Origin of the sequence: Yersinia alsatica (assembly GCF_025133195.1) — a bacterium.
GTDB lineage: Bacteria > Pseudomonadota > Gammaproteobacteria > Enterobacterales > Enterobacteriaceae > Yersinia > Yersinia alsatica.
This window is the reverse complement of record NZ_CP104006.1, coordinates 461,371-922,743: the sequence shown is the minus strand read 5'-3', so window position 1 is coordinate 922,743 and position 461,373 is coordinate 461,371. Positions and strand designations below refer to the sequence as shown.

Genomic DNA, 461,373 nt, shown 5'->3' with positions numbered 1-461,373 from the left:
CTGAGTTACGGCCGGTGATTTTTTGCTGTACCGACAGCAGCGCAGTCAGCGGCGCGGCCTTGCTGTACGGGCTGGAGGTAATTTCATCAACCACACCACTTTGGGTGATGGCTGCTGCCGCTGTTGATTGGACTGGCGCTCTGGCTTGCAGCGCAGCAACTACCCGTTGCCGCCATTGCTGTGCTGACTCTTGATATTCCACATCAGCATCGACGCGATCCAATAGCCGCTCGGCCCCCAATTCAGCTAGCTTGTTGTCAAAATCTTTACCTGCCTGACAGAAATGCTCATATGAGGTATCCCCCAAACCAAATACCGCAAAGGCGGTCTCTGGCAATTTCGGGGCTTTTTTAGACAAAAGAAACTTATGCAGTGCCACAGCCTCTTCCGCAGGCTCGCCCTCCCCTTGGGTGGACGCGACGATGATTAATAAGCGCTCTTGTGCTATTTGTTTAAACTTATAATCACCGGCATTGACCAAATTGACATTAAGTTTGGTCGCCAGAAGGTCATCGCGTAGCTGTTCAGCTAAACGCCGCGCATTGCCGGTTTGGGAGGCGGAAATTAGGGTAATAGTGAGTGCCGCAGGGGCTGCCACCGCAGGAGCAACCACTGCGCCGGGCTGTTGGTTAACCATGCCCCAGAAGTAGCCAGATAACCAGGCCATTTGAGTTGGGGAGAACTCGCCAACCGCAGCCTGTAAGCGGGCTAACTGCTCCGGCGATAGCGGGAGTATAGAAGTAGGAGGAGCCTGAGTCGTCATTGCGGTACGAATTCCCTATGCTTTCGCCACCCTTCGTCCTTGGCGCTACAGGGGTGCTAGCTGTAACGCCAATTACTTTGAGTATAGCTTTTAGTGCGATTAATTGAGGCTCGAATGACTTACGCCAAAGATACTTTGTTTGTAAGGTTAACCATCTCGATAATAACAATTAAAGAAGCGATAGAAATAATAAATAACCAAAACGACTAAGCGGTTTTTCAGGTAATAGATATGAGTTAAAGTGTTCAACTTATTAGAGAAATTCACTCTCGCTGATTTTACACTCTTAAGTTAGCTGTCTGTATAGATATCAGTAAGCTACGTGAAAGAGACTGGGGCGTGGTAGAGCGAGTAATCCACTCTATTGCGCGCATTCATAGCCAGCATCGCTGCTTTCCGGTACTATGCGGCGGTTTTTTGAGTCAATAAGGTCAGGACTATGAGCACCACCCTATTTAAAGATTTTCAGTTTGAAGCCGCTCACCGGCTGCCCCATGTTCCAGAAGGTCACAAATGCGGCCGCTTGCACGGCCATTCATTTATGATCCGTATTGAGGTCACTGGTGAAGTTGATGCTCACTCCGGTTGGGTGATGGATTTTGCTGATCTCAAAGCTGCATTTAAACCTATTTGGGAACGTTTAGATCATCATTATCTGAATGACATTCCCGGTTTGGAAAATCCAACCAGTGAAGTGCTGGCCAGTTGGATTTGGCAACAGCTTAAGCCGCAATTACCAGAGCTGAGTGCGGTGATGGTGAAAGAAACCTGTTCAGCAGGCTGTGTCTATCGCGGGTAAGAACTCAGATGACCCCAGCGCCATTGACGTTGCAGCAAGGCGGCAAGTGGACTTATCCCGATGAGCTTACACAGGTAAGTGATTCGGGTAAGGGAGTGCAGCCAACACCGCTGCGGCGTCAAGAACTCAGATGACCTCAGCGCCATTGGCGTTGCAGCAAGGCGGCAAGTGGACTTATCCCGATGAGCTTACACAGGTAAGTGATTCGGGTAAGGGAGTGCAGCCAACACCGCTGCGGCGTCAAGGGCGCGGGGTCATCAGGCTATATTTAAATATTTATGCGTCTGCATCGACAACCGCCAATTCTTGGCAATACAAGTTTCAATACAGAGTTTAGTCGCGTCTTCTTTCTGACTAATAGGCTGTAAGGCAATAATTCGCTTTTTATCATCTTCTAGTGTTGCCAGTAGCGCCTCAAGAGCTTCGATATCCCGTAAACGCCCCACTGGATGCTTAATTTCATCCGCTCGCTGCAATGCTTGCGGCAAGACCTTCAAACCGCCACGCATATTCACTTTGGGCGAAACTGTTACCCAAGTGGTGGCTGAACACTGCACTTCATGAGTGCCACTGGTTTCAATTTGGCAACTGTAACCGGCTTGCTCCAGATGCGAAGTTAAAGGGAATAAATCGTAAATAGCAGGCTCACCGCCGGTTATTACTACATGACGAGCGGTATACCCCTGTTGAATAAAGATATCCAAGAGCTGCTGTTCCGTGGCGGTTCCCCAGGCATCGCTTTCTGCGGTTTTTACCATGATGCGCTGCATGTCAACTTCCCGATCAGCGTCTTTCTCCCAGGTATGTTTGGTATCGCACCAACTGCAACCCACTGGGCAGCCCTGCAAGCGCACAAATATCGCCGGAACACCGGTGAAGTAACCCTCGCCTTGCAAGGTCTGGAACATTTCATTAATCGGGTACTGCATCAGTATCTCTATCGTCATTCAAGCCAATGGGCGATTATCGCAGATTCCTGTGCTGCGACCAAACTGGCAACCCAATGACTGCCAGTTTGTTTGTATCAGACCGTTACTCAATGACGCCGCAAGCCATTCGCGCCCCACCACCACCCAATGTCATCGGATGGTCAGAATAGTTATCACCACCCGCATGAATCATTAGCGCATGCTGTTTCAACTCTGATAATGATTTCAGACGTGGGGCTAACACCTGATAAGTCGCGGTACCATCGGCATTGACCACCAACCCCGGCAAGTCACCCAAATGCCCTTTATCACTATAAGGCCCAAGGTGTTCCCCGGTTTTTTGCGGATCAAAATGCCCACCTGCCGCCAGTGCAGGAACAGCTTTGCCATCTTTCTGCCCCGGCGCACAGCTTGGATTTTCATGCAGATGGAAGCCGTGAATCCCCGCCACCAGCCCAGTCAGATTGGGGGTAAACAGCAAACCATAAGGAGTTTCTGTTACAGTAACAGTTCCCAACGCCTTGCCATTGCCAGTCGGTAACGCTTCATTCATGGTTACGACGACATCTGCCGCCAGTAGGCTGCCAGAGAAAAGCATTACTGGTAACAGTAAGTATTTCAGTTTCATCGGTTATCTTCCTTTATCTATTATTATTGAATCATTCAGGTACTCATTAAGAATAACCGCAGATAAATTATCTGCACGCGAGCAGCGTTATAGATGAGAGCCAGAGATGTGTACCCCACGAGATTCAGATTAATCTCGCGGGGGAAAGGCAGGGGTAACAATAAATTACTCTGGAGAGGGTCAAACTAGACTATCTGATGAGAAAGTGTAACCAAAGGGGCCACCATTTGATCGGGCAGCATGGCATATTGGGCACTTACCAGCACCTTATCATGCGTCCCGGACATATACTCTGCTAACCTCAAAACATTAGAATCCAGCTCAATAACATCTTGGTTACGTATTGAGAGATATTGATATTCTGATGACTGGCTTATCAATTCAATATAATTGCTTTTAGTATTATTAGTTGTGATGCGATTTAAATACTGGGCTAACTCATTGAGTTTAGATGAATCCATATCGTTTATAGACTCGGGGTGAATCTTAATATATTCATTGATTAGGAACTCATCTTTTTTACTCAAGCCGTAGTTATCACTTATTATTTCCCGTTGTATTTCCATGATAAATAATCCTTAAGTTATTTTTTAAAAAAACATTGATTGGCCACTGAACATTTATCAAACTAAGTCAGTGTATTTCCTGCAACGACAATAATATAACGGCCACGCCTAATAACCACCTGAAAAGTCTTTTTAAATTATTATTATTTATAAAAAAACAGTAGGGATGAATAAAAATACACAATATAATTAAAATAAAATTGTAATTCTTATTATTAAATCACATTGACACTAATTAATAATAGCAGCAGATAAATTACCGGCACTATGGTTTAGTGATAGACACAAGCCGTTCAATTGATATTTTAATTCCATTTTCATCAAAATTATTATTGAAGAAAACAGACATACTCATCGTACTCTTCACTCTTGGTGGTCAGATACAGTTATATATTCATTCAACAAGGATTGCTCTTCATGCAATTGATTATCTGTATGGCTCATAGAGTCCCTTATAGGTTAGTAAACTAATAAAATATTCAGAAAATTATTTTCGCTAAGTTATTTAACCTATAAACAATTACATGCCATCTCAAATTATCTTTATAACCATTATTACTTTTTATCTCGGATAATAGTCCCATAAAAAAACCCGCCGAAGCGGGTTTTTATCAATCAACTGTTACAGAAGATAGAGCACAGTAATTACTGGCCTTTAACTTCTTTCAGACCGTTGAATGGTGCGCGGTCGCCCAGCGCTTCTTCGATACGGATCAGTTGGTTGTATTTAGCAACGCGGTCAGAACGGCTCATAGAACCCGTTTTGATTTGGCCTGCTGCAGTACCTACTGCCAGATCGGCAATGGTAGCATCTTCGGTTTCGCCTGAACGGTGAGAGATAACCGCAGTGTAACCAGCATCTTTCGCCATCTTGATAGCAGCCAAAGTTTCGGTCAAAGAACCGATCTGGTTGAATTTAATCAGGATAGAGTTAGCAACACCTTTCTCAATACCTTCTTTCAGGATCTTGGTGTTAGTTACGAACAAGTCATCACCCACCAGCTGGATTTTGTCACCCAGAACTTCGGTCTGGTATTTGAAGCCAGCCCAGTCAGATTCGTCCAAGCCGTCTTCGATAGACACGATTGGGTACTGTTTGGTCAGGTCTTCCAGGAAGTGAGTGAACTCTTCGGAAGTGAAGGCTTTGTTGCCTTCGCCAGCCAGAACATATTTACCGTCTTTGTAGAATTCAGACGCTGCACAGTCCATAGCCAGAGTAACGTCTTTACCCAGCTCATAACCTGCTGCTTTTACCGCTTCAGCGATAACAGCCAGTGCTTCGGCGTTAGAACCCAGGTTTGGCGCGTAGCCACCTTCGTCACCAACAGCAGTGTTCAAGCCTTTAGCTTTCAGAACTTTAGCCAGGTGATGGAACACTTCAGAACCGATGCGAACAGCTTCTTTCAGAGTTTTAGCGCCAACTGGCTGAATCATAAACTCTTGAATATCAACGTTGTTATCTGCGTGCTCACCGCCATTGATGATGTTCATCATAGGCAATGGCATAGAGAATTTGCCTGGGGTGCCATTCAGTTCAGCAATGTGCTCGTACAAAGGCATGCCTTTAGACGCTGCTGCTGCTTTAGCTGCTGCCAGAGAAACAGCCAGGATGGCGTTAGCACCAAACTGGGATTTGTTCTCAGTACCGTCCAGATCGATCATGATTTTATCGATGTTAGCCTGGTCTTTGGCATCTTTACCCAAAACTGCCTGAGCAATTGGACCATTTACTGCTGCAACGGCTTTCAGAACGCCTTTGCCCAGGAAACGGGATTTGTCACCGTCACGCAGTTCCAGTGCTTCACGGGAACCAGTAGAAGCACCTGATGGTGCCGCAGCCAAACCAACAAAACCGCCTTCCAGATGAACTTCGGCTTCTACAGTTGGATTACCACGGGAGTCGATGATTTCGCGACCGATGACTTTAACGATTTTGGACATTAGATTTTCCTCAGTACAAGTTAAACTAAAACTCCAGACAGAGGGGGCGACATCTCTGCCGCCCCTTCTACCAAATATTTTATTTCACCTGGCGCTTCTGATACTCACCAGCCGCTTTCACAAAGCCGGCAAACAACGGGTGACCATCACGTGGCGTCGAAGTAAATTCTGGATGGAACTGACAAGCCACAAACCATGGGTGGTTTGGCAACTCGATAATTTCCACCAGTTTGTTATCCGCAGAAAGCCCTGCTACACGTAACCCGGCGGCTTCAATCTGCTTCAACAACATGTTGTTTACTTCATAGCGATGACGATGGCGCTCAACGATGGTCGGCTCGCCATACATCTGACGAACCAGGCTACCTTCGACCAGGTGACATTGCTGCCCACCCACACGCATGGTACCGCCCAAATCGCTTTCTTCCGTACGGACTTCAACGTTGCCGTTTTCATCACGCCATTCGGTGATTAATGCAACCACCGGATACTTACAGTCTGGCACAAATTCTGTGGAGTTCGCGTTTTCCATCCCCGCAACATTGCGGGCGAACTCCATCAGTGCAACTTGCATACCCAGGCAAATGCCCAGATAAGGAATATTGTGTTCACGGGCATAACGTGCCGCCAGAACTTTACCTTCCACACCACGGTAGCCGAAACCACCCGGGATAAGGATAGCATCTAATCCTTTCAGCATCTCTTCGCCGCGTGTCTCAACATCCTGCGAATCGATAAGCTTGATGTTCACTGTCAGACGATTTTTCAGCCCACCGTGTTTCAGCGCTTCAATCACAGATTTGTAGGCATCCGGCAATTCTACGTATTTGCCAATCATCCCGATGGTCACTTCACCACCTGGATTCGACTCTTCGTATATTACCTGTTCCCACTCGGCAAGATTTGCTTCAGGACAAGTTAAGCTGAATCGTTTACAAATATAATCGTCAAGGCCCTGTGATTTCAAGAGGCCCGGGATTTTATAAATGGAATCAACATCTTTTAGTGAGATAACCGCTTTTTCTGGCACATTACAGAACAAAGCGATTTTGGCACGTTCATTAGCAGGAACTGCGCGATCAGAACGGCAAATCAGCACATCAGGCTGAATACCGATTGAAAGCAGTTCTTTTACCGAATGTTGCGTTGGCTTAGTTTTCACTTCACCGGCCGCAGCCAGGTAAGGAACCAACGTCAAGTGCATGTATAGAGTGTGCTCGCGGCCAACATCTACGGCCATCTGGCGAATAGCTTCCAGGAATGGCAAGGATTCGATGTCGCCGACGGTGCCGCCAATTTCAACCAATACGACATCGTGGCCTTCGCCACCTTCGATGATGCGCTCTTTGATTGCATTGGTGATGTGAGGAATAACCTGAATGGTCGCACCCAGATAGTCGCCACGGCGTTCTTTACGCAGAACTTCAGAATAGATACGGCCAGTGGTGAAGTTGTTACGACGGGTCATTTTGGTGCGAATGAAGCGCTCGTAATGCCCTAAATCCAGATCGGTTTCAGCACCATCTTCGGTGACGAAAACTTCCCCGTGCTGTGTCGGGCTCATGGTGCCCGGATCCACGTTGATATACGGGTCCAGTTTCATGATGGTAACGTTGAGGCCACGGGCTTCAAGTATAGCCGCCAGAGAGGCTGCGGCAATGCCTTTACCCAGAGAGGATACGACCCCGCCGGTCACAAAAATATAATTAGTTGTCATGCTGAACCTGAGAGTTTAGGTTTAAAGACGATGGAAGAACCAAGACGGGAAAGTAGTATACCCGAACCTTGGTTTCGCTACAAATGATCTCCGCGTCAGTGGCCGTTTTCACCGTTTTTATCGCGCAGAACATCGTCTTGCTATCCGTTATAATTCAATATATTAACGTAATTAAAATTCAACAACCATCCGTCGAATGAATTAAAACACCTTACATTTCAGTTTCTTGCTTTTTAACTTGCTGCCAGGCGAGTTCCATCTCATCAAGAGTTGCACTTTCCATACTCTTACCGGATGCCTTAACTATTTGTTCTACCTGACGAAAACGACGTTCAAACTTACGATTTGCGGCCTGTAAGGCATTTTCAGCTTTATGGCCTAAATGACGGGATAAGTTCACCGTGGCAAACAGTAAATCGCCAATTTCCTCGCCCAATTTATCTTCATCCACCACCGCTTGCCGCGCTTCGAACATAACCTCATCGATCTCTTCGTAGACTTTGTCTAACACTGGCCCCAATGTGTCCCAGTCAAAACCGACAGATGCACAGCGCTTTTGGATTTTATGAGCTTTCATCAACGCCGGCAGTGCATCAGGGATATCATCCAAAGCCGAATATAGCGCTTTCTCCGCCCTCTCCTCGGCTTTACGCGACTCCCAGCCAGCAAGTGCTGCCTCACTACCAATCATCGCTTCTGCCGCGTTTTGCGGCGCATCTGGGAACACATGTGGGTGGCGGCGAACCAGTTTGTCGCTAATGGCATGGCAAACATCATCAAACGCAAACAACCCTTGCTCCTGCCCCATTTGGGCATAAAACACCACTTGGAACAGTAAATCGCCCAATTCATCACGAAGATCGTCGAAATCCTTGCGCTGAATCGCGTCAAGCACTTCGTAGGTTTCTTCCAATGTATAGGGCGCGATAGTGTCAAAAGTTTGCTTACGATCCCACGGACAGCCCAACTCCGGGTCACGCAACTGACGCATAATATCCAGCAGCCGCTGCAAGGCTAACGCCGTCGAGTCAGGTATGGTTTGATTTTGATTCATTATTTTTCACTGTATAAGTCGAGGCAAAGTGCCATGGCCGAGCTATCAAGAAAACCTTCAACAAGTCAGGGCGTAGCGAGCGCAGGCAGATCGATTGCGGCCAGCGCGCAGCCCCCGGAATGTACACGTAGTACATGAGGAGGGCGAGCACTGCCCAATATCAATATGCCAAAGCGCAGTAGCCCAGTAGCCGCCCAGATCACAAATTAATTGCCGTGAAGCCTACGGGCATCGATCACATCCGGCAACTGATTCAGCTTCGCCAACACCCGCCCCAACACCTGCAAATTGTAGATTTCAATATCCATATCAATGGTGGCAACCATCTTCTTGGTATCGCTGCGGCTAGCAACCCCCAGCACATTGACTTTTTCGTTCGCCAAAATGGTGGTGATATCGCGTAATAACCCACTGCGGTCATTGGCCGTCACTCGCACTACCAGAGAATAACCGCTGGAGTAGCTTTCGCCCCAGACAGCATCGACAATCCGCTCTGGTGCATGAGACTGCAATTCAGCCAGTTGTTCGCAATCCGCGCGGTGAATGGATATCCCCCGCCCTTGGGTGATAAAACCAATAATCTCATCACCCGGAATTGGCTGGCAGCATCGAGCAATATGGTGCATCAGATTGCCAACACCTTCGACAACAATGCGCCCGCTGTCTTTATTGGCATTACGCGGAGGTTGTTGGGTTTTATTGTTCAGATGGCGTAATGCTTCTAAATCTGCCTCTTCCGCCGTTGGCTTATTAAGCTTCCCTTGCAGGAAGTTCACCATCTGATTCAGCCGGATATCACCACCGCCAATCGCTGCCAACACTTCATCCATGGAGTTCATGTTGTAGCGTGGCACTAGCAGTTTCTCTGCCTCTTTCAGGCTGATATCCAAGTGCTCGAGTTCATCGTCCAGCATCTGCCGACCCGCAAGAATATTCTTGTCTCGGTCCTGTTTTCTGAACCAGTTGTGAATCTTAGAGCGCCCACGGCTGGTGGTGACATAACCGAGGTTTGGATTTAGCCAGTCGCGGCTTGGATTCGGCTGCTTCTGAGTAATAATCTCAATCTGATCACCCATCTGTAACTGATAGGTAAATGGCACTATCCGACCGCTGATTTTCGCCCCGATGCAGCGGTGGCCCACATCACTGTGGATATGGTAAGCAAAGTCCAGTGGGGTAGAACCAGCTGGCAAATCAATAACATCGCCTTTCGGGGTAAACACATACACCCGGTCGTCAAATACCTGACTGCGCACTTCATCCAGCATTTCACCGGAATCGGCCATCTCTTCCTGCCAGGCAATCAGTTTACGTAACCAAGCAATCCGGCCTTCATAGCCAGAGCGGCCTGCGGCCACTGCACCTTCTTTGTATTTCCAGTGTGCCGCGACCCCCAGCTCAGCATCTTCATGCATCTGACGGGTACGAATTTGAATTTCCAGAGTTTTGCCACGCGGCCCCAGCACTACCGTATGGATCGACTGATAACCATTTGGTTTAGGGTTGGCAACGTAATCATCAAATTCATCAGGCAAATGGCGAAAATGGGTATGAACGATCCCCAGCGCGGCATAACAATCTTGCAGACGCTCCACCACCACCCGTACCGCGCGCACATCAAACAGTTCATCAAAGGCCAGCGACTTCTTCTGCATTTTGCGCCAGATACTGTAGATATGCTTGGGACGACCATAGATATCGGCTTTGATGCCTTCATCGGCCATAGCTTTACGCAGCGACGCAACAAAATCATCAATGAATTGCTCACGATCGATACGACGCTCGTGCAGCAACTTGGCGATTTGTTTGTATTCATCAGGGTGAAGATAGCGGAAACAGAAGTCTTCCAGCTCCCACTTAATCTGGCCGATACCTAGACGGTTAGCCAGCGGAGCATAAATATTGGAACACTCTTTGGCCGCCAGCACTCGCTCATCTTCTGGCGCGTCTTTGACTTCACGCAGATGAGCAATACGCTCTGCCAGCTTGATGACCACGCAGCGGAAATCCTCCACCATCGCCAATAGCATACGGCGCACGTTGTCCACTTGCTCGGAGCTCATGGAGTCGTTGGTAGTGGCTTTCAACTGGCGGATAGCATCCATATCGCGCACACCGTGCACCAGATAAGTAATGCTTTTGCCAAATTGCTCGGTCAATGTGGCTTCATCAATCACATTGGCATCCACCAGCGGGAACAGCAGCGCCGCGCGCATACTGTCGTTATCCATACTTAGGGTGGAAAGGATCTCAACCATTTCAAGACCGCGCCACAGCAATAACGAGGCATCGGAATGGTTTTGCGTCTGTTGCTCACAGTAACGCCAGGTTTCGGCTAATCGCTCACATGACTGCGGATTGGGAAGCCCCAAGCTGGCGATCCAATCGTCGAGAGCAAACTCGCCCGCCGGATTCAAATGTGCACTTCGTACCGCAACCATAACTTCTCCCTACTTTGCGACCCCTGGCCCCTGTATGAACAGCGCCATAGATTCAAGATGCCCGGTGTGGGGAAACATATCCAACATTCGCACCTGGGCAAGACGGTAACCGGCGGCTAATAACACCTGACTATCTCGTGCCAGCGTAGTGGGATTGCAAGAAACATACACCACCCGCTTTGGCGCCAGCTTGACTATATGTGACATGACCCCGGCCGCACCTGCGCGTGCGGGATCTAATAATACTTTATCGAACCCTTGTGTCGCCCACGGCTGACAGCTGATATCGGATTCAAGATTTTCATGAAAAAATGACGCATTGGGTAGCGTGTTATTGAGTGCATTATACTGCCCATTCGCTACCAGCGCCGCAACTCCTTCCACACCGACCACTTCTCGCGCCAGTTTTGCCAACGGCAAGGTGAAGTTGCCCATGCCGCAGAACAGATCCAGCACCCGCTCATCAGGCTGGATATCAAGCCAGGCAATAGCCTGAGCCACCATTTGCTGGTTAACGGCATCATTGACTTGAATAAAATCTCGCGGATGAAACGCTAAGCGTAGACCCTCTATCTGGTAATAGGGATCCTCACCGAAGAGTTTTTCCAACTGGTCACTGTCGGCGGCCAAATAGACCGCGACTTGCTCTTTTTTTGCAAACTCAGTCAGCGCCACGCGATCTACCTCTTTAAGGGTATCAAGGTGACGTAAAACCAGCAATGGCCCATTGTCAGCCAACACCAGCTCCGCATGCCCTAAGCGGCGCACGGCTTGCAAGGCGGATAAGCATTGATAAAGTGGTTGTAGCAAGCGCTCAAGCTCAGGTCGCAGCACCGGACAACACTTCACACAGACTAAATCGTGGGATTCGGTTTGACGAAATCCCATCTGTAATTGTTGCCGCTTTGGGTGATACAACAGCCCTAATCTCGCTCGCCGCCGATAACCATATTCTGGCCCACAAATGACCGGGGCTAATTCTGGGCAACTTCCCGTCTCACGGACCATCAGGCGTTGAAGAGAATCAGCTTTGCTTTGTTGCTGTAGCTGGCTGTTGGCATGTTGCTGCTGACAGCCTCCACAAATCCCAAAGTGAGGGCAAGCAGGAGTCACTCTTTCGCTACATTGGTTCAATAATCGTTTAAGTTTACCGCGGCCATACTGGCGCTTTTGCTCGATCAGCTCAATTTCAGCTTGCTCTCCCGGCAGGGCTCCGAGAATAAAGATAGCTTTACCTTGGTGGCGCGCAACTCCCTGCCCAAAAGGGTCAAGAGAGTTTACTGTCACAGTTATCGTTTGTTTGGTCGTCACACGCCGGTTTGCAGAGTAGAATTGCGCCATATTGATTGATCAAGCATCAGTTTCGTAAGCTGCTAATTCTCCCACATTGGAATACCATGACCAAATACAGTCTTCGCGCGCGCATGATGATTTTAATCTTGGCCCCCACGCTGCTTCTTGGGCTGTTACTCAGTACTTCCTTTATGGTCAACCGCTATAATGAACTGCAAAAACAATTGGTTAATGCAGGCACCAATATTATCGAACCGCTGGCTGTTGCCAGTGAGTATGGAATGACCTTTCGCAATCGCGATACCGTACGTCAGTTGATTAATCTACTTCACCGCAGACACTCGAATATTGTTCGGTCAATATCGGTTTTTGACGCCGATAATAATCTTTTTGTCACATCCAACTATAATTACAATTCCTCACAATTAAGGTTACCCAAAGACGACCCCATCCCCAGTTCGCTGATGCTTTCCTATCGTGGCGACTCCTTAATTATGCGAATGCCTATAGTTTCGGAATCCAATCTCTCCAGTGACCGAACGTCGGATTCAGATATCACCAACCGGCCATTAGGCTATATCGCCATGGATTTGGATTTACAATCGGTGCGCTTGCAGCAATATAAAGAGATCTTTATTTCAACGCTGTTGCTGCTGTTCTGCATGTGTGTGGCCATTTTGTTTGCTTATCGCCTGATGCGCGATGTCACCGGCCCTATCCGTAATATGGTCAATGCCGTTGACCGCATTCGCCGTGGGCAATTAGACAGCCGAGTTGAAGGGCATATGCTCGGTGAGTTGAATATTCTGAAAAATGGCATCAATTCGATGGCTATGTCATTGGCGGCCTACCACGAAGAGATGCAGCAAAATATCGATCAGGCCACCTCAGATTTGCGTGAAACGCTAGAGCAGATGGAGATCCAAAACGTCGAATTGGGGCTGGCGAAAAAGCGGGCGCAGGAAGCAGCGCGAATTAAATCCGAATTCCTCGCCAATATGTCCCATGAGTTACGAACTCCGCTCAATGGGGTAATTGGCTTTACCCGCCAAACATTGAAAACCTCGCTGACGCCGACTCAAACAGACTATTTACAAACTATTCAGCGCTCAGCCAATAATCTGTTATGCATCATTAATGATGTTTTGGACTTCTCCAAACTGGAGGCCGAAAAATTGGTTCTTGAGCATATTCCGTTCCCATTACGAGGCGCGCTGGATGAAGTCATTATTCTGCTGGCACATACGGCCCATGAAAAAGGTCTGGAACTGACGCTGCATGTTAATAAGGATGTCCCGGAGCAAGTCATCGGAGATGCCATGCGTTTGCAGCAAATCATCACCAACTTGCTGGGTAATGCCATTAAATTCACCGAACAGGGCAATATTGACATTCTGGTGGCGGTACAGGCAAAAACGGTGCAGCAAGTGACCATTGTGGTAGAAATTCACGATACCGGTATTGGTATCTCGGAATCCCAGCAGAGTCAGTTGTTCCAGGCTTTTCGCCAAGCCGACGCCAGTATCTCGCGCCGTCACGGTGGTACTGGGCTGGGGCTGGTCATTACCGAAAGATTGGTCAAAGAGATGGGCGGTGACATCAGCTTCCACAGCCAGGTTGATCGCGGCTCTACTTTCAGATTCCACCTCACGTTGGATCTCAATGAAGCGGTTCACTATCGCCACCCGGATATGTCACATCTGGAAGGCAAGACTCTGGCTTATATTGAGCGCAATGCCGCAGCGGCAAGGGCGGCACTGGATATCCTCAGTATGACTCCCTTGCAGATAACCCACAGTCAGACGTTAGCCCAGCTACCGAAACAGCATTATGATTTCCTGCTGGTTGGGGTCCCCATTCCGTTCCGTAATAATATGGCTGTTCATCAGGATAAACTGATCGCCGCCATGAAGATTTCCGAGCAAGTCATTCTGGCTCTGCCTAGCCAATCACAGGTTGAGGCGGAACAACTTAAACAAATTGGTGCCAAGGCGTGCTTAATTAAACCTATATCATCCAACCGTCTCATTCCTTTATTATCTTATGAATCAGCAGATTGTGTCTTGCCAGTAATAGAATTACCACGCAAATTACCAAAGCTTCCTTTCAAAGTGATGGCCGTTGACGACAACCCGGCTAACCTGAAGTTAATTGGCACTCTGCTGGAGGAATTAGTCGAAGAAACCGTGTTGTGTGACAGCGGAGCTAAAGCTATTGCCTATGCCCGTGAAAATACACTGGATATTATCTTAATGGATATCCAAATGCCGGAAATCGACGGGATCCGCGCCAGTGAAGTTATTCATCAGATGTCCCATCATCAAGACACGCCCATTATCGCCGTCACTGCTCACGCCGTCAGAGGGCAGCAAGAACAGTTGCTAAAATTAGGAATGGCCGATTATCTGGCAAAACCTATTGATGAAGCCCGGCTGATACAGGCACTTTCACGCTATCAACCCGACAATCCTTCCCAACTCAAAGAGGAGACGGACATCCAACCTATTGCGCAATCAGAGTATGAAGGGTCAATAGACTGGATACTGGCCGTCAGACAAGCCGCAAATAAAGAGACGCTCGCTAAAGACCTCTTAACCATGCTGCTAGATTTTATGCCGCAGGTAACCAGTCGTGTACAGGCGATTCTGGCGGGTGCCCATGACGAAGATATTCTAAGTCTGATTCATAAATTCCATGGTAGTTGTGCCTGTAGCGGTGTGCCGCGCTTGAAACAGCTGTGTATGATAATTGAGCAGCAGTTACGTAAACAGACAGATTTACAAGATCTGCAACCAGAGTGGCTTGAGTTGCTAGATGAAATGGACAATGTCCGCTATGCCGCCAGAAATTATTTGGGCGCAGCCTAACATTAGCACGGCAACAGAAATGAAAAGGGCACAGCGATAATCGACTGTGCCCTTTTTATGGTCTTCATGCTGTTAGGGTATTCATGCTGTTAGGGTATTCATACTGTTAATGTACAAATACCCGAGATAGCATTAATAGCGATTACTGCATCAGTAAGTACAGTGTGGTATCACCACGCTGAATATTCAGCGCCAATACTGATGGTTTGGAATCAAGGATTTTACGCAGCTCACCCAGATTCTGAACCGGTTGCTGGTTAATACCCATGATAATATCGCCTTTTTTCAAGCCGATGCGTGCAGCAGCTGTGCCCGCTTTCACGCTATCTACTTTCACACCTTTCTTACCATTAACATCAGAATTGCTCAGTTCAGCACCTTCGATGCCGGTGTAGAGATTACCGGAATCAACCTGAGTCTGGCTGCTCTGCTCCAATGTCACTTCTACATTGACAGGTTTACCGTCACGCAGCAGGCCCAAGGTCATTTTAGTCCCTACAGGCAGAGTACCAATCTCAGCACGGAAGCCAGCGAAGCTGTTGATGGCTTTGCCATTCATGCTGACAATCACGTCACCCGCTTTGACACCTGCTTTAGCAGCAGCAGATTTTGGCAGTACCTGACTGATAAAGGCACCTTTCTGTGCATCTACATTCATGGCTTTCGCCAGCTCAGAGTTCAGCTCTGTGCCCATGATCCCCAGCTCACCGCGTTTCACTTGACCAAACTCAACCATCTGAGAGGTCAGGTTTTTCACCATGTTACTTGGGATAGCAAAACCGATGCCGATGTTACCGCCGTCTGGTGCCAGGATCGCGGTGTTAATGCCGATCAATTCACCATTCAGATTGATCAATGCCCCACCTGAGTTACCACGGTTAATGGCCGCGTCAGTCTGGATAAAGTTTTCGTAGTTTTCTACATTCAAGCCACTACGGCCCAAAGCAGAGACAATACCGGACGTAACGGTTTCACCCAGACCATATGGGTTACCGATAGCCACGGTATAATCACCCACACGCAATTGATCAGAATCAGCAATCTTAATTGCTGTCAGGTTTTTAAAGTCTTTCAACTGCAACAGCGCAATATCAGTGCGCGGGTCTTTACCAATGACTTTCGCTTCATAGCTGCGGCCATCACTCAGTTTGACGTTGATTTTGTTCGCATTATCAACCACGTGGTTATTGGTAACGACATAACCTTTGGCGGCATCAATAATTACACCCGAGCCCAGCGCACGGAAATCCTGCTTACTTGGCGCGCCACCTTTGCTACCTGGCCCACCTTGACACATTGGTGAAGCCTGGAACGGTGAACCGTCTTGGCAGAACGGCGAATCATCGCCAAAGAACTGCTGGAATTGTGGTGGGATACCGTTAGCACCTGCATTGCTTACCTGGGTGCTCCCCTCCACATTGATACTCACAACCGAAGGCATTACCTTCTCTAGCATCGGCGCCAGGCTAGGGAGCTGCTGGCTGCTAGAAGAGGCTGTCTCTGCCGAAATGGCAGAAGAAACCGGCCCCATGGCTAAACCGATGCTCAATGCCAATGCACTTAACACTAAAGTTGTTTTTTTCATGTATTCAGGCTCTCGCTATACAAATAATAATGAATCAATAAATGGTATATAACAGACTTATCCCAAATGAATTGGCATTGCCGCTGGTATGGCATACAAATCCCGATTATCTAACTCATCTTAGTGATTCGGGTGAATGCAAACAGCAAGTATCACAGCAACTTCAAGCAAGAAGGATATAGTCGTCTTGCATAGTAAGATTAAATATGGGGGATGAAGTTCAGATAACCAATAATTGGAAAAGTAAAAAATATTGTCCGTCTTTACAAATCTATAGTTAATTAAACGGACAGCTCAATTTTCTTGCATACTATTCCGCAGCCATCAAACGCCGATATTCATCGTAAGCATAAAGGTCTGTCATGCCACTGATATAATCCTGAATTAAGCGAGCGCGATAATAATATTCATATATCTCATGTTGTTCTGGCGGTAATTTTCCTAGCCGCTCCGCTGATTCAGCATAAGCCAAGCGATGTTTAGTCGACAATTTATGGAACAACCGAGTCTCTATCGGATACTGACGATGACTATCTTCCGCCACCAATTGGGTAAATGCGGCTTGTGGCATAGCCAGTAGAGGGCTATAGATATCCAGTAGCCCACTAATTACCCTATATCCTTGTAATTCAAGCTGTTCCACTTCTGGGTAATTAAATACGTGTTTTACAGCTACCTTTTTAAAAATTTGCAGTAATTTACACGCCGGACTGGAATCTTCTAATAATGCCTGATTAAACGAACCTGAAAATACCTCAGGTAGGTTCTCAATAAACCGCTGCGCTGCATGAGGAACCAATTTCCCCACCGTATTGACGCGTAAATACATAAAGAACTGATCTTCTGAACTACGCCGACCTTGCCCTCGCCCTAATTGACGAAATGCACCGCCAACAACTTTATCAAACAAATCACCATGGGCAACATCGCCCCACTCTTGCATCATATGGTCATAAAGTTGTTCGACACTGAAAATATTTTTTTCAACCGCATCTTCCAAGTCTGCAATGCAATAAGAAATATCATCCGCAGCTTCCATAATATATGTCAGAGGAAAGCGATTAAACTCCCCCATATTGAGCTCACGACGTAAATCTTTAACATACTCTTCTTCTGCAAGATAAAAGCCTGGCTTCTTCATCAGATAGTGATGTGAGGCCGGAATATCACCTGACCAATAAGCTGGCTTAGTATATTTAAGAATACAACCGACCTGTGCATAGGTCAGATTCAATTTTAATAAACTATAAACTAGGCGAATAGCTTGGGCATTTCCTTCAAACTGGCTTAGGTCATGGCGGATTTTGCTGCGCAGGATATTGAGCCCGGTTTCCCCTTCTCGCAATTTTAATGTATTGACCTGACAAAGATCCTTGCCGCGTGGCTCAGCACCACCACCGTTGGGGTCCATCTGCTTGCTAAACCAATTATTAATGGCTGACTCACCAAAATGGCCGAAAGGTGGGTTACCGATGTCATGCATCAGGCACGCCATTTCTACAATACTTTCAAAAGGATCAAGCAGTTTATCTAACCCATAGGCGGTGATTTTTTTATCCTGCTTAAATCTATTTAATATTTCTTTGGCGATATAGCGGCCAACTTGCTGTACTTCCAATGAGTGGGTTAACCGGCTGCGCACCGCAGCATTCCGCTCTAATGGGAATACTTGGGTTTTTTGCTGTAAACGCCGAATAGCAGCAGAGTTTACAATCCGCCCACGGTCACTCTCAAATACCCGGGTAATATCATATTCATCTTCAGCCGAACTGGATTTACCAAATGGCCGCTGAAAACTGATTTTTTGCTTAAAGTCGATCCCAGACATCTTTCCCCCTGAGTATTTAAGTACATCCCCAAATCATTGGTGTTACGGCTAGTACGGAAGGGATAAATAGTGATACCCACTATCAGCGGAAGATGCAATTGATTACGTACGAACTGCGGCGGATTACGCATTATCTTTGGCAAACTACCCGACAGTCTCACTTACCTGATAAACTGTTGAGTGCTAATGACAGATTAATCCACTCCTTAACTAGGCGGGTACCCACATGAAAGTAGGCATTATTGGTGCAATGGAAGAAGAAGTCACGTTACTGCGTGGCAAAATTGAAAATCGCCAAACCATCGCTCGGGCAGGTTGTGAGATTTACACTGGGCAACTCAATGGTGTGGACGTCGCTTTGCTGAAATCCGGTATTGGTAAAGTCTCTGCGGCTATGGGCACCACTCTGCTGCTTGAACACTGCCAACCAGATGTTGTTATCAATACCGGCTCTGCAGGTGGTTTAGCCTCTAACTTGAAAGTTGGCGATATCGTGATTTCTACTGAAGTTCGTTATCACGATGCCGATGTCACTGCTTTTGGCTATGAACCAGGTCAAATGGCTGGTTGCCCACCCGCTTTCGTTGCTGATGCTGACCTGATTGCCTTGGCAGAGACTTGCATCGGCCAGTTGAATTTAAATGCCGTACGCGGCCTGATTTGTAGCGGTGATGCCTTCATTAATGGTGCAGCTCCTTTGGCTCGCATCCGTGAAACTTTCCCGACAGTTGCCGCTGTTGAAATGGAAGCAGCAGCGATTGGCCATGTTTGCCATCTATTCAAAACTCCTTTCGTTGTCGTGCGCGCCATTTCAGATGTGGCTGACCAAGAGTCTCATCTCAGCTTTGAGGAGTTCTTGGTTGTCGCGGCTAAGCAGTCGACGCTGATGATCGAAGCAATGTTAACCCAGTTGGCGCAGCGCGGTTAATGGTGTGGCTTAGTTTTTTCTCCCAGCCACGGACAGCAATCATTAGGCTTCAAGCTGCAATAATATTGTCGCTTGGCTTATTGATGCTGAGCGCGTTTATGTCACGCGCTATGGCTGTGGAGCGGATTATCAGTTTATCACCCAGTACCACAGAATTAGCCTATGCCGCGGGGCTGGGCGATAAACTGATTGCAGTAAGCGCTTACTCAGACTACCCAGAAGCCGCTAAAAAGCTTGAACATGTGGCTTCCTGGCAAGGGGTAAATGTAGAACGAATTCTGGCATTAAAGCCTGATTTGATCCTCGCCTGGCGAGGTGGCAATCCGCAGCGCCCACTGGAGCAACTGGCTTCTTTTGGAATTCCGATCTTCTATTCCGATCCGGTTAATATTGATCAGATTGCAGATGATCTGGATAAACTGGCCCAATACAGCTCTCACCCTGAGCAAGCACATCAGGCCGCAGAGCAATTACGCCAACAGGTTGCAGAGTTACGTTCCCATCATGCTCGCAGTCAGCCATTACGGATTTTCCTGCAATTTGGTACGCAACCACTGTTTACCAGTTCAGGTCATACGTTGCAGAGTGAGGTCATCTCGCTGTGCGGCGGTGAAAATATTTTTGCCAATAGCCGGGTTCCTTGGCCGCAGGTCAGCCGTGAACAAGTGATCATCCGCAAACCACAGGTCATTGTTGTCAGTGGCGATGAGTCTCAGACCGAGAACATTAACGCTTTCTGGCGGCCCCAACTTGCAGTCCCTGTGATAGCACTTAATGAGGACTGGTTTAATCGCGCCGGCCCACGTATTCTGCTCGCCGCGAAGCAGCTGTGCCAGCAAATGGCCAGCCTCCCATCTCCTGTGGCGGAGTCACATTAATGCTGGTCTATTGGCTGGATATTTTAGGTACTGCGGTATTTGCTATCTCCGGGGTGTTATTGGCGGGGAAGTTGCGTATGGACCCTTTTGGCGTGCTGGTTTTGGGTGTGGTGACAGCCGTCGGCGGGGGGACGATACGCGACATGGCCTTAGCCAATGGCCCCGTGTTTTGGGTGAAAGATCCCACTGATCTGGTTGTTGCGATGGTAACCTGTCTGGCAACGATTTTGCTGGTGCGTCAACCACGACGAACACCTAAATGGATCCTGCCAGTGCTGGATGCCATTGGTCTGGCGGTATTCGTGGGGATCGGGGTCAATAAAGCCTTTGCCGCCGGAGCCAGTCCGCTAGTGGCTATCTGTATGGGAGTGATAACCGGTGTTGGTGGTGGGATTATCCGCGATGTTTTAGCTCGTGAGATCCCAATGATCCTGCGTACTGAAATTTACGCCACCGCCTGTATCATTGGTGGCATAGTCCATGCAACGGCGTTTTATACTTTTGGGATGCCATTACAGCAAGCAATGATGCTGGGTATGGTAATAACCTTAGGTATCAGGCTGGCAGCCATTCGCTGGCGCTTAAAACTGCCGACGTTTGAGATAGAGCATTAAAGTCCCACGTAAAATTGGGATTCTGTGATCAGGTTAATTTGTGTACAATCCATAAACCGCTGTGATACCCAGTGACTACCGTTTTTATAACGAGAGGCACAGTAGTTAACTATTCACTACAATTAACGCAATAAATCTTCAATTTTTTAAAAATTTAGCCGATAAGTACAGCTAGGCAGCAAATGAATGACTCCCTGTGAGCTCACTCAAGTAAGTGATTCAAGCAAGTGAATGCAGCTAACAACGCTGTAGCGTCAAGTAAGCAGGATATTATCCAAATTAATTGGCGTTACAGCTAGGCAGCAAATAAATGAGTCCCGATGAGCTTACTCAAGTTAGCGATTCAGGCAAGTGAGTGCAACTGACAATGCTGTGGCATCAAGTAAGCAGGATATTATCCAAATTAATTGACGTTACAGCTAGGCAGCAAATGAATGAGTCCCGATGAGCTTACTCAAGTAAGTGATTCGGGCGAGTAAATGCAGCTAACAACTCTGTGGCGTCAAGTAAGCAGGATATCCCCATTTAGCTGACTAAATGGGACACCACAATTATACATTTTATTGATAATTATGAAATATTTAATGTTTTATTTTTGGCTGGCATTGTTTGCCTGTCCGTCGCGGGCTCAGGGGCTAAGCGGCACAATAGATTTAAACCTGACTATCGTGCCAGCTTGTCAGGTGCAATCTCCGCATCAAAATGAATATCTGGCTAATGACTCGAAAAGAAATTATCCACAAATACAATGTAATAGAGGGAGTGAATTGATTACAGAACCTAGAGTCAGCCATTCCTTTATTGCCTCTGATGGTTCGTTACTTGGCAAAACCAGTGCCAATCCAAGGGTGCAATTGATTACTGTAGAATGGTAAAGTTAGATGTAAAAAAACCGCAGCTTTGAGAGTTGCGGTTTTTTTATCGAATCCTTGGCAGAAAATTCGCTCCGAACTCATTGATATAAGAGCACGGCTAAACCTGTTAGTGACTCGGGTCAGTAGGCGCAGCTAACACCGTTATTGCGCCAAGGACGAAGGGTAAATTAGATACTGAAAGAAGAACCGCACCCACAGGTACTCTTCGCATTCGGATTCGTCACGATAAAACGCGAACCTTCTAATCCTTCAGTGTAATCTACGGCGCCGCCGACCAGATATTGTAGGCTCATTGGGTCAACGACCAGCTCAACACCTTGTTTTTCAATGGTCATATCACCATCGTTGATTTGATCATCAAAGGTAAAGCCGTATTGGAACCCGCTGCATCCGCCACCGGTAATGTAAACCCGCAGCTTCAGATTTGGATTTTCCTCATCAGAAATCAGCAGTTTAACTTTTTTTGCCGCCGCCTCGGTAAACTGCAGGGGCAGTACTGTTTCGTCGCTCATACTCATTACTCCCAACCGGTGTTCGAGTTGCAGGTTACTACAATGGCAGCCTGATCTGTACCCAATAAACTTGAAAAAGATAACGGGCCTGTATATCAATTATCTAATACCTGAGTATTTCATTCAAGTATTGCTGACCAATGTTATATATTATCTACCTGTTTGAGGGGGACTTTCAACCACGGCTTGTTGTGCCGCTGTCTCTGCTGCTACCTGCTCTTGTCTTTGTAATGTGCGGGCTAAAATAGCTGAATACAAGGGCTGGCCGCCCATAAACTGCGCTAACAGTGTTGCTCCTAGGCAGGTCACAATCATCGGTAAAATAAGCTGATAATTATCAGTCATCTCCAGCACCAGCACGATTCCTGTTAGAGGAGCACGGACCGAAGCGGCAAACAATGCCCCCATTCCGGCAATGGCGAAAGTGCCAGCATCAATATGGTATTCTGGGAAAAAATGCGCGCAGGATAAACCAAACGCGGTACCCAGAATGGTACCTAGAGCCAGCATCGGGGCAAATATCCCCCCCGGCGCACCAGAGCCAAAGCACAGTAAAGTCGTTATCACCCTGGCAATAAAAATGAACAGCAGCATGCCAATACCAAAATTACCCGCCACCGCAATTGGGATTAATGCAAAACCACCGCCTACAGCATCACCATGAATCAGTGCCAATAAACCACACATTCCCCCCAACAGGCCGCCGATCAATACCAGCTTGCGCCAATCACCACCGTGAAAACGCATAAACATATCTTGTGTGCGAAAGATCAGCGCATTGAATATCACGCCAACAGCACCGAAAATAATACCCAGCAACAAATAGAGCCATAGGGTATTCAGCGGGACATCACTGAGCTTACCCACATCAATAACCGCACGTTCACCATTAAAATAACGATAAACAATGGTCGAGGTAATAACCCCGACAAATACCGCTTTGATAGATACCAGGCTGTAGCGGAACTGCGATCGCATCTCTTCAATGACGAACAATATTCCGGCTAGCGGAGCATTAAAAGCGGCGGACAGACCGGCAGCGGCACCCGTTGCCAACAATGAGTGACGCGCTTCGGGGCTGCGTAAACGGAAAATATCGACAATCATCCGCCCACTGTTACCCCCCATTTGCACCATCGGCCCTTCGCGGCCTAACACCATGCCAGCCCCTAACGTACCCAGCCCGCCAATAAACTTAACTGGAATGACTCGCCACCAGCGAACCGGGCGCATCTCTTCCATTGCCCCCTCGATTTCCGGGATCCCCGAGCCACCGGCTTCTGGAGCAAAACGGCGTACCAAAAAATATCCGACCATTGCCAACAGCGCCGACATAATAAAAGCCAGTGGCCAAACAAAAATGGCAACATCCGCCACCTTAGCCAGGGTTGCCAGCCTTTGTTGCGTAATCCAATCCACTCCGCGATCAAATCCAACGCCTAGCAAGCCCGTCACTACGCCGACGAGAGCCGCCATGATAAGAATCACTAAGGGTGTTTTGTCACGGTTAACCAATGCATTAATAAAGCGGCCACGTTTAAGTTCAGGAATGTTTTGAGAGGATATATTTTTCTTTGAATCAGTCATAATTTATATGCTTACCAGTTAAACAATAAGTAATACAAATGAGCGATGGACTGATTCTAGCTTACACGTCCACATTGTGCCCGCTTAAACGCCGATAAAACGATCTGTCGCTGCAAACGACCATAACTCCGATTTGCGGCACGCCGCGCAAGCTTGCAGTTAAATACACCCAATCATTTGATAACCGCCGCCAGTTCTTTAGAATAAGCCGCATTGTTTATTACTCAGTAAAAATGTTATGGCTGAGTAAAGTGTTTATTGCCAAGGCTGATGTTACCAACACGAATGTCGCCAAGCCCAATTCAGGAGCCCGTTTATGAGTAAATCCGAAAGTCTGTATGCCCAGGCAAAACAGTTGATCCCAGGTGGGGTTAACTCTCCGGTGCGTGCATTCACCGGTGTTGGTGGCGTCCCATTATTTATTGAACGTGCTGATGGCGCTTATCTGTTTGATGTGGATGGTAAAGCCTATATTGATTATGTTGGCTCTTGGGGGCCAATGGTCTTAGGCCACAATCACCCGGCAATTCGTCAGGCGGTAATTGAAGCTGTCGAGCGCGGCCTAAGCTTTGGCGCACCAACCGAAATGGAAGTCAAAATGGCTGAGTTGGTCACGAATTTAGTGCCAACCATGGATATGGTGCGGATGGTTAACTCCGGTACCGAGGCGACCATGAGCGCTATTCGTCTGGCTCGCGGTTTCACTGGTCGCGATAAAATTATCAAGTTTGAAGGCTGCTATCATGGCCATGCAGATTGTCTGCTGGTTAAAGCCGGTTCCGGTGCCCTAACCCTCGGTCAACCAAACTCACCAGGGGTGCCAGCCGATTTTGCCAAACACACATTGACCTGCACCTATAACGACCTTGCCTCGGTACGCGAAGCCTTTGAGCAATATCCACAAGAAGTCGCCTGTATTATTGTCGAACCTGTCGCTGGCAACATGAATTGCGTCCCCCCATTGCCGGAGTTCCTGCCAGGCCTGCGTGCACTGTGTGATGAATTTGGTGCACTGCTGATCATTGATGAGGTCATGACCGGTTTCCGGGTAGCATTAGCCGGGGCGCAAGATTATTACGATGTTGTCCCTGACCTAACCTGTCTGGGTAAAATCATCGGTGGCGGTATGCCAGTCGGCGCGTTCGGTGGCCGTCGTGATGTGATGGATGCATTAGCACCAACAGGCCCGGTTTATCAGGCGGGAACATTGTCTGGTAACCCAATCGCAATGGCTGCGGGTTTTGCCTGTCTGACTGAGGTGGCTCAGGTCGGCATCCATGAGACCCTAACAGAGTTGACCGACTCACTGGCTACTGGTCTGCTACATGCCGCAAAAGCCGAGAACATTCCGCTGGTGGTTAATCATGTTGGTGGGATGTTTGGCATATTCTTTACTGATGCCGAGACGGTGACCTGCTATCAGGATGTAATGAATTGCGATGTTGAACGTTTCAAGCGCTTCTTCCACCTGATGCTGAAAGAAGGTGTTTATCTAGCTCCTTCTGCTTTTGAAGCCGGTTTTATGTCAGTTGCACACAGCAAAGAAGATATTCAGAAGACGGTAGATGCCGCTCGTCGGTGCTTCGCTCAACTGTAATATCAATCAATATGTTAACCATCTCCTCAATCAGGGAGATGGTTAAAAATAAAATCATGTTTTCTAAAATAGTACCGATTAGATTTACTATCGATTAATCTTATTAAGTAATTCAGGTATATCAATATATTGTGACGAATTACTATCACTACCATTCCAACCTGGCCCTAGCGGAATAGTTGGAATTTCCACTTCAATTGGGCAATAATTTATTATGCTATTAATTACCGGTTGAATAACATTTGAAAACATAGCTAAAGAGTCAGTTAATATATCAGCCTTAAGTAATATACTAAGGATTAAAAGTAATAAGCTATAGATTAATACAGCTTTAACAATACCTTTTCTATCAACATGATGAATTCTATGATTATGTCCTTCATAATTTATTTCAGTCATATTATATCCTTCTAATATAATAATCATTAACTAATCGGCAGGTTATTTTAAAATAAGGCATATAAAACAGATGGATAAGCCACAAAGTTAAGTAGGTAACAGCCAGATTAAGTTAGATTATAATTAACGTTAGAAACAACCAACAAAGACGTTGTTAGTTATTTTTACATTATCATACGGAAATGGACATACAATACACTTTATTAAAGTGGCACTAAGTTTAATAAATAAAAACCTATAATTAGACATTTAATATTTTAAATATCATAATTTTATATGTATCTATTTAAATAGTTATAATAAAAAACCAAACACCTGCCCCACAGGAACAGGTGTTTGTCAGTAATACGCGGTTATCGCCCCTGTTTACGCAATAAATAAACAAAATAGGGTGCGCCAATGAAGGTGGCTAACAACCCGGCAGGGATCTGATTCGGAAATAGCAGCATCCGGCCACACCAATCGGCGAAGACCATGAGCAAACCACCTAAAATAGCGGCGATAAACAGTTGCGGGATGGCGCGGCGGAAACCCAGCATACGAGCCATATGTGGAGCCATCAATCCGACAAAGCTTAACGGCCCCACCGTCAACGTAGCTGCTGCGGTCATTGTGGCGGCCAACAGCAAGATAGCCAACCGGCTGGGGGCCAGTGCCACACCTAATGCCCTCGCTGTCACACTGCCCAACGGTAAAATCATTAGCCAGCGGCGGCACAGTGGCGCCAGAGCCATCAGCACCAAGGCGATGACTCCGGTACTCAATGCCTGTGGGCCATCAACGCCATAGGTAGAACCTGAAATCCATGCCAGCAGGCCGCGCATCCGAGGATCGCCACTGGCCAGCAACATGGTAATGACAGTGGTAAAGGCGGTGCTCAACGCGATCCCCGCCAATAACATTCTGCCAGGAGAGAACCCGCCCCGTCCGGCAACCACCAAAATTAGGAGTAAGGTCGCCGCGGCCCCCAAGCTCCCGGCTGGCAACAGCCATACCAGCGCATTGCCGGGCACGATAAACATCATGATCACGACGCCGAAAGAAGCCCCGGAGCTGATACCTAGCACTTCAGGGCTAGCCATTGGGTTGCCCGTCAGTTTTTGGATTAATGTCCCTGCCACCGCCAGCATCATACCGGCGGCTAATGCTGCCAATACCCGCGGCCAGCGCCAATGTAATAATGCCTGAACATCATCACCAGAAATCCAGCTCCAGCCTTGGCTGTCGCGACCAAACATCAGTGCCAGCGTTAACCCGGCCAGCAGTAACAGCAAACCACCACTCACCCACCATGCCAAATGATGCCGCTCAGCCGGGACATTGTCGCCAAAATCCATGCTCGGTGCGGTAGCGCTATGTAAGCGCGGTAATAGCCATAGCAATAGCGGTGCACCAATCAGTGCTGTTGCCGCGCCAGTCGGGATCTCTTGCCAAACTTGTGCCAGCCAGAGGATGCTTTGATCCGTAACCCAGAGCAGCAACGCTCCCAAAAGTGGGGCCAAAATTAAGCGCTGCGATAGCCGTCTGGCACCTAAAATTTTCGCCAATAGCGGAGCGAACAGACCAATAAAGCCAATCACACCCACAGCATTAACCAACATGGCGCTGAAGATAATAGCCAACCCCAAAGCACTCAATCGTGCCAATGACAGCCCTAGTCCCAGATTGCGGGCAACACCATCATCCAGCCCCAACAAAGTGAGTGGGCGAATCAATAACGCCGCCAAAACGCCAGTTATCAGTAACCGAGGCAGCAAGAACTGCACCGTACTCCAATCCTGCTGATTCAGTGCACCACTGCTCCACAGGAATAGCCCTTGCAGTTGGTCATAATTAAATAGCGCCAGCAGATTACTGACCGCACTACAGTAAAGCCCGAGCACCAGCCCCGCCAAAATCAGCGTGACCGGCGACATCCGTTTGCCCCAAGCCACACCAAATACCAGCATGCCAATAGTAATGCCGCCAGCCATAGCGGCCAGTTGGCGGGTTAGTTCACCGCCGGGCAACATCCACAACGTGGCAACAGTCAGGCCAAGCTGAGCTCCTGCGGCCACACCCAGAGTCGCCGGTTCGGCCAGTGGGTTACGTAATACTTGCTGGAACAAAACGCCCACCAGCCCTAATCCCGCACCGGTGAGCAGTGCTACCACCAAGCGGGGAAGTTGGCTGTAATGAAATAGCATTTGGCGCACATCGTCGCTGTCGGGTTGCCATAAAGCTGTGCCCCAAAGTGCGGCTGGCAATACCTGATTCAAATTATGCAGTGTCAGCGCCACGGCAATAATTAACAGTAAGAAAAGTAAGCTGGCAGGCATACACCAGCTTTTACGTAAGTTCATGGCCATCATGAAGTTTTACCCCAAACCGACTCCAAGAGGCGTACAAATCGCATGGCCGATAATGTCGCGCCATAGAACCAGGCCGCGGGCAGTATCTGTAATTGGTTTTGGTGAACAAACTGCATAGATTGCCACAATGGCGTATTGCTAACCTGCTGTAACATTTCACTATTACCATGGACAAAGCAAATTGCTCTAGTCGGTTTTATCGTCGCTAAACGTTCAATACCCACCACGGTGCTGCCCCAGAGATTGGTTTCACCTTGCCAGGCATTTTTGATATTCAATTCGTTTAATACATCTTGGAACAAGCTACCTTGACCAATAATCAAGGCATGGCGAGTATCCAATAGAGAAAACATCAATAATGATGTTTTTCCATCATCAAACAGGCGCTGCCGAGCGGCTTGCATAAAGTGGTTAAAATCGCTGATATGCTGTTCTGCCGCGGCTTCTAACCCCAGTCGCTGCCCCAATGCACGCAATGACTCTTTGCCTGTCGCCAGCGGTGAACTGCCCGCTTTATTAAAGGAAAAGCTCATTGAAGGAGCAATAGGTGCGAGTTTTTCTGGCGAGGGGCCGAAACCTTCGGACATCAAGATCAAGGACGGCGCCATTTGCTGGAGCAATTCCAAATTGGGTTCAGTGCGCAATCCAACATCAATGACACTGGCCGCCAGTTCTGGCTCTTCCACCCATAAACGATAAGTATGTATATCCGCCACACCATAGGGAGTGACTCCCAGAGCCAGCAGTAGCTCAGCGGGCATCCACTCCAGAGCTACCACTCGGCGGCTATCAACTTTAGGAGGAGTCAACGCCCACCCCGGCAATGAATAGAGTAATGGTGATAATGCTAATGCGGCGAGTAGCCTGCGCCGGGTGTGGTCCGGTGCTGTCAAATGGGGCTGTTCCATAGGTAAATAGGCTTTCATTAATAAACGAAACTTACCGGCGCACCACCGGCCGGGTGCGGTAATATTCCCATCGGAATGCCGTAAATTTGCTCCAGCACGGAGGATTGCATCAGACTGTCCGCTGGGCCTTGCGCTATCATCTCGCCGCCACGCAATGCCACCAAATAGTCGCAATAGCGGGCTGCCATGTTGATATCATGTAATACCGCAATGACGGTCAGACCACGCTCATGACTGAGGCGCTGAATCAGCCCCAACACTTCAACCTGATGAGCAATATCCAGTGCCGAAGTTGGTTCATCGAGCAGCAGACAGCGGCTATTTTGCGCAACCATCATTGCTAGCCAGGCGCGTTGGCGCTCGCCACCAGATAAACTATCTACCAACCGATTTGCCAGTGGTTTTAGATCCACCAGCGCAATCGCCTCTTCCACTTGTTCACGATCTTTCTGACGAAAACGACCTAATGCGCCATGCCACGGATAGCGGCCTATTGCCACCAATTCGCGCACCGTCATCCCCTCTGCCGCCGGTAATTGCTGAGGTAAATAAGCCACTTCACGGGCAAAAGCTTTGCTGTCCCACAGGGCCAATGGCACATCATTGAGCAACGCCTCTCCACTGGAGGGTGGCTGATGGCGGCCCAGCATTTTTAATAGTGTCGATTTACCAGAACCATTGTGACCGATAAGCCCACAGACTTTCCCCTGTGGGAAGGTGAGTGACAGTGGCTGTAATAAGGTTCGGCCAGGAACCGAGAAACTCAGCTCACGGAGTGTAAATATGCTGGATTGGCTTGCCTGTTGGTCCAAGATGGTGCCCTGCGATTTAAATTTAATGGGTGCCATTTCACTAAGGCAGTTGTTAACTAACATAGTTGTTAACGGATGCCTTAGTTATTGCAACCCAAACGTTATCGATAAATAACGAGAAAGTGAATCGAAACGATAATAATTATCAAAGCAATTAGTTTATGCGTAACCCACGACGAACTGCAAGCGCTAAGCCTGATGACTTCAAGGGAGAAAGGCCGAGGAAGGGTAAAGCAGACGAAAATATTTGAATGAGGATGAGGATGGGCACGATCACGGTGCCCATCCCCAGAACATGATTACTGACCGAACATATCTTTGATCCAACCCGCAACACCGTCGCCGTCAGGTTTGGCTTGCTGCGCTGGCTGAGCGGCCTGACACAACCCTTGCGGGTTCTCAGTCCAAACCGGAATCGAACGCATGCCGCTCCCGTCGCCACAGACAAAGTTCCCTGCCGAATCAATACTCATCTGGCTGATCCCCTCTGGGGGCTGCAATACCAGCGGCAATGGTGTTTGATTCTCAAGATAGCGGCGATACAAAGTCAGTGCCCCGTTAGCCCCGGTCAATTTGGCCGGGCCATTGTTGTCACGGCCAACCCAAGCAATCGCGACCTCCTTGCCGTCAATACCGGCAAACCAGCTATCACGCAGGTCGTTGGTGGTACCGGTTTTCGCCGCCAGATTGTATTTAGAGAATTTCACTGACAATGAACGCGATGTCCCACGCGCCACCCCTTGTTGCATGGCATACAGAGTCAGATAAGCCGCTTGTGCCGGGACCATTCGCTCCGCCTGTGGGAAGCTTTGATACAGCACCGTGCCATCTTCAGCAATCACCGAGCGCACGGCGGATAATGGCGCACGATTTCCGCCACTGGCGATAGTCTGATATTCCTGCGCCACTTCAATCGGCGTCAGGTCAATTGCCCCCAGTAACATGGCCGGAACCGGATTAATCACCGCTTTCGGGATACCCAGACGTTGTAACATAGCGCTGATTTGATCCAACCCAACGGACATGCCCAGATTGACGGTTGGCACGTTCAAAGAGTTCGCCAAAGCATCGACTAACATCACCTGTCCACGGAACTGACGATCATAGTTTTTCGGCTGCCATGTTGAGCCGTTGGGCAATTTAATCGACAGCGGTTGGTCCGACAGCCAAGTATTGAGGCGATATTTATCTGGCTCGCTCAAGGCGGTCAAATAAGTTGGCGGCTTGGCCAGTGACCCCACCAAGCGGCGTGCTTGCATGGCACGGTTAAACCCGGCAAATTGTGGCTGAGCACCGCCAACCATGGCTCGAACTTCACCACTAAAGCGGTCGACAATCACCATCGCCGCTTCCAAATCATCCAGATGACGGGCAGCTTTCAGCGCCGGAATCCCATCTTCGATGGCTTTTTCTGCCGCATCTTGTGAAACCGGGTCTAGCGTGGTGAAAATTTTCACGCCGGACAAGTCATTAATCTTGTCACCCAACTTCTGCTGTAGTTCCTGACGTACCATCTGCATAAATGCTGGCTGAGGCGTGATAACCCCGCCTTTCGGCTGCACCCCCAGTGGGCGGGCGCTCAGCATGGTATAGAGTTCGCCGTCAATGACCCCCTGATTCTGCAACAAACGCAGCACCAGATTACGCCGTTCAAGCGCCAGTGTCGGGTTACGCCACGGGTTATACAGCGACGCCCCTTTCACCATCCCCACCAGCATGGCTTGCTGGTCAAGGCTCAGTTCATTCACCGGACGACCAAAGTAATACAAGCTTGCCAACGGGAAACCACGAATTTGATCACTGCCACTCTGCCCGAGATACACTTCGTTCAGGTACAGTTCCAAAATGCGATCTTTGCTGTAGCGGTAATCCACCAGCAGCGCCATGTAGGCTTCGTTAAGTTTACGCCACAGTGAGCGCTCGTTAGTCAGGAACAGGTTTTTGACTAACTGTTGAGTCAGTGTACTGCCCCCCTGCACTGCTTTACCGGCAGTCAGGTTGGCAACGACGGCGCGGCCAATAGAATAGGGGCTGATACCGTCATGCTCGTAAAAATGGCGGTCTTCCGTCGCTAGCAAGGTATCGACCAGCAAATCAGGGAAACCAGCGCGCGGCACAAACAGGCGCTGCTCACCATTCGGTGATTGCAACATGGTAATCAGCTTAGGATCGAGGCGCAGGAAGCCAAAATCACGTTGATTATCCAGATTTTGGATCCGTGCCAGACGATCATCTTTAAAGATCAAACGCGCACGGATCTGGCCCTCTTTAGCATCAGGGAAATCAAACGGACGACGCAAGATATCAATGCTATCGCCCTGCACAGTGAACTCACCAGGGCGAGTCATCCGTGTAACCTGACGGTATTGCATCCCTTCCAGCAAATCGATCATCTCTTTTTTGCTGTAGGACATCCCCGGTTCAAGGCTAACCATACGGCCATATACGGCAGCAGGCAGTTGCCAGACCTTGCCATCAATACGGCTGCGGATTTGCGAGTCGAGGTAAACGCCATAAATAGCCAATACCACCGCGCCAACCAGGAACAGTTTGATAAATAAGCCAAGCCAACGGCGTTTTTTGCGGGGCGGACGTGATGCTACCTTTCTTGGCATCGGTTCTTCCTCGTCGTCATAGTCATCATCGTCTTGGTCTTCGTCATCCAAATAATCTTCTTCTTCGTATTCATCTTCATCACGCCGCCGGCGCAATGGCCGTTTTGGTGCAGCTTTGGGTTGGGCTTTCTTGCCCTTGCGCCCTATTGGCTCGCGGTCATCCCCAGACATGTATTTCTCTCCACGCGCATTGGCGATTATTGCGGCTTAATGTGTCCCCCAATTAACCAAATAGAAAGGGGAAACATCTGAAATTATGGGCTCTTAGCTCTGTGTATCACTTATCCTGATACTTCTTGGTTCTGCGAGTGGGCCGAGTATTGGCAGGGTCATCTGGCCAAACATGTTTGGGATAGCGCCCTTTCATCTCTTTTTGCACCTCGCGATAGGCTCCCTGCCAGAAAGCGGCTAAATCGCCGGTAATCTGTAGTGGTCGATGGGCCGGAGAAAGCAGTTCAAGCACCACCGCGACCCGCCCACTCGCCAGCATCGGGCTATGCTGTTCGCCAAAAACTTCTTGCAAACGCACCGCCAACACTGGTGGCCGGTCAATATAGTAACGGATTGGCAGACGGCTACCGGTCGGCACAGTGTAATGAGTTGGCAGCTCAGTATCCAGCCGTTGACGTAACTGCCAACTCAATAAGCGAGTCAGCGCTTCCGAGAGATTCACTTGCCGTAATCGGCACAAATCCCGCACACCAGACAGTGACGGCAGCAGCCATTGCTCAAGCTGGCTCAGTAAACTGTCGTCATCGACGGCCGGCCATTGCTCTTCAGATAGCCAAAGACTGGCGCAGTGCAGCCGGGTACGGAGCTGTTCAGCACTCTCATCCCAGTTAAGCACCTGTAACCCTTGCTCACGCACCCAGTTTAGCAGGGCGGATTGCAATGCTTCATCACTCGGTTTGGCCAACGGCTGGGCTCGTAAGGTCAAACGCCCAATTTGCCAGCGCCGCCAGGCACGCAATGTGCCCTTTGCTTCATCCCACTCTACCACCGTCCGTTCTTCAACCAGACGGGGCAATTGCTTCGCCAGTTGTTCAACATCAATGGGCAGTGCCAGTAAAATGCGCGCATCCGGCCCACTGTTGCTTTGCAATAAGCTTGCAGCCACTAACCAGGGAGTGCGTGATAGCGCCTCGTCTTGCGCCATTGCAGCCCCCATGCCGTTAGCCAGTAGATAGCGGCCATCCTGTCCTCGCGCACTCGCAATGCGGTCAGGATATGCCAGCGCCAATAATTGACCGGCGATATCGCTATCTACGGTTCCAACACGGGCATTAATTCTTTGCGTCAATTGCCTTGCTCGCCGCTGCCAATGGGGCTGTGGGCAGCTAAGCCAGTGATGTAAATCAATTTGACCAGAGCGAGGAGGTTCTTCCAGAATGGCGGCTAGCAGCGCCGCGGTTGCCAGTGCATCCGGGCTTTGTCCAGCGGCAAAACAGAGCATCGCGGCCAAGCGCGGCTCACACCCTAGATTTGCCATCGTGCGCCCAGTAGCAGTGAGCTGACCATGCGAGTCGGTAGCCCCCAAGCGCCGCAATAAATCACTGGCGACAGAAAGTGCGGCCAGCGGCGGTTGATCAAGCCAACTGAGTTGGCCCACCTCCTGACATCCCCAGTTCAGCAGATCCAGCCACAAGCTGCATAAATCACTGTTAAGAATTTCTGGCTCACTGTATTCTGCCGCGCGTTCAGCCTGCTCTTTGGCAAACAGATGCCAGCAAATACCCGGCTCTAGCCGCCCAGCACGCCCAGCGCGCTGCACCATCGAAGCCTGACTTATCCGCTGAGTCACCAAACGCGTCAGCCCGTTTTTGACATCAAAGCGCGCCACCCGTTCCAAACCACTATCAACAACCAAGCGGATCCCTTCGATAGTCAGGCTGGTTTCGGCAATATTGGTCGCCAGTACCACTTTGCGTCGCCCTGCCGGGGCTGGCTGAATCGCTTTTTGCTGTTCACTGAGCGGTAAAGCGCCGTACAGCGGGCAAAGGTCAGTATCACTGGCGACCTCGCCCTGCAGCCGCTCAATGACACGATGAATTTCCCCGACGCCGGGTAAAAATAGCAGCAAAGAGCCAGTTTGCTCGTTCAATAAGCGCTTAACCCGGTTAGCCACTCCATCTTCTAACCGCTCATGGCTAGACAGCGGCTGATAGCTACGTTCCACAGGAAAACTGCGCCCAGCGGAAACAATGGCCGGTGCAGAGGGTAATAGCGCAGACAGGCGCTGATTATCCAACGTCGCGGACATGATCAACAGCTTGAGGTCGTCACGCAGCCCTTGCTGCACATCCAGCAACAGCGCCAGCGCTAAATCGGCCTGCAAACTGCGTTCATGAAACTCATCGAGAATAACCAAAGACACTCCCGTAAGCTCCGCATCCTGTTGCAGCATGCGTGTCAAGATACCTTCGGTGACCACTTCCAGGCGGGTATTCGGCCCACTTTTACTTTCGGCTCGCATGCGATAGCCCACGGTGTGGCCGGGTTGTTCACCCAATTGTTGCGCCAAGCGGTATGCCACATTTTTTGCCGCCAGCCGCCGCGGTTCCAGCATGATAATGCGACCATCAATAAACTCACTGCATTGCAGGATTTGCAACGGTAACCACGTCGATTTCCCTGCCCCAGTGGGGGCATGGAGCAAAACTTGCGGTGAGGTGCGCAACGCAGACAATATCTCGCTAAGCACTTCACCTACCGGCAAAACGGCCATCTGCGCATCACTTTCTCTCTGACTCACCCCCACATTCTTCTCCATGCTCTCTACTTTTATCATCGGTCATTGTAACATCATGACCGTATAGCGTATTTAGCCGAGTGATTATGCCAACCTGATGATTAATGCTGTCGATAAAACAATCGTGAACAAAACCATGCTGAAGACCGCGAGTCCTCACCGCCTGTTCTTTGCTCTGACACTGCCGAAGACCATGCAGCGGCGCATTGTGCAATGGCGAGCAGATAACTTCTCGCCAGAGGCTGGCCATCCTATTGCTGCGGCCAATCTTCACCTGACGCTGGCGTTCCTCGGCGAGGTCAGTGCCGCCAAAGCTCTGATATTGCAACAACAAGCGGGGCGCATCAGTCAGCCGGGTTTTGACGTGACACTGGATGATATCGGCCACTGGCCCGGTTCCGGTGTAGTCTGGCTGGGGTGTAAAAATCCGCCACGCGGTCTGCTGCAGTTGGCTCAGCTACTGCGCTCTCAGGCGGCACGCAGCGGTTGTTACCAATCACCGCTGCCCTTTCATCCCCACGTCAGCTTGTTACGTGGCGCTACCCGCCCGGTCGCGATACCGGCTAAAACCGCAAACGAAAGCTTCCGTGCAAGCCATTTTTCATTATATGAATCGGCATTGGTGCGCGGGCGTACCCGTTATAACATTGTGCAAAGCTGGCCACTGGTGAGCAGCGAAAGGACATCCGATGGCGTCTAGCCCACAGTCATTTTCTCATCCCCAATTACTGTCGTTTAATCCCCGGTTACAACCGGCCACACTTATCCTGCGGTATAAACGCTTTTTAGCTGATATTGTGACGCCCGCCGGAGAAACATTAACTATTCATTGCGCTAATACTGGAGCCATGACCGGTTGTGCAACTCCAGGAGATACGGTCTGGTATTCGACCTCGGATAATCCGAAACGTAAGTATCCTCATAGTTGGGAGTTAACACAGACCCAAACCGGTGATTGGATATGCGTAAATACCTTACGTGCCAATGAGTTAGTCAGCTCTGCAATAGATAATAACCACATAGTTGAATTATCTGGTTACACTTCTGTCAAAAGAGAGATTAAATATGGGGACGAGAACAGCCGTATAGACTTGTTATTGCAGGCAGAAAATAGGTCTAACTGCTATATTGAAGTCAAGTCGGTTACCTTATTACAGCAACAGTGTGGGTATTTCCCGGATGCCGTCACCCTACGGGGTCAGAAGCATCTCAGGGAGTTACAAAGCATGGTTGCCAGCGGTCACCGGGCGGTACTTTTTTTTGCCGTATTGCATACGGGCATCAAGCAAGTCGCTGCGGCCCGACACATTGACAATCGCTATGCAGAATTGCTGGCCCAGGCTCAGCAAGCAGGAGTGGAGGTGATTTGCTACGGTTTTCAACTATCGCCTGACGGTATCGCGCTGGATGCTCGTTTACCGTTATTACTGGACGAAACGCTCAATCCATAATGCTTAATAAAGAAGCAACTATTGGGTAAAGCCGCTCGCCAAATACGCCTTCCTTCACAGCATTGTCAAGCAGGCGACAGGAATAATTGCCAACCTACCTTCCTTCTGTTATTTATAGCGGCCTGATTTTTCCCCGTATTGGGGATTTCGATAGTGCGTATGAATGTAGGAGAAGCATCATGCAAGAAGGGCAAAAACGTAAAACCTCGTCCTTGAGCATTCTCGCCATCGCTGGGGTAGAACCGTACCAAGAGAAGCCAGGCGAAGAGTATATGAATGCCGCCCAGCTGTCGCATTTCAAGCTGATTCTTGAAGCATGGCGCAACCAGCTCAGGGATGAAGTGGATCGTACTGTATCGCACATGCAAGACGAAGCTGCTAATTTCCCCGATCCGGTAGACCGTGCCGCGCAGGAAGAAGAGTTTAGTCTTGAACTTCGTAACCGCGACCGCGAGCGTAAGCTGATTAAAAAGATCGAGAAAACACTGAAAAAAGTCGAAGATGACGATTTCGGTTACTGCGATTCTTGTGGCGTCGAGATTGGCATTCGCCGTCTGGAAGCGCGACCAACAGCAGATTTGTGTATTGACTGTAAAACCTTAGCCGAAATCCGCGAAAAGCAGATGGCAGGCTAATACAGCAATAATACGGTGCCAGAGTGATTTCTGGTGCCGTATTCATTACGCTCAACCTCCCTTTCCCTATATGCCTGAAGATATCAATACTCAGCGACTCATTACTGAACAAGCAGCTCTGAAGCCAACCCAGTATGTCGGGCGTTTTGCGCCATCACCCTCTGGTGATTTGCATTTTGGTTCGCTGATTGCCGCACTCGGAAGTTACCTGCAAGCCCGCGCTCAAGGTGGGAGCTGGTTAGTTCGTATTGAAGATATTGACCCTCCTCGTGAAATTCCTGGCGCCGCCGCCCGCATTTTAACTGCATTAGAACACTATGGCCTGCATTGGGACGGCCCGGTTATTTACCAGTCTCAGCGCCATGAAGCATATCGCGCTACCTTAGAGTGGTTGAAGCAACAAGGGCTGAGCTATTACTGCACCTGTACCCGCAGCCGTATTCAACAGATTGGTGGGTTATACGACGGTCATTGCCGCGAACGTCATTTACCCGCAGATGGCGCGGCTATCCGTTTACACCAGACTCAACCGGTTTATTCCTTTTATGATAAATTACTGGGTGAGTTGCACGCCGTACCAGCACTGGCAGAAGAAGATTTTATTATTCGTAGGCGAGATGGGTTGTTTGCCTATAATCTGGCGGTGGTGGTTGATGATGCTTTTCAAGGCGTAACCGAGATTGTGCGTGGGGCGGATTTGATTGAGCCAACAGTGCGTCAGATAGCCCTCTATAAGCAATTACAGCAACCGATACCCAGCTATTTGCATTTACCACTGGCGCTGAACCCTGATGGCAATAAGTTATCTAAGCAAAACCATGCGCCGCCGCTGCCAAATGGCGATCCGCGGCCGATTTTGGTCGAGGCATTAAAGTTTTTACGTCAACCACTGCCAGAATGCTGGCAAGATCTTGATTTGCCGTTATTATTACGTTTTGCAGTCGAAAATTGGACATTGGCAGCAATTCCGCTTCAGGGGGCGATAGCCGCCACTGAAAACACAACGGCATTCTCAAAGGAAGCACGGTGAGCTATGATTAGCCGCTGTTTTTCTGTTGTTCTGTTAAATATTGCCACTATCGAGGTGTACCATTTTTACCCGAGTAGCCAATTTCTGCCGTAAGGTACTGATTCGCGATGATAAATCCGCTCGCGATGGTAAAGCTGTCCGCGATGAGACGGCCCGTGATAGTAGTGCCCGTAAAGATAAAGTGCCCGGTGAAGATAACGTGGCCCGCAAAGAGAGAAGGCCTGCCAGAACAAATACTGGCCGTAAGAATCAGGCAGGGCCAGCTTCGGAACAGAGTCCGATGACGATTATTCCACGAGATCAGCACAATATTTCCCGTCGAGATATCAGCGATAACGCGCTGAAGGTTCTCTATCGCCTGAATAAATCAGGTTATGAAGCCTATCTGGTTGGTGGCGGTGTCCGTGACCTGCTACTGGGTAAAAAGCCGAAAGATTTTGATATCACCACCAGCGCCACGCCAGAACAAGTGCGAAAGTTATTCCGTAACTGCCGTCTGGTAGGCCGTCGTTTTCGTCTGGCTCATGTGATGTTTGGCCCGGAAATCATTGAAGTTGCTACTTTCCGTGGTCACCACGAACAACAACCAGCAGAAGATAGCGACAAAAATTCTTCCCAGCAGGCACAAAATGGCATGCTGCTGCGCGACAATATTTTCGGCACCATTGAAGATGATGCCCAACGCCGCGATTTCACCATTAACAGCCTCTACTACGGTATTTCTGATTTTGCACTGCGTGACTACACCGGCGGCTTGCGTGATCTGAAAGAAGGTATCATTCGCCTGATTGGTGATCCTGAAACCCGCTACCGTGAAGATCCGGTGCGGATGCTGCGCGCGGTGCGTTTTGCCGCTAAATTGGACATGACCATCAGCCCGGAAACCGCAGAGCCAATCCCGCGTCTGGCATCACTGCTGCACGAGATCCCACCGGCTCGTCTGTTTGAAGAGTCGCTCAAACTCTTGCAGTCAGGTTATGGCTATAAAACTTACTTAAAACTGTGTGAATATCAGCTTTTCCAGCCATTGTTCCCGCTGATTGCCCGTAATTTTACCGAGCATCACGATTCGCCAATGGAACGCATTCTGGTTCAGGTTTTGAAAAATACTGACCATCGTTTGCATAATGATAAGCGCGTCAATCCGGCGTTCTTATTTGCCGCTATGCTTTGGTATCCGCTCATTGAACATGCACAGAAACTGACGCAAGAAAGTGGCCTGGCTTATTACGATGCTTTCGCACTGGCAATGAATGATGTGCTTGATGAAGAGTGCCGTTCACTGGCCATTCCAAAGCGAATTACTTCGCTGGTGCGGGATATCTGGCTGCTGCAATTGCGTTTGTCACGTCGTCAGGGCAAACGTGCGCATAAACTGATGGAACATCCAAAATTCCGCGCGGCCTACGACTTGCTAGCACTGCGGGCTGAAGTGGAAAATAACCATGAGTTACAGCGCTTAGCGCAATGGTGGGGAGAGTTCCAGGAAGCGACGCCACTCCAGCAAAAGAATATGTTGAATACGTTAGGAGCTGATCCGGCGCCGCGTCGCTCTCGGCCTCGCCGCCCACGTAAACCAACAACGCCACGTAAAGAAGGGGCATAATTTATATCATGATCCGGGTCTATATCGCGTTGGGCAGTAATCAGTCCATGCCACTGCAACAGGTTAAAGCAGCACTGGAAGCGTTGGAGCATCTGCCGCGCACCCGGTTAGTGGCGTGTTCACCTTTTTACCGCACCAAACCCTTAGGCCCGCAAGATCAGCCAGATTTCCTCAATGCTGTGGTGGCGTTGGATACATCACTTCCGCCAGAGCAGCTGTTAGATTGCACCCAAGCCATTGAACGCAACCAAGGTCGGGTAAGAAAAGAGCAGCGTTGGGGGCCACGGACACTGGATCTCGATATTATGCTGTATGGCGATCAGGTGATAAACACCGATCGCCTGACGGTGCCGCACTATGGTCTAAAAGAGCGTGAGTTTATGCTCTATCCATTGGCTGATATTGCACCTGACCTGATTTTCCCTGATGGCGAATCACTATCAGAGCGCCTCAAGCTGGTAGATAAAAACGGTCTGGTGCCCTGGTAACTGATGTTTACCAGCACTAACCTGCTTCCCCACCTGATATCTCCTTTCTCTTTAATTCTTTATTCTATGCTGAATTCCTAACTATCCACCGAGGATAAACCCTCTATCTATATGATTAAATGCATAAAATAGCACCACTCGCCGTTGTACTAAGGTTACAGTAGAATGGCTTTATTAAACTGACGACTTCAGGAGAAAGAGTGATGAAAGCCACCACCATGAGCCACTTACGTCAATGGAAACAAGAGAAACGTAAGTTCGCCACACTCACTGCCTATGATGCCAGCTTTGCTCAGTTATTTGCCGAGCAGGGTATTGGGGTTCTGCTGGTGGGTGATTCGCTCGGAATGACATTACAAGGCTTTGATTCGACCTTACCAGTGACCACGGCGGATGTGGCTTACCATACCCGTGCAGTGCGTCGTGGTGCGCCTCATTGCCTGTTATTGGCTGATATGCCCTTCATGAGTTATGCCACACCAGAGCAAACCTTCACTAACGCAGCAGAATTAATGCGGGCTGGGGCCAATATGGTCAAGCTGGAAGGCGGCAGTTGGTTGTGCGACACCGTCCGCATGCTGGCAGAGCGCGCTGTTCCCGTCTGTGGGCATTTGGGATTAACACCGCAATCGGTCAATATTTTCGGCGGCTATAAAGTGCAGGGCCGGGAAGAAGTCGCGGCGAACCAACTGTTGAAAGATGCTCAGGCGCTGGAAAATGCTGGGGCGCAACTGTTAGTTCTGGAATGCGTACCGGTAGAGTTGGCCCAGCGTGTCACCGAAGCACTGACTATTCCGGTGATTGGTATTGGCGCAGGCAATGTTACTGATGGGCAAATTCTGGTGATGCACGATGCACTAGGGATTACCGGCGGCCATACGCCTAAATTCAGCAAAAACTTCCTGGCACAAAGTGCTGGCGATATTCGTGCTGCCATTCAGCTTTATATTCAAGAAGTTGAGAGCGGCGTCTATCCGGCTGAAGAACATACATTCCAGTAAAATTTTACTGCTTAAATATTGCTATTACACCCTATAGATCTCGAGATACAGGAAGGCGGCAAGCAAGAAAACCCCAATGAGCTTACAACGGTAAGTGATTCGGGTGTACGAGTGCCGCCAACACACCTGCAACTTGAAAGATGACGGGTATACCGGAGGAAAGGATGCTAATTATCGAAACCTTGCCATTGTTGCGCCAGCAAATCCGTCGCTGGCGTCAAGAGGGCAAGCGAGTCGCACTGGTGCCAACCATGGGCAACCTGCACCAAGGGCATATGACACTGGTCGAAGATGCCAAAACGCGTGCCGATGTTGTGGTCGTGAGTATTTTTGTCAATCCACTGCAATTTGAACGCCCGGATGATTTAGCCCGCTACCCGCGTACTTTGCAGGAAGATTGCGAGAAACTGACCCGCCACGGCGTTGACTTAGTGTTCGCTCCAGCAGCTGTCGATGTTTACCCGGCAGGATTGGAAGCCCAGACCTATGTTGATGTCCCTGCCCTGTCTACCATTTTAGAAGGCGCCAGCCGCCCCGGTCATTTCCGTGGTGTCTCAACTATCGTCAGCAAGCTATTTAATCTGGTTCAACCGGATGTCGCCTGTTTTGGCGAAAAAGATTATCAGCAACTGGCATTAATCCGCAAAATGGTGGCGGATATGGGCTATGACATCAATGTTGTTGGCGTCCCCATTGTGCGGGCAAAAGATGGCCTGGCGCTAAGTTCCCGTAATGGTTATCTGACGGCTGAAGAACGTAAAATTGCACCGCAGCTCTATAAAATAATGCAGGCGTTAGCTGACAAGCTAACTGCGGGTGAACGGCAGATTGATGATTTACTGGCTGACAGCGCTGAGCAATTACGTCAGGCTGGCTTTACACCGGACGAGCTGTTTATTCGCGATGCGCAAACGTTGTTGCCATTGACGGTCGAAAGTCAGCAAGCGGTTATTCTCATGGCCGCCTGGTTGGGTAAAGCACGCCTAATTGATAACCAACAGGTTGATTTGCGTAGCTGATTATCTGGCCCGACGCAGGCAGCTGATTAGGGCGAATAACCAACAGTAGAGTCAGTCATAGACAAGTGATATAAAATCAGCAAAACTGGGTGCTTCTCCCTAAATCAGTCGGTGAAGGGATGGGTTGCCAGACTTATTCTGGGCAATAACTGGGGTCAAAGGTAAGAGTTATGATACGCACTATGTTGCAAGGCAAACTGCATCGGGTCAAAGTCACTCAAGCTGATTTGCACTATGAAGGTTCCTGCGCTATTGACCAGGATTTTCTGGAAGCCGCTGGCATTCTGGAATACGAAGCTATTGATATTTATAACGTTGATAATGGTCAGCGTTTTTCAACTTACGCGATTGCCGCCGAGCGCGGTTCACGGATTATCTCTGTGAATGGTGCCGCAGCGCGTTGTGCCTGCGTCGGCGATAAACTGATCATCTGCTCTTATGTCCAGATGTCTGATGCTGATGCCCGCCTGCACCACCCCAAAGTGGCATATTTTGAAGGTGAAAATCAGTTGCAGCGCAAAGCAAAAGCGGTGCCGGTTCAGGTTGCCTAATGACCAGTAATCGTTAAATTTTCACCATAAAAAAGGCGCTTAATTAAAGCGCCTTTTTCATATCCTAAAACTATGCAGGGCTAATCAGATTCCATTACCGCGGGTGCTGCAGGAGCGGGCACCTGACCTGGCTCATTAGCAATGCGCTCGGCCATAGTCGGGATTGAATCAGTGCGCAAAATATAAAGCCGCTTAAGGGTAAATGGATTATCCCCCGGCTTAACCTTGCCCCGAACCGTCGTCACCGCTAAATGGAAACCTGCATTTTTCGCTGCATCGATAGCGATTTGATTAAAGCCGCCAAAGGGATAGGACAGAAAAATCACATGCGGATTAAACTGAGATAAAGCCCGGCGCGAATGTTCAAAATCAAAAACAATGTTGTGATAAGAACGGCTTAATAAAATTGGGTTACGGTTATTATCTGTGCGATGCAAAAAATGGGTATGAGACTGAATATCAAATACATCCTGAATCTCTTTCAGCTCAGAAATACTCATAAACTGTAATGAGTCAGGATTCCATTTCTGCGGATGGCGTTTAATGCGCGATGAAATAATAAATGCCGTTGCCCGGAAGCCCTTTTCTTTCAGGATGGGATACGCATAACGATTGACCGATTTAAGACCATCATCGAATGTCAGCACCACCACTTTTGCGGGTAGGTTAATCTTATTATTGAGATAACCTTCAAGCTGATAGAGAGAAATTGTGTCGTAGCCCGTCTCTTTGAGATAGGTCATTTGGTTGCTAAACGCCACATCTGAAGTGGTCGTTGACGTGTTCAGAAAACGTTTATTTTCCTCATTTCTCAACATATGGTGATAAGTGAGGATAGGAATGCCATTATCTATTTCGGCGTCAGCACTGCTGATATAGCCTAAACGATCGCCAATATTGACTTGATACCAAGTATTACTTAACCGATCTTTCAATTTGCCAACAATTGGGTAGCGCAAATTATCAACCAATGTAGCGAATTGCTCGCTGTCTACATCTGCGGCCAAATAAACCGGCGTTTCGCGCTTGATAATGATATTTTGGTTCGGTCGAGGTTTATTTAAATCACCCAGTATATCGTTGTTTTTTCTTTCTTTTTTGATATCCCGCAGATCGTCTTTATCAATAAAGCCAGTGCCATTACCAAATTTAAATTCATAGTATTCCGCCGCTGCAGGCAGAACCTGAAGAAGTTGATCTTCTTTAATCTCACCGACTGGAATGACCTTATCGCCAACTAATGAATATATTTCGCTATCGCGGTCTACAACCATATATCGAGGGGTAAGTGCCGCTTCATCTGGCAGAAGGTCTGCATGCGCCGCCGGTATCATTACCGACATGACAACACCGAGTAGCATCCCAATAGCTATTCTGTTTTTATGCCACATTATCGTTCTACTTATGCGCATTCGGCGCTGAATTGAAAAGGAGAAAATCTGGTGTGTCAGCATAGCACGAGACTCTGCGACTTGAGAAAGATGATATTAGACAAGGACATTATTTATTACGATTAAATTCCAGTATTAACAACAATTAACTAACTAATAATTTACTATCCGGATCAATAACGCGGGTTATTGACGTTGCAGCAAAGCCCCTCTGCAACGCCAATTATCAAGAAAACTAGGTACGTAAACCGCGCCCACGATCAATCAAATACCATGCCCAAGCATAAAATACCGCGATAAATACCACTAATACGCCAATGGTGAATATCAGCGGCACATCAGTAATGCCAAGGAAACCGTAGCGGAAGCCACTGATCATGTACACGATAGGGTTGAGCTTGGATACTGCCTGCCAAAACGGTGGCAATAAGGCTAGCGAGTAAAACACCCCGCCCAGATAGGTCAATGGCGTCAGCACAAAAGTAGGCACCAGACTGATATCATCAAAGGTTTTGGCAAAAACAGCATTCAGTAACCCACCGAGGGAGAACAGAATCGCCGTCAGCAGTAATGTCAGTGCCACCATTGACCAAGAGTGCACATGCAGTGGCACAAAGAACAGTGAAATAATGGTGACCAGAATACCGACACAGAGCCCGCGCGCCACGCCACCACCAACATAACCAATAATGACGATGTGGGTAGGCACTGGAGCCACCAGCAGTTCTTCAATGCTGCGCTGGAACTTTGCCCCAAAGAAAGACGCCGCAACGTTGGCATATGAGTTCGTGATCACCGCCATCATAATCAGACCGGGAACAATAAACTGCATATAATTAAAACCGCCCATATCACCAATTCGCGACCCAATCAGGTTGCCGAAAATGACAAAATAGAGCGACATGGTAATCACTGGCGGTACCAGAGTTTGAATCCAGATACGGGCAAAACGCGTAATTTCTTTGATCCAGATACTCTGTAATGCTACCCAATACAGGCGGGTCATGCTTTTTCTCCCCCGTTACCATTAACCAAGGTGACAAATAGCTCTTCCAGACGGTTAGCCTTGTTGCGCATACTTTGTACCTGAATTCCTTGAGCATTTAATTGACTGAATAGACCATTCAGTCCCTGCTCGCGCTTTACATCAACTTCCAGTGTTGAGGTATCCGTCAGGCGATAGCTATATCCTTCCAGCTTCGGCAACGGGCTTTTAATACCCAGATCAAAAATAAAGGTTTCTGACTCAAGCTTGCCAAGCAGCTGTTTCATAGTGGTATTTTCTACCAACTCACCATTCTGGATAATGCCAATGTTACGGCACAGCATTTCCGCCTCTTCCAGATAGTGGGTGGTCAGAATAATCGTCGTTCCCTGCGCATTCAGCTCCTTCAGGAAGCCCCACATCGAGCGGCGTAGTTCAATATCGACCCCAGCCGTTGGCTCATCTAGAATCAGCAATTTAGGTTCATGCATCAGGGCGCGAGCTATCATTAAGCGGCGCTTCATCCCGCCGGATAGGCGAATGGCGCGCTCATTACGTTTGCCCCACAAATCTAACTGGCTGAGATATTTCTCTGCTCGTTGTATCGCTTCGCGCCGCGTAACACCGTAATACCCCGCTTGGGTAATCACAATCTGCAACACCGTCTCAAACGGGTTGAAGTTAAATTCTTGTGGCACTAATCCGAGCTGGCGCTTGGCGTTGACGATATCTTGATCGATGTCGTAGCCAAAGACCTTAACCTTGCCAGAGGTTTTATTCACCAATGAGCTAATAATGCCAATGGTGGTGGATTTCCCCGCCCCATTAGGCCCGAGCAAAGCATAAAAATCGCCTGCCTCTACGTGCAGATCAATGCCACGCAGTGCCTGAACGCCACCGGCATAGGTTTTGGTCAGCTGCGTTATTTCCAGTGCATATGTCATAAGTAAAAAACAACCTTATTCTATGAGTTTCCCAGTGGTTACAGCATATCCATATCTCACTTACCCCACCCTTTTCAGAGCAAGTTATGAGGACAGAAGGGAGTCTGGGTAGATACCGAGAAGATGTTACGCAGACAACATTGCGCTACCAAAGGAACAACTGTTCCGATTTCAAAATCGTCATCCTTGCCGTATATTATCCTATCGCAATCCGTTCATTACAGGCTATTTACATTTATGAAAGAAATAGAAAAGCTCATCGCGAACAACCGGACTTGGTCAAATGCTATCAGTAAAGATGATCCCGGTTTTTTTGAGCACCTGGCGCTAGCCCAGAAACCACGCTTCCTGTGGATTGGCTGTTCAGATAGCCGTGTCCCGGCAGAAGAGTTGACTGGCCTGAAAGCCGGTGAATTATTTGTTCACCGTAACGTTGCCAATCTGGTTATCCATACTGATCTAAACTGCCTGTCAGTGGTTCAATACGCCATCGATGTTTTACAGGTCGAGCATATCATTATCTGTGGTCACCTTGGCTGCGGTGGTGTTGAAGCGGCAACCAAGAAAGACCTCGAGTTAGGGCTGATTGATAACTGGCTCCTGCATATCCGTGATCTTTGGTTTAAACACAGTTCACTGCTAGGTCGGCTACCAGTTGAAGAACGCAGCGATATGTTATGTAAACTCAACGTCGTGGAACAAGTGTATAACTTGGGTCATTCGACTATTGTCCGCTCCGCCTGGAAGCGCGGGCAGAAAGCCATGATTCACGGCTGGGTCTATGGTATTGAAGACGGTCTGCTGACGGATTTAGAAGTCTCTGCTACCAGCATGGAAGCACTTGAACAAGTGTACCGAAAAGCAATGGCTGAGTTATTGCCTAAAGACCCTAAAGAAGACTAAGTTAGCGGTTATGGGAGGGTACGTTCAGACGCGCCCTCTCCCATCTAACATCACCGCTAAATCAAAATATTAAAGTGCCAACGCGCAATAATACTTTATATTCAAGGCATAGCGAGCAGCAGCAATTTGTGTGCGGCCTGCGCGCAGTAGCCGATAACCCGATTACTCATCCAACATCACAACTTTACCAACATAAGGTAAATGTCTATAACGCTGCGCATAATCGATGCCATAGCCCACAACAAACTCGTCAGGGATGGCGAAACCGACCCACTCTACCGGCACCTGAACTTCGCGGCGCTGTGGTTTATCCAACAGAGTGCAGATAGCCAATGACTTCGGCCCGCGCAGTTGCAGGATTTCACGAACTTTACTTAAGGTATTACCCGAATCGATTATATCTTCGACGATCAGCACATCTTTGCCACGGATATCTTCATCCAGATCTTTTAGGATTTTGACATCACGGGTGGTGCTCATGCCATTGCCGTAACTGGAGGCCGTCATAAAATCGACTTCATGGGAAACATCAATGGCGCGACATAAGTCAGCCATAAACATAAATGAACCACGGAGCAACCCGACCAACACCATTTCACTGCCACTGTCGCGGTAATGTTCGGAGATTTGGCGGCCTAATTCGGCAATTCGGGTTTTGACTTCCTGCTCGGAAATCATGACTTCTACAGTGTGTTTCATAGGTATTAACGTCGCTTTTTTACGTTGGTTGCCGGAAGAAAGCCGCTGAGTTTACCATAGCCCAAGCCATGTTGCGACGGACTCACGCGCCACTCAACTATTACCTAAATTCAACTATTACCTAAATTCAACTATTGCCCAAAGTCGTTGGAGCCGCAGCTAGCCGCTCTGCGACTTCAAATACCCAGGACAATATCAGGCACTGACGGTAAAGCCCAACATCATGCCCGTATCTTCATGCTCCAGCAGGTGACAGTGGGCCATGTAAGGCATACTGGTAGGAGCCAAATGATTAAAGCGCACCAATATTTCGCTGCGCGCACCTTCTACCCGCACGGTATCTTTCCAGCCACGGCGATGCTCTGCCGGCGGCTTGCCGTTTTCGGTCAAAATCCGGAACTGCGTACCATGGACATGGAATGGATGCAGCATCATGTCGCCTTCACCCGAAATGGTCCACTTCTCGTACTTGCCAAGTTTTGCATCAAATGCCGGTTCAGTCATGGAGAAAGCTTTACCATTGATAGTATTGGCGTGGCTAAAATCAAATGCCGGTGCGGCTTTCATCGCGCCACTCGCCATGCCTTTCATATGGCCATCCGCCATTCCAGCCATATGACCACTGTCCATGCCCGGCATCGCAGCGTGATCCATACTCATGCCCGCCATAGCTTGCATACCATAGCGGCTCATCAGCGCTTGCATTCCCAGCATGTCTAATTTCGGGTCCATCATCAGTTGGAACCAGCGCTCTTGCAGGCCTGTGGCATCTGCCAACGCCGGTACCACCACCAAAGAGTCTGGCAAAATTTTGCTGCCTGCTGCCAGTGATGGCTGGATGCGCAATACCGGTAGCGGCTTATCAAATGGCGCTAATGTCATCCCCATTTGTTTCACGGGTAAAGTGACCAAATCGAGCGCTTTGCCGTCGGAGGTATCCACCAGTACCTCAAAACGTTCCCCCATCAATATAGGTAATTCGCGCACCGCCACCGGCTCCGCCAATAGCCCTCCGTCGCTACCAATAACATACATTGGGCGACCATCACTGAGTGCCAGATTCAACGAACGCGCATTGCAACCATTAAGTAGCCGCAGACGTACCCAGCCGCGCGGGGTAATTTGCTGTGGGTAACGCGCGCCATTGGTGAACATCCGATCGCCAAACCAGCCGACCGCAGCGGTCATCACATCCAGTTGATAATCAATCTGGCCATCTTTACCCAACAGTTTATCTTGCAGAATGACCGGAATATCATCGACTCCCCACTGCTTCGGCAGCGGTAATTTCTCGCTATCACTATCATCAATCAATACTAGCCCCCCCAACCCCATCGCGACCTGATGACCGGTTTTACCGTGAGTATGTGGGTGGAACCAGCAGGTCGCGGCGGGCTGCTCGACCGTAAACGCAACCTGACGTTTGGCACCGGGTTGAATCAAAGCTTGCGGCCCACCATCGACTTCACCGGGGATCTCCAACCCATGCCAATGCACGGTAGTCGCCTCTGGCAAAGAGTTAGTCACATTGATAGTTACCGGCTTACCACGTTGTAAACGAATTGCTGGCCCCAGCAAGTTGCCGTTATAACCCCAGGTTTGCGTCGCGGCGGTAGGCAGCCAAGCCATGGTGCCGGTTTGGATATTCAGATTAATGTTGCCGCTAGCATCCGGCTGAAGTAATGGCGGGATAGGTAAAGGTGAAAAGTCTGCAGCGAAGGCCGCACGGCTCCATAAAGGCAGTGAAGTGGCGGCTCCAAGAGCTGCCGTTAACTTGATAAAATCACGGCGATGCATGGTCGTCTCCATTCTTGATGGTCAGTAAATGCCGACATGGCACAAAAACAGCATTGTGCGCCAGCATAAACCCTCCCCTAACGGGAAGGTCAAGGTGCAATCAATCACGCTGTGAATCAATCCATATCCCGAGGGGATAATAAAATTTACTTTGTCGCATCACAGTGTGATAACGTCTGTTTACAATGAACAAGCCTGTTTCCGCTATGAAAAGAACAACGTTAGTTATGCTGCTGCTTACTCTGTGCGGATTCTCATCTGCCAGTTCTGCATTAAGTGAATCTGAAGCAGAAGATCTTGCCGATCTGACTGCGGTATTTGTCTATCTGAAAAATGACTGTGGTTATAACGAATTACCCAATAATGAAATTAAGCGGGCAATTGTCTATTTTGCTCAGCAAAATCGCTGGGATCTGCGTAACTACAATAGCTTTAATATGAAAGCCTTGGGTGAAGAGAGCTATCGCGATCTGCGTGGTATTGCGATCCCCGTTCCTACCAAATGTAAGTCTCTAGCCCGTGACTCTTTAAGTTTATTGGCTTACGCTAACTAGCGATCCCACACTTACCCTTTCAGCCTGAAATTCTGCCGTGCAACCTCTGGCAGAGTTGGCTATTATGTTGCCCCCATTTTTCATGGCTGTTAGTGCGAAGGAGAAGCCCCGAACATGTCACAGAAAGAACTATGGTATGAAACATTGCATGCCAACTTCGGCCAGTATTTTTCAGTAGAAAATATACTGTACCGCGAAAAAACCGAGCATCAGGATCTGGTGATTTTTGAGAACCCAGTGCTGGGTCGAGTAATGGCTCTGGACGGCGTGGTGCAAACAACTGAACGTGATGAATTTATCTATCACGAAATGATGACGCACGTCCCTTTGCTGGCTCATGGTCAGGCGAAGAAAGTACTTATTATCGGCGGCGGTGATGGCGCGATGCTCCGCGAGGTTAGCCGCCATAAAAATATTGAGCAGATAACCATGGTAGAAATTGATGCCGGTGTGGTCGAGTTCTGCCGCCAATATTTACCCAATCATAGCGCCGGAGCCTATGACGATCCCCGCTTCAAGTTAGTGATCGCCGATGGCGTCGACTTCGTTAACCAAACTACTGAAAAATTTGATGTCATCATCTCTGACTGTACCGACCCTATTGGCCCGGGAGAAAGCTTGTTCACCTCTGCTTTCTACGAGGGATGTGCCCGCAGCCTAAACGAAGGCGGCATTTTTGTGGCACAAAACGGAGTATGTTTCTTGCAGCAAGATGAAGCAGTCGATAGCCATAACAAGCTTAGTCACTATTTCAAGGATGTCAGTTTTTATCAGGCAGCAATTCCGACATATTACGGTGGTATCATGACTTTCGCCTGGGCGACACAAAACCCACAGTTGCGTCAATTGGATATCACCACGCTGCAACAACGTTTTGCTGAAGCAGGCCTGACCTGCCGCTACTATAACCCAGCCATTCATGTCGGCAGCTTCGCTTTGCCGCAGTATCTACTGGATGCCTTAACGCCAACCCGCTGAGTAAGGAGGTGAACTAAATTGTCCAAGCTTAAACTACACGGCTTCAACAACTTGACCAAAAGCCTGAGTTTTTGTATTTACGATATTTGTTATGCCAAGACTGCAGACGACCGCGATGGCTATATCGCCTACATTGACGAACAGTATAATGCCAACCGCCTGACCGAGATCTTGAGCGAAACCTGCTCGATCATTGGCGCTAATATTTTGAATATCGCCCGTCAGGATTACGACCCTCAAGGTGCCAGTGTCACCATTCTGGTCAGTGAAGAACCGGTTGATCCGCGCGATGTTGATACCTCAGAGCACCCAGGCCCATTGCCCAATGCGGTGGTTGCTCATCTGGACAAGAGCCATATCTGCGTCCATACCTACCCGGAAAGCCACCCAGAGGAAGGGTTATGTACTTTCCGTGCAGATATTGAAGTTTCTACCTGTGGTGTTATTTCACCACTGAAAGCACTGAATTATCTTATCCATCAGTTAGAATCCGATATCGTCACCATGGATTACCGCGTGCGCGGTTTCACCCGTGATATCAATGGTGTTAAACATTTTATCGATCACAAGATCAACTCGATTCAGAACTTTATGTCTGACGATATGAAGTCGCTTTATCACATGATGGATGTGAATGTTTATCAAGAAAATATCTTCCACACCAAGATGATGCTGAAAGATTTCGATTTGAAGCACTATCTGTTTAATGCCAAGCCAGAAGAGCTAAGCCCGGAAGAAAGAGAGCGAATTACCCGCCTGTTATATAAAGAAATGCAGGAAATCTACTATGGCCGTAATATGCCAGAAGTGTGATGTGGTAGGGGCGATATCTCTGTAATTACATGTTATTAATCAGTAATACATCAGAACAAAAATCGTATTAACCGGGTATGGTTCTTTCTACCCGGTTAATCCTCCACTTCAAGGACGATCTCCCACTCATGAACCGCCTTCCCACCTTATATGGCATTATTGCAATCCTGCTTTGGAGCATGAGTGTCGCGTTGACGCGCGGATTATCTGAAACTCTGGGGCCATTTGGTGCGGGAGCGGCAATTTATACGGTCAGTGGGATATTGGTCTGGTTGGTCGCCGGTAAACCGACGCTACGTGGGCAGCATCCCGCTTATCTGTATGGCTGTGGTTTATTGTTTGTGGTGTATATGGTGGCCTTTGCTTTAGCCATCGGCATGGCAAATGACCGCCAACAAACACTGGAGATTGGCTTGATTAACTATCTGTGGCCCAGTCTGACACTGCTACTGGCGGTACCATTGCTCAAACTGAGGGCGCGTTGGTGGCTGTGGCCGGGAGCAGCTCTGGCGCTGTTTGGCGTTATCTGGGTGGTGAGTGGTGGCGATGGGCTGGACGTGAATGTGCTGCGCGCTAATGTTAGCAGCAACCCGCTGGCCTACAGTCTGGCACTGATTGCCGCCTTTACCTGGGCCGGTTATTCCAATTTAGTGCGGATCTACAGCCGAGGACCGGGCGCATTGCCGCTCTTTTTACTCGCCTGCGCCCTGTGCTTATGGGTGATGTTCTTTATGCTGACACCCGGTAAGTTGCATTTCACCTCGCGCGCAACTTTTGAGCTGCTGCTGATGGGGGCGAACACCGCACTGGCCTACCTGTGTTGGGATATCGCCATGAAAAAAGGCAACGCCACACTGGTCGCTGCCCTCTCTTACTTCACACCTTTGCTGTCCATACTGATTGCCAGTGTATGGCTCAATACCCTGCCCTCTGCCGCATTCTGGCCAGGAGTGGCTATGGTGGTGGTCGGCTCACTATTATGTTGGTCTGCCAGCCGCAATCCCCTCTAACTCTTTTTACAAATACATACCCAAAAAAATTGGAGTTGCAGGTAGGCAGCAAGCAAACGAATCCCGATGAGCTTACACCAGTAAGTGATTCGGGTGAATGAGCGCAGCTAACCCCCCTGCAGCTTCAAGTTTGAAGGGTAAAAGTGCGATAGCCTTTCAGCACTAACAGAAAATCCTCCAAACCACACAGACAAAGACTCTCTTCATCATAGTAATTCATGCCTTCTTCCATCTCATCGCCTTCAATATCCAGTTGATTGGCGCGCACCATCACTTCTTCACCGTCCAGCCACAACGTGTATTCATGGCCTGTTAGCTGCCATTGGCGCTCACTGCCTTTAACTTCATTAGCGGCGGCTTCAATTTGGTCCAGTTTTGCCAAATCACCTTTAATTTCTTCATTGAGCCAGTGGCCAATCACTTCATGCCCCATGGAGAATCTGACGAGCACTTGCCCTGTTAAGTCACGCAAGAATTCATAGTCCATAGCACGCCCTCCTGATGCTCTTTCAATAAGTGTAATCGTTATTAGCAGCCTGACTTGGCGCAAACTCGCAAAGCCGGTAAATACCTGCAAAATTTCAATCAGACATGTGGTTAAACACAGTTTTTTTGACATAAAAAAAGGAGGCCAATGGCCTCCTTTTTAGCAGGTGCGAAATATAGCGATTTACACGGCGGTTTGGAAGATCACGCCATCCGCTTTATCGGTATATTGGCTCAACTGATCAAAATTCAGATAGCGGTAAGTATCTGCCGCAGTCTTATCAACCTGAGCCATATAAGTCTGATATTCATCAGGAGTCGGCAGACGACCAAGCAGCGATGCAATTGCCGCCAGTTCAGCCGAAGCCAGATAAACATTCGCCCCTGTCCCTAAGCGGTTCGGGAAGTTACGGGTTGAAGTAGAAACAACCGTCGCACCATCCGCAACTCGTGCCTGGTTCCCCATACACAGTGAACAGCCTGGGATCTCGATACGCGCGCCACTCTTGCCAAAGACGCTATAATAGCCCTCTTCGGTAAGCTGCGCGGCATCCATTTTAGTTGGTGGCGCAACCCATAAGCGGGTTGGCAACTGACCTTTATGTTGATCCAGTAATTTACCGGCAGCACGGAAGTGACCAATGTTGGTCATGCATGAGCCAATAAAGACTTCATCAATTTTGCTGTTGGCAACATCAGACAGCAGACGAGCATCATCCGGATCGTTCGGTGCGCACAGAATCGGCTGGGTTATCTCTGCCAGATCGATTTCGATCACTGCGGCATATTCCGCATCTGCATCACCTTCCAGCAGATTTGGATTCGCCAGCCAGCTTTCCATGCCATTCACACGGCGCTCTAGAGTACGACGATCGCCGTAACCTTCCGCAATCATCCACTTCAACAGGACAATGTTGGATTGCAGATATTCAATAATCGGCGCTTTATCCAATTTAATGGTACAACCGGCCGCAGAGCGCTCGGCAGAAGCATCCGCCAGTTCGAACGCTTGCTCGACTTTCAGCTCCGGCAGACCTTCAATTTCCAGAATCCGGCCAGAGAAAATGTTCTTCTTGCCTTGCTTCTCAACGGTCAGCAGGCCTTCCTGAATTGCGTAGTAAGGGATAGCATGCACCAGATCACGCAGAGTGATACCCGGTTGCATTTCACCTTTAAAGCGCACCAGCACAGACTCAGGCATGTCCAGAGGCATTACCCCTGTTGCCGCCGCAAACGCCACTAGACCAGAACCCGCCGGGAAGGAAATCCCGATAGGGAAACGGGTATGAGAGTCACCACCGGTACCAACAGTATCTGGCAACAGCATACGGTTCAGCCATGAGTGAATGATACCGTCGCCTGGGCGCAGAGAGACACCGCCACGATTCATAATGAAGTCTGGCAATGTGTGATGGGTAGTTACATCAACGGGCTTCGGATAAGCCGCGGTATGGCAGAATGACTGCATCACCAGGTCAGCGGAGAAACCCAGACACGCCAAGTCTTTCAGCTCGTCACGGGTCATCGGCCCGGTGGTATCTTGTGAACCGACCGAGGTCATTTTAGGTTCACAGTATTCACCCGGACGCACGCCAGTAACACCACAGGCGCGGCCCACCATTTTCTGAGCCAGTGAGAAACCTTTATTGCTTTTCGCTACCGGCTTCGCTACACGGAATACTTCACTGGTAGGCAGGCCCAAAGATTCGCGCGCTTTGGTGGTCAAGCCACGGCCCACGATCAATGGAATGCGGCCACCGGCGCGGACTTCATCCAGCAAGACATCGGTTTTAAGCTCGAAGGTTGCCAAGATTTCACCGGTATCGTGGCGACGAACTTCACCCAGATACGGGAAGATATCAATGACATCGCCCATGTTCATATTAGCAACATCGACTTCGATTGGCAGAGCACCGGCATCTTCCATCGTGTTAAAGAAGATTGGCGCAATTTTGCTGCCCAGCACCACACCACCGCCGCGCTTGTTCGGCACGTAAGGGATGTCGTCACCCATAAACCACAGCACCGAGTTAGTGGCGGATTTACGGGAAGAACCGGTACCGACGACATCACCGACATAAGCCAGTGGGAAGCCTTTTTTATTCAGTTCTTCAATCTGTTTGATTGGGCCAACACTGCCGGGTTGATCCGGATGAATGCCTTCGCGCTCATTTTTGAGCATTGCCAAAGCATGCAATGGGATATCCGGGCGAGACCAGGCATCGGGAGCCGGGGACAGGTCATCGGTGTTGGTTTCACCGGTCACTTTAAACACGGTTACCGTGATTTTTTCAGCTAACGCCGGGCGGGAAAGATACCATTCGGCATCAGCCCAGGATTGCATGACTTTCTTGGCATGCGGATTACCTGCTTTGGCTTTTTCTTCTACATCATAGAAGTTATCAAACATCAGCAAGGTATGAGATAACGCTTTGCCCGCAATCGGGGCCAACTTTTCATTATCTAACGCATCAATTAGCGGATGAATGTTATAGCCGCCCTGCATGGTGCCAAGCAGTTCGATAGCTTTCTCTGCGGTAATCAGGGGGGAGTGGGCTTCGCCCTTAACGATTGCAGCCAGAAAACCGGCTTTAACGTAGGCTGCTTCATCAACACCGGGTGGAACACGGTTAATCAGCAGGTCTAATAAGAATTCTTCTTCGCCCGCGGGCGGATTTTTTAATGACTCAACCAGCGCTGCCATTTGTGACGCATCTAATGGCTTGGGGACGATACCCTCAGCAGCACGCTCGGCTACGTGCTTACGGTATTCTTCTAGCACGACTCTCTCCTCGCTTTAATTATCATTTATTTTGCCAGGCTTATTGTTACCACCAGCCATCATCACTGATGCAGTAGGTGTAAGGTAAGATGCCCAGTTTCGCTCAGCCAGCATACCAGTATTTAAACTCAGTGTTAATTCGTTCACATAAAAGCAACATTAAATTTTTGCTGAATCGTTGAGCGCAGTGTAATCATCTTACATATTGATAACTGATCTCAGTTAGCGCCTCTACGAGGTGATGACACCTACCTCTACCTAGATCTTCAAGGTTAGATTTACGCCCTTTCCAGCTAACAATACCCACTATAATGCAAAGGGTAAAAACGATCTCTGCCTATTAAGAATTTCTGCTCAGCTTTATTAATAAGTTATCGGTAGGGGGGAATAATATCAGTGTGCGAGGGTGATAATGCAGGGGCGCCCTGATGACGCCCCGATTTATATCTTCAATTGGATGGTGACCAGCTTTTAGCTCGACTCAAATGGCGTTATTGGCGCAGGCAGATTGAGTGCGGACAGCGCACAGCCAACGGAGCGTACACCTAGTACGTGACGGCGGCGAGCACTGCCCAATCTCAAGCTGACCAGTAAAATAGCCATTTACCTGAATTAGAATTGAGTATTTAAACTCACAAAGAATGTCCGACCCGGCTCATTGTAGGTTGCAGCCCCAGCACCGGCGATATTGGCGACGTTCTGAGCATTACCCGCGCGGAACTGGCGTTTATCAAACAGGTTTTCGATACCGGTGGTAACACTGACATTTTTTGTCACTGTGTAGCTGGTACTCAGGCCAAAGACCGCATATGGACTGACTTCATTGAGTGCGGTACCGGTAACTGGCAGCCCCTGATAGTCATATTTCTTCGGTTCCTGACGCCCATACCATGTCACCGTCGACAAGAAGGACAAATCATCCGTCGCCTGCCAACTGAGTGAGCTGTTCAACGTGAACTTAGGCGTGATGGATAAGTAATCCCCGGTAGTTTTGTTCTTTGATTCCAGCATGTAAGTCAGGTTACTGCTCCATTGCACCGTATCGGTGAATGGAACCGTCAGGTTACCCTCCAGACCTTCAACCAATGCTTTCGGCACATTCTCCCACTGGAAGATATCGGAGTTAGCATAAGCTCCGGTCCCGCCACTGGCATTACCCAGCGAGACTAACCCCGGCTCAATTTTATTGCGATAATCATTACGGAAGTAAGTGATACCCGCAATTATGCCGTCATTATGGAATTCAAACCCAATCTCTTTGTTGACGCTGGTTTCAGCCGACAGAGAGTCATTCCCCATCAGATAACAGCTGCCGCCACCGCCATAGCAACCCTGACCACGGCTATATAACAGATAGTTAGGGTTGGTTTGGTAGAGGTTTGGCGCTTTATAAGAACGTGCGATACCCATTTTCATGGTGAAGTAATCGCCCAATTCCTGTGACAGGTTCAAGCCCGGGCTCCAGTTACTGCCCGCGGTGCTGTGATGGTCAAAACGCAGCGCTGGAGTAAGCATGGTGGTATCCGTCAGCTCGATATTGTTTTCAACAAACACCGAGGCTATCTGCGCTGACGCGCGAGTATCACGCCCGGTGCCCGTTAATCCACTGACACTGCCGCCTTCCGACGTCGTCTGAGTATTGGAGGTCGGGTCATTCATTTTCTGGTCATTCCATTCGGCACCCAAGGTCAGTACCTGATTAACGCCCCAATCAAATGGCAGGTTAACCTCGGAGTGGGCCAAATAGTTGTCCAGCTTGATAGTGCTGAAATTACTATTTGAGAAGATACCTTCGGTACCGCCCGCCAGTCCCTCATTAATGCGCGAGTTGCGCGTCTCTTCATACCGAACATAGGAGGTGGTGCTGACGCCGTTATCCCAAAAACCACGGTGTGTCAGTGAGAAATTATTGCGGTACATCACGTTGGTTTCTGCACCATATAAACTGCGCACAATGGCATTGCTGTTGGTGTTTTGCGTATCACCCGCGTAAATATTCCCCTGGCGGCTATAACCTGCCTCAAATTCCAGGGATTGGCCTACTGCGAAATCCCAACGCAGTAACCCATTGATATCTTTATTGCGTACCCCTTCACGCCCCGCCGGTAATGTCCCTACCTGATTACCTGTTCGGGCCGACTCATGGCCGGAGTTGATATCCCAATCATCAGCATCAGTTTTATTGTATCCACCGTATAAACGGAAACTGAGGGTGTCACTTAATGGCCCCATCAGACTGAAGTCGGTACGGCGAGTGGCCCCTTCTTCACTGTGCTGCGGCAGGTTCATGTAAGCATTCCAGCTACCGTGCAGCTCTTTATCTGGCTGTTTGGTGATGATGTTTACCACCCCACCGGCAGCACCATTACCATAGCGAGCCGCCGCTGGGCCGCGTAACACTTCGATTTTTTCTACCATATTGGCGGGAACCCAGTTGGTGTCACCCCGGGTATCGCGCTCACCACGCCAACCATAACGCACCGCATTGCGGCTCGAAACCGGAATGCCGTCGATCATAATCAGTGTATTTTCTGGCCCCATGCCGCGAATATCAATCTGACGGTTATTCCCGCGCTGACCACTGGCAGAGTTACCGGAAAGGTTAACCCCCGGCATGGTACGGATAATTTCGGACAGATCATTCGCTGGAGGGCGTTTGCGGATATCTTCCGCGGTAATTGTTGAGGCCCCCAGAGCCTGACGAACTTGCTGTTGCGCCGTCACAACCAAGGTATCGCCAGTTGCCGCCTTGCCCTCTGCTTCTGAGGATGCTTGTTGCTGTACAGTTTGTGTTTTTTCTGTCGCGGCGGTATCAGACCCTGCCGGAGTGGTATCTTGTGTCTGCGCCCAAAGCGGAGTCGAAATACAGAGACCAATCAAGCTCGCCAAGGTCGTCAGAGAGCGCCGCTGCCATTTTACTTTCATTACACTTTCCCCGATGCAAAAGCCCACAGCAAATGTCAGTAGAGGAAAATCTCTACCAATCTATTAATGGGGCAACAAAAACGAACAAGATTGATAATTATTTTCATTATCAATTCATCTTGCTAATTGTTACATTTGCAATCAGAAAAAAGGTTTGTGTAAACAGCAAAGCTCTTTGTTAGAACGTCAATGTCAGTGGAGAGTTCGTCATGTCAGCGGTGAATAAAAATCTGCCTACCGGGAAAAGAAACCATTTGCGCAGTCACGATAAGGTACGCAATGCTTCTCCCTTCTCTAAACCCATTTACCGCGACCAAATTGTGCAGCAATCGAATCTGGTTGCCAGTGACTACCAGATGAGTGGCGCGAAATCCTTGTCGACTGACCCGGTGTTATTTGGTGATTTTCAGGTATTGCGCCTGAATCCACATCTTATTTTGCATACCGCCAATGTCACGAACCTCTACGATATTAAGACCCAGAATCAGCTCAATCCGGCGCTGAAGCTGGCGATTGTCGTCAGCGGCAGCGCGCATATCTCATTTGGTGGTCAGCAACTGCATTTGCAAGAAAAAGGCAATGCCTCTCTGGTGTCGCTGACTGAAAGTACCCTATTCACTCGCCACGGCAAAAATAATAGCCATGAACGCACCCTGACACTCACCTTTGACCGTGAATGGTTGTATGGCGATTTACTGCCGCAAGCCGGTTCGTGGGATACGCTGTACAACTTTACTCAGCAACATCTGGCGATTCATTTATGGCAGCCATCAATCCATACCCAAACCATTGCCCAAAAAATAGCAAGCGCTCCTCCTTTCTCAACCCCGCTCGAGCGGCTGCATTGCGAGACACAATGCATCGGCCTGATTATTGAAGCATTCAGCTCACTGGAACAGCAGGCCCAGCAACAGAATAAAATGTCACTACGCGGGTTAAATCGCATTCAGCAGGTACGTGATTGGCTGGAAAGTGGTGAGGCTGACCATCTATCTATGAGTGAACTGGCTCGCAGGGTCAATATGAGCCAAAGTACCTTGCAGCGGCGTTTTCGTGAAAGCTACAACATCACGGTATTTGAATATCTGCGCCATTGTCGTTTAAAACGCGCCATGCTGGCACTCCAGAAAGAAGGTATTAGTATTGACCAAGCCGCCACCATTGCGGGTTATACCAGCTCGGCTAATTTTGCGACGGCATTGCGCCGGACATTTAATCTCACCCCCAGCCAGATCCGTGAAGGTATCTATCCTTAATTAACAGCATCTTTAATTAACAACATACTTAAATTACAGTATCAATAGTATTTATTATTCATAAATAACAGCAGCCATTATATAAAATAGAATACGTTTACTGCCTTGATTTAAATTAACATTAGATATCGGCTACAAATAGTCAATCGCTTATATAACTAATGGATCATTTAAACACACAAGGAGTAAATATGAGCTCAAAAATAAAGTTACTAACCATGCTGCTCACATTATTATTTTTCAATACGGCTAATTCACGTGAAGCCCAACCTATATGGCAATCTAATAAAGAGAGTTGGTCAACTTATCAGTCTCGGCACTGTAAATGGGAACAGGGTGTTCCTTGTAGAAATGTCCCCAAGGATCAAGGAAAAACACCGCCAAAATCTGCTGAAGAGATAGCTCTTGAAGTCGGCACCGGCATATTGACGATGGGGCCAACCCCGCAACCTAGAGGGTTCAAAGTCGGGATCGGCGCCAAATCTGGTATCAGTGGCGCTAAACCGAGGGTGGCGGTATCAAAACCTTCGCCACGTGTAAGCTCAAGTTCTGAACGAGCACCACTGTTGCCACCAAACCCCAAACCTAAATCCAAAGTCTCGGGGCGGTTACAAAGGATAAATGGCAAAGTAGGTATTTTGTTAGGGGATAGTAATCCACCGACTTTGGGGGGTGAACCTAGTGCCAAAAGAGTCAAACTGGATCTATTGGATAACCATAGTTCTTCTTCTACAGAGGCATATGATGTTGAAGGAGATATCGCGATAGAAAAAAATAAAATCGACCGCATAAAAACCATAAAACAGGATGAAGTCGCCAGTATAAAAGAAGAAATTGAGAGTATATACAGCAAGCGAACATTAGATAACAGTGAGTTAGATATTGATGACGAGATTCAGCGCTATAACTCAACTTCGGCACATGAAAAAATAAATTTCAGAGAATATTTTGCGATCAGAAACTATCAGGAAGGAAGATTTGTCGAGATCAATAATGCCATGAGAAATGGGAGTGCCAATGATGATTTAGAAGTTGAGACCTCAGAATTCTATACAGCGCTAGATAACCATTCTGATATTAATATTTCACTCAGAGAGGACGGTCATATTATCTCGGAAGAAGAGAGCAGCATAGCCGAAGTATATCGAGGAGAAGTCAGAGAGCGTGCTGAATTTTTATCCGCAGTAGTACCAGAAGAAACCATTCAAATAGATTCTTTTTTCAGCACCACTGCCGATGAAGATCTCATCACGTCATTCAATAGTGACGATTTAGCCGATGGGCAGATCAATGTGAGATATACCATCAAATATTATATTGGCCGCACCAACAGTACTGATCTTGGTGAAATACTTGATGATGCCATAGACGAACGTATCTTTTTGCCTAAAAGCCGTTTCCTGGTGATTGATGTAGAGGAATCAGCAGAGGATTCAACCTTTGTGGTTAACATGCTGGCCCTTGCTGATGAACCTCCACCATCGTCACCATTCCAGCCCAACTAATAACGATACAAACTTCGCTACAGTATTACCGAAAGTAATCATATTCAGACTCAACCAGAGTGATTGGCATTAAAAATAACAGCATTTTAATACCAATGAATTACAGGCAGCTAAAATAAAAATCAATTTTGTATAAATAAGGATATTATATGAATAGATTTGTAATAGCATTTTTTTCTTTAACAATTTTAATTATTAATGACATTGATGCCAGGCCAATAGAACCTAAACGTAGAGTGGGGCAGGATTGGAAAGAGTTTCAACACCAACACTGTAAATGGCGGGTAGGCCATGAATGTAAAAAGGTGCCTGAGAATGAGGGAAAACTGCCGCCAAGGACCACTGAAGAAATTGCTCTTGAGGTCGGAACCGGTATATTAACGATGGGGCCAACCCCACAACCTAAAGGATTTAAAGTCGGGATTGGAGCAAGACCTGCTGTCAAACCCCAAATTGGCGCACCAAAACCTTCACTACGTTTCAGTGCCAGCTCAGAACGATCGCCGTTACTCCCTCCAAGCCCAAAACCTAAGCCGAAGGTTTCAGGTAGATTACAACGAGTGAATGGTAAAGTGGGTTATTTACTGGGGGATACTGATCCCCCGACATTAGACCAAGAACCCCAAGCAAAAAGAATTAAACTAGAGGACTTCAATACCGATAGGAGCTCAACAGAATCAGAATTAAACACTAGCACTGATATTAGGGTGATCAATAGAACTGAATCTATAAATAATAGCGATATTGAAGATGCAATAGATGAAATAAAAAACATATATGAAGATAAGTCATTTGAAAATAGTGAATTAGATATTAGAGAAGAGATAGAAAACTATAATTCTTCCTCTGCCTGTGAAAAAGTGAGTTTTAGAGAATACTATGCCCTTCGCAACTATAAAGAGAGTGGTTATTTAGAGATAAATAAAGCCCTACGTACCGGGGAAATCAGCAGTGATCTAAAAATAGAGATCGATGAAGTCTACAATGCCTTAAATAAAAACTCCGACATTAATATTGCTCTTAGAGAGAATGGCGAAATTATCGCTGAGGAAGAGAGTACCGTGAGTCAATTATACCGGGGAGAGGTTAGAAACCGGGATGAATTTTTTGCCCAGATAGTCGCTAATTCAGTAATTGAAATAGACTCTTTCTTTAGTACCACCTCCGACGAAGAGGTGATTGTCGAGTTCAATACTGACAGTCTGAGTGATGAGCAAATCAATGTGACATATACCATAAAATATCAGCATGGGCGGACTAACAGTACCGATATAACTAAAATACTGGGCGATTCTGAAAATGAGCGAGTTTTCTTACCCAAAAGTCGTTTCTTAATTGTGCGTGTGGAGAAATCTGCTGACGGCAAAAGTGTTGAAGTCAAAATGTTTGCTATCTCGCCAGAAAACACCTCGTCCGCATTGTATACACCAGCAGCGTCATAAATTAGTACCTATTCAGGCCACAAAAAAACGGCCCCTTTATCAGGAGCCGTTTCAGCAAACACATCAACGATAAGAAATTATTTCTTTTTCGCTTTTGGGTTTGGTAAGTCAGTGATGCTACCTTCATAAATCTCGGCAGCCAAACCAACAGATTCGTGCAGCGTTGGGTGAGCATGGATAGTCAATGCGATATCTTCAGCATCACAACCCATCTCGATTGCCAGACCGATTTCACCTAACAGTTCACCACCGTTAGTACCGACAATAGCGCCACCGATAATGCGGTGAGTCTCTTTGTCGAAAATCAGTTTAGTCATACCATCGGCACAATCAGAAGCGATAGCACGGCCTGATGCCGCCCACGGGAAGGTGGAGGTCTCGTAGCTGATGCCTTTTTCTTTTGCTTCTTTCTCGGTCAGACCTACCCATGCGACTTCTGGTTCAGTGTACGCAATGGATGGAATAACTTTCGGATCGAAGTAATGCTTCATGCCGGAGATAACTTCAGCGGCAACGTGGCCTTCGTGAACACCTTTGTGTGCCAGCATTGGCTGACCGACGATATCGCCGATGGCAAAGATGTGCGGCACATTGGTGCGCAGTTGTTTATCAACGTGGATAAAGCCACGTTCGTCAACTTCAACGCCAGCCTGACCTGCATCCAGCAATTTACCGTTAGGGACGCGGCCGATAGCAACCAATACTGCATCATAGCGCTGTGGCTCTGCCGGCGCTTTTTTGCCTTCCATCGTGACATAGATGCCGTCTTCTTTGGCTTCTACCGCGGTCACTTTAGTTTCCAGCATCAGGTTGAATTGCTTGCTAATGCGTTTGGTAAAGACTTTCACTACGTCTTTGTCAGCCGCCGGAATAACCTGGTCAGCCATTTCCACTACATCGATTTTTGAACCCAGGGCATGGTAAACCGTCCCCATTTCCAGACCGATGATACCGCCGCCCATCACCAACAGGCGTTCTGGGACAGTTTTCAGTGCCAGTGCGTCTGTTGAGTCCCAAACTCGTGGGTCTTCATGAGGAATGAATGGCAGTTGGATAGGGCGAGAACCGGCTGCGATAATCGCGTTATCGAAAGTGATGGTCGTTGGACCATTTTCACCTTCAACAACCAAGGTATTCGCGCCAGTAAATTTACCCAAACCGTTAACCACTTTGACTTTACGGCCTTTAGCCATACCTGCCAAACCACCGGTTAACTGATTGATAACTTTTTCTTTCCAGACACGTACTTTATCAATGTCAGTCTTAGGCTCGCCAAAAACGATACCGTGTTCAGCCAATGCTTTGGCTTCTTCGATAACTTTAGCGACGTGCAACAATGCCTTGGAAGGAATACAGCCCACATTCAGGCAAACACCACCCAGAGTGGCATAACGCTCAACCAGAATGGTTTCTAAACCTAAATCCGCGCAACGAAAAGCAGCAGAGTACCCTGCTGGGCCTGCCCCAAGTACCACGACCTGAGTTTTAATTTCAGTACTCATCATGACCTCTTAATTGTTTGTCCGGCAGGTCTGACATCATTTATACCCTCATCTTTCAAATTGCCGGTGTGTTGGCTGCATTTTGAAATCTATTGGGTATGTTAGGGTAGTTAGTTTTATAACGCCCTTCATCCACCGGGACGCTTGCATCGCGATGCAGTTTACATAATTGTTAACAAACTGAAAAGCTGCATCACGTGACGAGAGTCTCAACAACAACAAGGCCGGCACAAGGCCGGCCCTAATGATTACATTACCAGACGGCGAATATCGGCCATAATGGTCGCGATATAAGCTGCGAAACGAGCACCTGCTGCGCCATCGATCACACGGTGGTCGAAGGACAGAGACAGAGGCAGCATCAGACGCGGCGCAAACTCTTTACCATTCCAAACTGGCTTCATGGATGATTTTGACACACCCAAAATTGCCACTTCTGGCGCATTAACGATTGGCGTAAACGCCGTACCGCCGATACCGCCCAGGCTGGAGATAGTGAAACAGCCGCCTTGCATGTCAGATGCCGTCAGTTTGCCATCACGTGCTTTCTTGGAAATCACAGACAGCTCGCGAGACAACTCGACAATACCTTTTTTGTTCACGTCACGGAATACCGGAACAACCAGACCGTTAGGCGTATCAACCGCAACACCGATATTGATGTATTTCTTCAGGGTCAGTTTCTGACCATCTTCAGAAATCGAGCTGTTGAAGCGAGGGAATTCTTCCAACGCCTTCGCAGCTGCCTTCATCAAGAACACCAGCGGCGTGATTTTCAGATCTTGTTTTTTCTTCTCAGCTTCGATGTTTTGTTGCTTACGGAATGCTTCAACTTCAGTAATATCCGCTTCATCGAATTGAGTCACATGTGGGATCATGACCCAGTTACGGCTCAGGTTAGCACCAGAGATTTTCTGGATACGACCCAATTCCACTTCTTCGATTTCGCCGAACTTGCTGAAATCAACTTTCGGCCAAGGCAACATGCCTGGCAGACCACCGCCAGTAGCCGCAGCTGGTGCCGCTTCAGCGCGTTTGACCGCATCTTTCACGTAAGCCTGAACGTCTTCGCGCAGGATACGGCCCTTACGGCCAGTACCTTTCACTTTCGCCAGATTCACGCCGAATTCACGAGCCAGACGACGGATAACCGGCGTAGCATGCACGTAGGCATCATTCTCAGCAAATTCGCCTTTGCTTGCTGCTGGTGCTGCGGCCGCTTTGGCCGGTGCTGCAGCAGGAGCCGCTTGCTGGGCGGGTGCCGCGGTAGAGGTAGCAGCAGGAGCCGCGCCTTCTACTTCAAACACCATGATCAGAGAACCGGTTTTCACTTTATCGCCGGTGCTGATTTTGATCTCTTTCACTGTACCGGCGAACGGTGCTGGCACTTCCATTGATGCTTTATCGCCTTCAACGGTAATCAGTGATTGTTCAGCGGCAACTTTATCGCCCACTTTAACCATCACTTCGGTTACTTCAACTTCATCACCGCCGATATCTGGCACTTCAACGTTTTTAGCTGCAGAGGCCGCTGGCGCAGCCGGTGCTGCTGTTGGAGCAGGAGCGGCTGATGCTTCAGCCCCAGCAACTTCAAAGACCATGATCAAAGAACCGGTGCTCACTTTGTCGCCAGTACTGATTTTGATCTCTTTAACAGTACCGGCAAATGGTGCTGGCACTTCCATAGAAGCTTTGTCGCCCTCTACGGTGATCAGAGATTGTTCAGCGGCCACAGTGTCGCCCACTTTGACCAACACTTCAGTGACTTCAACTTCATCGCTGCCAATGTCTGGTACTTCAACATTTTTCACAGCAGATGCCGCAGGAGCCGAAGCTTGAGCAGGAGCCGCTGGTTTCTCTTCTGCTTGAGCCGGAGCCGCTTCGCTACCCGCAGCTTCGAAGATCATAATCAATTTGCCGGTCGCGACTTTATCGCCCACTGCAATTTTGATTTCTTTAACTACACCCGCCTGCGGTGAAGGGACTTCCATGGAAGCTTTATCACCTTCAACGGTGATCAGCGATTGTTCCGCTTCAACGGTATCGCCTACTTTCACCATAATTTCGGTGACTTCCACTTCATCTGCACCGATGTCTGGTACGTTAATTTCAATAGCCATTGTTCTTTACCTCTTATGCCAGACGCGGGTTAACTTTATCGGCGTCGATACCAAACTTAGTAATTGCTTCTGCAACTACGCTGGTGTCGATGTCACCGCGTTTAGCCAATTCACCCAAAGCTGCAACCACAACGTAAGAAGAATCAACTTCGAAGTGGTGACGCAGGTTCTCACGGCTGTCAGAGCGGCCGAAACCATCTGTACCCAGAACGCGGAACTCGCTGGCAGGAATAAAGTTACGAATCTGTTCAGCGAACAACTTCATGTAGTCAGTTGAAGCAACCGCTGGCGCGTCGTTCATCACCTGAGCCACATAAGGAACACGTGGCGTTTCTGTTGGGTGCAGCATGTTCCAACGTTCACAGTCTTGGCCATCACGGGCCAGTTCAGTGAATGAAGTTACGCTATACACATCAGAACCTACGCCGTAGTCGTTAGCCAGAATCTGAGCTGCTTCACGAACGTGGCGCAAGATTGCCCCTGAACTCATCAGCTGCACTTTGCCTTTGCTACCTGCAACAGTTTCCAGTTTGTAGATACCTTTACGGATACCTTCTTCTGCGCCCTGCGGCATTGCTGGCATGTGATAGTTTTCGTTCAGCGTGGTCAGGTAGTAATACACGTTTTCCTGCGCTTCGCCGTACATACGTTCCAGACCATCATGCATGATGACAGCAACTTCGTAAGCATAGGCTGGATCGTAAGAGATACAGTTCGGGATAGTCAGTGACTGAATGTGGCTGTGACCATCTTCATGTTGCAGACCTTCGCCATTCAGTGTTGTACGACCTGAAGTACCGCCAATCAGGAAGCCACGAGCCTGTTGGTCACCCGCAGCCCAGCACAGGTCACCGATACGCTGGAAACCGAACATAGAGTAGTAGATGTAGAACGGGATCATTGGCAGATCGTTGGTACTGTATGAAGTCGCAGCAGCCAGCCATGAAGAAGCTGCACCGAGTTCGTTGATCCCTTCTTGCAGGATCTGGCCTTTTTCGTCTTCTTTGTAGTATGCAACCTGCTCACGGTCTTGCGGGGTGTACTGCTGACCATTCGGGCTGTAAATACCAATCTGACGGAACAGACCTTCCATACCGAAAGTACGGGCTTCATCGGCGATGATTGGAACAATGCGATCTTTAATCGATTTGTTCTTCAGCATCACGTTCAGCACACGGACGAAAGCGATAGTGGTAGAAATTTCTTTATTCTGCTCTTCCAGCAATGAGCTGAAATCTGACAATGCTGGAATTTCCAGTTTCTCAGTAAACTTAGGCATACGAGTTGGCACATAGCCTTCCAGCGCCTGACGACGTTCATGCAGATATTTATACTCTTCGGAATCTTTCTCGAAGGTAATGTATGGCAGTTTTTCGATATCAGCATCAGCAACCGGCACATTGAAACGATCGCGGAAGTGGTGAACCCCTTCCATGTTCATTTTCTTCACCTGGTGGGCGATGTTTTTACCTTCAGCTGTTTCGCCCATGCCGTAACCTTTAATGGTATGGGCCAGGATAACAGTTGGTTTGCCAGTGGTTTCTTGCGCTTTTTTCAGTGCAGCAAAGACTTTCTTCGGATCATGACCACCGCGGTTCAGAGACCAAATCTCGTCGTCGCTCATGTCTTTCACTAATGCAGCAGTTTCTGGGAAACGGCCGAAGAAGTGTTCGCGCACATAAGCGCCATCTTTGGATTTGAAGGTCTGGTAGTCACCGTCCAGAGTTTCGTTCATCAATTGGATCAGTTTACCGCTGGTATCTTTACGCAGCAGCTCATCCCAACGACTACCCCAGATGACTTTCAGAACCTGCCAGCCAGCACCACTGAAGATACCTTCCAGCTCATTAATGATTTTGCCGTTACCTGTAACCGGGCCATCAAGGCGCTGCAAGTTACAGTTGATAACGAAGACCAAGTTATCCAGTTTTTCACGGGTTGCGATGGTGATCGCACCTTTAGATTCTGGCTCGTCCATCTCGCCGTCGCCCAAGAAGGCGTACACGGTCTGTGCTGAAGTGTCTTTCAGACCACGGTGAGAGAGGTATTTCAGGAACTTGGCCTGATAGATTGCACTGATTGGGCCCAGGCCCATAGAGACTGTCGGGAACTGCCAGAACTCAGGCATCAGTTTTGGATGTGGGTAAGAAGACAGACCCTTACCGTGAACTTCCTGACGGAAGTTATCCATTTGCTCTTGAGTCAGGCGGCCTTCAAGGAAGGCACGTGCGTAAACACCTGGAGAGATGTGGCCCTGGAAGTAAACCAGATCGCCGCCGTCTTTTTGGTTACGAGCACGGAAGAAGTGGTTGAAGCAGACCTCGTAGAAGGTAGCGGAAGACTGGAAGGATGCCATGTGGCCGCCCAAATCCAGATCTTTCTTCGATGCACGCAACACGGTCATCACAGCATTCCAACGGATGGCAGAACGAATGCGACGTTCCAGATCCAGGTTGCCAGGGTATCCGGGTTCGTCTTCTACTGCGATAGTGTTGATGTAATCACGGCTGGCTGAACCAGCTGCAACACTCACACCACCTTTACGGGCTTCGCCCAAAACCTGATCAATCAGATACTGAGCACGCTCAACACCCTCTTCACGGATGACCGATTCGATCGCCTGTAGCCAGTCGCGGGTTTCGATCGGATCCACGTCATTATTTAAACGTTCTGACATGGTGGTATTCCTTATCTGTTTCTAATGGTTTATTTGGAGCCTATCTTCCTGTGCTTTAACCCGGGGCTAAAGCACGTGCCCTGGTGAAAACACCGGAAGATAGGCCCATCAGTTTAGTTGCCGCTAATGATTCTCAAATGAGAACCTATACCCACAGGAATTGGAGTTGCAGATAGACAGCAAGAGAACGAATCCCGATAAGCTTACTCAAGCAAGTCATTCGGGGGGTTCACGCAGCTAACAACCCTGCAGCTTCAAGTACAAAGGGTACAAAACGAGTTATTGAGGTCTTGCAGAGGCGCAACCTGAATGATTCGTTTCTAGTCCTTGCGCTGTTGGAGCCGACGCAAAGATCGCTCACGGCGACTGTGCTCCCGACTGAGGTCCAACAGGATCTCCTCAATAAACGCCAAGTGACGGTGTGAAGCTTCGCGGGCTTTTTCTGGCTCGCGTGCCACAATCGCCTCAAAAATCCCGGCGCGGTGACTGCTCACCGTTGCCAGCATTTCGCGGCGCGAGTAAAGCAATTCAAAGTTTTGTTTAACGTTTTGCTCCAGCATCGGCCCCATGCAGCGCAGTAAATGCAGTAAAACCACATTATGCGCAGCCTCTGTGACAGCAACTTGATACTGCATGACAGCATCAGCCTCGGCATCCAAATCGCCGCTGTCTTGTGCTTGCTGAATAACAGTATGGCATTCACGAATGCGCTGTAGATCTTCATCAGTACCACGCAGGGCTGCATAATAAGCAGCAACACCTTCGAGGGCATGACGAGTTTCTAACAGGTCGAATTGTGATTCTGGGTGGTCGGCCAGCAGTTCAGCCAGCGGATCGCTAAAGCTTTGCCACAGATTGGTTTGCACGAAAGTGCCACCACCCTGACGGCGCAGCAGCAACCCTTTAGCTTCTAAACGCTGGATTGCTTCTCGCAGAGAAGGTCGGGAAACATCAAATTGTTTCGCCAACTCGCGCTCAGGCAATAATTTCTCACCTGGGCGTAGCGTCCCTTCCAAGATCAGGTATTCGAGCTGCTGCTCAATAACATCTGATAATTTGGGTTGGCGGATTTTGTTGTAGGCCATAATTTATTGTCAGTCGCGCTGTATGCCGTATTGAGTGAATCGTCTCTGCGAGAGGCGCGGAGTCAATTGGTAATACCAATTTCAAAAACGTGACGATAAAGTAACAAAGTATTCACTACCTGTCCATACGGACCTTGACCGAAATCATGAAACCCAGCACATTTTAACAACTTTACTAAAAAAGCAGTGCAAAGTGATAACGTAGCGATGGTAATACCATTACCTGACATAAGTGAGTTTTAACTTTTGTGAAACGGATAATTAGGCAAGCTGAAGCGTTATAGTCATTTTATTTGTGAATTTAAAGTCAATTTATATGAATTTAAATTCATTAAAAAACAAGAAAATTCCGCATTTCCCTCTACTCCTCGCGAAGCACTGGTATGACCATTATGAAAATGGCTAACTGGCGACTTTTTGTGCAGAAAAGGTTCATTAATCCTTTTCTGGAAAATAACGGCTTGATCACGCATCAACATTTTTCTTCGCACTTTGACTAAAAATTAGCCAGTTAAAATAAAAACCAGATGCAATAATTCTCGCCTACCACTATTCTCTTTTAAACGGTAGCCAAGGTGTTAAATTCCATATAAAGCAACCGTAAACAAAACAATACAAATAATGTAATCAAAACCTTACGCATAGCAAAAGGCATCATTTTAGCCAGCTAAAAGTGACAACGACAGAGGATGCAACGATGAGTGTTCAACAGGAAGGCACGGAGCTAAAGCGGGGGCTTAAAAACCGCCACATTCAGCTTATTGCCTTAGGTGGTGCTATTGGTACCGGACTATTTCTTGGTATCGCACAAACCATCAAAATGGCGGGCCCTTCAGTCTTACTGGGGTATGCAATTGGTGGTTTTATCGCGTTTCTGATCATGCGCCAGTTGGGAGAAATGGTGGTCGAGGAGCCTGTAGCGGGTTCTTTCAGCCACTTTGCTTATAAATACTGGGGTAACTTTGCCGGTTTCGCTTCCGGCTGGAATTACTGGGTACTCTACGTGTTGGTTGCCATGGCTGAACTGACGGCAGTCGGTATCTATGTGCAATATTGGTGGCCTGAGATCCCAACATGGGTATCTGCTGCGGTCTTCTTCCTTGCCATCAATGCCATCAATCTGGCAAACGTAAAAGTCTATGGTGAGATGGAATTCTGGTTTGCCATCATCAAAGTGGTCGCCATCATTGCGATGATCCTGTTCGGCGGTTACCTGCTTCTGAGTGGGCAAGGTGGCCCAGAAGCGACGGTGACCAACTTATGGGCGCAGGGCGGATTTTTCCCGAATGGTATTATGGGTCTGGTCATGGCCATGGCCGTCATTATGTTCTCCTTCGGTGGGCTTGAATTAGTCGGTATCACTGCAGCAGAAGCAGAAAATCCAGCCAAAAGTATCCCGAAAGCCACCAATCAGGTTATCTACCGTATCCTGCTGTTCTATATCGGTTCTCTGGCTATCTTGTTGTCACTCTACCCATGGGGAAAGGTAGTTGAAGGCGGCAGCCCGTTTGTCCTGATCTTCCACGCACTGAACAGTAACGTGGTCGCAACGGTATTGAACGTCGTGGTATTGACGGCAGCATTGTCGGTTTACAACAGCTGTGTTTACTGTAACAGCCGCATGTTATTCGGTTTAGCCAAGCAAGGTAACGGCCCGAAAATACTGCTGAAAGTTGATGGTCGCGGTGTGCCAGTGATTGCTATCGCTGTCTCTGCATTCGCAACGGCTTTCTGTGTCCTGATTAACTACCTGTTACCGGGCCGCGCTTTTGAATTATTGATGGCATTAGTGGTTTCAGCGCTAGTGATAAACTGGGCGATGATTAGTCTGGCGCACCTTAAATTCCGTGCAGCTAAAAACCGTCAGGGCGTGATCCCGCAATTCAAAGCATTCTGGTATCCGTTCAGTAACTATTTATGCTTACTGTTCCTGACCGGTATTTTGGTCATCATGTACCTGACCCCGGGCATCCAGATTTCAGTCTTATTGATCCCGGCTTGGGTATTGCTTCTGGCTATTGGTTATATCCTGAAAAATCGCCAGCAACGGGCAAAATCTTAGTAGCAGAAATTCGCCTGTTATCCATGGATAATCTGGTGATGTCGTCACCAATAGGCCAGCCTTCAGTGCTGGCCTATTTATTTTATTGTTTAGCAAAAATAAACCTATTTATCTGCGACTGACATTATCCCCTTATAACTTACTGATCCTTCAGCATCACAAACGCCAATTGCCGTCTTCAAGCAGATGCCAGTTCGATATCACTTATCTGTTCAATTTACTGCACCTGTTTTTTGCAATCTGGCTCACACTTCAATGGCGATGACACATTTGTCCATCTCTATAACCATTAACTTCTGATGCTTCAGCCAATTGTGCAGCAATAATCCATTCCCAATAACTGTTTCGGATCCATTACGGAGAGAATATCCATGAACACCGCACTCACAGTGAAGGAAAAAATCGGGTATGGGATGGGGGATGCTGGCTGCAATATGATTGGCGGCGCAATCATGCTTTTCCTGAACTATTTCTATACCGATATTTTCGGTCTTGCACCTGCATTAGTGGGTGTTCTGCTGCTTTCAGTCCGGGTTCTGGATGCCGTGACTGATCCCATTATGGGCGCTATCGCCGACCGCACACAAAGCCGCTATGGGCGCTTTCGTCCCTATTTACTTTGGATGTCCCTTCCATATGTCCTATTCAGCGTCCTAATGTTTACCACGCCTGAATGGACCTATAACAGCAAGGTTATCTATGCTTTCGCCACTTACTTCTTGATGTCACTCGCGTATACCGCGATTAATATTCCTTACTGTTCATTAGGCGGCGTGATTACATCAGATCCTAAAGAGCGCGTATCTTGCCAGTCATATCGCTTTATTATGGTTGGGATCGCTACCTTGATATTATCAATGACACTATTGCCGATGGCTGAATGGTTTGGTGGGGCAAATAAAGCACGCGGATATCAAATGGCAATGGCTGTATTGGCGACAGTGGCCTTTTTCATGTTCCTGTTCTGCTTTGCCACTGTGAAAGAGCGAATTAAACCCGCAATCCCAACCAATGATGCGCTAAAAGCTGACCTGCGCGATGTGTGGAAAAATGACCAATGGGTTCGTATCTTATTGCTGACATTCTGCAACGTATGCCCCGGTTTTATCCGCATGGCAGCCACGATGTATTACGTCACCTATGTCATGCAACAATCATTTTCCTTTGCCAGTTTGTTTATCAGCCTTGGCGTTATTGGCATGATGATTGGCAGCGCACTGGCAAAACCTCTGACAGATAAGTTCTGTAAATTAAAAGTCTTTTTCTGGACCAATATCATACTGGCCATTTTCTCATGCAGTTTCTATTTCCTGAACCCGCACCTGACCTCACTGATTGTGGTGGCCTACTTCCTGCTGAATATACTGCATCAAATCCCTTCCCCATTGCACTGGTCACTCATGGCTGATGTTGATGACTACGGTGAATGGAAAACTGGTAAGCGCATCACCGGTATCAGTTTCTCCGGTAATTTATTCTTCCTAAAAGTAGGGTTGGCAGTCGCGGGAGCTATGGTCGGTTTTCTGTTATCAGCAACGGGTTATCAAGCGGATGCTATTAACCAAGCACCAAGCGCATTAAACAGCATTGTATTGCTGTTCACCGTGATCCCTGGGATTGGCTATTTGATTACCGCAGGTGTGGTTCGGTTATTGAAAGTTGACCGCAATTTGATGAAACAAATTCAAATCGATCTGGAAAAACGCCGCCATAACTATCAAGAACTCAGTGACTATCGCACTGGTAAGCAACTGGAAGCTAAGGAGTCAGTATGACCGAGCATAACTACCCTAACCCATTGATTGAGCAGCGGGCAGATCCATTTATCTATCGGCACACTGATGGCTATTATTATTTCACCGCTTCTGTACCTGAATATGACCGCCTGGAATTACGCCGTGCAGAATCACTAACAGGGCTTGCTCAGGCTGAAGCGATAACCGTCTGGCGCAAGCCACAGCAAGGCCCAATGAGTGCATTAATCTGGGCACCTGAACTGCATTTTATTGAGGGCAAATGGTATCTCTATTTTGCCGCAGCACATTCAGCGGAAATCGCCGGGGGGTTATTCCAGCATCGAATGTTTGTACTAGAGTGTGATGCCGCCAATCCGCTCACGGGTAAGTGGGTTGAAAAAGGGCGTGTCGCGACGCCATTGGACAGTTTTTCGCTGGATGCAACACACTTTGAGCATAACGGAAAACACTACTATTTATGGGCTCAAAAAGATCCGGAGATTCGAGGAAATTCAAACTTGTATCTGGCCGAAATGGAGAACCCATGGACACTAAAAGGCGAGCCAGTCATGCTGAGTAAACCTGAATTACCTTGGGAAACTATCGGTTTTTGGGTCAATGAAGGCCCGGCGGTTATTAAACACGGAAAACGTATTTTTATCAGTTATTCAGCCAGTGCTACCGATGAAAATTACTGTATTGGGCTGCTCTGGGCTGATATCAACAGTGATATTTTGGATGCGGCACAATGGCATAAATCACCAGAGCCTGTATTTCGGACTCAATACCAGAATCGCCAATTTGGCCCTGGCCACAATAGCTTTACCCGCAATGAGCACGGTGAAGATGTGTTGGTCTATCACGCCCGCAACTACACTGAAATCGAGGGCGACCCGCTTTATGACCCTAATCGTCATACCCGAATCAAGAGTATAAGTTGGGATGAACAAGGTATGCCGATATTCGGTGAGCCACCAGCAGATACAACTGCCATATTTTAAGATGTAGAGTTGCTGGCTGTCATCACTTGACCGCGTGATTGATAGAGCACTGGCCGGAAGCAAACACTCCGGCCAGTACAGTGAGTCAACCGGCTATACCAAGGCACCATAAATTGTCAGTAACGCGACAACGACAATCACCGTCAACGTGACTTTTCGCGCCAGAGAAACCGCCGCTCTAGGTGTTTGCACGGGATCTAAATGAGGTTCTCGCGCTAACGAATACTGGGCGAGGCGCGTCAGTACTTGATACTGCTGAGAGCGGAAATCCCCCAATGAAGCAAACCAGGCAGGTAGCGCTCTTTCACCGTGCCCCAATAGTGCATAGGCGACGCCCACTAACCGCACTGGGATCCAGTCCAGACAATGCAAGATGCTATCAATACCAGATTGAGAACGCTGTAAAGGTGTGTGATGGCGTGCCAGCCAAGTTTGGTATCCACGTAACATTGCGTAGCCCGCTAAAGCCACCGGGCCGTAATTAGCACAGACAACAAACCAGAAAATAGGCGCTAAGTAATAGCGGAAGTTTATCCATAGCAAGGCATTTTGTAGAGACTGTAATCTGACTTTCTCGCCACTATCCACCGGCAAGCCGTGGATCAGCGCAAGCTCCTCTGCCATTTTGTCAGTGGCATGAGCATCACCCTGACGAGCTGCTTTCAAATAAGCACGATAATGTTTACGAATTCCACCGGCCCCAATGCACAGCAGGCAAATTAGGATCCAAAGCAGCAGCAGAGGGAAACCAAACAAGATGTTTTGCACTAACCGTAAAATTAGCCATACCAACGCCATCCACACCGCAGTCAGTAAAATTGTTTGTACCAACGAAAAGTGACGTAAACGCGTAAATACGACTTCAAGGCGATGATCTAGCTGCCAATGTTCGCCCAGTTTAAATAAGCGCTCCCATGCAAGCACCAGCAACAGCGTAAACAGTGTCATTAGCTCTTATTCTCCCTTTCTTAACCAACCCTAAAACAGGGCGTATGCCTCCCGGCATGCATAAACGACAATATCAGTCGAGGCTAAATGCGAATAAGCACTCGACAATAAACCTCTGGTTAATACTGGACTACCTAGGCATTACGATGGCTGAGATAACGCCGCCAAACGCTGTTGATACAATACCCAGTCAAAAGCTGGACCGGGATCAGTTTTACGACCTGGTGCAATATCACTGTGACCCGTCACCCGCTCTGCGGTTATTGGATAGTGGGCAAAAAGTAGCGCACTTATCTCGGTTAGGCTGCGATATTGTGCGGGCGTAAACGGTAACACATCTGTTCCTTCCAACTCGACTCCAATGGAGAAATCGTTACACCGCTCACGCCCGGCAAAAGTTGATACTCCAGCATGCCAGGCACGCTTATCAAAAGGAACATATTGAATAATTTCACCGTCTCGGCGAATGAGGCAATGAGCCGAAACACGTAAGTGAACAATATCGGCAAAATAAGGGTGTTCATTAGCATCGAGTGTACCGGTAAATAGTTGGTCGATATACGGGCCACCGAACTCGCCCGGAGGCAAACTGATATTATGAATCACCAACAGAGAAGGGTCTTCACCTTCGGGCCGCTGATCGAAATGGGGAGAAACCACCCGTTTAACCCCTGAAATCCAGCCATTATCTAACTGCATTGTTTATCTAAGCCCTCTAATAATAGACTTCAACCGGCTCTTTTAACCCCAAAGGACTTGGTTTTGCAGATAAGTCGCTAACTCGCTCATCTCGATAAATTTACCCAGCTAAGTAAACGCCAGCGACGGCAAGTACAAAGGGTATATGGCACTTCTGTCTGCAACAGAGTAGCATGTTTGGATAACTATCCATCCGCCATTTCGGAGTTTTCTATGCCGACCCGCAGCTATAATGCCGACAGCCGCCGCGCCGAGCTATTGGAACGAATTCAATATGATATCCCTTCTACTGTAGCTCAAGCTTTGAGTGAAGATCTTGGTGGTGAGGTCAATCCAGACCGTGATCTCACCGCACAATTACTCCCAGCAGATAAACAAGCCAAAGCCACTATTATTACCCGCGAAGATGGTGTTTTTTGCGGCCAACGCTGGTTGAATGAAGTGTTCATCCAACTTGGCGCTCAGGTATCAGTTGAGTGGCTCGTTGACGATGGCGACAAATTGACAGCAAATCAGGTGCTTTGTCATCTGACGGGCCCAGCCCGTATCCTGCTAACCGGTGAGCGCACTGCTCTTAACTTCCTGCAAACGCTATCAGGTGTTGCCACCGAAGTAAGCCGCTATGTAGCAGTGCTCTCCGGGTTAAATACGCAATTACTCGATACTCGAAAAACACTCCCTGGGCTGCGCACCGCGCTGAAATATGCCGTCCTTTGTGGTGGTGGCAGCAATCATCGGCTCGGTTTATCCGACGCTTTTCTTATCAAAGAAAATCATATTATTGCTGCCGGGTCTATCAAAGAAGCGGTTGCCAAAGCATTTTGGATACATGCCGATGTCCCTGTCGAAGTTGAAGTTGAATCCCTTGATGAACTACAGCAAGCCCTGGAGGCAGGTGCTGATATCATCATGTTGGATAACTTCACCATTCCTATGATGCGTGATGCGGTAAAAATGCGTGATGAAGTTGCCAAGACTCAGAGCAGCGCACAACTGGAAGTTTCAGGTAATGTCACCCTAGAAACGCTGCGAAGCTATGCTGAAACCGGTATTGACTTCATTTCAGTCGGCGCACTCACCAAACATATTACTGCCTTAGACCTTTCCATGCGTTTCCAATAATCCTAGCAAAATATCTTCGGCGGAATACAACCATTAACAGACTCTGATTCTGTTTTGCGAACCCCGCCGAAGTTATCTGTCCCGCTATTGCAACGACCTAAATATTCGACAGTACGCTTCGCAAATCAATGTAATGCCCCTATTGCCATAAATTAAAAAGCGGCACTCTTACCTCGTTTTCTCACACACAAGGAAAGTGCTATATGGCTAATCAACAAGGTTTTACATTAATTGAATTGATGGTCGCGATTGCCATCATTGCTGTTCTCAGCGGCATTGGCATCCCGTCCTATCAGCGTTATATCCAGAAAGCAGCACTCACCGATATGTTACAAACCATCGTTCCCTACAAAATGGCGGTAGAGCTTTGCGCTATGGAACATGCCAGCCTTGATAGCTGTAATGCAGGCAAGCATGGGATTCCAGCAGGGGAAAAGTCACGTTACGTTAGCACCACAGCTATTAATAAGGGGGTGATTACATTGACGGGCCTGCACACTCTTACCGATTTGACGTTGGCGATGTCGCCGACATTCAATCAGAGTGGGAATGTCACCTGGACAAGAACATGTACAGCTAAAGATAGCAGCCTTACTGATAGCTGTAACAGCGTGTTCCGTTTCAATGATAAGGCCTCAATAGAATGAGTGAATTTATGGCATCCTCACCCCAAATAATTAGTGATGAATTACACACACTTTGTCGCCGTCATCGAACAATAGCTCTAACTCTTGATGGTCAGAATTTGTCTATCGCCTCATCAAGCCCCGTCGATGATGAACTATTAACGGCACTGCGCTTTACTTGTGGCCGCAAGATAAGAGTGGAATATTGGCCAGAAGCCAAAATTGAACAATCATTAAATCTGGAGTTATTCGAAGACACTAAATCCAAAGAATCCCATCAGGAAAGCGCAGTAAAAGGCAGGGAACCGCTTGGGGCTACATCATCAAACCTGTCACTACAAAATTCCGATGAAATGCAGTTGGATAACGAAAGTGATATTCCTGTTATCCAATTTATAACCCAAACACTGAGGCTAGCCATTGCAAAGCGGGCATCAGATATCCATTTTGAACCTTATCAGCATCACTATCGCATCCGATTAAGAATTGACGGTGTACTGCATGAGGCTCCACCGCCCATAGCCGAATTAGCCAGTCGAATCAGTAGCTGCCTGAAGGTCATGGCTAAACTGAATATTGCTGAAAAGCGGTTATCACAGGATGGTCAACTCGCTCTGTTGTTAGACGGCGTCCGCTATTCCATGAGAATAGCGACTCTTCCGGTGCAGTATGGCGAGAAAGTCGTACTGAGAATTCTGAACACCCAGCAGAAACCTACGCTCGAAAAACTGGGGTTAACTACAATCGCCCATCAACAGTTATCACGAGCATTATCCGCACCACAGGGTTTAGTTCTGGTCACCGGGCCGACCGGTAGTGGCAAGACAGTGACTCTGTATTGCAGTTTGGACCAACTTAACCAACCACAAATCAATATCTGTAGTGCTGAAGATCCTATCGAAATCCAAGTTGATGGTATCAATCAGACTCAGACCAACAATAAGATTGGGCTCGATTTCTCGAGTGTATTACGTGCAATGCTGCGACAGGATCCAGATGTCATTATGCTCGGTGAAATTCGGGATAATGAAACAGCTGAAATAGCTGTTAAGGCGGCACTTACCGGGCATTTGGTTCTTTCTACATTACATACCAACTCAACTGCCGAGACGCTAATACGTCTGACACAAATGGGAATAGAGCGCCACTTAATTGCGTCCAGCTTGATATTAGTTATCGCCCAACGTTTGGTGCGCAAATTGTGCCTACACTGCCGACAGGTATCACCCACACTTTTTCAGGCCCCTTCTGGTGTGCGAACAACGCCATTGCAGCATTATCTTGCTGTCGGCTGCGAACATTGTTGTGCTGGCTATTATGGCCGAACAGGAATTTACGAAATGTTAAATATAACCCCGTCAATTCAACAAGCTCTACTCAATAATGTCAGCCCGTCAGAGCTCACGCGAATGGCGCAAGATCAAGAACAAATAACATTACTCTGCGCAGGCTTAGCATTGGTCGAAAGCGGCATGACGAGTCTCGCTGAAATTAATCGTGTAGTAGGGTTGTTAGCAGAACACGAGGTAGTGCATTGAGTTATCAGCGATTATTTTACTGGAGGGCCATTAACACTGAAGGCCAGCTACAAACAGGTGCGCTATTGGCAACAGAGAGAAATATTGTCTATGAACATATGCTTCGTCATGGATTGCAACCCTTAGGCGTTAAGGGTGGCAAACGGTTATCAATTGGCTACTGGCGAGGAGATCGGCTAGTCGCGGTTACTCGTCAATTAGCCACTTTGCTGCAAGCTGGGCTGCCTTTGGTCAATAGTTTGCAACTATTAGCCAAAGAAATGGATGCCCTCCCTTGGCAATGCTTATTGCAGGAGATAAGCCAGCGGGTGTCACAGGGGCAATCATTATCAGAAGTGATAGCTCGCTACCCTAATACGTTCCCTCAATTATATCCCCCAGTCATTGCCATGGGGGAACTCACTGGGAATCTTGAACAATGCTGTATTCAGTTAGTACATCATCAGGAGCGCCAGCAAAAACTGCAAAAGAAAGTGGTTAAGGCACTCAAGTATCCGGTATTTGTCTGTGTTATTGCACTGGCTGTTAGCATCCTCATGCTGGTCTTGGTGCTACCTGAGTTTGCACAAATATATCAATCATTCGATACGCCATTACCGGCACTGACCGCCGCACTGCTATTGATGTCGGCATTCATTACTGCTTATGGGCCATTTATAGCATTGTTAATGGTGTTACTTTGTATTGGATATCTGTATATACGAAAACATCAAACTCGCTGGCGACAAGCGGAACAAAGGCTTTTATTGCGTCTTCCTGTTGTTTCAGCACTCATTCGCGGTAGCTGCCTTAGCCAAGTGTTCCAAACACTGGCGATGACCCAACATGCGGGATTACCACTGACGGCGGGATTGGATGCGGCACTCGTATCCATCAATAACAGCAGCTATCAGCAAGCACTGAGGCATATTCAAACACAAATTAACCAAGGCGTTCCTCTGCATATAGCCCTTGCCCAACAACAACTATTTCCTCCCTTATGCCAACAAATGGTTCGTGTCGGTGAGGAATCTGGTGCACTGGATGTGCTACTAGAAAAACTGGCAAATTGGCATCAGCAGCAAACCCAAGATTTGGCTGATAATCTGACTCAAATGTTGGAGCCACTTTTAATGCTAATTATTGGCGGCATTGCTGGGATTTTAGTGATTGCGATGTATTTACCCATATTCCAATTAGGAGATGTTATCGGGTAAGGTCAATAAAGGTATCAAAATAAGGGAGCTTGCGGCTAAGACTGCGTAAGGAGAGCCATAGAAAAAGGGCGTTGAGTGAATACGCCCTTTTCATATCAATGCTTAAACGTCATCTGAAATCAGATATTAATTACTGCCAAACACTCGGTTTTCTTGCTCTGCAACACGGATAAATGTTGTGCGTTTAGTCAGCTCTTTTAAATGCGAAGCCCCTACATAGGTACAAGCTGAACGCAAGCCGCCCATAATGTCGCGAACAGTGTTATCAACGGGACCACGTAATGGCAATTTAACCGTTTTACCTTCTGCGGCGCGGTATTCAGCAACACCACCCACATGACGTTTCATCGCAGACTCAGAGCTCATACCGTAGAACAGCATAAACTTCTCGCCATTCTCTTCAACCACACGCCCTTCGCACTCGTCGTGCCCAGCTAGCATACCGCCCAGCATGACAAAGTCAGCACCGCCACCAAAAGCTTTTGCCACATCACCCGGCACTGAACAGCCGCCATCACTGACAATCTGACCACCCAAGCCATGAGCGGCATCAGCACATTCGATTACTGCTGATAATTGTGGATAACCAACACCGGTTTTAACACGAGTGGTACAGACCGAACCCGGGCCAATACCCACTTTAACAATGTCAGCGCCCGAAAGAATAAGTTCTTCTACCATCTCGCCAGTCACCACATTACCGGCACAAATGACTTTATCTGGGCAAGCTTCGCGTGCTTTTTGCAGGAAGGAGACAAAATGCTCAGAGTAGCCATTAGCGACATCGATGCAGATAAATTTTAATGCCGGCGATAATGCCAAAATTTGCTTCATTTTGTCGAAATCGGCAGAGGAAGTCCCGGTTGAGACCATGACATGGCGCAATACAGATTCAGGAACTCGTTTAACAAACTCGCCCCATTGCTCAACACTGTAGTGTTTGTGAACTGCGGTAAGAACATCAAATGATGCCAGGACTTCTGCCATGCGGAAGGTGCCAACAGTATCCATATTAGCGGCGATGATAGGTACACCAGACCAATTCCAACCTGAATGTTTGAAGGTAAACTGGCGTTCCAGTTCCACTTCAGAGCGACTTTTCAGCGTTGAACGCTTTGGACGGATTAACACATCTTTAAAGCCTAATTTCAAACCTTCTTCAATACGCATGGCTGATTATTTCCTGGTTAGTGGCGATAGATCGCAAAATGTGATCCGGCGTAAATCACGCCATCCCAGTGAAGCTATCATACGCATGAATAATTCTACGGCAAGACTGCGAATGCACCTTTATTTACGCTACAATCCCACAAATTACCTGAAGAGTGCCGACAGCTCATTTATCACCGTGTTCACTTCATATATTTTTCCACGTAGTTCAAACAGAATGCATACCTTGCTATGCCTTCGCACCTGCTTTCAGATACAATTCGGCCACTCATTAACAGTATGCAAGGCTAGGCAATGACCTATATTGTGGCCCTCACCGGTGGCATTGGCAGCGGTAAAAGTACAGTAGCGGATGCATTCGCCAACCTCGGAGTGCCCCTTGTTGATGCTGATATTATTGCTCGTCAGGTTGTTGAACCGGGGATGCCAGCACTAGCGGCTATCGCTTCCCACTATGGTGAAACTATCTTGCAGGCCGATGGCACATTGAACCGGGCAGCATTGCGCGAAAAAATTTTCAGTGAGCCACAGGAAAAAGCATGGTTAAATTCATTGTTGCATCCATTGATTCAGCAGGAAACTCAGCGCCAACTCGTGGCTATTGATAAACCATACGTACTTTGGGTTGTTCCTCTGCTGGTTGAAAATGGTTTACACCACCGTGCTAATCGTGTGTTAGTGGTAGATGTTGCACCTGATATACAACTCGCTCGTACCATAGCGAGAGATGGCATTACCCGCCAACAGGCAGAACATATTTTAGCCTCACAGGTTTCGCGGCAGCAGCGGCTGGCCTGTGCTGATGACATTATTGACAATAGCGGCGATCCCTTAGTTATCGCCCCGCAAGTTGCTGCATTACACCAACAGTATTTAAAATTGGCAGCTGCGGCCCAACAGGATCTATATCGATGAGTGACCTCACCTCAACAATACTTTTTGAACATCCGCTTAATGAAAAAATGCGTACCTGGCTGAGAATGGAGTTTTTACTACAACAATTAGAAAGCCAACGTTCGTTAGATAATATTGCTAGTGCATTGACGTTTTTCCGAACTGCATCTGATTTAATCGATGTTCTTGAGCGCGGTGAAGTTCGGACTGATTTGCTTAAGGAGCTTGAACGCCAGCAGCAAAAGTTGCAGCAGTGGGCTGATATGCCCGGTGTCGATATTTCACGGGTGGATTCACTGCGCAGTCAGCTAAAAAACCGAGCCTCAGTATTAATGTCTGCGCCGCGTATCGGCCAGTCATTAAAAGAAGACCGTTTAATCAGTGTTGTTCGTCAGCGTCTAAGTATCCCCGGTGGCTGCTGTAGTTTTGATTTGCCCACTTTGCATACCTGGTTGCACCAACCGCAAGATCAGCGCAATCAGCATATTGTTAAATTACTGGCAAGCCTGACGCCACTCAATCAATCACTGACCATCATTTTAGATTTAATTCGCCAATCAGGTCCGTTACGAGCACAAATCAGCTTAAATGGCTTCTTCCAAGACAATGCGGAAGGGGCCGATTTGCTCAGATTGCGTCTACCGCTAGAGCCGCAACTGTATCCGCAGATTTCTGGTCATAAAACACGATATGCCATTCGCTTCTTACCACTTGATAGTGAAAATGGCACCGTGCCAGCTCGTTTATCGTTTGAATTGGCCTGCTGCTAAGTTGATAGATTTTAGGAGAAAAAACATGGAAACCGAAGAAATAGAGGTTAATTGCCCAACATGTGGAAAAGTAGTGATCTGGGGTGAACAAAGCCCTTATCGCCCTTTCTGTTGCAAGCGTTGCCAGCTTATTGACTTAGGTGAATGGGCAGATGAAGAGAAACGTATACCTAGCCATGGTGAACAATCCGACAGTGATGAATGGACTGAAGAAGACCCTCTCAAGCACTGATCGTTTTAACCACTGGTTACTGTTTCGCAAGAATGGAGCAAATCATCCGCTCCATTCGCCTCAGATCAAATACCAATCATATTAGTGGCCTGCATTATGCAGTGAGTAATTCTATGATGGCGGTATTAGCAGGCGGAAATTCTTGCGCCAACAACTCAGATTGTTTCACCCAGCGCATCGGTTGCCCTTCACGACCAAAAGGTTCGCCATCCCAAGCGTCAACTATATAAAAATGTAGTGTCACGATACGGTCAGCATAAGCATGTTCAAGCACTTTAAATAAAGCGGCGTTTCGCACCACAATGCCGGTTTCTTCCAACAGTTCGCGCTGCAAAGCTAGCTCTGGTGTCTCTCCCTGCTCAACCTTACCGCCGGGGAACTCCCAAAAACCGGCCATATGAGAATCAACCGCGCGCTGAGTAATAAAAATCTCCCGCTGTGCGTTACAAATAATCCCCACAGCAATATGTAAGTGTTTCAATTCTCTCGCTCCTGAAAGGGACATAAACGCTAGCCTAAGCCTTCCCCTGATTGTTTTTCCTAAAATCGAACGGCAAAAAAGAGCCAAAATAAAGGGCGGTTTTTACGCCGCCCTCATTAACAGTATCGATCCTAGCCTAAAATATTACTGTAAACGGCCGTGGCACTGTTTGTATTTTTTGCCTGAACCACATGGGCATGGATCATTACGCCCCACTTTGCGCTCAAGGCTGGCAGCAACACTGACTTCTTCCTGCGACATCAATGCACTGTTATCAGACTGATGGCTCAGTTGTTGCTGTTTAGCCAAACGCTCAGATTCTTCACGGCGCTGTACTTCCAGTGCTTCAACTTCTTCTGGCATCCGCACCTGTACTTTGCTCAGCACACTGATCACTTCATATTTCAGTGATTCCAGCATGGCAGCAAACATGGCGAAAGATTCACGCTTATATTCTTGCTTAGGATCTTTCTGTGCGTAGCCACGCAGATGGATACCCTGACGCAGGTAATCCATGGCAGCCAAATGCTCTTTCCACAAGGAATCAAGTGTTTGTAACATCACGCCTTTCTCGAAGTTGCGCATCATGTCAATGCCAACCACTTCTTCTTTGCGGTGATACACTTCGATAGCTTGTTGCAGGATTCGCTCACGCAATGTTTCTTCATGCAACTGTGGCTCATCTTCAAGCCATTGAGCGATCGGCATGTCCAGGTCGAAATCATTTTTCAGACGCTGTTCCAGACCCTCAACATCCCACATTTCCTCCAGAGACTGGGTTGGGATATAGCTGTCGATAACCGTTTTGAAAACGTCTTCACGGATGCTGTTGATGGTTTCGCTAACATCAGACACATCCAACAGCTCATTACGCTGGCTGTATATCGCCCGGCGCTGGTCGTTTGCCACATCATCATATTCAAGCAATTGCTTACGGATATCGAAGTTACGGCTTTCAACTTTACGCTGCGCGTTGGCAATAGCTTTGGTGACCCATGGGTGCTCAATCGCTTCGCCCGGCTTCATACCCAATTTACGCATCATGCCAGACACACGGTCAGAGGCAAAAATACGCATCAAAGCATCTTCCATTGACAGGTAGAAACGTGAAGAACCGGCATCCCCCTGACGACCCGCACGACCACGTAACTGGTTATCGATACGACGCGATTCATGGCGCTCAGTACCAATGATATGCAAACCACCCGATGCCAGTACCGCATCATGACGAATCTGCCATGCCGCTTTAATCGCCGCAATTTGGTCTTCAGTTGGGTCTTCCAGCAGGGCAATCTCACTCTGCCAACTGCCGCCTAACACGATGTCAGTACCACGACCCGCCATGTTGGTCGCGATAGTTACCGCTCCCGGCTGACCGGCTTGAGAAACGATTTCCGCTTCCATGGCGTGGAACTTGGCGTTCAGAACTTTATGTTCGATACCGGCTTTGGTTAACTCAGCAGACACCACTTCAGACTTCTCAATCGAGATAGTACCCACCAATACTGGTTGGCCGTTCGCAGTACGTTCACGGATATCTTCGATGATTGCGCCAATCTTTTCCTGTTCAGTCATATAGACCAAATCAGCTAAATCCTTACGGATCATTGGGCGGTTGGTGGGTACAACGATGGTGTCCAGCTTATAAATAGAGCTGAATTCGAACGCTTCGGTATCCGCAGTACCGGTCATACCGGCCAGTTTTTCATAGAGACGGAAGTAGTTCTGGAAAGTGATAGAAGCCAGCGTCTGGTTTTCGTTCTGAATTTCTACGCCTTCTTTCGCCTCAACTGCCTGATGCAAGCCATCGGACCAACGACGACCTTGCATGGTACGGCCAGTGTGCTCATCAACGATGATAACTTCACCATCTTTCACGATGTAATCAACATCACGGGTAAACAGAACGTGAGCACGCAGAGCCGCAGTAACATGGTGCATTAACATGATGTTACTTGGAGAATACAGCGACTCCCCTTCGTCCATGATGCCCGCTTCCACTAACATTTGTTCAATCAGAATCAGACCGCGTTCAGTCAGGTGAACCTGACGTGATTTTTCATCTACGGAGAAGTGCCCTTCACCCTGGAAGCTGTCGGAGTCTTCTTTTTCTTGACGAATCAGTTTTGGAATCAGCTTGTTAACCCGAATATACATCTCGGAGCTATCTTCAGCTGGGCCAGAGATAATCAGCGGAGTACGAGCTTCGTCGATCAAGATGGAGTCAACTTCATCCACCAATGCATAGTGCAGCGGACGCTGTACGCGCTCTTCCGGGCTGAACGCCATGTTGTCACGCAGATAGTCAAAACCGTATTCGTTGTTAGTCCCGTAGGTGATATCTGCAGCATAAGCAGCGCGCTTAGCTGGTGCCGTCATATTCGGCAAGTTGATACCAACACTCAGGCCCAAGAACTCAAATAGTGGACGGTTATTTTCGGCGTCACGTTGAGCCAAGTAGTCGTTGACGGTAACTACGTGAACACCACGGCCACTCAACGCATTCAGGTAAGCTGGCAGTGTTGCGGTCAGTGTTTTACCTTCACCAGTACGCATTTCTGCAATGCATCGCTCATTCAGTACCATACCGCCCAGCAGCTGCACGTCGAAGTGACGCATACCGAACACACGTTTACTGGCTTCGCGCACCACAGCAAAAGCCTCAGGAATCAGAGTTTCCAGCACTGCACCTTTTGCCAGGCGCTCGCGGAATTCATCAGTTTTGGCACGTAATTCAGCATCGGTCAGTTTTTCAATTTCAGGTTCCATGCGGTTGATAAGATCAACCACTTTCTGCATACGGCGCAGGGTACGATCGTTACGGCTGCCAAAAACTTTGGTTAATAATTTGATTAGCATGATTCTTAATATCTCTTACAAGACCACCAAACCGGCGGCCAAAGGTTGTATAAAATTGGGGTAAACCAAGAGAATAGTTAGCTTAAAATGGCAGGCCCGGCTCGGATGCCTTGCACTTGTGCAAGCCAAAGTCCAGGTTTATGTAACGATAGGACTGGCCGTTCAACCTGCTCGGTATAGCGAATGATGGCGGGTGGCTTGAACTCATGAGTCAGAAGCGCATTCAGCGTATCCAGCAATGCAAGTTGCTGAATTTGTGATGGCTGCACCTGTTCGACTTCTGCAACTTCCTGCACTCTGGCATAAGCCGCTTGGGGAGCCAGTGCAAATGAAAGGTGACGAATAACCGTGCGCAGTGCATGCTGTTGCCAGTAGTCTACGCTGAATGAAGGGCGACGATGCATATCATGCAGCAATGCCAAACTATTAAAGTTTGTCGCGCCGTAATTCTGACGGCTTTGGCTTGATGATGTATTGGGGATTGCAGCTTGATCAGGAACGCCAGACAGATTTGATGGCACGCCAAGACTCGCCGCTACCATCCCCAATAGGAGATGCGGCCAGAAATAACGTCTGCCAAATTGTCGCCAACGATTTAGAATACCGATCACGAGTTTAAAATCCGCCGGAGCCTTGTCAATGCGTGAAAGCCGCCCACAATTATTAGATGTTCTGTTCGATGATGCCATTGCAGCAGAAAACGGACCGCTGCATAACGTACAACAACGCGCTACAGCACTGTTAAAACTTAACCGTGCAGTAAAAGGATTGCTCCCTTCACAGTTGCAGCCGTGGTGCCGTGTCGCTAACTATCGACAGAGTGTTTTAGTGCTAGAGACCGCTAACGCCAGCTGGTTAATGCGCTTACGTTATGAACAACCTGCGCTACTCTCCGCACTACGAGCGCAAATTCTACCATCATTGTCTTCAATCGACATCAGGATTAATCCGTCGTTAATGGCCAAGGGCCATAACATTACGCAAGATATCGCAAAATCTACGCAAAATTCTGAGAAATCGCCGCCATTACGTCATTTAAGCTTAGAAAGTGCTAAGGAATTAAGAGGATTAGCGAGCCGTAGCCCTGAAAAACTGAGGACGATATTGGAACGATTGGCTGCGTTGGCCGGAGAGAGTGCCAACGCAACCAAAAGTGATAAATAAACTTAGTAGGCTAATACTGTAGACGGAGCTTTGAATGCCAATGGCATTTCGGCTTCGTCTTGGAACGTCACATATTCCCAAGCTTCTTGCTTAGCTAAAACAGCCTGCAATAGCTTGTTGTTTAGTGCATGACCAGATTTGTACGCAGTAAATGCGCCAATAATATTGTGGCCGCACATAAACAGGTCGCCAATAGCGTCCAGCATTTTGTGACGAACAAATTCATCTTCGAAGCGCAGGCCATCTTCGTTCAGCACGCGGTAATCATCTACCACGATGGCACAATCGAAACTACCGCCCAGGCACAAACCACGGGACTGCAGATATTCGATATCACGCATGAAACCAAAAGTACGCGCACGGCTGATTTGGCGGACGAATGAATCGGCCGAGAAATCTAAACGGTAGCGCTGAGTACTTGAGTCAATCGCCGGGTGATTAAAATCAATGGTAAAATCTAAACGGAATCCATTGAATGGAGACAATTCAGCCCATTTATCACCGTCTTCAACCCGCACAGTCTCTTTCAGACGCAGGAATTTCTTCGCAGAGTTTAACTCTTCGATACCGGCATCCAGCAGCAAGTACACAAATGGACTGGCACTACCGTCCATAATCGGTACTTCGGGAGCGTTAACTTCAATAATAATGTTATCAATCCCTAACCCTGCCAGAGCAGCGTTGAGATGCTCAACAGTAGAAATACGCACGTCATGCTCATTGACCAGGCAAGTACAGAGCATGGTATCACGCACGGATTTTGCATCTGCCGGAAAATCAACCGGTGGATTCAAGTCAGTGCGACGATAGATGACCCCGGTATTAGCCGGCGCGGGTCGCATTGTCAGTGTGACTTTTTTACCGGTGTGCAAACCGACGCCAGTCGCCTGAACAATACGTTTTAAAGTCCTTTGTTTGATCATCGTTTTATCTCGCAATGTTATCCATCCTACCGATCAAGCTTATAACAAGATCGGCGGGACAGTTTAGCACAAAGAGCGGAGATTCCAATTTTTTCGGAAATTAATCGGCTTGCTTACGCAAAAATGCCGGAATATCCAAATAATCGGGCTCTTTATTGGTTTGAGCAGTTGGATCATTGACCACTTTAGCCGCAGGTTTAACTTCCTGAGGTAAAGGAGACATACCATGCTGCTGGTAACGGTGGTCCATAACAGGCTGTGTTTGCTTGTTGGTAACCAGCGTAATTTCAGGGCGTTTGTCCATGCCGATGCCGGTCGCAACAACAGTTACGCGCAGTTCATCGTTCATTTCCGGGTCTAATGATGTACCGATAACTACGGTCGCATTGTCAGACGCGAATGCACGGATAGTATTACCCACAGTTTCGAATTCGTCCAAACGCAAGTCGAAACCAGCCGTGATGTTAACCAGAACGCCACGAGCACCAGACAGGTCGATATCTTCCAGCAATGGACTGGAGATAGCCATTTCTGCTGCTTCTTCAGCACGATCTTCGCCGCAAGCAACACCAGAGCCCATCATGGCATAACCCATTTCGGACATCACAGTGCGCACGTCAGCGAAGTCGACGTTCATCAGGCCTGGGCGGGTAATCAGTTCGGCGATACCCTGAACAGCGCCTTTCAATACGTCGTTAGCTGCACCGAATGCATCCAGTAAGGAGATGCCACGACCCAGAACTTTTAGCAACTTATCGTTCGGAATAGTGATCAGTGAGTCCACATGCTTGGACAGTTCAGCAATACCCTGCTCAGCAAATGCCATGCGTTTCTTGCCTTCGAAATTGAAAGGCTTGGTAACCACAGCAACTGTCAGAATACCCAGTTCTTTTGCCACTTCAGCAACCACCGGAGCGGCACCAGTACCAGTACCACCGCCCATACCTGCGGCGATGAACACCATGTCTGCGCCTTCAAGGGCTGCACGCAGAGCTTCACGGTCTTCTTCAGCTGAAGTACGACCCACTTCTGGGTTTGCGCCAGCACCCAAACCTTTGGTAATACCGCTACCAATTTGGATAGTTTGGCCAACAGCCGTCTTACGTAGCGCCTGAGCGTCTGTATTAACGGCGAAGAATTCAACACCTTCGATGCGCTCGCGCACCATGTGTTCGACGGCATTACCACCGCCACCACCGACGCCGATGACTTTAATCACCGCGTCATTGGTTAGTTCCATAGGTTCAAACATAGTTTCTCTCCGTTTTGTGCCTGTCGCTTCGAGATCAAAAAATATGTTCAGCATGATCTCTTTGTTGAAACATTAAAACTCTTTTCTCAGCCAGCTATTGATACGTTTAAACCAATTGCCCACTGAGGCACGTTTTTCTACTTCTGACTCACCACTGAGATGAGATTCTTTACCATAGTGCAACAACCCAACAGCAGTGGAGTAATAAGGTTCCTGTGCATAATCCGTCAGCCCGGTGATATTGAGCGGTTGACCGATACGTACCTGGGCATGAAATACCCTTTGAGCGCATTCAGCCAAACCATCAATTTGTGCCGCTCCGCCTGTCAGCACGATACCGGCTGCCAGATGATGCTTCACGCCTTGCTGACGTAATTGCTCCTGCAATTGTAAAATCTCGTCATTAACCAAATTCAGCAACTCGGTGTAGCGTGGTTCTATAACCTCTGCGAGTGTCTGTCTTTGCAGACTACGTGGAGGGCGTCCGCCAACACTTGGCACTTCTACACTTTCGTCCTTGCTGACTATCGACCCGAGCGCACAGCCGTGTCGAACTTTAATCGCTTCCGCATCTGTTGGCGGTGTCCCGAAGGCATAAGCTATGTCGCTGGTGACCACGTTCCCGGCGTAAGGGATAACTTTGGTATGGCGCAATGCCCCACCGGTATAAACCGCCATATCCATGGTGCCACCGCCGATGTCGACAACACAGACACCCAGCTCACGTTCATCTTCGGTCAATACTGCATAACTTGCGGCCAAACCGGCGAAAATCAGTTGGTCCACTTTCAGACCACAACGTTCCACCGCTTTAACAATATTCTTCGCCATATCGTTATGGCAGGTAATCAGATGTACCTTGGCCTGCATCCGCACGCCAGAAAGACCAACAGGATTTTTAATACCTTCCTGATAATCAATGGCATATTCCTGCGGAATAACATGCAAGATACGATGCTCATCACGCACACGCACCGACTTCGCGGTATGCACTACGTTTTCTACATCTTCCTGAGTTACTTCCTCTTCCGAAATAGGAACCATCCCTATTTCATTCTGACAACTGATATGTTTACCCGACAATGCCAGATAGACAGATGAAATTTGGCAATCTGCCATTAACTCAGCCTGATCGATAGCGCGCTGTACGCATTTCACTACCGATTCAAGGTCGTTAACCCCACCCTTATCCATGCCACGGGATGGGCAACTGCCTACCCCAATAATATTGACCATGCCATCGGGCAGAACTTCCCCTACCAATGCGGAGACCTTTGCCGTTCCGATCTCAAGACCTACTACCAGTTTTCTGTCCGTCGACTTGATCATTGTTGTTTTGCCTGTGCCTGATTCTGTTGCTGATTACTGTTCTGCTGGCCATTTATTGGTGGCTCACCACCCTGACTGCCGATAAATACCGGTGCCCAACCTATTGCAGCCCCTGCCTCATATCGCAAATCAACATAACTGACCCGTTTATCTGGCTGCTGTTGCAACATCGGATATAACTTAATGAAACGTTGCAAACGCCCCATCCGGTCATCCCGTCCCAGCTCCAGCCGAACATCATTATCTAAGGCCAACTGCCAAGAATGTCTGGCACTCATCGCCACCATTTTTAGCTGATACTTATTGGCCGCTAACACCTTGTTCATTGCCCGGTAGCCTTCCAGAACATCCTGTTCGCTGCCTTCCGGGCCATACAGTAATGGCAATCTCTGCTTGCCGATTCGCTCAGACGGAACACTGAATGAACGCCCCTGCTCATCAACCATATGCAAATCATTCCAGCGGGCAAAGGGCACATACTCCACCAGATGGATTTTCAGCTCATCCGGCCACTGTTTACGCACACTGGCCTGCTGAATCCAAGGGAGCCTTTCAATCTGCTGCTGGATGATGTTGACATCCTGCGTCATAAAAGTACCCGGTGCGCCCAATGCCAGAATCGCCTGGCGAATATCATCATTGGTGGTGTAATGCCGCTCACCCGTCACCACCAGTTTCGACAGTGGCAGTCGGCTGGCATCTTTCATCCACCCCACCACCACCCATCCACCCCAGAGGATGGTTCCCAGCACCATCAGCAGGAAAATCAGCCCCGCTAATTGGCCTCCGTTACTGCGCCGGGCTGCGCTATTTTCCGCCGCACGTTCACGCGCATTCAGGGCAGCTTGCGACATATCAGTCAGCCAACATCAGAATTCGGGCCACCAGTTGGGAGAAACTCAACCCTGACTCGCGTGCAGCCATCGGCACTAGACTGTGGCTGGTCATACCCGGAGAAGTATTCACTTCAAGCAGATAGAAACGGCCATCGCTGTCTTGCATCACATCAACCCGCCCCCAGCCACTGCAACCCAGCGCCTGATAAGCCTGTAATGCCAGTTCTGCCAACTGTTGTTCTAACTCGGCACTCAAGCCACTTGGGCAGAAGTATTGAGTTTCGTCGGACAGATATTTTGCTTCATAATCATAAAACACACCGGGAGCCTGAATCCGGATAGACGGCAAAACCTCGTCACCCAGAATTGCGACCGTGAATTCCGGCCCGCTCAACCATTTCTCAATCAGCACATCACTGTCATGGCGAAAAGCTTCAACCAAGGCATCTTGTAGCTCACTGGCTTGATCAACCTTGCTCATCCCGACACTAGAGCCTTCGTGGCTTGGCTTAACGATTAATGGCAGGCCAAGCTTAGCGACACATGCCGACAATTCCTCTGACGAAAGTGTTTCAAACTGTTGATGATTTAGTGCGACATAAGGTGAAATTGGCAAACCTGAAGCTTGCCACACCAATTTTGTGCGCAATTTGTCCATCGTCAGCGCTGAAGCCATCACGCCGCTGCCGGTATAAGGCAGTTGCAGAAACTCCAACACACCTTGCAGCGTACCGTCTTCACCCCCGCGACCATGCAGAGCGATAAAGACTTTATCAAAACCCTGTTCTTTAAGCTGAGTGACTGGAAAGTCTTTGGTATCAACGCCATGTGCATCGATACCCGCTTCTATTAAGCCCGCTAAAACAGCCTGACCTGAAAGCAATGACACTTCACGTTCAGCGGAGGTACCACCCAGCAGTACCGCGACTTTCTCAGCCATGATGTTCCTCGTCTTTTTTCTGTGGCTGCAATTTAAGCTCAGCCAATTTACGGGCAATTTTACCAATGTTGCCAGCGCCCTGAACCAGAATCAGGTCATCGCCATTCAGCACTTGCGCCAACACTTCAGGTACGGTCTCACTGTCTGAAACCAAAATCGGGTCCAACTTGCCACGATTACGGATGGTACGGCACAACGAGCGGCTATCTGCCCCTGGGATCGGCGGTTCACCGGCGGCATACACATCCAACATCAGCAAAACATCAACCTGCGATAATACATTGGCAAAATCGTCATACAGATCACGAGTACGGGTATAACGATGCGGCTGGAAAACCATCACGATACGTTTATCCGGCCAGCCGGCACGCGCTGCTTTAACTGTGGCATCCACTTCTGTCGGATGATGACCATAGTCATCGACCAACATCACGCTGCCCTCTTTGCCATTGACCGGTGCCAGCGGGAAGTTGCCAAGGAAATCAAAACGGCGGCCTGTCCCCTGGAATCCTGCCAACGCACGCAGGATGTCATCGTCTTCAATGCCTTCTTCGGTCGCCACTGCCACCGCAGCTGCCGCATTCAGTGCGTTATGACGGCCCGGCGCATTCAAGGTCACGGTCATCAACGGCTTATCCAGGCGCTTCAGTGTGAAGTGCCCCTGCGGGCCTTCCTGACGATAGCTGGCAATCTGCACATCAGCATCATCACTGAAGCCGTAAGTGGTGATATGGCGGCCCACACGCGGTAATAACTCACGCACTACAGGGTCATCGATACACATCACGGCACGGCCATAAAACGGCAAGTTGTGCAGAAAATTAATAAATGTCTGTTTTAAATTCTCAAAGTCGCCCTGATAGGTATCCATATGGTCGGCTTCGATATTGGTGACAATCGCCACCATCGGCTGCAAATGTAAGAATGACGCATCACTCTCATCGGCTTCCGCAATCAGGTAGCGGCTGGAACCCAAACGAGCATGAGTACCAGCGGCTTTCACCAATCCACCATTAACAAACGTTGGGTCCAGACCCGCTTCGGCATAAATACTGGAAACCATCGCCGTGGTGGTGGTTTTACCGTGGGTGCCAGCAACTGCAATCCCATGGCGATAACGCATTAATTCAGCCAGCATCTCGGCGCGGCGGATCACCGGAATACGTGCCTCGCGAGCGGCAACAATTTCCGGGTTATCCGCAGAAATTGCTGTTGAAACCACTACTACACTGGCGTCCAGTACGTTTTCTGGACGGTGGTGGAAATAAATCTGTGCGCCCAATGAAGTCAAATGCTGGGTTACCGGGTTGGGTGCCAAATCTGAACCACTAATCTGATAACCTTCGTTTGCCAACACTTCAGCGATACCACCCATGCCAGCACCACCGATGCCAACAAAGTGAATGTGCCGGACGCGACGCATCTCGGGCACGATAGTACGTAGTTTCGCCAATTGTTGTGTATTCACGTTTTTCTTCACTTTTTTATCTGTTGCATATTCACAGCCCGCATTAACTGCCAGCCATTCATTATCTATTTTACTTACAGGCAGCGACCACTTCGGCGGCCACACGCTCAGTTGCGTCAGGAATGGCTACCTGCCTTGCCTGCTCAGCCATCGTCAATAAAGTGGGGCGATCCCACTGCGCGAGCAAGTGACTCACTGCTTGCGCGGTAAATTGTGGCTGCTCAATAATTTTGGCTGCTCCCGCCTTTTCTAGCGGCAATGCATTCCAATATTGCTGCCGGTCTTTATGCTGGAAAGGCACAAAAATTGCCGGTAACCCGGCGGCAGCCACTTCACTGACCGTCAACGCACCGGAGCGGCAGACCACTACATCGGCCCAGGCATAAGCTGCAGCCATGTCATCGATAAATTCGACAACCTGATGTTTACCACCCTGCCCCACTTGCTGATAGGCTTCTAATACCTCAGGTAAAGCGCCTTTTCCCACCTGATGCCAGACGGTAATCTGCTCACCCAATGTTGCCGCAACTTGCGGCAGAGTTTGGTTCAATACCCGCGCCCCTTGGCTACCACCGATAACGAGCACCCGGATCGGCCCTTCGCGACCACTGAGGCGCTCAGCCGGTAATGGCAGTGCTAATACGTCGGTACGAACTGGGTTCCCGACCACCTCGGCATGAGGAAATGCGCCAGGAAATGCCTGTAAAACTTTCTTCGCGATTTTGGCGAGCCAGCGGTTAGTCAACCCTGCAATACCGTTTTGCTCATGCAGAACCACCGGAATACCGCACAGCCATGCCGCCAAACCACCGGGGCCGGAAACATAACCGCCCATCCCCAACACCACATCCGGCTGGTAATCACGCATGATTTTCTTCGCCTGACGCACGGCACGATAAATTCGCACCGGGGCACTCAACTGGGCCATCAGCCCCTTACCACGCAAACCAGAAATCTGAATGAAATCAATTTCAATGCCGTTTTTGGGTACCAATGACGCTTCCATTCTGTCTGCGGTGCCTAACCAACGCACCTGCCAGCCTTGCGCCATCAGATGATGTGCAACGGCCAATCCGGGGAAGACATGCCCCCCAGTGCCACCCGCCATCACCATTAAACGCTTGGTCTTGCCACTCATCGGGCACTCCTTACAAACGCCTGGGCTTTTGCCAGACGTGTTTCAAAATCAATACGTAACAACAGCACTATTGCGGTTGACATAATAATCAGGCTCGAACCACCGTAACTTATCAGTGGCAATGTCAAACCTTTGGTTGGCAACATCCCGGCAGCAGCCCCAACGTTAACCAGCGCCTGAAAACTAAACCAGACGCCAATCGAACAGGCCAAAAAGCCAGAAAATCGCTGATCTATCTCTAATGCACGACGCCCAATGGACATCGCACGAAAAGCGACGAAGAATACCATTAACAATGCAAGAACCACACCGAAATACCCGAGCTCCTCGCCTAAAATCGAGAAAATAAAGTCGGTATGTGCTTCCGGCAAATACTCTAATTTCTGCACCGAATTCCCTAGCCCCTGCCCCCAGAATTCACCGCGGCCAAATGCCATTAGTGATTGGGTGAGCTGGTAACCACTGCCAAACGGATCAGCCCATGGATTCCAGAACGATGTCACTCGGCGCATACGATAAGGTTCAGCGACAATCAGCAAGCAGACGGCAAAGACACCAGAGCCGATGATAGCCAGAAACTGCCACATTTTTGCCCCTGCCAGGAACAACATCGCCAACGTAGTGATAAACAGCACCACCACGGTGCCTAAGTCAGGCTGTGCCAGCAGTAATACTGCCAGAATAACCATCACGCCCATCGGTTTGCAGAAGCCCCAGAAGTTACTACGCACCTCTTCAACTTTGCGCACCAGATAGCTGGCCAGATAACAAAACAGTGACAGCTTGGATAACTCTGCGGGCTGAATACGCAGTGGCCCCAGTGCAATCCAGCGAGATGCCCCGTTTACCGAGCTACCCACCACTAATACAACCAACAGCATCACTATTGAAATCAATAGCATAATATTACTGTAGCGCTGCCAGACTGCCATCGGGATGCGCAGCGTGACCAGTGACAAACCGAATGCCAGCGTCAGATAAAGTGCATCACGCTTGGCAAACAGGAACGGGTCACTGGCCAGACGCTGGCCAATCGGCATTGACGCCGAGGTCACCATCACGAAACCAATAATCGCCAAACCGAACGTCAGCCACAGCAAGGTTCTGTCGTAAAGCACCATGCTGGTGGTGTCGCTCTCCCGCGATCCCATCACAAAATGCTTTAGGGTATTAAACAGCCCCAGCCCCGGCATGCGCATCAGCCCAACTCCTCAGCCAAACGAGCAAACTCATCACCGCGTTGCTCGAAACTGCGGAACTGGTCCAAACTGGCGCAAGCTGGCGAGAGTAAAACCATGTCTCCCGGTGCCAAATCTTTGGCCAGCAGCTGCATGGCTTGTTCCATTGTCTCGGTCAGTTGCGAGACTTCAGGACGTAACTCAGCCAGTTGCTCACCGTCACGACCAAAGCAGTAAATCTTGATATGGTCGCCTTGCAAGAAACGGGTCAATCCAGAGAAATCAGCGGATTTGCCGTCGCCACCCAGCAACAGATGCCGGGTGCCATCAACCTGTAACCCATCCAGTGCTGCTTCAGTGCTGCCCACATTGGTGGCTTTGGAATCATTAATCCAACGCACGCCATTGTGCTCAAACACCAATTGGAAGCGGTGTGGCAGGCCAGTAAAGGTGGTCAATGCTTTCAAGCTTGATGAGCGCGGAATACCAACGGCATCAGCCAGCGCCAGGGCTGCCAACGCATTGGTGTAGTTATGACGCCCGGCCAATTTCATCTCCCGGGTATTCAGCACTTTCTCACCGCGCACTCGCAACCAGATTTCACCCTGCTGTTTATTCAGATGATAATCACCGACATCCACACCAAAACTGATACAGCGGCTATCAGCACCACGCACCGGCATGGTGAGCGCGTCATCGGCATTCACAACACAAACTTTAGCGTTTTCATAAACTCGCAGTTTGGCTGCGCGATATTGCTGCAAACCGAACGGATAACGGTCAGTATGATCTTCCGTGACATTCAATATGGTGGCAGCGTTAGCACGTAAACTTGAGGTGGTTTCTAACTGGAAGCTGGACAGCTCCAGCACCACCAGTTGGTTTTCTTGTTTCAACAGCGTGAGAGCCGGGACCCCAATGTTGCCGCCAACCCCCACCTGCCAGCCAGCGGCTTTTGCCATCTCGCCGACCAAGGTGGTCACGGTACTTTTACCGTTAGAACCGGTAATGGCGACTACCGGTGCTTGATTCTCACGACAGAACAGCTCGATATCACCAACAATCTCGACGCCAGCATCCGCCGCATCACTCAACGCCGGATGCGCCAGTGCAATACCGGGGCTGGCAACAATCAAATCAGCATCTAACAGCCATTGCTGGTTCAGGTCGCCCACATGGCGCTCAACACTTTCGGCGAGCTTATCCAGGCCCGGAGGATTGATACGGGTATCCATAACTCGCGGCGTCACACCGCGCGCCATGAAGAAATCAACGCAGGAAAGGCCGGTTAGCCCCAGCCCGATAATGACGACTTTTTTACCCTGATAATCAACCATAATTACCGCACCTTCAGCGTCGCCAGGCCAATCAGCACCAGCATCAGCGAAATAATCCAGAAGCGCACAATCACCCGTGGTTCTGGCCAGCCTTTAAGTTCGTAATGATGGTGAATTGGAGCCATGCGGAAAATTCGCTGCCCACGTAACTTAAAGGAACCGACTTGCAAGATTACCGACAGCGTTTCAACGACGAATACCCCACCCATAATCACTAATAAGAACTCTTGGCGCAGTAATACCGCGATGGTCCCCAGCGCACCGCCCAATGCCAGCGAGCCGACATCGCCCATAAATACTTGAGCTGGGTAGGTGTTAAACCACAAGAAACCTAAACCGGCCCCGACAATCGCGGTGCAGACAATCACCAGCTCACCGGCGTGACGTAGGTAAGGAATATGCAGATATGCAGCGAAATTCACGTTACCGGTCGCCCAAGCCACCAATGCAAAGCCACCAGCTACGAAAACCGTCGGCATGATTGCCAGCCCATCCAGCCCGTCAGTCAAGTTGACCGCGTTACTGGTTCCCACAATCACGAAGTAAGCCAGCAGGATATAGAGCAGACCCAGTTGCGGCATGATGTCTTTAAAGAATGGCACCACCAGCTCAGTTGCCGGGGTGTCTTTACCGATGCTGTACATGGCGAAGGCTGCTGCCAGTGCAATCACTGACTGCCAGAAATACTTCCAGCGAGCAATCAGACCTTTGGTATCTTTACGCACCACTTTGCGGTAGTCATCGATAAAACCGACAATCCCATAACCGACAAGAATGAACAGTACACACCAGACATAAGGATTAGAGGGATAAGCCCACATCAGAACTGAAATAGTGATGGAGAACAAAATCATCAGGCCGCCCATGGTTGGCGTGCCGCGTTTGCTGAAGTGTGATTCTGGCCCATCATTACGTACAACCTGACCAATCTGTAATTTCTGTAAGTAAGAAATCAGGTACGGCCCCATCCACAATGAAATCACTAATGCTGTCAACAGACTAACAATGGCGCGGAACGTCAAATAAGAAAAGACGTTAAAGCCTGAGTAAAATTTTACTAAGTATTCAGCCAACCAAACTAACATGATGCCTTCTCCTGTAACGCACGCACGACATTTTCCATGGCGGCGCTACGTGAACCTTTAATTAAAACCGTGATAACCGGATGTTCGAGCAGCAATTCACTCACACGGGCGGCTATTGCACTCTTATCCTGAAAATGTTCGCCACATCCGCTCGCGTCACTCAGAGCCTGGCTCAACGTGCCAACACTCAGCACTTTATCGACACCAGCCTGTTTCGCCGCTTCGCCCACCTGACGATGGCAATCGACGGCGGTATCGCCCAGTTCAGCCATATCGCCGACCACCATCACCCGATAGCCCGGCATTTCAGCCAGCACTTGGGCGGCGGCAGTCATCGAACCCACATTGGCGTTGTAGCTGTCATCCAGCAGCAACTGGCCTGCGGCGAGTTGAATGGGGAATAAGCGGCCCGGTACGGCCTGTAGCTGAGTCAGCCCTTGACGGACGGCGGCTAAATCAGCCCCAACCGACATGGCTAATGCCGCTGCGGCTAACGCATTGGCAATGTTATGTCGCCCCGGCAGAGGTAATTCAATATCCACGGTGCCGAAAGGGGAATGCAGAGTGAAATACGTCGCTTGTGGCGTAATACGCACGTCACTGGCATAGAAATCGATATCTTCTGCGGCATGGGGTGAAAAACGCCAGACCCGCTTGTTATGCAGTGTTTCCTGCCAATGCGGCCAATCGTGGCTATCAGCATTGATAATTGCGGTGCCATTAGCTGGTAACCCGGCAAAAATCTCGCCTTTAGCTTGCGCGACACCGGCCAAGGAGCCAAACCCTTCCAGATGTGCGGCAGACAAATTGTTTACCAAGGCACTTTCTGGGCGGCTTAAATCTGTGGTGTAGGCAATTTCACCCACATGATTGGCACCCAACTCAATGACTGCAAAGTCATGCTCTGGCGTCAGGCGCAGCAGAGTTAGCGGCACGCCGATATCATTGTTGAAGTTACCAGCGGTATACAGCACCTTGCCACATTGGCGCAAAATCGCTGCAACCATTTCTTTTACTGAGGTTTTACCTGATGAGCCGGTTAGTGCGACCACGCGAGCGGGCACTTGCTGGCGTACCCAGGCAGCAAACTGCCCCAGCGCCAGACGAGTGTCTTTAACCACTAATTGTGGTGCCCCCACCAGTAAGCGTTTACTTACCAGCAAAGCTCCGGCCCCGGCGGCAACAGCATCTTCTGCAAAGTCATGACCATCAAAACGCTCGCCTTTCAGCGCGACAAACAAACACCCCGCAGTGACCTGACGGGTATCAATGGTCACTTCGGTGATATCGACATTATCGCGCGCTTTATCGCCCATAATGTATTCAGCGTTTAACAGCGTGGACAAGAAATGCAGGGAGACCTTAATCATGCCATCACCCCCAACAAACGGGCGACGGTGACACGGTCGGAGTAATCCAGACGGCGGTTACCCACTAATTGATAATCTTCATGTCCTTTACCCGCGATCACCACAACATCGTCTTCTTTGGCTTGCATAATGGCGCTGGTTACGGCTTCGGCACGGCCATGAATGGCCTGCGCATGCCCGGCATCCAACAAGCCGCTGAGAATATCAGCCACAATCGCCTGTGGTTCTTCGCTGCGCGGGTTATCGTCGGTGACAACGACACGGTCAGCCAGTTGTTCCGCGATACCGCCCATAAGTGGGCGTTTACCTTTGTCTCGATCGCCACCGCAACCGAATACGCACCACAGCTGGCCTTTACAATGTAAACGAGCCGCCGCCAAGGCTTTCTCCAACGCATCTGGGGTGTGGGCATAATCCACCACCACCGTCGGTTTACCCGGCGCGTTAAACACTTCCATCCGACCACACACTGGCAGCAATTGAGGTGCAGCAGCTAACAGCTGTGCCAGCGGGTAACCCAGTGAAAGCAATGTTGACAGTGCCACTAACAGATTACTGACGTTGAATGCCCCCATCAGGCGGCTTTCTAACTGACCTTGGCCCCAGCTTGAATCAAAGGAGATGCTGGCACCGTTGTCGTGATAGTCAACTTGGGTGGCAGATAACCACGGGCCGTTCCAGCCTGCGGGAACGTTGTTTTCCATGCTGACGGCAACGGCTTGCGGCAACTGGCTCAACCAGCGGCGGCCCACTTCGTCATCAGCATTAATAATTTTGTGTTCGGATTGATGGGTAGAGAACAGTAGCCATTTCGCGGCTTCGTAACTCGCCATATTACCGTGGTAATCCAGATGGTCGCGGCTCAAGTTAGTGAACACTGCGGCAGCAAACGGCAATGCAGCAACACGGTTTTGAATCAAACCGTGGGAAGAAACTTCCATCGCCGCGAAAGTGGCACCTTGGTCCACCAGATTTCGCAATAAATGCTGGATATCCACGGCTGAGCCAGTGGTATTTTCTGTCGGAATAACTTGCCCTAACAAACCATTACCCACAGTACCCATCACCGCACTGGTTTCGCCCAGCACCTGAGCCCACTGCGCCAACAGTTGGGTAGTGGTGGTTTTGCCGTTAGTTCCGGTCACGCCAACTAAACGTAATGCGGCACCCGGCTGATGGTAAAACTGCCCCGCCAGCTTAGATAAGTGCTGATTCAAATTACGCAGATAAATAACAGGAACACCATGCATCTCGACCATGCTGGCATCAGGTGCTACACCGTCAGCTTCAGCAACCACCGCCGCTACACCTTGTGCGATGGCTTGCGGAATATAACGACGCCCATCCGTCTGGTGGCCAACAACAGCGACAAACAAATCCCCGGCAGCGGCAACACGGCTGTCTAATGTCATTTCCCGTAGCGCACGCTCCGGGACGTCTAGCCCCCAAGGAGCGAGTAAGTCGCGCAAGTTACGATCTGCCACCTGAACCCTCTTTTGTATTAATCACTAATTCGCTTTTATCACCAGTGGGTAATGCATCTGGCTCAATGTTCATGGTGCGCAATACGCCGCCCATGATGACACCGAACACCGGTGCAGAAACCGCACCACCGTAATATTTCCCTGCCTGCGGGTCATTGATGACCACAACCAGAGCAAATCTAGGGTTACTCGCGGGCGCTACGCCGGCGGTGTAAGCGAGGTATCGGTCCATGTATTTACCATCTGGCCCGACTTTTTTGGCGGTACCGGTTTTGATGGCAATCCGGTAGCCTTTAATGGCAGCTTTGGTGCCCCCGCCGCCAGGTAATGCCACGCTTTCCATCATGTGAACCACGGTGCGTACCAGCGGTTCAGGGAAGACGCGTTCACCGGCCACTGGCGGGTCAACTTTGGTTATCGACAGCGGGCGATAAATCCCCATGCTGCCGATGGTTGCATAGACTCGCGCTAGTTGTAACGGCGTTACCATTAGCCCGTAGCCGAAAGAGAAGGTGGCCCTCTCTATGTCAGACCACCGTTGTTTTTTAGGATATAAGCCACTGCTTTCTCCGACCAACCCCAAATTGGTCGCTTTCCCAAACCCAAACCTTGAGTAAGTATCTACCAAGGCTGAGGATGGCATCGCTAACGCCAGCTTAGAAACACCGACGTTACTCGACTTCTGCAAGATCCCGGTCACGGATAGCTCTGCGTAACGGGCCACGTCTTTAATTTGGTGACCGTTAACAAAGTACGGCAAGGTATTCAGCACGCTGTTTTCTTTCACTACGCCATGCTGCAATGCCGTCATCACTACCATTGGCTTAACTGTCGAGCCGGGTTCAAAAATATCGGTTATCGCCCGGTTACGCATTGCGTCTTTCGGCGTACCGGTTAAGTTATTCGGGTTATAAGACGGGCTGTTCGCCATCGCCAGCACTTCGCCGGTATTAACATCGACCAGCACAGCAGTACCCGACTCAGCCTTGTTGAAGGCCACGGCATTGTTCAGCTCGCGATATACCAGCGCCTGTAAGCGCTCATCGACGCTCAACACCAGATTGTGCGCCGCCTGACTGTCTACCGAAGAGATATCTTCAATGACGCGGCCATAGCGGTCTTTACGTACCGTACGCTCGCCAGGTTGCCCGGTGAGCCAGCGATCAAAACTTTTCTCAACGCCTTCAATACCTTGGCTATCAATATTAGTCACACCGATGATGTGCGCCATCACCTGACCTGCCGGATAGTAACGGCGGGATTCCTGACGCAAATAGATACCGGGTAATTTCAGCTTGTGGATGTAGTCGCCAATCGCGGGGTTAACCTGACGTGCCAGATAAACAAAGCGCCCTTTTGGATTGGCATTAATGCGAGTGGCTAATTGATCAAGTGGGATTTCCAGAGCATCAGACAGGGCTTTCCAGCGAGTATCTAGCGTAATTCCACCGCGTTCGGTTAACTCTTTCGGGTCGGCCCAAACCGCGTTAACCGGAACACTGACAGCCAAAGGTCGGCCGGAGCGGTCACTTATCATGCCACGAGCCGTTGGCACTTCTTGTACCCGCAGTGAGCGCATATCGCCCTCACGCACCAGTCTATCAGGGTTAATTACTTGCAGATAGGCGGTACGCAGCATCAACCCAACCAATGCCAGCAAAATACAGCCGCACAGCAACGCAAAACGCCAGCTGATAAAGCTGGCTTGTTCTTCCTGGCGCTTTAACTTCCCGGGGCGCGCTGCTTTCATGCGTTACCTTGGCTACTACGAGTCATGGTGGCGACAAATTCCTTTATTTATTAGAAAAACCTATTGTTGAACCACAATATTTTCTTGTGACGGATCAACATGTTGCATTTTCAGCTTGTCGGTTGCGATACTTTCGACACGGCTGTGGTCACCCAAGGCGTTTTCTTCCAGAATCAAGTTGCGCCATTCAATATCCAGCGCATCTCGCTCCAGCACTAACTGCTCACGCTCTGCGGTCAGCAAGCGCGTCCGGTGGGCGGTGGTCACAACAAAAATGGCAGACACCAACACCGCAGTCAGTAAAATCAATGGGATCTTCGCGTTACGGAGCAAATCCCCGCCGATGACCCCAACCAGACCGTGGCGTTCGTTGCCTATCACGCTTTAATCCTCTCGGCAAAACGTAATACTGAGCTACGCGCTCGTGGGTTTTCAGCGACTTCGGCATCCGGCGGCATCATCTTGCCGACAGATTTCAAGCTGCGCCCGCCCATGCTGCGTAACTGTGCTTCCGTCAATGGCAGCCCTGCTGGAACCTGTGGCCCCCGGCTGTGATGACGAATAAAGTTTTTCACAATGCGGTCTTCAAGAGAGTGGAAGCTGATGACAGACAAACGGCCTTCAGGTGCCAGAACCTCAAGTGCACCATCAAGTGCGCGCTCTATCTCTTCTAATTCACTGTTGATATAGATGCGGATAGCCTGGAAGCTTCGCGTTGCCGGATGCTTATGCTTTTCACGGAATGGGCTGGCATTGGCGATCAAATCAGCCAGTTCTTTGGTGCGTGTCATCGGCTGCGTGAGGTTACGCTCAACAATGGCCTTAGCTAAACGCTTGGCAAAACGCTCTTCACCAAAGGTTTTCAGCACCCACGCGATATCATCGGCGCTGGCTTTCATTAGCCAGTCGGCAGCAGATAATCCACGAGTTGGGTCCATCCGCATATCCAATGGCCCGTCGCGCATGAAAGAAAAACCGCGCTCGGGATCATCCAATTGAGGAGATGAAACACCCAGATCCAGCAGCACACCATCGATGCGACCAACTAAATCCAACTCCCGCACATAATGCGCCAAATCAGAAAAGGGGCCGTGTACGATAGAGAAACGTGGATCTGTAATAGATTTTGCAGCTTCAATAGCTTGTGGATCACGATCAATTGCTATCAGGCGCCCTTCTGGCCCAAGTTGGGACAAAATCAGACGCGAGTGGCCACCACGGCCAAAAGTTCCGTCAATATAGATGCCGTTATCACGGATGTTCAGGCCGTTAACCGCCTCATCCAGTAATACGCTTGTGTGTTTGTAGTTGTTCTCAACCACGTTTTTGTTATCTACCATGCTTATAGCGATAAGTCCTGTAGCCGCTCAGATAAAGGTTCCTGAGTGGACTGTTCTGCGTCAATGTCATCCTTGACTTGTTGATACCAGGTCTGTTCATCCCACAGTTCAAACTTATTGAACTGCCCAACCAGCATCACTTCTTTATTCAGCCCGGCGTGTTGACGCAATGTCCCTGCAATCAGTAAGCGCCCGGCACCATCCATCTGACATTCACTGGCATGCCCTAACAGCAAACGCTGAACTCGACGTTCAGCTGGGTTCATGCTCGACAGCTTGGATAGTTTTTGTTCAATGATTTCCCATTCAGGGAGTGGATAAAGCAACAGGCATGGTTGGTGAAGGTCTATGGTACAGACCATCTGGCCTTGCGATTCCTCGTTCAGCAAATCCCGATAACGGGTAGGTACGGCAAGCCGCCCTTTGCTGTCGAGGTTAACCATCGTTGCCCCACGAAACATGACTGAGTTACCCCTTCATGACCCAATTCGCCACTTTACCCCACAAATCCCCACATTAAAGAGTTTACGGATGGTATGAAAACCTTGTCAAGCCAGAGCGGATGCGCTTTGACAATATTTATGGGCCGTTTTTGAGATATATCTCGTATAAGGGGCTATTTTCGTGGTTGAAATAGAAATTAACGTCATGATAAACGGGCTATTTTTCCGCCAGTAATTCCAGCTACTTAAATAAATAATAAATTGTCAATTAATTGACCCATTATTTCCTTCTGCAAGGAATGTCTCATTTTTAGTATGAAAATCGTACGGTTCAAAATTAGACGCCTTGGGCACAAAACCCGTGGCAACTGGCGTTTCCTAGGGAAAAGCAGAGGATAACGACCACAAAAACCACGGCAACACAATAATACCCTTGGGAACAATGAGTGTTACTGGTGGGGCATTTTACTTCAATTATCCAGTTGGGATTAATCTATTTTGAAATAAATTATTGATGCATATTTCCGAGCATCACTGAAATATGAATATCTTCAGACAGATAAATCTTAAATTAGGAAAATACTTCAAATTAGTATTTTTCTTACCTGTTATTTTAAATTTGGCTTAAGTGGAGAGGCGCTTCTGAGTGAGAATACAAGAAAACATAACTCTATGTTTTTAAATAAAAAACACTTGAATGACCATTTAAAAAACCACGAAAAGCTCAATTCCTCGAAGTACAAAGTATAAAAATCAGGCAAATGTTAAAAATAAAAATTTTAAGCTGGTTATATTACAAACAATAGCACTGTAAACTACACAAAAAGCAAAACCACAACACAATCACCTGTAAGTTAAATGATGAGCAATACATAAACCCTACTATTAATTTCACTGGTAGGCGGTTTAACAGATTTTTCCCCCAAGTAGGGAGTTAATGACAATGTTTTCAACTGGGTCCCGTCTGCGTAGTGCCGCAGCCGATACTTTTGCGCTCGTGGTGTATTGTTTTGTCATCGGCATGCTAATTGAAATAGTGATCTCTGGAATGACGTTCCAGCAGTCGCTCTCTTCTCGGCTGGTCTCAATTCCAGTCAACATCCTGATTGCCTGGCCTTACGGTGTGTATCGGGATGCATTCATCCGTGTTGCCCAGCGCCATGCGGGTGAGCATTTTTGGGCGAAGAATCTGGCCGACTTACTGGCTTATGTCACTTTTCAGTCGCCAGTCTATGCCATGATTTTATGGTCTGTCGGGGCTGACATAGAACAAATAACCACCGCAGTCGCCAGCAATGCCTTGGTTTCAATGGCAATGGGCGTGGCTTATGGTTACTTTTTGGAATATTGCCGCAGACTGTTCCGTGTTGCAGGCTATGTCTGATAAACCCGCCATCTTTGTATGAGGGAACGAAAATTTAGCCAGACCAAAACAATCAGGGCGCACTAAGCGCCCTGATTCATTATGAACCACGTTTTACTGTCTATTTACGGCTTAAGCTACCGCGGCGGAACAGATTACGCCGAATTCGAGTTAGCCCCGGTTTCGGCTTATGCGGCTCATCCAGGCTAGCTAATACCAGCTCCAGCACACGTTCGGCGACATCCCGGTGACGTTGCGCTACAGCCAGCACTGGGCACTCAAGGAAATCCAACAGTTCGTTATCACCAAAAGTGGCAATCGCCAGATTACTCGGCAGACGCCCATTCTGTTTTAAAGTGACATCCATAACGCCCTGTAAGAGCTGGAATGAAGTGGTAAACAATGCCTGCGGCATTGGATGAGTCTTCAACCATTCGGCGAACAGTGCACCGGCAGCTTCGCGCTCATAGCTATTGGCATACAGATAATCCACTTTACGTGGATCATCTTTCCACGCTTCACGGAACCCCATCTCTCGCAAGAAGCTAACTGACAGTTCGGGCAATGCCCCCAGATACAATACGGACTCCGCAGGGAAAGAACGTAGCTCTTGTGCCAACATCAGGGCATCTTCTTGATCCGCCCCGACGACGCTGATGAAATGCTCCCGATCAAGCGCACGATCCAAGGCAATGATTGGTAACGGATCATTGGCCCAGCGCTGGTAGAAAGGGTGCTCTGGCGGCAAGGCCGTAGAAACAATAATGGCGTCGACCTGGCGCTGCAACAAGTGCTCAATACAGCGCATTTCATTATCTGGCTGATCTTCGGAACAGGCGATCAGCAGCTGGTAGCCACGCTGGCGAGCCTGACGCTCCAGATAATTAGCAATGCGGGTGTAGCTGGTATTTTCCAGATCGGGGATCACCAAACCGATCGAGCGGGTTCTACCCGCGCGCAGTCCTGCCGCAACAGCATTTGGGTGATAGTTATGTTCCCTGACAACCGCCATAACTTTGTCGACTGTTTTATCGCTGACCCGGTACTGTTTCGCTTTGCCATTAATGACATAACTGGCCGTGGTGCGCGAAACGCCCGCAAGACGCGCGATTTCATCCAGTTTCACATTATCCCCTTATAAACCTGAAAAAATGATGTTGTAGGCTAGAGCAACTGACATACCGAATAAACTTCATGGCACAAACTGGCGGCAAACGAGAAAAACCCGATGAACTTACCTAAGTAAGCCATTCAGGTGACCGCGAGCAACCAACCCATCAGCAACTTGAAAAATGTCGGTATAGACATAGTTTAACCATGGATATGATCTAACAGCAGAACTCACTATTGAGCAACCGCTTTAACCGCCATATAACGCTATACAGGTTAAAAAATAAGAAAAAAAAAGCTCAGCATGCCTGCTGAGCCTAATAATTGGAGATTAGTCAGTATTAATCACCGCGATTAACGCATGATTTTGTCACCACGAGAGACACCGACAATACCGGAGCGCGCAACCTCGACAATTTCGGCGACTTCCCGCACGGCATTTAAGAATGCATCCAGTTTGTCACTGGTACCGGCAAGTTGGACGGTATAAAGCGTGGCGGTAACATCGACAATCTGCCCACGGAAGATCTCGGCGCAGCGCTTCACTTCTTCACGCCCGTAACCACTGGCTTGCAATTTCACCAGCATGATTTCGCGCTCAACATGTGAGCCGGAAACCAACTCGCTGACACGTAAGACATCCACCAGCTTATGCAGCTGTTTTTCAATCTGTTCCAGAACTTTGGCGTCACCCACGGTTTGAATAGTCATGCGAGACAGCGTTGGATCGTCGGTCGGGGCAACCGTCAAACTTTCAATGTTATAACCGCGCTGAGAAAACAGGCCCACCACTCTTGATAAGGCACCTGATTCGTTTTCCAGCAGAACTGATAAAATCCGGCGGCGCATAATTATGTCCTCTCCGTTTTACTAAGCCACATTTCGTCCATGCCACCACCGCGAATCTGCATCGGGTAAACATGCTCGGTTTCATCGACAGTCACATCTACAAATACCAGACGATTAGTCTCGGATAATTGCGTCAGTGCCTCGGCGAGTTTGCTTTCCAGCTCATCCGGCGTGCGAATCGAAACACCAATATGACCATAGGCTTCTGCCAATTTGACGAAATCAGGTAGAGAATCCATGTAAGACTGTGAATGTCGGCCAGAATAGATCATATCCTGCCACTGCTTCACCATACCGAGATAACGGTTATTCAGGTTCAGAACCAATACCGGCAGGTTATATTGCAGAGCGGTAGATAATTCCTGGATATTCATCTGGATGCTGCCATCCCCAGTGACACAAACCACAGTTTCATCTGGGAGAGCCAATTTCACGCCCAAAGCAGCCGGTAAACCAAAGCCCATAGTGCCAAGGCCGCCTGAATTGATCCAACGGCGCGGTTTATCAAATGGATAATAGAGTGCCGCGAACATTTGGTGTTGGCCAACATCCGAGGTGACGTAGGCATCACCTTTGGTCAGGCGGTGCAGTGTTTCAATCACCGCTTGTGGTTTGATTTTGCCACTGTCTTTGCCATAGCTCAGGCAATCACGGGCGCGCCACAGTTCAATGGATTGCCACCAGTCGCGCAAGCTATCAAAATCTTGTACGCAATCAATTTGCGACAGCAGATCCAGCATCTGCGTCAATACTTGTTTGGCATCGCCAACAATCGGGATATCCGCAGTGACGGTTTTGGAGATTGACGTTGGGTCGATATCAATGTGCAACACGGTCGCATCTGGGCAATATTTCGCCAGATTATTGGTGGTGCGATCATCGAAACGCACTCCAACAGCGAAAATAAGATCCGTATTATGCATGGCCATATTGGCTTCAAACGTCCCATGCATGCCCAACATGCCCACACTTTGGCGATGTGTTCCAGGGAAAGCACCCAATCCCATCAGAGAACTGGTAACGGGTAAATTCAGCTTCTCAGCCAGTATCAGTAACTCTTCATGACAGGCCGAGTTAATCGCCCCACCACCGACATACATAATGGGCCTTTTGGCGGCCAGAATGGTTTGCAATGCGCGTTTGATCTGCCCGCGATGGCCTTGCACCGTCGGATTATAAGAGCGCAAGCTAACCTGCTCAGGATAGGCATAAGGCATTTTTACTGCAGGGCCAACAATATCTTTTGGCAGGTCGATAACCACCGGGCCCGGACGCCCCGTAGAGGCCAGATAGAAAGCTTTTTTCAATACGGTTGGAATATCTTCGGTACGTTTGACCAGAAAACTGTGTTTGACGACCGGGCGGGAGATCCCCACCATGTCACACTCCTGGAAAGCATCGTAACCAATCAGTGAGCTCGGCACCTGGCCAGAAAGCACCACCATCGGCACTGAATCCATATAGGCCGTCGCAATACCGGTAATCGCATTGGTTGCACCGGGGCCAGATGTCACCAGCACCACGCCAACTTCACCAGTAGCTCGCGCATAACCATCGGCCATGTGAACCGCACCTTGTTCGTGGCGCACCAGCACGTGATCGATGCCTCCGACCGTGTGCAGGGCATCGTAGATATCAAGTACGGCACCGCCGGGATAACCGAATACATGCTTAACGCCCTGATCGATTAACGATCGGACAACCATCTCGGCTCCTGACAACATCTCCATGGGTTTTGCCTCCAGACTTAGTTTGCTCATTGGATCTCGGGAAGTCATTTCCACGCGATCCTGTAGGAGAGGCACAACGCCCCATATTCCTATGCTTTGTTTGTTATAGTTCGAATGTTTATTAACGTAACTAACTTATTAACATAACGTCAGAATTTCTGGCAGGCAAACAGCAATTCTCTGCACTAAAGGCAATCTTGCACCACACCCACTGAATTTACCCGCATCACAAAAACAAAACACTGCCTGGAATGGCATAGCCTTGTCCTTCACTCCGCGACAGTCACTAATTATAGAACTAAATCAGGCTGAGAATTTTTACACATTGGTTACAGCAAAACGGCAAGAACTACACAGAAAGAGGTAAAAACAAGGGGGGGTTGCTCAGAAAGGCAGCGACGGTGTATATCATCAGATCTATACACGCCGTCGCCGTTAAAATGTGAATAGATTAGTCGCGGTACATAGAGTCAATTTCATTCTGATAACGCTGGAGAATGATTTTACGGCGTAATTTCATGGTTGGCGTTAGTTCACCCGTTTCCATGGTGAATGCCTGCGGCAAGAGGGTAAAACGCTTTACTTGCTCGAATTTCGCCAACTCTTTTTGCATATCTTTTAGCCGCTGCTCGAACAAACCGACAATATGGCTATGGCGCAATAGCTCTAATCTGTCGTGATATTTTAAATTTATCGAGCGGGCGTACTCTTCCAGTGATTCAAAACACGGCACAATCAGCGCCGAAACGAACTTGCGGGTATCTGCAATAATAGCGACCTGCTCAATAAAACGATCCTGACCCAGAGTGCCTTCAATCATTTGCGGCGCAATGTATTTCCCACCGGAGGTTTTCATCAGATCTTTCAGTCGTTCGGTGATGAACAAATTCCCCTGAACATCCAATGCGCCCGCGTCACCGGTTTTGAGCCAACCATCTTCGGTAAAGGATTCCGCTGTCTCTTGCGGCTTATTAAAATAACCGCGCATGACAATCGGACCACGTACCTGAATTTCGTTTTCAGCTCCCAAACGCACCTCAATCCCGGGTAATGGTTTACCAATAGAACCAAAGCGGAAGTCTTTTTCTTCCCAGCAAGAGACGGTGGCACAGGTTTCGGTCATGCCATAGCCGTACTTAATATTGATACCAATAGCCTGGAAAAACAGAATGATATTGTCATCTAATCGTGCGCCAGCAGCCGGTAAAAAGCGCACCTTGCCACCCAAGACTCCGCGTAACTTGCTCAATACCAGACGGTCGGCCAACTTATACATCTGCGCGGAAAGCAGCGACAGAGTTTGCCCATTTTGTAGGCTTTGGAACTTGCGCTCGCCACAGTCAACGGCCCAGCGGAATAACAAGCGACGATGCCATTTTGCCAACGCCACTTTGTCATTGATGGCGCTGAAAACTTTCTCATAGAAGCGGGGAACCGCGCACATGACTGTCGGTTTTACTGCCTGCATCGCTGCGCGCACCCAATCGGTGTTGCTGATATACACATTTTGCGCGCCGGTATGCATCACATAGAAACTCCAGGCCCGTTCAAACACATGAGAGAGTGGCAGGAAGCTCAAAGAAACATCTTCTGCTGTCAGGGTTAAGCGCTGGTCATGTAAATAGAGCTGGGCCGCCATATTACGGTAATCCAGCATCACGCCTTTCGGTTCACCCGTGGTTCCAGAGGTATAAATCAGCGTGAATAAATCATTTAAATCGCAGCTTTCAATGCGAGCGGTTAAGAGATGCTGCTGTACGGCATCAGGCTGTTGCTCGAAATCAGCCAAATGCTGAGCATATTCACAGCCACGAAGATCTACTGTGGGATCTAAGACAATAATCTGCGTCAGTTGCGGGCACAGCGGCTTTAGTGTGATGGCAACATCGAATTGAGTTTGCCCACCGACAAATAAAATACGGACATCGGCATCATTAACCACGTAAGCGGCCTGAGTTGCGGTATTGGTGGCATACAACGGCACGCTCACGCCACGCAATTGTAAAATGGCTAAGTCAGCCAATGACCAAGCCATACTGTTATTAGCAAAAATCCCAATACGTTCTTGGATTGCCACGCCCAAAGACAGCAACGCTGCTGAAATCCGCGTGATATGTGTGTCAATTTGCCGCCAACTCAGCTGCTTCTCGCCTTCTGGTGACCATTCACGGAAAGCAATATTGTCGGTTCTCTGCTCTATTTGTTGGCGCAAACGGCGCACAAGGTGGTGTTGTTCTAAAGTGTGGATCATAAAATCGCCGCTCGCTATATACCGTTCATCTTCCAAGCCCCAGGTGATTGGCAGTGTACTCAGTGACTCAGCCCTTCCCTGCATCTTGAAATCTATCGGGTATAGATGATTTATTGAGTGAACAGCTACCTTTGCCTATTAGCATTCAGCTTACATGTGTTCACTTTTTTTCGCGCAGTCTACCCACTCTATAGGTTATGGCAAATAAAATTCAGCGTAGAAGTGTGAGCTGAAATCGATTTTGATTAAAAACACAGCAGTTAGGGCAATGAGGCGGGCGTTAAAGCAGATAATTGTTTCTGCTGAATGGGATGAAAGCCCATTAGTAAATACAATATTAAATTCGGAGTCAGTTCTTGCCTGCTACTGATCAAAATACGATTTCAGCAGCAGGACTTTACAGAAAAATTAAGACAAAGTACTAAGTTGGCTAAGTTGCTCTTTCATCCACTGATGTCCCTTATCTCTGTCAGTAGATTCGTGCCAAGTGAGATAGCATGGGCGACATGTCTCCTCCCAAGGTAATGGGATAATTTTTATATTAAGGGTCTCACTGTATGTTTGAGCGAGCCAGCGAGGAGCAATTGCGACAAAGCAAGTCTGAGAGACAATATTTAGTATGCTATTCATATCCGTACTTTCGTAAGCAATAGTTTGAGCATTTATGGCTGATGCATAATAAAACTCACTAAAAGAACCTACTTTATCTAATGATACTACCGCATGTAATTCAGCAAGAAGTTGCTCTTGAGTAATTGCATTATCAATACGTGGGTGATCTTTAGCAACAACCAGAACTGACTCATCATTCGACAGCGATATATCATGAAAATCTGGGCGTTCGAACTTGGTATAACCTATAACAAATTCGGTTTCTTGATAACGTAATTGATGCTCAATATTCTCATTAAGATAAGATCGGATAATGAGCTGAACATGAGGTGCTAATTGTTTAACACGCTGTATAATTTGTGCGGTCAACCTGATGTCTAATGGACTGCAAATAGATAAATTAAATATTCGCGCACTGTTTTTGGCTTCAAAACCCGCGCCTGGTAACTCATTTTGTACTAATTGCAGAGCTTGTCGAACTGGGCCAAAAAGCTGACGCGCTCTGGCTGTAGGCTGAATACCTCGGCCATAGCGGACAAACAGTTCATCATTAAACATCACTTTTAGGCGGGCAACCGCGTTACTGACGGCAGGTTGAGACATGCCAAGTGACTGTGCTGCGCGTGTCACATTATGCATTTGCATCACAGCATCGAAAACAGTTAATAAATTGAGGTCGACACTGCGTAAATGAACATCATTGCCTTCCTTTTTTGTGACTTGATTGTCGGTTACTAAGTTGTGTTCAAACATGCTTAACTCCACTAAGCTTTATGCAGATGGCGTGATTAATAAAAAACCTCACAGATACTTATCGTGACTTCAAAATATCTTTGAATACTTATTATTAATGATGCCAATATTCTCTTTAGTACCTCGGCGAGGTAAAATCGAGTCTCATCCTTGTATAAGTGTGAAATATAAACCACACTTAATGCATTTGGTGATTCAGTAAATATCCATAGATAAAAATATAAACAAGAAACATATGCAAAATACTTTTGCATGATGAATATAACCAATCTACATTATCAATGCCAAGACGATACATCATAAGCATCAATAATAGAACTCACGATATGATCACATCACAAGATGAGAAGATTAACAACTATGACATTAATGAATAATAAATTCTTCATTTAAAACTTATCAACCCTTAATTACATTTAAAAGAACATAAATAAAATCAAATATCTCAGTTTATTTAATTATAATTCACAGCTAAAACTGTAAAGTATAAAAATAAATAATGAGATTAGCTGCTAAGGAAAAATAATTAATATATAAATATATTGTATATATAAATTAAAATAAATATCCTGTTGTTCATCTGTCTAACTATTAATCTATAAAAGCTATTATTGCTCGCTCTTCTATAAAGCAGAGGTAGGCCTTCTAACAGAGTCATCGACAGGAAGTAAACAGTTTACTGGTTTATAAAATCGGGGAAAAGCACAATAATCCATATTCCGAGCATTATGCCAAACAAAGCAAAATCCACCGCTTGATTTTTTAGACTAAAAAACCTAAAAAATTAATTTTTAAGTTTTTTGTGCCGTTATAAGGAATCAAGTATCTGCGTAACCAGTTGAACACGCCATTTTAAACAAATGTTGACATACCCATAGAATTCACGTATCAATTTAGGCAACGCAATAATTTAACTGATGAGAAACTGAAAAATTATGTTCTATTCAACCCGTCTACTAAGCCTACTACTTAACGCATCTCTCTTGCGCGGTATGTTGGTGGACGGAAATCAGAACTGATTCAGCCATCAAGATTAACAAGCCCGCGCAAATGCGCGGGTTTTTTTTTACCCGCAAAGCGCAAATGTAAACACGACAAGGAATATCCAATGAGCCAGCAAGTCATTATTTTCGACACAACATTGCGTGACGGTGAACAAGCATTGCAAGCCAGCCTGAGTGTAAAAGAGAAGCTGCAAATCGCGCTGGCACTGGAAAGAATGGGTGTCGATATAATGGAAGTCGGTTTCCCGGTTTCCTCTCCTGGCGATTTTGAGTCAGTGCGCACTATTGCTCAGCAAGTTAAAAATAGCCGTGTTTGTGCTTTGGCGCGCTGCGTCGACAAAGATATTGATGTGGCTGCTGAAGCTTTGCGCATTGCCGAAGCATTCCGTATTCACGTGTTCTTGGCAACCTCCACCTTACATATCGAATCCAAATTAAAGCGCTCGTTTGAGGATGTGTTGGCAATGGCCGTGCATTCAGTGAAACGCGCGCGTAACTATACCGATGACGTAGAATTTTCTTGTGAAGATGCCGGGCGCACACCGATTGATAACTTGTGCCGCATCGTAGAAGCGGCGATCAATGCCGGTGCCACAACCATCAACATCCCTGATACCGTCGGCTACACCACGCCATATCAGTTCGGTGGAATCATCACTGACTTGTATGAGAGAGTGCCAAACATTGATAAAGCCATTATCTCAGTCCATTGCCATGACGACTTGGGCATGTCGGTCGCCAACTCCATTACTGCCGTACAAGCCGGGGCTCGTCAGGTCGAAGGGACGATTAATGGCTTAGGCGAGCGCGCCGGTAACTGCTCACTGGAAGAAGTGATCATGGCAATCAAAGTGCGCGAAAACATGTTGGGCGTACATACCAACATTAATCATCAGGAGATTTACCGCACCAGCCAATTGGTCAGTAAATTATGCAATATGCCAATACCGGCTAACAAAGCCATTGTTGGTAGCAATGCTTTCGCCCACTCATCCGGTATTCATCAGGATGGCGTACTGAAAAATCGCGAAAACTACGAAATCATGACCCCTGAATCTATCGGCCTGAAAGGGGTGCAGTTGAACCTGACTTCACGCTCTGGCCGCGCGGCAGTCAAACACCGCATGGAAGAAATGGGTTATCAAGATAAAGATTACAATCTGGATTCCCTGTACGACGCATTCTTGAAGCTGGCGGATAAGAAAGGCCAAGTCTTCGACTATGACTTGGAAGCATTGGCTTTCATTAATAAGCAGCAGGAAGAGCCGGAGCATTACCGTTTGGACTACTTCAGTGTCCAATCTGGTTCCAGTGTCATGGCAACCGCATCAGTCAAATTGGTGTGTGGTGAAGAAATTAAATCAGAAGCGGCCACAGGTAATGGCCCGGTTGATGCGGTGTATCAAGCAATCAACCGCATTACCGACTACCCAATTGAACTGGTGAAATATCAACTGTCTGCCAATGGTCAGGGTAAAGACGCATTGGGTCAGGTTGATATTGTGGTTGACCATAAAGGCCGCCGTTTCCATGGTGTCGGTCTGGCAACTGATATTGTCGAGTCATCAGCCAAAGCATTGGTTAACGTATTAAATAACATCTGGCGCGCTCATCAGGTAGAAATCGAGAAACAGCGTCTGCAACAAAATAATCAGGAAATGGTGTGAACATGACTAAGACTTATCATATTGCCGTTTTACCCGGAGACGGTATTGGTCCTGAAGTAATGACTCAGGCCAATAAAGTATTGGATGCTGTTCGTCAGCGCTTCGGTATCAAGATTTCAACCAGTGCTTATGATGTGGGTGGCGCGGCTATCGACCGTCACGGCAGCCCATTACCGCCAGCAACCGTCAGCGGGTGTGAGCAAGCTGACGCCATTTTGTTCGGCTCGGTGGGCGGCCCCAAATGGGAGCATTTGCCACCGGCTGAACAACCTGAACGTGGTGCCTTGCTGCCATTACGCAAACACTTCAAATTATTCAGCAACTTGCGCCCGGCTCGTTTATATCAAGGGTTAGAAGATTTTTGCCCATTGCGCAGTGATATCGCCGCCAAAGGTTTCGATATTCTGTGTGTGCGTGAATTAACTGGCGGTATCTATTTCGGTCAACCGAAAGGCCGTGAAGGCCAAGGCATGCACGAACGTGCATTTGATACCGAAGTTTATCATCGCTTTGAAATTGAACGCATCGCCCGCATTGCCTTTGAATCTGCTCGCAAGCGCCGTGGTAAGGTTACATCAATTGATAAAGCCAATGTGTTGCAGAGCTCTATTCTGTGGCGTGAAGTGGTTACCGCCATTGCAGCGGATTATCCTGATGTCGCGTTGTCCCATATGTATATCGACAACGCCACCATGCAGTTAATTAAAGACCCTTCCCAATTCGACGTTTTGCTGTGTTCTAACTTGTTTGGCGATATTTTGTCTGATGAGTGCGCCATGATCACCGGCTCCATGGGGATGTTGCCGTCAGCCAGTCTGAATGAGCAAGGTTTCGGTTTATATGAACCCGCAGGTGGCTCAGCCCCTGATATCGCGGGTAAAAACATTGCCAACCCCATTGCCCAAATTCTCTCTTTGGCCCTGCTGTTGCGTTTCAGTTTAGGTAAAGACGATGCTGCCGATGCGATTGAAAATGCGATTAATCAGGCATTGGAACAAGGCTATCGCACAGCGGATTTAGCGGGTGATGGCAAAGCCATCGGCACCAACGAAATGGGCGATATCATCGCTAAATTTGTGGCTGAGGGGGTTTAAGATGGGCAAGACCTTATATCAAAACAAGACTTTATATCAAAAACTGTATGATGCGCATATTGTTCACGAAGCGCCGAATGAAACCCCATTGTTGTATATCGACCGCCACTTGGTGCATGAAGTGACGTCACCACAGGCCTTTGATGGCTTGCGGGCCATGGGCCGTCCGGTACGTCAGCCGAGCAAAACCTTTGCCACCATGGACCACAACGTTTCAACACAAACCAAAGACATCAATGCCAGCGGCGAAATGGCCCGCATTCAGATGCAAGAGTTGATCAAAAACTGTGCTGAGTTCGGCGTATCCTTATATGACCTGAACCATCCATTCCAGGGCATCGTACACGTCATTGGCCCAGAGCAGGGTATGACCTTGCCGGGCATGACTATCGTGTGTGGCGACTCCCATACTGCGACTCACGGCGCATTTGGCTCATTGGCATTTGGTATCGGCACCTCAGAAGTTGAGCACGTGCTGGCCACCCAGACCCTGAAACAGGGTCGGGCCAAGACCATGAAAATTGAAGTGAATGGTGATGTCGGCCCAGGCATTACTGCCAAAGATATCGTGTTAGCCATTATCGGTAAAACCGGCAGCGCTGGCGGTACCGGCCATGTAGTGGAATTCTGTGGTAGCGCCATTGAAGCGCTGAGCATGGAAGGCCGCATGACATTATGTAATATGGCTATCGAAATGGGTGCTAAAGCAGGTTTAGTGGCACCGGACGACACCACATTTAACTATCTGAAAGGCCGTCAATTTGCCCCGACTGGCGAGCAATGGGAACAAGGCGTTGCCTACTGGCGTAGTTTGAAAACTGATGCTGATGCCAAATTTGATACCGTGGTGACCTTAAATGCTGCGGATATCGCGCCACAAGTCACTTGGGGTACCAATCCTGGGCAAGTGATCGCGGTTAATCAAATTATTCCAGCCCCTGAATCCTTCAGTGATCCGGTGGAGCGCGCATCAGCAGAAAAAGCCTTGGCTTATATGGACTTGCGCCCTGGTATCAAGTTGACCGAAGTGGCAATTGATAAAGTGTTTATCGGTTCTTGCACCAACTCGCGCATTGAGGATTTACGTGCGGCGGCGGCGGTGGCACAAGGGCGTAAAGTTGCCAGCGGCGTGCAGGCGATTGTGGTTCCCGGCTCTGGCCCAGTGAAAGCGCAGGCCGAAGCGGAAGGTTTGGATAAAATCTTTATCGAAGCCGGTTTTGAGTGGCGCTTACCGGGTTGCTCTATGTGCCTGGCGATGAATAACGACCGTCTGGAACCCGGCGAGCGTTGTGCTTCCACCAGCAACCGTAACTTTGAAGGGCGTCAAGGCCGTGGGGGTCGTACCCATTTGGTTAGCCCGGCAATGGCTGCCGCTGCTGCTGTCAGTGGTCATTTTGCTGATGTTCGCGATTTATCTGCCGCCACCCACTAACCGGAGACACCACCATGGCAAAATTTATTCAACACGTTGGTTTGGTCGCTCCGTTGGATGCGGCGAATGTCGATACTGACGCGATTATCCCAAAACAGTTTTTGCAGAAAGTCACCCGCACTGGCTTTGGTCAGCACCTGTTTAATGACTGGCGCTTTCTCGACGATGCCGGCAAAGTGCCAAACCCTGAATTTGTGCTGAATCAACCTCGCTATCAGGGCGCGACCATTTTGTTAGCACGCGAGAACTTCGGCTGTGGTTCATCCCGTGAGCATGCGCCTTGGGCTTTGACCGATTTTGGTTTTAAAGTGGTTATTGCGCCAAGCTTTGCCGATATTTTTTATGGCAACTCGTTTAATAACCAGTTATTACCGGTAACATTAAACGAAGCGGATATTGATACTTTATTCCAGTTGGTTAAAGAGAATGAAGGCATCGAGTTTATTGTCGATTTGGAAAAACAAACCGTTAATGCCGGTGGCAAAAGTTATTCTTTCGAAATCGATAGCTTCCGTCGCCATTGCATGATTAACGGTTTAGACAGTATTGGCTTGACGTTACAACACGAAAATAATATTTCAGCCTACGAAAAACAACAACCCGAGTTTCTACGTTAATTATTTTTAAGGTTGGCGATATTACGCTAACCCATTATGTGAGTATATTGTTGGTGTCAGAGCTCATCCTGACCCAACAATTAAAACCCACCTAGAATATTAATCAAATATATATCCCATTATCTTTCTTCCATCACTTAAAAAACAAAATCCTAGCACAATCAATCTGTTATATAACAGAGCGGTAAGCCATTAGTTTAAATACATATTAATCATTCTAATATAGTTAATATTGATTGTAATTTGTGCAGACGGTCACTTTTTATTTCTTAAACAACGCTATGCTGTCAACTCACCATCCACACCTAGAGGGCGCCTTATGACACGCATTGCCTTGCGTTATGAAGCACGCATCTCCGGCGATAGCCGAGCCTGGTTTAATATAGATTACCGCCTCGCCAACGATTTCCCTCGCTAGTTTCCTGCTGCTTATTCAGCTTCGGCTGAAACACTCATCTGTTTTATTTTTATTGCCATCATGGGCAATACGAACTGTTATTTCTTATTTTAACGGTTCTTATTATCCACGGCATAACTATACCCAAAAAATAATATTTGGAGTAATAAGCCATGAAACGCATTCCTGAACCCTTCCGTATTAAAATGGTAGAAAATATTCGGATGACCAGCCGGGAGGATCGCGAGAAAGCATTAATTGAGGCAGGTTATAACCCATTCTTACTGCCTAGCGAAGATGTCTATATTGATTTACTGACTGACTCAGGTACCGGTGCCATGAGTGACCGTCAGTGGGCCGGATTAATGATGGGCGATGAGGCTTACGCCGGTTCGCGTAACTATTATCACCTGTGCGACCAAGTCAAAAAACTGATTGGCTACCCATTTACTATCCCGACCCACCAAGGCCGTGGTGCTGAGCAGATCCTGTTCCCTTGCCTGATTGCGAAAAAACAAAAAGCAGGTGGTGGTAAGAAGCCGGTATTTATTTCCAACTTCCACTTTGATACCACTGCCGCCCACGTCGAGATGAATGGCGCAAAAGCCATTAACGTAGTCACGCCAAAAGCCTTTGATACCGTCTCTTATTATGACTGGAAAGGGGATTTCGACTTAGATCAGCTGAAGGCCACCATTGCTGAGCATGGTGCCGAAAACGTGGTGTCTATTATTACCACCGTCACCTGTAATAGCTCCGGCGGTCAGCCGATTTCAATGAGTAATATGCGCGAAGTGTATCGTATCGCTCAGCAGCATAATATTCCGGTGGTCATTGACTCAGCCCGCTTCTGCGAAAACGCCTGGTTTATTAAGCAACGTGAAGCGGGTTATGGCGATAAGTCGATCAAAGAGATCATTCTGGAGATGTACCAGTATGGCGACATGCTGACCATGTCAGCCAAAAAAGACCCGATGGTTAACATTGGCGGTTTGTGTTGTTTCCGTACCGATGAAGACCTGTTTAACGACGTTCGCATCCGTTGTGTCCCCATGGAAGGTTTTGTAACTTATGGTGGTCTGGCTGGTCGCGATATGGAAGCGCTGGCAATCGGGCTGGAAGAAGGGATGAATGAAGACTTCCTGACTTATCGTATCGGCCAAGTAGAGTATCTGGGTGAACGTCTGCGTGCAGGGGGCATTCCTATTCAATACCCTACCGGCGGCCACGCGGTGTTTGTTGATGCCAAACTTTTGCTGCCGCATATTCCAGCTGAGCAATTCCCGGCACAAGCGCTTAACAATGCGCTATATCTGGAAGCAGGTATCCGCAGTGTTGAAATCGGTTCATTGCTATTAGGTCGAGATCCAGAAACCGGCAAACAAAAACCATCACCATTGGAACTGCTGCGCCTGACCATCCCGCGCCGGGTCTACACCAATGACCACATGGACTATATCGCCGATGCCCTGATTTCACTTAAATCACGGGCCGAGGAAATCAAAGGCCTCACCTTCACCTACGAACCTCCGGTTCTGCGCCACTTTGTTGCCCGATTAAAACCAATCGAATAAACGGCAACCGCGACTCCAAGAGCACGCCCCCTGCCGCACCGGCAGGGGGAATACCGCTACCAAATCGCTACCTCTATAAGTGGTAAAACCACACGAGGACACCCTACTATGGCCCAAACTACACTAGAAGATCAGGTCACAGCCGCAAAAATTAAAAATCCTTCTCTGCTCGGTGGTGCAATGATTATTGCCGGCACTATCGTCGGCGCAGGGATGTTTTCATTACCCGTTGTCATGTCAGGGATCTGGTTTTATTGGTCTATTGCTGTTCTGGTTTTTACCTGGTTTTGTATGCTTCATTCAGGATTAATGATCCTCGAAGCCAACCTCAACTATCACACCGGGGCCAGTTTCGACACCATCACCAAAGATTTACTGGGTAACGGCTGGAATATCGTCAATGGCCTGACTGTCGCCTTTGTGCTCTATATTCTGACTTACGCCTATATCTCTGCCAGCGGCTCGGTGATTCAACATACCCTGCGCGGAATGGGGATAGACTTCCCGGCTCGGCTCGGCGGTCTGTTCTTTGCATTATTCGTCGCTTTTATTGTTTGGCTCAGTACCACCGCAGTAAGCCGAATGACCACCATCGTGCTGGGCGCCAAAATCCTCACCTTCTTTATGACCTTTGGTGGGCTGTTGGGGCACGTCGAGCCGGTGAAGTTGTTCAATCTGAGCGAAGCCAATCCCAGCTACCTGCCGTACCTGCTGATGACTCTGCCATTTTGTCTGGCCTCATTTGGTTATCACGGTAACGTCCCTAGCCTGATGAAGTATTACGGCAAGAATCCCCGCCGTATCCGCAACTGTCTACTGATTGGTACTCTGCTCGCCCTGACGCTCTATATCATCTGGTTGGTCGGCACGATGGGGAATATTCCGCGACCACAATTTCGCGAAATAGCCAGTCAGGGCGGGAATATTGATGTGCTGGTGAGTGCCTTGGGCGGGATCTTACAAAGCTCGTCGATGGATCTGCTGCTGACGGTGTTCTCAAACTTCGCCGTCGCCAGTTCATTCCTGGGCGTGACATTGGGATTATTTGATTATCTTGCTGATTTATTTAAATTTGACGACAGCCGCTTAGGCCGTGGGAAAACAGCCGTCATTACATTCTTGCCGCCGATATTGGGTGGGCTGATATATCCAGATGGTTTTATTTACGCCATCGGCTATGCCGGGCTGGCTGCCACGGTGTGGGCCGCCATTGTACCAGCACTGTTGGCCCGAGCTTCCCGTAAGCGCTTTGGTAGCCCACTGTATCGCGTTTGGGGCGGCACCCCATTGATTGTATTGATTTTACTGTTTGGGGCGATTAATGCCATCGCCCATATTCTGTCCAGCTTAAACCTGCTGCCGACCTATTAAAATCCGATAACCAGCGCCCCGCGGGGCGCTAAGCTTCTCTTACCCGCGCACAAATGATGAGAGAGAGAATTGCCAGAATCATTGCCATCACATAGACCGAATTGTGCCCCCAAGTCTCCGTCAATACCCCTTGTAGCACCCCAGCCAAAATCACCCCGGTAGAGATGCTATTGGTAAACAGAGTAGTAGCGGCACCCGCTCGGCCTGGCATTAAATCCTGAAAATAGAGCATACCAATACCGGCGACGATGCCGATAAAGATGGCATTAAAAATCTGTAATAGCATTAATGCAGATTTGAATTTAAACAGCACTAATCCGGTATAAAACAGCACGCCAGCCAGTACCGCGAATAGCATAATTTTGCGCTTACCAAAACGCCGAACCGAATAGCCCGCCAGTAGCATAATAGGGATTTCCAACCCTGCGGCGGTTCCCATCAATAATCCCGCCAACCGCTCAGGCAGCCCCAAACTTGCCGTAATATAGAGCGGCATATCAATGATATACATGGTATTGCATGTCCACATCAACATTGAGGCAATGAAGAGTAGCAAGACGTCTTTATCAGCAAATAAGCTGCCCTGAGCAACAACTGGCGCATCCATCACCGGTTCCGCGCGCTGCACTGAGGGCAAAATAAACCACACCACCAAGGCACTGAGCACAAAAATACCGGCGGCGATGCAGAACATCAGGGTAAAGCCATAATTCAGCGCCAACATAAATGACAGCGGTGGGCCAATAACCCAAGCCAATGATAGCTGAGCACGCATAATCGAGCTGAACATCACCACTTCGCGGGCCGAGTTATCGGCATATTCACGCGCCAAGGCAAAAATCTGCGGCATTGCGGTGTTAGCCACTGAGGCGAGCAGCACACCCGCGGTGATTAATGTCAGGTAATCACGATTAAAAGCAAATAGCAGGCAGTTCCCCACCGCCATCAGATAGCAGACCAAAATCAGTTTGCGGCGATCACCCCGCAAATCTGAACGTTTTGCCAACACAAAACTGACGGTAATCCCGGCGATAGCATTGACAGTGTAAAACAGCCCTACCCACAGCGGGCGGACTTTCACTTCAGTGCTGAGAAATAGACTTAGCGTTGGCGCTTGTAAAGCCCCAGCAATACCGGAAAGAAAGGCCACCACAAAAAACGCGAGAAAAACCGGGTTAATACGACGGGAAAAGGTTAATGCAGATTTCATTCCAGGCTCCAACGCCAGAAACAGCTATGACTGGCCATGCTACAGAAGTACGTAAATTTATAAACAGAAAACCCGAATAGATTTTATACCCAAATAATTGCAACCACCCACAATACTGTGGAGTTAAGGGCACTGAGTAAAAAGAAAAAAAGCCAGCGGGATATCCCACTGGCTGGTGAAACACACCATTACTCAGAAATTTTAATACAGGTTTTCTCGCTACTACCGCAAGACTCACAACACTTAACTACATCAACTCAAACAAAAAATTACAGGGTATGTTCGGTTCGGGCGATAATATCGTCCTGCGCATCGGGCGATAGCGCGGTGAAGAAAGCCGAATAACCGGCGACCCTAACGACTAAGTCACGGTAACGATCTGGATGCTGCTTAGCATCAAGTAGGGTCTCGCGCGATACAATGTTGTACTGCACGTGCCAGCCCAGATACTCTTCAAAGAAGGTGCGCAACATCATCATCAGTTTTTCACGATCCCGCGGGTTATCCAGTGTCGATGGATTCAGCTTCTGATTGAGCAGCACGCCCCCCAGAATAGAGGCCGTCGGTAACTTCGACAGTGAGTTAAACACCGCCGTTGGCCCTAAATGGTCAGTGCCAGAAGCGGGACTTGCGCCCTCCGCCAATGGGCTGTGCGCTTTGCGGCCATCCGGTGTTGCCATGGTTGCCGCCCCAAAAGGAACGTTGGCAGAGATTGATGATGTCCCTGCGTAATAGGTGCCGCCGATAGGTCCCCGACCAAATCGGGTATTGTGATATTGCTTCAATTCATCAATATAAGTCTGGTAAGCACGCACTAACAGTTGGTCAACATCATCAACATCATTGCCATATTTAGGTGCTGAATTAATTAGATGTTGGCGCAGTTGCTCGCCATTCAGACCGGCAAAATCATTGGCTAATGCGGTTGCCAGCTGCTGCTGACCAATAAGTTGTTGCTCAAAGACCAACTTGCGCACCGCCGCCAAACTGTTCCCCAAGTTAGCAATCCCAACTTGCAAACCAGAAACCCAGTCATAGCGCGCGCCCCCCTGTTTGATACTTTTGCCGCGCTCAATGCAGTCATCCACCAGCGCGGAACAGACGATATCGTGGGCGTTTTCTTCCAATACGGTATCCACTACACACTCGATTTCGATGGATTTGCGGGTGTAATAACGAATCTGTTCATCCCATTGCGCCATCACTTGAGAGAAATCAGCGAAGTTTCCCTTCGACAGCCCCTGCTCCTGTGGCAAGAATACCTGCCCGGAGGTGGCATCACGGCCTTGCTCCAAGGCCGCCAACATCACTCTGGCAAAGTTAATGAAACTCATGCCCGTACAGCGATAACCCCATTTGCCGCCGACAGCGGTTTCAATGCAGCCAATTGCCGCATAATCGTAAGCATCTTGTGGCTCGACACCCAACTTGATGAATTCAGGAATAACAATTTCGTCATTGTTAAAGGCTGGCATACCAAAGCCACAGCGAATCACTTGTACACAAGCATCAAGGAAGTCATCGCTGATACCCGCATGGTAGCGAACACTGAGGTTAGGCTGAGTTGATCTTAAGCGCCCGCAGGATTCCAGCACGGCATAAGAGAGCGGGTTGACGGCGTCGATGGCCTTGCCCTGCACCAGTTTTTGCCCACCAATAGTGACGTTTTGATAAAGCGGGCTACCCGCCGAAGCTTTGGAGTGCGAGCCAGAGCGGATTTTGTTCACTTCTAGCAGTTTCAGCCAGCAGCTATGCAGCATCTCAATCGCTTTCTCGCGACTCAGGGTGTTTTCCAGCTCAACATCGCGGCGATACCACGGATACAAATACTGATCCAGACGGCCAAATGAAACTGAATGGCCATTGGATTCAATTTGCAAAATTAGCTGAATGAAATAGCACAGTTGCAAAGCTTGCCAGAAAGTCTGTGGTGGCTGATGCGCAATTAAATCGCAGTTCGCGGCGATAGTTTGCAACTCAATCCGCCGCCATTCGCGGGTTTCTTCTGCGGCCATTTGCCGGGCAACTGCTGCATAGCGCTCAATATGTTCGCTCAGTGCCGCCAATGAAATATCAATTGCTTTCAGGAATTGTTCTTTATGCAGATCACTCCAGTCTGTCAGTTGCAGACGGGAGCGGCGACGGGTCACTTTAGCGCGTAAGCCATCCAACCCTTTTTCCAGCAATAACGGGAAGTTAACCGCTAAATGCGCATCACCGGAGGTCATATTGCCTTCCGCTTTGATGATACCGGTTGCCAGCAGCGCTTTTTGTTCATCGGTGAACATGCCATAGCAGCGATCTTGCACGGTTTGACCGCGCCACCACGGGCACAGCTGGTGCAATACTGCTTTATCTTGCTCGCTGACCGAGAACCCTGCGCCGGGGCGATCGGCTAATTCGTCAATCTCATTTTCTATCCAACTGACGGTATATTCAGGGAAAATCGGCGCGGCGCGTAATTGACTAGCCTGATTACCAATAATCAGCTCATCATTCTTAATCCATACCGTGCGTTGCTGTAAGTGATGAGCTAGCGCCAGCGCGCGCCGGACGGGTAAGGGTTTATCCAGATGCTGTTGATAAGCTTCGGTATAATGCTGCGCTCGCTCAGTACAAACTGGCGGTTTCACAATATGAATGAGTGCGTTTTTATGCTGTTTTGTCCGTTCGCTTAAGGTTACCAAATCGAGAGTGGTCATTGCGTCATCCTCTTAAAATTGCGGTAAGGCCCTTGTCACGGGCATAACTTTCCGCGAAGGCCAGCAGATCAGGAGAGTCTAAAGGGGTACTGGCTGCCAGATAGGCTTCACCCAGCAGTGAATATTTATTGATACCCAAAGTGTGATAAGGCAAAAAATGAATCTCTTTCACACCAATTTCATCGGCGGCAAAATCGACAATCCCTTGCACCGAGTGGTTATCAGCATTGAAATCCGGGATTAGCGGCACCCGTACCGTGATATTGGTGCCTGCGGCGGCTAACTTGCGAAAGTTATCCATGACGCGTTTGGCTGAACCGCCGGTCCACTGCTGAAAACGGTGTTCATCGGTATGTTTTAGGTCCGCCAGCATCAAATCAAGCCAAGGTAAAGAGGGGGCGATATAGCGCCACGGCGTATGCAGGCAAGACTCAACCGCAGTATGGATGCCAAGCTGATGGCAACGCTGCAATAATTCAGCGGCCACTGCGGGTTGCATAAAAGGTTCGCCGCCGGACAACGTCACGCCGCCGCCACTACGCCGATAAAATGGCAAATCGCGCAGTAATGTATCCATGGTGGCATCAATATCAATCGGGCTGCCGCACTGCGTCAAAGCTCCGCTAGGGCAGCTAACCGCCAGCGCCTGAATATCATCTTCGGCTAATAATTGGCGATGAATAACAATTTGATCATCAACACGCTGAATAGCTTGCGGGCAAGCTTGATGGCATAAATCACAACCGGATAAGCAAAGGCGGGGATCAAATAGCACCTCAGGTTGGCGTGAGCGGCTCTCTGGGTTTTGGCACCAGCGACAGCTTAACGAACAGCCTTTTAGGAAAACCACACTGCGAATACCGGGGCCGTCATGAGTGGAATAACGCTGTAAATTAAAAATCATCTTACCCCTCCCATTAGCTGTGACTGCGCTGGCATCGCGGTGACTATTCGCTTTCATTGGCAACCAGTATCTGCGTAATATAGGGAAAGAAAAATTGATGAAATTTGCTGCGGAGTTCCTCTTTTATGTCTGCCTCGCGCTTGCAACAACAGTTTATTCGCCTCTGGCAACGTTTTAATGGCCAACACACAGAAACTACCTTGCAAGAACTGGCCGAAGTGCTTTGTTGCTCGCGCCGCCATGTCCGCTCCCTGCTAGGCAGCATGCAACAAGAGGGCTGGTTGAGCTGGCAGGCGGAAGCTGGCCGAGGTAAGCGCTCACAACTGACTTTCCTCTATTCCGGGTTGGCACTGCAACAGCAGCGGGCCGAAGAGTTACTGGAACAAGACCATATTGACCAATTAGTCCAGCTGGTTGGGGATAAAAAAGCGGTGCGCCAAATGCTGCTATCCCAGCTAGGGCGCAGCTTTCGGCAAGGTAAACATATTCTGCGGGTGCTCTATTATCGTCCGTTACAAAACCTATTACCCGGTACCGCACTGCGCCGCTCAGAAACCCATATGGTGCGGCAGATTTTTAATGGCCTCACCCGGATAAATGAGGAAAATGGGGAACTGGAGCCGGACTTATCTCATCACTGGCAGGCCATTAGCCCTTTGCATTGGCGCTTTTATCTGCGCCCCGCGATTCATTTTCACCATGGCCGTGAACTGGACATGAATGATGTGATAACCAGCCTGACGCGATTAATCCCTCAGCCCCTGTTTTCGCATATTACGGCGGTGCGCTCACCAACGCCCTATGTGCTTGATGTGCATCTCAGTACTCCAGATTATTGGTTGCCGTGGTTGCTAGGCAGTGCGCACGCCATGATCTTGCCGCAAGAGTGGGAAAATCAGCCGGATTTTCGTCGGCATCCGATTGGGACTGGCCCTTATTCCGTGATTCGGAATCACCATAGCCAATTGAAAATTCAGGCCTTCGATAACTATTTTGGCTTTCGGGCACTAATTGACGAGGTCAATATCTGGGTACTGCCCGATCTGTCTGACGAGCTGATTTACACTGGAGTCCAGTTGCAGGCTGATGACACCAGTAAAAATGAGCTGGAAAGCCGCTTGGAAGAAGGCTGCTATTTTTTGTTATTTGACCAGCGATCGCCCCAGACCTGTCATCCAGAGATCCGTCGCTGGCTATGTGAATTGATCACCCCAGTGGCCCTACTCAGCTTTGCCGATCCCTTTTATCAACGTTACTGGTCACCCGCTTATGGCATGTTACCGCGCTGGCATCACAACCGGCTCACGGCACTGGAGCCGAAACCCGCCGGGCTAACTGAACTGACACTGACTTTTTACAGTGATCATTCTGAATTTGATGCCATCAGCCAGACATTAACCCAGTTGCTGGCGGCCCATGGTGTCACCTTAAAAATACAGGTACTGGATTACACTCAGTGGTATCAGGGTGATGCACAGAGTGATATCTGGCTTGGCAGCGCAAACTTCTATCTGCCGCTGGAGTTTTCCCTGTTTGCTACCCTGTATGAACTGCCGTTGCTACAATATTGTTTGGATGAAGAGCTGCATCAAGATGTTGAATTATGGCGAAATAATACATTGCCAATGGCCGATTGGAGTCAAAAATTGGTCAGCCAAAATCAATTCCACCCGCTGTTCCATCACTGGCTAGAATTATATGGGCAGCACAGTATGCGCGGGGTGCGCATGAATACTCTCGGCTGGTTTGATTTCAAATCGGCTTGGTTTACGCCTCCCGAGGGATAAAGCCACTTTCACCCGCCCAGATTAATCTCTACAATAGCGCCGTCTCAACGGGGTGCAAGAATATCGCTAGCCAGGGTCAACCCAGTGTCGCAAGTGTTAAAAACACAGCGAGCCGGGTTCAGACAGTGGCGGACAGCACACAGAAACCGGAGCGTACACATGACCTTGTAAATCATGACTACGTGAGGATTTCGAATACTGCCCAACACTGTATCAACCGCGGCGCAGCACGTTTTTGCTGAGAGCAAACCCGTCGAACCTGATCCGGTTAACACCGGCGGAGGGATTTGAGAAAGATAACACCGCGCCCCCACGGAGACGGCTGTTAGCTACCGCCTCAGATACCTTTGCCACCTTTATTCTTAAGGAGTGCAAAGTGTTTAAACGCATTATTCCCTGCTTGTTCTTGCTGTCCGCGGCCGCTGTTGCTGCTGATAAACCGACCCTGACGGTCTACACCTATGACTCCTTCGCTGCCGACTGGGGGCCAGGGCCGGCAATTAAAAAAGCCTTTGAAGCCGAGTGCGATTGCCAACTTAAATTTGTGGCGTTAGAAGATGGCGTATCACTGCTAAACCGCCTGCGAATGGAAGGGAAAAACAGTCAGGCCGATGTGATTTTAGGCTTAGATAACAATCTGGTACAGGCCGCAGAGCAAACCGGTCTATTCGCTCCAAGTCAGGTGGACACCAGCCACCTCACCTTGCCGGAAAAGTGGCAGAATAAAACTTTCGTCCCTTATGATTATGGCTATTTTGCCTTTGTGTATAACAAAGACAAATTGAAGAACCCGCCAAAAAGCTTGCAAGAATTAGTCGACAGCAAAGAGCCGTGGAAAATAATTTATCAAGACCCGCGCACCAGTACTCCCGGCCTTGGCTTAATGCTGTGGATGCAAAAAGTGTATGGCGATAAAGCTCCACAAGCATGGCAACAATTGGCCAAGAAAACCGTCACCGTCACCAAAGGCTGGAGTGAGGCTTACGGCCTGTTCCTGAAAGGTGAAGGGGACTTGGTGCTGAGCTACACCACCTCTCCGGCTTACCATCTGATCGAAGAGAAGAAAAGCAACTATGCCGCCGCTGATTTTAGTGAAGGTCACTATCTGCAAGTTGAAGTCGCCGGTCAGGTTGCCTCCAGCAAACAGCCAGAACTGGCGCAGCGCTTTATGCAATTTATTGTCACGCCTGCCTTCCAAGACCATATTCCAACCGGCAACTGGATGTATCCGGTGATCAAAATGACGCTACCGGCCGGATTTGACACACTCACAGTGCCACAAAAAGCATTGCAATTTGATGCTAAAGAAGTGGCTGATCATCGCGCAAAATGGATTCAGGCATGGCAATCCGCCGTCAGCCGCTAATCCCCACATGGTTGTGGCCGGGGCTATTGGCTGCCGGACTGATAGTCGGTGTCGCGCTGCTGGCGTTCACCGCTATCTGGCGCCATGCCCCGGCAGCAGATTGGCACAGTATCTGGCAGGATAGCTATCTGTGGCATGTGATCCGCTTTACCTTCTGGCAGGCGTTTCTCTCTGCATTGCTGTCGGTAACGCCGGCGATTTTTCTCGCCCGCGCCTTATATCGCCGCCGTTTTCCCGGCCGCCAATTGATGCTGCGATTATGCGCGATGACCTTGGTGCTCCCGGTGTTAGTCGCCATCTTTGGCATCCTGACGGTTTATGGCCGCCAAGGCTGGCTGGCGGGGTTATTTGGCTGGCTGGGAGTGGATTATCGCTTCTCACCTTATGGCTTACAGGGGATTTTGCTGGCACATATTTTCTTTAATATGCCACTGGCGACGCGCCTGTTATTGCAGTCATTGGAAAGCATTGCGGTGGAACAGCGCCAATTGGCCGCACAGTTGGGTATGAACGGCTGGCAGCATTTTCGCTTGGTCGAGTGGCCCTATCTTCGTCGCCAAATTCTGCCCACTGGCGCGCTGATTTTCATGCTCTGTTTTGCCAGTTTTGCCACCGTGCTATCTCTGGGGGGCGGGCCGCAAGCCACCACCATCGAGTTAGCTATTTATCAGGCGCTTAGCTATGACTATGATCTCGGTCGTGCCGCATTACTGGCACTGATCCAACTGGGCTGTTGCCTTGGATTGGTGGTGCTAAGCCAACGGCTCAGCTCAGTGCTGGCGGTGGGAAATACTCACGGGCAAATTTGGCGCAACCCGCAAGATAGCGCGTGGTCGCGCATCAGCGACACCCTGTTAATTGGGGCCGCATTATTATTGATGGTGCCGCCATTGCTGGCGGTTGTGATTGATGGCAGCAATAAAACTATACTGACGGTGTTGCAGCAACCCGCACTGTGGCAAGCTTTCTTCACCTCTCTGGTCATCGCCATTGGGGCCGGATTATTGTGTGTCATCTTGACCATGATGCTGCTGTGGAGTAGCCGGGAGCTAAAGCTGCGCCAACGTGCTGCTTACGGGCAAGCATTGGAAGTCAGTGGCATGGTGATTCTGGCGATGCCGGGTATTGTGTTGGCAACGGGCTTTTTCTTATTACTCAACGATACTTTTGGCTTGCCGCAATCCCCCTATGCGCTGGTGATTTTGACCAATGCACTGATGGCGGTACCCTATGCCTTGAAAGTGTTGGATAACCCAATGCGTGACTTGGCCGAGCGCTACACACCGCTGTGCTTGTCACTGGACATTCGTGGCTGGCACCGTTTACGCCATATTGAGTTAACTGCGCTGAAACGCCCGCTGGCTCAGGCGCTGGCTTTTGCCAGTGTTCTCTCCATCGGGGATTTTGGCGTCGTGGCGCTGTTTGGTAATGAACACTTCCGCACCTTGCCATTCTATCTTTATCAGCAGATAGGTTCTTATCGCAGCAATGATGGCGCAGTCACTGCCTTGCTGTTGCTGCTGCTCTGTTTCCTGCTGTTTACTCTTATTGAACGACTGCCGAGCCGCCATGCTAAAGCTTGAGAAAATTACCTACCTGTACGACCACTTGCCAATGCGTTTTGATTTGCGCGTTCAACCCGGCGAGCGAGTGGCGATCCTCGGCCCCAGTGGCGCAGGCAAAAGTACCCTGCTGAGTTTGATTGCCGGTTTTTTGCTGCCGGTCAGTGGCCGAATGCTGCTGAACAATCAAGACCACACTCACACTGCGCCCGCCCAAAGGCCGGTATCTATGCTGTTTCAGGAAAATAATCTGTTCTCGCATTTAACTGTCGAACAAAATATTGGGCTGGGTTTACATCCGGGGCTGAAACTCAATCATGAGCAAAAGTTATTGTTACGCCAAATTGCTCAACAAGTGGGATTGGAAGAGTGCCTCGAGCGACTACCGGCTCAGCTCTCCGGTGGTCAACGCCAACGAGCAGCACTGGCGCGTTGCCTGGTGCGCAGCCAGCCTATTTTGCTGCTGGATGAGCCGTTTTCCGCGCTAGATCCGGCTCTGCGCAATGAAATGCTGCAATTAGTTGACCAAGTTTGCTCTCAGCGCCAGCTGACGTTATTGATGGTGTCGCATAATCTGGATGATGCCGCCCGTATCGCCGAGCGCACCTTATTGGTGGTCGACGGCCGCATTTACTACGACGGCGCAACACAGGCGCTGGTGAGCGGCAGTGCCCCAGAAGCCAGCGTGCTGGGGATTGCTACACATCATTAGTTGTTGAATAGTGAGCGCAGCTAACACCCCTGCGGCGTCAAAGACGAAGGATATTTATCCGGCTAGAACCTTCCACAACAGATGCCGATACACCGGCATAATTGGTTGCATATGTAGCCACACAAAGCTGGCGATAGCGGCGGCGATAGCCAAGAGAGTCACCCAACGCAAACGGGTCAGAGGCAGCCATTTGCTCAGGCGGTCCGGGCTACGTTTACCAAAACGCCACCAGCGCCATGACAGCCACAATGCCAGCCAAATCAGCACCACAACCACGAATAATAGCCACTTAAACATATAGCTGTTGGCACTGGGCGGGATATCAATCGCCACCCCAGCCAGTATGCCGGGGAAGAAATAGATTGGCGGCCATGTCAGGCAACCAATGATATTCGGTAGCGCGAATTTTACTGGCGGCAGGTTGAGCATCCCCGCCACCATCGGGACAATAGGCCGCGCCGGGCCAATAAAGCGCCCCAAAAGTACCGTTGCCATGCTGTGGTTGTGCAGCGCATGCTCGGTTTTATTCAGCATAGATTTATGTTTTTTCAGGAAAGACCAGCGGTGCAGCGGCTCTTTGAAGCGACGACCAATGAAATAAGAGATCCAATCCCCCATCAGACAGCCGACAGTCGCGGCGGCCCAAGCCGAGTAAAAGCCCACTTCCCCACTGCCAATCAGCGCGCCCACGCTGGTCATCATCACCGTGCCGGGCAATAACATGCCCACCAGCGCTAAAGATTCAAGAAAAGTGACTAACATGACGACAAATAGCGTGAAAGCCAGAGATTGTGTCAGTAAATGTAATAAATAGGCTTCCATAAATTTGTCCGTTAGTTAACAACTTGGTGGATTGTCTAGCCCACCAACAAATGAGTCAATCAATAAAATAGACAATTACTGTATAAATAACCATGTTATGAAAGTATAATATACTACTTGGTGATTTTAAAAATTCTCTTTATATACCCAATAGATTTCAAGATGCAGGAAGGCGGCAAGCAAAAGAGCCCCGATGAGCTTACTCAGGTAAGTGATTCGGGTGAGTGAGCGTAGCCAACACACCTGCAATTTGAAAGATGACGGGTATAAAGGTAGTAGCATGGGTCAAACCCGTCAGGGCTTCCTGCTAACTCGCCACTGGCGCGACACGCAGGCTGGCACCGAAGTTGAATTCTGGTTAGCAACCGATGAGGGGCCACAGCAAGTGAGGTTACCCCCTCAGCCCTCAGTGGCTTTTATCCCGGCCGAACAACGCCAACGGGCCGAAACCGTGCTGCGTAATGAACGCCGCTGGCAATTGCGCCCTCTTGAGCTAACCGACTTCCACCAACGCCCGGTTCTGGGGCTATATTGTAGCCAACATCGCCAATTAATCCGCCTGGAAAAGCTGCTCAGAGAAAGCGGCGTGAATGTCTATGAAGGTGATATTCGCCCGCCAGAACGTTTCCTGATGGAACGCTTTATTACCGCACCGGTATGGTTTAGTGGCGAAGAAAATGGTCATGGCCCGCTGCTTAATACCCAAATGAAACCTGCCGAGGAGTATCGCCCAGCCCTCAAACTGCTGTCGCTGGATATCGAAACCAGCGAGCATGGCGAACTTTATTGCATTGGTTTAGAAGGCTGTGGTCAGCGTCAGGTTTACATGCTCGGCCCGCCAAATGGCAGTGCGGCGGATGAAGCCGCATTGGACTTCAAACTGGAATATGTCGCCAGCCGCCCGCAACTATTAGAGAAATTGAATCAGTGGCTGGCAGAGCATGATCCTGATGCCATTATCGGCTGGAATCTGGTGCAGTTTGATTTACGCGTATTACAAAAACATGCTGATCGCTATCAGATCCCACTGCGCTTTGGTCGTGGCGGTAATCTGCTGGAGTGGCGTGAGCATGGTTTTAAACAGGGGCACTTTTTTGCCTCCACCGCGGGTCGGCTGATTATTGATGGCATTGAAGCACTCAAATCTGCCACCTGGAATTTCCCCTCATTTAGTCTGGAATCTGTCTCGCAGACCTTGCTGGGTGAAGGCAAAGCCAGCGATAGCCCCTACCAGCGGATGGATGAAATCAACCAGCGCTTCGCCCATGATAAACCGGCGCTGGCCCGCTATAACCTGAAAGATTGTGAACTGGTAACGCGGATTTTTGCCAAAACCGAGCTACTCAGCTTCTTGCTTGAGCGCTCAACAGTCACCGGGCTGGCGGCTGATCGCAGTGGCGGTTCCGTTGCCGCATTTACCCATCTTTATCTGCCACGGATGCACCGTATCGGCTATGTAGCGCCCAATTTAGGCGAATTACCGGAAGAGCACAGCCCCGGCGGCTTTGTGATGGACTCCCAACCCGGTTTATATGACTCGGTGCTGGTGCTGGATTACAAAAGCCTCTATCCATCAATTATTCGCACCTTTTTGATTGATCCAGTCGGTTTAGTGGTGGGCATGTCCCAGCCGGATGAAAAGCATTCGGTACCCGGTTTTCGCGGCGCTTGGTTCTCACGCGACAAACATTGCTTACCCGCCATCGTCAACCAAATCTGGCAGGGGCGAGAAGCGGCTAAACGCCAGCAAAATAAACCATTATCACAAGCATTAAAAATCATCATGAATGCCTTCTATGGCGTCTTGGGCTCCAGTGGCTGCCGATTTTTTGATCCTCGGCTGGCCTCATCAATTACCTTGCGCGGCCACGATATTATGCGCCAAACCCGTGAATTGATTGAAGCACAGGGCTATCAGGTGATTTATGGCGATACAGACTCAACCTTTGTCTGGCTGAAAAGTGCCCATAGCGAGGAGCAAGCATCCCGCATTGGCAAAGCGCTGGTACAGCATGTCAATCAATGGTGGCAGGCGCATATTCGGCAAACCTATGATTTACCCTGTGCGCTGGAACTGGAGTTTGAAACCCATTATCGACGCTTTCTGATGCCCACCATTCGCGGGGCGGAGCAAGGCAGTAAAAAACGCTATGCCGGGCTGATTTCAACCCCAACTGGCGACCAGATGATATACAAAGGGCTGGAGACCGTTCGCACCGACTGGACGCCGCTGGCCCAGCAATTCCAGCGCGAGCTGTATTTGCGTATTTTCCAGCAGCAGCCTTATCAAGATTATGTGCGAGATTACGTGGCTCGCACCTTGAATGGTGAGTTAGATGAGCAGCTTATTTACCGCAAACGCCTGCGCCGACGGCTGGATGACTATCAGCGTAATGTCCCGCCACATGCCAGAGCCGCGCGTCTGGCAGATGAATACAACCGCAAGCTCGGCCGCCCGCTGCAATACCAGAATGGCGGCTGGATAAGCTATGTCATGACCACGGCTGGCCCCGAACCATTAGAAATCCGACAATCCCCTATTGATTACGATCACTACCTAACTCGTCAGTTGCAACCGGTGGCAGACGCTATACTTCCCTTTATGCACGATGACTTTACAACACTGATAACCGGTCAGATGGGGTTATTTTAATCGTAATTGGGCTGTTTTAGAGGTGACGAAGCGCTCGCCTTCCATTACCATAGCGCCCTTGCCAAAATTCGCATCAATCACATTTACATAACCGACCCGAATTCTGTCTGCGAGTGCTTTTTCAGACAGACTCGTTAGCCACGCAGCTTGCGTGGACGGTAAACTATTGCCAGTAACTTGATTATTAATCTCTATAAGTGATTATTTACCAAAACATTATCTACAAAAGATTTTCTACCAATAACTGTCCAACAAAAAAATCGAGCCGATAATTTATGCCTTTTACACTTGGTCAACGCTGGATCAGCGACACAGAAAGCGAACTTGGATTGGGTACTGTCGTTGCCATTGACGTACGCATGGTCACCTTACTGTTTCCCGCAACCGGTGAAAACCGCCTTTACGCCAGAAATGACTCGCCAATCACCCGAGTAATGTTCAATCCGGGCGATACCATCACCAACCACGAAGGCTGGCAGCTGAAAGTGGAAGAAGTGACTCAAGAAAATGGGTTGATTACCTATATTGGGACCCGTTTAGATACTGAGGAAACCGGCGTTTCAATGCGTGAAGTTTTGCTCGATAGCAAACTGACTTTTAGCAAACCACAGGATCGGTTATTTGCCGGCCAGATCGATCGTATGGATCGTTTTGCCCTGCGTTTTCGTGCCCGTAAGTATCAGAGCGAGCAATTCCGCCTGCCATGGAGTGGGCTGCGCGGTATTCGTGCCAGCTTAATCCCACACCAATTACATATCGCTTATGAAGTGGGCCAGCGCCATGCACCGCGTGTATTGCTAGCCGATGAAGTAGGCTTGGGTAAAACCATCGAAGCCGGGATGATAATCCACCAGCAACTGCTGGCTGGCCGCGCCGAGCGCGTACTGATTGTGGTACCGGAAAGCCTGCAACATCAGTGGCTGGTCGAGATGCTGCGCCGCTTTAACCTGCGTTTCTCGCTGTTTGATGACAGCCGTTATTCCGAAGCGCTGCTGGATAGCACCAATCCGTTTGAAACCGAACAAATGGTGATTTGCTCACTGGATTTCGTGCGCCGTAATAAGCAGCGCTTAGAACAGTTGGCTGATGCAGCTTGGGATCTGTTGGTGGTGGATGAAGCGCACCATCTGGCTTGGAGCGAAGAGGCACCAAGCCGCGAATACCAAGTTATTGAACAGTTGGCTGAACATATTCCCGGTGTCTTACTGTTGACGGCGACCCCAGAGCAATTAGGGCAACAGAGCCACTTTGCTCGCTTGCGTTTGCTGGACCCAGATCGCTTCCACGATTACGAAGAGTTCGTCAATGAACAGCAGAAATATCGCCCAATTGCTGATGCCGTAACACTGCTGCTGGGTGGTGAACGTTTAGCAGATGATAAGCTGAACCTGCTGGGTGAACTTATTAATGAGCAGGATATTGAGCCGTTGCTGAAAGCCGCAAATAGCCAAAGTGACGATAGCGAAGCGGCGCGCCAAGAGCTGGTGACCATGCTAATGGACAGACACGGGACCAGCCGTATCTTGTTCCGCAACACCCGTAATGGCGTGAAGGGTTTCCCGCATCGCGTCTTGCACCAGATAAAGTTGCCATTGCCGACGCAGTATCAAACAGCGATTAAAGTGTCCGGGATTATGGGCGCGAAGAAGACGCTGGAAGCGCGTGCCAAAGATATGCTTTATCCTGAGCAAATCTACCAAGAATTTGAGGGTGAAAACGCCACTTGGTGGAACTTCGACCCTCGCGTTGAGTGGCTGCTTAACTATCTGGTTGCTAATCGCGGTGAGAAAGTGCTGGTTATCTGTGCGCAAGCCGCCACTGCTTTACAGCTTGAGCAAGTGCTACGTGAGCGCGAAGCTATCCGTGCGGCAGTGTTCCATGAAGGTTTGTCGCTGATTGAACGTGACCGCGCTGCTGCCTATTTTGCCTCTGAAGAAGATGGCGCACAGGTGTTGCTGTGTTCAGAAATCGGCTCTGAAGGGCGCAATTTCCAGTTTGCTTGCCAATTGGTGATGTTCGATTTGCCATTTAACCCGGACTTGCTGGAACAGCGTATTGGCCGTCTGGACCGAATCGGCCAGAACCGCGAAATTCAGATCATGGTGCCGTATCTGGAAAATACCGCGCAGGCCATATTGGTGCGTTGGTACCACGAAGGTTTGGATGCTTTCGAGCACACCTGCCCGACGGGCCGCACCATTTATGATAGTGGCTATCAAGAACTAATTGGTTATCTGGCGACCCCGAATGAACAGGAAGGCTTGGATGAATTTATCCACACCTGCCGTCAGCAGCATGAAGGGCTGAAACTTCAATTGGAACAGGGTCGTGACCGCCTGCTGGAAATGCATTCCAATGGTGGCGAACATGGGCAAGAGTTGGCACAAATCATTGCCGACCAAGACAATGACGTTAACTTGGTCAGTTTTGCGCTCAATCTGTTCGATATTGTGGGTATCAATCAAGAAGATCGCAGCGACAATTTGATTGTGCTGACGCCTTCTGACCATATGCTGGTACCGGACTTCCCGGGCTTACCACAGGATGGCTGCACAGTGACATTCGATCGCGAACAAGCTTTATCGCGAGAAGATGCTCAGTTTGTCAGTTGGGAGCACCCCATCATCCGCAATGGTTTGGATCTGATCTTGTCCGGTGATACTGGCAGCTGCGCTGTTTCTCTGTTGAAAAACAAGGCATTGCCTGTTGGTACTCTGCTGGCTGAATTGGTCTATGTGGTAGAAGCTCAAGCGCCGAAACATCTGCAATTGACCCGCTTCCTGCCACCAACGCCAGTGCGGATGCTGATGGATCGTAATGGCACTAATCTGGCGGCACAGGTTGAATTTGAAACTTTCAATCGTCAACTTAATGCAGTCAATCGCCATACTTCCAGCAAATTGGTCAATGCGGTTCAGCAAGAAGTTCACACCATGCTGCAGCAAGCAGAGGCGCTGGTTGAAGAACAAGCGCGCGTCTTGATTGAGGCGGCCAAGCATGAAGCTGACGATAAGCTGAGTACCGAACTGGCGCGTCTGGAAGCCCTAAAAGCGGTTAACCCCAATATTCGCGATGACGAAATAGAAACATTGGAGCACAATCGCAAAATGGTGCTGGAAAACTTGAATCAGGCGGGCTGGCGTTTAGATGCTATTCGTCTGGTGGTGGTTACACACCAGTAATTTTCTAGTGTCAGAAAGAGCCGAAATTATTCGGCTCTTTTATCCATTTTGATAAACGCAGTAAAACCAATTTGCTTAGCCCAGGCTGGCAGCCAACACCGCTGCGGCGTGAAAGATGAAGAAAACAGTAAAACCCAATAGATTTCGCGTTGCAGCAAGGCGGCAACTGAGCAAGTCCCCTGGAGCTTAGTCCACTAAGTGACTGGGGTGAGTGAAGGAAGCCAACACCGCTGCGGCGTGAAAGATGAAGAAAACAGTAAAACCCAATAGATTTCGCGCTGCAGCAAGGCGGCAACTGAGCGAGTCCCCTGGAGCTTAGTTCACTAAGTGACTGGGGTGAGTGAAAGCAGCCAACACCGCTGCGGCATGAAAGATGAAGGGGATGGAGCTATGATGGAACCTTACAACCCCCCACGCGACCCCTGGCTACACATCCTCTATCAGGATGAGCACATCATGGTGGTTAATAAACCTAGCGGGTTACTTTCCGTACCGGGTCGCGCACCAGAAAATAAAGACAGCGTAATGACCCGCGTCCAAGCTGATTTTCCCCATGCTGAATCTGTGCATCGGTTGGATATGGCGACCAGTGGCGTGATTGTAGTGGCGCTGACTAAAGCGGCCGAGCGCGAACTGAAACGCCAATTTCGTGAACGCGAACCTAAAAAGTCTTATGTTGCACGAGTTTGGGGCCATCTGACGCAAGATGAAGGTTTGATCGACCTGCCGTTAATCTGCGATTGGCCTAATCGGCCAAAACAGAAAGTCTGTTATGAGACCGGAAAATCTTCACAAACTGAATATCTGGTCCTTTCACGCGATACTGACGGCAGCACGCGAGTGAAATTATCCCCTATTACCGGGCGTTCACATCAATTGCGGGTTCATATGCTGGCAATCGGCCACCCCATTCTGGGCGATAGATTCTATGCGCACCCAGAGGCTAAAGCGATGGCATCCCGCTTACAGCTACATGCGCAGGAATTATGTATCACTCATCCAGAATTTGGTACGGCAATGCATTTTAAATGTGACGCGCCTTTTTAATATTTATTAATCATAATGAGTCACCGCATCCTAAATAAGGAGGCGACCTCATTATTTACAAATTAATGACAATAGAATAAATATGATAATTTAAGATTAAAAATAAAAAACAAGTTAAAAAATAATATCTCACTCATTATATACCAATGAAGGAATATTATTATTCCTGTGGTAGAAACTTACTCAGAATATGCGGTTAATGCAGAAAAAATTAAAGGCGAAAAAATAAGAAGCCGCATCCACCGGTTTAATCAAGATGGTATCAATACATTGGCAGGGTACTCAGTTAGCATAAATACTCACGTTCTTTCCACCCAAAGAAAAGGGTAACTATCGTAGTGGAATCTCAGCCCCGGCGCGATAAAAAGAGATTCAGAGTCATCTTATTCATTTGATTTTAAAGCCATATAACTACCTAATGATTTGATTATATATCAAATAAGGGAGCTAGAGGGGAGCATGCGTAATTTGGGCGGAGACTGCCCTTCTGTTGCCTTACGTATAAAACATGATAGGACGTTAATATGCACATTCAACAGCGTTAATCAAAATACTTTACCCACTGAGTCTACTGGCAATACTGTCCAGTACGAGAATATATCGTTAAAGAAAATTGAGTTGAATAAATTTTATAATATAAAAGATAAACATGATATGGCACCACCCAGTATTAGCAGTTAGTCACGCCAGATACAGGCGTAATGGCACCTGCATTAATACTTTAAAACTGCTTCTAGCATTTAAATAAAGAGCGAAAGAGGCCAAATGACAGACATCTTTCGCTCAATGTTACTTAAATCCTTTCTCGCGCTTGATCAAGTCATACGCAGCTTGAATCTCTTGGGCCTTTTGCTTCGCCATTTCCATCATTTCAGGCGGCAAACCTTTTGCCACCAGTTTATCAGGATGGTGCTCTCCCATTAGCTTACGATAAGCACGCTTGATGATTACACTATCATCAGAGCTACTGACCCCAAGCACTTTGCAGGCATCCTCCAGTGTCGGGCCATTTGACGCTTGCTGGTAACCACCCTGAGAATATCCTCCCTGATGGCCCTGCCAACCGCCCTGTCCACCAAACTGGCGTCCACCTTCAATCATGCTCAGGAACTGATCAAACTGACCGCGTGAGATCCCCAGCTCTTCAGCAATCACATACAGCACCTGCCGCTCATTAGGATGTAAAGAGCCATCAGCAAATGCGGCCTGTAACTGAATTTCCAGAAACATCCGAATCAGATCAAAACGGCCAAAGCAGACACCGCGTAATTCTTGCAACCTTTCACGTAATGGGAATCCACTCTCTTTCCCTTCACGAAATGCTTGCTGTGCTGCTGTTCGGGCCTCGCCATGCAATTGCATTCTATCCATCAATTGGTTGGCAAGCTGAATATCAACCTCCGTCACCCGCCCTTTCGCCTTGGTCAAATGCCCCATGACCTGAAAAGTCGCTCGGAAAAAAATTAATTGTCGTGTTTGTTGATCGGCAAAAAAGCCGCGGCGCTTTGTGCTGCGCGCCCTGTCGACCATATGGCCGACAAGCAACCCTAGTATTGCACCCCAGACTCCACCGGACAGATAGCCCAGTACCAGACCGAGCAGTTTTCCCCAATACTGCATATACTCCTCAATTCATCATGCCGTCAGTCAAAATTTGCATTATCATACTCGGCATTCAGCTCAGCGCCTAACAGCGAGACGTGTAAGCGGCCGGATTTAACACTAGCGCAACTGTGATGAGTAATATAGTCTCAGACCGTTTGCCGGCATGATGCCCCCCGATGACGGAACACCAAAACCGCGTATGAAAAAAAGATTCCCAACACTGCTGGCCACATTGATATGGACGGCACTATATAGCCAGCACACGCTGGCCGACCTTGCTGAGCAATGCATGCTTGGCGTACCGACCTATGACCAACCACTGGTCACCGGCGATCCGAATCAGCTACCGGTTCGCATTAATGCGGATAAAACCGAAGCCAATTACCCGGATAACGCCCTATTTACTGGCAACGTCGTTGTCCAGCAAGGCAATAGCACCCTCACTGCCGATCAGGTCAAACTGACCCAAGTACAGAAATCGGGTGAAGCTATCCCGGTTCGTACCGTAACAGCTACCGGTGATGTTAATTACGACGATCCGCAAATCAAGCTGAAGGGGCCAACCGCCTGGTCGAACCTGAATACCAAAGACACTGATATGGATAAAGGCAAATATCAGATGGTCGGGCGTCAGGGGCGTGGCGATGCAGATTTAATGAAATTACGCGGTCAAAACCGCTATACCATTCTAGAAAATGGGACGTTTACCTCTTGCTTGCCGGGTGATAATAGCTGGAGTGTGGTGGGTACTGAAGTTATCCACGACCGTGAAGAGCAAGTGGCGGAAATCTGGAATGCCCGATTTAAAATTGGCAAAGTTCCAGTATTCTACAGCCCATACATGCAATTGCCGATCGGTGACAAACGCCGCTCTGGTTTCTTGATCCCTAATGCTAAATACACCAGTAATAACGGCTTTGAATTTATGTTGCCGTATTACTGGAACATTGCGCCTAACTTCGATGCCACCATTACCCCCCATTATATGGATCGTCGTGGTATGCAATGGCAAAATGAGTTCCGCTATTTGCTGGCGCCAGGCTCAGGCACCATGGCATTGGACTGGCTACCAAGTGACCGTCTCTACAAAGGGGTCGATGGTACAGAGCAAGATCCGACCCGCTGGCTGTTCTACTGGGGCCATTCAGGTGTGATGGATAAAGTTTGGCGCTTCAACGTCAACTATACCCGCGTCAGTGATCCGAACTATTTTACTGATTTAACATCACAGTACGGCTCAACCACTGATGGCTATGCCACACAGATCTTCAGCGTCGGTTATGCCGATCAAAACTGGGATGCTACCCTGGCATCCAAACAGTTCCAGGTGTTTACCAATGCCGGTAACAGCAATGCATACCGAGCCCAGCCACAGCTGGACATGAACTACTATAAAAATGATGTTGGCCCGTTTGATATGCATGTCTATGGCCAAGCAGCCAAATTCACCAGTGTTAATCCGGATAATCCGGAAGCCAGCCGTTTCCATGTTGAGCCGTCGATCAATCTGCCGTTAGCCAACGAATGGGGTAGCCTGAATACCGAAGCTAAGTTACTGGCAACGCATTATCAGCAAGATATTCCGCAAGGTTTTGCTCGCTACTATTCCAGTGCGAATAATGGCGAAGCTGCACCTAACTTGAAAGACTCGGTTAATCGAGTGATGCCGCAGTTTAAAGTGGATGGCAAAGTCGTATTTGACCGGCCAATGGATTGGGCAACAGGTTTCACCCAGACATTGGAGCCGCGCGCCCAGTATCTCTATGTTCCTTACCGGAATCAGGATGATATCTATATCTACGACACCACGCTGATGCAGTCGGACTACTCCGGCCTGTTCCGTGACCGTACCTATAGTGGCCTGGATCGCATCGCTTCCGCCAATCAAGTGTCTACCGGTTTAACTTCTCGCATATATGATGATGCGCTGGTTGAACGTTTTAACGTTTCAGTAGGTCAAATCTATTACTTTAGCCGTTCGCGTACCGGTAATAGTGAAACAATTGATAACAGTGATGATACTGGTAGCTTGGTTTGGGCAGGTGATACATTCTGGCGTATTAGTGATCAACTGGGCCTGAAAGGTGGCGCACAGTATGATACTCGTCTGGGGAGTTTAACCCTCGGCAATGCGGTAATGGAGTATAGAAAAGACTCAGAGCGTATGATTCAATTGAATTATCGCTACGCCAGCCCAGAATATATTCAGGCAGCAGTGCCAAACGTGAAAAGTCCTGGTTATCAACAGGGCATTTCTCAGGTGGGGACTACCGCCAGCTGGCCGATTGCTGACCGCTGGGCGTTGGTCGGTGCTTATTACTACGATACCAAAGCGAATCAACCCGCCAGCCAGTTAGTTGGCGTACAATACAATACTTGTTGCTGGGCGATTAACTTGGGTTATGAACGGAAAATCACTGGTTGGAATTCGCAGAATGAAACCAGCAAATATGACAACAGAATTAGCTTTAACATCGAATTACGTGGTCTGAGTAGCGACCATAGCTTGGGTACCGCGCAAATGCTTGGTTCTGGTATCCTGCCTTATCAAAGTGCATTCTGATACTGTGTAACACACTGAATACAGTGAATTTTAACCCGCAAAAGCGGATTACATAAATGGAAAAGGTATGAAGAACTGGAGAACGCTTATTCTCGGATTGGTTGTCTGTGCCAATACCGCGTTCGCAGCACCACAAGAAGTTGATAAAGTTGCCGCTGTGGTTGATAACGGCGTAGTTCTGCAAAGTGATGTCGACGGCTTGTTACAGTCAGTGAAACTGAATGCACAGCAATCTGGGCAACAAGTTCCAGATGATGGGACACTGCGTCATCAAGTTCTTGAGCGCCTGATTATGGATAATATCCTATTGCAGATGGCCAAGAAGATGGGGATTACCGTCAGCGATGAAGCATTGGATAAAGCCATTGCAGATATCGCCGCGCAAAACCGCATGACGCCGGATCAGATGCGCAGCCGTCTGGCAGCTGATGGTCTGAATTACGACACTTACCGCGAGCAGATCCGCAAAGAGATGCTAACGTCAGAAGTGCGTAATAACGAAGTGCGCCGCCGGATAACTATCCTGCCGCAAGAAGTTGAGTCATTGGCTAAACAAATTGGTAGCCAAACTAGTGGTGATGCAGAGCTGAACCTCAGCCATATTCTGATCCCATTGCCTGAGAATCCATCCCAGCAGCAAGTTGATCAGGCTGAAGATCTGGCCAAAAAATTAGTGTCTGACATCAAAGGCGGCGCTGATTTTGGTAAACTGGCGATCGCCAACTCCGCAGACTCTCAGGCGCTGAAAGGCGGCCAAATGGGTTGGGGGAAATTGCAGGAATTACCTTCTTTGTTTGCTGAAAAACTGCAATCGGCAAACAAAGGTGATGTGGTCGGCCCGATTCGTTCTGGTGTTGGCTTCCACATCCTGAAAGTCAATGATATCCGTGGTGCTGATAAAACAGTTTCAGTTACTGAGGTTCATGCACGCCACATTCTGTTGAAACCCTCGCCGGTGATGACTGACGAGCAAGCTCGCGCCAAGTTATTAGCGGCGGCGGCCGACATTAAAAGTGGGAAATCCAGCTTCGCGACTATTGCCAAAGAGATCTCTCAGGACCCAGGTTCTGCAATGCAAGGCGGTGACCTTGGTTGGGCATCGCCGGACATTTATGACCCAGCGTTCCGTGATGCAGTCATGAAACTGCAAAAAGGTGAAATCAGCGCACCGGTTCACTCTTCTTTCGGTTGGCACTTGATTCAGGTGATTGATACCCGTCAGGTAGATAAAACTGATGCAGCACAGAAAGATCGGGCGTACCGTATGCTCTTTAGCCGCAAGTTTGCTGAAGAAGCTCAAACTTGGATGCAAGAGCAGCGCGCTGCTGCTTATGTAAAAATTCTTGATGGTAGTAATGCACAGCCACAATAAGCGTATTGTCATTACCCCCGGCGAGCCTGCCGGGGTTGGGCCGGATCTCGTCGTCGCCTTGGCTCAACAGGATTGGCCTGTTGAGCTAGTGGTGTGTGCGGATCCGGCCTTACTACTTGCGCGAGCCAATCAGCTTAATCTGCCCTTGCAATTGCGTGAGTATCAGCCAGGTCAGCCACCATTGGCGCAACAGGCTGGCACGCTCACCATTTTACCCGTAAAAACAGCCACTGAGGTGACGCCAGGTAAGCTCGACGTTAATAACAGCCACTATGTTGTTGAGACTCTGGCCAAAGCCTGTGATGGTGCCATCAGTGGCGAATTTGCTGCATTGGTTACCGGCCCGGTACAAAAGAGCATTATCAATGATGCGGGTATCCCTTTCATTGGGCATACCGAATTCTTTGCTGACCGCAGCCTCTGCCCACGGGTAGTCATGATGTTAGCGACAGAAGAGCTGCGTGTTGCTCTGGCGACCACCCACTTGCCTTTACTGGCGGTGCCGGGGGCCATTACACAAGCCAGTCTGCATGAAGTGATCACCATTCTTGATAGTGACCTGAAAACCAAATTTGGTATTCGCCAACCACAGATTTATGTGTGTGGGCTTAATCCTCATGCGGGCGAAGGGGGTCATATGGGCCATGAAGAGATCGAGACTATTATTCCTGCGCTCGATGCACTGCGTCAGCAAGGGATAAACCTTATCGGGCCTCTTCCGGCTGACACGCTGTTTCAGCCCAAATATCTGCAGCATGCAGATGCTGTTCTCGCGATGTATCATGATCAAGGGCTACCGGTGCTGAAGTACCAAGGGTTTGGTCGGGCAGTGAATATCACACTCGGTTTGCCTTTTATCCGCACATCTGTAGACCACGGTACCGCTTTAGAACTCGCCGCAACCGGTACTGCCGACGTTGGCAGTTTCATTACGGCATTAAACTTAGCCATTAAAATGATAAATAACAGCAATGAATAATAGAGTCCACCAAGGGCATTTTGCCCGCAAACGCTTTGGACAAAACTTTTTAAATGATCAGTTTGTCATCGACAGCATTGTCTCCGCGATCCACCCCGTCCCTGGTGAGGCGGTCGTTGAAATTGGCCCCGGTTTGGGGGCATTGACCGAGCCGGTCGCTGCTCGCATGGATCACATGACTGTCATTGAGTTGGACCGTGATTTGGCTGCTCGCTTAGCTAGCCATCCCCAACTAAAAGACAAGCTAACCATCCATCAAGAAGATGCGATGAAAGTCAATTTTTCTGAGTTGGCCGAGGTCGCAGGGCAACCATTACGGGTGTTTGGCAACTTGCCATACAATATCTCGACCCCGCTAATGTTCCATCTTTTCAGCTATACTGATGCGATACGTGATATGCATTTCATGTTGCAAAAAGAGGTGGTTAACCGCTTGGTAGCGGGGCCGAACAGTAAAGCTTATGGTCGCCTAACGGTCATGGCGCAATACTATTGCAACGTCATCCCGGTGCTGGAAGTGCCGCCAACCGCGTTTACCCCAGCCCCAAAAGTTGATTCAGCTGTAGTACGCCTGATTCCTCACGTACAAATGCCAAACCCGGTGGGTGATGTCCGTATGCTTAGCCGTATTACTACGCAAGCATTTAATCAACGCAGAAAAACAGTGCGCAACAGCTTGGGTGATTTATTCACTCCAGAGCAGTTAATCGAATTAGGTATTGACCCAATTCTGCGGGCAGAGAATATTTCGGTAGCGCAATACTGTAAGCTGGCTAACTGGCTTTCAGCTCAATCGACACCGCAAGAATAAGCAGGAGCACATTATGATTGAACAGCCCCGCGTTTGTGTACAGGTGCAAAGTATCTATATAGAAACCCAGTCGATACCCGACGAAGAGCGTTTCGTCTTTGCCTATACCGTGACGATTCGTAATTTAGGCCGTTCAAATGTGCAACTTATTGGTCGCTATTGGTTAATCACTAATAGCAATGGTCGACAGACTGAAGTTCAGGGCGAAGGGGTCATCGGTGAGCAGCCGTTGATCCTGCCAGGTAATGAGTTCCAATACACCAGTGGAGCTGTTTTAGAAACTCCACTGGGTACCATGGAAGGACATTATGAGATGGTTGATCACCTCGGTCAGGCCTTCCGTACTGCGATTCCGGTCTTCCGCTTAGCGATCCCAGCACTGATCCACTAACCCTGACCTCAATTATGTCTACTTATCTTATTGGCGATGTTCATGGCTGCCTTGATGAATTGCTGGCGCTACTGGCGCAGGTAAATTTCGATCCGCAGCAGGATACTTTGTGGCTGACCGGTGATTTAGTTGCCCGTGGCCCAGCTTCACTGGATGTTTTACGTTATGTTCGCTCATTGGGGCCAGCGGTGCGCATGGTTTTAGGTAACCATGACCTGCATTTACTGGCAGTTTATGCCGGTATCAGCCGTAATAAACCCAAAGACCGCATTACTCCGCTGCTGGAAGCACCAGATGCTGATGAGTTGATTAATTGGTTACGTCGCCAGCCCGTCTTGCAGGTTGATGATGAGCTAAAATTGATCATGGCCCACGCTGGCATCACTCCGCAGTGGGATATCGAAACCGCCCAGATGTGCGCCCGTGAAGTCGAAGCCGTCTTAAGCAGTGACAGCTACCCGCTCTTTCTTGATGCAATGTACGGTGATATGCCGAACAACTGGTCGCCAGAACTGACTGGGCTGGCACGTTTGCGCTTTAGTACCAACGCATTGACGCGTATGCGTTTTTGCTTCCCTAACGGGCAGTTGGATATGATCTGTAAAGACACGCCAGAGAATGCCCCAGCGCCACTTAAACCCTGGTTTGACTTGCCACGGCTGGTGAGCCCTGAGTATTCAATTATTTTTGGCCACTGGGCATCACTGGAAGGTAAAGGAGTCCCTGAGGGGATTTATGGGCTGGATACTGGCTGCTGCTGGGGAGGGGATTTAACCCTACTCCGCTGGGAAGATAAACGCTATTTTACCCAACATGCATTCAGCGTTGAAGCCACCCTAAGTCAGGTTGATGGCCCTACTGATACATCAGAAGAACCGCCGAATTACTTGTAATAATATATAAATAAAGGCGCCCACTCATCAGCGCCTTTATTTTATCTCTATAAATCTAAGATATTATTATTTACTTAACTGATGGCCACCAAACACTATTTTGCTGAGGCTACTTTAGGTAAAATAACCGGAATATCTGATGTTATTGCCGCAATGGCGAGGTCTGACATCCGATTAAATGAGCAATTTTGTGCTTTATCTGCTCGGCAAGTATAGCTAATATAAGGTGCAGTTTCTTCATTCTTAACCCATGCTGGCTTATCCACTATAGAGATATATAGCCCATTATTGACCAGCGATTTATTATCTCTTAGTTTCATTTGTAGGATACCAGCGTCAAGCTGATAACTGCATTGTACTAATGCCCCCAGAGCGCGGTCATTTGTCCCATACGGATAGTAAAACGCCTCAAGGAAGCGAACTGTATCCCCTTTATTTTCAGCGCCTTGTGAAGAACCATGCCAACGTTCATTGTCTGATATATAAGTGCTCATTACCCGACTAATTTCATTCGACTCAGGGCATGCGGTTATTCCAATTGCCGAAGCCAAGGGTGATATTAAAAATAAAACAAAGGTGGCGATATATTTTACATTTCCCATTCTACACTCCATAGATAATATAATTTAAAGTTGAATAAATATATTTTCAAGTGTGACGATCAGAGCGTAACATTAGGATGGAAAGCCAAAAACCTTAAACAATAATGGTTTAATACCATTAATTAATACGTTAATTTCATCGAATTTGGCATAAAAAAAGCCCATAAAAATGGGCCTTTAAAGCGAAAATAAAATATATATCAATTCACTTTAGCGACGTTCTAAAATTTCAAAACAATAGCTATGAGAATTAGCGTCATCAGCATCATGGAATTCACTGAAAGTACTTTCCCATTCATCAGGCTCATAATCAGGGAAGTGTGTATCTCCCCCAACTTCAGCATCGATATGAGTGAGATACATACGATTCGCGCGGTCTAAGAATTGCTTATAGACTCGACCGCCACCCATGACCATCACTTCTTCCACATCACCGGCTAAAGCCAGTGCTTCATCAATAGAGCTAGCCCAAGTCACCCGGTCATCAGCACCTGGTTGGCTACTGATAACAATATTCAGACGCCCCGGAAGAGGACGACCGATAGATTCGAATGTCTTACGACCCATAATTACCGGTTTATTTAACGTGTTACGTTTGAACCACGCTAAATCAGCCGGTAAGTGCCATGGCATGGCGTTTTCCATACCAATAACGCGATCCGCTGCCAGAGCAGCGATCAGGCTGATAATCATTATTAAACCCTGTAGGCTGCAAGAGCCAGTACCGAAAAATTGCTCACACTATACGTAAAGCCTAATCAAGCGTCGATAGAGATAAGCAGGCTAATCGCATATATAAGACAGCTCTTAGCCCGGTAAAAAAACAGGGAAGGAAAAAAACCTTATACACCAGGACGTTTGCGATAAAGCCACAGCCCAGGTAAAGATAAACCAATCGACAACGCACCAACAATAAATGAGGCTTTCAAGAAATTGGTTACCATGACGGACATTAATTCTTCGGTATAACCCAGATGAGAAATCTCCACCACCGAGATCATCGCGGTATATGCCGAGATCCCTGGGAACATGGGAATGACTGCGGCGACAGTGAAGACCTTAGGATGTGCCAGTAACCACCGCGACCAATTAATCCCAATCACACCGATCATTATTGATGCCAATAGTGAAGCCAGCTCGATATTCATACCGAAATGAATCATCAGCATCCGCGAACCATGGCCAATCGCCCCCAGCAAGGCGCAATAGCGCAATGCACGAACCGGCACATTAAATACCATCGCAAAACCGAGAGCCGGAATAGCAGCCAGCACCATGTCTTGTAATAACGCCCAAAGTAAACTCACGACCACCCCCGCAATCCCCACAATGCCATGGCAAATACCACCCCAATACAGGTTGATAAGGTTAATAAACTTGCCATTGCCCAGCGAGCCAGACCGGTATTAACGTGTCCTTTGAACATATCTGCGACGGCATTAATCAGTGGGAAGCCGGGCACCAGCAGCAATACGCTGGCTGCCATCGCCACACTGGACGCTCCCTGGAAAAACGGCAACCGCATTAATAAACCAGATGCGGAGGTGGCAACAAAAGCAGTGATACAAAAGTTAATCAGCGGATTCATATGGCGCGCAGTCAGGCTTTGACGCACATACATTGCCAATCCACTGGCAAAAAAGCTGATGGAGAAAGCATCCCAACCGCCACCGTTTAATTTGCTGAAACAGCCACATGACAACGCAACCATCACCACGACCAACCAGCGCGGATAACGCAGCGGTTTAATATTTTCAAAACGCTTGTCGACATCCCTGGCATCCAACAAGTGGTGTTCAACCAAGATGACAATATGCTGCACCTCAGTCACCACCTGCATATTGATGCCGCGATCGGTGTTTTTGCGCGTCGATGTCAGGCAACTTCCCTGGCTAATGGTGGTTAAAACCACGGCGTTAGCCGAGATGGAGCTCTCGACGCTATCCATCCCCAGAGCAATACCAAGCCGGGCGGATAACTGCTCCACCAGCATACTTTCGGCCCCATGTTGCAGCAGTAACAGGGCACATTTAATGCACAATCGGGTAATTTCCCGCTGTTGTTGATGCGGTTCCTCACTGTTTATTACATTCGCCTGGCTCATATTCGTGCATCACTATCCATCAAAAGAGTAAAAGATAAATGCTCAATTCCATCACTGCCGACAACAAATCCACCACCGCTAATCAATAACAATAATGCACAGGAAACCAAGTGGCGCTATTATCGCCTTAACGCACTATTTCTCACTCGGTAATTCCTATGCTTGAAACCTCTATATTCGTCGCAACTATTGCAACATTGGGGATGCTATCCCCCGGCCCCGATTTTTTTCTGGTCATTAAAAACGCCGCTCGCTATCGCCGCCCCGCAGCCATGATGACAGCTCTCGGCGTAATTTTAGGTGTCGCGACACATATGTCTTACTGCGTGGCGGGTCTGGCAGTGGTTATCACCACCACCCCGTGGCTATTCAATTTTCTGAAATATGCCGGAGCCTGTTATCTGATTTGGATTGGTTTCCAGGCACTGCTATCACGCGGAGAAAGTAAACTTAGCCTTGATAGCGCAGCACAGTATCCCATCACACTAAAAGCCGCATTTTTGCAGGGATACCTTTGCAATCTATTGAATCCCAAAGCGACTCTTTTCTTCCTCGCCGTTTTCACTCAAATATTACAGATTAACTCCGGCGTGGGTGAAAAACTGTGGTACGCCTCAATCATCTGGGTACTGGCCGTTATCTGGTGGCCTTTGCTGGTGATTCTGATTCAAAGTGCACCGGTGCGCCGTGGTTTGGCGAAAGCACAAAAAGTGGTCGATAAATTGCTCGGCGGCCTGTTGATCGGCCTGGGTATCAAAGTTGCCTTAAGCTAGCGATATCGGCTGTTGATCCACAATCCTTCAGATACTATCCACAATCCGATGAGCGGTAACATTGGTAAAGATCAATGTTGTTTATGAACAATATTATTGTTTATGAAAAATACTGTTTTTATGGTTAAAAGCCGTAATTCTATAAATAGTGAGCATAAAAAAGGGCGATGTCTCCATCGCCCTGTTATTTACTGGGTTATCACCCGCATTAGCCTTTCATATTCTTAATCTTGGCATGCATTTCTTGCACTGAAATCACTTGTTCAGTTGGATCTGCATTCAGTGCCATGGCAGTTGCGAAACCGCCATTCAGTGTGGTGTCGTAATGCACCTTATATTGCAAAGCACTGCGACGGATCAGTTTGGAGTCTTCAATCGCCTGACGCCCTGCCGTTGTATTCACGATATAAGTGTATTCACCATTCTTGATACGGTCCTGAATGTGTGGACGCCCTTCATGCACCTTGTTGACCAAGCGTGGATTGATACCCGCCTCACCCAGCACTACTGCAGTGCCGTGAGTCGCATCCAATTCAAAGCCCTGTTTAAGCAGTTTTGCCGCCAAATCAACCACACGATGCTTATCACCTTCGCGCACGGATAACAGCGCACGGCCACTCTTTTTCATACCAGACTGGCTGCCCAGCATCGCTTTAGAGAATGCTTCGGCGAAAGTACGGCCAACCCCCATAACTTCACCGGTAGAGCGCATTTCTGGCCCTAAAATCGGGTCAACACCTGGGAATTTATTGAATGGCAGCACCACTTCTTTAACTGAGTAGTAAGGAGGAATAATTTCTTCCAGAATACCTTGCTCAGCCAGGCTCTGCCCTACCATCACGCGCGCGGCAATTTTTGCCAGTGGCATACCGGTTGCTTTAGAGACAAAAGGCACCGTACGGGCCGCTCGTGGGTTCACCTCAATCAGATAAACTTCGTTATTCTTCACGGCAAACTGCACGTTCATCAAGCCGCGAACACAGAGCTCAAAGGCCAGTTTTTCAACTTGCTGGCGCATAACATCCTGAATTTCCTTGCTCAGAGTGTAGGCGGGCAATGAACAGGCTGAGTCACCGGAGTGAACCCCTGCTTGCTCGATATGCTCCATAATGCCGCCGATTAACACGCGCTCGCCGTCACAAATGGCATCCACATCGACTTCAACTGCATCGTCAAGGAAGCGGTCCAGCAATACCGGTGCATCATTCGACACACTGACCGCATTTTGGAAGTAACGACGCAGGTCAATTTCGTCATACACGATTTCCATCGCGCGGCCACCCAGTACATAGGATGGGCGAACCACCAGCGGATAGCCTAGACCAGCCGCTTTCTCCACCGCCTGTTCGATGGTAGCAACAGTGGCGTTAGCCGGTTGTTTCAAGCCCAGACGATTTACCGCCTGTTGGAAACGTTCGCGGTCTTCGGCACGGTCAATAGCATCCGGGCTGGTACCAATAATCGGCACACCGGCAGCTTCCAGCTCACGGGCCAGTTTCAATGGCGTCTGCCCGCCGTACTGCACAATTACGCCAGTCGGTTTCTCGATACGGACGATTTCCAGTACATCTTCCAGCGTGACAGACTCAAAGTAGAGACGGTCGGAGGTGTCATAGTCAGTGGAGACCGTTTCCGGGTTACAGTTCACCATAATGGTTTCATAACCGTCTTCACGCAGTGCCAGTGACGCATGTACGCAGCAATAGTCGAACTCAATCCCTTGACCGATACGGTTCGGGCCGCCACCTAGCACCATCACTTTCGGGCGGTCGCTAGTTGGGTTGGACTCGCACTCTTCCTCATAGGTTGAGTACATATAGGCGGTATCGGTAGAGAATTCTGCTGCACAGGTATCTACGCGCTTATAAACTGGGTGCAAACCATATTTGTAACGCAATTTGCGCACTTCACTTTCAGCCGCACCAACCAATTTCGCCAGACGGGCATCAGCAAAGCCTTTACGTTTCAGTTGGCGCATAAACTCAGCAGTCAGGCCATTGATACCGCATTCTGCGACGCTCTCTTCCAAGCGAACCAGTTCTTCAATTTGCACCAAGAACCAGCGGTCAATATTGGTCAGGTTGAAGACACCGTCAACAGACATTCCTGCACGGAATGCATCGGCGATATACCAGATACGCTCTGCGCCCGCTTCTTTCAATTCGCGGCGAATTTTGGTCAGCGCTTCAGGATCATCAAGGCTAACTTTAGGGTCAAAACCCGTGGCGCCAACTTCCAGACCACGCAATGCTTTTTGCAGTGACTCCTGCTGAGTGCGGCCAATCGCCATCACTTCACCAACAGATTTCATCTGGGTGGTCAGACGGTCATTGGCACCAGCAAACTTTTCGAAGTTAAAACGTGGAATTTTGGTCACAACATAGTCAATGGATGGCTCGAAGGACGCTGGAGTACGGCCCCCCGTGATGTCATTCATTAACTCATCCAGCGTATAACCCACAGCTAGCTTGGCGGCAATCTTGGCGATGGGGAAGCCGGTTGCTTTAGAGGCCAGAGCAGAAGAGCGGGATACGCGTGGGTTCATTTCAATGACGATCAAACGGCCATTCTTCGGGTTGACCGAGAACTGTACGTTAGAGCCACCGGTTTCTACGCCGATTTCACGCAGTACTGCCATCGAGGCATTACGCATGATTTGATATTCTTTGTCGGTCAGCGTCTGAGCTGGGGCTACCGTGATGGAGTCACCGGTATGGATGCCCATAGCATCGAAGTTTTCGATGGAGCAGACAATGATGCAGTTGTCATTTTTATCGCGGACAACTTCCATCTCATACTCTTTCCAACCAATCAGTGACTCATCAATCAGCAACTCTTTGGTTGGCGATAAATCCAGACCGCGCTCGCAAATCTCTTCAAACTCTTCGCGGTTATACGCGATACCGCCACCGGTGCCGCCCATAGTAAAGGATGGGCGGATAATGCATGGGAAGCCGACATCAGCCGCGACGGCCAGAGCTTCTTCCATATTATGCGCGATACCTGAACGAGCGGTATCCAGACCAATTTTCTTCATCGCGATATCAAAGCGACGGCGGTCTTCGGCTTTATCAATAGCATCGGCGGTCGCACCAATCATGGTGACACCAAATTCAGCCAGAACACCCTGACGTTCCAGTTCCAACGCGCAGTTCAGTGCAGTTTGGCCGCCCATGGTTGGCAGTACCGCGTCTGGGCGCTCTTTTTCGATAATTTTGCGTACCACTTCCCAGTGAATTGGCTCGATATAGGTCGCATCGGCCATCTCTGGGTCAGTCATAATGGTGGCGGGGTTAGAGTTCACCAGAATGACGCGGTAACCCTCTTCACGCAGTGCCTTACAAGCTTGAGCACCGGAGTAGTCAAACTCACAAGCCTGGCCGATGACAATTGGGCCAGCGCCGAGAATCAGGATGCTTTTTATATCTGTACGTTTTGGCATGGTCTTAGCTCCTGATTACTTGCTATTAGTGCTTGCTGATGATGCGCGATAGGCTTCAATCAGTTCGATAAAGTGATTAAACAGCGGAGCGGCATCGTGCGGCCCAGGGCTGGCTTCAGGGTGTCCCTGGAAGCTGAAAGCTGCTTTATCAGTGCGGTGAATCCCTTGCAGGGAACCATCGAATAGAGAAACGTGCGTAGTGCGCAGGTTGGATGGCAATGTGGTTTCATCAACCGCGAAACCGTGGTTCTGTGCAGTGATCATCACACAGTTTGCATCCAAATCCTTCACTGGGTGGTTGCCACCGTGGTGACCGAATTTCATTTTTACTGTTTTCGCGCCACTCGCCAGAGCCAGCAACTGATGGCCTAAGCAAATACCAAACACCGGGATATCCGTTTCCAAGAAACGTTTAATCGCCGTGATAGCATAATCGCATGGCTCCGGGTCCCCTGGACCGTTTGACAAGAAAATACCATCTGGATTTAGCTTCAGAACGTCTTCAGCAGGTGTCTGTGCTGGAACCACTGTCAAACGGCAGCCGCGATCCACCAGCATGCGCAGAATATTGCGTTTTACACCGTAGTCGTATGCCACGACATGGAAGGGTAATTCTTCCGGCTGCTGCGCCGCAGGTAAGTCACCTTCCAGAGTCCAACTGCCTTGCAGCCAGCTATAAACTTCTTTAGTGGTCACTTCTTTCGCCAGATCCATCCCCTTCAAGCCGGGGAATGCTTTGGCTTTTTCCAGTGCCAAAGCGGCATCAGATAAGTCACCCACAATAATGCAGCCGTTTTGAGCGCCTTTCTCGCGCAGCAACCTGGTCAGCTTACGGGTATCAATATCCGCAATCGCAACAATGTTGTGGCGTTTGAGATATTCAGATAAGCCTTCTTCATTACGGTAGTTGCTGGCAATCAATGGCAGGTCGCGAATGACAAGACCTTGGGCGTGTACTGCGGAGGATTCTTCATCGGAAGCATTGGTGCCGACATTGCCGATATGAGGATAAGTAAGAGTGACGATCTGGCGGGAGTAGGAAGGATCAGTGAGGATTTCTTGATAACCGGTCATCGACGTATTGAAGACCACTTCCCCCACTGCCGTACCCTCTGCCCCGATGGCCCGACCGTGAAATTGGGTTCCGTCTTCGAGAACCAATAGCGCTGACTTAATCAAAACATCCTCCAAGGAATAAACAGTCACATTATTTGCATATTAATTCATATCTAGCGATCTAAATCAATGCAAAAACCGCCCTCAAAGCTAATTTTTGGCAAATTGGGCGCATTTTAATGATGAGTGACGCTCTTGTCTAGCCAAAGCACCATTTTTTCTCTGTTTTTTGCGGTTTTCGTTAAAATGAGCCAATTATAGCGGCAAAAACACAAGCTAACTTAACATAGTAAACGGTTGCGAGGGTGAGTGACTGGAAAATATCATTATAGAGAGGGATAAATGGGAAAAATTGCTTAGCCAAGAGAGTAAATGAGATAAAACCGAGGTTAAATACACATAAATACAGCCATAAACGCAAAATCTATACAAAACGTCAATTTTTACATAAAAATAAAAAAGGACAATAAAATATTGTCCTGTTATCAAACCATTATGATAAAAACAACCACATCACTGGCTGTGCTTTACACCTTTAAAGTTCGTTCAAATTCAGTACATCTCGCATATCAAACAGACCATTATCACGCTTAGAGACCCAAATAGCCGACTTAACTGCACCATTAGCAAAAGTCATACGACTGGTGGCTTTATGGGTGATTTCAACCCGCTCACCGATATCAGCAAACATTGCCGTATGCTCCCCGACGATATCGCCAGCTCGCACCGTCGCAAAACCGATAGTGCCGGGCTTACGTTCCCCGGTATGGCCTTCCCGGCTATAAACCGCACAATCTTTCAGTGACCGCCCTAACGCATCAGCAATAGCCTCTCCCATTGCCAGTGCGGTACCCGATGGCGCATCAACTTTATGACGATGGTGAGCTTCAATAATCTCAATATCAGTGTAGTCGCCCATCACTTTGGCCGCTTTCTCCAGCAGCTTGAGCACCACATTCACACCAACACTAAAGTTCGCCGCGAAAACAATACTAATGTCAGATGCCGCAGCACTGATGGCCGCTTTGCCCGCATCATCAAAACCAGTGGTACCAATCACCATGGCCTTACCCTGCTTGCGGCAAATAGCTAAATGTTCCAGCGTGCCCTCAGGGCGAGTAAAGTCGATCAACACATCAAAATGATCAGTTACTTTCGATAAATCATCATTTACCTGGATATTCAGTAAACCGGTACCCGCCAGCTCACCCGCATCGCTGCCTACTAATGTGGAGCCTACACGTTCAACGGCAGCCCCCAGCACAACACCTTCAGTTTGCGTAATGGCCTGGATAAGCTGTCGCCCCATACGACCACCTGCGCCAACCACGGCGATACGAATTGTTGAATCAGTCATTAGTTCTCCCAATATTGTGTCATCTGCCCTGACAAGGGTTCAGATTAGCTGCCCGCTATAGACTCTGCCAGCCTATTTAATCTGTATTAGAAAAAAATGATATACGCCCGCTTTTATCAGTGAAACCACTTAATTTCTTACATTACATTCAGTAACTCGCGTTCCAGTGGATTTCATCGACAACTAAATACCTTATTCACCTTAAATGTAGTGCCATAGCCGTCTATATGGCAGATTGTGCTTATTGCGCATATTCATGCAGTTATAATGTTCTATCCTTCGTCATACGCCACCCAAAGGCTAGACAAGTTATAACGAGAAAACAGTATCTTTAAGCATAAAAAAGCAGCCACTGCGGGCTGCTTGATAAGTATTGAATTCATGCCTGAGAGAATAAATGCCAGATCAGTCGATCTGCTTAACCTCAACACGTAATTCTTTGGGGACTTCGAAGACGATATTTTCTTCACGGCCACGTAGTTCAACAGACCCGCCAGCCCCAAAGCCTTGCAAGCGCGCTATTACCTGTTGTACCAAGATATCAGGAGCAGATGCACCAGCAGTAACGCCAATACATGCTGCATTCTGTAGCCATGACTCTTGGATATCATCCGCAGAATCAATCAGATAAGCCGATTTACCCATTCGCTGTGCTAATTCGGCCAACCTATTAGAATTAGACGAGTTTTTCGAGCCAACCACTAAGACCACATCTGCATCATTCGCCAAATTCCGTACCGCTTCCTGCCGGTTGGTTGTGGCGTAGCAGATATCGTCTTTACGCGGACCGATAATCTTCGGAAAACGCTGGTGCAAGGCATCAATAACAGCAGCGGTATCATCAACGGATAATGTCGTCTGGGTCATAAAGCAGAGATTGTTCTCGTCTTTAACATTCAGTTTCCAAACATCATCTGGAGATTCAACCAGATACATTCCCCCTTTCGGGTTGCTGTATTGCCCCATGGTGCCTTCTACTTCTGGATGGCCGGCATGGCCAATCAGAATAGCTTCTTTCCCTTTGCGGCTGGCGCGCGCAACTTCCATATGAACTTTGGTCACCAATGGACAGGTGGCATCAAATAACATGGTGAGTTCACGCGCACGGGCTTCTGCTCGAACCGCCTGCGACACGCCATGGGCCGAGAAAATCAGAATGGAGCCATCTGGCACCTCAGAGATATCCTCGATAAAGATAGCGCCACGCTCACGCAGGCTATCAACCACATAGCGGTTGTGCACCACTTCATGACGTACATAAATTGGCGCGCCATACATTTCGATCGCGCGCTCAACAATACTGATAGCCCGATCAACTCCGGCACAAAAGCCGCGTGGATTAGCCAGCAATATCTGCATGGACAGCCTCCTGTTGGGGGTCAATCTCCAGCACTTCAATTTCAAAGCTGACGACATGCCCGGCCAACGGGTGATTAAAATCAACAGTGATAGACTCTTCAGCCACTTCGCGCACTACCCCTGGCATTTCACTGCCATCACGAGAAGTAAACAGCATGATGGTCCCTGCATCCGGCACACCGGTTTGTGCAAAGTCGCGCTGAGTGAAGTACTGAATCAAATCAGGACTTTCCAAACCAAAGGCATCTTCAGGTTGCAAGGTAAAAGCGTGCTTATCGCCAGCTTTCAAACCAATCAACTGCTGTTCCAGCTCATCAGAAAGGCTATTATCACCTAAGCGGAACAGTGCAGGTTTCCCGTGAATATGGGTTGATTCTGCCGTTGAGCCATCTTCCAGCTTCAGTGTGAAATGCACCAATACAGCGCTGTTCTCTTGTACTTGATTGCCTTGTACATGCTCGGACATCTCACTCACCTTTATTCATTGCCGTTTTTTCAGCTGGGCTTAAGAAGCCTTCAAATATCACCAACGCAGCCCCGATACAGATGGCTGTATCGGCGATGTTAAAGGTGGGGAAATGCCAGTTGTTGACGTGGAAATCGATAAAATCAATTACTGCGCCATGCACCATACGATCAAACAAGTTACCCAATGCCCCACCGATAATCAGAGCATAAGCGCAATTAAGCAGACGTTGTTTGGCGGTAGAGCGATACATCAGCACCATCAATATGACTGAAATACCGATAGCTATCCCCGCAAAGAACCAACGCTGCCAACCACTTTTATCCGCAAGGAAGCTAAATGCTGCACCAAAATTCTGGGCATAGGTCAGGTTGAAAAAAGGAATCAGTGGCACAGATTCATACAGAGCAAAGTGGGTCATGACCCACTGTTTGCTACCGAGATCCAAAATCACCACCAGTACTGCCAGCCATAACCAGCGCAATCCGGTCGAACAAATAGGTTTACTCATTAGGCGTACTTACGCTCTTCACCGTCTCCGGCGACGTTAGTGACACAGCGGCCGCACAGCTCAGCATGTTCCGCTACCAAACCGATATCTTGAGTGTAATGCCAGCAACGTGGGCACTTCTCACCATCAGCTTTATTAAAGGTAATCTTCAGCCCAGCAATCAGTTCGCTCTGCTGCGCATCATCACCTGCATCGGCATAATCGGCAACTTTCGCACCGGAGGTCAACAGCACGAAACGCAGCTCATCTTGCAAGCTGTTCAAGCGCTCAGCCAGTTCTGGCGTGGCATACAAGGTTACGGCTGCTTCCAGAGAACCCCCGATACGCTTGTCGCTACGAGCCTGTTCCAGCACTTTGTTGACTTCGCCACGGACTTTCAACAGCTCAGCCCAGAAAGTATCGTTCATACTTTCGTCACCTGCCAACCCGAACAGCCCTTCATACCACTCTTCAGTGAAGACATACTGCGGACGTTGACCCGGTAATTGATTCCAGATTTCATCTGCTGTGAAGGACATGATAGGTGCCATCCAGCGAACCAATGCTTCTGCGATATGGAACAGCGCAGTCTGACAGCTACGGCGGGCAACACTGTCGCCTTTTGCCGTGTACTGACGGTCTTTAATGATATCGAGATAGAAAGAACCCATCTCAACCGAGCAGAACTGCATCAAACGCTGTACCACCAAGTGGAAATCGTAACTTTCATACGCGGCCATAATTTCGGCTTGAGCGGCCTGTGCGCGGCCAACAGCCCAACGGTCAACCACCACCATATCTTCCGGTTTCACCTGATGCTGTGCGGGATCGAAACCATTAAGGTTTGCCAGCAAGAAGCGCGCGGTGTTACGGATACGACGATATGAATCAGCGGAACGTTTCAAAATTTCATCAGAAACAGCGATTTCACCGGTGTAATCCGTTGATGCCACCCATAAACGCAGGATGTCGCCACCCAGTTTGTTCATGACGTCTTGCGGGCTGATGGTGTTGCCGATGGATTTGGACATTTTGCGCCCTTGACCATCAACAGTGAAACCATGAGTCAGCACCTGGCGATATGGCGCTTTGCCTTTCATCGCGGTCGCAATCATCAATGACGACATAAACCAGCCGCGGTGTTGGTCAGAGCCTTCCAGATACATATCTGGGCTATGGCCATTAAACTCTGGGCGCACATCAACCACTGAAGAGTGGGTTGAGCCGGAGTCAAACCAGACGTCCAGAGTGTCGGGAACTTTGACATAATCTGCAGCATCAGCACCCAAGATTTCAGCAGGATCCAGATCCCACCACGCCTGAATACCATCTTGCTCTACGCGCTTGGCGACTTCTTCCATCAGCTCAGTGCTACGTGGGTGAAGCACTTCGGTCTCTTTATGGACAAACAGAGACATAGGCACGCCCCAAGTGCGCTGACGCGAGATACACCAATCTGGGCGGTTTGCCACCATGGTTTCGATACGCGCCTGGCCCCAATCAGGGATCCACTGCACGCCTTTAATCTCTTCCAAAGACTGCTTACGCAGACCTTTTTGATCCATGCTGATGAACCATTGCGGGGTAGCACGGAAGATGATTGGCGTTTTGTGACGCCAGCAGCACGGGTAGCTGTGGACCAGTTTTTCTACTTTCAGCAATGCGCCTTTTTCACGCAACAGCTCCACAATCACATCGTTGGCTTTAAACACAAACAGGCCGTCTAGCGTTGGATAAGTCCCCGCCAGATAGCAGCCGTTCGGCCCCACCGGATTGGCAACTTCCAAACCGTATTTCTGGCCGATAACAAAGTCATCCGGGCCGTGGCCTGGTGCGGTATGAACAGCGCCGGTACCGGCATCCAGAGTCACGTGGTCACCTAAAATCGCCGGGACATCAAAGCCCATAAACGGATGAGCAAAGCGCAGCAGTTCAAGATCTGCACCTTTACATTCGCCCAATACCGTCCACTGGGTGATACCCACGCGCTTCATGACACTTTCAACCAAATCAGCGGCTAAAATCAGGCATTCAGCTTCAACCTGTACCAACTGATAAACATATTCAGCATTCAGTGAAATCGCGCGGTTAGCAGGTAAAGTCCACGGGGTGGTAGTCCAGATAACCAGCGAGATCGGGCCATTGACCTGAGTTACGCCAAATTTTGCGCTCACCGCGGCGGCATCGACGGCGTTGAAACGCACATCAATGGATGGCGATGTTTTATCGTAATATTCGACTTCAGCTTCAGCCAGTGACGAACCGCAGTCGGTGCACCAATGCACTGGCTTCGCGCCTTTGTGCAAGTGCCCGTTATCAATGATTTTGCTTAATGCACGAATGATATTGGCTTCGGTCTTGAAATCCATCGTCAGGTAAGGATGGTCCCAATCGCCCAGCACGCCCAGACGGATAAAGTCGGCTTTCTGGCCTTCAACTTGTTCAGCCGCGTATTTACGGCAGGCAGCACGGAACTCCGCGGCACTGACCTTCTCGCCCGGCTTACCAATTAACTGTTCAACTTTTAACTCGATCGGCAGACCGTGGCAGTCCCAACCTGGAATATAAGGTGAGTCGTAGCCAGCCATTCCTTTCGATTTAATAATAATATCTTTGAGAATTTTGTTAACAGAGTGACCAATGTGAATGTTGCCGTTCGCATATGGAGGGCCATCGTGCAAAATAAAGGTCTTTTTACCCTTCTTGGCCGTACGAATAATCCCGTACAGATCCTGCTCATACCAACGTTTCAGCATGTCAGGTTCACGCTTAGCCAGATCGCCGCGCATCGGGAACCCTGTTTCAGGCAAATTCAGGGTATTCTTGTAGTCACTCATTAGATTCTCGGTTCCGTTTCGGCTAGAAATATTAAACCGGTGTCTTTAGCCCGAAAAATGTTCGGGCCGTCACCACATCATTGGCGATTTGCTGCTTCAACGCATCGAGCGAAGCAAAACGCTGTTCGTTGCGCAGTTTCGCGCGGAGCACCACATCGATATGGCGCCCATAAAGATCCATAGTTACATCAAGCAGATGAACCTCTAGCTGCTGGCGAATGCCAGCAACGGTAGGCCGAGTGCCAATATTGGCAACACCGGGCAATGGCTTTGGACCCAAGCCATAAACATCAACCGCATACACTCCTTTTACCGGAGCAACTAAACGTTTTAACGGCAAATTCGCCGTTGGGAAGCCTATTGTGCGCCCCAGTTCGTCACCGTGAACCACGCGACCAGAAATACTGTATGGGTGGCCTAGCAGTGTCTCGGCCAACACCAAGTCGTCGTCATTAAGTGCCTGACGAATCGCGGTGCTGCTGATACGCAGCCCAGCATCACAAAAGCTGTCGGTGCTGATCACATCAAAACCAAACTCAGCCCCGGCTTGCTGTAATAGCTGAAAATCCCCCTGACGCCCTGCGCCAAAGCGGAAATCATCACCAACGGTTAAAAACTTAACACCCAACTTCTCTACCAGCAACTGAGCAACAAAAGCTTGCGCAGTATTAGCAGCAAAACGCGGATCAAACTTAACGCACAATAAATAGTCAACACCGGCCTCGGCCAGATATTTGGCTTTATCACGCAAGCGCGTCAGCCGTGCTGGTGCTTTATCTGCTGCAAACAATTCCAATGGTTGCGGTTCAAATATCATTACCATTACGGGCAGCCCCAAGCGCCGACCTTCGCGCTTTAGCTGCTCCAATAAGGCCTGATGTCCGCGATGGACACCATCAAAGTTACCGATAGTTAGCACGCAACCATGGTGGCGTGCCCGGATATTATGTATACCGCGAATTAGCTCCATAGCTGGCTCAAAACAGTGGAAATCGCCGGATTATACCTTGTACAGCGGTTAAGGTTAACCCGCGATTGGCACCTTTAACCGAAAGTCATGCCATTTTGCCAATAATCTGCAGGTAAAATCCCTTTTACTGACTTTATCCTGTAGAATACGTTCGCCGTTGAATACAGAAGCTGGTTGAGGTTTTTGCAAGAATCACTGTCTGCAAGAATCACTGTCGAATCCTTTCGAGGCAGTGAACTGTGGAATTTTCTTTCGAAAGACTGTATTCCACAGCGCGAAGCTGGTAAAATCCCGCTCCATCACAACGTAGCAAGTGCCGCCCGTACAAACGGCGCTTATTTGCACAAATCCATTGACAATCGAAGGCGAAAAGGGCATATTCCTCGGCCTTTGAATCGTCCTCAATAGAATATATTTGGGAGTTGGACCTTGGCTAATATCAAATCAGCTAAGAAACGCGCCGTACAGTCTGAGAAACGCCGCAAGCATAACGCTAGCCGTCGCTCAATGGTGCGTACCTTCATTAAGAAGGTTTATGCGGCAATTGCAGCTGGCGATAAAGACGCAGCGCAAAAAGCATTTAATGAAATGCAACCAATCGTGGATCGTCAGTCCTGTAAAGGTCTGATCCACAAAAACAAAGCAGCGCGCCATAAGTCAAACTTAGTAGCGCAAATCAACGCAATGCAGTAATTGCATTACGTCGACTGCTTAGTAAAAAGACCGGCCTAGGCCGGTTTTTTTATGCATTCTTCAAACCCACAGACTCTTTTTAATCTGCAAATTTTAGCCACTAATTTTAGCCACTAAAGAGTGCAGAAAAATCTTTGTTACATACCCGCTGTACCGCCGGATGCTGGATCATACGCTCAGCAAAAATAACGTAATACTCTTCCTGTACATTATCTAAGCGACCAATTTCTACAATTTTGTCATCTTTAGCATAGGTATCAGCTGCATATATTGTCGGCGCAACAAAAATAGCATTGTTATAGAGAGCAAAGGCATTCATCAATGCCGCGTCATCAAACTCCCCCAGAATCTCTACTTTGAGCCCTTTGCTGTTAATCCAGTTCAGTAATTTACGCCCCAGCATGGAACGGCGACCAGGGATCAACAAACGCTTTTGCTGTAAACAAGCCGGGAACGGCAACTCCGGAATGGGCTGACGACAGTAAAAACTGACACTGCACTCCCCAAGTTTCACCGAGAATAACCCTTCTTGTTGGCTGGAATCGACGGGACAGTCAGACAAAATCATATCCAGTTTATGCTGGCTCAATTGCTCCAATAACATTTCATGGGTCGATTCAAAACAGCGCAGATGAATTTTTTCATGATCTGCCACGGCAGTCTCTAATACTTGGCTAACCAGCCGCTTGGATAATGCATCAGCAACACCGACATCAAAGAGCAAATTAGCTTCTTTACGATAATTAACGATATCCAGCATTTCATGGCTGAGCATAAACATTTTATCGGCATAGCGAAAAACCAGCTGACCCAGCTCTGATGGCACCAGCCCTCGCCCTTGGCGTTTGAATAATTTGCCGCCCATACGTTCTTCCAAGGCTTTAATTTGCCCGGTAATGGTCTGTGGCGTTAGAAATAAAGCTTCAGCAGCGCCAACGACTGAGCCTTCCTTACAGACCTGCCAGAAATAATACAGATGATTAAAATTGATATGTGACATTCGCATGTTGTTATCTCCTTAACATATCGCCGAGCCGAATAGAGGGCTCCATGCACGACTAAACATTCCCTGTTCCGAGACTTCACAAAATGAAAGCCAGGAAATCCATCAAGTAAAACGCCAGTGCCGCAACCTGCAGCACTGGCCATTTAGTTCTGAATTAGTGAGCCGCTTTTCTGTTTGCAGGCAAGGCTAACCGTAATAAACAATAGCCCACAACTGCTGCGGAGGTCGAACCTAGCAATATACCCAGTTTAGAATAGGTCGTCAGGGCAATATCGCCGCCTTCAAAGGCCAGTGACGCGATAAATATCGACATGGTGAAGCCGATACCGCATAGCACTGATACGGCAAAAATCTGCTTAAAGTTTATCGCATCTGGCAGTTTAGCAATCCCTAACTTAACCGCTAGCCAACTAAATAAGAAAATCCCCAGCGGCTTACCAATAAACAGACCGCTTGCAATCCCAAGAGGCAGTAGCGATGTCAATCCTGAGAGAGAGACACCTTGCAATGAAACGCCTGCATTGGCAAAAGCGAATAACGGTAAAATCAAATAAGCCACCCACGGGTGCAAGCCATGCTCCAGCGATTCTGAAGGTGAGCGCTTATCTTTAGTGTGCAGTGGGATCATAAAGCCCACAATCACCCCGGCTAACGTCGCGTGCACGCCAGATTTAAGAATACAGACCCACAGAACTAATCCCACCAGTAAATAGGCTGATGTTTTTCCGACACCCCGCCAGTTCATATAGCCCAATAGCGCAATAGCCGCGGCGGCAACCCCCAAGGCTGGCACTGAAACTTCATGGGTATAGAACAATGCAATGATAATTATGACACCCAAGTCATCAATAATGGCTAATGCCAGTAAAAAGACCTTCAAGCTGGTTGGAACTCGGTTCCCCAGCAATGCCATGACACCCAATGCAAAAGCAATATCAGTAGCGGCTGGAATTGCCCAACCTTGGCGGGTGACATCATCCGCCCCATTAAACAGTAAGTAAATCAGGGCGGGAGCCAACATACCACCCAATGCTGCAATAGCCGGGAACACAGCTTTATCGCGCCCTGCCAATGACCCTTCCATCAGTTCGCGCTTCACTTCCAGCCCGACAACCAGGAAGAACACGGCCATTAAGCCATCGTTAACCCATAACAGCAGCGGCTTACTAATATCCAGCGACGCTATCTTTACTGATACCGGCACATCAAGAAATGATAGATACAGCCCTTGGAGTGGGCTGTTAGCCATAAATAAGGCCACAAGCGCGGCAAAAATTAAAATTAAGCCGCCTGCAGCCTCTTGGCGTAAAAATTGACGAATTATGTTTGTCACAATGAATGACTCCTTACATCGGACAGTGAGCTGGTGCTCGGCAAATCAATTCATAAATTTTAGGATAATCCTCAATTCGAAAAAAGTCGTTTTTATAGCATTGAATGCTCGATAAAACCGATCCATTACTGATGTACGTCACAGATATTTCGCGATGACGATGAAAAAAATCCCCGATGGTTATCGAGGATTTTAATTTTCATCTGCTTTATTAGCTTGTTAGCAGCTAAATCGCAACTAGCGGGTCAGGTCATCAAAGAATTTCTTAACGCCATCTAAAAAGCTTTTAGAACGTGGGCTGTTTTTCTCGCCCGCGGCACCAACAAAGCTTTCTTCCAGTTCACGCAACAGTTGTTTCTGTTTTTCGTTCAGATGGACCGGAGTCTCAACCACAACACGGCACAGCAAGTCGCCTTGACTACCACCGCGAACAGATTTAACCCCTTTGCCACGCATACGGAACAGTTTGCCCGTTTGCGTTTCCGCAGGTACTTTCAGCTTAACTCGGCCATCCAACGTCGGAACTTCAATCTCGCCGCCCAAGGCTGCCATTGCAAAGTTAATTGGAACTTCGCAATAGAGGTTATTGCCTTCGCGCTCGAAGATTGGGTGCGCTTTGACCTGAACCTGAACGTACAAATCACCCGCTGGTGCGCCGTGTTCACCGGCTTCACCTTCACCGCTTAAACGAATGCGGTCACCGGTATCCACGCCCGCCGGGATCTTAACCGACAGCGTTTTTGATTTCTCAACACGACCATGTCCATGACATTTATTGCACGGGTCTTTAATAATTTGACCGCTGCCATGACAAGTCGGACACGCCTGCTGTACGGTGAAGAACCCTTGGCGCATATGTACCTGACCTGCCCCACGGCAAGTCGAACAAGTCACCGGAGAACTGCCTGGCTTAGCACCGCTACCGTGGCAAACATCACACTCATTTAGCGTCGGAATACGGATTTCTTTGGTCACACCCCGGACAGCTTCTTCCAGTGTCAGATCCATGTTGTAGCGCAGATCTGAACCACGGGAGGCTCGTTGACGACGGCCACCACCAAAGATATCACCGAAAACATCACCAAAAATGTCGCTAAAGTCTGCACCACCGCCACCAAAACCGCCACCGCCCATACCACCTTGTTCAAAGGCTGCATGACCATATTGATCATAAGCTGCGCGCTTTTGTGGGTCGGTCAGAATTTCGTAAGCTTCCTTAACTTCTTTGAAATTTTCGCCGGTATCGTTCTCGTCCTGATTACGATCCGGATGATACTTTACCGCCAGGCGTTTATAGGCCTTTTTGATTTCACGTTCATCGGCGTCCTTTTTGACGCCTAAAACCTCGTAATAATCTCTCTTCGCCATTCTCTTTTTTTCCTACCCTTAACATGCGTGCACGGGCGTAGAGTTTCCTCGACGCCCGTGCTGGTTTCCAGCAACAGTAAGGCCTACTACTGCTGTGCCCGCTTAAGGGCGATTATTTTTTATCTTTCACTTCTTCGAATTCGGCGTCTACGACGTCGTCTTCTTTCTTGGCACTGGTATCACCAGCATCACCGCCTGCGGCAGCTTGCTGCTGTTGAGCCATTTCCAGCAACTTGCCAGAAACCTGCACCAGAGCCTGAGTTTTCGCTTCGATTTCAGCTTTGTCTTCGCCTTTCAGAGCGGCTTCCAGAGCTTTCACCGCGTCTTCGATGGCAGTTTTGTCTTCAGCTGGCAGTTTGTCACCGGCTTCTTCCAACTGTTTACGAGTACCGTGAATCAGATGGTCAGCTTGGTTACGGGTCTGTACCAGCTCTTCAAACTTACGGTCTGCTTCAGCGTTAGCTTCAGCATCGCGTACCATTTTCTGGATCTCTTCCTCATTCAAACCAGAAGATGCCTTGATGGTGATCTTCTGCTCACGACCGGTATTTTTGTCTTTAGCAGACACATGCAAAATACCATCGGCGTCGATATCGAAGGTCACTTCGATTTGCGCCATGCCGCGAGGTGCCGCCTGGATACCGTCCAGATTGAACTGACCCAGAGACTTGTTATCCTGAGCACGTTTACGTTCACCCTGCAGCACATGGATGGTTACTGCAGACTGGTTGTCTTCCGCAGTAGAGAACACCTGGCTGTGCTTAGTTGGGATAGTGGTGTTTTTAGTGATAAGCGGAGTCATCACACCACCCATGGTTTCAATACCCAGTGACAGTGGGGTAACGTCCAGCAACAGAACGTCTTTCACTTCACCAGACAGAACACCACCCTGCACTGCCGCACCAATAGCTACAGCTTCATCTGGGTTAACGTCTTTACGTGGCTCTTTACCGAAGAAATCAGCAACTTTCTTCTGAACCATTGGCATACGAGTCTGACCACCCACCAGGATAACGTCCTGGATGTCGGAAACAGACAGGCCAGCATCCTGCAGAGCCACTTTCAGTGGTTCAATAGAACGGTTGACCAAATCTTCAACCAGTGACTCCAATTTAGCGCGAGTCACTTTGATGTTCATGTGTTTTGGACCATTGCCATCAGCCGTGATGTACGGCAGGTTGACGTCAGTCTGCTGAGCTGAAGACAGCTCAATTTTCGCTTTTTCAGCGGCTTCTTTCAGACGCTGCATTGCCAGTGGATCGGTACGCAGATCCATGCCCTGATCTTTCTTGAATTCATCAACCAAGTAGTTAATCAGACGGCTATCGAAGTCTTCACCACCCAGGTGGGTATCACCGTTGGTTGCCAGAACTTCAAAGGTTTTTTCGCCATCAACTTCGTCGATTTCGATAATTGAGATATCGAAAGTACCACCACCAAGGTCATAAACCGCGATAGTACGGTTGCCGACTTCTTTATCCAGACCGTAGGCCAATGCTGCTGCGGTTGGCTCGTTGATGATACGTTTTACTTCTAGACCTGCGATACGGCCAGCATCTTTGGTTGCCTGACGCTGAGCATCGTTAAAGTATGCAGGTACAGTGATAACCGCTTCAGTCACTGGCTCACCCAGATAATCTTCAGCCGTTTTCTTCATTTTCTTCAGCACTTCAGCAGAAATCTGCGGTGGTGCAATTTTTTGGCCTCTTACTTCCAGCCAAGCGTCACCATTATCAGCAGCAACGATTTTGTACGGCATGATGCTCTTATCACGCTGTGCTTCTTCGTCCTGGAAACGACGGCCAATCAAACGCTTGATAGCAAACAGTGTGTTTTCTGCGTTAGTGACAGCCTGACGTTTAGCTGGTTGACCAACCAGAATCTCACCATCTTGGGTATACGCGATAATAGAAGGCGTTGTGCGATCGCCTTCGGCGTTTTCCAGCACGCGCGCAGTTGTGCCATCCATAATTGCTACACAAGAGTTGGTAGTACCCAAGTCGATACCAATAATTTTACCCATCTAGAACGCCTCCACTAAAAAGTCATATTCGGTCAAGTTACTAATCTATATGTGGGCGGATTGTTTTTTTTCAACTGCCCAAATTCTTACAATCAATGTTTTCATACCCAGCATTCTACTGGCGTATGTTTCCGCTGATCCACGATTAGTCCCTGCGGTTGGGAATAAGATGGGGCCACGAAACGCAGCATCAAGGGGGGAGATGAAAAAAAATTACTTTTTATCACCCTCAAGATCATTGTTTCCAATCGCGCGGATCATTATGATGCCGCGCGCACTGAGGGAATTGACGACTTTTTGGTCATTCAGGCGCTTTATACTTATTCGGATAATTATCCTTTTTTTATTAGCATTCTGTTACTTGCAGAGGACTTATGAACACCACCAAGTTGGCGAATCCTGGCCCATTAGGCCTGATGGGCTTTGGGATGACCACCGTCTTGCTCAACCTGCACAACGCAGGCTTCTTTCCCCTGACCTCTGTTATTTTGAGCATGGGGATTTTTTACGGCGGTCTGGCACAAATTCTGGCGGGTATGCTGGAATATAAGAAAGGCAACACTTTTGCCGCTACGGCGTTTACCTCTTATGGTGCATTTTGGTTGAGCCTGGTCGGTTTGCTGATGTTGCCTAAAATGGGTATGGCGGAAGCAACTGATGCGCAATTCCTTGGCGTTTATTTGGGCCTATGGGGTATCTTCACGCTGTTTATGTTCTTCGGCACCCTGCCAGCCAACCGTGCTTTGCAGTTTGTTTTCGGTAGCCTGACGCTGCTGTTTGCTCTGCTGGCAGTCGGTAACTTCACCGGTAACCATTCACTGCTGGTTTTCGCTGGTTTCGAAGGCATTATTTGTGGTGCCAGCGCAATTTACCTGGCAATGGCAGAAGTACTCAATGAGCAATATGGCCGCACTGTGCTGCCAATTGGCGAACCGAGCCAAAAGTTACAAGTACAAGCTGTAGTTTAATTACAGTCTGTTTAGAAAGCTTATATTTGACTGCCCCCTGAGTATTTATATTCAGGGGGCTTTTTTATACTTACTTATCGTAACACCGCTATTGGCAGCCCTTATATATCACCAATCATTATATATAAAAACACATCTATTTATTAACACTATAAAATAGTTAAATAGAATAATTTAAATAGATAAAGAAAACAAATAGCTCGTCATATAACATATCAATACCGTTGATAATATTGATGAGTAAAATAAACCCAAGGGCCGCCGATGAAAATAGTCACAAAGCTATTAGCTAGCGTTATATTAATAATATCGCAATCAGCTTGGTCAGAGCAGGCAAAAATCTGTTTTTATGAATTAGCTGATTTTAAAGGAGAATCGTTCTGTGCCGCAGAAAGTGAGGAAAGAGCCACCTATATTTATGATGAACACTTTGATCATGGAATAGCCTCTATTTCAGTTCCGCCAGGAATGATTATCACTATTTATGATGGTATTAATTTCTCTGGCACTAATAAAAAATTAAAAAATGATATTAACCAGCAAGAGTTAATATCATTAGGATTATATAAAGAAATAAAATCCTATCAAATAGCACCGGCAATCTGCTTTTATACTGAAGACAATTATCAAGGTGACAGCACCTGCCTAGCTTCAAATCAACAAATAGATTTATATCATGATAGCCAAGGAATAATTAATTCTAACCGAAATTCAGTGCTTATTCATAATGATAGTATAAAATCAATCACAATCCCTAATGGGATGATGGCGACAATTTATAAGAATGACAATTTCAATGCACCTTTTTTTGAATTAACCGAAGATATTGCTGTAAATGGTTTGAAATCATTAGGAATGGATAATGAAATAACCAGTATCAAAGCATCAGAAAAAAAAGAATTTAGCTGTGACCAACAATGCATCATTATAGGACATCGCAGAATAAAGTTAGCTGATGCATTCGGTAGTTACTGGGATAACTCTCTATTAAAAAACAAACAATTACTTCTTGTTTTCAACAGCGATGGAATATACAGAAACGCCACTTATGATATTAAATTATTTAACGGACCGACCATTAGCTTGAATAAAGGCAACATCATATTTTCCGATCTCAGTATGGTTAGCAAGTTCTATTTTAACCTCTATGAAGAAATAGACAGATTGTCATTTATTATACAAGTAGAAGATAGCATCGTAAAAACTCAGTATATCCAGACATTAAATAATAACTTAGTCGACATATCACCCATCATATTATTTGAATGGGATAACATAATGAACGACAGCCCAGAAATAGAAATTATAAACTACAACATAGAAAAACCGTTAATTCTAACCAAAGCTATATTGACGGCAGACACTGGCATTAAAACAGAAAGAAAAAGAGATGTAAATCAAGTAATAAACACAAGCAAAATAATATGTGCCTTTACTCCGTTCCTAAATATTTATAATTACATTACACATGGTAAATGCCAGCAATTAGATAGTATTATATTTAGCGCAGAGAAATACTTTAATAATAGCACGGAAGGAAAAACATTACATATTGCAGGCAACAGTCGTCCACTAAAGAAAGAATCACTGGCAAGAACAGAGCCAGCCGATATAAATGGTTTTAATAGCTACGTGCTATTAACTTATATTGACAGTACTAAGCATAACCAATCACTAAGTTTACCGGCTGTCGCTAAAGCCTGCATGGTTTCTATCTATTCTTTATTCAATTCACGTCAGGTACGTCAAATAAAGCCTCATTGTATTGATTGGACATTAGAAATCATGACTGATTTCACCTTATTATTCGGCCATAGTCTGGAAACATGGAATGCTGTATTTTTTGGCCAAATTATAGACTCTATTATTAGAACCGGAAGCACTGGAGTCGAAGTAGCAGACCCAGAGGTGGAAAAGCGATTAATCAATACGGTAAAAGAAAAAGTAACGGAGCGAAGTGAAGAAGATCCTCTCCATCATGTCAGAACCGCCTTTGACTATGCTCAGCTTAGCTATTTAGGGTACAACTTTCGTTATTTATCGGATGAGCCGCCCTTACGAGTGGAATTATTACCTCTAGGAGTCTATGAGTTATTATTAGATACATTTGAATACCGACCAATCCACCCCAGCTTCATGGTGCAAAATGAACTTGTTATGCAACATGACTTGAATTTTGAAGTGGAAATACTGACTACACTCCCCCCTGAAGAGGAGGAAAAACTTTCGGATGCTGAAATTCAGAACGCTCAAGCCATGCGAAGAAGACTCAGCGAAACTATTGCGCAATGGGGGCAACAGTATCAAGGCGCGCATATGGGATCAGATCCTACTGTAGATGGCAAAGAGGCCGTACTCAGTAAAATCCTACATGCAGGACATATTGTTACCGGAATAATCCATCGGAGATTAATTATTCGCCGCCCCGGTGAAATTTATGTGGTTATCAAGCTACATGGCAGAATTATAGCGATTGTTCTGGCTGACCGTTTTAACAGCCAAAATGAAGTTGAGCTGGTCGCCTCAGCAACCCTGCCAGATTATGTATTATCCCCGGAACGTGAAGGAACTGTTCGTGGGGCTGGAACCGCCGCAGTGAGTGAACTCGCCCGCTATTTACAACGACAAGGAGCCAGAACATTATTTTCTGAAGTCATTTCTCAGCCCTCAGCGCGAGTCAAACAGAAGCTCGGCTTTAATTTCAAAACGGAATTTTAAGCTCAATTAGCAAAAAAATAGCCCATAAATTTATGGGCTATTAGAGTAGAAGTTTATTTGGCGATATCGTGGTTCAGCCCATTACTTTCTTGGTTATCTGAACTTTCACGTCACTGTTAATATCATTACGCAGATAAATCCCTAACAACAACCCCACCAGTGATAACAACAACATGTAATACGCGGGAGCCATTGGGGTCACCTTCATCAATAAGGTCACCACAATCGGTGTCAACCCACCAAAAATGGCATATGCCACGTTGTAAGAGAAGGAAATACCGGTGAAGCGAACTTCCGCAGGGAATGCACGAACCATCACATAAGGTACTGCGCCAACAATGCCCACACAGAATCCAGCCATCATATAGTGGCTAAACAGTTGGGTCGGATCAGTCAAATTAGTGTGATAAAACGACCATGTGGACACAGCCAGCATCAGGCTACCAATAATAAAGGTCTTACTGGCACCAAAACGATCAATCGCCAGCCCTGCGACTACACAGCCAAATACCAATGCAACAATTGCCAAGCTGTTTGCTTGCAATGCTAGCGCCGGTAAGACATCAAACTGTTTCTGTAAATAAGTCGGCGTCATCAGGATAACAACCACAATACCGGCTGAGAGCAACCAAGTCAGCAGCATGGAAACAAACACTTCTTTCTTATGATTAACCACGACAGATTTCAATGGCAATTCATCTGCCAAGGTTTTGCGGGCCTGCATCTCTTTGAAGATAGGAGTTTCCTGCAACCAGCGGCGTAAATACATCGCGAACAAGCCGAAGATCCCACCAAGGAAGAACGGCACACGCCAGCCGCCATCTAAAATAGCTTGATGACTCAGCATGGTGTTCATCGCGGTCGCAACCAGTGAACCTAACAAGATCCCAGCGGTTAAACCTGCGGTTAAGGTGCCGCAGGCGATACCAATGCGCCGGCGTGGTACGTGTTCAGCCACAAAGACCCAGGCACCGGGAACTTCACCACCGATTGCCGCACCTTGTAATACCCGCATCAGCAACAGCAGTAATGGTGCCGCGATACCGATAGAGGCATAAGTTGGCAGCATACCAATCGCCAGTGTTGGCAATGCCATCAACAAAATACTCAAAGTGAACATTTTTTTGCGGCCGACCAAATCACCAAAGTGCGCCATGATGATGCCGCCCAGTGGACGAGCCAGATAACCGGCGGCAAAAATACCGAATGTCTGGACCTGACGCAGCCACTCCGGCATATCTGTCGGGAAGAATAGGTCGCCAATAACCGCCGCAAAGAAGACAAAGATAATGAAATCATAAAACTCTAGCGCCCCGCCAAGTGCGGCCAGCGTGAGTGTTTTGTAATCTTGCTTATTCAACCGGCGATTATGATTATGCTGTTGGCTAGCATGAGACTGGGATAAGTCATTTTGAGTTGAGTTGTGTTCTTGAGGCATATGACACCGTAGTAAACCAGAGTAGGGGAAGAAAAATATTTCCAACTTTTTGTAAAGTAAACATGACTATACCGTACAAAATTCCCCACACGCTTACAACGGAGTTTTATGCTATAAAAAATTCTAATTTAGTCTTTTGCACCAATAATGGCACTCTTAGGACGAAAAGACGCTACCACTTCACTGTTAGTTTCGACGTAAGGTCCGTCCAGTAATTGGATGCAATAAGGCACACTGGCGAAAATCCCGGCGACAACAACCTTTGATTGAGCATCTTTCACTCCTTCAAGGGTTTCTTTGATGGATTTAGGCTGCCCAGGCAAATTAATAATCAATGCTTGCTTACGGATAACCCCCACCTGACGGGATAATATCGCGGTAGGAACGAAATGAAGGCTGATTTGACGCATTTGTTCGCCAAAGCCCGGCATTTGGCGATCGGCAATAGCCAAGGTGGCATCAGGGGTAACGTCACGTCTTGCAGGGCCAGTTCCGCCTGTGGTCAGCACCAAATGGCAGCCCATTTCATCGACTAGCTCACACAGGGTTTGTTCAATCAGTGTTTGTTCATCGGGGATAAGACGGGTTTCGATTTCAAAAGGGGTGGTCAATGCACTGGCCAGCCACTCTTCCAATGCTGGAATGCCTTTATCCTGATATACCCCACTCGACGCGCGATCTGAGACGGAAACTAAACCGATACGTAATGTATTCATGTGACTACCTCGACGAAAAGCCTTTATCTGTGGCGAATAATAGCATATCCCACGTCATTGGAACTGCTCTCAGACGCAAGTGGCAGGCAATAAAAAAGGCGGCTTACGCCACCTTTTCGTCAGATAACTGCGGATAATCAATTACCGCAAGCTATAGAAATTACAGCAGGTCTGAGATCATTTTCTCAAGTTTGCCTTGGTCGATAGCAAATTTACGGATGCCATCAGCCAGTTTATCAATCGCCATTGGGTCCTGATTGTGCTGCCAGTAGAACTCAGCTTCAGTCAGTGGCGCTGGTTTAGCCTGTACTTCACCGGTATAAGACAATTTACGCTCTACCGGGCCTTCACTTTCTGCCAGTTCTTTCAGCAGAGATGGCGCGATAGTCAGGCGGTCACAACCTGCCAACTCGATGATTTCGCCCAGATTACGGAAGCTTGCGCCCATAACCACAGTCTTATAACCGTGTTTTTTGTAATACTGGTAAATCTCGGTGACGGAAACAACACCTGGATCTTCGTTTGGTGCGAACTCTTTTTTATCGCCATTGGCCTTGTACCAGTCAAGAATACGACCAACAAATGGTGAAATCAGGAACACACCCGCTTCAGCACAAGCACGCGCCTGAGCGAAGGAGAACAACAGAGTCAGGTTACAGTTGATACCTTCTTTTTCCAGCTGTTCCGCAGCACGGATACCCTGCCAGGTAGAAGCCAGTTTGATCAAAATACGATCATTGCTGATGCCAGCTTCGTTATACATTTTGATCAGGCGCTTGGCTTTTGCCACACTGGCAACAGTGTCATAAGACAGACGAGCGTCAACTTCAGTAGAAATACGGCCCGGGATCAGCTTCAGAATTTCCAAACCAATATTAACAGCCAGTTTGTCTGTCGCATCAACGATTTGCTGAGCATGGTCGCTACTTTGTTCACGAGCCCAAGCAACAGCCTCATCAATCAGCTTGCGGTATTCAGGAATTTGCGCAGCATTCAGAATCAGTGATGGGTTGGTGGTTGCATCTTGCGGCTGATACAGTTTCATTGCCGCGATATCCCCAGTATCTGCTACTACAGTGGTGATTTGACGTAGGGAAGTAAGTTTATCGGTCATGTTGTCGTTTCTCATCGTTTGTGCATGAACTTTTGGCATGTCGCTGCTTTTCATCTCTGTCGAAACAACTAGTCATCTCTTTGCTGATGTTAGCCATTTCTCACAATTGGCTATTTCGACACTGTGCCTTGTCTTGATAATAACATGCGTAAGCCTCGGTGCAAGGCAGTTAAACTGATTAAAAAAGGCGCAAACCAGCACTATTCGGTTCGCAACCGTTTTCGCCTTTTAAAACAGCCGGAAACCGGCAGGTTATTAGCAACTTCGTCCATTCTTGTGGTGCTGAGACGATTTAGCTAAACAAAGTTTTTCATCATTGGATACCAAAGCTGTAAAAACTATATCCGTTATCGGAAAGACCGCCTACCTATCTTAGCAATCGTCCAATCTTCTTTTAGCTGACGGGCGCTTTTTGCTACAGTGTGTTATCTGGATAAACAGGATGTCGTTATGCTTATTATTATTTCCCCAGCCAAAACCCTTGATTTTCAAAGTCCGCTAGCAACCAAGAAGTTTACTCAGCCTGAAATGTTGGATAAGTCACAACAACTTATCGAGATTTGCCGTGAGCTGACGCCGGCGCAAATCAGCAGTCTGATGGGGATTAGCGACAAACTGGCGGGGTTAAATGCTGCCCGCTTTAGCGAATGGCAGCCAGATTTCACGCCGGACAATGCGCGTCAAGCTATTCTGGCCTTTAAAGGTGATGTCTACACCGGGATGCAGGCACAAGATTTCAGTGCGGCTGATTTTGATTTTGCCCAACAACACTTGCGCATGCTCTCTGGCCTATACGGTGTGCTACGCCCACTCGATCTGATGCAGCCTTATCGGCTAGAAATGGGAATTAAACTGGCAAACCCGCGCGGCAAAGATCTCTATTCTTTCTGGGGTGATCAGATAACCGAAAAACTGAATCAGGCGCTGGAGCAGCAAGGTGATAACGTGCTGATTAATCTGGCCTCTGATGAGTACTTTAAGGCAGTAAAACCAGCCAAATTAGCCGGTTCACTGATTAAGCCGGTGTTTTTGGATGAGAAAAACGGTAAATATAAAATCATCAGTTTCTACGCCAAAAAAGCCCGAGGTCTTATGAGCCGCTTTATCATTCAGAACAAATTGACCAAACCAGAGCAACTGGTTGATTTTAATCTGGAAGGCTATGAGTTTGATGCCGGGTTATCGGCGAAAAATGAGTTGGTATTTAAACGGAGTGAAAGCTAGGTTTTGTCATTCAGTTGTTTGGGGGCCGGGTTTGTAGGGTGGAGTTAACAGGTAATATTTCTCGCAAGCCGTAGGCGCAGGAGGGCTGGTTTACCCTCCTGCTCGGTTGAGTTCACAAAAGTAAGATGAACACTGAACGGTGAGCAACCGATAACAGTGACCCCATACTTAACAACCGAACCATAACCTACTATTTTAACAAAAAACGGATAGACGCTACTTCGGCAAAGCCATCAAGAAACCACGTAACTCTGCAAAATCTGCCAATAAATCATGGGATAGCAAAGGTAACTGTGCCCGCACCGCCAATGGTTTTGGCAACGGTAACTCTTGCCCCAGTATCTCTTCTACACTCTCTTTGAATTTCGCCGGATGTGCCGTACCAATGAACAACCCAAATTCACCATCTTGCAATTGGTCACGCAGAACACGGTAAGCAATGGCAGCATGAGGTTCTGAGATATAACCCAAACCCGCCAGCTCGCGCATGGTGTCTTTGGTGATGTCATCACTGACCGCCCCGTGGCCCAAATCCTTCAACTGCCAGATTTTACGGCGATAGAGTTCTTCAACCCGTGGCCAGTTATTTGGCTGGCTGACATCCATGGCATTCGATAACGTCGCCACAGTGGGTTTTGGCTGCCACTGGCCATTAACCAAGAAACGCGGCACGGTATCATTGGCATTGGTGGCAGCGATAAAGCGCTTAACCGGCAACCCCAAGGATTTAGCCAGCAGGCCAGCAGTCAAATCACCAAAATTACCACTTGGTACAGAGATAACCAGTTGATTACGCGCTTCTTGTGGCAGTTGGGCTACCGCTTCAAAGTAATAGCAAATTTGCGCCAATAAACGGCTGATGTTGATTGAGTTAGCAGAATTAAGGCTCAATTCCTGCTTTAACTCTTCGTCATCAAAGGCTTGTTTCACCAGTGCCTGACAAGCATCAAAATCGCCATCAATGGCCACCGTGTGGATATTGCCCCCCAGCGTACAGAACAGTTTTTCTTGCAGTGGGCTGATTTTGCCACGTGGGTAGAGGATAACTACCCGCACGTTTTTCAGGCCATAAAAAGCATGGGCCACTGCGGCACCGGTGTCGCCAGAGGTCGCCGTTAAGATAGTTACTGGCTGATCGCCAGCCACTTCAGCCAGCATTTGCGCCATAAAACGTGCGCCAAAATCTTTGAATGCCAATGTCGGGCCGTGGAACAGCTCCAGAACTGCGATATCATTCTCAACCTGCGCTACCGGTGCCGGGAACTCAAAAGCCGCCTGCACACGTTTGGTTAAAACTTCGGGAGCAATTTCACTGCCAATAAATGCAGACAAAATGCGGCTGCTGCGTGTTACAAAATCCAGATCCAGCAATTTATCAATTTCAGTCAGCTCAAACTCGGGGAGTTCCAGCGGGAAGAAAAGCCCCTGCTGCTTGCCCAAACCCTGCTTGATCGCTTGCGCGAAGCTGACCTGCTCGTTGTGATCTTTAAGGTTATACAGTTTCATGCGTTATCCCAGTAGTCGTGCGCCTGCGGTATCCAGACGGCAAATATGAACAAAACCTTCGTCGTTTTGCAGGTAATGATTTTGTAGCCAGCCCGCCATACGCTGCGCGGTGTCTGCGTCGTCACAGACGGCAAACAGGGTCGGGCCGGAGCCGGAAATACCACAGGCTAATGCGCCAATATCATGCGCAGCTTGCCGCGCTGCCGCAAAGCCCGGCAGCAATTGGGTGCGATAAGGTTCGGCAATAACGTCTTTCATCATTTTAGCCGCCAAATCTGGCTGCTGAGTGTGGCAGGCGTGAATGAACCCGGCGACATTGCGCCCATGGGTGATGCAGTCCTGACGGCGATACTGCGCCGGTAAAATCGCCCGCGCTTCAGCGGTTGAGACTTTAATACCCGGATATGCCATCACCCACAGCCAGTCATCGAAGCCGGGCACGTCTTGGCTAATATAGCCATCTTGTTCAAGAATCAGCTGCATCCCGCCCAAATAGCACGGCGCAACATTATCAAAATGAACGCTGCCGGATACCCGCCCTTCCAGTTCACCCATCAGGCCAAGCAAGGTAACTTTGTCCAGCGGCTTGCCACAGAATTCGTTCATAGCCATCAAACCAGCGACGACTGAACAGGCGCTAGATCCCAGCCCTGAGCCAATCGGCATGTTCTTTTCCAGTACCATCGCCACCGGGATCTCTTGGCCAATTTCCTGACAAAAACGCTCCCAGCATTGATAAACAATATTCTGTTTTGGGTCGTCAGGCAGTTTACTGACAAAGCGGCCTTCATTGCGCAGGCTGAAACGCTCTGCCGCAACCACACTGACACAGTCACCCAGCAAGCTGCCGTCAATCGGTGAGACCGCCGCACCTAGCACATCAAACCCGACGCTGACATTGCCAATCGATGCCGGAGCATAGATTTTAACCATATTTAAACTCCCAACTTCCATGATAATGTGCGTAAAAGATCGGCGAACACCCCAGCAGCAGTCACGTCATTACCCGCGCCATATCCGCGAAGTACCAACGGAATTGGCTGATAATAGTGGGTATAGAAGGCCAACGCATTCTCACCATTTTTAACTTTATACAGCGGATCGTTACCGTCAACAGCATCCATCCGGACAATACAACGCCCTTCTTCGATAACTCCAACATAACGCAGCACTTTGCCCTGCTCGCTGGCATCCGCCACCAGACGAGTAAACTCGGCATCCAATGATGGCAAGCGCGCGAGGAAGCTGTCGACATCACCTGAAGCATCAAAACTTGCTGGCAGAACTGACTCAACCTCGATATCCGTCAGTTCAAGTTTGTACCCTGCTTCACGGGCCAAAATCAACAATTTACGCGCGACGTCCATCCCGGAAAGGTCGTCACGTGGGTCCGGCTCGGTATACCCCATTGCCTTGGCCTGCAACGTCGCCTCCGACAATGTCATCCCTTCGTCGAGCTTACCGAAGATAAAGGAGAGTGAGCCAGACAGAATGCCAGAGAAACGCATCAGCTCGTCACCAGCATTCAGCAAATTCTGTAAGTTTTCGATTACTGGTAAGCCAGCACCTACGTTAGTGTCATACAAGAATTTACGGCAGGATTTCGCCGCCGCCGCACGCATCTGACGGTAATAATTCATTGATGATGTATTGGCTTTCTTATTCGGCGTCACAACATGGAAACCATCCGCCAGGAAATCAGCATATTGGTCAGCCACAGCCTGACTGGAGGTACAATCAACAATCACCGGATTGAGCAAATGGTACTCTTTCACCAGACGAATCAGACGGCTCAAGTTAAACGGCTCTTTCACTTCAGCCAGCTCATGACGCCAGTTATCCAGCTCGATACCGTGCACATTGGTCAGCATAGCTTTGGAGTTGGCAATACCGCATACGCGCAAATCGATATGGCGCTGTTTCAGCCAAGGTTGTTGACGATAGATTTGCTCGATCAATGCTCCACCGACGCCACCAACACCAATGACAAACACTTCAATGACTTGGTCAGTATTGAACAGCATCTGGTGGCAAACACGCACCCCGGTAGTGGCTGCATCATTGCTGACCACCACTGAAATAGAGCGCTCAGATGAGCCTTGAGCAATCGCGATGATATTGATATTGGCACGGGCCAGCGCCGAGAAGAAACGGGCCGAAATCCCGCGCAGCGTGCGCATGCCATCGCCGACCACTGAGATAATCGCCAGATGCTCCATGACATCCAGTGGCTCCAGCAGCCCGTCTTTCAGTTCCAGATAGAACTCTTCTTCCAATGCTCTGCGGGCGCGAGCTAGCTCTGACTGCGGGACACAGAAACTGATGCTGTATTCCGAAGATGACTGAGTAATCAGCACCACTGAAATGCCGCTGCGGGACATTACCGCAAAGACACGGGCGGCCATGCCGATCATCCCTTTCATACCTGGGCCTGAAACGTTAATCATCGCCATATTATTCAGGTTGGTGATGCCTTTAACCGGGAAGCCATCGTAGCTGCTCTCACCACCAATCAGGGTGCCGGGAGCTTGTGGATTCGAGGTGTTTTTAATCAGGCAAGGAATTTGGAACTGGGCGATAGGAGCAATAGTGCGAGGATGGAGAACTGAGGCACCAAAGTAGGAAAGTTCCATAGCCTCTTGATATGACATCGATTTCAACAATCGCGCATCAGGAACAACACGCGGGTCACAAGTATATACCCCGTCGACGTCAGTCCAGATTTCGCAACAGTCAGCACGTAAACACGCCGCCAGCGCCGCAGCAGAATAGTCGGAGCCATTACGGCCCAACACTACCAGTTCGCCTTTGTCATTACCGGCGGTGAAACCTGCCATCAGGATGATGTGATCAGCAGGAATAGCACTGGAACCAATACGGTGAGTAGATTCAGTGATATCAACTGTGGATTCAAGATAGTGGCCATGAGCCAGCAATTTCTCCACCGGATCAATCACGCTAACTTGATAACCTTTGGCTTGGAATACCGCTTCCATGATAGCAATGGAGAGTTTTTCGCCACGGCAGATGATTGAGGCATTGATACTATCCGGGCATTGTCCCAGCAAAGAGATGCCGTGCAGAACATGTTTGAGTTGCGCAAACTCATGGGCCACCAGTGCTTTCAGGCGCTCATAGTCAAAACCGGGTTGCGCATCAGCCAATCCACGCAATAGTTCGGAGAAAATCCGCTCTGCATCACTGATATTCGGCGAGATATCTTGCCCGGCAACCATTTTGTCGATCATCGCCACCAGATGATTGGTAATTTTAGCGGGAGCGGATAACACCGTAGCCACTTGCCCTTGACGCACATTATTTTCAATGATATCGGCAACACGCATAAAGCGTTCTGCATTTGCTACTGATGTCCCGCCAAATTTCAGCACTCGCATTTCTGGTTCTCTCCCGCTTTCGCGCTATTTTTATCGCAAACTTTTTTGCAAAAATTTGATTGAAAAAAAAAGCCCGCACTGTCTAGGTGCGGGCTTTTTTTTGTTGTTTCCTTTACGCGTCAGCCCGCCCCGTAACCTGTGGTTTCGGTGGTGGTAATAATTGTTGTGTTCAGGCTGATGTATCGCATGTCGTCTGTCTGTCTCATAAAATAAGTTCTCCCTCTATTGGTTAAAGCAATCGTCCCCTCAAGTCAAATTTTTTCATCCGCCGCCAGCAAGAAATTAACTGCCGCATAATGGCTAATCGTCTAACTCTGGAAACATTATCAGCGGATACAAATAAAATACCCCGGCAAACACCAGACAATAAAACCGTTGAATTAGCTTTGGTCGCTATAATGAACTTTGCTATTTTTTTTCACCTTAATGATATGAAATACCCTGACAGGCAATTGAGGCGTTCTACAGGATAAAATCTAATTGAAGGGGCAAAAATAGGCTGGTTATCGGTTCAAATGGTTTTAAACGCAACAAAAATGAAAACTTTGTCACTTCACTTTACATTTGACTAACATTGGTGATAATTCTTCTTATGCTTCTGGATGAAATAGACCGCTGACAAGGAAAAAGGCTTAATTGGCTTTATGTCGAAAGAATATTGATTTTAAACAATAAAAATCAACAGATTAGAAATTTCATTTTTTTGTTACGTCTGTCTTCCAATTTTTAATATTAATAACACTGAATCGATCACATAATTTAACCAACTATCGCTTAAGCTGGTATTCTTGTAAGTCTTTTTCACAAAAGTGTTAACGTGCTACAATTGAATTTGATATATGTCAACAAAGCGTAGTTTTGTTGGGTGGTACATTCGGCTCACACTGTTATATTGCTGTTAATAGGGTTAGGATATGCGCCGCTTTTGTCACCTTTGGGGCTGTAGGGAGTAACACCCCGACCAAGCTAGTGATGTTGTTGACGTTGATGGAAAGTGCATCAAGAACGCGTTTACGTACTTTAGTCATGTGATGAACGGGATGACGAGTAACCAGTCAATAAAAATCCTAATATAACAAAGACTTCTGTACTTCCTATTTCTATTTTGTTGGCAATTTTAGGTAGCAAACATGCAGACCCCGCACATTCTGATCGTAGAAGACGAGATCGTTACTCGTAACACCCTGAAGAGCATTTTCGAGGCGGAAGGCTATGTTGTTCATGAGGCTAATGATGGCGCAGAAATGCACCACATTCTGTCTGAGAATGATATCAACTTAGTTATCATGGACATCAATCTGCCGGGCAAAAATGGCCTGTTGCTAGCACGAGAACTTCGTGAACAAGCAAGTGTTGCCCTAATGTTCCTGACAGGCCGTGATAACGAAGTTGACAAGATCCTTGGCTTGGAAATTGGTGCTGATGATTACATCACCAAACCTTTCAATCCGCGCGAATTAACCATTCGGGCACGTAACTTGCTGTCACGCACCATGAATTTGGGTAGCGTAGGCGAAGAGCGCCGCTTGGTTGAGAGCTATAAATTCAATGGCTGGGAGCTGGATATCAATAGCCGCTCACTGATAAGCCCTGCTGGCGAGCACTATAAGCTGCCACGCAGTGAGTTCCGCGCCATGCTGCACTTCTGTGAAAACCCGGGCAAGATTCAATCTCGTGGTGAATTGCTGAAGAAAATGACCGGTCGCGAGCTGAAGCCGCACGACCGTACGGTTGACGTCACTATCCGTCGTATTCGTAAGCATTTCGAATCTACGCCGGACACCCCAGAAATCATCGCTACTATTCACGGCGAAGGTTATCGTTTCTGTGGTGACCTGGAAGAGTAAACCTCTGCCTGCCGTCTACAATAAAAAAGCCAGCGGCAAATGCTGGCTTTTTGCTTTTCTAGCATTAACGCCAAGGTATGATTGGCACCGCACTTATCGCGTTTTTCGGTGAGCCATCGACAATCCTGTCTGAGTAAGTGAGATAAACTAAAGCATTACGTTTCGGGTCATAGAAACGAACCACCTGTAGCTTTTTAAAGACCAATGATGTCCGCTTCTGGAAAACCACCGAACCTTCAGATTTCCTATTCTTAATTTTGTCACTTAACTCGATTGGCCCGACTTGCTGGCAAGAAATGGCAGCATCAGAAGTATCTTCCGCTAATCCTAATCCCCCCTTGATACCACCGGTTTTTGCCCGACTGATATAACAAGTTACATTTTTAACATCAGGATCATCGAAGGCTTCAACCACAATTTTATGGTCAGGTCCCAGCAATTTAAATACCGTATCGACGGAGCCAATCTCCTCCGCATGGGCGGTTATTGCCCCCAAAGAAAGTGCACAACCAAGGAATATCCAATTTTTTTTCATACACTTACTCCATGTCATTGAATAACGTTATTCAACGTTAAATATTTATTGCTGATAATAAAACAATTGGTTAAAAAGTCATTTTATAAATCTTAGGTACTTTTTTAACACACAAGGCCAGTAAATTCTTAAGCAGTCGAGAACATAAAAAGTTGCTACTATGCGCCAGAGCTATTCTTTTGATATTACTAATACCCTAAATTTAGGCCGCTTTACGAGGAAGATCTATGGATCAAGCCAGTATCATTCGTGATTTGCTTAGCTGGCTAGAAAGTCATTTAGACCAGCCTTTAGCATTGGACAATGTCGCTGCCAAAGCAGGCTATTCAAAATGGCATTTACAGCGAATGTTCAAGGATGTCACCGGGAATGCTATCGGTGCTTATATCCGTGCCAGAAGGCTTTCTAAAGCCGCTGTCGCATTACGATTAACCAGCCGTCCTATTCTGGATATTGCCCTGCAATATCGTTTTGATTCGCAGCAAACTTTCACCCGTGCCTTTAAGAAACAGTTTGCGCAAACGCCTGCGTTATACCGCCGGGCGGAAGATTGGAATTCAGCGGGAATATGTCCGCCTATCCGACTAGGGTCATATACTCTACCTCAGCCTGAATTCATTACCTTACCTGAGCAGCACTTGGTGGGGCTGACGCAAAGCTATTCTTGCACACTTGAGCAGATATCGACGCACCGCACTGAATTACGGACTCATTTCTGGCAACAGTATCTTGGTGGTGCCGATCAAGTGCCGCCGGTGCTGTATGGCTTACATCACTCCCGACCTAATCAGGAGAAAGATGACGAGCAAGAGGTTTTCTACACGACGGCCATCGAACCACAGCATGTGCCGGGTAATGTGCAGGAGGGGCAACCGATTATCTTGCAAGGTGGCGAGTATGTGCAGTTTAGCTATGACGGGCCACTGGAAGGGTTACAGAATTTCATTCTGACACTCTATGGCACCTGCGTGCCACAGTTAGAATTAACGCGTAGGAGTGGCTACGATATCGAGCGATTCTTCCCGCAGGGGAGGCCAAAAGATGGGCCTCCGTCCACGTTGAAGTGCGAATATCTCATTCCAATCAGGCGTTAACGCTGTAGTTCGTCAAGTGCTGGCATATCCAAGTGAGCGGTATCGCCAGCACTTTCAATGACCCATCCAGAAGCCAGCCAAGGGCTTTCCTGATAATCAACACGCGATAGCGAACAGTTACGCAAACGTAACCGCCGTTCAGCATAAGCGGGTAAACCAAGCAAGGTACTCAATAAGCACCCTAGCGCCATACCGTGGCTAACTAATAGCGGCTTACTGCCAGCAGGAAGCTCTAGGCAGCTATCCAGCGCCGCACGCATCCGATGCGCTAACTCCGTCATCGACTCCCCTTGAGGAATCCGCCCACCTTCAGTTCCGTTGACCATCTGCTTGCGCCATTGCTCTTCTTCGGGGGTTAAGCTTTCAATCGGACGTGTTTCCAACACCCCCATATTCAGCTCGCGTAAACGCGGGTCTGTCACCATTTTTAGCCCACAAGCATCAGCAATGATTTTTGCCGTTTGCTGTGTGCGCCCAAGGTCGCTGGTGATAATATGGGTGATGCCCTGGCTGCGAACTCGTTGCGCAACCAAGTGTGCCTGACGCAGACCAACATCAGTCAGAGGGCTGTCTGATTGGCCCTGAATCTGGCGCGATGCGTTCCACACGGTTTCGCCGTGGCGCACGAGATATACCTGTAACATGTCATTTTTCCGTTATACTGCGTGAAATATACACCAAATCTATTTAAATCTATTCTGAGACTTATTATGTACCATGTTGTTGCCGCAACTACCAACCCTGCAAAGATTAAGGCTATTAGCCTCGCGTTTGATGATGTCTATGGCCCCGGCGAGTATCACATTGAAGGGGTTAATGTTGATAGCGGTGTTCCCCTGCAACCCATAGGCAACACTGAAACACGCTCCGGTGCCAGACAACGAGTGAGTAATGCACGTCAGATGCGCCCTGAGGCTGATTTTTGGGTCGGGGTTGAAGCCGGTATTGAAGATAATATGACCTTTGCATGGATGGTAATTGAACGCTCGCAGCTCATGGGGGAATCCCGCTCTGCCAGCTTGATGCTGCCGGAGATTATATTACAGGGGATTCGCCAAGGCCGTGAGCTGGGCGACGAAATGGCAGATTTAACCGGGATATCGAATGTTAAACAACAGGGTGGCGCGATTGGTATTTTTACCGACGGTAAATTGACTCGTACCAGTGTTTATCATCAAGCTCTGCTGCTGGCACTGGTGCCGTTTCACAATGAAATTTACCAGCGCCCTGCATCGTAATTAGTTTTTATCTGTCAATAACTGCGCTTCGAGCCAGCTTTTCAACTCTGGCGGCGCTGCTTTCAGACTATTTGAACCACGGGTGATGGTCGCAATACCAGCACCCAATTGATTTTTCAGTTCACGCTGGCTCAACTCACCACGCATTAACTCCTCAATGATACGCACTCGAGTTCCCAGCGCGGTGCGCTCATCTGGAGTCAGCATCAATTGCAACAGGGGTAAATGGAGGTCTTGCGCAATGGCGTCTTGCAACAGTGCAATGAAAGTCAGCCAGTGCTGATTATCCTCAGTCGACAGATTCGGATCGGTCAATCGTAGTTTTGTCATGATATGCAGCCATACTATTTAACTAGTACAGCAGCATACCATAACCTCACATATCCCCAAAGCCATTGGAGCCACAGGTAGGCAGCAAGCAAACGCATCCCGATGAGCTTACTCAGGTAAGTGATTCGGGTAAGTGCGCGCCGCTAACACCCCTGTGGCTTCAAGAGCGAAGGGGATTAGTAGCGCCGCTGCCACTCGGCATCACTCAGCACCTTCGCTGGGCGATTCATAAAGTGGCGATAGAATGCATCGTAAGCCAATACGTTTTTCACGTAGCCACGGGTTTCTGAGAACGGAATACTTTCGATGAATGCCACGGCATCCACCTGCCCGCCACTATTCCCCAGCCAGGTATTAACCCTTGATGGGCCAGCATTATAGGCCGCGCTGGATAAAATCCGGTTGCGACCAAATTGCTGATAGACCTCTTCCAGATAGCTGGTTCCTATCTCTATGTTGGTGATGGGGTCGAGCAACTGGCTGCTATTAACATAGCCTGGAATATTATTCAGTTTGACCGTGTGTTCTGCGGTTCGTGGCATCACCTGCATCAGACCTGCTGCTCCCACCGGGGATTGTGCTTTCGGGTTCCAGGCACTTTCCTGACGGGCAATCGCCATGGCATAACTTGGCGTTATGCCTTTACCTTCAGTGGCCTGACGGAATTCTTTCGGCCATGCCAGTGGGAAGCGCTCTTCCAGATGGTCCCATAATTTAGCCACGATGGTCGCCTGAACACTCAGATCCGCCCACTTTTGGTTAAATGCATAACGCGCTAATGCTTCCTGCTCAGGTTTACTGCGGCTGGCAACCAGATAGCTCCACTCGTTGCGCGCCAGATTATCCATATTCCAATACATTAGCTCACGCACCCGGGCGATCTCTGGCCGTTGTGCCAGCGAAGCATCGGGTTTGGTGGCAACCTCAACATTGATAGGGTAAGGAACCCCCAGTTTTTGGGCGGCCACCATCGGATAAAAACCACGTTCCTGCATCAGGCTGCGCAAAATAGCTTCGCCCTCGGCTTTCTTACCTTGTTCCAGCAGCAACGAAGCACGCCAGTAACGCCACTCATCTTTGTTTTGCGCCTCAGTCGGTAACCGAGCCATCCAAGTCGCGAGTCCTTGGCGGTCGCCACTGCCCAGAGACATGCGGATACGGCGCTCCAGCAATGGGGTTGAATGACTGCGTAAGGTGACTTGATCGCGCCATTTGGCTTGGTCGTAAGTTGCATCATTGCCCATCAAACGCCAGGCTACTGCTTCTTCCAGCTCCAGTTTTTCGCTGTCACTCATTTTTTGTAGCCGTGCCAACGTTGGGATCATCGCCCGCGCATTTTCTACGTCCTGACGAGCCAATCGAGTAAAGGCAATAATCGTGGCTGAGCGAGTAAAATCGGTCGGCCCAACTGTACGGGCAAAACTTTCAACACTGGCTGGGTCACTTTGCAATTTCGCCAGTGCCGTCCCCATGGTCTGATAATCGGCTGGCAACTGCTTGAGTAAGTAACTCACCAGACTGGCATTGCCCTCTTTCAGGGCTAATTTCATACGGGCCAATGTGGCCAATGGTGTTTGATGCCCGGCTTGCTGCCAGACACTGAATAATTTATCGCAACTACCGGGTAGCGCCTGACCATTAAGCCAGATTTCACTCGCCCCATCCCACGCCACTTGCTGCTCGCCTGTTGCCCATTTGGCATAGTAGTAATTACAGCGGGCTGCGACCGGTTGCGGAGCTTGCGGGCTGAACGCTAATAACCCACGCCAATCCTCGCGACGTGCCAGCTCATTAACAAAACGCGATGACAGCGAACGTGCTGGCGGCAATGTCGGGTTACGCGTCAGGAAATCGTTCACTTGAGCCGCACTCACCTGACTCAAATCTTGTGTTAACTGGCGGTATTCCAGATACGGGTACAGAGGATAGTCGCGCAACGTTGGCATCAGTTGCGTCACGGTATCCATCTGATTGCTGTCCCAAGCTTGTTTAACTTGTTGATAGCGCTGCCGTTGGGCATCAATGGAGTCTGCGAATGCCACTCCTGAAGTCGTCACCAGACACACGCCAATCGCCAGATATCGCCACTTGTCCATACTTACTGTTTCCTCACTGGTTGTTGGCCACTGCATTTTGCTTACCGCAACTTCTGATTAGCATAGTCATAATTAGTTCCGGCAGCAGGACATACTAACTAAGAGTTTCACCTGATAGCCAGCGATTACACTCACGAATAGATAGGGAAACTTAATCTTTTCGGGCGATTGATTAAATTAAGGGAAGTTGAAGAAGATAACAGGCAGGATAGTTCATCATGTAATGACTTATTATTCACCATGTTAGCGGCTATTTATAGTGAAATGTTTCGACTTTATTATCTCAGATCAAGACGCTATTTTGATAAAAATCTACTATCCTTGCTTAATATAACTATGTTGTTGTAAATATATCATTCAGAATCATTTTTTTGTCTTTTAATAAAAATCAAATAATTAAGGAGCAGGATATTTTCATGGAAGAAAGAAGGTGACTCTCTGCCCCGAGTTAATGAAATAGTCCGATGATTCAATCAAATGGATAGATAGATTTCAGATTTATTAATTTTTAAGAAGGTTCTTTCAATGCAAAACTCATCAAACCATACGTCCGGAGCGAAACCCCCAGAGGGAAAGGCCTGGTATCAGCTTACTGCGGAAGAATCTTTGCAGCATTTAAATAGCCGCGAAGAAGGTTTAACCCAACAAGAGGCGGAAGAACGTCTTAAACAATACGGCCCTAATGCGTTACCGGCCAAAAAAAGTAAGCATCCTTTACTTCAGTTTTTAGCGCATTTTAATGATGTCCTGATTTACATTCTATTAGCTGCGGCGTTAGTTAAAGGTCTAATGGGCCACTCTGTTGACACCATTATTATCCTTTGCGTTGCGGTCATTAACGCATTAATTGGTTACGTTCAAGAAAATAAAGCCGAGAAATCTCTGAAAAGCATTCAGAATATGCTTTCCAGCAAAGCTGTGGTAATACGAAATGGTAATGCGCAAACTATTGATGCGCAGAATTTAGTGCCCGGCGATATTGTTACATTGAAACCAGGGGATAAAATTCCAGCCGACTTGCGCTTGCTCGAAGCTCACAATCTCCAGATTGAAGAAGCTATCCTGACCGGTGAATCAACCGTCGTTGAGAAGCAAATCGGGGTAATTGAAAACGAATCAGTGATTGGCGACCGCAAAAACCTGCTGTTCTCTGGTACCACTATCAGTGCCGGTACCGCGAAAGGTATGGTCATTGCCAGTGGCGGTGACACTGAGCTCGGTCATATCAACCAGATGATGTCGACGGTCGAATCCACCCGAACGCCACTGTTGCAACAGATGGACCGGTTGGGTAAAGCCATCTTTATTCTGATTCTGGTCATGATGGCTTTCCTGTTCGTCTTCGCCTTTATCTTACGCGACTTGCCAGTCAATGAACTGCTGTTGGCCTTGATCAGTCTGGCCGTGGCATCGGTTCCTGAAGGGCTGCCTGCCATTATTTCAATTATTCTGTCCTTGGGTGTGCAAGCGATGGCGCGCAACCGCGCGATTATCCGCAAGCTGCCAACGGTAGAAACCTTAGGTGCGATGACCGTCGTCTGTTCCGATAAAACCGGGACATTAACCATGAATGAGATGACCGTCAAAGCGGTGATTCTGGCTGAGCATTGTTACCGAGTGGAAGGCGAAAGCTACGAACCGGTCGGTAATATCTATCCTGAGGGCAGCGATCAGCAAGCCACTCTTGCCGGGCCGTTAAAAACATTTATCACTGCGGTGAATCTATGTAATGACAGCCAGATTCAAAAGAATGACCAAGGTCACTGGACGATTACTGGCGGCCCAACTGAAGGCGCACTGAAGGTGTTGGCTGCCAAATCCGGCATTGAACTGGGTCAGGTCACTCAACACGGTAAAATTCCTTTCGATTCTGCCTATAAATACATGGCCACCAGCCATCAGGTTCAGTCAGAAAATAGTATCTTCCTGACGGGCGCTCCTGACGTGCTGTTTACCTTCTGCCAGCAAGAACTGACGGACAGTGGTGTTGCGCCATTCCGCCGTGATTACTGGGAAGCCGAGATGGCGCGCTATGCCAAGCAAGGCTTGCGCATGGTAGCTGCCGCCTTCCGCCCAGTAGAACAAGCGATCAGCGAGTTAGACCACAGTGATATCCAGCAAGGCATGGTGTTTGTCGGCATCGCCGGCATGATGGACCCACCACGCCCCGAAGCTATCGATGCGATTGCAACCTGCCAGCAGGCTGGTATTCGCGTGAAGATGATAACTGGCGACCACCAAGAAACAGCCATGGCGATTGGTGCCATGCTGGGGATAGGCAATGGGAAAGATTCCATTACCGGTGGTCAGTTGGAGCATATGGATGATAAAGAACTGGCTGAAGCTGCCGTTCGTTATGATATTTTTGCCCGTACCAGCCCAGAGCATAAGCTGCGTCTGGTAAAAGCCTTACAAGAGAAAGGCGAAATTGTCGGGATGACCGGCGATGGCGTCAACGATGCACCGGCGCTGAAACAGGCTGATGTCGGTATCGCCATGGGTATCAAGGGTACCGAAGTCACCAAAGAAGCTGCCGATATGGTGCTGTCTGATGATAACTTCGCGACCATCGCCAGTGCGGTTGAAGAAGGCCGTCGTGTTTACGATAACCTGAAGAAAACCATTCTGTTTGTGTTGCCGACCAACTTGGCGCAAGGGTTGTTAATTATCTTTGCTATCCTGGTCGGTGCCGTGATCCCGCTGACGCCATTGCAAATCCTCTGGATAAACATGGCAACCTCCACCACGCTTTCCTTCGGTTTGGCCTTTGAACCGGCAGAAAGAGGCATTATGCGCCGTAATCCGCGTGACCCATCAAAACACGTGCTAGACGGCCATGCCATCTGGCGTATCGCGTTTGTCGGCACCTTGATTGCTTGCAGTGCATTCGCCCTGGAAGCCTATATGGAACCACGCGGTTACAGCACTGAATTTATCCGTACCGTGTTGATGCAAACATTGGTGACCGCGCAGTGGATTTATATGTTTAACTGCCGCGTCATGGACAGATTCCCACTGAACAAAGAAATCTTTGTTAACAAAGGGCTGTGGTTGGTTTCTGGCGTACTGATCGTATTGCAGTTAGCCATTATTTATCTGCCATTTATGAATACTGCTTTCGGTACTGAGCCATTACCGGCTTATTACTGGGGCGTAACATTGCTGGTTTCTATCGCGATCTTCCTGATCGTCGAAGTAGAAAAATGGGTCATCGGGCGCTTCAAACGCGGCTCGAATCCTATCTAATATCAATTAGTTATTACGACAAAAGCCCGGCTAATCAGCCGGGCTTTTTATTTATCGCCAATCAGCCTGATATCAGACTTAAGATAAATCACAGATTGCCGATACCATGACTATTATTGCATCAATAACATCTTATAATAGGATAGCGGCGATTAACTATTTGACCGCTGCAACTCACGTCGCCTAACAGGAAGCGCAAAAATGAATACTGCACCTTGCGCAATTAGCGGCGTCAGTAATGATAAACGCTATTATCCGCGAAAACTGATTACGCCACGGCATGCGTGGCGGGCCTGTGTCTGCGGTTTATTCCTGTTCACTATTTTATTTGCTTCAATGCCTTTAATGGCGGCAAATAATATCAGTGAAGAATTGCTACATGAGCGCAGTGATGCGGCCACAAAAATGGTGCTGGGTATTATCAGCTATTCGCGTTGGCCAACACCACTGCCAGTCACCCGTCTATGTGTTGTCGCCCCCACAAATTACGCAGAAGGGCTATTTAACCCGGCATTAATGGAAACGGCACATCCGATTAAAACGCAGCGCTATTCACTGCCCGACGCCTCAATAGCAACTGATTGTGATGTGGTCTATCTGGGGCTTATTGGGGAGCAGCAGCGCCAGGAACTGACCATCCAACTCGCCGGACACTCGATTCTTACCATCAGTGAAAATTATGACGAATGCACCTTGGGCAGTGCATTTTGTCTGCTACTGGAAGATAAGCAAGCCTCTTTCAAAGTCAATATGGATGCATTAGCACGCGGTGGGGTTCGAGTTCATCCCAGCGTGTTGCAACTTGCCCGTAAAAAGGCTGACGCATTATGAGTTCAACAAAGAAAAAATCTGCTGGTCAGATAAAAAATAAAACTAATGCAGCAAAGCTCCCCACACTTGGCCGTGTCTTGGGGAAAATACATTTAACAGTGGCAATAATCTCCGTCGCGACGGCAGGTATTTTCCTGACATTAGCGGCCCTGTTTGCATTACGGGTTTATGCTGACCATAACCTGCATTTGATCGCCCGCTCCATCAGCTATACCACTGAAGCAGCAGTTGTTTTCGGCGACAAAATCGTTGCTAACGAAGCGCTATCACTGATTGCGGCCAATGAAGAAGTCGCGCAGGCCAAGATTTTAGATGTTAATGGCCGGGAGATAGCCAGTTGGACGATACCTGATCACGGCCCAATACATTATATCGAGCAAAGTGTTGCCCGTTGGGCGCTGCCAGAGCCGGTAGTGGTGCCGATGATTCATGCAGGTAATGAAATCGGCAAAATAGTGATTGTGGGTCATGGCGGCAGCCTGCTGCGTTTTCTGCTGCAAGGATTAGCCGGGCTGCTTATCTGTCTGGTGCTCAGTACCGCGGTGGCACTATTCCTGTCACGCCGCATGCTGTTTGGCATTATCGGCTCACTAAACCGCATTACTGAAGTGGCTCATAATGTCAGTCGCAACCGTAGCTTTGGTCAGCGAGTGCCTTCGGCGAAAATCGCCGAGTTAAATGAGTTAAGCCATGATTTCAATGGCTTGTTGGAAGAGCTTGAGGTTTGGCAAAAACACTTAACTCAAGAAAATGACTCACTCGCACACCGGGCTGCCCATGATAGCCTGACCGGTTTGGCCAACCGTGCTTTCTTTGAAGGCCGCTTAAGCCGAACACTTAAGGATTGTAAAACCAACGAACACGTCGCTGTTTTGTTCCTTGATGGCGACCGTTTTAAAGAGATCAATGACAGCTATGGCCATGCGGCAGGCGATGTGGTGCTGACGACCATTGCTGACCGTATTCGTGCACTATTGCGTGAGTCTGATTTAGTGGCGCGTCTGGGCGGTGATGAATTCGCCGTATTACTGGCCCCCATTCATGACACAGATGATGTACTCAACATTGCTGACAATATCATCGAAAGTATGACCCAACCAATAGTACTGGTGGATGGCAGTGAAATCACCACCTCTCTCAGTATTGGTATTGCTGTTTATCCTGATCATGCACAAACGCCGGAAGAGTTATTACAAAGAGCAGATGAAGCAATGTATCAGGCAAAGAAAGGTTTCCGGCCGAGTGAACGGGGCATAGTTCACCAGTCGGGCTTGACTCACACAGAAGATTCTCAAACAGAAAGCTTAGGATAGGTGACATGCTGGATTTAAAAAGTCGTCGTCAGAGAAATCCCATTTGGATCAGTTTTTTTGCTATTTGTCTGTTGGTGTTAGCAGGCTGTCAGGCCAAACCACAAGGGCTGACAGCGGAACAAATCGCCGCATTACAGGATCAAGGCTTTAAATTAACGGATAATGGCTGGGAGTTTGGACTCACCAATAAAGTGTTATTCGACAGTGACGTTAGAAAGTTAAACTCGTCTGGCGCGCAAACTGTGCAAAATATTGGCCGGGCATTACACAATGTCGGCATCAATCATTTGCGAGTTGATGGTCACACTGACGCAACGGGTGAAGACAACTATAACCAGAAGCTCTCTTACGAGCGCGCGGCCGCAGTGGCGGATTCACTGGCAACCATTGGTATTCCAAGAGCCAATATTGATGTTCGTGGTCAAGGTAAATTAGAGCCGGTGGCGGATAACCGTACGGCAAAAGGCCGGGCAGAAAACCGCCGGGTAGCAATGATAGTGACCGCGCCATAACCTTTTTATGCCGGTCTAGCGAATGAGCTTCATGTGGGAAGCTCATTCGCTGACAGACCCTAAGCGGAAGCAACTTATACACCGGCGACTTGAAAGATGACGGGTATAGTAAAACGGGCTACACTCCGCACCAGACATCCTATAAAAACTGATATATAGAGAGGCAGACGCAACGTGGCTCAATACGTCTATTCCATGCATCGCGTCGGCAAAGTAGTTCCGCCGAAACGACATATTTTGAAAAACATCTCCTTAAGTTTCTTCCCTGGGGCCAAAATTGGTGTGCTGGGCCTTAACGGCTCAGGTAAATCGACCCTGTTGCGCATCATGGCTGGCATCGATACCGACATTGAAGGTGAAGCTCGCCCGCAGCCAGGGATCAAAATTGGTTACCTGCCGCAGGAGCCTAAGCTAAATCTTGAGCAAACCGTGCGTGAGTCGGTTGAAGAAGCGGTGGGCGAAGTTAAACGCGCGCTGACCCGTTTGGATGAGGTTTATGCGCTGTATGCTGATCCTGATGCTGATTTCGACAAGCTGGCGAAAGAGCAAGGCGAGCTGGAAGCGATTATCCAATCCCACGACGGCCACAATCTGGATAACCAACTGGAACGCGCTGCGGATGCTTTACGCCTGCCACCTTGGGATGCAAAAATTGCCAACTTGTCCGGTGGTGAGCGCCGCCGTGTCGCCATCTGCCGCCTGCTGCTAGAAAAACCTGACATGCTGCTGCTGGATGAACCGACCAACCACTTGGATGCTGAATCCGTGGCTTGGCTGGAGCGCTTCCTGCATGACTACGAAGGCACTGTCGTCGCCATCACCCATGACCGTTACTTCCTTGATAACGTGGCGGGTTGGATTCTGGAGCTTGACCGTGGCGAGGGTATTCCATGGGAAGGTAACTACTCCTCATGGCTGGAACAGAAAGATGCCCGTCTGGCGTTGGAAGCCTCTTCCGAAGCCGCACGTCGTAAATCTATCGAGAAAGAACTGGAGTGGGTTCGTCAGAATCCAAAAGGCCGTCAGGCGAAAGGTAAAGCACGTCTGGCTCGCTTTGAAGAACTTAACAGTGTTGAATATCAAAAACGCAATGAAACCAGCGAGTTATTCATTCCACCTGGCCCACGTTTAGGCGACAAAGTGCTGGAAGTTGAGCATCTGAGCAAGTCTTACGGTGACCGTGTACTGATTGACGACCTGACTTTCGCACTGCCCAAAGGGGCCATCGTTGGGATCATCGGGCCGAACGGCGCAGGTAAATCAACGCTGTTCCGCATGTTATCGGGTCAGGAACAGCCTGATTCCGGCACGATTTCACTGGGTGATACCGTGCAGCTGGCCTCGGTTGATCAGTTCCGTGACAACATGGATGACAGCAAAACCGTTTGGGAAGAAGTTTCCGGCGGTCAGGACATCATGAAGATCGGCAACTTTGAAATCCCAAGCCGCGCTTATGTTGGCCGCTTCAACTTTAAAGGGATTGATCAGGGCAAGCGAGTTGGCGAGCTATCTGGTGGTGAACGCGGTCGTATCCATCTGGCCAAGTTGCTACAGGTTGGCGGCAACATGTTGCTGCTCGATGAACCGACCAACGATCTGGACATCGAAACGCTACGCGCACTGGAGAACGCCTTACTGGAGTTCCCGGGCTGTGCCATGGTTATTTCCCATGACCGTTGGTTCCTTGACCGTATTGCCACCCACATCATCGACTATCAAGATGAAGGTAAAGTGGTGTTCTTTGAAGGTAACTTTACTGAATACGAAGAGTGGAAAAAACGCACTCTGGGTGCCGAGGCACTGGAACCACATCGTATCAAGTATAAGAAAATGACCAAGTAATTCTCTTGCTGGCTAAGGCCGGAAGAAAATGACTGAGTGATATCAAGGGCCTGCGCTTGCAGGCCTTTTTAATGGCTAAAACCGGCCTATTAACCACTATGGCGCGCTGAATTTCGGCGGCCATCGCCTCCACCATTAAGCCTTCTGTCAGCAGAATTCTATTCTGTGATCATCATCATTGTTACCTACTGAATTTTGCCAGTTTTCCTTGTCCTAAGGCAGTCAGCCGAAGGTGACAAGACTGCACACTATTTAGACTCCTTCGTCATCAGCGGTTTGTGCGCCCTTCCTATTCCGCGCCTCCCCGCACCATCACAACGAAGGATAATAAGATGAACAATGCAATTATATTGGGGATAATTTGGCATCTGGTAGGCGCTGCCAGTGCGGCGTGTTTCTACGCGCCGTTTAAACAAGTTAAAAAATGGTCATGGGAAACCATGTGGTCCATTGGCGGCCTGGTCTCATGGCTTATCCTGCCATGGACAGTTAGCTATCTGTTATTACCCGATTTTTGGCAATATTACGGCTCTTTTAGCTTCGCTACCCTGCTGCCGGTATTTCTGTTCGGTGCCATGTGGGGGATTGGGAATATCAACTACGGCCTGACCATGCGCTATCTCGGTATGTCGATGGGAATAGGGATTGCCATAGGTATCACGCTGATTATCGGCACATTAATGACACCTATTCTGCAAGGGCGTTTTGATGTGCTATTCGGTACCGCGGGCGGGCGTATGACCTTGTTAGGGGTATTTGTGGCCCTGATAGGTGTTGCCACCGTCAGTTATGCCGGGTTACTGAAAGAGCGGGCCATGGGAATTCAGGCAGAAGAATTTAACCTGAAAAAAGGGCTCATACTGGCGGTGATGTGCGGTATTTTCTCCGCCGGTATGTCATTTGCTATGGATGCCGCCAAACCAATGCATGAAGCCGCCAGCGCATTAGGCATCAACCCACTCTATGTGGCGCTACCCAGTTACGTCATCATTATGGGTGGTGGCGCACTCATTAACTTGAGTTATTGCTTTATCCGCCTGGCAACCCTCAAAAATCTGTCAGTCAAAGCTGATTTCTCAATTGCTAAGCCATTGCTGATCACCAACATTCTGTTCTCAGCTTTAGCCGGTTTGATGTGGTATCTGCAATTCTTCTTCTATGCCTGGGGTCATGCCAAAATCCCACAACAATATGATTATATGAGCTGGATGCTGCATATGAGCTTCTATGTGTTGTGCGGCGGCATTGTTGGTCTGTTACTCAAAGAGTGGAAATGCTCAACTAGGAAACCAGTAACCGTGCTGTGTATTGGTTGTCTGGTGATTATTCTGGCAGCCAATATTGTTGGCTTGGGTATGGCGGCGTAATACCCATTATTAAAAATGATTCGATTGACGGGCAGAGTTGAAAAACCTGCCCGTTATTTTATGGATAATCGTTGTGAAGAATAGCGCTAAATGAGAACCCGACAGTGCTCACTGCCATTTTTAGCCGGTGATGCTGGGGAGCGGACAAAGCGCTGGCGATAATCTCGCGGAGTCATACCAGCTTCACGAGTAAAAACAGCCGAGAAATAGTTGCTGTCTTCAAACCCACAGCGCGCGGCAATATCACTGATACGATGCTCACTGCACCGCAATAAACTCTTCGCATGGCAGAGGCGAATCTGGCGCAGATAATGGCTGATACTCATACCCGTCTGCTGGCGAAATAATTGCTTAAGAGAACGTTCAACCAGCTGATTTTTATGACAGAAATCAGCCATATCAAAGTGAGTTGCCAAACTTTGCTGCAACGCCGACATAATTAAATCAAGCTGCTCACCATCGGGCAGTAAGTGGGCCTGTTCAGCTCGATAGCGATGGCGTTTCAGTACAATAGCGAGTTGCAGCAACAGTGCCTCGGTCAACTGTATCGACCAGGAGTCTGTCTTGCGCGACTCCTGCGCTAACTGCTGAATGATAGGCCGCGCCTGCGCCATGCCTTGTGTCGTTAGCCGCCAATACCCTTGATTCTGTTCATGTCCAAAAGGTGGCAGTAACTTGTGCCATTGAGCATTTAGACGCAGCCGCTCGGGGCAATAAATAATATTATCTAGTACCAAATCATGTACCGATTCGTAGCTATGAAGATCTGCGGCTTGAATATAGAAAACATCCCCGCAAGTAATGCGATAAGGGTGATCATTCAGGACATGTAAACCATTACCCCGCCAGACAATCACGATTTCGCAAAATTGGTGAGTGTGCTCTGCGAAGACTTCCTGCGGATATCGGTTGGTTACCGCCACCGGCATCTGTTCCGATGGCAAATAATCCCGGCTTTCTAACAGCAGTGGTGCCCGCATGCATGCAGCCTTATTGTTATAGGTTAATTAATAAGCAGATCATTATCTTGAAACTGCCGATTTTTACCGTGATGTCATTCACGCCCTCGTTGGTTAGCGCGGTAAGGCGCTAAAGCTGGCTGCGCAAATCACGGGGAGATTGTGAAAACTCGCGCTTAAATAGGGTCGAAAAGTGGTTGCTGTCGCCGAAACCACATTGATAAGCAATATCAGTGACACTGTGGTCGCTGTAGCACAACTGATGGCGCGCTTGCAGTAAGCGCAGCCGCGTCAGATAACGTTGGGGTGTCATCCCGGTTTGGTTTTTTAACTGGCGATGTAGAGTCCGTAGCGGCAAGGCAAAGCGGTCGGCCAGCTCTGACCACTCAATCGTCTCGCTATAGTTGCTCTGTAGCCAATCCAGCAGTTGGCATAACCGCCCTTCCTGATCATCCCCCACTTGCGCCCGGCATCCCTGCCACAACTTCACCAATAACTGCATAAAAACACTCTCATGCAGGGCGATATCTTCCACCTGATCACTTTGCGGGGCGTGTTCAAGACAAGCAATTAAGCATTTTACCTGCTGTAAAACCTGGCCATTCACCCGCCAATGAGAGGGATATACACCATCACACTCTTGGGGAAGGAAGTGCCCGACACCGGATAAAAAGCGAAAAGCATCAGGTGCACGAAATAAGACATTGGTGAGAAACAAATCATCTGTTGATTCAAACAAATGGCGGTCATGGTCACGAACAAAACAGACACAGCCACTGCTTAATGTGTATGGGTTGCCATTAAAAACATGCACGCCCGCCCCTTCTTCAACAATAACGATTTCATAAAAATCATGATGATGCTCGGGAAATTCGGGTTGTGGCGCACGCGCTTCAATAGCCACGGGCGACGAGCTGGAAGAGAAAAAATCAATACTGTGCAATACAGTCATCTTTTGCCCCCTTTCGACAGGCACGGCGAAATCGCCCTGCTTCAGCTCTCGATAGTAAAAGCAGCAGCGGTGACTAAACCTTCAATTTTTGACACTAAAAAGCACTTTGGCGGCGATTTTTTTTAGATAGACGCAGCAATGTTGAAAAATATGCGCGAGGTCACAGGTGGGGAAGGTTGCGCATAAATACGAAACTGTGAGCTATTTCACTTTCACTTTCGTCATTCTGCCAGCAAGCCATAGCGGCTGGCAGTGATGAGAAGGTCGTAGATCAGGCAAATTTCTACACTGTTGGACATCGAGAAACGACAGGCCGCTTATCATGCCCACACAATCCACATTTTCATCATCAACCGTCACACCCCCCAATGCCCCACGGCACATGGTCGCTATTGACCTTGGAGCCTCTAGCGGGCGAGTGATGCTGGCAAGCTATTATCCCGCCCAGCAACAGCTTAAATTGCGTGAAGTCTACCGCTTTACCAACCAGATTAAATCCATTGACGGCTCAGATGTCTGGGATATTGATGCCATTGAGCAATCTATTCGTCAGGGCCTAAATCAGCTCGACAGTGAAGGGATCGCGCTGGACAGCATTGGTATTGATAGCTGGGGCGTGGATTTTGTGTTGCTTGATAAGCAGGGAAAACGGGTCGGGCTGCCGGTATCTTATCGCGATAGCCGCACTCAAGGGGTGATGGAACAGGCGCAGCAGAAACTGGGTAGCAAAGCGATTTATCGCCGCACCGGCATTCAATTCTTGCCATTCAATACCCTGTATCAATTACGCGCATTGAGTGAACAGCAGCCCCATTTACTTGCCGATGTCGCCCATCTCCTCCTGATCCCGGACTACTTGCATTACCGCCTGACCGGCCAACTTAACTGGGAATATACCAACGCCAGTACCACTCAGTTACTCAATATTGACACCAATGACTGGGATGGCGACTTACTGGCTTATGCGGGGGTACCCGCGCACTGGTTTGCCAAACCCAGTAAACCCGGTAATACCATCGGTTATTGGCGCAGTGCCCGTGGTCAAGAGGTTCCAGTGGTGGCCGTTGCCACCCACGATACGGCCAGCGCGGTTCTTGCCGCCCCTCTGATTGATGCTGATGCCGCCTATCTTAGCTCTGGAACCTGGTCACTGATGGGCTTTGAGAGTGCTACACCGCTGACTCATCATCAAGCGCAGTGCAGCAATATCACCAATGAAGGAGGCGCTGAAGGCCGCTATCGGGTACTGAAAAATATTATGGGTTTGTGGCTACTGCAACGCGCCACCGATGAATTGCAGATTGACGATTTGCCGCAATTGATTGAACAAGCAGCGCGGCAGCCCGCTTGTCGCTCGCTGATCAACCCCAATGATAACCGTTTTATCAACCCGGCCAATATGTGCCGCGAGATCCAAGATGCCTGCCGCGAGCATGGCCTGCCAGTTCCAATTACGGCTGCCCAATTGGCCCGCTGCATCTTTGATAGCCTCGCCATGTTGTACCGGCAAGTGGCTCAAGAGTTAGCAGAACTGCGCGGACGCCCCATCAGCCATTTGCATATTGTCGGCGGCGGCAGCCAAAACCAATTTCTCAATCAACTCTGCGCCAATGCTTGCGGCTTGCATGTGAGCATGGGGCCGGTTGAGGCTTCTACACTTGGCAATATTGGTAGCCAATTGATTTCGCTGGGCGAGGTGGCTGATGTCACTCATTACCGCCGCATCGTGGCGAATAACTTCCCACTCCACCATTTATCCCCTCACGACAACACTGACTTTGCTGCCCATTGGCCGCAATTCCAGTCGCTGAGTCAATTACCTAAGGAACTTTGCATATGACGAACTCTATTGAACAGGCCTGGGAGCTGGCTAAGCAGCGCTTTGCTGCTGTCGGCGTTGATGTTGATGCCGCACTTACTCGTCTTGATACGCTACCGGTCTCCATGCATTGCTGGCAAGGTGATGATGTCACCGGTTTTGAGAATCCAGATGCTGTATTGACCGGGGGGATCCAAGCAACCGGAAACTACCCCGGAAAAGCACGTAATGCTGCCGAGCTACGCTCTGACCTGGAACTGGCGCTGACATTAATTCCTGGGCCTAAACGGCTAAATTTACATGCCATTTATCTGGAATCCGATACGCCGGTAGCGCGCAATAAAATCGAGCCACGCCACTTTAACCACTGGGTTGAATGGGCTAAAAAACACCATTTAGGGCTCGATTTTAACCCCTCTTGTTTCTCTCACCCATTGAGTGCTGACGGTTTTACCCTGTCACATACCGACCCAAAAATCCGTCAGTTCTGGATTGAGCACTGTCAGGCTAGCCGCCGGGTTTCCGCCTATTTTGGTGAGCAATTAGGTACCGCGTCCGTCATGAACATCTGGATCCCTGATGGCATGAAAGACACCCCCATTGATCGCCTTGCGCCCCGCCAGCGCCTGCTGTCAGCTCTGGATGAAGTCATCAGTGAAAAGTTAAATCCGGCTCATCACATTGATGCGGTGGAGAGCAAATTATTTGGTATTGGTGCTGAAAGCTACACCGTCGGTTCCAACGAGTTTTATATGGGCTATGCCGCCAGCCGCCAAACGGCACTGTGCCTGGATGCCGGTCACTTCCATCCCACTGAAGTCATTTCCGACAAAATATCCAGCGCCATGCTGTATGTCCCGCGCCTACTGTTGCATGTCAGCCGCCCAGTTCGTTGGGACAGTGACCACGTGGTGTTGCTGGATGATGAAACACAGGCTATTGCCAGTGAAATCATCCGCCACAACCTGTTTGATCGGGTTCATATCGGTCTGGACTTCTTTGATGCCTCGATTAACCGCATTGCCGCTTGGGTCATTGGCACCCGCAACATGAAGAAAGCTTTATTACGCGCCTTACTGGAACCTACCGAGATGCTACGCCAACTGGAACTGCGCGGTGATTACACCGCACGATTGGCGCTGCTGGAAGAGCAGAAATCCCTGCCATGGCAAGCCGTTTGGGAAGGTTACTGCCAACGCAATGACGTACCGGTCGATGCCCGCTGGCTCGATGCAGTACGTGAATATGAACAACAGATTCTCAGCCAACGTTAAGGACTCATGATGATGCAAGCGATTCTATCTTCCTGGTTTATTGAGGGAATGATTAAAGCCACCAGCGATATGTGGCGCAAAGGGTGGGACGAACGTAACGGTGGCAATATCAGTTTGCGACTGCTGGCTGAAGAAGTGGAACCTTATCGGCGCGATTTTTACCCCCAACCGCGTAACGTGGAGCTCACGCAACCGGCTCCCGAACTGGCAAACAGCTGGTTTCTTGTCACCGGTTCCGGCAAATTTTTCCGCAATGTTGAATTAAATCCTGCTGAAAATCTGGTGTTGCTGCAAGTCAGCAATGATGGCATGGCTTATCACATTCACTGGGGCTTGACTCAAGGAGGGCTACCCACCTCTGAGCTGGCGGCACACTTCCAATCCCACATTGTGCGGATGCAAGTCAGCGGCGGCAGCAACCGAGTGATTATGCATTGCCATGCTACCAATCTAATTGCCCTGAGCTATGTGCAAAAACTGGATAACGCCAGCTTCACCCGTCTGTTGTGGGAAGGCAGTACCGAATGTCTGGTGGTGTTCCCTGATGGGATTGGCATTGTGCCGTGGATGGTGCCGGGCACCGATGGGATTGGTGCACAGACGGCGGAACAGATGCGTGAACACAGTCTGGTACTTTGGCCTTTCCATGGCATTTTCGGCAGTGGGCCCACACTGGATGACGCCTTTGGCCTGATTGATACCGCCGAGAAATCAGCCGAAATCATGGTGAAGGTGCTGTCGATGGGCGGCAAGAAACAGACTATTTCACGCGAGCAATTGATTGCGCTGGCGGCACGTTTTGATGTCACGCCGCTGGCCGCTGCACTGGACGTCTAAGCCCTCGACCACAGCCCCGACGGATGACATCGGGGCGAATCATCACTTATGCGTTATTTGAGGAGTACAGTATGAGTTTCATGTTGGCACTGCCGAAAATCAGCTTGCACGGCACCGGGGCTATTGGCGATATGGTTAAATTGCTCAGCGACAAACAGTGGGGAAAAGCACTGATTGTTACGGATGGGCAACTGGTCGAACTGGGTTTGTTGGATAGCTTACTCACGGCGATGAAGCAGCATCAGTTACCTTATGCGCTGTTTGCACAGGTATTTCCTAACCCAACAGAAGAGTTAGTACAGGCAGGTTTTAGCGCCTTCACACAGCATCAATGCGACTATTTGGTGGCCTTCGGTGGTGGCAGCCCCATTGATACCGCCAAAGCCATTAAGATACTAACCGCCAATCCGGGACCATCCACGGCTTATTCCGGTGTGGGTAAAGTCAAACAAGCCGGGGTGCCGCTCATCGCCATCAATACCACGGCAGGAACGGCGGCAGAATTGACCAGCAATGCCGTCATTATTGATAGTCAGCGGCAAGTGAAGGAAGTCATCATCGATACCAATATCATTCCTGATATTGCGGTGGACGACCCGTCAGTAATGCTCAATATTCCCGCCAGTGTCACCGCCGCAACCGGAATGGATGCCCTCACCCATGCGATTGAAGCTTATGTTTCACTTGGCGCGCATACATTGACTGACCATTCAGCGCTCGAATCAATCCGTCTTATTAGCCAGTGGCTGCCATTAGCGGTGGCAGACGGCAAAAACCTGCATGCTCGCGAAATGATGGCATGTGGGCAGTATCTGGCGGGCATGGCGTTTAACAGTGCTGGGCTAGGTTTGGTTCACGCACTGGCCCATCAGCCGGGGGCCACACATAACCTGCCTCACGGCGTGTGCAATGCTATCTTACTGCCGGTAGTTGAAGAATATAATCGCCCACAAGCAGTCAGTCGCTTCGCTCGCATTGCGCAGGCAATGGGGGTAAACACTCAGGAAATGAGTGATGAGCAAGCCAGCCATCAGGCGATAGCGGCTATTCGTCAGTTGTCGTTGCAAGTCGGCATTCCTGCCGGGTTCTCCGCCTTAGGTATTGAGGAAAATGATATTGAGGGCTGGTTAGATAAAGCGCTGGCCGACCCTTGCGCGCCTTGTAACCCACGTCCAGCGAGTCGTGAACAAATCCGAACCTTGTACTTGCAGGCACTGTGAGCGGAGACAACATCATGATACGCAAAGCGTTTGTTATGCAGGTCAACCCTGACTCCCATGCTGAATATCAGCGCCGACACTCACCAATTTGGCCGGAACTGCAAGCTGTGCTGAAAGCCCATGGCGCTCACCACTATGCTATTTTCCTCGATGAAGCGCGCAATTTGCTGTTTGGTTTTGTCGAAATTGAATCAGAAGAGCGCTGGAATGCAGTGGCGCAAACCAACGTGTGTCAACGCTGGTGGCAACATATGGCCGATGTCATGCCAAGCAACCCAGATAACAGCCCAGTGAGCCAATCCCTGCGCGAAGTGTTTTATCTGGAATGAAGTGTATTATCTGGAATAGATAGCCCAAAGTGGAGTCGGTAGCCCCGCACTCCACTGCGCTTACAACTTACTCAACCCCTGCACATAATCCTCAAATACCGGATGCCCAATCACTACATCAATAAAACAGCTCAGGGCGGGAGAGTTCAGCTTGCGGCTCGGATAGACCAAATACAGCTCATTTCCCTCAGCCTGCCATTGCGGCAATACTTCAATTAACTGCCGATTTGCCACCACTTCACGGCTTAAGAAGGCCGGAAGTAGCGTGATGCCGCCATGGTTCAGCGCACATTCACGGGCATATAACAGGTTATCGGTAATATGTAGCGCGGGCACCTGCCAGCGATAGAATTCCTCATCGCGGCGCAAAATCAGCGCCTGCCAGGCACGATGGGCAATGCAGCGATGAGTATCCAATTGGCGCGGATGGAGTAATGGCGGGTGTTGGGCCAAATAAGCAGGGGAAGCCAGCAGGTAGCGCGGAGCATATCCCAGCCGCCGACCAATCAGTGACGAATCCTGTGGTTTACCAGTACGCAGCGCCACATCGAAGCCATCTTCGACCAAATCCACCATGCTATCCGACACCAAAACCTCCAGCAGCACATCAGGATATTGCCGCTGAAAGTCTGCCGCCAGCCGGGCCAGTAACGTGGCCCCTAACCCAGCGGGTGTGGAAATGCGCAAGCGCCCACTGGGGTTATCCTTCAGCCGTTGGAGTGCCAAATCGGCACGCTCGGCGGCTTGTAGCATCTCCTGACAATGCACCAGATAGCGCTCTCCGGCAAACGTCAGATTCAGTTGGCGCGTGGTTCTGTTGAGCAATCGAATCCCCAGATTTTGCTCCAACTGGCTAATCCGCTGGCTAACGCTAGATTTAGGTAAGCCCGCCATAGTAGCCGCACGGGTGAAACTGCCGCACTCTGCGACCTTGGCGAACAGAGCCATATCCTGAAGTTGCTTAAACATAGCTAGGTTTCTCACGCATAATTGTTTACCCCAGACGAACACTGCGTTAGTGATTGTCCATCTTATCACTGTCATCAGAGTGGTCTAGACTCAGTTGATATGCTAAACAGGAGCAGGAATATCATCATGTCCATTAAAGCCATTGCCGTAAATCCGCAACAACCCGCTGATTTTATTGAAATCACCCTAGATACACTCACCCCCGGCCCTTTTGATTTGCTGGTAAATGTCAAAGCCGCCTCGATTAATCCGGTTGATACCAAGGTACACCACGGCCTGAAGAAAAATGGCCTGCAACAGCCGCGGATTCTGGGCTGGGATGCTGCTGGCGTGGTCGTCAGTGTCGGTGAGAAAGTGACAGGTTTTCGTGCGGGTGATGAGGTTTGGTATGCCGGCGATATCACTCGCCCCGGCAGCAATGCCACTCAACAGTTGGTTGATGCTCGTATCGCCGCCCACAAGCCAAGTTCACTCAACTGGGCGCAAGCCGCGGCCCTACCATTAACGGCCATCACCGCGTGGGAAGCACTGTTTGAACATCTGAAAATTCAGCAGGCCAGTGCCGATAAGAGTTTGCTCATCATTGGTGGTGCCGGTGGCGTGGGATCACTGGCGATCCCTTTAGCTGCGTTACGTAGCCCGGTAAAAGTGATTGCGACCGCCTCACGCCCAGAGTCAGCGGCTTGGTGCCGCGAACGTGGGGCTGACTTAACCGTCGATTACCGCGACCTGAAAGCACAGTTGCAGAAAGAAGGCATTGATAAAGTTGATTATATTCTTTGCTTGAATGATACCGACGGTCATTGGCCCGCTATCAGCGAGCTTATTGCACCCTTAGGGCAAATCTGCACCATTGTTGAGAATGAAAAACCGCTGGATCAGAATCAGTTGAAACTGAAAAGTGCCGCCCTACATTGGGAATTTATGTTCACCCGCAGCATGTTCTCTACACCAGATATCGCCCAACAGGGTGAGATTCTAAAACAAATCAGTCAGTTGGTTGATGAGGGCAAACTGCAAGGCACTCTCAGTGAAACGCTGCATGGGCTGACGATCGAAAATCTGCAAACAGCCCACAGCCAAGTAGCTGGTGGGCATATGCGCGGCAAGGTTGTGATTAGTTATTAATTAAAAGGGCTGCAACAATTACGCCCTTGAATACTAAATTCACATCAATCTTCTTGCGGTATTTCACTTAATACTGATGGGCGGGCTAGCCTTTGCAGATCGGCGGCCAGTAATTGTTGAACCAGCTCGACACAGCGCAGGAAGCGCTCGTCGTAGTCCGCCGACTCCACATGGACGTACTCAATATTATTGCTGCGCAGCATCTGCTCCAGTAATTTCTGGAAAGATTTGCGGTCACGATCACTACCGAGGCTGCGCAAACCATCGGCAACCCACGGCGTGTTATTCTCCAGCAAAATAACCAAATCAAAGCGATATTCATCAATCAGCGCCTGCACAAATGGGTGCTCTCGCCCTTCATATTTCTTACAAAATGCCTGCGTGGTAACAAAATCGGTATCAATAAAGGCCACTTTATTGGCATATTTCACCGCAAAATCAACATATTGCGCCTGTCCCAGTGCAATCTTGTCATAATCGGAATATTGCAATGCCATCTCATCGCCCCCCAGATGAGAGAAAACATAGTCACGACCATATTCCCACGCACTGGTGGTATTGAAAATATTGGCTAACTTATTGACCAACGTAGATTTTCCACTGGATTCGCCCCCCAATATCGCCACAGTGCGCACAAAGAAGGGCTTCACTTCGGTCGGGATATAATCCCAGTAGCGGAAAGGATCACGGCGGATCTGGCGGCCACTGATATTCATAAATGAGCGCTGCGGGTCGATCAGGATGGTTTCAATACCAAATTGCTCATGATAATGCGGCGCATCCTGACTTTCGCTGGAGTAAATAAAGTTTGGGACAATCCCCTTTTCTGCCATGAATTTTTTGACGCCATGGCTCCAGACATCCCAGCCATGAGGGTATGGCTCAATACCGTGCTCATCAAATGAATGAATATGGATATTTTTCTGATATTTAAAGGTTTGTAATAACCAGCGCAAGCGGTCACTGACCGTCGGTTGCTGCGACATAGAACTGTTTTCGAACAGCTCGCGGTCACGGGGTTCATCGAAGCAAAGAATGATATGCAGCTCATCAACCTGGCTACAAGCACGTTGGATAAGATAGATATGGCCGGTATGTAGCGGGTAAAATTTACCAAACACCACGCCGACTTTTTTCTCACGACGCGGGAATTCCAGCTCAAGGTAACGGTGCAGGGCTTCTAGCTTTTGTGCACTGGGGCTTTTGATTTTGTCATTGAGTAACTGGCTTAAGTAACCTTTGGTCATGCCACTGGCATCGGCCACCTGCTGTAAAGTACAGCCTTTTTGCTTAATCGCTGTTTTGAGATAGTCGAACTGCAGCATGCTGCCTCCTTGTTTAGTGCACTAAACAAAAATAACACAGTATGCTGCGCGATTGACACGACTAAATGTGCGCTATGGCGTTACAAATCTTCCAGCACCGCCAATGCATCGGCCAGTTTTTTCACCCCGAAAACCTGCATATTGGGCAGTGGCTTCTTCGGCATATTGGCGTAAGGTACGATAGCGCGTTTAAAACCGTGCTTGGCTGCCTCTGAAATACGTTCCTGACCACTGGGTACTGGCCGAATCTCACCGGCCAAACCGACCTCGCCAAATACCACTAAATCCTGTGGCAGCGGGCGATCACGTAGACTAGAGACCAGCGACATCAGCAACGCCAGATCAGCACTGGTTTCGGTGACCTTCACACCACCCACCACATTGACGAATACGTCTTGGTCGGACATCTGCAAACCACCATGACGGTGCAAAACGGCCAGTAAAATGGCTAGTCGGTTTTGTTCCAGCCCGACCGCCACCCGGCGCGGATTCGACATCATGGAGTGATCCACCAGCGCCTGAATCTCAACCAACAGCGGGCGCGTCCCTTCCCACACCACCATCACCGAACTGCCCGCCGTGACTTCATCGCCCCGGCTGAGGAAGATAGCTGACGGGTTACTGACCTCGCGCAGACCTTGCTCGGTCATGGCGAAAACACCCAGTTCATTGACGGCACCAAAGCGGTTTTTGTGGCTACGCAGAGTACGAAAACGTGAGTCACCGTCGCCATCGAGCATCACTGAGCAGTCAATGCAGTGTTCCAAGACTTTTGGCCCAGCCAGCGAACCATCTTTGGTCACATGGCCCACCATCACAATGGCGACGCCACGGGTTTTAGCAAAACGCGTGAGATAGGCTGCGGTTTCACGCACTTGCGCCACACTGCCCGGCGATGATTGAATATCCGCCATATGCATCACTTGAATGGAGTCGATAACCATCAAGCGCGGCTGTTCTTGTTCAGCAATCAGGCAAATCTGTTCAATGCTGGTTTCCGACAACATATTCAGGCCGGCGGTGGGTAACCCTAAGCGATGCGCCCGCATGGCAACCTGTTGCAGCGACTCTTCCCCGGTGACATACAGGGTTTTCATGTTTTCGGACAATTTGCAGAGGGTTTGCAGCAGTAAAGTACTCTTGCCGGCCCCCGGATTACCACCAATCAAAATAGCGCTGCCCGGCACCACACCACCGCCCAGCACTCGGTCAAACTCAAGAAAGCCGGTAGAGAAACGCGGCAATTCTTCCAGACTGATATCAGATAACTTTTGTACCCGACTAATACCGGCATCACCCGCATAGCCACCAAAACGCTCATTACGAGATGATGACGTCGCAGCCGCCGCCAGACGAATTTCGGTAATAGTATTCCAGGCATTGCAGGCGCTGCACTGCCCTTGCCAGCGCGGATAATCAGCCCCACATTCATTACAGACAAATGCCCGTTTTGGTGCTTTAGCCACGGTTCACCTCAATATGACAGCCTAACAGTGAGTTGATGACCCAATGCAGACACACCCATTTTATCGTTCAACGTCTACTGGGATAACTTGGTCATCAACTCAAATAGGCGTAATTGTTGCAGACAGTTTGGATGCGGACAGGGCGCAAAAACCGGAGCGTACACAGAGTACGTGAGGATTTAGAGCACTGCCCAAATTCAAAATGGTAAATAAAATAGCCTATTTCAGCGCTCTTCGTGCTTAAGACTACCGGTCAGAATGCACAACACACTCAGCAAATCGCCATGACGAATCGCCACTTTTGCTTTAGCGTAAACTTTCGGTTTGGCATGGAAAGCCAGACCCAGACCGGCGGCTTGCATCATTTTCAGGTCGTTAGCGCCATCGCCGATTGCCACAGTTTGAGCAATGGGGATATTCAGCTTTTCAGCCAGTTTAAGCAGCGTGTCGGCTTTGTATTGCGCGTCGACAATTGGCCCGAGCACTTTGCCCGTCAGTTTGCCGTCTTTGATTTCCAGCTCATTGGCAGCCACGTCCACCAAGCGTAATTTGTCGCGCAGGTACTCGGCATAATAGGTAAAGCCGCCGGATGCAATCGCCACATGCCAGTCCAGCGCCTGAAGTTTGCGTACCAAGCTGGTCAGCCCCGGCATCAAAGGCAATCCGTCACGAACCTGTTTGAGAATATTGGCATCAGCCCCTTTCAAGGTAGCCACGCGTTGGCGCAAACTGGCCGAGAAATCTAGCTCACCTTGCATAGCGCGCTCAGTGACAGCCGCCACTTCTTCCCCTACACCTGCCAACTTGGCAATCTCATCGATACACTCAATTTGGATGGCGGTGGAATCCATATCCATCACCAAGAGGCCCGGCGTGCGCAAGTGTGGAATAGCGCCCAGTGGCGCAACATCCAGCCCGCTCTCGTCAGCCAGCGTTTTAATACGCGGAGTCAAACTGCCCGCCAGGCGAATGACTTGATAATCTTCCACACACCAAGCGGAAACAATCACCATTGCCGCGCCCAAGTGACGCTGGAAATCGGTGATGCGCTTTTTATCCAGTTTTCTGCCATACAATAGCCAACCTGTATGACCGGCACGATAATCCAGCGGCATTACTTCATCACCACTGAGTGAAAGTGGCAAACCCGGCCATTGATAGATCTCCGCTGGGAGATCGCAATAGGTCAGACTATTAGACATGAACTGCTCCTGTAGAAAACGAAACTCGGCAATATGCTACCCGGTAGATTGTGCGTTGCGACAAGACAGCAACGGAGTCAATCCCCAACAGCTTAGTTCACTCAGTGGCTGGGGTAAGTGAAGGAAGCCAACACCGCAGCAATGTGAAATATGCAGAGTAGAAATAACGCATCAAACTATCCTATCGTAATAACTTCTGGCAACATAAAGTCACCAAATACGGCAAGGAACCTGCATGGCCAAGGCCAAATTAAAATTTCGATTGCACCGTACAGCTATTGTGCTGATCTGTCTGGCATTATTGGTGCTGCTAATGCAAGGTGCATCCTATTTCAGCCTCAGCCATCAACTGGCCCGTTCGGAACAGGTTGAAGAACTGGCAAAAACGCTGGCAAAACAAGTCACTTTCAGCCTGTCACCCATTATGGATACCGGTGATGATGATATTGATAGCCAGAAAGTCGATGCTATCCTCCAGCAATTAACCCAATCAAGCCGCATATTGGATGCCAGCGTATACCAGATTGACGGGACACTGGTTGCTGCCGCCGGTGAAAACGTAAAAGTACGTGACCGGCTGGCCTTAGATGGTAAGCGCCCCGGCAGTTATTTCAATCACCAGATTGTCGAACTGATCCCCGGCAAAAGCGGGCCTAGTGGATTTTTGCGCATGACGCTAGACACCCACGTGTTGGCAACAGAATCCAAGCAAGTGGATAATACCACCAATTTGTTGCGGCTGATGATACTGGTCGCGCTCGCGGTTGGCATTATCCTAGCCCGCACTCTGCTACAAGGCCGTCGCAGCCGTTGGCAACAATCGCCTTATCTGCTGACCGCCAATACGCCAGTTAAAGAAGATGATAATGAAGATGACGCAGCAGATGCATCAGCTGCTGCGCCAGAAGTCGACAAAAAACCGGATGATAAATAGCGAGATGGTGTCGGGAACAGAGAATTACGCCATGCGCTCAATGATAGGTGACAATGACGCTATCTTCTCCTGCATCTGACTAGCTATAACTTTAAAGTTCACACTGATATTCGGATGGGTACTAACAGTACCCCAAAATTGTTCGGCCAGTTGTTTTGCCTGCTGCCAATGTTCACGACCAACATCAGCCGATAATGTGATATCCGGCACCATTTGTCGCATATTCCCCGTGCCCGATGGAGCAAAAGCCATAGGTAACATGTCATAGATAGGCGCAAGTGATAGGGGACGATTTTCCGGATGCAGGAAAGATAGATTTCCATGGTGCATATCAGTATTCGCAATTAACACCCCGAAAGCCCAAAACAGTCTGACTTGCTCAAGGTCAGCCATACTCAGTAAACCTATATCTGCTAATTCTCGACATACTTTCGGCCAACTGGCTACAGGTATGCCGATAAACTCGGCATTTACTGCCTCCAAAGACACCATGCCAATACGGCCACGCTGACCAAAACGGTCAAAACGCTCAACTTCCAGAAAAGTTTGTCTATCCTGATATTGCAATATGTGGCTGACAGCTGCGCAATATCCTGCATTTCTTAAGGTATTTAACGCCAAAGACTCGGCAATAAGTAAATCCGCCCAACGCTGCGCGTTAGGGTTATCCTGCGCAGCAGTAAATTTGACGATAACATATGACGGAGGCTCTTCCTCATATCCGGCATAACAAGTAAATTTAGGTTGCTCCCCACCAGCTGAGGAACCTACCATTTCCCCCGCAAGCGCCATTAGAGACAATTCATTATAACGTTGCAGCTTGTCTGATGGTGGAATGGGAACAGCATCGGGCTTAACGAGCCAATGTTGATAGCTTTCCTGCCCGAGCAAAATATTGCCGTTACTGTCATCCGCCATGCGAGATAGCGCGAGCAGGATATTATCTTCATTCCACCCACGAATATCCTTATTAAGCTGCAAATGTTCAGCAACAGACTTGCCCCAAATTCGGCCAAGAAATCCCTGTGGCCGCATATCTGCCAGATACCAAGGGAGGCTGTCAAATTGTTGCCATGTATTGTCATCCAATTGATGGACACAACACATTTCTGCCGGATAGATCGGGTATAAATTGGCAAAATGGCTGGCATTCCCGAAGCGGTCAATTCTGTAGAGTGGGAATTCACTAATGCCTGTAACCAGCCGAAGTAAAGCATAACGGGTCGATTTTCCTTTCCCGATCTTTAGCACTCGACTTTTTAACCCATTGATTAGACGAGATACGGTCGGCTGGCTAATGGCCAAAGCCTGTGCCAAGGAGCTTGCCGTAGCGGGGCCTTGTCGTAATAACATTTCCAAGGAAGGCATTTGAATAGCTCCATGAATAGACAAATGAATAGAACTGTGAATAGATTTATATCGCTAATAATATGATATGTAAAGGAAGGAGGTGAAAATCAAGAGGATAGATGAATAGATTATTGAAGATTAAAATAACGCCTAACAGAACCGAAATACTGTGGTTCGATTCTGTTAGGTTAACGAAATTACGCTTTGTCACCCAGCAACACAGATTCCAATGCAATCTCAATCATGTCATTGAAAGTGGTCTGGCGCTCGGCGGCGGTGGTTTGTTCACCGGTACGGATATGGTCAGACACGGTACAGATAGTCAGCGCTTTAGCACCGAATTCTGCGGCAACGCCATAGATACCTGCGGCTTCCATTTCTACACCCAGAATGCCGTATTTTTCCATTACATCAAACATTTGCGGATCTGGCGTATAGAACAGGTCAGCCGAGAAAAGATTGCCCACACGGACATCAATCCCTTTTGCTTTGGCGGCATCCACTGCATTACGTGTCATTTCAAAATCAGCAATTGCCGCGTAATCGTGGTCTTTAAAACGCAGGCGGTTGACTTTGGAGTCGGTACAAGCGCCCATGCCGATAACTACATCGCGCAGTTTAACATCAGCACGCACCGCACCACAGGAACCCACACGAATGATTTTCTTCACGCCGAAATCTGTGATCAGCTCTTTGGTGTAGATAGAGCAGGATGGGATACCCATGCCGTGGCCCATCACTGAAATTGGACGCCCTTTATAAGTACCGGTGAAGCCCAACATGCCACGCACATTGTTCACTTCGCGCACATCTTTCAGGAAGGTTTCGGCGATAAACTTCGCACGCAGCGGATCCCCTGGCATCAGTACAACGTCAGCGAAATCACCCATTTCAGCATTAATATGTGGCGTTGCCATAATCACTTTCCTTAAAAAAATCAGAGAATTAAAATTTATATGACCAAACCGTCTTTGAGTTTGAGCTGCTTTGCACAGTTTGGATAAAATCAGCCATCACCCGCATAGATGAGTGACTTAAAGCATATTCTTACCGTAATCCATTGGTGACAAATCAAAATACTTGGCAACTGTCTGGCCAATATCGGCAAAGGTTTCACGATGTCCAAGTGAGCCCGGCTTAACTTTCGGGCCGTAAACCAAGACCGGAATATGCTCACGGGTATGGTCGGTGCCCGGCCAGGTTGGGTCACAACCATGGTCAGCCGTCAGGATCAGAATGTCGTCTTCTTTCACCAATGCCATCAATTCTGGCAGGCGACGGTCAAATAATTCCAATGCCGCAGCATAACCTGCAACATCGCGGCGGTGGCCGTAAGAAGAGTCAAAATCAACAAAGTTAGTGAACACAATAGTGTTGTCACCGGCTTTTTTCATCTCTTCTATAGTGGCATCAAACAGCGCATCCAACCCCGTGGCTTTCACTTTTTGGGTGATCCCTACATGGGCATAAATGTCGGCAATTTTACCGATTGAAACCACTTCACCCTGTTTCTCTTCCACCAGTTTTTTCAACATGGTTGGCGCTGGCGGTTCAACAGCCAGATCGTGGCGGTTACCGGTACGCTGGAAGTTACCCGGTTTGTCGCCAATAAACGGACGCGCAATCACACGGCCAATATTGTAGCCGCCTTCAGTCAGCTCTTCGCGGGCTATCTCACACAGCTCATACAAACGGTCCAGACCAAAAGTCTCTTCATGGCAGGCAATTTGGAACACCGAGTCAGCCGAAGTGTAGAAAATCGGCTTCCCGGTTTTCATATGCTCTTCGCCCAGTTGATCAAGGATAACCGTACCTGAAGAGTGGCAGTTACCCAAATAGCCCGGTAAGTTGGCGCGTTTGACCAGTTTATCCAGTAATTCTTGGGGGAAACTGTTTTCCACATCACTGAAATAGCCCCAGTCGAACAATACCGGCACACCAGCAATTTCCCAGTGACCTGATGGGGTGTCTTTGCCGGAAGATAACTCGCTGGCATAACCATAGGCACCAATGATGTCTGCGTTCTTATCCAGCCCTACCGGGAATTTGCCGGTAGATTCTTCGGCTGCTTTACCCAAGCCTAAACGGCTCAGGTTAGGTAATTTTAACGGGCCGCTACGACCAATATCGGCTTCACCACGGGCGCAGGCCTCAGCGATGTGGCCCAAAGTATCGGCCCCTTCGTCGCCAAATTTCTTAGCATCAGCGCTAGCGCCAATACCAAATGAGTCTAATACCATAATAAATGTACGTTTCATCATTTTCTCCTGCATAGGTTCGCACGCTTAGCGGCTCCCCTTAAAGTATGGCGTTTATTCAGTAATACGGCGATAAACCACAGGGGTTTCTTCCGGCGCTTTATCACCCAAAGTAATTGCTGCGCGAACCGCATCTGCCGCCAGTTGCCAATCATCTTCATTATTGGCATGAATCACGGTTAATGGCTGTTGGCTGTCAACACGGGCACCCAGACGGGCCATGTCGGTAAGACCAACACTGTAATCAATAGAATCAGTTGCCCGACGACGGCCTCCGCCAAGGGAAACCACAGCCATACCTAGGGCGCGGGTATCCATGGCAGTGATAATACCCGGCCGCTCGGCAAATACGGGTTTGCTCAACATGGCGGCAGGTAAATAGCTGTCATAGCGTTCAACAAAATCGCTCGGGCCTTTTTGTGCCGCAACCATGCGACCAAAGACTTCCGCCGCTTTGCCGTTATCCAATACCGCTTGCAGTTTGGCTCTGGCATCAGCAGCATCTTGCGCCAAACCACCTGATAGCAGCATTTCGACACAGAGTGCCATTGTCACTTCCAGCAAGCGTGGGTTACGGTACTCTCCGGTCAGGAAGCGCACCGCTTCGCGCACTTCAACCGCATTACCGGCACTGGAAGCCAATACCTGATTCATGTCGGTCAACAGCGCAGTGGTTTTACAACCCGCACCATTTGCCACACTCACGATAGCCTGTGCTAAGTCTTCAGATAACTGATAAGTCGGCATAAAAGCACCTGAGCCAACTTTAACATCCATCACCAGCGCATCCAGACCTTCAGCCAGTTTCTTCGCCAGAATAGAAGCGGTGATCAGTGGGATGGAATCCACTGTGGCGGTAATATCACGGGTGGCATAGAAGCGTTTATCCGCCGGTGCCAGTGAGCTGGTTTGACCAATAATAGCCACACCGACATCCTGAATGATTTTGCGAAATGCACTGTCATCAGGGAAAATATCAAAACCGGGGATAGCTTCCAGTTTGTCCAATGTTCCGCCAGTATGTCCCAAACCACGGCCTGAAATCATTGGCACATAGCCACCGCAAGCGGCAACCATCGGGCCAAGCATCAGAGAAGTTACGTCGCCGACACCGCCGGTGGAGTGTTTATCCACAATTGGGCCGTTGAGGTTGAGGCTCTTCCAGTTCAGTACCGTGCCGGAATCGCGCATTGCCATGGTGAGCGCCACGCGTTCAGGCATCGTCATGTCGTGGAAATAGATGGTCATTGCCAAAGCAGCAATCTGCCCTTCGGAAACCACATTGTCGCGAATACCATTGATAAAGAACCGAATTTCTTCTTCGCTCAGTGGCTGACCGTCGCGTTTTTTACGGATAATTTCTTGTGCCAGAAACAAGGCATCCCCCTGCTTGACGTCAATATGGAAAAAGCTGCACTGCGGCAACCTAGCCCGCAGTGCATCTGCTCAGTGCAATCACTGTGAAAACGATTAGTAGCCGCTGGTTTTGCTGTCGCTTTGATGACCCAGTGTTGTCAACAAGCTGCCTAACAGACTGGAGGCACCAAAACGGAAATGGCAAGCATCAGCCCAGCCTTCACCCATCAGTTTATCGGCCAGTTGCAAGAACTGTGCGGCATCTTCAGCGGTGCGTACGCCCCCCGCCGGTTTGAAGCCGACGGTTTTCTCCACACCTAAGTCACGAATAGTGCGCATCATGATGTCGGCACTTTCCAGCGTGGCATTGACCGGCACTTTACCGGTAGAGGTTTTAATGAAATCAGCCCCCGCTTTGATAGCAATCTCGGAAGCCTGACGAATTAAATGTTCTTGTTTTAATTCACCCGATTCAATAATCACTTTCAATAACACATTCGCGGCAGCGCAGGCTTCTTTGCACACTTTCACTAATTCGAAGCCCACTTTATCGTTACCAGCCATTAAGGCGCGATAAGGGAAAACCACATCCACTTCGTCGGCACCATAAGCAATCGCCGCACGGGTTTCAGCCAGTGCAATAGCAATATCATCATTGCCATGTGGGAAGTTGGTCACCGTTGCAATACGGATCTCAGGTGTCCCCTGCTCACGTAATGTCTTACGAGCAATAGGAATAAAGCGAGGATAAATACAGACTGCCGCAGTATTGCCAGCAGGACTTTTAGCCTGATGACACAAAGCGATGACTTTATCGTCGGTATCATCGTCATTCAGGGTAGTTAAATCCATTAAACTCAGCGCGCGTTTGGCATAATCATTCAGATTCGCGCAGGCGGTTAAATCGGTCATAAAACTCTCCAACACTTTTCAGCTTCGGCACATTGCCAAAACTGAGCATTTATTTATGAGCGGGCAAAGAGACCGGCTTGGTCTCTCTGGTAATTAAGCTCAATACGTTGGCGAGCGGACTTGGTTCCTTGAAGATAGCCCCACGGATAACACCCTGGGTAGCAATTGAGATCCATCTCACCGCACTAACTCATAACTCTATTTGAACACGTTACACAGCCATGAGATGTGTTCAGATTCACACTAATCAATAGTAACTTGTAACGAGACTAAATTATATGTGATTAAAGTCACAAAATAACCTGATTTATGCCCTACTGACAATAAATGCCCACTCGCATCAAGAATAGCTTATAGGCAGGAATCCACCTGATTATTGGCATGAGCCACAAGACAATTAGGCGTTAGTCGCGCCGATAGTTTGGGGCGGGCAGCGCACCAGAACCGCAGCATACACACAGTATGTGACGGTGATGAGCACTGCCCAACGTCCCTACTTATTAATGAATAATATCCAGTAAATTAGTCTAATCAGAGAGCCAAGAAGAAGCCGGCAATAGTGGCGCTCATCAAATTCGATAATGTCCCTGCGGCCACCGCTTTCAGACCAAAGCGCGCGATGTCATGGCGCCGACCAGGCGCCATACTGCCGAGTCCACCCAACAAAATGGCAACAGACGACAAGTTGGCAAAGCCACACAATGCGAAGGAGATTATGGCTTTAGAATGTTCAGATAGCACCTGCAAACCAGCCGCTCTAACTAGCTCTTCGGACTGGAGATACTGACCGAAGTTCATAAATGCCACAAATTCGTTCACGATGATTTTCTGGCCGATAAAGGAACCTGCCACCATCGCCTCACTCCATGGAATGCCGATCAGATAAGCAATAGGTGAGAACACCCAGCCCAGAATCAGTTCCATCGAGAGTTGTGGGTAATCGAACCAGCCGCCAATACCACCCAGAATACCATTGAGCAATGCAATCAATGCGATAAAGGCTAATAACATCGCCCCGACATTCAACGCCAGTTGCATACCGGACGCCGCGCCAGATGCCGCTGCATCAATAACGTTAGCCGGGCGCTCATCTTCAGCAATCAGAGTGGTAGCATCGACGGTATCATGGGTTTTTTCAGTCTCTGGCACCATCAATTTAGCGAACAGTAACCCACCGGGTGCCGCCATAAAGGAAGCCGCAATCAGGTACTCCAGCGGTACGCCCATCTGCGCATAACCGGCCAATACTGAACCGGCAACCGAGGCTAAACCACCACACATGACAGCGAACAATTCAGATTGGGTCATGGTAGCGATATAAGGACGCACCACCAATGGAGCCTCTGTTTGCCCAACAAAGATATTGGCAGTTGCAGAGAGGGATTCGGTACGCGATGTCCCCAACAGCTTTTGCAGCCCGCCGCCTAATACCCGAATAACCAGCTGCATCACGCCGAGGTAATATAAAACGGCAATTAATGAAGAGAAAAATACGATGACGGGCAAGACTCGCAGCGCAAATACAAAACCACCGCCGCCAAAGACTTCAAACATTTTGTCGGAAACTAAACCGCCAAACATAAATGAAATACCGTCATTACCATAAGCAATAACGTTCGCTACCCCTTGAGACATACCACCCAGAATACGACGGCCAATTGGCACATATAATACCAGTGCGCCAACCCCCACCTGGAGAATAAAGGCCCCAGCCACAGTGCGGATATTGATCGCCCTAAAATTACTGGAAAGAAGTACGGCTATTAATATCAGTACTGCCATCCCGACTAAACTCATGAGCATGTCGATAATCCTGTTAATGATTTATATTTAAATAATGTTTGTGGGGGGGATTATACCGGCATGATCTCGCTATCAAACAATCTCTGTCACAAATAAACACAACTGGAAGCAACTGTAAGACAGTTAATGTGATGGCAGTCACATTAAAGCGAGAGGCAAAGTGGAAGCAAGCTAACTATTAGCCTGTTTTGTATATTGTGGCTTAGGATCTACGAGGTGAATTTCTTGACCGGAGGTAGTCGGAATAAGCGCTGGCTATTTTCTAATAACTGAGCCGCAATCTCCTGTGGCGCTTCAGGACGTAATTCGCAGAGTACATCAAACACATTTGCCGCCCGCTCAGGCCGATTGGGTTGGCCCTGAAAACCGGCAAGTGGCATATCTGGAGCATCTGTTTCGAGTAATAATGCTGATAACGGCAATGTCGCCATCACATTTCGGGTTTTCTGCGCCCGCTGATAAGTGATGGTTCCACCCACGCCGATGTAATAACCCAAGCGAATGAATGCCTGCGCTTGCGCTAAACTCCCGGCAAAACCATGTACCACGCCGGTGCGTGGCAACGCGGCTTTACGCAATGCGGCGGCCAGTTGATCGTGTGAGCGGCGTGAATGCAATATAACTGGCAGGTCATGTTGCCTAGCGAGCTTCAATTGGGCGTGCAATAAAGCAAGTTGGCGTGATAGCTGCGGCTCATCCATATAGAGATCCAGACCAATCTCCCCCACAGCAATCAGTTTGTCAGTTTTATCCGCCAACGATGCGGCCAATATGGCTAAGTCAGCGGTTTGATGTTGCGCAATATAGAGCGGATGCAGGCCAAGTGCGGCAAAGAGCTGCGGATAATTTGCCGCCAAATCAACAATGCGAGGAAAGTAATCGGCACTGACCGCTGGCACAATAATTTGCCGGACATTCGCCTGTGCCGCACGCGCTAAACTGGCAGTTTCCGCGCCACTGAATGGCGGGAAATCAAAATGACAATGCGTATCAACAAAATAGAGTGAGTCGGAAAAACACGGCATCTGCCCACAAGTCTGTACCATTATGCCGTATCGCCTTTAGTTTTCTCCGCCCCCGCAGGCAAGATAATCTCTCCTGGCAGCGATTTCTTTTTGCCCCGTGTCGATGCCGGAATAATCAGCCCGCTGTCTGCCACAGTCATCTGAGGGGGAAGGTGACTTTCCGCAGCCTTTACTGCATCAACCGGTGTGATGATATCTGGCGATTGATTGATATCAAAAGAAGAATCATCGGCATCAATTAAGTCGGCCATATCGTCTGGCTGATTAATATCTTGTGGTTGGATCAATCGGCGAGAGAGAGAAATTGTGCTTTTCTCACCTCTGATATCAGAGAGTTCCAACGAATCCTTTGGCAGTAACCAGTGACCGACCGTTGCCAGGAAATAGCGGCCACAACGGCGACCTAGATGATAATCACGATTTAGTGCCGCAACCCGGCTACCCAACGCATTACTGGCGAGGGGCTTAGGAGGGAAAATTTCGAAAATACGTAGATCACCCGGTGGCTTCTCAATAAATTGCTGAATGCGATGATAGCTCTGCTCATGTTGCTGCATAATGCGCACCAGTTGCTGCAAGCTACTTTCACTCAGCCAGTGTTCCATCCGCTTCATCCATTGCGGCGTATAATAAGCCTGAGAAGGAACAGTGCGGATAACCACAATGGTATCCGCTCCACGTCGATAAGCTTCTTCGACGGGAATAGCGTCACTGATACCGCCATCTTGATAACTTACGCCATCTAAATCAACGCCTTGGCGATACAGTCCTGGAATGGCACTGGATGCCTTGATAGCGGGTAACCAGCTTTCTCGGGTTGGGGATATATAGGTGGGTTCGAAATCATCGCTGCGGCAAGCGCACATGAGAAATTCACGACCATTTTGGAGATGCTGCTCGGCACTTTCTATTGCCAAAGGTAGCTGCTGGGAGGTGATATCCACCAGCCAGTCCAGATCAATTAAGTGACCACCACGCACAAAACGCAGCGGATTGAAGAAGTTAGCCGTGGTGGTGTAGCGGGTAATCACGCGGCGAGCATAGCCGGGTTGGCCGCAGATAAAAGCCGAGAGGTTTTGCGCCCCCGCAGAAGTACCAATCATCAGATCAAAAGGGTTAAAGCGGGCGCGCTGGAATTCATCCAGCACACCGGCTGTAAAAATTCCCCGCTGCCCGCCGCCCTCGCACACCAGCGCCATTTTACCGGGCTGGTATGGCTTATAGGCGAGTGGCTCAATATTACCGAGCGTGATAGGTATTCTGTATCCCACCATCCATCCTTAATTCCGTTACAACAGGCGTTGAGAATACCTCTTCTTACCTTTGCTGTAACCCTCACGCCTAACTAAAGCCGCTTACGTCCTGTAAACAAACTGATGAGGAATAGGATAATACCCACGACGAAGACAACTTTTGCGGCCCAGGCTGCCGTACCGGCTAGCCCACCAAAACCTAATGCCGCAGCGATTAACGCAATGACCAGAAATATAATGCCCCAGCGAAACATAAGCTTCTCCTTACCATTTGAAAAATGACTTCATAAACTCTCGTTCAAAAATCATTCTTTAATCACCTCTGTCTATTTAACAGTAGCGCATATAACAGAAGTCGTATTAGTTGGGTTTATTGGATGAATTATTGGGCTGATGGGCTTATTAAAAGGTATTTCGTGGATAATATTGCTGCCCACGAAATACCCATCAGCCAGATAATAATTAAGGCTTGATGCTAAGGTCGTTTTTAACGCTTTTCACGCCTTTAACGGCTTTAGCAATGCTTTCTGCGCGCTCGGACTGCGCTTTATTCTCGACATTACCGGACAACTGCACCACGCCATCCGTCGTCTCTACTGTTACTTTACGTGACGGTACGATGTCGTCTGCCAGTAATTTGGCTTTGATTGAGCTGGTTGTTGCCGCATCACCCGCATATTCGCTGACAGATTGTGTTTTCTGATCTTTCACATGTAGCTTATCGCTAACGGATTTAACACCTTCAACATTACCGGCGATTTCAACCGCGGTTTCAGCTTCAGCCTGAGAAGTCACGAAACCAGTGAGTGTGACAACACCATGGTTAGTTTCGACTGAGATATCAGTGCTTTTAAGGGACTTTTCTTCCAGCAACGCACTTTTCACTTTTGCTGTTGCCGCGCTGTCCCCCATGTAATTATCAACTTTCTTCATGGAACTATCGAGTTTAGCACCGGTACTGTCCACAGCGTTGGAGGCTTTATTTAGCATAGTGTCTTCGGCGAACACGCTACCACTCATAAGCGCAGTACCTAAAACAACAGCCATCACTGAACGGGCAAATTTTGTGTTTGTCATCGATTTCTTCCTTTTTTGTTTTGAATTCCAAATCGGATATAACACCCCAATTTGCGAATTCTTACGCCACCTTATGTGGGTGGGCATTTGATGAATACTTTACGATTACTGCAGGTTAACCGACCTTAATTTGATGCAAGTCAATCCTGCCGGTACCTATAAAGATAGAGCATCTCGGAAGAAATACAGTCGGAATCGGACTAAAGTCAGATTTTTATCACTAAGTGAGAGTTATCTTAGAGAGAAAATAGTGAGGGAAATTAATGATTCGGGGTACTGAGTACCCCGATAGAATGCGGCTTACGGCTCGATTAATGCTCGCGAGTTTTACGGAAACGAACTTCCGGATAACGTTCTTGCGTAATATTAAGATTAACCATAGTTGGGGCAATATAGCTCAAATTATCACCGCCATCTAATGCCAGATTAACCTCATTCTTACGTTTAAACTCTTCGAATTTCTTCACATCATCACATTCAACCCAGCGAGCAGTTGAAACGTTAACCGACTCATACACCGCTTCCACGTTGTATTCGCTTTTCAGTCGTGAAGAAACCACTTCAAACTGCAAGACACCAACGGCCCCAACAATCAGATCGTTGTTGGTCAGTGGACGGAAGACTTGCACCGCGCCCTCTTCGGACAACTGCACCAATCCTTTCAGCAATTGCTTCTGTTTCAATGGATCACGCAGGCGAATACGACGGAACAACTCAGGGGCAAAGTTCGGAATACCGGTGAACTTCATATCTTCACCTTGAGTGAAGGTATCACCAATCTGAATGGTACCGTGGTTATGCAAACCGATAATGTCGCCAGCATAAGCTTCTTCAAGGTGCGAACGGTCGCCCGCCATAAAGGTCAGAGCATCGGAAATCACTACGTCTTTTTTGGTGCGAACCTGACGCAGTTTCATGCCTTTTTCAAAACGACCGGAAACCACGCGCAAGAAAGCAACACGGTCACGGTGTTTCGGGTCCATATTGGCCTGAATTTTGAAGACAAAACCGGTAAATTTCTCTTCAGCCGCCACCACTTCGCGCGTGTCTGTTTTACGTGGCATTGGCGCGGGGGCCCACTCAACCAAGCCATCCAACATATGGTCAACACCAAAGTTACCCAGTGCCGTACCAAAGAAGACCGGTGTTAAGTCACCAGACAGGAAAGCTTCATGATCAAATTCATGAGATGCGCCCTGAACCAGCTCCAGCTCCTGACGGAACTGTTTAGCCAAGTCTTCACCCACCGCAACATCCAGATCCGGGTTATTCAGCCCTTTAACAATGCGCACTTCTTGGATGGTGTGGCCTTTACCGGTCTGATACAGGTAAGTTTCATCTTTATAAAGGTGGTAAACCCCTTTAAATAACTTACCGCAGCCAATCGGCCAGGTTATCGGTGAACAGGCAATCTTCAGTTCACGTTCGACTTCATCCAACACTTCCATTGGATCACGGATATCGCGGTCCAATTTGTTCATAAAAGTCAGGATTGGCGTATCGCGCAGACGGGTAACTTCCATCAGCTTACGGGTCCGGTCTTCTACCCCTTTCGCCGCATCAATCACCATCAGACAGCAGTCAACTGCGGTCAAGGTACGATAAGTATCTTCGGAGAAGTCTTCATGCCCCGGGGTATCAAGCAAGTTAACCAGACAGCCGCCATACGGAAACTGCATCACGGAAGTCGTGATGGAGATACCACGTTGCTTTTCCATTTCCATCCAGTCAGATTTGGCATGATGGCTTGAGCCACGGCCTTTTACCGTACCGGCGGTCTGAATGGCGTTTCCGAACAGCAACACTTTTTCGGTAATAGTGGTTTTACCGGCATCGGGGTGAGAAATGATCGCGAAAGTACGTCTTTTCGCGACTTCCTGTGCATATTCACTTGGAGACATAGTTTGAATTTTCTACTTTTAGGCCGCCCTGCTCTGGCATTACATCGGGTGTAATGCGTGATTCAGGAAAGCGGGAATCGGTGTTATAGCGCGGTATTTTCCCTGATTTAACCGGGATAGACAATTTATTATCCGTAAAACGGCGCTACCCCATAGGTAACGCCATCATAATGGCATCTTCGCGCCCATTGACACTGGGATAATAGTTGCGGCGCACGGAAACCTCGTTAAACCCGAGGCTTTCATACAAGGCTATCGCGCCTGCATTTGAGGCCCGAACTTCAAGCCAAAGTGTGAAGATATTACGTGTTTCCAACTGCGCAATCACATGTTCAAGCAGCAAACGACCATAACCCTGGCGCTGATGCTGTGGGTCAATGGCAATATTAAACAGCGTGGCTTCATCCAATACCATTTGGGTAATAGCGAAGCCGACCATGTGCTGATCAACAGTCAACTTGAAATTGAGATAGCGCTCACCTTGATTACTGGCTAAGGTTTTTTCCGTCCACGGAAAAGCGTGGCTGGCTTGCTCAATTTGATACGCTGTGGCCAGATCGGCTGGCGTCAGGATAGAAATCTGCTTCATGATGACAAATCTGCTGCCAAAGTGCGCGCTTAGCGCTCGCGTCTTGATAAAGTCCTGCCAGTGCCGGGCTGTGTAATTGTGCACCTGCAACGGTAAGTGGTTCACTGATGCCCAATCGCCAACTATTACACTGTGTTCTTTCGGGTAACATCGCCACCTGGTCCAGTGTCAGCACATAAGCCTGACCTGGAGTAAGCCCCAAGCTGCGCAACACATCGCACAACAGCGGGTCATCGCGTTCAGGAAGCGGGTCTGCCACAATTAACAGGCGGGTATCTTCGGGTAAGTGTATCGCAATTTCACCCTGCAAGACGGCTGGGCGGCGCAATGTCCACTGCGTGATGCCAAGCTGTTGTAACAGTAAGTCTCGTCTTGATGCCATGCCCTTTCCTGTCAAAGCAACCCCCTATTTCGACGCTATGCTAGCAAACCCATCGAACATGCGCCAACAAACCTCTAGTTAAGGGATATCAGCAGGTCATATTTAGCTAATCAGTTTCAGATCTGTTTTACGTAAGCGCTTTTGTTCCTGATAAAAATTCTCATGGGAACTGAGACTTAAAAGATACAATTCAATTTTCTGTTCAACCCAACTGTAGCCCAACAGCGTCAACTGATGATTGAGTTGAAACTTATGCACGCGAAGGTAGCTCAGGTCGCCTTTCTTTAGCTCCCCCATTTCCGGGTTAGCAATAATTCGCTCGATTTGATCTTCAACAACAGTCAGTTGCTGTTCAGACAGCCGACTCAACGCTTTAGCGAAACGGCCACTTTCATAAACATCAATCGTCTGCCCGCTTGGTTCTTCTGACATAACGTGACACCTTCTTATTTTCGATTTCGCTTTTTGCCAGTAAGGTCTCCAGAATAAAGCTGTAAGGCAAATCAGGATTATCCTCAGCGATACGACCAATCTTTGCCCAGTGCTCGATCTGCTTTGGCACGCTGCGGCTCGATGCTTCTGCGTGAATTTTAACGTCAGCGACAAAATTCTCATCAAGACGAATACTGATGGCCATTGCTTTACTCCTCTTTGCGCAATTTTTAACGTGCGTAGCTGCACTTTTCGTGGTGTAAAACGCCCTGCTTAGCGAACAGATTACACACCACCAGATAATGCGACAACAGTCCACAAAATGCAACAAATTGTCGCAATCAAGCTATCAGTTATGAGTCTAAAAAATACAAAAATAGAGGTTGGGCCAACAAACCTCTATAATCCCCGATTATATTATTGAGGAGCCAAAGACTGATGTCAGCATTAACCCCAGCCAGTGAAGTGATACTGCGCCATAGTGATGAATTTATAGCCCGCCACGTGTTGTTTGCCGGTGATTTACAGGATGCGCTGCCAGCGCAATTTGATGCCGCCGGGGTACGGGTTCACACCAATCAATATCACCACTGGCAATTACTGAGCAATACGCTGGAAGAGAATGTTCAATTCGGTCTTTTGGCGACAGCTGAAACCGTCGCCACCTGCGACACGCTGGTTTATTACTGGCCAAAAAGCAAACAAGAAGCCCAGTTCCAACTGGCTAACCTGCTCTCTTTATTGCCAGTCGGCAGTGATATTTTTGTGGTGGGTGAGAACCGCAGTGGCGTGCGCAGCGCAGAAGAAATGCTGTCCGATTTCGCACAACTGACCAAGATTGACAGTGCTCGGCGTTGTGGTCTTTATCATGGCCGCCTGGATAAACAGCCAGAATTTGATGCCGATGCCTGGTGGGAGAGTTATCAGGTCGGTGATGTGACAGTGAAAACATTGCCCGGGGTATTCAGCCGCGATTCACTGGATTCGGGTAGTCACCTGCTGCTGTCAACATTCAGCGAGCCGTTTAAAGGCAGCGTGTTGGATGTCGGGTGTGGTGCCGGGGTATTAGCATCGGTTCTGGCGCAGCAATCACCCAAAATCAAATGGACACTAAGTGATGTGAGCGCAGCAGCCATTGAATCCAGCCGAGCTACATTGGCGGCGAATAATATTGAAGCGCAAGTGATTGCCAGCAATGTCTACTCTGACATTAAAGGCCGTTTCGAGATGATTATTTCAAATCCGCCGTTCCATGATGGGATTCAAACCAGCCTGACTGCGGCTGAAATGCTGATCCGCGGGGCGACCGCACACCTGCATGTGGGCGGTAAATTACGTATCGTGGCGAACTCCTTCTTGCCTTATCCTGCGCTGCTGGATGCCGCATTTGGCAGCCATGAAGTATTGGCACAGAATGGCCGGTTTAAGGTGTATCAGGCAACTGTCGGGCGCCCGCCACGTGACCCTAAGAAAAAACGTTAATAATTAGGCGTTAAGATAGACCATCCCTTCTGCGCCGTAGCGCTCACCCGCTGCGGCATGGAAGGGGAATACTGCATCAAGCGCCGCCAACTCTTGCGGGCTGAGCACCACATCAACTGCGGCTAAATTCTCTTCCAAATAAGTTCGGCGTTTGGTTCCAGGAATTGGCACAATGAAACTTCTCTGCGCCAGCACCCAAGCCAATGCCAATTGCGACGGTTTAATACCTTTCTCTTGCGCCATTCTCGTCACTGTATCGGCCAATGTCAGATTCAGGGCAAAGTTGTCTCCCTGAAAACGTGGATTATTACGGCGAAAATCATCAGCAGCCAAATCATCCGGGCTACGAATCGCCCCAGTGAGGAAACCCCGCCCCAATGGACTATAGGCCACAAACCCGACACCTAAACGTTCACAGGTTGCCAAGACCGATGTTTCGACATCGCGCGTCCATAGTGAGTATTCACTCTGTACTGCGGTAATCGGGTGTATCTGATGGGCTTTTTCTAATGTTGCCGCTGAGACTTCACTCAGGCCGATATAGCGAATTTTTCCGGCAGTGACCAAATCAGCCAACGTACCAATAACCTCTTCCACTGGCACACTTGGGTCACCACGATGCTGGTAATAAAGGTCAATAACATCGACCCCCAGTCGCTTCAGGCTGCCATCAATAGATTTACGGATATAATCGGGATGACTGCTCACTCCCCGAACGGCCGGATTTGCCGGGTCACGTACAATACCAAACTTAGTAGCTAAGAAGACTTGATCACGTTTTCCCTTAATTGCCCGTCCCACCAACTCTTCATTGGTAAATGGACCATACATATCAGCAGTATCCAGCAGAGTGACGCCCAGTTCCAGCGCACGATGCAAGGTGGCGATGGATTCATTGGCGTCTTGATTGGTGGAGTAAAAATCACTCATTCCCATGCAACCAAGACCGAGAGCAGAAACCAGCGGACCATTTGAGCCTAATTGACGTTGTTGCATTGTGATATTCCCCATTAGTGATGTCGGAATAAAGTGTGGTTGTTTCGCTGAGAAAGATAAATAATGCAGATAGCTCACCACTGTTCAAAAAACGCCAACAATGGGCAGGTATAGTTAATAAGCAGGTATAGTTATGGACCAGATACAAGCCATGCGGATTTTTGTCCGCATTGTTGAGTTGGGCAGTTTCAGTCGTGCCTCAGAAAAACTGCAATTGCCTCGCGCCACCGTCAGCCATACGCTAAAGCGGCTTGAACACCGGTTGGGCGTCCGCCTGCTGATTCGCACCACCCGTCAGGTGAATATTACCGCCGAAGGCACCCTCTATTACCAGCGCTGCCTGCAATTACTGTCAGCCTTTGAAGAGGCCGACTCGCTATTTAGCCATCAGCGGCTGCAACCGGAAGGAAAAGTGCGTATTGATATGCCCCATTCGCTAGCGCGCAATGTGGTTATCCCGGCACTGAGTGATTTTTATCAGCGCTATCCGCATATCACACTGATTCTCGGAGCAAATGACAGCACCATTGATTTGCTGCGTGAAGGCGTGGATTGTGTGTTGCGGGCTTGGCTGCCCCATGATGAACAACTCGCGGCGCGTAATATTGGCCAACAGCCACAAATAACCTGTGCCTCTCCAGCTTATCTCGCCAAATATGGCGTCCCGACCTCACTCGACGATTTGACGGGCCATCAGGCTGTGGGCTATTTCTCACAGTTAAATAGCCGCGATTACCCATTGGAATTTGTTTATCAGGGGAAAATTGAAAACCGCGTATTGCCCAGTATTTTGAGTGTCAGTGGCGCAGATGCCTATATCGCGGCCGGTGTGGCGGGCTTAGGGCTGATTCAAGCACCCACACCTGGAATTCACCACCAATTAGCACAAGGTGAGCTGATTGAGGTATTACCCGCTATGCCGCCACCGGCAATGCCACTGTTTATTATGTTCCCGCCAGGGCGTTTTTTGGCCCCCAGAGTCAGAGTCCTAATTGATTGGCTAATCGAGTTATTTGCCCATTACCCACTTGAATCCCCCGAGACAGAGAACAGAGCTTAAAATTTCAAATACTTGAGTAATCAAAGCAATTGCTCAACATATGATGCTTTTTACAGCAAACGTCCCGCTTAGGGGAAATAAGTATTGACCTGAACGTGAAAATCTCTAGAATTCGCCCCCGTGGTTGCATCAAAAAAGTCATGTTTCCGGTACGCGATGGTGGCGGAATTGGTAGACGCGCTAGCTTCAGGTGTTAGTGTTCTTACGGACGTGAGGGTTCAAGTCCCTCCCTTCGCACCAAACATTTCTTTCTCAATGAGCAACTTCAGCAGTAAAGATTTATATTGCACAGCACATGCGATGGTGGCGGAATTGGTAGACGCGCTAGCTTCAGGTGTTAGTGTTCTTACGGACGTGAGGGTTCAAGTCCCTCCCTTCGCACCAAGCTGGTGATATAAATCCTAAGTTTTATTCTCTGCAAGATAGACAGTAAGAAATCATTTGGGCGATGGTGGCGGAATTGGTAGACGCGCTAGCTTCAGGTGTTAGTGTTCTTACGGACGTGAGGGTTCAAGTCCCTCCCTTCGCACCACGATGATTTCAGTTATTGTTGCCGCTATAGTTATTGCCACCATAAATTATTATTCACTGTAATAATCAAATTCCACCGCCATTTCAGGCAAAAAATCCTATCTATCAATGTATTCCGTTATGCATCAGTATTGCAGCCATGCCGCCTAATAGTGCCAGACAAGATGGTAATAACAGGAAATGCCGCAATCGAGCATGATACAGCATGCTGACGGTTGCCAGCATCGCAACGATGATCAGCACTCGTAACTCACCCACCGTGATATCAGCCCAGCCCAACACCGGTAGCAAAGCAAAAGGCAGTAAAATTCCCCACCCGCTGGACATCGTCCGACTCAATAAGCCACTTATCCCCCATGAACGGTAAGCTGCTAGTCTGGCTGTAATCATAATGACGGCCGCCTAAGTGATAATGATAACCAATATCATATATCACTACAGAAAAATCTGCACTAGGAAGTTGTTGGTAGAAAACGACTGATTTGCCAGGAATAGCTTGGTTGATGCAGCCTAAAGATAAGATTTAGAGGAGTAAATTGATTAGTTGATCGACATCATGATGACAGGTCGAAACAAAAATGGTAATTTTGATTAAGAAAATTCCTAAAACAATATAAAAAGCTTCAAACAAAAATAATCACTTAGAAGAACCATTTATCGTGATGCCTGAATAAAATGGCCTCATGAGGATATTGTTTATTTGTCTACTGACAGCGCGCCATTATGCAGAGTGAATTGAATATGAATAGCCATTCCTACGATCAGCTACTGAAAAGTAAGCATCGGCTCTCTTTACTGCTTTTTCTATTTCTTAATGCAGCGTCAGCTATTTTCAGTATGATATTACCATCACCTGAAACGCCAGCGGTGACATTGCCGATTGTTATGATCACGGTTATAAGTCTCAGTGCGGCCGCTTATTTGATTTTTATTTCGAAGAATTATGTCGATAAATTGAATTTATTTTCAATTATGATGGGGCTGCTCTGGGCCTGGCAAATCATTCTTAAATACGAATATCTGGGTACTAATGAAAATAATTACTTATTACTCAGTTTGTTTACCATTTTCTTCATCAGCACTATTGCGCTGTCTGATAACTTTCTCGCCTTTTGTTTGCATACCGCCCCCTCTGCATTCACCGTTATTTGGCTGGATGATTTCCAGAATATTTTCCGCATTATATTCACATTAATGCTGCCTCTGATTGGTTTTTCTTTACATCATTTGCTGATGCGGCGCAGTGATGAATTCACCCGAAAACTTGTAGCCCATCTGTACAATGAGCGAGAAAAATTCAGTGATTTAAGTATGATAGACCCTTTAACCGGCTTATATAACCGCCGTGGATTGGAGAATAAACTCGAAACCCTCTTAGCCCAGTCCCCCGGCAATCACTATGTGCTGCTGCTCGATATCGACCATTTTAAGGCCTACAACGATAACTATGGTCATACCATGGGAGATCAAGCATTGGTGCGAGTTGCGGCTGCTATTCGTGATGCCGTACGTTCGCGGGACATCGTGGTGCGCTATGGTGGTGAAGAGTTTTTGGTGTTATTGACACATGTGAGTGAAGAGTACGCCAGTCAGTTAGCTGAACGAGTGCGCCAACGTGTTTTAGGGCTTGATATTCCACATGTTTTTAATCATAAAGTCTCCACGACTGTTACCTTGAGTGCAGGGATTTCCCCATTACAATCCTATGATCTGGCCTCTTCGCTCAAGGCCGCAGATGAAGCACTTTATCGCGCCAAGAAAAATGGCCGTAATAACGTTGCCTTTGCCGAGGAAAAACTATCAAGTGCCGAGCCTTCGCCTTGATAAAATCACTGAACATAATGCTCAACTATTATTTGAGCGCCGAATAGTTGAGTTTAATACTATTATATTTCTCTTTCACTCCGTTATTAAACCGTGTCATCACATATAAAAAAATAAATCGCTGGTTAATCTGTTGGTAGATAGCATCTATTTAAGTTAATCATTCTACTTAAGCCAGTCATTCTACGCCCGTAGATCAGAACATTATTAGTTCTTAAATCATAATATGCTCTATTATTCCCATTTAAATTCCCACCTAGCGGCCAGATAATGCAGCGTTATGCACCAATTCATGGCGTGAATAATATTCATATTATGTAAATCAGAATAATGATTCTCATTTATATTAAAAGAGACAATTCAGACAGGAAGGGGGATACGGTGGTAGCACGAGAAAAATACATAAGCCCAGCAGATGTTTAACCCACCGGGCTTACCGTCAGCGAATCTATCAACAACCGCTGACGGCGCTACTATCAGAAAGCAACCGACCCTTGGACAAAGAAGGTTCTTGGCTCGCCAACATACTTGCCGGAGTTATTATCATTGGAGCGTGTAAAATAGCGCTGATCAAACAGGTTTTTCACCCCTGCACCCACCGTCAAATTAGACCAAGCTGGTCCGAAATTATATTCAGCACGGGTATTCCACACCATATATCCGGGAATTCGGCCAAACTGACCATCAGCACTTTCGGCCGTAATATATTGTGGGCCAGACCCAGGGGATTGCTGCTGAGATTGTGCATAGCTATCCAGATTCCAAACCCAGTTACCGGTTTCATAACGAGTGCCTAGGGTATAGACCTCGCGTGAATAGAACGGCAAATCTTTACCGGCGAAATCACCGCTTTTGGTGGTTGCTTTGGTGTAGGTGTAGCTGGAGTAAACACTAACCCCATTCAGTAGCGGATTAAATTCGCTCAAATCATAGCTAAATGCCAGCTCCACGCCTTCGTGAGAAGTCGCCCCCAGATTTGTCCAGCCGATATCATTGCTGATGTATTGCAGCTGATTATCAAAATCGATGTAGAACAGAGTCAATTCACCGGTCATGACCGTGTCATCGAAGCGGGTACCAATTTCATAACTATGGGCTTTTTCTGCCGTCAGCCCCGGAGCGGGTGCATTACCATTTCCGCCTTTACTGAGCTGGAAATACTGCATGCTGCCGAATGAAGTGTTGGCATTGGCGAACAATTTCCATTCATCAGACACATGGTACATCACGTTAAGTGATGGTAGCGGCTCGCTGTATTGCTTTTCTCGTCGGGTATTAGCAAAAGAGTCATCCACATTGGTGCGGATATTCTCATAGCGCAGACCCGGTGTGATCGTCCAGTCGGAGATATTGATAGCATCATCGATATACACTGCATGGGCTTCAGTGCCGCCCGAAGTGTGCTGATAATATTGTGGTGTGGCGGGTGTTGACGTTACGGTGGCCGGGTTATACCAAGGGGAGCGGTAGGCTTTCTCATCCATGGTTTCATTTAGGTAGCGATAACCCAGAGTCACCTCATGGGAACTGCTGCCCATTCTGAATAACTGTGAATAACTCGGTTCAATCGCATAGGTGGTGTAATTACGTGGGTAAGCCACCATCCGTTTCTGACCAAGGCTGGCCCCTGTGCCTTCAGATTCAATATTACTGCCACGGAAACTTTTGGTGAAATAGGTCAGCAATTCAAACTGTTTATCATCTTCCTGATGAGTATATTTGAATGACATATCACGGCGACGGCCATCAAACTGATCATAAGGTCGGGTAGACTGGAAAGGATTCTCGGCATATTGCGCGCTGGTCAGCCCGCCCGGCATGCCAGCATGCGCTTCGTAATAGTGGAAGTTTGCCTGCAACACGTCATGTTCAGTTAACTGATAACGCGTTTTCAGCATAAAGTCATCGATATCAGTATTGTCGTTATTATCACGATACCCCTGACCATGCAGGCCAGAATAGAGCAATGCCGCGCCAAAGCCATTATCTGCGGTACCGCCTAATGAGGCGCTGCTCAGCGTTTTTAACCCACCGTGATTGGCACCCTGCGTCTGTGCACTCACCGCACCACTGAAATCTTGCGGAATAGCTTTGGTATTAAAGTTGATGATCCCGCCCACATTTTGCGGCCCATAGCGCACTGCGCCGCCACCGCGAATCACATCAATCGACTGTAAATTACCAATCGACAATGGGGCCATAGAGAGCTGCGGCTGGCCATAAGGAGCGACCGCCAGTGGGATGCCATCCATCAAAATGGTCGAGCGAGGCGACAAACGAGAGGTCAACCCACGCACTCCAACATTGAGTGAAATGTCGCTGCCACCAGTACCATTGCTTTCGCGCACCTGTACTCCGGGAATACCACGTAATGAATCGCCAACCGTTTGAGCCCCCTTTTCGTGAATGCGTTGCTGGGTAACGATAGTACGGGCTCCCGGGTGATTCAGAACAACCGTGCTGTTATCAGTATTATCCAGCCAGTTACCAACTACTGATAGCTGGTCGTTTTTATCTGTTTGGGATTCAGAGGGTTGAGCAGTCACTGGTTGGGAGGACTTCTCTGCGGCAAAAACAGGTAATGCCAGCGCGACAGAGGCGGCCAGCAGGGACAGACGGGCAAACGTTAACATTTTGAGCCTATTGCGAAAGGAACTGTGTCTAATTGTTTTTTTTGGAAACGCTAATCTTAATGATTACTCTTACCAAGTAAATCAATTTTGTCGCCGATAGGAAGATTATTTGTCGCCATCCTAAGATGACGACCAAAAGTAATAACCATTAAAAATTAAATGGTTATAGATTGCGGACCGTCACAGATATGAAAATGGTTAAACTTGCCCTTAAGGATGAGAGGCCACCCAAAATACACCGGAGTAATCAATCGCGGTATATTTCTGGTGAATCATTTCCAAATCCGCCTGTGGGTCCAGATCAGCGAACAGTTGTGGATGGAGGAATTTAGCGATTGCCTCCACGGCAACCACATTGAGTGGGCTGTCATAGAACTGGTGATAAACCGCCATGACTTTCTTATCCTGCACTGATTTCAATACACTGACCCCAGTGCGCCCCATCAAATGCGCCAATCTTTTCTGTGTTGTTGCGGCATCGGTGTTATAGCCCAGAGGCACAGCGACCGAACCTTTGTGACCACGGCTCCAGTCAGCCCCGGTCATCAGATAGAAATCTGGGTTGCTGGCAATCAGTTGCTCGACGTTAATCTCACCGCCCATTTCTGGGAACAACTCGCTACCGATATTATTCCCCCCCGCTTCAGCAATAAATTGGCCAAAACTGCCTTTACCGAAAGTAGAGCAACACTCTTCGCCCGTCATACCCGCATGGCGCTCAATGAAAACACTTGGCCGCTGTTCTGGCTTAAGGGTTGCGACCCGTTGGCGAATCAAATCAAGACGTTGCTGGTAGAATTGCACGAAATCCTCAGCATTCTTTTCCTCACCAAACACTTTGCCAAGCAGCTGCATACTGGGAACTGTATTGGTCAATGGCTGCTGACGAAAATCAATGAACAGCACCGGGATCGCAGATTTATCCAACTGCGCCAATACACCACTGGCTTTAAGTTTTGCCAGCAGTCCGGTATCAAAAATGATGAGATCGGGTTGCAATGAGACGGCCCTTTCGACACTGAAATCAGTCACGTAAGGGTTATCAAACATCGGAATGTCATTCACTTCGGGGAATTTTTTGGCATAAGCCTCGACCAAGTCAGCGGCTTTCACTTTCAGTGAATTATCCCAGGCAATAATGCCTTTTAAGGGGGTTTGAGGGTGCAGAATATTCAGCGCCATCAATGCCCTGGCATCCGCCAGGATCACTCGCGAGGCGGGTTGAGCTAATGTCACCTGTCGACCTGCAACATCGGTCACCACAATGGGCGCGGCTAAAACAGAAAATGAGGCCGTTATCGTGAAAAACATAACGACTGATAGTAAAAACCGGCTGACAGTATGACCGAGCATGAAATGTCCTTTGAAAAATTAAATGCTTTACCCAATAGATTTCGAGTTGCGGGTAGATAGCAACTGAGTGAACCCATGAGTTGAGATAACTCAATAAGTTGGCTTAATGACGTCCACCAACAACCCTGCATTTTGAAATAGGGCGGGTTGAATGATAATCCATATCGTTTCAGAACTTGAATCATTGTCTGCGGTGTGGCGATAAATTCTTTTTAATAGCGTTATTGGCTGTTTTTCTCTATTACAGATTATTTTGTTGCTTTGCTAAACCGATTCTTCTACTTTTAGCTACAAATAGAATTGAAGAAAATAGAGGTTTATCATGGAAAATACCATTTGGGTTTTAGGCGATGCAGCTATTGATCTAGTCCCTGAAAATTCAAATAGTTACCTTAAGTGCCCCGGTGGGGCACCGGCCAATGTTGCTGTCGGTATCGCCAGATTGGGGAGTAAAAGTGCGTTTATTGGTCGAGTTGGGCAAGACAGCTTTGGCCGCTTTATGCAGCAGGTATTGCAGCAGGAAAATGTTGATACGCGCGCAATGAAACTGGATCCAGAGCACCACACCTCGACGGTAGTGGTAGATTTAGATGAGCATGGCGAGCGTACCTTCACTTTTATGGTGACCCCCAGCGCCGATCTGTTCCTGCAACCTGCTGACTTACCTGAATTTAAACCGAATCAATGGCTGCATTTGTGCTCCATCGCTCTAAGTCAGGAACCCAGCCGCAGTACCGCATTTGAAGCCATGCGCCGTATTAAAACTGATGGTGGCTGGGTCAGTTTTGATCCTAATATTCGGGCCGATATCTGGCGACAGCCGCAAGAATTACTGCCCTGCTTACAACAGGCATTGCAGTTGGCTGATGTGGTGAAACTGTCATTGGAAGAGCTGCATTTTATCTACCCACAGCAAGATATCGCTACCGCCATGGAGCAGCTGATGGCTGACTACTCCTGCAAATTACTGCTAGTGACATTGGGGGCGGAGGGAGTTTGGGTGCATAACCGCCGCGGTTTACAAAAGTATCCAAGCCGGAAAATCACACCAATAGACACCACCGGAGCAGGAGATGCCTTTGTTGCCGGGTTACTGGCAGCACTGGCACAAAAGCCAGATTGGTACCTTGGTACAGATCTGACAGCCGCTATCGACCAAGCGCAAGCTTGTGGTGCTTTAGCCACCAGCGCCAAAGGTGCTATGACCGCCTTACCGAATGCGCAGGAACTGGCACAGTTTCTACAGCACCATCACTAACCTTTTAAAGAGCCACCGGATGCCCGCGTAAGCATCCGGTTTTCCCCCTACGTACGATTTCTGATGCGCTCTATCCCCCTTTCATCGCCTTATTTCTCACGTCATATCCCTCGATTTGCAGCCCAGATCACAATAGCTGAATCGGGTTAGCAAAATGTTTTGCTAATCCCCAAGGTTCGCCTTTATGTTAGCCATGAAAAACCGGTTTAGCTGTTTAGCATAAATACAATCAATCACATACCGAGTGATATAAAAATGATGATAAAACCAAGCTATCTTGCTGTATCAATAGGACTTATCCTTTCTTGTGCAGCGACCACCACCTCAGCAGCTTCTTCTTCGGATAGGGATATCGAAGCCCGCCTTAATGCTTTAGAACAGCGACTACAACAAGCTGAACTTCGCGCCAAAAATGCAGAGACACGTGCCGAAATCGCAGAAAAACAAGCACAAAAACTAGAAACTCGCACACTTGCAGCCGAAGAAAAAACGGTTCAGGTCGCTAAACGCACCGAGAAGTTAGAAAGCAAAACACAGAGTGACAATGGCTTTGAGTTCCACGGTTATGCTCGCTCCGGTTTGTTGATGAACAGTTCCGGCACCGGCACACAAGGTGGTCCCTATGTTTCACCTGCTGGCAGCACTGGTGGTGCCATTGGCCGCCTAGGCAATGAACCTGATACCTATGTTGAAGTTAATCTTGAGAAAAAACAGCAGCTAGATAACGGCGCGACCACTCGCTACAAAGTGATGTTGGCCGATGGTCAACGTAGCTATAACGACTGGACCGCCGACAGTAGTGACCTTAATGTCCGCCAGGCATTTGTCGAGTTGGGCACCTTACCGACCTTCAATGGCATCTTCAAAAACAGTACCTTGTGGGCCGGTAAGCGTTTTGACCGCGATAACTTTGATATTCATTGGCTTGATTCCGACGTGGTCTTCCTTGCCGGGACCGGTGGCGGTATTTATGACATCAAGTGGACCGATAATCTGAAGAGTAACTTCTCGTTATATGGCCGAAATTATGGCGAAATCGAAAATGTTAATAGTGATATTCAGAGCTACATTTTCACCGCCAATAACTATATTGCCATCAATAACAGCGGCTCATTCCAATGGATGTTGAGCGGCCTGCGCGCCAAAGATAATGAAGCACGCCTCAATAGCGGCGAAACCGTCAATACGAATGCCGCGGATAAAGGCGTTCACACCATGCTGGCCTATCACGGTGACAGTTTCTATGGCTTGCGCGAGGGTACCTCGAAAACCGCATTGCTCTATGGCCATGGCTTAGGTGCCGAGGTGAAATCCATTGGCTCTGATGGCAATTTGACCAGCGGTGCCAATACTTGGCGCTTGGCGTCCTACGGCACCACGGCGCTGAGCAAGACTTGGAGCCTGGCTCCGGCCATTTTGGCTCAGCAAAGTCAAGATCGCTATGTCGAGGGCGATAGCTATAAATGGGTGACATTTAATGCCCGTCTGATTCAAGAAATTACTGAGAACTTTGCTCTGGCTTATGAGGGCAGTTACCAGTATATGAATCTGGACCCACAAGGTTATAAGGATTACCACAAAGTCAGTGGCGGCTTCTATAAACTGACCTTCGCCCCGACCTTCAAGGCCGGTGATATCAGTAATTTCTTTAGCCGCCCAGAAATACGCGTCTTTGCCACCTATATGGATTGGAGCCAAGACCTGGATAACTACGCCAAGGATGATGCCTTCGGTAAGAATGATTTTGCTGCCGGTGGTCAATGGAACTTTGGTATCCAGATGGAAACCTGGTTCTGATAATCCCCCGCCGTGCAGGGGATTGGCTGCGGCGGCGGGAACCTATTTTATGACCATCCATGACGATACGCTGCTAGCATTGATAAGCCGCGGCACAACATTCGGAATGGATATGCGAGGGATATAATGAATATTAATGAGACCGCAAAGGCTCTGCTCCCATTGCTTGGCGGCAAAGAAAATATTGTGAGTGCGGCACATTGCGCTACCCGCCTGCGTTTGGTGTTGGCTGATGACACTTTGGTACAGAAATCCGCCGTAGAAAAGCTCGAGGGGGTTAAAGGCTGTTTTAGTAATGCCGGGCAGTTACAGATTATTTTCGGCACCGGGCTGGTGAATAAAGTTTATGCCGAATTTATCAAAGTCGCGGGCGTTAACGAATCCAGTAAATCTGAAGCCGCCGATGCCGCCGCCCGCAAGTTGAACCCGTTCCAACGTATTGCTCGCCTGCTATCCAATATTTTTGTGCCCATCATTCCAGCGATTGTCGCCTCTGGCCTGTTAATGGGCCTGCTCGGTATGGTGAAAACCTATGGCTGGGCTGATGCCAACAGCGCACTGTTCATCATGCTGGATATGTTCAGCTCCGCCGCCTTTATCATTCTGCCTATTTTGATTGGTTTCACTGCGGCGAAAGAGTTTGGTGGCAACCCCTATCTGGGGGCAACCTTAGGCGGTATTTTAACCCACCCGGCACTCACCAATGCCTGGGGGGTTGCGGGCGGATTCCATACCATGAATTTCTTTGGTATGGAGGTGGCGATGATTGGCTATCAGGGCACGGTATTCCCGGTGCTGCTGGCCGTGTGGTTTATGAGCATGCTGGAAAAACGCCTGCGCAAAGTGATCCCGGATGCGCTGGATTTGATCCTTACGCCATTCCTCACCGTGATTATTACCGGTTTCGTCGCCTTGCTGTTTATCGGCCCTGCCGGGCGAGTGCTGGGGGATGGGATTTCGCTGGTACTCAGCACATTAATTACGCATGCCGGTTGGTTGGCTGGGTTGCTGTTTGGCGGGCTTTATTCAGTAATCGTGATAACCGGTATCCATCATAGTTTCCATGCTATCGAAGCGGGTTTGCTGGGTAACCCGAATATTGGCGTTAACTTCCTGCTGCCTATCTGGTCGATGGCGAACGTTGCCCAAGGTGGGGCTTGTCTGGCGGTCTACTTTAAAACCCGTGATGCCAAGATTAAGGCGATTGCCATTCCATCAGCATTTTCCGCCATGCTAGGGATTACCGAAGCCGCCATTTTCGGGATTAACCTGCGCTTTATTAAGCCGTTTTTAGCTGCACTGGCAGGCGGAGCATTAGGTGGCGCATGGGTGGTAGCTAATCATGTCAATATGACGGCTGTCGGCTTAACCGGTATTCCGGGCATTGCCATTGTGCAAGGTAACTCCATTGTTAACTATCTGATTGGTTTGGTGATTGCCTTTGGTGCCGCCTTTGTTATTTCTTTGCTCCTTAAATACAAAACGGACAGCGAATAATGCAAGAAGCCAGTTTACTCAAACATCTTACGCTGGCAGTGATGCGCGGTCAGATCCGCGCATCGCAAGACCCACACCGGCCGGGCTGGCATCTGGCCCCCTGTGTCGGGTTGCTGAATGATCCCAATGGGTTTATTTACCATGCTGGCTATTATCATCTGTTCTATCAATGGAATCCGCTGGATTGCCGCCACGGCAGTAAATATTGGGGCCACTGGCGCAGCACTGATCTGGTTCATTGGGAACATCAACCGGTGGCCTTGGTGCCCAGTGAGGCCTACGAAAGTCATGGCTGTTACTCGGGTTCTGCCGTCATTGCTGATGACCTTATCACCCTGATTTATACTGGCAATGTGAAATATCCTGATGGTTCGCGCACCGCTTTCCAATGTCTGGCGCAGGAGAATGACCGAGGGGAGTTCGATAAACTGGGGCCAGTACTCCCACTGCCGGCGGGCTATACCGGCCATGTACGTGACCCAAAAGTCTGGCAGCACCATGGCCAGTGGTACATGGTGCTAGGGGCGCAAGACCTACAACTGCAAGGCAAAGTTCTGCTGTTACGTTCAGATGATTTGCACCAATGGCAGAATTTAGGTGAGATTGCTGGCTCGAACCTCGGCGGGCTTGGGCCTTTTGGTTATATGTGGGAGTGCCCGGACTTATTTAGGTTAGCCGAGCAGGATATTTTAATTTTCTGCCCACAGGGTATCCCTGCTGAAACCGAACGTTATCGTAATACTTTCCAAGCTGGCTATTTGCTCGGTCAATTGGATTATACCGACGCGAGCTTCAGCCATCAGGATTTCCATGAGCTGGATGCCGGTTTTGAATTCTATGCGCCACAAACTACAGCAGCCGCTGATGGCCGTCGGCTGCTATTTGGCTGGATGGGAATTCCCGATGAAGATGAGCTGTATCAGCCAACTGTCGCCTATGGCTGGATCCACACCATGACCTGCCCGCGTGAATTGAGCTTGCAGGGAGACCGACTGATTCAGCAACCCGCCCGCGAGTTAACCGCACTACGCCGCGAACAGCGCCAGTGGCAAGGTCGAGCTCAAGACGCGCCGCATTTTCCCATCAGCAGCGCTGAAATGATCATCGACGTCAGTGTGCCTTTTACTCTCGAATTGGGTCATAAACTGATGCTGGAATGGGATGGCGCGCGCATAACATTGAGTCGCAATAACCTGCGCACCGGGTTGCGGGAGTTCCGTTACTGGCGGGGTCAACTGCATCAATTACAGTTGCTTTGCGACCGTTGCAGTATAGAAATTTTTATTAATCAAGGGGAAGCCGTCATGACCTCGAGCTACTTCCCGGCAGAGCCAGCGCAGGCAATCTTCAATGGAAGTGCCGAACTGTGCCTGCAACACTGGCTGTTGTCTTCGCCCATGTTAGAATGAGTTATCTTTCAAGGCGACAGATTCACTCAGTGAAAAACAATAACCGGTGAAAAATAACAAACGTATTACCATCAACGATATCGCCAAGATGGCGGGTGTGTCGAAGTCGACCACCAGTCTGGTGCTCAATGGACGCAGCAAGGAATATCGTGTTTCGGATGAAACGCGGGATCGTATTATTGCCTTGGCCAGCGAACATAACTATCAACCCAGTTTTCACGCCCGCTCACTGCGCTCAACCCGCAGCCATACCATAGGGCTAGTGGTGCCGGAGATGACCAACCACGGTTTTGCACTGATTTCTCGTGAGTTGGAAATGTTATGCCGCGAAGCAGGGTTACAGCTGCTTATCGCCTGTACCGATGAAAATCCCGGTCAGGAAATGATGGCCGTCAACAGTCTGGTGCAGCGCCAGGTTGATGGCTTGATCGTGGCCTCCAGCCAGCTCAATGATGGTGAATACCAAAAAATTAATGCTCGTCTGCCGGTGGTGCAGATGGACAGATTAATTGGCGAGTCAGATTTGCCGCTGGTGATTACTGATTCCGTGACCTCGACCGCCGCACTGGTTGAAAATGTCGCCCGCCAACATCCAGATGAATTTTACTTCCTCGGCGGTCAGCCACGTATCTCGCCAACCCGCGATCGTTTAGCCGGTTTTCAGCAAGGGTTACAGCAAGCTGGAGTCGAATACCGCCCGGAATGGCTGCTTAATGGGCATTACCTGCCCAGCTCGGGCTATGAAATGATTGCCCAACTGTGCGCACAATTAGGTCGCCCGCCCAAAGCGGTATTTACTGCGGCTTGTGGCTTGCTCGAAGGGGTGCTGCGCTATCTCAATCAGCATCAGTTAATGGATAGCGATATTCATCTTTGCAGCTTTGATGATCACTATCTTTTTGATTGCTTGCCGCTAAAAATTGACACCATTGCGCAGGATTGCCAAGGGCTGGCGCGCCATAGTTTTGAGATGATCACCGCACTAATTGCCGAAACGCCGCTGGCGCAAAATCAGCTGATTCTGCCGGGCCAGATTCATTGGCGTCATCCGGGATCTAAGGCGCTCAATGAGTCACACTGAGCCGGCCGCGACACCCGCGCTGATTGGTTCATGGCTGCGCTGCCAAAAGCTGATGCAAGCTCAGCAATGGCGGGTGCCACACCGCGCCGCCGGAGCAACGTTCCAATCAATTTGTCAGCGAAAGAATGACTTATTGGTGTTAGGCCAGGCGGCATTGGAAGATGCTTACGAATACATGGAATCACGCCACTGCGTGCTATTAATTCTCGATGAAAGCGGCTGCACCTTGTGGCAATGCGGCCATCCGCAAACCATGGGCCAGTTACGAGAGTTAGGCATTGATTGTGGCAGCTATTGGACCGAGGGATTAATTGGGACTAATGCCCCGGCTCTGGCAATCGCTGAAGGGCATCCGGTACAAGTCAGCGGCAAGCAGCATTTCAAGCAAGCTCTGCATCCATGGCGTTTTTGCGCCACTCCGGTGTATGACAACAGTGGCCGCCAGCGCGCGGTCATTGTCTTGGGTAGTTTACTGGCCGATAACGCCGCCAGTGATTTGCCACTAACACTGGCGATTGCCCGTGAAATTGGCAATTATCTCCATGCCGATACCTTATTGGCGGAAACTAACCGCCATCTCAATGAGTTAAATGCCCTGCTTGATGGGGTGGAAGATGGTGTCATGGCGTGGGATCAACGTGGCTGTCTGTTGTATCTTAATCGTCGTGCTGCGGCTATTTTGCAACTCGATGAAACCAGTAGCCTTGGCAAGCCAGTCACGGATTTGCTCACCCTGCCCGCTTTACTGACCCAGGCTATTTTGCAGCGTAATTCCCTCAGCCATGTGGAAGTGACCTTTGAAAATCAACAGCAATTTATCCCCGCGCTATTAACCCTTAAGCCGATTCCTGATGGCGATCGCTGTGGTTTTATTGCATTGCTGCATCCACAAGAATTACTGCGCCAAATGGTTCACAACCAATTAGGGCGAGCCAGTTATACTTTTGACGATATGCCCGTGGCATCTCTGGAGATGCGCCGTCTGGTGCGTTATGGCAAACAGGCGGCAAAAGGCCGACACCCCATTTTATTACACGGGGAAGAAGGCGTCGGTAAGCAGCAATTAGGGCAAGCCATTCATAATGCCAGTACCCGCGCCGATGGCCCATATATCGTGTTGAATTGCCAAGCATTACCGCAAAATCTCATGGCGCGAGAGTTTCTGGGTAGCGACGCCAGCGAGGGGGAATCCGGCCAACCCAGCAAATTTGAGTTGGCTAATGGCGGTACGCTCTATCTGGAGCAAGTTGAATACCTGTCGCCAGAGATGCAGTCGGCGCTACTGCAAATCGTCAAAACCGGTATGGTGATGCGGGTGAACTCTAATCGGGTGATCCCGGTGGATGTGCGGATTATTACCGCCACCGGTGCAGACCTGCCACTGCTGGTGAAACAGGGGCGTTTTCGCCGCCAACTGTTCTATACCCTGCAATCTTTCGAGCTGCATATTCCCCCACTGCGCCAGCGCCAACAAGATATCCCACTGCTGGTTCAGCATACATTGGCCAGCTTGGGGCAACATTTCCACTGCCAGTATCAGCCAGATGAAAGTGTCATCCGCCAGTTATGCCAATACCCTTGGCCGGGCAATGATCAGGAACTGAAAAGTGTGGTAGAGCGCGCCGCCATGGCGTGCCGTAATAATCGTATTAATCTCAATGATCTACCGGAACATTTATTGGGGGAGAAATTACTGCTGGAGCCCGATATGCCGCAACCCCAACCAGTTCTATCACTACAAGAATTAGAACGGCAGGCTATTATTCGCGCGGCACTGGTATGCCAAGGCCAGTTGAATGAAATGGCGGCCTTATTAGGTATAGGCCGCACCACATTATGGCGAAAAGTGAAACTCCACCGGCTGGATATCCATCAGTTTAAAGGTGGCGAATCACTGCCTGTTTAGACTCAATAATTACTTGCCCTTAATAAACATTGATCCTTAATCAGCATTTATCCTTAATAAACAATCCAGTCAGGGAAAATCATAGGCAAAGTAAAAGCTTTTAGCTGTTCGGTTGATAGCTGGCGGCGCTCTGCATTGATTTCAGCCCCTGCACCCCGACTGTTTGCCTCAAAGAAGCGCGAATCTTGCGGATAGAACCAAATTTTCTCACCTTGCTTATCTTTACCGGACATTTTATCCCAACCATAAATATGGTCATCCATCGTCGTATTTATAAATACAGCCTGACCAATAGCCGCCGGATCGGCATAACGACCATCATCGAAGGTGGTGGTTGGATGCCATGGACGGCCCAAAGCAAAACTTTTGGCTGGGACGCCAGGTTCTTTCGTCAAACGGCTATTCATAAATATCAAACCATAGGGCGACGTTTTTAATGTGCTGGGAGCCGTGATATAGCCATAAGGTGGCTCAATATCACTGCGATCGCGGGCCACAATATCGTAATTATCAAATACGGTGACACCAGAGCCAAAAATAAAATCAACATGACCACTGATTTCACAATCAGTGAAATAGCTTCGGCTACCTGTTTTGCTATAAAGCGTATCCTGATAGCCCTCAAGTTTCACTTTCTTGAAACGTGCTTTATCACTTTTTTCAGCCAATAATAGTGCCACGGCTTGGGTATCTTTTAATTTTGTCGGGTCGGTATCGGCTTTTTTCTTATTGGCTGGAAAATCAAAATCATTACGAATGGTGAGATCTTCAGCGGTAAAGTTTGGTGCATTCACGAATACCGTGCTGCTGCCTGAAGTCCCCCATTTTTCACCTTGTGGATTAAGCATACCCGCGGCAGTATCAGCACCAATCACCGTGCTATCCCGGCTTTCTCCCTTCAACGTAACATTCGCCCGCACTATCTCAAGCCTTTCGGTATAAACGCCATTTTTAAGGAAAATAACAAAAGGAGAGGTATCCACTGGAGCTGACTGCAACGCTGCATTAATCGAGGAAAACTCATTTCCCTGAGGGGCCATAGAAACCACAGCATTGTACTGTGCACTTACCTCACCCAATACAGCAAATGACATTAACCCTAACAATAGTGTTTTACCCAGAAAATTAATTGGCATCTCATATTCCTTAGTGACTAATACTCGCCAGATTAAACTCACCTTACGTTATTATTGATTAATTGAAGGATGACTTTAGTAGTGAAAATACACAATACACAAAATGAAACGCCATTCCACTTATGCAGATCACATTTCTAACATTATCTCCAGACCCGATCATATGAGATTTTATTCATTCCACTTTAAATGAAAAAAATCTCACACTGTAGAATAAAGAAGTAACGAAAAAGAGTTACCTGAATAAATTATTTATAAAAATAATAAGAAAAATAGACTCATACAAAACAGTAAATAAAAACAAATTCGTTAAATATAATTTGAAAAATATACATATAAATGTGTTTTTATAAAACTTGCCGCAGGACAATCTTTGATATATAAAAATAAAGAAATTAAAAAAAGATTAAAACATAACTCAGAAATTGAGCGTTTTAATATAATTAAATTTGTATGTTTTATTTATATCAATATAAAAAATCAATAACTCTTAGTAAAATAGGATATTTTAATCATGGGTATTAAATATAAAATAATTCAATTTAATATAAATGAATTTGGCGTAAATATAATTGAATTAAAAAAAGAGATATCATTTAAATCATTAGGATGGGATAAAAATGACATAAAACTGTCTCAGTTGAGATTCTTGATAACTAAATATATCAATGATAAAAAAGTAATTTTACAAGAGGCTCAATGTTTTCTTGACGGGAGAATAGTCCCCAATAGCATTCAAGAATTAATATCAAGCTTGTCCATAGAAGATCAGCGGAAATTTCACGCCTATAAACCCTTTAGAAAAAGAGGTATTAGCCAATTTATGGTTGAATACGTCAACAAACAATGGGAAGTCAATCATGTTACCCTCCCAGAACTAACAGATTTTGCTCAACGTGAAGACCATCCGTTAGATTTGCGGAAATTAATACGTAGATTTCCACCGATGGACAAGACAACAACCCAGTCAATTCTGCTGAGAATTCTTATTAAAAAATGTATAGAAATGCTTTGTGAATGCGAACCTCAGGTAAAACTAAAAAAAATAGAAGTGACTTGCCATCAAATGTCTTTAATTATTGATAGCTCAATACCTTCAGTGTGTAACTCACCCGAAGGTCTGCATCAAGATGGGAGCAACTATATTGTGTCCGCATTAGTTATTGATAAATACAATATTGAAGGCGGCACCAGCGAACTCTATTGTGTTGAAAAAAAAGAAATCATTAAATCACATACTTTAGAGCGCGGCGAGGGATTATTTCATATAGATAAGCACTCAACTATATGGCATAAGGTGACCCCAATAAAATTAAAAAATATATCTTTAGGCATAGGCTATAGAAATATATTAGGTTTCGATTTCAACTTTATATCCTAACTATAAAAATAACGAAAAAAAATCATAATGACGATAAAAACACAAAGAAAAAAAAGCCTTACTTTAGCAATACTCTTTTTTATTCATGGGGTTGTATATGCTAGTTTGGTTCCATGGATTCCAGACATAAAGGAAAAATTTAATCTTAATAATTATATGGTTGGCGTAATGGTATCAGCAATACCTGCTGGATCAATTACTTTTGGATTACTTTCTAAAAGATTTATTAATTTTATCGGATTATATTGGGCGACTAGCATTAGTTTTCTATGCTTAATTATTAGCACATCAATAGTTTCATTTTCGTCATCATGGTATGCCATTGTATTATTACTTTTTCTATTCGGTATTTTTGACTCCTGGGGTGATACCTGCATCAATGTACAGGCCATCAATATACAAAAGCTATATGGGCGAAGTTTGATCAATCGCCTCCATGGTGCAGGCAGTATTGGAACTATATGGGGAGGGCTCATCGCGGTATCCGCTATTGGTTTTGGTCTTTCAATGGAAAAATTTAGTCTTGCTGTATTATCTATTAATTTAATCATGCTTATTATTTATATAATATATTTCCGCAGTACAAAGATAGATAATAAATTTATTCCACAGAGAAATACACAGCAAGATATAAAAAGACTAGAAAAACAACTATTTACTCTCGCTTTGATTATACTTGTATTTACATGTGCAATAGAAGAAACAGCAAGTATCTGGGGAGCAATATACATGAAGGACTCATATGATGTTTCATCTGCCGTTTCAGGTTTACCGTATCTTGCATGTCAAATATTAATGGTTGTTGGCCGTATTTTTGGTGATTATTTTACTAATAGATTTGGCAGAATAACCATTCTAAAATGTGGGATTACATTATCAGCTCTAGGTGTAATGTTAATCATAGCTATCAACTCATTTGTTTCTACCATACTGGGATTTTCGTTAATTGGCTTAGGGATATCGGTAGTATTTCCGTTAGCAATATCATTTATTGGCCAACTACCAAATATAAATGCAACCAGTGGGATCACCTTCGCCACTTGGATGTCACGAGTTGGCCTGCTAGTCGCACCGCCATTAATAGGTATGCTAGCAGATAAAACATCTTTAAGAATTTCATTTTTAGCCATATTTATCAGTTGCCTAGTAATGCTAATGCTGACAAATATATTATCATCAAAATTGATTAAATTAAATAATGGACCTTAGGAGATATATAATGAAGAAAATGAAGTGGGCTCTTATATCAGGAGATGGTCTCCCTACCAGTGGCCTACTAACCATATTCAGAAACGTGGTTGAAATAGCCATGAGAAAAAATATTATCTTTGATCAGATACCGACAGATTTAGGCTTTTCATGGCGACCAGATAAAGTCAATTTTTTCCCTTATGGTAGCCAAGATTCACATTATCCAACATGGATGAAAGTAAATTCAATTCACCAATACTCAACATACAGTGAAAATTTCAATGCCCAATTTATTAATATCAGAAGTAAAGTAGCAAAATATGACACCTTAAGTAAAATAGAAATCAACGTGATTAAAAAAGAGATCGATTCAATTTCTGAGTGCTACCAAAATTATTTCACTCACTGGCTTGAAGACAATGCCATTGATTGGCTGTTCTGTTTAAACATGACACTCTCGGATGCTGTGCCGGTCAATTTGGCCATCCATAATGCAGCCAGAAAATACTGGGATGGAAAAGGCTATGGTGGTGTCATTTTCTGGGATCACGACCTCTTTAGTAGCTATGCTATCTATGAACAAGCGGAAAGATTGTACCCTGAAATCCCAAATATTTTAACACCAATACCACAGGATAATATCTACACTAAATGGATAGTCGCGTCAGAGGCACTCGCCAATGAAAGCAAGAATTATCCAACAAAACTGACGGCAGATGTGATCCCGAATATATTACCTGATGTAGATGTTTCAAATTTTAGTAACATTCATATTAATTTTTTAAAGCAACATAATATCTCTACAAATTCATCTATTATTATAGTTCCGGTCAGGATATTTAGAGTCAAAGGTATCGAGATATCAATTAGTGTATTTAATTCGTTATTAATTATTTATAAAGAGCATAACTTAGCCCTCCCCAAACTACTTATATTTGGTAATGTGAATGAAGATCCCGAATATGCCTATTATCTAAAAGAACAGGTTGACTTACTGGGCCTTAATGAGGACATCATATTTTTGGATGAAGTCCCACTTCAGACATATAAGAATAAAAATAATAAATGGTATTTAGATGAAATTGATTTGCTCATTATCTGCCATACATTATCAGGTGCAGTTTTATTTACCCCAAATGTAGAAAATGTGGAAAGTGTCGGTTTAGGGCCAGCTCTGGCGGCTATTGCAGGAGTTCCGTGTGCAGTAACAGAGTATTCCGCTTTCACCGAGTTTTATGGATCAGAATATTACCATATAAAAGTGGTTCCAGATTGTCCTACAGAAGCGGCCCAGCAGCTATTTGAATGGATACGAATGCATGCATCAGGAGAAGCAGAGATAAAAATCCGATTAGCCAGCAATAAACGACTTGTTCAATCTAAATTTCCTCAGGAACCCTGGGAGGAGTTTACACATCGACTGCAACACGGATGATATGATTAAAATTTTAAATAATATCTTTTTAAATTAAATATTTTCCATTAGAGGATATAGAATGAATATCAGATATTCTTGTATACAAAAAACAGCACCCGATATCCCCGCCAAAATTAATGTTCTTATATTAGGGGGCGGAATGTCAGGTTTGGAGTTAGCTAAGCATTTAAATAATAGAGACGTTGAAGATATTGTTGTTATTGAAGCCGGTCCTGCTAACGATTTCAATCATATTAATGCAGGAGAAGATTACCTGCACGCCGATGAATTTTGGAAAAATGAAAGTACCGATCAATATGCCTATCGCTCATGGCGTTCACTAAGTGAGCCTCATTTTTCGAAAGGAACCTGCCTACGCCGCAGGGTGGGTGGCCGCTCACTTTATTGGCATGGAGTGATCCTGCCAATAGAAACAAGCATTCTTAAATACTGGCCCACCAACGTTGTCCGTGATCTCACCGAAAGTTGGTTGGGAGGCCCGGCACTTTATACTCGAGTGCAGGCTGAAATGTTGGCATGGGCAGGAAAGAGCCATGAAACTGACTATTCTTTTAAATTTGCTAATTTCGAATTTAAGCTTACACCTCAAGTCACCAGAATGATTGGTTCATCGGGCCGCTGGGAAGCCTACTCCCCTTTATCTTACTGGAAACAGAATAATCAAATGAGGATGCCCCCTCTCATCATTTCTGGATATGAAGCTATCGCGCTTATTATCAGGAATGGCAAATGCGTTGGTGCCAAACTTAAAAATATGGGCACTAATGAGATATATCATGTGTGGGCTGATAAATGCGTTCTTGCCCTAGGTACTATTGAAAACTCACGTTTAGCCACTCAAGTACTCCACGATACTGGGCATTTGATAGCAAAAAAATTAACCGGCCTGGTTGACCATATTGTGCAGGGATTTAATGTAACTTTTGAGCGAGATAAAATCCCCAGTAAGTTTAGAGAGCTCATTGAAGCGAAACCCGATGCTATCTTCTTTAGCCCCAGCCTTTGTGGTGAGCGATTTAATTTATTTTTTACTATTAGCACATCAGATTTTGGTATTGAATTAGAAGTATGGACCATGGGGGAACAAATCCCTTCGGCTCATGGCTGTATCAGCACAGAAGTCGACAATAAAACCATGCCATTATCTATCTCTTGCGATTTAGGTAATGCCGAAGACACATTAATACAAAAAGAAAAAGATGAGTTAAATATATTTTGGTGCGAAATTTGTAATGATACCAACATTCTTTTTGAACCTTTGCCCTTTGAAACTAAATTTACTGCACATGCCCGCACCATGGGAGATGTACATAATCAGTTTCGATCTTCATCAAGGATAGTCAATTATAATGTACCGATCACATGGATAAGTCCTCTTGGTACTGAAAACCACGAAAGCAGTACTCTGCCGCTGGGTGAGATATTAGACGAAAACCAAGAGTTTACTCATATAAGTAATCTATTTGCTGTTGGTCCGAGTACCTTCCCACGGCCAGGCGCGGCTAATCCATCACTAACAACACTCGCGCTGTCACGCCGACTCGCATACCTACTCAATTGAGTTTAGTCTAAATTAATAAGGATATTAATTATGCAAAAACCTATTTATATTCTTGGCACAGCACTCTCTCATGATGGTTCAACGTGTTTAATGAAAGATGGAGAGATTATATTCGCTGTAGAAAAAGAAAGAATATCAAGAATAAAGCATGATGGATTTAATGATCATACGACTATTCAGTATTGTTTAGATGCGGCAGGTATTAAGTACAATGATCTCACTCTGGTCGTCGAGCAAAACTCGCATAGCCCATTATTTAGTGAGCAATTAGAGTATCGAAAGAATAGAACATTGCCACCCATGATTCCTGTGGTAACACTCTCCCATCATTTAGCACATGCCTATAGTGCAATAGGAACATCACCCTTTGATGATATGGGGGTGGTAGTTATTGATGGGCATGGCGGCAGCTTGGATAACTGCAATGACCTGAGTGAGAACATCCATGGCTCCAACAATATCCACATCAATAATCGCTATCGCTACTGGGAGACATGCAGTTATTACGTTTATCAAAATGGCCGGATGACACCGATATTTAAAGATTTTTCCCGCTGGGTTAACCGTAAAAATAGGAAAGAATACCCCGCAGCAACATGGGAAATAGAAAACTCTATTGGCGAATTTTATGAAGGAATTGCGCTGTATATTTTTGGTGAGCTTGATTGCGCCGGTAAATTAATGGGGCTAGCGCCCTATGGCAGGCCTAATATTATTGACTGGCAACCATTCTATTTCAATTCAGGTAAAGTGATATTGCGTAATGACTGGTGGATAAATATCGATCCACTACTGAATAGCCGTCCGACACATTTTCGCGATAACTTCCAATACTATGCAGATCTGGCTTGCTGGGCACAAACCAAGCTTGAGGAAGCCCTATTCTATCTATTTAACTATTACTACCAACTTCATCCTATGAAGAATTTTGCTTACGCGGGCGGTGTAGCCTTAAATGCAACAGCTAACGAGAAACTCATTAATAGTTGCGAGTTTGAGCACCTCTATATTCAGCCTGCGGCAGGCGACAATGGGCTTTCTATCGGCTGTTGTTATTATGGCTGGCTGGAAGTTCTTAAAAAAGAACGGGTTCGACATTGTGGCTCCACATTCTTTGGTAAAAATTATAATGATATCAGCGTACTAACAGAACTTGAAAAGCATGAGGATAAGATTGAGTACAGCCATCATGATGATATTGAAACCATGGCAGCAGAATCCATTGCGGCAGGTCACGTTATTGCCTGGTTTCAGGGAGAATCTGAATTTGGGCCACGAGCTTTAGGCAATAGAAGCATTCTTGCTGACCCTCGTAACCCCCAGATGAAAGATCACATTAATACTAATGTTAAGTTCCGGGAAGATTTTCGCCCATTTGCACCCGCGGTTTTACATGAAGAAGCACATGACTATTTCAATCTAACTCATGACAGTGATTACATGCTCTTTATTGCTTATGTAAAAGAACAATACCGGGCTGACCTTCCTTCAATTGTTCATGTCGATGGCAGTGCTCGGGTTCAAACCGTTAAACAACACCTCAATAAGAGATTCCATACATTAATTACTGCTTTCTTTGAGAAAACCAGCATACCGATATTACTGAATACGTCGTTGAATACGAAAGGAATGCCAATAGTGGAAACACCCGCTGATGCAATTCATTTATTTTTGAATTGTGGTTTAGACTACTTATTCATCAATAACTATAAGATCTCTAAGAAATGACAGGTAATAATCTGAGTCAATAATCATTTTACTTTCTGGTTAATACCGAGGTTTTTATGCCAAGACGTAAAGTTAAGTACCACCGTAGGAACAGCCTAAAAATTGGTATTATTCATTTAGCCACCGAAGGCATTCAAATTTTTGTCGGTGGCGTGGGCTCTTATATAAGAGGCCAAATTCAGGTTTTACCCGAAGTGATTAAATTTTTATCTAATAACAACATTCAATTAGAACCCCACTTTATTGAAATTGCATGCAGTAAATACAGTGAATTCTTCGATAAGATCAGCCGTGCTCGTTATATAGATAAAATTCATCATATGCGGGGAACCTTTTCCACTGTGCCAAACATGACTCTGGGTAAAGGAGCGGGATATTTATGGCCATATGGTGATACTTTTCTTGGCGACTTACAAAATTGGAAAATATCCTCTGCTGCAGCGGCCGCAAAGGTCATTGATATCAGTGATAACTATGATATTACCTTAGTATTCTGTCATGAACCGTCATTCGCGTTCACCCCTTTAATTGCTAGCTTACACGCCGCTCTTGAAGGGGTTAATTTAAAGATTGTCTATATTTCTCATGGCACTGCATTTAATCATGAAATGCCATTACCTAATCCAGAACGTCTTATGGCGGAATCATTACCCATCCACTGGGCTAAGATTGATTCGACTATTAAAATTGGTCATATCAGCCACTTTCTCGCCAACCATTTAGTGGCACAATACGGAGCGGCCCCACAAACATTGATACCGGTTCCTGCGGGAATCGATATCAATGATCCTTGGTTCCGAATACGCAGTGATCACGAGATCAGTCGCACATTGTCATCTCATGGAATACCACTGGAATATCCTCTGGCCGTCACGCTCGGAAGAGGAGTGCGCTATAAACGCCATGACTTATTACTTAAGGCTAGCAGTTATCTGAATGGCGAAATCCATCCCGTCATTATGAGTGAACCTATTTTACCGGAATTATCGGCATTAGCTGACCTGCTCGACATACCATCCTCAATCGTACATTCGTTTGATAGCGAACTGATGGCATGCCTGATTCAATGGCGTAATACGCGGGTATGTGTTCTTTCAGCTGAGAATGAGCCGAATGGATTGATTCCTATGGAGTCACGCTGGTTGGCTAGAAAGCAGGGAGCACTATTAGTTGTTGCCGACTCAGGTGGTTTCAGTGAGCAAGTTGAGCATGGTATTAATGGATTCCGGCATAATCCGGGGGATGCCGCTAATTTAGCGCAGGTCATACATCAAGTGTGCCAGTTAACCCCATTTGAAATAGATAAGATCAGGCAAGCCAGCGCCACATTAATCAAAGAACAATATAACTGGAAAAACCAAATTTTGACGCCACTGGGTTATTTAGTTCCGCAAATAGCAGCCCTGCGTTAGGCTGCTATTTCCATGAGTTTCACTGAAGTTTAAGAATACCGATTGCGGTATCTAATAGCGCTTTTTGCCCATTACGGCTGGCCTCAAGACAACCAACAGCCCCCACTAGCATCGGAATATCCAACTCTTTCGCCAAAATGGCACTGTGAGACATAATATGCCCTTTGCTTAAACAGATGCCTTTTACTTGCTGAGGATTCAGTCCAACCATCTGTGAAGGGAATAATTCCTCAGCTAATAATAAAATCTCACTGCTGACTGACAGCGGGACAGGAGGCAACCCCGTCAAATGGCCTAATGTGCGATTAAGAATATCGCGAATATCCAGCTCCCGGACACGCAAGTAATCATCATCCAGTGCCTGATAATCCGCCACCATAGCCATCAGCTCATCTTGTAATGCGGATTCGGCTCCAACCAGCTGCTGCTCTATCCGTTTATCCATCGCCAGATGTAGCTCTTCATCATCGATCAGCATTGCATGTGCATTGAAAATAGCCGCCGCCTCAGCGCTAATTTGCTGTTCTGCCTGCTGTGCCAATTGCTGTAAATCAGCCATAGTTTGCGCCAGAGCCTGATGTAGCCGCTGTTGCTGACTTGCAATTTGCTCGGCGTGAATGGTTTGCGGTAAAAAAACCGGGACCGCAGGCAACCACTGTAATACCGGAGCACTAATAGCTCCGCGTGGCACCATTACGCCAGTAAATCCACTGTCACTGGTGGTTGTGACTGATTCGCCAAAATGCTGATGAGCCAGTTGCATAAAGGCATCCAACGCCTCACCAGCTTGCGCGCCACTGGCTAGCAGGCGAATAGTATCGCCCTTACGTACTTGTAGAATCGCTAACTGATTCAAGCTGCGTGGATTGACGCACTGACCATTTTTTTCCAGCATTAAATCGGCCGCAAAAGGTGCCAAAACTTCAACCAATTTGGCCGCTGGCCGGACATGCAGCCCGTTAGGGTTGCGCACCACCCAACTGACACTCTGTGCATCTGGCGCAACTTTAGCGGCCTCAGCATCATGGGGTGCTGGGGTTGCAGTGCTAACCCCTAGCTGAGCTGCTTTAGCCGCCATGGCCCCCATCGCCTCAGCACTGACCTCAGCCAGTGACGCCCCCGAGGATGCCGCCACCACCGCCGCCAGAGTCCCTTCGACCAGCGGCGCGGCACTGAGTTGTACGTTTTGCGCCATTTCTGGATCCAGCAACTCCAGCGCAGTTTCGGCGCTAAGCAAAGCGCTGCCTAAATCCATCAACACCAGTACGCCTGATGGGGAATAAACCGACTCAATGGCTTCCATCACTTTAATAGCATCCGTGCCGATAGGATGATCCAGGTCGTCTACACCGGCGGCTACCGCCAACTGGCAGCCCCCTTGTGCCATCTGCTGAGCCAGTTCGGCCACACCCTGAGCCAGCAGCGCGCTATGAGAAACTACCACCAGATTGACCATCTTTCCTCCTGATAATCTTGTCGGTTCAGCCGTATTAGCGGCTGGCAACCTGCCATAGAGCTTGCATCATCAACATCGCGGATGTCGCTCCTGGGTCTTGATGGCCAATGCTGCGCTCGCCAAGATAACTGGCGCGGCCTTTGCGGGCTTGCATAGTGATAGTCGCAGCCAGTGCCTGTTGGGCGCGTTCGACGGTTTGCTGTAAAGCATCCACCAGCGCAACGCCCTGTTGATTAGCTTGTTCAAGCTGCGCGACAACCGCCCACCACACATCACACATGGTTTTATCGCCCGGTTCCGCTTTGCCGCGCATCACCACGCCCTCAACACCATCTTTAAACATCTGACAAACTGCGGGTAAATCCAGGCTCTGCTTAGCATTGGTGCTCTGCGCCGCACGAATAAAGAATGTGCCGAATAAAGGACCGCTGGCCCCCCCAACACTTGAAAGCAGGGTCATGCCGGTATTTTTCAGGATGAAGCCGATGTCTTTATCCGCAAATGAAGGTAATTTCTCGACCACTTTATTAAAACCGCGATTCATATTCAGGCCGTGGTCGCCATCGCCGATTTCGGTATCCAACTGCGTTAGAAAATCGCGTTGTTCGCTGAAAACCTCAGCGCAGAGTTGTAACCAACTGACAATTTGTTGTTTGGTAAGTCCCATGGTTTTCTCCAGGCACATTATTTTTTATAAGTAATCTATTGTGTTACAGCCAATTCATTCATACCCAATAGATTTCAAACGACAGGAAGACGGTAAATCAGCCTACCGCAATAAACTGACAAAAATCAGTGAGTCGGGTCAGCAACAGCCGCCAATACACCTGTAATTTGAAAAATTCAGCGTATTAGCAACCCCAGCGTAATGCCGGAGTATTGACTGGCGCATCCCACAGCGACAACAGCTCATCATCCACTTTTAGCATCGTAATAGACATGCCTTGCATATCCAGCGAGGTGCAATAGGAGCCAATTAATTTGCGTTCAATGGTTAAACCAAACTCGGCGCAGCAGACTGCCAGGCGGTGCCAAACACCATAAAGCTCCGACAGAGGCGTCGCCCCCAAATTATTGACCAGCACAATCACTCGATCACCTTTTGCCAGTGGTTGCTTAGCTTGGCGCGTTTCGCGCCAATCTCCTGCTTGTCGGTCCCAATGGCGTAAAGTGCGCTGATAGCTACCGTGCTCAATCAGAGTCTGGAACATCGCATCGACAGTGTCATTCAACGAGGTAAATGGACGGCGTTCGATGCCCGGTTCACCATGAATCCCCACGCCAAACTCCATCTCATTTTCCGCCAGCACAAATGACGGTTTGCCCGCCGCAGGCACAGTACAAGCGCCCAACGCGATGCCGATAGAATGCCCCTGATTATTAATTTTTTGGCCCAATGCGACGCATTCATCCAGTGAATCACCCCGAGCCGCAGCGGCACCCAGCAATTTTTCGATAATGACGGTATTCGCCACCCCACGCCGCCCGGCGGTATATAGGCTATCTTTGACGGCAACATCATCGTCAATGACTAAGGTTGCAACAGCCGTGCCATCGGCATGCAGCAATTCTGCGGCCGTTTCAAAATTAAGAATGTCACCGGTGTAATTCTTAATTAGCATCAGCACCCCTTGCCCGCCATCAATGGCTTGGCCGCATTCATACATTTGATCTGGGGTTGGTGACGTAAAAATCTCGCCGGGACAAGCACCGTCCAGCATACCTGCTCCGATAAAGCCGCAATGCATTGGCTCGTGACCACTGCCGCCACCAGACATTAATGCCACTTTGCCTTGCACTGGAGCATCTATCCGAGTGATAAAAAGCGGTTCCTGATGCAATACCAGCTCAGGATGGGCCTCAACTAGCCCCTGAATTTGTTCCTGTAATACACTCTCAACGCTGTTAATTAATTTTTTCATTTTATGCTCCGCGAACGGGAATGCCGGAAAAATAGAGCTGCCGATGATGAGGGGCACCGGCAAGCTCAGTCAGTTAGTTTATCTATCACTCAGCTTGTCTGTTATCGAGATTAGTTAAGGAAAGCCCGCCCTAAACTGTCAGCCACAATAATTGCAGCATAAACACTGTCTGGTGTGACGGTGAATGGCATGTTGTGGATGGTTTCACCTTCCGCGCAACTGGCCTCGGCTACCGCGCGAATTTTACGTTCGATATCCTGCGAGACACCCATTTCTGCCAATGTAATTGGTAAACCTAATTGCTGGCAGAATGAGAGCACCGTTTCAATCTCTTCCATGCTGCTGTTTTGTAGAACTAATTGTGTCAAGGTGCCGAAGGCCACCTTCTCACCGTGGTACAAGTGATGGCACTCTTCCAAAACTGTAAAGCCGTTGTGGATGGCATGAGCCGCCGCCAAACCACTACTTTCAAAACCAATACCACTTAGATAAGTATTGGCTTCAATGATGCGTTCAACTGCTTCGGTGACCACACCGGCTTCTACTGCCAGCTTGGCTTTATAACCCTCTGCCAGCAAGGTTTCGTAGCATAAACGCGCCAAAGTGACCGCCGCCAAAGTTGATGCGCCACCCGCCATGCTGATGGCTTTAGCATCAAAACAGGCCTGTGCTTCAAAATAAGTCGAGAGCGCATCACCCATACCGGCAATCAGTAAACGCACCGGTGCTTTAGCAATAATGGCAGTATCCATCAGCACGATATCTGGGTTTTTCGGGTAAATCAGATATTCGGCAAATTCGCCCTGTTCGGTATAAATCACTGACAGTGCGCTGGTTGGCGCATCAGTCGAGGCAATCGTCGGAACCACCACCACGGGGATGTGCTGATAGTGAGCAATTGCTTTGGCTGTATCGAGGGTTTTGCCGCCACCAATACCCACCACCCCATTACAATGGTGTTTTTTCAGCTCCACGGTCAGGCGCTCGATCTCCTGACGAGAACATTCACCGTTGAAGCGGCTGAAATGACTTTCCAGCCCACTGGCTTGCAGACTTGAGCCTACGGTATCAGCCGTTAACTTCATCACAAAATCATCAGCGATGATAAAATAGTTATTAGCCAGTAACTTAGAAAATTCGCCAATGGACTGTAGTGCATTGGCACCTTGAATATATTTAGACGGAGATTGAATGACTTTCAGCATACCTTGCTCCTGTAGCGTAAGAGATAACGTGCTAATGAATAATTTTTAGGGTCAATTTGATGAAACTGGAACCACTATAAGCGCAAAAAACAAGCTGAAAATGGGTAGCGAAAACGTTCCATAATGAAACATAAATGACGGAATGAAGTTTCATATTGGAACGATAAGACTGACTCTCAGGGGCAGGAAGAGAAGTGACGCACAGAATGGTTTTACTGTTTTAAGTTTTCGCAAAGTGCTTTATTTCATACGGCGTTGTCGGCAGCACAAATAAAAAAGCAGCCCCGAGAATTGGGGCTGCTGAGATCACGGCAAACTGAGTGATACGATGAGCGAGTTATTCACTCACCGGCTCATCATGTACTTTTTCTTTAGGTTCTGGGTTCATACTGCTGTAAATCACTGGCAACACCAGCAATGTCAGCACGGTTGCAAAGCCCAGGCCGAACATAATAACCACCGCCATACTCTGGAAGAAGGCATCACTCAGCAGCGGTGCCAGCCCCAGTACAGTGGTAAATGCTGTCAGCATGATTGGCCGCAGACGTGCGGTAGATGCATCAATAATCGCCTCGCGCAGCGGTTTTTCCTGCCGCTGCAAGCCGATCTCTTCTACCAATACAATACCGTTACGAATCAACATCCCACTCAAACTTAATAGCCCCAACAAGGCCATAAAACCGAATGGAATACCGGTAAGCAAGAAGCCCACGGTCACACCAATCAATGCCAAGGGGACTGTCAGCCAGATCGCCAGCGCATTACGCACGGAGCTGAACATCAATACCGTCACCACAAACATAATCAAGAATGCGATAGGTAAACTGATGAAGATCCCACGTTGAGCTTCCTTGGTACTTTCGTAGTCGCCGCCCCATTCAAGTTCATAGCCACGCGGCAACTTAACCGCCTCGACCCCCGGTCTGATGCGCTGCAATAGCTCCGCCGACGTCTCTCCGCCCTGTTGGGTCGGATCAGTTTGTACTGTCAATGTGCGCTTGCGATCCAGGCGCATAATCAACGGATCTTCCCACTCGGTTTCAAAGCTGGTGACGACGTTATCAATTGGGATAAATGCCTGACGAGCCTGGCTCCACACCATCACATCATTGAGTCGTTCAGCATTGAGTCGCTCGGAATCAGGCGTTCGCAGCACAATCGGTATCAAGCGGGTACCATCACGGTATAGCCCCACCGGCAAGCCACCAAAGCTCATGCGCAACGTGCCATCAACCTCGCGTTTATCTACCCCCAGCTCGCGGCCCAGATAGTCGGAGAATTGTGGCCGGATCATTTTGCTACGATCCTGCCAGTCATGCCTTGCACCATCAGCCATGGGATCTGCAATGATCGCTTTCTCCGCTTGCGCAGCCAGTGAGCGCAGAACCTCTGGGTCTGGGCCAACAAAGCGGGCCTCAATGGAACTGTTGTTTGACGGCCCAAACATGATGCGTTTTATCTGCGCATCAACTTGTGGGTATTCGTCATGCATATAGGATTCAATTTCATCAATCAAACCCGGTATTTGGTCGAGTTGATCGGTACGAACCATAACCTGCGCATAGTTAGGATAGTGACGCTGGGCATTGTAGGTCAGCATAAAGCGCATCGCGCCCTGACCAATCGTCGCCATGGTGTCAGCCACCCCTTTTTGCTGCTTGATATACTGCTCAACTTTGTTCGCCACCTCTTCGGTATAGCCAATGTCCGTACCATAGGGCAGCCAGATATCAACAAAGAAGATTGGCGTGTTGGATGGCGGGAAGAAGCTTTGGCGCACATTGCCAAACCCAACTACCGATGCCGCCAACAACGCCGCCAACAGCACCAAAGTAACAGTGCGGTGTTGCAGTAACTTATTCAGAATCACACGATAATAGCGGAACAGCCAACCATCATAAGGTTGTTTGACGGGCTTATCAGCCTCTTCCTGCGCGGGTTTCTGGCTCTGGAATGCCCACTTGGCAAAGACGGGCGTTAGCGTCAATGCTGTAAACCAACTCAGCATCAGCGAGATCAATAACACCTGGAATAATGATTTACAGTATTCGCCAGTAGCATCATTGGACAGACCGATAGGTGCAAAGGCCAGAATGGCAATAACAGTGGCACCCAATAGTGGCATCATTGAGCGCTTCACCACATTGCTGATAGCAGTAAAGATGCTTTCGCCGCGCTGGCGGCCCACAACTATCCCTTCCACCACCACAATGGCGTTATCCACCAACATACTGAGCGCAATAATTAATGCCCCTAATGACACTCGCTGTAGCTCGATATTAAATAGCCACATAATCAGCAAGGTGCCGAGGACGTTAAGTGCCAGCGAGATGGCAATCACCACACCGCTGCGTACCCCCATAAAAATCAGCAGGGTGACAACAACAATGAGCAATGCCAGCAGGAAGTTAAGAATAAAGCCATTTACCGCCCCTTCAACTTCATGGGACTGGTCATAGAACACATTGATATGCATGCCTGACGGGCGCTCACCGTCCAGCTGTGCCAGCCGGGCTTTTATGGCATTACCCACATTAACAACGTTGACGTTCGGGGCGAAGGAGATGCCCAGAGCCAGTGCAGGCTTACCATTAGCGCGATAAATATTGGTGGGAGAATGACCAAAACCTTGTGTCACCGTCGCGATATCACGAAGATAGACACTTTTTGGGCTACCGGGCTGGCTAACCAGTAAGTTCCCCAGCTCTTGTACGCTTTGGAATTCGCCGGTGGGATGCAAACGAATCGACTCACTGCCCACCTGTAGCTGACCGGCATCGGACACGACATTCTGGCGGCTAAGCAAATCAGATAGCTGTTGCGGCGTAATACCCGCTGCCGTCATCTGAGCGCGGGAAATTTCTACCTGAACTTCTTCTGGCAGAATACCGACAATCCCCACTTTACCGACCCCAGGCACCAGAACCAATTCACGCCGCAGTTGCTCGGCGAAATTACGTAAATCCTGATTACTGTAGCCATCACCGGTCAGTGAGAAGAAGAAGCCGTACACATCACCAAAGTCGTCATTGACCATCGGAGCACTGGCTCCAGGTGGCAGACGCACACTGTTGTCATTTATCTTGCGCCGCAATTCATCCCAAATTTGCGGTAACTCATTCGCGCCATACTGCGCGCGGATATTAATGGTTATTTGCGATAAACCGGCGCTGGAAATTGAAGTGACATCATCAACAGAAGAGAGCTCCTGAATGGCATTTTCCAGGGGTAACGTCACTTCCTCCTCAACTTGCTGCGCCGAAGCACCATCATAGCGGGTAACAACCACCGCCGTTTTGATGGTAAAGGCCGGGTCTTCCAGCCTGCCTATATTGAGATAGGCAATAATGCCACCAATACCCAGCAACAGAATCGTTAGCCAGATACGGGTATTATTATTGATGAAATTATCAGTCAGCTTCATTAGAGACCCCGCTCACGTACCCAAGCCCGAACGACTTGATTTGGGCGAAGCTCGCCGGTACCTGCGGAGACGATTTGTTCGCCATCAGCCAACCCGGAAGTGATTTGAATGCCGTTTGCGGTGAGCTGACCAACCTGAACGCTGCGTTCTTCTACATGCATCTGGCCATCATCATTTTTAATGACCCAAACCCGTGCATCATTCAACTGGGTACTGTCAGGATTGAATACCGCTTCCACAGGCACCACGATGGTCGGGTGGTCAGTGCCAGACAGATTGCCGGAATTGATTCTTACCCGCCCACTGATACCTGAAAGTAATGGCATATCCGGTGGGCGTTTCATGGTCAACGTCACCTGGAAGGTCTGGGAAGCAGAGGTTGTTGACGTGGTATGTTCTTTATATTCCGCAATAAATTCACGCCCCGGCAGATGGTTAAGTAATACCGTTGGCTTGTAATTACGATTGCTGATGTCCAAAGTTGTAAACAGACGCTCTGGCACACTGAATACCACATCCAGCGTATCCAATGCGCTCAAGGTTGCCACCGGCTGACCTGGGGCCATAACCTGATGGTTACGCACATTAACATTGGCAATAATGCCGTCAAAAGGCGCGGTAATGGTGGCATCACTGAGTTCTTTTTGGGCAATTTCTAACGCTGCACGGGCAGACTCCATCTCAGCGCGGCGCACGTCTAGCTCGGCACGAGAAACGGCTCTTTGCCCTTGCAATGTATTGAAGCGGTTAAACTGATCCCGCGCCAGATTAAAGCTCGACTGGCGATCCCTGACCCGCAAATTCAGATCAGTATCATTGAGCATGGCAATTCTCTGGCCTTTTTTGACCTGCTCACCTTCGCGAACCAGCAACTGTTGTAGTTGCCCGCTGCGTTTAAAGGAGAGCTGGGTTTCATCGCCAGCTTGCAGCCGGGCCGGGAAATAACGAGTTCCATTTTGCCCACCGTCTTCGACGGTAAATATTTTTACCGGACGCACACTTTCCACGACTTCTGGGGGAGTTCTGTCGCAAGCAGCGAGAAGAAACGTTAATAGCAGAGTGATTACTGTTTTTATCTTCACTATAAGATCTCGTTGAGTCAGATTTTCAAAAATTATTGCAGATTAGTTATTCACACTTTGTTATCTGTTTTCTGTGACATACGGCGCAACAGCGCTCTTATCAGTGTGACTAATAATCCCCCTGTAAACATCCCTAAAAAATAGATCAGCACAATTAGTACAGAAATGGGTAGTGTTATTTGCGTGAAAAGTAGAGATAAGTTCACCGCACCACTATTTTGGAACGCAAACAGTGTGGTCAGAACCACAATAAGCACGAAGCACACCGCATAAACGTATTTCACTCGACAGTCCTTTTCATCTCAGCACACCACATTTCAGTATTAATAAAATAAGTTAACGTCCTGTTTCAACCATCCCTCGCCACCCATTACCTAGGGGATAGACACAGATAGCCGATAGTAAAATAGCGTTACTTTGCTATTCACTATCGGCTATTTTTTTAAGAGCAACTCTATCTATCCTCAGAGTCATTGGAGCGGCAGGTAGCGAACTAACTCCCTGCGGCTTCAAGTACAGAGGGGATTAGTAGTCAACGGCATCTCGGGTAATCGGGCATGTCATGCAGTGACCGCCCCCGCGCCCACGGCCTAATTCACTGCCAACAATTTCAATTACTTCCACCCCTTCTTTACGCAACTGGGTGTTAGTTTTGGTATTGCGATCATAAGCCATTACCACACCAGGTGACAGGGCGACCATGTTATTACCGCTGTCCCATTGCTGGCGTTCCGTATCGTAATCATTGCCTTCGGTCTCAACCACACGCAGTTTTTTCAGGTTCAACGCCCCAGCGACGGCTTCAACAAAAGTACCTTTATCGCGACTTAATTTAATGCCGGTTGGGCCTTTATCTGGACGCAATGAGAAGGTTTGGATTTGATTCACAATCGCCGGGTAGAGAGTGACGACATCGCGGTCGCAGAAAGTAAATACCGTGTCCAAGTGCATTGCGGCACGCAGTTTTGGCATTGCGGCAATCATGACGCGCTCAACTTGTCCTTCACTATTTTTAAACAGTGATTGAGCCAACTGAGTAATGGCCTGATGAGAGGTGCGCTCACTCATGCCAATTAACACCGTTTTATTGCCAATCGGCATGACGTCACCGCCTTCCAGTGTCGCAGTGCCGTGGTGCTGTGTTGGGTCACCCCACCACACTTTCACATTCGCATCGCCAAAATCTGGGTGGAATTTATAGATGGCGGTCGTCAGGATGGTCTCTTCATGACGGGCTGGCCAATACAGTGGATTCAGTGTCACACCGCCATAAATCCAGCAAGTGGTATCGCGGGTATAAAGGGTATTCGGCAGTGGTGGCAACAGATATTCCGTGATGCCAACCGCTTCGCGGATCAGCTTCAGTTCTTCTTTGTCACATTTACCGTCTTTATGCAGTTCAGTGGTAGACAACCCACCGATCAGTACTTCAGCCAATACGCGTGATGTCAGGCTTTCGAGATAACTACGTGTTTCGTGCAAAATACCTAATGACACTTCGTTAGGCACTATTTGCTGGTCCAGAATCCACTTTTTCGCCACTGGATTATCCAGTGTTTCCGCCAGCAAATTATGCATTTCAACCACATCCACACCGCGCTCACGCATTTTGGTCATAAAATCAAAATGGTCGCGTTTTGCTCTTTCTACCCACAGAACATCATCAAATAATAATTCATCGCAATTACTTGGGGTCAGGCGGTTATGGGCGCGACCGGGGGCGCAAACCATCACTTTATGCAACTTCCCGACTTCAGAGTGAACACCAAACTTAGTTTTGGCGTGAGTTTTCTTAGCTTTATCTGACATAAGAACTCCAATAAATTATATGGTGATAATTCCGGTGAAGATGCTGTAAAGCGCAATAACCGCCGCCACAATAAGCACGATAAACAGTATTCTTTCGTAGGTATTAAAGGCTTTTTGATGCTGTTCACGTTTGGCAATCAAGTACAAGATGGTGCCGGGACCATAGATAATGGCCGACAGCAGCAAGTATTTCAGACCGCCCGCGTAAATCATCAGTGCGGAATAGAAAGTCGCAATAAGGGCAAAAATAAGATCTTTACGGTGACCACGTGCATTGGTTTCGTAAGTCTCACCGGTCCAGGCCAGTTTTAATCCGTAAGCCCCAACTAACAAATAAGGGATCAAGGTTAACGAGCTGGTTAATTCCAATGCCAATTGGAAAGCATAATCAGTAAACAGTGTCAGAATTAAGAACACTTGAATAAAGATATTGGTCAGCCATACCGCAGCTGAAGGCACAGCATTGCTGTTCTCAGTGGCGAATACTCTCGGCATGCTTTTACTCTTAGCCGCCGAGAACAGCACTTCCGCTGCCAGCAGTGACCAAGATAAATAAGCCCCTAATACCGAAATAATTAGACCTATGCTGATGAAGATTGCGCCCCAACGCCCGACGATAGCTTCCAAGACACCGGCCATTGATGGTTGGCGTAATGCCGCCAGATCTGGGCGCAACAGCACACCGTAAGACAGCATGGTGATCAGCACTAACAGACATAGAACCCCAATAAAGCCGAGGACAGTCGCAATACCAACATGGCTACGTTCTTTGGCATAACGTGAATAAACACTCGCCCCTTCAATCCCTAAGAACACAAATACGGTGACCAGCATCGTGCTTCGTACTTGAGAGAATAAGGACTCGGGCTCCACCACCGGGGCCATAACTGCCGCCGCATGACCGACATAGCCATAATCATTCAAGTGGGATAAATCGACGCTTTTAACGACATCTGGCGTACCCCAGAAGTTCAGTGCAAATACATCACCTTTAAAGGCAAAAATCAGCACAATGACGAAAATAAAAATGGGAATGATTTTAGCGAAGGTGGCAATAGTATTAATCGCTGCCGCCTCTTTAACGCCCCGCAATATCAGGATATGGAATCCCCATAAAATAACGGAGGCCACTAATACCGCGGGAATGGTATTACCGTCACCAAATATTGGGAAGAATGCCCCTAGTGTTGATTTGATAAGCACAAAGTAAGAGACGTTACCAATACAAGTACCGGCCCAGAAACCTAATGCAGAAGCGAAACCAAGATAATCCCCGAAGCCTTCTTTTGCGTAAATGAATACACCGGAATCAAGATTAGGTTTGCGCTGAGCTAATGTTTGGAAAACAAAAGCCAGCATTAACATCCCACCCCCAGCAATACACCAGGCAATAAGTGCACCAAAGCCACCTGTTGCCCGCCCGAAAGTTGCTGGTAATGAAAATATACCGGCCCCGATCATTGAACCGACCACTAATGACGTTAGGGCCGGTAAAGATAATTTATTCGTAGATGAATTGGCCATGATGTTCTCAATGACATTGGATAAATTAAGTTGAATGTAGATTCTGCTTATCCTACAAACAGATTCACCTGGACCCACTTATCAATATAAATACATAGTTATGATAGCTTCCTTTAAAACTATTGCATAATGTCGGGAAAGTAGACCAAATCTTACAATGTGTAAATTGTTGCAAAAATTATCACATACATCAGAATTTTGTAATAGTGATCGATATCATCATTTACTATATTCAACGAACTATTTGCCAGTTTAATTCACTACTTAAAAGTCACCCAGTTAGCATAGAAATCTGTTTTTCTTAAATAGGACATTTAAGGTAATTACAGTATGTGAGCTCATTCAATAAAGCAGGAATGAATAAGAACATATGCTCACTTGCACACCATAATCCTATGGTCTAGTATTAAAGATTACACCAGTAAAAAACAAAACAATTTATCCTTTAAATTCAATGCATTGTAATTTATAAGTACTACAAATAAAAATAGTCCATATCTTATAAAAACTATCTATTTCTTTACCTCAAACACCTTATATTGCTCCCCTTATAGCCAGTAACCATCCGGTGATTAGCATGGTTTTAGACTGTGTTTCATTTTTTATAAAAAGGAGTGCGGTGCTGTCTTTATATCCTGTTCGCTTAGTCACTTTTGTCCGAAGAATCAATAAATCGGATAATAGAACAAGCATTACTTAGCTTTTATTTAGAATTCATTTACATTTGTTATCATAAAGTTAAGGAACCATCGTTACATTCGCCCTAAGGCAAACCATCACTTACTCGCACCGCAATCAAATTAATTATCAGTTCTTTATTTCATTAAAATCAACATCGGCAGCATAAAAAACTAACGCAACAAATTAATTTAAATAAAGAAAATATCTATTATTCCTCATAGTCGCATTAGAAAGACTGATGTTTTCTGTCGAAACGTCTGGCGAAGGGTAAGACTATTACGATGAAATAGCGTAGGAATTGTCCTGTTATTCTAACTTAGAATTAGTCCTATATAGATAACGACGTAAATAAAACGGGTGAATTTAGTATAAAAACTCACATCCCATTAAATAACTCTCCATTCAGATATACATATTGGCCTTCTTATTAAAGCTATCGTTTTAATTTTAGGGCATTCAATACCATTGCCGAGTGGGAGATAACATCCCACTTTATTCAGCTAAAAACACTGCAGTGACAAATAGAACAACACAACGAAAAACGGCCCCCATTGGGAGCCGTTACATAGCCAGTCATATTGTAGAATCGGCGGTTATTCTCTCTGCCGCTGGCCCAAAGCTGGCGGAGAGCCCGTCACTGAATAGCCTGCCAAAATAGCCACGAAAGTCATAAATAAATGGCCTTCAGATGAATCCAACAAGAATGAGTTGAAGAAGTTACAGGCCATATAACTGGTCAATACCGCCAGCAGGATATTGCGCAAGGCCGGTGTTTGTTGCCAGATAACCCGATAACAACAAACAATCCACGCCAGGAAGATAATCAACCCAACCACACCTGATTGAATGGTTTCCAGCAGATATTGGTTATGTGGATTATTAATTTTGTAATTTATTTCTGGATTCTCGTAATAGAAGCCACCAGCACCATGACCAAGAATCGGTGACTCTTTAATTAACCGCACTGCCTCTATAGCAAATGCCGAACGTTGCCCCATGGAAGTTCGACAGGCATCGTTTACATTGTCTGCTGACGCAGCCATACAGACTTTTATCTCATCAACACCCTGAGTGATACGCTGCGTTGCTTTATTGGGAATAAACAGTAATGCGGCGAATGCAATTGCGCCCAACACCACCAATAGCCCACGTTGACGATTGCTCAGTGAGAAGAACAGCCACACACCTAATCCAACCACTAATGCGACATAACCGGTTCGTCCCAAGACCAAGAACAGAATACTGTAACTGGCCGCCACCACAAGCAGGCCGTAGCCCCAGCGTTTCCAGCCCTGACTTTTCACCGCCAGCGCGAGCCACAGCGTAGCTGCCAAAGCCATAAAGAAGTTTTGGGTAATTTGCAGTTTAAAAATGGTTGGATTGGTGGGATCCACATGACCAATCGGGATGTGTAACACCCCAACGGCCAGCGTGCCGACCAATGCCACGGCGTTGGCTGTTAAGAACCCGATACAAAATAGTTTTATCAACCGAGGTTGGTTAATAAAGAAAAGGGCCAGCGGCAAAACATAAAGAAATTTCTTATCCTTACCCACCATATCCGGGCCATAACTGTTGTGATGGAACAGCAATGACAATGCCAATAACGCAAACATGGCCGCAGGTAGGTAGATCAGCGGATTTGTCAGTAAAGGTTTGAACTGTAATGATTTACGATTAATAATCAGACAGATTAGGACTAAAACCAGCGATATATTGATAAGGGAGCTGGATGACGGTAAAGAAATACCTAGCAGCAATGCTGTTATACCGCTCAGCATTTCGCTACGACGGTTAGCCGGTGCAGTGACCGGCGAAGAAGTCGATGGGGTTATCATAATTCTCTCAGCTTGAGCGGGTTAGAAGACAATAAGGTTACTGATATAAAACCATTTTTACACACTCTCAACCGCTATTGCATATTACTGGCTTTGAGCGCGCCAAGTATCAACAGCCGCTATGACATCACTCACCGGAATAGCATTCAAATAACGATCGGTGGTGTCAGTGTCTATCTCATTCGGGTGTGGCAACGTTCGGTAGTGACCCGCCCATAACAGGGTGTGCGGAGCCTGCCAGGGATGCCATTGATTAAGGTTGCTCGGGCCAAATAGCACCACTGACGGAGTCTGTAGGGCCGCGGCCATATGCATTGCAACTGAATCTACACCAACAAATAGCTTAGCGTTATCGATCAATACTGCCAGTTCCGGCAGCGCCAACTGGCCAGATAAATTGATAACTTTTTCTGTCTGCGTACAACCGGCAATGATTTCAGCAATATAGTCTAGCTCAGCTTGATCTTTGCCCCCTGTCAGCAGCACAGTTTCGCCCTGTTCAGTGAGGTGGTTTATCAGTTGGCTGAATGATTCACTGGCCCAGGTTTTAAACTTCCAGCGGGCAGAAGGCTGAATCACGATATAGTGATGAACAGGGTAATCCCCCATGCCGTATTGCTGGCACAGTTGTTTTACCCGCTCAACATCCTGCGCACTATAAGACATAGTGACGTCGGTGTTGATCTCAGTCAGCTGTAACGGCTCGAGGATATCCAGATTATTCAGCACGGTGTGCCGTTCAGCCGCGTTGGGAATATCCACCAAAGTAGAATGGCAGTAGTGCCATAGCCAAGTGTCGCGTTTTGGGTAGTGGAAACCAATGCTAAAACCGGGCTTTAATAAGCGGCAATAGGCCGCCGCACGCCATTGATCAGATAGATTAAGAATCAGATCATAATGGTGCTCTTTCAATGCATTAAATAGTGCTTTTTCGCCACTGATTTGGGCTGTTAAACCTGCATGTTTGAGGCCACGGTCCACAATAAAGGCGTGATTGACGGTGTTGTTCTCGCGCAGCATATCCTGCGTGCCGCCATATAATAGAACGTCAATTTTGGCCTGCGGATAGTTCGCTTTTAGTGTATTCAGTAAAGGAGTGGTGAGGAGAACATCGCCGAAATGGCGCAATTTAATGACCAAAATGCGCTGAACACTGTCCTTCTCCCGCAATATGTTTGGCAGGTTAAGTTGCCCAGCTGGTGATTCTGTCTTATTTGATGTATTCATCATCGGATGTGGCATCATCGGCAACAAAAGGGGGCAATAATGCTATCCAAGCACTTGCAACATAGCAATCACTTATTTTTGGCTATATTGCTAGCCATTACATAACTGTGGCCGATGAGTTTAACGCACCTAGGGGCACTTCGGCGGCTTATGCCGCTACGCCCCCCACGGCACGCTTCCCCATCGTTTCATATTTGTGTTGTCGATTTACCCCACGAAACCAATTGACGTTATCGGTGCCGGTAGATTGAGTGCGGACAGCGCGCAAGAACCGGATCATACATCAGTATGTGACGGTGATGAGCACTGCCCCGAAGCTCAAGCTGGCAAACAAGGTAGTTAATTTTAATCGTCAATTTCACAGGCCCGGAGCCTTCCATAAAGACGTCGTCAACCCACTGTCCACCAGCGTCAACTGGTCGGTATACACCGCTTGCCAGTTTGTTTTGGCTGCTTGATAAAGTGCTTTATGCTCAGTATTTGGCGTATATTCTCGCTCCCAGCGCACTAGCCGCTCACCGGTTTTATCCAGCGCCTCATAAAGCCCGACACCAACTCCTGCCGCAATGGCACAACCTAACGCGGTGGCCTCTTTGACAACCGGCACACGCACTGGAATTCCGGTGACATCCGCCAAGATTTGGCTCCACAATTTGCCTTTTGATCCTCCGCCCGCAAAGACGACGGAAGAAGCTTTGACGCCAGAGAATTCGGCAATTTGAGCCAGATTACAGGCCGAGACTATGGCGGCGTTCTCTTCCAACGCGCGGAATAAAGTCGCTTTGTTGCACTTTTCAGGGTCGAGTGAAAGGTTGATAAATGAAGGTGCGGCGTGATACCAAGATTTAAAACGCATCACATCGGAGAAAATAGGCATCACCCCGTAAGCCCCTGCGGGGACGCGCGCCGCCATATCTTCTAACAAACTGTAAGTGTCGATGCCCAGCCGCTGTGCCAGCAATTTCTCTTCGGCACAAAATGCATCACGGAACCAGCGCATCGTCAGGCCGGTAAAGAAGCTGATGGATTCTGCTTGCACCATACCGGGAATAACATGGGGATTGATGCGTGTATTCATATTGGGATCGGTGATTGGCTTAGGCAAGTTGACCACCTGCTGCCAGAAAGTACCGCCCAATACCGCTGTTTGTCCCGGTTGTACCACCCCAAGCCCCAGGCAGCCAAGTTGCACATCACCACCGCCCATCACGACTGGCGTACCTGCCAGCAAGCCACACTCTTGTGCCGCTTGGGCCGTGACATGACCGAGTAAGGTGCCGGTCTCTTTAACCGGCGATAAAATATCGGCGCGCAATCCGGCCATCTCCAGCAAGTGTGGCTGCCAGTTACGAGTGACTAAATCCAACATTCCGGTAGTGCCCGCATTGGAAGGGTCAACCGCCAATTCGCCACTGAGCATATTCGCCAGCCAGTCGCTTATCATGGTTAACGTCCCCGCCTGACGATAAATATCTGGCCGATAATGCGCCAGCCACAGTAGCCGTGGCATCGCACTCAGTGCCAGTGTCTGGCCGGAACATTGATAGACCTCAAGCTCAAACCCATGATTATGCAGCTCTTTCAGTTCACTCACTTCACGGCTGGCACGCGCATCCACATTGGCGCAGGCCCAGATTGGCTTGCCGCTGCGGTCATAGAGCACAATCCCTTCGCGCATTGAGCAAGCCGCAACTGCACGGATAGCGCTAGCCGGCAGTTTGGCCTGATGCAGTGCCTGACGAATGCACTGGCAGGTCAATTTCCAGTTGGTGGTTAAATCAAACTCCATCGACCCCGGGACATCAGGTACTGGAAGATGTAGCCATTCAGCCTGCCCGGCTGCTATCTGATTACCATTGAGATCAAATATTACAGCCCGAACACTGCCAGTGCCGGCATCCAGAGCCATCAGATATTCACCCGATGTGGTGGTCGTACAGAGTTGACTCATTGCGCTACCCTCTGTTTTATATGGATTTATGAATAAACCAGTCCTCTACTGCCATGAATAAATTTTTGTATTAAGAAGCAAAAACTATTGGCGTCATTTATGTGAGTAATACACAAGCCTAAGCTGGCAACTAAAATAGCCAATTAAATCAGTTTAATAATAGAACGCGCAGTTAGCTCATCAGTGACTAAAGCATTGACATACTTGCCTTGCAGCGCAGCAACAATCGCCTCTGATTTCTCAATGCCACCCGCCACACCAATAACCGTCGGGATATTGGTCAGTTCTGCCAGTGAAATGCCGATCAATTCTTGGTGGATTTGCATATCTGGCACCAATGCGCCATCGGCCTGCATAAAGTAGCCAAGGATATCGCCGACCGCCCCTTTGCGGCTGAACATCAGCTGTTCACCTTCACCGATATAACCGGAGCGCAAAATAGTGGCTTCTTTTTGCTGATTCACCGAGCCAATACCAACCACGGCTACATCCGCCGCTCGTGCTGCCAACATCACATCGCGCACACTGTTTTCCTGACGGAATGTTTCGGCCACTTTGGCACTGGATGCACGCAACGGCGCAGGAATAATACTGACCTGACAAGCAGCATCTAGCTGGCCAATCCCGGTCATATAAGAGCCAACTCCGCCAGACAGTGTCACTAAGCGAACTTGCTGTGAGGCGATAAAACCACTCAAATGCTGCAGTGCGCACATGGTGGTTTCGCCAAATCCCACCGCCAGCAGTTGCTGTGGTTGTATTAATGCCATCAATAAATGCGCGGCACCAATACCCAACCGGCTACTGATGCTGAGATCAGCCAGAGAAGGCAGAATGCGGATATGCTTGAGGCCAAAATGCTGTTGCAGTTGGTTTTCCAGTTCCAGACAACCTTCATAACGCGAATTAATCTGTACCCGGATTACCCCGGACTGACGGCCTTTCTCCAGTAATCTGGAGACCTTCAACCTGGTCAGCCCCAGCAGTTCGCCAATATCCCCTTGTGTTAAGCCATCGTGATAATAAAACCACGCAATGCGAGCGAGCAGTTCCTCTTCACTCATGCTATTACCCGGATATTTGTATTCATCATTGGACGACATGGGTTTTTCTTTCATTACCGCTTTTTCTTTCATCATTCCCGACATTTCTCTTCTGGCTTTACTCATCATTCATCAGCTCAATCCCAGAGCCACGAATGTTAAATATCAATTGATAACTACGCTAACAGCTTAAACAACATATTTGAACATATTTTAATTTAAATTTTTTTATTCACGAAAATGTGATCTTGATTACGCCATAAATGGGATTATACAGCTATCTTTTTTGAACACTTTTAATTTTAAATTATTTTTGTTCACTTGGAGCCACGATGCCGCAGACTATCACCACCCCGCCACCGCTGCTCCAAGTACGTGGTATCAGCAAACAGTTTTCTGGTGTAGTGGTATTGAAAAGTATCGACTTTACTCTGCAACCGGGTCAGGTCCATGCCCTATTGGGGGGGAATGGTGCAGGTAAATCGACATTGATGAAAATCATTGCAGGCGTGCTACCACCAGACAGCGGCACCATTGAGATCAATGGGCAACCCTGCCTTAACCTCACTCCAGCCAAAGCTCATCAGTTAGGTATTTATCTGGTGCCGCAAGAGCCAATGCTATTTGCCAACCTATCCGTGCAGGAAAATATCCTGTTCCGGTTACCGAAACACCAAGCTGATAAGAAGAAAATGGCGCAGTTGCTGCAAAGCTTGGGCTGTCATCTGGATTTATCGGCCAGCGCCGGTTCACTGGATGTCGCTGACCAACAATTAGTGGAGATCATGCGCGGCTTGATGCGTGACTCACGTATTTTAATTCTTGATGAACCTACGGCTTCGCTAACACCAGCAGAAACCAATCGCTTATTCAGTCAGATCAAAATGTTATTGCAGCAAGGTGTCGGCGTGGTTTTTATCTCCCACAAACTGCCGGAGATTCGTCAGTTAGCCGATTGGGTCAGTGTCATGCGCGATGGCGGTATCGCCCTGAGTGGGGCAACCACTGATTTCTCAACCGACACTATTATTCAGGCTATTACTCCACAGGCTAAAAATAGCGAGTTATCTGATACCCAAAAGTTATGGTTAGAACTGCCTGGCAACCGCCGTTCGCAAGCTCGCGCTCAGTCAAATCAGCCGGTGATACAAGTGAGTGATCTGAGTGGCGAAGGTTTTGCTCATATCTCTTTTGAGGTTCGCGCCGGTGAAATTCTGGGGTTAGCGGGCGTCGTCGGTGCGGGCAGAACTGAATTGGCCGAAACCCTGTATGGCTTACGCCCCGCCAGTGGTGGCCGCGTGTTACTGGAAGATATCGACATCACCGCGATGAAAACCGTCAATCGTCTGGCAACTGGTCTGGTTTATCTGCCAGAAGACCGGCAGGCGTCCGGCCTCTATCTGGATGCCCCACTGAGCTGGAATGTGTGCTCACTGACTCAGCGTAATCAAGGATTATGGACTCATCCGGCACAGGAAGCTGCCATTCTGGAACGTTATCGTCGGGCGCTGAACATCAAATTCAATCACCTCGAGCAACCGGTGCGCACCTTATCCGGGGGCAACCAGCAAAAACTGCTGATAGCCAAGTGTCTGGAGGCCAATCCGCTCTTACTGATTATTGATGAACCCACTCGTGGCGTGGATGTGTCAGCCCGCAGTGATATCTATCAATTGATCCGCAGTATTGCCGAGCAGCATGTCGCGATCATTTTTATCTCGTCAGATCTAGAAGAAGTGGTGCAGATGGCGGATCGCGTGTTGGTGATGCACCAAGGAGAGATCAGTGGCGCACTGGATGGCAGTGCCATGAACGTCGATACCATTATGCATTTGGCTTTCGGTGAACATCATACCGACGCCCATCAGTCCGCTGAAAATGAGGGCGCATCATGTTGAAATTTATCCAAAATAACCGCGAAGGTACCGCACTATTGGCGATTCTCGCCCTCTTTGCCCTACTCGGCGTGATCGACCGTAACTATTTCAACTTACAAACTTTCACCATGATCTTCAGCAGCGCGCAGATCCTGATCCTACTGGCGATCGGTGCCACCATGGTGATGCTAACCCGCAATATTGATGTGTCGGTCGGCTCCATTACCGGTTTGTGTGCGGTAACAGTAGGTATGGCACTCAATGCTGGTTTTGGTTTGGCACTCTCTTGCCTGTTTGCGCTGCTGGTTGGCATGCTGACCGGCTTCTTTAATGGCATTTTGGTGACCTGGCTGAGGATCCCGGCGATTGTCGCCACCCTGGGTACGTTGGGGTTATATCGCGGTCTGATGCTGTTGCTCACTGGCGGTAAATGGATCGAAGGGTTGCCAGCTACTCTCAAAAGCTTATCAACCCCCATTCTGTTTTCTATCTCACCGATTGGCTGGCTGATTATGTTGCTGATTATCGCCATGGCCTTATTACTGGGGAAAACCGCCTTTGGTCGCAGCTTCTACGCCACTGGCGATAACTTGCAGGGCGCTCGCCAATTGGGGATCCGCACCGACAGCATTCGTATTTTTGCTTTCTCAATGAATGGCGTGATGGCGGCGCTGGCCGGGATCGTCTTTGCTTCACAAATTGGTTTTATCCCAAATCAGACCGGCAGTGGCTTGGAGATGAAAGCCATCGCCGCCTGTGTACTGGGTGGGATCAGTCTGTTGGGCGGCACCGGCACAATTATTGGCGCGATCCTCGGGGCTTATCTACTAACACAAATCGACAGTGTGCTAGTCCTGCTGCGCCTCCCGGCCTGGTGGAATGACTTTATCGCCGGTTTGGTATTGCTCGGGGTGCTGGTGTTCGATGGCCGCCTGCGCTGCGCAGTAGAACGTAATATCCGCCAACAGAAATATGCCAGATTCAATACCCGGCCAGTCAGGGCTGATAAGAAGAAAAAGAAATCTACTCTACCCAAAGGGTATAAAAAAGAGGTGGCACCATGAGTTTATACCGGCGTTACGGATGGGAACTGGCTCTGGCGACGTTGTTGGTGCTGGAAATCCTGCTGTTTGGTTTATCGAATTCGCGCATGTTGGATATCAATGTGCTGCTGTTTAGTACCAGTGATTTTATCTGTATCGGCATAGTGGCCCTGCCACTGACGATGGTGATTGTCAGTGGCGGCATCGACATCTCATTTGGCTCCACAATTGGATTGTGCTCAATATTCTTGGGCGTGATGTTCCAGGCGGGTGTCCCGATGAGTATCGCCATCCCACTGACATTTTTGGTTGGCGCATTGTGCGGTTTGATTAACGCCGGGCTGATTCTGTATACCGGCGTCAACCCGTTGGTGATTACCCTCGGTACTATGTATCTGTTCGGCGGCAGCGCGCTGCTGTTATCGGGTATGTCCGGTGCTACCGGCTATGAAGGAATTGGCGGCTTCCCAACCGCCTTTACCGATTTTGCCAACCAAACCCTCTTCGGCCTGCCAGTACCACTGGTTATCTTTATGGTCTGTGTGTTGCTGTTCTGGCTGCTCATGCACTGCACCCACAGTGGCCGTAACGTTTTCCTTATTGGGCAAAACAGCCGCGTGGCACGTTACAGCGCTCTGCCCGTCGCGCGCACCCTATGCATCCTGTATGCCCTGACCGGCGTGGCCTCTGCCATTGCCGCCGTCTTACTGGTTTCTTACTTCGGCTCTGCGCGCTCTGATTTAGGGGCATCATTCCTGATGCCGGCTATCACTGCCGTCGTCTTGGGTGGCGCCAATATCTATGGCGGTTCTGGCTCCATCCTTGGTACAGCACTGGCGGTATTACTGGTGGGTTACTTGCAACAAGGCCTGCAAATGATTGGCACGCCAAACCAGATATCCAGCGCACTGTCCGGTGCATTACTGATTCTGGTGGTGGTTGGCCGCTCTATTAGCCTACATCGGCATTTGATTTATGAATGGCTGCAACGTCGTCGCAGCAGACACACCCTAGGTTAACACTCTAATTTAAAAAGAAATTATTGTAACGAAATGCCAACACCTCTCTACCCCTTACAGAACAGTAATTCGGAGAATGCAATGAAAACACCAAGATTAAAAAAGCTGGCGCTGGTTTGTGCCCTCGGATTTACCTGTATCACTTTTAGCGCAATCAATGCCGTGCAAGCGGCAGAACGCATCGCATTTATCCCGAAATTGGTCGGGGTTGGTTTCTTCACCAGTGGTGGTAAAGGTGCCGTCGATGCGGGCAAAGAGCTGGGTGTGGATGTCACCTATGATGGCCCGACAGAGCCCAGTGTTTCGGGCCAGGTTCAGTTGATCAACAACTTCGTCAACCAAGGCTATAACGCCATTGTGGTTTCTGCGGTTTCACCTGATGGCCTGTGCCCGGCATTAAAACGCGCCATGCAGCGAGGCGTCAAAATTCTGACTTGGGACTCTGATACCAAACCAGAATGTCGTTCGATTTATATTAACCAAGGGACACCTAATCAATTGGGGTCAATGCTGGTTGATATGGCCGCCAATCAGGTGAAAAAAGACCAAGCCAAAGTGGCATTTTTCTATTCCAGCCCGACAGTGACCGACCAGAACCAATGGGTGAATGAAGCGAAGAAAAAAATCCAGCAGGAACACCCCGGCTGGGAGGTGGTAACCACACAGTTTGGCTATAACGACGCCACCAAATCATTGCAAACCGCAGAAGGCATTTTGAAAGCGTATGGCGATCTCGATGCCATTATTGCCCCTGATGCTAACGCCCTGCCCGCCGCGGCTCAGGCCGCAGAAAACCTGAAACGCGACAATGTGGCGATTGTCGGCTTCAGTACCCCGAATGTGATGCGCCCTTATGTTGAACGCGGCACGGTCAAAGAGTTCGGCCTGTGGGATGTGGTAAACCAAGGCAAAATCTCAGTTTATGTGGCCAATGAGATGCTGAAAAAAGGCGACCTGAATGTTGGCGATAAAATTAATATCCCGAACATTGGTGTAGTCGAAGTGGTACCAAACAGTGTTCAAGGTTATGCCCATGAAGCCAAAGGCAACGGCATTGTGTTACTGCCGCAGCGGGTCATTTTCACCAAAGAGAACATCGACAAATACGATTTCTAATCTCGGCGGCCCGCTGCATGGTGGCGGCGGGCCACACTATTATTTCTCACCTCCGGTTGGAGTAATTACAGATGGCTGATTTAGACGATATCAAAGACGGTAAAGACTTCGGAATTGGCGTGCCGCAGAAAAATCCTGCATTTACGCTAAAAGGCTGCGGCTCGCTCGATTGGGGAATGCAATCTCGTCTGGCGCGGATTTTCAATCCGAAAACCAACCGCACCGTGATGCTGGCATTCGATCACGGCTATTTTCAGGGGCCAACCACCGGTTTGGAGCGGATTGATATCAATATCGCCCCGCTGTTTGACTATGCCGATGTCTTAATGTGTACCCGTGGTATTTTGCGCAGTATCGTTCCTGCGGCCGCTAACCGCCCAGTGGTGCTGCGTGCATCTGGGGCTAACTCAATTTTGACCGACTTATCCAACGAAGCCGTGGCAGTGGCGATGGAAGATGCTTTGCGGCTCAACTCCTGCGCCGTTGCGGCACAGGTTTACATCGGAACCGAGCATGAGCATCAGTCAATTAAGAATATTATCCAGTTAGTTGACCAAGGCTTGCGCTACGGTATGCCGACCATGGCGGTAACCGGCGTCGGTAAAGACATGGCCCGTGACCAGCGCTACTTCTCTTTGGCGACACGTATTGCCGCCGAAATGGGCGCGCAGGTGATTAAAACCTATTATGTCGACAGTGGTTTTGAGCGCATTGCCGCCGGTTGTCCGGTGCCGATTGTCATTGCGGGCGGTAAAAAATTGCCTGAGCGGGACGCGCTGGAAATGTGCTATCAGGCCATAGATCAGGGCGCGTCTGGCGTGGATATGGGCCGAAATATCTTCCAGTCAGAAGCCCCAATTGCCATGCTGAAAGCCGTGCATGCCGTGGTACATAAAAATGAGAATGCGGAAACGGCTTATAAGCTGTTCCTACATGAAAAAGGTTGAATATAAATGGCTGCCAGCCCTTGGCTGGCAAGCGATGACAAGGAGAAAGCCATGCATGTCACCCTCGTCGAAATTAATGTAAAAGATGACAAAGTTGAGCAGTTTATTGAGGTTTTCCGTGCCAACCATTTAGGTTCTATTCGCGAGCCCGGAAATTTACGTTTTGATGTGCTGCGAGACGAAACCATTCCCACCCGCTTTTATATTTATGAAGCTTATGCCGATGAAAACGCGGTAGCTGCCCATAAGAAAACGCCGCATTACCTAAAATGTGTCGAAGAGTTGGAAGGGTTAATGACCGGTCCACGTAAGAAAACCGTGTTTGTTGGTCTGATGCCTTAATCGATACGGGCAGTAGAGTTTTTATGCTGCCCACATTCTCTGCTGTAATTTCTCCCTCGGTAAGCTCCCGCGAAAAAGCTATATTGAAAACCTTGGCTCTGGCACCTTGCTGAATAAGAGGCGGGTTTACACTATGATTTTTCATCATTACACCGGGAGTTAAGCATGAAAAATACCATCACGCTGTTGAGCGTCTTATTCTTCAGTTGCGGAGCTGTTGATGCTAGTGGGCTCCCTACCGGCAGCAATAGTTTTGATTTTGTCATACCGCAAACTAGCAAAAAAATAGAGGTTTTTAGCTATCAACCACCAGAGGCCACCACTCAAACGCCCATCGTATTCGTCCTGTCGGGGCTAAATCGCGATGCCGATAAATATCGCGATGCTTGGGTAGAAAATGCCAGAAAAAATAAACTGACGGTTATGGCTCCGCATTTCAGTAAGCAAGATTATCCCGGCAGTGATAGCTATAATCTGGGTAATCTAATGGATGCCCAGAGCGGTAAATTAAATCCAAAAGGAGCATGGGCATTTACTGTCATCGATTCTCTGTTTGCTGATATGCAACATCAGGGTATTACCCAACAAACACACTATTATATATTCGGAAATAGCGCTGGTTGCCAGTTTGTCCACCGCATGCTGACATTATTACCCGAGCCAAAAATCAAAGCGGCTATCTGTGCCGCTGCGGGTTGGTGGACAATGCCAAGTAATAAAGTGCTGTGGCCGTATGGTTTAGCTAACGCCCCGATAGCCGTAAGCCAGCAACAATTAGCTGATTATTTTGCTTTGCCGGTGCTAATTACCGTGGGCAGTAAAGATAATAATCCTAACCATCCACTGTTGCGCCGCTCCAGCGAAGCAATGGCCCAAGGCAATAGCCGATTAGCGCGGGCGAAAACTTATTTTCTAACAGCCAGGCAGCAAGCCCAGCAAGATAACGTGCCGTTTAACTGGCAATTTTCTATCTTGCCGGGTGTGGGTCACAGTGGCAGTAAAATGTCAGCGTATGCTGCTGAGCAATTTGCCTGGTTTGAGCAACATGGCAAGTTTAGGACACAGAAGTAAGTCTCAGAAATTTTGCGGGTCAAATATGGATATTAATATCTCTAATACAAGAATTAGAGATATGCTTTCATTATTCTTGAGAACTTATATTCTGCATAAACTACATCAAAATGTTAATGCCCTGTTTTTGTACAATTGACAGCAATTTAAGTGATAAACCGTTGGGATGTTTTGCACCATTTTCCCATTTCTGAATAGTCGAAACACGGGCATTCAAGTTACTCATGTCTTGTTTAGCAAACATTCTTTTTTCTACTTATACTTAATTAGCTGGTAACAAACGCTTTCTAGCTAAGGTGATAAGAGTTCTATCACCGCTAGTGGCATTGCAGGCTCCGAACTATCGACTCTCCTATTTTATTCAGCCTTTTCCGTTTTCTCGGTAACTTTCCATTTTCCGTTAACCCACTCGCGGGTCGTCAATACCACGGACTCACCATCAGCAGTATAACCTTCGGTCACTTCTTCGATCAGCACCGGTTTATCATTGGCAAGCTGATAAGTTGAGGATTGATGCCAGCAGCAACCACTTTTGGTGAAAGTAGTAATGGTTTTCGTTTTTTTGTCGACCCCAAATAATCCCAGATTAGTGCTGGCCAGTTCCGTCAAACTAGCATTAATACGGAACTGTTGTTTGGTAACATCGAACAGATAAATATCATAAGATGGCCCACCGTAGGCGCCGCTATTACCATTACGTAGCGCAATATCGTCATAATTATCAAAGTTAATATCTTCGATAACCAATCCGCTATTATTATCGCCATACATCTCTATCAAATTGGTTGTAGCTTTACCTTTGGTGTCCAGCTCAATAAAAATATTTTCCATTGCAATACGCTGGAATAGTTCACCACGATCTTTCTTGAAAATATCTAAGGTACCCACCCCTTCGCAGGTCGAGTAGGATTTATTATCATTGCACCCTGCCACACTGAGAATAAAGTCCCACTGCTCGGAAGCGCCTTTAATAACAGAAACATTACCGCTACCAGAAAGTGCTTTAATGCGGTTTATCATGCTATTACTCAGGCAGACATCATCCTGACACAGGTCACGCTCTTTCAACCAGGCCAACTGTTGCTGTTTCGCCACCGCTTTATCCTGCTGCTTAATATAGGCCTGATAATCTTTATTCAGTACCGCATCTAATTGCTGTAACTGGCTGCTGGAACAGATATTCTTCTCTGTCACTGTGGTCGCTTTACTGCAATCCATAGCAAAAATTGCGGTGGAAAATAATGAGATAGGAAGCAAAAGCAGCAAAGATAAATTACGCATGATAGTCCTTTAAAATAGAGAAGCGTCAGTTAAGATAAATGCTAATAAAACAGTAGCATGAAGCTGACAGCATTTCACTGAGCGGGTTATCGTGCTCAACCGACTTATGATAATAAATACCCCGGTTATCAGATAACGCCTATCAGCAAAATGCCTCTTGTGCGTTATTCTTAGCGCCGAAGATAATGATTGGCAGCCTTTCTGCGATATCGCGCTCTATATGCTGTGCTCTCCACTGTAAACAGGAGTTTCTATGACTATCACTCATCGCCTGACACTGGCTTTGGCTTTATCCACCATACTGCTAGCGGGTTCAGTTAACGCTAATAGCTTATTGGACTCAGTAAAGAGTGCCGCAGATCAGTACAGTAAATCCGGCGACAGTTCATCTTCACTGTCGTCGCTAACGGGTTTACTTAATGGTGGCGATAAGGGACTGAGTGCCAGTTCCATGACCAATGCCGCCGGTATATTGCAATATTGCGTACAAAATAATGTGCTATCCGCCAATGGTACCACCGCCATTAAAGACCAACTGATGAGTAAGCTAGGGATCACCAGCACTGAAAATGCCAAGAGCCAGGATTATCAGGAAGGTTTAGGTGGGTTACTGAAAACGGGTGAAGGGAAGAGTTTGAATCTGAACGATCTTGGTAGCGAGCAAATTACAGAAAAAATCAAAACCAAAGCCTGTGATTTAGTGCTAAAACAAGGTAAATCGTTCTTGTTGAATTAATAGAATCAGAAATAGCAAAGCGCGGCTTATGGCTGCGCTTTTTATTGCCAGCTTTAAATACTCCCCATACTTTGGGGAGTATTTATATGACTCACAAATTGTATTAAACCGCTTTTTCTGATTCTACTGGGTTTTGATTGCGACTGATGGCAACTTTGAATACCCAGTAGATAACGCTGGCAGCAACCAATGAGTTAATGGTCGGAATCCCCCACTCAGTCACTAGCCCCACCACACTGCCGGCAATACTGGCAATTATTGCCACCCAGCCGATGGCCGGTGTTTGATTATCATCAGGCAGTTTCCCTTCCTGGCGGCTTTTATCCAGAATTTTGCGATGAGATCGCAAAATATAATAGTCCACCAGCATAATGCCGATAATTGGCGGGAATACGACCCCCAGAACTGTTAGGAAATCGACAAAACGGTCCAATATTCCCAATACAGACAGCGTGGTACCCAATACACCAATAACTAAGGTGGTGAAGGTATATTTCAGCTTTTTACCGGTTAAACCTTCAACTGCGTTAACAATGCCGAGTGATGAAGAGTACAAATTGAGGTCATTAACCCTTAATGTAGAGAACACCACAACCAGCAGACCCGCGCCACCAGCCGCTTGGGACATGATAGTCACGACATCTGCCGTGCCGAGAGTTTTAGCAATCAGGATAGCCAAGCCATTGACGATGAACTCCCCGGCAATAATGGTGAAAATCGTCACACCAAGAACATGCTTACCATTTTTGGAATAACGTGTCAGGTCAGGGGTCATCAGACTCGCCACAATGGCTCCCCCAACAACAATAGTAATACCCGCGCTGATCGGCAGAGGGTCACCCGGTGGAACTAACTGGATGATTTCGTGAATATTATGGCCTGACAAGGTAGTTATAGAGATATAAGCTACCAGCAAAATAAACATTGGCACCGCGATGCGGGCGGCAATACGCAGTGCTTTAAAACCAAAGGCGACCAAGATAGTTAGCAAGCTACCCGATAAGGCTGCAGCAAACCCAAACCCAAGTTTATGACCCAGTGCAAAATCCAGAGATTTAGCAAAAATAGCGTTTTGAATGCCAAACCAACCGAGCAAACTGACGGCAACGACAATCCCGATAAGTACCGATCCTAAGCGACCAAAACCACACCAACGGGCTAGCAAACTGCCGGAAATCCCTTCACGCATCCCCGCAAGACCCAGACCGTAAGTCACCACACCAAATATTATGCTGCCAATGAGGATTGCAGTGAATGCATCAACCAAAGTCATGGAGTTACCGAGTACCGCACCCAGCATGAATTGATCCAGCGCGGTTAACATCCCCATATGTACGATGGCGACACTTAAAAATGAAACCCTTTTATCCTGTGGCACTCGGCTCAATGGATAATCTTCAATTTTGATCACGATAAGGTGTACCCTTAGTTGTCAGATAAACTGGATCCCTTTTGCCACCAGTCGATCCGGAATATAATTATCCAAATTTGCAAATTTGCAAAACTCCTCAAATTGTTGCAACGTGTGGACATCAGATTTTTGATAAATAGTATATATTCTATTTTCTATCGTTTTAGTACTGATGTTATATATCTTGGCTATTTCTTTAACGGAAAATCTTTGCAGCATTAAAAATATAACGTCAAGCTCAGCCCGAGTAAATGTACTGTTATTAATTTCAGTTGTCAGAATACTGGGTTTTTGTTGATTGATATATTTTAGAGGGGATAAAGTATTAAGTGGTTTGGCGCTCCACATAACACCGATAACTTCTTTTCTATCATTATAAATAGGCAGTTTTTCACTGATAAAGGGTGTCAAAGTCTCTTTACCATACCAATAATGTGTTTCTATTACGGTAACGCGGTCTTGAGTCTCTCCAGTCCTTTTATCATGTTCAATAAACTCAGGGGAAAATTCAGCCCAATGCGCTGGAAACTCATCATCCATCTTCCCTTCTATATCAAAACTCAATGGCGTATTGGTATAGAGATAAGCAGCCTTATTCATATAGATATGGCGAGAATTTAGATCTTTAATGCCCCATGGTTCACTTAAGTGTTCCATCATGGCAATAAGGCCCTTGAAATAAATTTCATTATTTTTATCGGGCAAATCCATGGCGACCTCGCCGATCAAAAATGGGTTAAAAGTCTTTCGCCAAGTAGAATCTAGTATGCTTTTTAGCATATCCGCCTAAATTGCCATATACGCTGTAACCTAATTTTTCATAGAAGCCTCTGGCCTGAAAATCGAAAGTGTCCACATAAGCCATATGACATCCACGCTTAATCGCTTCTTCTTCCGCCTTTTCCATTAACTGGCGACCATAACCGCTTTTACGATATTCATCGCTGACCCAAAGGTATTGAACCTCAAGCCCGCCCCACCATGTCCTGGCAACTAATCCTGCAACAATTTTACCGTTGTCGTCGGTAACGGTGACGAACAATGGGTGAATGTCTACGATTTCCGTTTTATTATTGTGAGCCCAAAGACCATTGATGACATACTCCTCGTCTTCTGGGTTTGGCGTATCCGTAACGTTGATATTCATTTTCGCAACATACCTTCCTGTGTTAATAATTATAATCAAATTCATTCATTCCAACCACCTGTAATATCATTTTCCTTAAAGTGTTACAAGAGTGGTTTTCACCCGTTCCCGCCATCGTATTAAGTGTTTATATTTATTGGGACAGAGCCAAAATATATCAATACAATTTGTATGGGTAATCTGCTTTTTTCAAGCTCTGTCTGCAAATGCTGATATCGCCTCACCAGGGCCTCATCGGGGAAGTTCATCCATAATTCACGGCTCCACCCGTAGAGCAAGAATAACTTGCCAGAGGGAGGAGCCGCTCTTCGAGATAACGATCCATAAACCCTACTACTTAATATTTATAAGACTGGGAATAGGATATTTGGCGATAGCAGGGAGTATTGAGGGAGCGGCTTCCACAGTGCGTCGCAATATACGCTGCCGGAAGCCACGATGAATAGCTGGATTACTCGTCGAAGAACCAATAACCTTGATTAACCAAGTCGGTTAACTCAGTGATAAACGCCGGATTATTTAAGGCTTCACCTAGCTCTTTTTTCCCAATAGTGGTGTAGCGGCACAGTGCATCAGCGGCTTTAGGATCGACAGTATCCAGACGCTCATTGTTGATGAAGAAGCTGTCAGCAACTCGTAGAACTCGTAGCCCACTCAAGCGCGTCAAAACCGCCCCTTGTTTCAAGGCGTCGGCAATCTCATCTTGCTCGTAAGGCGGCTCTGCCGGGGCAATATCCAGCTCATGGCGCGGTGTTGTCGCGAAACGGCCAAACCACTGTTTAAAATCTTCCGGCTGATTAATCATGTCGAGCATCATCTTGCGCAAGCGGTCGAGCTCATAATCTTCCACTCGCCCCGGATGCTCCCGGCATGTTAAATCTGGGTCGCTGTAGTGCTCACCGCCAAGATCGTTCTCTAACACGTAATCAGCGAAACTGCTGATTAAATCCCTCCCGTTCGGCCCACGAAAACCGACTGAATAGTTAAAGGCTGTTTCATGGGTAAAACCGTCGTGTGGGAAGCCCGGCGGAATATATAAGATATCACCCGGCGCCAAGTCTTCATCAATGATTGGCGTGAAAGGTTCGACGTGCAACAGGGCTGGGTGCGGGCAAAACTGCTTCAGAGGCAACTTATCACCAACGCGCCAACGCCGGCTGCCCATCCCCTGAATGATAAAGACATCGTACTGGTCGATATGGGGTCCGACACCGCCGCCCGGAACAGAAAAGGAGATCATCAGGTCGTCTAAGCGCCAATCCGGTAACACCCGAAATGGGCGCACCAGTTCGGCTGACGGGGCATGCCAGTGGTTAACTGCCTGTGCCAATAACGACCAGCCAGTTTCACCCAGATTATCAAAATGCTCAAATGGCCCATTACTGGCCTGCCACTGACCATTGTTATGGCTGACCAGACGGCTATCGACTTCAGCCTCCATCGCTAAACCCGCCAATTCATCCGGCGTAATAGGATCAACAAAGTTTGGGAAGGCATTTTTCAATACAACAGGCTGTTTTTGCCAGTATTTCTCTAAAAATTCGGGCCAATTAAGATTCAGTTGATAAGCCATGCTTTCATACCAGTAAGAAGAAAAACGGCCCTGATTATAAAGTGGCGAATACCCAAGCCGCCTTGTCATTGGTCAAGGCGGAACCAATCTTGGCGAACGACTCTCCAGCGATAAGGAGATAGCCACAGTGCGTTGGTTTTCTCTTTGTGGATCACATTTTTGGGATGCCGCTATTCCCACATAAAAATCGCGTGTTATTATTCACGATGTAAATCCCTTTCAACTCATACCGAGGCTTGATGCTGGAGAATGTAATCATCCGATAATCAGCTTGCCGACCTTTTCAGGCCGGACTGGTTATCAATGCGCCGAAATCGAATGCGGACACCGCTGTGTGTTTGCACGTTTTGCACATGATGATTAATAGGTTTCCAGTATGAATTTATCCCGTCAGGAACAACGTACCTTACACGTTCTCGCCAAAGGTGGACGTATTGCGCACATCCGTGATACCTCCGGGCGCGTCACATCAGTTGAATGCTATAGCCGCGAAGGGCTGCTGCTCAGCGACTGCACACTTGCCGTCTTCAGAAAACTCAAAACCAAGAAACTGATTAAGTCCGTCAATGGTCAGCCATACCGCATCAACACCACCGGGCTAAATAACGTTCGTGCCCAGTTGGATAATTGCTAAGACGTTAGCGATGAACACTTTGTTTTCTCAGAACATAGTGAAGACTGAAAGTGGGTGCTGGTTTGATTTCACTAGAATGGCTCGCAGCATCAACAAATAAAATAATGCCCCTGTCTGAGGATGGGGGCACAAGGAGTATCTATGGATATCAGCGATATCATTCTTATTAATCAACCGATAAAACTGTCGGCAGATGAAAGTAAAATCCCTTGGGATGCCCCCGACTTTAGCCAGCGCATGCTGGATAATCACCTGTCGCAGGAGCATGACTGGGCTAGCCGGAAGCTCGTGATCATCGAGCAGCAGGTAGACTGGATTGCCCAGCAACTTTCCGCTAACGAGCGGGTTCTCGATCTCGGCTGTGGTCCGGGGTTCTATAGCCAGTTACTGGCACAACGCGGCTTTCACTGTACTGGGGTGGATTTCTCGCCAGCCTCTATCGAGTATGCCCGCCAACAGTCGCTGGCAGCAGGACTCAACATCGAATATCAACAGCAGGACGTCCGGGAATATTCCCCGGCTCAACCATTCGATTTCATTATGATGACTTTCGGTGAAATCAATGTTTTCAGTGCCACAGAAGCCCGGGATCTGCTGCGCCGCTGCGCACAGTGGCTGGCTCCGGGAGGAAAATTGCTAGTAGAAGTGCATGATTTTGATGAGATAAAACGTCAGGGTCTGGCAGAACCAAGTTGGCAGCGTTGCCCACAGGGGCTGTTTCTTGCCACTCCACACCTATTGCTGACGGAGAATATTTGGGATGAACAGGCACAGACCAGTTCAACATTATTCTGGGCAATAGAAGAAAATGGTGCTGTCACGCGGTTTGGTAATCAAATGACGGCATGGCGAGATGCTGAGTATCAACAACTGCTGACCGAGTGCGGTTTTCATCTGCCACAGCGGGTCGATATTACCGCATGGCCGGTGAGTAAGACATTTGAAGGAAAACTGTTTGCCTTACTGACTCAGGTCAGCGATTAACAACTTTATCAGCCTGGTGCTTCAGCCAGGCTGAATAGCGAGTAGATAATTATGTGGGATGATTGCACTCACCGCCTTGATATCGATAACCAATACCATGCACAGTGCGAATCAATACAGGATTAACGGGGTCGAGCTCAATAGTTTTGCGCAGCTTGGAAATGTGCTGATCCAGTGTCCGGCTCTGCGGTAAATGGTCATATCCCCACACTGCATCAAATAGCATATCCCGAGTAACAACGCGATTTTTGTGCTGATAAAGATAGCGCAGAATATTGACTTCGCGCAGTGACAACTCAACGCGCTGCTCAGCGCGGGTCGCACACAACTCATTAGGAATCACCGTCAGATCCCCAAACGGAAAGCCAGCATCTTCTTCCGAGAGCGGCGCCTCTCGTAGGCAACGGCGGGCAATAGTCTTGATTCTGGCGCGCATCTCATGAATACCAAAGGGCTTACTGATGTAATCATCCGCCCCCAGTTCTAATCCAATCACCCGATCAATCTCTTCATCCTTGGCTGACAGAAAAACGATGGGTATCTGCCAATTGTGTTTGCGGATCTCTCGACAGACTTTGTAGCCATCAAGTTCCGGCATCATGATATCGAGAATAATAAAATCCGGCTGTTGTTGACGATATAGCGCCAGTGCCTGAACACCATTTTCTGCCGCGATAGGGTGATAGCCTTCATGCGCCAAAACCTCCATCAGGCCATTGCGAATATGGGCATTATCTTCGGCAATTAATATTTTCACTTTGATGGCTCCTTGCCTATGTTGGCTTTTTCATCCGGGGTGATGGGCAGTTTAAGGGTAAAACAGCTACCCGTTGGGCCACTGCTGACTAAAATTTCGCCCTGCAAACTTGTCGCCAGTTGTCTGGCAATGGTGAGCCCGATACCGGTGCCTGATACACCCTCGGTAATGTGGCTTTTCACTCGGTAGAAAGGTTGGAAAATGGCTTTCAGTTCTTTGGCTGCCATACCGCTGCCGTAGTCTTGTACCCGAATCAGCACCCTGTTGTCGGACTGCTCGGCAATCAACTCCACCCGCTTTCCCTGCGCCGCATATTTCTCGGCGTTGCTGAGAAAATTACTGATAATTTGCGTCAGCCGATCGACATCAGTTGTGAGGTGAATATCGCCATTAACTATCAGCACCAATTCCATATCTTTCGCGGCAAAAGCGGGCGTAAAAGCGTGGTAAATATTGTTTAGTAATGGGCGCAAGATTACAGGCTGCCAGTGTACTTTTGGCGTATTGGTAAAACTGAGGATATTTTGAATAAGGCGAGATAGCCGCTGACTCTCATTGAGGATCACCGCAAGATAGCGCTGGCTGGGGCTAGAGGGCGGGCTCTCTTCCGGCTGTAATTCCTGAAGCATTTCGGCATACAGAGTGATATTGGTTAGCGGCGTTTTTAGCTCGTGGGATACCTGTCCCACAAAACTGACCTGCTGCTGTGCGAGCCGCAACTGGCGGGTGTACTCGCGGTACAGATACAACATTGCCAACCCGATAATCACCATCAGAAGCCCCAACATCAGCCCGCCCCAGAGGTAAAGAGGAGTGCTGTTCACTGCTTTGGCATAATAGTCTATCTGCCAGGCGCTCAGTGGGTAAGGCAGGTGTTGGGAGTTCAATGCAACCCGATCACTGGCCAACGTCTGATGATCACTTTGGTAGAGTAAGCGCCCATCATCCAGCACCTGCAATGTATTCGGCGCATAGTCAAAATCCAGCGAGTTAATCACATCAGACAGTAGTTTGACGTAGGAAACCTTAAAACCAATAACATGGCTGCCCTGCTGCTGCCAATAAATAAGCAATGGATCGCTAGCGTCACGGCTAAGATACCAGCCGGAGGTTGGCTGGGTCTGTTCGTCGGTAAAATGATGGCTGTAGAGTATGCTCGGGTCCTGCATGATGGGAGTGATGGCCTGCACCCAGCTTTTTTCTTTCTCCGTCAGCGCAAGCTCGGTATTGGGGAACAAAAGCTGATTTTTCTTCAGCACGAACAGAGCATCAACACTGCTCTCCTGCGCGACCAATGCATTGAGAGTTTCGCTGTCCAAATTAATATAGGAAGCAATCGAGCTAAGGCGCACTGCATTTTGATTCAATAGGTCCAAAATAACCGTACTGACTTGCTCAGTATGGCTCTGGGCTAAACGTTGGTTTTGGTAGTGCCGTAACAGCGATTCATGGGTCAGCGTACGATAGCCAAAATAGGCAATCGCGGAAAAAATCACTAAGGTGATAAACGTAAAAAGAAACAGACTTCTCGACGATTTCATGTTCCATCCCATGGAAACGCTGAGCCAACCTACTGACTCAGCATTAAAGTTAACTGTTACTTCTGCTGCTGTTTGACATTGTAGTTCTGTTCTTTTAATTCCTTACGGTAGGTGGCAGCATCTTTACTGTCAATATCCTCCGCCAGCTTGAGCTGCTTAGTGGTGCTCTCTCTCACTTTTCTCTCGGCGACAGGGCTAGAGAATGACATAGAACCTAATGCAGCAGCATTGGATTCTAATACTTTCTTCGCCTCTTCCTTATTCCCTGCATCAATAAGCCTGATAGCTTCGTCATTGGCCAGAGCCGTTTTTTGAATCTCTGATTCCGCCAAAACTTCTTCCAAAACGGCATCACTCACCTTAGCTACCGACTTGCTATAGCTGACGATAACCCGCTCATTGACGTTATCTTGCCGCTTGCTGCTGAGGTTAAGATAACTAACACTGACGTCGGCCAGATTTTTTTTCTGATTATCACTCCCTTTCTCTGGTATCACCTCCAGCAGAATGTATTTCTCCTGATTGGAGTAAAGCTGGTTTAGCTTCACGTTAACCGTATTACCAGAGATATCGCCGTCACGGCCTAGCAGCCGGACCGGTTTCACTTGATTGTTAGTTTTAATCTGGACGATGACATCTTGTGCCACCACTGACATCACATCCTGAAACTCTTTGGTAAAAGCACTCTCCAGATCGGCGGAATTGGCCACGAAAGAGTGATTACCGTCACTGTAGCCAGCAATAGCCGTCATCAGGTCTTCGTTATAGTCCTCACCCAGACCGATAGTGGTGATAGCAATCCCCTTCTTTGCAGCCATTCGAGCCAGATCGGAGAGCTCACTGATGGAAGTTGGGCCAGTATTTGCCTGACCATCAGACAGCAGAATGATGCGGTTCACTTGCTCAGGACTCAGGTTTTTATCCACCTGACCAATGCCCTTACTGACGCCGGCAAATAAGGCCGTCATTCCCATCGGGTGGATATGCTGTTGAATCTTGGCAATCAGCGCTGGCTTATTATTGACTTTAGTTGCCGGAATAATGACTTCAGCGTTGTTGTCATAGGCCACCACCGAAAGCGTATCGCCAGCATCAAGCATATTCACCGCCAGAATTGCAGCCTCTCGGGCCTTCTCGATACGATCACCGGTCATTGAAGTAGAGCGGTCAATCACCAATGCCAGATTAATTGGACTACGACGTTTGCTGTCAAGATTAAAGCCAGTCAGAGATATTTTTAGGTAATTTTTATCTTCACTGTTGGCCAACATGACTGGCGCAGAAAGTTCTGATTTAACAGTAACGGCGGGGGTTGCCGCCTTGGCCATAACAAACAGCGGAAGCAGAAACAATACAAATAAAGTTGCTGCCTGTTTTATTCTCACGACCTGTTTTATTAACATGATAAAACCTCTTGTGCAGGACTCAGGGAGTAGTGCAGCGATTATTCATCTTATCATGCGTCGAGTTGTCTGTTTGCTGTATAAAGTTGTCAAAAGTTTGTAAAACAGAGCGATATCGCCAAAACTATCTGAAGAATCAAGTTTTGCTAATTCTTCGTTAGTTAATGTATGACCAGCCTGGGTTGCATCAATATTTAGACAAACAGCATCTTGGCCGAGGGCTTTCAGGTTAATGTCACGATAAGGATCTCATATCTCAATTGAGTCAGTTATTTAAACACAGCTTATTTATCAGAATGTATTACGGCGTAAAACTAGCAGAACGAGAAAAAGATTATTTTCACAAATAGAAAACAGGATTTTAAATATAGCAATTAACTCTGATTTATTACTACTCCCTGATTTTTATCAAGCCAATTTGTTCGAGAAATCGTTTAGTTTTACGGTACATAAAAGCCATCCTTTAGCCTATTACGCTAAAATTGCCCACATCCCATCAGCACAATATTATTAAAGTTATTTATCTAATTTAGTAAAAGCAATTATTGCTCAAATTTTTAATATTTCCTCTAAATTTTGATATATAACCGTTATTTTAGATATGTATGGTAAGTAACTATATCGATTCTTTTTATCAGTAAACAGAAAAGAGAATGGATTATGCAGATTAATAGTGCAAAACCGATCGTTAGCAGACAAACAGTAGTTAAAACATCTAAATAACATCATTTTAGGTTAAATTAACAACATAAAATACCGGATAAGCAACTAACTGTAATTTAGTCCAGTAAAAGTCTGAGTGACTATTGAAAGAGTGACTACTAAATATTAGGATTGGCACTATATGTTGTGCTTTTTAGATATTTAAGCACAATATATACCATATCAATACTTCTATTAAAAGGATTTAGCCCATGAGTAAAAATACGAAACAAACATCTGGCAAGGTAGCTTCCGTTGCTGCGAAAACTTTAAATGATCCTAACTCTTCTGCAATCCAGAAAAGCCTTGCTGGTTCTGCTCTCTCTCAACGAGGGACACCAAATCAGACAAGTGGAGAAATGGAACATAAAGCATCTGCTGCACTTGATAACCCACATTCCAGTGAATTAACCAAGCAGTTAGCAGCTTCTGTATTAGCACAAGCGAATAAAGAACGTAAATAAATACTGTTTTGGCTAAATATTAGGGGCTAACGCCCCTTTTGTGCAAGGCTGACTACCTAGCGATTCAGGAGTTGTCAGTAGAGCCTCAGGATATTTCCCCAACGCCAGCATCTTTTCTTGCCCCCTAAACAATAGGGTAGCCATCACTATCTTCAAACTTATAAGCTTTTGCCTCAGACTTAGCCGTACGAACCTTCACCCTGTACTCAATTGATGAAGATTGAATCAGATGGAAAAACGAGGGGAGTCTTGCGAGAGCGAGTTTTAGGCAAAAAAAGGCGTCCATATACGTCTATTTACATACTATACGGTGCGAAGGCCGGACTCGCCAATCAACTCTAATTTATTGAATTATAAATATATAAATTATGATCACTCTACTTTATATACTCACTTATATACTCAATAAATTTTGATTGATAACGTCAATATATCAATGAGTTAAAAGAAGATAGATTTTACAATTTTAAGTGAATTTACTAAAGAAAAATAGGTTGAGGAACAGCAGCTCAGATGAACCTTACCAACATACCCGATAGTGCTTCTCAATAATGTTGTATCACCTCTGGGGGCTTAAACGTCAGGTGGCCCTCCTCCTTCTGAAAATAACGCAGACAGTTCCTGATAAATCGCAATATAGACATAACCGTGACTGCCCAGCGTATCGGCGTCACAGACAAATTCGCCATGCCGAACCGTAATGCCTTGCTGACGGCGTGGATCCAGCGCCCCGGACAGCAGCTGCGATTCTAGTTTGGTTATCAGCGCGGGGAATACCGCATCAAGAGCCTGAGTGGCTTGAGGGGAAAAGGTGCCGACAATATTGGCTCTGTCGCTCAGAAAATGCAGATGCGTTCCTTCCTGCACCAGTCTGGCTCCCAAACGTGGCGTAATGTCACGTTTCAGGCCCCATGTTGGGGAAGTAGTCATGTGGTTATTCATGTTAACGGTCTCTGTGGAATAGGATTGAGGGATTCGGTTGGGTACAGCAACGTGGGCGGAAAATGAGCACGCCACAAGCCCGAAGCCTGGCGAGCCCGCACGATATCGCCTTTGCTTAACATCGGGTCTTGCGCCAGTGCGCTGAACCCGTTACGACCAATTCGCACTAATACATATTTATCAACCAATGCATTAATGGTATCGCCCACTGAAATCCCTTGTTCAATCTGTTGTGCAATCGCCTGTTCATCGTGATAGGGCGTATCGTTGAGGCTCAGGCCGTAGTGGTGCTCCAGCAGGAAAGCGAGCAGTTGTTGATAAATAGCAGGCACGGGTAATGCACCCGCTGTTGTGGGGTTTGGTTTCATGGGGATGTTCTCAATGTGGATAATTTGGGATTAAGTCAGGAAGATGCTAAGGGTTACCAAATCGTTTGGTTGAATGGAGCATCACCTTATATCAATCGATTAATGCAAAAATGGCATGACTTTCTGGATGATGCAGCGCGTAAGCACGCAACCGATAGAAGTGTTCGGTCATAAACTCATTTTCAGTACGGCAGGCATAGTGACTGTAGGTCATCAGGCAGGCGATGATTCCGGCTGCTTCACGACTGACGGTGGCCCCGTTGCCATTGAGTTCGTTAAACAATGCGTAGTCTTGCTCCGTACCCGGCACAATAAATGCGCCGCCGTCGCTGAGCGTATAGTAGTCCCAGAAGTCGCCGCGATAGTCGTCACACAATCGGTCCAGCCAACCAAACACCTGTGGTTCAATCAAAATCCATTGCGGTATCTCACCAAAATGGTCAGGCCAGAATTGAATACGCTGAGAATCGGTAACCGGCGTGGCGGTTAGTGTGTCCATCTGAGTTGTCGTTGGGATATTCATGAGTAATGTCCTTCTTTAATAAAGATAAATAGCAAAACAGGCCCTCCGGGAAAACCGGGGAGCCTGTTTATTTAATGGGTTAAGAATTTGATTCAATATTTAAAGTCGTGAGTGAAGATAGGACGCGGTGAGAGGCAGGACCTCTTAGATTAAAAACCCGTTATCGTCGGGATAACGGGCGGTGGTTTTCCCTGAACATTGGCATAACGCCTGTCCCTGACTGCTGTTTTGAATACATTTTGCTGACAGGTAACCCTATCAATTTTATCGATGGGTAAAGAGAAAAGATAATGGGTTGTGCAGATCAATAACACGAAACCGATCGTTGAAATCGATCGTCACTGGAGGTGTGAAACAACATCAGAGCACAGCCTGCTTAAGCTGTTCAGCCATGACCCACAGTGCCCGATTGAGTTTGATGTCACCATCAATACCACTGATAGCACGGGTTCGGGCGCGTTTTCCTCCGGTGCTCTTACCCAATAGCCCGCCTTTGGTCAGATTCTCCTGCACACGCTGAAATGTTGTCCAGAGGTCATCTTTCTTATCTTCCCAGCGACGAGGAATCAGGATTTGCGACTCCGTGACTGGATGGTGTTCTTCGCCGTAACGGTAGGTCAATGCAGCATGGGCCAGTGCATGTTGGTGCTCCGCTGACAGCGTTAATGACTGCATGCTTTCACGACTTTCTTCTATCTGGTCAAATATCCCCAGTACTTCGTAGGCACCTTCAATCACCTTTTCCACCACATCCCCTTTATGCGGTACACGAATTTCGCCAAAACTCTGACCACAAACCAGTCCGTTGCTACAAATTTCACGGAACATACCCGGCAGCATTTGATAACTACTGGAGCCATCATGGCTGTTGAGCAGAACAATCTCCTGCACTTCTCTCTGCGTGATTTGCCCTGTTCGGCGTAACCGCACCATATGCTTGGTATGCTCACGTTTATCCAGATCGCGTACTCGGGTTTGGCAGGCAAAGAACGGCACAAATCCTTCTTCGCGCAATTTATCCAACAAGGTAATAGTGGGAATATAGGTATACGTGCGACATGAAGTCGTTCGAAGAATTACTCTACCCGCAAAGTATCGCGGTGATAAAGCCCGCTGTTCCGTCAGCGGTAGCCTACTGATCCAGGCTCGATGGGTAACTGTTGGGTCTGAAGCGATCGGGACAATGTAGCAGGGGCTGCAAGTACCAATGCGGCTCAGGCGCTAGGCTTGATGGTACGGTTAACACAAGTGAACTGCTGATAAACGTCGTCAACATTAAGCAGCCAAAGGTACTGAAAGGCTGTAGCCAAAAGGCACAGTAGCTGGATATTCCTTTTTATACTGGGGATACGCGGACAACAGAGCTACCGGCGGAGAAGCAGAACCTAACCCATCATGTTCTTCGAACGGAACATGGTAAATCCGTATCGCCGCCCGGTTGGGCAGGGGCCTCGTAAGGGAAACCGTTGGTGGTGCGGATAGAGGAGGACTGAGAAAGCGAAGGCCATTCTGTAATGGAATGGATAGAGGTTGCGTCGATAGGCAACATTACCTCACGCGAAAGCGGGCAAACTTCAGTCTGGTCTTTCATCACGAGAGAGTCTGGCGAACCTTTAAAGGAGGGAAAGCAAATGACGGTGCAGCTAAATAGCTCTGGTGCACTCTCCGATCAGGCGACGCACTGGCACAGTATTGACTGGGCAAGATGCCACCGCGAGGTCAGAAGGCTTCAGGCACGTATCGTGAAGGCAACACAGGAAGGCAGACATGGCAGAGTGAAAGCACTGCAATGGCTGCTCACCCACTCGTTCAGCGGCAAAGCTCTCGCCGTTAAGCGAGTGACAGAGAATCGCGGCAAACGAACTTCTGGCGTGGATGGGATTACGTGGTCTACGCCGAAGATCAAGCTCAAAGCAGTATTATCACTCAGGCGAAGGGGCTATTGTCCTCAGCCACTGAGGCGGATTTACATCCCAAAAGCCAACGGGAAGCAGCGTGCACTGGGCATTCCCTGCATGATCGACCGGGCGCAGCAGGCACTGCATTTGCTCGCTTTGGAACCGATAGCCGAAACAACCGCAGACCCGAACTCATATGGGTTCAGGTCTGTCCGATCAACGGCTGATGCAATTGAACAGTGCTTCAAGGCTCTTTCACACACCGATTGTGCGGAATGGATCCTTGAAGCTGACATCCGTAGCTGCTTTGACGAAATATCGCACGACTGGCTGGTCGCCAATATCCCGATGGACAAGGCGATCTTGCGAATGTGGCTGAAAGCTGGCTACTTTCACCATAATGTCCTTTATCCAACAGCGGCGGGCACACCCCAAGGGGGGATCATATCGCCAACGTTGATGAATATGACTCTTGATGGATTAGAACACTTGCTGCGACTTAAATATCGCAGGAGTACCCGCAATCCGTCGAAGGTCAATATCGTTCGATATGCGGACGACTTCATCATAACCGGTGTGACACGTGAAATGCTGGCAGAAGAAGTTATCCCTATGGTCGAGCAGTTTTTGGCGGAGCGAGGTCTCTCGATGTCGCCAGAAAAGACCAGGCTCACACATATCAGCGATGGATTCGACTTCCTCGGCATGAACGTACGCAAATATGGGGGCAAACTGTTAATCAAGCCAGCTCCTGTAAGTGTCCAACGTTTTCTGCGCAAAGTAAGGGGAGTGATTAAGGGTAATGCAATGGTGCGACACGACACACTGATAAAGAAACTCAACCCGATTTTACGTGGATGGGCAAATTACTATCGGCATGTTGTGGCGAAACAAACATTAAGTAAGGTCAGTTGCGCGATATGGCATAGCCTGTGGCGCTGGGTAAAACGTCGGCATCCCCACAAGGGAACTGGATGGATTAGGAGGAAGTACTTCCGAATCATTGGATCCCGGCACTGGGTCTTTGCCACGGAAACCGGCAGAATACTCCAAACTGGAGTCCCCGAGCTTCTGGAGCTTTACAACATTGACAGTACGCCGATCAGGCGGCACAGGAAAATCCGTTCTGATGCCAATCCATTTGATCCTAAATGGGAAATCTACTTCGAAGAGCGATTGACCCTTGCAATGCAGAGGTCAATCAAGGGGCGAACCCGGCTGATTCGAATATGGTTGGCTCAGGAACGAAATTGCCCTGTCTGCCGACAGATGATCGGAGAATCTACTGGATGGCGTCTCTACCACGTGGAACGAAAGATCAACGGTGGGCGAGATACCAACAGTAATCTGATGATGTTGCATCCGGACTGCTACCAGATAGCACGCGCTCGTAGATTCAAAGTTGTGAAACCGGCTCCTTCAATGGGGCTTTGAAAGGCTTGAGCCGTGTGCGGGGAAACTCGCAAGCACGGTTCTTAGGGGAGGATGCGGTGGTAACACCGTGTCCTTACCCGACCGCGCACTGCGGGAGGCATGCTTGTCTTCGCCAAATACACTGGGGACATAGTAGGCCAGTTCATCATGGGTCAGGGGGCGGTCGCGGCGAACGGAGTTCACCCGGCCAAAGCGGGACGCTAAACGGGTCATGATTCATTCCTTAACAAAAAGTGGGCATAAAAAAGCCACCCCGAAGGATGGCCCTGATTGAATGACAAAATTGTTTACGGTATCGCGGGAGGTAAAACCGGTTGGGCAATGTGTTCCTTATCAGGCAACGCTGCGGGCTCTTCAGCCCGGCTTCTTTCATCCCGATAAAGCTGCAGTTTCACCAGAAGCGGTGTCTTACGCGACTGCAGGTAGCTCAAACACCATTCCCGCTTCACTACCATTCTCACCGCTGCGGGTAAAAGCTCATAGGCTTTGCTGAAAACAGATTCAACGAAAGTATCGTCGTTTAACTTATCTTCAGCGATATTCAACAGCCCATTGATAACGATATTTTCAAGCAACGGTTTATATTTTGATAAGCGAGAAACCGACTGTTCAACAGAGCTGTCCAGCGCAGGCTCTTCAACTGTTTCAATTGGTATATCGACAGGAGACGTCTTTCGGGCAAAGCTTAATTTATCTTTCAGCCTGCCGAGTTTCCCTTTGGTATTTTCAGGCATATGACTATTATCCTCCAGGCCAGCAGGTCGGGTGTTCAGGTAAGCGTGGCAAGTTTTTTGACAATCCGGATTAGGTGTAACGTCGTGAGCGCTGCCCCCATACTTTTGATTGTTATAGAGTCGCTGCGCATTAAAGTGATCCCTGTAACGACCAACACAACAGGCCAGGTAACATCCGGCATTTCAGGTTTGCAGGTGTCTTTCGGCATAAAGAGTTCCTTTCTATATACTGCTCTGCGGATTGAGGCATTGTTTCCAGGAGATCCCCTTTAACAGTTCAGATAAGCCATGACTGGAAAAACTCCCGTATTCATGACCCATTTGTAATACAACGATTTTACTGCTGGGTGGAAGGTGGCTGAGTGATTCAAAGAATATCTGGTCCGGGCTAAATTCATCTGCTCCGACCTTCAGACTCAGCGGTGACATAGGACCTGAAGACGTCCAGTGACCTTCTGTTCCATATCGGACTGCAAAATCACCATTTTCACCACAGGCTAATTCAAGTTGTGTACCGGATTCATTTTCTGTCGTGAATATTATTGAGCTTTCATTGCGGGCCATTTTCCAGGCACTACTTTGTGTCGATGTGATGGAAGGCTGATTATTAGTGGGATCCTCAATGTCCACGGCATCAAAACTATCGCCACCTTTAAAACGAATTAAAGTCGTACCGCGATAGGTCAGCGTGGCAGGCCATTGCACTCGCCAGCCAGTACCTGCTTCCGCATAATCAATTTCATAAGATCTGATACCCTCGCGATCCATACCTTTCCCTGTAACCACTTCAATCACTGAGCCACATTGAGGAGGAGATTGCTTATATTTGTTGATGATTGCGCAGCCATTGGCTTTCAGGTCAGCAACGACTTTGCTCACAATTGCCGGATCAGTTTCCTTTGGTGCCGGTTCGGGAAGAGCTTGTGGTTTTGGCGGATGTACTGGAACGAAATTAACAGAATCATCTCGCACAGTGGGATCGTCGTTCTGCAGAGTCAGATAGACAGGGCAATCATTGTCACCCACACGGCAAGACTTGGCTATTGCACTGCGCAACGGCCACCCGTTGAAGCCAATGTATTCGGCACCCACTTCATCCTTACACCAGGTTCTTTCCATTGTGATATGACGGCTAGCGTGTGGGACCGTGACAGTGGACATCAGACAAGTCACTGCTTTTACAGGTTGATCGTCGTCACGTACCGTCGATTTCTGGATACTCTCAGGGACAAACGATGCAATTCCGACCGAGTCATATCCTTCTTTCTGCAAATTACTCATGTTCAGGGCATCCTGCATATTACCAGGACGAACCTTGCCAATAGCGCTGACCATCTTATTATTTAAACGCTTTAAATTGTCACCGCCTTTATCATTGAGAAAAAAGGTATAGCGTTCAGGATGAATTTCCCCATAGACATCCAGCGCTGAAGATACGGCTGGAATAAGCAACGTTACGCTGCTGAGTGATAACATAATGAATCTACGCATGAGATTTCCTTTCAATTAATTAATTAATGGCTGGTGCAATCCTGCCAGGTGATGTCCTGCAGAGCCTCTTTCAGGCCCTGAGCACTGAAGGGGGCTGATTCTCCGCTCTGACGCGAGGAGAAAGTGATATTGTCTTTTGCACTGCTGTATTTGAGTGCGGAAAAGGCTGAACTGTTCAGGCTGTACGCCTTCTTGCCTATTAGCAATTGGACATCATTAAGGCCTTCGCTATTGACACGGTAATGTCCTTTCGTATCTTCATAAGTCACTGCCAATTGACTATCACTGCAACGCAGCGTCAGGGTTTCTCCTGCTTTATTGTTCGTGTTCAACGCAAACTCCATGACATCGATATTGCCGTACCATTTCCCCCACTGCTGCTCCCCGACGACGGCTTGTGTTGTTGCGCTAAAGAGCGTCATCCCTGCCAATAGCAGCCCGGTGAGTATAGTTTTAGTCATTGAGTCTCCTTAAAACCCCATTTAATGGGAGCATGTTGTCGATAGGCTCGATGGCCTAATGTAATGAAAATCAGAGTATTCTTTTGATAGATACAGAGAATGCTTCTGTGCAATCGTATTCATTTTTCGGGAGATGGGATAATCGTTAGTGCAGATCAATAAGCTGAAACCGATCGTTATAATCTATCGATATTGACGATCGATTTATTTTTATTGATTGTTAATACCTATTAATTGGGGTGTTTCGATCGGTGTGGCAGATCAATAATTTCAGAATGACGATGTGAAATATCTAAGAGGAATACTTTCAACTTAGTGATATAGGTCTGAAAATTAATGGGATAGGTTAAAAGAAGAAAATATATCCAGAGCAGAGAAGTGCATTGAAGAAACTGAATAAAAAAGAGGAGTAATAGATCCATTACTCCTCTCTTGCTTATCTATCAAAACCAGGAGATATAACCTTTAGGTTCAAGGTTAGCATCAATAAGCTCCTTTTCTGACGAAATAGAATCATCTCGCTCAGCAACTTTCGTTATAATTTCTTTGGCCTGTGTTATTTTCTCATCCTGCTCGCTAGTCTGTTTTTCTGGTTCAGAAGAAATTACCTCTTCAACATCTGATGTAATGATTTTTTCTTTTAAAATATTTTTTGTTTTATTCTTATTTTTCTTGACAGATTTTCGATGGGATAATGACTCCCATGCTTTTGTGAATCTTGCGAGAAAATTTGGGTCTTTATGGTACAAGAAAATATAGATGCAGTTTAGCGTCAGATATTTTTCAGTAGTATTAACAGGTCTGAAAAGACTCAGGAATGAGGGGGAATACATCGGCGCATCTCTCAGCGGCAAAGGGGATATAGCGACTGATGCTCCAATTTGCGAAAGGGGTGTAGTGACTTGCACTCCAAATTGCATGGGGGATATAACGACTGACGCTACAATTTGTGACAGTGCCGTAGGGCGAAAATTAGATAATTCTAAAGCATCCTCTTTGGCGTTAATATTATTTAAAGATTCATTGCTATTGACTTCATTTTTCTCCGCTTCTTCTGCCACACGCTTATCTATTCTTTTCTTCGTTCCTTCTACAACCTTTCTTTTATCTTTATTGATATAATCCCATGCCCAGTCGCATTTTTTCTTATCCTTTTCAGTCAAAGGAAGATTGTTCCTGAAATAGGATCGAGCGTACCACTCATTCCGGATAAAAGACATTAAGTTTATTTTATTGATGAGAGGAATATCAATCCTGTCAAAAAAATCAACAATAGACTGCACTCGTTCCTGATGACTGACAGGATAAAGAGGAAGGTCAAAATAATTATAAGGGGTATTCGTGTTTATTACAGGTTCGTTAGGAATAATTGGATTTAGCAACGCTCTATTTCTCTTACTGAAACATCTCACGAATGTCCAGGTGAAATAGCAACTTTCCTGACACTTTTTGAACCAGCTAAATTCCCTTGAAGGTAAAAAACACTCTTTTTTCCTTTTCATTCTGAACATATAGGAATTTAAAATATCTGGATTGTACAGCTCGAAAAATGCTTCATTTATTGCATGCGTAGTAACATTAATATCTCCACCATACATTTGATTAGCATTATAATTCCTTACCAAAGAGATTGTCTGGAAATTTAAAGTTGCAGCGTCATCTTTATTTAACCATAAAAACAGTCTGATATCTCTTTCTGTTTTTAATTCTATTATGGCCTTTTCCTTCATTATTTACCCCCATTTAGGTGAGACCTGCTTTATTACCCAATCACCCTGCCATGACCACAGCACGCGAGTTAAGGTGTAGAGTAAATCATAGTGACCAGCGTAGCAATATTCGTAGGGTAAATCGTAGGGATAAAAACACCTATGCACACCATAATTTCTGACTTTTTACAGGAAAATACCTCTCAAGAAGTACTCACTGAATCAGCATCTGTAGTACATGAAATGTTGAAGCGGAAACCAACTTTTCGAAACGAACAATCCGGACATATGCACTCAAACCCACCGCCTGCCCGTTGCTTCATTTATTCCTCAGTTCAATATAAATGTAAAACTAAACATATTCAACCCATGACATGAAAGGATGCCGTCGGCGTCCTCCTGAATTACACTGGGGACCTCTCATGAGCATGATTGATATTCATAACGACAAAATGGTCGACATGGCTTTTATCGTTAACTTCACTGGCATGTCTGATAAGTGGTTTTATAAACTCATCCAGGATAGCAAGTTCCCTGCACCTATTAAAATGGGGCGTAGTTCTCGCTGGCTGGAAAGTGAAGTAGTAAACTGGTTTAAAGAAAGAATTAACGAATCCCGTGTTGAATAAACTTACTCTTTATATCCTGCAGTAATAGTCACTAACTTTATACATACCTTTTAGTCTCTCAAGCCTTTCTCTTCCGGGATAAATACCTTATTTCAATTGAGGCTCTTATTTTATTGGTATTATCATTATTCATAATTGACATCATAGTAGGATTATAATTACACATTACTATTGTTATCACTATTTATTTCATAGTGGCAATAGCGATTAACCTATTAGTTCAATCGTTACTTAACCGTTCAGTTAAATTACCAGCAAAACAATATAAAGATGCAAGTGTGTATAAATACGTATAATCCTTACCACAATCACCCAGGTGTATTGTGGCTATATCACGGATATAAAAAGCATGAGTAAATCAAAAGATATATTCCTAAACTGCTCTGAGTTCCATAATGAAAAAAACTCAACGGTAGTCTCCTTAACAGATAACAGCATTAACATTGAAAAGCTCCATCACGTATATACGTTACTAAAAACGATAATACGTAAGAAGACGTTGCCCTTTAAAATATTGCTTAATAACTCGAATTATAAAAAAACCAATCATGCTATCGATGTATTGGATGTTATGCGCCTGCTTGACCAGATACCTGATACGTTCCTGCAGTTTCGTAAACTTCATCCATTAATCACCTGTTTCCAACAAGTACGTAAACAGTATGATTTTTATTGCAGAGTTTACAATGGCGTGATGATCAATTCAGATACGACTAATACCGCTATCATGCTGAATAAGCTGGTAACCGAATATCGTGATGAAGTGAGTAAGTCTGCTTTCAGGCAAGATCTCAGGAAATACCAGAGAAATTCAATTAAGAATCTGAAGGGAGTAACGAATTATATTCAGCATCTTTTTAATCAACATGCACGGTTGCTGGTTATTCGTCTGGATCTGTCATGGGCAAAAATACATTCAGGCAGTATTACGCCAGAAATAGCAAAGCAACAACGTCAGCAGTTGCTTCGCAATATGAAAAGAAAGCGATTATTCAAAAATGTACTGGGAATGGTATGGAAACTGGAATATGGGCCAGACAGAGGTTTCCATTATCACACCCTGTTCTTCCTTGATGGTAATAAAGCTCGGCAAGATATCAGTATCTGTAAACAGTTTGGTGAGTATTGGACGTCGGTTATTACAGAAGGCAAAGGCACCTACTTCAACTGTAATGCGCAGCCTGAACGTTATGTGAAGCCAGGCACAGGGATGGTGAAGCATGACGATATTGATAAGCAGGAAGGACTACAGCGCGCAGTGGGATATCTGACCAAGATAGATACGTTCGCTCGTCTGGCATTACCTAGCAACATGCGAACCTTTGGCAGAGGTGAAGTGAAAGCACTCAACAAAACTACCAGGCCCGGCAGGAAGCGTGCTCAATCTTCGTAATACCTCTACAGACCACACCCCCCCACATACCAACATGATGCCTGCGGTTCTCGTGGGCATTTTTCATTCAATGACGGAGTTCATCATGTCTGAATTTGTATTTGCGCCACACGCCATCACGCGCCACGGAGAATGGGTTACCCCCTTAACCGCAGCGCAGGAAGATTACGATATTCTGTTTTGTGAATATTGCAGACTGAAAATAAGCGTTGTTATTGATGAGCTTACCGGTATGAAAAGTTTTGTTCATACACCTGGCAGTTTGGACGGTGTAAAGCGGCTGGTTACCTGTCGCTTCAGTTCTGCAAATGACCGTCAGAAATCGAAAGCTGAGGGAAATTCCCAGGAAACCGAGTGGGGGATAATCAAACCCCGTCGACTTCCCTGTAATACCCTCAAACGACGCTGGAAATGCTGCTGGTGCAATCATCACTGGCACGGGACCAAGCAGTGCCCCAAGTGCCAAAATTGGTTGTACGCGTTACCTGCGTGATGAGCGTTGGCCTTAAGCCGCTTTGCGTGAACTGGTGACGACTAGTAACTGCCAAAATGACATTAACATCTAGAAATATAATGAGTTGTATTGACCAAATATTCTTGGATAACATCTAAAAATACTCAACCTTATAATTTTTATAGCTTAAATTACTTACACAAGCCTAGCTGTGCCACCGATGCTGAAGGATAGATAAGATCCTAGAAATCAATTAGAGTAATCTTATAAAAAATACCGCCCTCCTCGTTACTTATGGTGTAAAAGATGGACATCTTGCTGGCCCCTGGCGTGCTGGTGCGTAATGGCATTTTGCATATTGCTTCAATATTGAAAAATGATGCGGCTCCCGGCTATGTGACTATTCTATTAGTCGCCGCTCTTTGTATTATCGTAGTACGCTGGCGAAAGCTGGTTAAGCGCCGTCTTACTGCACTTGGCAGCATCCATGCCATTATTGCCAAAACCCCGGAAGATGAATTTAGCCAGCATGTAACTAACGTCGATGCCAGTATCGCTGCCTTAAATATGACAGAAGAACAGCAAAATGTGGCCGAGGCATGGAAGGAATATCGGGAAACCCATATTGTCGACGATCAGGACGGTAAGCTTGTCGTTCGCAATGCTGTTCGCCCTAGTCAGTTTTTTAATTTGGATGATTTGCATTTCACACAGGGATTCTGGCGCATCGTTCCGGGATTGTTTGTAACTATTGGTCTTTCTCTGACCTTCCTCGGCTTGATTTCTGCGCTTAATTCGATGAGTACCTCTCTGGACGATGGCGGTAGCGCGGCATTAGAAGGTTTACTTACCATCGCCTCAGCGAAGTTCATCATGTCGCTCACGGGCCTTTTCTGCTCAATAGTTTTTACCATAGGCTTGCGTAGCGGCACCTCACAGCTGGAAAAAACAGTTCATAGCCTCAATAGTTTGATTGAAAAACGCCTGACATTTATCAGTCTGGAAGATTTATCCATTCGTCAGCTAAAAGCTACGATTGAAAGTCGAGAACATTTCCGAAAGCTGGGACTTGAGATGGTGGCAGAAATTGGTCGCCCACTTCGCGAAGATCTGCCAAGAGCGATTTCGGAATCCATCAGCTCAGCAATTACCCCAGTCATAGAACAAGTTAGCCGCTTAGGTAATGATGGTGTCGGCGAAATGGTACAAAGTCTCTCCTCGCGTTTTTCTGAAGATGTTGGCCGGGCCTTAACACAAGCCAGTGAGCGTATTTCGCTGGCAGGCGATCAAATCAAATTGCTTGCGGAAAGAATGGATCAAAGCTCAGGGAAAATGGGCAACGAAATGGAAAGCGCTATTGGGCGCTTAGGTCTGGCGGTTGAAACACTGCGGGAAGGTATGTCACAAACAGCTGAAACGGCAACGTCTGCATTTAATCAAGGTGCCGAAAATCTGCTGGCAACCATGAACTCAACGCTACAAGGCATTAAAGACAATACGGGTGATGGCGCAAGAGCAATGGGCGAAGCAGCTGCAGATATGAAAGCCGCCGCCCTGGGGATCCGAACAGAAATGGAAACCGCAGCAAAACAGGGCGCAGAAGCCGCACAAGCTCGCATGTCAGAATCTGCCTCACAAGCGAGTGATGCTATCGGCCAGGCTGCGACAAACATACTGAGCGCATTTGATAATACCGCCGGAGAGATCACCAAAGTGACAGAAACGATGACTCAGAACGCCAGCAGCCAACTTCTTTCCCCTCTTTCTACTATTGCGGAAAAACTGGAAGGCGTCATGGGTATGCTTGACGAAACAAGTACCGCTTTACGTCGTGCTTCAGATGGTATTAAAGAGGGAGCCATTGCCTCTGAAAATGCATCAGGTAGCTTCCGCTCGTCGGCTCAATCACTCACTGACGCAGCTAACCCGATCCGCTCGGTGATGGAGCGTATTGAAATCAGCACGCGTCAACTACGTGAAAGCAGCGAGAATAGCCTTTCAGCTATTGCCAACGCAGCGAAAACGAATGCTGAGCAATCCGCTATGACACTGTCGGCAGCGCAAGAGACATTGGGTGGACAGCAGCGTGCGGTTGAATCCACTCTGACTAACCTTCAGTCTCTGATCACTGCATTACGTGGTCAGGGTGAACGGCTGGATAGTATTGATGAGAAGCTCGGCAAGGCGTTCGACTCTTATCAGGAGCAAGTTGCAACGTCTGTAGAAACACTGTTTGATCACGTTAAAACTATGCAGTCCGCGTTAATGCCAGCACTGGATACAATGCAGGGTATTGTCCACCAGGCCGAAAACTTTGCGCCTAAACAGGGACGCATGTCGTGAGAGGGAACGCCAATCGCAAGCGTTCAAATGAAGAGGAAGAAGAATCCGTCTTTGTTTCAATGACGGACATGACGGTGAGCTTCCTGTTTATCGTTATGGTGCTGCTCGCATTCTTTGCCAGCCGGTATAACGATAAAAATACTGTTCCCCGTGACGAATATGAACAAGCTGTTCAATCACGCGATAAAACGATTGAAGATCTCCGCTCTGAAATAGCAGCATTGAAGCGAGTTGATCCTTTGGAACAGTATATGTCTCGCGCAGCAACAGCTCGCCTTAACCTACTTTATCAGCTACGCGATAATCTCAAACAGTCTTTTCCATTGTTGCCAGTTGATGTGATTCCTGAGGAAGGAACTCTGCGTTTCCAAGGCGAAGGGCTATTTATCAGCAATAGTTTTGCCTTAAACGATGACAAGCGAAAGATTGTCGAAGCGCTGGCAAAAACCCTCGACTCACTCCTGCCCTGCTATACCTTTAACCAGAATACGGGTTGGAACAAAAGCTGTAATCCTTCATTCGCCATCATTGAGGCTGTTCAGATTGAAGGCCATACTGACTCGAAAGGTGATGGTGTTTATAACCTGAATCTTTCGACTAACCGTGCAATAACGACATTTACCAGCATGCTTGCGGCTGCACCGGATTTGGTCGCACATTTCAATATGCGGCATCAGCCGGTTCTTTCGGTTGCGGGCTACGGTAAAATGCGTCCTGTTCGCCCTAATGACACACAACAGAATATGGCAATGAATCGCCGCATCGATCTTCGCATTATTATGCATACACCAGCCAATGCTGCAGAAATTGAAGACATTCGCCAGCGTCTGATTGAACCGTTGAAGAAGAGCATGCCATGAAATTGAGCGATATCTTTCTGAAGCCAGTCGCACTTTTCAAGCCAGCAATAGCGGTATCAAAAGGTTTATCGGCCAAGATTCAAGCCATTCATGAGCGCTGGCCAGATGTAGTTAGAGAGATTGCCGAACGCGATCGTGAAAAGGTTTTACGCAAGCTGCTCGGGTATGTAGAAAGCTGGCAATGGGATGAGGTGAAAATGTCATTCATCTGCTCTGGGGCACCGATTGTTTTTGATAAAGAATTCAGAACTCAGGACGACTTTGCCGCGCTGCAAGAGTTTTATCTGCGGGAAACCATTGTTACGGACTCATCATCCTTTATTTCCGCAATGATTTCGGCATACATTCGCAGTTACGAACCTGGTTCAGCGCACACAACCAAAATTAAAAACTGTCTTGATATCTCCAGCGAGCACATGAGCGATAAATGGAAAGATGTTATCGATCAATTACCTGAATTCTTTGACGCTAATCAGGCACATCAAGCGTTGGCCGAAAAAATGGTGATGATGGACTCACCATGGAAAGGGCTCAAACAGTTTGGCATCACACACCCGCACGAGCCGGGTTTAATGTCGCATGCTCATCTAGCATATATCGCGTTGCTTAGGCCTGAATTAAATGAAAAAGCAACCATTAAGAAACTATTTGCCTGGTTGAAACCCGATGGCAAAAGTAACGCGTTAATGAGTGGTGCTTCTGAGGCCATCAATGCGTTGTTGTCACATTGGCTGTATAAGCACCCCGACGAGGGGCTCTCACGTTTTCTGACTGAAACACTTGTAGCTTTTTACGAAGATCCACGCCTGAGTCGCGGGGGCGTATGGGGCAGCGTGGATGAAGAATGCCGTAATCTCATCATTAACTGGCTCACGCGTGAGAACATTTTGTTCTTCCTGGATGTGGTCTCGAAAGTGGAAGACAGCCATATGTGGGAACCACGGCGTGAATTTTGGTTAGGGCTTTATAACCAAGGAAAAATCACTGCAGCGTGGGTAGCGTTTAGCAGCATTGCCTCCCAAAAAGCAAAAGAAATGAAAGGTTCTATGAGGGACTCTTCAACGCTGAACTTCGGAATTCAAACGGCTCTTGGTAATCGTGATAAAACCTCATTGCTCATTTTACAAATTGGGAAATGCATCGTAATTGAAGGTTCACACAGTTATAAAGTTCATATTTTCAGAAATGATAATAAACGCAGCCCAGAACTGTACCAATTAAAATACAATTGCGAACAAATCCGTATGCTACCGAATCCTGTTGCTATTCCACATTTCAGCGGCTGGCAGGATAAAGTGCGTGAACAAATTGAGTATCTGTCATGACATTTACCTTCGATCATAATGCAGAAACGATCACTCTGAATATTGCTGAAGAAAAACAGAGTTTAATCAACCGTCTGTTTAAACGGCAGCAATCCGCAACATTATCTGGTCTCACGCATAACGATCGCGCCTTAGCTTTCGCTATAGCCGATCTGAAAGCCCTGGCGGAAGAATTTGAAGAACATTTGCACATAAGTCATGATTCTATAGAAATGAGTCACCGGTTGACTGGCCTACTTGACTCAGAAACAGCACAGAATCTGTGCTTACCTCCTCTTGTCGATTTGACATTAAAAACCGACATTGAAGGTTCATTAGGTAGCGATACTTTTCGTTTACAATATGAATGGCTACGCAACGGTGTTCGCCAAATACCACAACGAACAGGGGCAATTTTAGCCACATCTCAGGGTTTACGCCGGTTGCCATTATGGATGATGGAGGCCATTGAAGTCGCAGAAAAATTTACACCGGGCGGCGGTGAAGCATCCGACTGGGAATCGCTGGCTCGTTTCAGGCAGTCTCTCGATCCCGGCGTCCAGATGGGCAATGAGTTCAATGCCGTTCGGGTATCGATGACCGATTTTATGCAAGGTTTAGAAGTCTGTATTGCGGATCGTTTTTCTATTTCCACCAGCTCAAATGGCTCTGATGATTTCGAAATAGTCCCTTTCTCTGGCAGGAACATAGAAGAGCTAGAAAATAACGGAAAAGCTGTCAGCGAAGCTGCAGGTGAGCTACGTGAACAAACTTTGCGTCGTTTCCAGCAACGTGTCAGAACTCAAGGGGCTCTTTCCGCTTATCGTGTTGGCGAAGGCAATTATCTGGTCATTGACCGAAGCGCACGCCCTATTCTTGACATCATGGTACAGAAGCAAAAGTCTGCACCTGAAGAGCGACGCGCTTTTATCGAAAACCCACGACCTGCAATTACCGATGCTGTTGAAAAATACCTGAGGCAATCAGGTAAGCTGGATGGGCTCGATGAGGTCGGCGAGGAAGAAGCAATTGAAGCCATTTCAGGTCCCGCTTTTATCGAAACCGTTGAGTATTCCGAACGCGTTAAAGGTATTTTGCATTACCGAAAAGGTGCTGTTTCAGCGCACATGACTGGCGAAACGGTCTGGTTACCAGAGGTAATTCCCGACGCTCTAGCCAAAATTATTGATGCGATGGATAGCCACGCGCTGGCAAATGTCTGCGAGCAGATACGTAATGCCATAGATGCATCGCAACAGGGAGTTGAAGTCGCTTCTTATCCAATTAAAGCCACCGAAGACACGTTAGGCGCACTTGAAAAGCGACTGGCTGATCTTAAACAGATCGAGGCCGCGACAGAAATAACAGAAAAGAAAGATAAGCCCACAGTTGATAATCCACATGCTGCTACGGTTATCCTTGATACCAAAGATAATTTTGAAGAAATATCTTGGAGGCCGGACCTTACAGAACGTCCTGTATTTATCGACGAGCAACTGCCTACAGGCGTTAAAACCGCATTGCGATCGCATCAACTAGAGAGCTTTAGCCTGCAACTTTCTTCGTGGAAGTCAGGAATGCCTGGCATCTTGAACGCAGATGAACAAGGATTGGGTAAGACGCTTCAAACCATTGCATTTCTTCGCTGGTTAAAAGAGAACAACCGCGTCAATACTGCCAGCAATAAAGAATGCGGACCGATATTAATTGTGGCGCCCACATCCCTCCTGGAAAATTGGAATGCAGAGGTAGTACAGCATACTGATGGCGAAGGGCTCGGCCATTTGCTCCGCCTATATGGTTCATCATTAAGTCAGTATAAAAATTTCGATGCTAAAGGTGTCGAGACAAAAGATGGTACTCACTTACTGAATTTTCGGCAGCTACATGAAGCGATCGAGGAGGGCAAAGGCCATCGCTTCTGGATATTAACAACTTACACAACGCTCACCAATTATCAGCATTCCCTTGCGAAAATTCATTTCTCAGCCGTTGTCTTTGATGAGATTCAGGCAATAAAAAATCCTGACTCGCTTCGCGCCCGTGCAGCTCGAGCCATCAATGCTGACTATCGAATTGGCCTTACAGGCACACCTATTGAGAATACAACAAGTGACCTATGGGCGGTCATGGATCAACTGGCCCCCGGGTCTCTCGATACGTTACGTAATTTCAATAGCCTGTACAGCGAACCTGATGAACAGAATATGCTTCAACTGTATCAGCTGGTTTTTGAGCCTCGCAATCAGCTACCGCCTTTAGCGTTTCGTCGTTTAAAAGAAGACGTTGCGAAAGAGCTGCCCTCTAAAACACGTTTTCTGCATCCTCGTTTAATGCCTGAAGGGCAGGCAATTGCCTACGAAACCGCCCGGCTCAAACTTTCGCAAGGTGGTCCTGGCGCCGCACTGAAAATGCTACAGCATATACGTGGCGTTTCAGTTCACCCGGCGATGGAGATGAGTGGAAACAGTCAGAGTTTTATCGATGCTTCTGCTCGCCTGAATGCATGCTTCAAAATTCTGCATCACATTAAGGCAAAAGGTGAACGTGTTCTGGTTTTCATTGAGCATCGAAAGATGCAATTCCGTTTTATGGAGTTAGCACGACAAGAATTTGGCCTTGAGAAAATTGATCACATTAATGGCGATACGCCTATCCAAAAGCGTCAGACTATTGTACGTCGATTCCAGTGTCATCTTGAACAGGATGGTGGCTTTGACTTATTAGTTCTCGGTCCCAAAGCGGCAGGAACAGGCCTGACATTAACTGCCGCCACTCACGTTATTCACTTGTCTCGCTGGTGGAATCCGGCTGTTGAAGAGCAATGTAATGACCGCGTTCACCGCATCGGACAAAAGTATCCAGTTCAAATCCATATGCCTATGGCCATCCATGCAGGTTATCAGGAGCATTCTTTTGACTGTTTGCTTCAAGGACTAATGTCACGAAAGAGAAACTTAGCACGTGCTGCACTCTGGCCAATGGGCGACAGCGCAGGTGACATCTCGCAACTGCAAGTGGCCTTGAAAAAGGAACAAAGTAAGGCAAATGGAGATGTTCTGGAAATTAGTATTCGAATGATGTTTGAAAGAGATGCTGAAACTGATGGTGCGCAGATGCATGATGGCTCCTATCGGATAAGCTAATTTCCATGATTTGTTTAAATCATAATAGAGGTAACAAGGATGTAACGGTCAACTAATACCGTAGCTCTTACCATCGGAGTTATAGAGCTGCGACTTGCAGACCTATAACCCATTATTTAAATGTGGGAAATTTGAACAATCATAGCGATTGCGATAAAACATTGATTGGGAAAGAATCACAAAGGTGAGGTCAATGGAAAGGAAGCAACAGTCCGAGGTCTGCGTACATCGTCTTGAAAAAGAAAAACCCTATTACTTTCCACCAGAGCAACAAAAATCTACTCCAGATTCCTTTTTCCAGCATACGTTAAAGCTAGCTTGGGATAATCGCGATTACATTGCGACCTGCTGCTGTGATCCGGCTCAGGAACTTAAGCTTTATATCAGAAGCCACAAAGGCTCCGGTCCATTTACTCTCTGCCGTAACCCAAACACCGGCCCCAGGCACAAACCGTCCTGCTCATATCACTCTCGTGTAAATACTGATGGTGGTGCAAAAGCATATTCATCATCGGCTGTCAGGGAAGAGGAGGACGGGACTCTGCGCATCGGGCTGGATTTTTCGTTATACGTATCAGCGGCTGCCCCTGAACGCGCAGCTCCGGCTGCAGTGCATCCCCCAAGGGAAAGAAAGCAAGTCAAACGCCTTAGGAAAATGAAAATGCTAGGTCTTCTTCATTTGCTTTGGGAAAATACGGGGCTTAACGAATGGGCACCCTGGCTGGAAGGTAATAGAAGGCTTACAACAGTAATGAGCCGTTTGTATAAGGAAGCCAGCAACATTAAACAAGGCCGCACAGTTCTGGCCAATGTTCTGTTGTTACAAGGAAACGAGCATGGCAATAAGAAGGCTGTCAATTACGCCTGCACGAAAAGTCGCCGTCTGATCGTCATCTCAGAACTGAATGAGTGGTCTTCAGCTCTGAATGTTGGTAATAATCTGCCTCTGGCAGGAACAACGAAGAACGGCCCCCCTGTCGGGATGCCATATCTAACCATCGATTACTCCCGTTGGGAAAGTTCCTTAGCCAGATTTCCACGTGATGTAGCATGGTGGCGACGTGGTGGTAAAATTATCGCAATTGCAGTTACAGACGTGCCAGAAGAGAGAAAATCTGCGAAGTCTAACAGGGTATATTTTTCCGCAAGTGTTCGTCAGGTTGTTTTAATGATGGTGAGTGAACGGTGGATCCCACTCGATTCATCTTACGAAGGGCTTATTGAAGAAAAGCTAGCTAAGGAACGACGCCAGTTTATCAAGCCATTGATTTATGATTCTGCGGAAGATCAGTATCATCCCGATTTCATACTCACGGATGTTAATGGTTCAGACTTCGTTCCACTTGAAGTTTGGGGGCGCGACACTGAGGATTATTTACAGCATAAAGCAGTTAAAGAAGAATGGTATCAGCAGGAATTTGGTGACTCCTGGTGGTCATGGGACGCTGTAAGGGATCGGAGGAGTGAAGAAATACCGACCTTCCCACCGCGAAAGAAACACTACGAATTCAGATACCCTATCGAGAAAGAGTCTTAGGGAAGTATGTAAGCTGCTGATGTTAATCTAACCCTTTGATTAGCTCAATACAGTTGGAACCCATCACATTAGTCAAAGAATAAGTGATATCAGAGCAGAGGAAACATCACGATGGATCTTGTGGATAGTATTGAAGCAGGCAAACTGACACTCAGTGAATTGATTGATACCCTAGCCGAAGATGAAAGTTATGAAACATCCAAGTGGAATCAGCGATATCGTGAATTTACGGCGCTGCTACAGCAAGCCCCTACATTCATGGGGCCTGAAACGGATGATTTAGTCAAACGACTTTGGTATGAACGTGATAACGGTATCGCCAGCATTCGTCAGGGTGTTCCGTCTTTGGCGGAATATCAGCAAAGCCTACCACTGCTCAGAGAATTAACCGAGCGTATTCGCCAGCAGCCGGATGAAGCAACTTACCAATATGTTGGCGATGCTCTACAGCAGGCTAAAGAGACCGGACTCCTGAAGCGTATGTATTGGAGTTTGAGAAATCGTGTTTTTGCCGCGTTTTCGCCTGAAACCTGCACCAGTACTGTGGATGAGAATGCTTTTAATAAAGCGGCAGAATTCCTAAATAAGCAATTCCACCTCGGTTTGGTACTGACCGGAAATTGGTTACAGAAAAATCATGCATTGAAACAAGCCATACATGCCCAATCTCCCAATGCAGATCCTTATTACGTAAATATGGCTATTTGGCATTTCTATGAATTGCTCCGTGAACGCGATAATGAACAGAGACAGGAGAAAGCCTCCAGCAATATATCCACATCCGACAATGAGTTGACGGATGTTAAACCCCCTTCGCATTCCCCAACTAACGTGATCTACTTTGGTCCACCAGGCACTGGCAAGACCTTCACATTGCAGCAAAAGATGAAAGAGTATACCTCTCATGCTGTACCAGCCGATCGTGATGCCTGGCTGGATTCTCGCCTTGAATCGTTGAGTTGGATGCAGGTTATAGCACTGGTGTTGCTCGATCTTGGTAAACGAGCAAAAGTTCGCCAAATGACGGAACACCAGTGGTTCCAACGTAAAGCGCTGCTGAATGGCCGTAGTAGCAACTTTTCGCAAACTGCTTGGGCGACGTTGCAATCCTTCACCATACCAGGGTCAACTACTGTTGCTTACAAAGGTCGTCGTGAACCTGCAATCTTTGACAAAACTGCGGATAGTGAATGGTTCTTGGTTGAATCTCAGTTAGAGCAAGTGGATGAGCTGTTTTCTCTTTATGCAGAGTTAAAGCAAGGTCCTAAATCTGCCGAAGCCATCCAGCGTTTTGCAGTGGTTACTTTCCACCAATCTTACGGCTATGAAGAATTTATTGAAGGTATCCGCGCGCGCTCTGACGAAAGTGGCAATATCTCTTACCCTATTGAGCCGGGGATCTTTATGCGCCTGTGTCAGCGTGCCAATGCCGATCCAGCACATCGCTACGCCATTTTCATTGATGAGATCAATCGTGGCAACATCTCCAAGATCTTTGGCGAATTGATCTCTCTCATTGAAGTAGACAAGCGTGCAGGTATGTCCAATGCAATGAGCCTGCAACTGTCTTATAGCGGTGATCACTTCAGCGTACCCGCCAATGTCGACATTATTGGAGCTATGAATACAGCAGACCGTTCTTTAGCTCTGATGGACACAGCTTTGCGCCGTCGCTTTGACTTTGTCGAGATGATGCCAGATCTCTCGTTGCTGAGTGGAACTAAGGTGAAAGGCATAGAACTCGAGTCGTTGTTAGAGAAAATCAACAGCCGCATCGAAGCACTTTACGATCGAGAACATACGCTAGGGCATGCGTTCTTTATGCCGGTTAAAAATGCACTCAATGCCGGTGATGAAGAGGCTGCATTTAAACAACTGAAGATCGCATTCCAGAAAAAGATCATTCCGCTGTTGCAGGAATACTTCTTCGATGACTGGAACAAGATCCGGCTGGTGCTGGCAGACAACCAAAAGCAAGACGACAGCCTACAATTCGTGATTGAGAAAACCGACGATCTAGATACGCTTTTTGGTAACAATCATGCTTTACGACGCCATGATCAGCAATCGACAGCTTACGAGCTCGAAGCATTTGATGAAGAGATCTGGAATATGCCACAAGCTTACCGTGCTATTTACCAACCCCAGCAGACCACTCTTAATGAGCGGGCAGTAAACCATGAGTGAAGTGATCTCTGTTTTTGAATATGATCTGTTAGGAAGCGGAAAAGCGGCATCAATTGGCGCAAAGCCAATTCCTCAACAGGTCTTTGATTATTTAGAAGAGCTTAGCCTAACCAGTACTCAAGGAAGCCAGTTTCTCAAACTCACCTCACGCTCAGGTTTCAAATTGCTGCAGGTGCAAAACTACGCGGGGATGCTTTCCACACCTCACGGTTTCCAGCTTGAGATACTGCCCAAGGTTGGTAAAAATCTCACAGCTGTGAATGCACGTGAAACATTGCTGACAATGCTAAGCCATCTGCCTGGGTTTCGACATATTCAAACCCAGCAAGCCACTCTCCAGGCTCAGCGCATGCCTTTGCTTGAAATTTTTATCAGTCAGTTTTTGCATAGCGTCAGCCAATTACTTAAACAAGGTTTACGATCCAACTATATGAGCGAGCAAGGTAACCTGTCTTTTATGAAGGGTAAACTAATGCTTTCCGCGCAGTTGCGGCATAACGTGGTGAGTCGTCATAAGTTTTGTGTCGATTATGATGACTATATGTCTGATTGCGCAGCCAATCGGCTCTTACACTCAGCGCTGGATAAGCTACTTAGCCTGAAGCTTTCATCTGAGAATCAACGCTGGCTTTATGAGCTGCGTTTTGCGTTTGACGGTATTCCACTTAGTCGGGATATTGAAAGAGATATAAGCAGCTTACGCCTGGAGCGTGGTATGGCTCATTACACCGAGCCAATGGCTTGGGCGCAGTTGATTCTGAGGGGAATGAGCCCGAGTGCCTTGCAAGGAAACGCCAAAGCCATGTCTCTCTTGTTCCCTATGGAAGCGGTATTTGAGTCCTTTGTTGCTCAAACTCTTCCCGACGAATTGCCCTCTCACTTCAAAGTTAAATCGCAGGCTGCCACTTATTCCCTTGTTAAGCATGGACTTAACGATTGCTTTAAGCTTCGCCCAGACTTGTTGATTCAATCACGCCAACCTGTTCAAACCAAAATGGTGATGGATACGAAATGGAAGCTGGTGAATAGCAGCCAGCAAACAAAATCACTATATGGACTGGCGCAAGCTGACTTCTATCAAATGTTTGCCTACGGCCAAAAATATCTTGATGGGAGCGGCGAAATGTATCTGATTTACCCTGCGCATGATGACTTTAGCCAACCGATACCGCAGCACTTTGCTTTTTCAGAAACCCTAAAATTATGGGTTGTGCCATACCAGATAACAGCAAAGCCCGGCGCAAGGATGATGTGGGCGGGGGGTGTGCTCTACGAGCAGAAACTTCTCCCCGCCTCCCGCCAGGACTTTTGAGCTAGTGAACAAATTATCAGGTAGGTAATCTCGCCAAACGCAACCCTTCACCACAGACATGGTGATCTGACCCTGATAATGAGCAAAAATCTGATTTATTCCACTGCACCCTTTACTTGTTGTGTTAATTTATTACGACTTAATTTTTATTATAAATTACATATAGTTGCGCTTCTAAACTTTATACAAAATTCTAATTAACGAGAGGTTTGTTGTGAGTCGATCAGAATACATTTATCTAATTAAGTGTACTTCTTGGCTAACTAAATTTCTAACCCACCGTGGATTGAAGGTTACAGATAGCCGACCGTTATTTGAGTACCATGCAACCAGTGATGAGTATGAAGAACTAAAACGGTTACTCCGCGATGTAGGGCAGGCTGAAGGACTTAAAAACGATAAAGGTTACGCAGCGTGTTTTACGTTATTTAGCGCCGAATGGTACCGAAGGGATTATGAGCGAATTCATGGCTGGAGTTGGGAGCCTATCTATAAAACTCTGGATATATCTCTATCCGCCCCGGAACTGAGTCTTATTGTACCGAAAGGTCTTGAAGATTACTGGAGACGCCCAGTTCGCTTTTACGACTCAGAACGACGCAACTTTTTAGGATCTTTGTTCAGTGAAGGCGGCCTGCCATTCAAGCTATTGAAAGAATCGGATAGCCGTTTTCAGTCTGTTTTTTCTAGAATTCTTAATCAATACGACCAATCTCTATCGTTAGGTTATTCAGTTTTAGCTTTAGTACAAGCGGTTGTCGAAAAGTCGCCGCTTCCAACTGTGTTTAAGGAAGATACGTCAGTTGAGCTTATTGGTCGTATGGCTGATCAGCTTATTTCACTTGTTCAGACTTACGACCTCAGTAATCATTCAGAACCCGTCAACGAACTTGACCGTGTTCATCCTAAATGGCGGGATAGTTTCCCAATGCCCTTAGATGATGAAACTGGCACCAGTTTCCTTAATGGCCTTTTGCGCACAGCCACTGTTGAAACTAAACCTCGATTACAAAAAAAAAGCAAAACAACTGGCTGTAATTTCTATTGGTCAGAACAACATCCTGATGAGATTCAAGCACATATTCTCCTTCCAAATGAATTAACGTTTGCTATTTCCAGTGAGCCATCAACGACTCGTTTCGAACTTGCTGTTTATGAAGATGGTGAAGAAGTCGCCAGTCTGGGGCCCGCGTATGCCAGGCTTGATAAAACGCAGGCGATCGTCAGGCTCCGTAAAAGTGAAGTGAGATTTGTAAGACAACAAACAACCGCAAGCCTATCGTTGGTCGCTCGAGCGGGTGGCATCATTGTCGGTTCTATCAAGCTAGATAGAGGAGAAATTGCAGTTGGAGATGTTCCTTTGACGTTTGTGCGTGACGAGGATCGCTGGTTATTACAAGGCCAGGCTTCCTGTAGCGTGCATAGCAGTGATGTACTCATCATTCTTCCTACGGAAGGCCGTCTGGCTTCGAAACATGAAGATTGTTCTTCTGATATTCGGGCGCTGGAACACCCTGTTTTGTCTATAAAAGGGCGACAGGACGTCATTTTTGAAGGTAACGAAACGTATAGAATTCGAACAGGTCGTGAGCAGGTAAAATATCCTGATTTAGCTTTACAGGGAAATCAGTTAGCTTGGTTATGCAGCCCCTATGAAACATTTGCTGGAATACCCAGAGTCATTCACAAGTTTGCCACAGCACAGAGAATTGAATACGAACGTTTCCTAAGCGGCAAAAGTATTGATAAATGTGATTTACATGAAACAATGGGGGCACATTACATTTCGATTCGAAATGAAGATAATGAAACATTATTACGCCGAAAAGTAGGGATTCTACCTTCGGATTTTCAGCTAGAAATTAAAAACAGAGAACAAGCAAACGAGGGGGTGATAATTATTTCCACTCAACATCCTTGTTTATATAGATTAAAGGATAAAACGCTCGAAGTTGGACGTAGCAAATCAGCAAATAAAACGGAAATAATGATTAAAGCGGAGGGAGTGCCACCTACTTCCGTTGTATTGCAGGTAACCCCTAATCTTGCTGGTAATCCCATCGATATTATTCTGCCTTTCCCAACAAAGGGTTGTTTGGTACTTGATGTTAATGGCCAACACCTACGCAAGAATATAACAATTAATGATCTGTTGGGGACCAGAGCATTTCTCTTTGGAAAAAATGGCGAGCCAGCCAGATTCCGCCTTGAACTGCGCCTAATGTCCAGAGCGAGACTGCAGGTGTGGTATGAATGGCGTTATACCGCAGGCGAACGTCCAGTTGAACTCAATTTGTATAGTCTAAGAGAACATATTGAGAACTTGCTCTCTCTGGAGACCGGCATTGACCAGATTGTGGAAATGCGTATAGATGGCGCAGGGAGCGTACTTACCTGGCAAATTCGACGATACAAATACAGCCTTAACTACGACTATGAAAGGCAGGTTCTTTTTAGCAACTCAGTGAATACTCACTCCGGGCAGATTCCTTCGCCAGTAATCATGTTGCTAAGCGAACCTGAAAGAAAGCCTGTTTCTATCACTTCGCGAATGAGCGAAGGTGTACCAGTTGGTGAATTTGAGCTGAGCTCTGTAATACAGAAGAATGGCCCCTGGCTGGTAGTTCCTGGAAAAGGTGAAGAAGCCGCTTTTAGGCCATGTTTTATTCGCGGTGAACCACCATTACCAACTGAAGTTCACGCCATCCAATCAATGCAAAAAGCGACACAGCTTTTTAACCCTCGGTCAGATGTGAATACAATCACCTTGGTTCTCGATCAAATGGCAAGTAGCCCCTCGCATTCAGGCTGGCAGTTCTTGCGAAGCTTGTACGAGCAATACGGATATTTACCTCTGGCCACTTTCGAAGTATGGCGAGCACTTGTTCAACATCCGCAAGCGTTGGCAATGTCATTGTTTAAATTTGAAATGTCTGTTGAATATCTCAGCCGCATTGAAAATGAATTTCCTATTTTCTGGGAGTTTTTACCAATTTTTGAAATAAAAGGGGCAGCGAATAGGTTTTGTACTTTCCTAACCCATAAAGGTGCACCAGAAGAAATGCAGAAAAGATTGCTGAATAAAATGTATCAGCAATTGGGAACTATTTTTCCGACCTATGCCAATGAAGTCCAAGAGTGGTTAAGTTTAGATTTACAACCACGTCCAATACCTCATTCGATGATGAGAGAAATTATACAAAATTGGTATCAGGATCTTCTGCGTGAGCATAGTGAATCAAGCTGGCCTGAATATGGTGGCTCTCAGCTTTATCACTGGATTTTGTCACAACAAGATTCTGTAGTTGATGTTTCTCCTGAAACAAGAGATCGCTACTCCGTTGCTTGGTTACCCGTATTTGCTGCAGCGGTTGCCAGCGGCAAAACGACATTTGAAAGTATTTTTGGCCATGAGCCAGGCACCTTATTTTTCTTAAGACAAGTCAGAGATTTTGATTCACGTTGGTTTAATTCGATTTTCCAGTACAGCTTATTGCGTAATGTTGCCGAAAAATAAAAAGGGACAAGAATGACTACACGCTACTTTTCTTCACTCATTGAACAATCACTCTCTCGCTCAACAGAAGCAACGCTTAGCATCATGGGTGTTACGAATCCTCAGCTCAGAGAACATCTTGCCCTTCAAATGAGGGCAGATTGTGGCAAAGCAGGTTCTTTCCTTGCGTCTCCAGTATTTGAACAGACATTTGGCTGGGAAGAATCAAAATACACCATGAAAATGCTGGCAACGGAGAAAACATTGCTTAGCAAAAAGGTAATTGACTCTCTGGATAGTGAACAAAATGGCCGCTATCGCTTTGGCGCTAACTGGAAACCGTTTACCCACCAGTTGGCTAGCTGGGAATCATTACTCGAGAAAAAACATTCGGTTGTTGTTACCAGCGGGACAGGTTCAGGTAAAACAGAATGCTTCATGGTGCCAGTACTCGAGGATCTTTATCGTGAATTACGCGATAGCGGCAATCAACCGCTAGTGGGAGTAAGAGCATTATTCCTCTACCCACTTAATGCTCTGATTAATTCGCAGCGTGAACGCCTGGATGCATGGACTCGTGGATTTAGTTCAGGGATTCGGTACTGCCTATATAACGGCAACACAGAAGAATTGCATGCCTCGGTAAAAAGCGAGCAGGCAAACAAGCCTAATGAAGTTTTATCACGTGAGAAAATGCGAGAAGAGCCAGCACCAATACTAGTGACGAACGGTACCATGCTGGAATACATGATGGTTCGTCAGGTTGATGCTCCAATAATTCAGCAATCGAAAGCAGAAAAATCATTACGCTGGATAGTTCTGGATGAAGCGCATACCTATGTAGGGTCTCAAGCAGCCGAGCTTGCCCTACAACTTCGTCGTGTAATGACTGCTTTCGGTGTCACGCCTGATGATGTTCGTTTTGTTGCAACGTCAGCAACCATTGCAGGAAGTGACTCAGAAAAGCAGCTAAAAAAATTCTTATCGGAACTGTCAGGAGTACCACAGGAACGTATTGATGTTTTGGGAGGCAATCGTGTTATTCCAGAACTTGATGCATGCAAAAATTATCTCGTCACACTTGATGAGCTTGAGCATATACCAGACTCAGGTAACGAAGGAATTAGCTTTGAGCGTTATAGTGCATTAACACACTCACCGGAAGCACGCTATTTACGAGAGATGCTGGTTAGCCAACCACGCCCAGTGAAACTTGATGTAATGACGAAACGCTTAAACGAGCTGACAAAGAATCATTACACGCAACAAGAAATTTTACGCTGGATAGATCTCTGTACAGGCACAAGTTTAAACGCACAAGATCCGGCTTTCCTTAAAGTAAGAGCGCATATTTTCCAACGTAATACCCAAGGGATATGGGCCTGCGCAGATAAGCATTGTTCAGCGAAGCACAACACGGCACTGGAAAAAAACTGGCCTTTTGGTTACGTGTATGTGAATCAGCGACAAAATTGCCATTGTGGTAGCCCTGTTTTTGAGCTTGCGTTCTGTAATGAGTGCAACGAACCGCACCTGTTGGCGAAGGATAAAAAAGGTAAGCTCGTACAGTGGGACAATAAAGGTGGGGATGAATTCTCGCTGCATGATGACATCCCAGATGACTTTGAAACATCGGGGGAGAAAGTTCAAAAAGAACATGTATTCCAGGCTCCGCAAATTATTGCGCCGGAATGCAATACTGAGGCCGGATATATAATCCAGCGGCTCGATCGTAATACCCGCAGCATTGGCGTTGTTCATAAAGACGCCATCCCTCTGGCAATTAACGAAAACGAACAGATTTGCAGCGCCAGCAATTGTGGCTATAAAGGCGGGAAAGGTCAGTCCCCCTTTAGACGCGCTTTGCTGGGAGGTCCTTTTTATGTCACGAATATTGTGCCCACGGTGTTGGAATACTGCCAGGATTTCGCCAATGATGAAGGTAAAGAGGGCGTAGGCCCACTATCATTGCCGGGGCGAGGACGACGACTAATTACCTTTACCGATAGCCGCCAGGGAACGGCACGGATGGCAGTAAGGATGCAGCAAGAAGCTGAGCGTAGTCGTTTGCGCGGTAGTGTGGTGGAGTTACTTTCCTGGCATCAGAGAAAACAGGCTGTAAATACTCCTAATGCACTGGCCGATGTAACGAAACTGGTTGAGATGGCTAAACAAGCCAGAGATGAGGCGAAAAACCTGCGTGACTGGGGTATGCCGGAAGAGGCAATTCTCTCAGAAGAAAAAGCAGAACGTATTGAACAGGCTATACAAAAAGCAACAGGTGGAAAAGTTAATATCGTTTTAACTTCGCTGACCTGGCAGGAGATGATTAATGAGCTTAAAGATAAGGCAGATATCAAAGGCTCGATTCTGCAGTACAACCACTATCTTAAACCTGAGATTTTTACTGAGAACAGTGGACCTCTGAAGCTTTCAGAGATGCTTCTATTTCGTGAATTTATGCGTCGACCGAAACGAACCAACAGCCTTGAAACACAAGGACTGGTACAGGTTGGCTACCAAGGGTTGGAGAAGCTACATAAAACCCCTGTTCACTGGCATGAACAAGGGCTTACTCTGGATGATTGGCGTGATTTTCTAAAAGTCACACTGGATTTTTATGTCAGAGAAAACAACTTCATTCAACTGGATTTAGAACTGAAGAACTGGATTGGCAGCCGTTTCTCTTCGAAATTTGTACGCAACCCTGAATCAAAAGACCCTGACGATAACCAAGTCAAACGTTGGCCCCAAATTCGTCATGGCAATGTTACCCATCGCTTGGTTAAGCTACTAATACTCGGGGCAAAATTCAGCACCGTAAACACTGTTACCATCGATATAGTTAACGCATGGTTGAAAGAAGCCTGGCTCGAATTAACCGGCCCTCTGGCTGTGTTAAAGCCAGACGGTAACCGTTTTTACTTGCCGAAAGAACATCTGACATTCTCCTTGATTCAAAAGGCGAGTATTTGCCCTGTTACCAATAAATTATTGGATACCACTTTCAAAGGACTCACTCCTTACTTACCCAGACATATACAGTTTGAACGCCTGACAAATACGCAATATAGCGCCTATATGGCACAGGAAGTAACACTACCTGAAGTCTGGGAACACGATCATTCACAGTTGGATTATGTCGAAGGGTTGGCGCAAACCCGGGAATGGGTATCACAAGATCCGCTAGTAGCTCATTTACGCTCGCAAAACGTCTGGACGGATATTAACGACCGCGTAGTGGAGGGAGGCTTTTACTATCGTACTGCTGAGCATTCAGCACAGCAATCAGCGGATCGTCTGCAAAGCTACGAAAAGATGTTTAAAAACGGGCAGCTTAACGTCCTTAACTGTTCCACCACCATGGAAATGGGCGTGGACATTGGCGGTATTTCCGCCGTAATAATGAATAACGTCCCTCCTCATCCTGCAAACTATTTACAGCGTGCGGGGCGGGCCGGACGTAGTAAAGAATCCCGCGCAATCTCCTACACGCTGTGTAAAGGAAACCCTCACGATCAGCAGGTTTTCGCCAATCCTCTCTGGCCATTTGAGACCGTGATTCCAGCACCGATGGTGGCAATGAACTCAGAACGATTGGTACAACGCCACGTTAATTCGCTACTACTTTCAGAATACTTGTGCCATGTGGTGGGAGAAACTAAGAAAGAGAAAACCAATCTGAATAGCGCGTGGTTCTTTGGTGAAGAGTTTGGGCAGTCTGTATGTAACAGCTTTAAGATTTGGCTTGAACGCCCCGCCCTGATAATTGATGACGCGCTTGAGCTTCTGGTAAAGGGTACCGCGTTAAATGCTGCAAGACCGGAATTTTTGCGGGAAAAGACTTTCCGTGCGATTACTGGCTTACAAAAACGTTGGCAGGGGATTTTCCACGATCTCGTGAAACAAGAACATGAATCACAGCCAAATACTCCGTATCGTAAGCGCCTGGAACTGGAGAAAAAACGGCATTGTGATGAATACCTATTGCGCGACCTTGCAGCGCGAACGTTCCTGCCTGGCTATGGTTTCCCGACGGATGTTGTGAACTTTGATAACTTCACCATGGAAGACTATGTCCGTGAGAAAACGCATAAAAGCCGTAATAAGAGCGACCGTGAAGATAACGTTTCACGTTATAAAGGACTGCCTTCACGCAACCTGTCTGTTGCCATTCGTGAATATGCCCCAGGAGCTGAGATCATTCTGGACGGACGTGTGTTCCGTTCAGCTGGCGTATCACTGCACTGGCACAATCTCAATGCTGATACCAATGAAGCCCAACGGTTGGACCGCGCTTGGCGTTGCCAGAAATGCGGTACGTTAGGCTATGAAGAAGGTATTGGTAGCTCTGTAGAATTATTCTGCACCAACCGTGACTGCGGTGAGCGAATTACTCGTGACAACACTCGTCAAGTGCTGCAGCCAGCCGGGTTTGTCACAGATGCTTATGACCCGGTAACGAATAACATTGAAACGATGAAGTTTATCCCGGTAGTTCCGGCATGGGTATTTGTTAAGGCGGAGCGTTTACCACTGCCAAACCCAGAGATGGGCTTTATGGCTTCAGGCGCTAATGGTCATGTATTCCAACAAAGTATGGGTGAAGGTGGACATGGTTATGCACTGTGCCTGAGCTGCGGTCGCGCGGAGTCGATGATAAGCGAAAAAGACGCGCCAAAATCAATGGAGGCGCATTATCCGCCACGTCCAGGAAAAGCCGACCGTGACAGCCAGAATCAGCGAATTATTTGCCCAGGCTCTACCGCGTTAAATACCAAAGTCACCCTTGGAGCGTTAGCGCGTACCGATGTATTTGAACTGATTTTACGTCGTCCACAGGACGGCGAGTATATCCCTGATAGCTCAGAAGAAGGGCGTATTGTTGCTATGACGCTGGCTGTTGCGCTGCGTCGGGCGCTTGCGGGTGTACTGGGTGTTTCTGCTGCGGAGTTGGGCTATGCGGTGCGCCCGGTCAGGCTGGAGAGTGAGGAATCAGTACTGGCAGTTCAGCTTTACGACGTCATCAGCGGCGGTGCGGGGTTCGCTTCCAGTGCACCATTGCATATCGAAGCGATACTGCAGGGAATGGTCAAACAGCTAGGATGCGCCCACTGCGATACCGCCTGTAGCGATTGTTTACTCGATTCGCAAACGCGTCACGATCATGACCATCTGGATCGCAAAGCCGCACTGGCCTGGCTAGGGGATGATTTCAGCCACTATATTGGTTTGCCAGACGAGGAGAAATTCTCGCTACCCGATGCGCAGTATTGCCCTGGTACAATTGAGGATGCAGTCCGTCGCGCAATTAACGAAGGGGCCGATAAACTTACGCTGTGGATGAATGGGCCGCTCAACGAATGGGATTTATATGCCCGACAGTTCCGCGCGGCAATCCAGAACTACCGGCTTAAAGACAGTGTCGCGGTTGAGATTGTCATTCCCGCTAGTATTGACGATCCGGAGGTGTTGCACGAACTGGCGCAGTTTGCGGCTATTGGCGTGCGGTTGTGCCATGCCGAACAGGAAGTGTCATTCCCTATTGTGGCGCAGATCGCTTTCGCCGATCGTGTCATAACGCTGGTATCACGCAGCCAGCAAGCCACGGTGCCTGGGCCGCACTGGCATCAGAATGACGAGCTGGTGGTTCGCAGCCAATACTATCGCCCTGTTGCTCTGCGTGGGTTTGAACTACCAGCCACGACAGTGAACTATAGTGAGCTGGTGAAAGACATTCAAATCCATAAAGAGTTGAATGGCCCGTTTTCACAGTTTGGTCAACGCTTCTGGGATGTACTTTCTAACGGCCATGAAAAAGCACAAAACCTGATGAAGACAAATCGGATTACCCATATTCACTATACCGATCGCTATCTGCAAAACCCGGTTGCGCTGGCGCTGCTGAGTGCTTTACTTAAGCCGCTGAAAACCTTAATGACCAAAGATGCGGAAGTGGTGATTGATACCTTATTCAAAAACAAAGATCGTCCAGGAAATCGACCTTCCCACGATTGGATGAGTGAAGCTGATTTTCAGGATTTTGCTGACCAGTGGTTTGCTGCATCAATAGGTAAGGCGGCTGACATAACTGTGTTCGACTACTCACGAGATATTCCACATCACCGTAAGTTGACAGTGAACTTTGATAATGGCCAGGTGCTGAAGATCCGCTTTGATCAGGGGATGGGCTACTGGCGTATCGACTTCCCATATGTCTGGCGCAGCTTTGACTTCAATGATGATGTTACTTCTCAGCTCCACAAAATGGCGAAAGCTTGTATGGAAGGAAAAGTGATTAACGGAGAGGAAAACTGGTCAACGGATGTGGTAGTTGAAGTGATGGAACCTTAAGGGATTATCGCTCCCGACGCGTTGTCGGGAGCGTTTGTCTTTTATGTCTTTTTACGTGGGGCTTTTTTACTACCGGTAGCAGCGCGTTCGGCCTTAATTTTCTCCAGTAAGGCAGCCGCGCTATTTTCACCGCTGATCAGATCTGGGTTTTCTGCTCGCCATTGGGCGGTCAGCTCACCACGAAACGCTTTCGCAAGGATTGATTGGGTAAGGTTGTTGACGCGGACTAACGCGTTGTTGACCTGTTTTTCGATGGTGTCAGCGTAGCCGAAGAGTTGTTCGACGCGGCGGACGATTTCGTGTTGTTCATTTAGCGGCGGAACTTCCAGAACAAACTCTTTAACATCTCGTTGGAAAAGATGTGGAACTGCCGAGCCCGTCATTCTTTCTTTTACTAAATTTTGCATCTCCGGTCCAGATAAGAAATAGAACAAATATTCAGGAATGAAAAAATCTCCAGCTCTAATTAACAACAGCGATGAATTAATTGTTGCTGGCTCATTAAGATTTCTAACAATAGCTAGTTTCCCTATGCCTGCTCCGTCCTTGCATAATAGGACATCATCATTTTGTAACTTTATTTCAGGGCTTTCATCATATCTATGTTCTGATATGTGATAGGCTTGCGAGAGATTTACTTCTTTACCATAGTTTAGCGAATGAACGGAAAGAAAAAGAGGTCCCCCCGCTGTATACTCTGATGCTTTAAGCCCTTTCCACCCAATTCTTGCAGAAATATAAACTAAGCCATCTAACGGCTCAAACAACCAGCCGTCAGGGATATCCTTGTCAGATATATCTTGGCTAATAATTGCCTCTTTGTATTTTTTCTTCCAGTTATCGTTCTTCGGTTGTTTTCCCTTTCTTGTGAATTTTTCTTCTTGCTCTTTTACCCATTTTTCAAAACGATACCTTTTAACCGAAGCCTTGAAAGAAGATATGTTTTGTAAATTTTTGTTATCTATCCGCCACTTACTTGTCAATTTACCTCTTAACGCATTTGCAAGCACAGCCTGACGAAAACGTTTCAGGATTTTTGGAATTTGCTCAAGACGAGCTTTGGTGCTGTCTACCTGTGCCAACAGCGTATCGAGTTTTTCAGCAAGGATTTTTTGTTCGTAAAAAGATGTGGTCGGGGCTACTAACTCCTTAATAAACGTCCCTGAAATAGCCTTAAAGGTTGAACCTGTTCCTTGCGTACTCAACCATGGCTCAATATATCTAAAGTAGTAAAGAAGATATTTAGGGTCAGTTAATCCATCGCAAGCACTTATAGCTGCTAAACCTCGACCTATCGCAGTTGTCTGAGTTGCAATATTTGTTGGTCCTACAGGGGCTCTTACAGACAGTAAAATACTTCCAGCGGATGCTGTCTTTGTTGGCTTCGTGCAATATTTTCTTGGGATTGGGTAAAGTTTTCCAAATTCTGCTTTTCCCTGGAAAAAAACCATTCCCTCACCATGTTCATTAACATCCGAACTTGAAGGTGATTGCCCCATATTAATTTCTGCAATATCAGGTAATTTAGACAACTTCCATGAATCAGGGATATGAAACTTTAACCCACTCATTCCTTCACCTCACCAAATGCTTCATTCAGCAACTGTCGCTGAGCATCGGCCACATCGTCCGCCCCCAACTCACGCATCAAAGCATCAAGCTCGCCCAATGCTTGCACCATTTCGGTCATCGCTTCTGCCGCTAACACATCCGGCTCAGGCAGGTTATCGGCGTCGATGCTGTCCTTATCTTTCAGCCAGGAGATATCCAGCGAATCAGATTTGGCGTTGCGGATCCACTCGCGGCTGAATTTACGCCAGCGGCTGGTGGCCTGGTGCTGGTCGATGTTTTTGTTCTCTTCGCTATCAGCAACTTCAGCTTCCTCAGCGTTAAAGCTCCACTCACCTTGGGGGCGTTGGCTAAGACCGTGCGGATCTTTGCCGTAGACTTTTTCAAACGGCTGAAGATGCTGTTCGGTAAACGGTGTACGCTTGCCAAAGCTTGGCATATTGGTGCGCAGATCATACACCCAGACATCGTCAGTACAGTTCTTATCCTGGTTAGGATTTGCCACCGTGCCTTTAGTAAAGAACAGTACATTGGTTTTTACGCCCTGAGCATAAAAGATGCCAGTCGGCAGACGCAGAATGGTGTGTAGATGGCACTTGTCCATCAGATCGCGACGGATATCAGTTCCCTTCCCGCCTTCGAACAACACGTTATCCGGTACCACTACTGCAGCACGACCACCAGGACGCAGCGTCTCGATAATGTGCTGCATAAAGCACAGCTGTTTGTTGCTGGTTGGGTGAACAAAGGTACGGGTAATGTTAGTCCCTGCAGCACTACCGAACGGTGGGTTGGTCATCACCACATGAGCCTGCGGCAGGTTTTCACCATCGCTACCCAGCGTGTTACCCAAACGGATTGCACCGCCATGATCGAGGTTGCCTTCAATATCGTGTAACAGGCAGTTCATCAATGCCAGACGACGGGTGCCTGGTACCAATTCAAGGCCGATAAAGGCACGGTGGATCTGGAAATCCTGAGTGTCGCCGTCAAGATCGTCCAGATCGTTGGTTTGCGATTTTACGTAGCGGTCAGCTTCAATCAAAAAACCTGCCGTGCCCGCTGCCGGATCCTGAACGATTTCACGCGGCTGTGGCTTCAGCAGATGAACGATAGTTTTAATCAACGGGCGTGGGGTGAAGTACTGACCTGCGCCGGATTTGGTTTCGTTGGCGTTTTTCTGCAACAGCCCTTCGTACATATCGCCAAAGTCATCGCGAGATTTTCCATCACTTCCGTTGTACCAGTCGAGCGAGTCCATATTGCTGACCAGTTCAGTCAACTGTTTTGGCTGAGTGATGGTGGTGTTAACGTTCTGGAAAACCGCTTGCACGAGCTTCTGTTCGTCCGCCCCCAAATGCACCAGCAGGTTACGGTAGAACTGTAATTGCTCCTGACCGATACGGGATTTCAGGTCGTCCCAGCGGTAGCCCTCTGGCAGATATTCCGCTTCCTGACCGGTTTCTTTGCACATTTTCAAAAACAGCAGCGAGGCGAGTTCATTGACATAGTTTTGATAAGAGACGCCGCCATCGCGCAGGTTGTCACAAAGTTTCCATAACTTAGCGACCAGATCGTTATTGTTCATTTCTGATTTCCTGAAAAGCAGCGGCCCTCATTTAGGGCCGCAGAAGATATAATTGCCGCGAATGATAACGCGTCAGGCTAGTTGGTCCCAAATGTAATCGCTGAATTTATCCAGCACGCTATCAAGACCATCATCAAAGGTGCGTTGCAGCATCACCTTACCGCCGCGACGATGGAAATTACCGGTTTTGAACACATCGTCATCGAGCACGACTTTTTCTTTCAGTGCTGTAGCTAAACGATCGAGCCAGGCCTGCTGCTCGCTGTTCCAATCGTTTTCGCCTTTAATCCGTTCCAGGGCGTGATCCACGCGTTCATCAAAAGGCTTTAACGCATCACCGACAGCTGCACGACGGATATGGCCGATAAGTCTTGCGGCGATGTCCTCGTTACGTGTCTCTTTCCACGCGCTGCGCAACGATGACTCTTCAAAGTGCTGGCGGTCAAACCATTCTTGTAGCTCAACGAGACCTTTACGAGTGAGATCCCGTGGATGATTGATTACGGCCTGGAGTGCAGGCTGGGCATTAGGGGCTCGTTTTACCAGTTCGTCAAAGGCCTCCAGGAAATCCTGCGGCGTGTCGTAATCACCGTACAAGGATTTCACGCTGATCACCTCGTCATCAATATCGAGGAAGATGGGCGCATCGCGCAGGGCATTAATATCAGCCTTCAATTTTTCCAATCGGGCGATAAATCCTGGCAACTTGTTGAATATTTCCGCGCTCCACTGCGGCCCTTTTTCACGCAAGCGCATTGCCAGACTGCCGAAACCAACGCCAGCAGCATCCTGACAAAGTTCATCCAAGCGGCGTATCTGCTTATCCACTGATTCGCTGCGGTCTCGGTTATACATTGCCAGGCTGATAATACGCTGCAGTTTGGCAACCAACTGCTCATGGCTGTGCTCGGCGTAGCTGCGACCGTCCGCTTCGGTGATTTTGTACGTTTCGGAGTCGGTGATTTCGTTGACCAGCGTTTTCAGTTCCACCTTCGGGCGAATCACCACCGGGCGCATAGTGTCTACACTTTCCAGAGTGCTGTAGATGTCCACGCAGTCGAAAATCTTGAAGCTGGTTTTACCCACCGCCGGGCAAAGACGAGTAGCGCGGCCTTTCATTTGCTCGTAAAGGATGCGGCTTTTTACCTTGCGCAGAAACACGATATTGCAGATAGACGGGATATCTACGCCAGTACTCAGCAGATCCACTGTGACTACAATATTCGGCAACCGCTCTTTATTGAAGCGTGTGATCATCGTCTGCACTTTCTTCGCGTCCTTGTCGGCGTCGCCAGTGATCTTGATGATTGAGTCATGTTCCAGCTGTGGGTGCTGTTCTTTAAATGCTGCACGTAGCTCTTCTACAACCATATCTGCGTGGCTGTTGGTGACACAGAAGACCAGTGTTTTTTGTTGACCCGTCGGGTCCAGGTATTTAGCCAACTCACCGCAAACTGCACGGTTAAAAGCAGGGATAACCAGACCCCGGTTAAAATCTGCAACTTCAAAATCCTGATCGTCTGCCAGTGTGTCGTTGATCACTTCACCTTGCGGGTTCAGACGTTCCACTTGTTCACCTTTCGCCAAATACACGCCATCCTGAGCATTGTGGGTAGTGATTTTAATCGGTGGATCCTGATCGATGAGATAACCGTCGATCACTGCAGTACGGTAGGTATAGCGATAAATCGGTTCGCCGAAGATATCGATTGTATGTATGGCAGGAGTGGCGGTAAGGGCAATTTTTACCGCATCGAAATGATCGAGAATACGACGGTATGCCGAAACATAATCCAGCTGGCTGCGGAACTGTAGTTCACCTTCGGTCTGCTCTTTATCGAGAATGTAGCCACGATGCGCTTCGTCCACCACGATGCAATCATAACGGCCCACCGGCATTGGTTCATCTGACTGTAGGGTACGTTTAACCAGTGACTGGACTGTAGCAACGTGAATTTTGGTGCTGTCTTCCGGGAATTTATCCGTCAGACCTTTTATGTCGAAAATACTGTTAAAAGTATCCCCGTTGATACGTGTATCTTCAAACGCCCCCAGAGCCTGTTCACCAAGTGAGCGACGGTCAACAAGGAACAACACACGATTAAAGCGCTGGGACTGGATCAGGCGAAACATTAATGCGATAGCAGTACGGGTTTTCCCGGTACCGGTCGCCATGGCCAGTAAAATTTCTTGCTTGCCTGCAACAATCGCGTTCTCTACTGCGCGAACGGCATCCTCCTGATAGTAGCGAAGCCCCAATTCGCTCATACTCGGATTATCAGCAAACCATTGATTTTGCTTCTGGGGATCGCAGCCTAACATAGCCACGAGCTCTTCCGGCTGATGCCACTCTGGCAGAGCTTTTGGCATATTCGCAGTGTGACGAACATCACGATACCAAATACCACTTTTTGTTTTTATCGCCGCCCTGTATTCACGCCCATTAGTCGAATAACAGAAGGGAATTTTGAATTGCTGGCTGCCGCTGGTGTCCTTCCAACTAACCTCATATTCTGGAACGGCTTCATTAACCTCATCAGGTGAATTGTGCTCAAGCAGCATTTCACGCAGGTAGGCATTATCAAAGTATTTACTGTAGCGATATGACTCAGGAAGTTTGCCAGAAACATCTGTATTTTTACGTTTGGCTTCAATGACGGCAATGGGTTTGAGACCCACAAACAATACATAATCTGCAAAGCCTGGATTACCATTTTCATCTTTACCGGTTGGCCATTCAGCAATCGCTTTGTTCAAACCTGGCTCGGGGCGAGCACCTTTAGAAAAGCGTAATGTTTTACTGTCAGCCTGCCATTTAGCTTTGCGCAGTTGAGCGTCTATCAGGAAACGGCTTTCTTCTTCACTCAGATCCAGTGTGCGTTTTGTTGCCTGGTTGGTGATCTCTTTATGATAGGCCTTACGCTCCTGCTCAGTCTGTTTCGCCAGTTCTGCATCTTTTGCTGCTAACTGTGCCTCCAGGGCAGAAACACGCGCTTTCGACTGCTCCTCTGTTTCATGCTGTTTGCCTTCCAGAATGGCAATATAACCGTTCAGCGCGATCATTTTTTGCTGCTGAGCATCTATCTCGGCCTGGCTTTGTACTTTTTCTTTTGCCTGTTGTTCCAGTTGCTGCTTGAGTGCTAAAACCTCCTGATGATAGAGGCTCTCACCCCTTTCAGGCAGAACAAATATTGGCAGCGCGAAGTCATAATCTTTAGTTACCAGGCGGTAGTACCAAACGCTCAAACGAAAACCAAGCCGCAAGCACATCTGAGCATCATCCAGATCATTATGGTATTCATGGACTGCCTGATTACCGATGCGGCGTAGCTTATGGAAAATTGAGAGTATGCTGTCATCAACGAAAGGAATCTTACCCAGCTCACGCAGTAGATCATGCTGATTCTCGCAAGGAGGAATATCCAATAACATACCCAGATGTTTGGCTGTAGCTTCTCCGAACATGCGCATTTTTATAAGAGTGGTGTTGGGGTCGTCTGGGTAGTTATTTTCTGCTGCGCAGGCAATAGCGTAAATAAAGTCATTAACGCCTTTCAGGAAATCGAAGTTGGATTTATTCATGCGCCTTCCATGTTCTGCTCAGTCTCACGAGAAGCAAAGCAGTTAAGTCAATCTGTTAGAAAACAATGATGAAAGTATCTTAGCCCTCACAGATTGCTCGAGCAATTAATAGAATTGTCTGGGCTGAGTTATGCGCCTGCAAATATCAAAATTAGCAAAAAAATAAGGCATGCCAGATGCATGCCTTCCAGAATCCCTTTTAATCAGCCCGTGCTCAACTTAGCAAAATCAAACGGACTAACCCCCTTCTCCCTATTCGCATCCAGATAATCCGCCCACCACTGGATCATCAGTCTGCGCTCATCTAAGTGCTCGGCTTTATGAATATAAGCCGCACGCACAGAGTTACGTTCCTGGTGACTCATCTGCCGTTCTACCGCATCCCTCGACCACAATCCCGACTCAATCAATGAACTACAAGCCATGGTTCTGAAGCCGTGGCCGCAGACTTCAACCTTCGTGTCATAGCCCATCACGCGTAGGGCTTTGTTTACCGTGTTTTCACTCATCGGTTTACGTGGGTCGTGATCACCGATAAAGATCAGCTCACGGTTTCCACTCATGCTTTTGATCTTTTCCAGAATGGCGAGAGCCTGGCGGGATAAGGGGACAAGATGGGGGGTCTTCATCTTAGAGCCGCGCTGAGAGTGTTTGACACCTTCCAGCGGTTCACGCTCACCCGGAATGGTCCACATGGCGGTTTCAAAATCCACTTCTGACCAGCGAGCAAAACGTAATTCACTGGAACGGATAAAGACCAATAAAGTCAATTCTACCGCTAACCGAGTGAGTGGTCTGCCACTGTAGTAGTCGATACGATGAAGTAACTCTGAAACACGGTTTAACTCAAGTGCAGCACGGTGCTTTCTTTTACCGGTAGCAACAGCGCCCGCCATCTCCTGCGCGGGGTTGTAATCAATTAAACCGCTTTGTACGGCATAGCGCATTATCGCTGTGGTTCGTTGTTGCAGGCGGGAAGCCACTTCAAGACGTCCAGCCATCTCTACGGCTTTAATTGGTGCAAGCAAATCAGGGGTCTTAAGTTCACTGATAGCACGTTTACCAATAGCACCAAACAGCTTATCTTCCAGACTTTGCAACACACGAGCGCTATGCGCTTCTGACCACTTTTTATTGCTGGCATGCCACTCTCTAGCGACCACCTCAAAGGTGATAACTTCTTTAGCCAACTCTTCTTTCTCAGTACGCTTATGTTCACGGGGATCTATGCCCGCAGCAACAAGCTTTCTGGCTGCTTCTCTTTTTTGTCTGGCATCGGCCAAAGATGTCTCGGGGTAAACCCCGAAGGCCATTAGGTGTTGCTTGCCGCCAAAACGGAAGCGAAAGCGCCAGTACTTTGAACCGTTAGGTTTTATCAGCAAGGACATGCCGTCACCATCGACAAGCGAATAATCATTTGCTTCAGGCTTTGCAGCGCGAACCTTAGTATCAGTCAGGGCCATGATGGTAATCCTTCCATATGCCGCCGTGAGTATATAAACGTTATCGAACCAGCATATATACTCACTTGTATACTCACAAGCAGGTTGATGTGGGGTAACTCAGATTGACGTCGGTTGACTGAAAAGAGAGGGAAAGCCTTGCGGGGACTGGATTTTAGACATAAAAAAAGACCTCAGTTGAGGTCTCTTTACATACTAATGGTGCCGAAGGCCGGAATCGAACCGGCATGCCTCGCGGCGGTTGATTTTGAGTCAACTGCGTCTACCGATTTCGCCACTTCGGCACTGAAGTAGTATGCGGAGAACGAGGTGAATTATACCTTTCACCGATGTTTTCTCAATTTAAATATGTCGGCTTTTTGAACCTGCTATTCGCGTAACCTAATGATTAACATCTAGTGGTAAAAACTCATTGTAGGATGATTTTGTAGGAGGAGCTAGCGCCATCTATAAATATCTCGATCATTTATTCAAAAAAATAAATCAATAAAAATCAATTTGTTACATTTTTATTTAAAAATAGCCTACCTGAAGCATTGTAAAGCCTAAGTCCAGAAAATATCGTCACACTAATCAAAAGCGAGAAATGAGAAATCTAATGACTTCAGCAGATAGCAATAATGAGAAATGTCGCGGTGAAAACAAACACTTAGAAGAGAAAACAATAGAATTAGACGCCCTCCTAGCCCGTCTAGATGAGGCTAATGGACCTGATATGCTAGTGAATGATGACCTGCATACACCATCAATATCAAAGGTGCATATTTCATCTGAAGAACCAGAGCGGGTGACTACAATATTTAAGCCATTTTCTGAACTTGTAGCTAATGCTGAAAAGTTAGCACAAACCAGTAGTTCTGCTGATTTAGCAGCAAAACTTCAAATGCTCTTGCAGACAAAGAAAGATTATTTTCTCCGCCGAAATGATGCGGTTGAGTTATCGATTGCACTGAATCTGACCGAATACATTGCACCTCGATTTCGAGCACTCCCCCCTTCAGTTAAAACAACTTTGGACGATATGCCAAACCAGCTGAGCATAGATCGACAACTTATCGATATACATTGGGCATGGATAAGTGGGCACCGTAAAAAAGTGAGGTCTGAAGTTTATGAAGACTTATTCATAAACGAAGAATTTGATTGGTCATTAGCGGAGAAATTTGCACTCGAAAAATGGAGAACCGACGCAAAAATCGCTGCATTGTTACTAAACCGGAACCTTCAGTGGGGGCTAGCCCAGTATCAATCCAAATCTCATCGCGATACTTGGCAGAAATTGCAGCAAGGCGCATTCAAAGATGGTAAGTGTCATGTATTGGGTATAGATCAAGTCACAGAAAGACTTGAATGCTCCGTTACCAAACAAAAACATCTCGCAATGCATGTTACCCTCTGGGTTAATGTTTGGCTTGCCTCTCGTATCTCTGACCATTCAGACATGGGATTAGCACAAATAATGAAATTAATCACCGGAGAGATGTCTGAAGAGAAACAACTTAAGAAATCATTAACCTCCATATTAAAGCGACTAGATTCATATAAGCGCCGGTAGATATTGATAACAATCAAACGAATGTTTACCCCTCCGAATAGTTGTTGGGTGAGTTATTGGGAGGGGTTACGCCTCTGTATTTACCCCCCCTCTTTTGACCTAAAATCCAAGTGTAGTAATGGATTAATTACCAACTAGGTAACGCTTAGCTTTATAGCTATTTAACTTCAGTAACTTAAATATCTGGTCGCGATAATGCCGCGACTGGCTGCTACCGCAGCCTTCACTACTATATATTCACTATTTTCTTAAATACTCGGGATGAAACACCCCGTGAAAATATAAATAAACAAATGCAAAAGTTCCGGCTACAGGTTCATTTTGAGCTTATATTAAAACTAGATTCCTCTTTGAATTTAATAAGAAAAATAGTTTTTTTTGATATGTAACGCCTATGTAACGCACCCATATTTTAAGTTTTTACCTGCCCCCTAGAAAGAAAGGAAGTCTTAGGACTGGCCCCCCCTTTCTTGGGTATACTGATCATTAATCCGACCCTCCGCATTTTAATCCTTATACCGGCACTACTTGTTCAACTTGTCCCATTTCACCGCCGAAACTATGCCCCAATTGCCACTGTGGTTTGGCCTACGCCATTTTGCAGTCTTCATGCTATGAAGGTATTCGAGAGCTTCTAAAAACGTGCCAAAACGCTTCTGAGCGGTTTTTTCGCCTACTGCAAACGAACCATCACAGGAACTAGCTAAACCAGGGTGAAAGCATGTGCCATCGGCTGCATACGGAACCAATAAATCCAAGGATCTATCTTCGGGTGAGTCAGACACCAATAACTGCGATGGCTCTACGTTCAAAGCATTCGCCAGCACCTCAATCGCATCAAGCGACGCATTAGAACCACCTCGTTCTATGCGACTCATATAGCTACGGGCGAACCCACACCGATCAGCAAACGCCTCCTGGCTCATTCCGGTGGCAATACGGAGTTCTTTAACTCGCTCACCAAACAGTGTTCTCAAAGATTTTTTCATGCACTGAATGTGCATTTTAGACCACTGTAAGGCCACGCTCCATTTGTGACATTTCGAATCAATAATGGCTATTTGTGAATACACTTAGCCTCATCAACTACTCATATCCTTGCAACTTTAAACATTCAAAATGAGCACTGTTAGTGACAATTCAAGCCAATAAAGTATGATGATCGTTATCGTTAAGGTATCTCCAGAGCGCGCTACAACGCGTGATGTGACTTGGCAAATGAGGGAAGCATGGCGGGAACTGGGTTTTTATTACCAATGGCGATAGGTGCCGCGGTGAGTTGGACAAGCTATAACATTGTGTTTTATGTTGCTTCAAGGCAGCAGGTAAGCACCTTACGCGCAATTTCTTGGGCGACGATGGGCTATTTATTCTTGTTATTTAGCCTGTTCACGTTCTCCGCTGCTGGCTCAGAACCCCCTGCAACTAAACAAGGTATTAAATGTTTAGGTGGCAGCCCGAAATGTTATGCAACATCACACCACAACCCTATCAAGGCATGCAAACAGGTTATGGAGAAGAAAGCGACGTTTCGCCATGTATGGAAGGAAAACGAAGCACAGCCAGTATTTGAAAGCTATCTTTGGCACGATGAGAAGCAAAAGACGATACAAGCATTCGGTCATCAAGCTAATGCAATAAACTCTTTAGATATGCTAATCCCACTTCAATACTTTTGTATTTTCAACGCTAACACTGGGGAAGTCATTGCGGCTTCTTTTGAATAACGACCATAAGCCCCCCAAGTTTATAAGTGGGGGCATTTATGGCCAGAGTCAATTTCCACCCTTAGAACTTAGTAATTGCGATAAACGTCCAGTGGAGTTTAAAGCAACGCAGATACCGTCGCTCTGGAAACACCGTATTCACGCGCTAACGCACTGACACTGGTTCCATTATTCCTTTTTTCAACAATCGCTCTACGGTCTTCTGAGGCGATTTTAGAAGGCCTCCCTAGCTTCTTACCTTCGGCTTTAGCCCGCGACAATCCCGCATGAGTGCGCTCGATCAACAGATCACGTTCCATCTCAGCTACGGCCGCCAGCATGGAGAGCAACAGCTTACCTGCAACGGATGTGAGATCGGTCTTGCCAAGCTGGTGGACGATGACCGTGATGCCGCGATCAGCTAGCATCCTGACAGTCTGGAGAACATCAATAGCATCACGACCGAGGCGGTCGAGTTTTGCCACTACCAACGTTTCTCCTGTTCGGATCTTACCCAGCATTTCAGCGAACGCTTTACGTTGCATAGCTGGAACTTTCCCGCTGACAACATCGGCAAACCAGTAGTCAAACATCCACCCCGCTTGCTCAAGCTCTAATCTCTGATTTTCAGTTTCTTGCAGTATTGTAGAAACACGCCCATAGCCAAAAGTCGCCATTATCAATACCTCGTCATACCTGTCAGAAAACGGTGTCAACAATAGGACACCTGCCAATAAATGCCAAGGCTAATTTTTCAACAGTCTAAAAACGACCCACGGAATGGTGCCGGAAAACGGTCATTTTTTGGCATAAACGCAAAAGGAAGCCGCTTGACTTCATCAATATATTTTTTACTTAAAAGTAACAACAAGTGTTCGTTTTACTACTTTTGCAGGGCATTGTGTCCATTCCACATGCAAAATGGCCCCGCTCCGGGGCCAAGTAAAATATCGAGGAAAAATCACTTTATGAATAACGACACAACCTCGTCTAAATAAGAGCTAGTTCCACCCTGCTCTAAAAAACCAACTATTGGCCGATAATACTCTGCAATTTTATATTGTTGCATGGATGATTTATGCTTATCTGTATAAAGTTCAACCACTCTATTTTTAAGCAAAGTAGGGAGTAATTTTGATGCATATAATTTAGATTTTACATGCTGCTGTTTTTTAGGATAAAAATTACCACGCTCGTGGAATATTTTGAAGAAAGAAATCAATTCATCTCTAATGTCTTTATTTTTATTATCAACTTCAATTTTTCTAACTTCAAGTGTGCTTTTTATGTCGCTAATATCACAATCAGAACTAAACGTCTCATCAAAGAATACTGGCTTAACCCCCTCCCTTGGATTAATATTTTTGAATTCTGATGAATAAAACCTTGTTCCCTCATCAATATAACAATCCCAAAAATACTCATAATTATCAAAAGAACAATCAATGAATGTTAAATTTCGAAAGTCAAAGTTTGGTTTGTTTTTTTCATAACCGAATAAGTTTATTACTCTAAATCCCAATATGGAATTTTGTTTTTGGAAAAAATCCTTCATTAATGAGCTTCTAACTTCCACATTAGCATTTGTTGCATTCGAAACAACCAAATATGTCAAAGGAATTGTGAATAGTGAAGAAATGAGAGATTTATTATCATTGGTCATTTCATTAGTAGAGATAGTTTCCACACATTCAATTAAGAATAGTTTTACATCCTCATCAATACATAACCTTTCACATATCCCTCGCGTAAAGTCATTGTTATACCGCACATAGCCACTGACAAGCTCCTTAACCCCCCCATCAAAACTTGAAATGTTTTTATTTTTAAGGAAGATAGATAAATAGAGTGACTTGAAGTAAATATTGAAGAAATCATATCTAAAGATCACCTTTTTCCCATTTGATGATAAAGTAAGTAATGGATGGCCTTTTATCTTCTCAACTAAATAATCATCTGCACTAATACCGATTTCACTCTTAAGTATCGCTTTTATATCGTATATACTAATCGAACTATCCTCAGAAAGAGCGATATAAGTCAATAGTCTTATTTGTGCATCAATATTAAGCGCTTCGAGTTTTTTGATCTCACGATTACAAACACTACCAACAATGAAATCATTCTGAAAATCCAAATTTAAAATAGTGCTATCAAGTTTGCCTTTCAAAGAAACATCAGCATCCTGCTTGACCAGATAGACAATTAAATCAAGAACATATGGAACATAGTAATCAATTTGAGAATCATCATTATTTTGTTGAATTGCTATTTTACCCGCCAACTCCATGGCCTTATCTACTTTGCCTTTATCTTGATTTAACGCTTGAGAAAAGAAATCAATAGCTAGTTCTTTACTAAAAGGCTTCAAAGTTATTTCAGGTATTTTCCTTTCATTTTCACTCGAACTATCCCAAAAATGCTCACGGCATGTTATCAAAATCTTACTACGCTCTATACTCGAAAGTTTAGAGTCGTAAATAGATTCAATAAAGGAACTAACTTTAAACTTTTCGCCCAGTCGGGCAATAACCTCATCCAGACCATCTAGAACAATAATTAGGCTGCCATTATCTAATGATAATTTTAACAAATCTTTCGAAAACTTATCCTGGCTTGATTCATAATAACCATACTGCGCAAGATAAAAATCAAATACATCGTCAATTTTCCCTGAACTATCACTCAACCGTGACAACTCATTTATAATATCGTTAGAATCTATAAAAAGAATTCCAGACTCTGGATTTTCAGTATGCACATAATCTAAAAATTGTTTCGCTAATGTTGTCTTGCCAATTCCCCCATGGCCTTTTACTACAAAGAGTGGATCATTCCCTCTTTTATACCATGTTTTTAATACAGAATGAGCAGATTCAACCTCTCCTTCGCCGTTATCAACTAGACTTTCAATATATATAGGGAGGCTAAATTTGTTAAATTCTTCAAGGCAGTTTTTATAAAGATATTGATAACCAAACTCATCTATAAAAAGTATTCTATCGATCTTAAAAGTCCCGATTAAATTTTCTTTTCGTTTGCTAGGACTGATATTTGTCGGCCTTTCAGTTAATATCATTATGTTATTAATGTTATCATTTGTGATGATGCCATGCTGTCTCAAATATCTATAGGTTTTTGCTTGGCTCGCATCTTCATGAATGTAAATAAACCTAATTGTATTATTAAAGATATCATTCAACTGATAGTGCTCAAATATTATATTTTGTTCCCAATCCTTGTGCGTCTTTAAACTATCTATATCTAAAGAATAATTTGAATTCTTGCTTATAAATAACTCAATTGTATTTCCAATGCTCCTATCCTTCTTGACAACAGGAGTCGAATAAGCGGGCGCGTTATTATTGACTGCATCTTTGAACTCAGTTTTTAACAGCGACATTTCTTCAAAGGTAGCCATTCTGACTTCATCATTACTTTGTCCTTTTCGTATAAGAACAGCACCTTCATCAAATGCTCTGGTTTTTGTTTGTAATGATGATTTCAGTTCAATTAAATGTTTTGGCGCGTTAACTTCAAAAACTAATATTTGTTTTGAATCAACATCAACAATATTAACTTTAAAATCCAAAACATTGAGTTTCAATAAACGTTCAGTCTTTTCCATTATGCTGGATTTGAAAGTAGCCAGATTTTTAAGCTGCTTAATATTAGAAATATCAACATGATGGAATGTTTTATCCGACTCATCCAAACCTATTATCATATGACGTTTGAGGCCACAATGACCGATATAACTATTTGATATTGCGATTAAATCTTTTAGAAACTCTCCCCACTTTATTTGCATCTCTGCTGCTGAGGTGGAATCATCCCAATACCATTGTCTTTTGAACTCCAATACTGGCGATTCAGGCTGAGAGGAGAGTTCGATAAGTTCATCTTCGGTCATCATTTAATCCTTAAAAAAGACATACACAAAGCAGCCCAGAAGCAAGCAGTTTAAAATTTGCAATAAGCAAAATCTCAAACAGTAACGAATCTTGCCACTATAACCTTTATATAGTCTCCTGTTAACCCCCAAAAAACTGTCATTTAAACACATTAACTAATTAAAATCATATAGTTATATATAAAATTCGGTTGTGGGAACTAAAGATTTTTATCACATAATCTTACATTCTTTATTCAATCTTAGGCATTCCGTGCAGACTATCAATGAAGCACAAAACTACGAATCAGAGATAAAAAGAGGGTTCCCAACTGTTCGATATGAAAGATGGCCTTCGTGCTACTTATCCTTTCGGCGACATGTTGCCCTGCTTAATCCGTAGTGCATCTGCTACCGCATCTACACCATCTTCGCAAACAAATGGAGCAACTTCCGGTAGCCCTAGCGTAACGCTCTCAAGAACAGCATAGAGAGCTGCTGGTGGATGATCTTTGCTATACCGGTTCTCTGTCTCACCAGAATTTTTGGACGTAAAAAAGTCAATCTCCTAGGATTGAAAGCCTCCCTCTCAAGCATTGCGTTTAAAAGCTTTGGCTTCGGCAAACCCATCCTTATAGTAAGGATGGACCACCATTTGTTATCTGCATTGTTTATCTTCAGGATGAAATTCTGGGAAGGCTTTTTTATGTGAACCAATACCAAAAAACAGAGAGGCAACACACAGAACGATCAGCATAACAAATCCAGATGTCTTGAGAATAAAGCGGGAAAAAGGATGCGCCCACTCTCTCTCCATCCACCACTCCTCAAACTCAATACGAGCCAAATAGAGCTGTTTATGTTTTTGCGTGCTGATCCACTGTTTATGCTTCATGCATCCTCCAATGCCTGTTCGAACTTGATGTCACTATGCTGATGAGGAATACACGGTTAAATATGCTCATCTCGTAAAACTTCGCCAGCCGCTCTATGAAAACGCCACAAATTTCGCACAATATTATTACTACTATTGACACTAAACGCGGCAGAAGGCTTTCTGGTGCGTTTAAGCATCACTCGAATGAATAGTCACAGGCTTATTCCGATTGTTGACCTCTCTTTCTTCGTAGCGCATCTCTAACAGCATCCAACCCATCAGGAATGTTGAATTTAGCTATCTCAGGCAACAAAAAATCAATTTTCTCCACGACTTCAATCATATGGATCGGTTTGAGGTCTTTGCTATATCGCACTTCCGTTTCCGTTTCGCCGCGCACATGCCCGACTAGCTGCGCACGTAGTTCCGGGCTGACGCCCTTCTCTTTAAGTAAGGTTGAGACGGAGTGGCGGAACGAGTGAAAAGACTTGGCTCTGTTCCTCTCAATTTTCAATCGACGCGCCAGTAGCGATTCATTGAACCATGCGGAAACTGGCCTGCCATAGCCTTTGGTTTTATGCGGCTTAAGCTCGGGGAAGAGACGGATATACCCGGCATTTTTTAGGGCCTTAACGTAGTCGATAAAACCGAGACTAATCAGTTTGGAATGGATCGGAATCTTGCGGCGAGCATTAGCATTTTTTAGTTTCTTTCCGCTTTCGCTATCGCTTTCAAGGTTCAAATAATAGACGCCATCGTCTGCCAGAACATCATCCAACAGTAACTGAGCGATTTCATTAACTCGCGCGCCCGTAATCAAACCCAGCAAAGGTGCCCAGTAATGAAACGGGCAATATTGATGGAATCGCCTTTGCGCATTACGTTCTCCAGTCCCAGCAACAAACCAAGGTAACGAGAAAACCGCCTGAATCTCATGCGATTCGAAAACGTCAGTGTGATCCTGGTCTCGCTCGTCTTTATCGTCACGGGGGAAAAAGTTTTCGCATGGCGATTTCAGTAGCTTCCCATCATCAACAGCCCACTTCATTGCGCCATAGAGACCGTTGATATACTTCCTGACGGATTCCTCAGTCATCAACTTATCGCCACATTCCGCCGCCTTAACGATTAACTCATCCAACGTTTTCACCCCATATTTAGCTTTCACCAAATTGCGGTTTGCCGGGATTGTGCGCAACTTGCTCTCGTAAGCCCGAAAGAAGTCACGATCAAGCTTTTCAAGCTGAATATCACCCATCGTTTCAATCATAAAGGCAAAGTAGTTGCGGATATCACTAATCGCTGACTCCGACACTTTGCCCTTACTTCGATGTTTTACATACTCAGAACATAACCACGAAAGGTTCTTGGCGTAATGTTTACGGTGAACATACTCGTTAGTAATAGCGGGAGCAGTAAAAGGCGCAGCGTGAGAAACGCTAATCGCTGGTGGTGTGCTCTTAGCCAGCCAATCAAGTCTGAGACTTTCTGCATGGACTTTATTGATCAACAGCGTATCGGGTTTAATTACCGGGCAACTGGAGGTGAAAAACCAACCGCCTTTAGCTTCGCTTCCAACAGTTTTGAACACCGAAGCTTCTGAATACCCGTCGCTTATAATGTTACGTAAATGCGCTGGTTGCGCAGTGAGTTGCAGATAGCCTTTAGCAACCCCCTCGATACCCTGCTTTTCGCCATAATTAAGAACGTAACTGCCATCAAGCGGGTCTAGCTCAGCCTCAGAGAGAGCTGCAACATAAAAGCCAGCCTGCCCCGTCGACAGCCAGAACACGGGCAGATTGCGGTTCATCACCGCCTGGATTAACTGAGCAACAGGCAGCTCGATTGACTGAGCAAAGTTTGAAAACGAGATCATACCCTCACTAGCAAGCAGCGGGGCGCAGTCACTTAAAGTTCGATAATCCAATTGTTCATACTCTTGTAAGGTCTGATACCAGACCGCCAACAGGAGCGCGGACTTCTGCTTTGCTTTATGAAGATCGTGTGTGCCTGTTGAAGTGTGAATCTCACACTGCCCTGCATATCGACGAAAACGTTGAGGAACGGTAATGCGCACGACATAAATGCCGCTGCTTCGACGATAGAGGTTTTTACGCTGGGACATCGCTCGTATACCCTTTTGTAGGAGGGCTACGCGATATTGAAGTTCAAAAACAAAAAAATCCTTACAAAATAAGGATTTAATTGATTTTGGTGCCGAAGGCCGGAATCGAACCGGCATGCCTCGCGGCGGTTGATTTTGAGTCAACTGCGTCTACCGATTTCGCCACTTCGGCACTGAAGTAGTATGCGGAGAACGAGGTGAATTATACTTACCTGAGATCCGCATGCAACTGTTATCCCATCATGTTTAGTCTAAGTGTTGAAAAAACCGCCATCAACGACGTTTTAGTAGCAAATAAACACTGATTAGGAGGAAAAGTATACTCGGTAACAACGCACCAATGACCGGCGGGATGTTGTAAACCAGACTCAGCGGGCCAAAAATTTGATCCAATACGTAGAAAACAAAGCCAAAGAAGATACCGGTGACGACCCGAACCCCCATTGGCACACTGCGTAACGGGCCAAATATAAATGACAGCGCCATCAGCATCATCACCGCAACCGAGAATGGCGCAAATATCTTGCCCCACATGTTCAGTTCGTAGCGGTTCGATTCCTGGCCACTTTGTCGCAGATATTTACTGTAGTCGTGTAATCCACTGATAGAGAGTGAATCTGGATTCATGGCAACCACCCCCAGCTTCTCAGGTGTCAGGTTCGTTTTCCATTCACCGGTTAATGTCTGTGAGCCAGTCACCCGATTAGGATTACTTAGGTCAGATTCATCAACTTGCGATAAACGCCACAGATTGTCTTCAAAAGTGGCGGTTGCCGCATAGCGAACCGAGAGCAAACGATCCTGTTTATCAAAATGATAAATATTGACCCCCGTGAGCTCTTTGTCGCCCGACACGCGCTGGATATAAATAAAGTCGGAGCCGTCTTTCGCCCACAAGCCAGATTGCGTCGACAACAATGAACCGCCGTACATTTGCTGTGCACGGAAGTTACGCGCCATTTGCTCGCCTTGCGGTGCAACCCACTCGCCGATTGCCATGGTGAGCAATACCAGCGGAATAGCAGTTTTCATCACCGAGGCGGCAATCTGCATCCGAGTAAAACCAGAGGCTTGCATCACCACCAATTCACTACGGGTAGCCAGTGACCCTAAGCCCAACAGCGCCCCTAACAGTGCAGCCATCGGGAAGAAAATCTCAATATCTTTTGGCACCGTCAGTAGGGTAAACATCCCCGCCGAAGCGGCCGAATAATCCCCCTGCCCGACTCTACGCAGCTGTTCGACAAACTTGATGATGCCGGATAACGACACCAGCATGAATAAGGTCATCAAGATAGTATTGAGGATAGTCCGCCCGATATAACGGTCTAATACGCCAAACATCAGAAAATACCTCTCAAACGGGCGCGTAACTTACGGGCAGCCAGACTGTCCCACAGGTTTAACAACACGGCCAGAGCCAAATAAGCACCGTTCACTACCCATAGCCATACTAGCGGGTCCAATTTGCCTTTACCGGCATTGGAGCGCAGCGAGGTTTGCAGTAGGAAGAAAATCAGATACAGCAACATGGCCGGTAACATGCTTAATACTCGGCCCTGACGTGGGTTGACCACGCTCAACGGCACCACCAGCAATGCCATAATCACTACCGATACAATCAGTGTCAGACGCCAGTGGAACTCAGCACGAGCATCAGGCTCAGTGGCGTGCCACAACTGGCGCATTGTCATCTGTTCCGCCACGGAGTTATCTTGCTGAACGTCCTGATGACCAATGATTGTCTGATAGTCGACAAAATCAGTGATGCGGAAGTCACGTAATAACGCCGTGCCTTCATAGCGGGTACCTTTGTTCAAGATAACCACTTGTGAGCCATCGGGCCGTTCAGTCATATGACCACTGTCAGCCACGACAACCGAGGGACGCTGATTACCGTTTGGCCGCAATTGTGCCAAAAATACACGGTTAAACTCTTTACCCGACACATTACCGATAAATAAGGCTGAATAGCCATCAGTTGAAGATTTGAACTGCCCGCCAGCTAAAGCCGCCAAGCTTGGGTTCGCTCTGGCATCACTCAAGACTTCATCTTGATGTTTAGACGACCAAGGCCCCAGCCAAATAGTGTTAACTGCTGCAAGCGCCGAAGTGATCAGCGCCAAAATTAATGCAGCCATAATCAAGGACTTCTTACCCATGCCGCAGGCATGCATCACGGTGATTTCACTCTCCGTATACAATCGGCCCAAAGTCATCAGCAAGCCAAGGAATAAGCTCAATGGCAGGATAAGTTGCGCCATTTCTGGCACGCCAAGCCCTAAAAGGGATAAAACCAGGTTTGTCGGGATTTCACCATCAACCGCAGCGCCTAATATCCGAACTAACTTCTGACTAAAGAAGATTAATAGCAGGATGAACAGAATCGCAATTTGGCTCTTAAGTGTTTCCCGTACCAGATATCTAATGATGATCACGCTAATACGCCTGTGAAAACTTGTCTTTTTGCAGGAAAATCGATAGTTTCATCGTTAATCCGCCATTTATTCTCATCATATGGCAACCTTCACAGCTAAAATAGTATTACAGCATCTAGCGTTTAGGTGTCCTATAGGAACATGCTTATAGTCGCCAAAACAAAACAACTTATGCCGTTAAGGTTAACACACGTCGTTAACACAACGGAGAGAGATCGTTGCGGAGTGCTACATTCTAGCCGTAGCTCCCGCCTTTGTCTTTAAGATTCAGGAGAGTGCATGGAGTTCAGTGTAAAGAGCGGCAGCCCGGAAAAACAGCGCAGTGCCTGTATTGTAGTCGGCGTTTTCGAACCTCGCCGTCTATCTCCCATTGCCGAACAACTCGACAAAATTAGTGATGGCTACATCAGCGCTTTATTGCGCCGTGGTGAACTTGAAGGCAAAGTCGGGCAGACGCTATTACTGCACCATGTGCCGAATATTCTCTCCGAGCGCATCTTGTTAATTGGCTGTGGCAAAGAGCGTGAGCTCGATGAACGTCAATACAAGCAAGTGATCCAAAAGACCATCAATACCCTAAATGACACCGGCTCAATGGAGGCGGTCTGCTTCCTGACCGAGCTGCATGTCAAAGGCCGCAACACTTACTGGAAGGTGCGTCAGGCAGTAGAAACTGCCAAAGAAACGCTTTACACCTTCGATCAACTTAAAAGCAATAAAACCGAGCCTCGCCGTCCGTTGCGTAAAATGGTGTTCAATGTGCCAACTCGCCGCGAACTGACCAGCGGTGAGCGTGCAATCCAACACGGACTGGCTGTGGCATCCGGTATTAAGGCTGCGAAAGATCTGGGCAATATGCCGCCAAACATTTGTAACGCCGCGTATCTGGCGTCTCAGGCGCGCCAATTGGCCGATGCATTTAGCACCAATATCGTCACTCGCGTGATTGGCGAGCAGCAAATGAAAGAGCTGGGAATGCACTCTTATCTGGCTGTTGGCCATGGTTCGCAGAATGAATCATTGATGTCGGTGATAGAATATAAGGGCAATCCGAACCCTGACGCTAAGCCAATTGTGCTGGTGGGCAAAGGGCTAACCTTCGACTCCGGTGGTATTTCGATTAAACCTGCCGAAGGCATGGATGAAATGAAATACGACATGTGCGGTGCCGCAACAGTTTATGGCGTGATGCGGGTGGTGGCTGAGCTACAATTGCCGCTGAACGTGATTGGCGTGCTGGCAGGCTGTGAAAACATGCCAGGTGGCCGAGCTTATCGTCCAGGCGATATTTTAACCACCATGTCAGGCCAGACAGTTGAAGTATTGAATACTGATGCTGAAGGGCGACTGGTATTGTGTGATGCGCTGACATACGTTGAGCGTTTCGACCCAGAGCTGGTGATTGATATTGCCACACTGACCGGCGCGTGCGTCGTGGCACTGGGGCATCACATCACCGGTTTGATGTCGAACCACAATCCATTGGCTCATGAGCTGATCGGGGCCTCTGAGCAAGCCGGTGACCGTGCATGGCGCTTGCCACTCGGTGATGAGTTCTACGAGCAACTGGATTCCAATTTTGCTGATATGGCAAATATTGGTGGTCGTGCGGGTGGCGCTATTACCGCTGGCTGCTTCCTGTCACGTTTTACCCGTAAATACAGTTGGGCGCATTTAGATATCGCGGGCACTGCATGGCGTTCAGGCAAGAACAAAGGCGCAACAGGCCGACCGGTCGCGTTATTGTCTCAGTTCCTGCTTAACCGTGCTGGGCTAAACGGCGACGATTAACTGTTTGATGTATATCTATTTGATATACGCCCAAGGTCATTGGGGTTGCAGGTAGACGGCAAACGAACTCATCCCGATGAGCTTACTTACGTAAAATCAACAACAAGTAAGTGATTCGGGTGAGTGAGAGTAGCCAACCCCCCTGCGGCGTCAAGGACGAAGGGTGCTGAGAACCTATGAAGGTTCGATATATTCCATTTGATATACACCCAAGGTCATTGGGGTTGCAGGTAGACGGCAAACGAACTCATCCCGATGAGCTTACATCAGTAAGTGATTCGGGTGAGTGAGGGCAGCCAACACCCCTGCGGCGTCAAGGACGAAGGGTGCTGAGAACCTATGAAGAACGCCACCTTTTATCTGCTCGAACACGACACGCCCGTTGGTGAGCTGCGTGCTCATGAAGCGTTGGCCTGCGAGGTTGCCGCTGCTCGTTGGCGGGCAGGCAAACGGGTGCTGATCGCCTGTGAAAGTCAGGAGCAAGCCCAACGGCTGGATGAAGCCCTGTGGCAACGTGCACCTGAACAATTTGTGCCACATAATTTGGCGGGTGAAGGGCCAAAATATGGCGCACCGGTCGAACTGTCATGGCCAGAGCGACGCGGAAATTCCCCTCGCGACCTACTTATTAGCCTGCTGCCAGAGTTCGCAGGTTTTGCCACTGCTTTCCATGAAGTGGTAGACTTCGTCCCTTACGAAGAAAATTTGAAACAGTTGGCGCGCGACCGATATAAGTCTTATCGCAGCGTCGGCTTCCAATTGACTACGGCAACGCCGCCAACTAATTGAACTAAAAAAGAAAATGGAAAACACTCCTTCTAATATCGACAAAGCTGAGCCATCCCTCGATAAGACATACAGCCCGCAAGAGATCGAGCAACCGCTGTATGAGCATTGGGAAAAGCAGGGTTATTTCAAGCCGAACGGCGATACCAGCAAAGAAAGCTACTGCATTATGATCCCGCCGCCGAATGTGACCGGCAGTTTGCATATGGGACATGCATTCCAGCAAACCATCATGGATACCTTGATTCGCTATCAGCGCATGCAAGGTAAAAATACCTTGTGGCAAGCCGGTACAGACCACGCCGGTATCGCAACCCAAATGGTTGTTGAGCGCAAGATTGCCGCAGAAGAAGGCAAAACCCGCCACGATTACGGCCGTGATGCGTTTATCGATAAAATTTGGGAATGGAAAGGTGAATCAGGCGGCACTATTACTCGCCAAATGCGCCGCTTAGGTAACTCCGTGGATTGGGAACGTGAGCGTTTCACCATGGACGAAGGCCTGTCCAACGCGGTTAAAGAAGTGTTTGTCCGTTTGCATAAAGAAGATTTGATTTACCGTGGCAAACGCCTGGTGAACTGGGATCCTAAGCTGCGTACTGCTATCTCTGATTTGGAAGTAGAAAACCGCGAATCCAAAGGCTCAATGTGGCATTTGCGCTACCCGCTGGCTGATGGCGCTAAAACCGCTGAAGGTAAAGATTATCTGGTTGTCGCCACCACCCGCCCAGAAACCGTGCTGGGTGATACAGGTGTTGCGGTGAATCCAGAAGATCCGCGTTACAAGGATCTGATCGGCAAAGAAGTGATCTTGCCGCTGGTTGGTCGCCGTATTCCGATCCTCGGTGATGAACACGCCGATATGGAGAAAGGCACCGGTTGCGTGAAAATCACCCCCGCCCACGACTTTAATGACTATGAAGTCGGTAAGCGCCACGCCCTGCCTATGATCAACATTTTGACTTTCGACGGTGATATCCGCGCAGAAGCTGAAGTGTTTGATACCAACGGCGAAGCTACCGATGCTTGCAGCAGCGCCATTCCAGCACAGTTCCAAGGTCTGGAGCGTTTTGCTGCCCGTAAAGCGGTGGTAGCTGAATTCGATAAACTCGGCCTGTTGGAAGAGATTAAACCCCATGACCTGACGGTTCCTTATGGTGACCGTGGCGGCGTGGTGATTGAACCGATGCTGACCGACCAATGGTATGTGCGCACAGCCCCACTGGCTAAAGTCGCCATTGAAGCAGTCGAAAACGGCGAGATCCAATTCGTACCTAAGCAGTACGAAAATATGTATTACTCGTGGATGCGTGATATCCAAGACTGGTGTATCTCCCGTCAGCTATGGTGGGGCCACCGGATCCCGGCTTGGTATGACGAGCAGGGTAAAGTGTACGTCGGCCGCGATGAGGCGGAAGTGCGCCGTGAGAATAATTTGGGGGCCGATGTCGCCTTGCGTCAAGATGAAGACGTGCTGGACACCTGGTTCTCATCCGGTCTGTGGACCTTCTCCACACTGGGCTGGCCTGAGCAGACTGAAGCGCTGAAAACCTTCCATCCGACCAGTGTGGTAGTCAGTGGCTTCGATATTATTTTCTTCTGGATTGCCCGCATGATCATGCTGACCATGCACTTTATGAAAGATGAGAATGGCAAGCCGCAAGTGCCGTTTAAAACCGTGTATATGACTGGCCTTATCCGCGATGACGAAGGGCAGAAAATGTCCAAGTCTAAAGGGAACGTTATTGACCCGCTGGATATGGTTGATGGTATTTCGCTGGAAGAGCTGCTGGAAAAACGTACTGGAAACATGATGCAGCCGCAGTTGGCTGAGAAAATCCGCAAACGTACCGAGAAGCAATTCCCGAACGGCATTGAACCGCACGGTACTGATGCCCTACGCTTTACCTTGGCAGCATTGGCCTCCACCGGCCGTGATATCAACTGGGACATGAAGCGCCTGGAAGGTTATCGCAACTTCTGTAATAAGCTGTGGAACGCCAGCCGTTTCGTGCTGATGAACACCGAAGGACAGGATTGTGGGCAGAATGGTGGCGAGATGGTGCTGTCACTGGCTGACCGCTGGATTCTGGCAGAATTCAATCAGACCATTAAAGCCTACCGCGAAGCAATGGACACTTACCGCTTCGATCTGGCGGCCGGTATTTTGTATGAGTTCACTTGGAATCAGTTCTGCGACTGGTATCTGGAACTGACCAAACCGGTGATGAACAGTGGTTCTGAAGCTGAATTGCGCGGGACTCGCCACACTCTGATTGAAGTATTGGAAGCGCTGTTGCGTCTGGCACATCCAATCATTCCTTACATCACTGAAACTATCTGGCAGCGGGTTAAGACCCTGAAAGGCATTACTGCGGACACCATTATGTTGCAGCCTTTCCCAGAATATGACGCCAGTCAGGTGGATGAGAAAGCGCTGAGTGATTTGGAATGGATCAAGCAGACAATTATTGCCGTGCGTAATATCCGGGCAGAAATGAACATTGCGCCGGGTAAACCACTGGACGTCATGCTGCGTGGTGCCAGTGCCGAAGCTCAGCGTCGCGTGCTGGAAAACCAGAGCTTCATCCAGTCATTAGCGCGCCTCTCCTCTCTAACCTTGTTAGCTGAAGGTGATAAAGGCCCGGTATCCGTGACCAAATTGGTTGAGGGTGCTGAAGTGTTGATCCCAATGGCTGGTCTGATTGATAAAGCGACCGAACTGGATCGCCTGGCAAAAGAAGTGGCGAAACTGGAAGCTGAAATTGAGCGCATCGAAGGCAAATTGAGTAACGAAGGTTTTGTGGCGCGCGCGCCAGAAGCTGTCGTTGCCAAAGAGCGCGAAAGAATGACAGCCTGTGCTGAAGCTAAGCAGAAATTAATTGAACAGCAGGCAGTTATCGCCGCACTGTAATTAATCTGAGACTGACAAAGCTGAAACAGCGGGATATTCATTATACCCGCTGTTTTTTTATCATTGCCTCTTTGCGTCATTCAATGGTATTACAGATTATTACTAAGTTATTACCATTCGATTTATAGAGTAATACGCCATGACCACAGCTACACCTATTCGCCTGTTGATGCGCCCCATCCTCGCCGCAGACAATTTCGCTATCGCCAATGTCATCCGCGAAGTTTCGGCTGAGTTCGGCTTAACCGCCGATAAAGGCTATACCGTGTCTGACCCTAATTTGGATCATTTGTATGAGCTGTATAGCCAGCCACGTAGCGCATATTGGGTTATAGAGGTGGATGGTCGAATTGCCGGAGGTGGTGGTGTAGCACCGCTGTCTGGTGGTGAAGCTTCCCTTTGTGAATTGCAGAAAATGTACTTCCTGCCGATATTGCGCGGCAAGGGGCTAGCCAAGCAATTGGCATTGCAAGCACTGGAGTTTGCTCGTCAACAGGGATTTGGCCACTGCTATTTAGAAACCACCGCCAGCCTAACCAGTGCCATTGGTTTATATGAAAAATTAGGTTTTGAGCATATCGACCGTTCGATGGGCAATACCGGTCATGTGGATTGTGAAGTGACTATGCTGAAAACGCTTTAATCTCATGTTTTGAAAGGGCGCACTGTTGCGCTCTTTCATTTAAATATAAAAATTTTATTAATAATTTTAAAAAATATAAATATAAATATATTTACTTAAAGTAATAGGATTTAAATAAACAAAACATATAATGAATAACAAAAATAAATATATAAACTAAACTTATTAATAAATTAGTAAGTTAGGAAATAATTATGGCGACACATCCTTATGATAAATGGGTAGGTCCTGCCCCTGGCTACACACTGGATAATTATCGTTATGGTGATAAAGGCCCATGGCCAAAGATCAATACATTGATCGCAGAACTCCCACCGGTAATTGAAAATATACCGCAAGAACAATTAGATGATTTTAGAATCAATGTCGTGTCTCATTATCGAAAAGTATTAAAGTCAGGTAGAATTAAAATTATTTTAAAAATGCTCGCGGGGGATCGTCGGCTCCAACCCGCTAGTGATGAGATATTTTCTTATAACCTTTTCTTTGGTATGATTAGCAAGCTACTGATAGCTGAATTTAATCAACAGGACTATGTAGATTTTGATGGTATTATTAATCCAAATAATATGTTTGATGAGAAAGGAGAACCTCGATATTTAAAAATAGACACACTTAGCATGAATAAAGTCATTCCATTATTTGGAATTTACTCAGCACCGACTGTAACAGTATTTCAACGAATAGACAAAAAAACCGGCATTCCATTGGCAATAAAAATAAATGGCTTAATTCTTACCCCCAAAGATGGCGATGCTTGGGTGTTAGCTAAATACTTTGTTTTACAGGGTGCACTTATTATAAGTGTTCAGGCTAAACACCCTCAACTTCATTTTCCCATGGATGCCATTAGTGCGATAACATTAAGTAGCCTACCTACCCAGCATCTATTATATAAATTACTTACTCCACATACCCGTATCCAGTTGGCAATAAATCAAGCTGTTATTCTTCTTCCTTATTCAGTTGGCCATAATAACCAGTACCTCCCTTATACACCATTTCCTGGCTGGGGAAATATACCGATGATTCATAAAAGTATGGGGTGGCCAGGCCAGCTAGAAGATGCATTCTGTGGAATAGACGGAAATAAAAGTTATCCAGAATATAAATATCCCATGCAGCCCGAAAAAGTCTGGACAGATCTCGACGATTTTCTTAACGCTTATTATGCAGTAATATTTGATTTTGTCAGCGGAGTGGTTCGCCATATGTCTGCCAGCGACCCTATTATTGCCTATTGGAGTGATGCTATTTCCGCTTGGGTTCCCGGCTTTCCCGATAGTCAGAAGATTAAGCAGGAGGATAACTTAGCCAGAGCCATTACCGCATTTATCTGGGATGTCTCTGTTGCCCATTCTGCTGATCACGGTTCCCTCGGGCAATGTCAGCAGAATATTTTTCCATTACGTCTCCGTGTGCCGCCACCGGCCAGTAAATCTATTCCCCCCCTCAATCACCGAAAAGTTGTTAATTTCGATGATACATTACGCAATAGACTCTGTTTCACTATGTATTTCGGCCCACCACAGAGTACCGAACATTTATATGATACTTGGTACAGCTTTGACCACCCAACGCTTGATCACTTGAACCGGCTTTTTCTCGAACAACTCGCAGAAACTGAGAAAAACTTAACCTGTCGAAAATTTATTGCCCTCAAAGATATCGCCCGTAGTATCAACTTTTGATTATGGTTTACCAACATAGACACAAATAAAAAACCCGCACTGAATAAAGTACGGGTTTCACTGATAGAATCATGTAATCAGATATTCGGATTAGTGGCGTTTACCGTCGTCATCTTCATCCACTAACTCTTCGTCGTCCAACTCGCCATCTTCATCATCATCTTCGCCGTTAGGATCTTCGTAGTAAGTGCCCCAACCGTCGTAATTCACGCCACAGGTTTCAGCGAGTGCAATCAGCTGTTCAACCTGGGCATCAATGATTTCGGCATTCAGAGCAACTTCGCTGATCACATCACAGCACATCACCACCGAGCCATCTTCTACTTCCAGCTCTTCAGCATCGGTTACTTCATAACCCAGCTTGAATGCTTCAACGGCAGCTTTTTCCAGCACTTCGAACTTCTCGGCTGAAAGGTGGTGTTCAATGGTGTACAGCGCATCCGGATCGCTGCCATCTTCCAGCAGTTCTTCGATGATCAGGCGGGTCTCGTCACGTTGTTCGTCTAGCATTTCGCGGTTTGCCATGCCTTTATCCTCAGTCAATGGGCTTTGTATTGCGCTATTTTCCCACACCCACGCGGTTGCCTCCACTACAAACGAGAAAGATTTGTTGATTGGGGTTGTAATTGAATATTTATACGTATAAATTGAATTTAAATTCATATTGAAGTTCAATTAAACCCGAAATGATTGATGTTGGCGCTAAGCATCAAATATGTTGGGCCACAAGGAGATGAACAGATGAGTCAGTTCTATAAACGTCACTTTCTGAGGTTACTGGATTTTACCCCCGCCGAGATAACAGCCCTGTTGGAGTTAGCTGCTGAGTTGAAGCAAGCCAAGAAATCCGGCCATGAACAGCAAAAACTGGTAGGTAAGAATATCGCGCTCATCTTCGAAAAAGACTCGACTCGTACTCGATGCTCTTTCGAAGTTGCCGCATATGATCAAGGTGCGCGGGTGACTTACCTCGGCCCGGGCGGGAGCCAAATAGGGCATAAAGAGTCCATTAAAGATACTGCCAGAGTCTTGGGCCGCATGTATGACGGTATTCAGTATCGTGGTCACGGCCAACAGGTAGTCGAAACACTGGCCGAATTTGCCGGTGTGCCGGTATGGAATGGCCTGACGAATGAATTCCACCCGACTCAATTGCTGGCCGACTTGCTGACCATGCAAGAGCATTTACCGGGTAAACCACTGAGTGAGATGAAATTTGCTTATCTTGGTGATGCTCGCAATAACATGGGCAACACCATGCTGGAAGCCGCGGCTCTGGTTGGTATGGATTTACGTTTGGTCGCGCCAAAAGCCTGCTGGCCCGAGGCCAAGCTAGTAGCAGCTTGTCAGGCACAGGCGCAAAAAACGGGCGGCAAGATCACTCTGACAGAAGATATTGCTGAGGGGGTAAAAGGCGCAGACTTCCTGTACACCGATGTTTGGGTCTCAATGGGTGAACCGAAAGAGGTATGGCAGGAGCGTGTAGCTCTGTTGAAACCTTATCAGGTCAATATGAATGTGGTGAAACTGACCGGCAATCCACAGGTTAAATTCCTGCACTGCCTACCGGCATTCCACGATGACCAGACCACGGTCGGCAAACAGATGGCAGAGCTTTATGACTTACCGAATGGCATCGAAGTGACGGAGGAAGTCTTTGAATCCGCCCACAGCATTGTGTTTGATCAGGCAGAAAACCGCCTGCACACCATCAAAGCCGTGATGGTCGCCACCCTGTGTAATGCATAAAAATAGTTAGCATAGCAAAAGGCCAATACAGTCACTGTTTGGCCTTTTTCCGACCAAATAGGCTATTTCACAGCCATTTTAACAACCGCCTTACGCACATTGGCGGGCTCACCCACCGCACATAGCGGTTTATGCACTTCTCCTGGGTAGAACACCACGAAATCACCGGTTTGCATCACAAACTGTTTTTCATCAACGCCTGCGGGTAAAAAGGCAATATCTTTATCCGCTAGCCAGTCGGTATCAGGTTTACCGGCCGGTAGATTACTGAACGTCATCCCCTCAACCCCTGCCAGCACAATCTGGATATCCAGATACTTAGCATGATATTCCGCCCGACGATTTTCCAGATAGTCGGTGCTGTCATTGGAAATCAGTACAAACAGATTGTTGCCATCAATATCATGCTTGCCCAACGGGGTTTCTGCGGTGATATGTTTTTTGACGTATTCAATAGCTGCTTTCAATGGAGTAGGCAGATAAGGCAGCAATTCCAAATGATGAATATTTCCGGTGATCATGGTTTTCCCTTTTGCACAAATAAAATGAAATAACGTTCCATTATAACCATTTCATCCTGCATTAGTGGGAGGTCAGTAACATTTTATGGCTGCTCAGATTCATTACTTTTTTGTAATATTTCTTTATCACAAATTGTTATAACAAATAACTGTTGAGACTTTGACCACAGACAGCAAAGCCACTATCGTGAGAAACTGCGATGAAATAGTCGAAAAAACAATAATTTCCTATTGGTGTAACTATCTATCACCCGCAATATCTATTAACAGCATAATGACGTTAATCCATTTTCAGGGAGTTTCAATGAAAGCTAAAATTCTGTCATTATTGGTTTTGACAGCATTATCTGGTAGTGCACTGGCAGCAACGCCTCCAGATACTCTGGTCGTGGTGCAATCCCTGGATGATATTGTTAGCCTTGACCCGGCTGAAAGTAATGAACTGTCCAGTATTCAAACAGTTCCAAGTCTCTACCAACGTCTGGTACAGGCCGATCGTGATAATCCGGCACAAGTGATACCGGTGCTTGCGGAAAGCTGGCAAGGCGATGCCGCCGCCAAAACCCTCACAGTAAAATTGCGCCCGCAAGCCGTGTTCTCCACCGGTAATCCGGTGCAAGCCGACGACGTGATTTTCTCTTTCACCCGGGCGGTCAAAATGAATCGCTCACCGGCCTTTATCCTTAATGTATTGGGCTGGGATCCGAGTAACATCGAACAGCATCTGAAGAAGATTGATAACAATACGGTGCAACTGAGCTGGAGCGCTGATGTCAGCCCGGCCGTTGCCCTGAATATTTTATCAACGCCAATTGCTTCGATTGTGGATAAAAAAGCCGTTACTGCCAATGTGAAAGAAGACGACTATGGCAATGCCTGGTTGAAAATGCATTCAGCGGGCAGTGGCCCATTCAAAATGCGTGTTTATCAGCCGCACCAAGCTATCGTACTGGATGCAAACACAACATCGCCGGGTGATAAGCCACTGATTAAAAATATCATTATCAAGAACGTGCCCGATCCAAGTGCTCGCCGCCTGCTGATTCAGCAAGGTGATGCCGATATCGCGCGTGAATTAGGGCCGGACCAGACCGCAGCATTGAAAACACAAGCTGGCGTTAAAGTGGTTGAGATCCCTTCGGCGGAACAAAACTATTTGGTCTTTAACACCGCCAATCCAGCCAACCCCATTCTGAGCAAACCAGAATTCTGGCAAGCTGCTCGTTATTTGGTTGATTATCAAGGTATTACCAAAGACTTGCTGAAAGGTCAGTATTTCGTGCATCAAAGCTTCCTGCCAGTCGGTTTACCGGGCGCATTGGAGAGCAATCCATTTACCTTTGATCCCGCTAAAGCCAAAGAGATTCTGACTAAAGCAGGTATCAAAGACGCCACACTGACACTGGATGTTGAGAACAAACCGCCATTTATTACCATTGCGCAGTCACTGCAAGCCAGCTTTGCCCAAGGTGGGGTGAAATTGGTCTTACTGCCTGCCGCCGGTAGCCAGGTTTATGGCCGCGTACGTGCTAAACAGCATCAGTCAGCTATCCGCCTGTGGATACCTGATTACTTCGATGCGCACTCCAACGCCAGCGCCTTTGCCTATAACGACGGCAAGAGCAGTACGGTTGCCGGTTTAAACGGCTGGGTTATCCCTGAGTTGAATAAACAGACACTGGCCGCGGTGGCAGAGGCCGATCCAGCCAAGCGCATCGCTCTCTACACCAAAATGCAGCAAGAACTACAACAAAACTCGCCTTATATCTTTATCGATCAAGCCAAGGCACAAGTTGTATTGCGGGATAATGTAAAAGGCTACCAACAAGGTCTGAATGCAGATATGGTCTACTATGACCGTGTCAGCAAATAATCTATTCCCTGCGTACTTGAAGTTGCAGGGTGGTTAGCTACGTGAACTCGCCCGAATCACTTACCAATGTAAGCTCATTGGGATTCGGGATTGAATCGCTCGCTGCCTACCTGCAACACCAATGACTTTGAGAATGGCCGCGCTGACTTATCAATAAAGTATATTTAACGCGAGCACGTCGATGTCTGTAGCATTAAATAATACGCCGGGAATCCAATCCCGGCGTCGTTTTTGGGGGTTTTTACAGGGACTATTTACCCTGGCCCTAACCTTATTCGGCTTACTGGTTATCACCTTTTTCCTCTCGGCGTTGTCGCCAGTGGATCGGGTGCTGCAAATTGTGGGCGATCACGCCAGTGAAGCTACTTATCAGCAAGTTAAACACCAACTTGGGCTAGACCAGCCATTACCCGTACAGTTCTGGCATTATCTCGAGCGCCTTGCTCATGGTGATTTGGGGCTTGCCAGCGCCAGTGGTCAGCCGGTTTTACACGATCTGCTCACCGTATTCCCTGCAACATTAGAGTTGGCGACGTTATCTCTCATCATCGGCGCATCACTGGGGGTTATCCTCGGTTTGTTATGTGCTCGTTGGGCGGGAAGCAAGCTGGATGCCACGATTCGCTTCATTACCTTGCTGGGTAACTCGGTGCCCATCTTCTGGCTTGGCCTGCTGATGCTGTTACTGTTTTATGCTCGCCTGCAATGGAGCCCCGGCCCCGGTCGCCTTGATGATATCTATCAATATACTGTGGAAGCGAAAACCGGCTTCGCCCTGATCGACACTTGGCGTTCCGGTGATGCCGGTGCCTTTGGTAATGCTGTCGCCCATTTAATACTGCCGGTGGCCCTACTCTCCTACTATGCCTTGGCCAGTATTACCCGCCTGACCCGCTCCGCTTGCCTGAGTGAACTGAATAAAGAGTACATCACGCTAGCACGGGCCAAAGGCGCGGGTGAGATGCGAATTCTGCTGATGCATGTGCTGCCGAATATCCGTGGCACATTACTGACAGTGATTGCATTGGCCTATACCAGCATGTTGGAAGGCGCAGTATTAACAGAAACCGTCTTTGCCTGGCCGGGCATTGGCCGCTATCTGACCAGCGCACTGTTTGCCGGCGATACCACCGCCATCATGGGCGGCACTTTGCTGCTCGGCATGTGCTTTATTTTGATTAACAATGTGACGGATCTGCTGGTTCGTCTGCTGGACCCGAGAACGCGCTGATATGTCAATGATAAAAATCTGCCATGCGCTGAAACGCTCCCCTTCCACCAGCATCGGGCTGTTTATTCTCTCTTTGCTGGTCATCATCGCGATTTTCGCCCCTTGGCTGGCCCCACAAGATCCTAACTGGCAAAACGCGGCTGACCGGCTGCTCCCCCCAGGTGGACGCCATTGGTTGGGTACTGATAGCTATGGGCGCGATATGCTGTCGCGCCTGATTTATGGCACTCGCCCCACCTTGGGGCTGGTGCTGCTGGTTACCGTAATAACGCTGCCTTTGGGGTTGCTGGTCGGGGTGCTTTCCGGCTATTACGGCGGCTGGCTCGAACGTATTTTGATGCGCGTCACTGATGTGGTGATGTCGATGCCACGGCTGATTTTGGCTTTTGCTTTCGTGGCTATGCTTGGCCCCGGTTTAATTAATGGCGCACTGGCTTTGGCCCTGACCACCTGGCCAGCTTATGCCCGTCAGGCCCGAGCCGAAATTCAGCTATTACGCAAAAGTGATTATCTGGCAGCCGCTGAAATGATGGGTATCAAAGGGCTGCGCTTGCTGTGGGGCCACATTTTACCTATGTGTCTCCCTTCTGCGGTGGTGCGTCTGGCGCTCGATTTGGCCGGGATTATTTTGGCGGCTGCCGGATTAGGTTTCCTCGGGCTGGGGGCTCGCCCACCCATGTCTGAATGGGGTTCGATGGTTGCCGACGGCATGCAGGTTATTTTTGACCAATGGTGGATTGCCGCGATCCCGGGCTGCGCTATCTTACTCAGCAGCATGGCATTTAACCTGTTAGGCGACGGCCTGCGCGATATTTTGGACCCTCACCATGACTGATAAAATTTTCGCCGTCGACAACTTGTGCGTCGATTTTCAGCAACAACGGGTGGTGGATAATATCTCGTTCCACCTCGGGCATGAGCGAGTGGCACTGGTAGGTGAATCGGGTTCTGGCAAGTCGATTACCGCCAGAGCCTTGATGGGGCTAGTTCGTGCGCCGGGGAAAGTCAGTGCCAAAAAGCTGAGTTATTATGCGGATAATACCGACGAGCAGGGCAATGCCGGTCAGGTTATCGAACATGATTTAACTCGCCTGAAACCTAAACAATGGGGCGCATTGCGCGGCAGTGAAATTGCCATGGTGCTGCAAGACCCGCGCTATGCACTGAATCCGGTACGCACTGTTGGAAAGCAAGTTGAAGAATCCCTGCTGTTGCATAACTCCCTTTCCGGCGCAGATACGCGCGAGCGCGTGTTAAATGCGCTGGCCTCGGTTGGATTGAATGAAAGTGCTTATCACAGCTACCCCGGCCAGCTATCGGGCGGTATGGGGCAGCGGGCGATGTTAGCTATTGCTTTGGTGAATAACCCTAGAGTATTAATCGCCGACGAACCCACTTCAGCATTAGATGCCAAGCTGCGCAATCAGATCCTTGAGCTGATCGTCGAGCAAACTGAGCAGCGTAATATGAGCCTGTTACTGATCAGCCACGACCTGCCGTTAGTCGCCGAACATTGCCACCGGGTATTGGTAATGTATCAGGGAAAATTAGTGGATCAAGGGCTGGCGGCTGAGTTGCCGCATTCTACTCATCCTTATACCCATACACTTTGGGCTTGTCGTCCGAACGCCAGCACCTATGGCACTGACCTGCCGGTGCTGGATCGCAATGCCGATTTCTCTGGAGGTCAGCGTGGCACTGATTGAAGTTAACAATCTACAGGTCAGTTTTGCCCAGAAAAATCAGGTAAAAATGGCGGTTGAGTCGGTCAGTTTTGCCGTTGAAGAGGGCGAAACTTTCAGCCTGATCGGGGCTTCTGGCTGTGGTAAATCGACGGTGTTGCGCACATTGGCCGGTTTGCAGCGGGAGTGGCAAGGCGAGATAACCTTGCTGGGCCAGCCGCTACAACCGGGGCAACGTTTTACCGGTCAGTTGCGTAAAGAGGTGCAGATGGTGTTTCAAGACCCTTATGCCTCGCTGCATCCGCAACATAATATTCAGCGCACACTGGGGGAGCCATTAAAGATCCACGGCGAGCAGAATATTCAGCAAAGAATTGATCAGGCACTTGAGCAAGTGGGCCTGCCCGCCTCCGCGGCGCAGCGCTATCCCCATCAATTCTCCGGGGGCCAACGCCAGCGGATTGCCATCGCCCGCGCCCTGTTATTGCGCCCCAAATTGTTGCTGCTGGATGAGCCGACGTCGGCATTAGATATGTCTGTTCAGGCCGAAATTCTCAATCTACTCAATCACCTGAAACGCGAGCACGGCATGACTTATTTGTTGGTCAGTCATGATAGTGATGTAGTCGCGCATATGTCCGAGCGCGCCGCAATGATGGAGAGTGGCAAGATAGTGAGGGAGTTTAGCCGACGGGATTTGGAGTTGGCTGAGCATTTTATGGGATAAGTTGGGTTTAGGTTTCAGGTGATTAGTTCGGTTGCTAAAGCTCTGAGCTGACTTAACCTCCGATGAACCAACCGCCAAAGGGTGCGGGCGCGCACCCTTGTGGAATCCCGCGCTGGCGCGAAATATTGTGGCTACGCCATCCCCTCCTACAGCTTGCCAGCTAATCGAACCGGGGCCGACTCGCTCCCAGCTCGACAGCCCCTTTCGCCGCGTCCATGCGGCTCATTCGGCTTGCAATCTTTGTCGGCAATATTCCTGATTGCGCTCAACGTCAAAAGATAAATTCAAAACCTGGGTTTGGGGTTTTGATGTTAAAAGCACATTTGAGCAGCCGAGTGAAGAATGTAGCAAGGGCAACCCGCCATGGACGGCGGGTTGAGGTGTGCCTGAGCAGGGATGCGAATCACACCGTCCCGTCAGCGAAACGATGAATCGAGGGCCACCCACGAAGTGGGCTAGCGATACGTGCGTAGGCGCGGGATTGTTAAGGGTGTGCGCCAACACACCCTTGACCGGTTGAGGCGACAAGGGTTAAGTGAGCCGTGAAGCTGTAACAACCGAATCTAAGCACCTAAACCAAAATCATGATCGGATCTCCCACTAGCATCTGAACCGATCACTAAAAACTAAAAACCCTCCATCATCCTCATCACTCCCTGAATATACTCCTGCAAAGTATCCTCCTCCATGGCATTGGCCCCCTGCACCAAAAACGGCGGTAAAAAATCCATCCCGGTCATATTAGCCATGGCGTGGAAAGGTAATAACAAATCTAACGCCGGGTAACGGTTATAACCTTGCGGGCTATAATCCTGGGCTTTCCCCCCGGTAGACACCACCAACTGCAAAGGTTTGCCCCGCAGCCGATCCCCGCTGCTGCCATAGGCGAAACCATAAGTTAAAACCGCATCCTGCCATTCACTTAAAATCGCTGGCGAGCTGTACCAGTAAAAAGGAAACATCATCACAATCACATCATGCGACTCCAGCAACTGTTGCTCGCGAGCAACATCAATCTGAAAATCTGGATACTCACGCATCAATTCGTGCACGGTGACATTCGGTATGAGACTAACTGCCTCTATTAACTGGCGGTTGATACGGGACTCATCTGGGTTACGGTGGGCAGTTAACACTAAAATACGCGACATAATTCACTCTCCAACAGGTTTGATAACGCTATTTTTTCATTTTCTGTCCTGGCCGAGTAGACTGCTATCAGTCACATCAATTTCAACTCAAGGTATCAACCAATATGTCGCTGCCTTTTGATATTCACCGTTTGTTACCGGCTTTTCTCAGTGCCGCGCAAAATGAGAACTTTTCTGCCGCCGCACGTCAGTTGGGGGTGACCCCCGCCGCGATCAGTAAAAATATCCGCGTGTTGGAACAGAGACTGGCAGTGCGCCTGTTTCAACGCAATACCCATAGCGTGATGCTGACTGATGAAGGCAAAGCATTATTGGCGCGGGTCGCACCACTGTGGCAGGCGCTGTCACAGACTCTGGATACCGCGCGTCATGATGAGCAACATCCCAGTGGCACGGTGCGAGTCAGTTTGATCCCCGGTTTTGGTCGCCAACTATTAATGCCACTGATCCCAGCGTTTATGGCGCGCTACCCATTGATTGACCTCGATCTTTCACTGGAGCCCAGAGTGGTTAATCTGGTCGGAGAAGGATTTGATGTTGGCATCGGCACTCGTATTGACCCCGATAGCCGATTGATTGCTCGTCAGTTTTACCCTATGCAGATGGTACTGGCCGCCACTCCCGTTTATCTGGCGCGTTATGGTTCGCCGAACACTCCGGCCGATCTCTATCAGCATCAGTGTTTATTGCACCGAAACCCATCCACTGGGCGGATAGTCAAATGGTTACTGCAACACAATAATGAGGTGCAATCTCTCGAATTATCTGGCCGCCTGGTAATCTCACAGCCCGAAGTATTATTGAGCGCGGCACTGGCTGATATGGGAATAACCTATGTGGCACAGTGGCATGCAGAACCCCATTTTGCTGACGGCACTCTGCTGCCGGTGTTAGCCAATCACTGGCCTGCACCGGTGCCACTGTGGCTCTATTATGCTTCAGCCGATTTGCCGCCACGGGTGCGCGTATGGGTTGATTTTTTACTAGAACATTTCCGTCCATAGGCGCTCTAATCCACAGCATAAAATGCCCATTTGGGCGGACGTTGAACAGGAATAAACCTAACGCCGATTTCCTTGTCCTAAGTCAAACTTGTTTGCCATCACCTATATATAGTGTTTGCAGGAATTCAGACATCTATATGTAGTAGTTATCCACAAAGCCATCCACACACTCTCTCGCAGCCCTTATGTGCTGCGGGTTGTCTTGTGGATAACCCTACGCGGCAGGATACAGGAGCGACATTGTGAAAACAGTAGTGATTAAACGGGACGGTTGTCAGGTACCTTTTGATGAGGTGCGAATCAAGGAAGCTGTCGAGCGCGCAGCCTTGGCTGTTGGCGTTGTGGATGCAGATTATTGTGCAACTGTTGCCCGTGTGGTCGCTCAGACGATGGAAAACCAGCCGAAGGTTGATATCCGCGATATCCAAACCGCGGTAGAAAACCAACTGATGGCCGGTCAATACAAGCAGCTTGCCCGAGCTTATATCGAGTATCGCCATGACCGGGATATCTCGCGGGAACTGCGTGGTCGCCTGAATCAGGAAATCCGGGGTTTGGTAGAGCAAAGTAACAAAGCGCTGCTGAACGAAAATGCAAACAAAGACAGCAAAGTTATCCCGACTCAGCGTGATCTGCTGGCCGGCATTGTTGCCAAGCACTACGCCAAGCAACATATATTGCCACGGGACGTGGTATTGGCTCATGAGCGCGGCGAGATTCACTATCATGATCTGGATTACGCGCCATTCTTCCCTATGTTCAACTGCATGCTGATTGACCTTGATGGCATGCTGACTCAAGGCTTTAAAATGGGTAACGCGGAAATCGAGCCGCCAAAATCCATTTCGACCGCCACCGCGGTGACGGCACAGATTATCGCGCAGGTTGCCAGCCATATTTATGGCGGAACAACCATTAACCGCATTGATGAAATTCTGGCGCCATTTGTCACTGAAAGTTTTAACAAACATAAAGCTGTCGCTGAAGAGTGGCAAATCCCTGACGCCTCTGCTTATGCTATGTCACGCACCGAAAAAGAGTGCTACGACGCTTTCCAATCACTGGAATATGAAGTCAATACACTGCACACCGCCAATGGTCAAACCCCCTTTGTCACCTTCGGCTTTGGGCTAGGCACCAGTTGGCAATCACGCATGATTCAGCAAGCCATTCTGCGTAATCGCATTGCCGGTTTAGGCAAAAATCGTAAAACCGCGGTATTCCCGAAACTGGTCTTTGCTATCCGTGATGGCCTGAACCATAAATTTGGCGATGCTAATTACGATATCAAACAGCTAGCGCTAGAGTGCGCCACCAAACGCATGTACCCCGATATTCTGAATTACGATCAAGTGGTTAAAGTCACCGGCTCCTTCAAAACCCCAATGGGTTGCCGCAGTTTCTTGGGGGTGTATGAAGAAGATGGCAAGCAGATCCACGATGGTCGCAATAATCTGGGGGTTATCAGCCTTAACTTGCCGCGTATCGCACTGGAAGCCAAAGGTGATGAAGAGAAATTCTGGCAATTGCTGGATGAGCGCCTGCTGTTAGCTAAAAAAGCGTTAATGACCCGCATTGCCCGTCTGGAAGGAATCAAAGCACGTGTCGCGCCGATCCTGTATATGGAAGGTGCTTGCGGTGTGCGCTTACAAGCGGATGATAATATCTCTGAAATCTTTAAAAATGGCCGCGCATCTATCTCTCTGGGCTTTATCGGCATCCATGAAACTGTTAATGCCCTGTTCGGCAATCAGACCCATGTCTTTGACAACGAAAAGTTACGCGAAAAAGGCGTGGCAATCGTCGAACGCATGCGACAAGCAACAGATGCCTGGAAAAATGAAACCGGCTATGCCTTTAGCTTGTACAGCACGCCGAGCGAAAACCTGTGTGACCGTTTCTGCCGTCTGGATACTGCCGAGTTTGGCGTGGTAGAGGGCGTGACTGATAAAGGCTATTACACCAACAGCTTCCATTTAGACGTTGAAAAGAAAGTTAACCCCTACGATAAGCTGGATTTCGAAGCCCCTTATCCACCATTGGCTAACGGCGGTTTCATCTGTTACGGCGAATATCCCAACTTGCAACATAACCTTAGAGCATTGGAAGATGTCTGGGATTATAGCTACAGCCGAGTCCCTTATTACGGCACCAACACGCCGATTGATGAGTGCTACGAATGTGGTTTCACCGGGGAGTTTTCTTGTACCAGCAAAGGCTTCACCTGCCCGAAATGCGGTAATCATGAGCCGTCAAAAGTGTCGGTAACCCGTCGGGTATGTGGCTATCTGGGTAGCCCGGATGCGCGGCCGTTCAATGCTGGCAAGCAAGAAGAAGTCAAACGGCGGGTAAAACACTTGGCTAATGGGCAATTGGGCTGATGACTAAAAACGATTACCCAAAGTAATTGGAGTTGCAGGTAGGCGGCAAAGAAACTCATCCCGATGAGCTTACATGAGTAAGTGATTCGGGTGAGTGAATGTAGCCAACACTCCTGCGACTTCAAGTACGAGGGAGGCATTTATCATAAATTACCATCAATACTACCCAGTCGATGTTATTAATGGCCCCGGCACTCGCTGTACGCTATTCGTTTCTGGTTGTGTACACGAGTGTGTGGGTTGTTATAACAAAAGTACCTGGCGGCTGAATTCGGGTAAGCCATTTACCGATGAAATGGAAGATCAGATCATTGCGGATCTGAATGATTCCCGTATCCGTCGGCAAGGGCTATCCCTCTCCGGCGGCGATCCGCTACATCCGCAAAATTTGTCCGCTATCCTGCAACTGGTGACTCGTGTACGCCAAGAGTGCGACGGCAAAGATATCTGGCTTTGGACGGGTTACACGCTCTCTGAACTGAGTGAAGAACAACAGCAAGTAGTTGATTTAATTAATGTGCTGGTCGATGGCAAATTCGTGCAAGATCTGAAAGATCCGTCACTTATCTGGCGCGGCAGCGGTAATCAAGTCATCCATTATCTGCGCTAATAACACCCTGATTTAATTTGCAAAGTTATAAGTCAACGTGGCATTAAACCGCCAATCACGGCGCGAACTATCACTGGGCAGGTCACCAATTGGCCTCGCCCCTTCCAGTGATAGCGAATAGTGTTTGTTATCACTCAAGGTGACGCCCACGGCATAAGAAGCCAATTTTTGTGCACGGAATATCGGCGAGTTATACCAAGTATGAGCAGTATCCAGCACAGCATAAGGTTGGATGGTTTTAAGCCAGTCGCCCTTTTCCCGATTATGCATATAGCGCATTTCTACTTGCCCACCATAGCCATAGTCACCGGTAGCTTCGCTGTCAGGATAACCGCGTCCAAACCGCAGCCCACCAAAAGTGACATGTTCCGCTTCCGGTAGATCATTGTCAGACCAATCCCCTTCAGCCGAAGCACTTAACCGCCACTTTTCTGCCATTAAATACGCCGCATCCCCAGTAAGTTTCCAGCGAGTAAAGCCCAAATCCCCCCATGGAACTGAACTGGATGCCAAAGCCCCGTTTATTCCCTTGCGCACACTGGCACGCGTGCTCCAATAAGATTGGGTATATTCTTGATAACCCGTCAGTGCCAATTCCGCCGCGGGATAACGCATTCGCTGATTTTGATCCTCTAAATCGAGCAAGGCATTATTAAGTGTATTAAAACGAGCGCGGCTTTTTAAATTATAACTTTTTTCCAGATAATCTACACCGCCACTCACTGTCCATTGCCGCTTACGTGTTAATTGCAACGGATAACTTAATACCACCCCGCCTGAATATTGCGTCTGTTCAGTGCGGCTGGATAAGGTAATATCCTGCGGATACAGTGTCAGTACATCGGTATAATCTTTGGGTTCTTGTTTATAATAACTGCCACGAGTTTGTAATGATAAACCGTTACTGCCTAAATATTGCTGATAATTTAAACCCAGATATTGGTCTCGATTCTTGCTGTCTAATGGTAATAATGTCGCCACACCAAACTGTTCAGCATAAGGCGTAAAGCCACTTAAGGTTGCATTCAGTACCCCGCTATAAACCCCTTTGCGGCTATCCAATGCGGTAGTGACATTCCAGTGACGTGGATAGTCAACTTTAACATCCAGCAATGTCGCGCCATAAATATTATCCGGGTTTTTAGCTGTGGCGATTACCTTGGCATCTGGCGTCCGGCTCATTAAAATACTGTAACGCTCAAAGGTATCTTGCGTCAGTGGCTTCTCTGCCATAATGCGCTGGGACAGCTTGGTCAGCCAGCGCCCTATTGCCGCATTTTCACTTTGAATGCGAGTATTGGCGATATAGCCTTCCACCAAACCTATTTTCAACGTCCCATGGGTAAAGTTATCCGTTGGCAAATAAGCATAAGAAAGAATATAGCCATCTTGCTGATACAATTTAGTAATAGACTGGGTGGCAACTAATAAATTCTTTAATGGCACCTTTTTACCAATATAAGCGGCAAAGGGTTCACTGAGGACATTAATGTTATATCGAGTACCACCAATAAATTGAATATGTTTCACTTCAATTAAGGTATCCAAGGTTAATTTAGAATGTGGCGTCGGAGTGGAAATTGTTGGCGGCACTGTCCGTGTGGCTTGTGGTTTAGTAATCTCACGCGATATTCTGGACGGGTTATTCTGATCAATCAGCATGGGGACGGTATTAGCTGAAGCACTGTATTGCCATGCGCTGCCTGCACCAAATAAAAACAATAGCCACACTCTATTATTCATAGGAGACTTCCTTTGCGCACATTAAATTATAGTTGTGATATTTTTTATTATTTATATGGCCTGACTCCCTCAATAAAGAAGGAGTCAGGCTAGGTCATTGGAGTTGCAACCAGGCTGCAAATAAGCGCAGCGAGTATCCCAACAACTTCAACGACAAAGGGTATCGAGTTAATGAGTTGTTTTTGGCTTCAATAATCCGCCAACGCCACCCAATAACCCACCACCGGCGCTAGCATTGGCGTTAGCAGAGACATCGGCACTTAATCCACCGGTGACACCGCCGACAGAATTACTCACTCCTGCCAGCAAGCCATTCGAGCCACCTGCAGAGGTTGGTGGAGTAACTAAGCCACCGGTTTTCTCAACCGCCTGTCCGGTACCTTGCAGCACCTGCCCCACCCCAGCCAAAGCCGGTGCATTGGTAGCAACTTGAGTACCGGTTGTGGCAACAGTGCCGCCTACGGCAGTCAGTAAATTGTTAACCGGAGCACCAATGCCGGTGGTCGTCCCCACGGTCTGAGTAATATCTTGTACCTGGCCGACTACTGGCGTCACTATGCCGGTCGCCGCAGTGGTTAACTTGCTGGTCGACCCGGTTTGCAGGTCTTGCGCCAACCCATTACCGATGGAAGTTACCGCCCCACCAGTCTGAGAAACTAATCCACCCGCCGTGCCAGTCACACTGCCCAATGGGGTATTAGCGGCGATACCTGAAACTGTGCCACCTAATCCTGAAACACCGGTTCCAACATCCGCTACGGCTTTCGGTACGCCAGCAGCTGTAGTGCCCAATGCATTAGGATTATTTCCCAATTGACCCACGCCGTTCTGTAAACCGGTTCCTACGTCACTCACGGCATTGCCCGCGCTATCAACCACGGTGACCAAACCGCTCCCTACAACGGGTAAGCTGCCAACCGGGGTTTGGCTAACAACACCACTGACAGTATTGCCGACGCCATCCACGGCAGTCCCGACACCACTGACCACATTACCGACCGCAGAATTATTCGCTGTGGAGCCACCACCATTATCCGTGCCACCGCCGGTTCCGCCCCCAGAGCCACTACCACCGCTGCCATCCCCGCCACTACCATCGCTTCCGCTGCCACTGCCATCACTGCCGGAACCCGTTCCACCGGTTGTCTGGCCGGCACTATTCTTCGCAGTATTGTGAGAACCGCCGCCACTTCCACTACATGCCGCAAGCGAGCAGGCCAGTAATATTGCCAGACTTATTTTGCTCAGACGGCTGATTTTATCAGGGCACATGGTATGACCCCCCACAGAGAACGTCACAACGACGTAAAAATAACTATAAGAGACACTTATGCTTCTCTCAAGTTAAGATAATGTTTATTTTTTGTTTAATGTGGGATTTTTAGGTGAGGATATGTATCAGATTGATAATGCGATAAATCTTTTTACTATAAGCAGGTCGATTTACTAGATAAAAACGCTCGCCGATAACCGCAAATAAACTTCATCGTATCGCCATCTGAGCTTAACCCAACTGTCATTAAAAACCGCCAGCATAGCGATGAGATCACTTACTGGTTATCGCCATGACACGCCACCACTTGCCAGTCCATATTCGTCCTTTTGCCATTTCATCGTGGATAACAGTCAGTGGTGATAATACTGAGAGAGGGTATATCCGCCATGCACTTATCTAGACCACCGACCAGTTATCCCACCCGCTATCAACAAATTGCGGCCCAACTAGAGCAGGAGCTACGCGGCGCATATCGCTGTGGCGATTACTTGCCTTCTGAGCAGCAACTGGCTGATCGCTATCAAGTTAACCGCCATACCCTGCGCCGGGCTGTAGATGAATTGGTTGAGCGCGGTTGGTTGCAGCGCCGTCAAGGCATTGGCATTTTGGTACTGATGCGCCCTTATGACTACCCGCTGCATGCCAATGCTCGCTTCAGCCAGAACTTGCTCGACCAAGGAAGTGACCCCACCAGTGAGCGCTTACTAGCAGTTTTACGCCCGTGTATTGAGCATGTCGCAAAAGCGCTATCACTGACTGAAGGAACGACCGTTATCCATTTGCGCACATTACGGCGCGTCAATGGCGTGCCAGTCTGTGTTATCGATCACTACCTGCCCGACCTAAATTGGTGGCCCGCTCTGCAACATTTTAACTCCGGTTCACTGCATCAATTTATCAGCCAGAATTTGCAACAACCGCTGAGCCGTAGTCAGACCCGAATCAGTGCGCGCCGTGCTCAGGCCAAAGAGAGCCGTTTACTGGAAATTGCCACTCATGCCCCACTGCTGTGTGTGCGGACGCTGAATATCTGTGTTGATAGCCAACAGGTGGCGGAGTACTCCGTCAGCCTGACCCGTGCCGACATGATTGAACTGACGATGGAGCACTAGATGGAAAGCGCCTTGACTGCCCGACAGAGCTGGATGTCCGTGTTGGCCCATAGCCAACCGGATGAACTGCTCACCTACTGGCAACCCTTAAATCTTGCACCGTGCTATCAGGTTATCCGCGCGCCGGAGATCGGCTTAAACCAATTGCAGGCCCGCATGGGGGGCACAGGCCGCCGGTTTATTCTCGGCGATATGACCATCACCCGCGCAGTGATCAAGTTGGACGACCACGCAGATGTTTACGGTTACAGCTACATTGTTGGGCGCAATAAGCCCCATGCTGAACTTTGCGCTCTGCTCGATGCGTTGCTGCAACTCTCTACCCTGGGTAGCAAATCGGCGGGGTTAAACGAGTTACTGCTTAATACTGTTATTCACCCGCTGGCCGCCGCACAACAGGAACGGCGGGAGTTACGCGCCCGCGCTATTGCCACCAGCAAGGTTGATTTCTTCACACTGGTGCGGGGAGAAGATTAATGAGTTTATTAAGCCATTTCGACCATCCGGTAGAGGATGCCCAACAGGCCTTTCGGCATATTATCAAGGCATTAAGTGAACCCGGAGTGTTAGTTGCCCTGCCGCATAGCACTGGCTGGCAGCCGCTGAACCCCGCCAGCACCAGTCTCCTGCTGACATTGGCGGACCAGGAAACGCCACTCTATCTGGACCCATTGATCAACAGTGACACTGCACAACAGAATGTGCGTTTCCACACCGGAGCGCCGCTGACAGCCAGCACTAGCAAGGCCTGCTTTGCTCTATTCAGTCCTCAGATAACAGAAAAACAGCTGGCAGACTGCCCGGCAGGCAATGAATTGTCACCGGAGCACTCAGCAACCGTGATTATTCAGGCCGATAGCCTGCACCAAGGCACGCCGCTGCGCCTACGCGGGCCGGGAATTGAACACTATCGCGCCATCGCCCCACTGCTACCCACCGTGGTGCTGAACTATCTGCTCAATCGGCCTGTGGCATTCCCGGCCGGTATCGATTTCCTACTCACCTGTGGTGGGAATTTAATGGCTATCCCACGAACCACCCATGTGGAGGTGTGCTGATGTACGTTGCAGTCAAAGGGGGCGAAAAAGCCATTGCGGCAGCCCATCAATTGCTGGAACACCAGCGGCGCGGTGATCCACAGATCCCGGCGATCGATTGCGAACAGATCGAGCAACAGTTAGGTCTGGCGGTTGATCGGGTGATGACCGAAGGCGGCATCTATGATCGCGAACTGGCGGCATTGGCGATCAAACAAGCCAGTGGTGATCTGGTGGAAGCCATTTTCCTGCTGCGCGCCTATCGTACCACTCTACCTCGCCTGGCTATCAGTCAGCCGCTGGCAACTGAGAATATGCGACTCGAGCGGCGCATTTCAGCGATTTATAAAGACTTACCCGGCGGGCAAGTGCTCGGCCCGACCTACGATTACACCCATCGGTTACTGGATTTCACCTTACTGGCCTCTGGTGATGCTCCACTTGCGCCCAAAGGCAGGGAGGCCGAATTATCACCGCATAACTGTGCTCATGTCTTTGATTTACTGACTCAAGAGCAACTGGCTCAAGCAGAGCTTGATGACGGCACACAACCGGAAGATATCACCCGTAACCCACCAGTTTACCCCTGCAACCGCTCGGCACGGCTGCAACAACTGGTGCGCGGCGATGAAGGTTTTCTGCTCGCGCTGAGTTACTCCACTCAGCGCGGTTATGGCCGCACCCACCCATTCGCTGCCGAAATCCGTACCGGCTATCTCACTATTTCTATTCAGCCAGAAGAGCTGGGATTTGCTATCGATATTGGTGAAATCTTACTGACCGAGTGTGAAATGGTGAATGGTTTTGTCAGCCCGGAATCCGCAGCGCCGCATTTTACTCGCGGCTATGGGCTGGTCTTTGGTCGTGGTGAGCGCAAAGCCATGTCGATGGCGTTAATGGATCGCGCGCTACAGAGCCGTGAATATGACGAAAATGTCACCAGCCCGGCACAGGATGAGGAGTTTGTCTTAGCCCATGCCGATAACGTCGAGGCCGCCGGTTTTGTCTCTCATCTCAAATTGCCCCATTACGTCGATTTTCAAGCCGAATTAGAGCTGCTGAAACGCCTGCGCCGTGAGTATTTGTCACCCTCGATGCCGCCATCCCATGAACAACAGGAGCCACACCATGACTGAGGTTCTCGCCGGTTACAACCTGGGTTATCTGGATGAACAGACCAAAAGAACGCTGCGCCGCGCCCTGCTGAAAGCCGTGGCAATCCCCGGTTATCAGGTGCCGTTTGGTGGGCGAGAGATGCCCATGCCATATGGTTGGGGGACGGGCGGCATCCAGCTAACCGCCTGTCTGATTGGCCGCCATGATGTCTTGAAAGTGATTGACCAAGGGGCTGATGACACCACCAACGCGGTATCGATCCGCCGCTTTTTCCAGCGAGTCAGCGGGGTCGCCACCACGGAAAAAACCACGGATGCCACCTTGATCCAGACCCGACATCGCATCCCCGAGACACCCCTGAGCGAGGATCAAATCCTTATCTATCAAGTGCCGATCCCCGAGCCGCTGCGGTTTATTGAACCGCGCGAAACCGAGACTCGAAAAATGCATGCACTGGAGGAGTATGGCGTGATGCAGGTGAAACTGTATGAAGATATCGCCCGCTACGGCCATATCGCCACCACCTATGCCTACCCGGTGAAAGTTAACGATCGCTATGTGATGGACCCGTCACCGATCCCAAAATTTGATAACCCCAAGATGCATATGATGCCCGCCCTACAACTGTTTGGCGCTGGGCGCGAAAAACGTCTTTATGCCCTGCCGCCTTTTACCAAAGTGGAAAGTCTGGATTTCGACGACCACCCATTTACGGTGCAGCAATGGGATGAACCCTGCGCCCTGTGCGGCTCGCGCCACAGTTATCTTGATGAAGTGGTGATGGATGATAAGGGCAGCCGGATGTTTGTCTGCTCGGATACCGATTTTTGTCAGCAACAACTGGCGCAGGCCGCCGCACAGAATAGTGCGGCACGCGAGGGAAATATCCAATGATTACAGCACCAGCACAACCCATCGCCCATCCGCTGCTATCGGTGGAAAACCTCACCCACCTGTATGCGCCGGGCAAAGGATTTAGCGATGTCTCTTTTCAGCTGTATCCCGGTGAAGTCTTGGGCATTGTCGGCGAATCCGGCTCAGGTAAAACCACACTGCTGAAGGCTATTTCAGCCCGTCTGACCCCGCAACATGGGCATATTATTTACCGCCCTGAAGCACAGCAACCCGTTGATTTATATCAAATGGCTGAAAGCCAGCGCCGCCGTTTGCTGCGCACTGAATGGGGTGTGGTTCATCAGCATCCGCTGGATGGTCTGCGGCCACAGGTTTCGGCCGGGGGCAATATCGGCGAGCGCTTAATGGCTATCGGCCAGCGCCATTATGGCGAAATACGCCAACAAGCAGGCCGCTGGCTAGAAGATGTCGAGATCCCATTATCCCGCCTGGACGACCTGCCCACTACCTTCTCTGGCGGTATGCAGCAGCGGCTCCAAATTGCCCGCAATCTGGTCACCCATCCGAAGCTGGTATTTATGGACGAACCCACTGGTGGGCTGGATGTCTCCGTGCAAGCACGATTACTGGATTTACTGCGCAATCTGGTGGTGGAAATGCAGTTGGCGGTGGTGATTGTTACCCATGACCTCGGCGTCGCCCGTCTACTGGCTAACCGCCTGCTGGTGATGAAGGAGGGCCGAGTGATTGAAAGTGGCCTAACTGACCGGGTACTGGACGACCCACATCATCCTTACACCCAGCTCTTGGTTTCATCGGTGCTGCAAAACTGATTTTTAGCTTTCGACCTTAATCCGCAAGTCGGCTAACGAGAACTCACTATGAACCACCTGCAACTCAGAGTTGAAAATCTCAGTAAAACCTTCGTGCTGCACCACCAGCACGGTATTCGCCTGCCGGTACTGCATCAAACCTCTCTGGAGGTCAGCGGGGGTGAATGTGTGGTGCTGCACGGTCATTCCGGCAGCGGCAAATCCACTCTGCTACGCTCTTTATATGCCAACTATTTACCTGACAGCGGCCATATCTGGGTCAAACATCAGGGGGAGTGGCTGGATATCGTCACCGCCGAAGCCCGACAAATTATGGCGGTGCGCCACCACACTGTGGGCTGGGTCAGTCAGTTCTTACGGGTGATCCCACGGATCAGTGCCCTAAATGTGGTCATGCAACCTTTGCTGGAGCTGGGGGTTGACCGCGACCAGTGCCAGCAGCGCGCTCAGGATCTGTTAACTCGCCTCAATGTTCCGCCACGGCTGTGGGATTTGGCGCCATCGACCTTCTCCGGCGGCGAGCAGCAGCGGGTCAATATCGCCCGTGGTTTTATCGTGGATTATCCCATTTTGCTATTGGATGAACCGACGGCATCATTGGATAGCGCCAATAGCGCGGCGGTGGTCGGCTTGATTGATGAAGCCAAGCAACGCGGGGCTGCTATTGTCGGTATTTTCCATGATGAAAATATACGTAACCGCGTTAGTGACCGCTTACTGGCGATGACGCCACCGCCCTCTTATGTCAGCACGGAGATCCCCGCATGATCCTCAATAACGTGAATCTTATTCTTGAAGATCAGGTGGTCAGCGGATCACTGGAAATCCAACATGGTGTGATCCATAGCTACAGCGATCGCCCGACCCAACTTTCAGCCGCTATTGATGGACAAAATAGCTGGCTATTACCGGGATTGATCGAGCTGCATACCGATAATCTGGACAAGTTTTTTACGCCGCGTCCCAAGGTCGATTGGCCAGCCCATTCAGCAATGAGCAGCCATGATGCCCTGATGGTTGCCTGCGGAATCACCACGGTTTTGGATGCCGTAGCCGTCGGTGATGTGCGCGATGGCGGCCATCGGCTGGATAACCTGCAAAAAATGATCAATGCAGTGGTGGATAGCCAGCGGGCGGGATTGAATCGAGCCGAGCATCGGATTCATTTACGCTGTGAATTACCCCATGACAGCACCCTACCCCTGTTTGAAAAGCTGATGATGCAGCCTGAACTTTCATTGGTGTCGCTGATGGATCACTCACCAGGACAGCGCCAGTTCGCCTCGCGGGAGAAATATCGTGAGTATTATCAGGGTAAATATCACCTTAATGATCAGCAAATGGTGGAATTTGAAGAGGAACAAATCACTCTTTCCGCTCGCTGGTCAGGGCCAAATAGAGCGGCGATTGCCAGTCACTGCCGCCAGCGGGGAATTGCACTCGCCAGCCACGATGATGCTACCGCCGAACATGTGGCGGAGTCCCAAGCGCTGGGCAGTGTAATTGCAGAGTTCCCCACCACTGAAGTGGCAGCCAGAGCCTCACATCAACACGGGTTACAGGTGTTGATGGGCGCGCCAAATATCGTCCGTGGTGGCTCCCACTCCGGCAATGTCGCAGCCCACCAGCTGGCATCGTTGGGGGTATTGGATATTTTATCTTCTGACTATTACCCGGCCAGTCTGTTGGATGCCGCATTTCGTATCGCGCAGGATGAAGCCAACAGTTTCACCTTACCGCAGGCGGTCAATTTGGTCACCCGCAACCCGGCCAAAGCCTTGGGGCTAGAGGATCGCGGCGTGATTGCAGAAGGTAAACGGGCAGATTTGATACTGGCCCGCGCTCATGACGGTTCGCAGAGTAAACATATTTACGTGCAAAACGTCTGGCGTCAGGGAATACAGGTGTTCTGATGGCACGCTTAATCTACCTGATGGGGGCTTCCGGTGCAGGCAAGGATTGCCTGCTGTCTGCTCTGCGGGCGGCCATGCCCGCCAATATGATGGTGGCGCACCGCTATATTACCCGCGCGGCCCATGCCGGTGCTGAAAATCATATTGCGTTAAGTGAGCAGGAATTTTTATTGCGGGCCAAACAGGGGTTATTTGCCCTCTATTGGCAGGCGCATCAGCACCATTATGGGGTCGGCATTGAGATAGATATCTGGCTGCAACATGGGTTGGATGTGGTGGTGAATGGCTCCAGAGCCTATTTACCCCAAGTTGAGCAGCGCTATCACCACCAATTATTGCCACTGTGTTTGACGGTTTCCCCGGCGATTCTGGCGCAGCGCCTACAACAGCGCGGGCGGGAAAACAGCGAGCAAATCAGTGAGCGCTTACTGCGGGCGCAACATTATCAGCAGCAGCTGCCCATCAATTGCCTGCGGCTGTGTAATGATGGTGAGTTACAGCACACACTAGAGCAGTTTCAGCAATTACTGGCAGAGAACATCCCTTTACCCCGATAGATTTCGAGTTGCAGGTAGACGGCAACAAAATGAACTCAATGACTCGAATTAATGATGGGTATAAATAACGAAATGGGGAGTCAAATATGGAACTGACATTACTCGGAACTGGAGGTGCCCAACAGGTGCCAGTGTTTGGTTGTGACTGTGTGGTTTGTGCAACCGCCAGACGACAACCCGCACTACGTCGCCAACCTTGTAGTGCCATGCTGCGTTATCAGGGGGAAACCACATTGATTGATGCGGGGCTACCAACACTGGAAAGTCAGTTTACGGCGGGGCAAATTCAGCGTTTTTTGCTTACACATTACCACATGGATCATGTTCAGGGGTTATTTCCGTTGCGCTGGGGGTGTGGAAATTCCATTCCGGTTTATGGCCCAGCGGACCCAGACGGTTGCGACGATCTGTATAAGCACCCGGGAATACTGGCATTTCAGCCGCCCTTGAGCCCATTTAAACCTATCCTATTTGGCGATTTACGAGTGACTCCAGTGCCCTTAAATCACTCCAAAATCACCTTCGGCTATTTGCTGCAAAGCCCTAATCGGGCCATCGCCTATCTGACGGACACGATTGGGCTACCTGCTGACAGCGCGCTATTTTTGGCCAGTAAAGAGATTGATTTACTGGTGGTCGATTGCAGCCATCCGCCACAATCGCCGCCACCGCGCAACCATAATGACGTCACATTGGCACTCGCCATCAGTGATTTATTGCAGCCAAAAGCAACCTGGCTGACACACATCAGCCACCAGTTGGATGCATGGGCGCGCGACAATACACTCCCGGCCGAGGTGATCATTGCCCGAGATAATCAGACAATATCCTTATTATGATGTGCGCTGCATCTGGGCAGAGGTCAAAATTTTAACGCCCTCTTGTGGCGGGGCAAAAGCCTCATCCAACAGCGCCTGCGCGACATTCTTGGCTTTAATTAAGCGCCATTTATCAGGTAGTAAGGCAAACAGTGGCGCACTGAGACTTTCCATCAGACGTGGGGCTGCGCGCTTGCCTGCCAGCATTGATGGGCGGGCAAATGTCAGTTGCGGCCAACCTTGGATTTGTAAATCCCGCTCAGCTTCACCTTTGGTGCGGTTATAGAATAGCCAAGAGTTGGGGTTAGCGCCCATCGCGCTTACCAACAAGAAATGCCGTGCCCCCAGCCGTAACCCCGTTTCACCGGCTGCCAACACTAGGCGATAATCTACCTGACGAAATGCCGCCTGACTGCCCGCTTGCTTGCGCGTGGTACCCAGGCAACAGAAGACCAAATCCACCGGTTCAACCAAGGTTTTCAGCAACTCGGCGATATTCTCGCCCTGCGGATTAATCAGTTTATTCGAGGCAGGTAATGGCTTACGAGTTGGCGCAATAATGGATGTTACTCTGGCATCCAAACGTAGCAAGCGCAGCAGTTCGCCCCCGACCAAGCCACTCGCTCCCAGCAATAATACCTTTGCCATTTGACCTCCCGATAAAAATGCCCGCGCCACCACAGTATGGAGACAATCATTAAATCAATTGTTACTGATAATACATACCAGAAACACTATGACATAACACCGGAAAACAGCCAGTTATAATCAGAACCAAGAGACTATGCCCAAAGTCATTGGCGTTGCAGGTAGGCGGCAAGCGAGCTACTAATCAATCGGGAACTGATGTGAACAGTATTTACACTGGTTTGCAAACTTACCCCATCAAAAAATGTGGTAAATTCGACGTTCTACTGCAGATCTCATCATATTGAAAAAGGGTTTAAAAATTGCCGATGCCAGAATAATTTCCGATCAATCTCTGAAAGCTCAGCCTCATCACAGATACTTTGCCAATTGTCCTCAATGACTGTTTTCTGTTGCTCAAAAATATCTTTCGCCTCCTGTGCTGTCAGAAGAAAAGCGGGTGCCGCGGCAAGGCAATTGCTCCGTGTACTGAGTCGTTCATTGCCAACAATTAACATTGCCTGGGATGCCTCATTTCCGCTCCGGCCTTGCGGACAAATATCATAAGCGGGTGTAAGTACCAGGCTATTCCCATCCCAAAATGCTGCATGGTTTCTAGCATGATCATCTGTATTTCCGCATAACACATTGAAACACAAGCGAGAAAATAATTCTTTAAGTGTCTCCTTAGGATGCTGAAAGCGTGTACGGATGATCTCTGCCAGTACTTCGTAACTGGCATATCTCGCAAACATGTCATCTAGCTCAAACAAGGTAAGCGCTGATACCATCAACCTGCGCGTCCATCCCTGCTGGGTATAGTCTCTGTCAAATCGTTTAATGAGGAGTACATCCTTTCCTGCCGCTTTGAGTAATCGAACCGGGGCAACATTCAACCCGGCCAATGCAGCCAATCGCATGGCGATATACTCAGCCTTCACGACACTGTAGAGGTCTGAACTAGCTGAAAATTTTGCTATATACTTCTCACCATATTCTTCAATTAGAGCCTTCGGGCGAGCCCCACCAATTGAACTCCCATGATAAAGAGCTTGGTCAAGTTCAGGAGTGAGTGGTATGCCATTTTCAACACGTTCTACAGAATTCATTAACTCTTCGATAGAGACATTATTCGCCGAGCGGGGTTCATAAACTGTGGGAGAACGCTGATAATCCAGAGCACCGATCCGGTCAGAACCCGACTCAAGAAGATAAGTCAGCTCGTCAAAAATTGCCGTATCCATATCCGCGGCTTTCTTTCCGAGCTTGCGGTTGATAATAACTCTGCGCCCCCACGCATCGGGAGCACTATCCCGGAGGCATCCCGGCATACTCAGACTTGGCAAAAGAGGAAGTATTCCTGCCTTTAAGGGTAATTCAGGTTCATAGATAGGAATTGCACGAGGTTCATCGTTTATGCGTTCCAGGTAGCTTTTACCATAGTTAAAAACGATGCTTTTCCCCTCTAAACTGAGTAACCCTGCAACGATAGGTTTAGTTTCACCAGGCAACCAAATCCATGCGTAAGCTTCTTTATATTCACTGTCAGAAGTCATCATTCACTTTCCTTGTTATTTTCCTTGAACGACGCGGAAGAAGGCTAAGCTTTTCTTCAATTCGTTTGCGGTGAATAATCATCGTACTCATATCTGCTTCTTCCTCAAACAAACTAACACCTACTATCTTAGCCACTTCAAATACAACACCAATTCCGCAGCGAGGATCTGCTTTCTCAATCCGCTGTAGTAAGCTTCTGGAAATACCTGCTCGCTCGGCGACTTCCTCAGCTGTCAGTTTTTTCTCCAGTCTGGCGGCCCGAACAGAGGTTGCAAGCAGCTGCAGTGCTTCCTCGGTATATCTTGAATAGGTTCTTACAATAGATTTCGGCATAAGCCCAGCCTTAATGATTCATATGTAAAACGTTAACTACCATTACGATTCATATATAAGTCAAATTAATATGATTATATTTTCACTTAAAACTTAATAATGACTCACATACGAATCATTATAGTCTCTTACGAGCTATATATAACTCAAAAAAAGCAATAAATACTCAATATAGACTGCAATGGTCTAATAATGCCTCAAGGGATAGCTTTATTGTCTGTTATTTGAGCGATATCTGCGGCAAACTCACAAAAGCCAGGCCCATAAATGGGCCAAATAATGAGAACAATTAACACTGCTGCAATCTCAAGGACGAGGGGCATTCCAGTGCAATTTCTTGCCAAAACCGAGGGTATTATTGGTCATCTTGATTTCCAGCAGCGTCAGCTGCCAGAGAGGGGCGGAAGCTATTTTTGCGACGGGGAAGCGGCGGCAATAGCGTTGGCGGGCAGCCTGCTCAGCCTCGCCCTGTAATGGCGTTATTTCACCGCGATATTGAATGCCTTTTATCAAGGCCACGGTGCGCGGCGCGGTGGCGATAGTGCCGACAACCTGCGGGTTAATCTGCATCAGTTCGCCGTGACGGGTATGCTTTTCTGTCATCAGATAAAGCGCCATTGGTGCTTCATCAAACACATAAAAACAGTTGGCACACCACATATCCATACCGCTGCCAGCGCACAGCGTCAGCACATGTTGCCGGCGCAGGAAGCGGGTAATGATCGACAGGTCATCAGGATTATTCACGTCACTCATTATTGACATCACTCACTGGCTGAAAAACAGCCCTGAGTGTACATCACCTTTGCCTTTCTACTAACTCTGCCACAACAGACGATCACGGGATGTCAGGGTCTCTGGCGGTAAAGTAGCGAGAGCTGCCTGATAACGTGGGGCATCTTTGGGGTAACCTCTGGCCGCCTGTAATAACAGCCGCAATGCGCTGTCATAATCGATGCCGCGTAAATCACGGTAGGGCCACAATTCAGGTTCAGCAATAAATGGCAGTAGATAGTCGATTCCCTGCTGCACATTACGGCCATCCTGCACCCACTCCCAGCGATCAATTTCGACATGTTCGCCGTAGCGACACAGCAGTAAATGCGCCTCCAGATTGAACAGGGAGTAGTGGAACGGCACGGTTCGCTCCAGCTCCATCCATTGCTTGCCATCTTGTGCAATTTGCGCAGCCAGCCGCTGCGTTATTCCTTGCCTAATAATGGTAGAGACCAGCCCGCGATCACCATAAAACATGGCATTAGCTGCGCGCTGTACGTCATACCAAGTGCCGTGATTGTTGTGCCAGACATATTCCGAGTGGCCCACTTCACTGTGGAACATCCAGTGGTTAAAGTCGCGGAACCATTGCTGCAAGACCGCCGTATCCTCGGTATCCAGCAACTTGGCGGGCAATATCAAACCGATAGTATCAATCACCATCCACATCAACCGGGTATCAATCAGCCCGGTGCCTCGCCCAGAGACAATACCGGGAATGGCCTGACCATAATTCAGATGCGGATTCATGCGGGTTTTGGCATCTAAAAACCAGCAACGAATCTGTTCTGCTGCCACCTGCGCATAGCGGCTGTTGCCGGTAAAATAGTAGGCCAGCCCCAGTGTCAGGCAGCGGTCACACATGCGCTCAATGCGCTGGGTATCAGTATCGTCATTTTGGCTTTGCGGATTAGTATGACCATCACGCCGCACATAAGGTAGTCCATCGGGCTTGCGCGGATTCGGCCACCAGTAAGTCCCAAAACTGTAGTAATCGTGAACATCACCACTCACCGGCAGCAGTGTTTTGTGCGTCACACTCTCCGGCGGCTGGTCCCGTAGAGCATCGGCTTCACTTAATAACCGGCGTAACGCCGGCTGTAAAGGTGAAAATGGCTGCTGCAATACCGCCTTGGCCTTAATTAAACAGTCCGTATCCAAGGTGTACAATTTCATCGGTGTCGCAGCGGTTTTTATTGGCGTCATGGGATTGCTTCCTTATGCAGCCTGGCAGGCAACCCGCACGCCGGTGTCAGCATCAAAAATGTGGATACCGGCAAGCTTAGGTTGCAAATAGACCGTTTCCCCTGCATTCACCGCCAGGCGCTGTTTAAACACCGAGGTAAAACGCCCGCCGCCGGTGCTGCAAAACAGCTGCATATCCGAGCCCGTATTTTCAATCGCCGTAATGGTGGCTTTGAGCGCGCTGGCGCTGTGAGTCTCATCCACCACATTGACCTGCTCTGGACGAATGGCGTACACCACGTTTTGCCCTTCGGTCACTTGCAAACCCACAGGCAGTGTCAGTAAGGAGCCATCTTCTAGCCGCAGCAGGAACTCTGCCCCCTGTTGCACCACTGTCCCTTTCAACTGATTGATCTCGGGTGATCCGATAAAACCCGCCACAAACAGATTGGCCGGACGATCATAAAGATCTAATGGCGTGCCGACTTGCTCAATCCGCCCTTCACGCAGCACCACGATCATCTGCCCCATGGTCATCGCTTCTATCTGATCATGGGTCACATAGACCGAGGTTGTTTTCAGCCGCTGGTGCAATTCGCGGATCTCACCACGCACCTGAGTACGCAATTTGGCATCCAGATTCGACAAAGGCTCATCGAACAAAAATACCTGTGGATTACGCACAATTGCCCGCCCCATTGCGACACGTTGGCGCTGTCCGCCAGATAAATCTTTTGGTAGCCGCTCCAACAATGCCTGCAAGCCCAATAACTCTGCCGTAGTTTCGACTTTTTTACTGATGTCGGCTTTAGACATTTTGGCCATTTTCAGCGCAAAACCCATGTTCTCACGCACTGTCATCTGCGGATAAAGGGCATAGCTTTGGAACACCATGGCGATGTCACGCATCTTAGGTTCGACGTCAGTGACATCTTTATCATTGATACCCACCGTGCCGCCGGAGATCTCCTCCAGCCCGGCAATCATGCGCAATAAGGTGGATTTTCCGCAGCCACTTGGACCAACCAACACGCAGAACTCACCATCAGGAATTTCCAGCGATACATCGCGGATCACATGGGTGTCACCGTAAGATTTACAGACATTTTTAAGTACAACCGATCCCATTTTGTTTCTCCCTAGCCTTTAACCGCGCCAGACATGATCCCGCGATTGAAATGTTTTTGCAGACCCAGATACACGATGATGCTTGGCAACATCGCCAACAGAGTGATGGCAATAAAGATATTTGGTGTGATGCTCTCGTCAGTACGTAAGGTGCCGAGGATCACCGGAATGGTATTCAGACTGTCCTGGTTCACCACAATCAGTGGTAACAGGTATTGGTCCCAAATCATGATAAAGCCGAAGGTCACCACCGTGCCCAATGCCGGTTTAACCAGTGGCAGGATGACATGGAAGAAGATTTGCCATTCACTGGCACCATCAATACGTGCCGCCTCTTCCAGCTCTTTCGGGATGGCCGCCATAAACTCGGTCAGAACAAAGATAGAGAAAGCCCAGCCGACAACCGGCAAGATCATGCCCAGATAGCTGTTGTACAGCGAAGCATCGATCACCGGCAGTCGCCAGTTGATGATCATATAGAGAGGAATGGCGATCACTTCTTCCGGCAGCATCATGGTTGAGAGAATGATCAAGCTGGTCAGAGAAACCCCGACAAACTTTTTACGTGCCAGGGCATAAGCCGCCAACGCACTGACTGACACCTGCAAAACCGTGCCGAAGAACACCACGACGATGGAGTTCAGCAGGTATTGCCAGACGCCGATATCCATCCAGGCAAAGATAAAGTTCTCCCACGAGAACTGATTTGGCCAGGCCAGCAGCTCACCGGGTTTTACTGGCGCACCACTGAAGGCGGTGGCGATAATGCCCCAATACGGGCCAACAAAGACCACCAGCAGCAGACCATAAATAATCCAGCGGCCGATACTGTTCCAAGTTTTACTTTTCATTACCAGTCTCCGGCTCAGGTTAGTAACGGGCGATGCGCTTTTTCAATGTGAGATGACAAATCGTCAATACCACAGTGAAGGCGAATAACAGGAAGGACACCGCGGATGCATAGCCATAATCAAACTGCTCAAAGCCCAGTTTGTAGATATGGGTCATGATCATTTCCGTCGCATTAGATGGGCCGCCGCCAGTGGTGGCATAAACTTCAGCGAACACACGGAAACCACGAATAAACGACAGCATCAGCACCACAGAAAGCGCGGGAATCATGCCCGGCAACGTGACGTAGCGCAGGCGATTCCACCAGTTGGCACCATCAACATTCGAGGCGTCATATAAATCGCGGTTAATACCCGCTAACCCAGCAATAAAGATAACCATGTTGTAAGGCACGGCTTTCCAGATATGCAGCATCATCACTGTCCACAGCGCCTGATCGGTATCTGCCAGAAAACCCTGCGCTTCAATGCTGAACCACGACAAGATGTGGTTCACTACGCCGTTACTGGTTGGGTTAAATAGAATCCGCCACATTTCGGCGACGATCGCCGCACTGGTTACCGCTGGCAAGAAGATAGCAGTACGGATAAAACGCAGATGCCGAGCCGGTCCTTCCAATAGCATGGCTAAGAAGAAGGAGATAAAGGCGGCCACCACCATGGTGACCACCACATATAACAGCGTGTTGAAGACGGCAGAATGCAGTGCTTCATCACCCATAGCGCGGGAAAAGTTATCAAACCCGACCCACTCATTTGGCTGGTTAAAGTTAACCTTGTAAAAACTCATCACCAGCCCTTGCAGCATCGGGATGAATTTAAACCAGGTGAAGATGACCAGTGCCGGGGCCAGGAACAGCCACGGGACCAGATTACGTTTTAGTCGGGGGGTTAGCGTTATCATGATTTACTCACTGCCCTAAGACATTCTGTTTAGCCAACTCATCATTAACTTTCTGATTCACTGCTTTTAATTCAGCAGGGATATCACTGGCACAGTTGGCTAAGATGCGGTTGAAACCTTCAGACGTCACTTGGCGAATCGGCGTCCAGTTAGGCACTTGCGGGATATAGCGGCCATGTTCGGCGTACAAATCAGCAAACATTGCCCAGCGCGGGTCGTTGTAAACCGCTTTGGTATCAACCAGTTTATTAATCGACAACCGCACTACCGGCATATTGTTGCTCCCCATTCCCATGCCGATTTGCTGCCCTTCAGGTGAAATCATGAATTCGATGAATTTCTGAGCGGCTTCTTTTTGCTTGCTGCTCTTCATCATAAACACCGTGGTGCCTTCAGCCAGTGTTGCCTGCCCTTTTGGCCCTGCTGGTGGCGGGATCACTTCGAAAGCCTCTTTACCGGGGTCTTTATCAAATAAAGCAATGTGATATGGGCCGGAGAAGAACATGCCGCTTTGGCCAGATCGGAATGAAGGGATGGCATCTGCCGTCGTGGCGTTAATCGCCCCCGGCTGGACGGTTTTGTCACACACCATGCCACGCATGAAACTCAAGGTTTCAGCCGCTGCTGGCTCTTCCAGAGAACCTTTAAACTTGCCCTCACCGGCTGGGCGAATAAAATCACCGCCTGCTTGCCAGAGATAAGAGCTGATAAACCAGCTGGCATAACCGCGAGTGGTTGACGCTGGCAGAATAAAGCCGTAGGTGTCGTTTTTGCCATTGCCATCGGGGTCATTAAAAGTAAATGCTTTTGCTAACGTACTGATGTCTTGCCAGTTTTTCGGTTGCTCTAACCCCAGTTTTTCCCGCCAGTCTTTGCGTATAAACAAAGCGAAAGTTTGTGCTGAAGTGGGCACACCATAATATTTGCCATCAATATATTGGGCACTCTTCCAAGCGGTATCGAAGATATTCTCTCCGCCAATGATATTTTTCGGCTCTATCGGTTCAACAATGCCCAGTTGCACAAACTGCCCAATTGCCACGGCATCATTGAAAATCAAATCTGGCAGCGCGTTACCCGCAGCAGCTCGCGCCAGACGCTGTTCAAAATCGGTTGTGGCATTGAAATATTCAATCTTAATGCCGGTTTTCTTCTCAAACGTCTCGGCTTCAGTTTTATAAATATTCTTGGAATCATTACTAGCACGGATCCACACTTGCAAGGTTTCTGCTGCGTGAAGAGAAGGAATACCCATGGCTAAATAAGTTAATAACAGCAAAGATTTTATTTTTACTTTTGACATTATCATTTTTGTCTTCATCTTAGCGTCCTCGTTGATATCTAATTTTTTTGAATTTACCCAGAAGTTTAAATAACAGAATAAAATCACGAAACACTCGATAACATTAGAACCCAGAGAAAAACAAAAAACTACACCATAAAAAATAAAACTTAATTCCATTTATAAATTTCTGCTTAAGATCACATTTGTAAAATGACATAAAAATCAATAAAAACAGAATTAATCATATAAAACAGCGAATTAAAATCTTCATTTTAAGAACTAAAAAAATCACATAATTATTTAAATTGGCTAAAAAACGTCTAATCCGAAGATTTAATTTGATATCAATCACAGTTTAAATCATTTATTTACAGATAATTTATAAGATGGATCTGGATCACAAAAGTCCAAAAACTTTGCCCTAGAATTCAAATCCATCTGAAATGGAACAGTGTTCTTTTTTATAAAAATAGCAGAAGAATATTTAATAACCTTGTTTTTACAAGGGTAAGAAATATATTCCATAAAAAATGAGTTATTAATTAAATTAACCAAATTACTTTATTTTTAATCATGTAAACCATAAAGAATAAGGAAAGTAATGATGAAATTTCTGGGTAAAAGAAACCTATTGCTGGCTATTCTTCTAGGGTCATCACCCTTTATTTATGCGGCGGAAAGTCATCCAATATTATTAAAAGTGGATGATATAAACTATAGCATTGACCAGGTTAAGCAAAGCAACCCGCTATACGAGAAATCCTATAAAAATCTGATAACTAAGGCAGATAAAGCGCTGAAAAAACCACTCTATTCCGTCATGGATAAAAGTCTGTTGGCTGCCAGTGGCGATAAGCACGACTATTACAGCTTCCCACCTTATTGGTGGCCAGACCCAAGTAAGAAAGATGGTATGCCTTATTTGCGTAAAGATGGCGAAACAAATCCAGATGCCAATAGCGACGCAACTGATAAGAAACGCATGAATAGCTTCAGTGAAGATGTCTATTATCTGGCATTGGCTTACCGCTTTACCGGCAAGCCGGAGTATGCCGAAAAAGCACGAGATCAATTGGTCAACTGGTTCGTCAATCCAAACACCCGAATGAATCCGAATTTACAATATGCTCAAGCAATACCCGGTATCAATGAAGGCCGTGGGATTGGTTTGATTGATAGCCGGGCGCTGGTGGATGTTATTGATGCAGTTGAATTGATAAGGCCGGCCAATGTACTTACTGAAGCTGACTATCAGGCGATCAAAGTTTGGTACAAAGATTTCTATCAATGGATGACAACCAGCCAAAATGGCTTCGAAGAAGATAACTGGCACAATAACCACGGCACCTACTTTGATGTGCAGGCGGCCTCTTTTGCTCTGTTCAGTGACCAAAAAGCGGCAGCGCAAAAGCGCTTGGAAATCACTCAATTACGCCGAATTCCGTCGCATTTTGATATGCAAGGCCGTCAAAATGCTGAACTGGAACGTACTCGCCCGTGGCATTACAGCAATTTCCATCTGGAAGCCTACAACAAGCTGGGTCGCCTTGGTGAAGTTGCCGACAAAGATATCTGGAACTTTAGCCTGGACGAACACAGTCTGAAAAAAGGCTATCAATATGTGGCTGGTTTTATCAATACCGACCAAGCATGGCCGTATAAAGACTTGGATGGTGTGCAAGATAAAAAAGCGCTGGTCAATATGATTACTGCCGCGCGTGCCTATCCGGCAGACCCTGATTTCCAACAGAAAGCGCAATACCTGATAGCAAAATACCCGGATGCCGTTGAAATCCTGCTCTACCCGATAACACAAAAATAAGCCAATACCCAAAGACATAGGAGCTACAGGTCGGCGGCAAGCAAACTCATCCCGAATCACTTACTCAAGTCAGTGATTCGGGTGACAAATCTGTCGGGAGCAGATTTGAACACGGCTTGCAGCGGCCTCGAAGAGGCGAGTAATAGCGCGCAGCTCACAATCCTGCAGCTTCAAATACCCAGGGTATAGCCGAGGAAGCACCAGATATGAAGCAGTTTACAGACAGGCAGATGGTTAAAATCCGCCAGCGAGTTGTACAGCATCCGGAGATTATTGCCACGCTGATTGCGGATAATCGGGTGGTTTTGGATTCAGAAACACGGGTCCCTGCCACCGGTATCGCGACCTGGAACCATTACTATTATTGTCCCGACCACGGTGTGCAACTGGAGTGGGATCGTCATTCCCCTACCCAGCACCGTTGTCCGGTGGACTCTCAGTTGTTTAGTGGTGAGCCCTATGACGGTGCCTGGTGGCGGGCACTCAATGGTCTGAATGCCAAAGCCTGTAATCAATTGGGGCTACTGTGGCAATTGACCGGCGAGATAATTTACTTCAATAAAGTGCGGGATATTCTGATCAACTATGCCCGCTATTATCCTGATTACCAAGTTCATGGTGGCATCCCGTACAACGGGCCGGGCAAGGCAAATGCTCAGACTCTGTGTGAAGCCAATTGCCTGCTCGATTTTGCGCTGGGTTATGATTTTATCGCCGATGCACTCAGCCAAGAACAACGCGACTGTATTGCCGGGCGCTTATTGCGTGAAGGGGCTGATTTTCTGATGCAGCACCGCACCCGTCAGTTGCATAACCATGAAGTCAAAATCAGTAGCGCGATTGCCGTGATCGGCCTGATCCTGGCTGAAGATCACTATATTGAGTTTGCAGTTAATGCCGATTATGGCCTGCGCTATCAATTAGAGCATGGGCTGTTCAATGAAGGATTGTGGTTTGAAGGCTCGGTGCATTATCACTTTTATGCTCTGCAAGGCTTTTGGTCATTTGAAAAGTTGGCGGCAGACAGCCGCTATAGTTTACTGGCTTTGCCCTATTATCGCGATATGCTCAGCTTCCCCCTCAAACTGCTGATGCCAGATGGCACATTCCCGCGTATCAATGATTGCACCGCCGGGCAAGAGCAGCTCAATCATGCACATTTGTATGAGTTTGCGTTTAAAACCTATGGCAATGATGAATATGCCGCCGCCCTGCACCATATTTATCGCCAGCAGCCACGCCTCAATCTGGATGCGCTACTGTACGGCGTTGAAGAATTGCCACCACCAATGGTGGATGTCATTCCAACAGATACGTTGCATGCCCCAGACTGCGGTTTGACTATTTTGCGTCAGCCACAATCTGGCCGAGCCTTGCTGATAAAACATAGCCCCTATGGGGGTGAACATGATCATTATGATCGGCTGAATTTAATTCTGTTCGAGCAAAAGCAAGAGATCCTGCCGGATTTAGGCACTACCGGCTATGGTGCGCAACTCCATTACGGCTATTACAAAAACAGTGCCACTCACAACACACTCAGTATTAACCAAACTAATCAGCCGCCAGCGGTGCCAGTGATTCATAACTGGCATCAATCTGCCAACTTCAGTTGGCTGGATACAGAGGTGGATTGGAGCCAAGAAGCGCCGAAACTGGATAGCCATACCCGAGTGCAATGGGATAGCGAAGCTTACCGTGACGTTAAATTCCGCCGCCGTATTTTATGGCTGGAAGATGCCATCATCGATATCAGCAGCATTATCAATCCACATCAACAACAGTGGGATTGGACACTGCATATCGACGGGGTCGCCACCGAGGTCGTGGGTGAAGACGCCACCTTCTGTGACCACGGGCCGATGCAATATCTACATCAGGTTACCGCCCGGCAACTGCAAGGGGTTACCCAATGTTGTTATCAGACCGCAGCGCGCCCACTATCTCTATGGTTAGCCGCCGATGCCACGCTCTTCCAAGGATTAGCGCCCGCCAATCCATCAGTGCGAGATATTAGTTATCTGATTTTGCGTCATCGCCAACCAGAGGCGCATGTCACAGCGGTATTTGATATGAACAACAACGACCCACTTTCATTGGTACAAGTGGAGAATGATGGCGAGATATTATCTATCGAATTGACGCGTCAACAGCAGATTGTGCAGGTAAAAATCCCCTTAACCCGCAGTAGCCTTCCGCTATTCAGTTAAGTTTATTCATGTTGGGGCAGTCGTTGCCCCTCTTTCCCCGCACTTATCGCTGATCCAGCGAGCAATCTCAGCACATCCTCCCTAATAATGTGGTTTTTGGTGAAAAAGTGCCATATAACGTGATTTAGCTAGCATTTACCGCAGAAGATAAATATGAATTTATATGCATAATTTTCGTATAAATGAGGATGTAACAAATAATTTGGGATTAACAAATAAAATACAAATTTTATTAAGAACCCGCTCTCATTGCTTATATTGCATAATAATAGACCAGCCGATGTATCCGCCGTGTTAAATATAACCTTAGTGTTTTGCATAACATACAGTACAGTTTTGAATAAATACCGTTTAAAATGAATAAATAGAGTAATTTATTCATACTTTAGTCAAAACACATTTTAAAATCGGCGAAAAACATGATGTCAGTCACAGAATGAATAAGTGTTATGACTAAAATAGCCGCCATCAGTTCGTTTTTATAAATTACTGTTTAAAACGAAAACCTTGTTTAAAACCAAAATTTGTTTAAAAAAATAGAGACCTTACGCAAATGGAAAATAACAACAAGAAAATGGCGCATATAAGGCGGACAACGCATTTAATGATGCCGGCACACCGTAGTTATTTTAACTTTTCCTATTTCCATTTTAGATAAAATCCTTCCTGCGATGACATCCGTTTTTATTGGATAGTCATTGTCTATGCGCAATTTTTAACAGATACGAAAAGTGCTTACTGCCTTTGCGTGATGTTAACTATTGTCTGCTTTCTCCGAAGAACTTAACACTCAGTTATATTTTTACGCCTATTTGATGATTGCGATTTACTAATCAATCAATCAACATCGGCCAAGTGTTTTTTGTCTTCCAGCAGAAACATAGCTATCCGGTAAAAAGAACAATGTCGCCTATGTCATTCTTGTTAAATGACATAGGGAATACTATGCCTAAAATTCAGCCATAGTGTTGCGCAGAAAAAGTAGACTCTTTATTAATGAATTCTATTTCATTGATACGGACTGCTATACATAAAATTTGATAGAAATAAACTTAAATAAACCAACAAATAATGCAGGCGCAATAGCCTCTTAAAATAAACGAGAATTTATAATGAAAAAATTAAATATCGCGGCAAGTACATCAGCTATAACTTGCTTTGAATCACAGCGAGAAGTAGTGGATGTTTTACACACGGATTTTACTGATGTTGCTGCCGTCGTACTTTCTGTTCAGGACATTAATAATGGTGTGATTGATAGCATCCATTCATTAGGTCTTGAAATTCCAATTTTCGCGGCTGTTTGTTGTGAAGAAGAATTAAATACCGATGTATTACCGTCTTTAAACGGGGTATTTGAACTGTGCGGTGACAATACTGACTTTTACGGTAAACAACTGGAATCAGCAGCTGAAAAATATGAAAAAGAGTTGCTGCCCCCCTTCTTTAGTACATTAAAAAAATATGTAGAAATGGGGAATTCAACCTTTGCTTGCCCAGGGCATCAGGGTGGTCAATTCTTCCGTAAGCATCCGGCTGGTCGTCAATTTTTTGACTTCTACGGCGAAACTATTTTCCGCTCGGATATGTGTAATGCTGACGTAAAATTAGGTGACTTGCTCATTCACGAAGGTGCGCCTTGCGATGCTCAAAAACATGCGGCGAAAGTATTTAATGCCGATAAAACCTATTTCGTACTGAACGGCACATCTGCCTCAAATAAAGTGGCAACCAATGCACTATTAGCCCGTGGCGACTTGGTGTTGTTTGACCGTAATAACCATAAATCTAACCACCATGGCGCACTAATTCAAGCTGGCGCAACCCCAGTATATCTGGAGACTGCCCGCAATCCATTTGGCTTCATCGGGGGTATCGACGCTCACTGTTTTGAAGAAAAATACCTGCGTGAACAAATACGTAGCGTAGCTCCTGACCGTGCTAATGAAGCGCGCCCATTCCGTCTGGCAATCATCCAGTTGGGGACTTATGACGGCACAATTTATAATGCCCGTCAGGTAGTGGATAAGATTGGCCACCTCTGTGACTATATTCTGTTTGACTCAGCGTGGGTGGGTTACGAGCAATTTATTCCAATGATGAAAGATTGTTCACCATTATTACTTGAACTGAATGAAAACGATCCGGGCATTATCGTTACTCAATCAGTGCATAAACAACAAGCTGGTTTTTCACAAACTTCGCAGATTCATAAGAAAGATAAACATATTAAAGGTCAGGATCGTTACTGCAATCATAAACGCTTTAATAATGCCTTTATGCTGCACGCATCCACCAGCCCATTCTATCCATTATTTGCTGCATTAGATGTTAATGCGAAAATGCATGAAGGCAAAAGTGGTCAACGCATGTGGTTAGATTGTGTTAAAACCGGTATTGAAGCCCGTAAAATGATTTTAAATACCTGTAGCATGATTAAGCCTTTTGTTCCGGTAGAAGTTGATGGCAAACCATGGCAACAATATGACACTGATGCTATGGCGCAAGACTTGCGCTTCTTTAATTTCATTCCCGGCGAAAAATGGCATGCTTTTGAAGGTTATGAAGAGTCACAATATTTTGTTGACCCATGCAAACTGTTATTAACCACCCCAGGCATTGATACCAATACTGGCGAATATACTGCATCCGGTATTCCAGCAACTATTCTGGCTAATTTCCTGCGCGAGAATGGGATTGTGCCAGAGAAATGTGACCTTAACTCCATCCTGTTCTTATTAACGCCGGCAGAAGACTTGGCGAAAATGCAACATTTGGTAGCGCAAATTGCCCGATTTGAACGTTTCATTGAAGAAGATGCACTGCTAAGCGATGTATTACCGACGGTTTACCGTAATAACGAAACTCGCTACAAAGGTTATACCATCGGTAAATTATGTCAGGAAATGCATGACCTTTATGTCAGCTACGATGTTAAACAGCTGCAAAAAGAGATGTTCCGCAAACAGTATTTCCCTAAAGTTATGATGAATCCTCAAGATGCTAATATTGAATTCGTCCGTGGGCATGCTGAATTAGTTCCATTGTGTAAAGCAGAAGGTCGAATTGCCGCTGAAGGCGCACTGCCTTATCCACCGGGAGTATTGTGTGTTGTCCCTGGTGAAGTATGGGGCGGAGCTGCTCAACGTTATTTCCTGGCACTTGAAGAAAGTATTAACTTATTGCCAGGCTTTGCACCTGAATTACAAGGTGTTTATTTACAAGTCGATGAAGATGGATGGAACCGCGCATACGGCTATATGATGAAATAATTAATAGAATAGATAATTTCATCTCCAAGATATTTAGAAACACAGCCCGGCAGAAAACCATGCTGTAATTTTAAATAATCAGGGGATTTGACAACACCAACCTTAGCTCAAACCTGCGGGAGTAAATTATTCCCGCAGTCTCTGAAATTTAAAAAGAGATAATAAAAATGAGTAAAACAAATAATAAGATGGGAGTCGTACAGCTGACTATTCTGACCGCCGTCAATATGATGGGATCAGGCATAATTATGCTGCCAACCAAACTCGCCGAAGTTGGGACGATTTCTATCGTTTCATGGTTAGTCACCGCAGTCGGTTCCATGGCATTAGCTTATGCATTCGCCCAATGCGGTATGTTCAGCCGTAAATCAGGCGGGATGGGCGGTTATGCAGAATATGCTTTCGGCAAATCTGGCAACTTTATGGCCAACTATACCTATGGCGCATCACTGTTAATCGCCAACATCGCCATTGCCATATCGGCGGTCGGGTACGGTACCGAATTACTGGGGGCCACCTTAACCCCATTGGGGATCTGCATTGCCACCATCGGCGTACTGTGGCTAGCAACCGTGGCTAACTTCGGCGGCGCACGTATCACCGGGCAAATCAGTAGCGTTACCATTTGGGGGGTTATTATCCCGGTGGTAGGCATCTCTATTGTTGGCTGGTTCTGGTTTAGTGGTTCAGCCTATGTCGCAGCATGGAACCCACATGGCGTGCCAACCTTTGAAGCTATTGGTTCCTCTATCTCAATGACGTTGTGGGCTTTCCTCGGTCTGGAATCTGCCTGTGCGAATACCGATGCGGTAGAAAACCCTGAACGTAATGTTCCGATCGCCGTCTTGGGTGGGACTTTAGGTGCAGCGGTTATCTATATCATTTCCACCAACGTGATTGCCGGTATCGTGCCAAATATGGATTTGGCTAACTCAACTGCGCCATTTGGTCTGGCATTCGCTTATATGTTCACTCCAGCGGTAGGTAAAATCATCATGGCATTGATGATTATGTCCTGTGTGGGTTCATTGCTCGGCTGGCAGTTCACCATCGCCCAAGTCTTTAAATCTTCTGCGGATGAAGGCTTCTTCCCGAAAATTTTCTCCAAAGTCAGCAAAGCCGACGCGCCAATTAAAGGGATGTTGACCATTGTTGTCATCCAGAGCGTGCTGTCCCTGATGACGATTAGTCCGTCACTGAATAAACAGTTCAATGTGCTGGTCAATTTGGCGGTAGTAACCAATATCATCCCTTATATTCTGTCGATGGCAGCACTGGTGATTATTCAGAAAACCGCCAATGTGGCGCCAGCAAAAGCGCGTAAAGCCAATATCATTGCCTTTATCGGTGCAATGTATAGCTTCTATGCGCTTTACAGTTCAGGTCAGGAAGCTATGACTTGGGGTGCTATTGTGACCTTCCTCGGTTGGACACTGTACGGCCTGGTTTCACCACGTTTTGAATTTGCAGCCAAGACTAAGTAAGTAAAATAGGGTCGATTTAATCAGTTCAGGTGCCAGCAGATAAAAAAAGACAGGATGCAAGATGGAATTCCGGTAATAATGTTCCGAACCGCTACCCCCGGACTGGAATAAGATTATGTCGGATAGCCTTTGGCATCTCTATCTGCTGCGCACCGCCACTGGCATGCTGTATACCGGTATTACGACGGATGTCACACGTCGATTGACGCAACATCAGGCAGGAAAAGGCGCAAAAGCGCTACGAGGCAAAGGGGAGCTATCGCTGGTATTTCACTGTGAAGCAGGGGATCGTTCGACTGCGTTGAAACTGGAATATCGAGTGAAGCAACTCAGTAAGCAGCAAAAAGAAAAGCTGGTGATGAACCAGCCTTCTTCATTGGCAACATTACTGATTAAAACCGATTGAATGGGTCAGAAAACACCACTTCGCCATCGGCATTCTCCAGTGCATCTTCCGCCAGCGCGTAAACCTGAAAAGCCTGTTCGGTACCCGGCCAACGGCACGTCAATTGATGACCAGCAGCTGGAACAAAGCCAAAACGCTGATAATAAGCAGGGTCACCTAGCACCACGACTGCGGCATAACCGAACTCATTCAGGGAATCGAGGCCTTCATATACCAGCTTCTCCGCCAAACCTTGCCGACGCAAGCTCTCTTCCACCGCTAGCGGAGCAAGGGCGACCCATTGACGGTCTTCACCGCCAACATCTACCGGGCTAAATGCCACATAACCGACGACACCGCCTTCATCATCCGTCGCCACAATACCTAGCGTCAGTAAGCCGTCTTCACGTAATTGCTGCACCAGTTCTGCTTCGTCATCTCGCTTGAAAGCCTGGCGCAAAAGCGCGTCGATCCCCGGCGCATCCACCGGAATTTCAACCCGAATCAGCACGATGCTAATGTACGGGAAGTACTGGCCGCACCCTCTTGCTGACCGGCTTCAATAAACTCAGCCAATTGTTGCAGACCAACTCTCAGTAGCGTCGGCATAGATTCCAACTCAATGGCATCCATCAGATTTTTCACATACAGGCCCAATTCGGTATCCCCTTCAATTCGTAACCGGCGCTGGAAAAACAGCGTGTCCGGATCTTCTTTACGGGCAGCGATCAAAATCAGATCGTTGGCATCACCACTAAAGCTAACATCGGCTTCAGCCTGTTGGCTTACCACCAGCCTACCGTTTTCTACCGTCATAAACCATTGCAATGCGAGATCACGCACTTCAATTTTTAACCAGCGGGACTCCAGAAACTCCAGATCACCATCCAGCAGTGCTTGCCGGAATTGCCAGCTCAGCACCTGCTCCAATATCTGGCGTTGTATGGCGAACGGGGTCAGTTTTAGTGGCCCCCGCAGTAGCGCTGGCCCTTGACGCACGAGGTGTGCTCGTAGTTGTTCCAACACAGGCGATGCCCCCTTTAATTAAAAGTGATATTGAATAACAGCATTTTGCCACATTGGTGAAATAGGAAAGCGGGTTATATCAATAAATTTTGCATCAGATCTTTGCTAAATCTTAGAAGAAAGCCACCAATGCGAAAGAAACTGCCTTAAATCAAGGTCAGTGCTCGGCAGGTTAACTAAAATCGCCACTCGATAAATATGAGTATCATCTTCGGATGGGGAACATTCTATTGCCAGTAGTACTGCCAGTAAGGTGGCTACTGACTCATTCAGGAAAATTCTATGGAGCTGCTTTGTCCTGCCGGCAATTTACCCGCATTAAAGGCCGCAATCGATAATGGTGCCGACGCGGTTTATATCGGCTTGAAAGATGATACCAATGCTCGCCATTTTGCCGGGCTTAATTTCACTGATAAAAAGCTACAGGAAGCGGTAAATTACGTTCACAGTCGCAAGCGTAAATTACATATTGCCATTAATACTTTTGCTCACCCTGACGGCTATTCCCGTTGGCAACGGGCGGTAGATATGGCGGCGCAACTGGGTGCTGATGCTCTGATTTTGGCTGATTTGGCCATGCTGGAATATGCCGCCGAGCGTTACCCTGAAGTTGAGCGCCATGTTTCGGTACAAGCCTCGGCCACCAACGATGAAGCCATCCGCTTCTATCAGCGCCACTTTGATGTAGCTCGGGTAGTTTTACCGCGCGTGCTCTCGATGCATCAGGTAAAGCAACTTTCGCGTACCAGCCCGGTTCCATTGGAAGTTTTTGCTTTTGGTAGCTTATGCATTATGGCCGAAGGCCGCTGTTATCTTTCATCCTATTTGACCGGTGAATCACCCAATACCGTGGGTGCTTGTTCACCGGCGCGCTTTGTACGCTGGCAGCAAACCCCGCAAGGGATGGAATCCCGCCTCAATGAAGTATTAATCGACCGTTATGAAGATAACGAAAACGCCGGATATCCGACACTGTGCAAAGGCCGCTATCTAGTGGATGGTCAGCGCTATCACGCACTGGAGGAGCCAACCAGCTTAAACACCTTAGAGCTGTTGCCTGAATTATTTGCCGCCAATATTGCCTCGGTGAAAATTGAAGGACGCCAGCGCAGCCCCGCTTATGTCAGTCAAGTTGCTAAAGTCTGGCGGCAGGCGATTGACCGCTATCTGGCTAATCCAGCGCAATTTTCCGCCAAAGCGGAATGGATGGAACAACTGGGCGCAATGTCCGAAGGCACCCAAACCACCCTGGGCGCTTATCATCGTAAGTGGCAGTAGCCGGAGGAAACATGAAGTACGCCTTAGGCGCAGTACTCTATTACTGGCCAAAAACCGATATTGAAGCTTTTTATCAGGCCGCAGCCGACAGCAGCGCCGATATTATTTATCTTGGTGAGAATGTTTGTACTAAACGCCGCGAAATGAAGGTTGGTGATTGGCTGGCTCTCGCCAAAGAAGTTGCCGCCAGCGGTAAGCAAGTGGTGATTTCCACCTTGGCGCTGCTGCAAGCACCATCAGAGTTAAATGAGCTCAAGCGCTATGTGGAAAATGGCGAATTCTTGCTGGAAGCTAACGATTTGGGTGCAGTGAATATGGCTGCGGAGCGCGGTTTGCCGTTTGTCGCGGGTCATGCCCTGAATTGCTACAACGCCTATACCCTGCGCATTTTACACCGTCAGGGCATGATGCGTTGGTGTATGCCGGTTGAACTCTCCCGCGACTGGCTGGCGAATGTGCTGCAACAGTGTGAAGAGTTGGGTTTCCGCAATCAGTTTGAGGTGGAAGTGATGGGCTATGGCCATCTCCCGCTAGCTTATTCTGCCCGCTGTTTTACTGCGCGTTCAGAAGATCGGGCCAAAGATGAATGTGAAACCTGCTGCATTAAGTATCCGCAAGGGCGGCCGGTGCTCTCGCAAGAAGACCAGCAAGTCTTCATTCTTAATGGCATTCAGACCCAAAGTGGCTACTGCTATAACCTCGGTAACTCTCTGATTTCCATGCAAGGCTTAGTAGATATTGTTCGTCTTTCACCGCAAAGCATCGAGACGCTGGCAGTGATTGACCAATTCCGGGCGAATGAGTTGGGATTGAACCCGCTGACTCTGGCGGATAAAGCAGATTGCAACGGCTACTGGCGACGGCTTGCCGGATTAGAGTTAGTTTCCTAGCACGTTACCGGGCGCAGTATCTCGCCCGGTTTTTAATTATTTGACCACCGATTTCCGCCGCAGCAATGCCCGCAACTCCACACGGTTACGTAATACTCCCACGCTAATCCCGATCAAGGTATAAATTGCGCCTAACAATAATAAAATCAGCATATCGCCCACCACATCTCGCAGGGACAGCCCCATCTGATTGACTCCAGCAATAGCTTTAGTCGCCCAAGTTGAGGGGAGCATGGAAGAGATAGCCCGCACCCACCCCGGCATCGCCTGTAGCGGCCAAATCGTGCCAGAGATGTAAAAAATCGGCATGGTGACAAATGAAAGTGTCAGATAGATCATTTCAACACTGCGCAGACACTCAGTCACCAGCTTGCCCAACCCCAGCACCGCCAGCAAGAATGGGAAGGTCAACAGCAGCACCTCGGGAATTGATGCTGTCTGGCGATAGCCCAATAGCCACGGCCACAGCACAAACAACACAATCGATAAAAATAACCAGATAGGGAGCAGTGCAGAAAGCCCGCCCAGATAAACGGGAATCGACGGTTTCCCCGACGGTGCACTCTTCATGGCGATACTGACGCGCACACAGGCAATCAATAATGAGTGTTGCAACAACATGACCAACAGGCCGGGGAAAATGATGGCGGCAAAGCTGATTCCGGGGTTAAACACCGCCAGAATCTGCCCGCGAATCGGGGTTAACAGCACTTCCGCCTGACCGGGAGTAAAGCCACTGCGTAATAACAAACCGCTGTTATATTCATTCAATAATTGTTGATAAGCGGCGACCACATCCTGCTGGATCTGCCCGTTAGCCAGGCGGTTAGTGGCATCGCCATAAACCGGGATCACAATACTTTCGCCATTGAGGATCTTTTTCTCCAGATCCGTCGGCATAATGATCACTGCAAATAATTTCCGCCACGCCAGATCCCGCTGAGCATCCGGCAAATTGTCATAAGTTTTGATGGAAATTTTCGAGGTGGCATCTAACTGGCGAATCAACTGGCGGCTGGCGGTGCTATGGTCTTGATCCACTACCGCCACCGGCAGATCCCACACCGTACGATTGGCATATACCATACTCATCACGCACAGTGATACCAACAGCATCAGCCACATAGGCTTTTCCAACATCCCCATCAACACCCGGCTGAATGTCTGCCAATAGCTCTTTAAGCCACTGTTCATCAGATAGTCTCCTGCTTTTGCAGCCGGATCAGCAGGCGATTACGTACCAGCAGAGAAATGACCAGCGGGTAAACCAGCAAAATGGCACAGACGCTGAAAATAGCACTGGCCGGTACCTGGCGCAGAAACACATCAAACATGGCATAGAGCGCATGGGTCAGTGGTTCAATATTGGAAATAATACGAGCGGGTAATGGCATCGACAGCTCAGGCACCGCCATACCAGAAAAGGTTAACGCGATACTGACGATAATCCCAATCAAGCTGTAGGCGGTAATTGCGCTACTGGTAAAAGTGAAGAGCAACACCCCAATGCTCTGGGCAGCCATGACATAAAAGAAGCCAATCAGGGGCATAAATAGCGGATTGCCACTGACTCTAGCCCCAAAGAACCCCACCAGCATCGCAATCTCTACCATCAATAACGTGGTAAAAAACAGAGTATAAGGTGCCAATTTGCCCAGCAGCGCCAAGCTGAAAGGTTTGGCGGTCAATAATGCTTTACTGCGAGCCAAAACATAAATCATCCAGGTGATCACGAATAGCTGCAATAAATGGATAGTGGCGGCAAACTGCTGATAATAGATATAACTGCCACTGGCATTGAACAAACTGCCATAAGAGAGCGTCACATTGGCCAGCGGCGGTAAGGTTTCCCCCATTTCGCCAGCAATAATAGTGCGGAAAGTGGTATTGGCTTCGGTTATCAAACCACTGAAGTCCTGCGTGGAATATAAACCAGCCCCATAGAATAGTGCATTGTAATACAGCACGATACTGGGCTGACGGCCTGCCAGAGCATCAGCTTCAAAATCAGTTGGAATATAAAGTAAGGCATAATCTTGTGCGCTACGCAGACGGCGCAGGGCTTCATTTAATCCGCCCTCATAGGTCACGACATGCGCGTGAGAACCAGCATCCAGCTTGCGAATCAATGATCTGGATAGCGGCGAATGGTCGTTATCGACCACTGAAACCGGTAAATCCAGCAAAGTCCCTTCAGAAAAATTGCTACTGATTAAGATAAACAGCAACAGTGGGAAGCACCAACTGAGCCAGTGAAACACCGGGCTGCGAAATGCCGAACGGGTTTCCTGACCAAAATAGCGACTAAAACAGCGCCAGCCAGCCTGTATTCTGTCGATGACTCTGCCTCTGATCTTTGCCACTTACTCTTTCCACTGCCAGAGCGCGCTCATTCCTGGTCGCAGACCCTCAACAGGTTCCGCAGGATAGAGGCGAACTTCAAAGGTTTTCAGATCAAAATCGCCAGTGGCACGGGTTGCGCGTTTGGTGGCATAGTCCCCCAACGGGGCGATATAGCGCACTTCCGCCATAATTTCTTTATCTTTCAGTGCCGGTACGCGCAGTGAAATTTTATCCCCTTTACGTACATCAGCCAGAATATCTTCACGCAAGTTAAAGACAAAATAAGCCTGCGGCAGGCGAATTAATGTGAGTAACGGGCTGGAGGCATTGAGCAATTCACCAACTTCCGCCGGAATCGAGCCAACTTCACCGGCGACCGGGGCACGCACCTGTAAATCGTCGGTTTGTGCTTTCAATTGCGCTAAATCTTCTTCGGCCTGACGAACAGCAGCAGCGTATTTATCGCGTAACTCAACGCGGTCGCCATGCAAACCTTCATCCAAATTAGCCTTAGCGGCCTGAACCTGCTGATAGGCAGTATCTTTGGCGCGGCGTGAATCTTCCAATTCAGAGGCAGAAATAAACCCTTTAGCCGCCACACTATTATTGCGGTTATAAGTATGGAGCGCATTCTCATACTCCGCCTGCGCCTGTGCCAAACTGGCCCTTAAATTGCGGATGCTCTCTTCCCGTGTGCCATGCAGCGATTCATCCAACTGCGCTTGCGCTTGATCACGAGCCGCTTCCAACCCAGCTAATTGGGCCATCAGTTCCGGGCTTTCTAACGTGATCAGTAATTGCCCGGCTTTAACGTCATCACCACGTTCCACATGGCGTTCAATCACCCGGCCTTTGGCTTTTGACGACACAATAACTTCCGGTGCATCCACTTCGCCCTGCAATAACAGGTTTTGGTTATGGGCCCGGAATAGCACCGCCATGGAGATCACCACGACCACTAACAGCAGGGTAAATAACGTTTTTTTCTTCATAGGTTTAATAGTCCTTTAATCGCCGCATTTATTACCCCTTCGGCACTCACTATTTATATTATGCTGCTATAGGTAATAGCTTTGCATTTTATGTCATTTTTTGTACGCGAATAAATGCGGTTATAACCCAATATAGCTTCAAAAATATGTTTGTAAATTAATGTGTTCGCCCTTCAAGCGACTCGACATGAGATTAAGATGGACGATTCTATGACTGATAACAATGTATCTGTGGCTAATAACAAGCCTGTACCGCTTTCTGTACTCGATTTATCCCCCATAGCCGAGGGTAAAACTCCGCGAGATGCATTTCATGCCTCGCTGGATCTGGCTCAACATGCTGAAAAGTGGGGATATCACCGCTACTGGCTGGCTGAACATCATAATATGACCGGCATTGCCAGTGCCGCGACGTCAGTACTGATTGGCTATATTGCCGGTGGCACCAGCACCATTCGAGTGGGGTCCGGTGGAGTTATGCTGCCTAACCATTCGCCATTGGTCATTGCCGAACAGTTTGGTACCCTCGCCTCGCTCTATCCTGATCGCATCGACCTCGGCCTTGGCCGGGCTCCCGGCAGTGATCAGCGCACGATGATGGCTTTGCGTCGCCATCTATCCGGCGAGGTAGATAACTTCCCATCAGATGTTCGTGAACTGCAAGCTTACTTTGCAGAAGTGCAACCCGGACAAGCGGTGCAAGCTGTCCCCGGCCAAGGTTTGCATGTTCCACTATGGTTACTGGGATCTAGCCTGTATAGCGCGCAACTGGCTGCAGCCATGGGCCTGCCCTTTGCTTTTGCTTCGCATTTTGCTCCAGACATGTTGTTCCAGGCGCTGAAATTGTACCGGGAAAACTTCAAGCCATCAGCCCAGTTGTCCAAGCCTTATGCCATTGTCTGCGTGAATGTTGTGGCCGCAGACAGCGAACGTGACGCCCGCTTCCTATTCACCTCGATGCAGCAGCAGTTTGTTAACCTGCGCCGTGGGACACCGGGCCAGCTACCACCACCAGTTGAAGATATGGAGACCATCTGTTCGCCAGCCGAACAGTTTGGTGTTGATCAGGCGCTGCGCCTATCCATCATTGGTGACAAAAGCAAAGTCCGGCACGGCCTTCAGTCATTATTGCGAGAAACCCAGGCTGATGAACTGATGGTAAATGGCCAGATTTTTGACCATCAAGCTCGCTTGCATTCATTTGAGATTGTCGCCAGTTTGCAACCAGATTTGCAATCAGCTGAACGCCTGTAATCTGTTGTTGAATTGGATGTCTCAGACATAAAAAAACCAGCCCGAAGGCTGGTTTTTATGTTTAATCATCAGAGATGACTAAGACTTATGCATCACCGAAACGACGACGCGCTGGTGCTGGAGCAGCAGGTGCTGCGGCATCATCACGACGTGGTGCAGATGAACGTTGAGCATCACGTGGTGGACGACGCTCGCCACCAGCGGCTGGAGCACGATCGCTGCCGAATGAACGACGAGGAGGAGCACCGGCACCATCACGACGTTCGCCACCGAATGAACGGCCACCGCCACGACGCTCACCACCGTTACCGCCAGCTGGACGCTCACGGCGCTCATGTGGCTGTGCATCACCCAACAGCTGCATGTTCAGCGGCTTGTTCAGGATACGGGTACGGGTGAAGTGAGATAACATTTCACCCGGCATGCCTTTTGGCAGCTCGATAGTTGAGTGGGAAGCAAACAGCTTGATGTTACCGATATAACGGCTGCTGATATCACCTTCGTTAGCGATAGCGCCAACGATATGACGAACTTCAACACCATCATCACGGCCCACTTCAATGCGGTACAGTTCCATTTCGCCAACATCACGACGTTCACGACGTGCTGGGCGCTCGCCACCATCACGGCTGTCAGGGCGGCTGTCACGACGGCTGTCACCACGATCACGGTCACGGCCACGATCGCTACCACGATCATCGCGAGAATTGAATTCGCGCTGTGGACGACGTGGAGCTTCTGGTGGCAAGATCAGCGGACGTTCGCCCTGTGCCATTTTCAGCAGTGCAGCAGCCAGAGTTTCGATATCAAACTCTTCTTCTGGTTGCAATTTAGCCAGCAATGCACGGTACATATCCAAGTCACTACTTTCCAGCTGTTGGCTAACTTTAGCAGCAAACTTAGCTAAACGACGCTCGCTCAGCAGTTGTGCATTTGGCAGCTCAACTTCAGGGATAGTCAGTTTCATGGTACGTTCAATGTTCTGCAACAGACGACGTTCACGGTTCTCAACGAACAGTAACGCACGGCCAGCACGACCTGCACGACCGGTACGGCCGATACGGTGAACGTAAGACTCTGAATCCATAGGGATATCATAGTTTACAACCAGACTGATGCGCTCAACGTCCAAGCCACGTGCAGCAACGTCAGTTGCAATCAGGATATCCAAACGACCATCTTTCAGACGTTCCAGAGTCTGCTCACGCAGGGCCTGGTTCATGTCGCCGTTCAGTGCAGCGCTGCTATAACCGCTACGCTCAAGGGCTTCTGCAACTTCCAGAGTGGCGTTTTTAGTACGGACGAAAATGATCGCCGCATCAAAATCTTCAGCTTCAAGGAAACGAACCAGTGCTTCGTTTTTACGATAGCCACCGCCCACTTTCCAATAAACTTGGCTAATGTCAGGGCGAGTCGTCACGCTAGACTGAATACGTACTTCCTGTGGCTCTTTCATAAAGCGACGGGTAATACGGCGAATCGCTTCAGGCATAGTCGCAGAGAACAGCGCAGTCTGATGTTCAGCTGGGATCTGAGCCAAAATATTTTCGACGTCTTCGATAAAGCCCATGCGCAGCATTTCATCTGCTTCGTCCAGCACTAAACCTTTCAGGTTGGACAGATTAAGGGTACCGCGTTTCAGGTGGTCTAACAGACGACCTGGGGTGCCAACAACAACTTGTGGCCCCTGGCGCAAAGCGCGTAATTGAACGTCATAACGTTGGCCGCCGTACAGGGCCACAACGTTAACGCCTTTAATATCTTTAGAGAAGCTAGTTAATGCTTCAGCAACCTGAATCGCCAACTCACGGGTTGGAGCCAGTACCAGCACCTGTGGCGCTTTCAGTTCTGGGTCAATGTTGTGCAACAGCGGAAGCCCGAAAGCAGCAGTTTTACCACTACCGGTTTGCGCCATACCAAGAACATCGCGACCGTTCAACAGGTGTGGAATACATTCCAATTGAATTGGAGATGGTTTTTCGTAACCCAAAGCAGTAAGGGCGGAAAGAATAGGAGCAGACAGCCCCAAATCAGCAAAAGAGGTTTCAAGCTCAGTAGTCATGTACACGTGCCTCATTAATAATGGCAGCCAGTCTACATAACTCGTCGAGAAAATTTTCAGTCATTTTCATTGAAAAGTGTGAACCGGCTCAAATTAGATTATAAAACGAACAAAAAGGCCATCACCCGTTAAGGTGATAAACATTGGTAAAAAACCAAGGTATATCAGGCTAATAGTTGTTCGTCAGCTATTGCTGGTCCGATTCCGATAGGTCGTCTTGTTCTTGGCCCAAAAGCGCCAATTCCAACAATGCATAGCGGTGCTCAACAAAGTTATGAACGTTGTTAGCTACCGTCAGTTTGAACAGCGCCGAAGCGGTGTCCTTGTCCCCCAGACTTAGGTAATGTTTACCTAAATAGAAGTCAGTTTCACTGAGATGCTCAGCGAGCGAAGTGTTATCCGTTGCATCTGCCTTGAGCCTTTCCATCAGCGTTTTTTCGCTGATCGTGCCCAAGTAGAATTCGACAATATTCCATCCCCATTGCCCTCTGTCCGATTTTTCATAGCGCTGTTGTAACGCTACTGCAGCTGCCTTGGGATCGATTTCTCTTTCCACCAGATACAGCCATAACGAACGGAAGGGATCATTTGGATCGTCTTGATAAAACGCCTGCAGATCATCCTGCGCCAACGGGAGTCGACCGCCATAATACAGAGCGATACCCCGATTTAAACGCGCGTAATTGTAAGTTGGATCAAGCTCTAGTACAGAATCAAACGCTTCATAGGCAGCATCAAAATTGCCTGCCTGCGTTAAATAAATGCCCAGATAGTTGAAAACTTCTGGCATATCAGGACGAATAGCTAACGCTTGCGAAAAATCATTTCGCGCTAGTGCCCGTAGCCCGAGGCTATCATACAGCACTCCGCGCTCATATAAAAGCTGTGCGCGCTCATCATCCGTAAGTGCCCGACTTGCAAGGATTTGTTCCATGCGAGCCAGAATCACTTCCTGCTGCAACGTAGGTTGCAACGGGATTGCCAATACCTCGTCTTTACGCCAATCATGGTTGCTGCATCCTGCCAGCATGAGTGCTGTCACAACGTAACACCAGCGCAAGAAAGGCTTCATTTCCTACTCCCGAAGACAAACATTGGATAAATATCCTTTCATCCATTTGTTTAACACAAGAGCATCCTGCCCTCGAGATAACACAGCTCCCCACTAATGAGTAAGGAGCTGTGGAATACTAAATTACTCTGCTGCTTCTGGTGCCGGTGCTTCTGCGTCAGGAGTAGTGGCTTCTTTGATGCTCAGGCGGATACGGCCCTGACGATCAACTTCCATTACTTTCACTGGCACTTCTTGGCCCATTTGCAGATAGTCAGTCACTTTCTCTACGCGCTTATCAGCGATTTGGGAAATGTGAACCAGACCTTCTTTACCGCCGCCGATAGCAACAAATGCACCGAAATCAACGATACGAGTAACTTTACCCGCATAGATACGGCCCACTTCGATTTCAGCAGTAATTTCTTCAATACGACGGATAGCGTGTTTCGCTTTATCGCCGTCTGTTGCTGCAATCTTAATGGTACCATCATCTTCGATTTCAATCGTGGTGCCAGTTTCATCAGTCAGTGCACGAATCACAGAACCACCTTTACCGATCACATCCTTGATTTTCTCAGGATTGATTTTCATGGTGTAGATACGTGGAGCAAACTCAGAGATATCGCCACGAGGTGTGCTGATAGCCTGTTCCATAACACCCAGAATGTGCAGACGCGCACCCTTAGCCTGGTTCAGAGCCACCTGCATGATTTCGCGGGTGATACCTTCAATTTTAATGTCCATTTGCAGTGCGGTGATACCGTCACGGCTACCGGCCACTTTAAAGTCCATGTCGCCCAAGTGATCTTCGTCACCCAGAATGTCAGACAGAACCACAAAGTTTTCTTCATCTTTAACCAGACCCATTGCGATACCTGCAACAGCGGCTTTAATTGGCACACCTGCATCCATCAGGGCCAGAGAAGCGCCACAGACAGAAGCCATTGAGGAAGAACCGTTAGACTCGGTGATTTCAGAAACCACACGTACAGTGTAAGGGAATTCGCTCGGGCTTGGCATCACTGCCATCACACCGCGTTTCGCCAGACGGCCATGGCCAATCTCACGACGCTTCGGTGAACCAACCATACCTGTTTCACCAACAGAATATGGAGGGAAATTATAGTGTAGCAGGAATGAGTCAGTACGCTCACCCATCAGCTCATCAATATTTTGCGCATCACGAGCCGTACCCAGTGTTGCGGTAACCAATGCCTGAGTTTCACCACGGGTGAACAACGCAGAACCATGGGTACGAGGCAAGACACCAGTACGCACATCCAGGCCACGGATCATGTCTTTTTCGCGACCATCGATACGTGGTTCGCCACGTAATACACGGCTACGAACAACATCTTTCTCAACGCTGCCCAGGATATCCTGAATTTCCGCAGCATCTAAAGTATCGTCTTGCGCCAAAAGTGTGTCAGTGACGTCAGCTTTGATAGCATTGACTTGTTCGTAACGCTCTTGTTTCTCAGTAATGCGATAGGCATCACCCAGACGAGTTGCAGCCAATACAGCAACACGCGCATGCAGCTCTTCGTTAACAACTTCTGGCTGCCAATCCCACTTAGGTTTACCTGCTTCGGCAACCAGTGCATTGATGTTTTCAATCACAACTTGCTGTTGTTCGTGGCCGAAGACAACCGCGCCCAACATTTGATCTTCGGACAAGATGTCTGCTTCAGATTCAACCATCAATACCGCAGCAGCAGTACCGGCAACAACCAAGTCCAGACGGCTTTCTTTCAGCTCGTCAGTGGTTGGGTTCAGTACGTACTGGTCGTTGATGAAACCAACGCGAGCAGCACCGATAGGGCCGTTGAATGGAATGCCTGACAGGCTCAGCGCAGCTGATGCACCAATCAGTGCCACGATGTCTGGGTTAACTTGTGGGTTAACAGAAACAACGGTCGCAATAACCTGAACTTCGTTCAGGAAGCTGTCTGGGAACAGTGGACGAATCGGGCGGTCAATCAGACGTGAAGTCAGTGTTTCGCCTTCACTTGGGCGGCCTTCACGACGGAAGAAGCTGCCTGGGATACGGCCAGCAGCGTAAGTACGCTCCTGATAGTTAACAGTCAGAGGGAAGAAGCTCTGGCCTGGTTTAGCTTTCTTTTGGCCAACAACAGTAACGAATACTGCGGTGTCATCCATGCTTACCATTACAGCAGCAGTTGCCTGGCGAGCCATCATGCCAGTTTCAATAGTGACGGTATGTTGGCCGTACTGGAATTTACGAATAATCGGAGTCAGCAAAGTAGTATCCTTATACTATATGCGGTGCCGGATCGTATTGACGATCTCATCCACCTGTTACTAATACCTTCACACTGCATCCTCGCGACTAATGACAATCCTTAACTCTGATTGAGTTAAAGTCTCTCATTAGCCGCGCGAACCTCTGCACCGGAAGATCCTATTTTATAAAAATATAAAACAACAACAATAATATACTAGCGTATTTTATCATTGCTCTTAGAAAAAAGGGGCCAATTTGGCCCCTTTCTCCCGAAACTCGCAGACTTAGCGACGCAGACCCAGACGCTCGATCAGGGAAGCATAACGCGCTACATCTTCACGCTTCAAGTAGTCCAGCAGCTTACGACGCGTGGATACCATACGCAGCAGACCACGACGACTGTGGTGATCTTTTTTGTGCTCGGAGAAGTGACCTTGCAAATGGTTAATTTGAGCAGTCAACAGAGCAACCTGAACTTCGCTTGAACCGGTGTCATTGGCACCGCGACCGAAGTCAGCAACGATTTTAGCTTTCGCTTCAACACTTAGAGACATGATACAACTCCAAATATATAGATAAATTAAGACAGGCGCCGATCTCTAATTCAGCAACCCAATATGTAAGCCGCACTATTCTACTCTTTGAACTGCGGGATCGCAAGAAAGGCCGCTTGGGCTTACTCCGCGTATTCCACAACCAAACGCTTCGGAGCGACACGGCCATCTTCTGCAATGGTGCCAATACCAATGAAATTATGCTCTTCGCCTTCAGTGATGCGCACCATACCTTCACCAGGAGCACCTGATACATGCACCGGTTGCCCTTGCTTAACATACGCAGCAACCGCGGGTAACAGATTGACTTCAGGGAAGTTTGAGACTGCGCTGTCCATCGGCAATAACAGCAAATCTAGCTCAGGATTAGGTGAACGCCCTTCTGCCTGTGCGGTTTCAACCATGGCCGTCAATTGCTCTAAAGTTACCATGCGATCACTGGGGTAAGTGGCCACTTGCAATCGACGCAGATAACTCACATGAGCACCGCAACCTAACAATTCGCCCAGATCATCAATGATTGTGCGAATGTAAGTTCCTTTAGAGCAATGAATTTCCAGCTCAAGGTCGTTGCCTTCCCAGCGGATAAACTGCAATTCGTAAACCGTAATACTGCGAGCTTCACGTTCTACTTCAATCCCCTGACGGGCATATTCATACAACGGCTTACCCTGATGCTTCAGTGCAGAATACATGGACGGCACTTGCTGGCTATCGCCACGGAAGCTGTCCAGAGCGGCATCCATCTGCGCCTGAGTCACTTTGACTTCCCGCTCGCTGATTAACGCGCCTTCGGCATCCGAAGTATCAGTGCGCTGCCCTAAACGAGCAACAACCCGATAGCGTTTATCTGAATCGAGCAAAAATTGGGAAAACTTGGTTGCTTCACCCAGGCAAATAGGCAGCATACCGGTTGCCAGTGGGTCAAGCGCACCGGTATGACCTGCACGGTTAGCACTAAAGAGACGTTTTACTTTTTGCAAAACGTCATTAGAGGAGAGGCCCAGCGGCTTATCCAATAACAGAACGCCGTTAATGTCACGGCCGCGACGACGTGGACGACCCATTACTTCTCCTCGTCGCTACCTGGATTAACCTGACGTTCTACATCATTTTTGATGACGTTAGTCACCAGGTTAGACATCCGCATCCCTTCAATCAGAGAGTTATCATAAGCAAAGGTCAATTCTGGCACGATACGCAAACGCATCGCTTTACCCAGCAGAGTACGGATATAGCCGGAAGCATCTTGCAGTGCTTTAATGCCATTTTTAACCGTATCCGGATCAGCGTTATCGGTTAACACATTCAGGAAGGTCACAAAGACTTTAGCGTACGCCAAATCGCGGGACAGTTCGATGCCAGACACGGTAGCCATGCCAACACGAGGGTCTTTGATTTCACGCTGTAGGATGAGAGCGATCTCTTTTTGCATTTCCTGTGAAACGCGCTGAGAACGGCTGAATTCTTTTGCCATTTGGATTCTCCAGACAATTTGGGGGGCCAAGGCCCCCCAAATGGATATAAGCAAATCAGAGGTGGTTAAGCGATGGTACGTTTGATTTCGATAATTTCGAATACTTCGATCACATCACCAGCACGGACGTCATTGTAGTTCTTAACGCCGATACCACATTCCATACCATTACGAACTTCGTTAACGTCATCTTTGAAGCGGCGCAGGGACTCCAGCTCGCCTTCATAGATAACCACGTTGTCGCGCAGAACACGGATTGGATTGTTACGCTTAATCACACCTTCAGTCACCATACAACCAGCAATGGCGCCAAATTTCGGTGATTTAAATACATCACGAACTTCAGCCAAACCAATGATTTGCTGTTTGTATTCAGGTGCCAGCATACCACTCATCGCCTGCTTAACTTCGTCGATCAGGCTATAAATAACTGAGTAGTAACGCAGATCCAAGCCTTCAGTTTCAACGACACGACGCGCTGAAGCATCAGCACGGACGTTAAAGCCAAGGATGATTGCGCCAGAAGCTGCTGCCAATGTTGCATCAGTTTCGGTGATACCACCAACGCCTGAACCAACAATGCGGACTTTCACTTCATCGGTAGACAGTTTTTCCAGTGAATCACAGATAGCTTCACAAGAACCCTGTACGTCAGACTTGATGACGATATTCAGTTCAGAAACTTCGCCTTCGGTCATGTTAGCAAACATGTTTTCCAGCTTGGATTTCTGCTGACGAGCCAGCTTAACTTCACGGAATTTGCCCTGACGATACAGTGCAACTTCACGCGCTTTTTTCTCGTCACGCACTACGGTAACTTCGTCACCAGCAGCCGGAACACTGGACAGACCCAGGATTTCAACTGGAATAGACGGACCCGCAGACGTGATATCACGGCCCAGCTCGTCACGCATCGCACGCACGCGGCCATACTCAAAGCCACACAGTACGATATCGCCTTTGTTCAGAGTACCTTGTTGAACCAGCACGGTAGCAACTGGGCCACGGCCTTTATCCAAGAAGGATTCGATAACCACACCGCTTGCCATGCCAGTACGAACTGCTTTCAGTTCCATGACTTCTGCTTGCAGCAGAATTGCTTGTAGCAAGTTATCAATACCCGTACCGACTTTCGCAGATACCTCGATGAATGGAACATCGCCGCCAAAATCTTCGGATATGATACCGTGTTGAATCAATTCAGTTTTAACACGGTTTGGATCAGCGGCTGGCTTATCGATTTTGTTCACTGCTACCACAACCGGCACGTTCGCCGCTTTGGCATGCTGAATAGCTTCGATAGTCTGTGGCATCACGCCATCGTCGGCTGCAACAACCAGCACTACGATATCAGTCGCTTGAGCACCACGAGCACGCATTGAAGTAAATGCGGCGTGTCCTGGAGTATCCAGGAAGGTGATCATGCCGTTTTCAGTTTCAACGTGATAAGCACCGATGTGCTGAGTAATACCACCGGCTTCACCTGATGCCACTTTCGTGGAACGGATGTAATCCAGCAGAGAGGTTTTACCGTGGTCAACGTGGCCCATGATGGTCACAACCGGAGCGCGATGCTCGGCAGCGGCTTCAGCGCCAGTATCACGGTCGCTCATCAGTGCTTCTTCCAGTTCGTTTTCACGACGCAGAATCACTTTGTGGCCCATCTCTTCAGCAACCAGCTGGGCTGTTTCCTGATCGATAACCTGGTTAATGGTTGCCATTGCGCCCAGTTTCATCATTGCTTTGATGACCTGAGAGCCTTTAACAGCCATTTTGTTTGCCAATTCAGCAACAGTTACTGTCTCGCCAATGACGACGTCGCGGTTAACTGCCACAACAGGCTTGTTGAAGCTCTGCTGCAAGGTGCTTGGTTTACGTTTGCCTTTACGGCCAACAGCACGTGCTTCTTCGCGATCAGCTTTAGACTCGGAGAGTTTATTGCCTTTCTTCTGCTTAGTTGCTTTACCACCACGAGTGCGGCTACGGCGATCACCTTCAACTTTGGCGTCGTTTTCATCTTCCGCGGCGCGCGCATGTTGTGAAGTGGTCACATGGTAATCAGCAGATTCAGTCTGCTCTGCCACAGGTTCTGGCCATTTACCTTCGTTTTCGGCTGCCATTTTACGGGCTTCCTCAGCAACGCGTTTAGCGTCTTCTTCGACCTTACGGCGTGTTTCTTCTTCTACAGAGCGTTTCAGCTCGGCAGCTTCAGCTTCACGGCGTGCTTTATCAGTCTGAGCTGGCTTGGTTTTTTCGTCGGTTTGTTGATTCGTCACTTTTTCTTTTTCCGCTGCTTGGCGTTTAGCTTTTTCAGCGGCCTCACGTTTGGCTTGTTCTTCGGCCGCTCGTTTAGCTTTTTCTTCAGCGATTTTCTGCGCTGCTGCTTCCGCTTCACGTTGTGCCTGCTCTTCCGCTTCACGCTGTGCCTGCTCTTCCGCTTTCGCTTGTTCAGCTTCCGGCGTATTTACATAAGTGCGTTTCTTGCGGACCTCGATTTGCACCGATTTACTTTTTCCGCCGGTGCTCGGAATATTCAAGGTGCTACGCGTTTTGCGTTGCAGCGTGAGTTTGTTAGGCGCACTACCGTGTTCACGGTTTAAGTGTGCCAGCAGTGTCTCTTTTTCTTGCTGGGTAACTGAGTCTACTTCAGACTTCTTGATCCCTGCATCAGCAAATTGCTGTACCAGGCGATCAACTGGGGTCTGAATCTCAGCTGCCAGCGATTTTACGGTTACATCTGTCATGCTGTTCCTTCCTGCTACAGTTTATTACGCGTTATCGCCAAACCAACAGATATTACGTGCAGCCATAATCAGCTCGCCGGCTTGCTCATCGCTAAGCCCTTCAATATCTGCCAGATCGTCGATACCCTGCTCGGCAAGATCTTCCAGCGTACACACACCGCGCGCAGCCAATTTGAATGCCATGCTACGTTCCAGACCCGCTAAATTCAGCAGATCATCAGCGGGTTTTTGGTCGCCAAGACTTTCTTCTTGTGCCAGGGCCAGCGTGGTCAATGCAGCTTTGGCGCGGTCACGCAGCGCTTCAACCGTATCTTCGTCAAGACCATCGATTTCCAGAAGTTCTTTCATTGGCACGTAAGCCAATTCTTCCAGAGAAGAGAAACCTTCCTCTACCAGAACGGTGGCAAAGTCCTCATCGATATCAAGATATTTGGTGAAGGTATCAATAGCGGCATGAGCCTCGGCCTGATGCTTCGCCTGAAGATCGTCCGCCGTCATTACGTTCAGTTCCCAGCCACTCAGCTGTGCAGCTAAACGCACATTCTGGCCATTACGGCCGATTGCCTGTGCCAGGTTACTGGCTTCAACGGCAACATCCATCGTGTGTTTGTCTTCATCAACCACAATTGACGCAACATCAGCTGGCGCCATGGCATTAATAACAAACTGGGCTGGATTATCATCCCACAATACAATATCAATGCGCTCGCCGCCAAGTTCGCTGGAAACAGCTTGAACACGGGCACCACGCATACCAACACAAGCACCGACAGGATCGATACGTTTGTCGTTGGTTTTAACCGCAATTTTAGCACGCGAACCCGGATCACGAGCAGCTGCTTTAATTTCGATCAATTCTTCGCCAATTTCTGGCACTTCAATACGGAACAGTTCAACCAGCATTTCAGGGCGTGAGCGGCTCACAAACAGCTGAGCGCCGCGAGCTTCTGGACGCACATCATACAGAACACCACGGATACGGTCGCCTGGACGGAAGTTTTCACGCGGTAGCATGTCTTCGCGGCCAATAACTGCTTCGGCATTATTACCCAAATCTAGGGCAATACTGTCGCGGTTAACTTTTTTCACTGTACCGGTAACAATTTCGCCCAAGTATTGGCGGAACTGTTCAACCACCATAGCGCGTTCAGCTTCACGTACTTTTTGTACGATAACTTGCTTGGCGGTTTGAGTGGTAATGCGGTCAAAAGTGACAGATTCAATTTGATCTTCAACATAATCGCCCAACTGGAGCGAAGGATCTTCAAACTGAGCTGCCTCTATTGTGATTTCACGTGTTGGCATCGTGACTTCGTCAACAGCAACCCAACGACGGAAGGTGTCGAAATCACCGGTTTTACGGTCGATGCTGACGCGAACTTCAATTTCTTGTTCGTATTTTTTCTTGGTCGCTGTCGCTAGAGCGGTTTCCAACGCCTCAAAAATCTTCTCGCGCGGAAGGGATTTCTCATTGGAAACTGCTTCTACAACAGCCAGAATCTCTTTGTTCATCCTAGTTGCCTCATCCAAACTTTAAAAGTGGGGTACCAGGTTCGCTTTCTGGATGTTGCTCAGCGCGAACACTTCATCTTTTCCATCCACAGTAACCGTGATCATTTCACCATCAACGGCTTTGATAATGCCCTGCCATTTACGGCGGTTCTGCATTGCCATACGCAGCACCAAAGTGACTTCTTCACCAAGGTAACGAGTATAGTGTTCAGCAGTGAACATTGGGCGATCAAGGCCCGGAGAGGAAACTTCTAAGTTGTAAGCGACCGTAATTGGATCTTCTACGTCCAATACAGCGCTGACCTGGTGGCTGACATCAGCACAAGCATCAACAGTGATTCCGTCGTCACTATCAATATAGATTCGTAGCGTCGATTGGCGCCCCCGGATGAACTCGATGCCGACTAATTCATAGCCTAAGGCCTCAACCGGTGCTGAAATTATCTCTGTTAACTTTTGTTCTAATGTGGACAAGCCCACCCCCAAGACATAAAAAAAGGGCCTAATAGCCCAGTGATTCTGCTGTCAAATAACAAAAAACCCCGAAATTCGGGGCTTTATGCAACTGGACCCTGTTTGCCGCAAAGCGGCTTCGGTACAACTTTCTGACAAGTATTTTTTTCAAATTGAAATCGAAAGTATCTGAGGTCTACCGAATACAACATTTGAAAAAAAACACTTTAGGAAAGTGGTTGCGGGGGCCGGATTTGAACCGACGACCTTCGGGTTATGAGCCCGACGAGCTACCAGGCTGCTCCACCCCGCGTCCGAAAACGTGGCAAATATTACGTTGATAACGACAAAAAAGCAAGTTATCTGTCTGATTTGGTACCGAGGACGGGACTTGAACCCGTAAGCCCAATCGGGCACTACCACCTCAAGGTAGCGTGTCTACCAATTCCACCACCCCGGCACTGATTCAAATGGTTGTTTTTACTGTTTAAGTCATCACAACCATTTTAAAACTTTCTATCTTTCTTTCTATTTTACTGCTTTTGAAACATTACTGCGGGATATCACTACTCGGCTTAGTCGGAGCTACAGGCGCTGTAGTCTGCTCAGTTTTTGCTGGCTGACCCAAGTTTTCCCATTCGCTACCTTTATTGCCCTGGTTGGTGCTCATATTTCCCAAAATCAAGCTAATGACGAAAAACAGCGTCGCCAATACAGCCGTCATACGGGTCATAAAGTTACCGGAACCATTCGAACCGAACAGAGTTGCAGAAGCACCTGCTCCGAATGAGGCTCCCATATCCGCGCCTTTGCCTTGCTGTAACATGATCAGAGCTACTAGCCCAATCGAAATCAGCAAGAAAATAACCAGAAGAGCTTCGTACATATTTGTACCTGTATCCTTGCGGGTTCACCGCATGCCAAATGCTTCTCACCCATCAAGCGGGGACTTATTCACCCACTTAAGCGGGTGTGAATACTAACCAAAGCGTCTAGTACACGCAAGGGCAATTTCACAACAGAGGTTCATTTGCGGAAAAAAGCGTCAAGTTATTCAACTTCAGCATAATTTAGAGGGGAAGAGTGACTCCCTTCCCCCGCAAAAATGGTTAACCTGCGGCTTTCACTGCATCAGCAATTCGATTCGCCATTTCAGCAATCAGTGATTCTTCCGCATCACCTTCAACCATGACTCGGATTAATGGCTCAGTACCTGATTTACGCAACAGAACCCTGCCACGATCACCCAGCTCTTTTTCAACCTGGCGAGTCACTTCTTCAACTTTCTCTGATTTCAGTGGGTTATGTTCGCCCGAGAAACGCACATTCACTAAAATTTGTGGCAATAACTTCATGCCGCTACACAGATCGTGCAGACTCATATGGTTACGCACCATCGCAGTAAGTACCTGTAAGCCAGCCACAATGCCATCACCGGTTGTGGTTTTATCCAACAGGATGACATGGCCTGAGTTTTCAGCACCAATACGCCAGCCTTTTTCTTGCATAGCTTCCAGAACGTAGCGGTCGCCGACTTTGGCACGAACAAAAGGAATGCCTAGTTCTTTCAGCGCCAATTGCAGCCCCATATTGCTCATCAGTGTGCCTACCGCCCCACCTTTCAGTTGCCCCTGACGCAGCCCTTCTCGCGCAATAATATAGAGGATCTGGTCGCCATCAACCTTGTTACCCAAGTGATCGACCATCATCAACCGGTCGCCGTCACCGTCAAATGCCAAACCAACATGGGCACCTTCGGCAAGCACTCGCTGTTGCAGCAAACGAACATCTGTAGCGCCACATTCTTCGTTGATGTTCATACCATCAGGCTCACAACCAATGGTAATCACGGTTGCGCCCAATTCACGCAAGACACTTGGCGCGATGTGGTAAGTGGCGCCATTGGCGCAATCGACCACAATTTTCAGCTCATTTAAGCTGAGTTCACTGGGGAATGTCCCTTTGCAAAACTCAATGTAACGCCCCGCGGCATCCACAATGCGGTTTGCTTTACCCAACTCTGCGGACTCTACGCAGGTTAAGGGTTTTTCCATTTCGGCTTCAATGGCTTCTTCCACATCATCCGGCAGTTTAGTGCCGTCAATTGAGAAGAATTTAATGCCGTTGTCGTAGAAAGGATTATGAGATGCCGAAATAACGATACCGGCTTCCGCGCGGAAAGTTCGGGTCAAATAAGCCACTGCAGGTGTCGGCATTGGGCCAGTAAATGAGGCAGATAACCCAGCGGCAGCCAGGCCAGCTTCAAGTGCGGACTCCAGCATATAGCCAGAAATACGCGTATCCTTCCCAATGATAATTTTACGAGAACCATGTCGAGCCAGCACCTTACCGGCGGCCCAGCCGAGCTTTAATACAAAATCTGGCGTAATCGGGCTGTCACCCACTTTGCCGCGAATGCCATCTGTACCAAAGTATTTACGGTTACTCATAATTTTTGTTTATCCCTTCGCTGAAAGTGTTGCCTCGACGATACGCATCGCCTCGACAGTTTCTTTGACATCATGCACTCTGACAATCTGCGCGCCTTGCATTGCTGCAATAACAGCGCAAGCGACACTCCCGATGACCCGCTGTTGTGGCGGGACATTCAACAGCTGACCTACCATCGATTTCCGTGACATCCCCACCAACAGTGGCAATCCAAAATGGTTAAGTTCAGCCAGATGTGCCAATAGCTGGTAATTATGCGCCAGATTTTTACCGAAACCGAAGCCTGGGTCGAGTAACAATTTACTTTTTGCGATACCGGCCGCAACACAACGCTCGATATGGTGCTCAAAGAACTGATTTACATCGGCCATTAAGTCATCGTAATGGGGAGATTGCTGCATACTTTGTGGTTGCCCTTGCATATGCATCAGGCATACCGGCAACCCGGTTTTTGCGGCGGCATCAAGCGCGCCGGGTTCTTGTAATGAACGAATATCATTAATTAAGTGAGCACCAACACCAGCCGATTCGGTGATAACAGCCGCTTTAGATGTATCAACCGATAGCCAGACATCAAAACGTTTTGCCAACGCTTCTACCACAGGCACCACTCGGTCAAGTTCTTCTTGTTCACTGACTTCAGCAGCCCCGGGGCGGGTAGATTCACCACCAATATCAATCAGCGTAGCACCTGCTGATAACATCAGTTGAGCATGTTGCAGCGCTTTATCAAGATTATTGTGATGCCCGCCATCCGAAAATGAATCCGGGGTGACATTCAGGATACCCATAACCTGCGGATGAGTGAGATCCAAAACCCGATCTCTGGCAATTAATTTCATGCAATAGCGCCTTAAAGTGGCAATTCACTTTGATTCTATACAACAGAAAAAGAAAAACCCCGAGCAAGCTCGGGGTTTATATTAATCACAACGCTTTTAGATGCCAACAGTAGACTTACTTATCGCCCAACTGCTCTGACATTGTATTGCCTGGCGTTGGGGTACGCGGTTCATCAACCGGCGTAGGAGCCTTTGGCGTACTATCATTGTCAGTTGATTTATTTTTGTTCGCATCATCCCAACCGGCTGGCGGACGGACTTCTTTGCGATTCATCAAATCATCAATCTGTGGTGCATCAATGGTTTCATACTTCATCAGCGCATCTTTCATGGAGTGCAATACATCCATGTTTTCTAAAAGCAATTTATGTGCACGCTCGTAGTTACGCTCGATAAGTACTTTAACTTCCTGATCGATAATACGCGCGGTTTCATCGGACATATGCTTAGGTTTCGCCATAGAGCGACCAAGGAACACTTCGCCCTCTTCTTCAGCATACAGCAATGGCCCCAGTTTCTCGGAGAAGCCCCACTGTGTCACCATGTTACGCGCAATAGACGTAGCCACTTTGATATCATTTGATGCGCCGGTAGAAACTTTTTCCGGACCATAAATGATTTCTTCAGCAAGACGACCACCATACAAAGTAGAAATCTGGCTTTCCAGTTTCTGGCGGCTGGCACTGATAGCATCACCTTCCGGCAGGAAGAATGTCACACCCAATGCACGACCACGTGGAATGATGGTCACTTTATGTACTGGGTCATGTTCAGGTACCAAACGACCAATGATCGCATGCCCTGCTTCATGATATGCCGTCGATTCTTTCTGCGCTTCTGTCATTACCATGGAGCGACGTTCCGCACCCATCATAATTTTGTCTTTCGCTTTCTCGAACTCAACCATCGAAACGACGCGCTTGTTACCGCGAGCAGCAAACAGCGCAGCTTCGTTTACCAAGTTAGCCAAGTCGGCACCAGAGAAACCTGGTGTACCACGAGCGATAACTGAAGCATCAATATCGATATCTAATGGCACGCGACGCATATGAACTTTCAGAATCTGTTCACGGCCACGGACGTCTGGTAAGCCAACCACAACCTGACGGTCGAAACGGCCTGGACGCAGTAACGCTGGGTCAAGAACGTCTGGACGGTTAGTTGCCGCGATGACGATGATGCCTTCATTACCTTCAAAGCCATCCATCTCAACCAACATTTGGTTCAGCGTCTGTTCACGTTCGTCATGACCACCACCCAGACCTGCACCACGCTGACGGCCTACCGCATCAATCTCATCGATAAAGATGATACAAGGCGCGGCTTTCTTAGCCTGTTCAAACATGTCACGGACACGGGATGCACCCACACCGACGAACATTTCTACGAAGTCAGAACCGGAAATAGTGAAGAATGGCACTTTAGCCTCACCTGCAATGGCTTTCGCCAGCAAGGTTTTACCGGTACCCGGAGGCCCGACCATCAACACGCCTTTCGGAATCTTACCGCCCAGTTTCTGGAAGCGGCTTGGCTCACGCAGGTATTCAACTAATTCACTGACTTCTTCTTTTGCTTCATCACAACCGGCGACATCAGCAAAAGAGGTTTTTATCTGATCTTCTGTCAGCATGCGAGCTTTGCTCTTGCCAAAGGACATCGCCCCTTTGCCGCCACCGCCCTGCATTTGACGCATAAAGAAGATCCAGACCCCAATCAGCAACAGCATTGGGAACCAGGAAATAAAGATAGAGGCCAGCAAGCTCGGCTCTTCCGGTGGCTCGCCAACAACTTTCACATTTTTAGTCAATAAGACATCTAACAGCTTTGGATCGTTGACCGGAATGAAAGTCGTATATTTGCTGTTATCTTTCTTACTGACGTTAATTTCACGTCCATTGATACGTGCTTCACGAACCTGGTCTTGGGTTACATCGGACATGAAAGTAGAGTAATCCACTCTACGGCCATTCGATTCGCTGGGTCCAAAGCTCTGGAATACAGACATCAATACGACTGCAATAACTAACCAGAGAATTAGGTTTTTCGCCATGTCACTCAAGGGATTAACCTCATATTACAACTGTGTTAACAAACAGCGTTAGGGTACTACAGTTTCCGCCCTGTCGCTACAATGTACACTTCACGCGATCGCGCACGAGAAGCGTCTGGCTTACGAATCTTAACTTTCGTAAACAGGGAGCGAATTTCCCGTAGGTATTCATCAAAGCCATCTCCCTGGAACACCTTCACCAGGAAACTTCCGCCTGGTGCAAGTACATCACGACACATTTCCAATGCTAATTCAACCAGATACATTGATTTAGGTATATCGACTGCCGGAGTACCACTCATATTCGGGGCCATATCAGACATGACCACCTGAACTTTTTTATCCCCAACACGCTCAAGCAAAGCTTTCAGGACCAGTTCATCACGAAAATCGCCCTGAAGGAAATCGACACCAACGATAGGATCCATTGGTAGAAGATCACATGCGATGATCCGCCCTTTACCACCGATCTGGGTTACAACATATTGGGACCAACCACCAGGCGCAGCACCTAAATCCACGACTGTCATACCCGGTTTAAAAATCTTATCGCTCTGTTGTATTTCATCAAGTTTAAACCAGGCGCGGGAGCGTAGCCCCTTTTTCTGCGCCTGAATTACATATTTATCGCTAAAGTGTTCTTGTAACCAGCGACTGGAGCTAGCCGAACGCTTTTTATTAGACATCTCTTTTTCCAACTATCTTAATTAAGAGCCCGCGCATCTATTGCTTAGCTCGCGTAAACTCCCCAATCGACGTAGACCGATTTGGTGATACACATGAGATGGCGGTAGAATGAACCGTTTTCAATCCCAACTTAAGCAAAAAAGACGATGAATCTGAATAACAAACAAAAACAGCACCTGAAAAGCTTGGCCCATCCGTTAAAACCAGTAGTAATGCTGGGCAATAACGGGCTAACCGAAGGGGTGCTGGCTGAAATCGAACAAACGCTGGAACATCATGAACTTATTAAGGTGAAGATCACTGCTGAAGAGCGTGAAACCAAAGCCCTAATTGCTGATGCCATCGTGCGTGAGACCGGTGCCGTTAACGTCCAAATCATCGGTAATATTTTAGTGCTCTATCGCCCAGCAAAAGAGCGCAAGATTATTTTACCGCGTTAATGACGCCTGTTTTATAGAAAAGGTGCCATGCACTTTGTTCTGATAAAAGGCCGCGAGCGGCCTTTTACTTTTCTTTACAACTTCATTTCTTATAAAAAATGTGTACTTACTATTCAGATGGACAAGTATTACACATAATCTACATGAAGAATTTCATATTCTACTTCGCCGCCTGGAGTACGAATAACAACCACATCATCGACTTCTTTACCAATCAGGCCACGAGCAATAGGTGAGTTAACTGAAATAAGATTTTGTTTAAAATCAGCTTCGTCATCACCCACAATCCGGTATTGCTGCTCTTCTTCGCTATCTACATTTAATACACGCACCGTCGCGCCAAAAATAACGCGGCCGTTATTTGGCATTTTGGTGATATCAATAACCTGCGCATTAGAAAGCTTGGCTTCAATTTCTTGAATACGGCCTTCACAGAACCCTTGCTGCTCGCGGGCTGCATGATATTCCGCATTTTCTTTTAAATCGCCATGCTCACGGGCATCAGCAATATCAGAAATAATTTTAGGCCGACGCACGCCCTTTAAATAATCCAGTTCTTCACGCAATTTATCTGCGCCACGTACCGTCATCGGAATCTGTTTCATCTTTTAAATACCTCTAAATCTATCCTGTTCAAAAAGCCGTCATCCTAACGTTTTCGAATGAAAATGCGGCTAGCCTGATGCCCTACCCGCCTCCAGGCGATAAACAAAAAAAATCACCCCCGGAGCCAAAACCCCAAGTCAGGATCAATTTTGCATTTTGATATGCATTTTAACGTAGAGTTCCTTTAGGGTCATCGTTTACTTTCGCCCTCGTTGCACCGTAGTATGGCAACACGTTATTCAGCAGTTATACCGAAATTATGCATTTTTCACGAATTGTCAGTGGATTGGCCTGTGCTATTGCGCTCAATATCAGCATATCTAACGCCAATGCGGCTCAGGTTGAGAATTACACACAATATCTGCCTGATGGGGCAAATCTTGCGTTAGTAGTACAAAAAATCGGGGCTACCACCCCGGCAATAGACTATCACGCCCAGCAAATGGCCCTGCCCGCCAGTACACAAAAAGTCCTGACGGCGCTGGCCGCGCTATTACAGCTTGGCCCTGATTTTCGCTTCAATACCACATTAGAAAGCCACGGTACGATCACCGATGGGGTATTACGTGGCAATTTAATTGCGCGTTTTGATGGCGACCCCACCTTAACACGTCAGCAGTTGCGTAATATGGTAGCGACACTAAGAAAAGCAGGTGTGAAGCAAATAGCAGGCGATTTGATCATTGATACGTCGGTTTTTGCCAGTCATGACAAAGCCCCTGGTTGGCCGTGGAATGACATGACGCAATGCTTTAGTGCCCCACCAGCGGCGGCTATTGTCGACCGTAACTGTTTTTCTGTCTCTCTCTATAGCGCCCCCAATCCCGGTGATATGGCATTTATTCGTGTTGCCTCCTATTACCCAGTGCAGATGTTCAGTGAAGTTCGTACCTTAGCCAAAGGCTCGCCAGATGCACAATATTGCGAGTTAGACGTTGTTCCAGGTGAATTAAACCGCTTCACACTTACCGGTTGCCTGACACAACGTAGCGAACCGCTGCCATTGGCCTTTGCGGTACAAAATGGTGCCAGCTATGCCGGGGCTATTTTGAAAGATGAACTGAAGAGAGCAGAGATCCAAATTGACGGCAGTTTGCGCCGCCAAACTACGCCAAATGCAGCAGGAACCGTGCTAGCACAAGCACAATCCGCGCCGCTACATGACTTGCTAAAAATCATGTTGAAAAAATCTGACAATATGATTGCCGATACCGTGTTCAGAACGATTGGCCATCAGCGTTTTGGGGTGCCGGGTACATGGCGTGCCGGCGCTGATGCTGTCCGTCAGGTTTTACGCCAAAAAGCGGGTGTGGATCTGGGGAACAGTATTGTCGTGGATGGTTCGGGATTATCACGCCATAACCTGATTTCACCGGCAACCATGATGCAGGCACTGCAATATATTGCTCAGCATGACCAAGAGCTTAACTTTATCTCAATGCTGCCATTATCAGGCTATGACGGCACATTACGTTATCGCGGTGGGCTACACGAAGCGGGGGTAGATGGTAAGGTTTCGGCTAAAACTGGGGCATTACAAGGCGTATATAATCTGGCTGGATTTATTACTACCGCCAGTGGGCAACGTATGGCATTTGTCCAATTCTTGTCGGGCTATGCAGTGCCTCCCGAAGATCAAAAAAATCGCCGGGCACCTTTGGTTCGTTTCGAAAGTCGCCTGTATAAAGACATTTATCAGAATAACTGAGAACCATGAAACTACTGATTGTTGAAGATGACGAACTGCTGCAGCAAGGGATAGCGATGGCACTGACCAACGGGGGTTACGCCTGCGATTGTGCCGGTACCGCAGCCGAGGCGCACAGTTTATTGCTAACCAGTCAGTACAGCATGGTAATCCTCGACCTCGGATTGCCGGATCAGGATGGTACCGTATTATTGCGCCAATGGCGTCGCCAACATATCACGCTGCCGGTCCTGATCCTCACTGCTCGCGATGCACTTGAAGACCGGGTTGATGGGTTAGATGCTGGCGCTGATGATTATCTGATAAAACCTTTCGCGTTAGCCGAGTTACTGGCGCGCGTCCGGGCGCTGATCCGCCGCTATCAAGGGCAGAGTGACAATCTGGTGCAGCAAGATGACCTGAGTCTTAACTTATCAACGCAGCAGGTCTGTTTGCAGGGCCAACCGTTGGAAGTGACTCCCAAGGAGTTTGCCATTCTCTCACGGTTAATTATGCGAGCCGGTCAAACCGTCAATCGTGAAATGCTGCAACAGGATCTTTATACCTGGAATGATGATCTCGGTTCCAACACGCTGGAAGTGCATATTCATAACCTACGACGTAAATTGGGCAAAGATCGTATCCGGACGGTGCGCGGCATCGGCTATCGACTGGAAATTCTATGATGATCAGTATGCGCCGTCGTCTTATTTTAATGTTGGCGTTAATATTACTGGTTACTCAGTTGATCAGTGCATTCTGGCTCTGGCATGAAAGCCAAGAACAAATTAGCTTCCTGGTTGATGAAACTCTCAGTGCAAAAGTGCGCAATGAGCGAGTGGATACCGAAATAGCCGAGGCTATTGCTTCACTGCTTGCGCCGTCACTTATCATGATGGCCATCACCCTATTGCTCTCGTTCTGGGCGATCAGTTGGATCATTCGGCCACTGGATCAATTACAGCAGAAATTAGCTGAGCGTTCGGCTGATAATCTCACCCCGGTTGTTGTAAACAGTGACATGCAAGAAATAGTCTCTGTCACCTCAACACTCAATCAACTGTTATCCCGGCTCGCCAATACCATCCAGCAGGAACGCCTGTTTACTGCCGATGCGGCACATGAGCTACGCACTCCTCTTGCCGGTATTCGGTTGCATCTTGAGTTGATGGAGCAGCAAGGTATTGCTGAAAGTAAGCCGCTCATCAGCCGCATTGATTTATTAATACATACCATTGAGCAATTGCTGATGCTGTCCAGAGCTGGGCAAAATTTTGCCAGCGGGCTTTATCAGACATTGGACTGGGTTGAAAATGTGGTGCAACCATTGCAAGAGGAGCTCACAGAAATGTGTGCGCTTCGCCAACAGACCTTGCAGTGGAAAATTCCTCCCCATGCTCAAACTCAGGGCGACGCCACACTACTACGTTTGATGCTGCGTAATTTGGTCGAAAATGCCCATCGCTATAGCCCGGTTGGTAGCCAAATATCCGTCAATATTGCCGCTGATGCACAGGGCACAGTATTGCAAGTCATTGATGAAGGTCCGGGAATAAAACCGGAACAAGCAGGTGAACTGACACAAGCATTTCGCCGTATGGACCAACGCTATGGTGGCAGTGGCTTAGGGCTAAATATTGTTATCCGCATTGCCCAATTGCACCAAGGCCGGCTGACACTGGAGAACCGCCTTGACCGCTCCGGGTTAGTGGCACAATGCTGGATACCGACAACGACTCATCGTTAACTCTCCGTAGATTAAACAAAAGGGCCACCACGAATGGCAGCCCTTGTTCACATCTGACGCTATTAACCAATCACTGCTGTGGGACTTAACGCTCGTAGATAAACTCTACGCCGTCATCATCTTCTTCATCCCAATCATCATCGTCTTCGGCTTCCGCTTCGGCTTCCACTTCAGCCAGTTGTTCACGGTGATAATCATCCCACATGAATTCAACTTTTTCTGGCGCGCTTTCAGTAATAGCCATCGCTTTGGGTTGCGAGTTAAGGAAGTTCATTACATCCCAGCATAACGCATTCACATTTTCGCGATTCGCCGCCGAGATCATATAATACTTATCTTCCCATCCCAGAGCTTCTACGATCGCTTTAGCGCGTGCTTCAGCTTCTTCCGGGTCTACCAGGTCGATCTTGTTGAAAACAAGCCAGCGTGGCTTCTCAGCAAGGTTCTCACTGTACTGCTGCAACTCATTAATAATGATTTTGGCATTTTCGACCGGATCAGATTCATCAATCGGTGCTAAATCCACTAAATGCAACAATACGCGGCAACGTTCCAGATGTTTCAGGAAGCGAATACCCAGGCCAGCACCTTCTGAAGCGCCTTCAATCAGCCCTGGAATATCGGCCACCACAAAGCTCTGCTCGTGATCCATACGTACCACACCCAGACTTGGGATCAGGGTGGTAAATGGATAATCAGCCACTTTTGGTTTCGCGGCAGAAACGGCACGGATAAAGGTCGACTTACCGGCATTAGGCAGCCCCAACATACCGACATCAGCCAGCAACAGCAGCTCTAACGTCAGATCGCGTGTCTCGCCTTCGGTGCCCATGGTTTTCTGACGTGGAGCACGGTTTACTGAAGATTTGAAACGGGTGTTACCTAAGCCGTGGAAACCCCCTTTCGCGACCATCAGGCGCTGACCGTGACGGGTCATATCACCCAAAATCTCGCCGGTTCCTTGGTCCAGTACACGAGTACCGACCGGAACTTTAATGGTGATATCTTGGCCACGTCTCCCGGTACAGTCACGGCTCTGACCATTCTGCCCACGCTCAGCGCGGAAAGATTTCACAAAACGGTAGTCGATCAAGGTATTGAGGTTTTCATCAGCCAGCAGGTAAATATCACCGCCGTCGCCACCATCACCACCGTCAGGGCCGCCATTAGGAATATATTTTTCGCGACGGAAACTGACACAACCGTTCCCACCGTCGCCGGCTACAACCAGAATCGTAGCTTCATCTACAAACTTCATTTACTTTCTCCGTAACTCATTCATCAAGCTGCTATTTTTACCGAGCAACCTGATTTATTTCTGTCCGACGTGGCCACCAACGGTGCCCAATTGCGGAAAACATTGCACCTGCCACTACCACGAATGCGCCGACGTATCCCACAAAGTTGAGGGAAGGTGCGGCAAACATATCTGGCCAGGCCAGCGCCAATAAAATTGAAAAAAACAAGGTAAACAGCGGCGTCAAAGTGACGAGAGCGCTTACCTGCGCTGCCTGCCAGCGCGCCATGGCTTCAGCCAAAGCGCCGTAGCCAACCAGGGTGTTAACCCCACAGAACAGTAAACAGGCAAGTTGCCACCCATTTAGCTGCAAAATAACGGCTGGCTTCGCTAATGGGAACAGTGCTATTGCACATAAAGTGTACAACAATAATAAGATTTGTTGCGATGCCATACGCCTTAATAGCACCTTCTGAGCGACACCATAGCTGACCCAGACCACCGCCGCACAGATGCCTAATACCACACCAAGAGTGTAATCCGTCAGCCGAGTAAAGATTTCATGCAGACTGGTGTTAAAAAATAACAACAGGCCGCAAATCAACATACCCGCGCCAATAACTTGGCTGATGCGCATCCGCTCCTTTAAAATCAGGACACTGGCAACCATCATCCCAACCGGTGAAAGCTGCCCGATAACCTGAGATGTCGTCGGACTAAGATATTGTAATGATGAGCTGAAGAAGATGAAATTCCCCAGCAAGCCACAGGTCGCAATAATCAGTAATACCAACCAGCGACGTTGGCGAAAAAGTTTAAGAGAGGGCAACTGACGACGCGAAGCCAGAATAATCCCCAAGCCGATAGCTGCCATCATAAAGCGATACCAAACAATGGTATAAGGCTCCATAACTTCGAGCACTTGCTTCATTGCAATCGGCAAGGCACCCCAGAATACGGCAGTGGTTAGTGCCAAAAAAATACCTAAACCAGCTTGCTGCTTCGTATCCATTTTTTACCAGGGGGGTTAACCCAGAAATGTAAAAAGCCCCGCAACGAAATTGCAGGGCTTACATCTATTTACAGGACGCGAAAAACTTATTCAGCTTCGATGCTGATAAATTTACGGTTTTTCGGGCCTTTAACTTCGAACTTGACTTTACCGTCAGCCAAAGCAAACAGAGTATGGTCTTTGCCGCAACCTACGTTGATGCCTGCATGGAACTTAGTGCCACGCTGACGAACGATGATGCTGCCTGCCAGTACTGCTTCGCCGCCAAAACGTTTTACGCCAAGACGTTTACTTTCGGAGTCACGACCGTTACGAGTCGAGCCACCAGCCTTTTTATGTGCCATTTATCCGCTCTCCTAAATCTTAAGCGCTGATGCCGGTGATTTTAACATCAGTGAACCACTGACGATGACCTTGCTGCTTACGGTAATGCTTACGACGACGGAATTTAACAATCTTAATCTTCTCGCCACGACCGTGAGCAACTACCTCAGCCTTGATCTTGCCACCATCGACTAAAGGAGCGCCGATATTGATTTCTTCACCGTTAGCAATCATCAGAACTTGGTCAAACTCAACAGTTTCACCAGTTGCGATGTCCAGCTTTTCCAGGCGAATGGTTTGACCTTCGCTTACTCGGTGTTGTTTACCACCACTTTGGAAAACCGCGTACATATAAAACTCCGCTTTCCGTGCACTCCACTTTTGTAGTCCAGAGCGCACTATAAATATTCACAATAGGGCGCGAATTCTACGCAAAAATGTAGTGAATGACAAGTATATAATCAGCACAAGAGAAGAAAAAAAGCACAGTTTCTTACATCTCGTTTATTTGATAGATTTTTCAAGTACAATCATAGTCTCAGGGAACGTCATGTAATAATGTGGGCGGTAATCTCATCGCAGTTAAAGAGAAAAACAGCTGAATATAACAATGAACCTAGAAAAGATTATCGAGTTAACCGCGCCAGATATGGCGGCAGTAAACACAACAATTCTCGACCAGTTGAACTCTGATGTTGTCCTTATCAATCAGTTGGGCCATTACATCATCAGTGGCGGTGGAAAACGAATCCGTCCAATGATTGCTGTTTTGGTAGCCCGAGCGCTGAATTATCAGGGCAACAAACATATCACGGTCGCAGCATTGATTGAATTTATCCATACAGCGACTCTGCTGCACGATGATGTTGTCGATGAATCAGATATGCGTCGTGGTAAAGCCACAGCGAATGCTGCATTTGGCAATGCTGCCAGTGTATTGGTGGGCGACTACATCTATACACGTTCATTCCAAATGATGACCAGCCTTGAATCACTGCGGGTTCTTACATTGATGTCAGCAGCAACTAACGTTATTGCTGAAGGCGAAGTTTTGCAGCTCATGAACTGCAATAACCCTGACATCACTGAAGAAAATTACATGCAGGTCATCTATAGCAAAACCGCTCGCCTGTTCGAAGCAGCATCACAGTCTGCGGCCGTGCTGGCAGATGCCAGTGAAGAACAAGAACTGGCATTACAGAATTATGGGCGTTATCTCGGCACTGCCTTCCAGCTTATTGATGACTTGCTGGATTACAGCTCTGATGGCACCACTTTGGGTAAAAATACCGGTGATGACCTAAACGAAGGCAAACCGACCCTGCCGTTGCTGCATGCAATGCATAATGGCACACCAGAGCAAACAGCGATGATCCGACAAGCAATTGAACAGGGTAATGGCCGTCATTTACTTGAGCCTGTCTTGCAGGCCATGCAACAGTGCGGCTCTCTGGACTATACCCGCCAACGTGCTGAGGCAGAGGCAGATAAAGCGATTGCTTCATTACAGATTTTACCTGAAAGCCATTATCGTCAAGCCCTGGAAGGGTTAGCGCATATTGCCGTGCAACGCTCGTTTTAAGAAATCATTAGGAAACTCTGGCATAACTGCCCGAGTTTTCCTTCTCGCTAACAAACCAAACACAGTCCATCCTGCCAACCCCTTCATATCTAAGCCATTTTATAGCTTATTGCCGACTTTAGCTGATAAAGGTGAGAGCTGATTATTGCCCCCACTGACTCGCACTAATCCGTCTTCAGTCGCTCTATAAGACTTTTAGCACCCTCGCGAAATATAAAAGTAATGACCTGCTCCCTTTCTGCCTCGGTAAAACGATAATAGGCTTCAACCCATAGAGACAGCGGGTCTTGCCGCGTCGGCGTATACTTGGCGGGATCTTCCCTTAACTGTAATGAATTCAGTATCGTAGTGGGTAAACTCTCAATATGATACTCAACAGCCTTTCCCTGCACACCACGGCGGCGGCGCTGTTCCCATCCCTCACGTTTAGCCATGAGGTTTACTCCTTGTGGTGATGACGGTAGCCCATCAAGACCTGCCAATTCCTTAGCGGCAAACCACTCTTTTTTCATGGCGTTGCTTCCTAATATGCGTTGTGACACAAAACAGGAATATTTAGAAAACATTTAAAATTTTTCAGAAAATAAATGTTACTATGCTTCTAAATGATTACTTTATGTTCACAGTACGATTAACAATGTACCGTTATTTATATCACTAACACGTCAGCTGCTTAGAAAAAAAAAGGATTAAAGATGATTTTAAGGAAATCTGATTGGCATCCAGCCGACATCATTGCGGCACTACGTAAAAAAGACACCACACTGGCGGCCCTCTCTCGAAAAGCGGGCTTAAGTTCATCTACACTTGCCAATGCGTTAACACGCCCTTGGCCAAAAGGGGAATGGTTGATTGCTGAGTGCCTGGACATTCATCCTTCTGAAATCTGGCCAACACGCTATTTTGATGCAAAGACAGGGGTTCTTCTTGACCGAAAAGTAAGGATACGTCAGGCCAATGTACCGGCATAAAAAAACCGCCGATGAATAATGTCGGCGGTTGATGAGGCCATATTCAGAGGTCACTTTCGCCTTCTGTAATGGCCATACTCTCTATTATCACTTTCTATGCCCAAGTCATTAGCGCTATGGCAGACACCTGAATCATTAACCTTGGTCAGTGATTCAGGTGAACAAAAGCCACTGCGACATCAAACAACTCAGATATAGGTGTTATTTGACGAACTCTTCGCCCAACTTGATATCGTTATGTAACACATCAAGCATGCTGTCCAGTGCCTGCTGTTCAAAAGCACTCAGTTTGCCAATGTCTTTACGTTCAGCAACACCGTTTTTACCCAACAGGATTGGCTGAGCAAAGAAGCGGGCATATTTGCCATCGCCTTCAACGTAAGAACACTCAACAACATTGCTTTCGCCTTGCAGAGCGCGAACCAAAGAAAGACCAAAACGTGCCGCAGCCTGCCCCATGGACAGAGTCGCAGACCCGCCACCGGCTTTTGCTTCAACAACTTCAGTACCCGCATTCTGGATACGTTTAGTTAAATCGGCCACTTCTTGCTCAGTGAAGCTGATACCTGGGACTTGCGACAACAATGGCAAGATAGTAACGCCAGAGTGACCGCCAATAACTGGCACTTCGATATCCTGAGGTTGCTTCCCTTTCAGTTCAGCAACAAAGGTGTTTGAGCGAATGGTATCCAGTGTGGTGATACCGAATAATTTGTTCTTATCGTAAACACCGGCTTTTTTCAGTACTTCTGCGGCAATAGCAACAGTGGTATTGACCGGGTTAGTAATGATACCGATTAGCGCTTTCGGGCAAGTGCGCGCGATTTGCTCAACCAGATTACGGACAATACCCGCATTCACATTGAACAGGTCTGAACGATCCATGCCTGGCTTACGTGCAACACCAGCAGAAATCAGAACAATATCTGCTCCTTGCAGTGCTGGAGTAGCATCTTCGCCGCTGAAACCTTTAATATTAACAGCAGTAGGGATATGGCTCAGATCAACCGCGACACCTGGAGTCACTGGCGCGATATCATATAATGAGAGGTCTGAACCTGAAGGAAGCTGGGTCTTGAGTAGAAGAGCGAGGGCCTGGCCGATACCACCAGCAGCACCGAGAACTGCAACTTTCATCCTATACTCCTTATTATATTTAATTTAAATTTGCCGTGAATTCATCTATTTACGCACCTTAATTTATTGCGATTTTAAACACAATCTATTAACAGTCAGATTGAGATATCACGCATCAAAAAGGCGCATAATGCGCATGTATTTTAGAGTAAATCGCTTATTCATTAATGATATAGCGCACATTATTCTAAAATTTACTGAAGTATTCATGACAGGTTAATCGGCGGTTACATTACACCCTTCTGTTACATCAGAACAACATCATTTTAATAACATTTTGGTTACCAATTCCGAATACTAATAAAAGGCTGATTTAGCATAATCGTAACAGTAAGGTGATGTTAAAATTCCAATACACCTTGATATCAGGGCTTTTATCGCCAATACTCCATAGTCATGTTGAATAAAAATTCATTTAAATGCATAATAATCCCATTTACTATTGACTGCTCAGGGCATAAAAAATGCGTAACCCCGCAAAACAAGAAGATCTTATCAAGGCGTTTAAAGCGTTATTGAAAGAAGAGAAATTCAGTTCTCAAGGTGAGATCGTTTTGGCCTTGCAGGAAGAAGGCTTTGAAAATATCAACCAATCCAAAGTTTCGCGCATGTTGACCAAATTCGGAGCGGTCAGAACGCGCAATGCAAAAATGGAGATGGTTTATTGCTTACCTGCTGAGCTGGGTGTGCCGACGACCAGCAGTCCGCTGAAGAATCTGGTATTAGATGTTGATTATAATGATTCGGTGGTTGTCATTAATACCAGTCCAGGTGCAGCCCAGTTGATCGCTCGTCTGTTGGATTCATTAGGTAAAGCAGAAGGTATTCTGGGTAGCATTGCTGGTGACGATACTATCTTCACCACACCTGCCAGAGGTTTTACCGTTAAGCAGTTGCATGAGGCTATCCTCGGGCTATTTGAGCAAGAGCTTTAATCTCCGCACCTTGCTATCTGATCTAAAGATGCGGCTATATCTCTATATGATATGCCGCATTTGCTCTCTCAAACCCACAGCACCAACCTAAGAAACAGGAAATATCACTGCTTCTTACTTTTAAAACCATTAGATAACACTGCCTTTCCCCGATAGATGGTCAAAGCTGCCATTCTATTTCGCACTTTTAGTCAAAAACACTTATCACCTTGAAAATATTATACTTTTACTAAAATCTGCTGTTTTTTAACCACTTTTTATTCCTTTTCGTTCTAAAAAAGTAGTAACTAACGATAAAGTGACATCTAATATTATTAGCCCGCTATTAATATTCTCAGTTACTAGATGTATACTCATTTTCGTGACGTAAATCACACTTCTTGTGAAGTGATAAAAGAATAACTAGAGGCATAAACATGAACGTTAAAACTACTATCGCAACCATTAGCATTCTATCTGCACTATCATTTGGCGTTTTTGCAGCAGATTCCATCAGCGATAATCAAGCCGCTAATTTGAAACCCATGGGCACTATTACTGTGAGTGGTATCAACGGCGCACCCTCTGATATTCGTCAGGCTCTGTCTGATAAAGCCGATGCTATGGGTGCAAAAGCGTATAAAGTTATCGAAGCACGCGCAGATAATAACTGGCACGCCACCGCCGAGATTTACCAGTAAGTCTTTGCTCGCCACTATTGGCAATAGATGTGTAAGACAACATCGAAATTCGAATTAAATAACCAGTAAAAACAACAAACTGAAAGTATCAAAATCCATGATAAGCACTTTTGGGTTGTTGTGAACTATTGAGGAAAAATCATGAAAATCAAAACGACTCTGACGGCTCTTAGCCTACTTTCTGTTGTTGCTTTCGGTGCTCAAGCAGCACAATCAATTGATGCTGCGCAAGCCAGCAAAATGACTGACTTAGGTGCTATCAGTGTTAGCGGCATTACTGGTGCCCCTTCTGATATTGAACAAGCCATCGCAGATAAAGCAGACAGCAAAGGCGCTACCGCTTACAAAATCATTGGTATAAATGATGATAATGGCTGGCATGCCACTGCGAAGATTTACAAATAAGCTAAGCAATAAGCATGAAAGTAAATGCCCCATTTAAAGGGGCATACTTTCGAACACGATGGTTTATCCAATCGGTTGAAACATTAATTTTCAGCATATTGAATAGAGTATTGATAGAAACAAGGTCTTGATGGACCCCTTGGGGCACGTCAGCACCACGACAGAATAATCCCTCGTCGTCTATCCGACGAACCCTTTTACCCCCACTCTGCGGGGGCTTTTTTTATCCAGCTTAGTCCTGAGATTGGGCGTCTTGCTCGGATTTTTTAGTTAGGGCACTCAATAGCTTATCGTGAATCCCACCAAAACCGCCGTTACTCATCACCAGAATATGATCACCGGGTTGAGCTGTTTTCACGACCATATCAACCAGCGTATCAATATCGGCACTCCAATGTGCAGGCTGAATACAAGCCTCTGCGACTTCCACCACCTGCCAAGGAATGTGTTGAGGCTGGAACAGGAACACTTCATCGGCACGACCTAATGACGGTGCCAACTCGTTTTTGCACAATCCCAGTTTCATGGTGTTAGAGCGAGGCTCCAGCACCGCCAAGATTCGTGCCGTTCCTCCCACTTTGCTGCGCAGTGCCGCCAGCGTGGCAAGGATAGCGGTTGGATGATGAGCAAAATCATCATAAACAGTCACCCCATGAGCTTCACCACGAAGTTCTAGCCGACGGCGGGCGTTAATAAAATCACCCAAAACCCGACAAGCATCGGCTGGCAAGACCCCCACATGGCGGGCAGCAGCAATGGCCATCAAGCCATTATGCATATTATGTTCACCCACCAGTGACCAACTGACCTCACCCACTAATTCATTATCGAGAAACACTTCATAGACACTAGCATCAATTGACACTTTACGAGCAAACCAACTGCCGGTTTCACCAACCAGCTCTTGCTCACTCCAGCACCCCATCGCCATCACTTGCTTGAGATGATTGTCATTATCCGGAACAATGATTTTGCCTTGCCCTGGGACGATGCGAACCAGATGGTGGAATTGCTTCTGGATCGCTTTGAGATCGTCAAAAATATCAGCATGATCAAACTCAAGATTATTCATGATCAAGGTTCTTGGACTGTAATGAACAAATTTGGAGCGCTTATCAAAGAAGGCGCAATCATATTCATCAGCTTCAATCACAAAGAATGGGCTATTGCCTAACCGGGCTGAAACCTCAAAATTCCCCGGCACACCGCCAATCACAAAGCCGGGTTCATAACCGCAAGCTTGCAAAATCCAGGCAACCATCCCGGCAGTGGTGGTTTTACCGTGGGTCCCGGCAACAGCTAATACCCAGCGCTCTGGCAACACATGGTCATGTAACCATTGTGGGCCGGAAACATACGGGATGCCTTGTTCTAATACTGCTTCAACGCACGGATTACCGCGGGTCATGGCATTACCGATGATGACTAAATCTGGGGCCGGATTCAGTTGAGCGGGATCATACCCTTGGATCAAGTCGATCCCTTGATTCTCCAGCAGGGTGCTCATCGGCGGATACACGTTAGCATCCGATCCCGTCACTTCATGCCCTAATGAACGGGCGAGCATTGCCAGGCCGCCCATAAAAGTGCCGCAGATACCTAATATGTGAATGCGCATAAATTTTCCGTATTAATAAGCTTCGAATTTGTAGCCATTCTACCGCTCAGAATCAAAGAGAAGAAATGGAATTGCCTATGAATCATTCTCACCTTTGGGCTACACTGCTGCCATTGGGTGAGTTGTTCGTTAATAAATCGATATTTAACCGTAGATTCAGGGATTGTGTCATGAAAACGTTAGGCGAATTCATCGTTGAGAAACAGCTAGACTTCTCTCACGCCACCGGCGAATTAACTGCATTACTTTCAGCAATCAAACTCGGCGCAAAAATCATTCATCGCGATATCAATAAAGCAGGACTGGTTGATATTTTAGGTGCCAGCGGTGTTTCTAATATTCAGGGCGAAGACCAGATGAAACTGGATCTGTTTGCCAATGAAAAATTGAAAGCTGCCCTCAAAGCCCGTGGCGAAGTTGCTGGTATCGCCTCCGAAGAAGAAGATGACATTGTTATCTTTGATGGCGGGCGAGCAGAAAATGCCAAATATGTGGTTCTGATGGATCCGCTGGATGGTTCTTCAAATATTGACGTGAATGTGTCCGTCGGTACTATTTTCTCCATCTATCGTCGTATTACCCCATTTGGCACCCCAATTACCGAAGCCGACTTCCTGCAACCGGGCACCAAGCAAGTTGCGGCAGGTTATGTGGTTTACGGTTCTTCAACCATGCTGGTATATACCACCGGTTATGGTGTCCATACTTTCACTTACGATCCTTCACTGGGTGTTTTCTGTTTATCCCATGAAAAAGTTCGCTATCCCGCAACCGGTTGCATGTATTCCATCAACGAAGGGAATTACATTAAATTCCCACTGGGTGTGAAGAAATACATCAAGTATTGCCAAGAGCAGGATGAAGCCACCAAGCGCCCATATACTTCGCGCTATATTGGCTCACTGGTAGCCGACTTCCATCGTAATCTATTGAAAGGCGGCATTTATATTTACCCAAGTACTGCCAGCCATCCACAAGGGAAACTGCGTTTGCTGTACGAATGCAACCCGATGGCATTCCTAGCAGAACAAGCCGGTGGTAAGGCAACTGATGGGGTTAACCGCATTCTGGATATCGTGCCGGAGAAATTGCATCAGCGCGCACCTTTCTTCGTCGGCACAAAATCCATGGTTGAAGATGCAGAAGGCTTTATTGCTAAATTCCCGGATGATGAAGAAGCGAAGTAAATGGCGCGAGTGCCGTAAAAAAGCCACCGATTGGTTTGGTGGCTGGATGTTTACGGCAAAGACCAGAGAGCAGCGGCCCTAAGCCGCTGTTTTTTTTATGCGACAGCCAGTTTATCGCCCTGTAATTTAAATACCGCCATGCTGGCGGACAATGCATCGGCTTGTTCCTCTAATGAACGCGTCGCGGCTGCGGCCTGTTCAACCAAAGTCGCATTCTGCTGGGCAACCTGATCCATTTGAGCAATAGCCACATTCACTTGCTCAATTCCGCTACTTTGTTCATAAGTCGCAGCGGAGATTTCGCGCATCAATGCGGTCACGCGACTGACTTCACCCGCAATCTCAAACATGGTTTTCCCTGCGGATTCAGCCATATCCGCCCCTTCACGTACCCGATGTTGTGATTCAACAATCAAGTCTTTAATCTCTTTGGCTGACTGCGCACTGCGCTGTGCCAGATTGCGCACTTCGCCCGCCACCACAGCAAAACCACGCCCCTGTTCACCGGCCCTGGCCGCCTCTACCGCTGCGTTAAGCGCCAGAATATTCGTCTGAAACGCAATGCCGTCAATCACGCTAATGATATCGGAGATACGCCGCGAACTGGTGGTGATCGCCTGCATCTTATCCACCACATGACTGACAGCCTCACTCCCTTTATTGGCAAAATCCGACACACTCATCGCCAGACGATTGGCCTGATCCGAGTTTTCAGCATTCATTTTTACCGTCGCGGTCAACTGTTCCATACTGGCCGCCGTCTGCTCCAATGAAGAGGCCGACTCTTCAGTACGTGCCGCCAAATGACTGTTACCCGCAGCTAACTCCCGCGAACCGACACCAATTTGCCCGCCAACATCACGTACATTACTGACCGATTCCACCAGCGACTGCTGCATGGTTTGCAAGGCTCTTGCCAGCCGCGCCAATTCCGTATTGCCGTCACTGTTAATGTTATGAGTTAAATCACCATCGGCTATATATTCAAGCTGATGAATTGATTGCTCCAATGGCTGCAAAATAATGTACTTAAGCGCGAACCACGCCAGCACCGCAGAAATCAGCGTAATCAGCCCCGCCGCAACAATGATGGCCAATTTGATGTTGGCTGCACTGGTGGCTTTATCAATTTGCAGTTGTCCCGCATCCAGTGCATAGCTGCGAAAAGTAGCGACATCATTGTTAAATGCTTTGCTGATATCGGTGATGCTCTTTTCCAGCACCTCATAATACTCATCGGCATAGCCCGCCTTGATGGCGGCCAGCATGGGAACTACGCCCTTATCAACATAATTTTTATAACTTTTCTGGATGTTAGTTGCCAGTTCCTGCCCGTCTCCCCGATCAGATACTGCGCTGACAAAACGTGCCATTTCTGTTTGTGATAATGCCAGCGAATCCTCGGCCTGCTTTACCGTTTGCAAAGATTCATCAATCAGCCCTATCTCTAATTGATGGATGGCTAGTGCCGCTTCAGTTCTGGCACTTAAGGTGGCATTAAAGCTATTCGATAACGATCCCAGTTCCTCCCCCTGGATTTGATTTATTATTTGTAGCGAGCGCGAACTCTCCTGGATTGAATTTATTCCAATCACACTGACAATTAATAGAATCAAAGACATAAGGCTTAGTTGAGCAATAAGCCCATTTTTAATGGTAATCTTTTTTAACATCGGTTTTTTCCGGTTATGTGCAAATGGTTAAGATTACAAAGCGTTAGCATTACAGCGGACAGTCTTATTGTTTGATTTAGTTATCGGCTGTAATAATGTCGTCTTGAACCATCGCCGGAAAAACAGCTTAAAATAGATACATTTAGATAATGACGGTATTTTATCTCAATGGAATAGCCTTGATTCAGGCAATCTCACCACCATCAAGCAGTGAAAAGGACAGGAATTCACATAAGACTTGGCTATAATAGCCGGCACTCCATTTCTGGTTTGATAAAAGGAAACCGACATGAGCTTGAACCAAGTACCCGCAGGTAAAGACCTGCCAGAAGATATTTATGTTGTGATCGAAATCCCTGCCAACGCCGATCCAATCAAATATGAAATCGACAAAGAAACCGGTTCTCTGTTTGTAGACCGTTTCATGTCTACTGCAATGTTCTATCCGTGCAACTACGGCTACATCAATAACACCTTGTCATTAGATGGCGACCCAGTTGATGTGTTGGTGCCAACGCCGTATCCGTTACAGCCAGGCTCAGTTATTCGTTGCCGCCCAGTTGGCGTGCTGAAAATGACCGATGAAGCGGGTGAAGATGCCAAGTTGGTGGCTGTTCCACACAGCAAACTGACCAAAGAATATGACCACATTAAAGACGTGCAAGACCTACCAGAGCTGCTGAAAGCACAGATCAAACACTTCTTTGAGCATTACAAAGATCTGGAAACTGGCAAGTGGGTGAAAGTTGACGGTTGGGAAGATGCCGCAGCTGCTAAAGCCGAGATCCTGTCCTCTTTCGAACGTGCGAAGAAGTAATTCTTTGTCGCGGACGTCATAAAAAACACCGCCCTTGAGCGGTGTTTTTTTTATGGCTATTTAACTTTACAGCTTATTATTTTCTTCATGGCGCTTTAACCAATCGCCACTGTAGATACGCGGTAGCCCTTCAATCGGTAGACGATAAAGGTATATCCACGCACTGCCATAAGGCGTCTGGATCAACTCACGCCGATAATCTTTGGTATTACTTTTCAGCTCATCTAACTCATTCATAATAGACGAGTTAATACGATAAACTTCACAATGCACGGTGCCGTCTCCGGGCACAACTGCCGGATAATGACCTAAATCGTACATATCAAAACCTTCCAGGTCATGTTCACCCAATAACTGGGCGTCCGTCATCCAATGACTATTACCTTGCTTGCGTCGTAAACTACCGTAGACAATAATTCGCATTGTTAGAACTCAAACTGATAAAGCACATCTAATGCCTGATCAATACCAGACACCGCTTCCAGATACAACCTGGGCATCAACCGATAACGTAATGTTAACGTAGCCAGCGAGTCAAATATACCCACACCGTATTTTACTTGCAGATCTTTAGTGACATATCCACTGACGACCACTTGTGAGCTATCGCCAACCCCCTGAGTATCCAGTGCCAGGTTGCTTACACCAAATGCCTCGCCAATTTTACCCACAAGTTTACCACTTTGTGCAACCCCCATACCGACCAGCATGGACGTCATCAAGCCGCTGTCAGCCCCAGAATTGCCCAGTCCCTGCCCACGTAGCAGATAAGATAATGCTTCTTGCTGGGACATCGCCGGATCCGAGAAGATCTCCAGCCGTGGTGAGTCCGCCATTCCCGTCACCCGCACGCCAGCCGTCACACCGTCGGCAGTAGCATCAGGATTTCGAATGGCTTCGATATTGAGTAGCGGCTGATCCGGTGGGCCGGAGAACAGCAATACCCCTTTGTTAACAATTAAATCCTGACCATAAGCACGGAAACTACCAGACGGAATATTAATCTGCCCATTCAAACCTAAGCCGCGCTGGTCCTGCACCATTTTCAAGTCGCCCTGTAAGCGCGCTTTAAGGCCAAATGCATTCAGGCGAACATCATTACCAACGTGAATCACCAGATTACTGTTAATTGGGATACTGGTAGAGCGCGGTGAAATAGGTTTCAGATCGTTATTTAGCATCACTTCATCAGGTGAAACCCCCACGGCACTTTCTGGCACTTCCTGCACGGTAATACGCGCCCAGGGAATATCGACTGAGCCATTCAGAGTAAACAGCTGTGGCGTGGCTTCAAAGACAATGTCCGGGGACACATCTATCCGCACCATTGGCGGAACCGTCACCCGCAGCTTGTTACCTTTGGCGGCAATCCGGGCACGCCAGGCATTGATATCACGCCAGTCAGCATCACCAGAAAGATTGAGTTGCCCTTGAGAAGTGCGGATTAAGCCCTCTAATGTTGAGGTCATTCCGTCAAAATTCATCACCAGACGCCCTTCGGTGATATCAAATGGCATCCAACTGCCGTCAACATCTACGTTATCCAGCGCCAGGCGGCCAAAGACCAGTGGGCTTTTCGCATTCCCCCCCAAACGCAGATTAGCATTTAAAGTACCCGCCGCTTTTTCGCCATCACTCAGAATCGGGTTAATCATGGCCAGCGAGAAGTTACTGATAGCAATGTTACCGGATAGATTACGCCGCCCTTCTGGATCAGCAACCTGCACCTGCCCGGAGAACTGGCCATTATTGACCAGCTTAACCAACCAGTCCGCACGCACTTGGCCATTGGTCAAGCCGCCATTCAAATTCAATGTTTCAAAGGCTATCGGCAGCGGATTACCCTGCACCATTTGCTGCACTTTGACACCATTGCCACTGAGTGAAACCCGCACATCCGGCAAAGCGCCGCCCGCTCTCCAGCTGACATCCGCGCGCCCAGTGAATACCCCGCTCATGGTGGTATCTGGGCCAAGGAAAGGTTTAATCATGGCGAGATCAAAGCGATTGAGTACCACACTCGCCTGCCCACTCGGGCCGGCTTCTATTGCACGCGGCACACACAGTTCCGCATTGGGGTTAAGCCAACAGTGTGGCCCAATAGTGACCTGCTGTAGGGTATTTTGGTAATCCAATGCAATGGCACGGCTGATACGCCATTCACCAACCGGTGTGTCAAAGCGCGTATTATTGAGGGTACCGCGCCAGCGTTCTTGCTGCCGGTCGAAGCTCCCCTCCAGTGCCAACTGACCAGACACCGGCTCACCTTGCATATTCAGGCGCAACTGATGCTGCCTTTCACTGCCACGCGCCTCCAACGTCAATAAGCTAATCAGCAAGTCAGCTTGTTTAAGTTGCTCGACCCTGATGGCTAACTGGCCTTGGATTTGGTCGGTCGAACGCACGTCACCGTCAATTTTAACCCGATTAATGGTCAATTCTTGCCATTGCAGGCGGCTCGCCGTGAGATCGGCCAACAGTTGTGGCGCTTTAAGGTTGCCGCGTAATTTCAGTGTTCCGTTCACCACGCCGCCCAACCCCGGTAACGCGCCATCAAGCTGCGGGGCGTCAACATTGGCATCGAGCTGCCAGTTATCGCCAAGGTCGCCTTTCACATCCAAATTATTGCGCCCTAACGCCAGCTTGATGCCGGGAATATGCCACTGACCCGCCGCATTCCCGGTCAAAGAGCCACGTGCGGTTACGCGATTTTGCTTCACATTGCCGTCCAGCGTCAGCTCTGGTACCTGTAATTGCCAGCTACCGCCATGGATACTGCCGCGAGTCACCATCTTGCCATCCAGTTTTGCTGGCCACTCCGGCCACTGCTTCGCGGTATTAATACCTGACAGCGTTAACACCGAGTTCCAGCTAATGGCTTTGCTCCAATCCACCACACCGGTAAGGTCAGTGTTACCTTGCAGTGCCGCCAGACGCAAACGCGTCAGATTGAATTGCTCGACATTGCCTTTACCATCCAAAGTGAATACCGCTGGCGGCAAATCGGTGCCTTTAAAATCAGAGCGAATTGAGAGTGCGTAATCTGTCGCCTGCCCGTTAAAACGCATTCTGAGATTATCGAGCTGAAACTGAGGTTCGCCACTCAATGGCCAACGCAACTGTTTGCTTTGCAAGGTTAATGCCAGAGGCAATCCCGCCTGAGCCAGCGCAGTTTCTGCGGCTAGCTGTGCACTGACCGGGCCAGATAAATTGAGATCGACTTTGAGCTGCTCACGCAATGCGCCGCCAACCGTCAGTTTTACTTTCTCGCCTTTCAGTGGTTCGATGTTCAACGCACTGTTAACCACCATACTGAGCGGCCACTTATCAGCAAGTTGTGCCTCACCATGGGCAGACAACCCACCCTGTGGCGATTTAACATCCAGCGTATCCAGAGTGACCCGGTTATCCAGGGTACTGGCACGCAGCAAAAGACTGCTGATAAGGACATCGGTATCGCCAGTAAGCCGCAGTTGTTGCCCTGAAATCTCCTTAATATTCAAATCCAGTGGCAAACGAAAATCAGGTAAGTCCGGCAGTAGAGGTTTGGCGAACAGCTCTTTTAGCGTCTCTCCCAGAGGAGTTTCTGGCTCGGCCGGGGCTGCGGCCTGTTGCTCAATAGCTTGTTTGGCGGCAATCGCGGTTTCAACCGCCGGTTTCGCCGCATCAGGGACAATAGCCGGTACCGTTTTCGGCAACGCTATCAGTAACCCGCTGATTTTAGTTGGCATTAAGTCCAGCGCACGCTGTTGCCAATGTGCGCCAGTTCGGAATTCATCCAGCGAAATTGCGGTATCATCAATAGTGACTTTGACATTATTGAGCGACAACAGGCGCAAAGTAATGGGATACGGGGTGCTCAGCTCGCCCATCGGCTCGGTGCTGGCTGGTGCCGGAGCCGCAGGTGGCATGGCCTTGGTATCCACCACCACATCGACATCCTGGGCTGTCAGAGCATTAACACATAATTCGCTGCGTTTTAGGCAAGAGAGCTGCAATGACAGATGAAATTGCCCCGCTTTGACCGTCACACCCGGCATTTGGTACTGAATACCCTTGAGTGTCAGATCACGCCAGCCACCGCTGACACTGGCAATATCCAAGCCGGGCACCCAGCGTGCGGCGCTGTTGATGACAAAATGCAAACCGCTGGTGGTGCCGAGTAAGCCCACCACAGTTCCTACCAACAGTAGGATAATGAGCAGAAACGCAATACTGAGTCTCTTTACCCACCTTAGTTTCTTTACCGGCATCGGTTTTTTTACCGGCATCTGTTCCTCTATTTGCGTCATAGCTCAGGCCCCAAACCGATATAAAATTGCACGCCACGTGCTTCGTTGTCACCAATAGGTTTCGCGATATCCAGCTTAATCGGGCCAACAGGGGAAGCCCAGCGCACCCCAAACCCGGCACCGGTTTTTAAATCACTCTTGCGAATATCATTTACCGCTTCACCGGTATCGACGAATACCGCCCCCCACCAACGGCCAGTGACGTTATATTGATATTCCACAGAGCCAGTCGCCAATTTAGAGGCACCGGTTAACTTACCTTCGCTATCACGCGGAGAAACATCACGGAATTTATAGCCGCGAATACTGCGGTCCCCGCCGGCGAAGAAGCGCAGTGATGGCGGGACACGGTCAAAATTATTGGTTTCAATCCAGCCTAGGTTGCCACGCACCACAAAGCGGTTTTTCTCACCCAAGGTGCGTATCCACACGTTTTGCGCCTGGAAAATGCCGAAATCAACATCAGAGCCCCACGTGGTATCCGACACATCAATCGAGTAACGCTGACTGTCGCCCCAGACCGGCATAGCCCCACCGCGCTGGCGGGTACGGTTAATACTCACCCCCGGATACAGCAACATGGTGGTGTCGGTCACACTGCCCTGAGTAAAGTGATCCAGACTCCAGCGCAGGTTTATCGCCCGCTGCCAACCACTGGAGAGATCCCAGAAGCGAGCGACGTTAAGTGTGGTGGTATCTGATTTGGTGTCATTGAGGTCAGTGCGTTTAAACCCGCCCTGCAACAGGTAATACTGCTCAAGAGGATTTTTTAACAGGGGAATGCGATAACTGAAATCCAGTGTTTGCTCAGGTGCCGACAGTGTGGTGCTGGTCGTCAGACTGTGGCCATAGGAGTTCATCCAAGGCTTACGCCAACTGGCGGTCAGGCGCGGGCCGACATCAGTCGCATAACCGCCCCCCAACTCAACAGTATTTTCGGTGCGTGGCGTGACAACCGCATCGAGCGGCAAAATTTTGGTCTTTTTGGCATCGCGGAAATCCGGCGAAACCACCACTGAGTTAAACCAGTTAGTGGCAGACAAACGGCGGTTCAGTTCGGCCAGATCATCAGCCGAATACAGCTGCCCATCATGAAAAGGCACCAGATTTTGCAGGAAATCCTCACGGATTTGTGAACCCTGGAAGATAACTTTACCGAAGCGGTAGCGCTCGCCGCTGTCGAAATCAATATCCCAAAAAGCCTGGCGCAGTTCGGCTGCTACACCTAACTGGCTTTTGATCATATTGGCGTCAAAATAACCACGACGCAAAGCCAGCCCCGTCAGTGAGCTTTTGAAGTTGTCAAAATCGCCATGATTTAGGACTGAGCCAATTTTTGGCGTATCGCGGCGCACCAGCGCCAGATAATCGGGATCAGTTTTCGCCCCGCCTTGTAGCACGATATCCACACCGGCAATCAAAACCGGTTCTCCGGGCACCACCTTGGCGATTAAAACCGAGCGGGCCGGAGCCGGACGCTCTTGTAAATCAAAGGTAATGGTGGGGTCGTAATAACCCAAAGCCCGCAGCCCCTGACGAATCGCTTCATCCACCCTTGAGCGGAAACGCCCGTCGGCGGTGACTTCATCAGTACCAATTGTTGATAAACGCGCCCTGACGTTTCGCTCTAAATCCCCGCTAAGACCCTCAACCTGCAACCGAACATTGGCAGCATAGGCAATAGGTGTAGCGAGCAATACACACAAAAAACAAAGAATAGGGTATCGTGGCACGCGTACTCCTAGCTTATTAATTATACTTTCCTGTAAAACGGCCTCGCGGACGATCAAAAATTCAGTGGCAATACTCACACTATCATTCCGCATTCAAAGACTGATTTAAGCCTATTACTCCTAAAACTCCACCTTAAGCCGCTACATTAACGCAGAATGGGTCTTATTGTGTGCAAACTCGCAATCAGATACAACTGTCTGTCGCGATTCACTGTAAACATCTTGTTAGTCATTTGCTGTAAACTTAAAATTCACTGTCAACATCGGAGTCTATTGTGGTGCAAAATTTTGATAAAACCGCCGTCATTGATGCGGCGAATGCTTTGCCGGGGCGACTGACACCGATGCCGGTCGCAACTCTGCATGTCGTGAATGGGTACTCCATGACGCATGTCCCTGAAGGTATGGAAGTAGCTATCTTCGCCATGGGCTGTTTCTGGGGCGTCGAGCGCCTGTTTTGGCAGCAACCGGGGGTCTACAGCACCGCCGCGGGCTACAGCGGTGGCTATACACCAAACCCAACCTACCATGAAGTGTGCAGTGGGCGTACCGCCCATGCCGAAGTGGTTCGTGTGGTTTTTGACCCAAGGGTCATCAGCTATAAGCAACTATTGCAGATTTTCTGGGAAAATCACGACCCAGCACAGGGAATGCGTCAAGGGGGCGATGTTGGAACACAATATCGTTCAGCTATTTACGTCTTGACGCCAGAGCAGGAAGCACAGGCTCAAGCGAGTAAAGTACAGTTCCAGCAAGCCATGGAACAAGCGGGCGACCGCCGGACGATTACCAGCGAAATCGCTCCCGCGCTGCCGTTTTATTACGCCGAAGATGACCACCAGCAATATTTATACAAAAATCCACATGGATATTGTGGCTTAGGCGGGATTGGGGTTTGTATGCCACCCAATTTGTAAGGCTGGCGGCGCTCTCATCGCTGCTGCTATACTAGCCGGGCTGTTCACTCAGCCCGATAACGGTTTTCTTCCGTTGTCTTAAAACTCAACATGAACTATATACCCTATATATTTCAAGGTGCAGGCAGGCGGCAAGCAAGAGCCTCCGATGAGCTTGCGCGAGTCAGTCATTTGGGTGAGTTGAGCAGTCAAAGCATCTGTAACTTGAAAGATGACCGGTATGGCCTTCCTTAAGATCGCCGACGCTATCGTCGGTACGACACGGATAGATTATGTTAAACAGTATTTTACTGATTCTTTTTTTAATTGCAGTGAGTGCCTTTTTCTCGTTATCCGAGATTTCGCTGGCCGCATCACGCAAAATTAAATTAAAACTTCTGGCAGATGAAGGCGATATCAACGCCTTACGGGTACTTAAACTACAAGAGACTCCGGGGATTTTCTTCACCGTGGTCCAGATTGGGCTGAATGCCGTTGCCATTCTCGGTGGTATTGTCGGTGATGCGGCATTCTCTCCGTCCTTCAGAGTGGTATTCGAACGCTTTATGTCACCTGAGCTTGCCGATCAAGTGAGCTTTATTTGCTCATTCGTTCTGGTCACCAGCTTATTTATTCTGTTTGCCGACTTAACCCCGAAACGCATCGGTATGATTTCACCTGAAGCGGTTGCCGTGCGAATCGTCAACCCGATGCGCTTCTGCCTGATGATTTGTCGCCCATTAGTTTGGTTCTTCAATGGCATGGCCAATCTGATCTTCCGCTTATTTAAGCTACCAATGGTTCGAAATGACGATATAACTTCGGACGATATCTACGCCGTGGTGGAAGCGGGCGCATTGGCTGGGGTGCTGCGCAAGCAAGAGCATGAATTGATTGAAAACGTATTTGAGTTGGAATCACGCACGGTTCCATCTTCAATGACATCACGCGAAAGTGTGATTTATTTCGATCTGCGGGAAAGTGAAGACAGCATCAAAGAGAAGATTTCGACGCATCCGCATTCGAAGTTCCTGGTTTGTGATGGTCATATCGATCAAGTGGTGGGTTATGTTGACTCCAAAGACTTATTGAATCGGGTTTTGGGCAACCAGAGCCTGGTACTGAGCAGCGGTGTGCAAATCCGCTCGGCCTTGATTGTGCCGGATACTCTGACACTGTCTGAGGCGCTTGAGAGCTTTAAGACGGCGGGTGAAGACTTTGCCGTTATCCTTAACGAATATGCTTTGGTCGTTGGGATAATTACCCTGAATGACGTAATGACCACCCTGATGGGGGATTTAGTCGGTCAGGGGCAAGAAGAGCAAATTGTGGCCCGTGATGAAAACTCATGGTTGATTGAGGGCGGTACGCCGATTGAAGACGTGATGCGCGTGCTGCATATCGATGAATTCCCGCAGTCCGGCAATTATGAAACCATCGGCGGCTTTATGATGTATATGCTGCGCAAAATTCCAAAGCGCACCGATTTCGTCAAATATGCCGGTTATAAGTTTGAAGTGGTGGATATCGATAGCTACAAAATCGATCAGTTATTGGTAACCCGGCTCAGTGACCAACCTGCGCCGATACTGCCAAAAGCCCCGCATGAAAGCAGTGATGCATAGATAATGCATCCTAATAGATTGAATTAATAGTAGTTTGAAACATTAGCGGCCCCGATTAAGGGGCCGCAATTAAATTAGTCTAGGGTATGACCCAAAGTCATTGATGTTGCAGCTAGGCTGAATCCCGATGAACTAACTCAAGTCAGTGATTCGCGGCTAACAACGCTGCAACTCCAAATACGCAGAGTATCAGCCCATCTCAGCTTGCAAACGCATCACCTGCCGATTAACTTCTGACATCACCTCAAAGTGGCGTTTATCCCTAACTTTCGGGATTAAAATCTTGCCTTTATCAAACTCAAAAGCCCCCATGTCTTTGATATACAACCGACCACGGAATAACGTTTTGACATACATCGCGATTTTTGTCGGGTTGTAACGTTGGAAGATCCTCATTGTTTTACTTTCCTCCCATAGCACCAATACGTACCTTTTGGCGGCTTAGCGACCAAGATCACAGGTAGCGTAAGATAATTGCAGAGTAATAGACCTAGAGTATGGGCTTAAGTTCCCCCAAAATCAGTCATTGATGCTGGATTTACATAAAATTACAGAGTCACGCAGAGAAAATGAGAGATCTAGACAGAATAACCATCTAGTAAATGTCAGAAATAATTATTTTCAACAAACAGGACAGACCTCCGATCTGCACCTATTATTGGAAAACTGATACCCAATAATTTCCAAGGTACAGGAATAAGTGCCCAACATGACTCATAAGATCCTAAAGGACATTCCATGATAAAAAATAGCCTGCTTATCCTATCGCTGCTGTTCACCCCCGTCATCGCCAGTGCTCATACACTCCAACTTGACCAGCGTGTACCGCCGGTGGGGGTCAGCGATAAAGGCGAATTAAATTATGATAAGGCTACTGATCAGTTTAGCTATAAAAACTGGAATAGCTCGCAATTGCCCGGCAAAGTGAGAGTCATCCAGCATATTGCTGGCCGCACCTCGGCAAAGGAGTTGAATGCGCCGCTAGTAGAAGCCATCAAGCACGCTAATTTGCCACACGATCGTTACCAAACGACGACAATCGTCAACACCGATGATGCAATCATTGGCACTGCCATGTTTGTGCGCAGCAGCATTGAAAGTAATAAACGTGAATTCCCTTGGTCACAGTTTGTGGTAGACAGTAACGGGAATGTTCAAAAGGCCTGGGATCTGGCGGCGAAAGGTTCGGCAATTGTGGTGCTGGATCAGCAAGGAAACGTTAAATTTGTCAAAGATGGCGCACTGACGCCGGAAGAGGTGCAGCAGGTCATTGCCCAACTGCACCAATTACTGAAGCCTTAAAACAGCGACACTCTAAAGCCGGGGTTCAGGAAAGATTCACGCGGGGTATAAGAAAGTGGCTTACCCTGCCAATCATGAACCAGTGCCCCGGCAGCAATGGCGACAGCATGCCCGGCTGCGGTATCCCACACATTGGTTGGCCCGAAGCGCGGGTACAATTGCGCTTTCCCCTCCGCCACCAAACAAAACTTGAGTGATGAGCCGACCGAGACCGTCTGATGCTCACCCAGTTGCGACAAATAATCTTCCAACTCGGCATCACTGTGAGAGCGGCTTACGACTACCAGCGGTGGCAGCGCATCGCGCACTTGAATTTGCATACGCCTGCCCCCCTCTTCCTTCCACGCCTTGCCATCTTCGGCGCTGTACATCACTTCAGTCACTGGGGTGTAGACCACCCCCAACACCGGTACCCCTTGGTCAATCAGGGCAATATTGACGGTGAATTCACCATTGCGGTTCAAAAATTCTTTGGTGCCATCCAGTGGGTCAACCAACCAATAGCGCTGCCAATGCTGGCGCACCGCCCAAGTCGGCGGATCTTCTTCAGATAACAGGGGAATATCGGGGGTCAATGCCGCCAATCCAGCTTTGATAATTTGGTGAGCCGCAAGATCAGCCGCAGTGACTGGTGAATCATCTTTTTTATGGGCCACATCAAGGGGCTTATCACCCTGATAGACCGCCATAATCGCCACGCCTGCCTCGCGGGCTAACTGGCAAATTTGCTCTAACATCATCCACCCCTTGGTATTATGAGTCATGTCTAATATTGATAGTCAGAATGCATCTGATTGATCTCAGTTGATCGGAAATGGCCTCAAGACATTTTGTCCACTCTACATTCATTTTAGAACGCAAAGCTAAAATAAAAATTAATCATCACAATGCTTATCCCCGGTTGGGCAGACTAATAATTTCCCTGCCAAATAGCCACCTTTGTCATCTAACTTTCAATAAAATCAGTGGTATCAACCTGCTGCAACTGTGAGCACCTGCGCGTTATCTCAATGCGTTTTCTGCCAAACTTCACACTTTATTATGACAATTTATTAAATTTACATATTCTTTTGCGATACATGTCGAATTGTTTTCTTAATGGAAAAGCCACGATGGAGAAAGCCATGTCTAAGCGTCCGCTGACGTTATCCCTGCTTGCCAGCCTGATTGCTGTCACGACATCAATGTCTGTGTTCACAACACAAGCCGCTACCGTTGACTTGCGAGTACTGGAAACCACCGATTTACACAGCAACATGATGGATTTCGATTACTACAAAGATAAGCCTACCGAGAAGTTCGGTATGGTGCGTACGGCCAGCCTAATTGAAGCCGCCCGCCAACAAGCAACCAACAGTGTGCTGGTGGATAACGGAGACCTGATTCAGGGCAGCCCGCTGGGTGATTATATGGCAGCTAAAGGACTCAAAGCCGGGGAAATTCATCCGGTCTATAAGGCAATGAATACCCTGGACTATGCCGTGGGTAATATCGGCAACCATGAGTTTAATTATGGTCTGGATTATCTGAAAAAATCGCTGGCAGGGGCCAAATTCCCCTATGTAAATGCCAACGTCATTGATGTCAAAACGGGTAAGCCACTGTTTCAGCCTTATTTAATTGTCGACACTCCGGTAAAAGATCGCGAGGGGAAAACACACAATCTACGGATCGGCTACATTGGTTTTGTGCCGCCACAAGTGATGATATGGGACAAAGCCAACCTGAGCGGCAAAGTCACCGTTAACGACATCACCGAAACCGCTCAAAAATGGGTACCGGAAATGCGCAAACAAGGCGCTGATTTAGTGGTGGCTATCCCCCACTCCGGCCTCTCCAGTGACCCTTATAAAACCATGGCTGAAAACTCGGTTTATTACCTCAGCCAAGTGCCGGGTATCGATGCCATCATGTTCGGTCATGCCCATGCCGTCTTCCCAAGCAAAGATTTTGCCACTATCAAAGGCGCGGATATTGCACAGGGGACATTGAATGGTATTCCTGCGGTGATGCCGGGCCAGTGGGGCGACCATCTGGGTGTGGTAGATTTTGTCCTGAATAATGACCAAGGCCCATGGCAGGTGACTCAAGCCAAGGCCGAAGCGCGCCCTATCTTTGATAAAGCCGCGCAAAAATCGCTGGCTGCCGAAGATGCAAAATTAGTGAAAGTGCTGGCCGCTGATCATCAGGGCACCCGTGATTTTGTCAGCCAACCCATCGGCAAAGCATCAGATAATATGTACAGCTATCTGGCGCTGATCCAAGATGACCCAACCGTACAAATCGTGAATAACGCCCAGCGCGCCTATACCGAACACTTTATTCAGGGCGATCCTGATTTAGCTGACTTGCCGGTGCTTTCTGCCGCCGCGCCGTTTAAAGCAGGCGGACGTAAAAATGACCCGGCCAGTTTTGTCGAGGTAGAGAAAGGTGAGCTGACCTTCCGTAATGCCGCTGACCTGTACCTTTACCCGAACACGTTGGTGGTGGTAAAAGCCAGCGGTGCAGAGGTTAAGCAGTGGCTCGAATGCTCTGCTGCGCAATTTAATCAAATCGATGTGAACAGCAGCAAGCCGCAATCGCTCATTAATTGGGATGGTTTCCGTACTTATAATTTCGATGTTATTGATGGGGTTAATTACGAAATCGATGTGAGCCAACCGGCGCGCTACGATGGTGAATGTGCATTGATTAACGATAAAGCTGAGCGGATTAAAAACCTGACATTTAACGGCAAACCTATCGATCCAACAGCGACGTTCCTGATTGCTACCAATAACTACCGCGCCTACAGCGGTAAATTTGCAGGCACTGGTG

The 461,373-nt window shown here is 47.9% G+C and carries 369 protein-coding genes, 7 tRNA genes, 8 pseudogenes, 1 riboswitch and 1 other annotated feature (2 of these 386 cut by a window edge); of the genes and pseudogenes, 169 read left to right on the top strand and 215 right to left on the bottom strand.

The window, feature by feature from the left end; translation table 11 throughout:
- On the bottom strand, nucleotides 1-763 hold the 5' portion of the coding sequence (cysJ, locus tag N0H69_RS04010) for an NADPH-dependent assimilatory sulfite reductase flavoprotein subunit (protein WP_050150283.1). Its footprint begins 1,043 nt before the window's first position; 763 of the gene's 1,806 nt are visible here — the first part of the coding sequence; its start codon is at nucleotides 761-763; the stop codon falls past the left edge of the window.
- Between the two features lie 439 nt (nucleotides 764-1,202).
- Here cysJ and queD point away from each other — a divergent pair, with 439 nt between their 5' ends.
- Entirely contained in the window at nucleotides 1,203-1,562 is a 360-nt protein-coding gene (gene queD, locus N0H69_RS04005; RefSeq protein WP_004706268.1) for a 6-carboxytetrahydropterin synthase QueD, read from the top strand.
- A 257-nt stretch (nucleotides 1,563-1,819) separates the two neighbouring features.
- Here queD and queE read toward each other — a convergent pair whose 3' ends face one another.
- The 8 genes from queE to rlmD form a co-directional block, all read right to left on the bottom strand.
- Nucleotides 1,820-2,491, bottom strand: a complete 672-nt coding sequence (gene queE, locus N0H69_RS04000; RefSeq protein WP_050106494.1) for a 7-carboxy-7-deazaguanine synthase QueE — start codon at nucleotides 2,489-2,491, stop codon at nucleotides 1,820-1,822.
- Between the two features lie 103 nt (nucleotides 2,492-2,594).
- A complete protein-coding gene (gene sodC / locus N0H69_RS03995; RefSeq protein WP_050106495.1) occupies nucleotides 2,595-3,119 on the bottom strand; it encodes a superoxide dismutase family protein in 525 nt (174 codons plus the stop codon).
- A 185-nt stretch (nucleotides 3,120-3,304) separates the two neighbouring features.
- Nucleotides 3,305-3,685 (bottom strand): hypothetical protein, encoded by a 381-nt coding sequence (locus N0H69_RS03990; protein ID WP_050150286.1) that lies wholly within the window; start codon nucleotides 3,683-3,685, stop codon nucleotides 3,305-3,307.
- Nucleotides 3,686-4,330: 645 nt separating this feature from the next.
- The gene (gene eno / locus N0H69_RS03985) at nucleotides 4,331-5,626 is read right to left on the bottom strand and encodes a phosphopyruvate hydratase (protein ID WP_004706265.1); all 1,296 of its coding nucleotides are present in this window, start codon (nucleotides 5,624-5,626) and stop codon (nucleotides 4,331-4,333) included.
- 79 nt (nucleotides 5,627-5,705) lie between these two features.
- A complete protein-coding gene (gene pyrG, locus N0H69_RS03980; RefSeq protein WP_050106497.1) occupies nucleotides 5,706-7,343 on the bottom strand; it encodes a glutamine hydrolyzing CTP synthase in 1,638 nt (545 codons plus the stop codon).
- 211 nt (nucleotides 7,344-7,554) lie between these two features.
- Nucleotides 7,555-8,397, bottom strand: a complete 843-nt coding sequence (gene mazG / locus N0H69_RS03975; protein WP_050150289.1) for a nucleoside triphosphate pyrophosphohydrolase — start codon at nucleotides 8,395-8,397, stop codon at nucleotides 7,555-7,557.
- A gap of 206 nt (nucleotides 8,398-8,603) precedes the next feature.
- Entirely contained in the window at nucleotides 8,604-10,838 is a 2,235-nt protein-coding gene (relA, locus tag N0H69_RS03970) for a GTP diphosphokinase (RefSeq protein ID WP_050106499.1), read from the bottom strand.
- Between the two features lie 9 nt (nucleotides 10,839-10,847).
- Nucleotides 10,848-12,179, bottom strand: a complete 1,332-nt coding sequence (gene rlmD / locus N0H69_RS03965) for a 23S rRNA (uracil(1939)-C(5))-methyltransferase RlmD (protein WP_050106500.1) — start codon at nucleotides 12,177-12,179, stop codon at nucleotides 10,848-10,850.
- A gap of 56 nt (nucleotides 12,180-12,235) precedes the next feature.
- On the opposite strand from rlmD, the gene barA reads away from it, so the two are divergent.
- Nucleotides 12,236-14,998 (top strand): two-component sensor histidine kinase BarA, encoded by a 2,763-nt coding sequence (barA, locus tag N0H69_RS03960; RefSeq protein ID WP_050106501.1) that lies wholly within the window; start codon nucleotides 12,236-12,238, stop codon nucleotides 14,996-14,998.
- A gap of 142 nt (nucleotides 14,999-15,140) precedes the next feature.
- Here the strand turns inward: barA and degP are convergent, their stop codons facing one another.
- Together degP and dgt are read right to left on the bottom strand one after the other, a co-directional pair.
- The gene (degP, locus tag N0H69_RS03955) at nucleotides 15,141-16,583 is read right to left on the bottom strand and encodes a serine endoprotease DegP (protein WP_050133192.1); all 1,443 of its coding nucleotides are present in this window, start codon (nucleotides 16,581-16,583) and stop codon (nucleotides 15,141-15,143) included.
- 310 nt (nucleotides 16,584-16,893) lie between these two features.
- Nucleotides 16,894-18,411: a dGTPase gene (gene dgt, locus N0H69_RS03950; RefSeq protein ID WP_050106503.1), complete on the bottom strand. Its 1,518-nt coding sequence runs from the start codon at nucleotides 18,409-18,411 to the stop codon at nucleotides 16,894-16,896.
- A gap of 226 nt (nucleotides 18,412-18,637) precedes the next feature.
- On the opposite strand from dgt, the gene mtnN reads away from it, so the two are divergent.
- The 4 genes from mtnN (at nucleotide 18,638) to N0H69_RS03930 (ending at nucleotide 21,706) form a co-directional block, all read left to right on the top strand.
- The gene (gene mtnN, locus N0H69_RS03945; RefSeq protein WP_050106504.1) at nucleotides 18,638-19,339 is read left to right on the top strand and encodes a 5'-methylthioadenosine/S-adenosylhomocysteine nucleosidase; all 702 of its coding nucleotides are present in this window, start codon (nucleotides 18,638-18,640) and stop codon (nucleotides 19,337-19,339) included.
- Entirely contained in the window at nucleotides 19,339-20,217 is an 879-nt protein-coding gene (gene btuF / locus N0H69_RS03940) for a vitamin B12 ABC transporter substrate-binding protein BtuF (RefSeq protein ID WP_050150292.1), read from the top strand. The genes mtnN and btuF overlap by 1 nt, the downstream gene beginning before the upstream one ends.
- Entirely contained in the window at nucleotides 20,217-20,831 is a 615-nt protein-coding gene (locus N0H69_RS03935) for a TRIC cation channel family protein (protein ID WP_019211026.1), read from the top strand. Before btuF ends, N0H69_RS03935 begins: the two co-directional genes overlap by 1 nt.
- A gap of 584 nt (nucleotides 20,832-21,415) precedes the next feature.
- The gene (locus N0H69_RS03930) at nucleotides 21,416-21,706 is read left to right on the top strand and encodes a hypothetical protein (RefSeq protein WP_145535047.1); all 291 of its coding nucleotides are present in this window, start codon (nucleotides 21,416-21,418) and stop codon (nucleotides 21,704-21,706) included.
- Nucleotides 21,707-21,873: 167 nt separating this feature from the next.
- On the opposite strand, the gene erpA is transcribed toward N0H69_RS03930, so the two are convergent.
- The gene (gene erpA, locus N0H69_RS03925) at nucleotides 21,874-22,218 is read right to left on the bottom strand and encodes an iron-sulfur cluster insertion protein ErpA (protein WP_004706254.1); all 345 of its coding nucleotides are present in this window, start codon (nucleotides 22,216-22,218) and stop codon (nucleotides 21,874-21,876) included.
- Nucleotides 22,219-22,368: 150 nt separating this feature from the next.
- The gene (gene clcA / locus N0H69_RS03920; protein ID WP_050150295.1) at nucleotides 22,369-23,805 is read right to left on the bottom strand and encodes a H(+)/Cl(-) exchange transporter ClcA; all 1,437 of its coding nucleotides are present in this window, start codon (nucleotides 23,803-23,805) and stop codon (nucleotides 22,369-22,371) included.
- Between the two features lie 316 nt (nucleotides 23,806-24,121).
- On the opposite strand from clcA, the gene hemL reads away from it, so the two are divergent.
- The gene (gene hemL / locus N0H69_RS03915) at nucleotides 24,122-25,402 is read left to right on the top strand and encodes a glutamate-1-semialdehyde 2,1-aminomutase (protein WP_050133200.1); all 1,281 of its coding nucleotides are present in this window, start codon (nucleotides 24,122-24,124) and stop codon (nucleotides 25,400-25,402) included.
- A gap of 87 nt (nucleotides 25,403-25,489) precedes the next feature.
- Here the strand turns inward: hemL and N0H69_RS03910 are convergent, their stop codons facing one another.
- From N0H69_RS03910 to hrpB, 6 genes are all read right to left on the bottom strand, one after another.
- Nucleotides 25,490-25,801, bottom strand: a complete 312-nt coding sequence (locus tag N0H69_RS03910) for an E492 group microcin (RefSeq protein ID WP_186371262.1) — start codon at nucleotides 25,799-25,801, stop codon at nucleotides 25,490-25,492.
- A gap of 353 nt (nucleotides 25,802-26,154) precedes the next feature.
- Complete coding sequence (gene fhuB, locus N0H69_RS03905; RefSeq protein WP_072077396.1) at nucleotides 26,155-28,152, bottom strand: Fe(3+)-hydroxamate ABC transporter permease FhuB; 1,998 nt, start codon at nucleotides 28,150-28,152, stop codon at nucleotides 26,155-26,157.
- A complete protein-coding gene (gene fhuD / locus N0H69_RS03900; protein WP_050150298.1) occupies nucleotides 28,149-29,078 on the bottom strand; it encodes a Fe(3+)-hydroxamate ABC transporter substrate-binding protein FhuD in 930 nt (309 codons plus the stop codon). The genes fhuB and fhuD overlap by 4 nt, the downstream gene beginning before the upstream one ends.
- The gene (gene fhuC, locus N0H69_RS03895; RefSeq protein ID WP_072077411.1) at nucleotides 29,078-29,872 is read right to left on the bottom strand and encodes a Fe3+-hydroxamate ABC transporter ATP-binding protein FhuC; all 795 of its coding nucleotides are present in this window, start codon (nucleotides 29,870-29,872) and stop codon (nucleotides 29,078-29,080) included. The genes fhuD and fhuC overlap by 1 nt, the downstream gene beginning before the upstream one ends.
- A gap of 299 nt (nucleotides 29,873-30,171) precedes the next feature.
- Nucleotides 30,172-32,658: a bifunctional glycosyl transferase/transpeptidase gene (gene mrcB / locus N0H69_RS03890; protein WP_050133204.1), complete on the bottom strand. Its 2,487-nt coding sequence runs from the start codon at nucleotides 32,656-32,658 to the stop codon at nucleotides 30,172-30,174.
- Between the two features lie 106 nt (nucleotides 32,659-32,764).
- Nucleotides 32,765-35,257 (bottom strand): ATP-dependent helicase HrpB, encoded by a 2,493-nt coding sequence (gene hrpB, locus N0H69_RS03885; protein WP_050150301.1) that lies wholly within the window; start codon nucleotides 35,255-35,257, stop codon nucleotides 32,765-32,767.
- A gap of 115 nt (nucleotides 35,258-35,372) precedes the next feature.
- Here hrpB and thpR point away from each other — a divergent pair, with 115 nt between their 5' ends.
- From thpR to panD, 9 genes are all read left to right on the top strand, one after another.
- Complete coding sequence (thpR, locus tag N0H69_RS03880) at nucleotides 35,373-35,936, top strand: RNA 2',3'-cyclic phosphodiesterase (RefSeq protein WP_172665403.1); 564 nt, start codon at nucleotides 35,373-35,375, stop codon at nucleotides 35,934-35,936.
- A complete protein-coding gene (gene sfsA / locus N0H69_RS03875; RefSeq protein ID WP_050106513.1) occupies nucleotides 35,926-36,687 on the top strand; it encodes a DNA/RNA nuclease SfsA in 762 nt (253 codons plus the stop codon). The genes thpR and sfsA overlap by 11 nt, the downstream gene beginning before the upstream one ends.
- 179 nt (nucleotides 36,688-36,866) lie before the next feature.
- A complete protein-coding gene (gene dksA / locus N0H69_RS03870) occupies nucleotides 36,867-37,322 on the top strand; it encodes an RNA polymerase-binding protein DksA (protein WP_050106514.1) in 456 nt (151 codons plus the stop codon).
- Nucleotides 37,323-37,392: 70 nt separating this feature from the next.
- Complete coding sequence (gene gluQRS / locus N0H69_RS03865) at nucleotides 37,393-38,352, top strand: tRNA glutamyl-Q(34) synthetase GluQRS (protein WP_050150304.1); 960 nt, start codon at nucleotides 37,393-37,395, stop codon at nucleotides 38,350-38,352.
- 61 nt (nucleotides 38,353-38,413) lie between these two features.
- Complete coding sequence (gene pcnB / locus N0H69_RS03860; protein WP_072077413.1) at nucleotides 38,414-39,958, top strand: polynucleotide adenylyltransferase PcnB; 1,545 nt, start codon at nucleotides 38,414-38,416, stop codon at nucleotides 39,956-39,958.
- 8 nt (nucleotides 39,959-39,966) lie between these two features.
- Complete coding sequence (gene folK / locus N0H69_RS03855; protein ID WP_050106516.1) at nucleotides 39,967-40,446, top strand: 2-amino-4-hydroxy-6-hydroxymethyldihydropteridine diphosphokinase; 480 nt, start codon at nucleotides 39,967-39,969, stop codon at nucleotides 40,444-40,446.
- Nucleotides 40,447-40,649: 203 nt separating this feature from the next.
- On the top strand, nucleotides 40,650-41,447 hold the full coding sequence (gene panB / locus N0H69_RS03850) for a 3-methyl-2-oxobutanoate hydroxymethyltransferase (RefSeq protein ID WP_050106517.1): 798 nt from the start codon (nucleotides 40,650-40,652) through the stop codon (nucleotides 41,445-41,447).
- 164 nt (nucleotides 41,448-41,611) lie between these two features.
- Nucleotides 41,612-42,466 carry a pantoate--beta-alanine ligase gene (gene panC / locus N0H69_RS03845; RefSeq protein ID WP_050150307.1) on the top strand — a complete coding sequence of 285 codons (855 nt, stop codon included), beginning with the start codon at nucleotides 41,612-41,614 and terminating at the stop codon, nucleotides 42,464-42,466.
- 170 nt (nucleotides 42,467-42,636) lie between these two features.
- Nucleotides 42,637-43,017 carry an aspartate 1-decarboxylase gene (gene panD, locus N0H69_RS03840; protein WP_005156780.1) on the top strand — a complete coding sequence of 127 codons (381 nt, stop codon included), beginning with the start codon at nucleotides 42,637-42,639 and terminating at the stop codon, nucleotides 43,015-43,017.
- 80 nt (nucleotides 43,018-43,097) lie between these two features.
- Here panD and N0H69_RS03835 read toward each other — a convergent pair whose 3' ends face one another.
- From N0H69_RS03835 to N0H69_RS03825, 3 genes are all read right to left on the bottom strand, one after another.
- Nucleotides 43,098-44,408, bottom strand: a complete 1,311-nt coding sequence (locus N0H69_RS03835; protein WP_050121529.1) for a polysaccharide deacetylase family protein — start codon at nucleotides 44,406-44,408, stop codon at nucleotides 43,098-43,100.
- Nucleotides 44,409-44,643: 235 nt separating this feature from the next.
- Nucleotides 44,644-45,414 (bottom strand): ABC transporter permease, encoded by a 771-nt coding sequence (locus tag N0H69_RS03830; protein ID WP_050106520.1) that lies wholly within the window; start codon nucleotides 45,412-45,414, stop codon nucleotides 44,644-44,646.
- Nucleotides 45,411-46,337, bottom strand: a complete 927-nt coding sequence (locus tag N0H69_RS03825) for an ABC transporter ATP-binding protein (protein ID WP_050106521.1) — start codon at nucleotides 46,335-46,337, stop codon at nucleotides 45,411-45,413. The genes N0H69_RS03830 and N0H69_RS03825 overlap by 4 nt, the downstream gene beginning before the upstream one ends.
- A 237-nt stretch (nucleotides 46,338-46,574) precedes the next feature.
- Between N0H69_RS03825 and can the strand changes: the two genes are divergently transcribed.
- Entirely contained in the window at nucleotides 46,575-47,240 is a 666-nt protein-coding gene (can, locus tag N0H69_RS03820) for a carbonate dehydratase (protein WP_050106522.1), read from the top strand.
- Nucleotides 47,241-47,402: 162 nt separating this feature from the next.
- On the opposite strand, the gene hpt is transcribed toward can, so the two are convergent.
- The gene (gene hpt / locus N0H69_RS03815; RefSeq protein WP_032898325.1) at nucleotides 47,403-47,939 is read right to left on the bottom strand and encodes a hypoxanthine phosphoribosyltransferase; all 537 of its coding nucleotides are present in this window, start codon (nucleotides 47,937-47,939) and stop codon (nucleotides 47,403-47,405) included.
- Nucleotides 47,940-48,134: 195 nt separating this feature from the next.
- Entirely contained in the window at nucleotides 48,135-49,736 is a 1,602-nt protein-coding gene (gene cueO, locus N0H69_RS03810) for a multicopper oxidase CueO (RefSeq protein ID WP_050133214.1), read from the bottom strand.
- 206 nt (nucleotides 49,737-49,942) lie between these two features.
- Here cueO and N0H69_RS03805 point away from each other — a divergent pair, with 206 nt between their 5' ends.
- The 4 genes from N0H69_RS03805 (at nucleotide 49,943) to yddG (ending at nucleotide 53,091) form a co-directional block, all read left to right on the top strand.
- Nucleotides 49,943-50,290, top strand: a complete 348-nt coding sequence (locus tag N0H69_RS03805) for a YacC family pilotin-like protein (RefSeq protein WP_016266377.1) — start codon at nucleotides 49,943-49,945, stop codon at nucleotides 50,288-50,290.
- 114 nt (nucleotides 50,291-50,404) lie between these two features.
- Nucleotides 50,405-51,268, top strand: a complete 864-nt coding sequence (gene speE, locus N0H69_RS03800) for a polyamine aminopropyltransferase (protein WP_050121534.1) — start codon at nucleotides 50,405-50,407, stop codon at nucleotides 51,266-51,268.
- Between the two features lie 18 nt (nucleotides 51,269-51,286).
- Nucleotides 51,287-52,081, top strand: coding sequence for an adenosylmethionine decarboxylase (gene speD, locus N0H69_RS03795; protein WP_050100434.1), 795 nt, complete (start codon nucleotides 51,287-51,289; stop codon nucleotides 52,079-52,081).
- A gap of 128 nt (nucleotides 52,082-52,209) precedes the next feature.
- Nucleotides 52,210-53,091 (top strand): aromatic amino acid DMT transporter YddG, encoded by an 882-nt coding sequence (gene yddG / locus N0H69_RS03790; protein ID WP_050121548.1) that lies wholly within the window; start codon nucleotides 52,210-52,212, stop codon nucleotides 53,089-53,091.
- A 124-nt stretch (nucleotides 53,092-53,215) separates the two neighbouring features.
- Here the strand turns inward: yddG and yacL are convergent, their stop codons facing one another.
- The 3 genes from yacL to N0H69_RS03775 form a co-directional block, all read right to left on the bottom strand.
- Nucleotides 53,216-53,578, bottom strand: coding sequence for a protein YacL (yacL, locus tag N0H69_RS03785; protein WP_050106629.1), 363 nt, complete (start codon nucleotides 53,576-53,578; stop codon nucleotides 53,216-53,218).
- A 183-nt stretch (nucleotides 53,579-53,761) separates the two neighbouring features.
- Nucleotides 53,762-56,359 carry a bifunctional aconitate hydratase 2/2-methylisocitrate dehydratase gene (acnB, locus tag N0H69_RS03780; protein WP_050106526.1) on the bottom strand — a complete coding sequence of 866 codons (2,598 nt, stop codon included), beginning with the start codon at nucleotides 56,357-56,359 and terminating at the stop codon, nucleotides 53,762-53,764.
- A gap of 612 nt (nucleotides 56,360-56,971) precedes the next feature.
- A complete protein-coding gene (locus tag N0H69_RS03775) occupies nucleotides 56,972-59,284 on the bottom strand; it encodes a TonB-dependent siderophore receptor (protein ID WP_050106527.1) in 2,313 nt (770 codons plus the stop codon).
- Nucleotides 59,285-59,493: 209 nt separating this feature from the next.
- Between N0H69_RS03775 and N0H69_RS03770 the strand changes: the two genes are divergently transcribed.
- The 3 genes from N0H69_RS03770 to N0H69_RS03760 all read left to right on the top strand — a co-directional run bounded on the left by N0H69_RS03770 (nucleotide 59,494) and on the right by N0H69_RS03760 (nucleotide 63,487).
- On the top strand, nucleotides 59,494-60,540 hold the full coding sequence (locus tag N0H69_RS03770) for an AraC family transcriptional regulator (RefSeq protein WP_050150309.1): 1,047 nt from the start codon (nucleotides 59,494-59,496) through the stop codon (nucleotides 60,538-60,540).
- Nucleotides 60,541-60,731: 191 nt separating this feature from the next.
- The gene (locus N0H69_RS03765; RefSeq protein ID WP_050150311.1) at nucleotides 60,732-62,045 is read left to right on the top strand and encodes a hypothetical protein; all 1,314 of its coding nucleotides are present in this window, start codon (nucleotides 60,732-60,734) and stop codon (nucleotides 62,043-62,045) included.
- 149 nt (nucleotides 62,046-62,194) lie between these two features.
- Nucleotides 62,195-63,487 (top strand): hypothetical protein, encoded by a 1,293-nt coding sequence (locus N0H69_RS03760; RefSeq protein WP_050150313.1) that lies wholly within the window; start codon nucleotides 62,195-62,197, stop codon nucleotides 63,485-63,487.
- 77 nt (nucleotides 63,488-63,564) lie between these two features.
- Here the strand turns inward: N0H69_RS03760 and lpdA are convergent, their stop codons facing one another.
- The 4 genes from lpdA to pdhR all read right to left on the bottom strand — a co-directional run bounded on the left by lpdA (nucleotide 63,565) and on the right by pdhR (nucleotide 70,871).
- Nucleotides 63,565-64,989, bottom strand: coding sequence for a dihydrolipoyl dehydrogenase (gene lpdA, locus N0H69_RS03755; RefSeq protein ID WP_005156808.1), 1,425 nt, complete (start codon nucleotides 64,987-64,989; stop codon nucleotides 63,565-63,567).
- Between the two features lie 248 nt (nucleotides 64,990-65,237).
- Nucleotides 65,238-67,109, bottom strand: coding sequence for a pyruvate dehydrogenase complex dihydrolipoyllysine-residue acetyltransferase (aceF, locus tag N0H69_RS03750; RefSeq protein WP_050150315.1), 1,872 nt, complete (start codon nucleotides 67,107-67,109; stop codon nucleotides 65,238-65,240).
- A 13-nt stretch (nucleotides 67,110-67,122) separates the two neighbouring features.
- On the bottom strand, nucleotides 67,123-69,786 hold the full coding sequence (aceE, locus tag N0H69_RS03745) for a pyruvate dehydrogenase (acetyl-transferring), homodimeric type (RefSeq protein ID WP_050150317.1): 2,664 nt from the start codon (nucleotides 69,784-69,786) through the stop codon (nucleotides 67,123-67,125).
- A 320-nt stretch (nucleotides 69,787-70,106) separates the two neighbouring features.
- Nucleotides 70,107-70,871, bottom strand: a complete 765-nt coding sequence (gene pdhR / locus N0H69_RS03740; RefSeq protein ID WP_004389026.1) for a pyruvate dehydrogenase complex transcriptional repressor PdhR — start codon at nucleotides 70,869-70,871, stop codon at nucleotides 70,107-70,109.
- 697 nt (nucleotides 70,872-71,568) lie between these two features.
- Between pdhR and N0H69_RS03735 the strand changes: the two genes are divergently transcribed.
- From N0H69_RS03735 to N0H69_RS03725, 3 genes are all read left to right on the top strand, one after another.
- Nucleotides 71,569-72,933: an amino acid permease gene (locus N0H69_RS03735; RefSeq protein WP_050106533.1), complete on the top strand. Its 1,365-nt coding sequence runs from the start codon at nucleotides 71,569-71,571 to the stop codon at nucleotides 72,931-72,933.
- 371 nt (nucleotides 72,934-73,304) lie between these two features.
- A complete protein-coding gene (locus N0H69_RS03730; protein ID WP_050150319.1) occupies nucleotides 73,305-74,708 on the top strand; it encodes a glycoside-pentoside-hexuronide (GPH):cation symporter in 1,404 nt (467 codons plus the stop codon).
- A complete protein-coding gene (locus N0H69_RS03725) occupies nucleotides 74,705-75,670 on the top strand; it encodes a glycoside hydrolase family 43 protein (RefSeq protein WP_050150321.1) in 966 nt (321 codons plus the stop codon). The genes N0H69_RS03730 and N0H69_RS03725 overlap by 4 nt, the downstream gene beginning before the upstream one ends.
- A 93-nt stretch (nucleotides 75,671-75,763) precedes the next feature.
- On the opposite strand, the gene ampE is transcribed toward N0H69_RS03725, so the two are convergent.
- Together ampE and ampD are read right to left on the bottom strand one after the other, a co-directional pair.
- Nucleotides 75,764-76,618 (bottom strand): beta-lactamase regulator AmpE, encoded by an 855-nt coding sequence (gene ampE, locus N0H69_RS03720; protein ID WP_050106536.1) that lies wholly within the window; start codon nucleotides 76,616-76,618, stop codon nucleotides 75,764-75,766.
- A gap of 141 nt (nucleotides 76,619-76,759) precedes the next feature.
- On the bottom strand, nucleotides 76,760-77,317 hold the full coding sequence (gene ampD, locus N0H69_RS03715; RefSeq protein ID WP_050145596.1) for a 1,6-anhydro-N-acetylmuramyl-L-alanine amidase AmpD: 558 nt from the start codon (nucleotides 77,315-77,317) through the stop codon (nucleotides 76,760-76,762).
- A 213-nt stretch (nucleotides 77,318-77,530) separates the two neighbouring features.
- Between ampD and nadC the strand changes: the two genes are divergently transcribed.
- The 4 genes from nadC to hofC all read left to right on the top strand — a co-directional run bounded on the left by nadC (nucleotide 77,531) and on the right by hofC (nucleotide 81,799).
- Nucleotides 77,531-78,439: a carboxylating nicotinate-nucleotide diphosphorylase gene (gene nadC, locus N0H69_RS03710; protein ID WP_050133228.1), complete on the top strand. Its 909-nt coding sequence runs from the start codon at nucleotides 77,531-77,533 to the stop codon at nucleotides 78,437-78,439.
- Between the two features lie 203 nt (nucleotides 78,440-78,642).
- Nucleotides 78,643-79,086: a prepilin peptidase-dependent pilin gene (ppdD, locus tag N0H69_RS03705; RefSeq protein ID WP_050106539.1), complete on the top strand. Its 444-nt coding sequence runs from the start codon at nucleotides 78,643-78,645 to the stop codon at nucleotides 79,084-79,086.
- Nucleotides 79,083-80,603, top strand: coding sequence for a type II secretion system protein GspE (gene gspE / locus N0H69_RS03700; protein ID WP_050150323.1), 1,521 nt, complete (start codon nucleotides 79,083-79,085; stop codon nucleotides 80,601-80,603). The genes ppdD and gspE overlap by 4 nt, the downstream gene beginning before the upstream one ends.
- Nucleotides 80,600-81,799 carry a protein transport protein HofC gene (hofC, locus tag N0H69_RS03695; RefSeq protein ID WP_050150325.1) on the top strand — a complete coding sequence of 400 codons (1,200 nt, stop codon included), beginning with the start codon at nucleotides 80,600-80,602 and terminating at the stop codon, nucleotides 81,797-81,799. Before gspE ends, hofC begins: the two co-directional genes overlap by 4 nt.
- Before the next feature lie 126 nt (nucleotides 81,800-81,925).
- On the opposite strand, the gene N0H69_RS03690 is transcribed toward hofC, so the two are convergent.
- Nucleotides 81,926-82,969, bottom strand: coding sequence for a GMP reductase (locus N0H69_RS03690; protein ID WP_050106542.1), 1,044 nt, complete (start codon nucleotides 82,967-82,969; stop codon nucleotides 81,926-81,928).
- A 294-nt stretch (nucleotides 82,970-83,263) separates the two neighbouring features.
- Here N0H69_RS03690 and coaE point away from each other — a divergent pair, with 294 nt between their 5' ends.
- Genes coaE through yacG form a run of 3 tightly spaced genes read left to right on the top strand, consistent with a single transcriptional unit; the run spans nucleotide 83,264 to nucleotide 84,865 of the window.
- Nucleotides 83,264-83,884, top strand: coding sequence for a dephospho-CoA kinase (gene coaE, locus N0H69_RS03685; protein ID WP_050150327.1), 621 nt, complete (start codon nucleotides 83,264-83,266; stop codon nucleotides 83,882-83,884).
- Nucleotides 83,881-84,633 carry a cell division protein ZapD gene (zapD, locus tag N0H69_RS03680; RefSeq protein ID WP_050150330.1) on the top strand — a complete coding sequence of 251 codons (753 nt, stop codon included), beginning with the start codon at nucleotides 83,881-83,883 and terminating at the stop codon, nucleotides 84,631-84,633. The genes coaE and zapD overlap by 4 nt, the downstream gene beginning before the upstream one ends.
- 25 nt (nucleotides 84,634-84,658) lie before the next feature.
- Nucleotides 84,659-84,865 (top strand): DNA gyrase inhibitor YacG, encoded by a 207-nt coding sequence (yacG, locus tag N0H69_RS03675; protein ID WP_050106545.1) that lies wholly within the window; start codon nucleotides 84,659-84,661, stop codon nucleotides 84,863-84,865.
- Nucleotides 84,866-84,959: 94 nt separating this feature from the next.
- Here yacG and mutT read toward each other — a convergent pair whose 3' ends face one another.
- The 3 genes from mutT to secM form a co-directional block, all read right to left on the bottom strand.
- Nucleotides 84,960-85,346: an 8-oxo-dGTP diphosphatase MutT gene (gene mutT / locus N0H69_RS03670; protein WP_050121562.1), complete on the bottom strand. Its 387-nt coding sequence runs from the start codon at nucleotides 85,344-85,346 to the stop codon at nucleotides 84,960-84,962.
- 144 nt (nucleotides 85,347-85,490) lie between these two features.
- A complete protein-coding gene (gene secA / locus N0H69_RS03665) occupies nucleotides 85,491-88,205 on the bottom strand; it encodes a preprotein translocase subunit SecA (protein ID WP_050106547.1) in 2,715 nt (904 codons plus the stop codon).
- 77 nt (nucleotides 88,206-88,282) lie between these two features.
- On the bottom strand, nucleotides 88,283-88,816 hold the full coding sequence (gene secM, locus N0H69_RS03660) for a secA translation cis-regulator SecM (RefSeq protein WP_050106548.1): 534 nt from the start codon (nucleotides 88,814-88,816) through the stop codon (nucleotides 88,283-88,285).
- A 28-nt stretch (nucleotides 88,817-88,844) separates the two neighbouring features.
- On the opposite strand from secM, the gene N0H69_RS03655 reads away from it, so the two are divergent.
- Complete coding sequence (locus tag N0H69_RS03655; protein WP_050121563.1) at nucleotides 88,845-89,369, top strand: DUF721 domain-containing protein; 525 nt, start codon at nucleotides 88,845-88,847, stop codon at nucleotides 89,367-89,369.
- Nucleotides 89,370-89,371: 2 nt separating this feature from the next.
- Here N0H69_RS03655 and lpxC read toward each other — a convergent pair whose 3' ends face one another.
- The 16 genes from lpxC to mraZ form a co-directional block, all read right to left on the bottom strand.
- A complete protein-coding gene (lpxC, locus tag N0H69_RS03650; protein WP_050100472.1) occupies nucleotides 89,372-90,292 on the bottom strand; it encodes a UDP-3-O-acyl-N-acetylglucosamine deacetylase in 921 nt (306 codons plus the stop codon).
- 100 nt (nucleotides 90,293-90,392) lie between these two features.
- On the bottom strand, nucleotides 90,393-91,544 hold the full coding sequence (gene ftsZ / locus N0H69_RS03645; protein WP_004706197.1) for a cell division protein FtsZ: 1,152 nt from the start codon (nucleotides 91,542-91,544) through the stop codon (nucleotides 90,393-90,395).
- Nucleotides 91,545-91,616: 72 nt separating this feature from the next.
- Entirely contained in the window at nucleotides 91,617-92,873 is a 1,257-nt protein-coding gene (ftsA, locus tag N0H69_RS03640) for a cell division protein FtsA (RefSeq protein ID WP_002210431.1), read from the bottom strand.
- Nucleotides 92,870-93,727, bottom strand: a complete 858-nt coding sequence (gene ftsQ, locus N0H69_RS03635) for a cell division protein FtsQ (RefSeq protein WP_050150332.1) — start codon at nucleotides 93,725-93,727, stop codon at nucleotides 92,870-92,872. Before ftsQ ends, ftsA begins: the two co-directional genes overlap by 4 nt.
- Before the next feature lies 1 nt (nucleotide 93,728).
- Complete coding sequence (locus tag N0H69_RS03630; RefSeq protein ID WP_050150333.1) at nucleotides 93,729-94,649, bottom strand: D-alanine--D-alanine ligase; 921 nt, start codon at nucleotides 94,647-94,649, stop codon at nucleotides 93,729-93,731.
- Entirely contained in the window at nucleotides 94,642-96,117 is a 1,476-nt protein-coding gene (murC, locus tag N0H69_RS03625; protein ID WP_050106630.1) for a UDP-N-acetylmuramate--L-alanine ligase, read from the bottom strand. Before murC ends, N0H69_RS03630 begins: the two co-directional genes overlap by 8 nt.
- A 70-nt stretch (nucleotides 96,118-96,187) precedes the next feature.
- Entirely contained in the window at nucleotides 96,188-97,255 is a 1,068-nt protein-coding gene (gene murG, locus N0H69_RS03620; protein ID WP_050106552.1) for an undecaprenyldiphospho-muramoylpentapeptide beta-N-acetylglucosaminyltransferase, read from the bottom strand.
- Nucleotides 97,252-98,454, bottom strand: a complete 1,203-nt coding sequence (gene ftsW / locus N0H69_RS03615; protein WP_050106553.1) for a cell division protein FtsW — start codon at nucleotides 98,452-98,454, stop codon at nucleotides 97,252-97,254. Before ftsW ends, murG begins: the two co-directional genes overlap by 4 nt.
- Complete coding sequence (gene murD, locus N0H69_RS03610) at nucleotides 98,454-99,770, bottom strand: UDP-N-acetylmuramoyl-L-alanine--D-glutamate ligase (RefSeq protein WP_050150334.1); 1,317 nt, start codon at nucleotides 99,768-99,770, stop codon at nucleotides 98,454-98,456. The genes ftsW and murD overlap by 1 nt, the downstream gene beginning before the upstream one ends.
- Before the next feature lie 2 nt (nucleotides 99,771-99,772).
- Complete coding sequence (gene mraY / locus N0H69_RS03605) at nucleotides 99,773-100,855, bottom strand: phospho-N-acetylmuramoyl-pentapeptide-transferase (protein WP_050133235.1); 1,083 nt, start codon at nucleotides 100,853-100,855, stop codon at nucleotides 99,773-99,775.
- The gene (gene murF, locus N0H69_RS03600) at nucleotides 100,849-102,225 is read right to left on the bottom strand and encodes a UDP-N-acetylmuramoyl-tripeptide--D-alanyl-D-alanine ligase (RefSeq protein WP_050150336.1); all 1,377 of its coding nucleotides are present in this window, start codon (nucleotides 102,223-102,225) and stop codon (nucleotides 100,849-100,851) included. The genes mraY and murF overlap by 7 nt, the downstream gene beginning before the upstream one ends.
- On the bottom strand, nucleotides 102,222-103,709 hold the full coding sequence (gene murE, locus N0H69_RS03595) for a UDP-N-acetylmuramoyl-L-alanyl-D-glutamate--2,6-diaminopimelate ligase (protein ID WP_050150338.1): 1,488 nt from the start codon (nucleotides 103,707-103,709) through the stop codon (nucleotides 102,222-102,224). Before murE ends, murF begins: the two co-directional genes overlap by 4 nt.
- Nucleotides 103,696-105,459 (bottom strand): peptidoglycan DD-transpeptidase PBP3, encoded by a 1,764-nt coding sequence (gene ftsI / locus N0H69_RS03590; protein WP_050150339.1) that lies wholly within the window; start codon nucleotides 105,457-105,459, stop codon nucleotides 103,696-103,698. Before ftsI ends, murE begins: the two co-directional genes overlap by 14 nt.
- A gap of 60 nt (nucleotides 105,460-105,519) precedes the next feature.
- The gene (gene ftsL / locus N0H69_RS03585; RefSeq protein WP_032909949.1) at nucleotides 105,520-105,840 is read right to left on the bottom strand and encodes a cell division protein FtsL; all 321 of its coding nucleotides are present in this window, start codon (nucleotides 105,838-105,840) and stop codon (nucleotides 105,520-105,522) included.
- Nucleotides 105,837-106,799 (bottom strand): 16S rRNA (cytosine(1402)-N(4))-methyltransferase RsmH, encoded by a 963-nt coding sequence (gene rsmH, locus N0H69_RS03580; protein WP_050106559.1) that lies wholly within the window; start codon nucleotides 106,797-106,799, stop codon nucleotides 105,837-105,839. Before rsmH ends, ftsL begins: the two co-directional genes overlap by 4 nt.
- Nucleotides 106,800-106,801: 2 nt before the next feature.
- A complete protein-coding gene (mraZ, locus tag N0H69_RS03575; RefSeq protein WP_004706174.1) occupies nucleotides 106,802-107,260 on the bottom strand; it encodes a division/cell wall cluster transcriptional repressor MraZ in 459 nt (152 codons plus the stop codon).
- Nucleotides 107,261-108,185: 925 nt separating this feature from the next.
- Between mraZ and N0H69_RS03570 the strand changes: the two genes are divergently transcribed.
- The gene (locus N0H69_RS03570) at nucleotides 108,186-108,626 is read left to right on the top strand and encodes an L-alanine exporter AlaE (protein ID WP_050106560.1); all 441 of its coding nucleotides are present in this window, start codon (nucleotides 108,186-108,188) and stop codon (nucleotides 108,624-108,626) included.
- Between the two features lie 100 nt (nucleotides 108,627-108,726).
- On the opposite strand, the gene cra is transcribed toward N0H69_RS03570, so the two are convergent.
- The 5 genes from cra to leuO all read right to left on the bottom strand — a co-directional run bounded on the left by cra (nucleotide 108,727) and on the right by leuO (nucleotide 115,910).
- Nucleotides 108,727-109,731 carry a catabolite repressor/activator gene (cra, locus tag N0H69_RS03565; protein WP_050106561.1) on the bottom strand — a complete coding sequence of 335 codons (1,005 nt, stop codon included), beginning with the start codon at nucleotides 109,729-109,731 and terminating at the stop codon, nucleotides 108,727-108,729.
- 338 nt (nucleotides 109,732-110,069) lie between these two features.
- Nucleotides 110,070-110,564: an acetolactate synthase small subunit gene (gene ilvN / locus N0H69_RS03560; RefSeq protein ID WP_004388986.1), complete on the bottom strand. Its 495-nt coding sequence runs from the start codon at nucleotides 110,562-110,564 to the stop codon at nucleotides 110,070-110,072.
- Nucleotides 110,565-110,566: 2 nt separating this feature from the next.
- Complete coding sequence (gene ilvI / locus N0H69_RS03555) at nucleotides 110,567-112,294, bottom strand: acetolactate synthase 3 large subunit (RefSeq protein ID WP_050106562.1); 1,728 nt, start codon at nucleotides 112,292-112,294, stop codon at nucleotides 110,567-110,569.
- Between the two features lie 451 nt (nucleotides 112,295-112,745).
- Nucleotides 112,746-114,545: an AMP-dependent synthetase/ligase gene (locus N0H69_RS03550; protein ID WP_050150486.1), complete on the bottom strand. Its 1,800-nt coding sequence runs from the start codon at nucleotides 114,543-114,545 to the stop codon at nucleotides 112,746-112,748.
- A 408-nt stretch (nucleotides 114,546-114,953) separates the two neighbouring features.
- Nucleotides 114,954-115,910, bottom strand: a complete 957-nt coding sequence (gene leuO, locus N0H69_RS03545) for a transcriptional regulator LeuO (protein ID WP_050106564.1) — start codon at nucleotides 115,908-115,910, stop codon at nucleotides 114,954-114,956.
- Nucleotides 115,911-117,018: 1,108 nt separating this feature from the next.
- Here leuO and leuA point away from each other — a divergent pair.
- From leuA to mtr, 7 genes are all read left to right on the top strand, one after another.
- Nucleotides 117,019-118,581, top strand: coding sequence for a 2-isopropylmalate synthase (leuA, locus tag N0H69_RS03540; protein ID WP_050106565.1), 1,563 nt, complete (start codon nucleotides 117,019-117,021; stop codon nucleotides 118,579-118,581).
- A 2-nt stretch (nucleotides 118,582-118,583) separates the two neighbouring features.
- Nucleotides 118,584-119,675, top strand: a complete 1,092-nt coding sequence (gene leuB / locus N0H69_RS03535; RefSeq protein WP_050106566.1) for a 3-isopropylmalate dehydrogenase — start codon at nucleotides 118,584-118,586, stop codon at nucleotides 119,673-119,675.
- A gap of 1 nt (nucleotide 119,676) precedes the next feature.
- Entirely contained in the window at nucleotides 119,677-121,107 is a 1,431-nt protein-coding gene (leuC, locus tag N0H69_RS03530; RefSeq protein WP_050145582.1) for a 3-isopropylmalate dehydratase large subunit, read from the top strand.
- Between the two features lie 14 nt (nucleotides 121,108-121,121).
- Entirely contained in the window at nucleotides 121,122-121,724 is a 603-nt protein-coding gene (gene leuD, locus N0H69_RS03525) for a 3-isopropylmalate dehydratase small subunit (RefSeq protein ID WP_050150341.1), read from the top strand.
- Nucleotides 121,725-122,043: 319 nt separating this feature from the next.
- Nucleotides 122,044-122,142, top strand: coding sequence for a tryptophanase leader peptide (gene tnaC, locus N0H69_RS03520; protein ID WP_071843463.1), 99 nt, complete (start codon nucleotides 122,044-122,046; stop codon nucleotides 122,140-122,142).
- A gap of 152 nt (nucleotides 122,143-122,294) precedes the next feature.
- Nucleotides 122,295-123,695 (top strand): tryptophanase, encoded by a 1,401-nt coding sequence (tnaA, locus tag N0H69_RS03515; protein WP_050106569.1) that lies wholly within the window; start codon nucleotides 122,295-122,297, stop codon nucleotides 123,693-123,695.
- A gap of 108 nt (nucleotides 123,696-123,803) precedes the next feature.
- On the top strand, nucleotides 123,804-125,066 hold the full coding sequence (mtr, locus tag N0H69_RS03510; protein WP_050121576.1) for a tryptophan permease: 1,263 nt from the start codon (nucleotides 123,804-123,806) through the stop codon (nucleotides 125,064-125,066).
- Between the two features lie 28 nt (nucleotides 125,067-125,094).
- Here mtr and N0H69_RS03505 read toward each other — a convergent pair whose 3' ends face one another.
- The 3 genes from N0H69_RS03505 to N0H69_RS03495 all read right to left on the bottom strand — a co-directional run bounded on the left by N0H69_RS03505 (nucleotide 125,095) and on the right by N0H69_RS03495 (nucleotide 129,882).
- Nucleotides 125,095-126,276 (bottom strand): sugar efflux transporter, encoded by a 1,182-nt coding sequence (locus N0H69_RS03505; protein WP_050150343.1) that lies wholly within the window; start codon nucleotides 126,274-126,276, stop codon nucleotides 125,095-125,097.
- A 269-nt stretch (nucleotides 126,277-126,545) separates the two neighbouring features.
- Nucleotides 126,546-128,978 carry a formate C-acetyltransferase/glycerol dehydratase family glycyl radical enzyme gene (locus tag N0H69_RS03500; RefSeq protein WP_050121578.1) on the bottom strand — a complete coding sequence of 811 codons (2,433 nt, stop codon included), beginning with the start codon at nucleotides 128,976-128,978 and terminating at the stop codon, nucleotides 126,546-126,548.
- Between the two features lie 4 nt (nucleotides 128,979-128,982).
- Nucleotides 128,983-129,882, bottom strand: a complete 900-nt coding sequence (locus tag N0H69_RS03495; protein ID WP_050145577.1) for a glycyl-radical enzyme activating protein — start codon at nucleotides 129,880-129,882, stop codon at nucleotides 128,983-128,985.
- Nucleotides 129,883-130,007: 125 nt separating this feature from the next.
- Between N0H69_RS03495 and sgrR the strand changes: the two genes are divergently transcribed.
- The 4 genes from sgrR to thiQ all read left to right on the top strand — a co-directional run bounded on the left by sgrR (nucleotide 130,008) and on the right by thiQ (nucleotide 135,309).
- On the top strand, nucleotides 130,008-131,669 hold the full coding sequence (sgrR, locus tag N0H69_RS03490) for an HTH-type transcriptional regulator SgrR (protein WP_050106574.1): 1,662 nt from the start codon (nucleotides 130,008-130,010) through the stop codon (nucleotides 131,667-131,669).
- A 208-nt stretch (nucleotides 131,670-131,877) separates the two neighbouring features.
- A riboswitch (TPP riboswitch) is annotated at nucleotides 131,878-131,972 on the top strand.
- A gap of 73 nt (nucleotides 131,973-132,045) precedes the next feature.
- Nucleotides 132,046-133,035 carry a thiamine ABC transporter substrate binding subunit gene (gene thiB / locus N0H69_RS03485; RefSeq protein WP_050121580.1) on the top strand — a complete coding sequence of 330 codons (990 nt, stop codon included), beginning with the start codon at nucleotides 132,046-132,048 and terminating at the stop codon, nucleotides 133,033-133,035.
- Nucleotides 133,011-134,618 (top strand): thiamine/thiamine pyrophosphate ABC transporter permease ThiP, encoded by a 1,608-nt coding sequence (thiP, locus tag N0H69_RS03480; protein ID WP_050150345.1) that lies wholly within the window; start codon nucleotides 133,011-133,013, stop codon nucleotides 134,616-134,618. Before thiB ends, thiP begins: the two co-directional genes overlap by 25 nt.
- The gene (thiQ, locus tag N0H69_RS03475; protein ID WP_050150347.1) at nucleotides 134,605-135,309 is read left to right on the top strand and encodes a thiamine ABC transporter ATP-binding protein ThiQ; all 705 of its coding nucleotides are present in this window, start codon (nucleotides 134,605-134,607) and stop codon (nucleotides 135,307-135,309) included. Before thiP ends, thiQ begins: the two co-directional genes overlap by 14 nt.
- A gap of 54 nt (nucleotides 135,310-135,363) precedes the next feature.
- On the opposite strand, the gene N0H69_RS03470 is transcribed toward thiQ, so the two are convergent.
- Entirely contained in the window at nucleotides 135,364-136,131 is a 768-nt protein-coding gene (locus N0H69_RS03470; RefSeq protein ID WP_050106578.1) for a DedA family protein, read from the bottom strand.
- Nucleotides 136,132-136,411: 280 nt separating this feature from the next.
- On the opposite strand from N0H69_RS03470, the gene N0H69_RS03465 reads away from it, so the two are divergent.
- The 3 genes from N0H69_RS03465 to rluA all read left to right on the top strand — a co-directional run bounded on the left by N0H69_RS03465 (nucleotide 136,412) and on the right by rluA (nucleotide 143,013).
- Nucleotides 136,412-138,784 (top strand): DNA polymerase II, encoded by a 2,373-nt coding sequence (locus N0H69_RS03465; protein WP_050150349.1) that lies wholly within the window; start codon nucleotides 136,412-136,414, stop codon nucleotides 138,782-138,784.
- A 275-nt stretch (nucleotides 138,785-139,059) separates the two neighbouring features.
- Complete coding sequence (rapA, locus tag N0H69_RS03460; RefSeq protein WP_050106580.1) at nucleotides 139,060-141,966, top strand: RNA polymerase-associated protein RapA; 2,907 nt, start codon at nucleotides 139,060-139,062, stop codon at nucleotides 141,964-141,966.
- A gap of 393 nt (nucleotides 141,967-142,359) precedes the next feature.
- On the top strand, nucleotides 142,360-143,013 hold the full coding sequence (rluA, locus tag N0H69_RS03455) for a bifunctional tRNA pseudouridine(32) synthase/23S rRNA pseudouridine(746) synthase RluA (protein WP_072077418.1): 654 nt from the start codon (nucleotides 142,360-142,362) through the stop codon (nucleotides 143,011-143,013).
- 789 nt (nucleotides 143,014-143,802) lie between these two features.
- Here the strand turns inward: rluA and djlA are convergent.
- Complete coding sequence (gene djlA / locus N0H69_RS03450; protein WP_050150351.1) at nucleotides 143,803-144,633, bottom strand: co-chaperone DjlA; 831 nt, start codon at nucleotides 144,631-144,633, stop codon at nucleotides 143,803-143,805.
- A 184-nt stretch (nucleotides 144,634-144,817) separates the two neighbouring features.
- On the opposite strand from djlA, the gene lptD reads away from it, so the two are divergent.
- From lptD to apaH, 6 genes are all read left to right on the top strand, one after another.
- Nucleotides 144,818-147,181 carry an LPS assembly protein LptD gene (gene lptD / locus N0H69_RS03445; protein WP_050150354.1) on the top strand — a complete coding sequence of 788 codons (2,364 nt, stop codon included), beginning with the start codon at nucleotides 144,818-144,820 and terminating at the stop codon, nucleotides 147,179-147,181.
- 67 nt (nucleotides 147,182-147,248) lie between these two features.
- Nucleotides 147,249-148,553: a peptidylprolyl isomerase SurA gene (gene surA / locus N0H69_RS03440; protein ID WP_050121593.1), complete on the top strand. Its 1,305-nt coding sequence runs from the start codon at nucleotides 147,249-147,251 to the stop codon at nucleotides 148,551-148,553.
- A complete protein-coding gene (gene pdxA, locus N0H69_RS03435) occupies nucleotides 148,537-149,532 on the top strand; it encodes a 4-hydroxythreonine-4-phosphate dehydrogenase PdxA (protein WP_072077400.1) in 996 nt (331 codons plus the stop codon). The genes surA and pdxA overlap by 17 nt, the downstream gene beginning before the upstream one ends.
- Entirely contained in the window at nucleotides 149,525-150,343 is an 819-nt protein-coding gene (rsmA, locus tag N0H69_RS03430; protein WP_050106585.1) for a 16S rRNA (adenine(1518)-N(6)/adenine(1519)-N(6))-dimethyltransferase RsmA, read from the top strand. Before pdxA ends, rsmA begins: the two co-directional genes overlap by 8 nt.
- A gap of 13 nt (nucleotides 150,344-150,356) precedes the next feature.
- Complete coding sequence (gene apaG / locus N0H69_RS03425; protein ID WP_050121595.1) at nucleotides 150,357-150,734, top strand: Co2+/Mg2+ efflux facilitator ApaG/CorD; 378 nt, start codon at nucleotides 150,357-150,359, stop codon at nucleotides 150,732-150,734.
- 14 nt (nucleotides 150,735-150,748) lie between these two features.
- Nucleotides 150,749-151,627, top strand: coding sequence for a bis(5'-nucleosyl)-tetraphosphatase (symmetrical) ApaH (gene apaH, locus N0H69_RS03420; protein WP_050121596.1), 879 nt, complete (start codon nucleotides 150,749-150,751; stop codon nucleotides 151,625-151,627).
- Nucleotides 151,628-151,722: 95 nt separating this feature from the next.
- On the opposite strand, the gene N0H69_RS03415 is transcribed toward apaH, so the two are convergent.
- From N0H69_RS03415 to N0H69_RS03400, 4 genes are all read right to left on the bottom strand, one after another.
- On the bottom strand, nucleotides 151,723-152,229 hold the full coding sequence (locus N0H69_RS03415; RefSeq protein WP_080994221.1) for a DUF3757 domain-containing protein: 507 nt from the start codon (nucleotides 152,227-152,229) through the stop codon (nucleotides 151,723-151,725).
- Between the two features lie 210 nt (nucleotides 152,230-152,439).
- Nucleotides 152,440-152,919: a type 3 dihydrofolate reductase gene (gene folA, locus N0H69_RS03410; protein WP_172665407.1), complete on the bottom strand. Its 480-nt coding sequence runs from the start codon at nucleotides 152,917-152,919 to the stop codon at nucleotides 152,440-152,442.
- Nucleotides 152,920-153,071: 152 nt separating this feature from the next.
- A complete protein-coding gene (locus tag N0H69_RS03405; protein WP_032909928.1) occupies nucleotides 153,072-153,536 on the bottom strand; it encodes a threonine/serine exporter in 465 nt (154 codons plus the stop codon).
- Nucleotides 153,533-154,333, bottom strand: a complete 801-nt coding sequence (locus N0H69_RS03400) for a threonine/serine exporter family protein (protein ID WP_050106590.1) — start codon at nucleotides 154,331-154,333, stop codon at nucleotides 153,533-153,535. Before N0H69_RS03400 ends, N0H69_RS03405 begins: the two co-directional genes overlap by 4 nt.
- 158 nt (nucleotides 154,334-154,491) lie before the next feature.
- On the opposite strand from N0H69_RS03400, the gene N0H69_RS03395 reads away from it, so the two are divergent.
- A complete protein-coding gene (locus tag N0H69_RS03395) occupies nucleotides 154,492-155,106 on the top strand; it encodes a LysE family transporter (RefSeq protein WP_050106591.1) in 615 nt (204 codons plus the stop codon).
- 208 nt (nucleotides 155,107-155,314) lie between these two features.
- On the opposite strand, the gene carB is transcribed toward N0H69_RS03395, so the two are convergent.
- The 8 genes from carB to ribF all read right to left on the bottom strand — a co-directional run bounded on the left by carB (nucleotide 155,315) and on the right by ribF (nucleotide 167,143).
- The gene (gene carB, locus N0H69_RS03390) at nucleotides 155,315-158,548 is read right to left on the bottom strand and encodes a carbamoyl-phosphate synthase large subunit (RefSeq protein ID WP_050106592.1); all 3,234 of its coding nucleotides are present in this window, start codon (nucleotides 158,546-158,548) and stop codon (nucleotides 155,315-155,317) included.
- Between the two features lie 15 nt (nucleotides 158,549-158,563).
- Nucleotides 158,564-159,727, bottom strand: a complete 1,164-nt coding sequence (gene carA / locus N0H69_RS03385; protein ID WP_050106593.1) for a glutamine-hydrolyzing carbamoyl-phosphate synthase small subunit — start codon at nucleotides 159,725-159,727, stop codon at nucleotides 158,564-158,566.
- Between the two features lie 472 nt (nucleotides 159,728-160,199).
- Nucleotides 160,200-161,021 (bottom strand): 4-hydroxy-tetrahydrodipicolinate reductase, encoded by an 822-nt coding sequence (dapB, locus tag N0H69_RS03380; protein WP_050145568.1) that lies wholly within the window; start codon nucleotides 161,019-161,021, stop codon nucleotides 160,200-160,202.
- Between the two features lie 405 nt (nucleotides 161,022-161,426).
- Nucleotides 161,427-162,380 carry a 4-hydroxy-3-methylbut-2-enyl diphosphate reductase gene (gene ispH / locus N0H69_RS03375; RefSeq protein ID WP_050145566.1) on the bottom strand — a complete coding sequence of 318 codons (954 nt, stop codon included), beginning with the start codon at nucleotides 162,378-162,380 and terminating at the stop codon, nucleotides 161,427-161,429.
- On the bottom strand, nucleotides 162,361-162,846 hold the full coding sequence (fkpB, locus tag N0H69_RS03370; protein WP_050106596.1) for an FKBP-type peptidyl-prolyl cis-trans isomerase: 486 nt from the start codon (nucleotides 162,844-162,846) through the stop codon (nucleotides 162,361-162,363). Before fkpB ends, ispH begins: the two co-directional genes overlap by 20 nt.
- 1 nt (nucleotide 162,847) lies before the next feature.
- Entirely contained in the window at nucleotides 162,848-163,357 is a 510-nt protein-coding gene (lspA, locus tag N0H69_RS03365) for a signal peptidase II (RefSeq protein ID WP_050101737.1), read from the bottom strand.
- Nucleotides 163,357-166,173 (bottom strand): isoleucine--tRNA ligase, encoded by a 2,817-nt coding sequence (gene ileS, locus N0H69_RS03360; RefSeq protein WP_050106597.1) that lies wholly within the window; start codon nucleotides 166,171-166,173, stop codon nucleotides 163,357-163,359. The genes lspA and ileS overlap by 1 nt, the downstream gene beginning before the upstream one ends.
- A gap of 31 nt (nucleotides 166,174-166,204) precedes the next feature.
- The gene (gene ribF, locus N0H69_RS03355; protein ID WP_050106598.1) at nucleotides 166,205-167,143 is read right to left on the bottom strand and encodes a bifunctional riboflavin kinase/FAD synthetase; all 939 of its coding nucleotides are present in this window, start codon (nucleotides 167,141-167,143) and stop codon (nucleotides 166,205-166,207) included.
- A gap of 429 nt (nucleotides 167,144-167,572) precedes the next feature.
- Here ribF and rpsT point away from each other — a divergent pair, with 429 nt between their 5' ends.
- Entirely contained in the window at nucleotides 167,573-167,836 is a 264-nt protein-coding gene (rpsT, locus tag N0H69_RS03350) for a 30S ribosomal protein S20 (RefSeq protein WP_002220715.1), read from the top strand.
- Nucleotides 167,837-167,942: 106 nt separating this feature from the next.
- Here rpsT and nhaR read toward each other — a convergent pair whose 3' ends face one another.
- From nhaR to dnaK, 4 genes are all read right to left on the bottom strand, one after another.
- A complete protein-coding gene (nhaR, locus tag N0H69_RS03345) occupies nucleotides 167,943-168,842 on the bottom strand; it encodes a transcriptional activator NhaR (protein WP_050106599.1) in 900 nt (299 codons plus the stop codon).
- A 154-nt stretch (nucleotides 168,843-168,996) separates the two neighbouring features.
- Nucleotides 168,997-170,175 (bottom strand): Na+/H+ antiporter NhaA, encoded by a 1,179-nt coding sequence (gene nhaA / locus N0H69_RS03340; RefSeq protein WP_050106600.1) that lies wholly within the window; start codon nucleotides 170,173-170,175, stop codon nucleotides 168,997-168,999.
- A 237-nt stretch (nucleotides 170,176-170,412) separates the two neighbouring features.
- Nucleotides 170,413-171,543: a molecular chaperone DnaJ gene (gene dnaJ / locus N0H69_RS03335; RefSeq protein ID WP_004706078.1), complete on the bottom strand. Its 1,131-nt coding sequence runs from the start codon at nucleotides 171,541-171,543 to the stop codon at nucleotides 170,413-170,415.
- A gap of 112 nt (nucleotides 171,544-171,655) precedes the next feature.
- Nucleotides 171,656-173,566, bottom strand: coding sequence for a molecular chaperone DnaK (dnaK, locus tag N0H69_RS03330; protein ID WP_004706076.1), 1,911 nt, complete (start codon nucleotides 173,564-173,566; stop codon nucleotides 171,656-171,658).
- Between the two features lie 374 nt (nucleotides 173,567-173,940).
- On the opposite strand from dnaK, the gene satP reads away from it, so the two are divergent.
- Together satP and N0H69_RS03320 are read left to right on the top strand one after the other, a co-directional pair.
- Nucleotides 173,941-174,534, top strand: a complete 594-nt coding sequence (gene satP, locus N0H69_RS03325; RefSeq protein ID WP_050106601.1) for an acetate uptake transporter — start codon at nucleotides 173,941-173,943, stop codon at nucleotides 174,532-174,534.
- Nucleotides 174,535-174,798: 264 nt separating this feature from the next.
- A complete protein-coding gene (locus tag N0H69_RS03320) occupies nucleotides 174,799-177,252 on the top strand; it encodes a GNAT family N-acetyltransferase (RefSeq protein ID WP_050150360.1) in 2,454 nt (817 codons plus the stop codon).
- 73 nt (nucleotides 177,253-177,325) lie between these two features.
- Here N0H69_RS03320 and N0H69_RS03315 read toward each other — a convergent pair whose 3' ends face one another.
- The 3 genes from N0H69_RS03315 to tal form a co-directional block, all read right to left on the bottom strand.
- On the bottom strand, nucleotides 177,326-178,690 hold the full coding sequence (locus N0H69_RS03315) for an MFS transporter (RefSeq protein ID WP_050106602.1): 1,365 nt from the start codon (nucleotides 178,688-178,690) through the stop codon (nucleotides 177,326-177,328).
- A 128-nt stretch (nucleotides 178,691-178,818) separates the two neighbouring features.
- On the bottom strand, nucleotides 178,819-179,406 hold the full coding sequence (gene mog / locus N0H69_RS03310) for a molybdopterin adenylyltransferase (RefSeq protein WP_050106603.1): 588 nt from the start codon (nucleotides 179,404-179,406) through the stop codon (nucleotides 178,819-178,821).
- 160 nt (nucleotides 179,407-179,566) lie between these two features.
- Complete coding sequence (gene tal, locus N0H69_RS03305; protein WP_004706065.1) at nucleotides 179,567-180,520, bottom strand: transaldolase; 954 nt, start codon at nucleotides 180,518-180,520, stop codon at nucleotides 179,567-179,569.
- Between the two features lie 450 nt (nucleotides 180,521-180,970).
- Here tal and yaaA point away from each other — a divergent pair, with 450 nt between their 5' ends.
- The gene (gene yaaA / locus N0H69_RS03300; protein ID WP_050145561.1) at nucleotides 180,971-181,744 is read left to right on the top strand and encodes a peroxide stress protein YaaA; all 774 of its coding nucleotides are present in this window, start codon (nucleotides 180,971-180,973) and stop codon (nucleotides 181,742-181,744) included.
- 216 nt (nucleotides 181,745-181,960) lie between these two features.
- Here the strand turns inward: yaaA and thrC are convergent, their stop codons facing one another.
- The 5 genes from thrC to yjjY form a co-directional block, all read right to left on the bottom strand.
- A complete protein-coding gene (gene thrC, locus N0H69_RS03295; protein ID WP_050106605.1) occupies nucleotides 181,961-183,250 on the bottom strand; it encodes a threonine synthase in 1,290 nt (429 codons plus the stop codon).
- A 3-nt stretch (nucleotides 183,251-183,253) separates the two neighbouring features.
- Nucleotides 183,254-184,183: a homoserine kinase gene (gene thrB, locus N0H69_RS03290; protein ID WP_050145707.1), complete on the bottom strand. Its 930-nt coding sequence runs from the start codon at nucleotides 184,181-184,183 to the stop codon at nucleotides 183,254-183,256.
- Nucleotides 184,184-184,185: 2 nt separating this feature from the next.
- A complete protein-coding gene (gene thrA / locus N0H69_RS03285) occupies nucleotides 184,186-186,645 on the bottom strand; it encodes a bifunctional aspartate kinase/homoserine dehydrogenase I (RefSeq protein ID WP_050150363.1) in 2,460 nt (819 codons plus the stop codon).
- A 62-nt stretch (nucleotides 186,646-186,707) separates the two neighbouring features.
- Nucleotides 186,708-186,826: a sequence feature (Thr leader region), on the bottom strand.
- Nucleotides 186,765-186,833 carry a thr operon leader peptide gene (thrL, locus tag N0H69_RS03280; RefSeq protein ID WP_002231504.1) on the bottom strand — a complete coding sequence of 23 codons (69 nt, stop codon included), beginning with the start codon at nucleotides 186,831-186,833 and terminating at the stop codon, nucleotides 186,765-186,767. (Overlaps the previous feature by 62 nt.)
- Before the next feature lie 699 nt (nucleotides 186,834-187,532).
- Entirely contained in the window at nucleotides 187,533-187,673 is a 141-nt protein-coding gene (gene yjjY / locus N0H69_RS03275; RefSeq protein ID WP_004706054.1) for a YjjY family protein, read from the bottom strand.
- Between the two features lie 102 nt (nucleotides 187,674-187,775).
- On the opposite strand from yjjY, the gene arcA (N0H69_RS03270) reads away from it, so the two are divergent.
- The gene (gene arcA / locus N0H69_RS03270; RefSeq protein ID WP_004706052.1) at nucleotides 187,776-188,492 is read left to right on the top strand and encodes a two-component system response regulator ArcA; all 717 of its coding nucleotides are present in this window, start codon (nucleotides 187,776-187,778) and stop codon (nucleotides 188,490-188,492) included.
- A 64-nt stretch (nucleotides 188,493-188,556) separates the two neighbouring features.
- Here arcA (N0H69_RS03270) and creA read toward each other — a convergent pair whose 3' ends face one another.
- Entirely contained in the window at nucleotides 188,557-189,027 is a 471-nt protein-coding gene (gene creA, locus N0H69_RS03265; RefSeq protein WP_050106607.1) for a protein CreA, read from the bottom strand.
- A 227-nt stretch (nucleotides 189,028-189,254) separates the two neighbouring features.
- On the opposite strand from creA, the gene robA reads away from it, so the two are divergent.
- Entirely contained in the window at nucleotides 189,255-190,121 is an 867-nt protein-coding gene (gene robA / locus N0H69_RS03260; RefSeq protein WP_050106608.1) for an MDR efflux pump AcrAB transcriptional activator RobA, read from the top strand.
- Here the strand turns inward: robA and gpmB are convergent.
- On the bottom strand, nucleotides 190,118-190,765 hold the full coding sequence (gene gpmB, locus N0H69_RS03255; RefSeq protein ID WP_050106609.1) for a 2,3-diphosphoglycerate-dependent phosphoglycerate mutase GpmB: 648 nt from the start codon (nucleotides 190,763-190,765) through the stop codon (nucleotides 190,118-190,120). The genes robA and gpmB overlap by 4 nt on opposite strands.
- Before the next feature lie 66 nt (nucleotides 190,766-190,831).
- Here gpmB and yjjX point away from each other — a divergent pair, with 66 nt between their 5' ends.
- Nucleotides 190,832-191,359, top strand: a complete 528-nt coding sequence (yjjX, locus tag N0H69_RS03250) for an inosine/xanthosine triphosphatase (RefSeq protein WP_050150365.1) — start codon at nucleotides 190,832-190,834, stop codon at nucleotides 191,357-191,359.
- Here yjjX and trpR read toward each other — a convergent pair whose 3' ends face one another.
- Together trpR and sltY are read right to left on the bottom strand one after the other, a co-directional pair.
- Nucleotides 191,360-191,689, bottom strand: a complete 330-nt coding sequence (trpR, locus tag N0H69_RS03245) for a trp operon repressor (RefSeq protein WP_050106611.1) — start codon at nucleotides 191,687-191,689, stop codon at nucleotides 191,360-191,362.
- Nucleotides 191,690-191,865: 176 nt separating this feature from the next.
- Nucleotides 191,866-193,785 (bottom strand): murein transglycosylase, encoded by a 1,920-nt coding sequence (sltY, locus tag N0H69_RS03240; protein ID WP_050121615.1) that lies wholly within the window; start codon nucleotides 193,783-193,785, stop codon nucleotides 191,866-191,868.
- Nucleotides 193,786-194,310: 525 nt separating this feature from the next.
- Here sltY and N0H69_RS03235 point away from each other — a divergent pair.
- From N0H69_RS03235 to rhaT, 6 genes are all read left to right on the top strand, one after another.
- Complete coding sequence (locus N0H69_RS03235; RefSeq protein WP_050150367.1) at nucleotides 194,311-197,031, top strand: cation-transporting P-type ATPase; 2,721 nt, start codon at nucleotides 194,311-194,313, stop codon at nucleotides 197,029-197,031.
- Nucleotides 197,032-197,232: 201 nt separating this feature from the next.
- A complete protein-coding gene (gene yfiR / locus N0H69_RS03230) occupies nucleotides 197,233-197,862 on the top strand; it encodes a regulatory sequestration protein YfiR (protein ID WP_050121617.1) in 630 nt (209 codons plus the stop codon).
- Nucleotides 197,859-199,175 (top strand): diguanylate cyclase DgcN/YfiN, encoded by a 1,317-nt coding sequence (gene dgcN / locus N0H69_RS03225; protein WP_050150369.1) that lies wholly within the window; start codon nucleotides 197,859-197,861, stop codon nucleotides 199,173-199,175. The genes yfiR and dgcN overlap by 4 nt, the downstream gene beginning before the upstream one ends.
- Before the next feature lie 5 nt (nucleotides 199,176-199,180).
- The gene (gene yfiB, locus N0H69_RS03220) at nucleotides 199,181-199,687 is read left to right on the top strand and encodes an outer membrane lipoprotein YfiB (RefSeq protein WP_050121619.1); all 507 of its coding nucleotides are present in this window, start codon (nucleotides 199,181-199,183) and stop codon (nucleotides 199,685-199,687) included.
- A 174-nt stretch (nucleotides 199,688-199,861) separates the two neighbouring features.
- The gene (gene ettA / locus N0H69_RS03215; RefSeq protein ID WP_050109503.1) at nucleotides 199,862-201,529 is read left to right on the top strand and encodes an energy-dependent translational throttle protein EttA; all 1,668 of its coding nucleotides are present in this window, start codon (nucleotides 199,862-199,864) and stop codon (nucleotides 201,527-201,529) included.
- 332 nt (nucleotides 201,530-201,861) lie between these two features.
- Nucleotides 201,862-202,896 (top strand): L-rhamnose/proton symporter RhaT, encoded by a 1,035-nt coding sequence (gene rhaT / locus N0H69_RS03210; protein ID WP_050121621.1) that lies wholly within the window; start codon nucleotides 201,862-201,864, stop codon nucleotides 202,894-202,896.
- A gap of 86 nt (nucleotides 202,897-202,982) precedes the next feature.
- Here rhaT and rhaR read toward each other — a convergent pair whose 3' ends face one another.
- The 3 genes and pseudogenes from rhaR to N0H69_RS03195 form a co-directional block, all read right to left on the bottom strand.
- On the bottom strand, nucleotides 202,983-203,876 hold the full coding sequence (gene rhaR / locus N0H69_RS03205) for an HTH-type transcriptional activator RhaR (RefSeq protein ID WP_050109505.1): 894 nt from the start codon (nucleotides 203,874-203,876) through the stop codon (nucleotides 202,983-202,985).
- Nucleotides 203,877-203,985: 109 nt separating this feature from the next.
- Nucleotides 203,986-204,807, bottom strand: coding sequence for an HTH-type transcriptional activator RhaS (gene rhaS, locus N0H69_RS03200; protein ID WP_050145556.1), 822 nt, complete (start codon nucleotides 204,805-204,807; stop codon nucleotides 203,986-203,988).
- 221 nt (nucleotides 204,808-205,028) lie between these two features.
- Nucleotides 205,029-205,191: pseudogene (locus tag N0H69_RS03195) on the bottom strand (phosphoribosylaminoimidazole synthetase).
- On the opposite strand from N0H69_RS03195, the gene rhaB reads away from it, so the two are divergent.
- From rhaB to rhaM, 5 genes are all read left to right on the top strand, one after another.
- Nucleotides 205,190-206,647, top strand: coding sequence for a rhamnulokinase (gene rhaB, locus N0H69_RS03190; RefSeq protein ID WP_050150372.1), 1,458 nt, complete (start codon nucleotides 205,190-205,192; stop codon nucleotides 206,645-206,647). The pseudogene N0H69_RS03195 and the gene rhaB overlap by 2 nt on opposite strands.
- Nucleotides 206,644-207,900 carry an L-rhamnose isomerase gene (locus N0H69_RS03185; protein WP_050109508.1) on the top strand — a complete coding sequence of 419 codons (1,257 nt, stop codon included), beginning with the start codon at nucleotides 206,644-206,646 and terminating at the stop codon, nucleotides 207,898-207,900. Before rhaB ends, N0H69_RS03185 begins: the two co-directional genes overlap by 4 nt.
- A 12-nt stretch (nucleotides 207,901-207,912) precedes the next feature.
- Nucleotides 207,913-208,737 carry a rhamnulose-1-phosphate aldolase gene (gene rhaD / locus N0H69_RS03180; RefSeq protein ID WP_050109576.1) on the top strand — a complete coding sequence of 275 codons (825 nt, stop codon included), beginning with the start codon at nucleotides 207,913-207,915 and terminating at the stop codon, nucleotides 208,735-208,737.
- A gap of 71 nt (nucleotides 208,738-208,808) precedes the next feature.
- Entirely contained in the window at nucleotides 208,809-209,957 is a 1,149-nt protein-coding gene (gene fucO, locus N0H69_RS03175) for a lactaldehyde reductase (RefSeq protein WP_050150374.1), read from the top strand.
- A gap of 14 nt (nucleotides 209,958-209,971) precedes the next feature.
- The gene (gene rhaM / locus N0H69_RS03170) at nucleotides 209,972-210,286 is read left to right on the top strand and encodes an L-rhamnose mutarotase (RefSeq protein WP_050133277.1); all 315 of its coding nucleotides are present in this window, start codon (nucleotides 209,972-209,974) and stop codon (nucleotides 210,284-210,286) included.
- A gap of 60 nt (nucleotides 210,287-210,346) precedes the next feature.
- Here rhaM and N0H69_RS03165 read toward each other — a convergent pair whose 3' ends face one another.
- On the bottom strand, nucleotides 210,347-211,255 hold the full coding sequence (locus N0H69_RS03165; RefSeq protein ID WP_050109511.1) for a LysR family transcriptional regulator: 909 nt from the start codon (nucleotides 211,253-211,255) through the stop codon (nucleotides 210,347-210,349).
- A 126-nt stretch (nucleotides 211,256-211,381) separates the two neighbouring features.
- Here N0H69_RS03165 and N0H69_RS03160 point away from each other — a divergent pair, with 126 nt between their 5' ends.
- Nucleotides 211,382-212,383: a zinc-binding alcohol dehydrogenase family protein gene (locus tag N0H69_RS03160; RefSeq protein ID WP_050150376.1), complete on the top strand. Its 1,002-nt coding sequence runs from the start codon at nucleotides 211,382-211,384 to the stop codon at nucleotides 212,381-212,383.
- A gap of 44 nt (nucleotides 212,384-212,427) precedes the next feature.
- On the opposite strand, the gene nadR is transcribed toward N0H69_RS03160, so the two are convergent.
- From nadR to serB, 3 genes are all read right to left on the bottom strand, one after another.
- Nucleotides 212,428-213,708 carry a multifunctional transcriptional regulator/nicotinamide-nucleotide adenylyltransferase/ribosylnicotinamide kinase NadR gene (gene nadR / locus N0H69_RS03155; protein WP_050109513.1) on the bottom strand — a complete coding sequence of 427 codons (1,281 nt, stop codon included), beginning with the start codon at nucleotides 213,706-213,708 and terminating at the stop codon, nucleotides 212,428-212,430.
- Nucleotides 213,709-213,788: 80 nt separating this feature from the next.
- Nucleotides 213,789-215,174: a DNA repair protein RadA gene (gene radA / locus N0H69_RS03150; protein ID WP_050109514.1), complete on the bottom strand. Its 1,386-nt coding sequence runs from the start codon at nucleotides 215,172-215,174 to the stop codon at nucleotides 213,789-213,791.
- A 224-nt stretch (nucleotides 215,175-215,398) separates the two neighbouring features.
- A complete protein-coding gene (gene serB, locus N0H69_RS03145) occupies nucleotides 215,399-216,376 on the bottom strand; it encodes a phosphoserine phosphatase (RefSeq protein WP_050121630.1) in 978 nt (325 codons plus the stop codon).
- A 235-nt stretch (nucleotides 216,377-216,611) separates the two neighbouring features.
- On the opposite strand from serB, the gene N0H69_RS03140 reads away from it, so the two are divergent.
- Entirely contained in the window at nucleotides 216,612-217,310 is a 699-nt protein-coding gene (locus N0H69_RS03140; protein ID WP_050109516.1) for a YtjB family periplasmic protein, read from the top strand.
- A gap of 24 nt (nucleotides 217,311-217,334) precedes the next feature.
- On the opposite strand, the gene yjjJ is transcribed toward N0H69_RS03140, so the two are convergent.
- The 15 genes from yjjJ to N0H69_RS03065 all read right to left on the bottom strand — a co-directional run bounded on the left by yjjJ (nucleotide 217,335) and on the right by N0H69_RS03065 (nucleotide 231,853).
- Complete coding sequence (gene yjjJ / locus N0H69_RS03135; RefSeq protein ID WP_050133282.1) at nucleotides 217,335-218,678, bottom strand: type II toxin-antitoxin system HipA family toxin YjjJ; 1,344 nt, start codon at nucleotides 218,676-218,678, stop codon at nucleotides 217,335-217,337.
- Nucleotides 218,679-218,857: 179 nt separating this feature from the next.
- The gene (gene deoD / locus N0H69_RS03130; protein WP_032909895.1) at nucleotides 218,858-219,577 is read right to left on the bottom strand and encodes a purine-nucleoside phosphorylase; all 720 of its coding nucleotides are present in this window, start codon (nucleotides 219,575-219,577) and stop codon (nucleotides 218,858-218,860) included.
- 117 nt (nucleotides 219,578-219,694) lie between these two features.
- Entirely contained in the window at nucleotides 219,695-220,918 is a 1,224-nt protein-coding gene (gene deoB, locus N0H69_RS03125) for a phosphopentomutase (protein WP_050121632.1), read from the bottom strand.
- A 54-nt stretch (nucleotides 220,919-220,972) separates the two neighbouring features.
- The gene (gene deoA / locus N0H69_RS03120; protein WP_050109518.1) at nucleotides 220,973-222,295 is read right to left on the bottom strand and encodes a thymidine phosphorylase; all 1,323 of its coding nucleotides are present in this window, start codon (nucleotides 222,293-222,295) and stop codon (nucleotides 220,973-220,975) included.
- A 93-nt stretch (nucleotides 222,296-222,388) separates the two neighbouring features.
- Nucleotides 222,389-223,186: a deoxyribose-phosphate aldolase gene (gene deoC / locus N0H69_RS03115; protein WP_050121634.1), complete on the bottom strand. Its 798-nt coding sequence runs from the start codon at nucleotides 223,184-223,186 to the stop codon at nucleotides 222,389-222,391.
- Between the two features lie 531 nt (nucleotides 223,187-223,717).
- Nucleotides 223,718-224,989, bottom strand: a complete 1,272-nt coding sequence (locus N0H69_RS03110) for a NupC/NupG family nucleoside CNT transporter (RefSeq protein WP_072077402.1) — start codon at nucleotides 224,987-224,989, stop codon at nucleotides 223,718-223,720.
- Nucleotides 224,990-225,198: 209 nt separating this feature from the next.
- A complete protein-coding gene (locus N0H69_RS03105; RefSeq protein ID WP_050145547.1) occupies nucleotides 225,199-226,035 on the bottom strand; it encodes a TatD family hydrolase in 837 nt (278 codons plus the stop codon).
- A complete protein-coding gene (locus N0H69_RS03100) occupies nucleotides 226,035-227,288 on the bottom strand; it encodes a patatin-like phospholipase family protein (RefSeq protein ID WP_151420019.1) in 1,254 nt (417 codons plus the stop codon). Before N0H69_RS03100 ends, N0H69_RS03105 begins: the two co-directional genes overlap by 1 nt.
- Nucleotides 227,289-227,359: 71 nt before the next feature.
- The gene (locus N0H69_RS03095; protein ID WP_004389381.1) at nucleotides 227,360-227,521 is read right to left on the bottom strand and encodes a DUF1328 domain-containing protein; all 162 of its coding nucleotides are present in this window, start codon (nucleotides 227,519-227,521) and stop codon (nucleotides 227,360-227,362) included.
- Nucleotides 227,522-227,729: 208 nt separating this feature from the next.
- Nucleotides 227,730-228,344 carry a molecular chaperone OsmY gene (gene osmY / locus N0H69_RS03090; RefSeq protein ID WP_050109523.1) on the bottom strand — a complete coding sequence of 205 codons (615 nt, stop codon included), beginning with the start codon at nucleotides 228,342-228,344 and terminating at the stop codon, nucleotides 227,730-227,732.
- 311 nt (nucleotides 228,345-228,655) lie between these two features.
- Nucleotides 228,656-230,245 carry a peptide chain release factor 3 gene (prfC, locus tag N0H69_RS03085; protein WP_050109524.1) on the bottom strand — a complete coding sequence of 530 codons (1,590 nt, stop codon included), beginning with the start codon at nucleotides 230,243-230,245 and terminating at the stop codon, nucleotides 228,656-228,658.
- Between the two features lie 145 nt (nucleotides 230,246-230,390).
- On the bottom strand, nucleotides 230,391-230,834 hold the full coding sequence (rimI, locus tag N0H69_RS03080) for a ribosomal protein S18-alanine N-acetyltransferase (protein ID WP_050109525.1): 444 nt from the start codon (nucleotides 230,832-230,834) through the stop codon (nucleotides 230,391-230,393).
- The gene (locus N0H69_RS03075) at nucleotides 230,779-231,216 is read right to left on the bottom strand and encodes a DNA polymerase III subunit psi (RefSeq protein WP_050150379.1); all 438 of its coding nucleotides are present in this window, start codon (nucleotides 231,214-231,216) and stop codon (nucleotides 230,779-230,781) included. The genes rimI and N0H69_RS03075 overlap by 56 nt, the downstream gene beginning before the upstream one ends.
- 102 nt (nucleotides 231,217-231,318) lie before the next feature.
- Nucleotides 231,319-231,648, bottom strand: coding sequence for a type II toxin-antitoxin system RelE/ParE family toxin (locus N0H69_RS03070; protein WP_050150380.1), 330 nt, complete (start codon nucleotides 231,646-231,648; stop codon nucleotides 231,319-231,321).
- Entirely contained in the window at nucleotides 231,617-231,853 is a 237-nt protein-coding gene (locus N0H69_RS03065; RefSeq protein ID WP_050109528.1) for a TA system antitoxin ParD family protein, read from the bottom strand. Before N0H69_RS03065 ends, N0H69_RS03070 begins: the two co-directional genes overlap by 32 nt.
- A gap of 233 nt (nucleotides 231,854-232,086) precedes the next feature.
- Between N0H69_RS03065 and rsmC the strand changes: the two genes are divergently transcribed.
- Nucleotides 232,087-233,130: a 16S rRNA (guanine(1207)-N(2))-methyltransferase RsmC gene (gene rsmC, locus N0H69_RS03060; protein ID WP_050121638.1), complete on the top strand. Its 1,044-nt coding sequence runs from the start codon at nucleotides 232,087-232,089 to the stop codon at nucleotides 233,128-233,130.
- A gap of 3 nt (nucleotides 233,131-233,133) precedes the next feature.
- Here rsmC and N0H69_RS03055 read toward each other — a convergent pair whose 3' ends face one another.
- Complete coding sequence (locus N0H69_RS03055) at nucleotides 233,134-234,126, bottom strand: aldo/keto reductase (protein WP_050150383.1); 993 nt, start codon at nucleotides 234,124-234,126, stop codon at nucleotides 233,134-233,136.
- A 133-nt stretch (nucleotides 234,127-234,259) separates the two neighbouring features.
- Here N0H69_RS03055 and N0H69_RS03050 point away from each other — a divergent pair, with 133 nt between their 5' ends.
- From N0H69_RS03050 to N0H69_RS03035, 4 genes are all read left to right on the top strand, one after another.
- Entirely contained in the window at nucleotides 234,260-235,186 is a 927-nt protein-coding gene (locus tag N0H69_RS03050; protein WP_050150385.1) for a LysR family transcriptional regulator, read from the top strand.
- A 153-nt stretch (nucleotides 235,187-235,339) separates the two neighbouring features.
- Nucleotides 235,340-235,426, top strand: a tRNA-Leu gene (locus N0H69_RS03045).
- Between the two features lie 57 nt (nucleotides 235,427-235,483).
- Nucleotides 235,484-235,570: transfer RNA gene (locus N0H69_RS03040), tRNA-Leu, on the top strand.
- A 61-nt stretch (nucleotides 235,571-235,631) separates the two neighbouring features.
- Nucleotides 235,632-235,718, top strand: a tRNA-Leu gene (locus N0H69_RS03035).
- A gap of 104 nt (nucleotides 235,719-235,822) precedes the next feature.
- On the opposite strand, the gene N0H69_RS03030 is transcribed toward N0H69_RS03035, so the two are convergent.
- Nucleotides 235,823-236,107, bottom strand: a complete 285-nt coding sequence (locus N0H69_RS03030; RefSeq protein ID WP_050109532.1) for a DUF1435 domain-containing protein — start codon at nucleotides 236,105-236,107, stop codon at nucleotides 235,823-235,825.
- Between the two features lie 333 nt (nucleotides 236,108-236,440).
- Between N0H69_RS03030 and N0H69_RS03025 the strand changes: the two genes are divergently transcribed.
- Nucleotides 236,441-237,541: a GGDEF domain-containing protein gene (locus N0H69_RS03025; RefSeq protein ID WP_050109533.1), complete on the top strand. Its 1,101-nt coding sequence runs from the start codon at nucleotides 236,441-236,443 to the stop codon at nucleotides 237,539-237,541.
- 476 nt (nucleotides 237,542-238,017) lie between these two features.
- Here N0H69_RS03025 and N0H69_RS03020 read toward each other — a convergent pair whose 3' ends face one another.
- Entirely contained in the window at nucleotides 238,018-240,174 is a 2,157-nt protein-coding gene (locus N0H69_RS03020) for a TonB-dependent receptor family protein (RefSeq protein ID WP_050121639.1), read from the bottom strand.
- A 210-nt stretch (nucleotides 240,175-240,384) separates the two neighbouring features.
- The gene (locus N0H69_RS03015; protein ID WP_050109535.1) at nucleotides 240,385-241,527 is read right to left on the bottom strand and encodes an ABC transporter substrate-binding protein; all 1,143 of its coding nucleotides are present in this window, start codon (nucleotides 241,525-241,527) and stop codon (nucleotides 240,385-240,387) included.
- A gap of 322 nt (nucleotides 241,528-241,849) precedes the next feature.
- Between N0H69_RS03015 and cscK the strand changes: the two genes are divergently transcribed.
- The 6 genes from cscK (at nucleotide 241,850) to dhaR (ending at nucleotide 250,475) form a co-directional block, all read left to right on the top strand.
- Nucleotides 241,850-242,785, top strand: a complete 936-nt coding sequence (gene cscK, locus N0H69_RS03010; RefSeq protein ID WP_050150387.1) for a fructokinase — start codon at nucleotides 241,850-241,852, stop codon at nucleotides 242,783-242,785.
- 255 nt (nucleotides 242,786-243,040) lie between these two features.
- Nucleotides 243,041-244,582, top strand: coding sequence for a carbohydrate porin (locus N0H69_RS03005; protein ID WP_072077404.1), 1,542 nt, complete (start codon nucleotides 243,041-243,043; stop codon nucleotides 244,580-244,582).
- A gap of 126 nt (nucleotides 244,583-244,708) precedes the next feature.
- On the top strand, nucleotides 244,709-246,079 hold the full coding sequence (locus tag N0H69_RS03000) for a sucrose-specific PTS transporter subunit IIBC (RefSeq protein ID WP_050109537.1): 1,371 nt from the start codon (nucleotides 244,709-244,711) through the stop codon (nucleotides 246,077-246,079).
- Nucleotides 246,079-247,488, top strand: coding sequence for a glycoside hydrolase family 32 protein (locus tag N0H69_RS02995; protein WP_050150390.1), 1,410 nt, complete (start codon nucleotides 246,079-246,081; stop codon nucleotides 247,486-247,488). The genes N0H69_RS03000 and N0H69_RS02995 overlap by 1 nt, the downstream gene beginning before the upstream one ends.
- Before the next feature lie 46 nt (nucleotides 247,489-247,534).
- Nucleotides 247,535-248,569: a LacI family DNA-binding transcriptional regulator gene (locus N0H69_RS02990; protein WP_050109539.1), complete on the top strand. Its 1,035-nt coding sequence runs from the start codon at nucleotides 247,535-247,537 to the stop codon at nucleotides 248,567-248,569.
- Nucleotides 248,556-250,475 carry a dihydroxyacetone kinase operon transcriptional regulator DhaR gene (dhaR, locus tag N0H69_RS02985; RefSeq protein ID WP_050109540.1) on the top strand — a complete coding sequence of 640 codons (1,920 nt, stop codon included), beginning with the start codon at nucleotides 248,556-248,558 and terminating at the stop codon, nucleotides 250,473-250,475. The genes N0H69_RS02990 and dhaR overlap by 14 nt, the downstream gene beginning before the upstream one ends.
- Before the next feature lie 53 nt (nucleotides 250,476-250,528).
- Here the strand turns inward: dhaR and N0H69_RS02980 are convergent, their stop codons facing one another.
- Nucleotides 250,529-251,611 carry a pectinesterase family protein gene (locus N0H69_RS02980; protein ID WP_151420035.1) on the bottom strand — a complete coding sequence of 361 codons (1,083 nt, stop codon included), beginning with the start codon at nucleotides 251,609-251,611 and terminating at the stop codon, nucleotides 250,529-250,531.
- Nucleotides 251,612-252,125: 514 nt separating this feature from the next.
- On the opposite strand from N0H69_RS02980, the gene N0H69_RS02975 reads away from it, so the two are divergent.
- The 6 genes from N0H69_RS02975 (at nucleotide 252,126) to N0H69_RS02950 (ending at nucleotide 260,322) form a co-directional block, all read left to right on the top strand.
- Nucleotides 252,126-252,992 carry a 2OG-Fe dioxygenase family protein gene (locus N0H69_RS02975; RefSeq protein ID WP_050109542.1) on the top strand — a complete coding sequence of 289 codons (867 nt, stop codon included), beginning with the start codon at nucleotides 252,126-252,128 and terminating at the stop codon, nucleotides 252,990-252,992.
- A 27-nt stretch (nucleotides 252,993-253,019) separates the two neighbouring features.
- On the top strand, nucleotides 253,020-254,201 hold the full coding sequence (locus N0H69_RS02970) for an MFS transporter (RefSeq protein ID WP_050109543.1): 1,182 nt from the start codon (nucleotides 253,020-253,022) through the stop codon (nucleotides 254,199-254,201).
- Nucleotides 254,202-254,211: 10 nt separating this feature from the next.
- Complete coding sequence (locus N0H69_RS02965) at nucleotides 254,212-255,618, top strand: glycosyltransferase family protein (RefSeq protein WP_050150392.1); 1,407 nt, start codon at nucleotides 254,212-254,214, stop codon at nucleotides 255,616-255,618.
- A 61-nt stretch (nucleotides 255,619-255,679) separates the two neighbouring features.
- On the top strand, nucleotides 255,680-257,182 hold the full coding sequence (locus N0H69_RS02960) for a GMC oxidoreductase (protein WP_050150394.1): 1,503 nt from the start codon (nucleotides 255,680-255,682) through the stop codon (nucleotides 257,180-257,182).
- Between the two features lie 30 nt (nucleotides 257,183-257,212).
- Nucleotides 257,213-258,910: a carbamoyltransferase family protein gene (locus tag N0H69_RS02955; protein ID WP_050150396.1), complete on the top strand. Its 1,698-nt coding sequence runs from the start codon at nucleotides 257,213-257,215 to the stop codon at nucleotides 258,908-258,910.
- A 56-nt stretch (nucleotides 258,911-258,966) separates the two neighbouring features.
- Nucleotides 258,967-260,322, top strand: a complete 1,356-nt coding sequence (locus N0H69_RS02950; protein ID WP_050150398.1) for a glycosyltransferase family 4 protein — start codon at nucleotides 258,967-258,969, stop codon at nucleotides 260,320-260,322.
- 19 nt (nucleotides 260,323-260,341) lie between these two features.
- Here N0H69_RS02950 and dhaM read toward each other — a convergent pair whose 3' ends face one another.
- From dhaM to lsrR, 13 genes are all read right to left on the bottom strand, one after another.
- Nucleotides 260,342-261,778, bottom strand: a complete 1,437-nt coding sequence (gene dhaM, locus N0H69_RS02945) for a dihydroxyacetone kinase phosphoryl donor subunit DhaM (protein ID WP_050150400.1) — start codon at nucleotides 261,776-261,778, stop codon at nucleotides 260,342-260,344.
- Nucleotides 261,779-261,812: 34 nt separating this feature from the next.
- The gene (gene dhaL / locus N0H69_RS02940) at nucleotides 261,813-262,445 is read right to left on the bottom strand and encodes a dihydroxyacetone kinase subunit DhaL (protein WP_050109549.1); all 633 of its coding nucleotides are present in this window, start codon (nucleotides 262,443-262,445) and stop codon (nucleotides 261,813-261,815) included.
- Nucleotides 262,446-262,629: 184 nt separating this feature from the next.
- Nucleotides 262,630-263,700, bottom strand: a complete 1,071-nt coding sequence (gene dhaK / locus N0H69_RS02935; protein WP_050150402.1) for a dihydroxyacetone kinase subunit DhaK — start codon at nucleotides 263,698-263,700, stop codon at nucleotides 262,630-262,632.
- A gap of 110 nt (nucleotides 263,701-263,810) precedes the next feature.
- Nucleotides 263,811-264,905, bottom strand: coding sequence for a glycerol dehydrogenase (locus N0H69_RS02930; protein WP_050145537.1), 1,095 nt, complete (start codon nucleotides 264,903-264,905; stop codon nucleotides 263,811-263,813).
- A gap of 337 nt (nucleotides 264,906-265,242) precedes the next feature.
- Nucleotides 265,243-268,329, bottom strand: a complete 3,087-nt coding sequence (locus tag N0H69_RS02925; RefSeq protein WP_050150404.1) for an efflux RND transporter permease subunit — start codon at nucleotides 268,327-268,329, stop codon at nucleotides 265,243-265,245.
- A complete protein-coding gene (locus N0H69_RS02920; protein WP_050109553.1) occupies nucleotides 268,329-269,411 on the bottom strand; it encodes an efflux RND transporter periplasmic adaptor subunit in 1,083 nt (360 codons plus the stop codon). Before N0H69_RS02920 ends, N0H69_RS02925 begins: the two co-directional genes overlap by 1 nt.
- 50 nt (nucleotides 269,412-269,461) lie before the next feature.
- The gene (locus N0H69_RS02915; protein WP_050109554.1) at nucleotides 269,462-269,695 is read right to left on the bottom strand and encodes a lipopolysaccharide assembly protein LapA domain-containing protein; all 234 of its coding nucleotides are present in this window, start codon (nucleotides 269,693-269,695) and stop codon (nucleotides 269,462-269,464) included.
- A gap of 241 nt (nucleotides 269,696-269,936) precedes the next feature.
- Complete coding sequence (gene arcA, locus N0H69_RS02910) at nucleotides 269,937-271,220, bottom strand: arginine deiminase (RefSeq protein WP_050109555.1); 1,284 nt, start codon at nucleotides 271,218-271,220, stop codon at nucleotides 269,937-269,939.
- A gap of 15 nt (nucleotides 271,221-271,235) precedes the next feature.
- Nucleotides 271,236-272,744, bottom strand: a complete 1,509-nt coding sequence (locus N0H69_RS02905) for an amino acid permease (RefSeq protein ID WP_050150406.1) — start codon at nucleotides 272,742-272,744, stop codon at nucleotides 271,236-271,238.
- Between the two features lie 1,274 nt (nucleotides 272,745-274,018).
- Nucleotides 274,019-275,263: an O-antigen polysaccharide ligase WaaL-ps gene (gene waaL-ps, locus N0H69_RS02900; protein WP_050109557.1), complete on the bottom strand. Its 1,245-nt coding sequence runs from the start codon at nucleotides 275,261-275,263 to the stop codon at nucleotides 274,019-274,021.
- Between the two features lie 84 nt (nucleotides 275,264-275,347).
- Nucleotides 275,348-276,493: a putative lipopolysaccharide heptosyltransferase III gene (rfaQ, locus tag N0H69_RS02895; protein ID WP_050150490.1), complete on the bottom strand. Its 1,146-nt coding sequence runs from the start codon at nucleotides 276,491-276,493 to the stop codon at nucleotides 275,348-275,350.
- A gap of 355 nt (nucleotides 276,494-276,848) precedes the next feature.
- The gene (gene lsrK / locus N0H69_RS02890) at nucleotides 276,849-278,441 is read right to left on the bottom strand and encodes an autoinducer-2 kinase (RefSeq protein ID WP_050133311.1); all 1,593 of its coding nucleotides are present in this window, start codon (nucleotides 278,439-278,441) and stop codon (nucleotides 276,849-276,851) included.
- A 143-nt stretch (nucleotides 278,442-278,584) separates the two neighbouring features.
- Complete coding sequence (gene lsrR, locus N0H69_RS02885; RefSeq protein ID WP_172665406.1) at nucleotides 278,585-279,580, bottom strand: transcriptional regulator LsrR; 996 nt, start codon at nucleotides 279,578-279,580, stop codon at nucleotides 278,585-278,587.
- 236 nt (nucleotides 279,581-279,816) lie between these two features.
- Between lsrR and lsrA the strand changes: the two genes are divergently transcribed.
- From lsrA to N0H69_RS02850, 7 genes are all read left to right on the top strand, one after another.
- Nucleotides 279,817-281,382, top strand: a complete 1,566-nt coding sequence (lsrA, locus tag N0H69_RS02880; protein WP_050109559.1) for an autoinducer 2 ABC transporter ATP-binding protein LsrA — start codon at nucleotides 279,817-279,819, stop codon at nucleotides 281,380-281,382.
- The gene (gene lsrC, locus N0H69_RS02875; protein WP_050109560.1) at nucleotides 281,376-282,425 is read left to right on the top strand and encodes an autoinducer 2 ABC transporter permease LsrC; all 1,050 of its coding nucleotides are present in this window, start codon (nucleotides 281,376-281,378) and stop codon (nucleotides 282,423-282,425) included. The genes lsrA and lsrC overlap by 7 nt, the downstream gene beginning before the upstream one ends.
- Entirely contained in the window at nucleotides 282,422-283,423 is a 1,002-nt protein-coding gene (gene lsrD, locus N0H69_RS02870; protein WP_050150408.1) for an autoinducer 2 ABC transporter permease LsrD, read from the top strand. The genes lsrC and lsrD overlap by 4 nt, the downstream gene beginning before the upstream one ends.
- Nucleotides 283,424-283,504: 81 nt before the next feature.
- Complete coding sequence (lsrB, locus tag N0H69_RS02865; protein WP_050109562.1) at nucleotides 283,505-284,539, top strand: autoinducer 2 ABC transporter substrate-binding protein LsrB; 1,035 nt, start codon at nucleotides 283,505-283,507, stop codon at nucleotides 284,537-284,539.
- 71 nt (nucleotides 284,540-284,610) lie between these two features.
- The gene (gene lsrF, locus N0H69_RS02860; protein WP_050109563.1) at nucleotides 284,611-285,486 is read left to right on the top strand and encodes a 3-hydroxy-5-phosphonooxypentane-2,4-dione thiolase; all 876 of its coding nucleotides are present in this window, start codon (nucleotides 284,611-284,613) and stop codon (nucleotides 285,484-285,486) included.
- A 51-nt stretch (nucleotides 285,487-285,537) separates the two neighbouring features.
- Nucleotides 285,538-285,828, top strand: coding sequence for a (4S)-4-hydroxy-5-phosphonooxypentane-2,3-dione isomerase (gene lsrG, locus N0H69_RS02855; protein ID WP_050109581.1), 291 nt, complete (start codon nucleotides 285,538-285,540; stop codon nucleotides 285,826-285,828).
- Between the two features lie 165 nt (nucleotides 285,829-285,993).
- Nucleotides 285,994-286,899 carry a hypothetical protein gene (locus N0H69_RS02850; RefSeq protein WP_050121659.1) on the top strand — a complete coding sequence of 302 codons (906 nt, stop codon included), beginning with the start codon at nucleotides 285,994-285,996 and terminating at the stop codon, nucleotides 286,897-286,899.
- A gap of 100 nt (nucleotides 286,900-286,999) precedes the next feature.
- On the opposite strand, the pseudogene N0H69_RS02845 reads toward N0H69_RS02850, so the two are convergent.
- Together N0H69_RS02845 and N0H69_RS02840 are read right to left on the bottom strand one after the other, a co-directional pair.
- Nucleotides 287,000-287,116, bottom strand: a pseudogene (locus N0H69_RS02845) (helix-turn-helix domain-containing protein); the annotation flags it as partial.
- A 140-nt stretch (nucleotides 287,117-287,256) separates the two neighbouring features.
- Nucleotides 287,257-288,180 carry a lysozyme inhibitor LprI family protein gene (locus N0H69_RS02840; protein WP_050150410.1) on the bottom strand — a complete coding sequence of 308 codons (924 nt, stop codon included), beginning with the start codon at nucleotides 288,178-288,180 and terminating at the stop codon, nucleotides 287,257-287,259.
- 253 nt (nucleotides 288,181-288,433) lie between these two features.
- On the opposite strand from N0H69_RS02840, the gene N0H69_RS02835 reads away from it, so the two are divergent.
- Nucleotides 288,434-288,916, top strand: a complete 483-nt coding sequence (locus N0H69_RS02835; protein ID WP_050121664.1) for a YjjA family protein — start codon at nucleotides 288,434-288,436, stop codon at nucleotides 288,914-288,916.
- Between the two features lie 103 nt (nucleotides 288,917-289,019).
- On the opposite strand, the gene N0H69_RS02830 is transcribed toward N0H69_RS02835, so the two are convergent.
- The 4 genes from N0H69_RS02830 to N0H69_RS02815 form a co-directional block, all read right to left on the bottom strand.
- Nucleotides 289,020-290,327: a cytosine permease gene (locus N0H69_RS02830; RefSeq protein ID WP_050150412.1), complete on the bottom strand. Its 1,308-nt coding sequence runs from the start codon at nucleotides 290,325-290,327 to the stop codon at nucleotides 289,020-289,022.
- 21 nt (nucleotides 290,328-290,348) lie between these two features.
- The gene (locus N0H69_RS02825) at nucleotides 290,349-291,038 is read right to left on the bottom strand and encodes a helix-turn-helix transcriptional regulator (RefSeq protein ID WP_050133321.1); all 690 of its coding nucleotides are present in this window, start codon (nucleotides 291,036-291,038) and stop codon (nucleotides 290,349-290,351) included.
- A gap of 25 nt (nucleotides 291,039-291,063) precedes the next feature.
- A complete protein-coding gene (locus N0H69_RS02820) occupies nucleotides 291,064-291,474 on the bottom strand; it encodes a GNAT family N-acetyltransferase (RefSeq protein ID WP_050109583.1) in 411 nt (136 codons plus the stop codon).
- A 451-nt stretch (nucleotides 291,475-291,925) separates the two neighbouring features.
- Complete coding sequence (locus tag N0H69_RS02815) at nucleotides 291,926-293,047, bottom strand: ribosomal protein uL16 3-hydroxylase (RefSeq protein ID WP_050121668.1); 1,122 nt, start codon at nucleotides 293,045-293,047, stop codon at nucleotides 291,926-291,928.
- 376 nt (nucleotides 293,048-293,423) lie between these two features.
- Between N0H69_RS02815 and N0H69_RS02810 the strand changes: the two genes are divergently transcribed.
- Both N0H69_RS02810 and N0H69_RS02805 read left to right on the top strand, forming a co-directional pair.
- Complete coding sequence (locus N0H69_RS02810) at nucleotides 293,424-293,681, top strand: YjhX family toxin (protein WP_050109569.1); 258 nt, start codon at nucleotides 293,424-293,426, stop codon at nucleotides 293,679-293,681.
- Between the two features lie 141 nt (nucleotides 293,682-293,822).
- Nucleotides 293,823-294,653, top strand: a pseudogene (locus tag N0H69_RS02805) (class I SAM-dependent methyltransferase); the annotation flags it as partial.
- Between the two features lie 61 nt (nucleotides 294,654-294,714).
- Here the strand turns inward: N0H69_RS02805 and N0H69_RS02800 are convergent.
- Genes N0H69_RS02800 through N0H69_RS02790 form a run of 3 tightly spaced genes read right to left on the bottom strand, consistent with a single transcriptional unit; the run spans nucleotide 294,715 to nucleotide 298,366 of the window.
- Nucleotides 294,715-295,422 carry a response regulator transcription factor gene (locus tag N0H69_RS02800; protein ID WP_050150416.1) on the bottom strand — a complete coding sequence of 236 codons (708 nt, stop codon included), beginning with the start codon at nucleotides 295,420-295,422 and terminating at the stop codon, nucleotides 294,715-294,717.
- Nucleotides 295,419-296,963 (bottom strand): sensor histidine kinase, encoded by a 1,545-nt coding sequence (locus N0H69_RS02795; RefSeq protein WP_050296569.1) that lies wholly within the window; start codon nucleotides 296,961-296,963, stop codon nucleotides 295,419-295,421. The genes N0H69_RS02800 and N0H69_RS02795 overlap by 4 nt, the downstream gene beginning before the upstream one ends.
- A 56-nt stretch (nucleotides 296,964-297,019) precedes the next feature.
- Complete coding sequence (locus N0H69_RS02790; protein ID WP_145573908.1) at nucleotides 297,020-298,366, bottom strand: vWA domain-containing protein; 1,347 nt, start codon at nucleotides 298,364-298,366, stop codon at nucleotides 297,020-297,022.
- A 914-nt stretch (nucleotides 298,367-299,280) separates the two neighbouring features.
- Between N0H69_RS02790 and N0H69_RS02785 the strand changes: the two genes are divergently transcribed.
- Nucleotides 299,281-299,532 (top strand): hypothetical protein, encoded by a 252-nt coding sequence (locus N0H69_RS02785; protein ID WP_050109574.1) that lies wholly within the window; start codon nucleotides 299,281-299,283, stop codon nucleotides 299,530-299,532.
- A gap of 573 nt (nucleotides 299,533-300,105) precedes the next feature.
- On the opposite strand, the gene N0H69_RS02780 is transcribed toward N0H69_RS02785, so the two are convergent.
- The 4 genes and pseudogenes from N0H69_RS02780 to N0H69_RS02765 all read right to left on the bottom strand — a co-directional run.
- Nucleotides 300,106-300,462 carry a type IV toxin-antitoxin system YeeU family antitoxin gene (locus N0H69_RS02780; protein ID WP_374757589.1) on the bottom strand — a complete coding sequence of 119 codons (357 nt, stop codon included), beginning with the start codon at nucleotides 300,460-300,462 and terminating at the stop codon, nucleotides 300,106-300,108.
- Between the two features lie 8 nt (nucleotides 300,463-300,470).
- Nucleotides 300,471-300,842, bottom strand: a complete 372-nt coding sequence (locus N0H69_RS02775) for a TA system toxin CbtA family protein (protein WP_049599928.1) — start codon at nucleotides 300,840-300,842, stop codon at nucleotides 300,471-300,473.
- Nucleotides 300,843-300,933: 91 nt separating this feature from the next.
- Nucleotides 300,934-301,365 carry an antirestriction protein gene (locus N0H69_RS02770; protein WP_049599931.1) on the bottom strand — a complete coding sequence of 144 codons (432 nt, stop codon included), beginning with the start codon at nucleotides 301,363-301,365 and terminating at the stop codon, nucleotides 300,934-300,936.
- A 360-nt stretch (nucleotides 301,366-301,725) separates the two neighbouring features.
- Nucleotides 301,726-302,415, bottom strand: a pseudogene (locus N0H69_RS02765) (DUF932 domain-containing protein); the annotation flags it as partial.
- Nucleotides 302,416-302,996: 581 nt separating this feature from the next.
- Here N0H69_RS02765 and ltrA point away from each other — a divergent pair.
- Nucleotides 302,997-304,697: a group II intron reverse transcriptase/maturase gene (gene ltrA / locus N0H69_RS02760; RefSeq protein ID WP_049600104.1), complete on the top strand. Its 1,701-nt coding sequence runs from the start codon at nucleotides 302,997-302,999 to the stop codon at nucleotides 304,695-304,697.
- Between the two features lie 81 nt (nucleotides 304,698-304,778).
- Here ltrA and N0H69_RS02755 read toward each other — a convergent pair.
- The 6 genes and pseudogenes from N0H69_RS02755 to N0H69_RS02730 all read right to left on the bottom strand — a co-directional run.
- Nucleotides 304,779-304,910, bottom strand: a pseudogene (locus N0H69_RS02755) (DUF932 domain-containing protein); the annotation flags it as partial.
- A gap of 74 nt (nucleotides 304,911-304,984) precedes the next feature.
- Nucleotides 304,985-305,431, bottom strand: coding sequence for a hypothetical protein (locus tag N0H69_RS02750; protein ID WP_049599936.1), 447 nt, complete (start codon nucleotides 305,429-305,431; stop codon nucleotides 304,985-304,987).
- Nucleotides 305,432-305,466: 35 nt separating this feature from the next.
- On the bottom strand, nucleotides 305,467-305,640 hold the full coding sequence (locus N0H69_RS02745; protein WP_196299377.1) for a hypothetical protein: 174 nt from the start codon (nucleotides 305,638-305,640) through the stop codon (nucleotides 305,467-305,469).
- Between the two features lie 13 nt (nucleotides 305,641-305,653).
- Nucleotides 305,654-306,922: a hypothetical protein gene (locus N0H69_RS02740; RefSeq protein WP_259705571.1), complete on the bottom strand. Its 1,269-nt coding sequence runs from the start codon at nucleotides 306,920-306,922 to the stop codon at nucleotides 305,654-305,656.
- 23 nt (nucleotides 306,923-306,945) lie between these two features.
- Nucleotides 306,946-307,383, bottom strand: a complete 438-nt coding sequence (locus tag N0H69_RS02735; protein WP_049599941.1) for a hypothetical protein — start codon at nucleotides 307,381-307,383, stop codon at nucleotides 306,946-306,948.
- Between the two features lie 443 nt (nucleotides 307,384-307,826).
- The gene (locus tag N0H69_RS02730; RefSeq protein WP_049599944.1) at nucleotides 307,827-309,113 is read right to left on the bottom strand and encodes a hypothetical protein; all 1,287 of its coding nucleotides are present in this window, start codon (nucleotides 309,111-309,113) and stop codon (nucleotides 307,827-307,829) included.
- Between the two features lie 401 nt (nucleotides 309,114-309,514).
- Between N0H69_RS02730 and N0H69_RS02725 the strand changes: the two genes are divergently transcribed.
- From N0H69_RS02725 to N0H69_RS02670, 12 genes are all read left to right on the top strand, one after another.
- On the top strand, nucleotides 309,515-309,721 hold the full coding sequence (locus N0H69_RS02725; protein WP_049599947.1) for a helix-turn-helix transcriptional regulator: 207 nt from the start codon (nucleotides 309,515-309,517) through the stop codon (nucleotides 309,719-309,721).
- A 349-nt stretch (nucleotides 309,722-310,070) separates the two neighbouring features.
- The gene (locus tag N0H69_RS02720) at nucleotides 310,071-311,114 is read left to right on the top strand and encodes a YagK/YfjJ domain-containing protein (RefSeq protein ID WP_049599950.1); all 1,044 of its coding nucleotides are present in this window, start codon (nucleotides 310,071-310,073) and stop codon (nucleotides 311,112-311,114) included.
- Between the two features lie 85 nt (nucleotides 311,115-311,199).
- Nucleotides 311,200-311,607 carry a hypothetical protein gene (locus tag N0H69_RS02715; RefSeq protein WP_049599953.1) on the top strand — a complete coding sequence of 136 codons (408 nt, stop codon included), beginning with the start codon at nucleotides 311,200-311,202 and terminating at the stop codon, nucleotides 311,605-311,607.
- Between the two features lie 267 nt (nucleotides 311,608-311,874).
- On the top strand, nucleotides 311,875-313,911 hold the full coding sequence (locus tag N0H69_RS02710; protein WP_049599955.1) for a hypothetical protein: 2,037 nt from the start codon (nucleotides 311,875-311,877) through the stop codon (nucleotides 313,909-313,911).
- Nucleotides 313,908-314,771, top strand: coding sequence for an OmpA family protein (locus tag N0H69_RS02705; RefSeq protein ID WP_019084202.1), 864 nt, complete (start codon nucleotides 313,908-313,910; stop codon nucleotides 314,769-314,771). The genes N0H69_RS02710 and N0H69_RS02705 overlap by 4 nt, the downstream gene beginning before the upstream one ends.
- Complete coding sequence (locus tag N0H69_RS02700; RefSeq protein ID WP_151420044.1) at nucleotides 314,768-316,096, top strand: EH signature domain-containing protein; 1,329 nt, start codon at nucleotides 314,768-314,770, stop codon at nucleotides 316,094-316,096. Before N0H69_RS02705 ends, N0H69_RS02700 begins: the two co-directional genes overlap by 4 nt.
- The gene (locus N0H69_RS02695) at nucleotides 316,093-319,221 is read left to right on the top strand and encodes a DEAD/DEAH box helicase (RefSeq protein ID WP_049599963.1); all 3,129 of its coding nucleotides are present in this window, start codon (nucleotides 316,093-316,095) and stop codon (nucleotides 319,219-319,221) included. Before N0H69_RS02700 ends, N0H69_RS02695 begins: the two co-directional genes overlap by 4 nt.
- Nucleotides 319,222-319,414: 193 nt before the next feature.
- Complete coding sequence (locus N0H69_RS02690; RefSeq protein WP_049599965.1) at nucleotides 319,415-320,758, top strand: DUF1173 family protein; 1,344 nt, start codon at nucleotides 319,415-319,417, stop codon at nucleotides 320,756-320,758.
- A 111-nt stretch (nucleotides 320,759-320,869) separates the two neighbouring features.
- A complete protein-coding gene (locus N0H69_RS02685) occupies nucleotides 320,870-322,945 on the top strand; it encodes an McrB family protein (protein WP_049599968.1) in 2,076 nt (691 codons plus the stop codon).
- Nucleotides 322,938-324,257, top strand: coding sequence for an McrC family protein (locus N0H69_RS02680; protein ID WP_049599971.1), 1,320 nt, complete (start codon nucleotides 322,938-322,940; stop codon nucleotides 324,255-324,257). Before N0H69_RS02685 ends, N0H69_RS02680 begins: the two co-directional genes overlap by 8 nt.
- Before the next feature lie 214 nt (nucleotides 324,258-324,471).
- Entirely contained in the window at nucleotides 324,472-327,774 is a 3,303-nt protein-coding gene (locus N0H69_RS02675; protein ID WP_151420045.1) for an STY4851/ECs_5259 family protein, read from the top strand.
- 12 nt (nucleotides 327,775-327,786) lie between these two features.
- Nucleotides 327,787-334,107: a DEAD/DEAH box helicase family protein gene (locus N0H69_RS02670; protein ID WP_151420046.1), complete on the top strand. Its 6,321-nt coding sequence runs from the start codon at nucleotides 327,787-327,789 to the stop codon at nucleotides 334,105-334,107.
- 41 nt (nucleotides 334,108-334,148) lie between these two features.
- Here the strand turns inward: N0H69_RS02670 and N0H69_RS02665 are convergent.
- The 6 genes and pseudogenes from N0H69_RS02665 to N0H69_RS02645 form a co-directional block, all read right to left on the bottom strand.
- Nucleotides 334,149-335,225: pseudogene (locus N0H69_RS02665) on the bottom strand (restriction endonuclease subunit S); the annotation flags it as partial.
- A pseudogene (locus N0H69_RS22305) lies at nucleotides 335,205-335,606 on the bottom strand (restriction endonuclease subunit S); the annotation flags it as partial. The pseudogenes N0H69_RS02665 and N0H69_RS22305, both read right to left, overlap by 21 nt.
- Before the next feature lie 68 nt (nucleotides 335,607-335,674).
- Entirely contained in the window at nucleotides 335,675-337,264 is a 1,590-nt protein-coding gene (locus tag N0H69_RS02660; RefSeq protein ID WP_038241724.1) for a type I restriction-modification system subunit M, read from the bottom strand.
- A gap of 72 nt (nucleotides 337,265-337,336) precedes the next feature.
- Nucleotides 337,337-340,846 (bottom strand): type I restriction-modification system endonuclease, encoded by a 3,510-nt coding sequence (gene hsdR, locus N0H69_RS02655; protein ID WP_151420047.1) that lies wholly within the window; start codon nucleotides 340,844-340,846, stop codon nucleotides 337,337-337,339.
- Between the two features lie 203 nt (nucleotides 340,847-341,049).
- Entirely contained in the window at nucleotides 341,050-342,309 is a 1,260-nt protein-coding gene (locus N0H69_RS02650) for a tyrosine-type recombinase/integrase (RefSeq protein ID WP_038241730.1), read from the bottom strand.
- 199 nt (nucleotides 342,310-342,508) lie between these two features.
- Nucleotides 342,509-342,593, bottom strand: a tRNA-Leu gene (locus tag N0H69_RS02645).
- A 314-nt stretch (nucleotides 342,594-342,907) separates the two neighbouring features.
- Here N0H69_RS02645 and N0H69_RS02640 point away from each other — a divergent pair.
- Nucleotides 342,908-343,864: a hypothetical protein gene (locus N0H69_RS02640; RefSeq protein WP_053011795.1), complete on the top strand. Its 957-nt coding sequence runs from the start codon at nucleotides 342,908-342,910 to the stop codon at nucleotides 343,862-343,864.
- Nucleotides 343,865-344,388: 524 nt separating this feature from the next.
- Here the strand turns inward: N0H69_RS02640 and N0H69_RS02635 are convergent.
- Complete coding sequence (locus N0H69_RS02635) at nucleotides 344,389-344,853, bottom strand: helix-turn-helix domain-containing protein (protein WP_151420048.1); 465 nt, start codon at nucleotides 344,851-344,853, stop codon at nucleotides 344,389-344,391.
- A gap of 240 nt (nucleotides 344,854-345,093) precedes the next feature.
- Here N0H69_RS02635 and N0H69_RS02630 point away from each other — a divergent pair, with 240 nt between their 5' ends.
- Nucleotides 345,094-345,591 carry a hypothetical protein gene (locus N0H69_RS02630; protein ID WP_053011796.1) on the top strand — a complete coding sequence of 166 codons (498 nt, stop codon included), beginning with the start codon at nucleotides 345,094-345,096 and terminating at the stop codon, nucleotides 345,589-345,591.
- Between the two features lie 98 nt (nucleotides 345,592-345,689).
- Here the strand turns inward: N0H69_RS02630 and N0H69_RS02625 are convergent, their stop codons facing one another.
- The 8 genes and pseudogenes from N0H69_RS02625 to lptF form a co-directional block, all read right to left on the bottom strand.
- Nucleotides 345,690-346,247 (bottom strand): recombinase family protein, encoded by a 558-nt coding sequence (locus N0H69_RS02625; protein WP_053011797.1) that lies wholly within the window; start codon nucleotides 346,245-346,247, stop codon nucleotides 345,690-345,692.
- A 284-nt stretch (nucleotides 346,248-346,531) separates the two neighbouring features.
- A complete protein-coding gene (locus tag N0H69_RS02620; protein WP_080995064.1) occupies nucleotides 346,532-349,486 on the bottom strand; it encodes a P-loop domain-containing protein in 2,955 nt (984 codons plus the stop codon).
- Nucleotides 349,487-349,826: 340 nt separating this feature from the next.
- A pseudogene (locus N0H69_RS22235) lies at nucleotides 349,827-350,009 on the bottom strand (hypothetical protein); the annotation flags it as partial.
- Nucleotides 350,010-350,120: 111 nt separating this feature from the next.
- Entirely contained in the window at nucleotides 350,121-350,357 is a 237-nt protein-coding gene (locus N0H69_RS02615) for a hypothetical protein (protein ID WP_053011799.1), read from the bottom strand.
- 202 nt (nucleotides 350,358-350,559) lie between these two features.
- A complete protein-coding gene (locus N0H69_RS02610) occupies nucleotides 350,560-352,464 on the bottom strand; it encodes a site-specific integrase (RefSeq protein ID WP_038251672.1) in 1,905 nt (634 codons plus the stop codon).
- Nucleotides 352,465-352,551: 87 nt separating this feature from the next.
- Nucleotides 352,552-352,636, bottom strand: a tRNA-Leu gene (locus N0H69_RS02605).
- 101 nt (nucleotides 352,637-352,737) lie between these two features.
- Nucleotides 352,738-353,808: an LPS export ABC transporter permease LptG gene (gene lptG, locus N0H69_RS02600; protein WP_050111028.1), complete on the bottom strand. Its 1,071-nt coding sequence runs from the start codon at nucleotides 353,806-353,808 to the stop codon at nucleotides 352,738-352,740.
- Complete coding sequence (gene lptF / locus N0H69_RS02595) at nucleotides 353,808-354,902, bottom strand: LPS export ABC transporter permease LptF (RefSeq protein WP_050111027.1); 1,095 nt, start codon at nucleotides 354,900-354,902, stop codon at nucleotides 353,808-353,810. The genes lptG and lptF overlap by 1 nt, the downstream gene beginning before the upstream one ends.
- Nucleotides 354,903-355,181: 279 nt before the next feature.
- Here lptF and pepA point away from each other — a divergent pair, with 279 nt between their 5' ends.
- From pepA to N0H69_RS02570, 5 genes are all read left to right on the top strand, one after another.
- Nucleotides 355,182-356,693, top strand: a complete 1,512-nt coding sequence (gene pepA, locus N0H69_RS02590; protein ID WP_050111026.1) for a leucyl aminopeptidase — start codon at nucleotides 355,182-355,184, stop codon at nucleotides 356,691-356,693.
- 339 nt (nucleotides 356,694-357,032) lie between these two features.
- Nucleotides 357,033-357,482 carry a DNA polymerase III subunit chi gene (locus N0H69_RS02585; RefSeq protein WP_004707108.1) on the top strand — a complete coding sequence of 150 codons (450 nt, stop codon included), beginning with the start codon at nucleotides 357,033-357,035 and terminating at the stop codon, nucleotides 357,480-357,482.
- A 13-nt stretch (nucleotides 357,483-357,495) separates the two neighbouring features.
- A complete protein-coding gene (locus N0H69_RS02580; protein ID WP_050111025.1) occupies nucleotides 357,496-360,393 on the top strand; it encodes a valine--tRNA ligase in 2,898 nt (965 codons plus the stop codon).
- Between the two features lie 139 nt (nucleotides 360,394-360,532).
- The gene (locus N0H69_RS02575) at nucleotides 360,533-361,036 is read left to right on the top strand and encodes a GNAT family N-acetyltransferase (protein WP_050152075.1); all 504 of its coding nucleotides are present in this window, start codon (nucleotides 360,533-360,535) and stop codon (nucleotides 361,034-361,036) included.
- A gap of 194 nt (nucleotides 361,037-361,230) precedes the next feature.
- Nucleotides 361,231-362,727: a hypothetical protein gene (locus N0H69_RS02570; RefSeq protein WP_050121691.1), complete on the top strand. Its 1,497-nt coding sequence runs from the start codon at nucleotides 361,231-361,233 to the stop codon at nucleotides 362,725-362,727.
- Between the two features lie 90 nt (nucleotides 362,728-362,817).
- Here N0H69_RS02570 and rraB read toward each other — a convergent pair whose 3' ends face one another.
- Complete coding sequence (gene rraB, locus N0H69_RS02565) at nucleotides 362,818-363,252, bottom strand: ribonuclease E inhibitor RraB (protein WP_050146976.1); 435 nt, start codon at nucleotides 363,250-363,252, stop codon at nucleotides 362,818-362,820.
- A gap of 216 nt (nucleotides 363,253-363,468) precedes the next feature.
- Between rraB and argF the strand changes: the two genes are divergently transcribed.
- The gene (gene argF, locus N0H69_RS02560; RefSeq protein ID WP_050111235.1) at nucleotides 363,469-364,476 is read left to right on the top strand and encodes an ornithine carbamoyltransferase; all 1,008 of its coding nucleotides are present in this window, start codon (nucleotides 363,469-363,471) and stop codon (nucleotides 364,474-364,476) included.
- A gap of 62 nt (nucleotides 364,477-364,538) precedes the next feature.
- Here argF and N0H69_RS02555 read toward each other — a convergent pair whose 3' ends face one another.
- The gene (locus N0H69_RS02555; protein WP_050111234.1) at nucleotides 364,539-364,997 is read right to left on the bottom strand and encodes a NanQ anomerase/TabA/YiaL family protein; all 459 of its coding nucleotides are present in this window, start codon (nucleotides 364,995-364,997) and stop codon (nucleotides 364,539-364,541) included.
- 304 nt (nucleotides 364,998-365,301) lie between these two features.
- Here N0H69_RS02555 and N0H69_RS02550 point away from each other — a divergent pair, with 304 nt between their 5' ends.
- From N0H69_RS02550 to N0H69_RS02530, 5 genes are all read left to right on the top strand, one after another.
- Complete coding sequence (locus N0H69_RS02550) at nucleotides 365,302-366,870, top strand: ABC transporter substrate-binding protein (protein ID WP_050152074.1); 1,569 nt, start codon at nucleotides 365,302-365,304, stop codon at nucleotides 366,868-366,870.
- A 181-nt stretch (nucleotides 366,871-367,051) separates the two neighbouring features.
- A complete protein-coding gene (locus N0H69_RS02545; protein WP_050111232.1) occupies nucleotides 367,052-368,101 on the top strand; it encodes an ABC transporter permease in 1,050 nt (349 codons plus the stop codon).
- Between the two features lies 1 nt (nucleotide 368,102).
- Nucleotides 368,103-368,936, top strand: coding sequence for an ABC transporter permease (locus N0H69_RS02540; protein ID WP_050111231.1), 834 nt, complete (start codon nucleotides 368,103-368,105; stop codon nucleotides 368,934-368,936).
- A complete protein-coding gene (locus tag N0H69_RS02535) occupies nucleotides 368,929-369,807 on the top strand; it encodes an ABC transporter ATP-binding protein (protein ID WP_050111230.1) in 879 nt (292 codons plus the stop codon). Before N0H69_RS02540 ends, N0H69_RS02535 begins: the two co-directional genes overlap by 8 nt.
- Nucleotides 369,794-370,510, top strand: a complete 717-nt coding sequence (locus N0H69_RS02530) for an ABC transporter ATP-binding protein (protein WP_050111229.1) — start codon at nucleotides 369,794-369,796, stop codon at nucleotides 370,508-370,510. The genes N0H69_RS02535 and N0H69_RS02530 overlap by 14 nt, the downstream gene beginning before the upstream one ends.
- 626 nt (nucleotides 370,511-371,136) lie before the next feature.
- Here the strand turns inward: N0H69_RS02530 and N0H69_RS02525 are convergent.
- Nucleotides 371,137-371,661, bottom strand: a complete 525-nt coding sequence (locus N0H69_RS02525; RefSeq protein ID WP_050111246.1) for an NAD(P)H-dependent oxidoreductase — start codon at nucleotides 371,659-371,661, stop codon at nucleotides 371,137-371,139.
- A gap of 104 nt (nucleotides 371,662-371,765) precedes the next feature.
- On the opposite strand from N0H69_RS02525, the gene N0H69_RS02520 reads away from it, so the two are divergent.
- From N0H69_RS02520 to nrdG, 3 genes are all read left to right on the top strand, one after another.
- Complete coding sequence (locus N0H69_RS02520; protein ID WP_050111247.1) at nucleotides 371,766-372,665, top strand: LysR family transcriptional regulator; 900 nt, start codon at nucleotides 371,766-371,768, stop codon at nucleotides 372,663-372,665.
- 242 nt (nucleotides 372,666-372,907) lie between these two features.
- Nucleotides 372,908-375,046 (top strand): anaerobic ribonucleoside-triphosphate reductase, encoded by a 2,139-nt coding sequence (gene nrdD, locus N0H69_RS02515; protein ID WP_050121699.1) that lies wholly within the window; start codon nucleotides 372,908-372,910, stop codon nucleotides 375,044-375,046.
- 145 nt (nucleotides 375,047-375,191) lie between these two features.
- Nucleotides 375,192-375,656 carry an anaerobic ribonucleoside-triphosphate reductase-activating protein gene (gene nrdG, locus N0H69_RS02510; protein ID WP_050111251.1) on the top strand — a complete coding sequence of 155 codons (465 nt, stop codon included), beginning with the start codon at nucleotides 375,192-375,194 and terminating at the stop codon, nucleotides 375,654-375,656.
- A gap of 12 nt (nucleotides 375,657-375,668) precedes the next feature.
- Here nrdG and N0H69_RS02505 read toward each other — a convergent pair whose 3' ends face one another.
- Together N0H69_RS02505 and N0H69_RS02500 are read right to left on the bottom strand one after the other, a co-directional pair.
- A complete protein-coding gene (locus tag N0H69_RS02505) occupies nucleotides 375,669-377,399 on the bottom strand; it encodes a ShlB/FhaC/HecB family hemolysin secretion/activation protein (protein WP_050152073.1) in 1,731 nt (576 codons plus the stop codon).
- Nucleotides 377,400-377,567: 168 nt separating this feature from the next.
- Entirely contained in the window at nucleotides 377,568-378,671 is a 1,104-nt protein-coding gene (locus N0H69_RS02500) for a collagen-like triple helix repeat-containing protein (protein WP_050152072.1), read from the bottom strand.
- Nucleotides 378,672-379,061: 390 nt separating this feature from the next.
- Between N0H69_RS02500 and phnF the strand changes: the two genes are divergently transcribed.
- The 10 genes from phnF to phnP all read left to right on the top strand — a co-directional run bounded on the left by phnF (nucleotide 379,062) and on the right by phnP (nucleotide 386,937).
- Nucleotides 379,062-379,787, top strand: coding sequence for a phosphonate metabolism transcriptional regulator PhnF (gene phnF, locus N0H69_RS02495; RefSeq protein ID WP_050110280.1), 726 nt, complete (start codon nucleotides 379,062-379,064; stop codon nucleotides 379,785-379,787).
- Nucleotides 379,788-380,264 (top strand): phosphonate C-P lyase system protein PhnG, encoded by a 477-nt coding sequence (gene phnG, locus N0H69_RS02490; RefSeq protein ID WP_050152071.1) that lies wholly within the window; start codon nucleotides 379,788-379,790, stop codon nucleotides 380,262-380,264.
- Nucleotides 380,264-380,845 carry a phosphonate C-P lyase system protein PhnH gene (gene phnH / locus N0H69_RS02485; RefSeq protein WP_050152070.1) on the top strand — a complete coding sequence of 194 codons (582 nt, stop codon included), beginning with the start codon at nucleotides 380,264-380,266 and terminating at the stop codon, nucleotides 380,843-380,845. Before phnG ends, phnH begins: the two co-directional genes overlap by 1 nt.
- Nucleotides 380,845-381,960 (top strand): carbon-phosphorus lyase complex subunit, encoded by a 1,116-nt coding sequence (locus N0H69_RS02480; RefSeq protein WP_050152069.1) that lies wholly within the window; start codon nucleotides 380,845-380,847, stop codon nucleotides 381,958-381,960. Before phnH ends, N0H69_RS02480 begins: the two co-directional genes overlap by 1 nt.
- Nucleotides 381,953-382,834: an alpha-D-ribose 1-methylphosphonate 5-phosphate C-P-lyase PhnJ gene (locus N0H69_RS02475; RefSeq protein ID WP_050121710.1), complete on the top strand. Its 882-nt coding sequence runs from the start codon at nucleotides 381,953-381,955 to the stop codon at nucleotides 382,832-382,834. Before N0H69_RS02480 ends, N0H69_RS02475 begins: the two co-directional genes overlap by 8 nt.
- Nucleotides 382,831-383,628: a phosphonate C-P lyase system protein PhnK gene (gene phnK / locus N0H69_RS02470; RefSeq protein ID WP_050135594.1), complete on the top strand. Its 798-nt coding sequence runs from the start codon at nucleotides 382,831-382,833 to the stop codon at nucleotides 383,626-383,628. Before N0H69_RS02475 ends, phnK begins: the two co-directional genes overlap by 4 nt.
- A 48-nt stretch (nucleotides 383,629-383,676) precedes the next feature.
- Nucleotides 383,677-384,396 (top strand): phosphonate C-P lyase system protein PhnL, encoded by a 720-nt coding sequence (phnL, locus tag N0H69_RS02465; RefSeq protein ID WP_050152068.1) that lies wholly within the window; start codon nucleotides 383,677-383,679, stop codon nucleotides 384,394-384,396.
- Nucleotides 384,393-385,541 (top strand): alpha-D-ribose 1-methylphosphonate 5-triphosphate diphosphatase, encoded by a 1,149-nt coding sequence (phnM, locus tag N0H69_RS02460; protein WP_050152067.1) that lies wholly within the window; start codon nucleotides 384,393-384,395, stop codon nucleotides 385,539-385,541. The genes phnL and phnM overlap by 4 nt, the downstream gene beginning before the upstream one ends.
- Nucleotides 385,541-386,098, top strand: a complete 558-nt coding sequence (gene phnN / locus N0H69_RS02455; protein WP_050152066.1) for a ribose 1,5-bisphosphokinase — start codon at nucleotides 385,541-385,543, stop codon at nucleotides 386,096-386,098. Before phnM ends, phnN begins: the two co-directional genes overlap by 1 nt.
- 86 nt (nucleotides 386,099-386,184) lie before the next feature.
- Nucleotides 386,185-386,937: a phosphonate metabolism protein PhnP gene (gene phnP / locus N0H69_RS02450; RefSeq protein ID WP_050135600.1), complete on the top strand. Its 753-nt coding sequence runs from the start codon at nucleotides 386,185-386,187 to the stop codon at nucleotides 386,935-386,937.
- Here the strand turns inward: phnP and N0H69_RS02445 are convergent.
- The 9 genes from N0H69_RS02445 to N0H69_RS02405 all read right to left on the bottom strand — a co-directional run bounded on the left by N0H69_RS02445 (nucleotide 386,932) and on the right by N0H69_RS02405 (nucleotide 395,599).
- Nucleotides 386,932-387,564: a Rossmann-fold NAD(P)-binding domain-containing protein gene (locus N0H69_RS02445; RefSeq protein WP_050152065.1), complete on the bottom strand. Its 633-nt coding sequence runs from the start codon at nucleotides 387,562-387,564 to the stop codon at nucleotides 386,932-386,934. The two genes, phnP and N0H69_RS02445, sit on opposite strands and share 6 nt — an antisense overlap.
- A gap of 278 nt (nucleotides 387,565-387,842) precedes the next feature.
- Nucleotides 387,843-389,102, bottom strand: coding sequence for a type II toxin-antitoxin system HipA family toxin (locus N0H69_RS02440; RefSeq protein ID WP_311196364.1), 1,260 nt, complete (start codon nucleotides 389,100-389,102; stop codon nucleotides 387,843-387,845).
- Nucleotides 389,089-389,433, bottom strand: coding sequence for a helix-turn-helix transcriptional regulator (locus N0H69_RS02435; protein WP_050110290.1), 345 nt, complete (start codon nucleotides 389,431-389,433; stop codon nucleotides 389,089-389,091). Before N0H69_RS02435 ends, N0H69_RS02440 begins: the two co-directional genes overlap by 14 nt.
- 306 nt (nucleotides 389,434-389,739) lie before the next feature.
- Nucleotides 389,740-390,189 (bottom strand): YhbP family protein, encoded by a 450-nt coding sequence (locus N0H69_RS02430; protein ID WP_050152064.1) that lies wholly within the window; start codon nucleotides 390,187-390,189, stop codon nucleotides 389,740-389,742.
- A 60-nt stretch (nucleotides 390,190-390,249) separates the two neighbouring features.
- On the bottom strand, nucleotides 390,250-391,416 hold the full coding sequence (locus tag N0H69_RS02425) for an alginate lyase family protein (RefSeq protein WP_050110292.1): 1,167 nt from the start codon (nucleotides 391,414-391,416) through the stop codon (nucleotides 390,250-390,252).
- 12 nt (nucleotides 391,417-391,428) lie between these two features.
- Nucleotides 391,429-392,523, bottom strand: a complete 1,095-nt coding sequence (locus N0H69_RS02420; protein ID WP_050121723.1) for an ABC transporter ATP-binding protein — start codon at nucleotides 392,521-392,523, stop codon at nucleotides 391,429-391,431.
- Nucleotides 392,524-392,534: 11 nt separating this feature from the next.
- Nucleotides 392,535-393,374, bottom strand: a complete 840-nt coding sequence (locus N0H69_RS02415; protein WP_050110294.1) for a carbohydrate ABC transporter permease — start codon at nucleotides 393,372-393,374, stop codon at nucleotides 392,535-392,537.
- 19 nt (nucleotides 393,375-393,393) lie between these two features.
- Nucleotides 393,394-394,278 (bottom strand): carbohydrate ABC transporter permease, encoded by an 885-nt coding sequence (locus tag N0H69_RS02410; RefSeq protein ID WP_050110295.1) that lies wholly within the window; start codon nucleotides 394,276-394,278, stop codon nucleotides 393,394-393,396.
- Between the two features lie 7 nt (nucleotides 394,279-394,285).
- Nucleotides 394,286-395,599: an ABC transporter substrate-binding protein gene (locus tag N0H69_RS02405; RefSeq protein ID WP_050135659.1), complete on the bottom strand. Its 1,314-nt coding sequence runs from the start codon at nucleotides 395,597-395,599 to the stop codon at nucleotides 394,286-394,288.
- A 568-nt stretch (nucleotides 395,600-396,167) separates the two neighbouring features.
- On the opposite strand from N0H69_RS02405, the gene N0H69_RS02400 reads away from it, so the two are divergent.
- The 6 genes from N0H69_RS02400 (at nucleotide 396,168) to N0H69_RS02375 (ending at nucleotide 404,757) form a co-directional block, all read left to right on the top strand.
- Nucleotides 396,168-397,385, top strand: coding sequence for an alginate lyase family protein (locus N0H69_RS02400; RefSeq protein ID WP_050121726.1), 1,218 nt, complete (start codon nucleotides 396,168-396,170; stop codon nucleotides 397,383-397,385).
- A gap of 206 nt (nucleotides 397,386-397,591) precedes the next feature.
- Nucleotides 397,592-399,595 carry a heparinase II/III domain-containing protein gene (locus tag N0H69_RS02395; protein WP_050135608.1) on the top strand — a complete coding sequence of 668 codons (2,004 nt, stop codon included), beginning with the start codon at nucleotides 397,592-397,594 and terminating at the stop codon, nucleotides 399,593-399,595.
- A 553-nt stretch (nucleotides 399,596-400,148) separates the two neighbouring features.
- Entirely contained in the window at nucleotides 400,149-400,253 is a 105-nt protein-coding gene (gene speFL, locus N0H69_RS02390; RefSeq protein WP_115155778.1) for a leader peptide SpeFL, read from the top strand.
- Nucleotides 400,254-400,707: 454 nt separating this feature from the next.
- Nucleotides 400,708-402,867: an ornithine decarboxylase SpeF gene (speF, locus tag N0H69_RS02385; protein ID WP_050110299.1), complete on the top strand. Its 2,160-nt coding sequence runs from the start codon at nucleotides 400,708-400,710 to the stop codon at nucleotides 402,865-402,867.
- Between the two features lie 167 nt (nucleotides 402,868-403,034).
- Nucleotides 403,035-404,351 (top strand): putrescine-ornithine antiporter, encoded by a 1,317-nt coding sequence (gene potE, locus N0H69_RS02380; RefSeq protein WP_050110300.1) that lies wholly within the window; start codon nucleotides 403,035-403,037, stop codon nucleotides 404,349-404,351.
- Nucleotides 404,352-404,466: 115 nt separating this feature from the next.
- Nucleotides 404,467-404,757, top strand: coding sequence for a GIY-YIG nuclease family protein (locus N0H69_RS02375; RefSeq protein WP_050110301.1), 291 nt, complete (start codon nucleotides 404,467-404,469; stop codon nucleotides 404,755-404,757).
- Here the strand turns inward: N0H69_RS02375 and N0H69_RS02370 are convergent.
- Entirely contained in the window at nucleotides 404,744-405,247 is a 504-nt protein-coding gene (locus N0H69_RS02370; RefSeq protein ID WP_050110302.1) for a GNAT family N-acetyltransferase, read from the bottom strand. The two genes, N0H69_RS02375 and N0H69_RS02370, sit on opposite strands and share 14 nt — an antisense overlap.
- Nucleotides 405,241-405,762: a ubiquinone anaerobic biosynthesis accessory factor UbiT gene (gene ubiT / locus N0H69_RS02365; protein WP_050110303.1), complete on the bottom strand. Its 522-nt coding sequence runs from the start codon at nucleotides 405,760-405,762 to the stop codon at nucleotides 405,241-405,243. Before ubiT ends, N0H69_RS02370 begins: the two co-directional genes overlap by 7 nt.
- Nucleotides 405,763-406,044: 282 nt before the next feature.
- On the opposite strand from ubiT, the gene ubiU reads away from it, so the two are divergent.
- Both ubiU and N0H69_RS02355 read left to right on the top strand, forming a co-directional pair.
- Nucleotides 406,045-407,040 (top strand): ubiquinone anaerobic biosynthesis protein UbiU, encoded by a 996-nt coding sequence (gene ubiU, locus N0H69_RS02360; RefSeq protein WP_050110304.1) that lies wholly within the window; start codon nucleotides 406,045-406,047, stop codon nucleotides 407,038-407,040.
- Between the two features lie 11 nt (nucleotides 407,041-407,051).
- Nucleotides 407,052-407,930, top strand: a complete 879-nt coding sequence (locus N0H69_RS02355) for a U32 family peptidase (RefSeq protein ID WP_050121730.1) — start codon at nucleotides 407,052-407,054, stop codon at nucleotides 407,928-407,930.
- 36 nt (nucleotides 407,931-407,966) lie between these two features.
- On the opposite strand, the gene N0H69_RS02350 is transcribed toward N0H69_RS02355, so the two are convergent.
- Genes N0H69_RS02350 through N0H69_RS02340 form a run of 3 tightly spaced genes read right to left on the bottom strand, consistent with a single transcriptional unit; the run spans nucleotide 407,967 to nucleotide 411,265 of the window.
- Nucleotides 407,967-409,124 carry an ABC transporter permease gene (locus N0H69_RS02350; protein WP_050152063.1) on the bottom strand — a complete coding sequence of 386 codons (1,158 nt, stop codon included), beginning with the start codon at nucleotides 409,122-409,124 and terminating at the stop codon, nucleotides 407,967-407,969.
- Nucleotides 409,124-410,269, bottom strand: coding sequence for an ABC transporter permease (locus N0H69_RS02345; protein WP_050121836.1), 1,146 nt, complete (start codon nucleotides 410,267-410,269; stop codon nucleotides 409,124-409,126). The genes N0H69_RS02350 and N0H69_RS02345 overlap by 1 nt, the downstream gene beginning before the upstream one ends.
- A gap of 24 nt (nucleotides 410,270-410,293) precedes the next feature.
- Nucleotides 410,294-411,265, bottom strand: a complete 972-nt coding sequence (locus tag N0H69_RS02340; protein ID WP_050152062.1) for an HlyD family secretion protein — start codon at nucleotides 411,263-411,265, stop codon at nucleotides 410,294-410,296.
- Nucleotides 411,266-411,475: 210 nt separating this feature from the next.
- On the opposite strand from N0H69_RS02340, the gene N0H69_RS02335 reads away from it, so the two are divergent.
- Nucleotides 411,476-412,519 (top strand): luciferase-like monooxygenase, encoded by a 1,044-nt coding sequence (locus N0H69_RS02335; protein WP_375541930.1) that lies wholly within the window; start codon nucleotides 411,476-411,478, stop codon nucleotides 412,517-412,519.
- An 85-nt stretch (nucleotides 412,520-412,604) separates the two neighbouring features.
- On the opposite strand, the gene N0H69_RS02330 is transcribed toward N0H69_RS02335, so the two are convergent.
- From N0H69_RS02330 to rlmE, 17 genes are all read right to left on the bottom strand, one after another.
- Nucleotides 412,605-414,581, bottom strand: coding sequence for a DEAD/DEAH family ATP-dependent RNA helicase (locus N0H69_RS02330; RefSeq protein ID WP_050146957.1), 1,977 nt, complete (start codon nucleotides 414,579-414,581; stop codon nucleotides 412,605-412,607).
- Entirely contained in the window at nucleotides 414,571-414,645 is a 75-nt protein-coding gene (yrbN, locus tag N0H69_RS22230; RefSeq protein ID WP_223499600.1) for a protein YrbN, read from the bottom strand. The genes N0H69_RS02330 and yrbN overlap by 11 nt, the downstream gene beginning before the upstream one ends.
- A 123-nt stretch (nucleotides 414,646-414,768) precedes the next feature.
- On the bottom strand, nucleotides 414,769-415,653 hold the full coding sequence (gene nlpI / locus N0H69_RS02325) for a lipoprotein NlpI (protein ID WP_004707064.1): 885 nt from the start codon (nucleotides 415,651-415,653) through the stop codon (nucleotides 414,769-414,771).
- A gap of 123 nt (nucleotides 415,654-415,776) precedes the next feature.
- Nucleotides 415,777-417,897, bottom strand: a complete 2,121-nt coding sequence (gene pnp, locus N0H69_RS02320; RefSeq protein ID WP_050110311.1) for a polyribonucleotide nucleotidyltransferase — start codon at nucleotides 417,895-417,897, stop codon at nucleotides 415,777-415,779.
- A gap of 267 nt (nucleotides 417,898-418,164) precedes the next feature.
- Nucleotides 418,165-418,434, bottom strand: coding sequence for a 30S ribosomal protein S15 (gene rpsO, locus N0H69_RS02315; RefSeq protein WP_004707062.1), 270 nt, complete (start codon nucleotides 418,432-418,434; stop codon nucleotides 418,165-418,167).
- Between the two features lie 122 nt (nucleotides 418,435-418,556).
- Entirely contained in the window at nucleotides 418,557-419,501 is a 945-nt protein-coding gene (truB, locus tag N0H69_RS02310; RefSeq protein WP_050121733.1) for a tRNA pseudouridine(55) synthase TruB, read from the bottom strand.
- Nucleotides 419,501-419,911 (bottom strand): 30S ribosome-binding factor RbfA, encoded by a 411-nt coding sequence (gene rbfA, locus N0H69_RS02305; protein WP_005175393.1) that lies wholly within the window; start codon nucleotides 419,909-419,911, stop codon nucleotides 419,501-419,503. Before rbfA ends, truB begins: the two co-directional genes overlap by 1 nt.
- Nucleotides 419,912-419,976: 65 nt before the next feature.
- Nucleotides 419,977-422,655: a translation initiation factor IF-2 gene (gene infB, locus N0H69_RS02300; RefSeq protein ID WP_050110313.1), complete on the bottom strand. Its 2,679-nt coding sequence runs from the start codon at nucleotides 422,653-422,655 to the stop codon at nucleotides 419,977-419,979.
- Nucleotides 422,656-422,679: 24 nt separating this feature from the next.
- Nucleotides 422,680-424,167, bottom strand: coding sequence for a transcription termination factor NusA (nusA, locus tag N0H69_RS02295; RefSeq protein WP_050110314.1), 1,488 nt, complete (start codon nucleotides 424,165-424,167; stop codon nucleotides 422,680-422,682).
- Between the two features lie 21 nt (nucleotides 424,168-424,188).
- Nucleotides 424,189-424,641 carry a ribosome maturation factor RimP gene (gene rimP, locus N0H69_RS02290; protein ID WP_002222054.1) on the bottom strand — a complete coding sequence of 151 codons (453 nt, stop codon included), beginning with the start codon at nucleotides 424,639-424,641 and terminating at the stop codon, nucleotides 424,189-424,191.
- Between the two features lie 215 nt (nucleotides 424,642-424,856).
- A tRNA-Met gene (locus tag N0H69_RS02285) sits at nucleotides 424,857-424,933 on the bottom strand.
- A 60-nt stretch (nucleotides 424,934-424,993) separates the two neighbouring features.
- Nucleotides 424,994-425,080: transfer RNA gene (locus N0H69_RS02280), tRNA-Leu, on the bottom strand.
- A gap of 90 nt (nucleotides 425,081-425,170) precedes the next feature.
- The gene (gene secG / locus N0H69_RS02275; RefSeq protein ID WP_004707058.1) at nucleotides 425,171-425,506 is read right to left on the bottom strand and encodes a preprotein translocase subunit SecG; all 336 of its coding nucleotides are present in this window, start codon (nucleotides 425,504-425,506) and stop codon (nucleotides 425,171-425,173) included.
- Between the two features lie 223 nt (nucleotides 425,507-425,729).
- On the bottom strand, nucleotides 425,730-427,070 hold the full coding sequence (glmM, locus tag N0H69_RS02270) for a phosphoglucosamine mutase (RefSeq protein WP_050110315.1): 1,341 nt from the start codon (nucleotides 427,068-427,070) through the stop codon (nucleotides 425,730-425,732).
- A gap of 9 nt (nucleotides 427,071-427,079) precedes the next feature.
- A complete protein-coding gene (gene folP / locus N0H69_RS02265; RefSeq protein WP_050110316.1) occupies nucleotides 427,080-427,913 on the bottom strand; it encodes a dihydropteroate synthase in 834 nt (277 codons plus the stop codon).
- Between the two features lie 115 nt (nucleotides 427,914-428,028).
- The gene (gene ftsH / locus N0H69_RS02260) at nucleotides 428,029-429,963 is read right to left on the bottom strand and encodes an ATP-dependent zinc metalloprotease FtsH (protein WP_050121734.1); all 1,935 of its coding nucleotides are present in this window, start codon (nucleotides 429,961-429,963) and stop codon (nucleotides 428,029-428,031) included.
- 56 nt (nucleotides 429,964-430,019) lie between these two features.
- The gene (rlmE, locus tag N0H69_RS02255) at nucleotides 430,020-430,649 is read right to left on the bottom strand and encodes a 23S rRNA (uridine(2552)-2'-O)-methyltransferase RlmE (RefSeq protein ID WP_050110318.1); all 630 of its coding nucleotides are present in this window, start codon (nucleotides 430,647-430,649) and stop codon (nucleotides 430,020-430,022) included.
- Between the two features lie 147 nt (nucleotides 430,650-430,796).
- Between rlmE and yhbY the strand changes: the two genes are divergently transcribed.
- Nucleotides 430,797-431,090 carry a ribosome assembly RNA-binding protein YhbY gene (yhbY, locus tag N0H69_RS02250; protein ID WP_004389225.1) on the top strand — a complete coding sequence of 98 codons (294 nt, stop codon included), beginning with the start codon at nucleotides 430,797-430,799 and terminating at the stop codon, nucleotides 431,088-431,090.
- 128 nt (nucleotides 431,091-431,218) lie between these two features.
- On the opposite strand, the gene greA is transcribed toward yhbY, so the two are convergent.
- A complete protein-coding gene (greA, locus tag N0H69_RS02245; RefSeq protein ID WP_004707053.1) occupies nucleotides 431,219-431,695 on the bottom strand; it encodes a transcription elongation factor GreA in 477 nt (158 codons plus the stop codon).
- Nucleotides 431,696-431,955: 260 nt separating this feature from the next.
- On the opposite strand from greA, the gene dacB reads away from it, so the two are divergent.
- The 3 genes from dacB to pmrB are packed head-to-tail and all read left to right on the top strand — an operon-like array spanning nucleotide 431,956 to nucleotide 435,130.
- Nucleotides 431,956-433,404, top strand: a complete 1,449-nt coding sequence (gene dacB, locus N0H69_RS02240) for a serine-type D-Ala-D-Ala carboxypeptidase (protein WP_050121735.1) — start codon at nucleotides 431,956-431,958, stop codon at nucleotides 433,402-433,404.
- A 5-nt stretch (nucleotides 433,405-433,409) separates the two neighbouring features.
- Entirely contained in the window at nucleotides 433,410-434,069 is a 660-nt protein-coding gene (gene pmrA / locus N0H69_RS02235) for a two-component system response regulator PmrA (RefSeq protein WP_050152061.1), read from the top strand.
- Nucleotides 434,069-435,130, top strand: a complete 1,062-nt coding sequence (pmrB, locus tag N0H69_RS02230; protein ID WP_050152079.1) for a two-component system sensor histidine kinase PmrB — start codon at nucleotides 434,069-434,071, stop codon at nucleotides 435,128-435,130. Before pmrA ends, pmrB begins: the two co-directional genes overlap by 1 nt.
- An 85-nt stretch (nucleotides 435,131-435,215) precedes the next feature.
- Here the strand turns inward: pmrB and cgtA are convergent, their stop codons facing one another.
- The 4 genes from cgtA to rplU form a co-directional block, all read right to left on the bottom strand.
- On the bottom strand, nucleotides 435,216-436,388 hold the full coding sequence (cgtA, locus tag N0H69_RS02225; protein WP_050152060.1) for an Obg family GTPase CgtA: 1,173 nt from the start codon (nucleotides 436,386-436,388) through the stop codon (nucleotides 435,216-435,218).
- Between the two features lie 37 nt (nucleotides 436,389-436,425).
- Nucleotides 436,426-437,379, bottom strand: coding sequence for a DMT family transporter (locus tag N0H69_RS02220; protein ID WP_050121739.1), 954 nt, complete (start codon nucleotides 437,377-437,379; stop codon nucleotides 436,426-436,428).
- A gap of 86 nt (nucleotides 437,380-437,465) precedes the next feature.
- A complete protein-coding gene (gene rpmA / locus N0H69_RS02215; RefSeq protein ID WP_002210179.1) occupies nucleotides 437,466-437,723 on the bottom strand; it encodes a 50S ribosomal protein L27 in 258 nt (85 codons plus the stop codon).
- A gap of 19 nt (nucleotides 437,724-437,742) precedes the next feature.
- The gene (rplU, locus tag N0H69_RS02210) at nucleotides 437,743-438,054 is read right to left on the bottom strand and encodes a 50S ribosomal protein L21 (protein WP_004707048.1); all 312 of its coding nucleotides are present in this window, start codon (nucleotides 438,052-438,054) and stop codon (nucleotides 437,743-437,745) included.
- Nucleotides 438,055-438,313: 259 nt separating this feature from the next.
- Between rplU and ispB the strand changes: the two genes are divergently transcribed.
- Nucleotides 438,314-439,285, top strand: a complete 972-nt coding sequence (ispB, locus tag N0H69_RS02205; protein WP_050152059.1) for an octaprenyl diphosphate synthase — start codon at nucleotides 438,314-438,316, stop codon at nucleotides 439,283-439,285.
- A gap of 164 nt (nucleotides 439,286-439,449) precedes the next feature.
- On the opposite strand, the gene N0H69_RS02200 is transcribed toward ispB, so the two are convergent.
- Nucleotides 439,450-439,797 carry a DNA-binding protein gene (locus N0H69_RS02200; protein WP_004707046.1) on the bottom strand — a complete coding sequence of 116 codons (348 nt, stop codon included), beginning with the start codon at nucleotides 439,795-439,797 and terminating at the stop codon, nucleotides 439,450-439,452.
- Nucleotides 439,798-439,980: 183 nt separating this feature from the next.
- Here N0H69_RS02200 and N0H69_RS02195 point away from each other — a divergent pair, with 183 nt between their 5' ends.
- Nucleotides 439,981-440,256 carry a helix-turn-helix domain-containing protein gene (locus N0H69_RS02195; RefSeq protein WP_050110324.1) on the top strand — a complete coding sequence of 92 codons (276 nt, stop codon included), beginning with the start codon at nucleotides 439,981-439,983 and terminating at the stop codon, nucleotides 440,254-440,256.
- 201 nt (nucleotides 440,257-440,457) lie between these two features.
- Here N0H69_RS02195 and mdh read toward each other — a convergent pair whose 3' ends face one another.
- The gene (gene mdh / locus N0H69_RS02190) at nucleotides 440,458-441,393 is read right to left on the bottom strand and encodes a malate dehydrogenase (protein ID WP_050110325.1); all 936 of its coding nucleotides are present in this window, start codon (nucleotides 441,391-441,393) and stop codon (nucleotides 440,458-440,460) included.
- Between the two features lie 464 nt (nucleotides 441,394-441,857).
- Between mdh and argR the strand changes: the two genes are divergently transcribed.
- From argR to N0H69_RS02175, 3 genes are all read left to right on the top strand, one after another.
- Nucleotides 441,858-442,328 carry a transcriptional regulator ArgR gene (argR, locus tag N0H69_RS02185; protein WP_004707043.1) on the top strand — a complete coding sequence of 157 codons (471 nt, stop codon included), beginning with the start codon at nucleotides 441,858-441,860 and terminating at the stop codon, nucleotides 442,326-442,328.
- 416 nt (nucleotides 442,329-442,744) lie between these two features.
- Nucleotides 442,745-443,008, top strand: coding sequence for a peroxide/acid stress response protein YhcN (gene yhcN / locus N0H69_RS02180; RefSeq protein ID WP_050121741.1), 264 nt, complete (start codon nucleotides 442,745-442,747; stop codon nucleotides 443,006-443,008).
- Nucleotides 443,009-443,149: 141 nt separating this feature from the next.
- Entirely contained in the window at nucleotides 443,150-443,413 is a 264-nt protein-coding gene (locus N0H69_RS02175) for a YdgH/BhsA/McbA-like domain containing protein (protein ID WP_050110327.1), read from the top strand.
- A 232-nt stretch (nucleotides 443,414-443,645) separates the two neighbouring features.
- Here the strand turns inward: N0H69_RS02175 and mpl are convergent, their stop codons facing one another.
- Entirely contained in the window at nucleotides 443,646-445,031 is a 1,386-nt protein-coding gene (gene mpl / locus N0H69_RS02170; RefSeq protein ID WP_050121742.1) for a UDP-N-acetylmuramate:L-alanyl-gamma-D-glutamyl-meso-diaminopimelate ligase, read from the bottom strand.
- Nucleotides 445,032-445,201: 170 nt separating this feature from the next.
- Between mpl and fbp the strand changes: the two genes are divergently transcribed.
- Nucleotides 445,202-446,218: a class 1 fructose-bisphosphatase gene (gene fbp, locus N0H69_RS02165; protein ID WP_050152058.1), complete on the top strand. Its 1,017-nt coding sequence runs from the start codon at nucleotides 445,202-445,204 to the stop codon at nucleotides 446,216-446,218.
- A gap of 95 nt (nucleotides 446,219-446,313) precedes the next feature.
- Here the strand turns inward: fbp and N0H69_RS02160 are convergent, their stop codons facing one another.
- A complete protein-coding gene (locus N0H69_RS02160; protein WP_050152057.1) occupies nucleotides 446,314-447,891 on the bottom strand; it encodes a methyl-accepting chemotaxis protein in 1,578 nt (525 codons plus the stop codon).
- A 289-nt stretch (nucleotides 447,892-448,180) separates the two neighbouring features.
- Between N0H69_RS02160 and ppa the strand changes: the two genes are divergently transcribed.
- The gene (gene ppa, locus N0H69_RS02155) at nucleotides 448,181-448,708 is read left to right on the top strand and encodes an inorganic diphosphatase (RefSeq protein ID WP_050152056.1); all 528 of its coding nucleotides are present in this window, start codon (nucleotides 448,181-448,183) and stop codon (nucleotides 448,706-448,708) included.
- A gap of 66 nt (nucleotides 448,709-448,774) precedes the next feature.
- Here the strand turns inward: ppa and N0H69_RS02150 are convergent, their stop codons facing one another.
- From N0H69_RS02150 to tamA, 3 genes are read right to left on the bottom strand one after another with little or no spacing between them, the layout of a single operon-like run.
- Nucleotides 448,775-449,131 (bottom strand): gamma-glutamylcyclotransferase family protein, encoded by a 357-nt coding sequence (locus N0H69_RS02150; RefSeq protein WP_050110946.1) that lies wholly within the window; start codon nucleotides 449,129-449,131, stop codon nucleotides 448,775-448,777.
- A gap of 2 nt (nucleotides 449,132-449,133) precedes the next feature.
- The gene (tamB, locus tag N0H69_RS02145) at nucleotides 449,134-452,961 is read right to left on the bottom strand and encodes an autotransporter assembly complex protein TamB (RefSeq protein WP_187143826.1); all 3,828 of its coding nucleotides are present in this window, start codon (nucleotides 452,959-452,961) and stop codon (nucleotides 449,134-449,136) included.
- A gap of 35 nt (nucleotides 452,962-452,996) precedes the next feature.
- Nucleotides 452,997-454,733 carry an autotransporter assembly complex protein TamA gene (gene tamA, locus N0H69_RS02140; protein ID WP_050152078.1) on the bottom strand — a complete coding sequence of 579 codons (1,737 nt, stop codon included), beginning with the start codon at nucleotides 454,731-454,733 and terminating at the stop codon, nucleotides 452,997-452,999.
- Between the two features lie 278 nt (nucleotides 454,734-455,011).
- On the opposite strand from tamA, the gene msrA reads away from it, so the two are divergent.
- Both msrA and paeA read left to right on the top strand, forming a co-directional pair.
- The gene (gene msrA / locus N0H69_RS02135; protein WP_072077660.1) at nucleotides 455,012-455,650 is read left to right on the top strand and encodes a peptide-methionine (S)-S-oxide reductase MsrA; all 639 of its coding nucleotides are present in this window, start codon (nucleotides 455,012-455,014) and stop codon (nucleotides 455,648-455,650) included.
- A gap of 272 nt (nucleotides 455,651-455,922) precedes the next feature.
- Nucleotides 455,923-457,254, top strand: coding sequence for a polyamine export protein PaeA (gene paeA / locus N0H69_RS02130; RefSeq protein WP_050110942.1), 1,332 nt, complete (start codon nucleotides 455,923-455,925; stop codon nucleotides 457,252-457,254).
- 189 nt (nucleotides 457,255-457,443) lie between these two features.
- Here the strand turns inward: paeA and N0H69_RS02125 are convergent, their stop codons facing one another.
- On the bottom strand, nucleotides 457,444-457,650 hold the full coding sequence (locus N0H69_RS02125; protein ID WP_050152054.1) for a stringent response modulator YtfK: 207 nt from the start codon (nucleotides 457,648-457,650) through the stop codon (nucleotides 457,444-457,446).
- Between the two features lie 342 nt (nucleotides 457,651-457,992).
- On the opposite strand from N0H69_RS02125, the gene N0H69_RS02120 reads away from it, so the two are divergent.
- A complete protein-coding gene (locus N0H69_RS02120) occupies nucleotides 457,993-458,556 on the top strand; it encodes a YtfJ family protein (protein WP_050121745.1) in 564 nt (187 codons plus the stop codon).
- On the opposite strand, the gene cysQ is transcribed toward N0H69_RS02120, so the two are convergent.
- Complete coding sequence (gene cysQ / locus N0H69_RS02115; protein ID WP_050110937.1) at nucleotides 458,553-459,293, bottom strand: 3'(2'),5'-bisphosphate nucleotidase CysQ; 741 nt, start codon at nucleotides 459,291-459,293, stop codon at nucleotides 458,553-458,555. The genes N0H69_RS02120 and cysQ overlap by 4 nt on opposite strands.
- Before the next feature lie 375 nt (nucleotides 459,294-459,668).
- Here cysQ and N0H69_RS02110 point away from each other — a divergent pair, with 375 nt between their 5' ends.
- On the top strand, nucleotides 459,669-461,373 hold the 5' portion of the coding sequence (locus N0H69_RS02110; protein WP_050152053.1) for a bifunctional 2',3'-cyclic-nucleotide 2'-phosphodiesterase/3'-nucleotidase. Its footprint extends 281 nt past the window's final position; the window shows 1,705 of its 1,986 coding nt (coding positions 1-1,705); the start codon lies at nucleotides 459,669-459,671; its stop codon lies off the right edge, out of view.

Excerpts from the sequence above, each read along its gene's own strand:
- queD (WP_004706268.1), top strand. The coding sequence starts at position 1,203 with ATGAGCACCACCCTATTTAAAGATTTTCAGTTTGAAGCCGCTCACCGG.
- queE (WP_050106494.1), bottom strand. The coding sequence starts at position 2,491 with ATGCAGTACCCGATTAATGAAATGTTCCAGACCTTGCAAGGCGAGGGT.
- sodC (WP_050106495.1), bottom strand. The coding sequence starts at position 3,119 with ATGAAACTGAAATACTTACTGTTACCAGTAATGCTTTTCTCTGGCAGC.
- N0H69_RS03990 (WP_050150286.1), bottom strand. The coding sequence starts at position 3,685 with ATGGAAATACAACGGGAAATAATAAGTGATAACTACGGCTTGAGTAAA.
- eno (WP_004706265.1), bottom strand. The coding sequence starts at position 5,626 with ATGTCCAAAATCGTTAAAGTCATCGGTCGCGAAATCATCGACTCCCGT.
- pyrG (WP_050106497.1), bottom strand. The coding sequence starts at position 7,343 with ATGACAACTAATTATATTTTTGTGACCGGCGGGGTCGTATCCTCTCTG.
- mazG (WP_050150289.1), bottom strand. The coding sequence starts at position 8,397 with ATGAATCAAAATCAAACCATACCTGACTCGACGGCGTTAGCCTTGCAG.
- relA (WP_050106499.1), bottom strand. The coding sequence starts at position 10,838 with ATGGTTGCGGTACGAAGTGCACATTTGAATCCGGCGGGCGAGTTTGCT.
- rlmD (WP_050106500.1), bottom strand. The coding sequence starts at position 12,179 with ATGGCGCAATTCTACTCTGCAAACCGGCGTGTGACGACCAAACAAACG.
- barA (WP_050106501.1), top strand. The coding sequence starts at position 12,236 with ATGACCAAATACAGTCTTCGCGCGCGCATGATGATTTTAATCTTGGCC.
- degP (WP_050133192.1), bottom strand. The coding sequence starts at position 16,583 with ATGAAAAAAACAACTTTAGTGTTAAGTGCATTGGCATTGAGCATCGGT.
- dgt (WP_050106503.1), bottom strand. The coding sequence starts at position 18,411 with ATGTCTGGGATCGACTTTAAGCAAAAAATCAGTTTTCAGCGGCCATTT.
- mtnN (WP_050106504.1), top strand. The coding sequence starts at position 18,638 with ATGAAAGTAGGCATTATTGGTGCAATGGAAGAAGAAGTCACGTTACTG.
- btuF (WP_050150292.1), top strand. The coding sequence starts at position 19,339 with ATGGTGTGGCTTAGTTTTTTCTCCCAGCCACGGACAGCAATCATTAGG.
- N0H69_RS03935 (WP_019211026.1), top strand. The coding sequence starts at position 20,217 with ATGCTGGTCTATTGGCTGGATATTTTAGGTACTGCGGTATTTGCTATC.
- N0H69_RS03930 (WP_145535047.1), top strand. The coding sequence starts at position 21,416 with ATGTTTTATTTTTGGCTGGCATTGTTTGCCTGTCCGTCGCGGGCTCAG.
- erpA (WP_004706254.1), bottom strand. The coding sequence starts at position 22,218 with ATGAGCGACGAAACAGTACTGCCCCTGCAGTTTACCGAGGCGGCGGCA.
- clcA (WP_050150295.1), bottom strand. The coding sequence starts at position 23,805 with ATGACTGATTCAAAGAAAAATATATCCTCTCAAAACATTCCTGAACTT.
- hemL (WP_050133200.1), top strand. The coding sequence starts at position 24,122 with ATGAGTAAATCCGAAAGTCTGTATGCCCAGGCAAAACAGTTGATCCCA.
- N0H69_RS03910 (WP_186371262.1), bottom strand. The coding sequence starts at position 25,801 with ATGACTGAAATAAATTATGAAGGACATAATCATAGAATTCATCATGTT.
- fhuB (WP_072077396.1), bottom strand. The coding sequence starts at position 28,152 with ATGATGGCCATGAACTTACGTAAAAGCTGGTGTATGCCTGCCAGCTTA.
- fhuD (WP_050150298.1), bottom strand. The coding sequence starts at position 29,078 with ATGAAAGCCTATTTACCTATGGAACAGCCCCATTTGACAGCACCGGAC.
- mrcB (WP_050133204.1), bottom strand. The coding sequence starts at position 32,658 with ATGTCTGGGGATGACCGCGAGCCAATAGGGCGCAAGGGCAAGAAAGCC.
- hrpB (WP_050150301.1), bottom strand. The coding sequence starts at position 35,257 with ATGGAGAAGAATGTGGGGGTGAGTCAGAGAGAAAGTGATGCGCAGATG.
- thpR (WP_172665403.1), top strand. The coding sequence starts at position 35,373 with ATGCTGAAGACCGCGAGTCCTCACCGCCTGTTCTTTGCTCTGACACTG.
- sfsA (WP_050106513.1), top strand. The coding sequence starts at position 35,926 with ATGGCGTCTAGCCCACAGTCATTTTCTCATCCCCAATTACTGTCGTTT.
- dksA (WP_050106514.1), top strand. The coding sequence starts at position 36,867 with ATGCAAGAAGGGCAAAAACGTAAAACCTCGTCCTTGAGCATTCTCGCC.
- gluQRS (WP_050150304.1), top strand. The coding sequence starts at position 37,393 with ATGCCTGAAGATATCAATACTCAGCGACTCATTACTGAACAAGCAGCT.
- folK (WP_050106516.1), top strand. The coding sequence starts at position 39,967 with ATGATCCGGGTCTATATCGCGTTGGGCAGTAATCAGTCCATGCCACTG.
- panB (WP_050106517.1), top strand. The coding sequence starts at position 40,650 with ATGAAAGCCACCACCATGAGCCACTTACGTCAATGGAAACAAGAGAAA.
- panC (WP_050150307.1), top strand. The coding sequence starts at position 41,612 with ATGCTAATTATCGAAACCTTGCCATTGTTGCGCCAGCAAATCCGTCGC.
- panD (WP_005156780.1), top strand. The coding sequence starts at position 42,637 with ATGATACGCACTATGTTGCAAGGCAAACTGCATCGGGTCAAAGTCACT.
- N0H69_RS03835 (WP_050121529.1), bottom strand. The coding sequence starts at position 44,408 with ATGTGGCATAAAAACAGAATAGCTATTGGGATGCTACTCGGTGTTGTC.
- N0H69_RS03830 (WP_050106520.1), bottom strand. The coding sequence starts at position 45,414 with ATGACCCGCCTGTATTGGGTAGCATTACAGAGTATCTGGATCAAAGAA.
- N0H69_RS03825 (WP_050106521.1), bottom strand. The coding sequence starts at position 46,337 with ATGACATATGCACTGGAAATAACGCAGCTGACCAAAACCTATGCCGGT.
- can (WP_050106522.1), top strand. The coding sequence starts at position 46,575 with ATGAAAGAAATAGAAAAGCTCATCGCGAACAACCGGACTTGGTCAAAT.
- hpt (WP_032898325.1), bottom strand. The coding sequence starts at position 47,939 with ATGAAACACACTGTAGAAGTCATGATTTCCGAGCAGGAAGTCAAAACC.
- cueO (WP_050133214.1), bottom strand. The coding sequence starts at position 49,736 with ATGCATCGCCGTGATTTTATCAAGTTAACGGCAGCTCTTGGAGCCGCC.
- N0H69_RS03805 (WP_016266377.1), top strand. The coding sequence starts at position 49,943 with ATGAAAAGAACAACGTTAGTTATGCTGCTGCTTACTCTGTGCGGATTC.
- speE (WP_050121534.1), top strand. The coding sequence starts at position 50,405 with ATGTCACAGAAAGAACTATGGTATGAAACATTGCATGCCAACTTCGGC.
- yddG (WP_050121548.1), top strand. The coding sequence starts at position 52,210 with ATGAACCGCCTTCCCACCTTATATGGCATTATTGCAATCCTGCTTTGG.
- yacL (WP_050106629.1), bottom strand. The coding sequence starts at position 53,578 with ATGGACTATGAATTCTTGCGTGACTTAACAGGGCAAGTGCTCGTCAGA.
- N0H69_RS03775 (WP_050106527.1), bottom strand. The coding sequence starts at position 59,284 with ATGAAAGTAAAATGGCAGCGGCGCTCTCTGACGACCTTGGCGAGCTTG.
- N0H69_RS03770 (WP_050150309.1), top strand. The coding sequence starts at position 59,494 with ATGTCAGCGGTGAATAAAAATCTGCCTACCGGGAAAAGAAACCATTTG.
- N0H69_RS03765 (WP_050150311.1), top strand. The coding sequence starts at position 60,732 with ATGAGCTCAAAAATAAAGTTACTAACCATGCTGCTCACATTATTATTT.
- N0H69_RS03760 (WP_050150313.1), top strand. The coding sequence starts at position 62,195 with ATGAATAGATTTGTAATAGCATTTTTTTCTTTAACAATTTTAATTATT.
- lpdA (WP_005156808.1), bottom strand. The coding sequence starts at position 64,989 with ATGAGTACTGAAATTAAAACTCAGGTCGTGGTACTTGGGGCAGGCCCA.
- aceF (WP_050150315.1), bottom strand. The coding sequence starts at position 67,109 with ATGGCTATTGAAATTAACGTACCAGACATCGGTGCAGATGAAGTGGAA.
- aceE (WP_050150317.1), bottom strand. The coding sequence starts at position 69,786 with ATGTCAGAACGTTTAAATAATGACGTGGATCCGATCGAAACCCGCGAC.
- pdhR (WP_004389026.1), bottom strand. The coding sequence starts at position 70,871 with ATGGCCTACAACAAAATCCGCCAACCCAAATTATCAGATGTTATTGAG.
- N0H69_RS03735 (WP_050106533.1), top strand. The coding sequence starts at position 71,569 with ATGAGTGTTCAACAGGAAGGCACGGAGCTAAAGCGGGGGCTTAAAAAC.
- N0H69_RS03730 (WP_050150319.1), top strand. The coding sequence starts at position 73,305 with ATGAACACCGCACTCACAGTGAAGGAAAAAATCGGGTATGGGATGGGG.
- N0H69_RS03725 (WP_050150321.1), top strand. The coding sequence starts at position 74,705 with ATGACCGAGCATAACTACCCTAACCCATTGATTGAGCAGCGGGCAGAT.
- ampE (WP_050106536.1), bottom strand. The coding sequence starts at position 76,618 with ATGACACTGTTTACGCTGTTGCTGGTGCTTGCATGGGAGCGCTTATTT.
- ampD (WP_050145596.1), bottom strand. The coding sequence starts at position 77,317 with ATGCAGTTAGATAATGGCTGGATTTCAGGGGTTAAACGGGTGGTTTCT.
- nadC (WP_050133228.1), top strand. The coding sequence starts at position 77,531 with ATGCCGACCCGCAGCTATAATGCCGACAGCCGCCGCGCCGAGCTATTG.
- ppdD (WP_050106539.1), top strand. The coding sequence starts at position 78,643 with ATGGCTAATCAACAAGGTTTTACATTAATTGAATTGATGGTCGCGATT.
- gspE (WP_050150323.1), top strand. The coding sequence starts at position 79,083 with ATGAGTGAATTTATGGCATCCTCACCCCAAATAATTAGTGATGAATTA.
- N0H69_RS03690 (WP_050106542.1), bottom strand. The coding sequence starts at position 82,969 with ATGCGTATTGAAGAAGGTTTGAAATTAGGCTTTAAAGATGTGTTAATC.
- coaE (WP_050150327.1), top strand. The coding sequence starts at position 83,264 with ATGACCTATATTGTGGCCCTCACCGGTGGCATTGGCAGCGGTAAAAGT.
- zapD (WP_050150330.1), top strand. The coding sequence starts at position 83,881 with ATGAGTGACCTCACCTCAACAATACTTTTTGAACATCCGCTTAATGAA.
- yacG (WP_050106545.1), top strand. The coding sequence starts at position 84,659 with ATGGAAACCGAAGAAATAGAGGTTAATTGCCCAACATGTGGAAAAGTA.
- secA (WP_050106547.1), bottom strand. The coding sequence starts at position 88,205 with ATGCTAATCAAATTATTAACCAAAGTTTTTGGCAGCCGTAACGATCGT.
- N0H69_RS03655 (WP_050121563.1), top strand. The coding sequence starts at position 88,845 with ATGCGTGAAAGCCGCCCACAATTATTAGATGTTCTGTTCGATGATGCC.
- lpxC (WP_050100472.1), bottom strand. The coding sequence starts at position 90,292 with ATGATCAAACAAAGGACTTTAAAACGTATTGTTCAGGCGACTGGCGTC.
- ftsZ (WP_004706197.1), bottom strand. The coding sequence starts at position 91,544 with ATGTTTGAACCTATGGAACTAACCAATGACGCGGTGATTAAAGTCATC.
- ftsA (WP_002210431.1), bottom strand. The coding sequence starts at position 92,873 with ATGATCAAGTCGACGGACAGAAAACTGGTAGTAGGTCTTGAGATCGGA.
- ftsQ (WP_050150332.1), bottom strand. The coding sequence starts at position 93,727 with ATGTCGCAAGCTGCCCTGAATGCGCGTGAACGTGCGGCGGAAAATAGC.
- N0H69_RS03630 (WP_050150333.1), bottom strand. The coding sequence starts at position 94,649 with ATGGCTGAGAAAGTCGCGGTACTGCTGGGTGGTACCTCCGCTGAACGT.
- murG (WP_050106552.1), bottom strand. The coding sequence starts at position 97,255 with ATGAGTGGCAAGACCAAGCGTTTAATGGTGATGGCGGGTGGCACTGGG.
- ftsW (WP_050106553.1), bottom strand. The coding sequence starts at position 98,454 with ATGCGCATGCCGGGGCTGGGGCTGTTTAATACCCTAAAGCATTTTGTG.
- murD (WP_050150334.1), bottom strand. The coding sequence starts at position 99,770 with ATGGTTGATTATCAGGGTAAAAAAGTCGTCATTATCGGGCTGGGGCTA.
- mraY (WP_050133235.1), bottom strand. The coding sequence starts at position 100,855 with ATGTTAGTTTGGTTGGCTGAATACTTAGTAAAATTTTACTCAGGCTTT.
- murF (WP_050150336.1), bottom strand. The coding sequence starts at position 102,225 with ATGATTAAGGTCTCCCTGCATTTCTTGTCCACGCTGTTAAACGCTGAA.
- ftsI (WP_050150339.1), bottom strand. The coding sequence starts at position 105,459 with ATGAAAGCAGCGCGCCCCGGGAAGTTAAAGCGCCAGGAAGAACAAGCC.
- rsmH (WP_050106559.1), bottom strand. The coding sequence starts at position 106,799 with ATGGTAGATAACAAAAACGTGGTTGAGAACAACTACAAACACACAAGC.
- mraZ (WP_004706174.1), bottom strand. The coding sequence starts at position 107,260 with ATGTTTCGTGGGGCAACGATGGTTAACCTCGACAGCAAAGGGCGGCTT.
- N0H69_RS03570 (WP_050106560.1), top strand. The coding sequence starts at position 108,186 with ATGTTTTCAACTGGGTCCCGTCTGCGTAGTGCCGCAGCCGATACTTTT.
- ilvN (WP_004388986.1), bottom strand. The coding sequence starts at position 110,564 with ATGCGCCGCCGGATTTTATCAGTTCTGCTGGAAAACGAATCAGGTGCC.
- ilvI (WP_050106562.1), bottom strand. The coding sequence starts at position 112,294 with ATGGAGATGTTGTCAGGAGCCGAGATGGTTGTCCGATCGTTAATCGAT.
- N0H69_RS03550 (WP_050150486.1), bottom strand. The coding sequence starts at position 114,545 with ATGATCCACACTTTAGAACAACACCACCTTGTGCGCCGTTTGCGCCAA.
- leuO (WP_050106564.1), bottom strand. The coding sequence starts at position 115,910 with ATGTTTGAACACAACTTAGTAACCGACAATCAAGTCACAAAAAAGGAA.
- leuA (WP_050106565.1), top strand. The coding sequence starts at position 117,019 with ATGAGCCAGCAAGTCATTATTTTCGACACAACATTGCGTGACGGTGAA.
- leuB (WP_050106566.1), top strand. The coding sequence starts at position 118,584 with ATGACTAAGACTTATCATATTGCCGTTTTACCCGGAGACGGTATTGGT.
- leuC (WP_050145582.1), top strand. The coding sequence starts at position 119,677 with ATGGGCAAGACCTTATATCAAAACAAGACTTTATATCAAAAACTGTAT.
- leuD (WP_050150341.1), top strand. The coding sequence starts at position 121,122 with ATGGCAAAATTTATTCAACACGTTGGTTTGGTCGCTCCGTTGGATGCG.
- tnaC (WP_071843463.1), top strand. The coding sequence starts at position 122,044 with ATGACACGCATTGCCTTGCGTTATGAAGCACGCATCTCCGGCGATAGC.
- tnaA (WP_050106569.1), top strand. The coding sequence starts at position 122,295 with ATGAAACGCATTCCTGAACCCTTCCGTATTAAAATGGTAGAAAATATT.
- mtr (WP_050121576.1), top strand. The coding sequence starts at position 123,804 with ATGGCCCAAACTACACTAGAAGATCAGGTCACAGCCGCAAAAATTAAA.
- N0H69_RS03505 (WP_050150343.1), bottom strand. The coding sequence starts at position 126,276 with ATGAAATCTGCATTAACCTTTTCCCGTCGTATTAACCCGGTTTTTCTC.
- N0H69_RS03500 (WP_050121578.1), bottom strand. The coding sequence starts at position 128,978 with ATGACCACTCTCGATTTGGTAACCTTAAGCGAACGGACAAAACAGCAT.
- N0H69_RS03495 (WP_050145577.1), bottom strand. The coding sequence starts at position 129,882 with ATGATTTTTAATTTACAGCGTTATTCCACTCATGACGGCCCCGGTATT.
- sgrR (WP_050106574.1), top strand. The coding sequence starts at position 130,008 with ATGTCTGCCTCGCGCTTGCAACAACAGTTTATTCGCCTCTGGCAACGT.
- thiP (WP_050150345.1), top strand. The coding sequence starts at position 133,011 with ATGGCAATCCGCCGTCAGCCGCTAATCCCCACATGGTTGTGGCCGGGG.
- thiQ (WP_050150347.1), top strand. The coding sequence starts at position 134,605 with ATGCTAAAGCTTGAGAAAATTACCTACCTGTACGACCACTTGCCAATG.
- N0H69_RS03470 (WP_050106578.1), bottom strand. The coding sequence starts at position 136,131 with ATGGAAGCCTATTTATTACATTTACTGACACAATCTCTGGCTTTCACG.
- N0H69_RS03465 (WP_050150349.1), top strand. The coding sequence starts at position 136,412 with ATGGGTCAAACCCGTCAGGGCTTCCTGCTAACTCGCCACTGGCGCGAC.
- rapA (WP_050106580.1), top strand. The coding sequence starts at position 139,060 with ATGCCTTTTACACTTGGTCAACGCTGGATCAGCGACACAGAAAGCGAA.
- rluA (WP_072077418.1), top strand. The coding sequence starts at position 142,360 with ATGGAACCTTACAACCCCCCACGCGACCCCTGGCTACACATCCTCTAT.
- djlA (WP_050150351.1), bottom strand. The coding sequence starts at position 144,633 with ATGCAGTATTGGGGAAAACTGCTCGGTCTGGTACTGGGCTATCTGTCC.
- lptD (WP_050150354.1), top strand. The coding sequence starts at position 144,818 with ATGAAAAAAAGATTCCCAACACTGCTGGCCACATTGATATGGACGGCA.
- surA (WP_050121593.1), top strand. The coding sequence starts at position 147,249 with ATGAAGAACTGGAGAACGCTTATTCTCGGATTGGTTGTCTGTGCCAAT.
- pdxA (WP_072077400.1), top strand. The coding sequence starts at position 148,537 with ATGCACAGCCACAATAAGCGTATTGTCATTACCCCCGGCGAGCCTGCC.
- rsmA (WP_050106585.1), top strand. The coding sequence starts at position 149,525 with ATGAATAATAGAGTCCACCAAGGGCATTTTGCCCGCAAACGCTTTGGA.
- apaG (WP_050121595.1), top strand. The coding sequence starts at position 150,357 with ATGATTGAACAGCCCCGCGTTTGTGTACAGGTGCAAAGTATCTATATA.
- apaH (WP_050121596.1), top strand. The coding sequence starts at position 150,749 with ATGTCTACTTATCTTATTGGCGATGTTCATGGCTGCCTTGATGAATTG.
- N0H69_RS03415 (WP_080994221.1), bottom strand. The coding sequence starts at position 152,229 with ATGGGAAATGTAAAATATATCGCCACCTTTGTTTTATTTTTAATATCA.
- N0H69_RS03400 (WP_050106590.1), bottom strand. The coding sequence starts at position 154,333 with ATGAGCCAGGCGAATGTAATAAACAGTGAGGAACCGCATCAACAACAG.
- N0H69_RS03395 (WP_050106591.1), top strand. The coding sequence starts at position 154,492 with ATGCTTGAAACCTCTATATTCGTCGCAACTATTGCAACATTGGGGATG.
- carB (WP_050106592.1), bottom strand. The coding sequence starts at position 158,548 with ATGCCAAAACGTACAGATATAAAAAGCATCCTGATTCTCGGCGCTGGC.
- dapB (WP_050145568.1), bottom strand. The coding sequence starts at position 161,021 with ATGACTGATTCAACAATTCGTATCGCCGTGGTTGGCGCAGGTGGTCGT.
- ispH (WP_050145566.1), bottom strand. The coding sequence starts at position 162,380 with ATGCAGATATTGCTGGCTAATCCACGCGGCTTTTGTGCCGGAGTTGAT.
- fkpB (WP_050106596.1), bottom strand. The coding sequence starts at position 162,846 with ATGTCCGAGCATGTACAAGGCAATCAAGTACAAGAGAACAGCGCTGTA.
- lspA (WP_050101737.1), bottom strand. The coding sequence starts at position 163,357 with ATGAGTAAACCTATTTGTTCGACCGGATTGCGCTGGTTATGGCTGGCA.
- ileS (WP_050106597.1), bottom strand. The coding sequence starts at position 166,173 with ATGAGTGACTACAAGAATACCCTGAATTTGCCTGAAACAGGGTTCCCG.
- ribF (WP_050106598.1), bottom strand. The coding sequence starts at position 167,143 with ATGGAGCTAATTCGCGGTATACATAATATCCGGGCACGCCACCATGGT.
- nhaR (WP_050106599.1), bottom strand. The coding sequence starts at position 168,842 with ATGCGAATGTCACATATCAATTTTAATCATCTGTATTATTTCTGGCAG.
- dnaJ (WP_004706078.1), bottom strand. The coding sequence starts at position 171,543 with ATGGCGAAGAGAGATTATTACGAGGTTTTAGGCGTCAAAAAGGACGCC.
- dnaK (WP_004706076.1), bottom strand. The coding sequence starts at position 173,566 with ATGGGTAAAATTATTGGTATCGACTTGGGTACTACCAACTCTTGTGTA.
- satP (WP_050106601.1), top strand. The coding sequence starts at position 173,941 with ATGAACACCACCAAGTTGGCGAATCCTGGCCCATTAGGCCTGATGGGC.
- N0H69_RS03320 (WP_050150360.1), top strand. The coding sequence starts at position 174,799 with ATGAAAATAGTCACAAAGCTATTAGCTAGCGTTATATTAATAATATCG.
- N0H69_RS03315 (WP_050106602.1), bottom strand. The coding sequence starts at position 178,690 with ATGCCTCAAGAACACAACTCAACTCAAAATGACTTATCCCAGTCTCAT.
- mog (WP_050106603.1), bottom strand. The coding sequence starts at position 179,406 with ATGAATACATTACGTATCGGTTTAGTTTCCGTCTCAGATCGCGCGTCG.
- tal (WP_004706065.1), bottom strand. The coding sequence starts at position 180,520 with ATGACCGATAAACTTACTTCCCTACGTCAAATCACCACTGTAGTAGCA.
- yaaA (WP_050145561.1), top strand. The coding sequence starts at position 180,971 with ATGCTTATTATTATTTCCCCAGCCAAAACCCTTGATTTTCAAAGTCCG.
- thrC (WP_050106605.1), bottom strand. The coding sequence starts at position 183,250 with ATGAAACTGTATAACCTTAAAGATCACAACGAGCAGGTCAGCTTCGCG.
- thrB (WP_050145707.1), bottom strand. The coding sequence starts at position 184,183 with ATGGTTAAAATCTATGCTCCGGCATCGATTGGCAATGTCAGCGTCGGG.
- thrA (WP_050150363.1), bottom strand. The coding sequence starts at position 186,645 with ATGCGAGTGCTGAAATTTGGCGGGACATCAGTAGCAAATGCAGAACGC.
- yjjY (WP_004706054.1), bottom strand. The coding sequence starts at position 187,673 with ATGACTAAAGTACGTAAACGCGTTCTTGATGCACTTTCCATCAACGTC.
- arcA (WP_004706052.1), top strand. The coding sequence starts at position 187,776 with ATGCAGACCCCGCACATTCTGATCGTAGAAGACGAGATCGTTACTCGT.
- creA (WP_050106607.1), bottom strand. The coding sequence starts at position 189,027 with ATGAAAAAAAATTGGATATTCCTTGGTTGTGCACTTTCTTTGGGGGCA.
- robA (WP_050106608.1), top strand. The coding sequence starts at position 189,255 with ATGGATCAAGCCAGTATCATTCGTGATTTGCTTAGCTGGCTAGAAAGT.
- gpmB (WP_050106609.1), bottom strand. The coding sequence starts at position 190,765 with ATGTTACAGGTATATCTCGTGCGCCACGGCGAAACCGTGTGGAACGCA.
- yjjX (WP_050150365.1), top strand. The coding sequence starts at position 190,832 with ATGTACCATGTTGTTGCCGCAACTACCAACCCTGCAAAGATTAAGGCT.
- trpR (WP_050106611.1), bottom strand. The coding sequence starts at position 191,689 with ATGACAAAACTACGATTGACCGATCCGAATCTGTCGACTGAGGATAAT.
- sltY (WP_050121615.1), bottom strand. The coding sequence starts at position 193,785 with ATGGACAAGTGGCGATATCTGGCGATTGGCGTGTGTCTGGTGACGACT.
- N0H69_RS03235 (WP_050150367.1), top strand. The coding sequence starts at position 194,311 with ATGCAAAACTCATCAAACCATACGTCCGGAGCGAAACCCCCAGAGGGA.
- yfiR (WP_050121617.1), top strand. The coding sequence starts at position 197,233 with ATGAATACTGCACCTTGCGCAATTAGCGGCGTCAGTAATGATAAACGC.
- dgcN (WP_050150369.1), top strand. The coding sequence starts at position 197,859 with ATGAGTTCAACAAAGAAAAAATCTGCTGGTCAGATAAAAAATAAAACT.
- yfiB (WP_050121619.1), top strand. The coding sequence starts at position 199,181 with ATGCTGGATTTAAAAAGTCGTCGTCAGAGAAATCCCATTTGGATCAGT.
- rhaT (WP_050121621.1), top strand. The coding sequence starts at position 201,862 with ATGAACAATGCAATTATATTGGGGATAATTTGGCATCTGGTAGGCGCT.
- rhaR (WP_050109505.1), bottom strand. The coding sequence starts at position 203,876 with ATGCGGGCACCACTGCTGTTAGAAAGCCGGGATTATTTGCCATCGGAA.
- rhaS (WP_050145556.1), bottom strand. The coding sequence starts at position 204,807 with ATGACTGTATTGCACAGTATTGATTTTTTCTCTTCCAGCTCGTCGCCC.
- rhaB (WP_050150372.1), top strand. The coding sequence starts at position 205,190 with ATGGTCGCTATTGACCTTGGAGCCTCTAGCGGGCGAGTGATGCTGGCA.
- N0H69_RS03185 (WP_050109508.1), top strand. The coding sequence starts at position 206,644 with ATGACGAACTCTATTGAACAGGCCTGGGAGCTGGCTAAGCAGCGCTTT.
- rhaD (WP_050109576.1), top strand. The coding sequence starts at position 207,913 with ATGCAAGCGATTCTATCTTCCTGGTTTATTGAGGGAATGATTAAAGCC.
- fucO (WP_050150374.1), top strand. The coding sequence starts at position 208,809 with ATGAGTTTCATGTTGGCACTGCCGAAAATCAGCTTGCACGGCACCGGG.
- rhaM (WP_050133277.1), top strand. The coding sequence starts at position 209,972 with ATGATACGCAAAGCGTTTGTTATGCAGGTCAACCCTGACTCCCATGCT.
- N0H69_RS03165 (WP_050109511.1), bottom strand. The coding sequence starts at position 211,255 with ATGTTTAAGCAACTTCAGGATATGGCTCTGTTCGCCAAGGTCGCAGAG.
- N0H69_RS03160 (WP_050150376.1), top strand. The coding sequence starts at position 211,382 with ATGTCCATTAAAGCCATTGCCGTAAATCCGCAACAACCCGCTGATTTT.
- nadR (WP_050109513.1), bottom strand. The coding sequence starts at position 213,708 with ATGCTGCAGTTCGACTATCTCAAAACAGCGATTAAGCAAAAAGGCTGT.
- serB (WP_050121630.1), bottom strand. The coding sequence starts at position 216,376 with ATGTCTAATAGTCTGACCTATTGCGATCTCCCAGCGGAGATCTATCAA.
- N0H69_RS03140 (WP_050109516.1), top strand. The coding sequence starts at position 216,612 with ATGGCCAAGGCCAAATTAAAATTTCGATTGCACCGTACAGCTATTGTG.
- yjjJ (WP_050133282.1), bottom strand. The coding sequence starts at position 218,678 with ATGCCTTCCTTGGAAATGTTATTACGACAAGGCCCCGCTACGGCAAGC.
- deoD (WP_032909895.1), bottom strand. The coding sequence starts at position 219,577 with ATGGCAACGCCACATATTAATGCTGAAATGGGTGATTTCGCTGACGTT.
- deoB (WP_050121632.1), bottom strand. The coding sequence starts at position 220,918 with ATGAAACGTACATTTATTATGGTATTAGACTCATTTGGTATTGGCGCT.
- deoC (WP_050121634.1), bottom strand. The coding sequence starts at position 223,186 with ATGACCGATTTAACCGCCTGCGCGAATCTGAATGATTATGCCAAACGC.
- N0H69_RS03110 (WP_072077402.1), bottom strand. The coding sequence starts at position 224,989 with ATGCTCATGAGTTTAGTCGGGATGGCAGTACTGATATTAATAGCCGTA.
- N0H69_RS03105 (WP_050145547.1), bottom strand. The coding sequence starts at position 226,035 with ATGGTACAGACTTGTGGGCAGATGCCGTGTTTTTCCGACTCACTCTAT.
- N0H69_RS03100 (WP_151420019.1), bottom strand. The coding sequence starts at position 227,288 with ATGGTGGGATACAGAATACCTATCACGCTCGGTAATATTGAGCCACTC.
- N0H69_RS03095 (WP_004389381.1), bottom strand. The coding sequence starts at position 227,521 with ATGTTTCGCTGGGGCATTATATTTCTGGTCATTGCGTTAATCGCTGCG.
- osmY (WP_050109523.1), bottom strand. The coding sequence starts at position 228,344 with ATGACAAACACAAAATTTGCCCGTTCAGTGATGGCTGTTGTTTTAGGT.
- prfC (WP_050109524.1), bottom strand. The coding sequence starts at position 230,245 with ATGTCTCCAAGTGAATATGCACAGGAAGTCGCGAAAAGACGTACTTTC.
- rimI (WP_050109525.1), bottom strand. The coding sequence starts at position 230,834 with ATGAAGCAGATTTCTATCCTGACGCCAGCCGATCTGGCCACAGCGTAT.
- N0H69_RS03075 (WP_050150379.1), bottom strand. The coding sequence starts at position 231,216 with ATGGCATCAAGACGAGACTTACTGTTACAACAGCTTGGCATCACGCAG.
- N0H69_RS03070 (WP_050150380.1), bottom strand. The coding sequence starts at position 231,648 with ATGTCAGAAGAACCAAGCGGGCAGACGATTGATGTTTATGAAAGTGGC.
- N0H69_RS03065 (WP_050109528.1), bottom strand. The coding sequence starts at position 231,853 with ATGGCCATCAGTATTCGTCTTGATGAGAATTTTGTCGCTGACGTTAAA.
- rsmC (WP_050121638.1), top strand. The coding sequence starts at position 232,087 with ATGTCAGCATTAACCCCAGCCAGTGAAGTGATACTGCGCCATAGTGAT.
- N0H69_RS03055 (WP_050150383.1), bottom strand. The coding sequence starts at position 234,126 with ATGCAACAACGTCAATTAGGCTCAAATGGTCCGCTGGTTTCTGCTCTC.
- N0H69_RS03050 (WP_050150385.1), top strand. The coding sequence starts at position 234,260 with ATGGACCAGATACAAGCCATGCGGATTTTTGTCCGCATTGTTGAGTTG.
- N0H69_RS03030 (WP_050109532.1), bottom strand. The coding sequence starts at position 236,107 with ATGATTACAGCCAGACTAGCAGCTTACCGTTCATGGGGGATAAGTGGC.
- N0H69_RS03025 (WP_050109533.1), top strand. The coding sequence starts at position 236,441 with ATGCAGAGTGAATTGAATATGAATAGCCATTCCTACGATCAGCTACTG.
- N0H69_RS03020 (WP_050121639.1), bottom strand. The coding sequence starts at position 240,174 with ATGTTAACGTTTGCCCGTCTGTCCCTGCTGGCCGCCTCTGTCGCGCTG.
- N0H69_RS03015 (WP_050109535.1), bottom strand. The coding sequence starts at position 241,527 with ATGCTCGGTCATACTGTCAGCCGGTTTTTACTATCAGTCGTTATGTTT.
- cscK (WP_050150387.1), top strand. The coding sequence starts at position 241,850 with ATGGAAAATACCATTTGGGTTTTAGGCGATGCAGCTATTGATCTAGTC.
- N0H69_RS03005 (WP_072077404.1), top strand. The coding sequence starts at position 243,041 with ATGATGATAAAACCAAGCTATCTTGCTGTATCAATAGGACTTATCCTT.
- N0H69_RS03000 (WP_050109537.1), top strand. The coding sequence starts at position 244,709 with ATGAATATTAATGAGACCGCAAAGGCTCTGCTCCCATTGCTTGGCGGC.
- N0H69_RS02995 (WP_050150390.1), top strand. The coding sequence starts at position 246,079 with ATGCAAGAAGCCAGTTTACTCAAACATCTTACGCTGGCAGTGATGCGC.
- dhaR (WP_050109540.1), top strand. The coding sequence starts at position 248,556 with ATGAGTCACACTGAGCCGGCCGCGACACCCGCGCTGATTGGTTCATGG.
- N0H69_RS02980 (WP_151420035.1), bottom strand. The coding sequence starts at position 251,611 with ATGCCAATTAATTTTCTGGGTAAAACACTATTGTTAGGGTTAATGTCA.
- N0H69_RS02975 (WP_050109542.1), top strand. The coding sequence starts at position 252,126 with ATGGGTATTAAATATAAAATAATTCAATTTAATATAAATGAATTTGGC.
- N0H69_RS02970 (WP_050109543.1), top strand. The coding sequence starts at position 253,020 with ATGACGATAAAAACACAAAGAAAAAAAAGCCTTACTTTAGCAATACTC.
- N0H69_RS02965 (WP_050150392.1), top strand. The coding sequence starts at position 254,212 with ATGAAGAAAATGAAGTGGGCTCTTATATCAGGAGATGGTCTCCCTACC.
- N0H69_RS02960 (WP_050150394.1), top strand. The coding sequence starts at position 255,680 with ATGAATATCAGATATTCTTGTATACAAAAAACAGCACCCGATATCCCC.
- N0H69_RS02955 (WP_050150396.1), top strand. The coding sequence starts at position 257,213 with ATGCAAAAACCTATTTATATTCTTGGCACAGCACTCTCTCATGATGGT.
- N0H69_RS02950 (WP_050150398.1), top strand. The coding sequence starts at position 258,967 with ATGCCAAGACGTAAAGTTAAGTACCACCGTAGGAACAGCCTAAAAATT.
- dhaM (WP_050150400.1), bottom strand. The coding sequence starts at position 261,778 with ATGGTCAATCTGGTGGTAGTTTCTCATAGCGCGCTGCTGGCTCAGGGT.
- dhaL (WP_050109549.1), bottom strand. The coding sequence starts at position 262,445 with ATGGGACTTACCAAACAACAAATTGTCAGTTGGTTACAACTCTGCGCT.
- dhaK (WP_050150402.1), bottom strand. The coding sequence starts at position 263,700 with ATGAAAAAATTAATTAACAGCGTTGAGAGTGTATTACAGGAACAAATT.
- N0H69_RS02930 (WP_050145537.1), bottom strand. The coding sequence starts at position 264,905 with ATGCTGAAAGTCATTCAATCTCCGTCTAAATATATTCAAGGTGCCAAT.
- N0H69_RS02925 (WP_050150404.1), bottom strand. The coding sequence starts at position 268,329 with ATGAAGCTGACTGATAATTTCATCAATAATAATACCCGTATCTGGCTA.
- arcA (WP_050109555.1), bottom strand. The coding sequence starts at position 271,220 with ATGTCAGATAAAGCTAAGAAAACTCACGCCAAAACTAAGTTTGGTGTT.
- N0H69_RS02905 (WP_050150406.1), bottom strand. The coding sequence starts at position 272,744 with ATGGCCAATTCATCTACGAATAAATTATCTTTACCGGCCCTAACGTCA.
- waaL-ps (WP_050109557.1), bottom strand. The coding sequence starts at position 275,263 with ATGATAACCCCATCGACTTCTTCGCCGGTCACTGCACCGGCTAACCGT.
- rfaQ (WP_050150490.1), bottom strand. The coding sequence starts at position 276,493 with ATGATGAATACATCAAATAAGACAGAATCACCAGCTGGGCAACTTAAC.
- lsrK (WP_050133311.1), bottom strand. The coding sequence starts at position 278,441 with ATGAGTCAACTCTGTACGACCACCACATCGGGTGAATATCTGATGGCT.
- lsrR (WP_172665406.1), bottom strand. The coding sequence starts at position 279,580 with ATGATGAAAGAAAAAGCGGTAATGAAAGAAAAACCCATGTCGTCCAAT.
- lsrA (WP_050109559.1), top strand. The coding sequence starts at position 279,817 with ATGCCGCAGACTATCACCACCCCGCCACCGCTGCTCCAAGTACGTGGT.
- lsrC (WP_050109560.1), top strand. The coding sequence starts at position 281,376 with ATGTTGAAATTTATCCAAAATAACCGCGAAGGTACCGCACTATTGGCG.
- lsrD (WP_050150408.1), top strand. The coding sequence starts at position 282,422 with ATGAGTTTATACCGGCGTTACGGATGGGAACTGGCTCTGGCGACGTTG.
- lsrB (WP_050109562.1), top strand. The coding sequence starts at position 283,505 with ATGAAAACACCAAGATTAAAAAAGCTGGCGCTGGTTTGTGCCCTCGGA.
- lsrF (WP_050109563.1), top strand. The coding sequence starts at position 284,611 with ATGGCTGATTTAGACGATATCAAAGACGGTAAAGACTTCGGAATTGGC.
- lsrG (WP_050109581.1), top strand. The coding sequence starts at position 285,538 with ATGCATGTCACCCTCGTCGAAATTAATGTAAAAGATGACAAAGTTGAG.
- N0H69_RS02850 (WP_050121659.1), top strand. The coding sequence starts at position 285,994 with ATGAAAAATACCATCACGCTGTTGAGCGTCTTATTCTTCAGTTGCGGA.
- N0H69_RS02840 (WP_050150410.1), bottom strand. The coding sequence starts at position 288,180 with ATGCGTAATTTATCTTTGCTGCTTTTGCTTCCTATCTCATTATTTTCC.
- N0H69_RS02835 (WP_050121664.1), top strand. The coding sequence starts at position 288,434 with ATGACTATCACTCATCGCCTGACACTGGCTTTGGCTTTATCCACCATA.
- N0H69_RS02825 (WP_050133321.1), bottom strand. The coding sequence starts at position 291,038 with ATGGATTTGCCCGATAAAAATAATGAAATTTATTTCAAGGGCCTTATT.
- N0H69_RS02820 (WP_050109583.1), bottom strand. The coding sequence starts at position 291,474 with ATGAATATCAACGTTACGGATACGCCAAACCCAGAAGACGAGGAGTAT.
- N0H69_RS02815 (WP_050121668.1), bottom strand. The coding sequence starts at position 293,047 with ATGGCTTATCAACTGAATCTTAATTGGCCCGAATTTTTAGAGAAATAC.
- N0H69_RS02810 (WP_050109569.1), top strand. The coding sequence starts at position 293,424 with ATGAATTTATCCCGTCAGGAACAACGTACCTTACACGTTCTCGCCAAA.
- N0H69_RS02795 (WP_050296569.1), bottom strand. The coding sequence starts at position 296,963 with ATGAAATCGTCGAGAAGTCTGTTTCTTTTTACGTTTATCACCTTAGTG.
- N0H69_RS02790 (WP_145573908.1), bottom strand. The coding sequence starts at position 298,366 with ATGTTAATAAAACAGGTCGTGAGAATAAAACAGGCAGCAACTTTATTT.
- N0H69_RS02785 (WP_050109574.1), top strand. The coding sequence starts at position 299,281 with ATGAGTAAAAATACGAAACAAACATCTGGCAAGGTAGCTTCCGTTGCT.
- N0H69_RS02780 (WP_374757589.1), bottom strand. The coding sequence starts at position 300,462 with ATGACTACTTCCCCAACATGGGGCCTGAAACGTGACATTACGCCACGT.
- N0H69_RS02775 (WP_049599928.1), bottom strand. The coding sequence starts at position 300,842 with ATGAAACCAAACCCCACAACAGCGGGTGCATTACCCGTGCCTGCTATT.
- N0H69_RS02770 (WP_049599931.1), bottom strand. The coding sequence starts at position 301,365 with ATGAATATCCCAACGACAACTCAGATGGACACACTAACCGCCACGCCG.
- ltrA (WP_049600104.1), top strand. The coding sequence starts at position 302,997 with ATGACGGTGCAGCTAAATAGCTCTGGTGCACTCTCCGATCAGGCGACG.
- N0H69_RS02750 (WP_049599936.1), bottom strand. The coding sequence starts at position 305,431 with ATGCCTGAAAATACCAAAGGGAAACTCGGCAGGCTGAAAGATAAATTA.
- N0H69_RS02745 (WP_196299377.1), bottom strand. The coding sequence starts at position 305,640 with ATGCCGAAAGACACCTGCAAACCTGAAATGCCGGATGTTACCTGGCCT.
- N0H69_RS02740 (WP_259705571.1), bottom strand. The coding sequence starts at position 306,922 with ATGCGTAGATTCATTATGTTATCACTCAGCAGCGTAACGTTGCTTATT.
- N0H69_RS02735 (WP_049599941.1), bottom strand. The coding sequence starts at position 307,383 with ATGACTAAAACTATACTCACCGGGCTGCTATTGGCAGGGATGACGCTC.
- N0H69_RS02730 (WP_049599944.1), bottom strand. The coding sequence starts at position 309,113 with ATGAAGGAAAAGGCCATAATAGAATTAAAAACAGAAAGAGATATCAGA.
- N0H69_RS02725 (WP_049599947.1), top strand. The coding sequence starts at position 309,515 with ATGAGCATGATTGATATTCATAACGACAAAATGGTCGACATGGCTTTT.
- N0H69_RS02720 (WP_049599950.1), top strand. The coding sequence starts at position 310,071 with ATGAGTAAATCAAAAGATATATTCCTAAACTGCTCTGAGTTCCATAAT.
- N0H69_RS02715 (WP_049599953.1), top strand. The coding sequence starts at position 311,200 with ATGTCTGAATTTGTATTTGCGCCACACGCCATCACGCGCCACGGAGAA.
- N0H69_RS02710 (WP_049599955.1), top strand. The coding sequence starts at position 311,875 with ATGGACATCTTGCTGGCCCCTGGCGTGCTGGTGCGTAATGGCATTTTG.
- N0H69_RS02700 (WP_151420044.1), top strand. The coding sequence starts at position 314,768 with ATGAAATTGAGCGATATCTTTCTGAAGCCAGTCGCACTTTTCAAGCCA.
- N0H69_RS02695 (WP_049599963.1), top strand. The coding sequence starts at position 316,093 with ATGACATTTACCTTCGATCATAATGCAGAAACGATCACTCTGAATATT.
- N0H69_RS02690 (WP_049599965.1), top strand. The coding sequence starts at position 319,415 with ATGGAAAGGAAGCAACAGTCCGAGGTCTGCGTACATCGTCTTGAAAAA.
- N0H69_RS02685 (WP_049599968.1), top strand. The coding sequence starts at position 320,870 with ATGGATCTTGTGGATAGTATTGAAGCAGGCAAACTGACACTCAGTGAA.
- N0H69_RS02680 (WP_049599971.1), top strand. The coding sequence starts at position 322,938 with ATGAGTGAAGTGATCTCTGTTTTTGAATATGATCTGTTAGGAAGCGGA.
- N0H69_RS02670 (WP_151420046.1), top strand. The coding sequence starts at position 327,787 with ATGACTACACGCTACTTTTCTTCACTCATTGAACAATCACTCTCTCGC.
- N0H69_RS02660 (WP_038241724.1), bottom strand. The coding sequence starts at position 337,264 with ATGAACAATAACGATCTGGTCGCTAAGTTATGGAAACTTTGTGACAAC.
- hsdR (WP_151420047.1), bottom strand. The coding sequence starts at position 340,846 with ATGAATAAATCCAACTTCGATTTCCTGAAAGGCGTTAATGACTTTATT.
- N0H69_RS02650 (WP_038241730.1), bottom strand. The coding sequence starts at position 342,309 with ATGGCCCTGACTGATACTAAGGTTCGCGCTGCAAAGCCTGAAGCAAAT.
- N0H69_RS02640 (WP_053011795.1), top strand. The coding sequence starts at position 342,908 with ATGACTTCAGCAGATAGCAATAATGAGAAATGTCGCGGTGAAAACAAA.
- N0H69_RS02635 (WP_151420048.1), bottom strand. The coding sequence starts at position 344,853 with ATGAAAAAATCTTTGAGAACACTGTTTGGTGAGCGAGTTAAAGAACTC.
- N0H69_RS02630 (WP_053011796.1), top strand. The coding sequence starts at position 345,094 with ATGGCGGGAACTGGGTTTTTATTACCAATGGCGATAGGTGCCGCGGTG.
- N0H69_RS02625 (WP_053011797.1), bottom strand. The coding sequence starts at position 346,247 with ATGGCGACTTTTGGCTATGGGCGTGTTTCTACAATACTGCAAGAAACT.
- N0H69_RS02620 (WP_080995064.1), bottom strand. The coding sequence starts at position 349,486 with ATGATGACCGAAGATGAACTTATCGAACTCTCCTCTCAGCCTGAATCG.
- N0H69_RS02615 (WP_053011799.1), bottom strand. The coding sequence starts at position 350,357 with ATGAAGCATAAACAGTGGATCAGCACGCAAAAACATAAACAGCTCTAT.
- N0H69_RS02610 (WP_038251672.1), bottom strand. The coding sequence starts at position 352,464 with ATGTCCCAGCGTAAAAACCTCTATCGTCGAAGCAGCGGCATTTATGTC.
- lptG (WP_050111028.1), bottom strand. The coding sequence starts at position 353,808 with ATGTTTGGCGTATTAGACCGTTATATCGGGCGGACTATCCTCAATACT.
- pepA (WP_050111026.1), top strand. The coding sequence starts at position 355,182 with ATGGAGTTCAGTGTAAAGAGCGGCAGCCCGGAAAAACAGCGCAGTGCC.
- N0H69_RS02585 (WP_004707108.1), top strand. The coding sequence starts at position 357,033 with ATGAAGAACGCCACCTTTTATCTGCTCGAACACGACACGCCCGTTGGT.
- N0H69_RS02580 (WP_050111025.1), top strand. The coding sequence starts at position 357,496 with ATGGAAAACACTCCTTCTAATATCGACAAAGCTGAGCCATCCCTCGAT.
- N0H69_RS02575 (WP_050152075.1), top strand. The coding sequence starts at position 360,533 with ATGACCACAGCTACACCTATTCGCCTGTTGATGCGCCCCATCCTCGCC.
- N0H69_RS02570 (WP_050121691.1), top strand. The coding sequence starts at position 361,231 with ATGGCGACACATCCTTATGATAAATGGGTAGGTCCTGCCCCTGGCTAC.
- rraB (WP_050146976.1), bottom strand. The coding sequence starts at position 363,252 with ATGGCAAACCGCGAAATGCTAGACGAACAACGTGACGAGACCCGCCTG.
- argF (WP_050111235.1), top strand. The coding sequence starts at position 363,469 with ATGAGTCAGTTCTATAAACGTCACTTTCTGAGGTTACTGGATTTTACC.
- N0H69_RS02555 (WP_050111234.1), bottom strand. The coding sequence starts at position 364,997 with ATGATCACCGGAAATATTCATCATTTGGAATTGCTGCCTTATCTGCCT.
- N0H69_RS02550 (WP_050152074.1), top strand. The coding sequence starts at position 365,302 with ATGAAAGCTAAAATTCTGTCATTATTGGTTTTGACAGCATTATCTGGT.
- N0H69_RS02545 (WP_050111232.1), top strand. The coding sequence starts at position 367,052 with ATGTCTGTAGCATTAAATAATACGCCGGGAATCCAATCCCGGCGTCGT.
- N0H69_RS02540 (WP_050111231.1), top strand. The coding sequence starts at position 368,103 with ATGTCAATGATAAAAATCTGCCATGCGCTGAAACGCTCCCCTTCCACC.
- N0H69_RS02535 (WP_050111230.1), top strand. The coding sequence starts at position 368,929 with ATGACTGATAAAATTTTCGCCGTCGACAACTTGTGCGTCGATTTTCAG.
- N0H69_RS02525 (WP_050111246.1), bottom strand. The coding sequence starts at position 371,661 with ATGTCGCGTATTTTAGTGTTAACTGCCCACCGTAACCCAGATGAGTCC.
- N0H69_RS02520 (WP_050111247.1), top strand. The coding sequence starts at position 371,766 with ATGTCGCTGCCTTTTGATATTCACCGTTTGTTACCGGCTTTTCTCAGT.
- N0H69_RS02505 (WP_050152073.1), bottom strand. The coding sequence starts at position 377,399 with ATGAATAATAGAGTGTGGCTATTGTTTTTATTTGGTGCAGGCAGCGCA.
- N0H69_RS02500 (WP_050152072.1), bottom strand. The coding sequence starts at position 378,671 with ATGTGCCCTGATAAAATCAGCCGTCTGAGCAAAATAAGTCTGGCAATA.
- phnF (WP_050110280.1), top strand. The coding sequence starts at position 379,062 with ATGCACTTATCTAGACCACCGACCAGTTATCCCACCCGCTATCAACAA.
- phnG (WP_050152071.1), top strand. The coding sequence starts at position 379,788 with ATGGAAAGCGCCTTGACTGCCCGACAGAGCTGGATGTCCGTGTTGGCC.
- phnH (WP_050152070.1), top strand. The coding sequence starts at position 380,264 with ATGAGTTTATTAAGCCATTTCGACCATCCGGTAGAGGATGCCCAACAG.
- N0H69_RS02480 (WP_050152069.1), top strand. The coding sequence starts at position 380,845 with ATGTACGTTGCAGTCAAAGGGGGCGAAAAAGCCATTGCGGCAGCCCAT.
- N0H69_RS02475 (WP_050121710.1), top strand. The coding sequence starts at position 381,953 with ATGACTGAGGTTCTCGCCGGTTACAACCTGGGTTATCTGGATGAACAG.
- phnK (WP_050135594.1), top strand. The coding sequence starts at position 382,831 with ATGATTACAGCACCAGCACAACCCATCGCCCATCCGCTGCTATCGGTG.
- phnL (WP_050152068.1), top strand. The coding sequence starts at position 383,677 with ATGAACCACCTGCAACTCAGAGTTGAAAATCTCAGTAAAACCTTCGTG.
- phnM (WP_050152067.1), top strand. The coding sequence starts at position 384,393 with ATGATCCTCAATAACGTGAATCTTATTCTTGAAGATCAGGTGGTCAGC.
- phnN (WP_050152066.1), top strand. The coding sequence starts at position 385,541 with ATGGCACGCTTAATCTACCTGATGGGGGCTTCCGGTGCAGGCAAGGAT.
- phnP (WP_050135600.1), top strand. The coding sequence starts at position 386,185 with ATGGAACTGACATTACTCGGAACTGGAGGTGCCCAACAGGTGCCAGTG.
- N0H69_RS02445 (WP_050152065.1), bottom strand. The coding sequence starts at position 387,564 with ATGGCAAAGGTATTATTGCTGGGAGCGAGTGGCTTGGTCGGGGGCGAA.
- N0H69_RS02440 (WP_311196364.1), bottom strand. The coding sequence starts at position 389,102 with ATGATGACTTCTGACAGTGAATATAAAGAAGCTTACGCATGGATTTGG.
- N0H69_RS02435 (WP_050110290.1), bottom strand. The coding sequence starts at position 389,433 with ATGCCGAAATCTATTGTAAGAACCTATTCAAGATATACCGAGGAAGCA.
- N0H69_RS02430 (WP_050152064.1), bottom strand. The coding sequence starts at position 390,189 with ATGAGTGACGTGAATAATCCTGATGACCTGTCGATCATTACCCGCTTC.
- N0H69_RS02425 (WP_050110292.1), bottom strand. The coding sequence starts at position 391,416 with ATGACGCCAATAAAAACCGCTGCGACACCGATGAAATTGTACACCTTG.
- N0H69_RS02420 (WP_050121723.1), bottom strand. The coding sequence starts at position 392,523 with ATGGGATCGGTTGTACTTAAAAATGTCTGTAAATCTTACGGTGACACC.
- N0H69_RS02415 (WP_050110294.1), bottom strand. The coding sequence starts at position 393,374 with ATGAAAAGTAAAACTTGGAACAGTATCGGCCGCTGGATTATTTATGGT.
- N0H69_RS02410 (WP_050110295.1), bottom strand. The coding sequence starts at position 394,278 with ATGATAACGCTAACCCCCCGACTAAAACGTAATCTGGTCCCGTGGCTG.
- N0H69_RS02405 (WP_050135659.1), bottom strand. The coding sequence starts at position 395,599 with ATGAAGACAAAAATGATAATGTCAAAAGTAAAAATAAAATCTTTGCTG.
- N0H69_RS02400 (WP_050121726.1), top strand. The coding sequence starts at position 396,168 with ATGAAATTTCTGGGTAAAAGAAACCTATTGCTGGCTATTCTTCTAGGG.
- N0H69_RS02395 (WP_050135608.1), top strand. The coding sequence starts at position 397,592 with ATGAAGCAGTTTACAGACAGGCAGATGGTTAAAATCCGCCAGCGAGTT.
- speFL (WP_115155778.1), top strand. The coding sequence starts at position 400,149 with ATGGAAAATAACAACAAGAAAATGGCGCATATAAGGCGGACAACGCAT.
- speF (WP_050110299.1), top strand. The coding sequence starts at position 400,708 with ATGAAAAAATTAAATATCGCGGCAAGTACATCAGCTATAACTTGCTTT.
- potE (WP_050110300.1), top strand. The coding sequence starts at position 403,035 with ATGAGTAAAACAAATAATAAGATGGGAGTCGTACAGCTGACTATTCTG.
- N0H69_RS02375 (WP_050110301.1), top strand. The coding sequence starts at position 404,467 with ATGTCGGATAGCCTTTGGCATCTCTATCTGCTGCGCACCGCCACTGGC.
- ubiU (WP_050110304.1), top strand. The coding sequence starts at position 406,045 with ATGGAGCTGCTTTGTCCTGCCGGCAATTTACCCGCATTAAAGGCCGCA.
- N0H69_RS02355 (WP_050121730.1), top strand. The coding sequence starts at position 407,052 with ATGAAGTACGCCTTAGGCGCAGTACTCTATTACTGGCCAAAAACCGAT.
- N0H69_RS02350 (WP_050152063.1), bottom strand. The coding sequence starts at position 409,124 with ATGAACAGTGGCTTAAAGAGCTATTGGCAGACATTCAGCCGGGTGTTG.
- N0H69_RS02340 (WP_050152062.1), bottom strand. The coding sequence starts at position 411,265 with ATGAAGAAAAAAACGTTATTTACCCTGCTGTTAGTGGTCGTGGTGATC.
- N0H69_RS02335 (WP_375541930.1), top strand. The coding sequence starts at position 411,476 with ATGACTGATAACAATGTATCTGTGGCTAATAACAAGCCTGTACCGCTT.
- N0H69_RS02330 (WP_050146957.1), bottom strand. The coding sequence starts at position 414,581 with ATGACTACTGAGCTTGAAACCTCTTTTGCTGATTTGGGGCTGTCTGCT.
- nlpI (WP_004707064.1), bottom strand. The coding sequence starts at position 415,653 with ATGAAGCCTTTCTTGCGCTGGTGTTACGTTGTGACAGCACTCATGCTG.
- rpsO (WP_004707062.1), bottom strand. The coding sequence starts at position 418,434 with ATGTCTCTAAGTGTTGAAGCGAAAGCTAAAATCGTTGCTGACTTCGGT.
- truB (WP_050121733.1), bottom strand. The coding sequence starts at position 419,501 with ATGGGTCGTCCACGTCGTCGCGGCCGTGACATTAACGGCGTTCTGTTA.
- rbfA (WP_005175393.1), bottom strand. The coding sequence starts at position 419,911 with ATGGCAAAAGAATTCAGCCGTTCTCAGCGCGTTTCACAGGAAATGCAA.
- infB (WP_050110313.1), bottom strand. The coding sequence starts at position 422,655 with ATGACAGATGTAACCGTAAAATCGCTGGCAGCTGAGATTCAGACCCCA.
- nusA (WP_050110314.1), bottom strand. The coding sequence starts at position 424,167 with ATGAACAAAGAGATTCTGGCTGTTGTAGAAGCAGTTTCCAATGAGAAA.
- secG (WP_004707058.1), bottom strand. The coding sequence starts at position 425,506 with ATGTACGAAGCTCTTCTGGTTATTTTCTTGCTGATTTCGATTGGGCTA.
- glmM (WP_050110315.1), bottom strand. The coding sequence starts at position 427,070 with ATGAGTAACCGTAAATACTTTGGTACAGATGGCATTCGCGGCAAAGTG.
- folP (WP_050110316.1), bottom strand. The coding sequence starts at position 427,913 with ATGAAATTAATTGCCAGAGATCGGGTTTTGGATCTCACTCATCCGCAG.
- ftsH (WP_050121734.1), bottom strand. The coding sequence starts at position 429,963 with ATGGCGAAAAACCTAATTCTCTGGTTAGTTATTGCAGTCGTATTGATG.
- rlmE (WP_050110318.1), bottom strand. The coding sequence starts at position 430,649 with ATGTCTAATAAAAAGCGTTCGGCTAGCTCCAGTCGCTGGTTACAAGAA.
- yhbY (WP_004389225.1), top strand. The coding sequence starts at position 430,797 with ATGAATCTGAATAACAAACAAAAACAGCACCTGAAAAGCTTGGCCCAT.
- greA (WP_004707053.1), bottom strand. The coding sequence starts at position 431,695 with ATGAAACAGATTCCGATGACGGTACGTGGCGCAGATAAATTGCGTGAA.
- dacB (WP_050121735.1), top strand. The coding sequence starts at position 431,956 with ATGCATTTTTCACGAATTGTCAGTGGATTGGCCTGTGCTATTGCGCTC.
- pmrA (WP_050152061.1), top strand. The coding sequence starts at position 433,410 with ATGAAACTACTGATTGTTGAAGATGACGAACTGCTGCAGCAAGGGATA.
- pmrB (WP_050152079.1), top strand. The coding sequence starts at position 434,069 with ATGATCAGTATGCGCCGTCGTCTTATTTTAATGTTGGCGTTAATATTA.
- cgtA (WP_050152060.1), bottom strand. The coding sequence starts at position 436,388 with ATGAAGTTTGTAGATGAAGCTACGATTCTGGTTGTAGCCGGCGACGGT.
- N0H69_RS02220 (WP_050121739.1), bottom strand. The coding sequence starts at position 437,379 with ATGGATACGAAGCAGCAAGCTGGTTTAGGTATTTTTTTGGCACTAACC.
- rpmA (WP_002210179.1), bottom strand. The coding sequence starts at position 437,723 with ATGGCACATAAAAAGGCTGGTGGCTCGACTCGTAACGGTCGTGACTCC.
- rplU (WP_004707048.1), bottom strand. The coding sequence starts at position 438,054 with ATGTACGCGGTTTTCCAAAGTGGTGGTAAACAACACCGAGTAAGCGAA.
- ispB (WP_050152059.1), top strand. The coding sequence starts at position 438,314 with ATGAACCTAGAAAAGATTATCGAGTTAACCGCGCCAGATATGGCGGCA.
- N0H69_RS02200 (WP_004707046.1), bottom strand. The coding sequence starts at position 439,797 with ATGAAAAAAGAGTGGTTTGCCGCTAAGGAATTGGCAGGTCTTGATGGG.
- N0H69_RS02195 (WP_050110324.1), top strand. The coding sequence starts at position 439,981 with ATGATTTTAAGGAAATCTGATTGGCATCCAGCCGACATCATTGCGGCA.
- mdh (WP_050110325.1), bottom strand. The coding sequence starts at position 441,393 with ATGAAAGTTGCAGTTCTCGGTGCTGCTGGTGGTATCGGCCAGGCCCTC.
- argR (WP_004707043.1), top strand. The coding sequence starts at position 441,858 with ATGCGTAACCCCGCAAAACAAGAAGATCTTATCAAGGCGTTTAAAGCG.
- yhcN (WP_050121741.1), top strand. The coding sequence starts at position 442,745 with ATGAACGTTAAAACTACTATCGCAACCATTAGCATTCTATCTGCACTA.
- N0H69_RS02175 (WP_050110327.1), top strand. The coding sequence starts at position 443,150 with ATGAAAATCAAAACGACTCTGACGGCTCTTAGCCTACTTTCTGTTGTT.
- mpl (WP_050121742.1), bottom strand. The coding sequence starts at position 445,031 with ATGCGCATTCACATATTAGGTATCTGCGGCACTTTTATGGGCGGCCTG.
- fbp (WP_050152058.1), top strand. The coding sequence starts at position 445,202 with ATGAAAACGTTAGGCGAATTCATCGTTGAGAAACAGCTAGACTTCTCT.
- N0H69_RS02160 (WP_050152057.1), bottom strand. The coding sequence starts at position 447,891 with ATGTTAAAAAAGATTACCATTAAAAATGGGCTTATTGCTCAACTAAGC.
- ppa (WP_050152056.1), top strand. The coding sequence starts at position 448,181 with ATGAGCTTGAACCAAGTACCCGCAGGTAAAGACCTGCCAGAAGATATT.
- N0H69_RS02150 (WP_050110946.1), bottom strand. The coding sequence starts at position 449,131 with ATGCGAATTATTGTCTACGGTAGTTTACGACGCAAGCAAGGTAATAGT.
- tamB (WP_187143826.1), bottom strand. The coding sequence starts at position 452,961 with ATGCCGGTAAAGAAACTAAGGTGGGTAAAGAGACTCAGTATTGCGTTT.
- paeA (WP_050110942.1), top strand. The coding sequence starts at position 455,923 with ATGTTAAACAGTATTTTACTGATTCTTTTTTTAATTGCAGTGAGTGCC.
- N0H69_RS02125 (WP_050152054.1), bottom strand. The coding sequence starts at position 457,650 with ATGAGGATCTTCCAACGTTACAACCCGACAAAAATCGCGATGTATGTC.
- N0H69_RS02120 (WP_050121745.1), top strand. The coding sequence starts at position 457,993 with ATGATAAAAAATAGCCTGCTTATCCTATCGCTGCTGTTCACCCCCGTC.
- cysQ (WP_050110937.1), bottom strand. The coding sequence starts at position 459,293 with ATGTTAGAGCAAATTTGCCAGTTAGCCCGCGAGGCAGGCGTGGCGATT.